At 67.3% G+C, this 461,373-nt stretch carries 387 protein-coding genes, 2 tRNA genes and 8 pseudogenes (2 of these 397 cut by a window edge); 195 read left to right on the top strand and 202 right to left on the bottom strand.

Features of this window, described 5'->3' with window-relative positions:
* From IPG63_05195 to IPG63_05150, 10 genes are all read right to left on the bottom strand, one after another.
* A protein-coding gene (locus IPG63_05195) for a MarR family EPS-associated transcriptional regulator (GenBank protein MBK6726646.1) crosses the window boundary here: on the bottom strand, positions 1-173 show its 5' portion. Its footprint begins 163 nt before the window's first position; only the first 173 of its 336 coding nucleotides appear in the window; the start codon lies at positions 171-173; the stop codon falls past the left edge of the window.
* Between the two features lie 111 nt (positions 174-284).
* On the bottom strand, positions 285-788 hold the full coding sequence (locus IPG63_05190; GenBank protein MBK6726645.1) for a hypothetical protein: 504 nt from the start codon (positions 786-788) through the stop codon (positions 285-287).
* A 301-nt stretch (positions 789-1,089) separates the two neighbouring features.
* On the bottom strand, positions 1,090-2,370 hold the full coding sequence (locus IPG63_05185; protein ID MBK6726644.1) for a nucleotide sugar dehydrogenase: 1,281 nt from the start codon (positions 2,368-2,370) through the stop codon (positions 1,090-1,092).
* A gap of 40 nt (positions 2,371-2,410) precedes the next feature.
* Entirely contained in the window at positions 2,411-3,817 is a 1,407-nt protein-coding gene (locus IPG63_05180; GenBank protein MBK6726643.1) for an O-antigen ligase family protein, read from the bottom strand.
* Positions 3,818-3,865: 48 nt separating this feature from the next.
* The gene (locus IPG63_05175; GenBank protein MBK6726642.1) at positions 3,866-4,414 is read right to left on the bottom strand and encodes a hypothetical protein; all 549 of its coding nucleotides are present in this window, start codon (positions 4,412-4,414) and stop codon (positions 3,866-3,868) included.
* Positions 4,415-4,612: 198 nt separating this feature from the next.
* Complete coding sequence (locus IPG63_05170) at positions 4,613-5,743, bottom strand: hypothetical protein (GenBank protein ID MBK6726641.1); 1,131 nt, start codon at positions 5,741-5,743, stop codon at positions 4,613-4,615.
* Entirely contained in the window at positions 5,743-7,212 is a 1,470-nt protein-coding gene (locus tag IPG63_05165; protein ID MBK6726640.1) for a J domain-containing protein, read from the bottom strand. The genes IPG63_05170 and IPG63_05165 overlap by 1 nt, the downstream gene beginning before the upstream one ends.
* A gap of 12 nt (positions 7,213-7,224) precedes the next feature.
* On the bottom strand, positions 7,225-9,450 hold the full coding sequence (locus IPG63_05160) for a polysaccharide biosynthesis tyrosine autokinase (protein ID MBK6726639.1): 2,226 nt from the start codon (positions 9,448-9,450) through the stop codon (positions 7,225-7,227).
* A gap of 101 nt (positions 9,451-9,551) precedes the next feature.
* Positions 9,552-10,274, bottom strand: a complete 723-nt coding sequence (locus IPG63_05155; GenBank protein ID MBK6726638.1) for a polysaccharide export protein — start codon at positions 10,272-10,274, stop codon at positions 9,552-9,554.
* An 89-nt stretch (positions 10,275-10,363) separates the two neighbouring features.
* A complete protein-coding gene (locus tag IPG63_05150) occupies positions 10,364-11,164 on the bottom strand; it encodes a capsular biosynthesis protein (GenBank protein ID MBK6726637.1) in 801 nt (266 codons plus the stop codon).
* Positions 11,165-11,309: 145 nt separating this feature from the next.
* Here IPG63_05150 and IPG63_05145 point away from each other — a divergent pair, with 145 nt between their 5' ends.
* Positions 11,310-12,446, top strand: a complete 1,137-nt coding sequence (locus IPG63_05145; protein ID MBK6726636.1) for an undecaprenyl/decaprenyl-phosphate alpha-N-acetylglucosaminyl 1-phosphate transferase — start codon at positions 11,310-11,312, stop codon at positions 12,444-12,446.
* A 113-nt stretch (positions 12,447-12,559) separates the two neighbouring features.
* On the opposite strand, the gene IPG63_05140 is transcribed toward IPG63_05145, so the two are convergent.
* A complete protein-coding gene (locus tag IPG63_05140; protein MBK6726635.1) occupies positions 12,560-12,754 on the bottom strand; it encodes a hypothetical protein in 195 nt (64 codons plus the stop codon).
* A gap of 520 nt (positions 12,755-13,274) precedes the next feature.
* A complete protein-coding gene (locus IPG63_05135) occupies positions 13,275-13,463 on the bottom strand; it encodes a hypothetical protein (GenBank protein MBK6726634.1) in 189 nt (62 codons plus the stop codon).
* On the opposite strand from IPG63_05135, the gene mnmG reads away from it, so the two are divergent.
* The 3 genes from mnmG (at position 13,447) to IPG63_05120 (ending at position 17,918) form a co-directional block, all read left to right on the top strand.
* Positions 13,447-15,339: a tRNA uridine-5-carboxymethylaminomethyl(34) synthesis enzyme MnmG gene (mnmG, locus tag IPG63_05130; GenBank protein MBK6726633.1), complete on the top strand. Its 1,893-nt coding sequence runs from the start codon at positions 13,447-13,449 to the stop codon at positions 15,337-15,339. The genes IPG63_05135 and mnmG overlap by 17 nt on opposite strands.
* Positions 15,336-16,112, top strand: a complete 777-nt coding sequence (locus IPG63_05125; protein MBK6726632.1) for a DUF4339 domain-containing protein — start codon at positions 15,336-15,338, stop codon at positions 16,110-16,112. Before mnmG ends, IPG63_05125 begins: the two co-directional genes overlap by 4 nt.
* A 93-nt stretch (positions 16,113-16,205) precedes the next feature.
* Positions 16,206-17,918: a hypothetical protein gene (locus IPG63_05120; protein ID MBK6726631.1), complete on the top strand. Its 1,713-nt coding sequence runs from the start codon at positions 16,206-16,208 to the stop codon at positions 17,916-17,918.
* Positions 17,919-18,002: 84 nt separating this feature from the next.
* Here IPG63_05120 and IPG63_05115 read toward each other — a convergent pair whose 3' ends face one another.
* The 3 genes from IPG63_05115 to IPG63_05105 form a co-directional block, all read right to left on the bottom strand.
* Positions 18,003-18,491 (bottom strand): hypothetical protein, encoded by a 489-nt coding sequence (locus IPG63_05115; protein ID MBK6726630.1) that lies wholly within the window; start codon positions 18,489-18,491, stop codon positions 18,003-18,005.
* Positions 18,492-18,508: 17 nt separating this feature from the next.
* Positions 18,509-19,240 carry a hypothetical protein gene (locus tag IPG63_05110; GenBank protein ID MBK6726629.1) on the bottom strand — a complete coding sequence of 244 codons (732 nt, stop codon included), beginning with the start codon at positions 19,238-19,240 and terminating at the stop codon, positions 18,509-18,511.
* 224 nt (positions 19,241-19,464) lie between these two features.
* Complete coding sequence (locus tag IPG63_05105) at positions 19,465-20,463, bottom strand: hypothetical protein (GenBank protein ID MBK6726628.1); 999 nt, start codon at positions 20,461-20,463, stop codon at positions 19,465-19,467.
* Between the two features lie 80 nt (positions 20,464-20,543).
* On the opposite strand from IPG63_05105, the gene acnD reads away from it, so the two are divergent.
* The 8 genes from acnD to IPG63_05065 all read left to right on the top strand — a co-directional run bounded on the left by acnD (position 20,544) and on the right by IPG63_05065 (position 30,738).
* Positions 20,544-23,153 carry a Fe/S-dependent 2-methylisocitrate dehydratase AcnD gene (gene acnD, locus IPG63_05100; protein ID MBK6726627.1) on the top strand — a complete coding sequence of 870 codons (2,610 nt, stop codon included), beginning with the start codon at positions 20,544-20,546 and terminating at the stop codon, positions 23,151-23,153.
* Positions 23,154-23,264: 111 nt separating this feature from the next.
* Positions 23,265-23,498 (top strand): DNA-binding protein, encoded by a 234-nt coding sequence (locus IPG63_05095; GenBank protein MBK6726626.1) that lies wholly within the window; start codon positions 23,265-23,267, stop codon positions 23,496-23,498.
* Entirely contained in the window at positions 23,485-23,910 is a 426-nt protein-coding gene (locus tag IPG63_05090) for a type II toxin-antitoxin system VapC family toxin (GenBank protein MBK6726625.1), read from the top strand. Before IPG63_05095 ends, IPG63_05090 begins: the two co-directional genes overlap by 14 nt.
* A 48-nt stretch (positions 23,911-23,958) precedes the next feature.
* Positions 23,959-25,152 (top strand): 2-methylaconitate cis-trans isomerase PrpF, encoded by a 1,194-nt coding sequence (gene prpF, locus IPG63_05085; GenBank protein MBK6726624.1) that lies wholly within the window; start codon positions 23,959-23,961, stop codon positions 25,150-25,152.
* Positions 25,153-25,340: 188 nt separating this feature from the next.
* Positions 25,341-27,689: an RNA-binding transcriptional accessory protein gene (locus IPG63_05080; protein ID MBK6726623.1), complete on the top strand. Its 2,349-nt coding sequence runs from the start codon at positions 25,341-25,343 to the stop codon at positions 27,687-27,689.
* Positions 27,690-27,738: 49 nt separating this feature from the next.
* Positions 27,739-28,305: a hypothetical protein gene (locus tag IPG63_05075; GenBank protein ID MBK6726622.1), complete on the top strand. Its 567-nt coding sequence runs from the start codon at positions 27,739-27,741 to the stop codon at positions 28,303-28,305.
* 3 nt (positions 28,306-28,308) lie between these two features.
* The gene (locus IPG63_05070; protein MBK6726621.1) at positions 28,309-29,166 is read left to right on the top strand and encodes a MoxR family ATPase; all 858 of its coding nucleotides are present in this window, start codon (positions 28,309-28,311) and stop codon (positions 29,164-29,166) included.
* A gap of 18 nt (positions 29,167-29,184) precedes the next feature.
* A complete protein-coding gene (locus IPG63_05065) occupies positions 29,185-30,738 on the top strand; it encodes a SpoIIE family protein phosphatase (GenBank protein ID MBK6726620.1) in 1,554 nt (517 codons plus the stop codon).
* Here the strand turns inward: IPG63_05065 and IPG63_05060 are convergent.
* Positions 30,735-33,185 (bottom strand): tetratricopeptide repeat protein, encoded by a 2,451-nt coding sequence (locus IPG63_05060; protein ID MBK6726619.1) that lies wholly within the window; start codon positions 33,183-33,185, stop codon positions 30,735-30,737. The two genes, IPG63_05065 and IPG63_05060, sit on opposite strands and share 4 nt — an antisense overlap.
* An 86-nt stretch (positions 33,186-33,271) precedes the next feature.
* On the opposite strand from IPG63_05060, the gene IPG63_05055 reads away from it, so the two are divergent.
* The 3 genes from IPG63_05055 (at position 33,272) to IPG63_05045 (ending at position 35,208) form a co-directional block, all read left to right on the top strand.
* Positions 33,272-34,444, top strand: a complete 1,173-nt coding sequence (locus IPG63_05055; protein MBK6726618.1) for a VWA domain-containing protein — start codon at positions 33,272-33,274, stop codon at positions 34,442-34,444.
* Positions 34,445-34,505: 61 nt separating this feature from the next.
* A complete protein-coding gene (locus IPG63_05050) occupies positions 34,506-34,787 on the top strand; it encodes a hypothetical protein (GenBank protein ID MBK6726617.1) in 282 nt (93 codons plus the stop codon).
* Position 34,788: 1 nt separating this feature from the next.
* A complete protein-coding gene (locus IPG63_05045; protein ID MBK6726616.1) occupies positions 34,789-35,208 on the top strand; it encodes a PIN domain-containing protein in 420 nt (139 codons plus the stop codon).
* Between the two features lie 43 nt (positions 35,209-35,251).
* On the opposite strand, the gene IPG63_05040 is transcribed toward IPG63_05045, so the two are convergent.
* Positions 35,252-36,139, bottom strand: coding sequence for a GGDEF domain-containing protein (locus IPG63_05040; GenBank protein ID MBK6726615.1), 888 nt, complete (start codon positions 36,137-36,139; stop codon positions 35,252-35,254).
* A 126-nt stretch (positions 36,140-36,265) separates the two neighbouring features.
* On the opposite strand from IPG63_05040, the gene IPG63_05035 reads away from it, so the two are divergent.
* Complete coding sequence (locus tag IPG63_05035; GenBank protein MBK6726614.1) at positions 36,266-39,262, top strand: glycosyl hydrolase; 2,997 nt, start codon at positions 36,266-36,268, stop codon at positions 39,260-39,262.
* A 54-nt stretch (positions 39,263-39,316) separates the two neighbouring features.
* Here the strand turns inward: IPG63_05035 and IPG63_05030 are convergent, their stop codons facing one another.
* Complete coding sequence (locus IPG63_05030; GenBank protein MBK6726613.1) at positions 39,317-42,115, bottom strand: immune inhibitor A; 2,799 nt, start codon at positions 42,113-42,115, stop codon at positions 39,317-39,319.
* A 128-nt stretch (positions 42,116-42,243) separates the two neighbouring features.
* Between IPG63_05030 and hflK the strand changes: the two genes are divergently transcribed.
* A complete protein-coding gene (gene hflK, locus IPG63_05025) occupies positions 42,244-43,326 on the top strand; it encodes an FtsH protease activity modulator HflK (protein ID MBK6726612.1) in 1,083 nt (360 codons plus the stop codon).
* Positions 43,323-44,264 carry a protease modulator HflC gene (gene hflC, locus IPG63_05020; protein MBK6726611.1) on the top strand — a complete coding sequence of 314 codons (942 nt, stop codon included), beginning with the start codon at positions 43,323-43,325 and terminating at the stop codon, positions 44,262-44,264. Before hflK ends, hflC begins: the two co-directional genes overlap by 4 nt.
* On the opposite strand, the gene IPG63_05015 is transcribed toward hflC, so the two are convergent.
* The 9 genes from IPG63_05015 to hemF all read right to left on the bottom strand — a co-directional run bounded on the left by IPG63_05015 (position 44,265) and on the right by hemF (position 53,234).
* Entirely contained in the window at positions 44,265-46,073 is a 1,809-nt protein-coding gene (locus tag IPG63_05015) for a GGDEF domain-containing protein (GenBank protein ID MBK6726610.1), read from the bottom strand.
* A 15-nt stretch (positions 46,074-46,088) separates the two neighbouring features.
* Complete coding sequence (locus IPG63_05010) at positions 46,089-47,591, bottom strand: serpin family protein (GenBank protein MBK6726609.1); 1,503 nt, start codon at positions 47,589-47,591, stop codon at positions 46,089-46,091.
* 54 nt (positions 47,592-47,645) lie between these two features.
* Positions 47,646-48,695, bottom strand: coding sequence for a Fic family protein (locus IPG63_05005; protein ID MBK6726608.1), 1,050 nt, complete (start codon positions 48,693-48,695; stop codon positions 47,646-47,648).
* An 88-nt stretch (positions 48,696-48,783) separates the two neighbouring features.
* On the bottom strand, positions 48,784-49,770 hold the full coding sequence (locus tag IPG63_05000) for an alpha/beta fold hydrolase (protein MBK6726607.1): 987 nt from the start codon (positions 49,768-49,770) through the stop codon (positions 48,784-48,786).
* Positions 49,757-50,650: a 1-acyl-sn-glycerol-3-phosphate acyltransferase gene (locus tag IPG63_04995; GenBank protein ID MBK6726606.1), complete on the bottom strand. Its 894-nt coding sequence runs from the start codon at positions 50,648-50,650 to the stop codon at positions 49,757-49,759. Before IPG63_04995 ends, IPG63_05000 begins: the two co-directional genes overlap by 14 nt.
* Positions 50,651-50,742: 92 nt before the next feature.
* The gene (locus tag IPG63_04990; protein ID MBK6726605.1) at positions 50,743-51,051 is read right to left on the bottom strand and encodes a type II toxin-antitoxin system RelE/ParE family toxin; all 309 of its coding nucleotides are present in this window, start codon (positions 51,049-51,051) and stop codon (positions 50,743-50,745) included.
* On the bottom strand, positions 51,041-51,307 hold the full coding sequence (locus IPG63_04985; GenBank protein MBK6726604.1) for a type II toxin-antitoxin system ParD family antitoxin: 267 nt from the start codon (positions 51,305-51,307) through the stop codon (positions 51,041-51,043). Before IPG63_04985 ends, IPG63_04990 begins: the two co-directional genes overlap by 11 nt.
* 65 nt (positions 51,308-51,372) lie before the next feature.
* Positions 51,373-52,314 carry a serine/threonine protein kinase gene (locus IPG63_04980; protein ID MBK6726603.1) on the bottom strand — a complete coding sequence of 314 codons (942 nt, stop codon included), beginning with the start codon at positions 52,312-52,314 and terminating at the stop codon, positions 51,373-51,375.
* Positions 52,314-53,234 (bottom strand): oxygen-dependent coproporphyrinogen oxidase, encoded by a 921-nt coding sequence (gene hemF / locus IPG63_04975; protein MBK6726602.1) that lies wholly within the window; start codon positions 53,232-53,234, stop codon positions 52,314-52,316. Before hemF ends, IPG63_04980 begins: the two co-directional genes overlap by 1 nt.
* A 102-nt stretch (positions 53,235-53,336) precedes the next feature.
* Between hemF and IPG63_04970 the strand changes: the two genes are divergently transcribed.
* From IPG63_04970 to IPG63_04955, 4 genes are all read left to right on the top strand, one after another.
* Positions 53,337-54,287, top strand: coding sequence for a pteridine-dependent deoxygenase (locus IPG63_04970; protein ID MBK6726601.1), 951 nt, complete (start codon positions 53,337-53,339; stop codon positions 54,285-54,287).
* Positions 54,288-54,333: 46 nt separating this feature from the next.
* Positions 54,334-55,767: an ATP-binding protein gene (locus IPG63_04965; GenBank protein ID MBK6726600.1), complete on the top strand. Its 1,434-nt coding sequence runs from the start codon at positions 54,334-54,336 to the stop codon at positions 55,765-55,767.
* 122 nt (positions 55,768-55,889) lie between these two features.
* On the top strand, positions 55,890-56,138 hold the full coding sequence (locus IPG63_04960; GenBank protein ID MBK6726599.1) for a hypothetical protein: 249 nt from the start codon (positions 55,890-55,892) through the stop codon (positions 56,136-56,138).
* The gene (locus tag IPG63_04955; GenBank protein ID MBK6726598.1) at positions 56,075-56,380 is read left to right on the top strand and encodes a hypothetical protein; all 306 of its coding nucleotides are present in this window, start codon (positions 56,075-56,077) and stop codon (positions 56,378-56,380) included. The genes IPG63_04960 and IPG63_04955 overlap by 64 nt, the downstream gene beginning before the upstream one ends.
* 200 nt (positions 56,381-56,580) lie before the next feature.
* Here IPG63_04955 and IPG63_04950 read toward each other — a convergent pair whose 3' ends face one another.
* Positions 56,581-57,747 carry an ATP-binding protein gene (locus IPG63_04950; GenBank protein MBK6726597.1) on the bottom strand — a complete coding sequence of 389 codons (1,167 nt, stop codon included), beginning with the start codon at positions 57,745-57,747 and terminating at the stop codon, positions 56,581-56,583.
* A 555-nt stretch (positions 57,748-58,302) separates the two neighbouring features.
* Here IPG63_04950 and IPG63_04945 point away from each other — a divergent pair.
* The 3 genes and pseudogenes from IPG63_04945 (at position 58,303) to IPG63_04935 (ending at position 60,188) form a co-directional block, all read left to right on the top strand.
* Positions 58,303-58,887, top strand: a pseudogene (locus tag IPG63_04945) (transposase).
* Between the two features lie 323 nt (positions 58,888-59,210).
* The gene (locus IPG63_04940; GenBank protein MBK6726596.1) at positions 59,211-59,702 is read left to right on the top strand and encodes a hypothetical protein; all 492 of its coding nucleotides are present in this window, start codon (positions 59,211-59,213) and stop codon (positions 59,700-59,702) included.
* Between the two features lie 96 nt (positions 59,703-59,798).
* Positions 59,799-60,188: pseudogene (locus IPG63_04935) on the top strand (DUF695 domain-containing protein).
* An 82-nt stretch (positions 60,189-60,270) separates the two neighbouring features.
* Here IPG63_04935 and IPG63_04930 read toward each other — a convergent pair.
* From IPG63_04930 to IPG63_04920, 3 genes are read right to left on the bottom strand one after another with little or no spacing between them, the layout of a single operon-like run.
* Positions 60,271-60,663 (bottom strand): PIN domain-containing protein, encoded by a 393-nt coding sequence (locus IPG63_04930; protein ID MBK6726595.1) that lies wholly within the window; start codon positions 60,661-60,663, stop codon positions 60,271-60,273.
* Positions 60,663-60,935 (bottom strand): hypothetical protein, encoded by a 273-nt coding sequence (locus IPG63_04925; protein ID MBK6726594.1) that lies wholly within the window; start codon positions 60,933-60,935, stop codon positions 60,663-60,665. Before IPG63_04925 ends, IPG63_04930 begins: the two co-directional genes overlap by 1 nt.
* 45 nt (positions 60,936-60,980) lie before the next feature.
* Positions 60,981-62,399: a coniferyl aldehyde dehydrogenase gene (locus IPG63_04920; protein ID MBK6726593.1), complete on the bottom strand. Its 1,419-nt coding sequence runs from the start codon at positions 62,397-62,399 to the stop codon at positions 60,981-60,983.
* A gap of 107 nt (positions 62,400-62,506) precedes the next feature.
* Here IPG63_04920 and IPG63_04915 point away from each other — a divergent pair, with 107 nt between their 5' ends.
* On the top strand, positions 62,507-63,046 hold the full coding sequence (locus tag IPG63_04915; protein MBK6726592.1) for a gamma carbonic anhydrase family protein: 540 nt from the start codon (positions 62,507-62,509) through the stop codon (positions 63,044-63,046).
* Positions 63,047-63,061: 15 nt separating this feature from the next.
* On the opposite strand, the gene IPG63_04910 is transcribed toward IPG63_04915, so the two are convergent.
* The 4 genes from IPG63_04910 to IPG63_04895 all read right to left on the bottom strand — a co-directional run bounded on the left by IPG63_04910 (position 63,062) and on the right by IPG63_04895 (position 66,102).
* On the bottom strand, positions 63,062-63,271 hold the full coding sequence (locus IPG63_04910; protein MBK6726591.1) for a type II toxin-antitoxin system prevent-host-death family antitoxin: 210 nt from the start codon (positions 63,269-63,271) through the stop codon (positions 63,062-63,064).
* A gap of 4 nt (positions 63,272-63,275) precedes the next feature.
* A complete protein-coding gene (gene acs, locus IPG63_04905) occupies positions 63,276-65,222 on the bottom strand; it encodes an acetate--CoA ligase (protein ID MBK6726590.1) in 1,947 nt (648 codons plus the stop codon).
* Between the two features lie 8 nt (positions 65,223-65,230).
* Positions 65,231-65,509 (bottom strand): hypothetical protein, encoded by a 279-nt coding sequence (locus IPG63_04900; protein ID MBK6726589.1) that lies wholly within the window; start codon positions 65,507-65,509, stop codon positions 65,231-65,233.
* A gap of 62 nt (positions 65,510-65,571) precedes the next feature.
* Complete coding sequence (locus IPG63_04895) at positions 65,572-66,102, bottom strand: GAF domain-containing protein (GenBank protein MBK6726588.1); 531 nt, start codon at positions 66,100-66,102, stop codon at positions 65,572-65,574.
* A gap of 151 nt (positions 66,103-66,253) precedes the next feature.
* Between IPG63_04895 and IPG63_04890 the strand changes: the two genes are divergently transcribed.
* Complete coding sequence (locus IPG63_04890) at positions 66,254-66,760, top strand: cytochrome b (GenBank protein MBK6726587.1); 507 nt, start codon at positions 66,254-66,256, stop codon at positions 66,758-66,760.
* A gap of 14 nt (positions 66,761-66,774) precedes the next feature.
* Here the strand turns inward: IPG63_04890 and IPG63_04885 are convergent, their stop codons facing one another.
* From IPG63_04885 to hemB, 5 genes are all read right to left on the bottom strand, one after another.
* Positions 66,775-67,590 (bottom strand): hypothetical protein, encoded by an 816-nt coding sequence (locus IPG63_04885; GenBank protein ID MBK6726586.1) that lies wholly within the window; start codon positions 67,588-67,590, stop codon positions 66,775-66,777.
* Between the two features lie 79 nt (positions 67,591-67,669).
* Positions 67,670-68,689, bottom strand: a complete 1,020-nt coding sequence (locus IPG63_04880) for a class 1 fructose-bisphosphatase (GenBank protein ID MBK6726585.1) — start codon at positions 68,687-68,689, stop codon at positions 67,670-67,672.
* 8 nt (positions 68,690-68,697) lie between these two features.
* Positions 68,698-69,303: a UPF0149 family protein gene (locus IPG63_04875; GenBank protein MBK6726584.1), complete on the bottom strand. Its 606-nt coding sequence runs from the start codon at positions 69,301-69,303 to the stop codon at positions 68,698-68,700.
* Positions 69,304-69,377: 74 nt separating this feature from the next.
* Positions 69,378-70,151, bottom strand: coding sequence for an exodeoxyribonuclease III (gene xth / locus IPG63_04870; protein MBK6726583.1), 774 nt, complete (start codon positions 70,149-70,151; stop codon positions 69,378-69,380).
* The gene (gene hemB / locus IPG63_04865; protein MBK6726582.1) at positions 70,148-71,137 is read right to left on the bottom strand and encodes a porphobilinogen synthase; all 990 of its coding nucleotides are present in this window, start codon (positions 71,135-71,137) and stop codon (positions 70,148-70,150) included. The genes xth (IPG63_04870) and hemB overlap by 4 nt, the downstream gene beginning before the upstream one ends.
* Positions 71,138-71,324: 187 nt before the next feature.
* On the opposite strand from hemB, the gene IPG63_04860 reads away from it, so the two are divergent.
* The 6 genes from IPG63_04860 (at position 71,325) to IPG63_04835 (ending at position 81,567) form a co-directional block, all read left to right on the top strand.
* Positions 71,325-78,842 (top strand): tandem-95 repeat protein, encoded by a 7,518-nt coding sequence (locus IPG63_04860; GenBank protein MBK6726581.1) that lies wholly within the window; start codon positions 71,325-71,327, stop codon positions 78,840-78,842.
* Positions 78,843-78,864: 22 nt separating this feature from the next.
* Complete coding sequence (locus tag IPG63_04855) at positions 78,865-79,368, top strand: phage tail protein (GenBank protein MBK6726580.1); 504 nt, start codon at positions 78,865-78,867, stop codon at positions 79,366-79,368.
* Positions 79,369-79,378: 10 nt separating this feature from the next.
* Entirely contained in the window at positions 79,379-79,894 is a 516-nt protein-coding gene (locus IPG63_04850) for a phage tail protein (GenBank protein MBK6726579.1), read from the top strand.
* Positions 79,895-79,965: 71 nt separating this feature from the next.
* Positions 79,966-80,502, top strand: a complete 537-nt coding sequence (locus IPG63_04845) for a phage tail protein (protein MBK6726578.1) — start codon at positions 79,966-79,968, stop codon at positions 80,500-80,502.
* Positions 80,503-80,512: 10 nt separating this feature from the next.
* A complete protein-coding gene (locus IPG63_04840; protein MBK6726577.1) occupies positions 80,513-81,016 on the top strand; it encodes a hypothetical protein in 504 nt (167 codons plus the stop codon).
* On the top strand, positions 81,013-81,567 hold the full coding sequence (locus tag IPG63_04835) for a GNAT family N-acetyltransferase (protein ID MBK6726576.1): 555 nt from the start codon (positions 81,013-81,015) through the stop codon (positions 81,565-81,567). Before IPG63_04840 ends, IPG63_04835 begins: the two co-directional genes overlap by 4 nt.
* On the opposite strand, the gene IPG63_04830 is transcribed toward IPG63_04835, so the two are convergent.
* Positions 81,546-81,830 (bottom strand): hypothetical protein, encoded by a 285-nt coding sequence (locus tag IPG63_04830; protein MBK6726575.1) that lies wholly within the window; start codon positions 81,828-81,830, stop codon positions 81,546-81,548. The genes IPG63_04835 and IPG63_04830 overlap by 22 nt on opposite strands.
* 93 nt (positions 81,831-81,923) lie before the next feature.
* Between IPG63_04830 and IPG63_04825 the strand changes: the two genes are divergently transcribed.
* From IPG63_04825 to IPG63_04780, 10 genes are all read left to right on the top strand, one after another.
* On the top strand, positions 81,924-82,532 hold the full coding sequence (locus IPG63_04825; protein ID MBK6726574.1) for a glutathione S-transferase family protein: 609 nt from the start codon (positions 81,924-81,926) through the stop codon (positions 82,530-82,532).
* Positions 82,533-82,633: 101 nt separating this feature from the next.
* Positions 82,634-83,329, top strand: coding sequence for an NYN domain-containing protein (locus IPG63_04820; GenBank protein MBK6726573.1), 696 nt, complete (start codon positions 82,634-82,636; stop codon positions 83,327-83,329).
* 115 nt (positions 83,330-83,444) lie between these two features.
* Positions 83,445-86,066 (top strand): EAL domain-containing protein, encoded by a 2,622-nt coding sequence (locus IPG63_04815; GenBank protein MBK6726572.1) that lies wholly within the window; start codon positions 83,445-83,447, stop codon positions 86,064-86,066.
* A 160-nt stretch (positions 86,067-86,226) separates the two neighbouring features.
* The gene (locus IPG63_04810) at positions 86,227-87,030 is read left to right on the top strand and encodes an ABC transporter permease (protein ID MBK6726571.1); all 804 of its coding nucleotides are present in this window, start codon (positions 86,227-86,229) and stop codon (positions 87,028-87,030) included.
* Complete coding sequence (locus IPG63_04805) at positions 87,027-88,586, top strand: ABC transporter ATP-binding protein (protein MBK6726570.1); 1,560 nt, start codon at positions 87,027-87,029, stop codon at positions 88,584-88,586. Before IPG63_04810 ends, IPG63_04805 begins: the two co-directional genes overlap by 4 nt.
* Entirely contained in the window at positions 88,574-89,638 is a 1,065-nt protein-coding gene (locus IPG63_04800; GenBank protein ID MBK6726569.1) for a class I SAM-dependent methyltransferase, read from the top strand. The genes IPG63_04805 and IPG63_04800 overlap by 13 nt, the downstream gene beginning before the upstream one ends.
* The gene (locus IPG63_04795; GenBank protein MBK6726568.1) at positions 89,635-90,342 is read left to right on the top strand and encodes a pseudouridine synthase; all 708 of its coding nucleotides are present in this window, start codon (positions 89,635-89,637) and stop codon (positions 90,340-90,342) included. The genes IPG63_04800 and IPG63_04795 overlap by 4 nt, the downstream gene beginning before the upstream one ends.
* Before the next feature lie 107 nt (positions 90,343-90,449).
* Positions 90,450-90,929, top strand: coding sequence for a hypothetical protein (locus IPG63_04790; protein ID MBK6726567.1), 480 nt, complete (start codon positions 90,450-90,452; stop codon positions 90,927-90,929).
* Positions 90,930-90,989: 60 nt separating this feature from the next.
* Complete coding sequence (locus tag IPG63_04785; protein ID MBK6726566.1) at positions 90,990-92,654, top strand: amidohydrolase; 1,665 nt, start codon at positions 90,990-90,992, stop codon at positions 92,652-92,654.
* Positions 92,651-93,526, top strand: coding sequence for an FkbM family methyltransferase (locus tag IPG63_04780; protein MBK6726565.1), 876 nt, complete (start codon positions 92,651-92,653; stop codon positions 93,524-93,526). The genes IPG63_04785 and IPG63_04780 overlap by 4 nt, the downstream gene beginning before the upstream one ends.
* A gap of 9 nt (positions 93,527-93,535) precedes the next feature.
* Here the strand turns inward: IPG63_04780 and IPG63_04775 are convergent, their stop codons facing one another.
* Positions 93,536-94,477, bottom strand: coding sequence for a CPBP family intramembrane metalloprotease (locus IPG63_04775; protein MBK6726564.1), 942 nt, complete (start codon positions 94,475-94,477; stop codon positions 93,536-93,538).
* A gap of 133 nt (positions 94,478-94,610) precedes the next feature.
* On the opposite strand from IPG63_04775, the gene IPG63_04770 reads away from it, so the two are divergent.
* Positions 94,611-95,459: a LysR family transcriptional regulator gene (locus tag IPG63_04770; GenBank protein MBK6726563.1), complete on the top strand. Its 849-nt coding sequence runs from the start codon at positions 94,611-94,613 to the stop codon at positions 95,457-95,459.
* A gap of 192 nt (positions 95,460-95,651) precedes the next feature.
* Positions 95,652-96,677, top strand: coding sequence for an endonuclease/exonuclease/phosphatase family protein (locus tag IPG63_04765; GenBank protein ID MBK6726562.1), 1,026 nt, complete (start codon positions 95,652-95,654; stop codon positions 96,675-96,677).
* Between the two features lie 92 nt (positions 96,678-96,769).
* Here the strand turns inward: IPG63_04765 and IPG63_04760 are convergent, their stop codons facing one another.
* Together IPG63_04760 and IPG63_04755 are read right to left on the bottom strand one after the other, a co-directional pair.
* Entirely contained in the window at positions 96,770-97,108 is a 339-nt protein-coding gene (locus IPG63_04760) for a hypothetical protein (protein ID MBK6726561.1), read from the bottom strand.
* Between the two features lie 9 nt (positions 97,109-97,117).
* Entirely contained in the window at positions 97,118-97,933 is an 816-nt protein-coding gene (locus IPG63_04755; GenBank protein MBK6726560.1) for a DUF3014 domain-containing protein, read from the bottom strand.
* A 137-nt stretch (positions 97,934-98,070) separates the two neighbouring features.
* Here IPG63_04755 and IPG63_04750 point away from each other — a divergent pair, with 137 nt between their 5' ends.
* The 5 genes from IPG63_04750 to IPG63_04730 all read left to right on the top strand — a co-directional run bounded on the left by IPG63_04750 (position 98,071) and on the right by IPG63_04730 (position 104,728).
* Positions 98,071-99,981, top strand: coding sequence for a potassium transporter TrkA (locus IPG63_04750; GenBank protein MBK6726559.1), 1,911 nt, complete (start codon positions 98,071-98,073; stop codon positions 99,979-99,981).
* A gap of 85 nt (positions 99,982-100,066) precedes the next feature.
* A complete protein-coding gene (locus IPG63_04745; protein ID MBK6726558.1) occupies positions 100,067-102,037 on the top strand; it encodes a hypothetical protein in 1,971 nt (656 codons plus the stop codon).
* Between the two features lie 69 nt (positions 102,038-102,106).
* Positions 102,107-103,006: an alpha/beta hydrolase gene (locus tag IPG63_04740; protein ID MBK6726557.1), complete on the top strand. Its 900-nt coding sequence runs from the start codon at positions 102,107-102,109 to the stop codon at positions 103,004-103,006.
* 53 nt (positions 103,007-103,059) lie between these two features.
* Positions 103,060-104,106, top strand: coding sequence for a saccharopine dehydrogenase NADP-binding domain-containing protein (locus IPG63_04735; GenBank protein ID MBK6726556.1), 1,047 nt, complete (start codon positions 103,060-103,062; stop codon positions 104,104-104,106).
* Positions 104,107-104,161: 55 nt separating this feature from the next.
* Complete coding sequence (locus IPG63_04730) at positions 104,162-104,728, top strand: TIGR00645 family protein (GenBank protein ID MBK6726555.1); 567 nt, start codon at positions 104,162-104,164, stop codon at positions 104,726-104,728.
* 29 nt (positions 104,729-104,757) lie between these two features.
* Here IPG63_04730 and IPG63_04725 read toward each other — a convergent pair whose 3' ends face one another.
* Positions 104,758-105,516 carry a response regulator transcription factor gene (locus IPG63_04725; protein MBK6726554.1) on the bottom strand — a complete coding sequence of 253 codons (759 nt, stop codon included), beginning with the start codon at positions 105,514-105,516 and terminating at the stop codon, positions 104,758-104,760.
* Positions 105,513-106,589 (bottom strand): histidine kinase, encoded by a 1,077-nt coding sequence (locus IPG63_04720; GenBank protein MBK6726553.1) that lies wholly within the window; start codon positions 106,587-106,589, stop codon positions 105,513-105,515. The genes IPG63_04725 and IPG63_04720 overlap by 4 nt, the downstream gene beginning before the upstream one ends.
* A gap of 133 nt (positions 106,590-106,722) precedes the next feature.
* On the opposite strand from IPG63_04720, the gene IPG63_04715 reads away from it, so the two are divergent.
* Positions 106,723-107,961: a TCR/Tet family MFS transporter gene (locus tag IPG63_04715; protein MBK6726552.1), complete on the top strand. Its 1,239-nt coding sequence runs from the start codon at positions 106,723-106,725 to the stop codon at positions 107,959-107,961.
* A gap of 13 nt (positions 107,962-107,974) precedes the next feature.
* Here the strand turns inward: IPG63_04715 and IPG63_04710 are convergent, their stop codons facing one another.
* Positions 107,975-108,610 (bottom strand): ParA family protein, encoded by a 636-nt coding sequence (locus IPG63_04710; GenBank protein ID MBK6726551.1) that lies wholly within the window; start codon positions 108,608-108,610, stop codon positions 107,975-107,977.
* A gap of 125 nt (positions 108,611-108,735) precedes the next feature.
* Here IPG63_04710 and IPG63_04705 point away from each other — a divergent pair, with 125 nt between their 5' ends.
* Positions 108,736-112,305 carry an indolepyruvate ferredoxin oxidoreductase family protein gene (locus IPG63_04705; GenBank protein ID MBK6726550.1) on the top strand — a complete coding sequence of 1,190 codons (3,570 nt, stop codon included), beginning with the start codon at positions 108,736-108,738 and terminating at the stop codon, positions 112,303-112,305.
* A gap of 74 nt (positions 112,306-112,379) precedes the next feature.
* A complete protein-coding gene (locus tag IPG63_04700; GenBank protein ID MBK6726549.1) occupies positions 112,380-113,762 on the top strand; it encodes a Fic family protein in 1,383 nt (460 codons plus the stop codon).
* A gap of 53 nt (positions 113,763-113,815) precedes the next feature.
* Here the strand turns inward: IPG63_04700 and IPG63_04695 are convergent, their stop codons facing one another.
* The 5 genes from IPG63_04695 to folE form a co-directional block, all read right to left on the bottom strand.
* Positions 113,816-115,270 carry a VWA domain-containing protein gene (locus IPG63_04695; GenBank protein MBK6726548.1) on the bottom strand — a complete coding sequence of 485 codons (1,455 nt, stop codon included), beginning with the start codon at positions 115,268-115,270 and terminating at the stop codon, positions 113,816-113,818.
* Positions 115,271-115,369: 99 nt separating this feature from the next.
* Entirely contained in the window at positions 115,370-117,136 is a 1,767-nt protein-coding gene (gene recQ / locus IPG63_04690; protein ID MBK6726547.1) for a DNA helicase RecQ, read from the bottom strand.
* A 32-nt stretch (positions 117,137-117,168) separates the two neighbouring features.
* Positions 117,169-118,515, bottom strand: a complete 1,347-nt coding sequence (locus IPG63_04685; protein MBK6726546.1) for a type II toxin-antitoxin system HipA family toxin — start codon at positions 118,513-118,515, stop codon at positions 117,169-117,171.
* A gap of 3 nt (positions 118,516-118,518) precedes the next feature.
* Complete coding sequence (locus tag IPG63_04680) at positions 118,519-118,767, bottom strand: helix-turn-helix domain-containing protein (GenBank protein ID MBK6726545.1); 249 nt, start codon at positions 118,765-118,767, stop codon at positions 118,519-118,521.
* A 107-nt stretch (positions 118,768-118,874) separates the two neighbouring features.
* Positions 118,875-119,468, bottom strand: coding sequence for a GTP cyclohydrolase I FolE (folE, locus tag IPG63_04675; GenBank protein MBK6726544.1), 594 nt, complete (start codon positions 119,466-119,468; stop codon positions 118,875-118,877).
* Between the two features lie 98 nt (positions 119,469-119,566).
* Here folE and IPG63_04670 point away from each other — a divergent pair, with 98 nt between their 5' ends.
* A complete protein-coding gene (locus tag IPG63_04670; protein MBK6726543.1) occupies positions 119,567-122,785 on the top strand; it encodes a DEAD/DEAH box helicase in 3,219 nt (1,072 codons plus the stop codon).
* A 56-nt stretch (positions 122,786-122,841) separates the two neighbouring features.
* On the top strand, positions 122,842-124,869 hold the full coding sequence (locus IPG63_04665) for a tetratricopeptide repeat protein (protein ID MBK6726542.1): 2,028 nt from the start codon (positions 122,842-122,844) through the stop codon (positions 124,867-124,869).
* Here IPG63_04665 and IPG63_04660 read toward each other — a convergent pair whose 3' ends face one another.
* Genes IPG63_04660 through glpK form a run of 3 tightly spaced genes read right to left on the bottom strand, consistent with a single transcriptional unit; the run spans position 124,870 to position 127,553 of the window.
* Positions 124,870-125,541 (bottom strand): nitroreductase family protein, encoded by a 672-nt coding sequence (locus IPG63_04660; protein ID MBK6726541.1) that lies wholly within the window; start codon positions 125,539-125,541, stop codon positions 124,870-124,872.
* Positions 125,538-126,065 carry a DUF1801 domain-containing protein gene (locus IPG63_04655; protein MBK6726540.1) on the bottom strand — a complete coding sequence of 176 codons (528 nt, stop codon included), beginning with the start codon at positions 126,063-126,065 and terminating at the stop codon, positions 125,538-125,540. The genes IPG63_04660 and IPG63_04655 overlap by 4 nt, the downstream gene beginning before the upstream one ends.
* A gap of 3 nt (positions 126,066-126,068) precedes the next feature.
* Complete coding sequence (gene glpK / locus IPG63_04650) at positions 126,069-127,553, bottom strand: glycerol kinase GlpK (GenBank protein MBK6726539.1); 1,485 nt, start codon at positions 127,551-127,553, stop codon at positions 126,069-126,071.
* A 214-nt stretch (positions 127,554-127,767) separates the two neighbouring features.
* Between glpK and IPG63_04645 the strand changes: the two genes are divergently transcribed.
* Positions 127,768-128,748 carry a hypothetical protein gene (locus IPG63_04645; protein ID MBK6726538.1) on the top strand — a complete coding sequence of 327 codons (981 nt, stop codon included), beginning with the start codon at positions 127,768-127,770 and terminating at the stop codon, positions 128,746-128,748.
* Positions 128,745-129,836 carry a hypothetical protein gene (locus IPG63_04640; protein ID MBK6726537.1) on the top strand — a complete coding sequence of 364 codons (1,092 nt, stop codon included), beginning with the start codon at positions 128,745-128,747 and terminating at the stop codon, positions 129,834-129,836. Before IPG63_04645 ends, IPG63_04640 begins: the two co-directional genes overlap by 4 nt.
* 34 nt (positions 129,837-129,870) lie before the next feature.
* On the opposite strand, the pseudogene IPG63_04635 reads toward IPG63_04640, so the two are convergent.
* The 7 genes and pseudogenes from IPG63_04635 to IPG63_04605 form a co-directional block, all read right to left on the bottom strand.
* Positions 129,871-131,150, bottom strand: a pseudogene (locus IPG63_04635) (DUF3387 domain-containing protein).
* Positions 131,151-132,895: 1,745 nt separating this feature from the next.
* Positions 132,896-133,450 (bottom strand): annotated as a pseudogene (locus IPG63_04630) (N-acetylmuramidase family protein).
* A gap of 13 nt (positions 133,451-133,463) precedes the next feature.
* On the bottom strand, positions 133,464-135,377 hold the full coding sequence (locus IPG63_04625) for a patatin-like phospholipase family protein (GenBank protein MBK6726536.1): 1,914 nt from the start codon (positions 135,375-135,377) through the stop codon (positions 133,464-133,466).
* Positions 135,374-136,033 (bottom strand): hypothetical protein, encoded by a 660-nt coding sequence (locus IPG63_04620; GenBank protein ID MBK6726535.1) that lies wholly within the window; start codon positions 136,031-136,033, stop codon positions 135,374-135,376. Before IPG63_04620 ends, IPG63_04625 begins: the two co-directional genes overlap by 4 nt.
* 173 nt (positions 136,034-136,206) lie before the next feature.
* Complete coding sequence (fghA, locus tag IPG63_04615) at positions 136,207-137,037, bottom strand: S-formylglutathione hydrolase (GenBank protein ID MBK6726534.1); 831 nt, start codon at positions 137,035-137,037, stop codon at positions 136,207-136,209.
* A gap of 23 nt (positions 137,038-137,060) precedes the next feature.
* Entirely contained in the window at positions 137,061-139,337 is a 2,277-nt protein-coding gene (locus tag IPG63_04610) for a CocE/NonD family hydrolase (protein ID MBK6726533.1), read from the bottom strand.
* An 8-nt stretch (positions 139,338-139,345) separates the two neighbouring features.
* A complete protein-coding gene (locus IPG63_04605; GenBank protein ID MBK6726532.1) occupies positions 139,346-140,455 on the bottom strand; it encodes an S-(hydroxymethyl)glutathione dehydrogenase/class III alcohol dehydrogenase in 1,110 nt (369 codons plus the stop codon).
* Positions 140,456-140,497: 42 nt separating this feature from the next.
* Here IPG63_04605 and IPG63_04600 point away from each other — a divergent pair, with 42 nt between their 5' ends.
* The 3 genes from IPG63_04600 to ltrA all read left to right on the top strand — a co-directional run bounded on the left by IPG63_04600 (position 140,498) and on the right by ltrA (position 143,389).
* A complete protein-coding gene (locus IPG63_04600; GenBank protein MBK6726531.1) occupies positions 140,498-140,800 on the top strand; it encodes a GIY-YIG nuclease family protein in 303 nt (100 codons plus the stop codon).
* Between the two features lie 223 nt (positions 140,801-141,023).
* A complete protein-coding gene (locus IPG63_04595) occupies positions 141,024-141,566 on the top strand; it encodes a transposase (GenBank protein MBK6726530.1) in 543 nt (180 codons plus the stop codon).
* A gap of 566 nt (positions 141,567-142,132) precedes the next feature.
* Entirely contained in the window at positions 142,133-143,389 is a 1,257-nt protein-coding gene (gene ltrA / locus IPG63_04590; protein MBK6726529.1) for a group II intron reverse transcriptase/maturase, read from the top strand.
* Between the two features lie 102 nt (positions 143,390-143,491).
* Here the strand turns inward: ltrA and IPG63_04585 are convergent, their stop codons facing one another.
* Positions 143,492-145,567, bottom strand: a complete 2,076-nt coding sequence (locus tag IPG63_04585) for an NAD(P)-binding protein (protein ID MBK6726528.1) — start codon at positions 145,565-145,567, stop codon at positions 143,492-143,494.
* A 134-nt stretch (positions 145,568-145,701) separates the two neighbouring features.
* Here IPG63_04585 and IPG63_04580 point away from each other — a divergent pair, with 134 nt between their 5' ends.
* Entirely contained in the window at positions 145,702-146,742 is a 1,041-nt protein-coding gene (locus tag IPG63_04580) for an IS110 family transposase (GenBank protein MBK6726527.1), read from the top strand.
* Positions 146,743-147,021: 279 nt separating this feature from the next.
* Here the strand turns inward: IPG63_04580 and IPG63_04575 are convergent, their stop codons facing one another.
* On the bottom strand, positions 147,022-148,176 hold the full coding sequence (locus IPG63_04575) for a hypothetical protein (GenBank protein MBK6726526.1): 1,155 nt from the start codon (positions 148,174-148,176) through the stop codon (positions 147,022-147,024).
* Positions 148,177-148,218: 42 nt separating this feature from the next.
* Positions 148,219-149,388 carry an alkane 1-monooxygenase gene (locus tag IPG63_04570; protein MBK6726525.1) on the bottom strand — a complete coding sequence of 390 codons (1,170 nt, stop codon included), beginning with the start codon at positions 149,386-149,388 and terminating at the stop codon, positions 148,219-148,221.
* Positions 149,389-149,493: 105 nt separating this feature from the next.
* Between IPG63_04570 and IPG63_04565 the strand changes: the two genes are divergently transcribed.
* Genes IPG63_04565 through IPG63_04555 form a run of 3 tightly spaced genes read left to right on the top strand, consistent with a single transcriptional unit; the run spans position 149,494 to position 152,246 of the window.
* The gene (locus IPG63_04565; protein MBK6726524.1) at positions 149,494-149,796 is read left to right on the top strand and encodes a hypothetical protein; all 303 of its coding nucleotides are present in this window, start codon (positions 149,494-149,496) and stop codon (positions 149,794-149,796) included.
* Complete coding sequence (locus IPG63_04560) at positions 149,793-150,353, top strand: GNAT family N-acetyltransferase (GenBank protein ID MBK6726523.1); 561 nt, start codon at positions 149,793-149,795, stop codon at positions 150,351-150,353. The genes IPG63_04565 and IPG63_04560 overlap by 4 nt, the downstream gene beginning before the upstream one ends.
* 9 nt (positions 150,354-150,362) lie before the next feature.
* A complete protein-coding gene (locus IPG63_04555; GenBank protein MBK6726522.1) occupies positions 150,363-152,246 on the top strand; it encodes an ATP-binding cassette domain-containing protein in 1,884 nt (627 codons plus the stop codon).
* Between the two features lie 4 nt (positions 152,247-152,250).
* Here the strand turns inward: IPG63_04555 and IPG63_04550 are convergent, their stop codons facing one another.
* Positions 152,251-153,732 (bottom strand): AAA family ATPase, encoded by a 1,482-nt coding sequence (locus tag IPG63_04550; protein MBK6726521.1) that lies wholly within the window; start codon positions 153,730-153,732, stop codon positions 152,251-152,253.
* Positions 153,733-153,879: 147 nt separating this feature from the next.
* On the opposite strand from IPG63_04550, the gene IPG63_04545 reads away from it, so the two are divergent.
* The 7 genes from IPG63_04545 (at position 153,880) to IPG63_04515 (ending at position 162,835) form a co-directional block, all read left to right on the top strand.
* Positions 153,880-157,401 carry a hypothetical protein gene (locus IPG63_04545; GenBank protein ID MBK6726520.1) on the top strand — a complete coding sequence of 1,174 codons (3,522 nt, stop codon included), beginning with the start codon at positions 153,880-153,882 and terminating at the stop codon, positions 157,399-157,401.
* Complete coding sequence (locus IPG63_04540) at positions 157,398-157,874, top strand: histidine phosphatase family protein (protein ID MBK6726519.1); 477 nt, start codon at positions 157,398-157,400, stop codon at positions 157,872-157,874. Before IPG63_04545 ends, IPG63_04540 begins: the two co-directional genes overlap by 4 nt.
* A gap of 10 nt (positions 157,875-157,884) precedes the next feature.
* A complete protein-coding gene (locus tag IPG63_04535; protein MBK6726518.1) occupies positions 157,885-158,442 on the top strand; it encodes a YceI family protein in 558 nt (185 codons plus the stop codon).
* Positions 158,442-160,235: a phospholipase D family protein gene (locus IPG63_04530; GenBank protein ID MBK6726517.1), complete on the top strand. Its 1,794-nt coding sequence runs from the start codon at positions 158,442-158,444 to the stop codon at positions 160,233-160,235. Before IPG63_04535 ends, IPG63_04530 begins: the two co-directional genes overlap by 1 nt.
* 72 nt (positions 160,236-160,307) lie before the next feature.
* Entirely contained in the window at positions 160,308-160,880 is a 573-nt protein-coding gene (locus IPG63_04525; GenBank protein MBK6726516.1) for a DUF1232 domain-containing protein, read from the top strand.
* Positions 160,881-161,009: 129 nt separating this feature from the next.
* Positions 161,010-162,341, top strand: coding sequence for an AAA family ATPase (locus tag IPG63_04520; protein ID MBK6726515.1), 1,332 nt, complete (start codon positions 161,010-161,012; stop codon positions 162,339-162,341).
* A gap of 20 nt (positions 162,342-162,361) precedes the next feature.
* A complete protein-coding gene (locus IPG63_04515) occupies positions 162,362-162,835 on the top strand; it encodes a hypothetical protein (protein MBK6726514.1) in 474 nt (157 codons plus the stop codon).
* Between the two features lie 109 nt (positions 162,836-162,944).
* Here IPG63_04515 and IPG63_04510 read toward each other — a convergent pair whose 3' ends face one another.
* From IPG63_04510 to IPG63_04465, 10 genes and pseudogenes are all read right to left on the bottom strand, one after another.
* Positions 162,945-166,295, bottom strand: coding sequence for an ankyrin repeat domain-containing protein (locus IPG63_04510; protein MBK6726513.1), 3,351 nt, complete (start codon positions 166,293-166,295; stop codon positions 162,945-162,947).
* Positions 166,296-166,495: 200 nt separating this feature from the next.
* A pseudogene (locus tag IPG63_04505) lies at positions 166,496-167,544 on the bottom strand (DNA cytosine methyltransferase).
* Positions 167,541-168,270 (bottom strand): annotated as a pseudogene (locus tag IPG63_04500) (hypothetical protein). Before IPG63_04500 ends, IPG63_04505 begins: the two co-directional pseudogenes overlap by 4 nt.
* Complete coding sequence (locus tag IPG63_04495) at positions 168,271-169,347, bottom strand: DUF262 domain-containing protein (GenBank protein MBK6726512.1); 1,077 nt, start codon at positions 169,345-169,347, stop codon at positions 168,271-168,273.
* Between the two features lie 526 nt (positions 169,348-169,873).
* Positions 169,874-172,507, bottom strand: a complete 2,634-nt coding sequence (gene pepN, locus IPG63_04490) for an aminopeptidase N (protein MBK6726511.1) — start codon at positions 172,505-172,507, stop codon at positions 169,874-169,876.
* A gap of 8 nt (positions 172,508-172,515) precedes the next feature.
* Entirely contained in the window at positions 172,516-173,820 is a 1,305-nt protein-coding gene (locus IPG63_04485) for a DUF58 domain-containing protein (protein ID MBK6726510.1), read from the bottom strand.
* The gene (locus IPG63_04480; GenBank protein MBK6726509.1) at positions 173,817-174,896 is read right to left on the bottom strand and encodes a MoxR family ATPase; all 1,080 of its coding nucleotides are present in this window, start codon (positions 174,894-174,896) and stop codon (positions 173,817-173,819) included. The genes IPG63_04485 and IPG63_04480 overlap by 4 nt, the downstream gene beginning before the upstream one ends.
* Before the next feature lie 908 nt (positions 174,897-175,804).
* The gene (locus IPG63_04475; protein MBK6726508.1) at positions 175,805-177,391 is read right to left on the bottom strand and encodes a hypothetical protein; all 1,587 of its coding nucleotides are present in this window, start codon (positions 177,389-177,391) and stop codon (positions 175,805-175,807) included.
* On the bottom strand, positions 177,381-178,373 hold the full coding sequence (locus IPG63_04470; GenBank protein ID MBK6726507.1) for a stage II sporulation protein M: 993 nt from the start codon (positions 178,371-178,373) through the stop codon (positions 177,381-177,383). Before IPG63_04470 ends, IPG63_04475 begins: the two co-directional genes overlap by 11 nt.
* Positions 178,373-179,050, bottom strand: a complete 678-nt coding sequence (locus IPG63_04465) for an RDD family protein (protein MBK6726506.1) — start codon at positions 179,048-179,050, stop codon at positions 178,373-178,375. The genes IPG63_04470 and IPG63_04465 overlap by 1 nt, the downstream gene beginning before the upstream one ends.
* A gap of 105 nt (positions 179,051-179,155) precedes the next feature.
* Between IPG63_04465 and IPG63_04460 the strand changes: the two genes are divergently transcribed.
* Positions 179,156-180,115 (top strand): pyridoxal-phosphate dependent enzyme, encoded by a 960-nt coding sequence (locus IPG63_04460; GenBank protein MBK6726505.1) that lies wholly within the window; start codon positions 179,156-179,158, stop codon positions 180,113-180,115.
* Between the two features lie 141 nt (positions 180,116-180,256).
* Here IPG63_04460 and IPG63_04455 read toward each other — a convergent pair whose 3' ends face one another.
* The 4 genes from IPG63_04455 to IPG63_04440 all read right to left on the bottom strand — a co-directional run bounded on the left by IPG63_04455 (position 180,257) and on the right by IPG63_04440 (position 183,497).
* The gene (locus IPG63_04455) at positions 180,257-181,291 is read right to left on the bottom strand and encodes a hypothetical protein (protein ID MBK6726504.1); all 1,035 of its coding nucleotides are present in this window, start codon (positions 181,289-181,291) and stop codon (positions 180,257-180,259) included.
* A gap of 13 nt (positions 181,292-181,304) precedes the next feature.
* The gene (locus IPG63_04450; protein MBK6726503.1) at positions 181,305-182,237 is read right to left on the bottom strand and encodes a triacylglycerol lipase; all 933 of its coding nucleotides are present in this window, start codon (positions 182,235-182,237) and stop codon (positions 181,305-181,307) included.
* Positions 182,238-182,419: 182 nt separating this feature from the next.
* Positions 182,420-182,641, bottom strand: a complete 222-nt coding sequence (locus IPG63_04445; protein MBK6726502.1) for a DUF3079 domain-containing protein — start codon at positions 182,639-182,641, stop codon at positions 182,420-182,422.
* A gap of 13 nt (positions 182,642-182,654) precedes the next feature.
* Positions 182,655-183,497: a hypothetical protein gene (locus IPG63_04440; protein ID MBK6726501.1), complete on the bottom strand. Its 843-nt coding sequence runs from the start codon at positions 183,495-183,497 to the stop codon at positions 182,655-182,657.
* A 94-nt stretch (positions 183,498-183,591) separates the two neighbouring features.
* Here IPG63_04440 and IPG63_04435 point away from each other — a divergent pair, with 94 nt between their 5' ends.
* The 3 genes from IPG63_04435 to IPG63_04425 all read left to right on the top strand — a co-directional run bounded on the left by IPG63_04435 (position 183,592) and on the right by IPG63_04425 (position 187,149).
* Positions 183,592-184,896 (top strand): amidohydrolase, encoded by a 1,305-nt coding sequence (locus IPG63_04435; protein MBK6726500.1) that lies wholly within the window; start codon positions 183,592-183,594, stop codon positions 184,894-184,896.
* A 65-nt stretch (positions 184,897-184,961) separates the two neighbouring features.
* Positions 184,962-185,038 (top strand) — tRNA-Arg (locus IPG63_04430).
* Positions 185,039-185,118: 80 nt separating this feature from the next.
* On the top strand, positions 185,119-187,149 hold the full coding sequence (locus tag IPG63_04425) for a DUF2075 domain-containing protein (GenBank protein MBK6726499.1): 2,031 nt from the start codon (positions 185,119-185,121) through the stop codon (positions 187,147-187,149).
* 50 nt (positions 187,150-187,199) lie between these two features.
* Here the strand turns inward: IPG63_04425 and IPG63_04420 are convergent, their stop codons facing one another.
* From IPG63_04420 to IPG63_04395, 6 genes are all read right to left on the bottom strand, one after another.
* Positions 187,200-189,443, bottom strand: a complete 2,244-nt coding sequence (locus tag IPG63_04420) for a delta-60 repeat domain-containing protein (protein MBK6726498.1) — start codon at positions 189,441-189,443, stop codon at positions 187,200-187,202.
* 232 nt (positions 189,444-189,675) lie between these two features.
* On the bottom strand, positions 189,676-190,896 hold the full coding sequence (locus IPG63_04415; protein ID MBK6726497.1) for a type II toxin-antitoxin system HipA family toxin: 1,221 nt from the start codon (positions 190,894-190,896) through the stop codon (positions 189,676-189,678).
* The gene (locus IPG63_04410; GenBank protein MBK6726496.1) at positions 190,893-191,207 is read right to left on the bottom strand and encodes a helix-turn-helix domain-containing protein; all 315 of its coding nucleotides are present in this window, start codon (positions 191,205-191,207) and stop codon (positions 190,893-190,895) included. Before IPG63_04410 ends, IPG63_04415 begins: the two co-directional genes overlap by 4 nt.
* A 241-nt stretch (positions 191,208-191,448) precedes the next feature.
* Entirely contained in the window at positions 191,449-194,139 is a 2,691-nt protein-coding gene (locus IPG63_04405; GenBank protein MBK6726495.1) for a hypothetical protein, read from the bottom strand.
* A gap of 42 nt (positions 194,140-194,181) precedes the next feature.
* A complete protein-coding gene (locus tag IPG63_04400; protein MBK6726494.1) occupies positions 194,182-195,291 on the bottom strand; it encodes a hypothetical protein in 1,110 nt (369 codons plus the stop codon).
* A 1-nt stretch (position 195,292) separates the two neighbouring features.
* Entirely contained in the window at positions 195,293-197,314 is a 2,022-nt protein-coding gene (locus IPG63_04395) for a hypothetical protein (protein ID MBK6726493.1), read from the bottom strand.
* A 328-nt stretch (positions 197,315-197,642) separates the two neighbouring features.
* On the opposite strand from IPG63_04395, the gene IPG63_04390 reads away from it, so the two are divergent.
* Together IPG63_04390 and IPG63_04385 are read left to right on the top strand one after the other, a co-directional pair.
* On the top strand, positions 197,643-198,947 hold the full coding sequence (locus IPG63_04390) for an NAD(P)H-binding protein (GenBank protein MBK6726492.1): 1,305 nt from the start codon (positions 197,643-197,645) through the stop codon (positions 198,945-198,947).
* Position 198,948: 1 nt separating this feature from the next.
* On the top strand, positions 198,949-199,413 hold the full coding sequence (locus IPG63_04385) for a DUF2269 domain-containing protein (GenBank protein MBK6726491.1): 465 nt from the start codon (positions 198,949-198,951) through the stop codon (positions 199,411-199,413).
* A 25-nt stretch (positions 199,414-199,438) separates the two neighbouring features.
* Here the strand turns inward: IPG63_04385 and IPG63_04380 are convergent, their stop codons facing one another.
* Positions 199,439-201,949 carry a hypothetical protein gene (locus tag IPG63_04380; GenBank protein MBK6726490.1) on the bottom strand — a complete coding sequence of 837 codons (2,511 nt, stop codon included), beginning with the start codon at positions 201,947-201,949 and terminating at the stop codon, positions 199,439-199,441.
* 131 nt (positions 201,950-202,080) lie between these two features.
* On the opposite strand from IPG63_04380, the gene IPG63_04375 reads away from it, so the two are divergent.
* From IPG63_04375 to IPG63_04360, 4 genes are all read left to right on the top strand, one after another.
* Positions 202,081-203,211, top strand: a complete 1,131-nt coding sequence (locus tag IPG63_04375; GenBank protein MBK6726489.1) for a hypothetical protein — start codon at positions 202,081-202,083, stop codon at positions 203,209-203,211.
* A 10-nt stretch (positions 203,212-203,221) separates the two neighbouring features.
* The gene (locus IPG63_04370) at positions 203,222-204,292 is read left to right on the top strand and encodes a hypothetical protein (protein MBK6726488.1); all 1,071 of its coding nucleotides are present in this window, start codon (positions 203,222-203,224) and stop codon (positions 204,290-204,292) included.
* A gap of 69 nt (positions 204,293-204,361) precedes the next feature.
* Entirely contained in the window at positions 204,362-204,937 is a 576-nt protein-coding gene (locus IPG63_04365; GenBank protein MBK6726487.1) for a sigma-70 family RNA polymerase sigma factor, read from the top strand.
* Positions 204,921-207,491 (top strand): protein kinase, encoded by a 2,571-nt coding sequence (locus IPG63_04360; protein MBK6726486.1) that lies wholly within the window; start codon positions 204,921-204,923, stop codon positions 207,489-207,491. The genes IPG63_04365 and IPG63_04360 overlap by 17 nt, the downstream gene beginning before the upstream one ends.
* Here the strand turns inward: IPG63_04360 and IPG63_04355 are convergent.
* Positions 207,488-208,873, bottom strand: coding sequence for a PLDc N-terminal domain-containing protein (locus IPG63_04355; protein MBK6726485.1), 1,386 nt, complete (start codon positions 208,871-208,873; stop codon positions 207,488-207,490). The two genes, IPG63_04360 and IPG63_04355, sit on opposite strands and share 4 nt — an antisense overlap.
* A 142-nt stretch (positions 208,874-209,015) precedes the next feature.
* On the opposite strand from IPG63_04355, the gene IPG63_04350 reads away from it, so the two are divergent.
* The 5 genes from IPG63_04350 (at position 209,016) to IPG63_04330 (ending at position 211,967) form a co-directional block, all read left to right on the top strand.
* Positions 209,016-209,204, top strand: coding sequence for a hypothetical protein (locus IPG63_04350; protein ID MBK6726484.1), 189 nt, complete (start codon positions 209,016-209,018; stop codon positions 209,202-209,204).
* Between the two features lie 39 nt (positions 209,205-209,243).
* Positions 209,244-209,327, top strand: a complete 84-nt coding sequence (locus tag IPG63_04345) for a hypothetical protein (protein ID MBK6726483.1) — start codon at positions 209,244-209,246, stop codon at positions 209,325-209,327.
* A 171-nt stretch (positions 209,328-209,498) separates the two neighbouring features.
* Positions 209,499-209,696 (top strand): hypothetical protein, encoded by a 198-nt coding sequence (locus IPG63_04340; GenBank protein ID MBK6726482.1) that lies wholly within the window; start codon positions 209,499-209,501, stop codon positions 209,694-209,696.
* Positions 209,697-209,768: 72 nt separating this feature from the next.
* Positions 209,769-211,358: a proprotein convertase P-domain-containing protein gene (locus tag IPG63_04335; GenBank protein ID MBK6726481.1), complete on the top strand. Its 1,590-nt coding sequence runs from the start codon at positions 209,769-209,771 to the stop codon at positions 211,356-211,358.
* A 189-nt stretch (positions 211,359-211,547) separates the two neighbouring features.
* A complete protein-coding gene (locus IPG63_04330) occupies positions 211,548-211,967 on the top strand; it encodes a type II toxin-antitoxin system RelE/ParE family toxin (protein MBK6726480.1) in 420 nt (139 codons plus the stop codon).
* A gap of 320 nt (positions 211,968-212,287) precedes the next feature.
* Here the strand turns inward: IPG63_04330 and IPG63_04325 are convergent, their stop codons facing one another.
* Genes IPG63_04325 through IPG63_04300 form a run of 6 tightly spaced genes read right to left on the bottom strand, consistent with a single transcriptional unit; the run spans position 212,288 to position 219,621 of the window.
* A complete protein-coding gene (locus IPG63_04325; protein ID MBK6726479.1) occupies positions 212,288-215,875 on the bottom strand; it encodes a PAS domain-containing protein in 3,588 nt (1,195 codons plus the stop codon).
* Entirely contained in the window at positions 215,872-217,425 is a 1,554-nt protein-coding gene (locus IPG63_04320; protein MBK6726478.1) for a PAS domain-containing protein, read from the bottom strand. Before IPG63_04320 ends, IPG63_04325 begins: the two co-directional genes overlap by 4 nt.
* Positions 217,418-218,494, bottom strand: a complete 1,077-nt coding sequence (locus IPG63_04315; protein ID MBK6726477.1) for a cobalamin-dependent protein — start codon at positions 218,492-218,494, stop codon at positions 217,418-217,420. Before IPG63_04315 ends, IPG63_04320 begins: the two co-directional genes overlap by 8 nt.
* 24 nt (positions 218,495-218,518) lie before the next feature.
* A complete protein-coding gene (locus tag IPG63_04310; protein ID MBK6726476.1) occupies positions 218,519-218,908 on the bottom strand; it encodes a response regulator in 390 nt (129 codons plus the stop codon).
* Positions 218,909-218,953: 45 nt separating this feature from the next.
* Complete coding sequence (locus tag IPG63_04305; GenBank protein ID MBK6726475.1) at positions 218,954-219,433, bottom strand: response regulator; 480 nt, start codon at positions 219,431-219,433, stop codon at positions 218,954-218,956.
* A gap of 14 nt (positions 219,434-219,447) precedes the next feature.
* On the bottom strand, positions 219,448-219,621 hold the full coding sequence (locus IPG63_04300; GenBank protein MBK6726474.1) for a hypothetical protein: 174 nt from the start codon (positions 219,619-219,621) through the stop codon (positions 219,448-219,450).
* A gap of 715 nt (positions 219,622-220,336) precedes the next feature.
* Between IPG63_04300 and IPG63_04295 the strand changes: the two genes are divergently transcribed.
* Genes IPG63_04295 through IPG63_04280 form a run of 4 tightly spaced genes read left to right on the top strand, consistent with a single transcriptional unit; the run spans position 220,337 to position 226,258 of the window.
* Positions 220,337-221,290, top strand: coding sequence for a hypothetical protein (locus tag IPG63_04295; GenBank protein ID MBK6726473.1), 954 nt, complete (start codon positions 220,337-220,339; stop codon positions 221,288-221,290).
* Positions 221,287-221,679 carry a response regulator gene (locus IPG63_04290; protein MBK6726472.1) on the top strand — a complete coding sequence of 131 codons (393 nt, stop codon included), beginning with the start codon at positions 221,287-221,289 and terminating at the stop codon, positions 221,677-221,679. Before IPG63_04295 ends, IPG63_04290 begins: the two co-directional genes overlap by 4 nt.
* Positions 221,676-224,531, top strand: a complete 2,856-nt coding sequence (locus IPG63_04285; protein MBK6726471.1) for a PAS domain-containing protein — start codon at positions 221,676-221,678, stop codon at positions 224,529-224,531. The genes IPG63_04290 and IPG63_04285 overlap by 4 nt, the downstream gene beginning before the upstream one ends.
* An 8-nt stretch (positions 224,532-224,539) precedes the next feature.
* Positions 224,540-226,258, top strand: coding sequence for a PAS domain-containing protein (locus IPG63_04280; protein ID MBK6726470.1), 1,719 nt, complete (start codon positions 224,540-224,542; stop codon positions 226,256-226,258).
* Here IPG63_04280 and IPG63_04275 read toward each other — a convergent pair.
* Together IPG63_04275 and IPG63_04270 are read right to left on the bottom strand one after the other, a co-directional pair.
* Positions 226,209-228,758, bottom strand: coding sequence for a cation-translocating P-type ATPase (locus tag IPG63_04275; GenBank protein MBK6726469.1), 2,550 nt, complete (start codon positions 228,756-228,758; stop codon positions 226,209-226,211). The two genes, IPG63_04280 and IPG63_04275, sit on opposite strands and share 50 nt — an antisense overlap.
* Positions 228,759-228,803: 45 nt before the next feature.
* Positions 228,804-229,004: a hypothetical protein gene (locus IPG63_04270; GenBank protein ID MBK6726468.1), complete on the bottom strand. Its 201-nt coding sequence runs from the start codon at positions 229,002-229,004 to the stop codon at positions 228,804-228,806.
* A gap of 189 nt (positions 229,005-229,193) precedes the next feature.
* On the opposite strand from IPG63_04270, the gene IPG63_04265 reads away from it, so the two are divergent.
* The 3 genes from IPG63_04265 to IPG63_04255 all read left to right on the top strand — a co-directional run bounded on the left by IPG63_04265 (position 229,194) and on the right by IPG63_04255 (position 232,755).
* Complete coding sequence (locus IPG63_04265) at positions 229,194-229,430, top strand: hypothetical protein (protein ID MBK6726467.1); 237 nt, start codon at positions 229,194-229,196, stop codon at positions 229,428-229,430.
* Positions 229,431-229,518: 88 nt separating this feature from the next.
* Complete coding sequence (locus tag IPG63_04260; protein ID MBK6726466.1) at positions 229,519-229,980, top strand: hypothetical protein; 462 nt, start codon at positions 229,519-229,521, stop codon at positions 229,978-229,980.
* Between the two features lie 384 nt (positions 229,981-230,364).
* Positions 230,365-232,755 carry a serine/threonine protein kinase gene (locus IPG63_04255; GenBank protein MBK6726465.1) on the top strand — a complete coding sequence of 797 codons (2,391 nt, stop codon included), beginning with the start codon at positions 230,365-230,367 and terminating at the stop codon, positions 232,753-232,755.
* Between the two features lie 45 nt (positions 232,756-232,800).
* Here IPG63_04255 and aceK read toward each other — a convergent pair whose 3' ends face one another.
* Complete coding sequence (aceK, locus tag IPG63_04250) at positions 232,801-234,516, bottom strand: bifunctional isocitrate dehydrogenase kinase/phosphatase (GenBank protein ID MBK6726464.1); 1,716 nt, start codon at positions 234,514-234,516, stop codon at positions 232,801-232,803.
* A gap of 221 nt (positions 234,517-234,737) precedes the next feature.
* Here aceK and IPG63_04245 point away from each other — a divergent pair, with 221 nt between their 5' ends.
* The 9 genes from IPG63_04245 (at position 234,738) to IPG63_04205 (ending at position 243,129) form a co-directional block, all read left to right on the top strand.
* Positions 234,738-235,103, top strand: coding sequence for a DUF1924 domain-containing protein (locus IPG63_04245; protein MBK6726463.1), 366 nt, complete (start codon positions 234,738-234,740; stop codon positions 235,101-235,103).
* Positions 235,069-235,632 carry a diheme cytochrome c gene (locus IPG63_04240; GenBank protein ID MBK6726462.1) on the top strand — a complete coding sequence of 188 codons (564 nt, stop codon included), beginning with the start codon at positions 235,069-235,071 and terminating at the stop codon, positions 235,630-235,632. Before IPG63_04245 ends, IPG63_04240 begins: the two co-directional genes overlap by 35 nt.
* On the top strand, positions 235,601-236,287 hold the full coding sequence (locus IPG63_04235) for a cytochrome b/b6 domain-containing protein (GenBank protein ID MBK6726461.1): 687 nt from the start codon (positions 235,601-235,603) through the stop codon (positions 236,285-236,287). The genes IPG63_04240 and IPG63_04235 overlap by 32 nt, the downstream gene beginning before the upstream one ends.
* 24 nt (positions 236,288-236,311) lie before the next feature.
* On the top strand, positions 236,312-236,980 hold the full coding sequence (locus tag IPG63_04230; protein MBK6726460.1) for a response regulator: 669 nt from the start codon (positions 236,312-236,314) through the stop codon (positions 236,978-236,980).
* Positions 236,977-238,326, top strand: a complete 1,350-nt coding sequence (locus IPG63_04225) for a sensor histidine kinase N-terminal domain-containing protein (protein MBK6726459.1) — start codon at positions 236,977-236,979, stop codon at positions 238,324-238,326. The genes IPG63_04230 and IPG63_04225 overlap by 4 nt, the downstream gene beginning before the upstream one ends.
* Positions 238,327-239,360: 1,034 nt before the next feature.
* Positions 239,361-240,236, top strand: coding sequence for a hemerythrin domain-containing protein (locus IPG63_04220; GenBank protein ID MBK6726458.1), 876 nt, complete (start codon positions 239,361-239,363; stop codon positions 240,234-240,236).
* 12 nt (positions 240,237-240,248) lie between these two features.
* Entirely contained in the window at positions 240,249-241,088 is an 840-nt protein-coding gene (locus tag IPG63_04215) for a response regulator (protein ID MBK6726457.1), read from the top strand.
* A gap of 102 nt (positions 241,089-241,190) precedes the next feature.
* On the top strand, positions 241,191-241,994 hold the full coding sequence (locus IPG63_04210) for a hypothetical protein (protein ID MBK6726456.1): 804 nt from the start codon (positions 241,191-241,193) through the stop codon (positions 241,992-241,994).
* The gene (locus tag IPG63_04205) at positions 241,984-243,129 is read left to right on the top strand and encodes a hypothetical protein (GenBank protein MBK6726455.1); all 1,146 of its coding nucleotides are present in this window, start codon (positions 241,984-241,986) and stop codon (positions 243,127-243,129) included. Before IPG63_04210 ends, IPG63_04205 begins: the two co-directional genes overlap by 11 nt.
* Positions 243,130-243,236: 107 nt before the next feature.
* Here the strand turns inward: IPG63_04205 and IPG63_04200 are convergent, their stop codons facing one another.
* On the bottom strand, positions 243,237-243,719 hold the full coding sequence (locus IPG63_04200) for an Lrp/AsnC family transcriptional regulator (protein ID MBK6726454.1): 483 nt from the start codon (positions 243,717-243,719) through the stop codon (positions 243,237-243,239).
* A 138-nt stretch (positions 243,720-243,857) separates the two neighbouring features.
* On the opposite strand from IPG63_04200, the gene IPG63_04195 reads away from it, so the two are divergent.
* From IPG63_04195 to IPG63_04140, 12 genes are all read left to right on the top strand, one after another.
* On the top strand, positions 243,858-245,153 hold the full coding sequence (locus tag IPG63_04195; GenBank protein ID MBK6726453.1) for an aminotransferase class I/II-fold pyridoxal phosphate-dependent enzyme: 1,296 nt from the start codon (positions 243,858-243,860) through the stop codon (positions 245,151-245,153).
* Positions 245,154-245,175: 22 nt separating this feature from the next.
* Positions 245,176-245,721: an OsmC family protein gene (locus IPG63_04190; GenBank protein MBK6726452.1), complete on the top strand. Its 546-nt coding sequence runs from the start codon at positions 245,176-245,178 to the stop codon at positions 245,719-245,721.
* A 60-nt stretch (positions 245,722-245,781) separates the two neighbouring features.
* Complete coding sequence (mdeB, locus tag IPG63_04185; protein ID MBK6726451.1) at positions 245,782-248,493, top strand: alpha-ketoglutarate dehydrogenase; 2,712 nt, start codon at positions 245,782-245,784, stop codon at positions 248,491-248,493.
* A 65-nt stretch (positions 248,494-248,558) separates the two neighbouring features.
* A complete protein-coding gene (locus IPG63_04180; protein ID MBK6726450.1) occupies positions 248,559-249,698 on the top strand; it encodes an acyltransferase in 1,140 nt (379 codons plus the stop codon).
* A gap of 74 nt (positions 249,699-249,772) precedes the next feature.
* Complete coding sequence (locus tag IPG63_04175) at positions 249,773-250,663, top strand: phenylalanine 4-monooxygenase (protein ID MBK6726449.1); 891 nt, start codon at positions 249,773-249,775, stop codon at positions 250,661-250,663.
* A gap of 104 nt (positions 250,664-250,767) precedes the next feature.
* Entirely contained in the window at positions 250,768-251,274 is a 507-nt protein-coding gene (locus IPG63_04170) for a cytochrome c5 family protein (GenBank protein MBK6726448.1), read from the top strand.
* An 84-nt stretch (positions 251,275-251,358) separates the two neighbouring features.
* A complete protein-coding gene (locus tag IPG63_04165; protein MBK6726447.1) occupies positions 251,359-253,230 on the top strand; it encodes an ExeM/NucH family extracellular endonuclease in 1,872 nt (623 codons plus the stop codon).
* A gap of 7 nt (positions 253,231-253,237) precedes the next feature.
* Complete coding sequence (locus tag IPG63_04160) at positions 253,238-253,900, top strand: alpha/beta hydrolase (GenBank protein ID MBK6726446.1); 663 nt, start codon at positions 253,238-253,240, stop codon at positions 253,898-253,900.
* Positions 253,897-254,988, top strand: a complete 1,092-nt coding sequence (locus tag IPG63_04155; protein ID MBK6726445.1) for an AFG1 family ATPase — start codon at positions 253,897-253,899, stop codon at positions 254,986-254,988. The genes IPG63_04160 and IPG63_04155 overlap by 4 nt, the downstream gene beginning before the upstream one ends.
* Positions 254,985-256,151 (top strand): MFS transporter, encoded by a 1,167-nt coding sequence (locus tag IPG63_04150; protein ID MBK6726444.1) that lies wholly within the window; start codon positions 254,985-254,987, stop codon positions 256,149-256,151. The genes IPG63_04155 and IPG63_04150 overlap by 4 nt, the downstream gene beginning before the upstream one ends.
* A gap of 47 nt (positions 256,152-256,198) precedes the next feature.
* A complete protein-coding gene (locus IPG63_04145) occupies positions 256,199-259,420 on the top strand; it encodes a proprotein convertase P-domain-containing protein (GenBank protein MBK6726443.1) in 3,222 nt (1,073 codons plus the stop codon).
* A 106-nt stretch (positions 259,421-259,526) separates the two neighbouring features.
* Positions 259,527-261,860, top strand: a complete 2,334-nt coding sequence (locus IPG63_04140) for a hypothetical protein (protein MBK6726442.1) — start codon at positions 259,527-259,529, stop codon at positions 261,858-261,860.
* Here IPG63_04140 and IPG63_04135 read toward each other — a convergent pair.
* Together IPG63_04135 and IPG63_04130 are read right to left on the bottom strand one after the other, a co-directional pair.
* On the bottom strand, positions 261,791-264,676 hold the full coding sequence (locus IPG63_04135) for a serine/threonine protein kinase (GenBank protein ID MBK6726441.1): 2,886 nt from the start codon (positions 264,674-264,676) through the stop codon (positions 261,791-261,793). The genes IPG63_04140 and IPG63_04135 overlap by 70 nt on opposite strands.
* A 44-nt stretch (positions 264,677-264,720) precedes the next feature.
* The gene (locus tag IPG63_04130) at positions 264,721-265,272 is read right to left on the bottom strand and encodes a sigma-70 family RNA polymerase sigma factor (GenBank protein MBK6726440.1); all 552 of its coding nucleotides are present in this window, start codon (positions 265,270-265,272) and stop codon (positions 264,721-264,723) included.
* A gap of 101 nt (positions 265,273-265,373) precedes the next feature.
* Here IPG63_04130 and IPG63_04125 point away from each other — a divergent pair, with 101 nt between their 5' ends.
* Complete coding sequence (locus IPG63_04125; protein MBK6726439.1) at positions 265,374-267,209, top strand: hypothetical protein; 1,836 nt, start codon at positions 265,374-265,376, stop codon at positions 267,207-267,209.
* A 27-nt stretch (positions 267,210-267,236) separates the two neighbouring features.
* On the opposite strand, the gene IPG63_04120 is transcribed toward IPG63_04125, so the two are convergent.
* The 3 genes from IPG63_04120 to IPG63_04110 are packed head-to-tail and all read right to left on the bottom strand — an operon-like array spanning position 267,237 to position 270,848.
* Positions 267,237-267,956: an ABC transporter ATP-binding protein gene (locus tag IPG63_04120; GenBank protein MBK6726438.1), complete on the bottom strand. Its 720-nt coding sequence runs from the start codon at positions 267,954-267,956 to the stop codon at positions 267,237-267,239.
* Positions 267,949-269,100 carry a hypothetical protein gene (locus tag IPG63_04115; GenBank protein ID MBK6726437.1) on the bottom strand — a complete coding sequence of 384 codons (1,152 nt, stop codon included), beginning with the start codon at positions 269,098-269,100 and terminating at the stop codon, positions 267,949-267,951. The genes IPG63_04120 and IPG63_04115 overlap by 8 nt, the downstream gene beginning before the upstream one ends.
* 38 nt (positions 269,101-269,138) lie before the next feature.
* Complete coding sequence (locus IPG63_04110) at positions 269,139-270,848, bottom strand: hypothetical protein (GenBank protein ID MBK6726436.1); 1,710 nt, start codon at positions 270,846-270,848, stop codon at positions 269,139-269,141.
* 170 nt (positions 270,849-271,018) lie between these two features.
* Here IPG63_04110 and icd point away from each other — a divergent pair, with 170 nt between their 5' ends.
* The 7 genes from icd to IPG63_04075 all read left to right on the top strand — a co-directional run bounded on the left by icd (position 271,019) and on the right by IPG63_04075 (position 279,210).
* Entirely contained in the window at positions 271,019-272,302 is a 1,284-nt protein-coding gene (icd, locus tag IPG63_04105) for an NADP-dependent isocitrate dehydrogenase (protein MBK6726435.1), read from the top strand.
* Between the two features lie 3 nt (positions 272,303-272,305).
* Positions 272,306-272,911 carry a hypothetical protein gene (locus tag IPG63_04100; GenBank protein ID MBK6726434.1) on the top strand — a complete coding sequence of 202 codons (606 nt, stop codon included), beginning with the start codon at positions 272,306-272,308 and terminating at the stop codon, positions 272,909-272,911.
* A 160-nt stretch (positions 272,912-273,071) separates the two neighbouring features.
* A complete protein-coding gene (locus IPG63_04095; protein MBK6726433.1) occupies positions 273,072-275,570 on the top strand; it encodes a hypothetical protein in 2,499 nt (832 codons plus the stop codon).
* A 212-nt stretch (positions 275,571-275,782) separates the two neighbouring features.
* Positions 275,783-276,388 (top strand): helix-turn-helix transcriptional regulator, encoded by a 606-nt coding sequence (locus IPG63_04090; protein MBK6726432.1) that lies wholly within the window; start codon positions 275,783-275,785, stop codon positions 276,386-276,388.
* 234 nt (positions 276,389-276,622) lie between these two features.
* Positions 276,623-276,967, top strand: a complete 345-nt coding sequence (locus IPG63_04085) for a hypothetical protein (protein ID MBK6726431.1) — start codon at positions 276,623-276,625, stop codon at positions 276,965-276,967.
* Between the two features lie 95 nt (positions 276,968-277,062).
* Positions 277,063-278,715, top strand: a complete 1,653-nt coding sequence (locus IPG63_04080) for an IS1634 family transposase (GenBank protein MBK6726430.1) — start codon at positions 277,063-277,065, stop codon at positions 278,713-278,715.
* Positions 278,716-278,766: 51 nt separating this feature from the next.
* A complete protein-coding gene (locus IPG63_04075; GenBank protein MBK6726429.1) occupies positions 278,767-279,210 on the top strand; it encodes an NYN domain-containing protein in 444 nt (147 codons plus the stop codon).
* A 14-nt stretch (positions 279,211-279,224) separates the two neighbouring features.
* Here IPG63_04075 and IPG63_04070 read toward each other — a convergent pair whose 3' ends face one another.
* Positions 279,225-279,644: an Lrp/AsnC family transcriptional regulator gene (locus IPG63_04070; GenBank protein MBK6726428.1), complete on the bottom strand. Its 420-nt coding sequence runs from the start codon at positions 279,642-279,644 to the stop codon at positions 279,225-279,227.
* Between the two features lie 144 nt (positions 279,645-279,788).
* Between IPG63_04070 and IPG63_04065 the strand changes: the two genes are divergently transcribed.
* Positions 279,789-280,835 (top strand): ornithine cyclodeaminase, encoded by a 1,047-nt coding sequence (locus tag IPG63_04065; protein MBK6726427.1) that lies wholly within the window; start codon positions 279,789-279,791, stop codon positions 280,833-280,835.
* Positions 280,836-280,848: 13 nt separating this feature from the next.
* On the opposite strand, the gene IPG63_04060 is transcribed toward IPG63_04065, so the two are convergent.
* A complete protein-coding gene (locus IPG63_04060; protein MBK6726426.1) occupies positions 280,849-282,723 on the bottom strand; it encodes a winged helix-turn-helix domain-containing protein in 1,875 nt (624 codons plus the stop codon).
* A 329-nt stretch (positions 282,724-283,052) separates the two neighbouring features.
* Here IPG63_04060 and IPG63_04055 point away from each other — a divergent pair, with 329 nt between their 5' ends.
* The 6 genes from IPG63_04055 to IPG63_04030 are packed head-to-tail and all read left to right on the top strand — an operon-like array spanning position 283,053 to position 296,527.
* On the top strand, positions 283,053-288,059 hold the full coding sequence (locus IPG63_04055) for an InlB B-repeat-containing protein (GenBank protein ID MBK6726425.1): 5,007 nt from the start codon (positions 283,053-283,055) through the stop codon (positions 288,057-288,059).
* 49 nt (positions 288,060-288,108) lie between these two features.
* Positions 288,109-290,340 carry a hypothetical protein gene (locus tag IPG63_04050; GenBank protein ID MBK6726424.1) on the top strand — a complete coding sequence of 744 codons (2,232 nt, stop codon included), beginning with the start codon at positions 288,109-288,111 and terminating at the stop codon, positions 290,338-290,340.
* Between the two features lie 34 nt (positions 290,341-290,374).
* A complete protein-coding gene (locus IPG63_04045) occupies positions 290,375-294,502 on the top strand; it encodes a hypothetical protein (protein MBK6726423.1) in 4,128 nt (1,375 codons plus the stop codon).
* A gap of 20 nt (positions 294,503-294,522) precedes the next feature.
* Positions 294,523-294,999, top strand: coding sequence for a hypothetical protein (locus IPG63_04040; protein MBK6726422.1), 477 nt, complete (start codon positions 294,523-294,525; stop codon positions 294,997-294,999).
* A gap of 51 nt (positions 295,000-295,050) precedes the next feature.
* A complete protein-coding gene (locus IPG63_04035) occupies positions 295,051-295,911 on the top strand; it encodes a hypothetical protein (protein MBK6726421.1) in 861 nt (286 codons plus the stop codon).
* A complete protein-coding gene (locus IPG63_04030) occupies positions 295,874-296,527 on the top strand; it encodes a hypothetical protein (GenBank protein ID MBK6726420.1) in 654 nt (217 codons plus the stop codon). Before IPG63_04035 ends, IPG63_04030 begins: the two co-directional genes overlap by 38 nt.
* A gap of 14 nt (positions 296,528-296,541) precedes the next feature.
* On the opposite strand, the gene IPG63_04025 is transcribed toward IPG63_04030, so the two are convergent.
* Together IPG63_04025 and IPG63_04020 are read right to left on the bottom strand one after the other, a co-directional pair.
* Positions 296,542-297,936, bottom strand: coding sequence for a beta-lactamase family protein (locus tag IPG63_04025; protein ID MBK6726419.1), 1,395 nt, complete (start codon positions 297,934-297,936; stop codon positions 296,542-296,544).
* A gap of 59 nt (positions 297,937-297,995) precedes the next feature.
* Entirely contained in the window at positions 297,996-298,814 is an 819-nt protein-coding gene (locus tag IPG63_04020) for a mechanosensitive ion channel family protein (GenBank protein ID MBK6726418.1), read from the bottom strand.
* 139 nt (positions 298,815-298,953) lie between these two features.
* Between IPG63_04020 and IPG63_04015 the strand changes: the two genes are divergently transcribed.
* Positions 298,954-301,185, top strand: a complete 2,232-nt coding sequence (locus IPG63_04015) for a hypothetical protein (GenBank protein ID MBK6726417.1) — start codon at positions 298,954-298,956, stop codon at positions 301,183-301,185.
* 139 nt (positions 301,186-301,324) lie between these two features.
* On the opposite strand, the gene IPG63_04010 is transcribed toward IPG63_04015, so the two are convergent.
* Positions 301,325-302,089, bottom strand: a complete 765-nt coding sequence (locus IPG63_04010; GenBank protein MBK6726416.1) for a hypothetical protein — start codon at positions 302,087-302,089, stop codon at positions 301,325-301,327.
* A gap of 75 nt (positions 302,090-302,164) precedes the next feature.
* On the opposite strand from IPG63_04010, the gene IPG63_04005 reads away from it, so the two are divergent.
* The 5 genes from IPG63_04005 to IPG63_03985 are packed head-to-tail and all read left to right on the top strand — an operon-like array spanning position 302,165 to position 308,716.
* Complete coding sequence (locus IPG63_04005; GenBank protein MBK6726415.1) at positions 302,165-303,100, top strand: hypothetical protein; 936 nt, start codon at positions 302,165-302,167, stop codon at positions 303,098-303,100.
* Between the two features lie 51 nt (positions 303,101-303,151).
* The gene (locus IPG63_04000) at positions 303,152-304,432 is read left to right on the top strand and encodes an acetyl-CoA C-acetyltransferase (protein MBK6726414.1); all 1,281 of its coding nucleotides are present in this window, start codon (positions 303,152-303,154) and stop codon (positions 304,430-304,432) included.
* Positions 304,433-304,438: 6 nt separating this feature from the next.
* Positions 304,439-305,155, top strand: a complete 717-nt coding sequence (locus IPG63_03995) for an ABC transporter ATP-binding protein (GenBank protein MBK6726413.1) — start codon at positions 304,439-304,441, stop codon at positions 305,153-305,155.
* Between the two features lie 5 nt (positions 305,156-305,160).
* A complete protein-coding gene (locus IPG63_03990; GenBank protein ID MBK6726412.1) occupies positions 305,161-307,524 on the top strand; it encodes an ABC transporter permease in 2,364 nt (787 codons plus the stop codon).
* A gap of 4 nt (positions 307,525-307,528) precedes the next feature.
* A complete protein-coding gene (locus IPG63_03985; GenBank protein ID MBK6726411.1) occupies positions 307,529-308,716 on the top strand; it encodes an efflux RND transporter periplasmic adaptor subunit in 1,188 nt (395 codons plus the stop codon).
* Between the two features lie 25 nt (positions 308,717-308,741).
* Here the strand turns inward: IPG63_03985 and IPG63_03980 are convergent, their stop codons facing one another.
* From IPG63_03980 to IPG63_03970, 3 genes are all read right to left on the bottom strand, one after another.
* The gene (locus IPG63_03980) at positions 308,742-309,773 is read right to left on the bottom strand and encodes an RNA 3'-terminal phosphate cyclase (GenBank protein ID MBK6726410.1); all 1,032 of its coding nucleotides are present in this window, start codon (positions 309,771-309,773) and stop codon (positions 308,742-308,744) included.
* Positions 309,774-309,921: 148 nt separating this feature from the next.
* Positions 309,922-311,142, bottom strand: a complete 1,221-nt coding sequence (locus tag IPG63_03975) for an RtcB family protein (GenBank protein ID MBK6726409.1) — start codon at positions 311,140-311,142, stop codon at positions 309,922-309,924.
* A 366-nt stretch (positions 311,143-311,508) separates the two neighbouring features.
* Complete coding sequence (locus tag IPG63_03970) at positions 311,509-313,062, bottom strand: RNA-binding protein (GenBank protein MBK6726408.1); 1,554 nt, start codon at positions 313,060-313,062, stop codon at positions 311,509-311,511.
* 189 nt (positions 313,063-313,251) lie between these two features.
* On the opposite strand from IPG63_03970, the gene IPG63_03965 reads away from it, so the two are divergent.
* On the top strand, positions 313,252-314,865 hold the full coding sequence (locus IPG63_03965; protein MBK6726407.1) for a sigma 54-interacting transcriptional regulator: 1,614 nt from the start codon (positions 313,252-313,254) through the stop codon (positions 314,863-314,865).
* A gap of 70 nt (positions 314,866-314,935) precedes the next feature.
* Positions 314,936-315,577 carry a phosphoribosyltransferase gene (locus IPG63_03960; protein ID MBK6726406.1) on the top strand — a complete coding sequence of 214 codons (642 nt, stop codon included), beginning with the start codon at positions 314,936-314,938 and terminating at the stop codon, positions 315,575-315,577.
* A gap of 49 nt (positions 315,578-315,626) precedes the next feature.
* Here the strand turns inward: IPG63_03960 and IPG63_03955 are convergent, their stop codons facing one another.
* The 8 genes from IPG63_03955 to IPG63_03920 all read right to left on the bottom strand — a co-directional run bounded on the left by IPG63_03955 (position 315,627) and on the right by IPG63_03920 (position 322,267).
* Positions 315,627-316,052 (bottom strand): DNA-binding protein, encoded by a 426-nt coding sequence (locus IPG63_03955; protein ID MBK6726405.1) that lies wholly within the window; start codon positions 316,050-316,052, stop codon positions 315,627-315,629.
* Positions 316,039-316,617 carry a helix-turn-helix domain-containing protein gene (locus tag IPG63_03950; protein MBK6726404.1) on the bottom strand — a complete coding sequence of 193 codons (579 nt, stop codon included), beginning with the start codon at positions 316,615-316,617 and terminating at the stop codon, positions 316,039-316,041. The genes IPG63_03955 and IPG63_03950 overlap by 14 nt, the downstream gene beginning before the upstream one ends.
* 67 nt (positions 316,618-316,684) lie before the next feature.
* Complete coding sequence (locus tag IPG63_03945; protein ID MBK6726403.1) at positions 316,685-317,665, bottom strand: class I SAM-dependent methyltransferase; 981 nt, start codon at positions 317,663-317,665, stop codon at positions 316,685-316,687.
* Positions 317,662-319,758, bottom strand: coding sequence for a glycine--tRNA ligase subunit beta (locus tag IPG63_03940; protein MBK6726402.1), 2,097 nt, complete (start codon positions 319,756-319,758; stop codon positions 317,662-317,664). Before IPG63_03940 ends, IPG63_03945 begins: the two co-directional genes overlap by 4 nt.
* A 2-nt stretch (positions 319,759-319,760) precedes the next feature.
* A complete protein-coding gene (locus IPG63_03935) occupies positions 319,761-320,444 on the bottom strand; it encodes an NYN domain-containing protein (GenBank protein MBK6726401.1) in 684 nt (227 codons plus the stop codon).
* Positions 320,445-320,604: 160 nt separating this feature from the next.
* The gene (gene glyQ, locus IPG63_03930; GenBank protein MBK6726400.1) at positions 320,605-321,504 is read right to left on the bottom strand and encodes a glycine--tRNA ligase subunit alpha; all 900 of its coding nucleotides are present in this window, start codon (positions 321,502-321,504) and stop codon (positions 320,605-320,607) included.
* A 62-nt stretch (positions 321,505-321,566) separates the two neighbouring features.
* The gene (locus tag IPG63_03925) at positions 321,567-321,881 is read right to left on the bottom strand and encodes a type II toxin-antitoxin system VapC family toxin (protein ID MBK6726399.1); all 315 of its coding nucleotides are present in this window, start codon (positions 321,879-321,881) and stop codon (positions 321,567-321,569) included.
* A 122-nt stretch (positions 321,882-322,003) separates the two neighbouring features.
* Positions 322,004-322,267: an AbrB/MazE/SpoVT family DNA-binding domain-containing protein gene (locus tag IPG63_03920; GenBank protein ID MBK6726398.1), complete on the bottom strand. Its 264-nt coding sequence runs from the start codon at positions 322,265-322,267 to the stop codon at positions 322,004-322,006.
* A gap of 157 nt (positions 322,268-322,424) precedes the next feature.
* On the opposite strand from IPG63_03920, the gene IPG63_03915 reads away from it, so the two are divergent.
* The 6 genes from IPG63_03915 to IPG63_03890 all read left to right on the top strand — a co-directional run bounded on the left by IPG63_03915 (position 322,425) and on the right by IPG63_03890 (position 329,698).
* A complete protein-coding gene (locus tag IPG63_03915; GenBank protein MBK6726397.1) occupies positions 322,425-324,251 on the top strand; it encodes a type II/IV secretion system protein in 1,827 nt (608 codons plus the stop codon).
* A 169-nt stretch (positions 324,252-324,420) separates the two neighbouring features.
* Positions 324,421-325,161, top strand: a complete 741-nt coding sequence (locus IPG63_03910) for an ABC transporter ATP-binding protein (GenBank protein ID MBK6726396.1) — start codon at positions 324,421-324,423, stop codon at positions 325,159-325,161.
* Positions 325,162-325,234: 73 nt separating this feature from the next.
* Positions 325,235-326,218, top strand: coding sequence for an HlyD family efflux transporter periplasmic adaptor subunit (locus IPG63_03905; GenBank protein MBK6726395.1), 984 nt, complete (start codon positions 325,235-325,237; stop codon positions 326,216-326,218).
* Positions 326,215-327,168 carry an HlyD family efflux transporter periplasmic adaptor subunit gene (locus IPG63_03900; protein MBK6726394.1) on the top strand — a complete coding sequence of 318 codons (954 nt, stop codon included), beginning with the start codon at positions 326,215-326,217 and terminating at the stop codon, positions 327,166-327,168. The genes IPG63_03905 and IPG63_03900 overlap by 4 nt, the downstream gene beginning before the upstream one ends.
* Positions 327,165-328,436 (top strand): hypothetical protein, encoded by a 1,272-nt coding sequence (locus tag IPG63_03895; GenBank protein ID MBK6726393.1) that lies wholly within the window; start codon positions 327,165-327,167, stop codon positions 328,434-328,436. The genes IPG63_03900 and IPG63_03895 overlap by 4 nt, the downstream gene beginning before the upstream one ends.
* A complete protein-coding gene (locus tag IPG63_03890) occupies positions 328,433-329,698 on the top strand; it encodes an ABC transporter permease (GenBank protein ID MBK6726392.1) in 1,266 nt (421 codons plus the stop codon). The genes IPG63_03895 and IPG63_03890 overlap by 4 nt, the downstream gene beginning before the upstream one ends.
* Before the next feature lie 8 nt (positions 329,699-329,706).
* Here IPG63_03890 and IPG63_03885 read toward each other — a convergent pair whose 3' ends face one another.
* The 3 genes from IPG63_03885 to IPG63_03875 are packed head-to-tail and all read right to left on the bottom strand — an operon-like array spanning position 329,707 to position 330,498.
* Positions 329,707-330,054 (bottom strand): type II toxin-antitoxin system PemK/MazF family toxin, encoded by a 348-nt coding sequence (locus tag IPG63_03885; GenBank protein MBK6726391.1) that lies wholly within the window; start codon positions 330,052-330,054, stop codon positions 329,707-329,709.
* Complete coding sequence (locus tag IPG63_03880; GenBank protein ID MBK6726390.1) at positions 330,051-330,302, bottom strand: AbrB/MazE/SpoVT family DNA-binding domain-containing protein; 252 nt, start codon at positions 330,300-330,302, stop codon at positions 330,051-330,053. The genes IPG63_03885 and IPG63_03880 overlap by 4 nt, the downstream gene beginning before the upstream one ends.
* Before the next feature lie 10 nt (positions 330,303-330,312).
* The gene (locus tag IPG63_03875; GenBank protein MBK6726389.1) at positions 330,313-330,498 is read right to left on the bottom strand and encodes a hypothetical protein; all 186 of its coding nucleotides are present in this window, start codon (positions 330,496-330,498) and stop codon (positions 330,313-330,315) included.
* On the opposite strand from IPG63_03875, the gene IPG63_03870 reads away from it, so the two are divergent.
* The 3 genes from IPG63_03870 (at position 330,497) to IPG63_03860 (ending at position 333,821) form a co-directional block, all read left to right on the top strand.
* Positions 330,497-332,194: a hypothetical protein gene (locus IPG63_03870; GenBank protein ID MBK6726388.1), complete on the top strand. Its 1,698-nt coding sequence runs from the start codon at positions 330,497-330,499 to the stop codon at positions 332,192-332,194. The genes IPG63_03875 and IPG63_03870 overlap by 2 nt on opposite strands.
* 92 nt (positions 332,195-332,286) lie before the next feature.
* Positions 332,287-333,483, top strand: a complete 1,197-nt coding sequence (locus tag IPG63_03865) for a hypothetical protein (protein ID MBK6726387.1) — start codon at positions 332,287-332,289, stop codon at positions 333,481-333,483.
* On the top strand, positions 333,480-333,821 hold the full coding sequence (locus tag IPG63_03860) for a hypothetical protein (protein MBK6726386.1): 342 nt from the start codon (positions 333,480-333,482) through the stop codon (positions 333,819-333,821). The genes IPG63_03865 and IPG63_03860 overlap by 4 nt, the downstream gene beginning before the upstream one ends.
* 29 nt (positions 333,822-333,850) lie before the next feature.
* Here the strand turns inward: IPG63_03860 and IPG63_03855 are convergent, their stop codons facing one another.
* The 10 genes from IPG63_03855 to IPG63_03810 form a co-directional block, all read right to left on the bottom strand.
* Positions 333,851-334,384: an O-acetyl-ADP-ribose deacetylase gene (locus IPG63_03855; GenBank protein MBK6726385.1), complete on the bottom strand. Its 534-nt coding sequence runs from the start codon at positions 334,382-334,384 to the stop codon at positions 333,851-333,853.
* Positions 334,385-334,427: 43 nt separating this feature from the next.
* Entirely contained in the window at positions 334,428-334,703 is a 276-nt protein-coding gene (locus IPG63_03850; protein MBK6726384.1) for a hypothetical protein, read from the bottom strand.
* Positions 334,704-334,734: 31 nt separating this feature from the next.
* Entirely contained in the window at positions 334,735-335,076 is a 342-nt protein-coding gene (locus tag IPG63_03845) for an antibiotic biosynthesis monooxygenase (protein ID MBK6726383.1), read from the bottom strand.
* A gap of 31 nt (positions 335,077-335,107) precedes the next feature.
* Complete coding sequence (locus IPG63_03840) at positions 335,108-335,563, bottom strand: hypothetical protein (protein MBK6726382.1); 456 nt, start codon at positions 335,561-335,563, stop codon at positions 335,108-335,110.
* A complete protein-coding gene (locus IPG63_03835; GenBank protein MBK6726381.1) occupies positions 335,563-336,336 on the bottom strand; it encodes a sulfite exporter TauE/SafE family protein in 774 nt (257 codons plus the stop codon). Before IPG63_03835 ends, IPG63_03840 begins: the two co-directional genes overlap by 1 nt.
* A 70-nt stretch (positions 336,337-336,406) precedes the next feature.
* The gene (locus IPG63_03830) at positions 336,407-337,138 is read right to left on the bottom strand and encodes an SDR family oxidoreductase (GenBank protein MBK6726380.1); all 732 of its coding nucleotides are present in this window, start codon (positions 337,136-337,138) and stop codon (positions 336,407-336,409) included.
* Between the two features lie 149 nt (positions 337,139-337,287).
* A complete protein-coding gene (locus IPG63_03825) occupies positions 337,288-337,617 on the bottom strand; it encodes a hypothetical protein (protein ID MBK6726379.1) in 330 nt (109 codons plus the stop codon).
* A gap of 497 nt (positions 337,618-338,114) precedes the next feature.
* Positions 338,115-338,561: an SRPBCC family protein gene (locus IPG63_03820; protein ID MBK6726378.1), complete on the bottom strand. Its 447-nt coding sequence runs from the start codon at positions 338,559-338,561 to the stop codon at positions 338,115-338,117.
* 170 nt (positions 338,562-338,731) lie between these two features.
* Positions 338,732-338,959, bottom strand: coding sequence for a BrnA antitoxin family protein (locus IPG63_03815; GenBank protein ID MBK6726377.1), 228 nt, complete (start codon positions 338,957-338,959; stop codon positions 338,732-338,734).
* A gap of 5 nt (positions 338,960-338,964) precedes the next feature.
* A complete protein-coding gene (locus tag IPG63_03810; protein MBK6726376.1) occupies positions 338,965-339,243 on the bottom strand; it encodes a BrnT family toxin in 279 nt (92 codons plus the stop codon).
* A 202-nt stretch (positions 339,244-339,445) separates the two neighbouring features.
* On the opposite strand from IPG63_03810, the gene IPG63_03805 reads away from it, so the two are divergent.
* Positions 339,446-340,030: a hypothetical protein gene (locus tag IPG63_03805; protein MBK6726375.1), complete on the top strand. Its 585-nt coding sequence runs from the start codon at positions 339,446-339,448 to the stop codon at positions 340,028-340,030.
* A 300-nt stretch (positions 340,031-340,330) separates the two neighbouring features.
* Here IPG63_03805 and IPG63_03800 read toward each other — a convergent pair whose 3' ends face one another.
* From IPG63_03800 to IPG63_03780, 5 genes are all read right to left on the bottom strand, one after another.
* Positions 340,331-340,666 (bottom strand): hypothetical protein, encoded by a 336-nt coding sequence (locus tag IPG63_03800; GenBank protein ID MBK6726374.1) that lies wholly within the window; start codon positions 340,664-340,666, stop codon positions 340,331-340,333.
* A gap of 1,016 nt (positions 340,667-341,682) precedes the next feature.
* Positions 341,683-342,144 carry a DUF695 domain-containing protein gene (locus tag IPG63_03795; protein MBK6726373.1) on the bottom strand — a complete coding sequence of 154 codons (462 nt, stop codon included), beginning with the start codon at positions 342,142-342,144 and terminating at the stop codon, positions 341,683-341,685.
* An 870-nt stretch (positions 342,145-343,014) separates the two neighbouring features.
* A complete protein-coding gene (locus IPG63_03790) occupies positions 343,015-343,335 on the bottom strand; it encodes a hypothetical protein (GenBank protein ID MBK6726372.1) in 321 nt (106 codons plus the stop codon).
* A gap of 1,279 nt (positions 343,336-344,614) precedes the next feature.
* Positions 344,615-345,109: a hypothetical protein gene (locus tag IPG63_03785; GenBank protein ID MBK6726371.1), complete on the bottom strand. Its 495-nt coding sequence runs from the start codon at positions 345,107-345,109 to the stop codon at positions 344,615-344,617.
* A gap of 431 nt (positions 345,110-345,540) precedes the next feature.
* Positions 345,541-346,050 (bottom strand): DUF2199 domain-containing protein, encoded by a 510-nt coding sequence (locus tag IPG63_03780; protein MBK6726370.1) that lies wholly within the window; start codon positions 346,048-346,050, stop codon positions 345,541-345,543.
* A gap of 1,866 nt (positions 346,051-347,916) precedes the next feature.
* On the opposite strand from IPG63_03780, the gene IPG63_03775 reads away from it, so the two are divergent.
* A complete protein-coding gene (locus tag IPG63_03775) occupies positions 347,917-348,861 on the top strand; it encodes an integron integrase (GenBank protein ID MBK6726369.1) in 945 nt (314 codons plus the stop codon).
* A 253-nt stretch (positions 348,862-349,114) separates the two neighbouring features.
* On the opposite strand, the gene IPG63_03770 is transcribed toward IPG63_03775, so the two are convergent.
* The 5 genes from IPG63_03770 to IPG63_03750 are packed head-to-tail and all read right to left on the bottom strand — an operon-like array spanning position 349,115 to position 356,122.
* Positions 349,115-349,978 (bottom strand): aldehyde dehydrogenase family protein, encoded by an 864-nt coding sequence (locus IPG63_03770; protein ID MBK6726368.1) that lies wholly within the window; start codon positions 349,976-349,978, stop codon positions 349,115-349,117.
* A complete protein-coding gene (locus tag IPG63_03765) occupies positions 349,975-351,477 on the bottom strand; it encodes an aldehyde dehydrogenase family protein (GenBank protein ID MBK6726367.1) in 1,503 nt (500 codons plus the stop codon). Before IPG63_03765 ends, IPG63_03770 begins: the two co-directional genes overlap by 4 nt.
* Complete coding sequence (gene deoC / locus IPG63_03760) at positions 351,470-352,426, bottom strand: deoxyribose-phosphate aldolase (protein MBK6726366.1); 957 nt, start codon at positions 352,424-352,426, stop codon at positions 351,470-351,472. Before deoC ends, IPG63_03765 begins: the two co-directional genes overlap by 8 nt.
* A 58-nt stretch (positions 352,427-352,484) precedes the next feature.
* Complete coding sequence (locus IPG63_03755; protein ID MBK6726365.1) at positions 352,485-353,843, bottom strand: hypothetical protein; 1,359 nt, start codon at positions 353,841-353,843, stop codon at positions 352,485-352,487.
* A 32-nt stretch (positions 353,844-353,875) separates the two neighbouring features.
* Positions 353,876-356,122 (bottom strand): hypothetical protein, encoded by a 2,247-nt coding sequence (locus tag IPG63_03750; protein ID MBK6726364.1) that lies wholly within the window; start codon positions 356,120-356,122, stop codon positions 353,876-353,878.
* 142 nt (positions 356,123-356,264) lie between these two features.
* Here IPG63_03750 and IPG63_03745 point away from each other — a divergent pair, with 142 nt between their 5' ends.
* Together IPG63_03745 and IPG63_03740 are read left to right on the top strand one after the other, a co-directional pair.
* Positions 356,265-357,281, top strand: a complete 1,017-nt coding sequence (locus IPG63_03745; protein ID MBK6726363.1) for a hypothetical protein — start codon at positions 356,265-356,267, stop codon at positions 357,279-357,281.
* Positions 357,282-357,313: 32 nt separating this feature from the next.
* Complete coding sequence (locus IPG63_03740) at positions 357,314-357,544, top strand: hypothetical protein (protein ID MBK6726362.1); 231 nt, start codon at positions 357,314-357,316, stop codon at positions 357,542-357,544.
* 73 nt (positions 357,545-357,617) lie between these two features.
* Here IPG63_03740 and IPG63_03735 read toward each other — a convergent pair whose 3' ends face one another.
* Positions 357,618-358,001 carry a GFA family protein gene (locus tag IPG63_03735; GenBank protein MBK6726361.1) on the bottom strand — a complete coding sequence of 128 codons (384 nt, stop codon included), beginning with the start codon at positions 357,999-358,001 and terminating at the stop codon, positions 357,618-357,620.
* Complete coding sequence (locus IPG63_03730) at positions 357,998-358,627, bottom strand: rhodanese-like domain-containing protein (protein MBK6726360.1); 630 nt, start codon at positions 358,625-358,627, stop codon at positions 357,998-358,000. Before IPG63_03730 ends, IPG63_03735 begins: the two co-directional genes overlap by 4 nt.
* A 219-nt stretch (positions 358,628-358,846) precedes the next feature.
* Here IPG63_03730 and IPG63_03725 point away from each other — a divergent pair, with 219 nt between their 5' ends.
* From IPG63_03725 to IPG63_03715, 3 genes and pseudogenes are all read left to right on the top strand, one after another.
* Positions 358,847-361,324, top strand: coding sequence for a protein kinase (locus tag IPG63_03725; protein ID MBK6726359.1), 2,478 nt, complete (start codon positions 358,847-358,849; stop codon positions 361,322-361,324).
* A gap of 95 nt (positions 361,325-361,419) precedes the next feature.
* The gene (locus IPG63_03720) at positions 361,420-364,335 is read left to right on the top strand and encodes a M28 family peptidase (GenBank protein ID MBK6726358.1); all 2,916 of its coding nucleotides are present in this window, start codon (positions 361,420-361,422) and stop codon (positions 364,333-364,335) included.
* A 223-nt stretch (positions 364,336-364,558) separates the two neighbouring features.
* Positions 364,559-365,029 (top strand): annotated as a pseudogene (locus IPG63_03715) (transposase).
* A gap of 170 nt (positions 365,030-365,199) precedes the next feature.
* Here the strand turns inward: IPG63_03715 and IPG63_03710 are convergent.
* The gene (locus IPG63_03710) at positions 365,200-367,707 is read right to left on the bottom strand and encodes an FtsX-like permease family protein (protein ID MBK6726357.1); all 2,508 of its coding nucleotides are present in this window, start codon (positions 367,705-367,707) and stop codon (positions 365,200-365,202) included.
* On the bottom strand, positions 367,704-368,420 hold the full coding sequence (locus IPG63_03705; GenBank protein MBK6726356.1) for an ABC transporter ATP-binding protein: 717 nt from the start codon (positions 368,418-368,420) through the stop codon (positions 367,704-367,706). The genes IPG63_03710 and IPG63_03705 overlap by 4 nt, the downstream gene beginning before the upstream one ends.
* A gap of 81 nt (positions 368,421-368,501) precedes the next feature.
* Between IPG63_03705 and IPG63_03700 the strand changes: the two genes are divergently transcribed.
* The gene (locus tag IPG63_03700; protein MBK6726355.1) at positions 368,502-369,086 is read left to right on the top strand and encodes an arylesterase; all 585 of its coding nucleotides are present in this window, start codon (positions 368,502-368,504) and stop codon (positions 369,084-369,086) included.
* 82 nt (positions 369,087-369,168) lie between these two features.
* Here IPG63_03700 and IPG63_03695 read toward each other — a convergent pair whose 3' ends face one another.
* From IPG63_03695 to IPG63_03685, 3 genes are all read right to left on the bottom strand, one after another.
* Positions 369,169-369,735, bottom strand: a complete 567-nt coding sequence (locus IPG63_03695; protein ID MBK6726354.1) for a hypothetical protein — start codon at positions 369,733-369,735, stop codon at positions 369,169-369,171.
* Positions 369,732-370,997, bottom strand: a complete 1,266-nt coding sequence (locus tag IPG63_03690; protein MBK6726353.1) for an AAA family ATPase — start codon at positions 370,995-370,997, stop codon at positions 369,732-369,734. Before IPG63_03690 ends, IPG63_03695 begins: the two co-directional genes overlap by 4 nt.
* 192 nt (positions 370,998-371,189) lie before the next feature.
* The gene (locus tag IPG63_03685; protein ID MBK6726352.1) at positions 371,190-372,074 is read right to left on the bottom strand and encodes a hypothetical protein; all 885 of its coding nucleotides are present in this window, start codon (positions 372,072-372,074) and stop codon (positions 371,190-371,192) included.
* A 36-nt stretch (positions 372,075-372,110) separates the two neighbouring features.
* On the opposite strand from IPG63_03685, the pseudogene IPG63_03680 reads away from it, so the two are divergent.
* The 3 genes and pseudogenes from IPG63_03680 (at position 372,111) to IPG63_03670 (ending at position 374,584) form a co-directional block, all read left to right on the top strand.
* A pseudogene (locus tag IPG63_03680) lies at positions 372,111-372,866 on the top strand (IS630 family transposase).
* A 150-nt stretch (positions 372,867-373,016) separates the two neighbouring features.
* Positions 373,017-373,943, top strand: a complete 927-nt coding sequence (locus tag IPG63_03675) for a class I SAM-dependent methyltransferase (protein MBK6726351.1) — start codon at positions 373,017-373,019, stop codon at positions 373,941-373,943.
* Positions 373,940-374,584 carry a pseudouridine synthase gene (locus IPG63_03670; GenBank protein ID MBK6726350.1) on the top strand — a complete coding sequence of 215 codons (645 nt, stop codon included), beginning with the start codon at positions 373,940-373,942 and terminating at the stop codon, positions 374,582-374,584. Before IPG63_03675 ends, IPG63_03670 begins: the two co-directional genes overlap by 4 nt.
* A 396-nt stretch (positions 374,585-374,980) precedes the next feature.
* Here the strand turns inward: IPG63_03670 and IPG63_03665 are convergent, their stop codons facing one another.
* The 7 genes from IPG63_03665 to IPG63_03635 form a co-directional block, all read right to left on the bottom strand.
* Entirely contained in the window at positions 374,981-375,844 is an 864-nt protein-coding gene (locus IPG63_03665; GenBank protein ID MBK6726349.1) for a pseudouridylate synthase, read from the bottom strand.
* Positions 375,730-377,163: a hypothetical protein gene (locus IPG63_03660; protein ID MBK6726348.1), complete on the bottom strand. Its 1,434-nt coding sequence runs from the start codon at positions 377,161-377,163 to the stop codon at positions 375,730-375,732. Before IPG63_03660 ends, IPG63_03665 begins: the two co-directional genes overlap by 115 nt.
* A 19-nt stretch (positions 377,164-377,182) precedes the next feature.
* Positions 377,183-378,841 carry a ubiquinone biosynthesis regulatory protein kinase UbiB gene (gene ubiB, locus IPG63_03655; GenBank protein ID MBK6726347.1) on the bottom strand — a complete coding sequence of 553 codons (1,659 nt, stop codon included), beginning with the start codon at positions 378,839-378,841 and terminating at the stop codon, positions 377,183-377,185.
* Positions 378,838-379,446: an SCP2 sterol-binding domain-containing protein gene (locus IPG63_03650; protein MBK6726346.1), complete on the bottom strand. Its 609-nt coding sequence runs from the start codon at positions 379,444-379,446 to the stop codon at positions 378,838-378,840. Before IPG63_03650 ends, ubiB begins: the two co-directional genes overlap by 4 nt.
* Before the next feature lie 144 nt (positions 379,447-379,590).
* Positions 379,591-380,022 (bottom strand): PIN domain-containing protein, encoded by a 432-nt coding sequence (locus tag IPG63_03645; GenBank protein MBK6726345.1) that lies wholly within the window; start codon positions 380,020-380,022, stop codon positions 379,591-379,593.
* A 3-nt stretch (positions 380,023-380,025) separates the two neighbouring features.
* On the bottom strand, positions 380,026-380,256 hold the full coding sequence (locus IPG63_03640; protein MBK6726344.1) for a hypothetical protein: 231 nt from the start codon (positions 380,254-380,256) through the stop codon (positions 380,026-380,028).
* A gap of 56 nt (positions 380,257-380,312) precedes the next feature.
* A complete protein-coding gene (locus IPG63_03635; GenBank protein MBK6726343.1) occupies positions 380,313-381,557 on the bottom strand; it encodes an aminotransferase class I/II-fold pyridoxal phosphate-dependent enzyme in 1,245 nt (414 codons plus the stop codon).
* A 385-nt stretch (positions 381,558-381,942) separates the two neighbouring features.
* On the opposite strand from IPG63_03635, the gene IPG63_03630 reads away from it, so the two are divergent.
* From IPG63_03630 to IPG63_03620, 3 genes are all read left to right on the top strand, one after another.
* A complete protein-coding gene (locus tag IPG63_03630; protein MBK6726342.1) occupies positions 381,943-383,040 on the top strand; it encodes an efflux RND transporter periplasmic adaptor subunit in 1,098 nt (365 codons plus the stop codon).
* Positions 383,041-383,137: 97 nt separating this feature from the next.
* The gene (rsgA, locus tag IPG63_03625) at positions 383,138-384,214 is read left to right on the top strand and encodes a ribosome small subunit-dependent GTPase A (protein ID MBK6726341.1); all 1,077 of its coding nucleotides are present in this window, start codon (positions 383,138-383,140) and stop codon (positions 384,212-384,214) included.
* A 1-nt stretch (position 384,215) separates the two neighbouring features.
* The gene (locus tag IPG63_03620) at positions 384,216-385,481 is read left to right on the top strand and encodes a DUF1704 domain-containing protein (protein ID MBK6726340.1); all 1,266 of its coding nucleotides are present in this window, start codon (positions 384,216-384,218) and stop codon (positions 385,479-385,481) included.
* Positions 385,482-385,613: 132 nt separating this feature from the next.
* Here the strand turns inward: IPG63_03620 and IPG63_03615 are convergent, their stop codons facing one another.
* The 7 genes from IPG63_03615 to IPG63_03585 form a co-directional block, all read right to left on the bottom strand.
* Positions 385,614-385,994, bottom strand: a complete 381-nt coding sequence (locus IPG63_03615) for a DUF86 domain-containing protein (GenBank protein ID MBK6726339.1) — start codon at positions 385,992-385,994, stop codon at positions 385,614-385,616.
* Positions 385,991-386,281 (bottom strand): nucleotidyltransferase family protein, encoded by a 291-nt coding sequence (locus IPG63_03610; protein MBK6726338.1) that lies wholly within the window; start codon positions 386,279-386,281, stop codon positions 385,991-385,993. Before IPG63_03610 ends, IPG63_03615 begins: the two co-directional genes overlap by 4 nt.
* 222 nt (positions 386,282-386,503) lie before the next feature.
* Positions 386,504-386,818, bottom strand: coding sequence for a hypothetical protein (locus tag IPG63_03605; protein MBK6726337.1), 315 nt, complete (start codon positions 386,816-386,818; stop codon positions 386,504-386,506).
* 136 nt (positions 386,819-386,954) lie between these two features.
* A complete protein-coding gene (locus tag IPG63_03600; protein ID MBK6726336.1) occupies positions 386,955-387,287 on the bottom strand; it encodes a hypothetical protein in 333 nt (110 codons plus the stop codon).
* A gap of 135 nt (positions 387,288-387,422) precedes the next feature.
* Positions 387,423-387,944, bottom strand: a complete 522-nt coding sequence (lepB, locus tag IPG63_03595) for a signal peptidase I (GenBank protein ID MBK6726335.1) — start codon at positions 387,942-387,944, stop codon at positions 387,423-387,425.
* A 255-nt stretch (positions 387,945-388,199) separates the two neighbouring features.
* Positions 388,200-391,196, bottom strand: a complete 2,997-nt coding sequence (locus IPG63_03590) for an EAL domain-containing protein (GenBank protein MBK6726334.1) — start codon at positions 391,194-391,196, stop codon at positions 388,200-388,202.
* A 48-nt stretch (positions 391,197-391,244) separates the two neighbouring features.
* On the bottom strand, positions 391,245-392,288 hold the full coding sequence (locus IPG63_03585; protein MBK6726333.1) for a low specificity L-threonine aldolase: 1,044 nt from the start codon (positions 392,286-392,288) through the stop codon (positions 391,245-391,247).
* A 77-nt stretch (positions 392,289-392,365) separates the two neighbouring features.
* On the opposite strand from IPG63_03585, the gene IPG63_03580 reads away from it, so the two are divergent.
* Complete coding sequence (locus IPG63_03580; GenBank protein ID MBK6726332.1) at positions 392,366-394,657, top strand: NADP-dependent malic enzyme; 2,292 nt, start codon at positions 392,366-392,368, stop codon at positions 394,655-394,657.
* A gap of 246 nt (positions 394,658-394,903) precedes the next feature.
* Positions 394,904-397,306, top strand: a complete 2,403-nt coding sequence (locus IPG63_03575; GenBank protein MBK6726331.1) for a zinc-dependent metalloprotease — start codon at positions 394,904-394,906, stop codon at positions 397,304-397,306.
* Positions 397,307-397,312: 6 nt separating this feature from the next.
* Here IPG63_03575 and IPG63_03570 read toward each other — a convergent pair whose 3' ends face one another.
* On the bottom strand, positions 397,313-397,717 hold the full coding sequence (locus IPG63_03570; protein ID MBK6726330.1) for a VanZ family protein: 405 nt from the start codon (positions 397,715-397,717) through the stop codon (positions 397,313-397,315).
* Positions 397,714-399,045 carry an SAM-dependent methyltransferase gene (locus tag IPG63_03565; protein ID MBK6726329.1) on the bottom strand — a complete coding sequence of 444 codons (1,332 nt, stop codon included), beginning with the start codon at positions 399,043-399,045 and terminating at the stop codon, positions 397,714-397,716. Before IPG63_03565 ends, IPG63_03570 begins: the two co-directional genes overlap by 4 nt.
* Here IPG63_03565 and IPG63_03560 point away from each other — a divergent pair.
* Positions 398,981-399,724, top strand: coding sequence for a pteridine reductase (locus tag IPG63_03560; protein MBK6726328.1), 744 nt, complete (start codon positions 398,981-398,983; stop codon positions 399,722-399,724). The genes IPG63_03565 and IPG63_03560 overlap by 65 nt on opposite strands.
* Positions 399,725-399,731: 7 nt before the next feature.
* Here the strand turns inward: IPG63_03560 and IPG63_03555 are convergent, their stop codons facing one another.
* The 4 genes from IPG63_03555 to IPG63_03540 form a co-directional block, all read right to left on the bottom strand.
* Positions 399,732-401,861 (bottom strand): hypothetical protein, encoded by a 2,130-nt coding sequence (locus IPG63_03555; protein MBK6726327.1) that lies wholly within the window; start codon positions 401,859-401,861, stop codon positions 399,732-399,734.
* Complete coding sequence (locus IPG63_03550; GenBank protein MBK6726326.1) at positions 401,858-402,571, bottom strand: alpha/beta hydrolase; 714 nt, start codon at positions 402,569-402,571, stop codon at positions 401,858-401,860. The genes IPG63_03555 and IPG63_03550 overlap by 4 nt, the downstream gene beginning before the upstream one ends.
* Positions 402,572-402,627: 56 nt before the next feature.
* On the bottom strand, positions 402,628-404,094 hold the full coding sequence (locus IPG63_03545; protein MBK6726325.1) for a wax ester/triacylglycerol synthase family O-acyltransferase: 1,467 nt from the start codon (positions 404,092-404,094) through the stop codon (positions 402,628-402,630).
* A gap of 314 nt (positions 404,095-404,408) precedes the next feature.
* On the bottom strand, positions 404,409-404,576 hold the full coding sequence (locus IPG63_03540; protein ID MBK6726324.1) for a hypothetical protein: 168 nt from the start codon (positions 404,574-404,576) through the stop codon (positions 404,409-404,411).
* Positions 404,577-404,675: 99 nt separating this feature from the next.
* Here IPG63_03540 and IPG63_03535 point away from each other — a divergent pair, with 99 nt between their 5' ends.
* From IPG63_03535 to IPG63_03520, 4 genes are all read left to right on the top strand, one after another.
* Positions 404,676-405,044, top strand: a complete 369-nt coding sequence (locus tag IPG63_03535; GenBank protein MBK6726323.1) for a hypothetical protein — start codon at positions 404,676-404,678, stop codon at positions 405,042-405,044.
* 809 nt (positions 405,045-405,853) lie between these two features.
* Positions 405,854-406,870 carry a 3-oxoacyl-ACP synthase III gene (locus IPG63_03530; GenBank protein MBK6726322.1) on the top strand — a complete coding sequence of 339 codons (1,017 nt, stop codon included), beginning with the start codon at positions 405,854-405,856 and terminating at the stop codon, positions 406,868-406,870.
* A gap of 196 nt (positions 406,871-407,066) precedes the next feature.
* Positions 407,067-407,528 (top strand): hypothetical protein, encoded by a 462-nt coding sequence (locus tag IPG63_03525; GenBank protein MBK6726321.1) that lies wholly within the window; start codon positions 407,067-407,069, stop codon positions 407,526-407,528.
* Positions 407,529-407,567: 39 nt separating this feature from the next.
* Positions 407,568-408,095, top strand: a complete 528-nt coding sequence (locus IPG63_03520; protein ID MBK6726320.1) for a hypothetical protein — start codon at positions 407,568-407,570, stop codon at positions 408,093-408,095.
* A 35-nt stretch (positions 408,096-408,130) separates the two neighbouring features.
* Here IPG63_03520 and IPG63_03515 read toward each other — a convergent pair whose 3' ends face one another.
* From IPG63_03515 to IPG63_03455, 13 genes are all read right to left on the bottom strand, one after another.
* Entirely contained in the window at positions 408,131-408,589 is a 459-nt protein-coding gene (locus tag IPG63_03515) for a nuclear transport factor 2 family protein (protein MBK6726319.1), read from the bottom strand.
* Positions 408,586-410,019 carry a M20 family metallopeptidase gene (locus tag IPG63_03510; protein MBK6726318.1) on the bottom strand — a complete coding sequence of 478 codons (1,434 nt, stop codon included), beginning with the start codon at positions 410,017-410,019 and terminating at the stop codon, positions 408,586-408,588. Before IPG63_03510 ends, IPG63_03515 begins: the two co-directional genes overlap by 4 nt.
* 71 nt (positions 410,020-410,090) lie before the next feature.
* Entirely contained in the window at positions 410,091-410,282 is a 192-nt protein-coding gene (locus IPG63_03505; GenBank protein MBK6726317.1) for a hypothetical protein, read from the bottom strand.
* Between the two features lie 114 nt (positions 410,283-410,396).
* Positions 410,397-410,819, bottom strand: coding sequence for a F0F1 ATP synthase subunit epsilon (locus IPG63_03500; GenBank protein MBK6726316.1), 423 nt, complete (start codon positions 410,817-410,819; stop codon positions 410,397-410,399).
* Positions 410,820-410,843: 24 nt separating this feature from the next.
* Positions 410,844-412,250 (bottom strand): F0F1 ATP synthase subunit beta, encoded by a 1,407-nt coding sequence (gene atpD / locus IPG63_03495; GenBank protein MBK6726315.1) that lies wholly within the window; start codon positions 412,248-412,250, stop codon positions 410,844-410,846.
* A 77-nt stretch (positions 412,251-412,327) separates the two neighbouring features.
* Positions 412,328-413,191 carry a F0F1 ATP synthase subunit gamma gene (gene atpG, locus IPG63_03490; protein MBK6726314.1) on the bottom strand — a complete coding sequence of 288 codons (864 nt, stop codon included), beginning with the start codon at positions 413,189-413,191 and terminating at the stop codon, positions 412,328-412,330.
* A 12-nt stretch (positions 413,192-413,203) separates the two neighbouring features.
* Positions 413,204-414,751: a F0F1 ATP synthase subunit alpha gene (locus tag IPG63_03485; GenBank protein ID MBK6726313.1), complete on the bottom strand. Its 1,548-nt coding sequence runs from the start codon at positions 414,749-414,751 to the stop codon at positions 413,204-413,206.
* Positions 414,752-414,818: 67 nt separating this feature from the next.
* On the bottom strand, positions 414,819-415,352 hold the full coding sequence (locus IPG63_03480; protein ID MBK6726312.1) for a F0F1 ATP synthase subunit delta: 534 nt from the start codon (positions 415,350-415,352) through the stop codon (positions 414,819-414,821).
* A 3-nt stretch (positions 415,353-415,355) separates the two neighbouring features.
* Positions 415,356-415,826, bottom strand: a complete 471-nt coding sequence (locus tag IPG63_03475) for a F0F1 ATP synthase subunit B (protein MBK6726311.1) — start codon at positions 415,824-415,826, stop codon at positions 415,356-415,358.
* Positions 415,827-415,920: 94 nt separating this feature from the next.
* Positions 415,921-416,193, bottom strand: a complete 273-nt coding sequence (gene atpE / locus IPG63_03470; GenBank protein ID MBK6726310.1) for a F0F1 ATP synthase subunit C — start codon at positions 416,191-416,193, stop codon at positions 415,921-415,923.
* A 54-nt stretch (positions 416,194-416,247) separates the two neighbouring features.
* Positions 416,248-417,087, bottom strand: a complete 840-nt coding sequence (atpB, locus tag IPG63_03465; GenBank protein MBK6726309.1) for a F0F1 ATP synthase subunit A — start codon at positions 417,085-417,087, stop codon at positions 416,248-416,250.
* Between the two features lie 8 nt (positions 417,088-417,095).
* Positions 417,096-417,464, bottom strand: coding sequence for an ATP synthase subunit I (locus IPG63_03460; GenBank protein ID MBK6726308.1), 369 nt, complete (start codon positions 417,462-417,464; stop codon positions 417,096-417,098).
* A 159-nt stretch (positions 417,465-417,623) separates the two neighbouring features.
* Positions 417,624-418,589, bottom strand: a complete 966-nt coding sequence (locus tag IPG63_03455) for a hypothetical protein (protein MBK6726307.1) — start codon at positions 418,587-418,589, stop codon at positions 417,624-417,626.
* Between the two features lie 108 nt (positions 418,590-418,697).
* On the opposite strand from IPG63_03455, the gene IPG63_03450 reads away from it, so the two are divergent.
* Positions 418,698-419,492, top strand: coding sequence for a cyclic nucleotide-binding domain-containing protein (locus tag IPG63_03450; GenBank protein MBK6726306.1), 795 nt, complete (start codon positions 418,698-418,700; stop codon positions 419,490-419,492).
* On the top strand, positions 419,493-419,981 hold the full coding sequence (locus tag IPG63_03445; protein ID MBK6726305.1) for an STAS domain-containing protein: 489 nt from the start codon (positions 419,493-419,495) through the stop codon (positions 419,979-419,981).
* On the opposite strand, the gene IPG63_03440 is transcribed toward IPG63_03445, so the two are convergent.
* Entirely contained in the window at positions 419,982-421,643 is a 1,662-nt protein-coding gene (locus IPG63_03440) for a SpoIIE family protein phosphatase (protein MBK6726304.1), read from the bottom strand.
* A gap of 82 nt (positions 421,644-421,725) precedes the next feature.
* On the opposite strand from IPG63_03440, the gene IPG63_03435 reads away from it, so the two are divergent.
* Positions 421,726-422,106, top strand: coding sequence for an MAPEG family protein (locus IPG63_03435; protein ID MBK6726303.1), 381 nt, complete (start codon positions 421,726-421,728; stop codon positions 422,104-422,106).
* 130 nt (positions 422,107-422,236) lie between these two features.
* Here the strand turns inward: IPG63_03435 and IPG63_03430 are convergent, their stop codons facing one another.
* The 3 genes from IPG63_03430 to IPG63_03420 all read right to left on the bottom strand — a co-directional run bounded on the left by IPG63_03430 (position 422,237) and on the right by IPG63_03420 (position 423,291).
* Positions 422,237-422,620 carry a phasin family protein gene (locus IPG63_03430; protein ID MBK6726302.1) on the bottom strand — a complete coding sequence of 128 codons (384 nt, stop codon included), beginning with the start codon at positions 422,618-422,620 and terminating at the stop codon, positions 422,237-422,239.
* Positions 422,621-422,775: 155 nt separating this feature from the next.
* Entirely contained in the window at positions 422,776-423,132 is a 357-nt protein-coding gene (queD, locus tag IPG63_03425) for a 6-carboxytetrahydropterin synthase QueD (protein ID MBK6726301.1), read from the bottom strand.
* 82 nt (positions 423,133-423,214) lie between these two features.
* A tRNA-Met gene (locus tag IPG63_03420) sits at positions 423,215-423,291 on the bottom strand.
* Positions 423,292-423,448: 157 nt separating this feature from the next.
* On the opposite strand from IPG63_03420, the gene IPG63_03415 reads away from it, so the two are divergent.
* Positions 423,449-423,988, top strand: a complete 540-nt coding sequence (locus tag IPG63_03415; GenBank protein MBK6726300.1) for an RNA pyrophosphohydrolase — start codon at positions 423,449-423,451, stop codon at positions 423,986-423,988.
* Between the two features lie 15 nt (positions 423,989-424,003).
* Here IPG63_03415 and IPG63_03410 read toward each other — a convergent pair whose 3' ends face one another.
* From IPG63_03410 to IPG63_03395, 4 genes are all read right to left on the bottom strand, one after another.
* Positions 424,004-426,439, bottom strand: a complete 2,436-nt coding sequence (locus tag IPG63_03410) for a response regulator (protein MBK6726299.1) — start codon at positions 426,437-426,439, stop codon at positions 424,004-424,006.
* Positions 426,440-426,469: 30 nt separating this feature from the next.
* Positions 426,470-429,133, bottom strand: coding sequence for an EAL domain-containing protein (locus tag IPG63_03405; protein MBK6726298.1), 2,664 nt, complete (start codon positions 429,131-429,133; stop codon positions 426,470-426,472).
* A gap of 81 nt (positions 429,134-429,214) precedes the next feature.
* A complete protein-coding gene (locus IPG63_03400) occupies positions 429,215-429,643 on the bottom strand; it encodes a CopD family protein (protein ID MBK6726297.1) in 429 nt (142 codons plus the stop codon).
* Positions 429,644-430,249 (bottom strand): DUF4126 domain-containing protein, encoded by a 606-nt coding sequence (locus tag IPG63_03395; protein MBK6726296.1) that lies wholly within the window; start codon positions 430,247-430,249, stop codon positions 429,644-429,646.
* A 169-nt stretch (positions 430,250-430,418) separates the two neighbouring features.
* Between IPG63_03395 and IPG63_03390 the strand changes: the two genes are divergently transcribed.
* From IPG63_03390 to purD, 3 genes are all read left to right on the top strand, one after another.
* Entirely contained in the window at positions 430,419-430,697 is a 279-nt protein-coding gene (locus IPG63_03390) for a DNA-binding protein (protein MBK6726295.1), read from the top strand.
* 63 nt (positions 430,698-430,760) lie between these two features.
* Positions 430,761-432,335, top strand: a complete 1,575-nt coding sequence (gene purH / locus IPG63_03385) for a bifunctional phosphoribosylaminoimidazolecarboxamide formyltransferase/IMP cyclohydrolase (protein MBK6726294.1) — start codon at positions 430,761-430,763, stop codon at positions 432,333-432,335.
* A 171-nt stretch (positions 432,336-432,506) separates the two neighbouring features.
* The gene (gene purD / locus IPG63_03380) at positions 432,507-433,784 is read left to right on the top strand and encodes a phosphoribosylamine--glycine ligase (protein MBK6726293.1); all 1,278 of its coding nucleotides are present in this window, start codon (positions 432,507-432,509) and stop codon (positions 433,782-433,784) included.
* 24 nt (positions 433,785-433,808) lie between these two features.
* On the opposite strand, the gene IPG63_03375 is transcribed toward purD, so the two are convergent.
* Positions 433,809-435,017 (bottom strand): TonB-dependent receptor, encoded by a 1,209-nt coding sequence (locus IPG63_03375; protein MBK6726292.1) that lies wholly within the window; start codon positions 435,015-435,017, stop codon positions 433,809-433,811.
* A 467-nt stretch (positions 435,018-435,484) separates the two neighbouring features.
* Between IPG63_03375 and IPG63_03370 the strand changes: the two genes are divergently transcribed.
* Positions 435,485-435,778 (top strand): hypothetical protein, encoded by a 294-nt coding sequence (locus IPG63_03370; protein MBK6726291.1) that lies wholly within the window; start codon positions 435,485-435,487, stop codon positions 435,776-435,778.
* Positions 435,779-435,926: 148 nt separating this feature from the next.
* On the opposite strand, the gene IPG63_03365 is transcribed toward IPG63_03370, so the two are convergent.
* Positions 435,927-436,457: a TlpA family protein disulfide reductase gene (locus IPG63_03365; protein MBK6726290.1), complete on the bottom strand. Its 531-nt coding sequence runs from the start codon at positions 436,455-436,457 to the stop codon at positions 435,927-435,929.
* Between the two features lie 73 nt (positions 436,458-436,530).
* Here IPG63_03365 and IPG63_03360 point away from each other — a divergent pair, with 73 nt between their 5' ends.
* The 11 genes from IPG63_03360 to IPG63_03310 all read left to right on the top strand — a co-directional run bounded on the left by IPG63_03360 (position 436,531) and on the right by IPG63_03310 (position 445,167).
* Positions 436,531-437,565 carry a DUF2066 domain-containing protein gene (locus IPG63_03360; GenBank protein MBK6726289.1) on the top strand — a complete coding sequence of 345 codons (1,035 nt, stop codon included), beginning with the start codon at positions 436,531-436,533 and terminating at the stop codon, positions 437,563-437,565.
* On the top strand, positions 437,565-438,116 hold the full coding sequence (locus IPG63_03355) for a CDP-alcohol phosphatidyltransferase family protein (protein MBK6726288.1): 552 nt from the start codon (positions 437,565-437,567) through the stop codon (positions 438,114-438,116). The genes IPG63_03360 and IPG63_03355 overlap by 1 nt, the downstream gene beginning before the upstream one ends.
* Positions 438,113-439,273: an AI-2E family transporter gene (locus IPG63_03350; GenBank protein MBK6726287.1), complete on the top strand. Its 1,161-nt coding sequence runs from the start codon at positions 438,113-438,115 to the stop codon at positions 439,271-439,273. Before IPG63_03355 ends, IPG63_03350 begins: the two co-directional genes overlap by 4 nt.
* Positions 439,270-439,962, top strand: a complete 693-nt coding sequence (locus IPG63_03345) for a DnaA regulatory inactivator Hda (GenBank protein MBK6726286.1) — start codon at positions 439,270-439,272, stop codon at positions 439,960-439,962. The genes IPG63_03350 and IPG63_03345 overlap by 4 nt, the downstream gene beginning before the upstream one ends.
* A gap of 106 nt (positions 439,963-440,068) precedes the next feature.
* Positions 440,069-440,311: an addiction module antitoxin gene (locus IPG63_03340; protein ID MBK6726285.1), complete on the top strand. Its 243-nt coding sequence runs from the start codon at positions 440,069-440,071 to the stop codon at positions 440,309-440,311.
* Positions 440,298-440,624: a type II toxin-antitoxin system PemK/MazF family toxin gene (locus tag IPG63_03335; GenBank protein MBK6726284.1), complete on the top strand. Its 327-nt coding sequence runs from the start codon at positions 440,298-440,300 to the stop codon at positions 440,622-440,624. Before IPG63_03340 ends, IPG63_03335 begins: the two co-directional genes overlap by 14 nt.
* A gap of 4 nt (positions 440,625-440,628) precedes the next feature.
* Positions 440,629-441,669, top strand: a complete 1,041-nt coding sequence (tsaD, locus tag IPG63_03330) for a tRNA (adenosine(37)-N6)-threonylcarbamoyltransferase complex transferase subunit TsaD (GenBank protein MBK6726283.1) — start codon at positions 440,629-440,631, stop codon at positions 441,667-441,669.
* A gap of 70 nt (positions 441,670-441,739) precedes the next feature.
* Positions 441,740-443,359, top strand: a complete 1,620-nt coding sequence (locus tag IPG63_03325) for a phosphoethanolamine--lipid A transferase (protein ID MBK6726282.1) — start codon at positions 441,740-441,742, stop codon at positions 443,357-443,359.
* 61 nt (positions 443,360-443,420) lie between these two features.
* The gene (gene folB, locus IPG63_03320) at positions 443,421-443,780 is read left to right on the top strand and encodes a dihydroneopterin aldolase (protein ID MBK6726281.1); all 360 of its coding nucleotides are present in this window, start codon (positions 443,421-443,423) and stop codon (positions 443,778-443,780) included.
* Positions 443,780-444,271: a 2-amino-4-hydroxy-6-hydroxymethyldihydropteridine diphosphokinase gene (gene folK / locus IPG63_03315; protein MBK6726280.1), complete on the top strand. Its 492-nt coding sequence runs from the start codon at positions 443,780-443,782 to the stop codon at positions 444,269-444,271. The genes folB and folK overlap by 1 nt, the downstream gene beginning before the upstream one ends.
* A 50-nt stretch (positions 444,272-444,321) precedes the next feature.
* Positions 444,322-445,167, top strand: a complete 846-nt coding sequence (locus tag IPG63_03310) for a hypothetical protein (protein ID MBK6726279.1) — start codon at positions 444,322-444,324, stop codon at positions 445,165-445,167.
* A 5-nt stretch (positions 445,168-445,172) separates the two neighbouring features.
* Here IPG63_03310 and IPG63_03305 read toward each other — a convergent pair whose 3' ends face one another.
* The 3 genes from IPG63_03305 to IPG63_03295 all read right to left on the bottom strand — a co-directional run bounded on the left by IPG63_03305 (position 445,173) and on the right by IPG63_03295 (position 448,859).
* Positions 445,173-445,487: a DUF4156 domain-containing protein gene (locus tag IPG63_03305; protein MBK6726278.1), complete on the bottom strand. Its 315-nt coding sequence runs from the start codon at positions 445,485-445,487 to the stop codon at positions 445,173-445,175.
* 71 nt (positions 445,488-445,558) lie between these two features.
* Complete coding sequence (sppA, locus tag IPG63_03300) at positions 445,559-447,421, bottom strand: signal peptide peptidase SppA (protein ID MBK6726277.1); 1,863 nt, start codon at positions 447,419-447,421, stop codon at positions 445,559-445,561.
* 34 nt (positions 447,422-447,455) lie between these two features.
* Positions 447,456-448,859 (bottom strand): MATE family efflux transporter, encoded by a 1,404-nt coding sequence (locus IPG63_03295; protein MBK6726276.1) that lies wholly within the window; start codon positions 448,857-448,859, stop codon positions 447,456-447,458.
* A gap of 65 nt (positions 448,860-448,924) precedes the next feature.
* Between IPG63_03295 and IPG63_03290 the strand changes: the two genes are divergently transcribed.
* From IPG63_03290 to IPG63_03275, 4 genes are all read left to right on the top strand, one after another.
* A complete protein-coding gene (locus IPG63_03290) occupies positions 448,925-450,088 on the top strand; it encodes a DUF3667 domain-containing protein (protein ID MBK6726275.1) in 1,164 nt (387 codons plus the stop codon).
* Between the two features lie 143 nt (positions 450,089-450,231).
* On the top strand, positions 450,232-450,594 hold the full coding sequence (locus IPG63_03285) for a rhodanese-like domain-containing protein (protein ID MBK6726274.1): 363 nt from the start codon (positions 450,232-450,234) through the stop codon (positions 450,592-450,594).
* 99 nt (positions 450,595-450,693) lie between these two features.
* Positions 450,694-451,188, top strand: a complete 495-nt coding sequence (gene secB / locus IPG63_03280; GenBank protein MBK6726273.1) for a protein-export chaperone SecB — start codon at positions 450,694-450,696, stop codon at positions 451,186-451,188.
* A gap of 48 nt (positions 451,189-451,236) precedes the next feature.
* Positions 451,237-452,256: an NAD(P)-dependent glycerol-3-phosphate dehydrogenase gene (locus IPG63_03275; GenBank protein ID MBK6726272.1), complete on the top strand. Its 1,020-nt coding sequence runs from the start codon at positions 451,237-451,239 to the stop codon at positions 452,254-452,256.
* Positions 452,257-452,315: 59 nt separating this feature from the next.
* Here the strand turns inward: IPG63_03275 and IPG63_03270 are convergent, their stop codons facing one another.
* The 3 genes from IPG63_03270 to IPG63_03260 form a co-directional block, all read right to left on the bottom strand.
* The gene (locus IPG63_03270; GenBank protein MBK6726271.1) at positions 452,316-452,867 is read right to left on the bottom strand and encodes an outer membrane beta-barrel protein; all 552 of its coding nucleotides are present in this window, start codon (positions 452,865-452,867) and stop codon (positions 452,316-452,318) included.
* An 86-nt stretch (positions 452,868-452,953) separates the two neighbouring features.
* The gene (gene trmL, locus IPG63_03265) at positions 452,954-453,439 is read right to left on the bottom strand and encodes a tRNA (uridine(34)/cytosine(34)/5-carboxymethylaminomethyluridine(34)-2'-O)-methyltransferase TrmL (GenBank protein ID MBK6726270.1); all 486 of its coding nucleotides are present in this window, start codon (positions 453,437-453,439) and stop codon (positions 452,954-452,956) included.
* A gap of 31 nt (positions 453,440-453,470) precedes the next feature.
* On the bottom strand, positions 453,471-453,707 hold the full coding sequence (locus IPG63_03260) for a hypothetical protein (GenBank protein ID MBK6726269.1): 237 nt from the start codon (positions 453,705-453,707) through the stop codon (positions 453,471-453,473).
* 288 nt (positions 453,708-453,995) lie between these two features.
* Between IPG63_03260 and IPG63_03255 the strand changes: the two genes are divergently transcribed.
* Entirely contained in the window at positions 453,996-454,679 is a 684-nt protein-coding gene (locus IPG63_03255; GenBank protein MBK6726268.1) for a 2-C-methyl-D-erythritol 4-phosphate cytidylyltransferase, read from the top strand.
* Here IPG63_03255 and IPG63_03250 read toward each other — a convergent pair whose 3' ends face one another.
* Positions 454,680-455,327: a DUF4124 domain-containing protein gene (locus tag IPG63_03250; GenBank protein MBK6726267.1), complete on the bottom strand. Its 648-nt coding sequence runs from the start codon at positions 455,325-455,327 to the stop codon at positions 454,680-454,682.
* A gap of 22 nt (positions 455,328-455,349) precedes the next feature.
* Complete coding sequence (gene pyrE / locus IPG63_03245; protein MBK6726266.1) at positions 455,350-455,997, bottom strand: orotate phosphoribosyltransferase; 648 nt, start codon at positions 455,995-455,997, stop codon at positions 455,350-455,352.
* A 102-nt stretch (positions 455,998-456,099) separates the two neighbouring features.
* Here pyrE and xth (IPG63_03240) point away from each other — a divergent pair, with 102 nt between their 5' ends.
* The 3 genes from xth (IPG63_03240) (at position 456,100) to IPG63_03230 (ending at position 458,514) form a co-directional block, all read left to right on the top strand.
* Positions 456,100-456,873 (top strand): exodeoxyribonuclease III, encoded by a 774-nt coding sequence (xth, locus tag IPG63_03240; GenBank protein ID MBK6726265.1) that lies wholly within the window; start codon positions 456,100-456,102, stop codon positions 456,871-456,873.
* Positions 456,857-458,185: an MFS transporter gene (locus IPG63_03235; protein ID MBK6726264.1), complete on the top strand. Its 1,329-nt coding sequence runs from the start codon at positions 456,857-456,859 to the stop codon at positions 458,183-458,185. Before xth (IPG63_03240) ends, IPG63_03235 begins: the two co-directional genes overlap by 17 nt.
* A gap of 80 nt (positions 458,186-458,265) precedes the next feature.
* Positions 458,266-458,514 (top strand): hypothetical protein, encoded by a 249-nt coding sequence (locus IPG63_03230; GenBank protein ID MBK6726263.1) that lies wholly within the window; start codon positions 458,266-458,268, stop codon positions 458,512-458,514.
* 4 nt (positions 458,515-458,518) lie between these two features.
* Here the strand turns inward: IPG63_03230 and IPG63_03225 are convergent, their stop codons facing one another.
* Positions 458,519-459,625: an anhydro-N-acetylmuramic acid kinase gene (locus IPG63_03225; protein ID MBK6726262.1), complete on the bottom strand. Its 1,107-nt coding sequence runs from the start codon at positions 459,623-459,625 to the stop codon at positions 458,519-458,521.
* Positions 459,625-461,100, bottom strand: coding sequence for a peptidoglycan DD-metalloendopeptidase family protein (locus IPG63_03220; GenBank protein MBK6726261.1), 1,476 nt, complete (start codon positions 461,098-461,100; stop codon positions 459,625-459,627). The genes IPG63_03225 and IPG63_03220 overlap by 1 nt, the downstream gene beginning before the upstream one ends.
* A gap of 203 nt (positions 461,101-461,303) precedes the next feature.
* Between IPG63_03220 and IPG63_03215 the strand changes: the two genes are divergently transcribed.
* A protein-coding gene (locus IPG63_03215; GenBank protein ID MBK6726260.1) for a tyrosine--tRNA ligase crosses the window boundary here: on the top strand, positions 461,304-461,373 show its 5' end (the start). Its footprint extends 1,136 nt past the window's final position; only the first 70 of its 1,206 coding nucleotides appear in the window; its start codon is at positions 461,304-461,306; its stop codon lies beyond the right edge, outside the window.

Raw genomic sequence — 461,373 nt, 5'->3', positions numbered from 1 at the left:
TTGTTGCTGGTGCGGAAGTTGTTGACCTTGACCCAGCCCTTGTCGATCAGTGCACGCAGGCAGTAGTTGGTCTTGCCGAGCGAGAGGCCCAGGCGTTGCGCGATCTCGCGCTGCGACAGCTCCGGATGTTCGGTGAGCTGGCGCAGCAGGCGCAGTCGGAGTTCGTCGTTCATCGGGTGCCGGGGACGCTACCGCCCTGCGATGCAGGCCATTCCGCAGGGCCGTTGTCTTGTTGTGGCACGTCGTCGCTGCACGCGGCGACGTGGTCGCGGCCGGGGCCGCGCTTACAGTTGCAGAGCCAATTGCGTGCGCGGCACCACGATCTCGCGGCTGCAGCCGAGCAGTTCCAGCAGCAGGCGCACGCGATCACCGGACTCGCGGCAGCGGAAGATGCCCTCGAGTCCGCTCAGTGCACCTTCGGTGATGCGCACGCGTTCGCCGGCGACCAGCTCGGGTGCTTCCAGGCGCACGTAGCCATCGTCAGCGTCGATGCGGCGCTGGATGCGCGCCACCACCGCATCGGGCACGCGCGTCGGTTCGCCGCCGAAACGCACCAGGCCGACCGCGCCGCGCGTCGAACGCACGGCTGCGAGGGAGGTGGTGTCGGGATCGGCACGCAGGAACAGGTAGCGCGGAAACAGCGACTCGACCCGCGCTTCCAGGCCGCGCGCATTGCGCAACATGCGGCGCACGCGCGGGAACAGGCATTCGTAACCCTGGCGCGCAAGATGTTCCTGCGCGACCGCCTCCGCACGTGGTTTCGTCAGCACCGCAAACCAGGACTGCACGCGATTTCCGCCCTGCGTTCAAGCATTGAACGCAACCATAGGCGATGGGCGCGAGGTTCGCAAGCCGCGCACGAACCGACGACGCGAGGCCGATGTAGGGTGTGCGCCGCATCGCGGCGCGCACCGTCGCGGATTCACGCGGTCATCCTGCGGCGCGCACCGTCGCATTCCCGCCCGCATCGCCGCGGTTGGATTGGTGCGATTGCGGGATGGTGGGACAAAGGTGATGCGTGACCTTGGGATGGTGCGCCTCGCGGTGCTCGGCACACCCTACGCGCATCATGCCTGTCGGCGGGTTGGTTCAAAGCCGCGCGTCGACGGCGTCCTTGGGGAACAGGCTCTTGATGTCGTAGATCACGGCGCGGCCATTGGCGAGGCGATGCAGGCCGTCGACGCCGAGATCGCGGAAGGCGTCATGCGCAACCGCGACGACGATGGCGTCATAGCTGCCAGGCGCCGGCAGTGCGGCGAGCACGTCGAGCCCGTATTCGCGCTTCGCTTCGGCGACATCGGCCCACGGGTCGTGCACGTCGACACGGGCGCCGAAACTTTCGAGCTCACGCACCAGTTCGACCACACGGGTGTTGCGCAGGTCCGGGCAGTTTTCCTTGAAGGTGAGACCGAGCACCAGCACGCGCGCGTTCGCGACTGCATGGCCCTTGCGTACCATCAGCTTCACCACTTCGGCGGCGACGTGTTGGCCCATGGCGTCGTTGATGCGCCGGCAGGCGAGCAGGATGTCGGGGTAGTAGCCGGCCGACTGCGCCTTCTGGATCAGGTAGTAGGGATCGACACCGATGCAGTGGCCGCCGACCAGGCCGGGCCGGAACGGCAGGAAGTTCCACTTGCTGCCGGCGGCTTCGAGCACTTCGCTGGTATCGATGCCGAGGCGGTGGAAGATCAGCGCGAACTCGTTGATCAGCGCGATGTTGGCATCGCGCTGGGTGTTCTCGATCACTTTCGCCGCCTCCGCGACCTTGATGCTCGGCGCGCGGTGCGTGCCGGCGGAGATGATGCTCCGGTACAAGGCATCGACGCGTTCGGCCGCCTCCGGCGTCGAGCCCGAGGTCACTTTCGGAATCGAGGCCAGGGTGCGCTGGCGGTCACCGGGATTGATGCGCTCGGGGCTGTAGCCGACCGTGAAGTCGATGTTGAATTTCAATCCCGATGCGCGCTCCAGCTCCGGCACGCAGATCTCTTCAGTCGCGCCCGGATACACGGTCGATTCATAGATCACCAGTTGGCCGCGCTGCAGTACCGCGCCGATCATCCGGCTGGCGCGGATCAGCGGCGTAAAATCCGGCCGCTTGTGTGCGTCGATCGGCGTGGGCACGGTGACGACGAAGGTGTTGCAGTCCGCGAGAGCCGCTGCGTCGTCGCGGAAACGCAGTCGCGCGGCAGCGTTGATCTGGTCGGTCTCGAGTTCGCCGGTTCGGTCGTGGCCGCGGCACAGCTCCTCGATGCGCTGTGCGTCGATGTCGAATCCGAGGGTATCGAACCGCTTGCCAAACTCGGTTGCGAGCGGCAGGCCGACGTAGCCGAGTCCGATGATGGCGATGCGATGTTCTGGTGCTGGCGACATGCGTGTGTCCGTGAACCGCGTGATCTTGCCAGAAACCGCTTCAGGGTCCAGCGTCGGGCGTTGCACGCGTGTCCTGCGCGGCGTGGCCATTGCCACGACGCGCCGCGAAGACGATCGCGAGCAGGAGGGCAGTGACGGTCGCGATCGCGGTGGTGCGAAGCGGATAATCGACTAGCGAATGCAGCAGCACCAGCCAGACGCTGAACGTGGCCGCGCGTCGCCACGGCGCGTATTCGCCTTGCGACCGCCAGGCGGCCAGGGTGGCGCGCAGCAGAATCAGCAGTGCAACAAGCAACAGCAGCAGCATCGGCAGTCCGCCCTCGAGCCACCATTCGGCCCAGTCGTTGTGGGCGCGGTTCACGAAGAACGCGCTGCGTTGCTCGGCTGGCTCGAACTGCACATAGGTCACCGGAAACGTTCCGGCTCCGGCGCCGGTGGGTGCGAGCGCGCGTGCCGCCTGCAGGGTGTTGGCGGCGATTCGCCAGCGCATGTCTTCAAATGGGTCTTGCTGCACGCGGTCGAGCAGTCCGACCAGGCCGTACTGAATGCCGAACACCAGGCCCAGCAATCCCGCCAGCGCCAACCAACGGCGGGCGCCAGGCGCGTGGGCGCGCAGCGGAGACTCCTGGTGATTGCGCCAGGCCAGGGCCGCGGACAACACGACCGCGACAGCGGCGAGCAGCAGCCCTGCACGCGAGCGACTGACCGCGATGCCGACCAGGAGCAGGACCAGAATCGTGATTGCGACGCCGAGGCGGGTGTTGTGGGTGAGCACTGCCATCTGCCGTGGTCGCGGCCGCGTCGCGCTGATGATCCATGCTGTCGCCAGTGGCACGGCCAGTGCCAGCAGACTGGCGAAGTGATTGCGGTTCGCAAACGGCCCGACCGCTTCGAGCGTGTTGGTATGGGTATGCCAGCGCAACGGACTGTGCTGACCGCCGGCGAGTTGGGCGAAGCCGATCAGGATGGCGAACACGCAGATCAGCAGCAGTGCCTGCACCATCCGCACCCGCGAATGGCTGTCGAGACCGAGCGCGGCCAGCGCCAACGCAATGGGTGGCAGCCAGGCCAGTGCCGCGCGCAGCGTGGCGGTGGCATCGAAGGTGATCGGTCGCCAGCCGACGGCGACGCCGGCCGCAGCAAGATCGGCTGCGATCGCCGCTCGCTCGGGCAGCCTCATCCACAGCGTGGGTGGCAGCGGCAACAATTGCAGCGCAATCCAGGTTGCCATCAGCAGCAGCCAGGCCAGGGCCAGGCGTGCGCCCCGATCGAGCGCCTTGGGATGCAGACGCATCAGTGCGAGCCACAGCAGCGGCAGTGACAGCATTTGCAATAGTTGGTCGGCGGCCAGGCCCTGGCGCGTACCGCCACCCATCAGGATGGCGAGTGCGAGCAGCGCGCAGCCGGCGGCCAGCGCCAGGCGCTGGCCACGCAGCGCGGTCAGCACGCCGGCCCCAAAACGACGCGGGCCGCTTCTCGCGGCCCGCAATTCTGGTCAGGGACTGACTGGTAGATCCTCGTCATCATCGTCCTCGAACAGGCGCGGCAACAGGAGCACCGACGGTCCGAGGATGCGCGCCAAGTTGTAGTTCGTTGCCGGCCCCACCTGCTGGGCGGCGATGATCGCGCAGAGACAGGGCGAGCGATCGGGAATGCGATATTCGGAGGACGCAGCCACCTCGGTGCGGCAGCCATCCCGAAACTCGACGACTGCACGGGCGTCGGACAAGGTGCGCACAATGTCGTCGACCGCGACCTGCTGACCGGCAGTCGCCTCGACGAGGCTTTCGCCGCGCACGAGCTGGAGCGCGCCGTTCGCTTCGGCGATCCGACCGATCGGGCCTTGCTCGCGGGAAAAATCGCCACACTCGCAGGGGAGCAGCTCGGGGATGGTGATGACCGTGCCGGCCTTGACCGCGATTTCGCAGCCTTCGAAATACTTGACCGTGGCAGACGAGTCCTCCATCGCCATCACTCGATCGTTCTTCTTCAGCGCTGTACCGTTCGGGGCGGCAACGAAGCGCTCGCCCTGGTTCACCAGCACGGTGCCCTCCGTCTGCGCGAGGGTTGCGTCCACGGTCGCGGTCGATACTGGATCAGCAGCCAAGCAGCTGCCGGCAATGCACGCGGCACTGAGCGCTGCGATCCGCCATGTCATCGTCATTGCGACCTCCTGGTCTCGCGGTGCGAGCTGCACCCAACCGGGTGCGCGCACGATCCTCGCACGGGCGACGGCGGGCGGTCAATCGCGTCGACGGATGCGCAGCGCATCGAACCAGATGCGGCCGCCGATCATCTGTTCGGGGCGGATGCGCGCATCCAGATGCAGTTGCAGGGTCTGACCGGCGCAGGCCTGGGTCGGCACCGTGAACTCGACGCGGAAGTCGCGCCAGTCGCTGCTGCCGCGAAACGCTTCGCTGCTGCCCATCACGCCCGTGCCGCACAACAGCCGCCAGCGCAGGCCACGTTCGTTACGCAGGTCTTGGCTGCGCACCCGCCCTTCGAGCAGGTAGTCGCCGCCCGCCAGCGCCAGGCGCTGCTGCACGTGTTCAAACGCTACGCGGCGATCGAAGAACTCGATCAGTAGTGCCTGCCCGCCCAGCATCCCGCTGGTTTGTGCACGCGATATCGCGGCCCCGGGCACCGCGCGGAACTGCCAGTCGAACACCCCGCCGCTGCTGGCGTCGAACTCGAAGCCGCCGTCGTAGACATTGCCAATGCTGGCTCGGCGTTCGGCGGGCAATGCGTCGATCCACAGAAAGTAGGCCTGGTCGATCCGGCCTTCCTGCAACAGGCGCTCGATCCAGTAGCCGCGCTCCTCCTCGTGCAACGGCGCGTTCGCCTTGCGCAGGGGCTCGAACACCTCCCCGAGCACGGGCGCAAGACCCGGTTGCGCACTGAACCAGCGCAGGAAATTCGAGCGCCACGGCCGTTCGGACTGTCCCAGAAAGGCAATGAGCTCGGCGCGTGATCTCGGTGTCATCAGCAGCGCGCCCAGACCGGGAAACAGGTGGTGGGCGCGTCGCGGCGAGAGGCGCATCAGGTGATCGAGGTGGAACAGTGCGCGAGCGCTGTGCCCGGATCGTGCATGATGGTCGGCCAGCCAGAGATGGCTGGCACGATCGCGTGGTGCGCGGCGCGCGGCGATCTCGTGCAGCTCGATAGCGCGCGCATTGGTGCCCGCACCTGCGTCCATTTCGGCGAGATGCCGATACCCCTCGCCCGCCAGCGGATGCGCGGCAATCCGGGCGCGGATGGCATCGGCGTCGGCATTCGCTCCCGCCTCGGCATTGCCGCGGGCACTGTGCGCGATCAGTGCCGCCAACGCCGACACCAGTGCAAATGCGAGCAGCGCGCGCGCTGTGCCGCCCATCAGCTGCCTCCATCGTCGCGCGAGACCAGGCGCAACAGCCGCGACTGGCCGGCGTCGTGGATCAACTCGAACGCGATCCGACCGGAAACGGTGTGGCGACGATTGCGGCCATTGCGCTGGTAGCTCGCCTCGAAGCGCGCTTCACCGGCAACGCGGTCACCGACGTTGTGCCAGCGCAGGTCGTGCAGCCGGATCTCGCGGTGATTGGTGCTCCCGAACAGGCGAGAGTACTCGCCGGCGATCGAGGCGACATTGCGCGGATCGTTGTGCACTTCGCGCGCGAACAGCGCCAGCAGTCCGTTCAGGTCGCCCTGTGAGTAGCTGTGTGTGTAGCGATCGAGCAGGGCCAGGGTCTCGTCGCGACTGGGTCCGGCCGTGGTACTGGTCGCCGCGGGTACGGCGGGCGACGGTGCCGGGGGGGGCGCGCTTACTGGCTCGCTGGCGGCGGCCACGGGGACGATCTCGACACTGGACGAGGACGGCGGCGGCGCGGTCTCCGGGCTCGCATGGGCGGTGATCGCTGCTGGGGGCGCTGGCGGTCTCGACACGCGCAGCGCTGGCGCCGGCGGCAGAACGCGGCCGGGTGCAGGAGTAGGTGTGCGCTGCAGGACTGCGGGCGCTGCGACCGCCACAGCGGACGCTGCAGCCACGTTCGTCACGGCAGCATGTGCCAGACCTTCATCGTTCGAGCCCGCGACCATCGCGCTCGGTTCGGCTTGTGGCACCGTCTCGGTCGGCTCCGGCTCCGGCGGCTCGGACGAAGGCGTGGCGGCAGGCGCCGCCACGGCGCCGATGGTCGCATCATCCGGTGCATGCGCGCTGCGTTGTCCAAGCCAGAACGTGGTCGCCAGCGCGCTCAGCACCAGCAGGGCAATCGTCGCAGTGCGCCACGGCGATGCCGGGGGCGTGGGCGATGGCGCCAGTTGCGGTTCATGACGCACACGCTCACGGGGAATCGCGGCTGGCTTCCAGGCATCGACGTCGTCGACCGCGGGGCGCGGCGGCGGTGCCTCGCCATCGCCGAAATCCTCGACCGCAGGCATGACGCGGCTGGGCACGCCCGGTTCCGGCGAGTGATGGCGCAACTGCCGCCAGGCCTTGCTGACCCGGTCGGCGTAGACGCTGGCCCATTCGTCGCTGCGATCTGGATGCACCAGCCGCACCAGCAACTGGTGATGTTCGCGTATGCGTGCCAGCTCGCTGCCGGGCGCGAGGCCGAGGACGCGCCAGGGATCGTGCTCGCATTCGCGCGCGAGCAGCAGTTGTTCGATGAAGAAGCGCGCGGCTTCCACCAGCGTATTGCTGTCCTGTCCGGTCGCATGCGCCGCGCTCGCCAAGCTGTGTTCCTGGCCGAGTGCGAGACGCAGCACGCGGTCCACGCCTTCAGGCAAGGCGCGCGCGCGCATTGTCGCCAGATCCCGCGGCGCTGCGTGCAGCGCCAGCGCGAGATCGACGGCCTCCCAACTCATGGCCGTGCCGACCTAGCGCCGTCCGGCGAGCTTTTTCGGCGCTCCGCCATAACCGTAGTACTGATAGCTCTCGTAACCGTAGCCGCCATAGCCGTAGCCATAACCGCTGCTGCGCGAATCGAATTTGGTCAATACCGCACCGAGCAGGCGCGCGCGTGCGCCCAGTAGGCGCTTGATCGCGGCCTGGCCGGCGCCGATGCGGGCGCGACCGGATTCGACCACCAGCAAGGTGCCCTTGGCCAGGTTGCTCAGGATCGGCGCATCGGCCAGGCCGAGCACCGGTGGAGCGTCGATCACGATCTGGTCGAAGCGCTCCGCGGCCTGGGTCAACAGGCTGATCATGCGTGGGCCAGCCAGCAGCTCGGCGGGATTGGGTGGCAGCGGCCCGCTCAGCATGACCGATATTCCAGCCTCCTCCACGCGATGGATGCACTGCCCGGGCTTGGCCGCGCCGGAAAGGCAGTTGCTGAGACCGAGCGAGTTGTCGAGATCGAAGGCGCGGTGCAGGGAGGGATTGCGCAGGTCGGCGTCGATCAGTAGCACGCGCTTGCCAAGCATCGCGAAATTGCGTGCCAAGGTCTTCGCGGTGGTGGTCTTGCCTTCGCCAGGCACGGTACTGGTCACGACCAGAGTGGACGGCACGCCACTCTCGGTCGAGAACTGCAGTGCGGTGCGTACCGAACGATAGGCTTCCGCGAATCCCGAACGCAGGTCCAGCGAAGCCTGGTGAGGGGAGAGTTCTTTGCCGAGCTTGGGCACCACACCGAGATGCACCAGGTGCAGGCGCTTCTCGATGTCTTCCGGTGTCTTGATGGTGTCGTCCAGGTATTCGAGCAGCAACGCCAGCAGCACGCCGAGAAACAGCCCGATCAGCAGCGCCTTCATCAGGTTGCGACTGATGTTGGGCTCGAACGGACTGCGTGGCACCTGCGCGTTGTCGACCACCGAGATGTTGTTCGAGGTAACGCCGCCAGCAACGCCGATCTCCTTGTAGCGCTGCAGTAGCCCGTCATAGAGCTCGCGGTTGGTGGCGACTTCACGCTGCAGGAACTTGTAATCGATCGACCGTTTCTGCAGGTCGAGCGTGTCGGCTTTCACCTTGGCCAGTTGCTCGCGCAGCATCTGTTCCAGCGTGACTGCGGCGTCGTACTGGGCCTTCACGGTCTTCTTGATGTTGCCGGCCTCGATCGCGATCTGCTGGTCGACTTCATCGAGTTGCGCGCGCAGCTGCCGCATTTCCGGATATTCCGGCTTGTAGACGCGCAATTTCTCCTGGTAGGTGGCACGCAGCGCGTTTCGGCGCTCCTGCAACGAGCGAACCATGGACTGCTCAAGCATGTCATGAGGCAGGACTGCCGTGCCCAGCGCCTCGATCTGGCGCCAGCGTGCCTCGGCCTGAAAGCGCGCCCGCTGGGCCTCGGAAACCGCGCCATTCAGCGACACGACATCCTGGTTCGCGATCGCCTCGTTGTCGATCGAGAGGATTTCCTCCCGCTGCGCGAACTCGACCAGTTGCTTCTCGGATTCCTCGAGCTTGAGCTTCAATTGAGCCAGTCGATCCTCGAGATAACCCTTGGCATAGGAGGAAGCACCGAAGCGCCGCTCGAGATTGGTCGAGATATAGGCCTCACCGACGGCGTTGACGACACGCGCCGCGAAGGCAGGGTCCGGGCTGTCGAAGTGCAGCCGCACCAGACGCGAACTGCGCACCGGATCGACCGTCAATCCGTCCTGGACCGTGCTGGCATGGGCGCGATCGTCCACGGCTTTGGCCGCCGAAGCCTTATCCGGCGCCGAGCTCTTGCCGGCGCCGAACAGGGAACCGAACAGCCTGCGCCATGGCGAAGGCTGGCCAGGGCCGACGACGGCGGTATCGGAGCCAAGTTGCAGCGTAGTCGCCACCCGCTCGGCCAGGCTGCGACTGCGCAGCAGCTGGTACTGGGTCTCGTAGAACTGGTTGTCGCCACTCGACTCGCCGGGTGTCACACCTTCCATGTTCACGACATTGAGCTGCTCGCCTTCGATCTGGATCGTGCTGGTGGCGCGGTACATTGGCACCGTCAACAACGTGTCCACGAGGCCGAACAAGGTCACCAACAGAGCCGCCGCCAGTACCGTCCACTTGCGCTTGACCAGCATGCGCCAATAGTCGAGCAGGTTGGTCTCCTCCTCGCCTGGATGCTCGGCCTGGCGGAGCTCGGCAAGCAGGGAGCTGGGCGTGACAGCCGCAGCCGGCACCAAGGCTCCGCCCTGCTGGGGAACCACGACCGGGAGCGGCCGTCGACCTGCGTTGGGGTGGGGGGTGAGCTCGGGCATGCGCTTCCTTCAGGGTGGACCGCTCAGAGCACGGCAAAGCCGATGACGTTGCGCAGCCCGTTCACCAGCGAGTGGTAGGCGCTGCGCACACCAGAGCGCTCGACTACCACGATGTCGTCGCCGTAGATGCGCGGATCTTCCGCTTCTCCTGCACGGATGTTGCGGATGTTGAACAGCGCGGCCATCTTCTGGCCATTGATCTTGCGAAATACGATGATCGAGCGATCGTCGGCCATCGGGTCGAACCCTTTCACCATCGCGATGACCTGGAGCAAGGTGGTCGGGCCGGTGATCGGAAAGATGCCCGGACTTTGCACCGCGCCTTCGACAGTGATGCGCTGGCTCGAGTACTCCTTCACGAACACGCTGACTTGTGGATTCTGCAGGTACTGCTCGGAAAGCCTTTTCGCGATCTCGGCTTCGAGTTCGCTGACCGTCTTGCCGCCCGCCGCCACTGCACCGACGAGCGGCAGGGAGATGTAGCCGTTGCTGTTGATGCGCACGGTCCGGTTCAAGTCGGCGACCTGAAAGACCGAAACCTCCAGCAAGTCGAGGGCACCAACGCGATAGTCCGCGACTCCCGTGTAGGCACCCGACGCCGACGTCGTATCGGGGGGCGGCAAGGAATCCGTCGAAGTGACCGCTTTCGCCGTGCCGCTGCGGATTGCGCCGCCGCTGGAGGCACACCCGGCCAGCAACAACAGCCCGCACAGGGCCAGGCAGGACAAGAGCGGCTTCAGCGTCATGGACCAGCTTCTCCTTGGGTCACACACGATAGCGCGGGTAGAGCGATGCCACTGCGGTCACGTCGCAATCATGTGTTGCTACGCGAGCATTATGCCCGCCCGAACAGGCGATGCCAAAGACCGCTCGGCTGTGTGCTCGCCGCGTCGGCAGCTTGCGGCACCGGTAGCAGTTGGGCGGGTGCGGCGTTTTCGAGGATGCCGCGGGGACGCGTTTGCACGAGATGGGTGGCCTCGCTGTCGCCGACGCGCTTCGCGGCGGCAGCGCGCGCTTCCGCGAGCAGTGGCGGTCGCTTGTCAATGTGGTGGGCGTCGGTGGCGACGATGTGCACCAGGCCCTCATCGAGCATGCGTTCGGCCCAGTAGCGCGGACGCTTGCCGAAATGTCCGCAGAGCGCGCCGGCGGTGATCTGCATCCAGGCGCCGCCCTGTGCCATGCGCTGGAACACTTCGTAGTGGCCGTCGATCCAGGTCAGTCGTTCCGGATGCGTGACCACCGGGACGTAGCCGGCGGCGAGTGTGCTGAACGCCAGTTCCTCGAGCCGCGGCAGCGCGACGTGGTGCGGCGGCTCGAACAGAAAGTAGCGCGAGCCGGCCAGCGTCGGAATACGCCCCTGCTTCAGGCCTTCGAGCAGGTCGGGCACGACGTGCACGTCGGCGCCCGCTACCAGCCTGAGCGCGATGCCGTGGCGATCGAGCGTGAACTGCATCGCCGCGATCGCCCGTTCGATGCCGTCGGCATGGTTCTCGTACAGGCCGGGGTAGATGTGGGGCGTGCAGGCGGTGACGGTAATGCCATCAGCGACGGCAGCACGCGCCATGGCCAGCGCGATCTCCAGAGTGGGCGCACCGTCGTCGATGCCGGGCAGCAGGTGGCAGTGCAGGTCAATCACGGTCTTCGTATAACACGCTGGCATGCATGGATGAGGATGGAGACCCGCGCAAGGTTTGGCGGCGGGCTCGCGGCGCGATTGTCGGCACGCTGGGGTCGATGATACAAAGTGTCAGCGTCACGCCGAGTGCGCGATGGTGGGCGACATGGCATTCGAAGGCTTCAACGACATCGTTTGGCTCAGCGCCGCGATTGCCTTCGTCGGCACGATCGCGATCATGCTGCTGTTGTTTCCGTTCTGCCATGCGCTCGGTCTGGTCGACCACCCGCAAGGTCGAAAGGACCATGACGCGGACACCGCGGCTACCGGGGGCGTCGCGATGTACCTCGGTATCACCATTACGTCGCTGCTGACGCTGCAAGTGGGTGCGGCGTTGTGGTCGTTCCTTGGCGCCGGGTTGCTGCTGATCGTCACCGGCTGGCTCGATGATCGCTACGACCTGCGCTGGTGGTGGCGCATCGCGATCCAGGTCGGTGCCGCACTGCTCCTGTTCTACGGCGGCGGCGTACGCATCGAACAGATCGGCCCGGTGTTCGGGGCCGGGGCGGAGTCGCTTGGCGCGCTGTCGCTGCCGTTGACGGTGCTCGCGACCGTGGGTCTGGTGAACGCATTGAACATGATCGATGGCGTGGATGGCCTGGCCGGTACCCTGGTGCTGGCGACGCTGCTGATGGTGTTGATGGCCGCAGGCTATTCCGGCAACGGCATGCTGGTGCAGCGGGTGCTGCTGCCGATCGGTGCCCTGCTCGGATTCCTCGTGTTCAACTTCCGCTTTCCTGGGCGCGCACGCGCGGCAGCGTTCATGGGCAACTCCGGCAGCGCCCTGCTCGGACTGACCGTGGCCTGGAGCTGCTTCCGCCTGACCCAGAACGAAGGGCACCCGGTGAGCCCGGTGTTGGCCTTGTGGCTTGCGCCGGTGCCGGTGATCGATTGCCTGGTACTGATCGTGCGCCGGCTGATGGCGGGTCGCTCGCCGTTTTCGGCCGACCACAATCACATCCACCACATCATGCGCGACGCTGGCTTTGGTCCGGCCTCGACCGCGATCGGGCTTTCCGCCTTCACCCTGATCTGCGGTCTGGTGATCGGCCAGTGCCTGCGCTGGAACATCCCCAAGCCGCTGTTGCTGGCGGCCTACGGCGTGCTGCTGCTGCTTTGGTTTGGCGTCACCGCGAAGCGCGAGTGGGGCGTCGCCCTGTTCCGCGCCGCGCGCTTCTGGAGCCGCGCGCCGTCGCGCTCGCGCGATCCGGGCGATGCCGCGCCCGTCCGAAACCCCGGCTGAGCCGACTTGGGGGCCAAGGGCCCGTTCGGTCAAAAAAAACCCGCCATGCGGCGGGCAGAAGGGGGGAGGAGAAACGAGAAGGGTGGAACAGAAACAGTGCAGCGATGCGGGAATCAGGCGGCCAGACGGGAGAGCATGGCGTTGAGCTTGGCGCGACGGCCTTCGAGCAGCTCGAACTGGGTCGCGGCCGGGGTTTCCTGGTCGGGATGGATCAGTTCCAGCGCCATCTCGACCTTGCCGAGTTCGATCAGCAGGTCGTGATGCAGGGTGACGTCGTCGATGCCGAGCGTGGCGAGATGCATGTCCATGGTCCGATCTCCTGCTTCGAATGCGATGGAGATCATGCAGAAAGCGTGCCAGCAGTCACATGGCCGGTGTGAACGGTTCCACCCATGACCTTTGGGCCGGTTGTCGCGAATTGCAAACGGGGGCATGATCCAGCCCAGCTCGCTTTTGCGTATGCGATAGGGGATGCCGCGGGGGCGGCGCAGGGATCGTCGAACCGACTACTCGAGTATCGCCGTGGCGTGCCGCAGCGCGCCGCAGCAGTGTCACTGGCGCCCGGACTAAACGGTCACAAAGGATACCCCCTGTTCCTCGAGGACCGCCGGGCGCCAGCCTTTTTCTGCCCGTCAGTGCAAAGAACGAACCAGACCGATCTGGCCTGGTTCGGGAGACGCCCGCGCGTCCGCGGGCAACGGCAGCTTCCCGGAGCGGCGCGTGGGCTGTCCCCTGTCAGCCAACCCGGCGCCTTTTCGCGCCTGCCCGACCCGGTGCGTTCAAGGTGACGCAGGACTCGCGCCACGCCCCGCCAAAATGTGCGCCCTTTCACAATTGCTTGCAGCGAAAAGCGTGAACTGCCGCACGCTTTGCACGCGCCTGGAAGGCGCTGAAAGCGTGGCGAATTGTGCCGTTCGGCGGAACCGACACGGCGCGGCAGTCTGCGACCGGAAAACTGACAAAATCGCGCCCCAGGCGCGCCACGAGACCGTTCGACACCATGGAGTTCAGCAGCACGTTCGACGTCATCGTGGTCGGTGGCGGCCATGCCGGCACCGAGGCCTGCCTCGCGGCCGCGCGCAAGGGCGCGCGCACGCTGCTGCTCAGCCACAACATCGAAACGCTCGGGCAAATGAGCTGCAATCCGGCCATCGGCGGCATCGGCAAGGGCCATCTGGTCAGGGAGATCGACGCGCTCGGTGGCTTGATGGCGCGCGCCGCCGACCATGCCGGCATCCAGTGGCGCACGCTCAATGCCAGCAAGGGCCCGGCGGTGCGCGCGACTCGCTGCCAGGCTGACCGCGCACTCTATAAAGCGTATGTGCGCCGGGTGCTGGAAACGACGCCGAACCTGACCTTGTTCCAGCAGGCGGTGGATGACCTGATCCTCGAGGGCGACCGCGTCGCCGGCGTCGTCACCCAGATGGGCCTGCGTTTCCGCGCGCCGAGCGTGGTGCTGACCGCGGGCACGTTCCTTGGCGGCAAGATTCATATCGGTTTCGAGACTCATGCCGGCGGTCGCGCTGGTGATCCGCCCGCGACCACGCTGGCATTGCGCCTGCGTGAACTGCCGCTGGGCGCCGATCGCCTGAAGACCGGCACGCCGCCGCGCATCGACGGCCGCAGCATCGACTACACGCAGCTCGAGGAACAACCCGGCGACACGCCGATGCCGGTGTTCAGTTTCCTTGGCGCGGTGTCCGACCATCCCGCCCAGGTCAGCTGCTGGATCACCCATACCAGCGAGCGCACCCACGACATCATCCGCGCCGGGCTCGACCGTTCGCCGCTGTACACCGGCAAGATCGAAGGCGTCGGCCCACGCTACTGCCCGTCGATCGAGGACAAGGTGGTGCGTTTCGCGGACAAGACCTCGCACCAGATCTTCATCGAGCCGGAAGGACTGGCCACCACCGAGATCTACCCGAACGGCATCTCGACCTCGTTGCCCTTCGATGTGCAGCTGGCCCTGGTGCGCTCGATCCAGGGCCTCGAACACGCGCACATCACCCGCCCCGGTTACGCGATCGAATACGACTACTTCGATCCGCGCGGGCTCAAGCATTCGCTCGAGACCAAAGCCATCGCCGGCTTGTTTTTCGCCGGCCAGATCAATGGCACCACCGGCTACGAAGAAGCCGGCGCGCAGGGCCTGATCGCCGGTCTCAATGCCGCGCTGCGGGTGCAGGGCCGCGAGTCCTGGTGCCCGCGCCGCGACGAGGCCTATGTCGGCGTGTTGATCGATGACTTGATCAGCAACGGCACCACCGAGCCCTACCGCATGTTCACCTCGCGCGCCGAGTACCGGCTGCAGTTGCGCGAGGACAATGCCGATGCACGCCTGACCGAACGTGGGCGCGAACTCGGCTGCGTCGACGACACGCGCTGGGACGCCTTTGCGCGCAAGCGTGATGCGGTTGCCGCCGAACATGCGCGCCTGGCGCGGGTGTTCGCGGCGCCGAACAATGCGCTCGGTGCCGAGATCGCGCAGACCCTCGGCATCACCCTGAAACGCGAAGCGAGTGCGCTTGAGCTGCTGCGTCGTCCCGAACTCGATTACGCGAAGCTGATGCAGGTCGCCTCGCTGGGTCCGGGCGTAGACGACAGCACCGTCGCCGAACAGGTCGAGGTCGGCATCAAGTACGCCGGTTACCTGGATCGCCAGCGCGAAGAGATCGAACGCCAGCGCCGGCACGAGGCCCTGGCGATTCCGCATGGCTTCGTCTACGCCGAAGTGCGTGGGCTGTCCGCCGAAGTCGGACAGAAGCTCGCGCGCGTGAAACCCGAGACCATCGGCCAGGCGGCACGCATCAGCGGCGTCACCCCGGCCGCGATCTCCCTGTTGCTGGTGCATCTGCGCCGCAGCCAACCCGACATCGCGAGAAGCGCATGAGCGAGCACCCCAAGGAAATCTGGATCGGCCGCGGCAACGACCAGCTCGGCCCGCATGACCTCGACAAGATTCGCCAGCTGCAGGCGCAGGGCAGCCTGCAGGCCAACGACCTGCTGTGGTGGGACGGGCTGGCCGAGTGGACTGCGCGCGACGCGGCCCTGGCCATGCTCGGCATCGAGATTGCATCGCCCGCGCCGATCGCACCTCCGCCGATGCCGACGCGCGCGGAACCGCCGCCGATGCCGGCGCCGCCGCCCGCTCGACCGAGGCCGACTGCGGCGCCCGCTGCGGTCGCTGCCGGCGCCTCGCCGGAACGCACGCGTGCGCTGATGTTCATGTTTGCGGGACTGATCATGTTCGCGGTACTGGCCGCCGCGGCTTTCGCGTTCCTGCGCATGCCCGCGTCGTCGCGGCCGGTATTCGGTCGCGGCGCGTCAGAACTGCGCGATGCACTCGCTGCCGCGAGCCTGTACAAGGTGGCCTACGCCGAATACGTGATGAGCACCGACAAGGTGCCGAAATCGCTGGCCGAAATCGGCTTCGAGAGCGCACCGATCGGCGCACTGCAGGAAGTGCGCATCCAGTCAGGCACGCTGTTGCTGCACACCAGCTACGGCACCTTGGCACTGCAGCCATATCGCAACAGCAACTACCAGATCGATTTCCGCTGCGGCTTCGCGGCTCCCCCGATCGGCATGCAGCCGCTTGGCACCATCGACTCCGCGTCCACGACCAGCATCGATCGCAGCGATCTGCCCGACGACTGTCGCTAGCTGGGTCGGTGCGGCCGAGAGTGCCGCTCGGCCGTCGAGGTCAACGCCTGAGCGTCGAGTGCGTTGTGGTTCGAAAGGAGGATCGCTTCAGCAATGCATTCGCCCAAACTTCGACTGATCACGTGCGGCTTGCTGGGTGTCCTGACGGGGACCGCCGTGCTTGGTCGGGCGCACGCCGGCGGCGTGGAGAACGACTGCGCCGATCCCTATTGGGCCTCGTCCTTGCGCTGCGCCGCGCATCCGCTGGAGTTGCCGCAACCGCCACCCGCTTCACCTACGCTGCCGACGCAGCTTCGTGAGTTCACCAGGGTCACGCTCAATGGCGATCTCGCAGTTCGCTGCCTCGACGGTACGCGCCCGGTAATTTACGTCGATCCTGCCGAGGGCGGGCCCTCATCGCGGTGGTTGATTTCGGTCACCGGCGGTGGTGCGTGCAGCGCCGAGGACCTTGACCAGAACGGCAGCTTCGAAAACGCGGACGCTTGCGCCGCACTCTACGCCGAGCCAGGCGAAGCCGACGAAATGGGTACCGCGGACGAGCCGGCGATGAAGACATTGGGCAGTGTTGGCACTTCGGAAGGACTGCTGAAGCCCGACCTGCAGCGCAACCCCGTGTTCGCGCGCTTCCATCGGGTGCGGATCGAGAAATGCAGCTACGACCGATTCAACGGACGATCCACGCATGAGGTCAGCGCAATCGTTCCTGGTTCTGGCGGCAGCGTCTCCTTCTCGTTGTTCCAACATGGACAGAAAATCATGCGGCTTGCCCTGGAAGCGCTTCGAGGCAGCGGTGCCGGTGCGCCGGGTATTGCGTATTCCAGCTATGTTGCCGATGGCATCGGTGGCGTCGTGCCGCAGGCGGTTCAATTGCCCTCGATTGCCGATGCGACCCAAGTGGTCTTCGTCGGCCATTCGGGGGGTGCCCATGGGCTTTACCACAACATCGACAGGCTGTCGGACGCGTTGGCCGCGGTGGCGGGATTTCATGGCGACGTGCGCGTGATCCATGACGCCAACTTCCTGCCCACTGCAGAAAACGAGGCAGCCTTTGACCCGGATTCCCCGGCCGGCCTGTTTGCACAACAATTTGCAGGGTCGTCCGCGCAACTGGGCAGCTACGACGGTAGCGAGTTCATTCGACTTCCCTCGGCGGACAACCGCTGGTACTTCGAGCAGTATCGGGCGTGGTTCGAGTCAGAGGGCGCTGCCCTGAGCACGATCTTCGACACCTCCTGTGCAGCAGCGCACGCTGGCTCAGGCGATCAGTGGAAGTGCAGGGATCGGCTGCATGTTCGACTACACCACGAAACCACGCCGGCGTTGCTGCGTGAGGACTTCCTGGACCCGAACGCGGAACATACCCAGAACGGCTTCGGACATGCGCTGCCTTGGGGGCCCTACGGCACCTATGGCCACTGTACCGTGTTTGGTTTCTCGCCCTGTCCGCCGCTGTTGCCTGTGGGCCCTGGCTCGGCGCATGAAGCTCGGCTGCTGACCCAAGCCCAAGGGTTCATGTCGGGGTTTGCCACTCAAAGCGAGTTGGCGACTGGAGCGGATGCCAGCGGACCTGTCCCGAGCGCGTTTCTGTGGATGCCCGAATGCGGCACACATGAGGGAACGTACGATGATGAAGCGTTCTACGATATCCGCCAGTTCGTCGGCGCGCGCGGCATGTCGCTGCGGGAACTGGCCGAAGCCTTCGTCGCCGCTCCAAGAACCGGGCGACACGAGGCCTGGGTCGATGGACTGAACGGTGCAGTCAGCGAGTGCGGGCCACGACTGCTGACGGACTCGTTCGAGCAATAGGGATCGCCTCCAGCAGCACGCGCCTGGGGATCTCGCGCGGCATCTCTGGCGTCGTGGTCGCAGCGATGCCCAGCGCCGCACTCGTCAACGAGCGCCAGCAGCGCATCGCGACCAGGTCCATTCCATGGCCATGCCAGTGTCGGTGCCGTCGTCGATGCGCGCGAGCAGCTTGCCGCTGTGGCTCAATGCATAACGCACGCGTTTCGGGAAATCGTGCGCTGGCTGCTCGAACATGATCTCGCCGATGGCGTGATGCACGGCCGGGAACACGGTTTCCGGCTTGCCACTCGGCTGCGCGCGGAACTGAAGGCCTTCGGCGTTGCGGGTGATGCGCATGAACTCGAAACCGAGCAGGCGGCCATCGCGGGTGTCGCGGTGCCAGCCGAGCAGCACGCCGGCCCTTTCGCTGCTCCAGTGTTCCTCGTTCTGCACGCCCTCGCGTTCGCCGCACCAGTCGCCGCTGAGCCAGGACAGGTCCGGCGCAGTAGCACCGGCAACTTCAGTCTGGCCGCCGGCGGTCACCACCGCGGCGGCCATGCAGGCGCCGAGCCCCATCAGGAAACGTGATCGCATCGTGTTCTCCAGGTTGTCTATCGCACATCCGGCGCGCACAGGTCGACGGCGCGCCGTTCCCACTCGAACATCTGCTCGATCTCCAGACCGTAGCGCGACGGCCTGCCGTGCGCGAACGCTGTCGATCGCCATGTTGCATGCAGAGCCGCGGCCTGCGCTGCCTGTTCCTCGCTCAATTCCGCCTCGCGCGCGTTGCCGACGAGGAATTCCGGCACCAGATCACCCATCAACAGGTCGAGCGCATGCGCCTTGATCGGGTCCGGCTCGATGGCGCTGGCGAGGAACAGGCCATCCGAGTTCACCCGGTTGTAGGCGCGCCAGAGCAACACCGCAGCATCGCTGTTGCCGGCGGCGAAGGCTTGCCATGCGAGGCGCGGTGCGTGCGCGCGAAACACGCGGATTTCGTCAGGCGAGGGAATGAACGAGGACAAACCGCCGCCCATCGCGAACAACAGTGCGGAAGGTGCATGTCCGCCTTGTGCGGCACCGAGCAAAGCCTCGGATCGGCCTTGCAGATCGGCGTCGGTGACACTGCTGCAATCTTGGGCAATCAGTTCGCCATCCGCCGAACGAAGCTCCTGCGTGCGATTCCTTGCCCAAGGCGCAAAGTTTTTTCGGCGTGCCGCGCAACCAATCGCCACGACTGCAAACCGGCAACGTGCGTAGTGATCTCCGGTCGTAGCTTGCTGTCGCCAGAACCGGATCTGCTCGACCGGCTTCGCGGTGTCCAGGTTGGGAGCGGCGATCATGCGATGACTGTCCTTGCGCGTTGCGTTCGCGTTGGTACGCGAAGGCATCGCGACTGCGCTCGGAAGAGGCGGAGAAATCGCTGTGACATCGGCGACTTCATCCCGTCGCCCGATGGCATTCTCGGACACGGAAACCGGAACCGCTGTTTCGTCGACAGCGAGCCACCGCGCTCCCAGCCAGGCGAGCAAGATCAACAGACACGCAGCAGTCGTCTTGCGCCAGCTCATGGGGTCAATCCGCAGCGCTCGACATTCATCATGTCGAAGCGATCCTTGAACTCGCCGCTCCGGAAGGGGCGCGGCTCGAAGTAGCGCTCGTAAAGAGCGTGAGCGCGCTCCCGGGCAATACGCTCAATGCTCGGCGTCGGTCCGTGCCACGGACTCATCGGCTGTCCCATGAATTCCTGGCGGAGATACCAGAACGTTGCAGCCGTCACCTCGTCCATCTGCAGGGCCTTTCCCAGAAGGGACATTTGCATGCCATCGCTTCCCATCGACAAGAGAAACGCCGCGAAGCGATCTCCACGCCGGATCAGCTCGGCGATGTAACGCGGCGCGCGTTGCCGATGCGCCTCCAGCCACTCCGGGTGGCGCAAGATCGCGTCGATGGACAGCAGCGGAACCCCTTCGGCATAGGCCAGCATTGCCGCACCCACACCCGCGTCTGCGGCCTGCTGTGCGTACTGGAAGCGCAGCTCCAGTTCGGATGCGGGCAAGTCCGCGCAGGTTTTCTCGCGGCCCGGCCGAAAGGTGTCTGTCGCCAGGCGCGCCATTCGCTCGATCGTCGCGTCGTCTTCACTGCGGGTCTGTCGAATCTCCGCCGGCGACGGTTGCAAACTGATCGACCAGGCACACGCACTCAAGGCCAGGCCGATATGACATGCCGCAACGTGATCACCGGCATCGGCGCGGGCCTTGAGGGCGGGCAGGACATCGACCAGTTTCGCGTCCCAGCGCGGCAGCGGCTCGGTGAAGGTGGGCGGCGGCGGCGGAGGTGCCTGCGACGCATCGGCGAGGGCTGCGAGCAGGTCGAGCTTCGTGTTTGGGTCGGCGGCGATTGCATCAGGCGCTGCCGGTGTCGATGCGGCGGCCTCGACCTTGGCCCCGGAGACATCGAATGCCGCCGCGGGCGGCGCATCGGTGTCGCCCGCACGAGTGCCCCAGAACAACCCGACGCCGACGGCGAGCGCACACAGGGTCAGGGTCCATCCACGTCGATCCATGCGCCAAGGATAGCGAACCGCCACAAAGTCGCCGAGTCGCGGGCGATATCATGCGCGCTTCGCTGACGCCGAGAATGCCGATGAACGCCACCCGCCACCGCAAGCCGCTGCCCGGCACTTTGTTGGCCTATTTCGACGCGCGTGCCGCGGTGGATGCGATTGCGCCGGGTGCGTACGCGAAGCTGCCCTACACCGCGCGCGTGCATGCCGAGAACCTGGTGCGGCGCGCCGATCCCGAGCGGCTCGACGCCTATCTCGGCCAGCTGATCGCACGTAAACGCGATCTCGACTTCCCGTGGTTTCCGGCGCGCGTGGTCTGCCACGACATCCTCGGTCAGACCGCGCTCGTCGACTTGGCTGGACTGCGCGATGCGATCGCCGACATGGGCGGCGACCCGGCCCAGGTCAACCCGGTGGTGCCGGTGCAATTGATCGTCGACCACTCGCTCGCGGTCGAACATGCCGGCTTCGAGCGCGATGCGTTCGCGAAGAACCGCGCCATCGAGGACCGCCGCAACGACGACCGCTTCCACTTCATCGACTGGACGCGCAAGGCCTTCCGCAATGTCGATGTGATCCCGCCCGGCAACGGCATCATGCACCAGATCAACCTGGAGCGAATGTCGCCGGTGATCCAGGTGCAGGACGGCGTCGCCTATCCCGACACCTGCGTCGGCACCGACAGCCACACCCCGCACGTCGACGCACTCGGCGTGATCGCGATCGGCGTCGGCGGACTCGAAGCCGAGAACGTGATGCTCGGTCGGGCGTCGTGGATGCGCCTGCCCGACATCACCGGTGTCGAACTCTCGGGCCGGCCGGCGCCGGGCATCACCGCGACCGACGTCGTGCTGGCGCTGACCGAATTCCTGCGCAAGGAGAAGGTCGTCGGCGCCTATCTCGAATTCCACGGCGAGGGTGCCGCCGCGCTGACGCTCGGCGATCGCGCGACGATCTCGAACATGGCGCCGGAATACGGCGCGACCGCGGCGATGTTCTTCATCGACCAGCAGACCATCGACTACCTGAAGCTGACCGGGCGCGACGATGCCCAGGTCCGGCTGGTCGAGACCTATGCGAAACACACCGGCCTGTGGGCCGATGCGCTCGCGACCGCCGAATACGAGCGCGTGCTGAAGTTCGACCTGTCGAGCGTCGTGCGCAACCTGGCCGGCCCATCGAACCCGCACAAGCGCCTGCCGACGTCCGCACTGGCCGAGCGCGAGATCGCGAAGTCGTGGAGGATGCCGGATGACGGCAGCATGCCCGATGGCGCGGTGATCATCGCCGCGATCACCAGTTGCACCAACACCAGCAACCCGCGCAACGTGATCGCCGCCGGCCTGCTCGCACGCAATGCGAACGCGCGCGGCCTCACCCGAAAGCCCTGGGTGAAATCCTCGCTCGCGCCGGGATCGAAGGCGGTGCAGCTGTATCTCGAGGAGGCGAAGCTGCTGCCCGAACTCGAACAGCTCGGCTTCGGCATCGTCGCGTTCGCCTGTACCACCTGCAACGGCATGTCGGGCGCGCTCGATCCGAAGATCCAGCAGGAGATCATCGATCGCGATCTGTATGCGACCGCGGTGTTGTCCGGCAATCGCAATTTCGACGGGCGCATCCATCCGTACGCGAAGCAGGCCTTCCTGGCGTCGCCGCCGCTGGTTGTCGCCTACGCGATCGCCGGCACCATTCGCTTCGACATCGAGAAGGACGTGCTCGGCATCGACCGCGATGGCAAGGAAGTGCGCCTCAAGGACCTGTGGCCGAGCGACGCCGAGATCGACGCGATCGTGAAGACGTCGGTGAAGCCGGAACACTTCCGCAAAGTCTACGACCCGATGTTCGCCCCGCGCGCCGGTGCCACCGGCAACATCAAGCCGCTGTATGACTGGCGCGCGCAGAGCACCTACATCCGCCGCCCGCCGTACTGGGAAGGTGCGCTCGCCGGCGCGCGCACGCTGAAGGGCCTGCGTCCGCTTGCCGTGCTTGGCGACAACATCACCACCGATCATCTCTCGCCGTCGAACGCGATCCTGCTCGACAGCGCGGCCGGTGAATACCTCGCGAAGATGGGCCTGCCCGAGGAGGACTTCAATTCCTACGCGACCCATCGCGGCGACCACCTGACCGCGCAACGCGCGACCTTTGCGAACCCGACCTTGTTGAACGAAATGGTGCGCAAGCCGGATGGCTCGGTGCAGAAGGGATCGCTGGCGCGCATCGAACCGGAGGGCCAGGTCACGCGCATGTGGGAGGCGATCGAGACCTACATGGCGCGCAAGCAGCCGTTGATCATCATCGCCGGCGCAGACTATGGCCAGGGCAGCTCGCGCGACTGGGCCGCCAAGGGCGTGCGCCTCGCCGGCGTCGAAGCCATCGTCGCCGAAGGCTTCGAACGCATCCATCGCACCAACCTGATCGGCATGGGCGTGCTGCCGCTCGAGTTCCAGCCGGGCACCACGCGCCTCACGCTCGGCCTCGACGGCAGCGAGACCTATGACGTGGTCGGCGAACGCAAGCCGCGCACGACGCTGACCCTGGTCGTGCATCGTCGCAACGGCGAGCGCCTCGAGGTGCCGGTCATCTGCCGCCTCGATTCCGATGAAGAGGTGTCGATCTACGACGCCGGCGGCGTGCTGCAGCGCTTCGCGCAGGACTTCCTGGCGGCGAAGACCGGGGCGGCGGCCTGAGCAGGCGCTGATCGGAGAAGGGGCTGATGCAAGCCGTCTGCGCCGATTCGTGGTCTTGGCGCTCCCCATGGCGGCTGATAGCATTGATATCGTTCCAGTGGAGGGCGCCTGATGTCCAGCCTGATCGTTCGTGGTGTCGATGATGCGGTGGTACGCGCCTTGAAGACGCGCGCGGCCCGACATGGACGCAGTACCGAGGCCGAGCATCGCTTGCTTCTGGCCGAGGCCTTGCTGCAGCCGCGACGCCGCTCTCTCGCCGAGGTGCTGGCCGAGATACCCGGTGTCGGCGAGGACGCAGACTTCACCCGCGCCCAGTCGGACGAGGCCGGGCGTGTATTTGATTGACACCAACGTCATCAGCGAAATCCGCAAAGCCGGGGCGGCCAATCCGGGAGTCACTGCCTTCTTCAAGCGTTGCACCGAGCGGGGCTTGCGGGTCTACCTGTCTGTCGTCACGGTGGGCGAATTGCGACGCGGCGTCGAACTGATTCGCCATCGCGGCGACAAACTGCAGGCCGAACGACTTGAGGCCTGGTTGGCAGTCGTCGTGCAGGACTACCGGGATTTCTTGCTGCCGTTGGATCTGGACATCGCCCAAGCCTGGGGCCGGTTGCGCGTGCCGCACCATGAAAATGCCCTGGACAAGCAGATCGCCGCAACCGCGCTGATGCATGACTTGACCCTGGTCACTCGCAACGCGGATGATTTCGCCGGAACCGGCGTGCGTCTCCTGAATCCGTTCGCGCCACTGGTCTGAGGCAAGATCGCTACCCTGACCACCCCCCTTTTTTCTTCTTGGCTCACGATGCAGCACTCATCCAATCCGCAACTCCGCATCGCCGCCACCTACATGCGCGGCGGCACCAGCAAGGGCGTGTTCTTCAAGCTCGAGGACTTGCCCACGGAAGCGCAGGTGCCGGGGCCGGCGCGCGACAGGATGCTGATGCGCGTGATCGGGTCGCCCGATCCCTATGCCAAGCACACCGACGGCATGGGAGGCGCGACCTCGAGCACCAGCAAGTGCGTGATCATCGCGAAGTCGAGCGTGCCCGATCACGATGTCGACTATCTCTACGGCCAGATCGCGATCGAACAGGCTTTCGTCGACTGGTCCGGCAACTGCGGCAACCTCAGTTCGGCGGTCGGGCCGTTCGCGATTGCGCATGGTCTGGTCGATGCGGCACGGCTGCCGCGCGACGGAAAGGCGACGGTACGCATCTGGCAGAAGAACATCGGCAAGACGATCATTGCGCATGTGCCGATGCGTGATGGCGCAGTGCAGGAACTCGGCGACTTCGAACTCGATGGTGTGACCTTCCCGGCCGCCGAGATCGAACTCGAGTTCCTCGACCCGGCCGAAGATGCGGGCGAGGGCGGCGGTTCGATGTTCCCGACCGGGAGTCTCATCGACACGCTCGAGGTACCCGGCGTCGGCTCGTTCGAGGCGACGATGATCAATTCCGGCATCCCGACCGTGTTCCTGAACGCGGCAGCGCTCGGGCTCAAGGGCACCGAACTGCAGCCCGACATCAATGGCGATGCTGCCCTGCTGGTGAAACTCGAGCGCATCCGAGCCTGCGCGGCGCTGCGCATGGGCCTGATCGAGGACCTCGCCGAGGCGGCGACGCGCCAGCACACGCCGAAGATCGCCTTCGTCGCGCCGCCGCAGGCCTACACCGCGTCGAGCGGCAAACGCATCGAAGCAGGTGATGTCGATGTGCTGGTGCGCGCGCTGTCGATGGGCAAGCTGCACCACGCGATGATGGCGACCTGTGCCGTGGCGATCGCGACCGCCGCCTCGGTGCCCGGCACCCTCGTCAACCTCGCCGCCGGCGGCGGCCCGCGCGATGCCGTGCGCTTCGGCCATCCAAGCGGCACCCTGCGTGTCGGCGCCAAGGCCGAACAACGCGACGGCCAGTGGACCGTCACCAAGGCGATCATGAGCCGCAGCGCCCGCGTGTTGATGGAAGGCTACGTGCGCGTGCCGAAGGTGTGGTGACAAGTGGGTTCGGCTTTAGCCGAACGCTCCTGGCTGCTGGAAAAGCGTTCGGCTAAAGCCGAACCCACGAAGAGCTGCAAACCCACATAGAGCTGCATCGGCGAGGAAGATTGCTAGAATCGCGCCCCGCTGCATCCATTCGCATCGATCGCTGACCTGGCGCGATCCCTCCCGGAGCTTTTCCCCGCATGCTGAAAATCGCCCAACGCATCGCCGCCGACATCGGCGCGACGCCCGCGCAAGTGAATGCCGCCGTGACCCTGCTCGACGAAGGCGCGACCGTGCCCTTCATCGCGCGCTACCGCAAGGAAGTGACCGGTGGCCTCGACGACACCCAGCTGCGCACGCTCGAGGAGCGCCTGTCCTACCTGCGCGAACTCGAAGACCGGCGCGGCGCGATCCTGGCGAGCATCGAGGAACAGGGCAAGATGACCGACGCGCTGCGCGGCGACCTCCTTGCCGCCGACTCCAAGGCGCGCCTCGAAGACCTGTATCTGCCGTACAAGCCCAAGCGCCGCACCAAGGCGCAGATCGCGCGCGAAGCCGGTCTCGAACCGCTGGCCGACGCGCTAACCCAGGACCCGAACCGCGATCCGCAGGTCGAAGCGCTCGCGTTCATCGATGCCGACAGAGGCGTTGCCGACATCAAGGCCGCACTCGACGGCGCGCGCGCGATCCTGATGGAGCGCTGGAGCGAGATGCCGGTGCTGGTCGGTGCCCTGCGCGACTGGCTCTGGGACGGCGCGCTGATCCGCGCCAAGGTCATCGACGGCAAGCAGAACGAGGCTGCGAAGTATCGCGACTATTTCGATCACGCCGAGCCGATCAAGGCGATTCCCTCGCACCGCCTGCTGGCGCTGATGCGTGCGCGCAACGAAGGATTCCTCGATCTGGAACTAATGCCGCGCGCCGGCCAGCAGCACATCGTGCGTGCGAACAACGACGAGGGCGCGCTCGACGAGATGGCCAAGGCCGGCCACCAGCTGGCCGAAGGCCTGGTCGCGAGGCAGGTCGGCATCAGCGCTGCCGGTCGTGCTGCGGACACCTGGTTGCTCGAATCCGTGCGCCTCACCTGGCGCGTGAAGCTGTCCCTGTCGCTGACGCTGGACCTGTTCGGTCGCGCCCGCGAGGCTGCCGAAGACGAGGCGATCCGCGTCTTCGGCGACAATCTCAAGGACCTGATGCTGCAGGCGCCGGCCGGACCCAAGGTCGTGCTCGGTCTCGATCCCGGCCTGCGCACCGGCGTCATGATCGCCGCGGTCGACGCCACCGGCAAGGTGCTGACCACCGGCGCGGTGTTCCCGCACCAGCCGATGAATCGCTGGGACGAGGCGATCGCGCAGCTCGCCGCCGGTTGTCGTCAGCTCGGCGTGCAGCTGGTCTCGATCGGCAATGGCACCGGCTCGCGCGACACCGAGAAACTGGTCGGCGAACTCGCGAAGAAACATCCGGACCTCAAGATCGCGAAAGTGGTGGTCAGCGAAGCCGGCGCCTCGGTGTACTCGGCTTCGGAACTGGCCGCGAAGGAATTCCCGGACATGGACGTGTCCTATCGCGGTGCGGTCTCGATCGCCCGCCGGCTACAAGACCCGCTGGCGGAACTGGTGAAGATCGATCCCAAGGCGATCGGTGTCGGCCAGTACCAGCACGACGTGAACCAGGTGAAGCTGGCACGTGCGCTCGATGCGCGAGTGGAAGACTGCGTGAACGGCGTCGGCGTTGATCTCAATACGGCCTCGCAGCCGCTGCTGGCGCGCGTCGCCGGCCTGTCGGCGAGTGTCGCCGAGAACATCGTCAAGTACCGCGATCAGCACGGCGCGTTCAAGTCGCGACGTGATCTGCTGAAGGTGCCGCGTCTCGGCGACAAGGCTTTCGAGCAGTGCGCCGGCTTCCTGCGCATCGCGGGCGGTGAACATCCGCTCGATGCCTCGGGCGTGCATCCGGAAGCCTATCCGGTGGTCGAGCGCATTCTCGCCAAGGCCGGCAAGGACATCCGTGTGCTGATCGGCGACAGCAAGACGCTGCGCGGCCTCAATCCCGCCGAGTTCACCGACGACAAGTTCGGTGTGCCGACGGTGCGCGACATTCTCAAGGAACTCGAGAAGCCGGGCCGCGACCCGCGTCCGGAGTTCGTGACCCCGGCCTTCGCCGAAGGCGTCGAGGACCTCAAGGACCTCAAGCCCGGCATGTTGCTCGAAGGCCGCATCTCCAACGTCGCCGCCTTCGGTGCCTTCGTCGACATCGGCGTGCACCAGGATGGCCTGGTGCATGTGTCGGCGCTGTCGAGCAAGTTCGTGAAGGACCCGCGCGAGGTGGTGAAGGCCGGCGATATCGTCAAGGTCAAGGTGCTCGAGGTGGATTTGTTGCGCAAGCGCGTTGCGCTGACCATGCGCCTCGACGATCCGATCGGCGAAGCGAAGGCGACACCCGGCCAGCGCCCGGATGCACGCGCCGGTGCGTTCAAGGCACCGGCGCAGAAAGCCCCGCCCTCAAACCACGCCTTTGCTGACGCTTTCGCTCGCGCGAAGCGGACGTGACCGCCCTTCCCGCCACGGTGCGTGGACACTGCGGCGATAGACTCGCGCGATGCGCTTCTTTCTCGTCTGTGGCCTGGCACTAGGGTTCGCCTGCAGCGGAGCGGCGCGCGCATCGTCGAGCGGCGCGCCGATCTGCCATGTCGACCAGATCATCGGCTGCCCGATGGGCTTTCCGGTGCCGAGCGGCGCCGGCATCTATGCGCTGCAGATCGTGCCGGCAGCGTATACCCCGGGCCAGCCCATCACCATCTCGGTGCTTCCAGGGAACACGTTCTCGCTGCTGAACGGCATCCTGCTCTACGTCGAGCGCCCGGACCAGCTCGGCGGCGACGGCTACCCGCTCAAGGTCGGGGACTTCAGCGTGCCGCCCGCGGGCGTGCAGCTGGCCTGCGCGTTCAATCCGACCACGCAAGCGCTGACCCATGACGGTGGCGGCAATCTGGCGTTGCCGATCGGCTTCACCTGGACCGCGCCGGTGGGCCTGGACGTGCCGCTGCGGGTGCGGGCGATGCTGGTGCGTGCCGGCAGCGAGTACAACTGGGACAATGCGCCGTTCGAGGTCTTCAGCATCGACCTGCCGCGTTCGCCCCTCCTGTTCACCGACAGCTTCGAGTAACCCATGCATCCGCAAGGCAAGCGTTTTGAAGGCACCGACCGCTACATCGCCACCGAGGACCTGATGCTCGCGGTCAATGCCGCCATCACCCTGCAGCGGCCGCTGCTGATCAAGGGTGAACCCGGCACCGGCAAGACCCTGCTCGCCGAGGAAGTCGCACGCTCGCTCGGCACGCCGCTGATCGAATGGCACATCAAGTCCAGCACCAAGGCGCAGCACGGTTTGTACGAGTACGACGCGGTCTCGCGCCTGCGCGACTCGCAGCTCGGCGACGCGCGCGTCGCCGACATCCGCAATTACATTGTGCCCGGCAAGTTGTGGGAGGCGTTTGCATCCGAACAGCGCGTGGTACTGCTGATCGACGAGATCGACAAGGCCGACATCGAATTCCCGAACGACCTGCTGCGTGAACTCGACCGCATGGACTTCTACGTCTACGAGACGCAGGAAACCATCCGCGCCAAACACCGTCCGATCGTGATCATCACCAGCAACAACGAGAAGGAGTTGCCGGACGCGTTCCTGCGCCGTTGTTTCTTCCACTACATCAAGTTTCCCGATGCCGAGACCCTGACCCGCATCGTCGATTCGCACTACCCGGGTATCAAGCGCGAACTGGTCAACGAGGCGTTGCAGGCGTTCTTCCATGTGCGCGAGGCGCCGGCCCTGAAGAAGAAGCCGAGCACTTCGGAACTGCTCGACTGGATCAAGCTGCTGGTCGCCGAGGACATTCCGCTCGAGGTGCTGCGTGAGAAGAACGCGCGCAAGGTCTTGCCACCGCTGTATGGCGCGCTGGTGAAGAACGAGGCCGACGTGCAGCTGTTCGAGAAGCTCGCGTTCCTGGCGCGACGCGGCGGATGAGCGCGCGGCGGAGCATCGATGGGCGCTGAGGTCACGCCGCCGCCAATCACCCTGGTGGTGAAATCCGGGCCGCCGCGCGGCAATGTCGGTCCGCTCGCGGCACGTGACTGGCGCCTCGGACGCGCCGCCGACAACGAGATCTCGCTGATCGACATCGCGGTGTCGCGCCAGCACGCCCTGCTCGGGGTGCGCGAGGGGCGCTGGTGCATACGCGATCTCGGCAGCACGCGCGGTACCCATCTCAACGCCGAGCGCTTGCAAACCGAGCGCGACGTGGCGCTGGTCGCTGGCGACCAACTGCGCATCGGTTCCTGGATCTTCGAAGTGCGCTTCGCGGCCCCGGTGAGTGCGCCTACACCGGCGTCCCTGAGCCGGCCGCAGACGCTTGGCTCGGTGCCGCAACAACGCTTGCGCGCGCTGTTCGCGCTGGCGCACACGGCGCAGCACGCCGAGGACGAACCGGCACTGCTGAATGCGCTGTGTCGTGATCTCGGCGCCAGCCTGGCCTACGACCGAGTCGCCGTGCTGCGCGGCGAGATCGACGAGGTGCAGGTGTGCGCGCTGCATGCCCGCGCCGGCGCTAGCGAGCGTGGCTTCAGCACTACGCTGTTGCGGGTGGCCGAACCCGAGGAGCCGGCGGTGTTCGAGTCGATCGCGGCGAGCGACCTTGGCGCCAGCTTGATCGCGCACCCGGTCGCGCATGCGGTGTGCCTGCGCCTGAGCGGCGTGTCCGAACCGACCTGGCTGTATCTGGATCGCGCCGAACCGTTCCAGGACCGCGACGGCAGCGTGCTTGCCTACGTCGAGGCGGCGGCACGCATCGCGGCGCTGGCGATCTCGCATCGCGAAGGCCTGCAAGCCGCCGCCGAGCATGAGCGTCTGGCCGCCGAGCAGTCGCAGGCGCGGCGCGTGCAGCTGCAACTGTGCGCGTCGCGCAGCGGTCGCCTCGCCGCACTCGACTATGCGTTCAGCACCGAGCCCGGTGCCGGCATGTGTGGGGACTTCATCGACGTGCTCGAAGCGCGCGACGGCGCAGTCTGGTGCTTCGTCGGCGATGTCGTCGGCCATGGCACCGCGGCCGCGCTGCTGATGGCGACCGCGCTCGCGATCCTGCGCAGCGAATGCCGCCGCTCGGATTCACCCGCAGCGGTGGCCGACCATCTTGCTGCCGAGTTGGCGGCGGTGCTCGCGCCGGGTCAGTTCGTGACGCTGTGGCTGGCGCGAATCGACCGCGACGGCCGCGCCGACATCGTCGACGCCGGCCACGGTCACGCTTGGATCGCAGCCGCCGACAACGCGGTGCAGGCACTGCGGGTGAGCGGCCATCCGCCGATCGGCGTACTGCCGGACCCCCGCCATCACGTCGAAAGCATCCTGCTGGGACCGGCGACACGCCTGGTCATCGCCACCGATGGCTTCATCGAAGGCGCGCCCGACGGCTCGATCATCGCGGCCATCGAAAGCGTGCGCGCGCACAGCAGCGAACCGCAGCGCCTGCTCGCCGAACTCGCCGCCCAACACCCGCGCGGCGAGGACGACGCCAGCGTGCTGGTGCTCGAACGCCGCGCCTAGCGCCCGCGCTGCTCGGCCAGGGCGATGCGCGCCAGCGACTTTTTCACCCGCTCATGTTCGGCGCCGAAGGTCGAGACCAGACCTTCGTGGCTCGCACGCAGCTCCGCTAGCGCTTCGTCATAGCGACCGAGCTTGGTCAGGCATTCGCCGTAATTGTTGCGGAAGATTGCGACGTAGGGATGTTCGGCACCGACCATGCTGACGGCCTCGTCGATGCCACGCTCGAACTCGGTGGCGGCTTCCTCGAACCGCTCCATTTCCATCAGCAGCATCGCCAGATTGTTGCGGTTGCCGATACTTTCCTGTCCGCGAAGCGACGGATTGTCCTCGACGAGGCGGAGCACTTCGCGGAAAAGCGTTTCGGCCTCGGCGTTTCGTTGCAGGTCGTCCAACAGATAGGCCCGCGTGTTGAGTATGCTCTGTCCCAGATAGGTTGCGCGGCCGATTCCGGCATCAAGGCGAGAAAGCAGGTCAAGCGACATCCTGTCGGCGGCGTCCAGGTTCCCCTGCTTCACCGTAACGTTGAGCAAGTTGAGCAGCGTTGTGAGCGTGGATGGGTGGTTGCGTCCGAAGATCTTGACCGAACTCTGAAACGCTGCGGAGAGCAATTCGTGCGCCCGGTCAAGCTCGTTCATGCGATGCAGCAACGTGCCCAGATTGTTCTGATCCTCCTGGATCTGAAGCTCATTTCCAGAAACGGTCGACTCACGCAACAGCCCTTCCATCTGGCTTCTGGCGTCGTCGGCGTTCCCCAGGTCGCGAAGCAGCAAGGCCATGTCTTGCCGAACACTTCGAAGGCTGTCCGAGGAAGCACCCAGTGTGTGCGCGGAAAGCGCAGACTCCAACAATCGCCGAGCTTCGGCTTGATCGCCCCCCCGCTCGGCAACTTTGGCGCGATAGCGAATCGCCTCCACGCGCATGGGATCCCGCGAGCTCAGGAATGCCTCGACCGGTGGAAGCTCCGACTCAAGTTCTCGCGAGGCTTCGTCGTTGCGATCGGTTGAGGTGAGCGCCGCAACGTGAACCAGAATCGCCTCGGCCTTGGCGGAGGCGTGTTCCGCGCTTGTGGGCAGACTTGCGATGGCGCGCTTGCTCATCGCGAGGGCGTCGTCGTATTGCCCCAGCGTCCGGTATGCGTCGCCGAGAAGTAACGCGACCTCACCGGCAACGAGAGGCTGCGACGCAAGCTTTCCATCCAGCGCCCGCTCGGCTGCCTTCAAGAGATCAACGACCGCAACTGGTTTGCCCTGGTTACTGAATGCGCTCGCGCCTCTGAGCATCTGCTTGGTGAAATCATTGACCGCATTCGCCACGGCAGTCTTCGACTCTGCAATCGCGCGCGCCTCGCGTTCCTTCTGAGCCGACACCAGCGCGAACGCGGTGGCGGCGAGCAGGGCGAGCATGGCGATCGCGGCGGCGGTGACCAGGGCGCGGTGGCGGCGGGCGAACTTGCGGGCGATGTAGAACGCGCTCGGTGCGCGCGCCAGGATCGGGCGGTGGTCGAGGTAGCGCTCGAGATCGGCGGCGAGGTCGGCGACGCTGGCGTAGCGTTGCGACGGCGACTCCGCCAGCGCCTTCATCACGATGGTGTCGAGGTCGCCACCGAACTTCGGCACGATCTTCGCGAGCGGCACCATCGGCTTGCGTTCGGCGCTCTTGATCGCCGAGAACAGGGAACTGGCATCGAGTTCGCGCGGGCGCCGGCCGGCGAGCAGTTCGTACAGGATCACGCCGAGCGCGAACACGTCGGTGCGCACATCGATGCGGTGCGACTCGCCGCGCAACTGCTCTGGGCTCATGTAGGGAATGGTGCCGACCACCTGGCCGGCTTCGGTCAGACGCGTCGCGCCATCGCTGCCGGCGCCGAGCACGCGGGCGATGCCGAAGTCCATGATCTTCGGGCGGCCTTCCGTGTCGACCAGAATGTTCGCCGGCTTCAGGTCACGATGGATCACGCCGCGCTGGTGGGCATGCTGCACGCCATGGCAAACCTCGACCATCAGGCGCACACGGGCGTCGGCATCGAGCGCGCGCGCATCGGCATCGGCCAGCAGGTTGCGGCCGCGCACCAGCTCCATCGCCAGGAACGGAATGCCGGCGCCGTGGCCGCTGTCGACCCCGGTGGCAAACACGTGCGCGATGATCGGGTGGTCGAGCAGGGCCAGCGCCTCGCCTTCCAGCTCGAAGCGACGCAGTGCCCCGGGATCGTCCTGGGTGCCGCGCAACACCTTGAGCGCGACCTCGCGCTGCGGGTTCTGCTGTTCGGCCAGGTACACCGCGCCCATGCCGCCGCGCCCAAGCAGGCCGAGGATGCGGAATTCGCCGATCTGCTCGGGCAGCGAACGGTCTGGCGCGCCGCGCGGGTTGGCGGCGGTGTCGGCGAGCAACACGTCGGCGCTGCCGGTTGCGCCGTCCGTGCGCGTCTGGGGTTGGTCGTGCTGGCTCATGCATGCGCTCGTGTGGCCCGATCCGGAAATCTGCCACAGCCGCGAGTAATCGTCACCGCGGCCGCGGCCTTTGGCACAATGCGTTCATGTTGACGAGTTTCTTCCTGGCCCTGCGCGCCGGTGGCCTCAAGCCCGGCGTTGGCGAATACCTGACCCTGCTCGAAGCGGTCCGCGCCGGGCTGGCTGATGTGTCAATCGAGCGTTTCCACGCGCTGGCGCGACTCACGCTGGTCAAGGACGAAACCCAGTACGACCGCTTCGACCGAATCTTCGGGCAGTACCTCGACGGCATCCACACCGTCTTCGACGCCGAGGGCACGGTGCCGGAGGAGTGGTTGCGCCAGCAGATGCAGCGGCTGCTGACCGAGGAGGAGAGAGCCGCGTTGCAGAAACTCGGCAGCTTCGAGGAGCTGATGCGCACGCTCGCCGAGCGCCTCAAGGAACAGAAGGGACGCCATGAAGGCGGCAATCGCTGGATCGGCACCGGTGGCACCTCGCCCTTCGGCCACGGCGGATTCAATCCCGAGGGCGTGCGCATCGGCGGCAAGGGCGGCGCGCGCCGTGCGGTCAGGGTCTGGGAGCAGCGCCAGTTCCGCAACCTCGACGACCAGCTCGAACTCGGCACGCGCAACCTCAAGCTCGCGCTGCGCAAGCTGCGCCGCTTCGCGCGCAACGCCGAGCGCGAGGAGTTCGATCTGGACGCGACCATCAGCGGCACCGCGCGCAATGCCGGCTGGCTCGACCTGCGCTACCGGCGCGAGCGCCACAACGCGATCAAGCTGATGGTGCTGTTCGACATCGGCGGCTCGATGGACGAACACATCCGTCTGTGCGAGGAGCTGTTCTCCGCCGCGCGCAGCGAATTCAAGCACCTCGAGCACTTCTACTTCCACAATTTCCTCTACGAACGCTTGTGGAAGGACAACCATCGTCGTTACGGCGAGACCCACGCCACCTTCGACCTGATGCACAAGTTCCCGCACGACTGGCGCGTGGTCATCGTCGGCGACGCCAGCATGGCGCCGTACGAAATCAGCGAACCCGGCGGCAGCATCGAACACTGGAACGAGGAAAGCGGTGCGACCTGGATGCAACGCATCGTTGCCACTTGGCCGAAGCTGGTCTGGATCAACCCGGTACCGCAACCCAACTGGGACTGGACACCGAGCATCCAGATGACCAAGTCGCTGATCGGCGACCGCATGTTCCCGCTCACCCTCGCCGGCATCGACCAGGCAATTGCGGCACTGCGGCGATAGCGACTGGTGACGCCGAAAACCGCGCTTGCGGCGCGTGTGCGGTGGTCGTAGCATACGCCGTATGACACACCGACCCTACCCGCCCGCACGGGTCAATGCCCGCATCGATCGAGTGGCGGAGGAGCAGTTGCGCTACGTCACCGAGCACACCCAGATGAACGTCACCGAAGCACTCAAGGCGTCGATCGCGCTGATGTACGCGAAGGTCAGCAGCGAGCAGCTGAGCGCGTATGACATCATGAAGCGTTCCGGCTTCATCGGCATGGGCGACAGCGGCCACAGCGATGGCTCGACGAACTACAAGTCGCTGATCGCCGAGTCCCTCGCGCGCAAGCACGGCTGACATGTTGATCGCTGACACCGGCTTCTTCTATGCGCTTGCCGATCGCCGTGACCGCCACCATGCGCGAGCCGAAGAAGCCCTGGCGGCCGTGCGCGAGCCCCTGGTGACGACTTGGCCGGTGCTCACCGAAACGACGCACCTGATGCAGCTGCGCCTGGGCGCGAAGGTGGCGTCGAGATTCCTGCAGGTCGTCGCGGATGGCTTCTGCGCCGTGCAAGCGATCGAAGCTGCAGAATTGCCGCGCATCACGGTGATGATGAAGAAGTACGCCAACTTGCCGATGGACTTGGCCGATGCCTCACTGGTCTGGCTCGCCGAACACCTCGACGATGGACGCATCCTGAGCACCGACCAACGCGACTTCAAGACCTATCGCTTCAAGAACCACAAGCCATTCAAGAACGTGCTGCTGACGGATTGAAGCGGGCAAGCGGGAGTTTTCGCCAGCAAGGCTGCATTCGCCCTCAGAACGCCGGCCAACACACCCGATTGCGCCCCGCGGCCTTGGCGCGGAATAGTTCGGCGTCGGCGGCGCGCATGAATTCGGCGCTGGTCTGGAAGCCCTTGTGCCACTGCACGCAGCCGATGCTGGTGGTGATCTGGCGCGGCACGCCGCCTGGCGTGACGCGCAGCGCCTCGATGGCGCGGCGCAGGGCTTCGCTGTAGTCGATCGCCTTCTGCAGCGGGGTATTGGTCAGGATCACCGCGAACTCCTCGCCGCCGAGCCGGCCGCCGTGGAAACCCCCGAGCAGGGCGTTGCGGATGACGGTGGCGACGCCACGCAGCACCTCGTCGCCGGCGAGATGGCCGAGCTCGTCGTTGATGCGCTTGAAGTGATCCAGATCGACAAACGCGAGTGACAGCGGCGCGCCGCCCTGCGCCAGCAGCACCTGCCGCTCCAGCGTCTCGCGCCAGGCGCGGCGGTTCGGTAGCCCGGTCAGGGCGTCGACCGTCGCCATCTCGACCATGGCCTGGTGGTAACGGTCTTCGAGACTTTCGCGGCGCATGAACTTGAGCACCGCTTCGCCGACGGCGATCTGGTCGCCATCCTGCAATTCGACGCGCGTGGCCGGTTCCTCGTTGACCAGGGTCTGGTTGGTGGAGCCGAGGTCTTCCAGCACATAGCAACTGCCCTCGAAGGCGATGCGGCAGTGCTGGCGCGAAACGCTGGCGTGCGGGATTTGCAGGTCGCTGGAGGCGGACCGACCGACCACAACCGCCTGGTCGCCGATCTCGATCTGGGCGCCGACGTTTTCACCATGGATGACGACGACGCGCGCGCCCGGCCGACCACGACTGTCGCCGAGGTGCAGGCGCAGGCGTTGCGTGGTTTGCGGGTCGGGTCCGGACATGGCGGAAGTGTACGCGCTGCGCCCCGCTCCCGCACCGCAGGCCACGGCTCGTCACGTTGTCGGCGTCGTGGCGTGGTCGCGGCCGGGGTGCGCGGCTATCGTCGCGGCTTCGTCCGGGAGCGCCTTATGCCGCAAGCAGCCAAATCGATTCGCGACCTGTTGCTGGGGGCGGCCTTGATCGTCGCCTGCAACAGCCATGCCCTCGACAGTCGCGACCCCACTGATCCACGCTGGCAGGCGTGGGAGCAACATCGCTCGCTGCAGCAGTCGTCTCCGCTGCAAGGCATGAAATGGCGGGCGCTCGGGCCGACCCTGCAGGGCGGGCGCGTGCTCGATGTCGAGTCGATCCCCGGCGAGCCCTACGGTTTCTACGTTGCCTACGCGAGCGGCGGGGTGTGGAAGACGACCAACAACGGCGTCGGCTTCGAGCCGCTCAGCGATGCCCTGCCGACCATGATCACCGGCGACATCGCGGTTGATCCGAACCGGCCCGAGCGCCTGTGGATCGGTTCCGGCGAGCCGAACTCGTCGCGCTCCAGTTACGGCGGCATGGGCGTGTTCCTGAGCGAGGACGGTGGCAAGAGCTTCGTGCACAAGGGCCTGACCGACGTCGACCGGATCAGCCGGGTGCTGGTGCATCCGAAGGACAGCGCGCGCGTCTGCGTCGCTGCAATCGGCCGCCTGTATTTGCGCGGCGGTCGCCGTGGCGTGTTCTGCACGCGCGACGACGGAAGCACCTGGACGCAGGTGCTCGTGGGCAAGGGAGACACCGGCGCGATCGATCTCGCCTTCGATCCGAACGACCCGGAGACGCTGTACGCGGCGACCTGGGAGCGTTCGCGCACGGCCTGGAACTTCGTCGAATCGGGCGCAGGCTCGGGCATCTGGAAGTCGAGCGACGGTGGTGACCACTGGCTGCGACTCGACGGCGGTCTGCCGCGCGGTACACACGTTGGCCGCATCGGTCTGGCGGTCGCCACTTCGAAGCCGGGCACGCTCTACGCCAGCATCGACAACTGGGCCGAGCTGCCCGCAGACCGCCAGGACCTCGGTGACCGGCCGCTTTCGGCGCGGCGCCTGAAACAGATGTCGAAGGACGAATTCCTGGCGCAGGACCCGGAAGAAATCGAGAGTTTCATCCGCGACAACGACCTCGACACCGAACTCGACGCCAAGGCGCTGATCGCCAAGATCAAGGCGGACGAGGTCACGGTGCAGGACCTGGCGAATGCGCTCAACGACGCCGAGGCGGCGCTGTTCAACACCGACATCCATGGCCTGGAGCTGTGGCGCTCCGACGACGCCGGTGCCAGTTGGCGCAAGACCCACGACGATATGCTCAGCGAAGTGACCTACACCTACGGCTACTACTTCGGCCAGGTGCGGGTGTCGCCGACGGATGCCGAGCGCGTGTACCTGCTCGGCGTGCCGGTGATCACGTCGGGCGATGGCGGCAAGACCTTCAGCGGCATGAACCCGCCGAGCGTGCATGTCGATCATCATGCCTGGTGGATCGATGCCGCGAACCCGAGCCGCATGATCGGCGGCAATGATGGCGGCCTCGACGTCAGCTACGACGGCGGCAAGAGCTGGCTCAAGCTCGACGCGCAGCCGGTCGGGCAGTTCTACACCGTCGGCGTGGACCTGGCCGAGCCGTTCAACATCTACGGCGGCCTGCAAGACAACGGCACCTGGAAAGGTTCCTCGGAAGCGAAGTGGGACGATGCCGAGGCCTGGTCCTTCATCGGTGGCGGCGACGGCATGCACGTTGCAATCGACCCGCGCGACGCCAGCGTGATCACCGGCTACCAGTTCGGGTTCTATCGTTCGTCCAAGGGCCACGAGGTGCGACCGCGCGAGAAGCTCGGCGATCCGGCGCTGCGCTACAACTGGAACACGCCGGTGATCCTGAGCCCGCACAACGCCGACGTCGTCTACTTCGGCGCCAACCGCCTGTTCCGCTCCTTCGACCAGGGCAAGACCTGGGCGGCGATCAGTGCGGACCTGACGAACAGTCGCAACCGCGGCGACGTGCCCTACGCGACCATCACCTCGCTCAGCGAATCACCGAAGCAGTTCGGCCTGATCTGGGCCGGCACCGACGACGGCCAGGTCTGGGTCACCAGCGGTGGCGGCAACGACTGGCGCGAGGTCTCGGCCAAGCTGCCCGAGCGCTGGGTGTCGCGCGTGTTCGCGTCGCAGCACGTGCGCGAGCGTGCTTACGTCAGCTTCAACACCTATCGCAACGACGAGGCCGTTGCGCTCGTGTTCGTGACCGAGGATCTGGGTCGCAACTGGAAGTCGATCGCCGCCAACCTGCCCGCCGAGGCGATCAACGTGATCAAGGAAGACCCGGTGAATCCGCAGCTGCTCTACGTCGGCAGCGACCGCGGCGTGTATGCCTCGCTCGATCGCGGCAGCCACTGGGAAGCGCTCGATGCCGGCCTGCCGAACGTGCCGGTGCATGATCTCGTCGTGCATCCGCGCGACCGTCGCCTGGTCGCGGCCACGCATGGTCGCAGCGTCTGGATCGTCGACGTGCTGCCGCTGCAGGACCTGAGCGCCGACGTGCGCGCCAAGCCCGTGCACCTGTTCCACGTCGACGAGATCGAGGCCGATCGCGGCTGGCGTTCGCGTCCCTCGCGCTGGTTCGATGAAACCCCGTTTCTGCCCAAGGCGACGATCCACTATTGGGCGGCGCAGGCGGGCCCGGGCACGCTGCGCGTTCGCGATGGCGACAAGCGCCTGTTGCGCGAGATCGCGGTCGATGCCGAGCGCGGCATCAACACGCTGGAGTGGGACCTGCTGGTCGACGCCAAGCTCGCGCTCGCGGCCGAGCAGGATGCGTTGCAAGCGAAACCCATCGCTGCCGAGTCAAAGGGCGCGCCAGCAGACAAGGCCGAGGCCAACGCGGAGCCCGAGGATGGCAGCGGTCGACTGGCGAAGACGCCCTACGCCGAGTCGATCCGCCTCGGCCATCGGCTCTACGCCGTGCCCGCCGACTACACGCTCGAGCTGAGCCTCGCCGGTGCCAGCAGCGAGACCAAGCTCGCGATCAAGCCGCCCGAAGCGCGCAAGCCGCGCGCCCAGCCGGCGCCGAAGCTGCGCGGGCGCGAGGACTGAACCTGCTGCGGCATTGGCGACGGGCGCAGTACCCGTCGCCAACGCCCGCAGCGCTTACTCGAAGCCGTCGCGGAACACCGCGTTCGGGTCGAGCTGGCAGCCCTCGACGCGGACGTCGTCGACATACCAGCCGTGCGGCACGCTGCCGACCGAGCTGTCGGTGAGGGCGCGGAAGCGGAACTTCACCGCCTGGCCGGCGAAGTCGCCGAGGTCGAAGCTGGCGGTGCGGTAGGGGGCGGTGCCGCACCAAGCCTGCTGGCCGGTCGGGACCGGGCCGAGGAAGGGGCTTTCCAGCAGTCGCGAGGCACCGAGCGGATTCCAGTTCGTGCCGCCATCGGTGGAGACCTCGACGAAGCCGCCATCCCAGCACGAAGTCGCGGTGTTCTGCTCCATCGTCACGTCGTGCTGGAAGCGCAGCGTCAGGCTGTTCTGGGCGGCCGGCAGGTTGATCGTCGGCGAAATCAGGCGCTGGTCGGAGGTGCTGGCGATATCGACCGCAAGCCAGGCGTAGCTGCCGCTGGCCGGGCGCGCGGTGCTGCGCGTCCAGGTGTCGCCGGAGACCGGGTCCGTGGTCCAGCCGCCGACGCCGGCTTCGACGTCGTCGCTGAAGCTGCTGAGCAACTGCTCGGTGACTGCGCAGGTGCCAGGCGCAGCGCGCGTGGTGAAGCTGGCGACAGCCGATGCCGCGCCGGCGCCGCAACCATTGCTGGCGGTGACGCGCCAGTGGTACGTGCTTGCACCGGCGAGCGTGATCGGCAGCGTGTAGTTGGTGCCGCTCAGGCTCGGGCTGGTGTGTACGATATTGGTGAAGGCGGCGTCGGTCGCCAGTTCAAGGACGTAGCCTTCGGTGTCCGCCACGGCATTCCAGCTGAAGTTCGGAGCGTAGGTCAGGCCGCTGGTACCGGGTGCCGGAGCGATCACGGTCGGTGCCGCCGGTGCGGCTGCGAACAGGGTAAAGCTGGCTGGGCGCGTGCGCACCAGTGCTGGCGCCGCGGTGGTGGCTTCGATCTGCACGGTGTAGGTGCCGGGCGCGACGCCCGCGGCGTTGCTGAGCGTCAGCGTCGAGCTGCCCGGCATCGCGCCGATCGTCGCCGGCGAGAAGCTGCTGGTCATGCCGGCGGGCAAGCCGCTGACGGCGAGCGTGGCCGGGCTGTTGAAGCCGTCGTAGGCATGCGCCTGCACGCCGATGCTGATGTCACCGATTGCGCACACCGACTGCCTGAGCGGCGAGCTGGCGAGGCCAAAGTTCGGCGTGCCGCAGTCCGGAAACTTGAACGAGCCGACGCGCAGCGTCCAGGTGATGCCGGAGGTGACGAAGTACTGGTTGACGTACCAGAAGGTGCAGTCGTCGGTCGGGTCGACGGTGAGCGCGGTGTAGTCACCCCAGCGGCGTGTGGACGCGGTGTGACCACCGGCGGCGGTGACCAGCGTGCCCTCGCCCTGGCCCAGCTCGTTCAGCGGGTCGGCTTCGAGGCGGCCGCTGTAGCGCACGTCCGGATACACCGAGGTGCTGCTGGCGCTGTAGCCAAGCCCGATGTTGCCGGAGCGGTCCTGCGCGATCGAGCCCATCCAGCGGTGGATGCCATCGGTCGCACCGGGCACGTAGGTGCTGTCCTGGTACAGCTCGGCGCTGGCGCCGGGTGCACGGATTTCCCACCAGCGCATGCCGGCCATGCTCGGAGCGCCTTCCACCGACTGCGTCGCGACGATGGACTGGTAGCTGCCGAAATTGCGGTACGCGGCGCGGAAGGTCGGGCGCTGGCGGTAGGACAGGATGTCGACCGCGCCGAGCGGTGCCGGCTGCGGCACGCAGGACCGTCCGCTGCACGGGAAATTGGTGTCGTAGGGCGCGATCGGCAGGGTCTTGACCACTGCCAGCGTGGACGAGGCCGGCGTGCTGAAGTCGGGGTCCAGTTCCCAGAGCGCCAGGGCATCCTGCGTGGCGCCGTAGGGGCCGCCGTCATCCATCGATCCGATCAGGTAGACCGGTGCACCTGCTGGTGGCAGCGCGCTGCCGTCGAGGTCGGCCGGCAACAGGCCATCACCGGAATAGGGATCCACCGGCACCCCGAAACGCACCAGGGTCGGGCTTGGATTGCCGGCCAGCATCTGCGCGCGGTCGATTGCGTACACGCCGATTTCGCCGGCGTCGAGTTCGCGCGTGGTGATCACGAAGGCATTCGGCCACATGCCGTACTTTGGGTAGTCCGGAAACACCGGCGTGCTGAAGGCCCAGCGGTACCAGGTGCCGAGCGGGCTGCTGCCGGTCGAGAGCGCGACGCAGTTGAAAAAGCCCGGGCCGGTGCCGTCGGAGAACTGGCTGACCAGCCAGCGGTCGGCGATCTGGTCGTGGATCACCACCGGGTCACCCGCATTTTCCGTCTCGCAGGCGCCGCCGAAGCCGGCGAACAGGGTGTTGATATTGGCTGGGCCGAACGCCGAGGTTCCGGTCTTGCTGAAGATCTGGAAGCTGGAGTTGGCCATGCGCAGGTAGTGGTTCGGGCCGACGTCGCCGACCGGGTCCGGCGGATTCGCAGTTCCGGTGCCGGCGTTGAAGCTGACGCCGGGCGCCGGCATCGCGCGCAGGAACGGCAGCACGGTCTGGGCGCGGCCGTCGGGCGCGTTGTTGTCGCGCGGCTTGCGGCCACTGTCGGGGTCGACCATCAGGCTGCCATACCAACCCGGATCGCGGTCGGCCGGCGGTAGCGGCGTGATCGTGCGCAAGGGTGGCGACACATCGAATCGCACGGCCGTGGACGCGCCGCGGAACTGGCCACGCGCGGCTTCCTGCGCCATCGCCGAACCGGACAACCCGACGATCAGGCACAACCCCATCTTCACCATCCGCTTCATCGATCCTCTCCCCGTGGCGTCACCGAATCCCTGAGCCTACCAGCGTGGCCGTCAACGCGGGCAATACACCGCCGCCCGCTGAACCGCAGGTTCGCTATCCTCTGCTCCCCCTGGATGGAGAGAGCGCGATGGGTACGCCCGCGGATCGATTGGCCGAGTTGCTGCAGTTCGGACCGCGCAAGGGGCGCGCCGGTGGTGGTGGAGGATCGGCGTATCCGCCCGCTGGCGGTGGCGCCAAGTTGCCCAGGCCACCGTTGGGGCTGGTCGGATTCGTCGTCGTGGCGATCGTGGCCCTGTGGCTGGTGTTCAGCGCGTACTACACGGTGCAGCCGGAGGAGAAGGCCGTGGTCAAGCGCTTCGGCGCAGTGATCGCCACGCGCGACCCCGGCCTGCACTTCAAATTGCCGTTCGGCATCGACACCGTCGAGTTCGTCGCGACCGAGCGCGTGCTCAAGCAGGAGTTCGGATTCCGCACTGCGGCTTCGGGCGGCGAGAGCGAACGCACCGAATACTCGGCCGAGGATTTCCCGCAGGAATCGCTGATGTTGTCGGGCGACCTCAACATCATCGACGTCGAGTGGGTGGTGCAGTACCGCATCGACGACCCGATGAAGTACCTCTACAACCTGCGCGACCCGACGCGCACGCTGCGCGACATTTCCGAGTCGGTGATGCGGCGCGTGGTCGGCAATCGTCTTGGTTCCGACGTGCTGACCACGGCGCGCGTCGAGATCTCGAACCTCGCCGGCGAGGAGATCCAGGCGGCGATGAAGAAATACGACGCCGGCATCCACATCGTCACCGTGCAGTTGCAGGACGTGATCCCGCCGCGAGCGGTGCAACCGGCGTTCAACGAGGTCAACGAGGCGCGCCAGGAGCGCGAGCGCATGATCAACGAAGCGACCAAGCGTCTGAACCAGGAAATCCCGAAGGCCAGCGGCGAGGCCAGTCGCGTGATTGCTGAAGCGGAGGGGTACGCCAGCGAACGCGTCAATCAGGCACTCGGCGAGACCGCACGATTCCGCTCGATCCTGGCCGAATATCGCAGCGCGCCGACAGTGACGCGCACGCGCATGTACCTGGAAACGATCAACGCGGTGTTGCCGACGATCGGCAACGTGATGGTGGTGAAGGACGGCAAGACCGCGCCGCTGCCGTATTTCGACATGCGCCGACCACGCACTGCGCCTGCTGCGGAGGCACAACAATGAACAAGTCCATCCTGTCCATCGCCGTCATCGCCGTGCTCAGCCTCGGCGCCATGCAGTCGGCCTATGTGGTCGACCAGGCCGAACAGGCGATCGTCGTCCAGTTCGGCGAGCCGATCCCCGGCATCGTCAGCCAGCCGGGCCTGCACTGGAAGTTGCCCTTCATCCAGGACGTGCGTCGTTTCGACAAACGCATCATTGCCTGGGACGGCGACGTCACCCAGATCCCGACGCTCGGCCGCGAGTTCGTGCTGGTCGATACCACCGCACGCTGGCGCATCACCGACCCGCTCAAGTTCCTGACCTCGGTGCGCGACGAAAGCGGTGCGCGAACCCGCCTGGACGACCTGATCGACTCGGTCACACGCGACATCATCTCTGGCACCAACCTCGAGGAGATCATCCGTTCGCGCGATTGGACCGTGGATGCCGCGGCACTCGATGAAGCCGGCGTCAGCCGCGAGGATGTCGACCTGGAGCGCCCGAAGAAGGGCCGCGCCCTGCTCGAACAGGAAATGCTGACTGCCGCTGCGAAGCTGATGCCGGCGCTCGGCATCGAGCTGGTGGATGTGCGCCTGAAGCGCATCAACTACATCGACAGCGTTGGCCGCCAGGTCGAGACGCGCATGATCTCCGAGCGCCAGAGCATTGCCGAGCGCTTCCGCTCCGAAGGCCAGGGCAAGAGCAGCGAAATTCTCGGCGAGATGGAGCGCGAACTGCGTCGCATCCGTTCCGAAGCCGAACGCAAGGCCGCCGAAGTGCGCGGCAAGGCCGACGGTGAAGCGACCAGGATCTACGGCGAAAGCTACGGCGCCGACCCCGAGTTCTTCGCCTTCTTCCGCACCTTGGAGAGCTACAAGGCGATGGGCGAGAACACCACCCTGGTGCTCGATGCCGACTCCGAATTCTTCCGCTACCTGGATTCGACGCGCACGCGCTGATCAGGTCTCGCGGCGCCAGGTGTTGCGGCCGGCGGCCTTGGCGGCGTAGAGCGCGCGGTCGGCCGCGCTCATCAGTTGATCGCGGTCGCTGTCGGTCCGGGCCACGGCGATGCCGATGCTGGTGGCCAGCGGCAGCGAACGATCGCCGATAAGCAGCGGCGCGGCCATCGCCGCGCAGATCGCCGCCGCCATTGCTTCGGCGCTCGCGACTGCAGTGACGGCATCGGGCTCGGCCAGCAGCACGACGAACTCGTCGCCGCCGATGCGCGCCACCAGCGCGTCGGGCGGCACGCAGGCTTGCAGGCGCTTGGCAAAGACGCGCAGCAGTTCGTCGCCGCCGGCGTGGCCGTGGGCGTCGTTGGTCTGCTTGAGGTGGTCGAGGTCGAGGAACAGCAGGGCGACGGTGGTCGCCTGCGCCAGGGCATCCGTCAACCGGCTCTCGAACTCGCGGCGGTTGGCGAGCCCGGTGAGCGCGTCGTAGCGAGCCTCGCGCTCGAGTTGCTGCTCGGTCAGTCGCAGGCGCGCGTTGGTCGCGGCCAGCTGTCGGTTGGCGCGCCGTTGCAGCGCGAGGAAGGCGGTGATGACCAGCACGGCGGAGAGCGCGAGCGCCACCAGAAGCGCGCGTTGCCGATTGCTGGCCGCGAGTGACTTCTCGCGTTCGGCGGCCAGCTCCGATTCCTTGGCCAGTCGCTGCAGCTCGAACTCCTGTTGGGCATAGCGCAAGCGCGCGTCGAAGTCTTCGCCGGCGCGTGCGCGGTCGCGCCGATCCATGGTTTCGTCGAGCTCCATCAGCCGCAGCATGCCCGGCATCACGTCGCGCCGCTGCGGTTGGTGCTGCAGCTGGGTGCGCAGCAACTCACGCAGCGCCCGGCGTTCCTCGGTGGGCATGCCGAGCTCGCCGAAGCCGGCAGTGGCAGCGGCCAGCTCGACTTCGGCAGTGGCGAGCTCGTTGGCGTCGCGCGCGGCGAGCCCGAGCACCTCGTGACCCAGCGCCGCGATCTGGGCGTTGCCGAAACGCTCGGCGACGGCGAGCACGCGCTCACCCGCCGCGCGCTGCTCGGCAGGGTCGCGGGTGTTGCGGGCGATGCGCGCGAGCTCGAGATCCAGCTCGGAAATCAGTTTCGGGTCGTCCAACGGTGCGGCCACCTCAGCGGCCAGCAGCATCGCGGCGCGGGCGGCCTGCGGATTGCCGAGCTCGAGCTCGGCGCGGCCGAGGTTGCGCAGCAGGCGCGCGCGCACCACCGCCGCGACCTCGTCTGCCAATGCCTCGATGCCGCGCTTGGCGTAGTCGCGCATCAGCGTGTGGCGGCCGAGCTGCAGCGCCAGCGACGAATAGGCGAGCATGACATCGGCGAGCAGCCCGCCATCCGGGTGGCGGGCGAGACTGGCTTCGGCGGCGCCGAGCCGGCGCTCGGCCTGCGCGAAGTCCTGCAGCGCGATGCGCGCGCGCGCTTCGGCGATCAGGCCGCGTACGCCGAGATGGTGCGCGCCGGCGGCGCTGGCGGCAGCATGGGCGGCGGCACCGGCTTCGCGTTGGCAACGCCAGTCGGCGACGACCCGACAGGCATTGGCGCGCGCGAGTTCGAGGCGCGCCAGGTCCGCCGATGCGCCGTGAGCGCTGGCCTCGGCGATCAACGCCGGCAACTGCTCCAGCACCCGCTCCGGTTCGGTCAGCGCCTCCAGTTCGAGCGGATGGCGCATGCGGTCGGCGAGCGCCGCATGCGCCAGCGTCGATGCGCACAGCAGCGCCCCGGCAAGCACACCCCGCCAGCGAGTTCCATGGACGATCTGGTGACGCCGGACAGGCAAGCGGGAACTCCGAATCTAGGGCCGCTGCAGACGGCCGAGGAACAACACCGTGCCGCTGTTGCGGTCGCGGATCAGGAAGATGAAGGCGCGGTCGGCGCGGAAGACCGGGGTGAAGTCAACCATGTCCGGCATCGCCGCGCCGGCCGGCATGATCACCGCGGTCGCGGCAGCGGCTTCGGTGCCTTTCTCGTCGACCGCGACGAAGGCCTGGTGCACCACCGCGCCGATGTACAGGCGCTCGGCCGGATCATCGCTGACGCTGATGCCATCGAATTGCGCGCCGCCTGCCGTGTCCGCAGGATTGACGAAGGCGCGGCGCAGGCCGAGTTGCTGCAGGGCCGCGGACAACTCCAGGCTCGAATCCATGCGGAACTTCGGCAGCGCGACATCGACCTCGCGCGCCACCAGCGCCGCGTTCCAGCGCTCGAGATGCACGTTATCGAGCAGCGCTTCCACCGCCGCCAGTCCGTCGGCGCGCATCGGCAGGATCAGCTGCATCGACAAGGCATCGCCGCGGTAGGGCAGTTCGACGAGCTGGAAGCCGTCTTGGGGATAGTGCCGGCTGTGGTCGCGGTCGCCGAACTCGATCTGCAGCGGTGTCGTGAACGGCGAGCCATCGGCTTGGAACGCGGCGTACTTCGCGCCGTCGTATTTCCAGTCGCGCATCATTGGCACCTCGACGCTGCCGCCATCGCGCAGGAAGAACTTCTCGTTGCGCGTGCGCGCGGCGTCGAAGGGTTCGAGCCACTCGCCGAGGAAGTACACCGCATTGGTCAGCACCAGCCGGGTGGCGGCATCGACCATGCCGCGGGCGAGCAATTCGCGGATGCGCTGGTTCGTTTGCGCGGCGACCCAGTCGTTGATCGACCGGCGCGCGGTCTCGGCGTCGCCGCGGAAATCGACCGGCATCGCGCCGCCAGTCTGGTAGTAGCGCGCGATCGCGGCGAGATAGGGTGGTTCGATGGCGAAGCTGCGCTCCAGCCAGAGCGCGTTCGCGGAACGGAACTCGGTCGGGTCGATCTCGCGCTGCACGCGATTGATGTCCGCGGCGAGCTGCTGCGCCTTCTCGCCCAGCGCGTAGTACGCCGCATCGAAGTCGGTTGCCCTTGCCAACGCGGCATTGGCGCGATCGAGCTCCAGCCGCCACGCGGCGAGTTGCGCCTGCCGCTGCGCCGGCGCCGGCTTCGGCGCCAGGCGTTCCGCGAGCCGTCCGAGTTCGGCATGCAGCGGCGAAAAATCCACGGGTTGCAGCGGGTCGCCGTTGTCGGCGGGTGCATCCAGACCCAGCACCGCAGCCAACTGTCGCGCGGTCTCGCCACGCGCGCCCTCGGCCGTCATCGCCAGCGCAGTGCCGACCGAAAACGGCGAGAAGAACAGGTTCTCCTGTTGGCCGGCCAGGACGCCGTACAAGGAACACGCAAAGTCGTTCATGCCGTCCTCCGATAGCGCCCGCGCGCTGCCCGAACCCGCCATCAGCAGTGTGGCGCCGACCAGCCAACACGCAACCTTGTATCTCATGCGCACCTCCGGACCTGACTCAGAGTAGCGTTTTCGCGGACAGGCACGAAGCGCTCACGCGAGTTGGTACCAGGCACCGCGTCCGCGGCCGCGCAGCGCGAGATGTCCGCGTTCGACCAGAGCGCGGAAGTGCTGTTTCAAGGTGTTGCGGTTGCTGCGAGTCAGCTGGATGGCCTCGGCCATGGTGATACGGCCGTGCTCGCGCGCGAACTCGACGACCTGCAGCGATAGCGCGGGTAGCGCAGCCAGCACGATTTGCTCACGTTCGATCTTTCGTTCCAGCCGCTGCACCTGTTCCAGCAGCGCATGCAGGAAGAACCGCAGCCACGGTTGCCAGTTCGGTGACTCGTTGCGGATCGTGCCTTGCGTCTGGCGCAGGGCGAGGTAATAGGCTTCCTTGTTTGCCTCGATCACGCTTTCGAGCGAGCTGTAGGGTACATAGGCGTAACCGGATTGAAGCAGCAGTAGACCGGTCAACACGCGGCTCAGTCGCCCATTGCCGTCCTGAAACGGATGGATCTCCAGGAACACGACGACGAAGATGGCGACGATCAGCAGCGGGTGCAGATGCGCCTTCGTGCGCTCGTCGTTCACCCATTCCACCAGTTCGCGCATCAGGCGCGGCGTGTCGAATGGCGAGGCGGTTTCGAACACGACGCCGATCCGCACGCCGTGCTCGTCGAATGCAGCGACGCTGTTGGAAGCCGTCTTGTAGTTGCCGCGATGGCGCGCGTCCTTCGGGCTGTGATTCAGCAGCATCTGGTGCAGCTGTTTGAGGTGGTTCTCGTTGAACGGGATGTCCGGCCAAGCTCGGAACAGCAGATCCATTACCTCGGCGTAGCCCGCCACTTCCTGCTCGTCGCGGGTCTCGAACTTCCGGATTGCGAGGTTGGCGAGCAGGCGTTCGACCTCGCGGTCGGAGAGCTTGCTGCCTTCGATGCGGGTGGACGAGCCGATGCTCTCGATCGTCGCCACCCGCCGCAGGGTCGAGAGCCGGTCCGGCGCCAACGCCCCCAAGGCGCGCCAGGCGCCCTTGAACTCGTCGATGCGGGCGATGAAGGCCAGGACTTCGGTGGTGATTTGCAGGCTGTCGATGCGGAGCATGAACCAATACTACGCCCAATTACACCCATTCATCGAGCGAGATGGATTGGGTGTGGAGATGGGCTTGGTGGGGTTGCGGCGCCGTGCTTCAGGCGCTGATCACGCCCAGCTGTGCGAGCAGCCAGTCCTCGGCGTAGCTGGCGAGTGACCAGTCGCGGATGAAGCCGCAATGGCCGCCGTGTTCGGTGAGGTCGAGGCGGACCTGCGACGGCAGTTGCAGGTCGGCGAAGTCGGTGGCGGGGATGATCGGGTCGTCCTTGGCCATCAGGATCGCACCGGGCAAGTCGAGTGCGGCGAGACGGCCGGCGTGGATGGCGTAGCCGTCGAAATACTCTTCGAGCGACGCGAAGCGGGTCTCGCGCAGGATCAGTTCGCGCGTCAGCCCGCGCATGTCGAGCTGGTAGATGTCCGCGCCGAGCGGGTAACGGCTCGGGAACAGTGCCTGCTTGCGCCGCAGCGAGTCGCGCCACTTGCGCATGAAGTAGTCGTGGTAGACGCGGCGCCGCTCCAGTTCCAGCAGGATGTTGAACGGCCGGATCGCCGGGCACACCGCATAGACACCGGCCAGGTCGATGTCGTGGGCCGCGGCACGCAGCGCCACGCGCAGTGCAAAGTTGCCGCCGAGCGAGAAGCCGGCGATCGCCAGCGGCCGTGTCGGAAACCGCTGCGCTACCGCGCGCACCGCGCCGACCACTTCGTCGATGCGACAGGAATGGAACACCGCCTCGTTGAGGTGATGGGTGTCGCCGTGGTCACGCAGGTTGAGCCGGAACAGATCATGGCCCTCGCGCAGCAGGCGCGCGCCGACGGTGAGGATGTAGCCGGAGTGCGCCGAGCCCTCCCATCCGTGCAACAAGACCACCAGACCGCGTGCCGACGGCAGTTGCTGCTGCTCGGTATGGAAGCCCTGCAGGCGGACGCCGTCGCCACAATCGAGAATGTGCTCGCGCGAACGCGCTTCCAGTTCGCGGTGGCGGTCGCGGAACTTCCAGCGTCTCAGTGCACTCGACGCGAGCAGCGACTGCAGGTGCGGATTGCGCAGCAACCCGGCCGGGCGGAAGTCATGCGGGGACATCGTCGTGGGCGTGCAGGTCGGCTTCCGCGATTGGATCAAGGTCATCGGCGGCGTCGCCATTGCGCGCGCGCAGCGGCGGCAACGGTTCGAAACCGAGCGCGCCGATGATCGCGCGCCGCGCCGCTTCGGCCATGCGCTTGCGTCCGCCCTCGGTCGCGAGCGCCACCGGTTCGAGAAAGTGCACCTCGGCGACGGTCCCGGGTTCGCCGAGCAGGCGCAGGAAGTTCGGGAAGAATCCCTCATGCGCACGGAAAGCGATCGCACGCGCGGCGACGCCGTCGCGCAGATAGCGCAGGGCCACCGGTTGCGCCGGCACGTTGGCGTCGTAGCAGGTCTGGAAGATGCGCGCGTGAAAGGTGCGTACCTTGTCGACGGCGCCAGTGCCTCCCTCCGGGAACACGCCGATCGCGAGCCCGGCGTTGAGGCGGTCGAGCATCGTCTGCGCCACCCGCGCCAGCGAGTCGTTGCTGCCGCGCTGGTGGTAGATGGTGCCGCCGCGGCTGGCGATCCAGCCCACCAGCGGCCAGTGTGCGATTTCCGACTTGGCCACGAAGCAGACCGCGCGCTGCGAATGCAGCAGCGAGATGTCCAGCCAGGAGCAGTGGTTGGCGACGAACAGCGTGGCCTCGCGTCGCGGTGTGCCGAAGCGCTTGAGACGGAAGCCGAAGCAGCGCATCAACCCACCCTGCCACCAGCGCACCATGCGCTGGTCGAGGCGATCACCGCGGATGCGGATCGCATCCAGTGGCGGCACCAGGCTGAGCAGGGTCAACGGCAGCCCGACCAGCAGATGCAGCAACAGCAACGGCGTGCGCCACAAATAGCGCAACGGCCGCAGGCGGTCGCGGGGGGATTCGATCGGGGTGGTCGGTGCGTTCATCGGCCCGGCATTCTCGCGCAATGTCACCGCATGTAAAGCGAGACTGACGCTCGGGTTGTGGAGCGAAAGCTCCAGAGGTCGGCGAATGTGGCTCAGGTTTCGCCCGAAGCCGGGTCTTCAAACAACGCCATCCAGTCGCGCGCGCCGTGCAGCACGCGCAGAATCCGTACCCTGTCCTGCGCGCGGTAGAAGACGAGGTATCGGTCCACAGCAAACGAGCGGACGCCCTCTTGCAGCAAGCCGCCGCGATCCACACCCATCAGCGGTTGCTGCGCGAGCAGTCGAAACGACCGCTCCAGATGGTCGAGTTGGCGGTCCGCCGCGGCTTCGTTGTCGGCCGCGATGTACAACCAGATCTCGATCAAATCGGCCTCTGCCGCGCGGCTGACGTCAAATGCAATCACGCCGCGTGAGCCGCTCCTTGCGGGCCTTCTGCTTCAACGCGGCAAGGTCGAATTCCGCCGCTACGCCGCTGTCGATTCCGGCCTGGACCAGGGCCTTCAGTTCATCCAGCCGTTCGACACGGGATTGCTCGCGTTGTTGCAGCAAGCGCAGCCCATCGCGCACCACGGCGTCGGCGTCGCCATAGCGGCCGCTCCGCACCTGCTCGTGGATGAACTCCTCGAGTTGCCGGGGAATCGCTACGTTCATGCCCATTTCTGTCTCCCGCGCTCGCAACACAGGATAGCAATGGACGCTCTTCCCGGGGAGCGCCGTTGCGGCTATTCCCGCTCCAGCCAGTTCATCAAGTCATTGCAGTGTTCTTCCCACCAGCGTGGCTCGGCCGCGAACGGGAACGCGCGCGGGAAGGCGGGGTCGTCGTAGCGCGCGGCGATCCATCCGGCGTGGTGGATCTGGCGCATGATGCGCAGCGGTTCGATCAGCTGCAGTTCGCCGAACTCGAGTTCGCGAAACTCCGCGTAGCCTTCGAGCAGCGCCGCGCGCTGCGCTTCGCCACCGGTCATCAGCATCCACAGGTCCTGGATCGCCGGTCCGCTGGCGGCATCATCCAGATCGACGAAATGCGGCCCGGCGTCGGTCCACAGCAGGTTGCCGGGATGGCAGTCGCCATGCAGGCGCAGCGTGGGCGGCCCAATCGCGCCGAACTGCAGGTCGAGGCGTTCGGCCACCGCCTCGATCAGATGTGCATAGCGTGCGGCCAGGTGCGCGGGCAGCAGCTGCGAATCGAGCACATGGTCGGCGGCGTCATGGACGCGCGTATCGACATCGATCTGCGCGCGCGCGTTGAAACTGCCGCGCGCGCCGACGTTGTGGATGCGCGCGATCAGTCGCCCTAACCACTGCGCAACGTCGAGGCCTTCCAGCTCGGGTGCGCGTCCGCCGCGACGCGGGAACAGCGCCAGCCGCTGCGCATCGAAATCGAACAGCGATTCACCGTCGATGCGCAGCGGCGCGATCACCGGCAGTTCAGCCTCGACCAGTTCGTCGCTGAAGGCGTGCTCCTCGCGGATCGCGGCATCGCTCCAGCGCCCGGGCCGGTAGAACTTCGCGATCAGCGGTTCGGCGCCCTCGATGCCGACCTGATAGACGCGATTCTCGAAGCTGTTCAGTGCCAGCAGGCGCCCATCCGGTTCAAAGCCGAGCGCAGCGACCGCATCGAGCACGAAGTCGGGCGACAGTTCCGCGAATGGCGTCGGATTCATCACGCCGGCTCGTCCGCCAGCCAGTCGCGCGGCTCCAGGTAATACGCGAGCCCGGCCTCCGCGCTGTCCGGTTCGGGGTCGAAGCCGTACTCCCAACGCACCAGCGGCGGCAGCGACATCAGGATCGACTCGGTCCGCCCACCGGATTGCAGCCCGAACAAGGTGCCACGGTCGAACACCAGGTTGAACTCGACATAGCGCCCGCGCCGGTACAGCTGGAACTGGCGTTCGCGCTCGCCGAAGGGCGTGTCACGGCGACGCTGCACGATCGCGGCGTAGGCGGGCGTGAAGGCCGCGCCGACCGCCCGCGTCAGCGCGAAGCAGGTGTCGAAGTCGAAGCGGCTGAAGTCGTCGAAGAACAGCCCGCCGACGCCGCGCGTCTCGTTGCGGTGCTTGAGAAAGAAGTAGCGGTCGCAGGCTCCCTTGAACTCGGCGTAGAGGTCATTGCCAAACGGCGACACCGCCGCGCGCGCTTGCCGGTGCCAGTCGCGCACGTCCTCCAGCACCGGGTAGTACGGCGTCAGGTCGAAGCCGCCACCGAACCACCAGGCCGGACGCTCGCCCAGCGTGGCGAACAGGCGCACGTTCATGTGCGTGGTCGGCAGGTGCGGGTTGCGCGGGTGCAGCACCAGCGACACGCCCATCGCGCGCCAGGCCTGGCCGGCAAGTTCGGGCCGGTGCGCGCTCGCGCTCGCCGGCAGTTGTGTGCCCTCGACCTGCGAGAAGCCGATGCCGGCCTGCTCGAACAGCGCGCCGTCGCGCAGGATGCGGGTGCGCCCGCCGCCGCCCTGTGGGCGCGACCAGGCGTCCTCGCGGAAGCGCGCGCCACCGTCCAGTGTTTCGAGTTCGCGGCAGATCGCGTCCTGCAGGCTCATCAGCCAGATTTGCACGGGTTCCAGATCGGGCGGGCTTGTGCTCATGCAGCGGATTCCTGAGTCGAACCGCTAAGATAGTGACCCTGACTGCAATCCGCGACGTGTCGCAACACGTCGTCTTCGATGGAAACCCCGAGCAACGTGTTCATGGATCGTGGCCTGCGCCCCAGCGCGCAATCGGCCGGCAACGACGAAGTCGCGCTCGCCAGCATCCTGGCCGGGCGCAGCAGCGCGAAGTATCCCGATGCCTTGGTGTTGCCGCTGCGCGACCTGGTCGGCAGCTCGCGTATCGAGTTCTGGAACGTCGCAACGCCGCCGCAGATCGAGCGCCACCAGCACTTCACTTTGCGGCAAAGCGGCGATTGGCTGTTTGGCAGCATCGAGATCGACGAGCAGGGCGATCTCGCCACCGCCACCGAGCACGCCTACGAGCTGTTGCTGGCGCACAGCCACCGGCTCGGCTTCGCGCATCTCTTGCGCACCTGGAACTACTTCGGCGCGATCAACGCCGGCGACGGCGACGACGAGCGCTACCGCGCCTTCGTCGGTGGCCGTGCGCGCGTGATCGCGCAGCCGCCGGCGGAAGGTTTCGCCGCCGCCACCGCCATCGGTATTCCGGCGCCACCCGACCAGTTGCACGTGCACTGGCTGGCGGCGAAGCGGCCGGGCATCGCGATCGAGAATCCGCGCCAGGTGCCGGCCTTCGAGTACCCGCGCGACTACGGCCCGATCGCCCCCGGTTTCTCGCGCGCCATGCTCGTGACCGGGGAGTCGCCGTTGCTGCTGGTCTCGGGTACCGCGAGCATCGTCGGCCATGCCACGCAGCACGATGGCACCGTGGCGCAGCTCGACGAGATCCTGCTCAACCTGGAGGCGCTTGCCACCGCCGCCGGCGCGCGGGCGCACGCCCGCGCCGACCTCGGCCGTGACGCGCTGCTGCGCGTCTACCTGCGCAACCCGACCGAAGCGGCACTGGTGCGCGGGCACCTGTTGCGACAACTCGGCGACGAAGCCTGCTTCCTGCTTCTGCACGGCGACATTTGTCGCGCCGACCTGCGCATCGAGATCGAAGCCGCGCTGGGGCTGCGGCGAGGATGAGCTGCTAGAGTTAAGCACCGAGAGATATGCTTAACTAGGTTCTTCGATGAAAGATGTTTCAGATCAGCAGGTTGCCGATCATCTTAAGCGACTGAATCCATGGTGGAGCGGCGCCGGGATGGACGGCGAGACGTTGGCGTTGCGTCCCCGCGCCTATCTGGGTCCCGTTCGACGGTTGCTGCGGGAATCGAGCTTGCGTCGAGCGATCGTCCTGCTGGGTCCGCGCCGAGTCGGCAAGACGATACTGATCCGCCACCTCATTGCCGACCTGTTGGCGACCGGCGTCGCGGAACAGCGGATCTCGTATGTGGAAATGGATCATCCGCTGTTGCACGGACAATCGCTCGAGAGCTTGGTGCGGCAGATCGAGGATGCCGCACCCGGCGGCGAGGGTTTGCGCTACCTGTTTTTCGACGAAATTCAGTCGCACAAGGACTGGGAGAAGTATCTCAAGTCGATGGTCGATCACCGCCCCGACTTGCGCATTCTGGTATCCGGCTCCGCTGCTGCGGCGCTGAAGCGCCAGAGTATGGAATCCGGCGCGGGCAGGTTCACCGACTTCCTGCTCCCACCGCTGACTTTCTCCGAGTACCTGCAATTGCGCCCGGAGCCTCCCGCGATCCGGATCGAGGAGCCCAGCCTCTATGTGCTCGATGACATCCAGCGACTGAACGCGCAGTTCGTCGAGTACGTGAATTTCGGAGGCTACCCTGAATTGGCTTTGTCGCCGATGGTGCGCGCCGACCCGGAGCGCTTCGTCAAGTCCGACATCGTCGACAAGGTGTTGCTGCGCGATCTGCCGCAGATGTACGGGATCAAGGATATCCAGGAGCTCAATTCGTTGTTCACCTTGCTGGCATTCAACACGGCGGAAGAGGTCTCCTTCGAGCAGTTGTCGCAGCGCAGCGGGATGGGCAAGCAGACGATCCAGAAGTACATCGAATATCTTGAGGCCGCTTTTCTCATCAAGCGCGTCTTCCGCGTCGACCAGGACGGCAAGCGCTACCAGCGCGAACGCAACTTCAAGGTCTATCTGACCAACTCGGCCATGTACACGGGGCTGTTCGGCGCGAAGCGTTCCGAAGACCCGGAGTTCGGACATCTGGTGGAGACGGCTTTGTTTGCGCAGCGCTTCCACGAAGACGCGCGACTGAACTATGCGCGCTGGGGAACCGACGACAGCGAAGTCGATCTCGTCGAATCGTCGAGTGCGCTCAAGCCGTTAGCAGCATTGGAGATCAAGTGGAGCGACAAGTACGCGGACAAGCCAGAGGCGTTGCGAGGCTTGTTGAAGTTCCTGCGCGGCAACAGTCTGCCCATGGCCTGGGCGACAACGCGCAGTCGCTTCTCTGAAACGACCATAGACGGCCGCCAGATCCGCCAGTGGCCGGCTGCAGTCCTTGCTTTCCACTATGGCGTGCGCGCGGTCGAAGGTCGGATGGCGGACTACGAAGCGCGGATCAAGGGCGTCACCGCGTAGCCGGTGCCGCGCAGGCTTCATCATCGCGACAGAAGCTTCATCATCGCGTCGGCCACGCCTCGCAGCACGATGGCACTGTGGCGCAGCGACGGCAGTGGATCTTTGACGGCCAATCCCTGGCCATGAACCATGCCGCGATCCTCGACGCGCTGACCGGCGCAACATCCTTCGATCTGTTCCGGCTGCGCGCCGCCATCGATCGCGCGCTGCGCGACCCCGCGCGCAGCACCGCGGTCCGCCGCTGTCTGCAGCCCGGCCAGCCGGTCGAGTACTTCGACGCCCGCGACAACCGCAGCCGCGACGGTGCGTGGTCGAGCTGCGTCCCGCCGCCGTGGTCGTGCTTGATCACGAGTCGGGTACGCGCTTTCTGATCGAGTACGCCGCGATCAACCTCGACGGCGTGGACAGCGTCCTCCGCGACCGCACCGACCGTGGCCTCGGCCGCCAGGAAATCGCCGTCGGCGACCGCGTCGGCTTCCAGGATCGCTTCGGCCACCAGCGCCACGGCCGCGTCACCCGCCTCAACGGCAAGACCGTCACGCTCGACTGCGACGGCGCACCGTGGCGCGTCAGCTACGCTCTGCTGCACCGCCTGATCGACGCCGCGCCGTAGCAGAGCAAGATCAGGCCACGTCGGCCAACCCAAGGCATGCCCCGCTGGCTTCCCATGCCCGGAAAATCCACAAGGCACTCGTAGCGCAAGGCGCAACCGACGATGCTGGGCCATAACTGGCCATCGATGCAGAAGATCTTGCCGAATCCTCGCTCCCTTTCATGGCAGACGGTCAAGCCGCAGGAGAGTAGTCGGCGCGCTCACTTTCCCTGCGGCGCTGCCGGGGGCCAGCGTCCTTCCCGGTGGCGTTCGTCAAACCAGCGGTGCATGGCGGCATCTTCCAGAGCATATTCGCCGCGGGCAGATTTCCAGACCAGGGCCGGCGTGCGCTGGCGCAACGCCTCCAGCGCCCGTTGTACCTGGGCGGCATTCACGGGGTGCCGGGTCTTGTCGCGGTAGAAGCGCAGGGCTTCGGCATCGTAGGGGCGGTAGCGCTGGCCTTGTTCGAGCATGCGCCACAGCACGGCCTGCTCGGTGGACTTGAGGCCCAGGTAGTCGGACTCCATCTGCGCTTCGTCTTGTGCTCGCTGCTGCTGCGCGGCTTCAAGCAGGGCGGGTTCGAAACGCCCCGCGAGGGCGGCCAGAGGACTGAGTACCTGGCCCAGCGCGGCCATGAAGAACTGCGGCCGGTCGCCGAACACCTCGAAGGCTTGGTGCAGCAGGACTCGATCCACCGGCTTGAGCACCGGTCGTTGCTTCTCGATCAGCTCAGCCACATGGGCGATGAAGTCAGGCCCAAGTGGCGGCAGGCGCTGGATCTGCGAGCCGTAGAACGGTGCGCCCGCGGTGTTGACCAGGCGCAGCAGCTTGTCCCGGTCCGAGCCCGACATGACCAGCATCAGATGGACCACGCCGGGTTGGTTGAGCTGGTCGCGGGCCGATTTCAGGGCCGTCATTGCGGCTTCGCCGGCCTCGCTGGTGAGGGCGTGCTGGGCTTCGTCAATAATCAGCGCCACCGGCTGGCGAGCGTGTTCATGCAGCAGGCGCAAGGCGTCGGCCAGCGTGAGGCCATCGATCTTGCCGATCCTGCTGGTGTCGACTTCCAGCCCGCCCAGTTTGAGCTTGTCCACCCCCGCCTTGCGGGCGGCGCGAGCCACCAGGCCCAACCGGGGTTCCAAGGCATGGGCGATCGCTTCGGCAATCAGAATGCCCGGATCGCGGCGGGCGTCGGCCCACAGGTCGACATACACCACCGTCACGCCTGCGGCCTCCAAGGCTGGACGCAAGTCCCCCTGTAGAAAAGTGGACTTGCCCGTACGACGCGGCGCTGCCAGAAAGAGGCCGTTGTGGGCATCACCCAGCCATGTCTTTCCTTGCAGGGCGGTCACCAGCTCCTGTGCCAGCGCGGTGCGGGGGAAGGCGATCACGGTAATTATCCGAAGTTATCCGAGAAGCGATAATTTATCTTGTTCCGGATGATTATCAATAAAACTCGGGCTCGAAGGCCCCCTGTTCTACTCCCACCGAGCGTGGGGCTCGCGCTTGGAGCAATCCCATACCGAGAAAACGCCACGTTCATCAACCTTGCTGCCGCACTGGCTTGCCCAGTGCTCATGCTTTGCGCGCACTCATTGACAAGCTGGGGGCACAGGCGCCCGCGAACCCGAACCACCATCTAGCGTTCCCGTCGCGAACGGACCTGACCATTCGTTCTGGCCGACGTGGTGTCGACGATTCATTGGAAGGCCAACTGAGGCGGCCTCCAGGTCACCTGCTTGAAGTCAGACCAGAGTCGGTCGCGTGCGGCGCGTCCCAACGCCATGCTCAACCGCACGTGTCGCTGTGGGGCCGGGTTGTTGGTCGGCGGTATTCGGTACGATGCGCCAATCGGACCAGCGCTTCGCCGCACTGCGGAGGTTGGCTTGAGCGTTAGCATTCGCTGGGGGTGTCTCCGCACGCCATGGACGCAATCACTATCAAGCGCGGCGCTGGAACAACTGCCCGAAGTGGCCGAGACCAAGAAGCGCAACGGCGCGAAAGCCGAAGACGCCAGGGCCAGCACCACCGATGCCGATGCCCGCGTCATGAAGATGGGCGACGGCGGCTTCCGGCCTGCGTTCAACGTGCAACTCGCCACCGAATGCGAAAGCCAGATCATCGTCGGCATGGACGTGGTCAAGATCGGCAGCGACATGGCCCAGTTGGCGCCGATGGTCGAGCAGGTCGAGCAACGCGTGGGCCGCAGCCCCGGCGAGTGGCTCGTCGATGGCGGCTTCCCGGCGCACGAGCAGATTGACGCAGTGGCCCACAAGACCGAAGTCTATGCGCCGGTACCCGAGCCCAGAGCGAAGCAGGACGAGCAAGGCAACCCGATCGAGCAGGACCAGCACCAGCGCAAGCCCGGCGACTCCGATGCGGTGGCGCAATGGCGCGCACGCATGGCCAGCGATGCGGCCAAGGAAATCTACAAGCAGCGCGCAGCGACGGCCGAATGCGTCAACGCACAAGCGCGCAATCGGGGACTGCTGCGAATGCCCGTGCGCGGATTGAGCAAGGTTCGATCCGTGGTCGGCTTGCCGCGGAAGTTGCGCGCATCATCCAGGCCCCGTCGCGCCGCAACTGCTTGGCACGACGTTAGACGCATGGTTGGCGCTTGGCGAAGTCCTCCATGAACCGCTGGAACATTCCATCTTGGCTGGAAGTCGAAGTCTCTGCGCGCGACAGCCACTGTGTTTACTGCGGCGCGCTGTTTTGCGGCAACGAAGGGCCGCGCAGAAACCGGCGTAGCCACCCTCTCCCCCACCCCTCTCCCATCGAGGGAGAGGGGAGAGGAGCCCGCAGCACCGAGGGTGCGTGGCAGCGGCTGGCTGCTGAGGCATGATTGCCGGCCATGAATCCCGCCACTATCCTTGATGCGCTGCGAAGCGCAACATCCTTCGATTTGTTCCGGCTGCGCGCCGCCATCGATCGCGCGCTGCGCGACCCCGCGCGCAGCACCGCGGTCCGCCGCTGTCTGCAGCCCGGCCAGCCGGTCGAGTACTTCGACGCCCGCGACAACCGCAGCCGCGACGGCTGCGTGGTCGAGCTGCGTCCCGCCGCCGTGGTCGTGCTTGATCACGAGTCGGGTACGCGCTTTCTGATCGAGTACGCCGCGATCAACCTCGACGGCGTGGACAGCGTCCTCCGCGACCGCACCGACCGTGGCCTCGGCCGCCAGGAAATCGCCGTCGGCGACCGCGTCGGCTTCCAGGATCGCTTCGGCCACCAGCGCCACGGCCGCGTCACCCGCCTCAACGGCAAGACCGTCACGCTCGACTGCGACGGCGCACCGTGGCGCGTCAGCTACGCTCTGCTGCACCGCCTGATCGACGCCGCGCCGTAGCAGAGCAAGATCAGGCCACGTCGGCTAACCCAAGGCATGCCCCGTTGGCTTCCCATGGCCCGGAACGCTGGCTTCCCATGACCGGAATATCCACTCTGCCGCTTCCGCAACTGCGTACCGGAGAACGTCAAAGTTGAGCACTACCCCCAACTCGTAAACCTCTACTGGCGTTACAAGCCGGGACGAGAGCAAGCCATGCCCGGCGCCGAAGACTACGAGCGAATGCTCGTTCTGGAGCACCGCTTGGAGAAGCTGGAGGGTCCCGACGTCGGCTTCATGATGCTGAGTGTTACCGGCAATAGTCGGAAGAAATGGATCTTGTACGTCCGCTCCGACGACGTGTTTCTTTCTGCACTCAACTCGCAGCTGCAGGGCGAGGCTCGCTTTCCCATCGAGGTGCAATCAGCGCCCGATCCGGAGTGGCGTAACTACTTCCACTTGCTGTCTCGCGTGCGTGCAACCTCTCAAGAAACACCTCCCAAGTAGCTGACTTGGCGGCTCCGATTTTTCATGTTGGCCGCGGATCGGGAACGAGCTGCACGCAACCAGTGCGAACCTCAGCTGGCGATCAGGCGAGCGGGTCCATGCTATCGAGGCCGAGGCTTGCTGCTGCGGCGGACATCTGGACATCGTGGGTGACCACGCTGATGTTGGCGCTGAGCAGCGCGCAGGTCGCGAGGTGGATGGCGTCGAGTGACTTGACGTGTGCCTCGATTGCGGCGGCGAAACGGAGCACGCCGTCATCGATGCTCACCAGATTCACGCGATCAAGCAGCGGGCGGGCCATCGAAACATCCAGGCCTTCACGTCGCAGCACGCGCGTCAACTCCAGATGCAGCAGCACGGACGAAAACACTTCGTCGCCGGATTGGGCTACTGCGTCGAGCCAACGGCGAGCCCGCAAGTCACCGCCAGGCAGCAACGCGTGCAGGGCGATCGATGCGTCGATGTACCAGCGCATCAGCGCTCGCCACGCGACTCGGCGAACAGTGCGTCGACCCGGGCAGGTGTGTAGCGGGCCTTGGCGACTGGCCACGGTGCAGGCTTGGCCTTCGCGGGTGTGATGCGACCTTCTGCGCGCAGTCGGGTGACCGTGTCGGTGCATGCCTCCATCGACTCGATCCGCCAGCGTGCCACGCCACGCTCGGTCACGATGACGGGTCGCCCAACCGCCACGGCATCCAGGACGCCCGCCGTGTGCTGGTTCAATTCGCGCTTGCTGATCGTCTTCATGCGGCCATTGTAAGACAGATGTCTGTCATCGGCACGGCGACCACTTCACCGCGAAAGGAACTTCACCAGCGCATCCGCGACGCCTTTGTAAGGCGGGCGCAGGAGGAAATCGAAGCCGGTGAAGCGCGACTGGTAGACAATCGGGAGCAGCTTGCTGAAGTTCAGGAAACCTTCCTGCGCGTGGTAGTGGCCCATGCCGCTTGGGCCAACGCCGCCGAAGGGCAGGTCGCTGGCGGCGAATTGCAGCAGCGCGTCATTCACCGTGACACCGCCGGCGATGCAGCGGGTGAGCACGCGCTCGACGTTGCCGCGGTCGTAGTCGAACAGGTACAGCGCCAGCGGGCGATCGTGGGCGTTGATGTAGGCGATGACGTCATCGATGCGGTCATAGCCGAGCACCGGCAGGATCGGACCGAAGATTTCTTCCTGCATCACCCGCGCATCGTCAACCGGATCGAGCACCACGGTCGGTGGCAGCAGGCGTTCGGCTTCGGCCTTGGCGGCATCGACCGCGAGCAGCGGCAGCAGCGTCAAGCCGCGCGCGCTGGAATCGTCGAGCAGGCCGCGCAGCCGGCGGTACTGGCCGGCGTTGACGACGCGGGTGTAGTCGGCGAAGTCGGCGCCTTGCGGAAAACGCTTCGCGATGTCGGCACGCAGCGCATCGACGAAGGCGTCGCGCCTGGCGCGTGGCACGAACACATAGTCGGGCGCGATGCAGGTCTGTCCGCCGTTGAACAGCTTGCCGGTGGCGATACGCGCGGCCGCCAGTTCGAGCGGGAAATCCTCGCCAATGATGGTCGGCGATTTGCCGCCGAGTTCGAGCGTGACCGGGGTCAGGTTCGGCGCCGCAGCGGCCATGATCTTGCGACCGACCGCCGTCGAACCGGTGAACAGCAAATGGTCGAAAGGCAGGGCGGCGAATGCAGCCGATACCTCGGGCCCGCCGAGCGCGACCGCGACCTGCGTGTCCGGAAACACTGCGGCGAGCAGGTCGGCGAGGAAGGCGCTGGTGCGTGGCGTGTGCTCGCTCGGCTTCAGGTACACCGAATTGCCGGCCGCGATCGCGGTCGCGAGCGGCACCAGCGCCAGGTTCACCGGATAGTTCCAGGGCGCCATCACCCCGACCACGCCGAGCGGCATCGGCCGCACCTCGGCGCGCGCCGGCAGCATCAGCCAGCCCGGCGAACGCGAGCGCGGACGCATCCAGCGGCGCAGGTTGGCGAGCAGCTGGTCGATCGTCTTCAGCACCGTCCAGCCGTCGGCGATCGTCGATTCGTGGCGCGAGCGGTGACCGAAGTCGGCGCTGAGCGCGGCGTTCATCGCGTCGAGGCGCGACTTGAACGTGGCGCGCAGGCGCCTGAGGTCATCGCGGCGCTGCGTGTAGCCGGGCGGTGGCTGGTTCAGGCGCGCGGCCTTGAGCCTGACCAGGGTGTCGGCCAGTTCCTGTGGCGTGGACGTGGGCACCGGTTGCAGCTGCGCGTTCATGGGTCACCTCGATCAGGGAGCGGAGTTTACGCCGCGGGGCGGGGAGGCGCCGTAAAATGGCCGCTTTCCGCTTGCGAGGAAGTGCGATGCCGATCCGAACCTATCAAGGCCAGAAGCCGCGCCTCGGTCAGCGCGTCTATGTCGATGTCGGCGCGCACCTGATCGGCGACGTCGAACTCGGCGACGATGTCTCGCTGTGGCCGGGCACGGTCGTGCGCGGTGACGTCAACTTCATCCGCATCGGCGCCCGCACCAACGTGCAGGACGGCAGCATCATCCACGTCAGCCACGACGGGCCCTACACGCGTCCAGGCGGCTATCCGACGATCATCGGCGCCGACGTCACCATCGGCCATGGCGCCATCGTGCACGCCTGCGTGATCGAGGACGGCTGCCTGATCGGCATGGGCGCCACCGTGCTCGACGGCGCCACCATCCGCAAGAACGGTTTCGTCGGCGCCGGCGCGGTGATCGCCCCGGGCAAGACCGTCGGCGAACGCGAACTTTGGCTCGGCAACCCGGCCAAGCTGGTGCGCTTGCTGAGCGACCGCGATGTCGAGTCGCTGTACTACTCGTCCACGCACTACGTGAAGCTCAAGGACCGTTATCTCGACAGCGGGGCGTAGGCCAATGTCGCCGCATCACTCGGTTTGCGTGGGTGCGTCGTCACCTGGAGATGGTGTGCCCGCGGCGCACTGGTCCGGAAGTCCCTGGTTGCTCTTGGCGGCGATCGGCACGACGCGCACAGCCGGTTGGCCCGCCTTGGCAATGATGACGTCCGCTCCCGCCAAAGCTTGCTGGATGAGCTGCGGGAAGTGGCGCTTCGCCTGTCGGATGGAGAACTGGGTCACGGGCTCACCGATTCAACCGTCCATCCACCAGCGACGCGACCACGGAGGGATCGGCGAGGGTGGAGATGTCGCCGAGCTGGTCGTGTTCGTTGGCGGCGATCTTGCGCAGGATGCGGCGCATGATCTTGCCGCTGCGCGTTTTCGGCAGGCCCGGGGCCCACTGGATGATGTCGGGCGTGGCGGTCGGGCCGATGGCGGTGCGCACCTGTTGCACCAGCGCCTTGCGCAGCTCGTCGCTCGGCTCGATGCCGGCCTTGAGCGTGACGTAGGCGTAGATGCCCTGGCCCTTGAGGTCGTGCGGATAACCGACCACCGCGGCTTCGGCCACCGTGGCATGGCCGACCAGGGCGCTCTCGACTTCGGCGGTGCCGATGCGATGGCCGCTGACATTGATCACGTCATCGACGCGGCCAGTGATCCACCAGTCGCCATCGGCATCGCGGCGTGCACCATCGCCGGTGAAGTAGTTGCCCGGGTAGGTCTTGAAGTAGGTGTCGATGAAGCGCTGGTGGTCGCCGTAGACGGTGCGCATCATGCCCGGCCAGGAATGCCGCAGCACCAGGTTGCCGGAACCTTCGCCATCGATTTCCTGCCCGTTGGCATCGACGATGGCCGGGAACACGCCGGGCAGGGGCTGCGTCGCCGAGCCGGGCTTGAGTGTGGTCGCGGCGGGCAGCGCCGAGATCAGGATCCCGCCGGTCTCGGTCTGCCACCAGGTGTCGACGATCGGACAGCGAGAATCGCCGACGACGCGGTGATACCAGAGCCAGGCTTCGGGGTTGATCGGTTCGCCGACCGAGCCGAGCAGGCGCAGGCTCTTGCGCGAACGCGACGTCACATGCGCCTCGCCTTCGCGCATCAGTGCGCGGATCGCAGTCGGCGCGGTGTAGAAGATCGACACCTGATGGCGATCGACCACGTCCCAGAAGCGGCCGGGGTCGGGGTAATTCGGCACGCCCTCGAACATCAGCGTGGTCGCGCCATTGGCGAGCGGGCCGTAGACGACGTAACTGTGCCCGGTAACCCAGCCGACGTCGGCGGTGCAGAAGAACACGTCGTTCTCGCGCAGGTCGAACACGCGCCGATGCGTGCTCGCGGCATAAACCAGGTAACCGCCGCTGGTGTGCAGCACGCCCTTGGGCTTGCCGGTGGAACCCGATGTGTACAGGATGAACAGCGGGTCTTCGGCGTTCATGCATTCGGCCGCTGCCACCGCGTCCTGTCCGGCGACCATCTCGTGCCACCAACGATCGCGCGGACTGTGCATGCTCACCGCGCTGCCGGTATGGCGCACCACCAGCACGGTCTCGACGCAGCTGCACTCGCGCTTGGCCACGGCGACATCGACATTGGCCTTGAGCGCGACCTGCTTGCCGCCGCGCACGCCGGCATCGGCGGTGATCACCAGTTTGCTCTGGCAGTCGCCGATGCGACCGGCCAGCGACTCGGCCGAGAAGCCGCCGAACACCACCGAGTGCACCGCGCCGATGCGTGCGCAGGCGAGCATCGCCACCGCCGCCTCGGGAATCATCGGCAGGTAGATGGTGACGCGGTCGCCCTTGCCGACACCGAGTGCGCGCAGCGCATTCGCGGCGCGGCCGACCTCGTCATGCAGCTCGCGATAGCTGATGCGTCGCGGCGCCGCATTGGGATCATCCGGCTCGAACACGATCGCGGTCTTGTCGCCGCGCGTCGCCAGGTGCCGATCCAGACAGTTGACCGCGACATTGAGCTCGCCGTCGGCGTACCAGCGCACGTGGAAGTCGGCGAGGTCGAAGCTCACGTCCTCGATCTCGGTCGGGAAACGCAGCCACTCGATCTGGGTCGCCTCGCGTGCCCAGAATCGGGCGCGGTCGTACGCGGCGACGCGGTCGGCTGCGGCGCGGTCGACATCGGTGCTGTTGCCGTCGGCAAAGCCGTGCGGCGGTGGGAAAAGGCGCGGGTCGCTCATGGTTTGGCTCAGGCCTGTTCCTGTTCGTCGTCGTTGCGCGAAGAATTGCGCGCGGCAATCTGCCGACGCTTTTCTTCGGCGCGGCGGATCAGCTCCAGCTCCTCGGGCGACGGGAGGTAGGTGTCGTGCTGGCGCGTCGACTCGATTCTGGCATGGGCAAACGCGAACACCGCCATCAACGCGAACGTGGCGCAGCCAAACAGCGCCAGACCCAGCAAGCCGGGACTATGGGTCGTGAACACGATGATCAGGCAGACGCCGCTCAATCCGGCGAAGAGGAAGGGCATGGCGACTCCTGTGGTGGCGACAAGGGAAGTTGCGGGAAGTGTCGCATGTCGCGCCGCGCCGATCAGCCTTGTGGCACCGAAAGGCGCAACAGGGCCAGGTGCGCCGAGAGCAGCGCAGCCATCTGCAACATCACGCGCTCGTGGTGGCCTTGGTAAAAGCCAGCGCGCGAGTGCTCGGAATCGAGCACGCCGAGCAGTTCGCCATCATGGATCAGCGGCAGCGCCAGTTCCGAAAGTCGCGCAGCGTCGTCGACCAGGTAGCGCGGGTCACTGCGGGTATCGTCGATGCGGATCGGAATGCGCGCAGCGGCGCAGTGTCCGACTACGCCCTGGCCGAGGCGCAAGGTGAGCGGGTTCGCGATCACCTGCGGGGCCCTGAGCTTGGGGCCATAGGCGGCCATCTGGGTCAGCAGGGTGCCACTGTTGTCGAGCAGGTAAACTACGCAGTCCTCGAGGCCAATCGCGGTGATCGCCTCGGTGCTGACTGCCCACGCCGCTTCGCGCGGCGTGCGCGCCTTGCGCAACCGGGCGATCAGGCGCGCCACTGCGGTCTCGGCCGGGTCGTCGGATTCGCTGGGCGGCAGCTGGATCATGGATGCGAACCATAGCGGTCGCCACCACGCCGAATCCAGCGTCGGCACTTGTGCGGTTGCAACATGCGGCGTTCTCCGATTGACGGAGGTCAAGGCCGGGTAACAGCGAGCCCATATCCTCGGACTCCGACCCCGCCTCCAGGAGAACCCGATGAACGCAAGCCCGAGTGTGTGGAATCCCATCGCACGCAGTCTGCACTGGCTGATGGCGGCGCTGCTGATCCTGCAGTGGGCCACCGGTGAGTGGGACGACCTGCTCGGCGAGCCGTTCCACTTCTCGCTCGGCATCGTGGTGTTGCTGCTGGCCCTGTTCCGCATCGTCTGGCGCCTGACCCATGCCGCACCCGCTCGCGCCGGTGCGCCGACTCTGCCCGACCGCATCGCCGGACTGGTGCATGTGCTGTTCTACGTCGCCATGGTCGCGCTGCCGATCACCGGCATCCTCTGGCGCCAGGCGCGCGGCAAGATCATCGACGTCTTCGGCATCGTCCAGATCCCGCAGTTCCTGGAACCGAGCAAGGCCTTCGCCCGCCAGATGCACGATATTCACGAGATCGGCGCCACCGTCTTCCTGGTGCTGTTCGTCCTGCATGTGCTCGGTGTGATCAAGCGCGTGCTCATTGACAAGGACGACACCTTGAAGCGCATGCGCGGTTGAGAAGTGCGGCAGTCTCAGGGACTGCCATCGCCATGGCGACGCAGCCCTGATCGGCGCTGTGCACGACGCTGCCATCCGCCCCAGCCGAGCAGCGCGATCGCTCCGGTGCCGAGTGCTGCGTAGAGGCCGAGGGCGGTCCAGTACAGCAGCGGGGCCTCAGCCCGCGACACCATGCGTCGGGCACTCGCGTGGCGCGCCGGCCACCAGATCTCGGCGTTGCCGAGGCCATGCCAGACCAGCCAGCCCATCAGCAGTGCGAACGCGATCAGGCCGATGGCGACCGTGATCAGCGCACCGCGTCCGGAGGCATCGGGCAGCGATTCAGCGGTCGGAATGCGCTCGGGCGGCGACGCGTCGCGCACCGGGGCAGACGCGGCGGGCAGCGGCGGCGGAGCGTCCGGGCCGGTCGGCGATGTCGTGCTGCGCCGGCGATAGCACTCGGCACGCACCCATGGCTGCAGCAGGAACGCGATCAGCGCGACCGCGACCAGCGTCAGCAGCGGCGAGTACGCCGCCGGCGCGGCCATCACCGTGGTGACGGTGCCGCTGGCTGAAACCGTCGTGTGCTGTGGCGTGGGCCCGCGCCACCAGCCCAGCCCCTGCGCCACCAGTACCGCGACCAGCAGCAGCACCACGCAGACGTGGGCCCAGCGCTGCCGGCGCCATAGGCCGAAGCCAGCCACCAGCGTCAACCCCGGCGCGACCACGATCAGGAAGATGCCGCCCGCTTCGGCGTGGGCGGTGCCGTGGCTGCCGACGAACAGCATCAGCGCACTGATGGCGCTGATCGGCAGCATCAGCACACTGCCGAGCATGAGCAGCATCGCCATTGCGGTGAGCAAGCGGGAGGGCCGCGCTGCGTCCATGGTTGCCGTGTGGGTGAGCTAGCGACCGACGTCGTGCGACCGCTCAGGCGTCGTCGTTGTGGTAAGCGGTGACGCGCGCCACTTCGTTCTTCGACCCGAGGAACACCGGCACGCGCTCGTGCAAGCCACGCGGTTGCCGCTCCAAGATGCGGGCACGGCCGTCGGTGGCGGCGCCCCCGGCCTGTTCGACGATCAGCGCCATCGGGTTGGCTTCGTACATCAGGCGCAGGCGGCCGCCCTTGTCGCGGCACTTGGCGTCGATCGGGTACATGAACACGCCGCCGCGGGTCAGGATGCGGTGCACGTCGGCGACCATCGAGGCCACCCAGCGCATGTTGAAGTCCTTGCCGCGAGGGCCGGTCTTGCCGGCGACGAGTTCGCCGATGTAGCGCTGCACCGGTGCCTCCCAGTGGCGCTGATTGCTCATGTTGATCGCGAACTCTGCTGTGTCCTCAGGGATGCGCACGTTCATCTCGGTGAGCACGAAGCTGCCCTGCTCGCGATCCAGCGTGAACATGTGCGTGCCATCGCCAACGGTCAGCACCAGCACCGTGCTCGGGCCATAGACGGTGTAACCGGCAGCGACCTGTTTCGTGCCCGGTTGCAGAAAATCCTCGGCGCCGGGTTCGCTCACACCATCGGGGGCCTTGAGCACCGAGAAGATGGTGCCGATCGAGACGTTCACATCGATGTTCGAGGAACCGTCGAGCGGATCGAACACCAGCAGGTACTCGCCCTTCGGATAGCGGTGCGGGATCGGGTGCGGGTCGTCCATTTCCTCGGATGCGATCGCGGCCAGATGCCCGCCCCATTCATTGGCTTCGAGCAGGATCTCGTTGCTCAGTACGTCGAGCTTCTTCTGCACCTCGCCCTGCACATTGACCGAGCCGACGCTGCCGAGTACGCCGCCGAGCGCACCCTTGTTGATCTGGGTGGCGATGGTCTTGCAGGCGCGTGCGACCACTTCGATCAGCAGGCGCAGGTCAGGCTTGATCACGCCCTTCTCGCGCTGCTCCTCGATCAGATAGCGGGTCAGCGAGATTGGCTGGTGGATGCGGGTCATGGGCGCGCTCAGTTCGGTTTGCGTTGGTCCAGGCGATGCGCTTCGAGTGCGCCGAGCAGGCCGGGGATGATCTCCAGGATCTCCATGCGCCGGCCGAGCGTGATCGCGGGCGAGTTCTCGCCCTCGTTGCCGATCATCATCAGTTCGTCGATCTGGTCGAGGTCTTCGCCGAGCCCCTCGATGCGGTCGCACATTTCGTCCCAGGTTTCCGGCGCCAGGTCGAGCGCGACCGAGAAGCCCATCGACCAGGCCAGGCCAAGGAATTCGTCGGTGCGTTCCGGGTCCATGTCCTCGAGGTCGGGGGCGGCGGCGATCAGCGGCATGCAATCGTCCTCGCGTCCCTCTGCGGCAGCGGTAACGCGTTCACCGACGTCTTCCCACAGCGCCAGCACCAGCTCACTCATGGCGTCGCGTTCGGCGGCGTCGCGGAAGGCGAAGCCCTGGCCCCAGATCGGCGACAGCCACAGATCCGGCGCGATCGGCTGGGCGCAGACGCGCAGCGCGGCCAGATAGCCGTCCAGCATCTCGACGCTGAAGAAGCCGTTGGTCTCCTCGCAGCGCTCCTGCAGAAAGCGATCGAGCGTGTCGATGTCCTGTTCGCTGATCGTGCTCATGGCGCGCTCCTGGGTTGCGGGCGCGCATTGTGATGGAGCGGCCGCGGAAACCCAAGCCGGAGCGAGCGCTCGGATCAGGCGCCCAGGGCCAGTTCGATCCACACCGGGGCGTGATCGCTTGGGCGTTCCCCGGTGCGCGGTTCGCGGTCGATGCCAGCGTCGCGCAGTGCCGGGCGCAGCGCTTCGCTGACCAGCACCAGGTCGATGCGCAGGCCGAGGTTGCGCCGGAACGCGGCCTGGCGGTAGTCCCACCAGGTGAACTGGCCGGGGCTGTCGTGCTTGAGGCGGAAGCTGTCGTGCAGGCCGAGCTCCAGGATCTGCTTCAGTGCCGCACGCTCGGCTGCGGAACACAGCACCTGCTCGTGCCAGGCTTTGGGATCGTGCACGTCGCGGTCGTCGGGGGCGATGTTGAAATCGCCGAGCACGACCAGCTTCGGATGGTGGGCCAGTTCTTCGCGCAACCAGGCGGTGACCGCAGCCAGCCAGTCGAGCTTGTAGCGATACTTGTCGGAGCCGACTTCCTGGCCGTTGACGACATAGAGGTCGACGACGCGCACATCGCCCACGGTCGCCGCGAGCACGCGTCGCTGTTCGTCGGCGAATCCGGGGATCGCGGTGACCACGTCGCCCGGCATGTCGCGCGCGAGCACGGCGACGCCGTTGTAGGTCTTCTGTCCGGACACGACGGCGCGGTAACCGAGTGCCTCAAGCGCCGCGTGCGGGAAGGCCGCGGTCTCGATCTTGATTTCCTGCAGCGCGACAATGTCCGGCCGCGCCGATGCCAACCACTCTTCGAGATGCGGCAGGCGCACCTTGAGCGAGTTGACGTTCCAGCTGGCGATCTTCATGCCTTGAGCCAGCGCGCGGCCTCGACCGCGAAGTAGCTGAGGATGCCGTCGGCGCCGGCGCGCTTCATGCCGGTGAGGGCTTCGAGCACGCAGGCGCGTTCGTCGATCCAGCCGTTGCCGCCCGCGGCCTTGAGCATCGCGTACTCGCCGCTCACCTGGTAGACGAAGGTCGGCGCGCCGAACGCGTCCTTGACTCGCCGCACGATGTCCAGATACGGCAGGCCGGGTTTGATCATCACCATGTCGGCGCCTTCGGCCAGATCAAGTTCGACTTCGCGCAGCGCTTCATCTGAATTGGCCGGGTCCATCTGGTAGGTGTACTTGTTGCCCTTGCCGAGGTTGCCGCTCGATCCGACCGCGTCGCGGAACGGGCCATAGAAGCTCGATGCGTACTTCGCCGAGTAGGCGAGGATGCGCGTGTTGGCGAAGCCATTGTTTTCCAGTTCCGCGCGGATGGCGCCGATGCGGCCGTCCATCATGTCGCTCGGCGCGACCACGTCGGCGCCGGCCTCGGCATGCGACAGCGCCTGCTTGATCAGCGCGGCCACGGTGAGGTCGTTGACGACGTAGCCGCGTTCGTCGATCAGCCCGTCCTGGCCATGGGTGGTGAAGGGATCGAGCGCGACGTCGGTGATCACGCCGAGCTCAGGGATTCGCGACTTCAATGCGCGCACCGCGCGCTGCGCCAGTCCGTCCGGGTTCCAGGCCTCGACCGCATCCAGCGACTTCGCTTCCGGCGGCGTCACCGGAAACAGCGCGATCGCCGGAACGCCGAGCGCTGCGGCTTCCTCGGCGCGGGCGAGCAGCACGTCGATCGACATGCGCTCGACCCCGGGCATCGACGCGATCGCCTCGACGCGCTGGCTGCCCTCATGCACGAACACCGGCCAGATCAGGTCGTTGACGGTGAGCACGTGCTCGCGCATCAGTCGGCGCGAGAACTCGTCGCGGCGCATGCGACGCAGGCGGGTGTTGGGGAAACTCATGGTCTGGCTCCGGTGGCGGGGCGGCGATTGTCCCAGTCTTGGCGCAGCGGTACAGCTGGTTCCGGTTGCCGGTTCGCGCAGACGACAATGTGAAGAGGACGTGATCTAGATCAAGGCGGTTGCGCTCGCGGTGTGGTGGCGCGCACACTCCCGGTCCTCCTTCTACTGCTTCGACCTTGGGGGTCCTATGCGCCCAGTCTTCGCCCGTCTGCTGGCACTCGCCGGCTTCCTCGTGGCCGCTGCGGTTCCGGCGCAGGACTACCGTTACCACCTCTACGTCGATCGCGATGTGAATGCCGCGACCGGCTGCACCGCAGTGCATGGCCCGACCACGGTCAGCGGTGTCGAGGCGCGGCTGACCGCCGAGGTCACTGGCACCACCGTGACCGTGGTCAGCGGAGCGGTTTGCAGCGGTGGCAGCTTCGGCGCATCGAGTACGGTTGGCGGACCCCATGCGGTGGGCCTGAACAACGGCACGGCCGGTGCCGACGTGATCGAACTGTCGGCGCCACGATCGTTGTTCGGTAGCGGTGGCGTGGTCCGGGTCGCGGTGGTGGCCGAGAACGCGGCGGCGACGACCAGCGATGGTCTGACCACCTTGCCCGGCGGCGCTCCGATCCTGCTCGGGCTGGTGCAGGTGGCGATCCCGACGCTTGGCTTCGCCGGCCTGCTGTTGCTGATTGCGGCAGTGTTCGTCGTTGCGCGACGGCGCTTGCGCCTCGGCATGGCCACGCTGGGTGCGCTGCTGATGGCCGGTGCGGTGTGGGCGGCGAATTTCATTACCGACGGTGCGGTTGGCGACTGGGGCGGTGTGGCCGAACTGGCCAGCGATCCGACCGGCGACGGCAGCGGCCCCGATGTCGGCGCCGACATCGTCGCGCTGTTCGCGGCCGAGGAAAACGGCCGCGTGTTCGCGCGCATCGATGTGGTCGATGTCGAGAACCAGGCACCGGTGGCAGCGTCGCAGGCGCAGACCTGGCTCGAAGATGCGCCGACGCAGACCCTGACGCTGACAGCGACCGACGCCGATGGCGACCCGTTGACCTTCGCGATCCAGACGCCGCCGACGCGTGGCGTGCTCGGCGCCATCGTGCCGATCGACGCGACCTCGGCCTCGGTCAGCTACACCCCGAATGCCAATGAGTTCGGCGCCGACAGCTTCAGCTTCGTTGCCAACGATGGGCTGACCAACTCGGCGCCGGCCACGGTCGCGATCACGCTGACCGCGGTCAACGACGTGCCGGTCTTCACCGCCGGCGCCAACGTCACCGTGCTCAAGGACACCGGCGCGCAGACGATCAACCCGTGGGCGACCGGGATCAGTGCCGGCCCGGCGAATGAGAGCGCGCAGACGCTGAGCTTCACCATCACCGCGAACGACAACCCCGGCATGTTCGCAGTCGCGCCCGCGGTGGCCGCCAACGGCGCGCTGAGCTTCACCACGGCGGCGAACGCGAATGGCACCGCCAACCTGAGCGTGCGCGTTCAGGACAACGGCGGCACCGCGAACGGCGGTGTCGACACTTCGGCCACGCAGAACTTCTCGATCAACCTGACCGCGGTCAACGATGCGCCGAGCTTCACCAAGGGCGCCGACCAGACCGTGCTCGAAGACGCCGGGGCGCAGACGGTGAACCCGTGGGCGACCGCGATCAGCGCCGGCCCGCCGGATGAAGCCGGCCAGGCGCTCACCTTCAACATCACCGGCAACACCAATCCGGCCCTGTTCAGCGCCGGTCCGGCGGTGAGCCCCGCCGGCGCGTTGAGCTACACCCCGGCCGCGGACGCGAACGGCAGCGCCACCATCACCCTGGTGCTGCAGGACAACGGCGGCACCGCCAATGGCGGCATCGACACCTCTGCGCCGCAGACCTTCGTGATCAATGTCACCCCGGTCAACGACGTGCCGGCCTTCACCGCCGGCGCCAACGTCACCGTGCTCAAGGACACCGGTGCGCAGACGATCAACCCGTGGGCGACCGCACTCAGTGCCGGACCGGCCAACGAGAGCGCGCAGACGCTGAGCTTCACCATCACCGCGAACGACAACCCCGGCATGTTCGCAGTCGCGCCCGCGGTGGCCGCCAACGGCGCGCTGAGCTTCACCACGGCGGCGAACGCGAATGGCACCGCCAACCTGAGCGTGCGCGTGCAGGACAACGGCGGCACCGCGAACGGCGGTGTCGACACTTCGGCCACGCAGAACTTCTCGATCAACCTGACCGCGGTCAACGATGCGCCGAGCTTCACCAAGGGCGCCGACCAGACCGTGCTCGAAGACGCCGGGGCGCAGACGGTGAACCCGTGGGCGACCGCGATCAGCGCCGGCCCGCCGGATGAAGCCGGCCAGGCGCTCACCTTCAACATCACCGGCAACACCAATCCGGCCCTGTTCAGCGCCGGTCCGGCGGTGAGCCCCGCCGGCGCGTTGAGCTACACCCCGGCCGCGGACGCGAACGGCAGCGCCACCATCACCCTGACGCTGCAGGACAACGGCGGCACCGCCAATGGCGGCATCGACACCTCTGCGCCGCAGACCTTTGTGATCAACATTACCGCGGTCAATGACGCGCCAAGCTTCAACGCGGTGACGCCGTTGAATCGCTTCGAGGACAGTGGTCCGCAGGTTGCGACCGTGGCGAACGCGATCTTCGCCGGTCCGGTTGACGAGAGCGCGCAGACCGTTGCGTTCACGATCACCAACAACACCAATCCGGCCCTGTTCGACGGCACGCCGTCGGTCAGTCCGTTGGGTGTACTGAACTTCACGCCAGCCACCAACCAGAGCGGTTCGGCGGTGCTGACCCTGCGCCTGCAGGACAACGGCGGCACCGCCAATGGCGGCGTCGACACCAGCGCCACCCAGGATGTGACCGTCAACATCGACGCCGTCAATGACGCACCGGGCTTCACCGCTGGCCCCAACCAGACAGTCAGTGAGGACGCCGGGGCGCAGACGGTGAACCCGTGGGCGACCGCGATCAGCGCCGGCCCGCCGGATGAAGCCGGCCAGGCGCTCACCTTCAACATCACCGGCAACACCAATCCGGCCCTGTTCAGCGCCGGCCCCGCGGTGAGCCCCGCCGGCGCGCTGAGCTACACCCCGGCCGCGGACGCGAACGGCAGCGCCACCATCACGCTCACGCTTTCCGACGACGGCGGCACCGCCAATGGCGGCATCGACACCTCCGCGCCGCAGACCTTCGTGATCAATGTCACCGCGGTCAACGACGCACCGGTGCAAACGCTGCCGGCCGGGCCGCTCTCGATCGCCACCGGTGCCACGCTGGCGATCGCCGGCATCAGCGTCGCCGATGTCGACGCGGCCGCCGGCCCGCTGCAGACAACGCTGAACGTCGCTCCGCTCGGCACCCTCACGGCCACGCCTTCGGGCGGCGCGAGTGTGGTCGGCAACGGCACCAGTACGCTCACCATCACCGGCGCGCTGACTGGGCTGAATGCGACGCTCGCCACCCTGCAGTTCAGCAGCGCCAGCGGCGGCAACACCACGCTGTCGGTCACCACCAGCGATCAGGGCAATACCGGTTCCGGCGGTGCGCAGAGCGATGGCCCCGACACGCTCGCGATCACCATCGACAAAGCGCCTGAAGTCCAGAGCGTGAGCCCGCTCAGTGGCGCCACCGGCGTGCTGATCGGCAGCAATGTCGTGGTCACCTTCGATGAAGCGGTGACGGTCGCCGGCAACTGGGCACAACTGGTGTGCACGACCAGCGGCACGCGTAGCGTCGGTGCCGGCACGCTGGCGGTGACCGATGCCGATCCGGTCTTCACGCTCAACCCGACGGTGGATCTGACCGCTGGCGAGTCCTGCACCCTGACCGTGTTCGCGATGCAGGTGACCGACGACGACGCGATCGATCCGCCGAACACCATGCCGGTCGATTTCACCAGCAACTTCGTGACCCAGGACCTCGCGCCACAAATCACCGGCACGACGCCGGTTGCGGCCGCAGTCGTCAACCAGAACCAGACCTTGACCCTGAACTTCAGCGAGTCGGTCGATGTCGCGGCCGGAGCCATCAACTGGAGCTGCGGTGGCGCAGTCGCGTTCACTCCGGCGCTGCCGCAGAACGGTGTCTCCAGCCTGGTGCTGACGCCGTCCGTAGCGCTCGTCGCCGGTGCCGCCTGCACGGTTGCAGTCGAGTCGACGCTGGTCACCGACGCCGATGCCGTCGATCCGCCGAACCAGCTCGATGGCGACAACAGCGGCGATGTCACCGACGGCGACGCCGACGACTTCGCGCTCGCGTTCAGCGTCGACGCCGCGCCCGCATTCACCAACAGCACGCCGGCGAACGGCGACCTCAACGTCTCTCCGAGCGCAAATATCGTGGTGAACTTCAGCGAGCCGGTGAACGCGACCGCCGCCAGCTTCACCATCGACTGCGGCGCCGGCGACTTGGGCGAAGTGGTCAGTGGTTCCGGAACCGCCAACATCACGCTGAATCCGATTGCCGACCTGGCCGGTGGAGCGACCTGCACCGTCACCGGCGTATCTGCGCAGATCGACGACAGCGACGCCATCGACCCGCCGGCAAACCCGGCAGCCTTCGTCTTCAGCTTCACCACCGCCTCGCTTGCGGCCGACGACAGCTATAGCGTGACCCCGCAGTTGACCTTGGCCGCGAACAGCGGCACGCAGGGCGACGTCGATGCCAACGACCAGCTCGGCAGCGGCGCCATCACCGGCTTCGGCGCCACCCTCGGCACCGCCAATGGCACCGCCCCGAACGGAACCAACTTCATCACCGCCGGCGGCAGTGGCGGGCGTGTAGTGCTGGCCGCGGATGGCTCCTTCAGCTTCTTCCCCGATGCCGGCGATGTCGCCCCGGCGACGGCGACCTTCTTCTACACCGTCACCGGCGGCGACACCGCGATGGTCACCCTCACCTTCGCCGCTGCTGAACTGGTCTGGTTCGTCGACGACAACGCCGTCGGCACCACCTGCACCGGCAGCAATGTCGGCGCGCAGGCGTGTCCCTCGACCACGTTCGCGGCCATTGCCAGCGCCGACACCGCGGCCGACACGCTGTACTTCGCCGACGGCAACCACAGCGTGACCGCCGTGCTCGAGAACAACGAGCGCGTGATCGGCCAGGCCTCGACGCAGTCGCTGGGCGCATTCACCGGCATCACCCCGGTCAGCGGCAGCGCGTTCCCGGCGCTCGGTGGCGCGGCTCCGGTGCTGAGCAGTGCCGGCGTCGCGCTGACGCTCGATGCCACCGCCGGCAACCAGCACCGCTTGCGCGGCTTCAACATCGGCAACGCAGCCACCGACATCGCTGGCACCGGCTTTGGCACGTTGGATGTGGCCGAGGTCACGCTGACCGGCACCGGCATGGCGCTGAACCTCAGCAACGGCACGCTCGCGGGCGGATTCAGCGGCGTCACCTCGACGTCGAGCAGCGCCCAGGGCTTGGCCCTGCAGAACATCAGCGTTGGCGGCACTTTCGGCTTCGGCGGTACCAGCATCAGCGGCTCGACCACGCAGGGCCTGTTGGTCAGCAACAGCCCGGCCAACCTCGACTTCGGCGCGACCGTGGTCAACCTCGCCGGTGGCACCGACGCCATCTCGTTGCAGTCCTCTTCGGCTGGCGGCACGCGCAGTTTCAGCTCGGTAACCGTGACCAACGGCGGCGGCGTCGGGTTGCTGCTGTTCAACGCCGGCAACGTCAGCATCGGTGGCGGCAGCATCGCGACCAGCAATCGCGCCGCGATTGATGCCTCCGGCACGAACGCGCTCACCGTCACGCTGGCCAGCGTCTCCTCGACCAACTCGACCGGCAAGGGCATCAACATCGACGCCGCCACTGGCACGCTCAGCATCGCTGGCGGCGCCATCAGTGGCAGCGCAAACGAGGCTTTCGACCTGAATGCCGGCTCCGCGGTGATCAGCTACGCCGGCACCGTCGCCAAGACCAGCGCGGGTCGCCTGGTCGACATCACCAGTCGCAGCGCCGGCAATGTCACCCTGTCCGGCAACTTGAGCTGCACCAGTCCCTGCACCGGCATCAACGTCGACGGCAACAGCGGCGGCACGATCGCCTTCAGCGCCGCGACCAAGACGCTGAACACCGGGACCAGCAATGCCGTGACGCTCGCCACCAACACCGGGGCGACGATCAACTTCAGCGGCGGTGGGCTCGATATCGACACGACCAGCGGCGTCGGCTTCAGTGCCAGCGGCGGCGGCACCGTCAGCGTGCAGGGCACTGGCAGCAGCATCGCCAGCAGCACCGGCACCGCGCTGAGCGTGGCCAGCACCACCATCGGCGCCAGCGGCCTGACCTTCCAGAGCATCAGCGCCAACGGCGCCGCGAACGGCATCGTGCTGAACAACACCGGCGCCAGCGGCGGATTGACGGTGAGCGGCAGCGGCGGCGCCGGCAGCGGCGGCACCATTCAGAATGTCACCAACAACGCGATCTCGCTGACGGCAACCCGCAACGCTAGCTTCGCGCGCATGATCATCAGCAACACCGGGGCCCCGGCCGTGTTCGGCACCGGCGTCGTCAACTTCGCGCTCACCGACTCGAGCCTGAGCAACATCGCCAATGCCGACAACGAGAACGCCATCGACTTCGGAACCCTGGCTGTCCAGAACATCACCGGCGTGCTGACCTTGACGAATGTCAGCGTCAGCGGATTCCACGAGAACGGGCTGAGCGTGAACAACAACAGCGGCAGCGTCACCGTCAACGTCACGGGAGGCTCTTTCGCCAACAACAACGCGGTCGATGGCCAAGCGGGTTTGTTGCTGCAGTCGAGCGACAGCGCGGGCTTGATCGCCAATGTCACCGGCACCGCGTTCGACAATCTCGAAGGCGGCGCGGTCCTGTACATCGCCGACGGCACCGCGGCCCACGATCTCAATGTCACCGGCATCACCTCGAGCAACCCCGGCGGTGCCGACAATTTCCCGTTCAACGCCATCGTCACGGTCGTCAGTCGCGACCAGAACACGGTGCCGTTCGATGTGAACAGCAACACCTTCAATGAGCTCATTGGTGATGGTGTGGTGGTGGTGGGTGACGGCAACATGCAGGGGCGCGTGAACACCAACGTCATGGACGGTGACGTCGTCAGCGTGTCCACGGATCCCAACACTTTCGGTATCGGCGATGGCGTGCGCTTCGACATGGATGGCGTGTTCGGTGATCTGGTCAACTCGGCGAACTTCGTCTGGACCGTGCTCGCCAGCGGCAACACGATCGCAATCGGCGAAGCCGCGGACGCCGAGGGCGACGATGGCATCCAGCTGCTCAGTCGCGACCACGTCGGCACGTTCAACGTGAATCTGCGCAACAACAACATGTCGCACGCATTCTCCGAGGGCGTGCGCTTCTTCGCCGGCGAGCGCGGAACCCCGGTGCTCGGCGACACCACCAATCTCGTGGAGGTGAGCAACAACGCCCACACCAACACCGGGGTCGGTACCGGCGAGTTGGACATGGTGATGCGCACCACGGATACGGCCATCGCGTGTTTCGATGTGACGGCCAACTCGCGTGCCGCAACGCCGCTGGAAATCGACCTCCAGGAAACGGAAACATCGATCCAGAATGTCGTGCAGACCAGCTCGGCCGACGTGGCCGCGAGCAACGGCGGCGCGACGGTCGCAGTCTCCGCCAACCCGGTGAGCTTCAGTCAGTCGTGCAATCCGCCCGATCCATCCAACCCTTAAGCGTCTCCAAGAGAGGTGTCCCATGGCAGAGCCCTTCCTGTCCGAGATTCGACTGATGAGCTTCAACTTCGCGCCGCGCGGCTGGGCCTTGTGCAACGGCCAATTGCTGCCCATCAACCAGAACCAGGCCTTGTTCTCCTTGCTCGGTACGACCTACGGTGGCGATGGACGCGTCAACTTTGCGTTGCCCGATCTGCGTGGCCGGACGCCCTTGCACGTGGGCGCGGGATTCACCTTGGGCGAGCGTGGTGGTGAGGAAGCGCACACGCTGTCGATCAGCGAGCTGCCGACGCACACCCACGTGCTGAACGGAACCAGCGCGAACTCGACCACGCCGGCGGCCTCGAACACGGTCACCTTCGCGAAGGCAGGCAACGCGCTGTACGCCGCGGGCGGCACCATGGTCGCGACCAGCCCGGCGACGATCACCAGTGTCGGTGGATCGCAGGCCCACGAAAACCGGCAGCCGTTGCTGGCGCTCAATTTCTCGATCGCCCTGCAGGGCATCTTCCCGTCACCCAACTGAGGACCAGACCATGGCGCAACCCTACGTTGGTGAAATCCGCATCTTCGCCGGCAACTTCGCTCCCGCGGGCTGGATGTTCTGCGAAGGCCAGTTGTTGCCGATCAGCGAGAACGAAACCTTGTTCCAGCTGATCGGCACCACCTACGGCGGAGACGGGCAGTCCACGTTCTCGCTGCCGGACCTGCGCGGCCGCTTGCCGATTCATTTCGGCCAAGGGCCGGGTCTGGGCAACTACCAACTCGCCGAAGCCACCGGTGTCGAACAGGTCACGTTGACCACGAACCAGATCGCAGCACACACCCACCCGCTGCTGGCGACCTCGGCGGCAGCCACCGACAACTCGCCCGGAAACAATGTTCTGGCCAGTCCAACCTCGATCGATGCCTACGTTCCAACGGGGCCGTTCGTGCCCCTGGCGCCGACGGTCGGCGCGGTCGGCGGCAGTCAGCCGCACAACAACTTTCAGCCCTATCTGTGCCTGAACTTCATCATTTCCCTGTTTGGAATCTTTCCGTCGCCGACCTGATTGAAGCCTGCAAATCCTGTTTCTCAAGGTGAATGCATCGGCGGAAATGGTCTGAACTCCAGGAGCAATTTATGGCTGATCCCTTTGTAGCGGAAATCCGCATCTTCCCATTCAATTTCGCGCCGCGCGGATGGGCCTTCTGCGACGGGCAACTGCTCCCGCTATCGCAGAACACCGCATTGTTTTCACTGCTCGGCACGACCTATGGCGGCAACGGCAAGTCGAATTTCGCGCTTCCCGACCTGCAGGGCAACGCGGCGATGCATCCCGGACAAGGACCCGGGCTGAGCCTGCACGACCTGGGCGAAACTGGTGGTAGCCAGACCGTCAGCCTGCTGGAATCGGAACTACCGGTGCACGTGCACGCGGTGCAGATGTCGAATGCCCAGACGGATGAAGAAGGCAACAAGATCCCCACGAACAACGCCCTGGGTCGGCAGGTCGGCACCAATCCGATTTACGCGGCGCAGTCGGGCAATCCGCCCAGCGCATTTTCGGGGCAGGCGCTCGCACCTGCGGGGGGCGACTTGCCGCACAATAACCTGATGCCGTACCTGACCCTGAGCTTCTGCATCGCGCTGCAAGGCGTGTTCCCGCCGCGCACCTGAGGAGAATCCCATGCAACGTCGATCGTTCCTGAGGAATGCCGCCTGCGTCGGTGCTTGCGCCAGCTTGTTGGCTCCGGCGGCGCGGGTGCTTGCCACGCCGCCCACCGAAGAGTTTGCGATGCGCCTCGATCGCGTCACCGATGGCAGCCAGCCCGTCGCAACCGGCGCGGGGCTGCAATTGCGCGTCGCACCGCGCGCGCTGGTCGCACAGCGCGAGCCGCTGCGCGTGCGCGCCTGGTTCGCGACCGATGCCGGCGCGCAGGCCTTCGATCTGGCCTCATTCGGAGCCACCGGCGCGAGCCAGCGGCTGCGCTTGCCGGTGGACCCGCGCCGACTGATCGGCTTCGAGGCAGCGAACGGGCGTGTGCACGACGACTGCGTCGCCACCGCCGCCTGTGCCGCATCCGCCGGCTCCGGCTCGGTGCTGTCCGCGGGCAGCTATTGCCTGACGCTGAGCCGCGACGGTTTCGACATCGCCGTGATCGACATCGACGTGGGTGCAGTCGCGGCGTGAGTCGTTCGCTGCTGGAGCAGGCGCTCGACGCGATGGTCGCGGCGCTCGCCGTCAAAGGGCAGGGCTGGAGCTGGCGCGAGGAGGGCGCGGCCGATCAGCCCTTCGTCGATGCGTTGTATGCAACGACGCGGTGGCACGAACTCGCACCGCTGCCGTGGCCGGAAGCGGCCAAGCACGGTTTCCTGCACGAGCAGTCGCGGCTGCAGGCGGCGCATTACCGCCAGAACTACGCGGGTGCGTTGCTCGCGCTGCTCGAATGCGGCGGCGAGCCGTTCGGGCGCGCCTACCTGTACGCGTCGCCCGGCGAATTCCGGTTGATGGACATCGCCTTGCTGCCGGCCTGGCGCGGGCGTGGCATCGGCCAGGAGTTGCTGCACGCGCTGATGCAGGTGGCGGCGCGCCAGGCGCGCCGCATCACCCTGCACGTCGAGCCGAACAACCCGGCGCAACGCCTGTACGCGCGTCTCGGTTTCGAACGGATCGAGGACCGCGGCGTCTACCACTTCCTCGGCTGGACCCCGCCCGCGCTTCAGTTGAACACCGCCTCGTAGAGCGCGCCGCGCGCGTCCGGCTGCAGCGGCACCAGGAACACGTCGAGCTCGCCCAGATCGGCATGCGCCAGCCGAAACGTGGACTGCAGCAACTGGTGCGTGTTCGAACCGAAGGTCAACGAGAACGGCTCGGTGCGCGGTGAGGGCGACTGCAGCCGGGTCACCGCCAGCAGTTCGAGCACGTCGGCGTTGCCGTTCACCGCAAAGCGGCGGCCGAGCAGCGGCTCGAACTGGGCAGGAGTGAGGGTGGCGAGATCGAGCATGTGCGGCATCCGTCCGGGGCGCGCAGACTCGCGCCGGAACTGCCCGCGGTCAAGCGCATCGGCTACCCTGCAGTCCCGCCTTCGGAGCCCGTCATGAGCGAATCGATCCAGCTGTACAGCTTCGTGCCCTTCGACCGTGGTTCGCGCGTGCGCTGGCTCGCCAATGAACTCGGCATCGCCATCGAAGAACACCGGCTCGACGCGCGCGCCGGCGAGCATCGCGGTGAGGCCTATCGCCGCGTCAATCCGACCGGCCTGGTGCCGGCGATCGTGCAGGATGGCGTCACCCAATTCGATTCCGCGGCGATCTGCCTGACCCTGGCCGAGCGCCATCGTGAAGCTCGGCTCGCGGTGTTCGAAGGTGAGCCCGGTCGCGCCGAGTTCCTGAGCTGGTATTTCTTCGCAGCGAGCACGCTTGACGCCGCCACCTATCCGCTCATGGTCTACAAGATGTTCCAGCCCGACGCCGCCATGCTCGAGGCTTCGACCCAGCGCCTGATGGTGCATCTGGCCACCCTTGACCGGCGCATGCTCGATCGCGAATGGGTCTGCGGGCGCTTCAGCATCGCCGACATCCTGCTCGGCCACGGCCTCGACCTGCAACAGCGCTGCGACGTGAACTTCGCCGAATACCCCGCACTCGCCGCCTACCACGCCCGCCTCAAGGCCCGCCCGGCCGCCGCTGCCCTGTTCCAGCGTTGAGGCTGGGGCGGTAAAAAACACAAGGGGCGCATACGCGCCCCTTGGGGGTTCAATGATCCGGCGTAGATAGAGCCCGAACAGGGCACGACGGATGGGTTTCAATGGCGGAAATCTATAGTCTCGCTGGCACGCAGTCAATCGAGGGGCGGATCATGAGAATTGCTGTGTTCATCGACTACTGGAATTTCCAGCTGACGCTCAACACCAAGGTTGCAGCCAAGCGCGGATTCAAGGAAGTTCGGGTGAAGGTGAACTGGAAGGATTTGGGTCCGATCCTTGCCGGGGAAGCCTGCCGCGTCCTCGCTGTGGAGCAGTCCAGCCTCTCCTACCAGGGCTGCTACGTCTATACCTCGTTCAACCCGGCGACCGACGAAGGCAGGAAATTCAAGAACTGGGCGACAACATGGCTCGATCGCCAACCCGGGGTGAATGTCCAGATTCGTGAAAGACGCAGAAAGGGGGCGCAGAAGTGCCCGGCTTGCCATCAGGAGATCACTCATTGCCCGCATTCCGGGTGCGGACAGCCAATCGTTGCAACCGAGGAAAAAGGTGTGGATACCTACCTGGTGACCGACCTCTTGCGTCTGGGGCTATCGAACTCCTACGACGCTGCCGTTCTCGGGAGCTTGGATGCCGACATGATTCCTGCGGTCGAATACATCCAGACGATGGGCAAGAAGGTCGTCCAGGCCGGATTCCCTCCGCAAGGAACCACGCTGGCCACGGAGTGCTGGGGATCGTTCAATGTGCTCGATTCGCTGGCGCTGATTGAGCGGATCGAGAATATTTCGAACTGAGCCGCTACCACTGCTGGCCAATGCCTCGCCACAGCTTGCCGAAACCGCGCCTTCGTCGCCAGAATGCCGGGCCCGCCTGGGCGATGCTGTGGTTCAAGGGATTGGGGAGAATGGCGTGACTGGCATCCTGGTCGTCGAGCGTTCGGCGACATTGCATCATCTGCTCACGCGCACGCTGCAGGCGGCGCAGATCGGCTCGTGGTCGGAGCTTTCGAGTTACGCCGATACCCTCGACCATCTCGGTCGCGCCACCGACATGGGGCAGCCCTATGCGCTGTTGATCCTCGGTGCGCCGGCGCGCATGAGCCGCGACTTCGAGGACCTGCTGCTGTACCTGCGCAATCCGCGCATGCGCAAGACAGCAGTGCTGGTGCTCGGGCACGAGAAGCACCCGCTGATCGATGCCTTCGCCGCTGAGCGCGCCGACGCGGTGTTCCTGCTGTGGGCTGGCTTCTCGCGCATTCCTGCGGTCATGCGCCAGCTGCTGCCGAACGCCGCGGCACCCGCCGCCGAGGCGCGGCCCGCCATGCCGGGGGCTACCGCCGTCGGCGCCATGGCCGAGGCGACACCAGAACCTGCGGTGGCGCCGGAACCGAGCGAGCGCCTCGGCGTGCGCGTGCTGTTCGTCGACGATTCGGCCAGCATCCGCCTCGCTTATCGGCAGCTGCTGGAACGCAACGGCTATGACTGCGACGTCGCCGGCAGCATTGCCGAGGCTTTTGCCAAGGCGACCAGCGCGTCCTACGACCTGTTCATCCTCGACTATTTCCTGCCCGACGGCAGCGGCGATGAGCTGTGCCGGCGCCTGAAGGCGTTGCCGGCGACCGCAGGCGCCGCCGTGGCGATGATCACCGGCACCTATCGCGAGGACATCATCAAGCGCTGCCTCGAAGCCGGAGCGGTCGAGTGCACGTTCAAGAACGAGGCCAAGGAGCTGTTCCTGGCGCGCATGGGCGGGCTGGCACGCCAGATCCGCATGCAGAAGAATGCGCAGTCCGAAAAGCAGCGCCTCGACGGCATCCTCGGTTCGGTCGGCGATGGCGTGTTTGGCGTCGACCAGGACGGCATCATCAACTTCGTCAATCCGATGGCGCTGCGCATCCTCGGCCACGACGACGAGGCCGCGCTCATCGGCATGAACGCGCAGCACGCCATCCACCACTCCGATGAACACGGCAAGCCGGTGCGCGACGCCGATTCGCCGCTGTTGCAGGTGTATCGCAGCGGCGAGTCGGTGGCGCGCATCGAGACCGTGTTCTGGGACGTCGAACGGGTGGCGGTGCCGGTTGAAGTGTCGGTGCTGCCGCTGACCATCGGTGCCCGCCGCGAGGGCTCCGTGGTGGTGTTCCGCGACATCGGCGAGCGCAAGAACACCGAGCAGCTGCGCTGGGAGCTGATCCACGACCCGCTCACCGGGCTCTACAACGGCCGTCACTTCGCGCAGCTGCTGGCGCAGGACATCGCGCGCCGGCGCGAGCACGGCGGCTACGGCGCATTGCTGTATTTCGACATCGACCGCTACACCCACATCGTCGATGCCGGCGGACCCGCGGTTGGTGATCGCCTGGTCGCCGATCTGGCCCAGGTGCTCGGCAAGCACCTGCGCGAAGGCGATCTGCTCGCGCGCCTGGAGGGCGACCGTCTGGCGCTGCTGCTCACGGGCGCCCAGCTCGACAACCTGTTCACGCTCGCCGACAGTTTCCGCGAGCTGGCGCACAGCTGCCGCTTCACCGTCAACCAGCACCAGCGCAACGCTACCGTGTCGCTCGGCGTCGCCGTGGTCTCGCGCGACACGCCGAGCGCCGAGTACGTGCTCGAGCACGCGCGCGTCGCCTGCAAGACCGCCAAGCATCGTGGTCGCGACCAGACCCAGATCTGGGTCGGCGAACAGGACACGCGCATCGCGCGCGAACTCGAAGCCGGCTGGACCGCGAAGCTGCGCGACACCATCGAGGAGAACCGCTTCGAGTTCGAGGTGCAGCCAATCGTGCCGTTGGCGGCGTTGGCGCACGAAGAGGCGGCGATCGGCGAGCGTGATGGCTGGCGCCTGGGTGCGCCCGGGCACGAGATTCTGTGCGAGCTGCTGCTGCGCATGCGCGACCGCCGCGGCGAGCAGGTGTCGCCGGGTGTGTTCGTGCCGCTCGCCGAGCGTGTCGGCATGATGCCGAAGATCGACCTGTGGGTGGTGCAGCACGCGCTGGCCGAGCTTGGCGAACGCGCCGACCTGGTCGGGCGCATCGCCTTCAACATCAATCTGTCCAACCAGACGCTGGCCGACTCCGAGTCGATGGCACTGATCACCAATGCCATCCGTGCCTCGAACGTGCCGCCGCGCGCGCTGGTGTTCGAGATCACCGAGACCAGCGAGATGACCTCGATGCACACCGTGCGTCGCTTCATGAACCAGCTGCGCGAGATCGGCTGCCGCTTCGCGCTCGATGATTTCGGCACCGGCTTCTCCTCATTCACGCACCTGCGCCACCTGCCGGTGGACTTCGTCAAGATCGAGGGCAGCTTCGTCGAAGGCATGGCCGACAACGAGCTCGATCACACCATGGTCGCCTCGATCGCCGGACTGGCCAAATCGATGAAGCTGGCGGTGATTGGCGAGCACGTCGATTCCTTCGCCACCCTCGCGGCGCTGCGCCGCTGCGGCATCGAGTACGCGCAGGGCAACTGGCTCGGTGTGCCGCGCCGCCTGGCCGGGCTCGATCTGGCGGCGCTGCTGCCGCGTTGAACGTCGGTTCGCCCCAACATACCGTTCGCCCTGAGCCTGTCGAAGGGCGATCGCGGAAGACCCGAGACGCATTCCCCCGTGCGAGCGGGCTTCGACAGGCTCAGCCCGAACGGACCACCTGCGTGGGTCCGACAGGCTCAGCCCCGCAGGAGGCGATCGCATGAGGATCAGCCTGCGCGGCGCCATCGTGTTGTTCGTGCTGCTGGCGCTGGCCAGCCTGGTCGGGCCGTTGCTGCGGCCGTTCGATGCCTGGCACAACGATTGGGAGTTGCTGCAGATCGCGCCCGGCTGGGCGCATGGGCACTGGCTCGGATCGGATGCGATCGGCCGTGACGTGTTCGTGCGCACGCTGCTGGCCGGGCGCGTGTCGCTGCTGCTCGGCTTCGGCGCCGGCCTGTGCGCGCTGGTATTCGGCCTCGCCTATGGCGCGCTCGCCGGAACGCTGGGCGGCGCCAGCGAGCGGGGCATGATGCGTGCGCTGGACGTGGTCTCAGCGCTGCCGTTCCTGCTGATCGTGGTGCTGCTGCTGACTCTGTTCGGGCGCAGCGGCGTGCTGCTGGTGCTCGCGGTCGGGGCTTACGCCAGCATCGACCTGGCGCGCATGCTGCGCGCCGAGGCCGCGCGCCTGCGCGTGCTGCCGTTCGTGCAGGCGGCGCGCGCGCTCGGAGCGGGGCCGTGGTGGCTGCTGACGCGGCACATCGCGCCGAACCTGCTCGGCTTCGCCTTCGTTTATCTGAGCCTGGCGATTCCGCAGGCGATCCTGGTCGAGTCGTTCCTGAGCTTCCTCGGGCTTGGGCTCGACGAGCCCGCCGTCAGCCTCGGTGGTCTGCTTGCCGAGGGCGTGCAGGAACTGGAGGTCGCGCCCTGGGTGCTGCTGGCGCCGGCCACGTTCCTGGCGCTGCTGCTGATCGCCTTCACTTTGCTCGGCGACGCGTTGCGCGCGCGTCGCGACCTGCGCGCATGAGCGCGCCGCTGCTCGCGGTTCGCGCGCTCACGCTGCGCCATCGTGGCGGTGCTGAAACCCTGCGCCAGGTAGCGTTCGATCTGGAACCGGGCGAATGCCTGGCCGTGCTTGGCGAATCCGGCAGTGGCAAGTCGACGCTGGCGCGGGCGCTGATCGGTCTGCTGCCGCCCGGCGCCAGCGTGAGCGGACCGCTGCGCTTCGATGGCGAGCTGCTGACGGCGAAGCGCCACGCCCAACTGCGCGGTCGAAGCATCGCGATGGTGTTCCAGGACGCGGCGGCCAGCCTGCACCCGTTGCGCCGCATCGGCGTGCAGCTGGACGAAGCGCTGCGTCGGGCCGCATCCGCCACCAGTGTCGCCGCGGCGCTGCACGAGGTCGGTCTCGATGCAGCAGACGAGTTCGCGGCGCGCTATCCGCATCAGCTTTCCGGCGGCCAGCGCCAGCGCCTGATGATCGCGCTGGCGCTGGCGTCGTCGCCGCAGCTGCTGATCGCCGACGAAATCACCAGCGCCCTCGATCCGCTGGCGGCGCAGGGCGTGCTCGACCTGCTCGATCGTCTGCGCCGCGAACGCGCGCTGGCGGTGCTGTTCATCAGCCACGACCTGCACGCGGTGCGTCGCGTGGCAGCGCGCGTATTGCTGCTGCACGCCGGCGCGGTCGATGCGCTGGCGCCGGCGGACGCCTTCTTCGCTCGACCGCCGAGCCCGTTGGCGGCGCGAATGGTCGCGGCTGCGGCACCGCGCCCGCCGCCGCAGGAAGTGATCGCAGCGCCGATCCTGGAAGTCTCCGGTCTGGGCGCCGACTACGCACGGCAACCGGCGCTGCGCGAGGTCTCGTTCGCGCTGGCACACGGCGCCGCGCTCGGCGTGGTCGGTGCGTCCGGCAGCGGCAAGTCGACGCTGGCGCGCGTGCTGCTCGCCTTGCAACGTGGTCACGCGCAGTCGCTGCGCATCGCCGGTGCCGATCCGTTCGCGCTCGGCGGCGCCGCGCGCAAGGCGTGGCGGCGCAAGGTGCAGATCGTGTTCCAGGACCCGGGCAGCGCGCTCGATCCGCGCCTTCGTGTCGCCGATTGTCTGAGCGAACCGCTGGCGCTGCACGGCCATGGCGCGCGCGCCGACTGGCCGCAGCGGGTAGGTGAACTGCTCGCAGCGGTACAGCTCGCGCCAGAGTTGGCGCAACGCTTGCCGCATCAGCTCTCGGGTGGACAGAAGCAGCGCGTCGCGATCGCGCGCGCGCTGGCGCTCGACCCGGAGGTGCTGGTCTGCGACGAGGCGCTGTCGGCGCTGGATCGGTCGGTGCAGGCCGGGATCCTCGACCTGCTGCAGCAACTGCAGCGCGAGCGGAAGCTGACCCTGGTGTTCATCTCGCACGATCTGGCCGCGGTGCGCGCGCTGTGCGACCGCATCCTGGTGCTCGAACACGGTCGCGTGGTCGAGCACGGCGCAACCGCCGCCGTGCTGTCCGATCCGCAGCACGCCCACACCCGCGCGCTGATCGCGGCCGCGGGCGCGCCACTACACTGCGCCGATGCCGATACCAGAGCCTGGCCCGCGTGATTGCTGATCCAGACCACGATCTGCTGCACGCCCTGTTCCTGCCGCTGCGCGAAGGCTGCTTGAGCTGGCCGACGGCGGGGGGAACACTGTTTCTGAACGCGCGTGCCGGCGCCGGGCTGCAGCCGCAGGACTGGCCCGGTCTGCAGTGCGTGAGCGCATTCAAGCCGGCGTTCGATGCGCTGCAGGCCGCGGGCTTTGCGGTGCGCGCCGATGTCGGTTCGCAACGCTACCCGCTGGTGTTGCTGCTGCCCCCGCGCAGCCGCGAGGCGGCGCGGGCCGCGTTCGCGCAGGCGCTCTCGTTGCTGCAGCCGGGTGGCGTGCTGGTCGCTTGCCAAGCCAACGAGGAAGGCGCGCGCTCTGGCGAGGCCGACCTGCAGCGTCTGGCCGGGCCGCTCCAGGTGCGGTCGAAGCATCGCTGTCGCGTGTATTGGAGCGCAGCCGACGCACACCTCGATGCCGACCTGCAGCAACAGTGGCGCGCGCTCGCCGCACCGCGCGTGGTCGCGGCGCTTGGCCTCTGGAGCCACCCCGGCGTGTTCTCGTGGGATCGTGTCGATGCCGCCTCGCGTCTGCTCGGCGAACACTTGCCCGATGACTTGCACGGCCACGCCGCCGATCTCGGTTGCGGCTACGGCTACCTGTCGCGCGTGCTGCTCGAGCGTTGCACGGGTGTGGTCGCGCTCGATGCAGTCGAGGCCGATGCTGCGGCGCTGGCGCTGGCGCGCGCCAACCTGGAACCGTTCGCGGCCACGCATGCGCTCGAGTTCCTCTGGCACGACGTGGCGCGTGGTCTGTCGCGTCGCTACGACTGCATCGTCAGCAACCCGCCGTTCCATGCCGAGGGCCGGGGCGAGCGTCCCGACATCGGCCGCCAGTTCATTGCCGCCGCCGCGGCGGCGCTGTGCCCGGGCGGACCGTTGTGGCTGGTCGCCAACCGCCACTTGCCCTATGAGGCGGCGTTGGCGGCGCATTTCAAGTCGGTGCGTTGCGTGGTGCAGGCGCACGGGTTCAAGGTCATCGAGGCCCGCAACGCGCACGGAGCAGGTTCATGAAACTGGTCAAGCACCTCGCCAATCTTGGTTACGGCAGCCGCAAGGAAGTCGCGCAGATGTTCCGCGCCGGGCGCATCACCGATGCTCGTGGCGAAGTGCTGTATGCCGACGACCAGCCCGCGCACGCCGACATCCGCGTCGACGAGGCGCCGCTTGATCCACCACCGGGCCTGCTGCTGATGCTGCACAAGCCGGTCGGCTACACCTGTTCACGCAAGGACCAGGGGCGGCTGGTCTACGACCTGTTGCCGCCGCGTTTCCGCTTGCGCGATCCGTTGTTGTCGAGTGTCGGCCGCCTCGATCGCGACACCAGCGGCCTGCTGCTGATGACTGACGACGGCCAGCTGCTGCACCGGATCACGTCGCCGAAATCGGAACTGGCCAAGGTCTATGTGGCGACGCTGGCGCACGACCTCGGCAGTGAGGTGGCCGCGTTGTTTGCGAGCGGCACGCTGCTGCTCGAATCCGAGCAGACGCCGCTATTGCCGGCAGAACTCGAAGCGCTGGCACCGCGCCGCGCACGCCTGACCCTGCACGAAGGCCGCTACCACCAGGTGCGGCGAATGTTTGCCGCGGTCGGCAACCATGTCGAAGCGTTGCACCGCGAACGCATCGGCGGGCTCGACCTCGGCGATCTCGCGCCCGGGCAGTGGCGCGTGCTGGGTGAAGACGAACGCGAGCAGCTGTTTACCGCCCCGCACTGATCTGCCCGCAATCCGCCGCTGCGTGCCCGAAAGCGATCCGCAATCAGCTTGCTTCCCGCCATTCTTGAGGTGTAGATTCAAGAACATCTTGCAAGAGGCTGATTTATATGTGGCTTCTGATTGCCGTTCTCGCGACACCGCTGATCCTGCTGGCCAGCCTGCGGCGCGTCCGCGAGGGCGAGGCGGCACGCCTGCAACGCTTCGGTCGTCCTGCCGGCGTGCTGCCGGCCGGCGTGCATTGGCTGCTGCCGGGCGAAGCCATCGCCACCCGCGTGTCCTTGCTGGGGCGTCATCTCGAGCTGGCGCCGCGGCGCTTGCACGCCGGCGCGCACACCGCGCGTGTTTCCGGTCGTGCCTACTTCCAGGTGCTCGATCCCGAGCGCGTGCAGACCGGTGACGACGCGGTCGCGGCGCAGGTGCGCGACGCCTTGATCACGCAACTGACCGGATCGCTGCCGCAGCTCGCCGAACTGACCCCGGCCGAGCGCAACCACTGCCTGCGCGACGACCTGCGCCGTGTGCTGCGCAGCGAGGGCATCCTGCTGACGCGGCTCGAACTGGCGATCGAGGCGCAGCCGATCGGCTGAGTGCTTGTGCCGGCGGAGGGTGCTGCCGATACTCGCGGGCCCAACCGACGAGTGTGCCCGATGCTGCGACCGCTGCTGCTCTGCTTCTGTCTGCTCGCCAGCGCCCAGGCCGCGACGCCACCCGCCGACCTGATCGTGCACGACGCGCGTATCCACACGGTCGATGCGCGGCGGCCACTGGCGCGTGCGATGGCGGTGCGCGCCGGGCGCATCGTGTTCGTCGGCAGCGAGCGCGAGGCGCTGAGCCTGCGTGGACCACGCACGCGCCTGCTCGATCTCGACGGTGCCAGCGTGATCCCCGGAATGATCGACGCGCATGCGCACCTGCTCAGCCTGGGCCAGAGTCTGCAGACCGTCGATCTGCGCGGCACCACGTCCTACGAGGCGGTGATCGAACGCGTGCGCGAGCGCGCCCGCAGCACGCCCGCGGGGCGCTGGATCGTCGGTCGCGGCTGGGACCAGAACGACTGGGCTGACACGCGCTTTCCCGACCATGCCGCGCTGAGCGCGGCACTGCCGGCGCACCCGGTGATGCTGGAGCGCGTCGATGGTCATGCGGTGCTGGTCAATGCCGCGGCCCTCAGCGCCGCCGGCATCCGCCGCGACACGCCCGACCCCGACGGCGGCCGCATCGAGCATGACGCGCCGGGCGAGCCGAGCGGCGTGCTGGTCGACAACGCCATCGACCTGGTTGCAAAAGTGATGCCGGCAGCGAGCGGAGCGGAGCTGCGCGATGCCGTGCTGCGCGCCATCGCCGAGCTGCAGCGCTATGGCCTCACCGGCATCCACGATGCCGGCGTCTCGCGCGAAGTCATCGCCGTGTACGAGGCGCTGGCGCGCGAGCAGCGCTTCGGTCTGCGCAACTACGTGATGGTTGCGGGCAGCGATGCCGACATCGACTGGGCGATCGCGCGCGGCGCGCAGAACGGCCTGCACGACGGTCGCCTGTGGCTGCGCTCGATCAAGCTCTCGGCCGACGGTGCGCTCGGCTCGCGCGGCGCCTGGCTGCTCGAACCCTATGCCGATGCGCCGGGCCATTCGGGCCTGGCGACGCTGCCGCCGGGACGCGTGCGCGCAGTGGCGGCAAAGGCGCTTGCGGCCGGCTTCCAGGTCAACACCCATGCCATCGGTGATCGCGCCAACCGCGTCGTGCTCGACGAACTCGCCGCCGCCCTCGACGCGGTGCCGGTCGCCGACCACCGCTTCCGCATCGAGCACGCACAGATTCTGCACCCGGACGACCTCGCCCGCTTCGCCGAGCTCGGCGTGATCCCGAGCATGCAGGCCAGCCACCAGACCAGCGACATGTACTGGGCCGGGGCGCGCATCGGGCCGGCGCGCGAACTCGGTGCCTATGCCTGGCGCTCGCTGCTCGACAGCGGCGTGATCATCCCGAACGGCTCCGACCTGCCGGTCGAACTGCCCGATCCGCTGATCTCGTTCCATGCCGCGGTCTCGCGCCAGGACGCGAAGGACTGGCCTGCGGGCGGCTGGCATCCGGAGCAGCGCATGAGTCGCGAGGAGGCCTTGCGGTCGATGACGATCTGGCCGGCGCAGGCCGCGTTCATGGAACACGAAGTCGGCTCGCTCGAAGCCGGCAAGCGCGCCGACTTCGTCGTGCTCGACCAGGACCTGATGCGCGTGCCGGCAGCGCTGATCCTTCGCACCCGCGTTCTGCAGACCTGGCTCGGCGGCGAGCGCGTGTACCTGCGGACTGCACCATGAGCATCGCCTGGTCGAAGCTGCTCGGCGGCCTCGCCGCGCGCCGCCGGCGCAGTCTGATTCGCGCGCTGCTCGCGCAGGCGGACATCCGCGAACTGAGCTGGCTGCCGCCGCAGGGCTCGCCGCTGCACCATGGCGACAGCACGGTGAAACTGGCAATGGACCAGGTGATCGGCCCGCGCACGCTCGCCTTCGGCCACTGGCACGACGAGCACTGCGCGTTGCTGCGCGCGCGCCTCGCGCCCGGACAGCGCTACCACCTGATCGACGTCGGCGCGAACGCGGGCCTGGTCAGCCGGCAACTGCTCGCCGCGCCCGCCGCACCCTTCGTCGGCGCCGATTGCTTCGAGCCCGATCCGCACAACTACGCACTGCTCGCGCACAACCTGGCGCCGTTCGCCGGCGTGCGCACGCACGAAGCCGCGTTGTCCGATGCCGACGGCGAGGCCGAGCTGTTCCGCGGTGCGCGCAATGCCGGCGACATCTCGCTCGCACCCGGCGCGAGGCTGCGTGCGCAAGGCGATCTGCAACGACGACTCGTGCGTCTGATCGATGGGCGCCGCTTCGGCGAGGAGTTGCTCGCCGCGCTGCCGGCAGACGTGCGCCTGGTCTGGAAGTCCGACACCCAGGGTCACGACATCCGCATCGTCAACGCCTTGCCGGACGCGCTGTGGGAGCGCGTCGACGCGGCCTTGATCGAAGTGCGCAGCGTGCCGCTCGAAACCGCCGCGCGTGAGCGCTTCCTCAACATCGTCACGCGCTTCCCGCACTGCCACTCGATCAAGCGCGGACTGCGCCGCTTCGGCCCCGACGAACTGCGCGCCTTCCTCGCGCGCGAAAGCGAACAGGAACTCGACCTGCTGCTCGCCCGCTAGAAAACGGGGTCAGAGTGCATTTCCAGGAGATGCGGGTCCGCGTGGATTCTTGCCGGGGCTCTCGACCCATCGCCCGCGCGGAAAAATGACGCTGACCCCGTTTTCGATGGTTGCTGATTGCGCGCCAGCGCGCACCATCGCGATCACGCAGGCCGCCACCAGCGTCATGGTGAGCAACGAGTCCTCCGGTCCGAACACGCCACCGGTCAGCCAGTGTGATCCGCGATATTCGCTGGCAAGTGGTGCCAGCTGGCGCCAGTCCTCGAGGCCGGAGAGCGGCACGCCGGCGAGGATGATGGTGAAGTTCCATGCGGCGTGGTGGGCGGTGACCACCCACAGGTTGCGCGTGTACACGTAGACCATCGTCCACAGGGCGCCGAGCAGGACGCCGGAGACCGCGGTGGTGAGCAGTTCGACGGTGCTCGCGCGATCCTCGGCATTCGCGAGGTGCATCGCGGAGAACACCAGCGACTGCAACCACATTGCCGGCAGGGTGCCCCAAGCGCGTTCGAGGATGCCGAACAACAGGCCGCGATACGCGATCTCCTCAAGCAGGGCCGCGATCAGGATCAGCGCCGCAACACCCGCCAGTCCACCCTGCCAGCCGCGATCGGCAGTCGCCACATAGGCACCCAGCGCGAACAGCACGAGCATGCACAGCGCGATCGACAGCGCTCCGGCCAGCGCGCCGGCGGTGATCGCGCGCGGCGCCGGGCACAGTTCGCGCACCGGGCGCTTTTCGAACCCGCGCACGTAGATCCAGTACGCGAACAACGCGCACAGCAAGATGCCGCAGCGGCGGATCACGCTGGTCAACGCCGCGTCGGCGGTGAACAGGGTTTGCAGGGCCGGCAACAGCAGCAGACGGAAGCCCTGCACCGCGCCGAACAGGAGGGCAAACGCGACCAGCAACTTCAGCAACACGGCTTTCGCGCGTTGGAACTCGAGCAAGGGACGCTCCGGGGTGGCCATGGGGGGACGAGCCGCGGCGACGATAGATCGCTCACCTGTGCATGGCTAGCCAACGTTTCGTATATCGTCCATGCGTATGTGCATGACGTTCGTCGCGCGCGGAGACTGAAGGATGGAATGGAGTGACCTGCGCCTGTTCCTGGCGATCGCACGCAGCGGCACGCTCGGCGCGGCGGCGCGCAGTCTGGGCTCGACCCAGCCGACGATGGGACGACGCCTGCGTGCACTCGAGGCGGCGCTCGGGCAGGCGCTGTTCCAGCGCACCACCGCAGGTTTCGTGCTGACCGACGAGGGCACGACCCTGCTCGGTCACGCCGAGCGCATGGAGGAAGAGGCGCTGGCGATCGAGCGGCGCCTGGCTGCGCAGGCGCAGCAGCTCGACGGCCTGCTGCGCATCACCGCGTCCGACTGGTTCGCGACCCATGTGCTGACGCCGGTACTGGCCGAGTTCGCACGCCGCCATCCGCAGGTGCAAGTGGAACTGATCAGCGATGCGCGGTTGCTGAACCTGTCGCGGCGCGAAGCCGATCTCGCCTTCCGCATCCGTCCGTTCGATGATGCCGATGTCGTGTCGCGCAAGCTGCTGCACATGCGCTACGGCGTCTACCAGCGCCGCGGTGGCAAGCCGCCGCGCGCCGGCGGTCGGGGTTGCGCACTGATCGCACTCGACGCCGGATTCACCGGCACGCCCGACGACTCCTGGCTGCAGACCGCACTGCCGAAAGCGCGCACCGTCTTCCGCAGCAACAGCCGCGACGTGCAGGCGCAGATGTGCGCGCTCGGCGTCGGCCTTGCCGTGTTGCCCGTCCCGCTCGGCGACGCCCACCCCGCCCTCGAACGCCTCGACCTCGGCACCGAACCCCCGGGCCGCGACACCTGGCTCGGCTACCACCGCGACCTCCGCCGCCTCCCCCGCCTGCGCGCACTGCTCGATCTGGTGGTGGCGAGGTTGGCGGATTGAGGTCAGACCCGCTTCGACCGTCTGCGGTGCCAGGTTCGCGAGTGTGCAGATGGCAGCGCCCGGCTCCTCGGTCGCACGGGGCAACGGGCGCTTCGACGGTCCATCGCTCGACGCCACTCGGTTGCTTTTTTGCTTGCGGTCGCTGCCGTTCTGACATTCACTTCGTGGCTTGTGTGGCGGGGATGGATGCGCATGCGCAGTGAAGGAATGGACAGCAGGGCGGCAGGTGGTACGGCGGCATGGCGCCGCGTCGTTGCTACGGCTGTGTTGTCGCTGCTGCTATGCGTGCTCGGTTGCACGCATACCACGCGCAGTACCGGCGAGGCGGAGCGGCTGCCTCGCCATCCCGACGCCGACCTGCGCGTGCTGGTGTGGAATGTCGACCGCGAGTTCTTCCACCGCAACGAGGGCTTCCAGCGCGTGTTGCGGGCGGTGGATGCCGACGTGTTGATCCTCGACGAGATGCCGGCCGGCGTCAGCGGCGAACAGATCGTCAACGCCCTGCCGGTGGCGGCGGCTCCATGGCAGGCGCTGTATGGCAGCGGCGGCGGTGCCAATCAGCGCGCGTCGGTGTCGGCGCGGGCGCCGCTGGCGCGGGTCGACGTGTTCGACCAGTTGCCGTATCCGCGCGAGCATTTCGACGCCTGGATGGCGAACATTCCGGAGCGCAAGCGCGCCCGCGTACGCGATTCGCTCGACGCCGGAGTCGCGGCGGTCGGCGGCGTCGTCACCTGGCAGGGTCGGCGCGTGCTCGTGGTCGGCCTCGATCTCGAATGCTGCGGCGACAGCCCCGACAGCGCCGCGGAAGACCGTCGCCGTTTCGAGGCGCAGGCCATCCGCAACGCCATCGACACGGTGGCCGCAGGCTCAAGGTTCGATGCGATCCTGGTCGGCGGCGATTTCAATGCCGTGCACGGGCAGGCGCCGGTGCAGATCCTCGAACGCGGCGCACGCGCCGACACCACGCTCGACCACCCGACGCCGCTGCATCGTGGCAGCGACCGCCTCGATTGGACCTGGGACGGACGCGGCACGCCGTTCCCGTCGAAGCAGATCGATTTCCTGCTGCATTCCAGCCCGCTGCGGGTACTGCAGTCGCAGGTGTTCGACAGCGAAGACCTCACGCCCGCCGAGCAGCAGGCCCTGCAACTGCCAGCGGAGCTGTCGCGTTCCTTGTCGCCACACCGGCCGATCGTGGTCGATTTCGCGTGGCGCTAAGGACGTAGCCCAGCGCGCGGCTTCGGGTCGGAGAGACGCTCGGCGCCTGGACCGGTTCATCTCTTGCGGGTCGGAACGCCACGGCGAAAAGCTCACACCGCGGCGACGCGCGCACCGATGCCCTGGAACAGCGCGAGCGCGACGAGCAGAACGGTGAGGCCGTCGCGGGCGAAGGCGCCGACGTGGGCGGCGACCGGCAACAGACCGTCGAGGTCGCGGTTGCGTTCGAGCCAGCGCAGCACAAAGCGCGCCGCAAGCCCGCAGGCCTGCAGCGCCAGGCCGAGGATGAGCAGCAGGGTCGGTGATGCAATCGGCGCGTTCGGAACCTGCGGCAGCCAGGCGAGGAGTAGTGCGATCAACGCGATGATTGCGCCGCGGGCTGCGTCGGAGGTTGCGAACGGGAAGCGCGTGCGAGCGCGGGTCGGTTCCATCGGCGGCGGCTACCGCTCGCGTTCGCCGGCAAGGGCGGTGCGAAATTCGCGCAGTTTGGCCTTGACCGCGGCTTCGTGCTGCGTACCCATGCGCATCAGGAACTTCTGGCCGGCGGAGGCGGCTTCGAGTTCGGCGTCGACGTATTCCCAGGCGCCCTTCTCGTTCAGCACCACGGCCACCGGCGCGCTGGGTTCGGGCGCGGCGAGCAGGTGGTCGAGCACACTGATGAAGCGGTCGTTGAAGTGGCCCTGCGGATAACCGAGTTCGCGGTAGGCCTGCTGCATCAGCGGGTACAGGCGCAGGTACAGCACTACCGCGGCCCCGGTATCGACGCCGGTGAGCGCGGCGACGTGGGCGTCGTAGCGCGCGCTGTTGGCGGCGCCGATCACGCTGCGCGCATCTTGCTCCTGTACGAAGAACTTTCCGGACACCGGCTTGGCCGGCCACAGGTTGATCGCCACCTTGCGGTTCGGCGCGGCATCGACGAAGGCGACGAAGCGCGCGATCAGGTGCTCCGGCACCAACCATTGCGCGAGCTGCGGATGCGCGAACAGCGCGTTCAGCGCATCGAGCACATAGCCGTCGCTGGCAAACAGATCGGGCAGGGGATCGGTAGGTTGCGGCGCCAGCGCCTGCTCGATCGCCTCGACCGGATACTGCGGGGCGGTTGGGGTGGCGGCCGGCTCGACCGCTTGCGGAACGACCGGCGGCGGTGCAGGTCGCGATGCCGGTCGATCCAACAGGTACCAGGCGCCGCCGCCAAGGACGGCCAGCACGCCGGCGATCGCCAGCATGCGCATCAACGGATTGCGTTCCTCGTCCATCCTGCTCTCCTCGGGGGCGGTGATGATGCCCGGCAATCTGCGCCGTGGCGGCTGAACGCGGGCCGCATTAGCGTCGCGGACTGGCCTCGGCGCCGGCGTGCCCGCTAAGGTCGCGACTTTCCTACCCGGGGGCAAGCATGTCGGAGCATCCGATCACCTGGCGCGACCGTTTGCGCTATCGCTTCGAGAACACGCTGTCGCGCGGCGCCATCGCGATCATCGCCTGGCTGGCGCTGATTTCGACCTTGGTGGTGCTGGTGACTGCACTGGCCCTGGTCCTGCTCGGCGTCGGCCAGGACCCGGCCGACCCCAGTACTCGCTACGGCTTCATCGAAGGCGCCTGGCAAGGTCTGATGCATGCGATCGACTCCGGCAACCTCGCCGGGGACAGCGGCTGGGTGCTGCGCGTGTTGATGTTGATCGTGACCATCGCCGGCATCTTCCTGGTCTCGATCCTGATCGGCACCATCACCTCGGGCCTGGAGTCGCGCCTGACCGAGCTGCGCAAGGGCCGCTCGCGCGTGATCGAACGCGAGCACACCCTGATCCTCGGCTGGTCGAGCAAGGTCTATTCGATCATCGGCGAACTGATCATCGCCAATGCCAACCAGAAGCGTCCCTGCATCGTCATCCTCGCCGACCGCGACAAGGTCGAAATGGAGGACGACATCAAGGCCAAGTTCGCGAGCACCGGCAATACCCGCATCATCTGCCGCCGCGGCGATCCGCTCGACCTCGACGATCTCGCCGTGGTCGATCCGCACGGCGCGCGTTCGATCATCGTGCTGGCGCCCGAGGAGGACAACCCGGACCTCCACGTGATCAAGTCGGTGCTGGCGATCACCAACAACCCCGAGCGCAAGGCCGAGCCCTACCACATCGTCGGCGAGATCCGCGACGAGAAGAACCTCGAGGCCGCGGCCCTGGTCGGCAATGGCGAGGCGATCTATGTTCAGGGCGAGGACCTGATCGCGCGCGTGACCGCGCAGACCTGCCGCCAGTCCGGCCTGAGCGTGGTCTACACCGAACTACTCGATTTCGACGGTGCCGAGATCTACTTCAAGGAAGAGCCCGCCCTCGTCGGCAAGAGCTACCGCGAGGCGCTGGGCGCGTACGAGGAATCCGCGCTGATCGGATTGATGCGCGCGAACGGCGAGGCCTTGGTCAATCCGCCGATGGACACCGTGCTCGCCGCCGGCGACCAGGTCATCGCGATCAGCGAGGACGACGACACCATCGTGCTGACCAATGCCACCCCGGCCAAGCCGAATCGCGGCGTGATCGTGCCGAAGCCGGAACGCACGGCCACACCCGAACGCATCCTCGTGCTCGGCTGGAACGAGAAGGCGACCGCGACCGTGCGCGAGCTCGACCAGTACGTCGCGCCCGGCTCCGAGCTGGTGGTGCTGTGCGAACGCGAAGGTTCGCGCGAGGCGCTGGTCACGCTGTCGAAGTCGATGCAGCGCCTGCGCATCCGTTTCGCCGCCGGCGACATCGGCGACCGCGCGACGCTCGACAAGCTCGGGGTCTGCGACTACGCGCACATCATCCTGCTCAGCTACAACGAGCTGCCGATCCAGGAAGCGGATGCCAAGACCCTGATCGCCCTGCTGCACCTGCGCGCGATCGCCGATGCCGCCGGTCGCGACCTGTCGATCGTCAGCGAGATGATGGACCTGCGCAATCGCGCGCTGGCCCAGGTCGCCAAGGCCGACGACTTCATCGTCAGCGACAAGCTGGTCAGCCTGATGCTCGCGCAACTCTCCGAAAACAAACATCTGGAGAAAGTGTTCCGCGTGCTGTTCAGCGCCGAGGGCTCGGAGATCTACATCCGGCCGATCGGCGACTACATCCGCCCCGGCGTACCGGTCGACTTCCACACCCTGCTCGAAGCGGCCGCGCTGCGCGGCGAAACCGCGATCGGCTATCGCATCGCGGCGCAGTCGCAGGACAAGGACCGCGGCTTCGGCGTGCGCGTCAATCCGAAGAAGTCCGCATCGGTGGTCTTCGGTGCCGCAGACCAGATCATCGTGCTGGCCGAGGATTGACCGGATTCGAGTCTGTCACCGGGCTGCGCTAGAGTTGCCGGCCCGAACCCGCCTCACGGCCAGCCGCCTGTTTCCCGGAGACACCATGCGCCCGATCCTTGCCCCAATCGCTCTCGCACTGGCAGCCGCGCTCGCGCTGGCGCCGACGGCCCAAGCCGAACCGGACTTCACGGTCAACCCGGCGACGGTGTTCATCAACGAGATCCACTACGACAACACCGGCGCGGATGCCGGGGAATTCGTGGAAATCGCGGGGCCGGCGGGTCTTGACGTCACGGGCTGGACGGTCGTGCTTTACAACGGCAGTGGCGGCGTCACCTACGCGCCATTGTTGACCTTTGCTGGCGTGATTCCCGATCAATGCGGCGGCTTTGGAACTTTGCAGCTGCCCGCTGCGGGGCTGCAGAACGGCGCGCCGGACGGGCTGGCGCTGGTGAATGCCGCCAGCGTCGTTCAGCAGTTTCTGAGCTACGAAGGCGCGTTCGCTGCCACCAATGGTCCTGCGATCGGACTCACCTCCACCAATATCGGCGTGGTCCAGGCCGGTACCGAACCGGTCGGCACCTCCTCGCTCCATCTCATTGGTACCGGGCGCCACTACCAGCACTTCACTTGGGCCGCGACGACCACCAGCCGCAGTGCGGGCGCCTGCAACACCGGCCAGACCTTTGACGGCACCGGTCCCACGGTCACCATCAACCAGGCCGTGGGCCAGGTTGATCCAGCCAGCAGCGCTGCGGCGCCGGTGGTGTTCGACGTGGTCTTCAGCGAGACCGTGACCGACTTCGTCGATGCCGATGTCACGCTCTCTGGCACGGCGGGCGCAACCACCGCGGTGGTCGCCGGCGCCGGCACCACCTACACGGTCACGGTGACCGGAATGACCGCGAACGGCACTGTGATCGCGTCGCTCAATGCCGGTGTCGCCAGCGATGCCTATGGCAATACCAGTTCGGCCTCGACCAGCGCCGACAACACGGTGACGATCGCCGATCCGGTGCCGACGGTGACGATCAACCAGGCCGTCGGCCAGGTTGATCCCACCGGCACCAGCCCGATCCTGTTCGATGTTGTCTTCAGCGAAACAGTCACCGGGTTTGTCACCGGCGACGTGAGCCTGTCCGGTACTGCCGGCGCGACCACCGCCACCGTCAGCGGCGCCGGCACCACCTACAGCGTCAGCGTCAGCGGCATGACCGCCAATGGCACGGTCATCGCGGCGATCAACGCCGGTGTCGCCACCGACAGCTTCGGTCAAGCCAACCTGGCGTCGACCAGCGTCGACAACAGCGTCACCTTCACCGATCCGGCGCCGACCGTGGCCTCGATCAACCGCATCGGCGCGACGCCGACTGCGGGCCCCAACGTGTCCTGGACCGTCACCTTCTCGGAAGCGGTGACCGGCGTCGCCACCGGCAACTTCGCACTGGTCAACGGCGGTCTGAGCGGGCCTTCGATCACCGGCGTCAGTGGTAGCGGCAGCAGCTGGACGGTGACCGCGAGCGTTGGTAGCGGCAGCGGCACGCTGGGGCTGGACATGGTCAACAGCGGCGGCGTCAGCGACAGCTTTGGCAGCGCCGTTTCCAATCTGCCGTTCGCCGGACAAGTCTTCGCCGTCGACACCTCGGTCCCGGCCGTGCTCAGCATCGTCGGCGTACCGGCCTCGGTGCTGGTGCCGGGCACGATCACCTTCACCGTGACCTTCAACCAGGCCGTGACCGGCGTCGATGCGAGCGACTTCGCATTGACCCTGGGCGGCGGCGCCGCGGCGACCATCGGCGCCGTTTCCGGCAGCGGTACTACGTGGACAGTGGTGGTCAACGTCACCGCAGCCGGCAGCGTGCAGCTGGACCTGATCGATGACGACAGCATCGTCAACGGCCTGTCGGTACCGCTCGGTGGCGCCGGTGCCGGCAACGGCAATGCGTCGAGCCCGGTCGTCGGCGGCTTCGTGCCGGCGGCGCCGGTCCCGGCGTTTGGGCCGTTCGGTCTGGGCTTGCTGATCATGCTCGCCGGCTGGCTCGGCATTGTCGCCCTGCAGCGCCGCAGCGTCTGACGCGGACATCCGCTTGAACCACGAGGGCACCTGCGGGTGCCCTCGTCGTTCCGGAGCGATACTGCTTCCATGCCGCAACTGCAACGCGATTCGGTCCTGATCGACTACGCCGTGCACGGGCCCGAGGCTGGCGAGCCCCTGCTGCTGGCGATGGGGCTCGGCATGCAGCGCATCGCCTGGCCGGTGTCCCTGCTCGATGCGTTTGCGCGCCAGGGCTTTCGCGTCATCACCTTCGACAACCGCGACATCGGCCTGAGCACGCGGTACGACCAGCACGGGGTGCCGTCCTTGCCGCGCGTGATCGGCGCACGCCTGATCGGGCGTCGCGCGCACACACCGTACCGGTTGCCAGACCTGGCCGACGATGGCGTCGCCCTGCTCGACCATCTCGGCGTCGCACACGCGCATGTGCTCGGCATCTCGATGGGCGGCATGATCGCCCAGCACATCGCGCACCGGCATGCAGCGCGCGTGCGCTCGTTGACCTTGATGTCGACCAGCAGCGGGCGCCTCGGTCTGCCGCTGCCGGCACCCGCGGTGCTGAAGCTGATGTGGTCGCGACCGCGCTCGCGCGTCAGCGTCGATGCCGCAATCGACTACTGGGTGCGCTTGTTCGGCCTGATCGGCAGCCCGGCCTGGCCGATGTCGCGCGAGGACATGGAGCGGCGTGCGCGCCTGAGTCTGCAGCGCGCGCCGACCGGCGCCGGTGTTTCGCGCCAGCTTGCGGCCCTCATCGCCGATGGGGATCGCAGCCCGTTGTTGCGCCAACTGTCGCTGCCGACGCTGGTCCTGCATGGCACGCACGACGTCATGGTGCCGCCCGCGCATGGCCGCCAGCTGGCGTCGCTGATCCCCGGCGCGCGCCTGCACACGATCCACGGCTGGGGCCACGACCTGCCGGATGCGCTCAGCGTTGAGTTCGCGCGGCTGGTTGCGAGACACGCAGTGGCATCCGCGGCCGGGTTGTGAACGCCGTTGCACCGCTCTCCCGTACACTCTCGGGCCGGAACGAGGAGAACTCCATGGGCGGCTGGATGTTGTATGGCGCCAACGGCTACACCGCGCGGCTGATCCTGGAGCTGGCGTTGAAGGCTGGGCAGCGGCCGGTGCTGGCTGGGCGCAACAGTGCGGCGATCAATGCATTGGCGAAGGAACACGGGTTGCCGGCGCGCATTTTCGATCTCGATCATCCGGACACGCTGGCTTCGGCGCTGAGTGGCATCGATGCGGTGCTGCACTGTGCCGGGCCGTTCTCGGCAACCGCGGCGCCGATGCTCGAGGGCTGCTTGAAAGTGGGTGCGCACTACCTCGACATCACCGGCGAAATCAGCGTGTTCAAGCATTGCCACGAGCAGCACGAGCGTGCCCGCGAGCGCGGAATCGTGGTGCTGCCGGGCGCAGGCTTCGATGTGGTACCGACCGATTCGATGGCGGCGCTGCTCAAGCGCGCCTTGCCCGAGGCGCACGAGCTGGTGCTCGCCTTCGATGCCGGTGGCGGTCCCAGCCAGGGCACGGCCAAGACCGCAGTCGAGGGGCTCGCCGGCGGCGGCCGGGTGCGTCGCAATGGCGAGTTGGTCGTGGTGCCGCTGGCGTATCAGACGCGCGAATTCGAGTTCGACGGTGAGCGCCGGTTCGCGATGACGATTCCGTGGGGCGATGTCTACACCGCTTACGTCTCGACCGGAATTCTCAACATCGAGGTGTACATGACGGTACCGCCCGCCACCGCGGCGCGCGTGCGGCGACTGAACTGGGTGCGACCGCTGCTTGGGCTCGGCTTCGTGCAGTCGTGGCTGAAAGGTCAGGCGGCCAAGCGCGGGCCGGGGCCGAGCGAGGACAAGCGCGGCCGTACCGGCAGCACCATCTGGGGTGAAGCGCGCAGCGCCGGCGGGCGCGAGGTGCGCAAGGTGCTGACGACGCCGAACGGCTACGACCTGACCGCGCACTCGGCGCTTGGCATTCTCAGCCATGTGCTCGAGCACAGGCCCGCAGGCGGCTATTACACGCCCTCGCAGCTGGTCGGGCCGGAGTTCGTGCTCGGCCTGCCCGGCGTGCGCCTGCATGGGTGAGGGAATCGGGCCGGGCCGCTAGACTGCGTCGCCCGACCCGCCCAGGAAACCGCCGATGAGCAACGCCCCCGACCAGATCGAACAAAAGCGGCTGCAGACACTGCCCTGGCTGATCTTTTCGTCGCGCTGGCTGCAGCTGCCGCTGTATCTGGGGTTGATCGTCGCCCAGGCGGTGTACGTGGTCCTGTTCGTGAAGGAACTCTGGCACCTGATTCTCGGCGCCACCGAGTTGAGCGAGCAGAAGATCATGCTCGCGGTGCTAGGGCTGATCGATGTGGTGATGATCTCGAACCTGCTGGTCATGGTCATCGTCGGCGGCTACGAGACCTTTGTTTCGCGTCTGCGTCTGGAGGGCCATCCGGACCAGCCCGAGTGGCTGTCGCACGTGAACGCCGGCGTGCTCAAGGTCAAGCTCGCGACCGCGATCATCGGCATCAGCTCGATCCACCTGCTCAAGACCTTCATCGAGGCCGGCCAGATCGGCATGGCCGGCGCCAAGGTCACCTGGGACGGCGTGTTCTGGCAGACCACCATCCACACCATCTTCATTCTGTCCGCGATCGGCATCGCCTACGTCGACAAGCTGATGAACGCGCCGATGTCGCACAAGCCGAAGCACTGAGCGTGGGAGCGGGCACCAGCCCGCGATTCCTAATGCTCGATGGCCAGCGCCCGGTACAGCGCATCGCGATAGGTGCGCGACAGGCCGAGTTCGGTGCCGTCCTTGAGCACCACGGTGTGGTCGCCGTTGTACAGCGGCAGCAGCTTCGCGACGCGACTGAGGTTGACGATGCGCGAGCGGTGGATACGCGCGAAGCGTTTCGGGTCAAGCCGCGTTTCCATCCGCGTCAGGGTCTCGCGCAGGATCAGCGTTTCCTTGCCGGTGCGGATGCACAGGTAGTTGCCGGCCGACTCGATCCAGTCGAGGTCGTCGAGCGCGAGCAGGCGAATGCCGTGGTCGACCGCCAGCGACAGCGGATCCGGATAGTGGTTTTCGCCGCCCAGTTGCTGCAACTGCGCGACCAGTTCCGGACTCCAGTGGCCGTGCCGGGTGCGTACCCGCTCGACCGCTTGCTGCAGGCGTTCCGGCTCGACCGGCTTGAGCAGGTAGTCGATGGCGCCGGTTTCGAACGCGCGCAGCGCATGCTGGTCGTAGGCGGTGACGAACACGATTGCCGGACGCAGGCTTTCCGGCAGCTGCGCGATCAGCGCGAAGCCGTCGCGTTCGGGCATTTCGATGTCGAGGAAGATCAGGTCCGGCGCATGTTCGTGCACCAGTTCCATGGCATCGGCCACGTTCGCAGCGGCGCCGACCACCTCGATGTCGGCGACTGCACCGAGCAGTCGCCGCAGGCGGTCGCGGGCGAGTTCGACGTCGTCGACGATCAGGCAACGCAGGGGCGAAGTCATGCGAGCTCCGGGGGTGGTGAGGGCAGGCGGACGCGGACTTCGAAGCCGCCCGCGGCGCGCGCCTGGGCGTGCAATTCGGCATTGCCGGCATAAAGCACCTGCAGGCGCCGGCGCAGGTTGCCAAGGCCGATGCCTTCGCGCAATGGCGAAGGTGCGCCGCCGCCGTCATCGAGCACGCCGATCTCCAGCAGCGCGCCGTCGCGGCGCGCCTGCACGCAGACCCGGCCGCCTTCGCGCTTGGGCGCGAGGCCGTGGCGGATGGCGTTCTCGACCAGCGGTTGCAGCAGCAGGCTCGGCACCAGATCGCCGCGCAAGCGCTCTGGCACGTCGATGTCGACGCGCAGGCGCTCGCGCATCAGCGCGTGATGGATCTCCAGGTACGCGGCGAGGAAATCCAGTTCCTCGGCCAGGGTCGAGAAATGCTGCTCGCTGCCGGACAGCGAGCGTCGCAGCAGTTCGGACAGGCGCAGGATCAGGCGTTCGGTCAAGGCCGCGTCCTGGTGCGCGAGTTCGGCCAGGGCGTTGAGGGTGTTGAACAGAAAATGCGGATCGAGCTGCGCGCGCAGCGCGGTCAACTGCGCTTCGACGCGCAGGCGCTCGGCCTCGCGATAGCGATGCCACCAGGTGTAGCCGTGGCAGGCGATCGCGGTCAGCGCGTAGAGCATGATGTTGGTCGCGGTTACACCCGAGAGCTGCAGCACCACCAGTCGCTCCACCGGCTCGCTGCGCCCGATCAGTCGCAGCCAGGCCAGCATCAACCCGAGATGCACGGCGGCGAGCACCAGTGCCGCCAGCGCATGCACGCCAAGGTGGCGCGCGGCCCGGTCTGCGCGGATCGGCCAGCGCCGGGTGATGCGCCAGACCACCGGCGTGAACAGCGCCCAGATGATCCAGATGCCGAAGTTCGACAGGATGATCACCGGGTCCGGGTCGCTGGCGCCGCGCACCGCCGCCATGATCAGTTGCTGCGGAACGTAAAGCATGCCGAGCGCGAGCCAGAACAGCGCCACCCAGGTCATCGGGTGAGCGCGCAGGCGGCGCCAGGAGGAATTCGCAGCGGGTTGGTTGGCCATGGCCGCATTGTGCCGGTCGCGCGCGCGCCGCGGCACGCGATCGGGCCCAGTGGTGTGCGGCAGGGGACGGCCGGGCGGCTGCCGCGCGCACAGCGCTGCTGCTAGCCTCGCGCCCTGTTTGCCTGGAGCCTGCATGTCCGAACCCGCTGCCGTCGCGCCACGCAAGGCCGCGATCGTGTTCATTCTGATCACCGTCGCGCTCGACCTCCTTGCGCTCGGCATGATCATTCCGGTGTTGCCGCATCTGTTCGAGCAGTTCCTCGGCAACGACACCGCGACCGCGGTGCGCTTCTACGGCTATGCCGGCATGCTCTGGGCGGCGATGCAGTTCCTGTTCTCGCCGGTGCTCGGCACGCTCTCCGACCGTTTCGGCCGGCGGCCGGTGGTGCTGATGTCGAACCTCGGCCTCGGCTTGGACTACGTGCTGATGGCGCTGGCGCCGACCCTGGCCTGGCTGTTCATCGGTCGCGCCATCTCCGGCATTACCGCGGCCAGCATCACCACCGCAGGCGCCTACATTGCCGACGTCACCCCGGCCGAGAAGCGCGCCGGCGCCTTCGGCATGATGGGCGCCGCCTTCGGCATCGGCTTCGTGATCGGCCCGGCACTCGGCGGCCTGCTCGGCGACATCGACCCGCGTCTGCCGTTCTGGGTCGCGGCCGCCATGAGCTTGTCCAACTTCTGCTATGGCCTGTTCGTCTTGCCGGAGTCGCTGCCGCCGGAAAAACGCACGCCGCGTTTCGTCTGGAAGACCGCGAATCCGCTCGGCTCGCTGTTGTGGCTGCGCAACCACGACCGCCTGCTGCCGCTCGCCAGCGTGCACTTCCTGTCGAGCCTGGCGCACTACGTGCTGCCGAGCACCTTCGTTCTGTACACCGCCTACCGCTACCACTGGGGGCCGAAGGAAGTGGGCATGGCACTCGGACTGGTCGGTGTCGCCTCCGCGATCGTGCAAGCCGGGTTGACGCGACGCATTGTCGCGCGCATCGGCGAGCGTCGGGCGTTGCTCGCCGGCCTGGTGTTCGGCGCCCTCGGCTTCGTCGACTACGGTCTCGCACCCGATGGTTACTGGATGCTCGCCGGCATTCCGGTCATGGCGTTCTGGGGCATGGCCGGACCCTCGGGACAGGCGCTGATGTCCTCGCATCTGGAGGCGCACGAGCAGGGGCGCTTGCAGGGCGGCTTGTCGAGCCTGATGGGTGTCGGCGGCCTGCTCGGCCCGGGCTTGTTCACCGCCACCTTCGCCTACTTCATCGAACCCGGCGCGGTGATGCGCCTGCCCGGTGCGCCGATGCTGGTCGCGGCACTGCTGCTGGTCGCCGCGCTGCTGGTCGCGTCGCGTGCCACGCGCGGCTATTCGGTGCGCGCCTGAGCGGCGCGCGCGTTCAGTCGAGCTTCTTCAGCCACTTCAGCAGCGGTGCCCAATCGTCCTGGTGCGAGCGGATCTGTTCGCTGTGGTAGTCGAACAGGCTTCGGCCGATGCCGGCCATCAGCACATAGCCCTGTGAATCGCGCAGTTCGGCGACCACCGGAAACGGCGCCTGTTTGAGCCGTTCGACGGCCATCTGCGTCGCATTGGTCCAGGGCTTGGTGCGGTTGGCGACGATCGCGACCGGGAACTTCTTGCGCTTGATCGCCGGCAGTTCGGCCAGTTCGGCGAAGAACGACTCCGAGGCTTCGAGGTCGATCACCGAGGGCAGCACCGGGATCACCAGCGCATCCGCGGCCTCGATCAGCTCGGCGACTTCGCTGATGCGGATGCCGGCGGCCGAATCGATCACGCAGCGCTTGCTCCCAGCGGGCAGCTTCGCCGTCACTTTCGCTCCGACCCTGCCAGCCATGCCCAGCACCGGATGCGCCAGCGCTGCACGCTTCTCGGCCCAGTGCAGCGAGGAGCCTTGCCGATCGCAGTCGATCAGCACCGTCTCGCGCCCGGCGACCGCATAGAACGCCGCCAGGTTGGTCGCCACCGTGGTCTTGCCACAACCGCCCTTCGGACTCGCAATCAGGATCGTGCGCATCGCCCATCTCCGCTGCTGTTGCCGGAAGATAGCGGCAGCGGGGCGCCGGGCCAAACATCCGTTCGGGGCGAGCCCGCCCCCCGCTGCTAAACTCCGCGCCCATTTTTGCTGCCCCGAGACTCGACATGGCCGTACCCGCCGAGCAGTTGGACCGTTCCTACACGCTGGACGACAAGTACACGCGGCGCGAAGGACGCATCTTCCTGTCCGGCGTGCAGGCGCTGGTGCGCTTGCCGATCATGCAGGCGCTGCGCGATCAGGCGGCGGGGCTGAACACGGCCGGCTTCATCTCCGGCTATCGCGGTTCGCCCTTGGGTGGCTTCGATCTGGAGCTGTGGAAAGCGAAGAAGCACCTCGAATCGCAGAAGGTGAAGTTCCAGCCCGGCTTGAACGAGGACCTGGGCGCGACCATGGTCTGGGGCTCGCAGCAGACCAACCTGTTCCAGGGCGCCAAGTACGACGGCGTGTTCTCGATGTGGTACGGCAAGGGCCCCGGCGTCGATCGCTGCGGCGACGTGTTCAAGCATGGCAATGCCGCCGGCACCTCCAGCCATGGCGGCGTGCTCGCGCTTGCGGCCGACGACCATGCCTGCCGTTCCTCGACCCTGCCGCACGGTTCCGAACACGAGTTCGTCTCGGCGCTGATGCCGGTGCTGAATCCGGCAGGAGTGCAAGACATCCTCGACATGGGCCTGCTTGGCTGGGCGATGTCGCGCTTCACCGGACGCTGGGTCGGCTTCAAGACCATCGCCGAAACCGTGGAGTCCTCGGCCTCGGTCAACGTCAATCCGCACCAGCTCGACATCGTGCTGCCGCACGACTTCGAGCTGCCGGCGGGCGGACTCAACATCCGCTGGCCGGACCCGCCGCTGAACCAGGAAATGCGCCTGCACCAATACGCCGTCGCCGCGGCCGAGGCGTTCGCGCGCGCCAACCGCATCGACAAGACCGTGATCGATTCGCCGAAGGCGCGCTTCGGTATCGTTACCACCGGCAAGAGCTACCTCGACGTGCTGCAGGCGCTCGAATACCTCGGCATCGACCGGCGCATGGCCGAAGACATCGGCATCCGCGTCTACAAGGTCGGCATGACCTGGCCGCTGGAACCGATCGGCATCCGCAACTTCGCGCGTGGCCTCGAAGACATCCTGATCGTCGAAGAAAAGCGCAGCTTCATCGAGTCGCAGATGAAGGAGGCGATGTACAACTGGGACCACGCCACGCGCCCGAGCATCGTCGGCAAGTACAACGAGGCTGGCGCATGGATCCTGCCGAGCACCTCGGAACTGACGCCGGCGATGATCGCGATGGCGATCGCCGCGCGCCTGTCGCGCTTCTTCACCAGCGAAACGATCGTGTCGCGGCTGCAGTGGATCGAGGAAAAGGAACGCGAACTGGCCGCACCGCGCGCCAGCTTCCCGCGCGCCGCGCATTACTGCTCGGGCTGCCCGCACAATTCCTCGACCGTGGTGCCGGAAGGTTCGCGCGCGCTCGGTGGCATCGGCTGCCACTACATGGTCACCTGGATGGACCGTCGCACCGACACCTTCACGCAGATGGGCGGCGAGGGCACCACCTGGTGCGGCCAGGCGCCGTTCACCGACGAGAAGCACGTGTTCCAGAACCTCGGTGACGGCACCTACTTCCATTCGGGTTCGCTGGCGATCCGTCAGGCGATCGCGGCGAAGGTGAACATCACCTACAAGATCCTCTACAACGACGCGATGGCGATGACCGGCGGCCAGCCGGTGGACGGCACGCTGACGGTGCCGGACATCGCACATCAGGTGCGTTCGGAAGGCGTGAAGACGATCGTCGTGCTGAGCGACCACATCGAAAAATGGTCGCGCCCGGAGATCTTCCCGGAAGGCGTCGAGTTTTTCGATCGCGAGGAACTCGAAGCGGTGCAGACGCGCCTGCGCGAGGTACCCGGGGTCAGCGTGCTGATCTTCGACCAGACCTGCGCCGCGGAGTTGCGGCGTCGGCGCAAGCGCGGCAAGGCGGTCGATCCGAACCGTCGCACCTTCATCAATCCGGCCGTCTGCGAAGGCTGCGGCGATTGCGGCGTGGCCTCCAACTGTGTTTCGGTGCTGCCGCTGGAAACCGAGTTCGGGCGCAAGCGCGAGATCGACCAGAGCAACTGCAACAAGGACTTCAGTTGCGTCAAGGGCTTCTGCCCGAGCTTCGTGACCATCGAGGGCGGCGCGCTGCGCAAGCAGAAGGGATCGGGCGCCAGCATCGACGTTTCCAACCTGCCGCTGCCGCCGCAGCGCACCGACCTGGAACAACCCTGGAACATCCTGGTCACCGGCATCGGCGGCACCGGCGTCGTCACCATCGGCGCGCTGATCGGCATGGCCGCGCACCTCGAAGGCAAGGGCACTTCGGTGCTGGACCAGACCGGCCTGGCGCAGAAGGGCGGGGCGGTGACCACGCACGTGCGCGTCGCGCGTTCGCCCAACGACATCCACGCGGTGCGCATCGCCGCCGGTGAGGCCGACCTGGTGCTCGGCTGCGACATGGTCGTGGTCAACGACTACTGGGCGATGTCGAAGATTCGCGCCGGTCGTGCGCACACCGTGCTGAACGGCTACGAAGCCATGCCCGGCACCTTCGCCCGCAACCCCGACCTGCAGTTTCCGAAGGCGCAGATCGTCGACGCGGTGCAGACCGCGATGGGCGGCGACAAGCCGGACCTGGTCGACGCCACCGAACTCGCCACCGCGCTGCTCGGCGACTCGATCGCGACCAACACCTTCATGCTCGGCTACGCCTGGCAGAAGGGCTTCGTGCCGGTGTCGATGGATGCGCTGATGCGCGCGATCGAACTCAACGGCGCCGCGATCGAACTGAACAAGCGCGCGTTCTACTGGGGCCGGCTCGCCGCGCACGATCTCGCCGCAGTGAAGAAGGCGGCGGCACTGAAGACGCCGCCGGCGTTCATGGATTTCGTCGGTGTCGCCGCAGTGGCCACCGATGCCCAGGAACATCTCGCCACTTCGGCCGCATTCGAGGGCTTCGGCCGGCTGGCGCAGACGCTGGACGAGAGCGTCGCGCTGCGCGCCAAGTACCTGACCGAATACCAGGACGGCGCCTACGCGCAGCGCTACAAGGCGCTGGTCGCCAAAGTGCGCGCGGCCGAGAGCGGCAAGCGTGCCGGGTCCAGCCAGCTCAGTGAAGTGGTCGCCCGCCACGCCTTCAAGCTGATGGCGTACAAGGACGAGTACGAGGTCGCGCGCCTGTACACCACCGGCGATTTCGAAAAGCGCATCCGCGAAACCTTCGACGGCGACTACAAGGTCCACTTCAACCTGGCGCCGCCGCTGTTCGCGCGCAAGGATGCCGATGGCCAGCCGCTGAAGTCGGCCTATGGTCCGTGGGTGTTCAGCGCGTTCAAGTTGCTGGCGAAGATGAAGGGACTGCGCGGCGGTTTCTTCGACGTCTTCGGCAAGACCGCCGAGCGCCGCATGGAGCGGCAACTGGTCGAGGACTACTTCCGCACCGTCGACGAACTGGTCGACCGCCTCGATGCCTCGAACCACGCCCTCGCCGTGCAGATCGCCGAGGTCCCGGAGCACATCCGCGGCTACGGCCACGTCAAGGCCGCGCACCTGGCCAAGGCCCGGGCGCGCGAAGTCGAGTTGCTGGCGCAGTTCCGAAATCCTCCGGCGAGCGAGACCGCCAAGGCCGCCTGAGCGAGCCGCGGTTGCTGGTGTCGGACAACTACTAATTTGTGTGGTATTAGTAGTTGACTGACACCAGGACCGCCATGAAGCTGCCGCTCAGCCCCCCGTCCGTCGACGCGATTCTTGGCAGAAATCCCAGTCTGCTGAAGGACATGGGTTTGCGGCTTGGGGGCGAGGCAGACGTCAATGGCCGTTATGAGCATTGGGATCATCTGCGCCATCTGACGCCTCCTGCGGGATACAGCAGTGAGACCTGGTGGGCAGCGCTCAAGCTGGCCCGGTCGGCGCGATCGCGCCCGCTGCCGCTGACCGACAAGGCTGGCCGACCCATATGGGTCGCATTGACCGATACCTTCCAGCGGCGCCTGCATTTCTTCGACCGAAGCGCCTCCGGTTCCTTCGCCGAACTGGTCGAAGACAGCGACCACCGCACCCACGAACGCCACCTCGCGCGTTCGCTGATCGAGGAGGCAATGACCTCCTCACAGCTGGAAGGCGCCTCGACCACTTCCGAGGTCGCCAAGGCGATGCTGCGCAGCCGACGCCCGCCGCGCGACAAAAGCGAACGGATGATCGTCAACAACTACCGCGCGACGCTGGATTTGGCGAGATGGATCGAACAACCACTCACGCCCGAGCGGATCTGCGAGATCCACCGCGTCATCACCGATGGCACGCTGGACAACCCGGACACTGCCGGGCGGCTACGCAAGAGCGACGAAGCGATCCATGTTGTCGACGGCATCTCGCAGCGCGTGTTGCACGAACCGCCGCCGGCGCACGAGCTCAGCGAGCGCATGCTGCGACTCTGTGCGTTCGCCAATGACGACCAGCTGCAACCGTTCCTGCATCCGGTCGTCCGCGCCATCGCAATCCACTTTCAGATGGGCTACGACCACCCGTTCGTGGACGGCAACGGTCGCACCGCACGAACCCTGTTCTACTGGTCGATGCTGCGATCGGGCTACTGGCTGTCTCGCTACCTGTCGATCTCTTCGGTCATCCGGCGCAAGCCTGCGGACTACCAGCGCGCCTACCTTTACACCGAGTCCGACGGCAACGATCTCGGCTACTTCGTCGAGCACCAGCTGGACGTCATGCAGCGTGCGTTCGATGGTCTGATGCAGTACGTGCGGCGCAAGCGCGCCGAGCGTCGCGACGGTGCCGGGCTGCTGCGCGCCGACTCGCGCCTGGGCGCATCCTTGAATCACCGCCAGCGCCGCCTGCTGGAGCATGCGCTTCAACATGGCGACCACGCCTACACCATTGCCGAGCACCAGCGACGACACACAGTGACGTACCAGACCGCGCGCACCGATCTCCTGGATCTGGCGAAACGCGACCTGCTCGAACTGCGCAAGGAAGGGCGCGCCTTCACGTTCTTCGCGCCACTCGATCTGGCCGCCCGCATTCGCGATGCTGGCGGCAGAGCCGAAAACCAGCGGTCGGCGGCTGCGGATCCGTAGGCCCGCGCCACGGGGCACGGGCGGCAACCGCGCATGTGCGCGTCGCGCCCGCCTCACTCCACCCGCAACGGCTGGCGGTCGAGGATCTGTTCGCCGTTCTCGCCGGTGAGCACGAACACCAGTTCGTAGTCGCCGGGTTCGTCCGGGGCCGGGAAGCGGGCCGGGCTTGGGGTGTTGGTGTAGGCGTAGCCGAGATAGTTGGCGCTGGTGCCGCCCTTGCGGATGCTGCCGATCCAGTTGCGATGGCCATTGGGTCCGGTCCATTCGATGCTCATCAGCGCGCGTGCCTTCGCGCTGCGCGGCGGATCGAGCAGGCGCGCCTTGGCCGGCAGCACCGTGATCGGCTGCGAGGCTGCGATCTTCTCGCGTTCGTTGAGCACGTAGCGGACCTCGTATTCGCCTGCGACCGCGGGTGCGGTCAGCGTCACCGTGGTGGTGCCGGAAGCGTCCGGGCGCGCGTAGTCGCGATATTCGTGCGGCCCGCTGCCCTTGGGCGCAAAGCCGATCCAGTGGCGCGCTTCGCCCGGTCCGCGCGCGCGGATCTCGACGCGGGAACCGGCCATTGCCGCCTTTGGCGCGACGACGCTGGCTTCGGCCGCGCTCACCATCACCTGGATGTGCGCCAGCACCGGTGGCTTGCGCCTGGCGCTGACGTAACGCAGTTCGTAGGGACCGGGTTCGCCCGGCACCATCACCTTCACTGTGCGCGTGGCGGACTTCACCCACGCCCAACCGAGGTAGGCATCCTCGTGACTGCCGACCGGGGCGAAGCCGATCCAGTCGCGTTCCTCGGCCGGTCCACTGAAGCCGATCTCGACTTCGGTTGCGGCAACCAGCGCCTTGGGTGCGGTCAGCGATGCTGGCACCGCCGGCAGGGCCGGTTGGGTCGCCTCGACGGCGACTTCGCCCAGCGCCTTTTCGAGCGAAGCCGCATCGGACGCATTCAGGTAACGGCCGCCGGTGTTCTCGGCGAGACAACGCAGCTGTGCCTGGTGCGCCGGGTTGGGCACATCGAAGCCGATCACGTGCGCGGTGAACGCCACGCTTCTCGTTTCCAGTTCCTTGCCGACCGCGCACGGATCAAGGTTGCAGGTTTCCTCGCCGTCGGAAATCAGGATCACGGTCGCCTTCTGCTCGCTCAACTTCAATGCCTCGGCCGCATGGATCACCGCCTGCGACAGCGGCGTCATGCCCTTGGCGGCGAGGCCGTTCACCTTGGCGAGAAAGGCCGGCGCGTTGAGCGGCCCGGCTGGCAGCAGGGTTTCGATATCGGCACAGTCGCCTTTGCGCCGGTGGCCGTATGCGACCAGGCCAAGATCGACCTCCGACTTCCAGTGACCGACCAGGTCCTTGACCGCATCGCGCGCGATCTCGACCTTGCTGCGCCCATCGAGCTGGCCCCACATCGAACCCGAGGCATCCAGTACCAGCATCACCTGCTCGTTCGCGGCCCATGCCGGCGTCGCCAGCACCAGGGCCAGGGGGAAAGCACGGACGCGGCGCAGCATGGGCGGACTCCGGCAGCAGTGTTGGCCGCAAGTGTGCGCGTTTCCCGCAGCGCTGCAAGCGCCGGGGGCGCTTGATCCGACCTACATCCGGGCCGTGACCTACATTGGGGTGGCGACGACGCGCAGGATCTCATCGCCGTAGCGCTCGAGCTTGCGGGCACCGATGCCGCTGATGGCGGCGAGATCGGCGTGCGACTCCGGATGCGCGGCGGCGATTGCAGCGAGGGTCGCGTCGTGGAAGACCACGTAGGGCGGCAGACCGGCGGCGCGTGCGGTCTGCGCGCGCCAGGCGCGCAGGCGTTCGAAGATGGCGTCGCCATGCTGGCTGGTGGCCGCGGGCACATCGCGGCGGCGGCGTTCGCGACGCTGCGCCTGCGGCGTGCGCAATGCCACCGGCAGCTCGCCGCGCAACACGCGTCGGCTGCTCTCGTTCAACTGCAGCGAGCCGAACTCGCCGGTGACATCGATCAACCCGGCCGCGAGCAGCTGGCGCACGACCGCGCCCCACTGTTTCGCGTTCAGTTCCTTGCCGACGCCGAAGGTCGGCAGTTCATCGTGACGGAACTGGCGGATGCGTTCGTTGGCGTCACCGCGCACGATGTCGATGACATGCTTGGCGCCGAAGCGCTGGCCGCTGCGCACGATCGCACTCATCAGCTTCTGCGCGAGTTCGCTGCCGTCGATGCGGCTGGGCGGCTCCAGGCAGTTGTCGCAGTTGCCGCAGTCGCCGGCGTGCGTCTCGTCGAACGCGGCGAGCAAGGGGATGCGCCGGCACAGGATCGATTCGCAATACGCGAGCAGGGCATTCAGGCGCTGGTGCTCGAAACGCTTGCGCTCCTCGCCGGCCTCGGACTGCTCGATCCATTGGCGCAGCAGCACCAGGTCGCCGAGCCCATAGATCAGCAGCGCCTCGGAAGGTTCGCCGTCACGGCCGGCGCGGCCGGTTTCCTGGTAATAGCCTTCCAGCGATTTCGGCAGGTCCATGTGCACGACGAAACGCACGTTCGGCTTGTCGATGCCCATGCCGAAGGCGATGGTCGCGACCATGATCACGCCGTCCTCGCGCAGGAAGCGGCGCTGGTGTTCGGCGCGTTTCTGCGCATCGAGGCCGGCGTGGTAGGGCAGCGCGCTGTAGCCGAGTTCGCTGAGGTATTCGGCGGTCTCCTCGACCTTCTTGCGCGACATGCAAAAGACGATGCCGGCGGCATCGCGATGGCCGTCGAGGAAGTCGCGCAGCTGCCGTTTTGCGTCGTCCTTTTGCACGATGCGATAGCGGATGTTGGCGCGATCGAACGAGGACAGGAACACGCGCGCGTCGGCGAGTGCGAGGCGTTCGATGATCTCGGCGCGGGTGCGCTCGTCCGCGGTGGCGGTCAGCGCCATGCGCGGCACCTTCGGCCAGCGCTCGTGCAGCACGCCGAGCTGGCGGTATTCAGGGCGGAAGTCGTGGCCCCACTGCGACACGCAGTGCGCCTCGTCGATCGCGAACAACGCGATCTCGCCCTGGGCGAGCAGGTCGAGGCAACGTTCACTGAGCAGGCGCTCGGGCGCGACGTACAGCAGGTCCAGCTCACCGGCCGCGAAACGCGCCTCGACCGCGAACGCGGCGCGCGCTTCCAGCGAAGAGTTCAGAAACGCGGCGCGCACGCCGAGCTGGTTCAGCGCTTCGACCTGGTCCTGCATCAGCGCGATCAGCGGCGACACCACCACCGCGCAGCCTGAGCGCACCAGCGCCGGGATCTGGTAGCACAGCGACTTGCCGCCACCGGTCGGCATCAACACCAGCGCGTCACCGCCGGCGATCACCTGCGCGACGATGTCTTCTTGCGGCGGGCGGAAGTGCTCGTAGCCGAACACGCGGCGCAGGGTGGAGAGGGCGGAATCGTTTGTCGTCGCGTTCAATGCGGCCGACCCCGCTGCATCGCGAGCCTTTCGGCGCTCAGGCGCAACCCGTCGAAGACCTGCTCTGCGACCGCTAGGGGAAACGAAGACGGCAATTCCGCCTCCACTCTCGCGATTGCCCCCGGCGTTTGTTCGATCAGCGTGTCGATCATGGATTCGATATCGGCACCGAATCCGCACTTTCGCGCGGTCGATGTCCAATGCCGGCGCTGGATGGTGTCGTGGTCGTAATGCTTGCTCTTGCCGTGTACTGCCATCGCCATCTTCAACTTTCTACGCGGCATCTTTCCGGCGCCTGAGCCGACGAAAGGCCAGGCGGAGAGGACGTCGTATAGCGGCGTAGCGCGGTACGCCCCACCCGCTTCGATGAACAGGCTGAAGTTCTTGGCGTGGCCGTCGATGGCAGCGAGCATCCAGAACAGGATCTGGGCTCTGAAGAACCGTTCTCGATCCAGTTCACGGTGTTCCGGTCTCGAGCCTTGCAGAACCCGCATGATCTCGGGGATGCCCGGTCCTTTGTCCGACTCGTACTTTCGCTCCGGCGGCAGGGCCAAGGCCTGGCAATAGTCTTCCTGAGGCAGTCGCAACCACCATTGCTGGTCCGCGGATAGCCGGCGATCGAATCGTTCGACGATCAGCACCGGAGACTCGCCGAATCTCGCCATCTCGCAGTTCGCGATCGGCAATCCATAGGCCGCGAGCAGTCTGGAGCACAGCCATTCGTTCTCCACCGAGGTCGACAGATCCACACCCAGGGTTGCAATCCTGCCAAGCGGCAGCTTGAACAGATGGGTCGTCGGTGTCGCGCCTATCGGTAGCTGCCAGCGCCCTTCGTGCCAGAGCAGCGCGGTCTTCTCCTGCGCTCCGGCAATCGAGATGCGCAGGCCATCTTCGCGACCCGTCGGATGCCATCCCGCGGCGGTGGGCACGCCGGCCAGCAAGTCGGCAACATCATCGACAGTCAGTGGCTGGCCGCGGATGTGCCGCAGGTGTTCGGGTTGCTCGTCTTCGCGCAACAGTTGCACGGCCCCGACGCAGTCCGCACCGATTTCGCGCAGCAGCGCAAACGCATCCCTCGACTCGGTGCGATATCGCGAGGCGATGCGGTCTCGAATCGGCTTGCTGTCCGGCAGCAGGTTGTCGAAGTAGTTGTAGACAGCCGCGCCGCGGTGCGGAGCGTTGTCCGGGAGGAAGGGCAGGGACAAGGACAACGGACGGGCAGCAGCCGAGTCCAACCAGTTCGGCTCGTAGCGGAAGCTCTGCTGATCGCGTTCGGCGTCGTGCCAAGCACCAACGCGCTCCCCATTCATCCAGACGGACAGCGTTTTCGTCGCGCGCGACATGGCTTACCACTCGCTCGCCATGGGTTGTTTCCGTGGCTCGGGCTTGCGCAGGGCCAATTCCACGTCGAGCAAGGCCAGAATTCGCATCAGGCTCTGGATGCTCATGTTCTCGGGCGCCTGCAAGGCCTTGGAAATCGCCTGAGGAGTGACGCCAAGTTTTTGCGCCATCGCTCTTTGGCTCGTGCCGCTTGTGGCAATGAAGCCCTTCAGGAGCACACGCAACTGATGTGGAGAGCGAATCGGGTAATCCATGGCGACCACTCGCGAGTGCAACGGACATCAACCTATCAGTTGATGCCACAAGAATCAACCTTTGGGTTTACTCTTGATCAAACAACCCATAAGTTGATTCTCCCGACTCACCGCCCCACCCCGATCCCGATGAAATCGAGGAACTCGGCGCGGGTGCGGGCGTCGCGGCGGAAGCTGCCGAGCATCTTCGAGGTGACCATGCTGACGCCGCGTTTGTGGATGCCGCGCGTGGTCATGCACTCGTGCGCGCCGACCACGACCACGCCGACGCCACGCGGCTTCAATACATCCTGGATGCAGCGCGCGATCTGCGCGGTCATCTTCTCCTGGACCTGGAAGCGGCGCGCGTAGGCTTCGACCACGCGCGCCAGCTTGCTGATGCCGACCACGGCGCCGTCGGGGATGTAGCCGATGTGCGCCTTGCCGATGATCGGCGCCATGTGGTGCTCGCAGTGGCTTTCGTACTCGATGTCGCGCAGCACGATCATCTCGTCGTAACCGGCCACTTCCTCGAACGTGCGCTTGAGGTACTCCTCGGGATCGAGCGCGTAGCCGCTGAACCAGTCGCCATACGCGTCGACGACGCGGCGCGGAGTGTCGAGCAGGCCTTCGCGCGCCGGGTCGTCGCCGGCATAGCGCAGCAGCGTGCGCACCGCCTCCTCGGCCTGTGCGCGGCTGACCGTGTCTGTTGCATCGCCCATGGCATTCTCCGCTGGCATCGGCACATGCTAGCCGACGCGAAGTGGCGGTGTATTTCACACGCGCGTCTGCGAAGATGGGCGGTCCTTTGCCCGCCACCATGACCCTGACCGACTACCTGCAATCACACGCGGAACGCTTCCCGATCGAGTTCGGGGCGGCGTGGGCGCGCGGCACCGTGCTCGCCGACCGCGGTTCGGTGCGCGAGCTGCTGCGGGTCGACGAGCACGGCGTCAGCGCGCAGGTGCTCGGTTCGCGCGGTCAGGTGTATGAAACCGGCCTGACCCTGACGCAACCACGCGGCCGCGCCCCGAACCTGCTCAGCGACTGCACCTGCCCGGTCGGCTTCGAGTGCAAGCATGCTGCTGCGCTGATCCAGCATCTGCTGCGTGGCCTGGTTCCGGCGCGTGGCGACGAGCCGACACCGAGCGCGCCGAGCCTGTGGCAACTGCTGGCCGAGCACACGAGCATCACCGACCTGCCGCGCGAGCCGACCGATTTGCTGCTGCTGGTTACCCTCGATGAGTCTGCGCGCATGCTGTTCCGGCCGCTGCGTGCGCGTCGCGGCAAGGAAGGCCGCTGGTCGCATCCGCGCCGCGTCGATCTGGAATCGCCGCGCGTGCTGCAGACGCTGCAGTCGTGGCCGATGCACGAGCGTCTGGCCGGGCTGTCGCTGCTTGGCTTCGACGGCATCGAGTTCATCGACGGCGAGTACTGGCTGCTGTTCGACGGGCCGATCGAGGCCATGCTTGCGCAGTTCTTCACGCTCGGCATCGAGCTGCGCCTGAACCAGTTGCAGGGTTCGATCCTGCATGCCGGGCCGGCGCGGCCGCTGCAGATCGAATGGAGCCTGGCCGCGAGTGGCGACCAGCACCTGCAGGTGCACGTCGAACCGGCCGGCATCGCCATCGCCAACACCCGCTACCGGCGCTATCTCGACGCCACCGGCGGCGTGATCGGTCCGACCCTGACCGATCTCGATGATCAGGCGCTGGCGCGGCTGCGCGATCTGCCGCCGGTGGCGCCGGACGAAGTGGCGCTGGCGGCGGTCGCGCTTTTGCGACTATTCCCGCGAGGCGCGCTGCCGCTGCCGAAACTGCTGACGACGACGCCGGCCTCGCCGATCGCGCCGACCGCGGTGGTGCTGATCGGCGGCGCGCCCTACCTGAATCGGCCCGACCTGCTGACCCAGGCCACCGCGCACCTCGGCTTCCGCTACGGTCGCCACGAGGTGCGCGCAGGCGATCGTGCGCCCGAGCTGCGCTGGCGCGGTGACGATGGCCGCATCCACATTCTGGCGCGTGACGCCGAATCCGAAGCGCGCGCCAGCCAGTTCCTCGTACGTCACGGCTTCAAGCCGGGCAGCACCCACAACGTCGGTGCGCCAGCCGAACACTGGTACTGGAACGGGCGTCTGAAGAACGGCGAGCTGCAGGCGTGGATCGCCGAGTTGCGTCGCGACGCGGCGGCGAACCGCATCGAGTTGCGCTCGAACGACGAGTTCCCGATCGCGCTCGAACCCGAGCTCGGCGTGCTCGATCTGCGCGTCGAGGAAGACGGCAACGACTGGTTCTCGCTGCGCCTCGGCATCGAAGTCGAGGGCCAGGCCGTGGATCTGGTACCGGTGTTGCTCGAAGCGCTGTCACGGCCCGAGGAGCAGCGCCCCGACGGCCTGCGGCTGACGCTGCCGGACGGACGCCGGGTGTTCATCGCCAACGAGCGCCTGACGCCCCTGCTCGATCTGGTGGCCGACCTCGACACCACCGGCGATGGCCGCCTCGGCCTGCCGCGCGCGCGCATCGCCGCGCTCGATCCGGCGCCGGACTGGCGCTTCCTGCCGAGCCTCGAAGCCGCCGGTTTCATCGAGCGCGTGCGCGCTTTCCGCGGTGTCGAATCGCGCGAGCCGCCGCCCGGATTCAATGCCGAGCTGCGCCCGTACCAGAAGGAAGGCCTGGCCTGGCTCGACTTCCTGCACGAGTTCCAGTTCGGCGGCGTGCTCGCCGACGACATGGGCCTCGGCAAGACCGTGCAAGTGCTGGCGCACGTCGCCGCGCTCAAGCACGAGGGTCGGCTCGACGGGCCGGTGCTGGTGCTGTGTCCGACCAGCGTGGTCGACAACTGGCGCGCCGAGACCGAACGCTTCGCGCCGATGCTGCGCGTGCGCGTGCTGTCCGGTTCCGAGCGCCATGAACATTTCGACGCGCTCGCCGAGTCCGACCTGGTCATCACCAGCTACGCCCTGCTCTGGCGCGACATCGAGCAGCTGAAGGCGCAGCGGTTCGCGCTCGCCGTGTTCGACGAGGCGCAGTGGCTGAAGAACGCCTCGAGTCGCAGCCACGGCGCGGCATCGCAGCTCGACGCCGCACGCCGTCTGTGTCTCACCGGCACACCGGTCGAGAATCATCTCGGCGAACTCAAGGCGCAGTTCGATCTCGCTTTCCCCGGCCTGCTCGGCAGCCACGAGCAGTTCCGCACGCGCTTCCGCCAGCCGATCGAACGCGACCGCGATGCCGACGCCGCTGAGCGGCTGCGCAAACGCATCGCGCCGTTCCTGCTGCGACGGCGCAAGTCGGAGGTGGCCAAGGACCTGCCCGCGCGCACGCTGATCGTGCAGCCGGTGGAGCTCGAAGGCGCGCAGCGCGATCTGTACGAAACCGTGCGCGTACAGATGGAAGCCCGCGTGCGCGAGGCGCTCTCGGCACAGGGCTTCGGCGCCTCGCAGATCACCATCCTCGATGCCCTGCTCAAGCTGCGCCAGATCTGCTGCGACCCGCGCCTGATCGAGGCCGGCCGCAAGGCCGAAGACGTGAGCTCGGCCAAACTCGATGCGCTGATGGACCTGGTGCCGACCATGGTCGACGAAGGCCGCGCGGTGCTGGTGTTCTCGCAGTTCACGCGCATGCTCGACTTGATCCAGGAAGCGCTGATCGCGCAGGGCATCACCTATGCGCGCCTGGATGGCAGCACCAAGCGCCGTGAAGTCCAGGTGGCGCGCTTCCAGGACGGCCAGGTGCCGGTGTTCCTGATCTCGCTCAAGGCCGGCGGCGTGGGATTGAATTTGACCCGCGCCGATACCGTGGTGCTCTACGACCCGTGGTGGAACCCGGCTGCAGAAGCGCAGGCGATTGACCGCGCCCATCGCATCGGCCAGGACAAGCCGGTGTTCATCTACGAACTGCAGTGCCGCGGCACCGTCGAGGAGCGCATGCATGGGCTCAAGCAGCGCAAGCGCGAGATCGCCGACGCCGTGCTCGAACATGGCGAGGCGACTTTGTCGACGCTCTCCGCCGCCGACCTGCTGACCTTGTTTGACGCCTGAGCAGAAACGCCGCGCGCGGCGGTTCGGGCTAAGCTGCAGGCGCGGAGGCAAACTCGATGCAATTCGCAAATCAGCGCTGGTGGCTGCGGCTTGGTCTGCTGTGCGCGTGCACGCTGGCAGCAGCGGTGGGCGCGGCGCAGGAGCCGCCCTCGGCCGTGGCGCGTCTCAACAGCGAGGCGCGCGCGTTGTTGCGCAGCGACCCGCAGCTGGCGCAGCAACGTGCGCAGCAGGCGCTGCAACTGGCGCGGCAGGACGGTGATCGCAGCGGTGAAGCCGCGGCGCGGGTCAACCTCGGTTCGGTCGAACGCCAGCGCGGACGCTACGACCAGGCGGTGATCGAGTTCGAGCGCGCAGTCGCGATCACGCGCGAGATCAACGACCAGTCCGGCTACGCCAGCGCCCAGGCCAACCTCGGCATCACCCTCGATCTTGGCGGGCTGCACGCCGACGCGCTGGAGGCGCAGGGCGAGGCGCTGAAGATCTACGAAGCGCAGGGCAAGTTCGCGAGCGCCTCGGCGGTACTGATCAATCTCGGCAATACCCTCGACAATCTCGGCGACAGCACGCGCGCGCGCGACCACTACCAACGCGCGCTGGAGATGAAGCGCGCCCACGACATCAGCAAGGGCGTCGGTGCCGTGCTCAACAACCTCGCCGACCTGACCCTGCAGTCGGGCGCAACCGAGCAAGCGATCGCGCTCCTCGACGAAGCCATCGTCGCCCACACGCGTGACGACGACCGCATCGGCCAGGGGTTGGCGCTGTCGAACCGCGGCATTGCCCACGCCCGCAACGGCAACTTCGATGCCGCACTCGCGGACATCCAGCAAGGCGAAGCGATCGCACGCGATCTGGAACACGCCGTTGGCATATCCGCAGCGCTGCGCGCGCGCGCCGAGGTCTGGTTGCTGCGCGCACACAGCCTTGATGGCGAGGCGCGCGACTACGCCCTGTTGAATGCCGAGCGCGAGGCGCGCGCGGCGGTGGTTGCGAGCAACGACAACGACGACCCGGAACGGCGCGCGCTGGCCAAGCGCCTGCTCGCCAACGTGCTCGCCGCCAAGGGGGATGCGGTGGCGGCGATCGCGCTGATGGAGGAAATCGAGCGCGAAGCCGAAGCCGAGCGCCGCCAACGCGACGATGCCCGCGTCGCGCTGGTGCGTGCGCGCTACGAAAACCAGCAGGCGGAGACCGAAGTCACGCTCATGCGCGAACGCACTGCGGCGCAGAGCGCCGAGCTCGCGCGCAGCCGCATCCTGCTGCGCAGTGCGGTGGGCGTCGGCATCGCTGCGGTGGTCGCGATCGTGCTGCTGTTCTGGATCGCGCGCGAGCGCCGCCTACGTGCCGATTCGCTGCAGGCCCAGGACGAAACCCTGCGCGACGCGCTGGCGCAGGCCGAGCATCACGGCCGACGCGCGCGCGAGGCGGCGGAGTTGAACCAGCGCCTGCTCGCGCTCGCCGGCGAGGACCTGCAGGCGCCGCTGGCGGAAATCCGCAGCAGCGCCGAGCGCCTGCTCGCGGTGCATCAGGCCAGCCCGGAGCTGTCGCGGCCGATGGCGGCGATTGCGCGCAATGCCAGTGATCTGCTGCAAGTGGTGCAGCGCCTGCGCGAAACCGCGCATGCACGTGGTGACGCCGAAGCCGCGGTTGGCGTCGACTTGTCGGCGCTGCTGACGGAGAGTGTCAGCGAAGCCGAGGCGCGCGCGCGCCAGCGCCAGCAACGGCTGCTTCCGCAGATCACGCCGGCGGTGGCGGTTCGTGCCGACGCCGATGCCCTGGCGCAACTGTGCAGCGAACTGCTCGATCAGACCCTGCGCCGCAATCCGGCCGATAGCAACATCGCGGTGGCGCTGCGTGCCGAAGCCACACATGCGGTGATCACGCTCTCCGATCACGACGGCCAGCTGCGCGCACTGTTGCTCGCTGCGCAGCGCACGTCCGGCGACAGCGAGACGCCGCGGCGCCTGGGGCTGGGTCTGCTGCGCGAGGACATCCTGCGCGCCGGCGGCAGCATCGACAGCATCGCCGCCAGCGCCCCCGAGACCGGGCAATTGTTGCGCGTGCTGCTGCCGCTGGCGGCGTAGTCAGTCGACGAAACGTGCGATCGTCGCGAGCGGCAGGCGTTCGATATCGGGCACCTCGCAGCCTTCGGCGGCGTGGCCGACCACCAGCAGCAGGAACGGCATCTCGTGCTTCGGCCGCTGCAGCAGTTCGCCGAGGAAACCCATCGGGCTCGGCGTGTGCGTGAGCGTGGCCAGCCCGGCCTGAAGCAGCGCGGCGATCAGCAGGCCGGTGGCGATGCCGACCGACTCCTGCGGGTAGTAGCGCTTCTGCTTCCGGCCCTCGGCATCGAGTCCCCAGCGCTCGCAGAACACCGCGATCAGCCACGGTGCGGTCTCCAGGAATGGCTTGTTGGCGTCGGTGCCGAGTGGCGCGAGCGCGTCCAGCCACTCCTCCGGCGCGCGACGCGCGTAGAACTCGCGCTCCTCGGCCTCGGCCGCGGCGCGGATCTGCGCCTTGAGCGCGGCATCGGCGACCGCGACGAAGCGCCACGGCTGCTGGTTGGCACCGCTCGGCGCGCTGCCGGCCGCGCGCAGCGCCTGCTCGATCAGCGCGCGCGGCACCGGCGTCGGTGCGAAGTCGCGCACCGTGCGTCGTGTCGCGAGTGCCTCGGCGAACTGGCGCGCGCGTTCGATCGCTGCGTCATCGCCGGGCCAGGGTCGCAGCGGCAGCACTCGGAAACCGGGCCGGGTCATGCGCGACCGGACTTCGGTTTGGCGGCGGCGCGTGCGCGGATCTCGGCGCGCGGCGTCGGCCGATACGCGGCCCGCGCCGCTTCGTAGCCGGCGATGAAGCGTTCCGCGCTCATGCGCCGGAAGAACTCGCCGATGACCTCAAGCGGCAGATCGTCGAGCTTGCGGAAGCGTACGCAACCCTTGCCCATGTCGAGCTTCTTGCCGCTTGCCGCCCACGCCTCGCGCAACCAGCGCGACTCCACATCGCTCTCGCTGCCGGCATAGGCGCTGCACAGGTACAGCGACAGGTACTGCTTCTGCGAGGCGAGTCCGGCAAACGGCAGCGGCTGCTTCGGGTTGCAGTGATAGCCAGCCGGGTAGCGCGCATGCGGCACCGCGTAGCCGATCATGCCGTAGGCCATGCCCTCGCTGAACTCGGGGTCGATGTTGTCGAGGATCACCTTGCGCACCGCAGCCAGCGCGTGGCGCCGATCCTCGGGCAGGCTGGCCAGGTATTCCTCCACCGTGTTCGCGTTCGATTGCATGTCTCACCCCCGGACTCGTCGCACCGCATCCTCCCAGCCGCGATACAGCGCATCGCGCTCGCCGGAATCCATCTGCACCTCGAAGCGCCGCTCGCAAGCCCACTGCGCGACGACCTGCGCGGGCGAGGAGAATACCCCGACACCGAGGCCGGCCATGCAGGCGGCGCCGAGCGCGGTGGTCTCGACCACGCGCGGGCGATCGACCGGCACGCCGAGCAGGTCGGCAAGCGCCTGCGCGAACCACTGGTTCGCCGCCATGCCGCCGTCGATGCGCAAGGTGCAGGCGCTGGCGGCGCCATCGCGCTGCATCGCTGCGAGCAGGTCGCGGGTCTGGAAACAGACCGATTGCAGTGCGGCGGTGACGATCTCGCCGATGCCGCTGTCGCGGGTCAGCCCGAAAATGGCGCCGCGCGCCTGCGGGTCCCAGTACGGCGCGCCGAGCCCGGTGAACGCGGGCACCAGATAGACGCCGCGGCTGCCGCGCGCCTGCGCGGCGATGGCCTCGCTCTGCGCCGCGTTCGTGATCAGCTTGAGACCATCGCGCAACCACTGCAGCGCCGCGCCGGCGACGAAGATGCTGCCCTCGAGCGCGTACGCGGGCACGCCATCGATGCGATAGGCGACCGTGCTCAACAGGCGATTGCGCGAGCGCACGATCTCGGCGCCGGTATTCATCACCACGAAGGCACCGGTGCCATAGGTCGCCTTGATCATGCCCGGCGCGAAGCAGGCTTGGCCGACCAGCGCTGCCTGCTGGTCGCCAAGCACGCCGCGGATCGGCATCGCCGCACCAAACAGCGCGGCATCGCAGCTGCCGTAGTCGCCATTCGAATCGCGCACCTCGGGCAGCAGCGCGCGCGGCACGCGGAACAGCTCCAGCAATTCCGCGTCCCACTGCTGCGTGCGCAGGTCGAACAACAATGTGCGCGAGGCATTCGTGGCATCGGTCGCGAACGTCCGCCCCTGGGTCAGTTTCCACAACAACCAGGAATCGATGGTGCCGCAGCACAACGCACCCGCCTCCGCCGCCGCACGCGCACCGTCCACACGGTCGAGCAGCCACGCGATCTTGGTCGCCGAGAAGTACGGATCGAGCAGCAACCCGGCCTTCGCCGCGATCCATTCCTCGTGACCCGCAGCGCGCAACTGCTCGCACTGATCCGCGGTGCGCCGGTCCTGCCACACGATCGCCCGATGCAACGGCCGCCCGCTGGCACGCTCCCACAACACCGTCGTCTCGCGCTGGTTGGCAATCCCCACCGCCGCAATCTGCGCCGCCGAAACTCCACCCTCCAGCAACACCCGCCGCACCACCGCCAACGTCGTCGCCCAGATCTCCTCCGCGTCCTGCTCCACCCACCCCGCCTGCGGATAGTGCTGCCCAAACTCCTGCTGCGCCGCAGCCACCGCCCGCCCCGCCAAATCAAACCCGATCGCGCGAATGCTGGTGGTACCGGCGTCGATGGAGAGGAGGAGGGGGGAGGGCATGGGAACGCTCATTCGAGACGTGCTCTGATTCTGCACCACGCGGCCGTCAACGGCACAGCGCGGCAACCAAACATTTCGGGGCGATGGCATCAAGCTGGCAGAAGTGACAGGTTTTCGGCGCGCGAGAACTGCGTTCTAGTGGCCGAGCAGAGCGCGTTCGGAAGCAGACTCGGATTCGTCCGGTGGCCAATACATCAACTAGGGAGCAGACACGATGAAGACTAGGCGGTTGGCGACGCTAGCCCGGACAGGCCTGATCATCAGTTCGCTCCTGCTTGCGGGTTGCCAGTGGGCGCGCAATAGCACAGTTGGCGAGGTTGTCCAGGTCGATCCTGTCTCCAGCTACTACGGACAGCCGCTGGAAGATGGCATGGCAACGACCAAACAGAAGATTGACTGCGGCAAGGGATCGGAAAACACAGCATCGGTTTGCAACGTGTCCTACTGGATCGCGCGGGCAGGCAACCGGATGGAGACTCGGAACAGCACACAGTCCGAACTGATCATCCTGTCGAATGAAGTCTGCCAACAACACCTGTCCGACGTTTTCGGAACGTCGGCGGTTATTAACGTCACCGGATCGTTCACCTCCATGCTGCTCTCCGGCGCTGCAGCGATCGTGTCTGGCCGTGCGGGGCAAAACATGTCTGCAGCTGCCTCGATCATTTCCGGGACACAGTCATCGATCAACTCGGAGATCTACCAGGGACTGCTGGTCGGCGCGATCATCGCGGAAATCCAGGGCACGCGCAGCAGCGCTTATGCAGAGATCAAACAGAGACGTAGCCAGGCGGTCGATGTCTACTCTCCTGCCGAAGCAGTTAGCGATGCACTTGCCTATCACGACCTGTGTTCGTTCTACATGGGGGTGACCAGCTTGGTAAAAAAAGCGGGACGAACGACGCGCGAAACCGATCCGTTTGTGCAGGCCACGATCAATGCGAAGTCGGAGCTGCTGACCAACATCGGCAAGCTGCTCGCCGACCTCGAGCCACGCATCGCCGCACTTGAAGGCAAAGCGGCACTTGCGGAGGGCGAGCAGGAAGAGCTCGAGTCCTTTCGCAAACGCCGGAGACAGCTGGTCGAGCAGCGCATCGCGCTGACGGGGGAGCTCGATCGGTATCGCGCGCTCACCATACCCTCGGCGACCCCTCCACCTTCAGCTGAGCCGCCTGCAGCGACTGAAGCGCCATGACAGCGCGTGTGCGGCCAAAGCGGGTCCGCATGCACTGCACGTTGTTCGGTGCATGCGCGGTGTTCGCGGCGGCGCAGACTGCGGCATTCGGCATCGGTTCGCTCCCGGAAGGCGACAAAGAAGAAGTGCGGCGCGAACATTCCTCGCGGCGCGGCGTGGTTGAAGCGTTGATTCTGCAATTCGGCCAACCCTCGCACGAGGAAATTCTCGGGCGCAGTTACGGTTGCACCGCGCGGCCTTGCTGGAAGGCAGACATGCCCGGTGCAGTGCTCGCCGGATTGATCTGGGCGGACATGCCCTCCGGTCACCCGGTCGGTGGTCGATGGAGTGGATGCAAGAACCGCAACATCGGTTTGCAGCTCAACGGCAAGCTTGCTGCAGGCGCATGCACCATGGGCTATGTGATCGACGGCGGAAAGCGATCTAGGGGCGCCCAGAAGACGTTCTACGGCGAGGATCATCTGAACTTGTATCGCACTCATTTCGGCGATATGCAGTGGATGCATGCGATGGCCGAGCATCGCGGCGACGAAGCCCAGAAGACAAAACAAGCGATGCTGGCTTGGGCACGCTACCTGTATGGCCTGTCGACCACTGTCGCGGCTGAACAAATCGCGATCAACAAGCCACTGAGTCAGGTCGAACCGATTGCTCCGCTGTTTTCGCACGACAAACGCGCATGGACGTCGATGACCTTGTTTGGGACCGCGCAGGCATCGGCGCCGGAACAAGTCGTGCGCGACATGGCTTTCGGTGCCCTGCTGCATATGGTGCAGGACAGCTATTCCGAATCGCACCTGGCCCGCGATTTCTCTACGGCAGACGAAAAGCCACTCGGCGTGATCAAGGGCTTCCACACCTATCCAGGACAGAAAGCTAAGTGCCATCAGGGAGCAGACTCAGATCCCATGAAGGATGGCTGGTGGGAGACAGCGCGCGGCAAAGCGGTTGTCGCTGCCAGCAAGCAACTGATCCAATATCGCACAGCCAATGCATCGTTAGACGAGGTCCTGCCTTGGTTCGAAAGCGAAGTGTTCTCGTTGTCCGCAACTCCGTCGCGGGCGAAGTCTGGATTCGGAAGTCGCTGAAAGAAGCTCTGATCCATCGTGGCTTAGACTGCAGCTAAGCCCACTCCAAGGAGAGCAATGCCGCCTGTTCCAGTACGGTTTCGGTGGCCTTTTCCTGCTTGTCCGGCGGATAGCCGTACTTGCGCAGGATGCGCTTGACCAGTACACGCAGCTGGGCGCGGACGTTTTCGCGCAGGGTCCAGTCGATGGTCACATTGGCGCGGACGGTCTTCACCAGTTCCTGCGCGATCATGCGCAGGGTGTCGTCGCCGAGCACCTTCACCGCGCTGTCGTTGGTCTCCAGCGCGTCGTAGAAGGCGAGTTCGTCCTCCGAGAGCCTGAGCGTCTCGCCGCGGGCGTGAGCCTGGCGCATGTCCTTGGCCAGCGCGATCAGTTCCTCGATGACCTGCGCGGCTTCGATTGCGCGGTTCTGGTAGCGGCGGATCGTCTGCTCCAGCATCTCGGAAAAGGACCGCGCCTGCACAACATTCTTGCGCCGACGGGTCGCCAGTTCGCCCTTCAGCAGTCTTTGCAGCAACTCGACAGCGAGATTGCGCTGCGGCATGCCGCGCACGTCGGCGAGAAACTCCTCGGAGAGGATCGAGATGTCGGGCTTCGCCAGCCCCGCCGCAGCGAAGATATCGATCACCCCCTCGGGCGCGACCGCACGCGAGATGATCTGCCGCACCGCATGCTCGATGTCCTCTTCCGGCCGCGCATCACCGGGCGCGCGCTTGGCGAGCTGTGCCTGAATGGTCTGGAAGAAGCCCACATCATCCCGGATGCGAAGTGCCTCGACATGCGGCACGGCCAGTGCAAAGGCCTGCGACAGCTCGCGAACGGTGCGGATGCAACGCTCCTTGCCATCTTGCTGCGCCAAGATGTGCTCGAGCCCGGCGGGAATGAGGGCCACGCGCTCGGGGCACTTCCCGTCGTCCACTTCGCCCGGTCGAGGCCATGGAACAGGCCGCAGCAAATCTCGTGCTTCTCCAGCATCACCGCCACGGCTTCATCCTGGTCGAGCGCGGTGCGGCCGGTGCCGCCGCTCTCGGTGTAGGTCGCCAGCGCTTGTTTCAATTCCTGCGCCAGGCCGAGGTAGTCCACCACGAGCCCGCCAGGCTTGTCCTTGAACACGCGGTTCACGCGCGCGATCGCCTGCATCAGCCCGTGGCCGCGCATCGGCTTGTCGATGTACATCGTGTGCAGGCTCGGCGCGTCGAAGCCAGTGAGCCACATGTCGCGCACCAGCACGATCTTGAACACGTCCCCCGCATCGCGGAAGCGATTGGCCAGCGCCTCGCGCCGAGGCTTGTTGCGGATGTGCGGCTGCGTTTCGGGTCCAACCCGCGTGCTTGCCAGTTCGGCAGCGTCGGCCAGAAGTGGTCGCTGCGCAGGGCGCCGGCGATGGCGCTGAAGCTCGCGAGCGGCGGGTGCCATTCGTTCGGGTGTGCTGCGTGCAGGCCAGTGGCCGCCAGCGGCTTGCCGTTCGCGCCGAGTGCGGGGAGCACGCGATCGAGCAGCGCGCGCATCATCACCGTGCCGGCCGAATGCCCGATCAGGTGCAGGCTGGCGTTCGCGTACACGGCCGGTTGCGCCTGCCGTGCCGCGTGCATCGCGCGCCAGAGCGCGGCCAGGCCGATCGCGGCGCCATCCCGGCGGCGGTACTTGGTGGTCGCGATCAGTTCCGCGTTTTCCTTCATCTCGCGCCAGCTGCTGCGGCCGATGATGTGGCGCGCGAATTTTTCGATCAGCCAGTTGCGGCGAAGCTTCTTGCTGCGCGCGATCGCTGCGGTCGGGGCGGGCTCGTCGTCCTTGCGGAACTTGTCCTCGATGCTGCCGAGCAGGGTGTTGAACAGGCCGGTTTCCCAGGCGATGTAGATCGGGAAGATGCCGCGTTCGTACAGGAACGGTATCCAGTCGCGCGCGCTGGTCTCGGCACTGCGTTCGCCGACCAGACCGCCGTGCGCGAACAGCGCGATCGGCAGCGGCGCGTTCGCGGCCAGCTCGAAGTCGCGGCGGGCGCGCGGGATCAGGATTTCGCAGAGTTCGCGCAGGTCGTCCTCGTGCGTGCTGAAGTGCCCGCGCGGACTGAGCTGGCCGTTGTTGCCGAAGTTGATCACGTAGGACGACAGCTCGTGCGTCTGCAGATGACGCTCGCTGCTCAGCTGCACATCGCCGGCGCGCATGCGCAGGCCGTCGCGGCTCGCGATCGCGCGGCGTTCGGCGGTGACCACGCCGAGCTGCACCACCCAGGCATCCATCGCATTCGTCAGCCAGTCGGAATAGCGCAGCAGCGCATAGCCACCGGCGCCGAAGCGCGGCCCGTACGAGTTCTGGATGATGAAGCCGGCCTCGGTGTATCCGACCAGGGCGATGGCATGGCCACTCTGCGTCGACACCTTGACCGGCTCGATCGGCGGAAAGCCGCTGGCCTGCACCGGCATCGGCGTCGCGCGCGCATGGTCGAGCTTGCTCCAGCCCGGATGCGTGAATACCGAAGCGTAGACCACGCCGGCCTCGGCGATCGCCAGTTGCAGGTCGATGATCTGGCTGGTGTCGACACGGTAGTAGGCGCCGAGGGGACGCGCGACCGCCTCGTTCCACCAGTCCACGGCTTCGGCTTGCTGTGGCTTGCGCTTCGGCTCGGCGATCTTCGGCCACAACGCCTCGGCGCTGGCGCCATGCCGCGACCACGCCTTCAACGCGCCGCGCAGCGAGGAACCGGTGTCGTCGTTCGGGTCGTCATTGAACTCGTCGTAGCGGCGCGCGAGCGCGTACAGCATCCATGGACTCACCGCTTCGGCCGCGCTCGGGTCGGCGCGCTTGAGCAGGCGTTCGATCACCGTCGCCAGCGCGAAGCCGGTGCAGGCATTGGTCGTGCTCTGGTGGCGGACGCGCGCCGGCTTCGGCAACAGCTCCTGCGGCGGACGCGTCGCGATCGGCGCGCGATAGACGAAGTCGCGCAAATCGACCGGGTCCGGGCGCACGTCGCGGTGACGCGCGTGCTTTGCGGGCTGCGGTGGATCGACGCGGCCGATCGGGCTGTCGTTGTTGGTCTTGAAGCCGAGAATCCTGGTGCTGTGTTTCTCGAACGCAGCCGCCAGCTTCTGGTCGTAGTGGTTCTGCGCGTAGCCGCTGCCGTTGTAGGCGCGGGCGAAGCGTGCCCAGTCCTGCGCGCGCAAGGCACTCAGGAACGGCTCGCGCGCGACGAACGCGGCGAAGGCATCGAGCTGGCTGGCGGCATCGAGCGCCATTGCCTGCACGAACGCCGACACCGTCAAGAAACCGCAAGCGCGATGGTTGAAGCCCATGATCTGGAACGCGCCCCAACTTGCCGATTGATTGGCGGTATCGAAGTCGAGTGCGCGTGCCGCCTCGAGTCGCGTCCATTCCGCAACGCCGCCGAGATAGTGCTTGCGTGTCCATTTCTTGTGGCTGAGCGTCGGGTGCTTCGCGTCGTAGGCGCGCTTCGTGAGCCGCGAGAACACATGGCCCTCGAACAGGATCTTGGGGCGGCCATCACTCAGGAACCCGCTGCCCGCCGACTCCACCTCGGCCACCGCCTTCAACGTCGGCACCGACACCTCGAGCCGCTCGGACAGGGACTGCCATTGTTCGGGGGTGATCGGGGTCATGGCGGCGTCCTGGTCAGAGGCGTGCGCGCAGGCGCAGATGCGGTTTGTGCGACAGGTGGCGGTTGCTGAGCCGCTCCTCGTAGCGTTCACGCTCGAGTGCAAGCAACTCGGATACCGCGGGGGACGCGGTCAACTGCGCGATCGCCTGAGCAAATGTGCGCAAGCTCTCATCCGTGCAGTAGGCCATCGGGTCACCGGTCGCAGCGACATTGATCTCGATCTCTTCCAGTGCCTCGGCCAGTGCACTCAGCGCGATCGCCATGCGATCACATCGATGCAGGTCCAGTCGCTTCGGCCCGCCCTTCTTCGGGCTACTGTTGAACAACTCATGCAGCTCACGCGCGGCGCGCGAACCGCGGCTCGCGAGCAGTTGAATCTGTTCATGGCTCATGCCGAGATTCAGGCCACCTTCGTCCTCGCGCAGCACGATGTGCGCGACCCGTTCCCGGTAGCCGTCCAGACGCAGCTGTCCGTTGTCTGCCCAATTGCGTGCGCTGTCGACGATCGACCAGAGGAACGTGCCGAGTCCATGCGGCCCTTCATGCTCGTGCATCGAGTAGCGACCGGGCATGCTCCCCGACATCTGGTTCTGGGCGACACGCGTTTCCTGGAAGTGGTCCGGTCGTGTATCGGCGTCCGGATGCGGCGTACCGAGATTTATCGCAAAGGTCGGGTGCGCCGGCACCAGCGAATCGAAGAAGTGCACCGGGAGATTGCTGCAGATGCCGCCGTCGCTGAAATAGACGGGACGCAGTTGATCGCGCGCAGCATCATCCAGCTCACGCTGTCGGCCACGATCATTGACGAGGTCACCGCGCCGCGACCAGTCGCGGTGGTACAGCTTGATCGGCGTCAGCAGGATCGGGAAGCTGAGGCTCATGCGCACGGCGACGATGACCGGCAAATCGGCGGCCTCGGGCATGCGGCAGAAACCGTTGTCGTCCGGGCGCGAGCGCGCCTTGCGCACCATGTGTTCGACCACTTCCAGCGGGAACCAGCGCCGGAATTCCGCGGGCTTGAAGTACAACTCGCCGTAGTCGCCGGAATCGCTCGGCAGGCACAGCAACTGCTGCCAGGTCAGTGAGGTCGTGGTGATGCGCAGGTCGATGCCGCGCCTGGACTGGCGCGTGTCGGCATAGGGATGGCGGGTCTCCCACAGATCGCGGAAGCACAGGACCCGCTCTTGCTCCGGCGTGTCCGCGCGCACCGTGAGTGAAAGGCCCGAAGTCGACTGGAGCTTGTCGTGCAACCACGGCGTCAGCGGCTCGCAGCCACGCTGGGTCGTGCTTTGGCCATCGCAAATGCCGAAGCCATGCCGGGCAATACTGGCGAGATCCAAAGCGAAGGCCACCAGCACCAGCAAGGTCGGCGTACCGATCACCAGCATGATCGCGGCGACCACCTGCAGCACCAACACCGTGCTGTTCGCGGACGGCGCCGTGTTCATCACCAGCCACAGGACCGGCAGCACGCCAAGCCAGCTCGTCCGGTAAGCCGCAAGCGCGCTGAACCACATGCGCATGCCGGCGCTGAGTCCACCACCCGTGGCCGCCGACAGCACACGCCACAGCCGCCGCAATTGACGTTGCGGCTGGAACAGGCTCAGCAGCCGGGACATGCCCTCGACCGGTTCACCCAACTGGCGCGGCAGTTGCGCGAGCGGGCCGAAGGCGCTGGCGGTGGCGGTTTCGATCGGCACGCCCTGACTCAGCAATTGCTGCCGACGGTATTCCGCAGCAGCGGTCAGCGACGCTGCGATGGCTCCGGCCGATGACCCACCGATGCGATGAAAGCGATAGTTCTCGGCCAGCTCGACGATCGCTCCCGGGTAAACGACGCCGGAAGTGATGCCACCCTTCATCACCAGGTCGCAGATCAATGGCAGGTCGTTATCCAGGGACGGTCCTGGCACCTTGGTCTCGTTCATGTCGCTCTCCCCATCAACAGCAACATCATCATTGCGAGCACACCGCCGAACTTCATCGTCGTCGCCAGCGCAAGTGCACGGCACGCCAACTTGCCCGAGTTGAAGGCCCAGCGTTCCGTGCGTTTTCGCGCAAACCACGGCTGCCATTCGTCCTTGGGGCATCCTGCCGAATCGGCGTTCCTGAGTCGCTCAGCGACGGCTTCGGTTTCGAAGTCCCAGCGGCGCTTGAAAGCCAGTCGCCAGTTGGCCGAAAGGATCAACACCAGCAACAGCAGGTTCTCGCCCCAGTCGGCGAGCACCGTGGGCACGACCAGGCGGCGCATCAGATCGCCCTGCGCTTGCTCCAGCAGGTTCGAGTCGTGCGAGGCGCGGATCGCGGCATCGCCATAGAGGGCGGCGAACAGCAAGTCGAAACACAGAAAGGCCACCAGCAACGCCGTCAAGCGCGGCGCCGTGGCCCAATTGCCGACGCGTGCATCGAAATTGCGCAGCGAACCGGCATACGACCAAAGGGTTTGTCCGACTATGCCGCCGCTGAAATGCATCCAGCCGATGGCCAGCAGCGCCATCCCGAGCAGCAGCCAATGAGGCCCGACCTCCAGTCCGGCTGCGACAGCTTCGACAAGACTGGAAATGCACGTACCGATATTCGCCATGACCACTCCCGGGCAACACGAACCTCGCCGCGAACGACGAGGTGAGGGTGCATTCCCCCGGGAATGCCCGGCGTTTGTACCGCTCGATGCGCGGGCGTGCAAGCGATGGGGGTGGGAGAGCGTCCGGACCCACACGAATGTAGGTCGGCTCAAGCGAAGCGGAGCCGACGATGCTACGCGGTCAAAGCCGCCGCATGCCAGGCCAGGTGTTCGCCGATGAAGCTGGCGATGAAGTAGTAGCTGTGGTCGTAGCCCGGTTGCAGGCGCAGGGTCAGCGGATGCTGCGCGGCGGTGCACGCGGCCTGCAGCAGATCGGGACGCAGCTGCGTGCCCAGGAATTCGTCGGCATCCCCCTGGTCGACCAGCAAGGGCAGGCGCTCGCTCGCGTGTTCGATCAGGGCACAGGCATCCCACTCGCGCCACGCGGCGGCATCGTCGCCGAGATAGGCGCGGAACACTTTCTGTCCCCACGGCACCTGGGTCGGCGCGGCGATCGGCGCGAACGCGGAGACGCTGCGATAACGCCCGGGATGGCGCAGCGCAATCGTCAGCGCGCCATGGCCGCCCATCGAATGCCCGCTGATGCCGCGGGCGGACGTCGCCGCGAAATTCGCCTCGATCCACGCCGGCAACTCGCGCGCGATGTAGTCGTGCATGCGGTAGTGCGTGGCCCACGGCGCCTGCGTCGCGTCGATGTAGAAGCCGGCACCGAGGCCGATGTCGTAACCCTCGGCATCGGCCACGCCGGGTCCGCGCGGGCTGGTGTCGGGCGTGACCACGATCACGCCGTGTTCCGCGGCATAACGCTGCATGCCGGCCTTGGTGATCGCGTTCTGTTCGCTGCAGGTGAGCCCGGACAACCAGTACAGCACCGGGCACGGCCGCTGTGCCGCCTGCGGTGGCAGGTACACGCCGACGCTCATCTCGCACTGGAGCGTGCTGCTGGCGTGGCGCCAGACGTCCTGCCAGCCGCCGAAGCAGGCGCGGTGTTCGAGTCGGTGCATGCGGATTCCTCGCAACTGGCCGTTCATCGCGCTGCGCGGCGCACCGGGATCCGCAACACGCTGTCGTTGTGGAAGTCCACCACCAAGGCGTCGCCGGCGTCACCTCGGTCTTCGTCGCTGACATCACGACCGCTGCCGTGGTTGACCTGGGCATAAGCGTTCTTGTTGACGGTGAGTGCGACCAGCAGGCGACTGCCGGCAGCAAGTTGCCTGCTGACCAGTCGCGTCTTGTCGAACGGAATGTCGGTCTTGCGCCCGGGCTTGAGCAGGTGGCGACGAGTCATCGAGCGAGCGTGGCTGGCGCGCCCGAGGAAATAGGACAGGTGCAGCAACTGGCCATCCGGCATCTGTTCGTACAGGGTTACCGAAAAGTCGAGATCGCGCTTGTTCGCGGTGAGTCGGAGCACGCCCGAGAACTGGCCGGAAACTTCGATCGGATCGGCGAATGGCGCGCTGACGAACAGCAGCCCTGCACTCGCGTCCAGCACCTTGCCGAGCACCGGTGCCGGATAGTGGTCTCCGAGCATGCTGTCGCGGTCGGCGAAGTCGACGACTTGCCGAACCGAAGCGGGTGCGGCGTCGGCACGGTCGACCAGGCGGTGGGATGTGTCGTCCTTGCCCGGGCTCAGGAAAAGCTGCAGTTCGCTGTTGGCCATCGTCGCCAGGCTGGACGCGTGTGCCCAGCGGTTCGCGCCCATCACCTGGTAGTTGATGCGGTCGTTGAGCAAGGCCGGTTTGGGCGCGCCGCGAAAGACGTGGTCCATCCATTCGAACGTGATCCTCGGGGTGTCGATCATCGCCACCGGATCGATCGCATAACCGCCCAGCACCGCGGCCTTGCGCTCGGCCTGCGCGCCGAAATGATCGTAGGGGCCGATCAGCAGATGGTGCTGCGCATCCGGCCGGTAACGCACATGTTCCTTCAAATAACGTATCGCCGATTGCTGGCCGTCGTCGTAGTAGCCGGTGATGCTCAACACCGGGATGTCGATGCGCGCGAATTCGCGACGATGCGGGACCATGCTCTGCCAGTAGCGGTCGTAGCGCGGATGCCGGAGCCAGCGCTGGAACCAGGCATTGGGTGTGCCGTCAACCGCGTCGATGTCGCGATAGCGCTTGCCGCTCTGGTACCAGCGTTCATTCAGTGCCGCCCAACGACCGTGGTCGAAGTAGGTCGCCTCGTCGAGGTACTTGTTGTTCGCAACGTAGAACGGCCACGCATAGTTGGCGAACACGAAGACGTTGTTCTCCATCGGCAGCCCGTCGCCAGGATTGTTGGCGACATAGGGCACGATCGTCTTCAATGCGCTCGGCAACCGCTTGACTGCAGCCCATTGCGTGAAGCCGTTGTAGCTGCCGCCGTACATGCCGACTCGTCCGTCGCTCCAGGGCTGGCGGGCGATCCAGTCGATCACCTTGCGCGCGTCCTCGCCATCGTGTTCATAGGGCACGGGCGCATCCGGACTGTGCCCCTTGCCGCGCGTGTAGGCGACCACGCCGGCGTAGCCATGCGCCGCCATGTTGCGCAGTTCACGCCGAGCCCAGGCGTCGTCGGCATAGACGGTGAATACGAGCAAGGTCGGCAGGGGCCGTTCGGCTGCCCGCGGTCGTATCGTCAAGGCGGCGATCGTCGCGCTGCCTGCGTCGATCTGCACGCGGTCGTCGATCCGGTAACGCCGGTCGTCGTCTGCGTTCGTCAACGCCTCAACCACGGGTGCCAGCAGCGCGAAACTGGCCTGCAGATGCTGCCTGCGAATCAGGTCGATCGCAGCCGACAACGGAATCGCGTCACGGCCGATCCACGCTGCGGCAGCGACATCGAGTTCGTCGCGCAAGCGACCGGCATCGCCGACAAACCAGGGCAAGGCCCGGCTGGCCGCAAGGTCGTCGAACTCGCCCAGCGTGCGGCGCAGCTCGGCGGCGACTGCGGCGTCGATCCCGGCCTGATCCGTGATCCCGGCCACGTCGGCACGCAGCACCACCAGGAAGGGATACAAGGGCGCGACACTCGACGGATCGGTCGCCGCACGCAATGCCAGCAGGCGTTCGAGCGACTGCCGGGCTTCAGCCGGTTTGCCGGCCACTGTCTGCAGGCGAAACAGCGTGTTGAGCCGGCGCGACTCGTCCGCTTCTTCGAAAGCAGGAATTGCCTGCTGGGCCAATGCGGGCAACTGCACCAGCAGCGCATCGACATCCTTGGCGCTCTGCAAGCCCAGTGTCGTGGCCAAGGTTGCATTCGATGTCAGCACCATGGCCAGCGACAGGACAAGCCGCATCCGGAACGCGCCTTGAAGGTTCATCGTCGACCTCAGTAGTGGATGACGCTGCGGATCGACTGACCCGCATGCATCAGTTCGAAGGCGTGGTTGATGTCGGCCAGCGGCATGGTGTGGGTGACGAAGGGCGCGAGTTCGATCTCGCCGCGCATCGCCTGTTCGACCATGCCCGGCAATTGCGTGCGGCCCTTCACGCCGCCGAACGCGGTACCCATCCACTTGCGCCCGGTGACCAGCTGGAACGGGCGCGTCGAGATTTCCTGGCCGGCGCCGGCGACACCGATGATCACCGACTGGCCCCAGCCGCGATGCGCACATTCGAGCGCGGCGCGCATCACCTGCACATTGCCGATGCATTCGAAGCTGTGGTCGACGCCCCAGCTGGTCATCTCGACGATGACCTGCTGCACCGGCTTGTCGTGTTCCTTCGGATTGACGCAGTCGGTGGCGCCCATGCGCCTGGCGAGTTCGAACTTGGACGGATTGGTGTCGATCGCGATGATGCGCCCGGCGCGCGCCTGCCGTGCACCCTGCACGACCGCGAGGCCGATGCCGCCGAGGCCGAACACCGCGACCGAATCACCGGGCTGCACCTTGGCGGTGTTGTGCACGGCACCGATGCCGGTGGTGACGCCGCAGCCGAGCAGGCAGACCTGTTCGTGCTGCGCGTCCGGATGGATCTTTGCGAGCGAGACTTCGGCGACCACGGTGTATTCGCTGAAGGTGCTGCAGCCCATGTAGTGGTAGAGCGGCTGGCCGTTGTACGAGAAACGCGTGCTGCCATCCGGCATCACGCCCTTGCCCTGGGTGGCGCGCACGGCCACGCACAGATTGGTCTTGCCGGACTTGCAGAACAGGCACTCGCGGCATTCGGCGGTGTACAGCGGAATGACATGGTCACCGGGCTGGACGCTGGTCACGCCCTCGCCGACTTCGACGACGATGCCCGCGCCCTCATGCCCGAGCACGCACGGGAACAGGCCTTCCGGATCATCGCCGCTGAGCGTGAACGCGTCGGTGTGGCAGACCCCGGTGTGCGTGATCCGCACCAGCACCTCGCCCTTGCGCGGCGGCGCGACATCGATCTCGACGATCTGCAACGGCGCACCGGCAGCAAACGCGACAGCGGCTCGACTCTTCATGCGGCATCCCGGGTGGATTGAACAGGCCGCTAGAGTAGCGACATGAACCGTCAAGCCGATGCATCACCCGCCATCGCGAAGCCCTGGTGCCTGTACCTGATCGAATGCCGTAACGGCAGCTTCTACGCCGGCATCAGCAACGACGTCGAACGCCGCTTCGCGCAACACCTGGCAGGCCGCGGTGCCAAGTACACGCGCGCCCATCCGCCGCTGCGCCTGCTCGGCACCCGCGCCTTCCCCGACCGCAGCAGCGCCAGCAAAGCCGAACACGCGATCCGCCAATTGCCGCGCTCGAAGAAGCTCGGCTTCCTCGCCGGAGAATGCCGGTCCGACGGTCGAATGTAGGTCGGAACGAGTGCAGCGAATCCGACGTTCATGCGGGTCGCACCGTCGAATGTAGGTCGGATCAAGCGCAGCGGATCCGACGTTGGGTTACGGCATGGTGTCGGGCGATGCCGCGGTTGTCGGATCATCTCGCGGTTGTCGGATCCCTCGCTGCGCTCGTTGATCCGACCTACGTTCGAATGGCTTTGAGGTAGCTTGAGAGGAGTCGCAGGTCGGATTGCGAATGCGTCGATGGCACGGGCGCCGGCGGCGTTTGACCATCGTGGTCATGAAGTACCGTCGCTTCCACATCCCCAACAGCCTGTTGTTCCTCACCGTGGTCACGCACCAGCGCGAGCCGGTGCTCCTGCACCCCGCGGTGCGCACCGCGTTTCGGCGCTCATTCGCCCACATGACCGCGCGCCATCCGGTGCGCATGCACGCCTACGTGGTCATGCCCGACCATTGCCACATGATCTGGGCGATGCCGCCCGACGATGGCGACTACTCAAGACGCATGCGCCTGCTCAAGCACCACATGAGCTGCCAGCCTGATTTGCCGAGACCGATCTGGCAGAAGCGCTTCCGGGATCACATCATCCGTGACGAAAACGATCTTGCGCGGCACATGGATTACATCCACTACAACCCGGTCAAACACGGCTGGGCACAGCGTGCGACGGACTGGCCCGACAGCTCCCTCGCCGCGTGGATCCAACGCGGCGCCTATCCCCCGGATTGGCACCCCGATCAAACGGCACGGAAGTCCGGACCCACACGAATGTAGGTCGGATCAAGCGGAGCGGATCCGACGATCACACACCGATTGAAAAGCGTCCGGACAAAGTCCGGACCCAGTGTGCCCGGCATGGGCACTGACTTGTTGATTGAGAGGTATCAACCGGAGGCGATGGAGCCAACCGAAGCCGAACTGCAAGGTGCCGACCGCGAGGGAGGTGCTGGAAGAAGCAGGAGGCAAACGATCGACCGCAGGAACACGAACGCGCATTGAGGCCGGGTACGGGCGGCAAGCTGGCTGGGAACAGCGAAGCCCAAATTCCATCCGAGACGTATCAGGTAGAGCGCGGCGGCACGATTGGAAAGTCAGTGTTCTTACCCGGGGAGATCTCCGCGCCGAGAGGCGTGGAGAAGTCAGCAGCGGCCGTAGTAGCGAGGAAGCGGGGTAATGGCCGTGGAGCGAAGGGCCAAAGGAAGGAAGAGGGGATAACGCGGATGCAGGATCGAACACGGATGAGCGCGAAGTCGATGGAAAGGATCGGCGGTTCCGATGCTGATGGGTGGAGCCCGGCAGGCGTTGGAAGCAGCGTGAGCGTGGGCGAGCCGTTGGATTCGATGGAGCCAAAGCCCCTTGAGACGGTGATGGAACAGGCGGTGGGTGCGGATTGTTGGGAAGCAGCGCAAGCAGCGGTGATCGGAAACCGCGGTGCGGCTGGCCCTGACGGGATGCCGGTGACGGCGCTGCGCGCACACTTGCTGAAACACGGAGAAGCGATCAAGCGCAAGCTGTTGACGGGAGGCTATGTTCCGGCAGCAGCGCGGCGCGTGGAGATCGCGAAGCCCAATGGCGGGACACGCGGACTGAACATCCCGAATGTGGTCGATCGATTTGTCCAGCAGTTGCTGGTGCAAGTGCTGACCCCGCACCTTGATCCGCAGATGAGCCCGTCGAGCTTTGGGTTCCGTCCGGGACGCAGTGCCCACGATGCCGTGCGCCAAGCCCAAGCGTATGCCCGAGAGGGTCGCGACTGGGTGGTGGACATGGATATCGAGGCATTCTTTGACCGGGTGAACCACGATGTGCTGATGCGGCGTTTGACGCGTGACGTGCAAGACCGGCGCGCGCTCAAGCTGATCAATCGCATGTTGAGTGCAGGACACATCCTGCCGCAGGGTACGGTGGTGAGGAGCGAGCAGGGCACGCCGCAAGGTGGACCGCTATCACCCTTGCTGTCGAACCTGTATCTGGACGCGCTGGATCGCGAGCTGACGAAACGTGGCTTGCGCTTTTGCCGTTATGCCGACGACTGCAACATCTACGTCGGCAGCCGGCAAGCCGGAGAACGCGTCCTGGCGGGCGTAAGCGCATGGCTGAGCAAGCACCTGAAGCTCACCGTGCATCCGGGCAAGAGCGGAGTCGGACGGGTTTGGGAACGCAAGTTCCTCGGCTTCACGCTCACCCTCTCGCTCCTGCTCACCGTGTCCGGCGCCAGCATTGCGCGCTATCAAGATCGCGTGCGGGAGCATTTCGACGCACGCCGCAGTGTGACCAGCGTCGAACAACGCGATGGCTGGGAACGCTACGTGCGCGGCTGGTGGGGCTACTACGGGCTCAGCGAAGACCGACGGCCGATCACACGCTGGGAAGGATGGACGCGGCGTCACATCCGCAAATGCTTCTGGCAACGCTGGCACAGTGCCGAGGGCCGCTACCGCAACCTGCGCAAGCTCGGGATCAATCCCGAGTTGGCCGGAGTCGCACGTAGCGGTCGCGGCGCCTGGCGCATTGCTCGCGGACTCGCGATGCAAAGCGCTCTCTCCAATCGTATCCTGCGCAGATATCGCTACTTCGTCCCCACCGATCTGGGCTAATGCCCTACCTTCCAACCGCCGGATGCAGAAAACTGCATGTCCGGTGGTGTGGGAGCCCTGACCGGCGCAATCCGGTCAGGGCCACCCGATCACCACCGGGCATCATCCCAGGTCGACGCGTTCGCGCCGGAACGGCACGGCGTCTTCGTCCAGCGGCGCTTCGTCGAAGGCGCGCGCGGCCTTGTGGCCGGCGTAGACGGCGGCGGCAACGGTGCCGGGCGCGAGTGCGTCGCCGAGACAGTGGACTTCGCGCACGCCGGCATCCATCCACTCGGCTTCGTGCGCAAGCAGTGCCTGATACAGCGCATCGTCGGGATCGCGCATGGTCACCGGCAACAGTTGCGCGACCTGCAGCGCCTCGCGCTGCCCGCTGTAGACGCAGGCGAGTTCGACACGCAGCGCCTCGCCCTCGGCGCACACCGCGGCGAGCTCGCGCGAGGTGTGGATGCGCACGCCGAGTTCGATCAGCCGCGCCTGCACGCGCGACTGCTCCATGGTCTGCTCGGTCCATTCCGAGACCTTGGTCGCCGGCGTCACGTAGTGCACCGCCATGCCTTCGCGGGCGTAGCGTTCGGCAAGCGCGCCAGCAAGCACGTAGTGGTCATCGTCGTAGACCAGCAACGGGCCGCGTGCCGATGCGCCGCGCAGTGCGGCATCGGGCGAAAGCACCTGCGCCGATACGGCGTCGAGCAGCGGCGAGCGGTGCGTGCGGCCGAGGCCATCGCTGCGCCAGTGCGAACCGGTGGCAACGAAGATCGCCGATGCGCCGAACGCCAGCGCGTCCTCCGCCGACACTTCGCTGCCGCGCAGGAACTGCACGTTCGGCATCTTGCCGATCTGCAGCCAGCGATGGTCGACGACGCGCTGCCAGGTCGCGAGCCCGGGCAGCTTGGCCTCGAAGCGCAGGCGTCCGCCGGCGACTTCGGCGCCATCGCACAGCATCACCTCGTAGCCGCGCTGGCCGAGCGCGCGCGTCAGTTCGAGCCCGGAGGGACCGGCGCCGACCACCAGCACGTTGCGCTCGCTGCGCTTGCCGGCGATGCGCTCGGGATGCCAGCCGCGGCGCCATTCCTCGCCCATGGTCGGGTTCTGCGTGCAGCGGATCGGCACGCAGTCGTTATCGCCGGTGACGCAGATGTTGCAACCGATGCACTCGCGGATGTCGTCGAGCCGGCCCTGCTCGATCTTGCGCGGCAGGAAGGGATCGGCGATCGAGGGGCGGGCGGCGCCGATCAGGTCCATGAGGCCGGACTTGATCACACGCACCATCGCGTCCGGCGAGGTGTAGCGGCCGACGCCGACCACCGGTTTCGTCGTCAGCGATTTTACGGCGCGGATGTAGCGCTCCTGGAAACCTTCCTCGGAGAAACGCGCGGTCTGGCTGTCATTGCTCCAGTCGGCGATGTTCACGTCCCAGAGATCGGGCAGCTCCGCGAGCATCGCGATCACATCGCGGCCCTCGTTCTCGCTGGTCAGGCCCTGTGGACCGAGCAACTGGTCGACGGCCAGGCGCACGACCACGCCGCAACGATCGCCGACCGCGTCCTTGGTGTCCTCGATCAGCTCGCGCAGCAGGCGCACGCGATTCTCGAGCGAGCCGCCGTATTCGTCGCTGCGTCGGTTGGTACGGCGCGAGAGGAAATGCATCGGCATGCCCAGATCATGCCCGGCATAGACGTAGACCAGGTCGAAGCCGGCGTCGCGCGCGCGCAGCGCTGCGCTGCGGTGCCAGCGGCGCACGTCGGCGAGGTCGCGCCTGGTCGCGGTGCGCGCCTGGATCGGGTCGGAGCCGCGCACTGGCAGGTGCGAGGGCGCGATCGGGATTTCGCGGCTGTAGCGGTTCGGCGTGGCGTAGCCGTTGAACATCAGTTCGATTGCGGCGAGCGCGCCGTGTTCGTGCACGGCGTCGGTCATCATCCGCAGCGCCGGGATGTCCTGTTCATCCCAGATGCGACCCTCGTGATGCGGGGCGATTTCCGATAGCGGCGAAATTTCGACTTCCTCGGTCGCGATCACGCCCCAGCCGCCCTCGGCCTTGATCCCGCGCATGCGCGCCAGCGTCTGCGGATAGACGTGGCCCATGCCGTTGCAGTGCGGCACCTGGTAGAAGCGGTTCGGCGCGCGCACCGGACCAATCTGCACAGGCTCGAAAAGTACGTCGTAACGGGGATCGCGCATGGTCACTCCGACCAACAATGATCGGCGGATTGTAATCGAATGGACTCACCCCCTCACCGAGGCGTCTAGGCGCCAGGAGTGGTGAACTGCGTGCACCACGACCAAAGTGAGAGGGCGAGCCCATGAACGAGTGTATGGCACGTGTGCGGACGTTGGCGATCGATCTGGCGAAGAGCGTTTTCCAAGTGGCCGGCGAGGACGAGCGAGGCACTGTTGTTTTCGAGGACCGGATCAAGTCGCGCGAGTCGTTTGTCGAGTTCCTGAGGACGCTGAAACCGCCGTTGGTGGTGCTTATGGAGACCGGCCCTGGCGCGCAGTCATGGGCGCGTGAGTTGCAGTCACACGGCATCGAGGTTTTCGTACTACCCGCACAGCGAGTGGAGGAGCATCGCAGCGGCGCCAAGAACGACCGCAAGGACACTTTCGCGATCCTGCGTGCGGGGCGCGACAAATCGATCCACGCAGTTCCGGTCAAGTCGGTGGAGCGGCTGACGATGCAGGCTCTGCATCGGGTGCGTTCGGGGTACGTGTCGCGGCGTACGGCGATCAGCAATCAGATTCGCGGGTTGCTTACCGAGCATGGGCTGGTCTTCGCGCGCGGCGAGATGGCGCTGGTCGTTCGCCTGCGGCAGGTGCTGGAGGATGCGAGCTTGCCCATTCCCTTTCGGCTGCGCGATCTGATTGCGGATCTGTGGGCGGAGTGGGAATGCTTGGGCGAACGCATGGCTGCGCTCGACGCGGAGTTGCAGAGCGTGGCAACAACCGATCCACTGACGCGGCGCCTGATGACGGTTCCTGGTGTAGGGCCGATGACTGCGACCGCATTGGTGTGCAAGGACTTGAATCCAGAACGCTTTGCCAATGCGCGACAATTTGCGGCGTATTTTGGCGTGGTGCCAGATCAGGCGAGCAGTGGCAATCGAATCCGGCTGAGGGGCATGTCCAAGCGCGGAGATGGCTATGTCCGCAGCCTACTGATCAACGGTGCACATGCTGTGTTGCGACAAGTGAATCCGGCGTGCGAGGAAAGAAAACATCCGCATCGTCTTCGCCGCTGGAAGGAGAAGCTGGGCAGCAAGGCTGCTGCGGTGCGCCTGGCCAATCGCAACCTGAGAATCATGTACGCGTTGCTGAAGAACGGCGGCAGCTACCGCGAGGATGCCGCCATGAGATGAAACCTGCGTTCACCCCGGGCGCTGAGCGCCCAGCCTGCTGCTTCACGCACGAACCACAGGTAAGACCGACGCGGATCGGTGCCTAACACCCTACTGGCCCTTGAGGCCTACACGTAATTGGCAGTCCGCGTGCTCATCCGATGCTGGCCCAGGCGATGCTTCGCCGATCAGAGGCCTGATACATAGACGCAGCCAAGGTCCGTGAAAAAAGCAGCGGTTGACGGAGGGGGTGAGTCCATACATAGGGTGTGCACCGCAAAGCGGTGCGCACCACCGTCATCAGGAGCCGGGTTCGATCCCGACCAGCCAGCAGCCCTCGGCGGCGGCTGCAGCGAGAAAGTTCTGCAGTTCGGCGGTGTCGGTCGGGCTCAGTGGCCAGGTGCCGGCGCTGCGCGCAGCCGCGATCAGGGCGGCAAGATCCCCGGCCAGCGCACGCAGTTCGTAGGGCGTGAGCAAGCCCACCGCGCAGTCGCTGGCCGCGGCCGTGCCCTGCAGCCACCACGGCAGTTGGCGCCGACGCAGCGCGCCGACGTCGACGCTCGCGCAGAGCAACGCCGCCGCCGAGGCCAGCGTTGGCGAATCCGCGAATGCCCCGAGTGGTCGCGCCGCGAGGTCGGCGAACAGCGTGTCGCAGGAGTTGGTGGTCCAGGCGCGGGCGTGGCATCGGGACACGCAGTCGATCCACAACAGCGGCTGCGCCACGGGCGCAACATTCGGCTCGCCCGCGACCAGCGCGCGCGCGGCGACGGGCAGTTCATCGAGCTGCTCGGCGAGCGCGTCGTCCTCCGCAGCGCGCGCCAGCAGCGCGGACCATTCGGCCGCGGCCAGCGTCGCCGGGCGCAGCAGGAAGCCGCGTTCGAACGGCGCCGCGGCCAGCGCGAACAGGCGCGTGCGCGATGCGCGCCAATGCACGGCGCCAACGGCTGCCGCCGGCGCACGCGCCGCTGGGAACAGGATTGCCAGTCGCTGTCGGAGCGCCGCCATGGTGGCGCCGTCGTCGGCGAACTCGGCGCCATACAACGGCCGCTGACCGGCCAGGGCCGCGTCCAGTTCACCGCGGCTGACGCTGCAGCCATTCAACTGGTGGCCCCAGTTGCCGACCTGGGGCGGAAACACGCCGAGCTCGAACATCGGTTGCGGCTCGCGCTGATAGAGCACCAGCACGCAGAACTCGCCGGCGCGATTGCGCCAATGGCCGACCAGCTCGCCACGGCGCGCATGGCCGCTGTCGAGATAGGCCTGCACCGTCGCTGGCAGTTGCGAGTCGCCCGCAGGTGCGGCGGCTGCCAGCGTCGCCTTGCGCGCTTCGATCGTGCGCAGCGCTTCGGCGAGCTCGGCGCCGGTGCATTCGCGGTAACTGCGCAGCGCTTCCATCATGCGGTCGCTGCGCAGTGCGGCGTCGATGGCTGTCCAGCGCGGGTCGTCCTGATGCATCGAGGTACTCCGGTGGGTGCTGCGGGCTGTCTGACGTTTGCTTCAAGACTGCGCTGCGCCCAGCCCGAGTTCGGCGCAGAGGCGCTCGCGCCGTCCCGGCTGGAAATTGACGCGCTCGACATCGCCACCGACCATCGCGACCAGCCGTGGGTTCATCACCCGGAACCACAGCGGCGGCACGTAGGCGAGCAGGAACATGCCGAAGTAGCCGGTGGGCAATTGCGGTGCCTCCTCGAAGTGGCGCAGGCACTGGTAGCGCCGGGTCGCGTTCGCGTGGTGGTCGGAATGGCGTTGCAGGTGGAACAGCGCCCAGTTCGAGACGATGTGGTTGCTGTTCCAGGAATGCTCGGGCCGGCAGGGCTCGTAGCGGCCGCTGTCGAGTCGGCGGCGGGCGATGCCGTAGTGTTCGATGTAGTTGGCGCTTGTCAGCTGGAAGTTGGCCCAGAACGAGGCTGCGAGCAGGAACGGCAGCCCGCCGATCCCGAGCCAGGCGAGTAGTCCAGTCCAGAGCGCGAGCGTGATCAGCGTGGTCTGCACGATGTCGTTGTGCAGGCTGAAGCGGGATCGTCCGGCTGCGGCCATGCGCTCGCATTCGAGCCGCCATGCGCGACGCAGCGCGCCCGGCATCTCGCGCGGCAAGAACTGCCAGATCGACTCGCCAAGACGGGAAGATGCCGGGTCCTCGGGCGTGGCGACGTCGCGGTGGTGGCCGCGATTGTGTTCGACGTGGAAGTGCCCGTAACCAGTCGGTGCCAGCACCAGCTTCGCCAGCCAGCGCTCGAACGCGCCGCGCTTGTGGCCAAGCTCGTGGCCGAGGTTGATGCAGAAGCCGCCGATCACGCCGGTGGCGATGGTCACCGCGACCAGCCCATGCCAGGGCAGCGGATGACGCGCGACGAACCAGGCTACGAACCCGAACGCAAACCACAGCAGCGGCACCATGATCCAGGTGATCACGCGGTAGTAGCGATCGGCATCGAGCGCCGCCATCGCCGACTCCGGCGGATTGCTTGGGTCCTCGCCGAAAATCAGGTCGGCAAGTGGCAGCAACACGTAGAACAACAGCACCGGCAACCACAGCACGCGCGCATCGCCGCTGGTGAGGTATGCGATCGGACCGGCAGTCGCGAGCAGCGGCAGTAGCACCGACAACAGCCAGGCATGGCGTTTGCGGTCGCGATACTGCGGAGGGGCTTCAAGAACGGCACTCATGCGCGGGCTTCCGGAAGGGCGACCGGGCACAAGCTTGCACGCGCCCGCGGCGCGCGGCCAGTGCCGCCACCGGTGCGCCGGCCTTCCCTCCGGGTCTACTTGCGCATGTTCGGAGCGGTGCTGCCAGGGGTTCAAGGAGGTCGTGATATCGTCCGCTCATCGCAATCGATGTTCAGAGCAATCGCCATGGCCATTCACAGCAGCCTGTTCGGGTCTGTCACGGTTTCCGGCAAGGAAGCCAAGGCCTTCCGACGCGCAATGAAGAATCCCGTGGCCTCGCCCGCAGCGGTGGAGGCAGTCTTGCGCGGTCGCGAGATGGCGAGGGCGATCATGGAGACGGGCCTGGTCGTTTCGAACCTTCGACCCAAGGAAACGACCAAGCGTCGTGGCAAGAAAGTCGTCCGGTGAGTGCTTCGCAATCCGGCCTTCACTATCGGGCCATCCAAGCGGGTGATGGCGTCAACTGGTTGCGCTTGGGCGATGATTCGCTGAAGCCGCTCAAGACGTTCTTGAAGAAGGATGCGCGTCGCTTTCACGAAGAATACCTGGCCAGAACACTGGTCGGAGTGCAGCCCGGCGAGCGGACCGTCATCGCATTCGCAACGCTGGTGTGCGCGAATATCTTGGTCAAGCAATTGCCAGAACAGGAACGAATCAGCGGATTCAAGTTCGACTCCTATCCGGCGATGATGCTGGCCCGTCTTGCAGTCGACAAGCGCTTTCAGGGGCAAGGCATCGGCACGGAGCTTCTGGACCTCGCCATCAGTTTTGTCGTCGGCTCGATCATGCCCATTGCCGGCTGTCGCTACTTGCTGGTCGATGCCAAGGAGTCTTCTGTTCGCTTCTACGAGCGACATGGTTTCGCCAAGCTGGGCGAATTGCCGGACGCAGCGAGCAACTTGGCTTCGATGTACGTGGACTTGCTTCCCGTCGCCCGGGCTGTATCCGACCGCGACAAACCCTAGACTACGCCCATGCTCAGTTTCTCCAATCTTCGCCTGCGGCGTGGGCCGCGGGTGCTCATCGACGGCTTGTCCGCGACCATCCACCGTGGCCAGCGCGTCGGCTTTGTCGGGCGCAATGGCACCGGCAAGTCGAGCCTGTTCGCGCTGATTCTCGGCGAGATCCAGCCCGATCAGGGCGATGTCTCGTTGCCGAAAAGCCTCACCATTGCGACGGTGGCGCAGGAAATGCCGCACACCGAACAGCCGGCGATCGAGTACGTGCTCGATGGCGACGCCGAACTGCGCGCGGTCGAGGCAGCGTTGCGCGAGGCCGAGATCACCCACGACGCGCACGAGATCGCGCATGGCCACGAGCGTCTGCACGCCATCGGCGGCTATGCCGCGGCGGCGCGCGCGGCGCGCATGCTCGACGGACTCGGCTTCAAGCCGGATCAGATCGACAACCCGGTCGCCTCGTTTTCGGGCGGCTGGCGCATGCGCCTGAATCTCGCGCGCGTGCTGATGACCCGCGCCGACCTGATGCTGCTCGACGAGCCGACCAACCATCTCGACATCGATGCTGTGGTCTGGCTGCAGAACTGGCTGCTGGCCTACGAGGGCACGCTGCTGGTGATCTCGCATGACCGCGAGTTCCTGGACGCGATCTGCACCCACACCCTGCATCTGGCCGAGAGCAAGGCCACCCTCTACACCGGCAACTATTCGCAGTTCGAACGCCTGCGCGCCGAACGCATGGCGCAGCAGGCGGCGGTGTCGGCGTCGCAGCAGCGCACCATCGCGCACCTGCAGAGCTTCGTTGACCGCTTCAAGGCCAGCGCGGCCAAAGCGCGCCTGGCCCAATCGCGCGTGAAGATGATCGAGCGCATCAAGCTGGTCGCACCGGTGGTCGCCGACAGCGAGTTCAGTTTCGATTTTCCGGCGCCGGACAAGCTGCCATCGCCCTTGATCCGCCTGCACGACGCCGCGGTCGGCTATGGCCAGCGCACGGTGTTGTCCGGCATCAAGCTCAGCCTCGAGCCGGGACAACGCATCGGCCTGGTCGGCCCCAATGGCGAGGGCAAGTCGACGCTGGTCAAGCTGCTGGCCGGCGAGCTCGACGTCCGCGCCGGCGAGATGACGCGCCATCCGGACCTGCGCGTCGGCTACTTCGCGCAGCACCAGCTTGAACAGCTGAACCCGGACGCGTCGCCGCTCGAGCACTTCAAGGAACTCGACCCGAAGAAGGGCGAGCAGGAACTTCGCAGCGTGCTCGGCGGCTTCAACTTTGTCGGCGACCGCGTGTTCGAGAAGGTCGCCCCGTTCTCGGGGGGCGAGAAGGCGCGCCTGGCGCTGGCGATGGTGGTCTATCGCCGGCCAAACCTGCTGCTGCTCGATGAACCGACCAACCATCTCGATCTGGACATGCGGCAGGCGCTGGAGATCGCGCTCTCGGACTTCGATGGCGCGGTGGTGTTGGTCTCGCATGACCGCCATCTCGTCGGCGCCACCTGCGACCAGCTGATCCGCGTCTGCGACGGAAGCGTCGGCGAGTTCGACGGCGATCTCGATGCCTACGCGAAGTGGCTGGGATCACGCGGCAATGCCATGCGCCAGGAGGCGGGCCCAAGCAAGCCGGCGGGCGGCGAACGCTCGGCGCGCAACAACGACAAGGCGCAGAAGAAGCAGGAACGCGCGCTGCGCGACGCACTGAAGGCCGCCGAAGTCGAGCTGGAACGGCTGCAGCGCGAGATGCAACAGGTGGACCGCGAGGTCGCGGCCCCCGGGTTTTACAGCCAGGACAAGTTCAAGGTGCTGGCCACCACCCAGCGTCAGAGCGAAACTCGGCGCAAGCTCGACGAAGCCGAAGCCGCCTGGCTAGCCGCCGCCGAAGCCAGCGAGGCCGCGGCGCGGTAGCCGCTCAGTCGGCGCTGACCGTGCGCGTCTTCGCCCAGTCGCGCAGCTGCTGCACCGGCTCGGCCATCAGCACCGACAGCGGCCGCGTCGCCTTCAATTCGGCGATCAGGTGGCGCTGCTGCAGCGGCACGCCATCGGCATGCGCGGCATAGAGCGCGGCGACGATCGCCTGTTCGATCTCGGCGCCGGAAAAGCCGTCACTGGCCGCGACCAGCGCATCGCGGTCGAAGTCCTCGCGGTCGAGCTTGCGCTTGTCGAAGTGCACGCGAAAGATCGCGTCACGCGCGCTCTCGGCGGGCAGGTCGATGAAGAAGATCTCGTCGAAGCGGCCCTTGCGCAGCAGCTCCGGCGGCAGCCTGGAGACATCGTTCGCGGTCGCGACCAGGAACACCGGTTTCTTGCGTTCGGACATCCAGGTGAGCAGGGCGCCGAGCACGCGACGTGAGACGCCGTCGTCGCTGTCCGAGGTCGCCAGCCCCTTCTCGATCTCGTCGCACCACAGTACGCAGGGCGACAGCGCTTCGGCATTGAGCAGCGATTCGCGCAGGTTGCGCTCGGTTTCACCGTGGTACTTGTTGTACAGCGCGCCGAAATCGAGCCGCACCAGCGGCACCCCGAACGAACCGGCGATCGCCTTTGCGGCCAGGCTCTTGCCGCAACCCTGCACGCCGAGCAGCAGCAGGCCCTTGGGTGGATCGAGTCCGGCGAGCTTGTTTTCGCCGAGGAAGATCGCGCGGCGCTGCTCCACCCACTGCTTGAGGCGCGCGAGCCCGGCGACATCGGCGAAGGCCGCGGTCTCGTACTCGAAGTGCAGCACGCCGTCGCGGTTCAGCAGCTCGAACTTGAGCTTGGCCAGTTCCGGCAGGTCGGACATGCCGACGGCGCCGTCGCGGAACACCAGTTGCCGCGCGATGCGGCGCGCGTCCGGCAGCTTCAGCCCGAGCAGGTTGCGGACGATGGTCTTGAACGCGACCGGGTCGATCTCGACGCGCTTGCCGCCGTGCTCGCGCGAGTACTGGAAGGCCTCGTCGCGCACCAGCTTGCCGAGCGTCGCCTCGTCCGGAAGCTTGAGCGAAATCCGCACCGCGTGCGACTCGATCTCCTTCGGAATCTCGATGCCGACGCCGACCAGCACCAGCGTGTGCGCGGCGGTGTTGGTTCGCTCGACGATCTCGCGCACCAGACGCATGGTCAGCGGGTAGCGCAGGTAGCCGTGGAAGTCGCACAGCAAAAAGATCGCGCGCTCGCGCTGATCCTTGATGAACTGCAGCGTCGATGTCGCCTCGGCGGCGGCCAGCGGCGGCTCGTCGAGGGTCATGTCGAGGCGCTGCAGGCCGTCGTTCAGGCTCCACTTGTACAGCGGCCGCCAAACCTTGCCGATGACATGGCGGAAGCTCTCGACCACGCGCGATTCCTCGCCGGTGTCGATGGCGATGACCGGGTGTCCGGCGCGGATCAGGCTGGCAAGGTTGTCGAGATCGGGCATGGCGGCAGGGTAGGGACAAGAGCGCTACTTTGTCCGGAATCGCGGGTTTTGTCGAAGTCGGCGCCGGCCCTGAACGGCGGTGCGACGCATCACGGTGCGCCGTGGCGCGAGTTGTATGCTTGGCGTCACCGTTGTCGGGAGATCCAGATGAAACACTGCATCCGCGGGTTGTGGCTCGCCGTCCTGAGCATTCCGCTGTTGGCGTCTGCGGCCGAATTGCCGAGCCGGCGTTTCCAGCTGCCGATCGATCCGGCGGCGCGCGCGCTGCAGTTGCCGCCGCTGAACGCCGAGAAGGCGCTGGCCGAGGACGCGCTCGCCGACAAAGGCCGGCCGCTGCGCTACGCGCTGGTGCACAAGGCCGGCGTCGACCTGCGCGACGAGCGCAAGTCCGCGCCCGGGCGCTGGAGCGAAGTCGATGCCGCACACGATCTCTGGCGCGTCCGCATCGATGCGCCGGGCGCAGTTTCGATCGACCTGGCGCTGGCGCCCTTCCATCTGCCCGCGGGTGCCGAGGCGTGGTTGAGCGATGCCAGCGGCAAATTCCTGCGCGGCCCCTACACGGCGGCCGACAACCCGAAGTTCGGCGAGTTCTGGACACCCTACGTGCCGGGCGATGTCGCCTATCTCGAAGTGCTGGTGCCCAAGGCCGCGCGCGGCGAGCTGCAGTTCGGCATCAAGAGCGTGCAGCAGGCCTATCGTTCGATCGAGAGCGGTGACTCGCCGTTCGCGAAGTCGGGCAGCTGCAATGTCGATGTGGTCTGTCCCGAGGGCAACAACTACCGCGATCAGATCAATGCGGTGGCGCGTTACTCGGTCGGTGGCGGCTTGTGCACGGGCGAGTTGGTCAACAACACGGCGCAGAACAAGCGTCGGCTGTTGCTGACTGCCAATCACTGCTTCAGCACGCAAGCCGACGCCAGCACCGTGGTCGCCTACTGGAAGTACGAGAACCCGACCTGCCGCACGCCGGGGTCGAGCAGCAGCGGTACGCCGATTTGCTCGCCTCTGGACGCTGCGTGCTTCGCGAGTGCTTCCATTGCGCAGACCGGCGGCGCGACTCTGCTCGCGACCTACCAGCCCGCCGACACCACCTTGGTCGAGTTGAATACCGAGGTGCCGGCGGCGGCCAATCCGTTCTGGCTGGGCTGGGATCGCAGCCTCGATGTCCCCGCCTCGGCGGTTGGCATCCACCATCCGCAGGGCGACGAGAAGCGCATCACTTTCGAGAACCAGCCCCTGTCGAACAACGACGTGACGGTGCCAGGCGTGCCCGGTTCGCGCCACTGGCACGTCAGCAACTGGGACCTCGGCACGACCGAGCCAGGCTCGTCCGGATCGGTGCTGCTCAATCCGCAGAAGCGTCTGGTCGGCGTGCTCTCGGGCGGCGCCGCGACCTGCAGCAACAACGTCGACGACTACTACGGTCGCCTCAATATTGCCTGGGAGGGTGGCGGCACGGCAGCTTCGCGCGTACGGGACCATCTCGATCCCGCCGGCAGCGGCGCCACCGCCATCGACGGCCGCGGCGCGTGCACGGCACCGACGCTGTGGTCGGCGGCGACGCCGGGCAGCACCGACGCTGCGATCGAGGTGACCACGCACGTGTCCGGTGGCACCGGTCCGTACACGCTGACCTGGGAGGTGGATGGCGACGCGGTGGTGGACCGTACCCAGACCGGCGTCACCAGCCAGCACACGCTGCGGCTGACCTATCCGACGCGCAAGACCGCGCTGGTCACCGTCACTGCCACCGATGCCACCGGCTGTCCGGCAAGCGACAGCTGGAACCTGCCGGTGGCCGGGCCGCAGCTGAGCGCGACTCCGCAGGGCTCGACCAGCCAGGTCTGCGGCGATGGCGACAGCAACTTCGAGCCCGGTGAAATCTGGAATGTGCCGGTGCGCGTCAGCAACAATGGCAACGATGCCATGAACGACGGCTTCGCGATCTTCACCGGCGGCAGCGTACCCGGCACCGCGGCCGACGGCAGCGGCATCACCGACAGCTTCGGTTATCGCGCGCTGTCGAGCGCGAGTTCCAGCGACTGCGACTACCAGGCGGTGGACATGAGCGGCGCCACGCTGCTGACGCCGACCTCCAGCGACGATGGCTACGTCGCCAACCTCGCAGTCGGCGGTGGCGCCGGCTTCCAGTTCTACGACAGCACGATCAGTACTCTGATGTTGTCGACCAACGGTTACCTCACGACCAATCCGGCCGATGGCGGCAACGACTACGCTGCTGCTTGCGGCGTCGATAGCCACGCCGGCGTGGTCGACGGACGCATCCAGGTGCTGCACGATGATCTGGTGATCCGGGCTGGCGGCAGCGTCCGCCACCAGCACTTCGCGACCTGCCCGCGCGCCTCCGACGCCGGCAGCGCGAGCCAGGGCTGCACCGTGTTCGAGTGGCGCAACATGGGCCGCTACGTGCAGGGCGGTTCGCCCACGGGCAACGCCGTGTTCCAGGCGATCCTGTACGACAGTAGTTTCGAGATCGTCTATCAGTACCTCACCGCTGACTCGGGCAATGGCGGGGGCGCATCCATCGGCCTGCAGAAGCCCGATGAAACCGTGCGCCTGAACTATGCCTGCGACGCCGCCAACGCCGCACCCGCGGGTACCGCGGTGTGCCTGTTCCACCCGAGCGCACCGGCGCTCGGCGCCACCGATGCCAACCTGCACGTGGTCTCCGCGGCGAACGCGCTCGACAACCTCGCTGCCGGTGCCAGCCGCGACGTGACCGTCAGCGCCTATCTGGATCCGGGTGCCGTGTGCGGTACTCGGGCCGTGGTCAGCTTCCTCGGCGGTGTCGACGATTTCGCCTACAGCTTCGCGCCGAACAAGGTGCTCAATGTCGCCGTACCCGCCAGCGGCAACTGCCAGGTTGCGACGCAATGCGCGGCGCAGCTCGTCAGCCTGGGTGCACCCAGCGCGGCCGGTGGCATGTACTGGAATCCGAACCGTTCCGGCAACGGCCAGAACATCTTCAATATCGGCAGCGTGTTCTCCTCGGCCTGGTTCACCGGCGAGGCCGATCGCTCGCCGGTCTGGTACTTGATGGCCGGCCCGTGGAATCCGAGCTACAGCCAGGCCGCGGCCACGATCAACCGCTTCACCCGCACCTCCGGCAGTCCGTTCGCGGTGGCGGCGACGGCGGTTGGAACCACCCAGTTCACCCGCGGCGATGACGATGCCGCGTACATCGCCACTTGGCAGTTCGACGGCGTCTGGGGGGGCGAGAAGCTGTCGCGCTTCTATCCCTCCAGCGACCTGCCGAGCCCCAACCACACCGGCGGCTGGTACAACCCGTCCGAGTCCGGATGGGGTGTGGTGGTCGACGAGCATCGTATCGGTGGCCAGGCCTCGACCGGCATGATCGGGTACCTGTACGACGCTGCGAACCAGCCACGCTGGACGCTCGGCGAGCAGTACAACACCAGCATCACGGTGACGCACAACGCCTTCTTCGTGCACTGCCCGAGCTGCGCGCGCTTCGACGACTTCGGCGCCACCGCGACCGCAGTCGGCAGCATGACGCGCAGCTACCAGAGCCAGACCACTGGCACGCTGGACATGAGCATCAGCCTGCCGGCACCCTTCGGCGGCAGCTGGAACCGCAGCGCCTTGCCGATCCAGATGATCACCCCACCGCTGAGCCCGAGCCCATGATTCGACACTGGATTGTCCTGCGCCACGCCCACGCCGAAGCGCAAAGCAGCGATGGCGGCGATTTCAGCCGCGAGTTGTCCGAGCGTGGACGCGAGGAGGCCAAGCGAGCCGCGGATGCGTTGGCCAAGCTGCTCGACGGGCGCGTGCCGCGCATCCTGTCGTCGCCGGCCGCGCGCGCCGAGGCCACTGCGCAGATTGTGGCCGAGCGCCTGGGCGACAGCGTCGGCTTCAATGCGCGCATCTACGACGCCACCCCGGGTCACCTGCTCGACGTGTTCAACGCCACCAGCCCGACCGAGACCGTGCTCGTGGTCGGACACAACCCCGGCGTCGAGGAGTTGGTGGCGCTGCTGGTCGATGGGCGTTCGCAAGCGCATCGCGGCATGCCCACCGCCGCGTTTGCCGTGATCGATGTGCCGGAGGGCATGGTCGAACCCGGACGTGGGCAATTGCGCGCATTCTGGGCGCCGTAGCCGGGCCGACATGCGCGCGGTCTGCGTCGCCGGCTTGCTCCTCCTGCTCACCGCCGCTCGCGGGCTGGCGGGCGATGCCGTCGACTACCGCATCGAGCCGGCACAGTCGACGATCCGCTTCGAGCTGTACGCGCTTGGCTGGTGGCCGGTGCGCGGCAGTGCTGTCGCGCAAGGCAGCGTGGTGGTGCGCGACGAGCTGGCCGACATCGACGCCAGCGTTTCGCTGCAGTCGCTGACGATGGCGCGCGCCGGCTATCGCGAATGGGCGCTGTCGCCCGAGTTCTTCGCGGCGACCGAACACCCGCAACTCGAGTTTCACACGCATGCCATTCCGCTGCGGCGGCTGCGCGAGGGTGGCGTGATCGAGGGTGAACTGCGGGTGCGCGGACGCGCGCGCGCGGCGCGTTTCCAGCTGGCTGCGAGCGACTGCGCCGCCAGCGCCGCGCCGTGTCGCGTGCGCGCCGACGGCCAATTGTCGCGGCGCGCCTTCGGCATGCGTTCGCGCCGCTTCACCCTCGGCGACCGCATTCGCATCGAACTCGACTTGCAGCTGGTGCCGGTGCCGTGATGCGCCGCTTGCGACCGCTGCTGCTGGCGCTGATGCTGGGCCTCGGTGCCTGCGCCAACCACCGCGAGATCGTGCGTCAAGCCGAAGCACTGGTGGCGCAGACGCGATCCGATGCCAGTACCTGCTCGCGCGCCGATCGCTGCGCGCTGGTGTCGCCACTGGTTGCCGATGCCGAACGCCGTGCCCACGGCGCCGCGCATGGCGCAATCCTGCTCAGCGACCCGGAGGCGGCGCTGGTCGCACGCATTCACCTGATCCGAGCCGCGCGCGAATCGATCGAACTGCAGACCTTCATCTTCGCCGATGATGACGTCGGCCTGCTGGTGCTCGGCGAGCTGCTCGCAGCGGCGCGGCGTGGGGTCAAGGTGCGCGTGCTCAGCGACCAGCTGTTCACCTTCGACAACCGCCGCTTCCTGGCGCGGCTGGCGCAGGCGCATGCCAACTTCGACTTTCGCCTGTACAACCCGACCTTCGACGAGGCGCGCACTGCGCCGCTGGAGTTCGCCGCCGGCATCGTCTGCTGCTTTCTGCGCTTCAACCAGCGCAACCACAACAAACTGCTTGTCGTGGACCGGCGCTTCGGCATCGTCGGCGGGCGCAACATCGAGGAGCGCTATTTCGATTTCGGCAGCGAGTACAACTACTACGACCGCGACCTGCTCGTGTACGGTGCGGTGGGCGGAGCGATGCAGGCTTCCTTCGACGCGTTCTGGTCGCACCCGCGCACCTTGCCGCTGGCGCGCCTCAAGGACGTGGCTCGGCGCATCGTCGAGGCCGGCCCGGACCCGGCGCCGATGCCGGCGCACGAACTCAACCACGCCGGTCGCCTGACCCGCGTGCTGCAACTGTCCACCGACGCCGACTATCTCGCGCGCAGCCTGCTCGAGCACGCGCTGACGGTGGCGCAGGTCGAGTACTTCTCCGACCCGCCGGACAAGCCCCACGTCTCCGAGCGCGCCGAACACGACGATCTGACCGCGTTGATCGCCACCGTGGTCACCGCCGCAGAACACGAGATCGTGCTGCAGACGCCGTACCTGGTGCTGTCGAAACCGGCGCGGCGCGCGTTCCTTGCATTGCGTCAGCAACACCCGGAGCTGCGCGTCATCGTCTCGACCAACAGCCTGGCCGCCACCGACGCCTTCCCGGTCTACGCGATCTCGCACAAGCGCAGGCGCTTCTACCTGAGCCGGCTCGGTTTCGAGATCCACGAGTTCAAGCCCTATCCGGGCCGAAGCGAAGCGGCGATCTACGCGCCCAAGCCGCCCGGGGCGCTGCGTTCTGCACTCAAGATCCGCACACGCAAGGCGGTGCCGCTGCAGCGCGACACGGTGCGCCGCGGCCTGCATGCCAAGGCCATGGTCATCGATGGCCGCATCAGCCTGATCGGCTCGCACAACTTCGATCCGCGTTCGGAAGGACTGAACAGCGAGAACGGTGTGATCGTGCGCGATGTGGCGTTCGCGAACGCGCTCAAACGCGCGATCGCCGGCGACATCGCCCCCGACCAGAGCTGGGTGGTCGCGAAGAAGCCCGACCGCGGCGTGCTCACGCCGATCAACCAGGGCATCGAGTTCATCTCCGAGCGCCTGCCGCTATTCGACATCTGGCCGTGGCGCTACGCCACCAGCTACGAACTGCGTCCGGAATGCGCGCCGCTGCCGCCCTCGCACCCGGACTTCCACGTCTGTTACGTCCGTGTCGGCGATTTCCCCGAGGTGGATCTGGCGGCGAAGGGCATCTACACCCGTATCCTCACTGCCTTTGGCGTCGGACTGTCACCGATCCTCTGATGCCAGCTTCCTGCAATTGACGCTGTCTCGGCCGCTGGCTAGTCTGAACCGGTTTCTACGCGAGGGTTTGTCATGGGTCTTTCCATCAACATCGAGCTGTCCGACAACGACCTGGATCATTTCCAGGAAGTCCTGCGCCGCGCGCACCAGACCGCCGGCATCAAGTCGTCGCGCGAGATCACCGACGCCGCCGCGGCGCTGCTCAAGGACGCGCATGCAAGCCACGCCCCGGAGTTCATCACCGAACGCCTGGCCAAGCTCGATGCGCTGATTGGCATGGTCCACGATGTCGGCTGGGGCCTGCCGGAGGAAGACAAGGTGCGCGTGCTCACCGCGCTGACCTACTTCGCCGACCCCAAGGACGTGATCCCGGACAATGTGCCGGTGGTCGGCTATCTCGACGACGCCATCATGATCGAGCTGTGCGTGCGCGAACTGAAGCACGAGGTCGAGGCGTACGAGGACTTCTGCTCGTTCCGCAAGCACGAAGCCGAGGAGCGAGGCATGGATCCGGAAACCATGGACCGTGCCGACTGGATGGAAGAACGCCGCAGCGAACTCCAGGACCGCATGCGCCGCCGCCGCGACCGCGACAGCTTCAATCACGGCGGTCAGGCCGGCGCCAGCCTGTTCCGGTTCCGCTGAACCGCTTCGACGAGGCTCAAGAAAGGGCGGCTTCGGCTGCCCTTTTTTTCATGGCGACGCCGTGCCGGGATGAATGGACAGGGCGAACTTGGAAACGCTACTGTTCAGCACGAAACACAGGTGTAGAGCATGGCGACGCGACGTCTTCCGCGAACTCCAGAATCTCCGCAGTCGATGACCATTGCGGGGTTCAAGTCGATCTCCGATCCACTGCGCGTCGATCTGGGGAAGCTGACGGTGCTGGCTGGCGCCAACAGTGCGGGCAAGAGCAGCCTGATCCAGCCGTTGTTGCTGCTGAAGCAATCGTTGGACGCTCCGTTCGATCCACGGACGCTTCGGCTCGATGGCCCGAGCGTGTATTTCTCGCGCGGCAGTCAGATCTTCTCGACCGGGATTCCCCGAAAGTTCTCGGTTGCCTTGAACTATTCGAATCGGTCGGAAGAGCTGTCGTTTCTCATGGGCGATGGCGATCAACTGGTGCCGGGTCCAAATCGCCTGACCACTGGAACCCGCGAGATCGTATTCGATGGAACAACGAGTCGAGAGTCGCTGCGGAACTTCGTCGCAGAGCGTTTCCGGGGCTTGCCGCAGCAGTTCAGTGACATCGACATCTGGCGATGGCGCTGCGGCTGGACAGTGGGAGTGAATGCAAGCGAGTACGAACCTGGGCAACAAGAATCGTTGCCTCGGCGACTGCCGCTGGCGTCGTGCGAAGGGTCATTCACTCGATTCCTTGAACGCTTGATTCACGTCCCCGGACTGCGGGGCCGACCCAGCCGAAACTACCCGTTGACGGCTGTCGGTCCCGGTTATGCCGGTCCGTTCGACAGCTATGTGGCCAGCGTGGTCAAGTCTTGGCAAGACCTCAAGGACGAAAGGCTGTCTGAGTTGGGAAAGCAGTTGGGCAGCATGGGCTTGAGCTGGAAGATTCGAGCCGAGCGCATTGATGACGTGCAAGTCGAGTTGAAGGTTGGCCGGCTCCCGCACGCGACGCAAGGCGGCGCCCGCGATCTGGTCAGCATCGCCGATGTCGGCATCGGCGTGTCCCAGGTGCTTCCGGTTCTCGTTGCGCTCCTTGCTGCAGCCCCGGCGGACACCGTGTTCGTGGAACAGCCCGAGATCCATCTGCATCCACGGGCGCAGCGGGCGCTTGCGACACCATTGGTGGATGCTGCACTCAGGGGGGTCAATGTCATCGTCGAAACACACAGTCACTTGTTGTTGACGGAACTGCAGCATCGAGTCGCTCGTGGTGACTTCCGCGATCCATCGGAGGTGAAGTTCCACTGGTTGTCGCGCGACGAGCAATCTGGCCGCTCGCGCATCGATACCGCAGAGCTGACTGGATCTGGAGCATACGGCGAGTGGCCGGTCGACTTCGATGATGTGCTGGCCGAGACGCAGGACGCATACATCGCCGCGGCTCACGCGAGCCTGAAGGCGGCTTCGACTCGCAGATGAGCAAGTGCCGCGGACGATCCTTGCGTTTGGTCGTCGACGCGTCCGTCGCGAGAGCTGCCGGCGATGCGACGGCATCGCCGGATGCGACCTCACGCGCCTGGGCGGCGACGCTCGGTGCGATCCTGCGGATTTGCCATCGCGTCTCGGTCTGCGATGTGCTGGTGGCGGAGTGGGATCGACACTCGGGTTCTTTGTTCCGGCGATGGCGCAAGGCAATGCTCAGCAAGGACAAGGTGATCCACGTGTCCTCCGAGAAGCTGGTCGACGAGGCGCTGCGTGCAGCCATCACCAGCCTGACCGACGCCGGGTCCAGAAAGGCCATCGAGAAGGACATTCATCTGATCGAGTTGGCTTCCTGGGGAGACGGTTGGGTCTTCACCGCGGACGGGAAAATCAGGGCTCACGTCGCCGCTCACGACGCGCTGTCCCGTTGGAAAAAGCACGTGCGATGGGGTGAGCCAGGAGCAGCGAACGTTCCGCCGCGAGGAGATTGATGGACGCCTGGCGATCCACTCGGTGAGTCGTGGCTGTTCCAGCGCTCGCTGGTGGCGGTGACGGAACTCGCGAAGACTTCTGGGTCCTACGCCGGCCCAATTCCGACTGTCAGTCCCGCTTCAGTACCGCCGCCAGATCGACGTAGCCGAGCAGCACCGCGACTTCGTGGGCGCTGCGTGCGAGGGCGTCGCGGCGGCGGGGGTCGGCGCCGGCCTTGAGCAGGCGTTCGGCGATGTCGCGCATGCCGTGCATGGCGGCGGCGTGCAGCACCGAGATGCCGCGGCGGTCCTGCGCGTCGAGGTCGGCGCCATGCTGCAGCAGGCGCTGGATGAGGTCGGCCAATTCGCGGTTCGGCGAACGCGAGCCGGCTTCGGCGCGAACCCCGAGCAGCAGCAGCAGCGGCGTCTGGCCGTCGCGGTTGGGCGCGTCGATCGGCGCGCCGGCATCGAGCAGGCGTTCGATCACGCGCGCCGCCGGTTGTGCCTCTGCGGCGTTGTAGCCGAACTGCGCAGCGGCGTGCAGGGGCGTGTTGCCGAGGTCGTCCTGGGCCAGCGCCGAGGCGCCGCGTACCAGCAACAGCTGCACCAGATGATCGTTGCCGAGCGCGCTGGCGACCATCAGCGCGGTGACGCCGCCCGGCAGCGGCTGATCGATGTCGATGCCGGCGCCAGCGAGCTTGGCGACGATGCGTTCGTGGCCCATGCTGACTGCGGCGCTGAGCGCGGTGGCGCCGGTGCGGGCGGCGAGCGTGGCATCGGCGCCGGCCGCGAGCAGGTCGTCGACCAGGCCTTCAAAGCCGCCGCCGGCAGCGCGTAACAGCGCGCTGCAGCCCTGCACATCGCGGGTGTCGAGCGGTAGACCGAGTTCGCGCAGTTTGGCCACGGCCTCGCGGTCGCCGCTCTGCGCTGCGGCCGGCAGATCGGTATCGAGCAGAGCACGCCGCGGCAGTCGCCAGGCGCCCCAACGCAGCAGTCGCAGCGATTCCTGGCGGCGCATCAGCGTGGCGCGTCCGAGCGGGGTTTCGCCATCGGCAGCGGCGCGTTCTGGATCGGCGCCGGCACGCAGCAGTGCGACCAGCAGCGACTGGCCCTGTTCCGGCTCCAAGCGCAGCGCCAGATGCAGCGGAGTCTGTCCGGCACGGTCGCGCGCATTGGGATCGAAACCGCGTGCCAGCAACAGTTGCGCGCACCCCGGCAACTCGCCGCGCAAGGCGAGGTGCAGAGCGGTCTCGCCGCTGCTGATGCGCGCGAAGCAGTCGGCACCACGCTCGATCAGCGCCTGCGCGAAGGTGTCGATCACGTCGCGCGCTCCAGCTGCGGCATCGACCGCATTGGCCAGCAGCGGTAGCAGCACGCCGGCGCCGGCCGCGGAAGCGCCGCTTTCGAGCAGAAGCCTCATGCAATCGATCGGCAGCGGCTGCAGTCGCGCCGCCAGTTGTAGTGCCTCGTTGTCGTCGAGCGGCGGCGCGAAGGGCTCGAATCCGTGTCGCAGCAAAGACCGCAGCGCCGCGGCATCATCGCGTTCGAGCACGATGCGGAATGCGCGCAGCAGCACTTCGGTCGGCGCCGGCGGTTCCAGCGCGAGCAGGCCATCGGCGACGTGCAGGTGGCCGCTGCGCAGGGCGTCGAGCAGCAACTGCTCGCGCGCCGCGTGCGCCGGCGCCGACTCGGGCGCCGGGGCCTCGATCGAAGCCGGCCGCTCGGCGTCCGGATCGATCATGGCGACCAGGTCCCAGCGACCGGCGGCAGCGGCGATGTCGATGGCACGGCGGCCGTCGCGTGCGGTGACATCGCGATCGATGCCGGTTGCGAGCAACGCCTTGACCGTATCCAGGTTCGCCTGCTTCGAGGCACAGGCCAGATGCAGCGCAGTGCGGCCATGAGCGTCGGTTGCGGATGGGTCCGGCTTGCGGAACAGCAGGCGGGCGAGCACGCGATTGGCGCCGGCACGGGCCGCCTCCATCAGCGGCGTGACGCCGTGCGCGTCGCGGGCATTGACGTCGGCGCCGGCCGCGACCAGCGCATCGACGCAGTCACCGTGGCCGTGCAGCGCGGCCGCATGCAAAGCGCCGCGGCCGAGCTTGTCGATGGCGCCGACATCGGCCTTGGCCTTGAGCAGGCGCTTGATGAGGGCGGCGCGGTCGTCTTGGCCGCTGGCGGCCGCGATCAACGCCGGCAGGCCGCGCGCCGGTTCGCACCTGGCGCCGCGTTCGAGCAGCAGGCGCAGCACCGCCTCGTTGCCGGCGCGCGCGCTGATCGCAAGCGCGCTCATGCCTTCGCGATTGATCTGGTCGGCCGGCGCACCAGCATCGAGCAGCATCGCGCTGATGGTCGGGTCTTCGCTCAAGGCTGCATGATGCAGTGGCGTGTTGCCGTCGGGGTCGGAGCGCTCCGGGCGGGCGCCGTTGGCGATCAGGGTCATCACCGCGTCCGGTCGCCCGTGCAGCGAATCGCGCGTGGCGGCGTGCAGCGCGGTGATGCCGTTGACCGCCAGGTCAGGGTTGGCACCATGCGCGATCAGCGCGCGCAGCAGGCTCAGATCGGACAGGGTCGCGGCGATGCACAGCGCACTGCGCTGGTCGCGGTCGTTGGGGCCGGGGGCGATGTTGGCGTCGGCGCCGGCATCGAGCAGGGCCAGCGCCTGGGCGATCTGACCCGCAGCGGCGGCATTGAGCAGGGCCAGGCCGCGCGTGGCCGGATCGCGGTGTTCGATCTCGACTGTGGCCGGCGCTTGCTCATCCCAGCTTTGATGTGCACCGAGGGACAGCGGCGCGCGCGCCTCGGCTTCCGTCGCTGCCACGGCTTCCTCCTCCGGCACGATCAGCAGCGTCGCGGTGCGCCACAGCAGCAGCAGGTGCACGGCGGGTGCGAGCACGAAGGCATAGGCGATCAGTGTCGGTGCGCGCCATCGCGCAGGCCACTCCGGCACGAAGCCGGAAGCTACCGCAGCGCCCAACACCAGAAGGATCAGCAGCACGGCGACCAGCACGCCGACGCCGAAGTGACGGTCGCCCTGTCGCCCGGTGAGATGCAGCGCGAATGCGGCGCAGCGATCGAGCGCGCGCAGCCGACTGCCGGAAACGTAGGCATCGTCCCAGACCAGCGCCAGCCCGGGCGCCGGCCACCAGCGCAAGGCGGCGCCAACCGTCGCCAAAAATCCTGCCGAGAGCGTCATCGCCAGCAGCGGCGTGCGCTCATGCAGTAACGCCTGTAGCGGCCAGCCGATCATCGCCAGTACCAGCGCCGCGTACAGCAGCAGCCAGCCCAGTTGCAGCGGGCCGCGGTGCAACAAAAGGCCGAGGAAATTGTCGTCGAGCTCATAACCAAGCACCCGCGCCGCACCCGCCGCCAGCGCCGGCTGCGCCAGCACCAGCAACGCCGCCGCCGCCCAGGGCGGCAGCGCCAGGCCGCCGAGGAGGAGCACGATTCCGGGAACAAGAAAGCGCAGATCGGCAATCACCGGGGACTCACGCTCGGCAGCTCAGACCGCCGCAGTATCGCGCCGCTGGCGCAGGCCAATGCCAGGCACCTGCCCCCCCCCCCCCCCCCCCCCCCCCCCCCCCCCCGCCTCCCCCGCCCCCCCCCCCCCGCCGCCTTGGCCAGTCAACAAGCCGAAACGGACCAGAGCTGCACGGCAAAGCCCGAGCAAGTCGGTCGAACTCACAGCCGGTGGCGGATCATTTGCGTGCCCCCCCCCGCCCCCCCCTGGGCGGGGGGCGGGCCTCGCCCCCGCCGGCCTGGGCGGCATGCCCCGATCAAGCGACCCAACTTGTTGAACTTGATGGGAGTGCCGGGCGGAACGAATGCGTAGGACTCGGGAAATGTCTGAAGCATTGCCGCTTCCCGGAGTGATATTGCGCGGTCCTGCTCAGGGTGTCCGAACCTTCCATTGCCGTATCCGAAACACTGCGTGGTCATCGTTGGTGCCGGCAGGTCCCACTCCATGCGCCCGTAGACGCTCGGATAGGTGGCGCCTGTGCTTCTGCGGTGGCACGACGCTTGCAGACTCTTGTGCCAATCTCTCCACGTACCGCCAGGGCGGGACGCGCGAATCCTCGAATGATTTAGAGGACTCAGAGAACACGCTGCATGCAACTCGTCATTGGGGTCGCGTTCGCCTGCATTGATTGGAGGCAGCGAACCAATGGTTTCGCGCACGGTTGCACGGTGAGCCTGTGCCTGCACAAGTTCCAGTGCCGTGCTACTGAGCCGTGACGCGAGTAGCACAAGACGCTTTCTCGTCTGAGGAACACCAATTGAAGAGCACTCGACGATTTGCCACCACTTCGTGTATCCGGAGAGGCTCTTAAGGAACTGCCGGAAGACTGGATGGTCGGCGAGTTGAGGCACGTTCTCCATAGTCACGAGATCGGGCTCGATCTTCTTGACCAAGTGACCGAAGGCCGACACTAAGGGCCACTGCGATTCATATTTGCTGTTGCGCCCGCTTTGGCTGTAGGTCGAGAACGGCTGACACGGGGCGCAGCCAGCGAGCAACGTGAAGTCGGCGCCCTCGTAGAAGGGTGCGATGTCTTCCGCCTTGAGCTTTCCAACATCAACGGAGCGGCGTTGTGCCGAATCAATTTCGTTCCGGCGGCGACAGAAATGCCACCACGAACCAGGCCGTGCGTAAGGCCGCCTACGCCGCAGAAGAGATCGACTCCCACGATACGGGGCGGCTTGGGAGAGATAGGGGACTTGCGGCTCATGCGGGACGCTTCTCCGGAAGGAGATACTCAAAGCTCTCGACGTACCTCGCAAAGCAGTCTACGACCTCTTTGAGGTAGTTCACGGTACTGTCCTTCAAATTGACGAGCCGCGCGACGGTGACGTCTTCGGCGCACTGCGCGAATGAGATGGACCCGTGTGCGAGACGGTTCCTGAACTGCTTCACCAAGGCCAACGGTCCCAAGGTCGCCCGGGGGCCCCGGGCGCGGCGGGGGCGACGCCGGGACCAATTGGAAGCCCAATCGCCTGCTGAAAGCCTCGATCTCGGAGTCGTCCCAATTGCCGCCACCACCTTTTTCAATATCGAAGGCGCTGATCGGCAATGACGCCACCAAGTGGTCGCACAGGCGCAATGCGCTCTCCAGCCTGTGCTCTGGGGTCAGATCTGTATGCGTGCGGGCAGTAACGCGAACCCACTCGCGCCTCAATGAGTCGCTGAGGTCGCTGGGCTTCCACCGAGCATCGTGCTTGGCCGCTTCCGCGACAGCTTCGATGCATCGGGACATGGTTGCTTCGATAAGGTTGTACAGCTGCAAATACACGCTCGAATAAAGGATGCGCTGTTGTTGGCTGCTGATTGGGTGCTCCGCGCCTTCGATCCGTGGTGGTCCCTGCTGGGCTTGGGTCTCCATGGTCGATAGGAAGTCCAGATACGTCTCGACTTCGGCCAGCCGCTCTTGGAATCCGTTGGTCAGATCACTGCTCATTCACAGACCCAACAGTCGGTTGCGCACAAACCCGGTGCGTTCTCTCAAGCGCGCGATGGCATTAGCACCATCCGACCCGGTAACTTCCGTGAAGTCGTCACTGGTCAGCCACAGTGTTACGTCTGCGACAGACTCGTTGGCGAGATTCGGTCGCTCATCCAAAGCAAGGCGCGATCCGACTGCAATGGCCTCGAATCTGGCTCGGGGTGTGGCCTTGCCCCTGGCGTTCCTGCGGAAGCCATAGGGAAAGGCACGGTCGATGAAGTCAATCGATTCTTGAAAACGCTCACGATATCGAGCAGCCAATGCTGGATCATCGGCGACTTCGGCATTCATGTTCTTGACGTAGTTAAAGATGAACTCCGATGGGCGATCCTTGTACCCGTCCAGTCCATCGCTGTAGGCGAAGAATCGGGCCACGAGCTCTTCATGTTCGCGTTCGTCCAGATCCTTCTTGGATACGGGAGCGAGTGTGACAAACTTGGGAAGGACCGAAAGTTCGATGATCAAGTCCATGAACGGACCAGCAAGCGCGCCTCTGCGAACCTCCGCCATGTTGGCGATCTTGCTGCCCGTATTGATTCGCTCGAACATATCGAAGCGAGCCTGTTCGTCGGCGTGTTCGTTCAGGACGATGCCGCGTATCGAGCGATTGTTGATCTTCCTCTGGCGGGACTCGGGAAGGTCGGAGAACTTGAAGCCGGACATCGCGGTGAGGCTTTGCAATTCTCCCAAGCGGAGGTCACCAAGCACGAACTCTTCAATGGAGCGCAGTCGCTGCGAGCCATCGACGATCTCCAGTTTCCCATTGAGCATTTCCCAGAAGAAAAGAAACGGAATGGGCAGGCCCAGCACAAGGGACTCGATGAAGCGCGACTTGCGCTCGTGCTCCCACGTGTATTCGCGCTGATACGGGGGAACGACGAACTCGCCCTTACTCATCTTGGCGGCCAAGAGTTCGACGGAATATTCCGTCAAATAGAACTCGATCCTCTTGGAAAGCTCGACAATCTGGGCCTCGGCTTGGGTGATCTCCTCCTCAGACTTGAGGAGGGCCAGTTCTTTTTGCTTTTTCATGTCTTGTCGTCCGAGTTCCGCTTGATGCGCCGTGACGAAGAGCCATTGGAAGGGGATATGTGACTCGTCATCCCCAACTCGACCAGTCTCCTCACGGCTTCCGGTCTCGTGGGCAGATCGGCTTGGTCCTTGCGCCAGCCATCTACGGCTTCGAGCAGCGTCGCTTGGAAGCGGGTTCCGACTAAGGTTCCCGTCGTTGTGGCACGTGGTCTCGGCTTTGCGCTCATGGAAGTCTGATCACCATGGATGTTTTCATGTTATCACGGCATCTCGGGAATACTCCCTGGGGATGCGCACATCCTGGCGCGCCGCCGTCGAGGTCTGAGGGTTGAATCGAGGCCAGACCAACCTGGTCCCGATTTTGGTGTGTCCGCTTATGGCCGAAAGCGGACATCGCTCGAACGTCGATCAACGATGGCCTGATCGGACGAACGGATCGACCGCTGCGACACCAAATGCTCGATGGGGTCGCGGCGGAGTGCACGACGCATCGGTGCGTGCTTGGCGTGAGCCCGCGTCGGTCGTCTCACCCGGCCAATGCCCGCGCCGCGATTTCGCTGGTGTCGCGGGAGAGGCCGGGCAGGCTGGCGAGGCGTTCGAGTTCGTTGCGCATCATGGTGGCACGGCCGGGTTCGAGGCGGCGCCAGCCGTTGAACACGGCGGCGAGGCGCGCGGCGATCTGCGGGTTGATGGCGTCGAGTTCGGCCAGTTGCGCGCCGATCAGACGATAGCCGCCGCCGCCCGCGTCGTGGAAGCGCACGCGGTTCTGGCGCGCGAAGCTGCCGAGCAGGGCGCGCACCTTGTTCGGATTGCGCAGGCTGAATGCGCCGTGGTCGAGCAAGGCGTGAACGCGTTCCAATGTGCCCGGTTGCGGATTGGTCGCCTGCAGCGTCAGCCACTTGTCGATCAGCAGGGCATCGTCGGCATGCTGGCGATGAAAAGCTTCGGCAAGTGCCTGCGCACCGGGCACGGCGTGGTGCATCAGCGCGGCCAGTGCCGCCAGACGCTCGCCCATCGCGGCGGCCTCGACATACTGGCGCAGCGCAACGGCGGCGTTGGCGACCGCATCGGCGCTCATCAGCAGCTGCAGCGCGCGTTGCCGGAAGCGTCGCGCCGCGGTGGCGGGCGCCGCATAGCCGCCACGCGCGCTCGCGGCAAGAGCCTCGCGACGCGCCAGCAGGGGGCCAGCCAGATGCTGGCCGATGCTCGCGCGCAGCTGTTCGCGGACGGCGTGCAGGCGGGTTGGATCGAGCGCGTCGATGCGCTCGCCGAGGGTGATTTCGTCCGGTGGCTCCAGACACTCGGCGACCAGCGCGGGATCGAGTTGGGTGTCCGCGATCAGCCGCGCCAGGGCCTCCAGCAACACCTGCAGCGAAGCGCTCGGCTCGAGTGCGCCGTCGCGGTAGGCCGCAAGCAGGATGCGTTCGCCGAGCACCTGCGCAGCGTCGAAGCGATTGAATGCGTCGTGCTCGTGGGCGATGCGGAACGCCAGTTCGGCGTCGTCGACCGCGAACTCCAGGCGTACCGGCGCCGAGAAGTCTTGCAGCAGCGACGCCACCGGGCGTGCTGCGATGTCTTCGAACACGAATTCGGCCTGCGCCTCGCGCAACACCAGCACGCGCTGGGTCGCTGTGGCCTGCGCCTCGCCGGACAGACGCAGCGGATGCGGTTGGCCATCGGCTGCGTACAACATCATCCGCACCGGGATCGGCAGCGGTTGCTTGTCGCTCTGGCCCGGGGTCGGCGCCAGGTGCTGGGCGAGGCGCAGGTGCACGCGTCGCGTTGCCGTGTCGTGGCGCAGCTCGGCACGCAACAGCGGCGTGCCGGCCTGCGCGTACCACAGCCCGAGCGCGTCGAGGTCGGCGCCGTTGGCGTCGGCCATCGCGCGCAGGAAATCGTCGCAGGTCACTGCCTGGCCATCGTGCCGCTGGAAATACAGGTCCATGCCGCGACGGAAGCCGTCGCGACCGAGCAGGGTGCGATACAGCCGCACCACTTCCGCGCCCTTGTCGTACACGGTCGCGGTGTAGAAATTGTTGATCTCGCTGTACGCGGCCGGGCGCACCGGATGCGCGAACGGGCCGGCGTCCTCGGGAAACTGCAGCGAGCGCAACTGGCGCACGTCGTCGATGCGCTTGACCGCGGGCGATCCCTGGTCGGCGCTGAACTCCTGGTCGCGATAGACGGTCAGGCCCTCCTTCAGCGACAGCTGGAACCAGTCGCGGCAGGTAATGCGGTTGCCGGTCCAGTTGTGGAAGTACTCGTGCGCGACCACGGCTTCGACGTAGTCCAGATCGGTGTCGGTCGCGGTCTCGGGATCGGCGACGATGGCCTTGGCGTTGAAGATGTTGAGGCCCTTGTTCTCCATCGCGCCCATGTTGAAGTCGTAGGTCGCGACGATGTTGAACACGTCCAGATCATAGGCGCGACCGAACTCCTGCTCGTCCCAGATCATCGCCCGCTTCAGGCTCTGCATCGCGTGCGTGCAACGCCCGATCGCCTGCGCCTCGGCATGGATGCGCAGGCGCACGTCGCGGCCGTCCATGGTGCGGAACTGGTCCTCGACGAACTCCAGTTGCCCGGCGACGAGCGCGAACAGGTAGCTCGGCTTCGGCCACGGGTCGGTCCATTCGGCGAAGTGGCGGCCGTGCGCCAGCCGACCCTGCTCGCCCGGATTGCCGTTCGCGAGCAACAGTGGAAAGCGTGTGCGATCGGCTTCGAGGCGCACGTGGTAGGTCGCCATCACGTCGGGGCGGTCGATGAACCAGGTGATGCGGCGAAAGCCTTCGGCCTCGCACTGCGTGGTCAGGAAATCGCCCGAGCGGTACAGGCCTTCGAGGCGGGTGTTGCGTTCCGGGTGGATCAGCACCTCGCTCTCGAGCACGCAGGGCGAAGGTGCCGCGGTGATTTCGAGGCCGTCCTCGTCGATGCGGTAGTCAGCGCTTCCCAGCAGCCGGCCGTCGAGTCGCAGCGCCACCGTTTCCAGGTCCTCGCCGTGCAACCGCAGCGGCTCGCCGTCGTCGCGCGCCGGGTGGCGTTCGAGGCGGAGGCGCGCGAACACGCGCGTCTCGGCGAAGTCGAGCTCGAAGCGCAGCGCGACGTCGCGCACCGTCCAGGCCGGTGGCCGATAGTCGATCAGTCGGGTTGCCGTTGCAGTCATGCCCAATCCTAGAGAACGCCTTCGCGCTTGATCGCAAGATAGCGCTCGACGAGGGCGGCCGGTAGCGCGTCGCTGTCAACGTCGAGCACACTGGCGCCATGCGCGCGCAGCGCGTCGTGGGCACGCCTGCGGTCATCCAGATAGAGCGCCACGGCACCGGCGAGCAGGGCGCCGTCGAAGTCCGCGGGCAGTGCATCACGTGCGACATCGAGCGCCTTCTCGCGCAGGCTGGCGACGATCACGACATGGCGCCGGCGCAACTGCCGCACGGCGCTCAACAGGTCTTCGACATCCTCGTCGCGAACATTGGTGATCAGCACCACCAGCGAGCGCCGTGGCTGGCGCCGGGTCAGTTCGGTCGCGGCGGCAGGATAGTCGGTCGCAACCGCTTGCGGCTGCAAGTCGTAGACCGCGCCGAGCATGCCGTCGAGCGCGCCGCTGCCGCGCGCCGGCTTGACGAAACGCGACTCGCCACCATGCGCCAGCAGGCCCACGGCGTCGCCCTGGCGCAGTGCGATCCAGGCCAACAGCAGGCTGGCGTTGAGCACATGGTCGAAGTGCGAGAGCGCGTCGTCGCGCGCCAGCATGCGGCGGCCGGTGTCGAGCAGCAGCAGCACCTGCTGGTTGCGTTCCTCGCGGTAGTCGCGCGAGATCAGCTTGCGCGCGCGCTGGCTTGCCTTCCAGTCGATCTGGCGCAGGCTGTCGCCCTCGCGGTATTCGCGCAGCTGGTGGAACTCGGTGCCGTCGCCGCGCCGCCGGCGCAAATGCGCTCCGAGCACCTGGCTGGCCTGGTCGGCACCGAACAGCGCCAGGCGCGTGAGCGGCGCGAAGTCGGGATAGACCTTGACCGTCGCTGCGGCTGCGACCGTGCGCCGCTGCGTCCACAGGCGCAGCGGCGAGTGCAGGCGCAGCTGCACCGCCGCGAACGCATAGCTGCCGCGTTCGTGCGCGGTGAGGCTGTAGTCGAAGCGGGTACTGGCGCGTGCCGCAAGATCGAGACGGCGCGGCAGGCCGGCGACCACGAAAGCGGGCGGATGGCCGTCGTGCACGTCGACGCGCAGCGCCTGCGCATCCGCCGGATGCAGCACCAGGCCTACCTCGCGGCGCACGCCGAGCGGCAGCACGGGCGCGCATTCGCGCTGCACGCGCGGGGTCGGCAGGCGCAACAGGCGCAGTGCATCGAACAGTGCCAGTGCCGCCAGCACTGCGGCGCCGATGGCGAGCGCACGCTGCGGCGCGAAACCCAACGCCACCACCGTGCCGAGCACGGCCAGCAGCAACACGCCGGCGATCAGCGCCGGTGCCGGTTTCATCGGCGCGGCGCCTCGACCTTGGCCAGCAGCGCATCCAGCACCTGGTCGACGCGGCGGCCTTCGATCTGCATCTCCGGCGCCAGCGCGATGCGGTGGCGCAACGCCGGCCGCGCGATGCGCACGATGTCGTCCGGGGTGACGAAGTCGCGGCCGTCGAGCACCGCCTGTGCCCGGCCCGCACGCACCAGCGCCAGGCTGCCGCGCGGGCCCGCGCCCATGGCAATGCCCGGCCAGTTGCGCGTCGCACGCACGATGCGCACGGCGTAGTCGAGGACCACCGGGTCGAGCGCGATCGCGGCGGTGCCGGCCTGCATCGCGACGATCTCGGCGGGGCCCACCACAGCGCGGACGCCGGCCAGGTCGAACTGGATGGCGCTGCCGCTGCTGATCGCGGTGACCATGCGCAACTCGTCGTCGAGCGCCGGATAGTCGATCAGGATCTTGAGCAGGAAGCGGTCGAGCTGCGCTTCGGGCAGCGGGTAGGTGCCTTCCTGTTCGACCGGGTTCTGGGTGGCGACCGTGAGGAACGGCGGCTCGAGCGCGAAGCTGCGCGACTCGATCGTGACCTGGCTTTCCTGCATCGCTTCGAGCAGGGCCGACTGCGTCTTCGCCGGCGCGCGATTGATCTCGTCGGCGAGCAGCAGATTGGCGAACACCGGGCCGCGGCGGATCTTGAAGCTCTCGCTCTTGGGGTCGTAGAAGGCGTGGCCACTGACATCGCTCGGCATCAGGTCGGGGGTGAACTGCACACGCGAAAAACTCCCCGCCATTGCTGCCGCCAGTGCGCGCACCAGCAGGGTCTTGCCGAGGCCGGGCACGCCCTCGAGCAGCACGTGGCCACCGGCGAGCAGGGCCACCAGCAGGCGGCGTTCCAGTTGCAGCAGGGTGGAGAGGGTGGTGTGGAAGGTCGCGGCATGGCCGAGGCCAACCGGATTCAGGGCCTGGGCGATGGCGGCTGCAGCGAGCCCGGTGCGTGCCGCGAGCGCGGCGTCGCGCTCAGGCCCGCCGAGCGCTGCGATTTCCGGCTCGCGTTGTTCGATGCGCCGCTGCACGCGTGCGAGCAAGGCACGATGCATGGCCAACGGCTGGCCGCGACGGAACAGGAACTCGCCGCTGGCGCGTACGTGTTCAAGCAGCGCTCGGCGCGGCGTGGCGCGCTCCGGCAGGATCGGACCGAAGCGCTCGCTCGACCGCCACAGCCACAGCAGCAGCGCGACCAGCGCCGGCAGCAGGGCGGGCCAGCCTCGACGCAGCAGCAGCACGTGGAACGGCTCGGCGTCACCGCCGCGGAACAGATGAATGCGCTTGCGCTCGAGCAGTGGCGCCAGCAGCGCGGCGCCGAGTTCGAGCGCTTCCGCGTCGTCGAGCGCGCTGTTGTGCAGCATGTCCAGGTCGCTGACCACGAAGACGCGGCCCTGCTCGTGCGCAACCTCGCCGAACCAGTAGCCGTAGTCCTTGTCGTGATAACTGGCGAGGCGCGTGTAGCGCACCTCGACGTCGCCGCCGATGCGCGTGCCGCCGCACATTTCGTGCTTGCTCCCGGCGCCGAGCGCGATCTCGAAGCAATGCGTGTCGGGTTCCAGCGGCTCGATGTCGAGCTGGTCGAGCAGGGTACCGGCGCGGCCCTCGGCGCTCTCCGGCATGCGCATCAGCAGCAGCGCGCCGCGCGCCACGAAATCGAGCAAGGCCTCGACCTCGGCGTCGCGCAGGCTGCGTGGGTCGAGGTCAAGCAGCACCGCGCTGGCCGCGGCGTCGCTGAAGTCGGTCGTGTTGAAGCGGCGCCAGTTGAACACGACATGACCGCGCGTGCGCAGCGTGCGCTCCAGCGCCAGCAAACGGTTGTGGCGCGCCTCCGGCCCCGGTGGCGCGCGGAACTCGAACGGCACCTGATGGAAGTTGGCGAAGAACCAGTAGCTGCCCGCCGCGATCAGCGCGGCCGCAAGCGCACCGGCCAAGAGCAGCAGCAAGGTGCGGCGCGAGCGCGTCATGGTGCCGCCAGCCCGGCATCGGCGTAACGCGCCAGCAAGGCCTCGAAGCGTGCCGCATCCGGCAGGTCGGCGGCATAGGCGGCACGCTGCCACTGGCGCACGATCTCGACAATGGCGCTGGCGCAGCGCTGGTCGTCGATGTCGCGGGCGAGGCGCAGTACCTCGGACTCGGTCGCGCCCGGTAGCAGCGCCCTGCCGACCCGCTGCGGCGTCGCCGCGCAGGCGCCGCGATAGAGCAGGGCCATCGCCTCGCGCATGGCGCCGCGCGCGAACAGCGCACGCGCTGCGGCGGGCAGGTCCGACGGTAGCGGCTCGGGTTCATGGTCGGCTTCAACTTCGGCGGCGGTGATGCGGCGCTGTGTGCGCAGGCGCTCGAGCAAGGGCAGGCGCCAGGTCGAGGCATGCACGATCACGACCACGATCAGCAGCGCCAGCAAGATCCACAAGCCGAACTCGGCGAAGAACCCGAAGGCGCGGCTCAGCCACTTGAGCCAGGCCCCATCGCCTGATTCCGGCCGGTCCGTGTCCTTCACGATCCGCTCCCAGCGGCTCAGCGTCTGCTTGGCGCCGAACTCGGGGGCATCCAGCGTCTGCTGGATGTCGCGGGCGAGTTTGGGGTCGGAGGGTTCCGGCCCGAACACGTCGCGGAGCGCGCGCGACTCGATGACCTCGGCCAACCATTCGGCGTCGTCCGCGTCGTCGTCTTCCGCCTCGTCTTCTTCCGTTTCGGCCTCGGCTTCCACTGCGGTGCGGTCCGCGCCCGTACTCGCCATTGCTGGCGTCGGCAGCGTCGCCAGCGGCAGCACAAGCAGCAGCGCCAGCGTCAGCGCGCCCAGGCGCTGGGCGATGCGGCGGAACGCGAGCTCGATATCCCAGGCCTCGAGCTGGGTGCGCCGGTTGAGATAGAGCGCGAAGCCGGCGCCGACGAACAGTGGCTCGACCACGCCCATCGCCAGGAACGCGACGAAGTTGGTCAGCAGATGTGCCCAGCGCGGCGGATCCTCGAGCAGCACCTCGAACATCACCTGCGCCGACTCGTCGAGGAAATCGAAAGGCACGAACATCAACGCCAGCGCGAACACCGACAGCGTGATCGCCACCTCGATGTGCAGCATCACCAGGCACAGCCCGATCGCCACCGGGCTGGTCGAGGCGCGCCCGAGCAGCGCCGCGCGCTGGTTGCGCTCACGCCCGCGCAGGCCTTCGAGCAGCGCCACCGGCAGGCTCAGGCCGCGCGTCAGGTCAATGCGTCGCCACAGCAGCCAGGGCAGCAGCGCGCGCAAGCGAAACTGCTGGCGCAAGGTCGCGCGCGCCGACGGTGGTGCGGTGAACACCGCGTGCGAAAGGATGTGCAGCACCAGCTGGTCGAACCAGGGCTTCAGCCACCACAGTGCCAGCGCCGCCAGCCATACCGGGCCGAGCCACCAGGCCAGCGCGTTGAGCAGCGCGAACAGCGGCAGCCCGAACAGGAACCAGCTGCGCGCGATCACGCCGGCGTGGCGGCGCACGAGCGCGAAGCCGAGGTCCGCCGCCTCCCACGAGGTGCGCGGCCGCAGCGCGATGTGGATGCCCTCAAGCCGCATGCACGCGCCCGCGTCCGCCGAACCCGAGCCAGGCCAGCACGACGGTCCAGATCAATGCGCCGCTGCCGAACTTGAGCCAGTCCGGAAAGCTCGCGATTGACGACCAGAACGCCTCGATGAAGGCAGCACCGAGCAGCATCACGAACACGCCGAGGATCAGCCGCGCACCGACGCGTCCGGCGGCGAGCAGGGACGCCACCCGGCTCAGTTGGCCGGGGGCGACCAGCGCGAAGCCAAGGCGCATGCCGGCGCCGCCGGAAATGACGATGGCCAGCAACTCCGGTGCCGAGTGTCCGACCACGAAGCGCCAGAACGGGCCGCCATAGCCGATGCCGGTCAGATGTCCGGCGACGCTGCCGATCATCACGCCATTGCTGACCAGCACGAAAATCGAACCGATGCCGACCAGCAGCCCGCTGGCGAAACTGCGGAAGCCGATGCTGATGTTGTTGAGAATGTAGTGGCCGAACATCATCAGGTCGGTGCCGCTGTCGCGGCCGATGCGGTCCACGCGGCCCGGGTCGTACATGTGCTCGATGTTGGCGAGGTCCTCGATCTCGAAGATGCCGTGCACGAGATCAGGATCGAGCTGCACCGCCACCAGCATTGCCAGCAGCGGCACGAAGAACAGCAGCGCCGAAGCCAGCATCCAGCCCCAGTGGGCGCGCACCTCGGTCGGGAATCCGGAGGCGATGAACGCGATTGCACGCCACCAGCGTGGGTTCGGCGGACGGTAGAAGATGGTGTGCGTGCGCTCCACCAGTTGCCCGAGGCGCTCGATCAACATCGGGCTGTAACCGCGCCGGCGCGCCAGTGCCAGATGCTGGCAGACGCGGCGATAGCGTCCTGGCAGTTCGGCGTCGGCGCAGGCTGCAACCGCCGGCCGCGGCGTATTCGCCGGTGACTTGCGGGTGCCGTCCAGCCACGTGGCCAGTTGCTGCCACTCGCGCTCGTATCGGCTGGCGAACTGGTCCTGGCGCATCAGCGACCAATGATGTAGTTGGCGAAACCGAGCAGGCGCTGCACCGCGTTTGCACCTTGCGTCTGGGTGATCTGTGGCAGCAGCGATGCGAGTTCGATGCGGCGTGCCTCGGTCAGCTGCGCGCTGCGCTCGGCATAGGCGACCACCACCGCATGCTCGTCGGCGGGCAGCGCCAGCATCGGCACGAACGCGGGTACCGCCGGAATGGCAAGATCATGCTTCAGGCGCTCGGCATGCACGACCAGGGTGCCGGCGACCAGGTCACCGAGGCGCCGCGCGTGCGGGTCGATCACGCAGCTGAAGAACCCGAACGCATAGCCGATCGGCAGCGCATCGACGGTGCGCATCAGATTGCGAATCAGCGACGCAGTGAAACCGACCGGCGTGCCGTTGCCGTGCACCACGCGCAGACCGATCACGCGCTTGCCCGGCGTCTGTCCGTCCATGAACAGCTCGAACGCGACCGGGTACACCCACATCAGCACGAACAGCAGGATCAGCAGCAGGCCCTGTCCGCTCTCGCCGAGCATGGAGATCGGGATCGAGGCCGTCGTGAACACGCCGAAACGGATCCCGGCGTCGAGCAGCCACGCCAATGCCCGCGGCGCCGCCCCGGCAGCGCGCAGGCGCAGGGCGATTCCTTCCGGGGTCTCGTGCAGGGCTTCGGTATCGAGCATCAGGCGGGTTCGCTGCGCGTGCGGCGGTCTGCGGGCATCGCGGCACTTTATCAGCAGCCCGCGCTGCTCCGATAAGATCGTGGGAACCGAATCCGGGAATTGCGCATGTCCGAGACCTTGCCGAGCATCGCCGACGTCGAACTGGCACGCCATCGCATCTCGGCGCATGCGCGGTTGACGCCGGTGTTGCGCGACGAGGCGCTGGACGAGGAGATCGGCGCGCGCGTGCACTTCAAGTGCGAGAACCTGCAGCGTGTCGGTGCATTCAAGTTCCGCGGCGCCTGCAATGCCGTGTTCGCGCTCGACGACGCGGCCGCGGCGCGCGGCGTGGTCACGCATTCCTCCGGCAATCACGGCGCCGCGCTGGCGCTGGCGGCGGCGTTGCGCGGCATTCCGGCGCACATCGTGGTGCCGGCGAACGCCAACGCGCTCAAGTTGCGCAACATCGTCGAGGCCGGCGGCGTCGTGCACACCTGCGCGCCCACGCTCGCCGCACGCGAGGCCATGTGCAGCGCGATCGAACGCGAGCACGGCGCGCGCCTGGTGCACCCCTACGACGATCCGCTGGTGATCGCCGGCCAGGGCACGGCGGCGCTGGAACTGCTCGACCAGGTCAACGGCCTCGATGCTTTCATCGCCCCGGTCGGCGGCGGTGGCCTCATGTCCGGCTGCGCCACCGCACTGCGCGCGCGTTCGCCGCATACCGTGCTGGTCGGTGCCGAACCCAGCGGTGCCGACGACGCGCAACGCTCGCTCGCCGCCGGGCGCGTGGTTCCGGTCGAGCGTCCGGACTCGATCTGCGATGGCTTGCTCGCGACCCTCGGCGAGGTCAACCGCCGCATCCTGCTCGCGCATCAGGTCGAGGTGCTGACGGTGGACGACGCTGCCGTGCGCGCAGCGATGCGGCGCCTGTGGGAACGCCTGAAGCTGATCGTCGAGCCGAGTTCCGCGATCACCTACGCCGTGCTGCGCGCGCACCGCGCACGCTTCCGCGGCCAACGCGTCGGCCTGCTGCTCAGCGGCGGCAATGTCGATCTGGATGCGTTGGCGCTCGTCGCCCCTTGAGTCCCCGCTTTGTGGGTCCGGATTTTGTGGGTCCGGCTTCAGCCGGACGCTCTCCCAGCTTTGTGGGTCCGGCTTTAGCCGGACGCTCTCGCAAAGCGTCCGGCTGAAGCCGGACCCACAAAAGCCGAACCCACCACGCGCCTACAGCTGCCCGATCGCTTCCAGCGAGGCGATGCGGCGCTGTTCGGCGGCGTCGAAGCTGCGCGCGCGCAGCGCGGTGATGGCGCGGTCGCGGGCGGCGGCGTCGAGGCGGGTGTCGGCGCGCAGGGCGTTGCGCGCCTGCACGTAGGCGGCGACGCGCGCATCCCAGGCGGCCTGCTCGGCATCGGCAGCGGCCAGTCGTTGCGCCGCCTCGCGGCCAAACAGGGCTTCACGTTCGGCCTGGCGCTGGGCGGGGTCGAGACGCAGCGCGTCGAACTGGCGGTTCTGCTCATCGACCAGCACCGCGGTGTTCGCTTCCTGCATCTGCGCACGTTGTTCGGGGGCGAGGCGCGCATCGAGTTCCTGCAGTCGCTGATCGCGCTCGATCTCGTCGAGAGAATGGTCGGCGAGCGCGTCGCGGCGATCGAGGACGTATTCGGTGTAGCGCTCTTCGTCGCCGAAGAAGGCCTCGGCCATGGCCGGATCGAGCAGCCGATGACGGAGATCGCGCACGCGCTCCAGGCGTTCGCGCAGGGCTTCGTCGGGCGGCGCATGCATCGTCGATAGCGCCTGCTGGTAGTCGACGTAGCGATCGAACAGTGCCGCGACCTGGTTGCCGATGGCGTCGCCGTGGCGGTCGCGCACATGGGCCAGCAGCAGCGCGCGAATGGCCGCGACATCGCGTTCGCCGAGCGCGCTCAAAAAGTAGTCGAACAGTCGCCGCAGCTCGATGCTCGGCTGCACCTGGCCGAGCGCGTCGAGCGTCACCGCACCGTCGGGTTCGCTGTCGCGCAGCGAGGCGGGCCACTCCGCGGTCGTCGCCGCTTTGCTCGCGGTGCTGGTTGCGGGCAGGGGTGCGGTCGCGGTGACGAAGGCTGCGCCACGCGGTTCGGCCGTTGCGCCGGCCACGGCATCGCGCGCGGTCGGTGGATCAACGCGCTGCCAATGCAGCGCCAGGCCGAGAGCGAGCAGCAAGGCCGCCGCGAAAACGAAGCGGCCCGGACGTTGCCGGACCGCTTGGCTCAGCCACCACATCGGGAACGCGCGCTCAGAGCCCGGCGTACTTCAGCCGATTGGCATGGGCGCGGATGACCGACACCGGGTTCGACGCGAACAGCCCGCGCAGGCCGAAGATCTGGTTGACCTCGTCGAGGTGGTTCCAGCCGTAGTTGTCGCGCAGCACCACGCCGAGATGCGAGGAGCATTGCCCGACCAGGCCGTCGTTCTGCTCCCAGCCGAAGAACAGCGCGCCCGCGCCCATCAGCGCGTCGCTGGCGTCGAACACATTGGTCAGCACCGAAGTGCCGCCCCAGGAGTAGTAGCGCACGCCGTTGACGCTGGCCGCGCCTTGGCCGCAACTGCTGGTCGGCATGCCCTGCGGATGGCGTGCATTGAACGTGGCCGAACCGGAGGAGGACAACGAAGCCAGCGCGCCGAGCGCGTACTGCGGATCATCGTCGCCGGAGAGGAACTCGATCAGCACCGAAAGCGCGTCGACGAAGCCCGCCACCAGCGGCCGCAGCGGCGAACCCTCGGGCAGCGTCGTCGCCAGCGCATCGGCGACCTTGCTGCCCTTGTGCGGCGAGCCGACCGAAGTCACCGAAGCGACCAGGTCCGGCCGCACCGACGCGACATAGCGCGCGGTCGGCCCGCCGTGGCTGTGCCCGATCAGGTTGAACTTCTGGTAGCCATAGACCGCGCGCAGGTTGACCAGGTCGCGGATCAGCTGTTCGCCGCGCACCTCGGTGTAGTGCGACGAGGATACGTTCGCGACGAACACGCGGGCACCGCCGGAACGCAGGTCGGACGGCACGCCGTACCAGTAGTCGTAGACGCCGAACAGCGAATCGAAACCGAGCAGGCCGTGTACCAGCACGATCGGATGACGGGTTTGCGTGTAGGTGCTCTGGGCGTTGGCCAACGGCACCACGCCGAGCAGCGCGAAAGCGAGCAAGAGCCGGGACAGCAGTGTGCGGATCATGGTTTTCCCCTCGTGGTGTGCATGGTTCGCCGCCGCACGATCTTGCTTGCCGTGCTGGCGACGGCTCCGACACTAATGCCAACCGCGTCACAAATCAAACGTCTGTTTCAAGCGTGTGTTTTGCGGTGCAGCATGCGTGCTGCCGCACGCGAGGGTGTCAGGACCCGGGATAACGGAAAGGCTCACCCCTTCCGCTTCGCCTGCGCCTTGGTCACGGTGTCCGCGTCGATGCCCCAGTCGCCGTGTTTGTACCAGTCGTCGCCGATCAGTTCGGCCGGATGCAGGGTGCGGCCGGAGCCGTTGCCGCAGGCGAGGGCGTCTGCCGGGCAGTACTTGTCGCAACCCCAGCACACGCGTTCGGGGTGCGCGGGATGCAGCGGGAATTTCTTCGGCTTCGGGCGCATGGCGAGCGGCATGCTAACGCCGCGCCGCGTTTTCGTGGACCGTTTGGCTGGCGAGGTAGCTGTTGCGGTGGATGGCCACCACCTTGCTCAGCGGTTGCTGGTAGCCGCCGGCCAGATTCCACGCCACTGCGATGCCGCGGTCGTGCAGGCACTGGAACACGCGACGGTCGCGTTCGGCGAGCTCGGCGGTGGTCAGGAAACCGCCGAGCGGATCGTCGATGTGAGGGTCGGCGCCGGCCTGGTACAGCACGACCGCACAATCCGCCATGCGCGCGATGTGCTCCGGGATCGCATCGAGGAAGGTGCCGGCCTGCTCCGGATCCAGGTACGTCTGCCCGGCCGTGCAGTGCGTAATCCAGTGCAGGCCAAGCCGATTGATGATGTCGTCGCTGCCATCGCCGTAGTGGTAGTCGTAATCGAGGATGCCGACGCGCAATCCGGGATGTTCGGCACGCAGCGCCAGCGCGGTGACCAGCAGTCCGTTGAAGGTGCAATACGCCGCGGTTTCGCTCCAGCGCGCGTGGTGAAAGCCCGACACCGGCGCCGCCACCGCGGTCCGCGCCGCCAGTGCCAGGCGCGCCGCCGTCAACATCGCTCCGCTGGTGTAGGGCAGCGAGCGGTTCACATCCGCCGAACGGGTACCGAAGCCATTGGCCACGCGCATCGCGAACACGTCTTCGACGAAGCGCCGCGAATGCGCCCGCGCCAGGTCGTCGATCGTCACCGCCACCGGCGCCACCACGCGCATCGCCGGATCCAGTTCGCGCCACGCAGCCATCACCGGCCGCGGCTTTCCCGCGCTCGGCGAAGACCCCTGTGCCGGCGCCACCATCGCATCGCTGTACACCACGATCATCGCCGCTCTCCCTCCCCCGAGACAGCAGCGACCATGCCGCCGCGAACACGATGATCGCGCTAGGCTTGCCGCCCGCCAAGCCCGAGTCGCCCTCATGCTGCATCGCCTGTTCGCCAGTGTTCTGTTCCTCGCCGTGTTGCCTGCAGCCGCGATCGATGTGCAGGCGCCGGCCGCCGCGGTCGACGCCCGGGTGCTGGCCTGGCGACGCGACCTGCACCAGCACCCGGAGCTCGGCAATCGCGAGACGCGCACGTCGAGCCTGGTCGTCGCGCACTTGCGCTCGCTCGGGCTGGAGCCGCAGCGCGGCATCGCCTTTACCGGCGTTACGGCGCTGATCAGGGGCGGCCGGCCTGGGCCGCGCATCGCGCTGCGTGCCGACATGGACGCGCTGCCAGTGACCGAGCGCGTCGATCTCCCCTTTGCATCACGCGCCACCGCCGACTTTCGCGGCCAGCAGGTCGGCGTCATGCACGCCTGCGGTCACGACGCCCACACCGCGATCCTGATGGGCGTGGCCGAGGTGCTGGTCGGCATGCGCGAGCAGCTGGCCGGCGAAGTCCTGTTCGTGTTTCAGCCGGCCGAAGAAGGCCCGCCCGACGGCGAGTTGGGCGGCGCGACCCTGATGCTGGACGAGGGCCTGTTCGCCGGTGGCAAGCCGCAGGCGATGTTCGGGCTGCATGTGTTCAGCACCTTGAACGTGGGCCAGATCGGCGTGCGCCCGGGCCCGTTGATGGCGGCGTCCGACCGCTTCACGATCCGCGTGCGCGGTCGCCAGACGCACGGCTCGCGCCCCTGGGGCGGCGTCGATCCGGTGGTGGTCGCGGCAGAGCTGATCGGCTCGGCGCAGCAGATCGTCAGTCGCGAGATGAACATCTCGCGCTGGCCGGTGGTGGTCACCTTCGGCGCCATCCACGGCGGTGTGCGCTACAACATCATCCCCGACGAGGTGACGCTGGAAGGCACCATCCGCACCTTCGACGAAGCCATGCGCGCCGACGTCTACACCCGCTTGCGCCGCGTCGCCGACCACACCGCCGCCGCACACGGCGCCAGCGTCACGCACGCGATCCCGGTATCCGAAGCCGACCCGCGCGACCTCGGCAACCCGGTCACCATGAACGACCCCGCGCTGACCGCGAAGGTGCTGCCGCTGCTGCAATCCGTGGTCGGTGCTGAAAACGTCGTCGACCCTGGCCTGACCATGGGCGCGGAAGACTTCGCCTACTACGCCCGCGAAGTCCCGGCCACGTTCTTCTTCATCGGCGCCACCCCGCGCGGCACCGACCCGAGCAAGGCCCCAAGCAACCACTCGCCCGAGTTCTTCCTCGACGAAGAAGCCCTGCGCATCGGCACCCGCGCCCTCCTCGCCGTCGCGCTCGGCAACCTCACTGCGCCATGAACCACGCCATGCGCCGGCGCCATTGCTGGCCGGCGCCACACCCCGCGCGCTAGACTGCCCGCCACGCGCCCGTAGCTCAGTTGGATAGAGTACTGCCCTCCGAAGGCAGTGGTCGGGGGTTCGAATCCCTCCGGGCGCGCCAGATTTTCCCTTGTCGCTTGCACTTCCCTGGTCGTCGCCTACCCTGGTGCTGCGTCGGCGTCCGCCGAGAGGGATCAAGCGATGGCACTCAGCGCGGAAGATCGCAACCGCTCCTCGCCCGTCGGATGCACGAGTCGCTGGTGGTATGGCGGCGACCTCGCCGGATTCCTGCGGCAAAGCCCGGAGCACATTCTCGGCGTCGTGGCGGCGTCGTCCGGCGGCAGCATTGATGCCAGCCAACGCGATGCCTGGATCGCGCAGATCCTGCTGCTGAAGACGGCGATGGCCGAGAGTCGCTCCGAGGGTCGTATCTATCTCGAGTACTCGGTGCCGCGCCTCGGCAAGCGGATTGATGTCGTGGTGATTCGCGATGGCATCGTCTTCGTTGTCGAATTCAAGGTCGGTGAGACCGCCTTTCACGCTTCGTCGCTCGACCAGGTCTGGGACTACGCGCTGGATCTGAAACACTTCCACTCGACCAGCCATGCAGCCTGGATGGCGCCATTGCTGGTCGCCACCGAAGCAGCACCGGCATCGTTGGTCGTTCAAGGCACACTCCACGACGACCGTCTGCTGCGACCGCTTTGCGTGGGCCGGCTGCAATTGGCGGAGGCGATGCGCGTGGTCGCGGCCGCGTTGCCCACCGCCGACAGCGATGCCGCGCTGTGGGCGCAAGGACGCTACTCGCCGACGCCGACCATCATCGAGGCGGCGCGCGCACTGTACGCGGGCCACGCGGTGGAGACGATCTCGCGCAGCGACGCGACCGCCATGAATCTGGCGCGGACTTCGCAGCGGATCGACCGGATCATCGCGGACGCGCGAACACGAGGACAGAAGTCCATCTGCTTCGTGACTGGCGTGCCGGGTGCGGGCAAGACGCTGGTCGGCCTGGATGTCGCGAACCGGCACATGGATCCCGGCGACGAACTGTTCAGCGTCTACCTCTCCGGCAACGACCCGCTGGTCAAGGTGCTGCGCGCCGCACTGGCGGGTGATCATGTCGCTCGCGAAGCGGCCCAGGGAAGGCGTATGCGCAAGGGCGACGCCGTGCGTGAAGTCAGCGCATTCATCCAGAACGTGCGCTTGTTCCGCGACGACTGTCTGGCTGATTCCGGGCCGCCACCTGAGCATGTGGCCCTGTTTGACGAAGCCCAACGCGCCTGGAACCTGGAACAGACGCGCTCGTTCATGGCCCGAAAGCGCCGGCGGTCCGACTTCGAGCAGTCGGAGCCGGAATTTCTGATCTCGTGTCTCGACCGCAATTCCGATTGGGCGGTGGTGGTTTGCCTGGTCGGAAGTGGTCAGGAGATCAATACCGGTGAGGGTGGAATCGGAGAATGGCTGCGCGCGTTGGAGCAGCACTTTCGCGACTGGCAGGTGTACGTCTCGCCGCAGCTGCGCGAGCCGCAGTACGGAGTTGTCACCCAGCTCGACGCGCTGCGACATTGCGCCACTGTGCATGACACGGCGGACCTGCATCGCGCGGTCTCGATGCGATCGTTTCGCGCAGAGCGGCTGAGCGAGTTTGTGCGCCTCGTGCTTGAGCTCGATGGCGCAGGGGCGACAAGTCTGTATCGGGAGATCGCGGCGCGCTATCCGCTGGTGCTGACACGCAGTGTCGATCGTGCCCGCGAATGGCTGCGAGCGCAGGCGCGCGGCAGCGAGCGATACGGCCTCGTCGCGTCATCACAGGCGCAGCGGCTGAAACCACTGGCCCTGGATGTGCGCGTGGTCATCGACCCGGTGCACTGGTTCCTCAAGGGCAAGGACGACACCCGCTCCAGCTATTACCTCGAAGATGTCGCGACCGAGTTCCAGGTGCAGGGGCTTGAGCTCGACTGGGCAGCGGTCGTTTGGGATGGCGACCTGCGGCGAGCCGATGGCCACTGGCGGCACCACCGCTTCGTCGGCAACGCATGGCAGCAGATTCGCCAACCGGAACGTCAGCGCTACCAGCTCAACGCCTATCGCGTCTTGCTCACTCGCGCACGCCAAGGAATGGTCGTAGTTGTGCCCGAGGGCGCCACGCAAGATGCGACCCGCTCACCCTCGTGCTACGACGGCACGTATCGCTATCTCGCGTCGCTCGGGCTGCACAGCCTGGACTGAGACTGCGTGTAGCGAACGCGTAGCCGGAGAGTTACTGGTGCCGACCCGCGCTACTCAAACCCATCCGCAAACAGGTATCCGGGGACGGTCGAGAAGCTGGCGATGCTGCCGCGCGTCAGTCCGCCGGTGAGTTCGAAGGTGCCGACGACGTCGAGCCGATCGGCACTGGCCGCCAGGCCGTCGACGCCGGTGCCGTAGCTGCCCAGGATCCCTGGGTTCCACTGCGGATCGGCTGCGCCGGTGTTGATGCCCGAGAGTTTGGCGATCCTCCTGCGGGACTCGCCACCCACGATACTGAAGTCGCCACCGACGTAGATGTTGCCCTGGCTGTCTGCCGCGAGGGCGAAGACTTCGGCATTTGCCGCCGGATTCCAGGCGGCGTAGGGGGTGCCGGAGCCGGCGGCCACGATACGCGCGAGGTGGTTGCGGGAATACGGCCCGATCTGGGTGAATGCGCCCGCGACATAGATCGAGCCGTCGGCGCCGATCAGGATGTCGCGGACCCCGTGGTCCGGCGTTGGCGCCCAGATCGGATCGGCGGCGCCCGTGGTGCCCGAGAGTCTGGCCAGAAACGGGAGGGGCTGGCCGCCGATGCTGCTGAAGAAGGCGCCCGCATGGACCTCTCCGGTGGGCGCGATCGCGAGTGCCAACACGCGCTCGTCTGCCGAGCCGTTCCAGCCGGCCACCGCCGAGCCGCTGCCTGTGCCCGAAAGCTTGGCGATGTAGGTGCGCGCCAGGCCGCCGATCTGGGAGAAGCCCCCGCCCGCGTAGACGCTGCCGTCCGTGTCGACCGCCAGGGCCAGCACGGCCCCGTTGGGCTGCGGGTCCCAGTCCGGGTCCAGGGTTCCGACGCCGCCGGTCCACGCGTAGCGGGCCAACCGGCTGCGCGCCGCGCCGCCGATCGTGGTGAAGTCACCGCCGATGTAGACCCGACCCGACGCATCCTGCGCCAGCGCATACACGATGCTCCCGTTCGGTGCGGGATCCCAATCCAGATCCAGCGCGCCATCGGGCCGGAATCGCGCCAGGCCGTTGCGGAGCACGCTGCCGACCTTCCAGAAGCGTCCGCCCACCACCAGGCCGCCATCTGCCTGGCGCAACACCGCCATCCCACTCCCCGGTTGGTCGGTCGACGCCGCGAGCACCACATTCGGTGCCGCCGCATCGATGCGAACGAACCCGGCGGCTTCCTGGCCCTCGATGGACCTGAAGGCTCCGCCGATCAATGCGTCGCCATCGGCCGCAAAATTCACCACCATGGGGCTGCTGCCAGTCGTTAGCGGCCGCCAGTTCGGGTCCACGTCGGCAGTGGTGGGCGAGAACCGCGCAATGCCGTTGACGTACATGCTGCCGTTGACGACGACGAAATCGCCGACCGCGTAGATCATCCCGTCCGGCCCGATGGCAACGTCCAGGACGAATCCGCCCGCGCCGGGGGCCCAGGCATCGGCCGCGCCAGTGCCGCTGCCCGACAGCCGGGCGAGGTTGGGTCGGGTCGCGCCGCCGATGGTCGTGAAGTAGCCGCCGACATAGACGCGGCCGGACCCGTCGGTGGCCAGCGCGTCGATCTGCGCGTTGGCAGCGAGTCCCGGGTCCCAGGTCGGATCGGCCAGGCCCGCGCCGGACTCGGACACCTTGGCGAGGTTCACCCGCGCCTGACCGCCGATGTTGCCGAACCCGCCCGCGACCAGCACGCTGCCTGCGGGACCGAGGGCGATCTCGGTCACGACCCCATCGGGCGACGGGTTCCAGATCGGGTCCACCAGGCCCGCGCCAGCGCTGGACAGTCGGGCGATATGCGGCCGGCTCACCGCGCCGATCGTCGAGAAGATGCCGCCGACCAAGACGTTGCCGAAGCCATCGAGGATCACCGCGTTCACGCTGCCGAGCACTTGCGGGTTCCAGACCGGATCCAGCGCGCCGCTGCCGCTGGTGGAGAGCCGGACCAGGAACGTGCGCGTTTGCCCGTTCACTTCGGTGAAGTTGCCGCCCACGTAGACATTGCCGGCGGCATCCGTGGCCAGGGCGCGGACTTCGTTGTTGAGCTGCGGCGCCCAGTCCGGATCGAGCGTTCCGTCCGGCGCGAGCTTGGCCAGATGAGTGCGCGGCACGGAGTTGACCATCGAGAACGAGCCACCGATCACCACGCTGCCGTCGGCGAGCGGCGCCACGGCCCGCACGTGGCCGTTGACGAGCAGCGGCAGATCCGGTTTCGCCAGCGGCGCCTGCGCCAGTCCCGCAACCGCCCACGTGGCGGCCCACGCCCATGCAATGGCCAGAACGAAGATGCGCATGTGCCCCCCCCTGGATGTCTGTTTCGAAGAGATCGCCTGACGGTGCCACGGACAGCGGAAGGATAGAACTTTCAAGGCCAATTGTTGTGTGCCCCGGCGTCGCCCAGGCGGCAGGCGCAGTGGATCCGGATCGCGTCCTCGTGATCCGCACCGCAGGTCAGGCTGCGCGGGGCGCGCCATGGCTTCGAGGTGCGGCGCGAGGGATGGGCCAGCGGCGCGCCGTCTGCCAGCACTACAGCAAGCGCAGGTGCGCGGCGACTTCGCGGGCGGCCTTGGCGCTGCAGCCGGAAGTGTCGGCGAATTCGGGCCAGCGGGCGATGGCGGCGTTGACGGCCTCGCGCATAGTCGCCAGTTCGCGTGGGCGCAGGCCGTGCTGTCGCGCCAGGGTCTCTGCGTGAGCGATCGTCGGCGCGCGCCCCTCGCCAGCCACCGTGGTGCTGTGCTCGCCGCCGGGGCCATGGCTGAACACCACGTCGTAAGCAGGAGAGAGCGCCCACCGGCCGTCCGCATCCATCAAGAAGGCGAAGTTCTTGCCGTGATCGTCGCGATTGTGTGCGGCGATGTTGAACAGCATGCGCCGGAACGCGCGCAGCAGGTCTCCGTGGTTGCGCGTCAGCACCTGGGTGGCGCGGAACAGGTCGGCATAGTCGAGACTCGGCACGCGAAAGTCTGCATGCAGCAGGTTGGCCAGGCTGTGCAGGTGCAGGCGCCGGCCACCGGGCAGACGGTCGAAGCGCTGCACGGCGAAGCAGCGACGCCTGGCGCTGAGCGTGATCAGCCGGGTCGGCGGCAGGTCGATGCCGGCAGCGGTGGCCATCTGCGCGTAGGCGTGCTCGATCGGGCCGGCGTCGGCCAATTCACCGCGCGCGGCAAACTTCACCAGCCAGTGACGGAATCCGTCCGGCAGTTCATCGGCGCCGGAGAGCACCTGATCGCCGCGCAGGCCGACCAGCACCTTCGGGTGCGCGCCCGCGGGCGAGCCGCCGACACGCAGCAGTTGTGGCAGCACTTCGCGCGCTTCGCCCGCAAGCACCTCGCCGGCGTGGCGCAGCAGCAGCCGCAAGTCGAGCGGCTCCGCACCGGCGCCCGCGGCATCAAGCGGCGGGTGATAGGTGAGCGCGCCGAGGCTGCGCGTGCCGAGCCAGGTCAGGCGATCCAGCGCCGACACGCGCTCCGGATCGAGTCCCTGGCGACGGAAGTGCCGATCCATCAACAATCGGCCCCAGCCATCGGGCAGCGAGTCATCGAACACGCCGGGCAGCGCACCGAAGGCGCGGTCGCGATGTTCGATCGCGCCCGGCTGCAGCGGCAGCTTGAACGGCGAGATCTGCAGGCCGCGCGCAACGAATGCGGAGTCGTACTCGAAGTAGAGATGGCGCCCGGTCTCTGCCAGGCGGCCGACGTGCAGCACGTGATCGGCGGCAAACTGCAGCCGCACCTCGATCTGTTTCATCGCCGTCCCCGCAACCGCAATGGTGCCGCGGCCCGCGCCAGTTCATCGAGCGAGCGCAGCGCGGGCGACGCGAACAGTTCGGCCAGTTCGTCGAGCGCGCCGAGCGCGTGCGTCAGGCGCAGGAAATTGCCGAGCGTGGTCTGGCCGTCGCGCTCGAAGCGGCGCACCGTCGGCAGCGACACGCCGGCACGGGCGGCCAGGGTCGCCTGCGTCCAGCAAAGGCGCAAACGCAGGGCGCGCAGACGTGTCGCCAGCTGCGCCTGGATCTGCGCCGGGGTGTGCCAGGACAGCGGCGATGGCGGGCTGGGCATCGCAACGACTTCATGGATCAGGAATGATCCATTATTGTCGAAAACGGGTCATTGTAGTTCGAACATGATCGCTTGCCGGAAGAAGCGTCCCTGGTGGGTTCAGCCCTGGTGGGTTCAGCCCCAGTGGGTTCAGCCCCAGTGGGTTCAGCCCCAGTGGGTTCAGCCCCAGTGGGTTCAGCCCCAGTGGGTTCGGCCCTGGTGGGTTCGGCTTTAGCCGAACGCTCTGCGCTGGCAACCACCCCTACTCGAACCCATCGCCGAAGATCGGATTGGCGTTGTCCTGCGACAGCCGCGCCACGGCGGCGTGCAACCGGCCGAAGTACAGTCCGGTGGCCTTGTTCATCGGCTGCGGCAGCTGGCCGATCACCTGCAGCGTCAGCGTGCTGAGATCGAGGGCCATCTGGCGCATGGCGCTGTCGCCGAGCGCGTCGGCCGAGCGCGCCAGCGAGGCGCCGAGGCTGGCCTTGCCCGAGTCGTAGAGGCAGCGGTCGTCGCAGGGCTGCGGCGCCGGGCCCGGCGCCCAGCCCGCCTCCAGCGGTGGCGTCAGCGTGCCGCCGATGCGCGCGCCGCTGAAGGTGAAACGCAGTTCGTTGGGCCAGACGCCGAACGCGCTGCCGTTGCCGCCGGGCGCGACGCTGGCGGCGGCCAGCAGGGTGCGCGCCCAACCGTCGATCGCTGCCGACGGGTTCACCGGTGGTTGCCCGAGGGCCGCGTCGTTGCTGTCGATGCGCAGTCGTTGCAGCTGGTTGAAGTCGTACACCGAGGCCATCCACAGCTGCGTCGTGTAGTAGCTGCCGGCGCCGCCGATGCTGCTGGTATCGCCGCCGCCGGAGGGCTCGGTGAAGCCGAGCGCCTGGCCGCCGGACTGCAGCAGCGCGAAGTTCTGCGTCAGCGCGCGTGCGCTGTTGCTGCTCCAGTCGGCGAGGAAGCTGGCATCGGCGGTGAGGCCGACCAGGCGGAACATCTGATAGGCCTGCACCGCGACGCGGTCGTTGAGCCCGGCCCAGGGGTCGGCGATCGGCGTGGTGGCGGCGCACACCGGCCCCGGCGGCTCACTGCCGCGCGCCGGACACAGGAACCCGCGACGCGCGCGCGCGCCCTGTAGCAGTCGCTCGACCACGCTGTCGTCGCCGCTCAGCCAGTAGTACTGCACCAGGCTCTCGATGTACTGGTGCGAACCATTGTTGTTGGCGCGATAGCCGCCGTAGCCGGTCGGCACCTGGCCGCAATGGAAGAACGGGTCATCGGGCGCGCAGCGTTGCAGTTGCGTGTGCAGCATGCGCAGGGCGGCGGGCACGGCGATGCTGCGCAGCGCGGACGGATCGCCGTGGCGCCAGGCGTGCACCCAGGCGCTCATGCTGGTGTTGTGATAGTCGGTCCAGCTGGCGCACCAGTAAGGATCGTCCCAGTCCTGCGTCGGGGTCGGGTCGTCGCCGCAATCGATCTCGTCGCTGCCGATCGGATTGCCCCACTCTCGCGGAAACAGGCCATGCGTCTGCAGGCCTTCGAGGCCGCGGTCGCGGCGCAGCGACTGCGAGCGCGCGATCAGGTCGTCGAGCACGCCGTCGTAGCCGGACAGCGCCGGCAGCAGTGGGCCCACCGGAAACTCCTCGGTGGCTTCCGATGCGGCGATCCACTGCGCTGCCGCGAGTACCCAGAGCGGTTGGTCCAGCGCCAGGCGCAGTTCAGCGAGCGCCTGGTCGACTGTGGTCGTCAACGGCCAGGCGCCGAGTCGATACACGGCGTAGCTGCCCTGGCGCGCGCCGAGCCAGACGCCGTCGTCGGCGAGGTCTGCGGCAACCGTGCCGTCCGCCAGCAGACGCAATGCCTGCGGCTCGAAGTCGGCCATCTGTGCCAGCGCGATGCCGACGCGGCCCTCGTTGCCCGACAGCAGCAGCGCACCGGTATCGGCACGCACGCCCTGCTGCACCGGCTGACCCGGAGCCGCGAGCGTGTACTGCTGCGGCAGCAGTCGCTGCGCGCGGCGCAGTTGGCGCAGCTCGGCGCTGGCGCCGGGATTGGCCGCTGCGCTGACCGCAGCTTGCCCCGGCTGCGCCAGCAGCGTGAGGGTGCGGGCGCCACCGAGCGCGGGAGTCAGCGCCACGCGCCAGCGCTGCAGCTCGCGCGCGTTCGGCGTGCCATCGCAGGCCAGGTTGCCGATGCCGCAACGGTCGCCTTCCCAGTCGATCCAGTCGCGCACGCTCACCGCCGCGGAACCGGCGGCGAACTCCAGCCTTCGGCCACCGCTGACCAGCCCGTCACCGAGCGCCGGGTGCGCGAACGTTCCTTCCACGCGCAGCACTGCGCCGAGCGCATCGGCGTGCTCGACGACCACGCTGCGCAGACTGGCGAAGCCGCTGGCGAGTTGGCCGTCGACGGTGGCCGAGGCGATGGCGGAATCGACCAGCAGCGTGCCCGGCGGGGCCTCGATGCGATCCAGCACGCGCGCCGCGCTGGCACCGAGGAAGAAGCGCGCGACGCCGGTGTCGATCTGCCACTGCGCGCCGACCTGGCTCAGCACCAGCGCTTGCGCCGGCGCTGGATTGGCGATGCTGCCGTCGACGCGCAGCCGATAGTGCGCACTGCCGGCGGCCGGCACGTCTGCCAGGAACCGCACCTGCAGCCACTGGATCGGCGCGGCGAGGTCGTCGCGTGCGGCGTGCCAGCGCGCCAGCACACGGAAACCGGCCGGCACCGCGACGCCTTGCGCATCGACCACCGCCAGGCCCTGCAGGTCGTGCACGTCGAGCGCGCGCGGCAACGGCACGCCGCCGATGGCGAGTTCATCATTGCGTGCGGTCGGTGCCGCGTTGCGCAGCTCCAGCACGATCTCGGCGGGTACCGGCGGCGGCCAGTCGGCATGCGCGGTCGAGGCCAGCAGGCTCAGTGCACACAGGCCTGTGCGCAGGGCATTCAGCGAGAAGGTGTTCACGGGGCGGAGTTCCGGTGTCGCCATTGTGGGCAGTGCAGCAGGCTATCGACACATGGCGTGCGCAGTCTGTTCGCAACTGGCGTGCAGGGCATCGAAGCGGCCGACACAGCCCCCCTGGATGCCCTCGGCCAGTTCCAGCTGCTCGGCGAAATCGGGGTTTCCGTCGGCACGGATCAGATACATGCGCTTGCAGCCGTCGACCTTGCGTTGGCGCAGGTCCGCGCAGGCCTGCAGCGCCGCGGCCAGCTGCTCGGCGCCGGCACAGGAATGCTCGACGCCGGTGTTGCCCGGCTCACCGTGCGCGCCGGACTGGTAGGGCCGCACCGGCGCGTGGATGGCGATGCTGCAGTCGCGCCAGGCATCGAGCAACGCGGCGTCGTAGCGGGCGGTGTCGGTCGGGGTGCCTCGGCGCATGGCGATCAGCGCCGGCTTGCCGACCGGTTCGACCACGCACCTGCCCTCGGCGCCGGCGGGCAGCAATTCGCCCCACCAGCTGCCCAGTTCCTGCGCGCGCAGCGCCGGCACCTTCTGGTCGTGCTGGTAGACGCCGAGCACGACGCCGGCCTGGATCGCGGAGAGCAACTGCGAGGCCTCGACGCGCTGCAGCGGCGTGCCCCTGAACAGACGGAACAGCGCGTACTGCGCCTGCACGTCGATGCGCGGGTCGATCACGTCTTTCGCGGTCCACGGCGGCTCGGCAGCGGGCGCCGGCGGCGCGGCGGGTTCCGGCGGAGGCGGAGGCGGAGGCGGTGGCGGTGGCGGTGGCGGTGGCGGTGGCGGTGGCGGATCCACGACGCCGGGCGGGAACGATGGTTCCTCGCCGGCGGCGCCAGGTTTGGGGCCACTGCAGGTGATCGAGCGGAAGCCGTCGCAGAAGGCCTGGTCGCAGACGCGGCCGTCTTCGAGTGTGCGTGTCGGCGTGCTGGCGCCGATGTCGGCATCGACTTCGAATGCGAACGCCTGCGTGTAGTGCTGCAACTCGCAGAAGTAGTCGGCTGCGGGCTGGCCGCAGCCCTGGCTCCAGAGCCGGCAGACATCGACGCGATGGCCTTCGTGCAGCGGTGGCTCGAACACGGCGCGCTCCGGTGCTTCGGCGAACGCGGCGCCGCTGCACAGCAGCAGGACGAACAGACGAACGGGAATCGGGTTCATTTCAGTCTCCGGCCGGGCTCAGCAGGATGTGGTCGATGCCGACGAAGTGCGCGCTCGCCGCCGGATTGCGTCCGTTCACCATCAAGCTCAGCGGGCGCGTGCCGCGTTGCATCGCAAAGGTGCCGAGTTCGACCACGACCGGTGCCTCGACGCCGGCGGCGTAGCCATCAAAGCCCGCGCGTACCGGATGCTGGTCGACCTCGAACGCGAGCGCGCCGTAGTCGGGCGCGCGCGTCAGGGCGATCGCGACGCGCCAGGCGCCGTCCTGCGGCACCTCCATCTGCAGATCGAGCGTGGCGCCGGGTTCGGGGTCGCGCCAGAACAGTTGCGCACCGGCGCTCCAGTGCGGGCCAAAGCCGGACATCGGCTGCGCGAAGGCGCTGCCGCCCGCCACGCGCACCGCGCCACGTTCGAGCAGCGTCTCCGCCTCGATGCGGATCGGCGCCAGTGCGAAGTTCAGGTGACGCAGCTGCAACGTGCCATTGCTGGCGCGGGCTTCGGTCACGCGATGCATCTCGATCGGCGGCGCACGCTCTTCCGCAGCCGCGACCGGCCCGCTCGCGGCCATCGGCCCGTCGAACACCGCATCGGCCTGCTGCAGGCTACGCTCGGCGCGCAGCGGTGGTTCGGTGAGACGACAGTACTTGTCGGCATTCGGATGGAACGCGCTGCGGCAGGCGGAATGCGCCGCGGGATCGGCGCAGTGGATGCGCAGCCCCGGCTTGCCGTTGACGGCATCGTCGATCGTGCAGCCGCGGCCCTTGAGCTTGCCGACGGTGGCGATCAGCCACAGCGCTTCGCCGGCCACCGCCTGCCCGTACATCGGCCGCAGCTCCTCGCAGGCATCGGCCCATACCGTCGGTTGCACGTCGCGTGCGGCGGCATCCTTGAAGCAGGTCTTGGCCACGTCGGCGAACAACGCACCGAATCCGCTCTTGCCGTACTTCTTGGCGTGCTCATCGAGCAGGATGCAGGGCACCTCGCTGACCTCGGGGAAGGGGATGCGCTGGCGCAGGTCGGTTTCGCAGACCATCACGAACAGGTTCTCGCCGGGCGCCGGGCCGCCGCTCTTGGGCTTGCCCCAGGTCGAGATCGCGGCGATGCGCGCGGCCGGCTTGGCCACCGTCGTGAAGTAGCCCTGCACCGCCACCGGCAGCGCCGCGGCGAAGCCCTGGACGTGGCGATCGAACTTGTCGCGCAGGTTGCCGCAGGTCTTGCGCGCGGTGCTGCGGTACTGGTTGTGCGCATCGAAGTAGTCGACGCAGCGGTCGTACACGCGCCCGGGCGCGGTGCGCCATTCTTGGCCGGCATGCGCGCGCGCGGTGCCGTAGTGGTACCAGGGCTGCCAGAACAGCGCGAAGTAGCGGTCGTAGGACATGTGGCTGTCGTCGCCGAACACCAGGTTCTCGAGTGCGTCGCTGCCGGCGACGAGGCCGCCGCCCAGCGTCTTGGCCCATTGCTTGATCTCGGTCAGTGCCTGCGCCAGCGTGCCGCACAGCACTTCGCGCGCCACGCCGGCGGCACCTTCGTTCGGGATCAGCGCGCAGGACTCGCTGCCGAGAAGTTCAAACAGACGCCACCAGTCCGGACCCTTGAGCGCCGCGAGCACGTCGCCGAGCAGGCCCGCCTTCTTGCCGATCACGTGACGGACGATGGCGCAGGCCGCGCCCTTGACCGGACCCTGGAGCGGCAGGATGGCGCAGGCGATGGTCTCCGCCACCACCGTGCCGCCGACCTGCAGCACCTTGGGCCAGTTGCCATCGCGGGCCGCGACGAACACCGTCACCACCTTCTGCACGCGGTCGTCGGCGGGTCCGATCGGCAAGGCGCCGACGCCCTGTTCCTTGGCGGCATCCAGCGCGCAGCGTTCGGCCGCACCGCCTCCGGCCAGGCACTCGATCAGCGGTCGCGCCGGGGCCAGCGTCGGATCGACCGCGGCGATGACATGGTCGAGCAGGTCCTTGGCCTGCACCGGCACGGCGGCCAGTGCGGCCAGCAGGCCGAACGCGGCGAATCGGATCATGGTCGACTCCGGCAGTGAGCGCTGGCGCATCCTAGTCCCGCGCGCGCCCGCCGATGTGCGCCGGGCCGCAATCTGCGAAATTTCGCAGGCACAAATCCGATTCTCCCCGAGGCATCCCGAACGCGGGCACAGCAGACTGCACCTGCACCCAAAGGAGATCGGTCATGCGCCTGGTCCTGATCCGCTTCGCAGTTGCCATCGCCCTCGCGCTCAGCGCGCCGATCTTCGCCATCGCGGCGCAGTAGTCAGGCGCACTCGCAGTTGATGCCGGACTTCTGGCCGGCAAGCTCAGCACGCTAGGCTTGGATCTCGTTGCCGAGCCCTGCCGATGCCCGAAGCCATCGTTGCCACCGCGCCTGATGCGAAGACCGTGCTGGTGCTCGGCGCCGGCGGTTTTCTCGGCGGTTTCATTGTCGCGGCGCTGGGGCGAGCCGGATTCCGCGTGCGCCGCGGCGTGCGCGAGACGCGCGGTGCAGGCGACGCCATCGCCTGCGATCTCGCGCATTGGACCGATCCGGCGCAGTGGTTGCCAGCGCTCGCCGGCATCGACGCGGTGGTCAACGTGGCCGGCATCCTGCGCGAGACCCGCGGCCAGCGTTTCGATGCGATCCATGAACGCGCCCCGCTGGCGCTGGCCCGGGCCTGCGTCGAATGTGGCGTGCGCCGCTTCGTACAGATCTCGGCGCTCGGCGACCCCAGCGACGGCGAGTTTGTCGCGAGCAAGCATCGCTGCGACGCGGCACTGCTGGCGCTGCCGCTGGGGGTGCTGGTGCTGCGGCCTTCGGTCGTCTACTCGGCCAGCGGCGCGTACGGCGGCACCGCGCTGTTGCGCGCCATCGCGGCGACGCCGCTGCTGTTGCCGCTGCCCGCGGGCGGCAGCCAGCGTTTCGCGCCGCTCGCCGCCGAGGACCTGGCGGACCTGGTGGTCGCGGCGATGTCGGGTGGCCAGCGTGGCGTGTACGACGTGGTCGGACCCGAGGCCTTGACGCTGCGCGAATACCTGGCGTGCTGGCGGCGCTGGCTCGGCTTTCCCGAGGCGCGCGTGCTGGCGGTGCCGGCGGTGCTGGTGTCGGCCCTGGTCGCGTGCGGCGATGCCTTCGGACGCGGGCCGCTGACCGGGGTGATCTGGCGCATGTTGCAACGGGGCAATGTCGGCGCGGCGGATGCGCACGCGCGGCTGCTGCGCGATTTCGGCACGGCGCCGCGTGCGCTCGACACCGTGCTGGCGACGCGTCCGGCGCAAGTGCAGGACCGCTGGCAGGCGCGGCTGCATCCGCTCGGGCCACTGCTGCGCGCGATGGTGGTGCTGCTGTTCGCGTTGTCAGCCTGGGCCGGTTTCGCGACCGATGCTGCCGCGATCGAAGGCCTGGCCGCGGGCTCGCCGCTCGCCGCGTTTGAACCGGTGCGGTTGGCGCGCGTTGGCGCAGCGCTCGATGGCCTGCTCGCGCTGGCGTTGCTGATCGCGCCCGGACCGCGCGTGGTGCTGGCGATGCTGGCGCTGGTCGCTGCGTACACGCTCGCCTTCGGCATCGCACTGCCGGCGCTGTGGCTCGACCCGCTCGGCGGCCTGGCCAAGAACCTGGTGCTGTTGCCGGCGCTGGCGGTGCTGGCGGTGCTCTCGGAGCGGCGCTGAAATGGATTACCTGACGATCAAGTGGCTGCACATCCTGGCCTCGACGCTGGTGTTCGGGACCGGGCTTGGCATCGCCTTCTTCTGCTGGATCGCGCATCGCGGCGGCGACCCGCGCGTGATCGCCGCGACCGCACGCACGGTGGTGATTGCCGATGCCTGCTTCACCGCGCCGGCGGTGCTGACGCAACTGCTGACCGGGCTATGGCTGATGCACACGCTCGGACTGCCGTACACGCAGCTGTGGATCGCGCTGGCGCTGGCCCTGTTCGTGCTCATCGGCCTGTGCTGGCTGCCGGTGCTGTGGCTGCAATGGCGCGCGGCTCGCCTCGCTGCCGACGCGCTCGCGAGCGGCACGCCGCTGCCGGCCGAGTACCACCGCGTCATGCGCTGGTGGTTCTGGCTCGGCTGGCCGGCGTTCCTTGCGGTACTCGCGATCTTCTGGCTGATGGTGATGAAGCCGGTGTAGCGGTCGTCGGCGGTCGTCGAGGCACCTATTCGAAGCCGTCGCCGAACAGGGTCGGGCTGTCGATGCCGAAGATCTCGTCGTAGATCGCGAGGCCGCCGTTCTGGCCGGACTGCGGCGGCGTGAAGCTCGACAGCATGGCGCCGCTGGCGATGTCGGCGCGCACCACGCGGTTGCTCACGATGCCGGCGGTCCAGAACGAGGTGCCGTCGGGGTCGAGATTGAGCGCGAACAGGCCACTGTTGTCGTTCTCGCCCAGGCTCTCGCGCGAATACTCGCGCAGGATGTCGCCCTCGCGGTCGAGGCGATACACGCGGTGCCGGCACGCGACCATCACCTCGCCATTGGGGCGACGCCGCAGCGCGAAGCAGGGTGCCTCGAGTCCGCTCGCCAGCACCGGCAACGGGCTGCGCGTGCACAGGTTGTAGCGGCGGATGGCGTCGTCTTCGGAGGTGTAATAGAGCGTGCACTGGTCGGCATCGAGGTCGATCCAGTCGGTGCCGCGCGTGCCGGTCGGAACCACGAAGGTGTCGAGCCAGTTGCCATGGCGGTCGAACTTCTGGATTGGCACCAAAGTGTCGGGCGACGGCGTCGTGATCAGGCCGGCATGGCCGACGTAGACATTGCCGGCCTGGTCGAACACGCAGGACTCGGCATAGATCGCGGAAGGCTTGGGTGCCGCGAAGTTGGCCGCCAGCACCGCGCCGTCATGCCCGAAGCGGATCAGGTCGCTGGCGACCGCGGTATCGAAGCGCGTGGCCGGGATGTCGCCATTCGGCGCGAAGCACATACCGGTGGTACTCAGCGGAGCGCCCGAGTCGAACACCCAGGTGTCGAGCAGGATGCCGTCGGTGGTGAAGCGACGGATGCGCCCGCCACCGGCCATCAGCACGTAGCGCGTGCCGGCGGCGATCTCCTCGCTGGTGATGGTGACGGCGCGGGTCGGGTCGCCGATCACGCCGTTGCCGGCAGCGACGTCGACGAACGCGCCGCGCCGGAAGTTCATCGTGAATTGCTCGTTGGCCTCGAGCACGGTATCGCCATGGATGGTCACCGGCACCGTCAGCTCGGTTTGGCCGGGCGCGAAGTTCAGGAACAGGTACGGGTCGCCGCTGAAGTCGGCGGGCACGGGGCTGCGCACCGCGCTGCCGTCGCTGAAGCCGGTCACGCGCACGGTGACCGGGAACGGTGCCGGTTCGGACAGGCGCACCGGCAGCTGGTGCTCGACATTGCCGCTGTTGCCCTCGAGCACGCTCAAGGTGTCGAGCAACACGCGTGGCGCCGCCAGCACCGATAACATGCCGCCGCCGAAACGCGTCGCGAAATCGCGTGGCACGTTGGCGACGATCTGGCGCACCGCAGCATCGCTGGACGGCTCCACGCTGGTGTAGCCGATCAGCGGAAACTCGGCGCCGAGTGCGGTCGATACCGCCGGCGCGAAGCGCAGGTCGAGCACGAGCGTGTTCGCGCTGGAGCCAAGTTGCAGGCTGCCCACCGTCAGGCGGTCCGAGGTCTGCGGCGTGTTGCCCCCGAGATCGGCCTGCAGGCGGGCGGTGTTCTGCATGTTGGCGCTGCCGGTGATGGCGAGGCTGCCGTAATCCGGGCCGGCGATCTCACCCGGATCGATGCGACCGCGCACGCTGACGTTCGCCTGCCAGCTGCCGCTGCCGGAGAGCAGGCTGCCTTCGAGCAGCGACGTGGAGTAGCTGGCACCGCCGAGCGCGAGCACGCCGTTCTCCAGGCGCAGGTTGGCGTCGTCATCGAGCGTGCTGGCGTCGTCATCGACCAGATCGAAGCGCGCCGAGTTGTCGGTGATCTGCACGGTCGCGTTGCGCACAGTCGTGGTGCCGCCGCGCAGTTCGACGTTGAGTCGCTTGCTGCCATCGATGCCGTCGAGCGCCAGCGTGCCCGGGCCCTGCACCAGGGTGTCGCCACTGAGCTTCACGAAGGCGGCGCCATTGCTGCTGGCATCCGTGCGATTGAGTGCGGCATCGCCCAGCACGCTGAAGCTGCTGCCTTCGATGCTGAGCAATTCGGCGCTGCCTTCCAGGTCGATGCGATCGGCTGCGGCCGGTGCGTCGAGCACCAGGCTGCCGCGGTTCTCGAAAGCTGCGTAGCGGCCGATCGACGCCGCCGCGGTCAGTTGCGCGCTGGCAGCGGCCGCGACCACCAAGCGCATGCCGCCGCCGATGCCGCCGCCGACAATGGTCTCGACGCGGCCGCCGTTCCACTGCAGCGACTGTTCGACGATCAGGGTTGCGAACTGGTTGGCGGCATGCGACAGCCGCGCGCCGCTGTCGAACTGCAGCGTGGCGATGCTGCGTTCGCCCTGCGGCAGCGTGACCACGCCGGCTTCCAGATGCACGTGGTCGTTCGCACCCGGGGTGCCCACCGGGCTGCCGCTGCCGGTGGCGCAGTCGAGCCAGGCCGAGGCGTCGGTCCAGTTGCCGCTGGCCGCGGTCCAGCGGCAGTCGGCGGCGGTCGCGGCGTTGGCGGCCAGGGTCGACATCAGGCTTGCGCAGATCAGGAGCAGACGCATCGCGGTTTCCTCGGTGGCTTCAGACCGGAATGCATGGCGGCGCCGAAAGCGAACGCGGCGGATGTCGATGCGGCCCGCGTTCGCTTTCGGCGCGTTCGTCCATTCATGACGACGAACCCAAGGAGAGCGCCATGCGATCACGTCTGTTGCTGTTGTCGAGCCTGCTGCTGCCAGCCATCGCGGTCGAGGCCGCGACCTCCTGCGTTTCCACCGTTGCCGGTCTGCAGAGCGCGCTGTCGGAGGCGGAAAACAACGGCGAGGACGATCACATCCTGATCGCTACCGGTACCTACGCACCCGGCACAGGCACGTTCGCCTTCGATTACCGAGCCACCGAAAATCGGAGCCTGCGCTTGACGGGCGGCTACGTCTTGGTTGGCGCAAGTTGCCTGCTGCAAGCGCTGGATCCGGCGCTCACCGTGCTCTCCGGCAGTGGCGCGCGCTCGGTGCTGCGCCTGGCCGGCGACCCCGGCACCAGCGGAAACATCCGCGTCGAGGCCCTGACCATCCGCGATGGCCACTCGACCGAAAGCGGCGGCGGCGGAACGCTCGGCGGCGTCGCCGGATTCAACGGTGACGTGGTCATCGACCGCGTGATCGTGCGCAACAACGACGCCGAGTTGTTCGGTGGTGGACTCAGTGTCAGCACCTCGGGCACGGTCAGCATCAGCAACAGTTTTTTCCTCGCCAACCGCGTCGGTATCGGGCATTCGGCGCTCACCCTGACCCTGAACACGCCGGATGCGGCGCCGAATTTCATCGTCGGCAACACCCTGGTCGCGAATGGCTGCCTGCCCGCCAGCAGCTGCAACTTCGCGCTGCGCGCCGGCAGCGCCAGCGACGCCGAAGTGGTGGTCGCGAACAATGCGTTGGCGTTCAATGGCGGCGACGACGACCTGCGCATCGACGGCCCGCTGGGCCTGTTCCTGTACCGCAACAACTTCGTGGGCCTGTCGACCAACGTCGCGCCCGAGGTGAATGTCGGCAACCTGGCGCTGACCAATCCGGACTTCGTCGATCCCTTCGATGACGACTACCGACTGCTGCCCGAATCGCCGCTGCGCAACGCCGGACACACGCCCTTCGTCCTGACCGACCGCGACCTCGACGGCCTGCCTCGGATCAACGGCGCTGACGTCGACATCGGCGCCTACGAAAGTCGTGTCGAACTGTTCAGTGACGGCTTCGACCAAGACGCTGCGCGTGCCAGACCAGCATTCGGCTTGCACGCGCCGCAAGCATCAACTCCACCTTCGCCTTGAGAAACCCATCATGTCGACGCGTGTTCAACGATTGCGCGCCTGCCTGCTTCTGACCTTAGCGACCACCGCAGTCAAGGCCGCAACCACCTGCGTATCCACTGTCGCCGGACTGCACAACGCGCTGGCCGTGGCTCAAAGCAATGGCGAGGACGATCACATCCTCATCGCTACCGGTACCTACGCACCGAGCACGGGATCCACTGCATTCGAGTACCAAGCCACCGAGAACCACAGCCTGCGCCTGTCCGGGGGCTACGAGCTGGCTGGAGGAAACTGTCTGCTGTCCACTCTGGATTCCGCCCTGACCGTGCTCTCGGGTGGCGGCGTCAGGCCGGTATTGCGATTGGACGGTGCCGCCGGCACCCATGGCGACATCATCATCGAAAGGTTGACGATCCGCTCCGGCCGGTCGATTTGGAGTGGCGGTGGCGGATCGATCGGGACGAATGCCGGATACAGCGGCAACTTGATCATCGACCACGTGATCGTGCGCAACAACGACGCGGAGTATTACGGCGGTGGCCTCAGCGTCGGTAGCTCGGGCACGGTGCACATCAGCAACAGCCTGTTTCTGGCCAATCGCGCCGGCTTCGGGCATGTGGCCCTGAGTCTGACCCTGAACACGCCGGACTCGGCGCTCAACTTCGTGGTCGGCAACACCCTGGTCGCGAATGCCTGCCTGCCCGACAGCAACTGCGAGTTCACCTTTCGCGTGGGTGGCGCCGACGACCCCGAGGTCGTGTTCGCGAACAACGCCTTCGCATTCAACACGAGCGGCGACGACCTGCGGATCGACGGCCCACTCGGTCTGTTCCTCTACCACAACAACTTCGTTGGCCTGTCCAGCAACGTCGAGCCCGAGGCGCAGGTCGGCAATCTGGCCCTCACCAATCCCGAATTCGTCGATCCGTTTGCCGGGGACTATCGGCTGTCGCCAGACTCGCCGCTGCGCGACGCCGGACATACGCCCTTCGTCCTCGGCCGGCGCGACCTCGACGGCCTGCCGCGGGTGAGCGGCAGCGCCGTCGACATCGGCGCCTACGAGAGCCAGGACGAGCTGTTCGGCGATGGCTTCGAATGAACGCGCACACGGCGCAGGTTGGCGGTGCTCGGCTATGCTCGCGGCGGCTTGCAGCGAGGGTGCGGGGCGATGGTCGAATCGACAGCGGCGCAATACACCACGGCCGGTCTGCTGGCGCGCGCGCGCGCCGGCGACGCCTCGGCGCGCGATGCGCTGGTGAGTCGGGTCGAGCCGCTGCTGCGTCGTTTCGCGCAAGGCCGCGTGCCCGAGCTGTTGCGCCACGAGCACGATACCGGCGATCTGGTGCAGCTCACCTGGACGCGCGTGCTGGCGCGGCTCGACGCGATTCAGACGCAGGCGCCGGGCGACTTTTTCGCCTACCTGCGCACAGTGCTGATCAATGCCCTGCGCGAGGCGCTGCGGCGTCGCGAGGGATCGCCGGTGGTCGCGGGCGGTGACGTGGCCGAGGTCGCGGCCGCGGCGCTGCCGGCGCAGCACGTCGATCCGGCCGACTGGATCGCCTACGAGCAGTCGCTGGCGGCGCTGGCGCCCGAGCATCGCGCGCTGGTGCTGATGCGCTTCGAGTTCGGCATGAGTTTCGCCGAGATCGCCGCCGAACTCGGCGAGAGCGCGGACGGCGTGCGCATGAAGCTCAATCGCGCGATCGCGCGCATGGCCGGAGCTGCCGATGACGGCCACGCTTGAGGATCGCGTGCAGGCGCTGGTCGCGCGCCTGGCTGCGGGCGAGGACATCGCTGCCGCGACGCTGCCGCCGGAATTGGTCGAACACCCCGAAGTCGCGCGCCTGCTGCGTCTCGCGCGCGTGTTCGGGCAGCTCGATGCGAATGCCGGCGAAGTGCCGGTGACGCCGCCGACGCCGGAACGGCTCGGGCCCTACCGCCTGCTGCGCCTGATCGGCAGCGGCGGCATGGGCGACGTCTGGCTCGGCGAGCGCGCGGACGGCACCGTGGAGCAGCGTGTCGCGATCAAGCGCGTGCGCGGCAGCATCGCCGCCTTCGCCGAGCGCCTGGCCAGCGAACGCCGCATCCTGGCGCGGCTGTCGCATCCGAACATCGCGCGGTTCATCGACGCCGGGGTCGATGCGCTCGGACAGCCGTGGATGGCGCTCGAACATGTCGACGGCGCCGCGGTGACCGACTGGTGCGCGCGCCACGCGCTGCCGCTGCGCCCGCGCCTGTTGCTGTTCCGCAAGATCTGCGCCGCGGTTGCGCACGCGCACCGGCATCTGGTCGTGCATCGCGACATCAAGCCGGGCAATGTGCTGGTCGACCACGAGGGCGAGCCCAAGCTGCTCGACTTCGGCATCGCCAAGCTGATCGACGGCAGCGGCGGCGGCCCGACCGCGGCGCAGCTGACCATCGCCTACGCCGCGCCCGAGCAGTTGCGGGGTGGCGAGATCTCGACCACGACCGATGTCTACGCGCTCGGGCTGCTGCTGTTCCGTCTGCTTGCCGGCGCGTTGCCCGCCACCCGCGACGGCGCCAATGCCGCTGCGATCCTGGTGCGCATCGACGAGGAGGAACTGCAACTGCCGAGCGAGCGTGCTCGTGCCCGCGCTGCCGAGTTGCCGCATGCACCCGAGGCGCTGCGCGGCGATCTCGATGCGATCGTGTCCAGGGCCCTGCGCGCGCGACCCGAGGACCGCTACGGCTCGGTCATCGAGTTGTCGGACGACATCGGGCGCTACCTCGACGCCTTGCCGGTGCTGGCGCGCACCCCGACCCGGCGCTACCGGCTCGCGCGTTTCGTGCAACGGCACCGTGCCGCGGTCGCGGTGGCGGCGGTGGCCGCGATCGGGCTTGCGCTGCTGGCCGCGACGGCGCTGTGGCAGGCGCGCGTGGCGACCGCGGCGGCCGCGCGCGCCGACCAGGAAGCGACGCGCGCCAATGCCGCCGCCGGGCTCGCCGGCCAGCAGGCGCAGCGCGCCAAACGCGCCTTCGAATTCGTGCTCTCGGTGTTCCTGCAGAGCGACCCGATGCGCCGTGATGCGCGCGGTGTGATCAGCCTCGACGAGGCCTTCGAGGATGCGCTCGCGCGCATCGACCGCGAGTTCAGCGACGAGCCCATGGTCGCCGCCGACCTCAACGACGATTTCGGCGAGATCCTCGCCTCCAAGGGCCGTTTCGACGAGGCGGTGGCGCGCCTGCAGAAGGCGCTTGCGCTCGCCGAACAGGCGCATGGCGCGACCAGCCCGGTGGTTGCGGAGACGCTGCTCAACTTGGCGGTGGTCGAGCAGTACCGCGGCCGCACGCTCGACGGCAAGCCTTACGCGGCACGTGCACTGGCCATCCTGAAACAGCATGCCGACAGCGAGCCGCTCAGTCTCGGCAATGCGCATTTCACCTACGGCGAAGTGCTGAACCAGGAAGGCCGTCGCGCCGAGGCGCTGGTCGAAGCCCAGGCCGGCCTCGCGCTCTATCGCGTGCATCTGCCGGCGGACGACATCCGCCTGCCGATCGCGCTTTACAACATTGCCGCGTCCTTGCAGCACCAACGCCGCTGGATGGATGCGCGTGTGGTGCTCGACGAGGCACTGGCCATTGCCGAGCGCCTGCAGGGCGAACGTTCGGCGGCGTTGCTGCCGGTGCTCGATGTGCAGATCGCAGTCCACGATGCACTCGGCGAACACGCGCGGGCGTTGACGGTGGCCGAACGTGGGCTGGCGATCGCGGCCACGGAATTTCCCGGCAGCCATCCGCGTCATGCCGAGATGCTGGTCGAAGCCGGCGCGCGCCGGGTGCGCAGTGGCGATGCCAGTGGCATGGCCTTGATCGAACGCGGCGTCGCGATGCTCGCCGAACTTGGCAGCCCGAACGAGCTGCACGGCTGGCAGTTGCTGGCCGGAGCCTGGTGGCTGCGCGGCGAGCCCGCAGGCCTGGCCACGGCGACCGAGCGCGGACTCGCGCGTTGCACCGAGCTCGGGCGCATGCACGGCAATGCCTGCCTGCTGCTGCGCGGTTACCGCGCACTCGGCCAGGTGCGGGAAGGCGCGCCCGCAGCCGCGCTGGACACACTGACGCAGGCGCCGGCGCCGACGGATGCCGAGGCCGAACGCAGCGACGGCGTGCAGCTGCTGCGCTGGGCGCGCGCCGAGGCCGAGCTTGCGCTCGGTCGACACGCGGAGGCGCGCGTGGGTATTGCCGGCGTGCTCGCGTATTACGAACACAGCTACAGCCCGCGACATGCCGACGCGCAGCGCCTGCGCGCGCGCCTGGCCGAGATCGACGCGGCCCGCTAAAGTAGCGGTGCCAGCAGCCGTGCCACCGCCGACAGCGTCTCGCGCACGCGGCCGGTTGCGGCAAGACCCGTGGTGGCGCGGGCGCAAGCGTCGTCGAAGAACTGCGCGAGCGTGGCGACGGTCGCCGCATCGTAGGCGACCAGGGTCGATTCGTAATTCAGGAACAGGCTGCGCGCATCGATGTTGGCCGAGCCGAACAGGGCGTAGCGCTGGTCCACCAGCACGAACTTGGCATGCATCATGCCGGGCTCGTAGCGATGCACGCTGGCGCCGGCGCGCTGCGCCTCGCGCTGGTAGCTGCGCGCAACCAGGTCCACCAGCGGGTTGTCGGAACGGCGCGGTACCAGAATGCGCACGTCGATGCCGGAATGCGCCGCGGTCAGCACTGCGTTCAGCACGGTCTCGTCCGGCACAAAGTACGGCGTCGCCAGCCACAGCCGCTGCTGCGCCGCGAAGCAGGCCTTGATCAGTGCCGCCTGCCACAAGTCGTCGGCGTGTTCCGGGCCGGAGGGCAGCACCTGCACCACCGTGTCGCCGGCGGCTGCCGGCACCGGCAGCGGTGCGCCACAGCCGGCGTCGCCGCTGCCGAACTGCCAGTCGCTGCGGCAGATCTCAGCCAGCACCGCTGCCGCCGGGCCGTCCACACGCAGCGACAGGTCGAGCCAGGGGCGATCGCCGCGCCCGAGGTAGACATCGCCGATGTTGCGCCCGCCGGTCCAGGCGCGGGCACCGTCGGCGACCACGATCTTGCGGTGGTTGCGCAGGTTGGCCATGCGCCGCGCCAGCGCATACCAGACCGGCTTGAAGCGCACGATGCGACCGCCGGCGGCGAGGAACGCGCGGCGCGCCGTGCGCAGCTCGCCGAGCGAGCCGATGTCGTCAACCATCAACCGCACCTGTACCCCGCGTCGGGCGGCGGCGGTGAGCGCGGTCATCACCTCGCGGCCGCTGGCGTCGTCGTGGAAGGCGTAGACCAGCACCCACAGCTCGCGCTCGGCCGAGTCGATCACCGCCAGCAGGTCGCTGCGTGCGGCGTCCGGGGTCAGCGCGAAATGCAGCGCATTGCCGAGCGTCGCCGGCGGCACGCCGAACCGCCGCAGCATGCGCTCCAGCGCCGGCGCCGCGGCCGTCGGCATGCAGACCGACTCCGGCAGGTCCGGCGCGCACGGTCGCGGTGCCGGCCGCGGCACCTTGCGGGCGGCGAGCAGCAGGTACAGCAGCAGGCCGAGCACCGGCAGCAACAGCAGCAACGCCACCCAGGCCAGCGTTGCCGCCGGCGCCCGCCGCTCGTGCACCACCTCGAACGCGAGCACCAGCGCCAGCAGCCAGAGCAGCCAGGTCGCGATCGTGGCGAGTTGCAGCAGCAGCGGATCGGTCGGCATCTGGCATCAGCCGTCGGAAGCTTGCGCTAGCGTATCCGCCGCGCCCCTCGGGTTGCGAAATTTCGCAGGCGCGTTTCCGAAACCACCCCGCGCGCGCCGAGTCGCCGTTGCCGATCATCCCGACATGAACCGGGAGACGAGCATGAGCAGCCAGGAATTGTGCGCCACCATGCGCTGGATCGAAGCCGCCCAGGCCGCGTACGTGCGTTGCCTGGAAGCGGCCAACGACCGCGAGGCGGCGGCGCTCGCGATCGTGCTGCGTGCCGCGATCCACGCCAAGACCGAGACGCTGCGCGCGCACATGCGGCAGCGGATCGCGCAGATCGCCTGAGCGCAAGGCACGCCGCTGCCCGCGGAATACCACCGCGTCATGCGCCGGTGGCTCGGGCTCGCCTGGCCGGCGTTCGTGTCGGTGCTCGCCATCTTCTGGCTGATGGTGATGAAGCCGGTGTGAGGGGTCGGCCTGCGTGCTGCGCCGCCTTCTTCAAAGACCGCTGCCGCCGGCCATCTGCGAAATTTCGCAGACCCATTTCCGATTTCGCCTGAGGCGCGCGTGCTGGCCGCGGCGTAGCTTGGGGTCATCGGCAGGGAGAAGGTCATGGACAGTCAGGAGCTTTGCGCAAGCATGCGGTGGCTGGAATCGGCACGCGCCGCGCTGATGCGTTGCGAACAGGCCGCCAACGACGACGAGGCCACGGCGCTGGCGCAAACGCTGCGCGCGGCGATCCACACGCGCACCGAAGCGCTGCGCGCGCACGTTCGGCAACGCATCGATGCGCGCTATCCGGCGGGCCTCGGCTCGGCGATGCCGCAGATGCACTGAGGGCGTGCGCCTGTGCCCAGGTCGCGCAACACGATGTAACCTTCGCCCGCAGCCCTCCTTCGGAGCTTCACCATGATTCGACGCGCGATCGGTTTGCTGTTTGCGGCCACCGGGGCGAGTGCCCTGAGCGCCGGTGCGCCGGGCTTTCCGGGCACCAACACCGGCACCATCCCGGACGGCAATCCGAGCGGGCTGTCGGTGCAGTTCACGGTGTCCGGGCTGTTCCGGCCGGTCGGAAATGTCGGCATCGCGATGGACCTCACGCACAACTGGGCCGGTGACCTGAACGCGACCCTGATCAGCCCCGACGGTCGCGCGCGGCTGCTGGTGTTCGGCCGGCTCGGCGCCAGCCGCTCCTCGAACTTCGGCGACAGTTCCAACTTCGGCGGCAGCTACACCTTCTGGGACTCGGCCACCGTCAACCTGTGGCAGTCTGCCGTCGCGACCGGGGACGCGGCGATCCCGCCCGGCACCTATCGCACCCTGTCCGCGGGTTCGCCCGGTCGCTCCATGCTTGGCGGCTGCCCGACCTCGTTGCGCGGCGTTTTCCAGGGGTTGACGCCGGAACAGGCCAACGGCGTCTGGACCCTGCTGATGGTCGATGCCGCGACCCCGGATGCCGGCAGCATCAATGCCGCAACGCTGTATCTGGACATGGTGCCGGACGGCCTGTTCATCGACGGATTCGAGACCGGGATCTTTCGCACTCCGGAGGCCCCCGATGGCGTGATCACGCCAGTCGATCCGCGCTGTTACAACAAGCCGTTCGCTGATCTGACCGGCGACGGCCTCAGCGACTTCGTGATGGTGCACAACAACGCCGGCAGCGCCGAATGGACGGTGCTGCCGAACAATGGCAATGGCACCGCGGCCGCGGCGCTGCCGGTGTTCACCCTCGGCACGTTCACCAGTTACGTCGATCTATTCGACGTCGACGGCGACCGCATCGCCGACCCTGCGGCGTGGAGTGCCGGCAACTGGATGATCCGGCCGTCTTCGCGTTCCGGCGGCGAGGTCTGGACACGCAGTTTCGGGCAGGCCAGCGACGATCCGAGGAACAGCGGCGATTTCGATGGCGACGCCGTTGACGACCTCACCATTGTGCGGAAGCCGCCATCGGCGCCGCCGGAACTGCACATCTTGAGTTCCTACTATGGCTGGACCTACAACATCGCGCTCGGCGCAGCCGGAACCGCCTACGTGTCCGCCGGCTTCGATCTCAGCGGCGATGCCATGGTTGACGCTTTGGTGCAACGCGGCTCCGGCGGTGCTGGCGACTTCACCATCTACACCGGCTTTGCAAGCGTGTACCAGAACTTCGTGCTCGGCACGCCCAGCGATGTCGTTTGCCCGGGCAATTACAGCGGCGACTTCATTGCCGATACCACAGTGGCCCGCGGTTCGGCTGGAAACATCGCATGGGAGACCCGTGACGGTGGCAGCGGCGTCGTGCAGCCGATCGTGACCTTCGGGCTTTCCGCCTCTGACTTTTCGGTGCTTGGCGACTACGACGGCGATGGCCTCAGCGACTACGCGGTCTGGCGCCCGTCGCCCGGTCCGAGCCAGTTCCTGATGCGCCCAAGCACCAACACCGCCACGTTCTGGGGCGTCACCGCTGGCCTCAATGGCGACTACCCGGTGGCCAATTCCCGCGTGCGTTGATGCGGGCGGGCGAGGCTGTTCCGCGCCGATCCGCGAGAGATTCCGTTCGGTCTGAGTTTGGCGAAGACCGTTTGCGAATACTCGCGAGATTGCAGCGCGTGGCACTCGCCCTTCGACAGGCTCAGGGCTAGCGGGGGCAAGTCCGACGTCAACACAACATTGACCGCACTTCACCTTTAAGTTAACGTCATGCGCCTCAAGATACTGTCCAGTGGAACTTGGAAGGTCCTCGCGGAGGTTGACTCGCATGGCGCCTGCGCGATCGAAGCCGCTCTTGTCCGCTACTCCCAGTCGAAGCAGTATTCGGCGGCGGTCACTGGGCTTCTTGCCTTGTGGGAACGCATTCCGCTGGAAGGTCCGCGGCGGTTGGGAACAGACCTCTATCACCGCGTTGACACCGAACATGACATCTATGAATTCATCAAAGGCAACTTGCGCCTTTACTGCTTCGAGGCGAAGGGCAGACTGGTTGTCTGTTCACACGTGGACAAGAAGTCGACACAGAAGACCAAGGCCCGAGACAAGCAACGGGCGATCGAACTGCGCAAGAGATATCTGAAAGCCGAGGCCGACAAGTTGTTGGAAATTATTGAAGAAAAGGATGAGTGAGCCCGTGGCTACCACCTCGTTGAAGCAAGTGCTAAATGCCGCGCATGAGTCTGGCGCGCTGGACATCGAAGTGGCAAAGCTGGATTTTGCCATCGGCCTGGCACGCTTGCTCGAAGCATCGCAAATGTCTCGCAGTGAACTGGCGAAGGAGCTGCAGGTCAGCTTGCCGATGGTGACCAAGATTCTCCGCGGTGATACGAATCTGACCATTGAAACGATGGTTCGGGCCGTGCGTGCCGCAAGGGGTGCTCTGCAGATCAACGTCGCCCCGGTGATGTCAGCGCCCTTCGACAGGCTCAGGGCGAACGGGCAGCGAGGGATCAAGCCACGTTTGGCTGGTCGAGCACCTGGCGCAGCTTGCGCGCCAGCTCCAGTCGTCGGTAGGGCTTGCCGAGCAGGTGCAGGCCGGGGTCGAGGCGACCCTGGTGCACAATCGCGTTCTCGGTGTAGCCGGAAGTGAACAGCACCTTGAGCTGCGGGTACAGCGACCATGCGGCGTCGGCGAGCTGGCGCCCGTTCATGCCGCCCGGCATCACGATGTCGGTGAACAGCAGGTCGATCTCCGGGTGCGCGCGCAGCAGCGCCAGTGCCTCGACACCGTTGCTTGCCGAAAGCGTGCGGTAGCCGAGTTCCGCGAGTTGGGCGAGCAGGTGCGCGCCGACCAGCACGTCGTCCTCGACCACCAGCAGCAACTCGTTGCCGCGCGGTGCGCGCGCGTCGACGCTGCCGTTCTCAAGCGCCTCGACATTGGCGTGGGCGCGCGGGAAGTACAGCTTGACCGAGGTGCCGTTGCCGGGTTCGCTGTAGATCTTGGCATGGCCGCCCGACTGCTTGGCGAAACCGTAGACCATGGCCAGGCCGAGCCCGCTGCCGCGGCCGACTTCCTTGGTGGTGAAGAAGGGGTCGAAGGCGCGTGCCGCCACTTCCGGGCGCATGCCGGTGCCGGTGTCGGAGACCGAGACCATGACGTACTGGCCGGCGTGCACTTCGACCTGGGCGGCGGCGTAGGCCTCGTCGAGCACCACGTTCGCGGTCTCGATCGTCAGACAGCCGTTGCCTTCCATGGCGTCGCGGGCATTGATGGCGAGATTGAGCACGGCGTTCTCGAGCTGGCCGGGATCGACCTCGGCCGTCCACAAGCCGCCGGCGCGCACCAGTTCGATGCCGATGTTGGCCGGCAGCGTGCGCCGCAGCAACGCGTCCATGCCGGCCAGCTGACGGTTCAGATCGAGCGGCTTCGGTTGCAGCGGCTGGCGCCGTGCGAAGGCGAGCAGGCGCCGGGTCAGCTCGGCGCCGCGCTCGGCGGCGGTAGCGGTCATCTCCGCGAGCATGCGCAGACGGTGCTCGCTGCCGAGTTGCTCGCTGAGCAGTTCGGCGTTGCCGAGGATGACCGTGAGCAGGTTGTTGAAGTCGTGTGCGACGCCACCGGTGAGCTGGCCGACCGCCTCCAGCTTCTGCGCCTGGCGCAGGCCCTCGGCGAGCTGGCGCTGTTCGGTGACGTCGATCATGCTGCCGAGCATGCGCAGCGGCGCGCCGGCCTCGTCGCGGATCACCGAGCCGCGGTCGATGACGATGCGCTCGCTGCCGTCGGCATGCAGGAAGCGGTACTCGGCGCTCCAGTGCGTGCCGCCGGCGTCGATCACTTGCTGCAGTCCGTCGGTTACGCGAGAGCGGTCCTCGTCGTGGATGCGCGCCGCCCACCAGTCGAGGTCGAAGCCGCCGCCGCTCGGGTCGTAGCCGAACTTGCGCTTGAGCACGTCGTTCCACCAGATGCGGCCGCTGCGCATGTCCCAGTCCCAGACCACGTCGTCGGTGACCTCGGCGGCGCGGCGGAAGCGCTCCTCGCTGACGCGCAACTGTTCCTCGCGCGCATGCTCGGCGCCGATGTCGCGCAGGTACACCGCGGCGCCATCGTGCAGCGGGTGCACGCTGATCTCGAGCCAGCGTTGCGTGGGCGTGTGGAACTGCTCGAAGCGCGCCATCTCGCGGTGCTCCAGCGCGTATTCGAGTTCGTTGCGGAACCGACCGTCGGCGGTCTCCGGGATCGCTTCCCACAGCTTGCGATCGAGCAGCGTGTCGCGTGCGCGGCCGAGCATGCGCGCGCCTTCATCGTTGACAAAGGTGAAGCGCCAGTCACGGTCGAAGGTCAGGAAGCCGTCGCGGATGCCTTGCAGCGTCTCCTCCAGGCGCCGCGCCAGCAAGTCGGAGCGGTCGCGTGCCTCGACCAGTTCGCTGATGTCCTGGAACGCACCGTTCACGGCAACGATGTGGCCGTCGCGGTCGTGCTCCGCGGTGCCGGTGGCATGTACCCAGAGGCGGCGCCCGCGGGCGGTGTCCAGCTGCAGCACTTCGTCGTAGGACGTGCCGTCGGTGCAGCAGCGGCGGAACGCGGCTTCCAGGCGGGCGCGGCTGTCGGGCAGGTAGTAGTCGAGCGCCTTCTGCACCGTCGGCACGATGTCGGCAGGTTCATCGAGCAGGGCCGCGATCTCGGGGCTCCAGCTCACCCGCTCCGAGACCAGATCGACGCGCCAGCCGCCAAGCCGGGCGATGCGACCGGCAGTGCGGAGCAACTGCGTTGCCTGGGACAGCTTCGCGTCGGCCTCGACCAGCGCGGTCACGTCCTGGACCACGCCGGTCAGCACGCGCTGGTCACCGCGGCCGGTGATCTCGGCGATGCCGCGCACGTGCACGATGCCGCCATCGTCGCGGATCGCGCGATGGCGGAACTCGAAGTAGCGATCGCCGAGGTCGAGAAAGGCCAGGAACCGCGCCAGCTCGGCGTCGCGTTCGTCGGGGTGGACGCGCGCCACGTACTCGTCGAAGCTGTGCCCGAAACGCTGCGGCGTGGTGCCGTAGATGGCGTAGATGTTGTCGGTCCATACCAGCGTCATGCTGTCGAGCGCGAGCTTCCACACACCGATGCCGAGCAGGCGTTGCGCGATGCGCAGGTTGGCGTCCTGTTCGCGCAGGCGCACGTTTGCGGCCTGCAGTTCGCGCGCGTGCAGCAGCATGTCCAGTGCCGGTGGAGCGGCGTGCTCCGGCACGGGCTGCCCGCCCGCGCCTGGGTCGCCGCTGCGCACGAACTCGGTGATGTCCTCCACCCGCAGGATGATGTGTACGACGCTGCCATCGCTGCGCTTTACCGGGGTCAGCACCGTGCTCCACCAGCACTCCTCGAAGCCGCCGCCGGCGTCGTCCGGGCGCGGGATCGGATAGCGGATCTCGCCGATCACTTCGGTCATGCCATCGTGGCAGACGTCCTGCAGCACGCTGCGCAGCCGCTTCGAGCCGTCGGCACCGGGCGCGTCCGGGAACACCTCGAACAGCGGGTGTCCCAGGATCGAATCGCGCCGCGTGCGGGTGGCGACCAGAAAAGCGTCGCTCGCGGCAATGATCGCGAGGCTGTCCGCTGCGACTACCAGGTACTTGCCCGGCACCGACTCGAACAGCGCGCGGAACTGCGCGGCTGCGGCCTCGGCCTGCTCGCGCCAGCGACGCTCGCGCGCCAGCAGTTCCTCGCGCCCGGCTTCGAGTTCGAGCAGGCGACTGACATCGCGCAGGGTGGCGAGCACCGCCGGAACGCCGCGGAAATCGACCGTATGCCAGCGCACATCGACGCTCATGATCTCGCCGTTGCGCCGGCGCAGCCGCCACACGCCGCCCTCGTAGTAGCCGGTCTCGACCTTGCGCAGGGCCGTCTGCAGCGCGGCCACGTCTTCCGAGGGGCGCAGTTCGGAGATGCGCATCGCCAGCAACTGCTCGCGGTCGTAGCCGAAACTCCGCAGCGCCTGTTCGTTGACTTCGAGGATGCGCAGCGTCGCCCGCTCGAAGACCCACATCGGGTCCGGATGGCTGGCGAATACTTCCGGGTCGGCGAGCAGCTGGGCCCAGGACGGGGTGGGATTCAAGGGCTCTCCTCCGGCATCGATCTGTCGTTTGCTGTGTCACCAGCCGGCTTGGCCGAATCGCAGCGCGGCAGCCGCAGCTGGATGCGGGTGCCGGTCCCGGGCACAGTGCAGATCGCGAGCGTACCGCCACACAGCCTCGCGAAACCGTCGGCCAGGCTCAGACCGAGCCCGGTGGCGCCGTCGCGGGTGCTGAAGAACGGCTCGCGGGCGCGACGCGCGGTTTCGGCGTCCATGCCGGGGCCGTCGTCGGCGACTTCGATGTGTAGCCAGGCCTGCGACTCGGCATCGGTTTCCAGGCCAGTGCAGACGCGGACGCCGCCCCCGTCGGCATCGGCCAGCGCCACAAAGGCATTGTCGAGCAGGGCACCGATGCACTCGCGAAAGCTGCCGCGCTCCATGCGCACCGCCGCGGTTCCGGCCTGCAGCGTCAGTTGCAGGCGCGTGCGCTGCGACGCATCGAGGGTGGCGATGATCGCCCGCAGTTCGTCGTCGACCGACACCGGTTCCATCGACTGCAGCGAAATGCCGGCGTAGGCCATCAGCCGGCGCGTGAGCGTCGCTGCCAGTTCGGTCGCCTGCAGGCCGCGCGCGGCAGCGGCGCGCAGTGGCGCGTTGTCGGCGAGTGCATGCGCCAGCAGTTCGGCATTGCCGAGCGCGACCGCCATCAGGTTGTTCAGGTGCTGCGCCAGCCCGGCGCTGAGATCGTGGATGGCGCGGTGGCGCGCGAGTTCGCGCTGCTGCGCCTCGGCTTGTTCGCGCGGCGCCAGGTCTTCGGCCATGCCAACGAAGCCGGGCGTGGGCGACGTCCTCAGCGGCAGCAGACGGATGTGCAGATGGCGGCGCACGCCGTCGCCGCCGCGGAAATGCGCGCGCAGGTCGAGCGCGTGCGGCTCCTGCTGCAGGCGCAGCCACTGGCGCTGGCGCGCGGCGTGCTCGTCGGCGTCGATGCGCGCGAACCAGACTTGCTGCACACCGACGCCGCTGAGCTGGCTGAAGCGGGCACTGGCCTGTACCACGCGGCCTTCGCCATCGACCTGGAACACGCCCACCGGCAGCGCTTGGTAGAGCACCTGCAACTGCTGGTGGGTGCGCTCCAGGCGCGCATTCAGCTTGACCTGGCGGCGCTCGCTGGCGGCAAGCTCGTTGGTCAGGCGCGCCATCTCCTCGAACGCGCGGTCGTCGTGGCTGGCGGTGGCGACCACCAGCGGTGCGGTGGGTGGCGGCAGGCGTGAGGCAGCGATGGGGGCGAGTGCGGCGAGGCCAGCGCGGTCGCGGGCGATGCAGAGCACGGGTTCGTGGCTGCGGCCGAAGGCGGCGAAATGCAGGGTGTGCGGGCCGCTGCCGGCATCGGCATTGATCGCCCAGTCGAAGGCTGGCTCGCCGTCGCGCGCCGCCGCCAGAAAGCGCGCGTACTTGTCGGCCTCGTCAGCGAGCACGACCGCTTCCACCCGTCCGCCCGCAGCCAGCCCGAGGCCGAGCCCGTCGCAGACCACTTCGGCGATGCGGCCGTCTGCCTCCAGAACCAGCACTGTGCCGGAGGCTTCAGGCATGGCCCGCTCCGCGCGCCGTGAGCCGCGTCGCCGCGTCGATCACGCTGTCGGCATCGTGTGCGAACGCGTCGGCGCCGATCTTGCGCCAGAGCGTGTCCTCGACCAGGAACGGACGTCCGCCGACCAGCACCGGCAGGCCCGCGGTTTCGGGCTGCGCGCGCAACTGGCGGATCAGCTCGGCGACGGCGCCGACGTGAAAGGTCATGGTCGCTGACAGCGCGACCAGGTCCGGCGGGTCAGCCGCCAGCGAGCGCAGCAGGTCGGCGCGCGGCGTGTTGGCGCCCAGGTAGTCGCAGTCCCAGCCGCCCATCTCCAGAAAATCGGCGACCATGCGCAGGCCGAGTTCGTGCAAGTCGCCCTCGACGCAGCAGCACACCGCGCGCGGTCCGTTGCCTGCGCCGTTGGCGGCGAACTGCGGGAAAAAGCGGTTCATCAAGGCCATCGTCGCGGCGGTGGCGAAGTGCTCGTCGGCGACGCCGATGCGGTTCAGCTGCCACAGCCGCCCGATCTCGCGCTGCGAGCGCTGGAACACGTCGAGGTACAGGCGCTGCAGCGGCAGGCCGTCGCGCGTTACTGCGGTCGCGACCAGGTCGGCGGCGGCGCGGCGCTCGCGCAGCAACAACAAATCCAGGAACTGCTGCGCCAGCGCGTCGTGTGGCTGGTCGCCGGCGATGAACGACGGCGGCGTCGCCGGCGCCTGCGGCAGTTGCGCCAACGCCGCTTCGATCGGGGCGGTCATGACCGCGCCGTCGGCGCCGGGAAACTGCTCGCGGATCGCCCATTGCAGCAGGCGCAGATTCTCGGCGAGGTCGGCGACGCGCACGCCGCGCGCCGCCAGCATGGTGCTGGCCCAGGCGATGTAGTCGCTGAACAGCGCCGGCGCCGCATGCGCCACCGCCTCGGCGAGGAAGTCGAGGTGATGGCCGCAGTCGCGCTGGTAGAAGGCACGACCGCGCTCACCGTAGCGCGCAGCGAGTTCGGGATGCCGCGCGTAGTCTTCGGTCATCACCCGGTCGATGATCGCCGTCTTCGCTGCGAGCAATGCGCTGGCGGGTGCCGCGGCGTCCATCGACGGGTCTCCTGTGGGGGGATCTCAGCCGCTGCTGCGCGGCGGTGCGGTCGCCAGGGCGGCGCTCACCTTCTGTGCCAGGTCCTGGAAGCCGTAGGGTTTCTGCAGCATCGGCCAGTCGCGCACGCCGCCGTTGGTGCCGCGGTCGAAGTAGCCGGAGGTGAGCAGCACCGGCAGGTTCGGGCGCAGTTGCCGGACTTGCTCGGCGAGGTCGCGCCCACTCATGCCGCCGGGCATCACCACGTCGGTGAACAGCAGATCGAAGCCGGAGTCTGCGCGCAAGGCGGCGAGGGCTTCGGCGCCGTTGCGCACCGTCGTCACCGTGTAGCCGAGTCCTTGCAGTTGCGCATTCACGTGATCCCTCACCAGATCATTGTCTTCGACCAGCAGAATCCTTGCCGCGCTTTCGCCCATCGCTGCATCCCTTGCCAAACCCCGCATTCCGGGGGTTCGGAGAGCTTACTGCGCGGTCGTGAGCGCGGCGGCAAGCGCCTGCGAACCATTGTGGGGGGAGGCGCCCGCGGCCGCTCCGTGACTGGCCGCGAGTTGGTCGCGACGCCAGGTGACCAGGCGCGAGATGGCCGTCTTGAGCGCGGCTTCGTCCCAGGGCTTCTGCATCATCTCCACCGGGCCGATGCCCTTCACCGCCTCGATCTTCTCCAGGGCGCGCGCGTGCGCGGTGAGCAGCAGCCGCGCCGCGTGCGAATGCATGGCGTTGAGCCGGCGCATGAAGGCGACGCCGTGCATGCCGGGCATCAGGTAGTCGACCACGATCAGGTCGAACTCCCAGACGGCGGCGCGTGCCAGCGCCGCTTCCGGTTGCGCGTAGCACTCGACCTCGGCTTCGCCACCCAGCACTTCGCGCGGCAGGAAATGGATCAACCGCCCGAGCGCGCGCAGCACATTGATGTCGTCGTCCACGAGCAGGATGCGGGGCATGGTCTTCTCCGGGTTCAGTGCTTGCGCTCGCGCGCCGAAGCCGCCAGCGGCATCGTCTGCAGTGGACTGTCGTGGTCATGGCGCGCCTCGCGTGCGGCGGCGAGCGCGGCCTGGATCTGTTCGATCACCTGCGCGCATACGCCGACGGTGCGGATCGGCAGCAGCAACACCTGGGTGATGGCGTTCATGGCGATCTCCTCGCGGACCGGGCCGGCGCCCGTGACGCCTGCGTTGTCCTGATCCTGGCTGCCAGCCTAGGTGCGTCGGCGCTGCTTCGGAATACGTGCGAATGCTTACCGGCCCGGGCGCCGCTGCTGCGGGTTTGGCCTAGACTCCAGCTGTCGCCGTCTGCGGAGCATCCGTGCCTTGCTGTATCCAGAACTGCAAGAGTTGAAGGATCGGGAGCGGCGTTCGCTGCGCGGGCGCGCGCTGCGCATCGCGCTCGCCTATGCGCTGTTCGCCGCGCTGTGGATCTGGGGCAGCGACGTCCTGCTTGCGCTGCTGGTGGACGACCCGGCCCACCTGATGCGGATCAGTTCCTACAAGGGCATCGCGTTCGTGGCGGTTACTGCGGGCCTGCTCTGGGCGCTGACCCGCGCCACCTACGCGCGCATCGAAAGCGGTTACCTGGAAGCGCAGGACAAGGACCGCCAGTTGCGCGCCAGCGAGCACCGCCATCGTGACTTGCTCGACCGCATCCTTGAAGGCTGCCAGGTGATCGGCCGCGACTGGCGTTACCTGTACCTGAACCCGGCAATCGAGGCCCACAACCGCCGACCCAGCGCCGAGCTGATCGGCAAGCGCATGCAAGAAGTGTGGCCAGGGATCGAGGCGACCCGCCCCTTCGCCTTGATGCAGCGTTGCATGCTCGAGCGTGAGCCGTTTCAGGAAGTAGTCGAGTTTGTGTTCCCGGATGGCGAACACGGATGGTTCGAGTTGAACGGCTACCCGGTACCGGAAGGCATCGCGGTGTTCTCGATCGAGATCAGTGCGCGCAAGCAGGCCGAGGCGGCGGTACTGCGCGCCAACCGCGAACTGGAGGCGACCGTGGCGGAGCGCACCGCGCAGTTGCAGGCGGCGCTGGCGCGGGCCGAGGCGGCGGACAAGCTCAAGTCGGCGTTCCTGGCGACGATGTCGCATGAGTTGCGCACGCCGTTGAACTCGATCATCGGCTTCACCGGCATCGTGCTGCAGCGGCTCGCCGGGCCGGTCAGCGAGGAGCAGCAGCGGCAGCTGACCATGGTCATGGGCAGCGCACGGCACCTGCTGGGGCTGATCAACGACGTGCTCGACCTGTCCAAGATCGAGGCCGGGCAGTTGCAGATACGGCACGAGCCGGTCGATGTCGTCACCGTGGTCGAGCGGGTGCTCGACTCGGTGCGGACGCAGGCGCAGCACAAGCAGCTGACGCTGAACCTGGAGTGCCCCGAGACGCTGCCCGAGATCAGCGGCGACCGCCGCCGCATCGAGCAGATCCTGCTCAACCTGCTGAGCAACGCAATCAAGTTCACCGATCGCGGTGGCGTCACGCTGCGCGTCGAGGCCGCACCAGCCTGGTTGCCAAGCGCCGCGAATGGCGCGGTGCCGAGTGCAGCGCCGGATGCACGCCCGGCGCTGCGCTTCCGCGTTCTCGACACCGGCATCGGCATCGCCGAAGACGATCTGGCGCAGTTGTTCCAGCCGTTCCGCCAGGTCGATTCCGGGATCGCTCGCCAACACGAGGGCACCGGACTCGGGCTCGTGATCTGTCGCCGCCTGGCCGGGCTGATGGGCGGCGAGATCACCGCATTCAGTCGCATCGGTGAAGGCAGTGAGTTCACCGTCGTCCTTCCCCTGCTAACGGCGCCCGCGACATGAAACCGATGATCCTGCTGATCGAGGACAACGTGCAGAACCGCTATCTGCTCACCTACCTGCTGGAACAGCATGGTTACCGGGTTGTCTCCGCGGTCGATGGCCCGAGTGGCGTGGCGCTGTTCCAGACGGCGCGACCCGGCCTGGTGCTGCTCGACATCCAGTTGCCCGGCATGGACGGACATGCAGTGGCGCGGGCATTGCGCTCGCTCGACCCGACGCGCGCGGTGCCGATCGTCGCGGTAACCTCCTACGCCATGGTCGGCGATCGCGAAAAGTGCCTGGAAGCCGGTTGCGACGGCTACCTGGAAAAGCCGATCAACCCCGAAACCTTCGTTGCCGAGATCTCGCGTTTCCATCCTCCCGGCGCGGAGCAGGAGCCGCCGTCATGATCCGCATTTTGGTCGTCGACGACCACCCGCAGAACCGCGATTACCTGTGCACGCTGCTGCAGGCACATGGCCATGAGATGCAATGCGCCAGCAATGGCGCCGAGGCGCTGGCGCAGGCGCGCGCGGCGCCGCCTGATCTTGTGGTTTCCGATCTGCTGATGCCGGTGCTCGACGGCTATTCGCTGCTGCGCGAGTGGCGCGCCGACCCGCAGTTGCGGGCGTTGCCGTTCATCGTCTACACCGCCACCTACACCGAGGAGGAAGACGAGCGTCTGGCGCTCGATCTGGGCGCCGACGCCTTCCTGCTCAAGCCCTGTGAGCCGGAGTTGCTGCTAGAGCGGGTGCGTGCGGTGCTGGCAGCGCCGAAGCCGGTGGCGGCGGGCAAGGCCGCGCCGGTCGGTGGCGAGGAGGCGCTGATGGAGCGCTACAGCCGCGTGCTGATCCGCAAGCTGGAAGAACGCTCGCGCCAGCTCGAGGCGGCCAATCGGGAGCTGCGCCACGACGTCGACGAGCGCCATCGCAGCGCGGTCGCGCAGCGTGCCAGCGAGGCGCGGTTGCGCGCGATCATCGACAGTGAGCCGGAGTGCGTGAAGCTGGTCTCGGTCGATGGTCGGCTGTTGGAAATGAACGCCGCCGGGCTGCGCATGGTCGAGGCCGACGACGCCGGCCAGGTACTCGGCAAGGCGGTGCTCGGGCTGGTGCACCCGGAGGACCGCGAGGCCTTTCTCGATCTGCATCTGCGCGCCTGCGCCGGCGAGAGCGGGGTGCTGGAGTTTCGCATCATTGGCCTGCGCGGCCGCGAACGCTGGGTGGACATGCACTCGACGCCGCTGCGCGAGGGCGATGGCAGCGTCACCGCCGTGCTCAGCGTCACCCGCGACATCACCGTACGCCGCATCGCCGCCGCGAGCGAACGCGCGCTGCTGCACGATCTCGACGCCGAGCGCGCGCGCCTGGTGCTGGCGCAGCGCATCGGCCGCATCGGCAACTGGGAATCCGATCTCGACAGCGGCCGCGTGTTCTGGTCGGAGGAGATGCACCGCATCTTCGAGACCAACCCGATCGAGTTTCAGCCCAACCTCAAGAGCCTGCTGCTGCGCGTGCATGCCGAGGATCGCGCCGCCGCGGAGCACGTGTTCAAGGAATCCCTGCGCCACCCCGGCGGCCAATTCCAGATCGAGCACCGCATCGCGGTCGGCAACGGTCGCATCAAGCACGTCGAGCAGCGCTGGGAGGTGGTCGGCGAAAACGGCCGCGCGCATCTGGTGTTCGGCACCACCCGCGACATCAGCGAGCAGCATGCCGCGGCACGCGCCCTGCAGCTCGAACACGAGCGCCTGCTGGAAGCGCAGCGGGTGGCGCGGATCGGCAGCTGGGAGTTCGACCTGGCCAGCGGTCAGGTCCAGTGGAGTGAGCAGACACACCGCTTGTTCGAGACCGATCCCGCTACCCACCAGCCGAGCTTCGACGGCTTCATCGAGCGGTTGCACGTGGACGACCGGCCGCGGCTGCTGGAGGCGTGGCAGCGCTCGATCACCGAGCCGGCGCTGTCGATGGCGGCAATCCAGTACCGCGTGCCGTTCGCCGATGGGCGCTGCAAGTTTCTGGAGGCGCAGGGGCAGGTGTTCACGGGACTCGACGGCGCGCCGGTGCGCGTCCTCGGAACGGTGCGCGATGTCACCGAACAGAAGCTCGCCGAGGCCGCGGAGAAGCGCAGCAATGCGCTGCTGCAACAGAGCGAAGAACGCTTCCGCGAGATGGCGGAGAACGTCAGCGACGTGTTCTACAACTACGACCCGGCGGCGCGGCGCATGCTGTACATGAACCCGGCCTTCGAGCGCGTGTTCGGGCGGCCGCTCGCGGAAATCCGCGACAACCCGCACGCCTACATGGACTGCGTGCACCCGGACGACATCGAGGCGGTGCTGGCGGCGTTTGACGCGCAATTGCGCGGCGAGCGCAACAGCAGCGAGTTCCGCATCCTGCGCCCGGACGGCGAAGTGCGCTGGGTGCACCAGCATGCCGAGCCGATCGTCGCAGCAGACCGCCGCGTCGAGCGCATCGTCGGCAGCATGCGCGACACCACCGCACGCAAGCTCGCCGACGCTCGCCTGCGCCAGTCGCTGACCGATCTCGACCAGCGCAACAAGGAGCTGCGCGAGTTTGCCTTCGTCGCCTCGCACGACCTGCAGGAACCGCTGCGCAAGATCCGCGCATTTTCCGAGCTGGTGGTCAGCCGCTACCGCGAGGCGCTGCCCGAGCCCGGTCGCGACTACCTCGATCGCATGCACCAGGCCGCCGGGCGCATGCAGGTGCTGATCGACGACCTGCTCGAATATTCGCGCATCAACACCGGCGGCGCGCGCTTTCGCGACGTCGACCTGGCGCAGGTGTGCAAGGACGTGCTCAACGACCTCGAACAGCGCATCCGCGCCAGCGACGCGCAGGTGCAGGTGGCGCCGCTTCCGCACCTGCGCGCCGACCCGACGCAGATGCGCCAGTTGCTGCAGAACCTGCTCGCGAACGCGCTCAAGTTCCGCCGCGAGGGCGTGCGCCCCGAGATCGCGGTGGTCTGCAGTCTGATCGACCTCGACGGCGTGCCCGGCGTGCGCATCGAGGTCGCCGACAACGGCATCGGCTTCGAGCAGGAACATGCCGAGCGCATCTTCGCGCCGTTCCAGCGCCTGCACTCGCGCAGCGAATACGAGGGCAGCGGCATCGGCCTGGCGATCGTGCGCCGCATTGTGGCGCGGCACCGCGGCCGCATCCAGGCGCTGGGCACGCCCGGCGCCGGCGCGCGCTTCATCATCGACTTGCCGAGCGCGCTCGACGCGCCCGATACCGAGAGCTGAGGTCGGGCTTGGCCTGCATCCTGGTGGTGGATGAGGACGACGCGGCACTGGCCGATGTCGTCGGCCTGTTCGAGGCACAGGGTCACCGCGTGCTGATCGCGGCGACGGCAGCACAGGCGCAGGCCGTGGCGCTGCAGCAGGCGCCCGATCTGGTGCTGGTGCAGCTGCGACGCAGCGCGCTCGAGGGGTACGCCCTGCTCTGTCACTGGCGCTCGCAGCCGGACTTGTGCGGCCAGCGCTTCGTGTTGCACGTTGTCGCCGACCCCGGGCGCGACGACGCACGGCTCGCCGTCGAACTCGGCGCCAATGCCTTTCTCGCCTGGCCCTGCGCCGCGCCGATCCTGCTGGCACGCGTGGCCACCGTGCTGGCGGCGCCAACCGTTCTGCAGGTGCTGCCGGAACAGGTGCCGGAACAGGTTCAGCGCGTGCTGCTGCAGCGGCTCACGGCGTGTGCTGCGGAACTCGAGCGCAGCCGCCGCGAGCTGCGCAACGACCTCGATGCACGCCGTCGCGCCGAGCATGCATTGCGCGTTGGCGAGGCGCGGTTGCGCGCGGTGATCGACAGCGAGCCGGAGTGCGTGATGCAGGTTTCGCTGGACGGTGCCTTGCTCGACATCAATCCGGCCGGGCTGCGCATGATCGAAAACGAGGACCTGGCCGCGGTGCGTGGCTACCCGGTGCTGGAGTTGGTGCATCCGGGCGACCGCGTCGCCTTCGTCGACCTGCACCTGCGCGCCAGCACCGGCGCCACCGGCGTGCTCGAGTTCCGCCTGCTCGGACTGCGCGGTGGCGAGCGTTGGGTGGAATCGCATTCAACGCCGTTGCGCGCCGAGGACGGCTCGGTGCAGGCCGTGCTCAGCATCACCCGCGACATTTCCGCGAGTCGAGCGGCGGCGGTGCGGCTGCGCGCCCAGGCCGACGAGCAACAGCGGCTGCTGCGCGCGTTGGAGCGCGAACGTTCGCGCCTGCTGGTGGCGCAGCAGATCGCCAAGGTCGGCAGCTGGGAATCGTCCCCGGACAGCGACGAGGTGTACTGGACCGAGCAGATGCACCGCATCTTCGAGACCCACCCGGCGCGCTTCAAACCGAACCTGCAGAGCACGCTTGAGTGCGTGCATCCGGACGACCGCGAGCGCATCGAGAGCACCTACAAGGACTCGATCCGTCGCCCCGGCGGCGGGCCGCGCCGGGTGGAGCATCGGCTGCGCATGGCCGATGGCCGCATCAAGCATGTCGAGCAGTGCTGGGAAGTGGTCTGTGGCCCCGACGGGCGCGCCACGCTCGCCTTCGGCACCAGCCGCGACATCAGCGAGCAGCACGCGGCGCAGGTCGCCTTCGCGCGCCTGCAGCGCGCCGCGACGGCGTTGTTCGACGCCTTCTGGGAGTGGAGTGCCGACAGCGACGAGCTCAGCTTCAGTGCGTCCGACCCGGTGTTCGCGGCGACCGCGCCGCAGACGCAGTCGCAGCGACTGGCGCGCATCCACGCCGACGACCGCGCGCGCGTCGCCGCAGCGCTGGAGCGGGCAATGGGCGCAGGTGCGCCGAGCTGGAACGGGCACTACCGCTGGTGTGCGGGCGCGGCCGGCGAGATCGCGGTACACGAGCGCGTGGCCGTGCTGCGTGATACGCAGGGCTGCGTGCAGCGCGTGGTCGGCGGCCTGTGCCGCGTCGATGCGCTCAGTGCGGATGCCCCGACAGCCACGCCCGCACCCGCGGCAGGCGCTTGAACGGCAACAACGTGGCACCGCCGCAGACGCCGATGACGATGGCGAGCGCGGCCGCGGCCAGCGGCGGCAGCGCGAACCCGAACAGCTCGCGCAGGCCGGGTACGCCGATGCACGCGGCCACGGTGCTGCCGGCAGCGAGCGCGATCCACCAGTAGCCGCGACGCGAGCCCGCGGCACCGGCGTGGTGGCTGGCATTGGCGCGCACTAGCATCAGGTTGCCGGCGGTCAGCGCCAGGAAGGCGAGGGTGCGTGCCCGTTCGGTGCCGGCGCCATCCTGCAGCGCGAAGGCATACACGCCGAGGCAGGCGAGCAGCAGCGCCGCGCCCTGGGCCAGGCCGAGCAGCAGATGCACGCTGCCGATCAGCGGCTCCGATAGTGCTCGCGGCGGTCGTTGCATCAGGCCCGGCTCGGCGTCCTCGTTCTCGAAGGCGATGGTGCACATCGGGTCGATGATCATCTCGGTCAGCACCACGTGCGCCGGCAGCAGCAGCGGCGGCAGACCGGCGAGCAGCGGCAGCATCGCCAGCCCGGCGATCGGCACGTGGATGGCGACGATGTACAGCATCACCTTGCGCAGGTTGTCGAAGGTGCGACGGCCAAGGCGCACGGCGTCGACGATGCGCGCGAAGTTCTCGTCGAGCAGTACCAGGCCGGCGGCCTCGCGCGCGACGTCGCTGCCGCGCTCGCCCATGGCGATGCCGATGTGCGCGGCCTTCAGCGCCGGCGCGTCGTTGACGCCGTCGCCGGTCATCGCCACCACCTCGCCGCGTGCCTTCAGCGCTTCGACGATGCGCAGCTTCTGCTCGGGCTGGACGCGTGCGAACACGTTGCAGGCAGCGAGGCGCGCGCGCAGCAGCGGGGCGTCGAGCGCGCCAAGCTCGCTGCCGGTGACGGCCTCGGCGCCGCTGTCGAGCCCGGCCTGGTGCGCGATCGCGCGTGCCGTGGTCGGGTAGTCGCCGGTGATCATCTTGACCGCGATGCCGGCGGCGCGCGCCTGCGCGATCGCCTGCGGCACCGATTCGCGCAGCGGGTCCTCGAACGCGATCAGGCCGAGCAGGGTGAACTCGAATGCGCGCACGTCGGCGGGCGCGGATTCGCCGTGGCCCTGTCCGGCGGCGACGGCGAGCACGCGCAGGCCGTCGCCGGCGAGCGCGGAGACGCGTGCCAGCAGCGCGCTGCGCTGGTCGTCGCGCAGACGGCACAGGCCCGCGATCGCTTCCGGTGCGCCCTTGCTGGCGACGCGCTGGCGGTCGTGTTCGTCGCGCCACAGTTGCGACATCGCCGGCAGTTCGGCGCTGAGGCCGTACTGGCGTTCCAGCCGCCATTCGCGATGCAGCAGCGTCTGCTCCAGCGCGCCGCTGGCGAGCGTGTCGACGGCGCGGTCCATCGGGTCGAAGGTGCGGCGGCGCGTCGCCAGCAGCGCGTGTTCGAGCAGGTGCTGCAGCGGTGCGGTGAGTGCGGCCGCGCCATCGCCGACATGCCAGCGCGCATGGCCATCATCGAGCAGCTGCACGCGCATGCGGTTCTCGGTGAGCGTGCCGGTCTTGTCCACGCACAGCACGGTCGCGGCGCCGAGCGTTTCGATCACCGCCGAGCGCCGCGCCAGCACCTTGATCTTGGCCAGGCGCCAGGCACCGAGCGCGAAGAACACGCTGAGCGCGAGCGGAAACTCCTCGGGCAGCATCGCCATCGCCAGTGCGATCGCCGACAGCAGGCCCTCGCTCCAGGCGCCGCGCGCGAGCCCGTGGTACAGCAGGAGGCCGAGGCTGACGAGCGCCGCGAGCAGTCCGAACAGGCGCACCAGGTGCGCGGTCTGGCGTTGCAGGCGCGTGGGTTCGGTGTCGATCACTTCGAGCGCGCGGCCGATCGCACCGCTGCGCGTGCGCGCGCCGGTCGCGGTCACCCGCACCAGGCCCTCGCCGCTGACGACCAGGGTGCCGGCATAGATCTGCGCCAGGTTCTCGCCACCGGGCAGCGCGCTGGGGTCGGCGGACTCGTCCGGCGCGAGCGCGCGCTTGCGTACCGGCACACTCTCGCCGGTGAGCAGGGACTCGTCGACCGCGAGTTCGCGCACCTCGAGCAGCACACCGTCGGCGGCGACGCGCTCGCCCCCGTCCACCAGCAGCAGATCGTCCGGCACGACATCGGCCGCGGCGACGCGCTGCACGCGGCCATCGCGCAACACCACCGCATTCGGCGCGCCGAGCGCACGCAGCGCCGCCAGCGCGCGTTCGCTGCGCCGCTGTTGCGCCACCACCAGGCCGATGGTGGCGGCGGCGAAGACGCCGAGCAGCAAGCCTTCGGCCAGATCCCCGAGCAGCAGGTACAGGCCGGCGGCGAGCGCCAGCAACAGGAACATCGGCTCGGTCAGCACGCTGCCGAGCACGCGCCAGAACCCGCGGCGACCCGTTTGCGGCAGCAGGTTCGGCCCGTGACGCGACAGCGCAGCGCTGGCTTCAGCGCTGCTCAGACCATGGCGGGAAGGATTGGGTGCGGGCATGGTGCGGCGATCATGCGCGATCGCCGCAGCCCGCGCACGCGGCGACTACAACGCCTTCGGCCCGCGCAGGATGCGCGCCGGCAGCAGGATCAGCGCCTTGAGGAACTCGAACACGCCGCTGACGACGATGCCGACCAGCCGGAACGGCAGCAACAGCACCCACACGATCGGGTACAGCACCAGCGCGAGCAGGGCCAGCGGCCAGCACAGCACGAATAGCAGGCACCAGAGCAGGAACGTCAGCATTGCCATCTCCACACGTCCATGATCGGACGTCGCGGATGCTACGGCAGCGCCGCTGTCGCCGCGATAAACGCATGGCCTATGCGCCACCGCCCCCGCGACCGCCTGCAATTCGTTGACCCCGCTCACCGAGCGCCGCAGACTCTCCGCAGATCCTGACACTTCGTCGGGGCGACGGCTTTGGACCTGGTCATGAAGGCACTCGGATGGATTGACGGCGCTCCTGATGGCGCGAACGCGCTGGCACTCGGGGAGATACTCATCGAGGCCGAGCCAGCGTCACTTCGCGAGTTGGCACGGTTTGTCGTCCACGCGGCAGAGGAAATGGAGCGCATGGGTTCTGCCTACGACCACATGCACTTTCGAGACGTGTCGGCTGCGTGCCGCGACACGTGGCCAGAGATCGTCATTCTGCGCGAGCGAGTCTGAGCATGCGACCGGCCGATCACCGAAACGCGGGCTCGCATCACCCACACATCGTGGCGCGAGGGCGGGTGGAGGGGGCGTCGGGCCTGCCATGAAGGTCTCAGCTCGTCCATCAGTCACATGGTTCGGAAGACTGCTGTCTCCTCCGGTCGTCACCGCATTCGCGCTGCCGCTTCCCCTGGTGTTGATCGCGGCGGCCCGGAAGCATGAGCTCGTTGGCCCCTTGTTGTTATACGCTGCAGTGCTTATGCCGTCGGTGATTCTCTCGGCGCTCTGGTTCGCGGTCTTCGCGCCACTCGTCATGTTCTCCGTGAGCAGGCCAGGGCTGGCTCGACCCGCATTCGTCATCCTGTTTTCGGTGCTGGTCGCGAGCCTGTTCGGAATGGCGCTGGGCTTCCTGGCTCACGCATATCTGCCGCCCCATGAGTTCAAGGCCGTCCCCTCGGTCTGGAGCGGGCTCCTGTCCGGCGCCTTGATGGGCGTGTATTTCGGATTCGTCGCCGGGTTGGCGAAGTGCTTCTCGCCTGGTTTGTCTGACCACGGTTCAATCTAACCGATGGGAGAGGGTGCGACATCCTCCGGTGTCCGGGTTGCCCATCCCAGTCGGGCGAGGCGACGCCGAGTCTGGTAGTGGGTCGCGAGCTCCGCCGCAGCTAATTTAGTTTGAGGGTCGAACCTAAAATAACGACCGCCATTATTCTAGGTTCCGCCTCCCGGGCAGCGTGTCGGTTGCGGTTGCGGTCGCCGGGCCACTATTGCCTTCTTGCCGGGCGAATACTCGACGGCTGATGGTGCGGCTGCGTGGCGGTCGGCGGTCGGGGCCTGATCCATCCTTGCAAATGCGGAGCATCGCTCCACAATTGCGCGCAAGATTCCCCGTCGCCGACGGGATCGAGGCCAACTCGCGCGGCGATTTGTGCAGGGAGTTGTCGTCGGGATGAGCGCCAAAGACGTGCCAGTCGATTTCACCCGCTTGCCCAGCGATGAGCGCACCCGCGTCGGCGGCGTGGGCGCGGGCGCGCCGGCAATGGCCGTCGACGGCGCGGCGCGGCTCGGGCGCTACCGGCTGATCGAATCGCTCGGCGCCGGCGGCATGGGCCAGGTGTGGTTGGCCGAACGCGCCGACGGCGTCTACGAACATCGCGTCGCGATCAAGATCATGGCCGGCGTGCTCGGTGATCCGCTCGCGGTCGCGCGTGCCAATGCCGAGCGCCAGTTCCTGGCCACGCTCGAACATCCCGGCATCACCCGCGTGCTCGACGGCGGCACCACCGAGGCCGGGCAGCCGTATGTGGTGATGGAGTACGTCGACGGCGTCGCCATCGACGAGCACTGCCGCCAGCATGCGCTGCCGTTGCGTGCCCGCGTCGAGCTGTTCCTGCAGGTGCTGGAAGCGGTCGATGCCGCGCATCGTGCGCTGATCGTGCATCGTGACCTGAAGCCGTCGAACGTGATGGTCAACCGCGACGGCCAGGTCAAGCTGGTCGACTTCGGCATCGCCAAGGCGCTCGGCCAGGACGCGCAGGCGGGCTCGATCACCAAGGGCATCGGCCCGCTGACGCCGAGCTACGCCAGCCCGGAACAGTTCGAGGGCAAGGTGCTCACCACTGCCTGCGATGTCTGGTCGCTGGGTGTGCTGCTTTATCGACTGCTCACCGGGGTGGCGCCATTCCAGGTCGACCGCGTCCAACTGCACGAGATCCCGACCCTGCTCAGCGGCGGCCTGCGCACGCGCGCGAGCAGCGCGCTGGTGGTCGCCGAAATCGGTGTCGGCGAACGCGAAACGCGGCCGTGGCGGCGTCTGCTGCAGGGCGATCTCGATCGCGTGCTGGCCAAGGCGCTGAGCTACGAGGTGGAACGCCGCTACGGCTCGGCGCGCGAATTCGCCGACGATCTCGAGCGCTGGCTGGCGCATGAGCCGGTGCGCGCGCGTGGCGGCGGTGCCTGGTATCGCGGTTTCAAGTTCCTGCGCCGCCATCGCCTGCCGATGGCGGCCGCCGCAGTCGCGTTCGTGGCGTTGGTCGGCGGCCTGCTGGCGACGCGGCGCGAGGCCGAGATCGCCGAGCGCGAGCGCAACAATGCGCGCGATGTCGGCGAGGTGATGGCGCACCTGCTGAGCCACGCCAATCCTTCCGTCGCCGGTGCCGATTCCGGTGCCACCACCATCGCCGCGGTGATGGACCGCATCCGCGACCAGCTCGCCGCCGGCGCTTTCGACGCGCGCCCCGAGGTCAAGGTCGAGCTTGCGCGCATCATCAGCGACAACCTGCGCTGGCAGGGCCGCTACGCCGACGCCAGCGCGCTGCTCGGGCTGCGCGTCGACACCATCCGCAGCCGCCTCGCCGCGCACCCGACGCTGCCGCTGCTGGCCGACGCCGACGAGGCGGCGACGCTGTTCGATCAGCAACGGCTGCAGGAATCCGACGCGCTGTTCGCGCGCACCTTGCCGCGCCTGCGCGCCGCCTTTGCCGACGGCGCGATCGACGCGCCGGCATTGGTCACCGCACTCAACTACTGGGGCTACCTGCGCCGCACGCTGGGCGATTCGGCCGCGGCCGAGGCGCACTTTCGCGAAGCACTCGGGCTCGCCGACGCGCTCGCGCCCGAGGATTTCTTCCGCATCAGCACCACCCAGAGCGTGCTCGCCTCGACGCTGGCCGACCAGGGCCGCTTCGACGCGGCGCTGAGCGCAGCCGCGGCGGCGGTGCGCGCGTTCGAGAGCGTCCCCGGACGGGCGCTGATGCCGGACTACGGCTTCGCGCTCACCGTGCACGCCGGGTTCCTGGTCGAAGCCGGCGAACTCGCCGCCGCCGACGCCGAGTTGACGCGCGCCGAAGCGCTGTTCCGACACACGCTCGGCGACGCCCACCTGTGGCTCGGCGACAACCTGCGCAACCAGGCCCTGCTCGCGCTCGCTCTCGGCGACATCGACCGCGCCGCACGCAACGCCGAGGCCGCCCGGGCGATCTACGAGCGCAGCTTCGGCGAGAAGTACGACCACTATCCGACGGTGCTGGTCGCGCAGGCCGAAGTCGCCGCTGCTCGCGGCGCGCACGCCGACGCCGAAACCCTGTTCCGGCGCGCCCTGCGCCTGCGCGAGTCGAATCTGCCGCGCGGACACTTCTTCACCGCGCTCACCCAGAGCGCCTTCGGTGCGTGGCTCGCGCATCACGACCCCGCCTCCGCCGAGGCCCGCGCTCTGCTCGAATCCGCCCACGCCACCCTGCGCCAGACCCAGGGCGAGGACAACCCCAGAACCCGCCTCGCCCGCAGCCGCCTCGAGAAGCGGGGTCAGAACACATTTCCGGAGGTGCCGCCGCAGCGTTGAGGTGGGGCGAAAAGTGTTCTGACCCCGTTTTCCACCCCGTTTTTCCTACCGCAACCGCAAGGCCTCCGGATACGGGGCGATTTCGGGTGGGTCGCTGGCGCGGAAACGGTCTTGCAGGGAGCGCCACCAGGAGGCGGTGAAGATTTCGCTGTGGGTCACGAGCAGGGCGGCGCGGTCGTCGGCGGAGAGGCCGAGGAATTGCGGGAACTGTTCCGGGAAGACGTCGTGGTCGTCGACGTGGAACCAGGCGCCCTGGTGCATTTCCTCGTCGTCGCTGGACGGTTTCGGCAGTTCGCGGAAGCGGCACTCGGTGACCAGGCACAGCTCGTCGTAGTCGTAGAAGATGGCGCGGCCGTGGCGGGTGACGCCGAAGTTCTTGAGCAGCAGGTCGCCCGGGAACACGTTGGCGTTGGCCAGGTCCTGGATCGCCTGGCCGTAGTCCAGGATCGCGCGCCGCGCTGCCTTGCGGTCGTCGGCCATCACCACCAGGTTCAGCGGCTGCAGGCGGCGCTCGACGTAGCAGTGCAGCAGCACCACGTCGTCGCCGTCGGCGACCACCGACTCGGCGCAGCCGCCGAGCAATTCGTCGAGCACCGCCGGCGCGAAGCGGCTGCGCGGGAAGCGCAGGTGGCGGAACTCCTGGGCGTCGATCAGGCGCCCGGCCCGGTCGTGCTTGAACACCAGCTGGTATTTCGCGACCACGTCCTGGCGCGCGATCGTCTTCGGCGGCGCGAAGTGGTCGCGGATCACCTTGAACACCAGCGGGTAGTCGGGCAGCGTGAACACCGCCATGACCATGCCCTTGGTGCCGGGCGCGTGCACGAAGCACTCCGGGCTTTGTTCGAAGTGGCGGAAGAAGTGCCGATAGCGCTCGGTCTTGGCCTGCTTCAGGCGCCCGAGCATGGCGTACCACTCGTCCATCGCCTTGCGCGGCAGCAGGGTCTTCAGGAACACCACGGCGTCGCCGACGGTTTCGAAGTCGGCCATGAAATAGGAGCGGGTGATGCCGAACAGCACCGCCACGTCGTCGCGCTCGGTCAGCACCGCGTCGACCACGATGCCGCCGTCCTCGGCGCGGTGACGCAGCGCGACCACGATCGGCGCATAGCGATCGGCACCGAAGACGCGTCCGACCAGGTAGGCGCGGCGCTCGCGGTAGAACACGGTTTCCAGCATCTCGATGGCGCGCACCGGGCGCTCGCCCCAGTGCGCGAGACGGCGTTCCAGGTCGATTGCGAGCGCCACGGCATCGGCGCGCCGCTGCGCGTAGGGCACCGCGAACGGATAGTCCTCGAGCAGCCGGTCCATGCTATCGGCGAGCGCGTCGCCGACCGAGTAGCTGTGGCGTGCGACCGGATGGGTGATGCGGTCGGTGGGCTCGATCGCGAGCGCCACGAACTCGATGTCGGCATCGACGCCGCGGGTCTTGAAGAAGCGCCGCGTCAGCGTGTTGTAGAAGGTCTGGTACAGCTCGCCGTCGAGCAGGCCGGCGATCGCCTGCGCGAACGCGGGCTTGATCGCGCACCACACAGCACGCTCGTGCGCGCGTTCGCGCAGCGTCGCCAGCAGCGCGTTGCTGGTCTCGGCCACGCAGCGGTCGTAGAGCTCGATGCGCTCGACCAGGTCGGCCTGCATCGGCGCCCATTCGCGCTGCTCGAAACGCGCGCGGGCGCGGCGCGTGATCGCAGCGAAGCGCGCGTTGTAGTCGTCGAAACCCTCGCGCAGCTGGCGCGAGGCAAGTAGGGCAAGGGCGTCGGGCATGCGGCACTCCGGTCGGCCACCTGCCAATCGCATGTTCGCGTCGAGCACGCAAGCCCCGGCCACGACGCAGCGCAGTAGCCGCACCGCAGCTGAACCGGGCGCCGCGCACTTAAGAAAACCCTAAGCCGCGGATCGGAGCATCAGTACCGACACCCGGAGGCACCATGAACACCCGCTCGATTTCGATCCGCCACGCGCTGGCCGCGTCCCTGCCCCTGCTGATGTTGTTCGCCGCACTCGGCGCGCAGGCCGAGACGCCGGCGCAGCTCGGCGATGGCTACGCCCGACAGGCCGGGGCCAAGGCCAAGGGCGACGCGAACCGTGGCATGCAGCTGTTCACGCAACGCCACGGCAGCGACTGGAGCTGCTCTTCCTGTCACGGCGACCGGCCGGTCGTGCCCGGGCGCCACGCGAGCACCGGCAAGACCATCGCCCCGCTCGCACCCACGGCCAACCCGCAGCGCTTCACCGACCCGGCCAAGGTCGAGAAGTGGTTCCGCCGCAACTGCAACGACGTGCTCGGGCGCGAGTGTTCGGTGCTGGAGAAGGCCGATGTCATCGCCTGGCTGTCCAGCCTCAAGTCCTGACCCACGGAGCGCAGCCATGAGCCGAGTCCATTTCACGCTTGCCGCCCTCTGCCTGATGCTGCCGATGGCGGCGGCGGCGGCGCCGGCACAGGCGCAGGCGCAGGCGCAGGCGCAGGTGCGAGCCGAATCCTCCGTCGCCCAGTCTCCGAAGCCTGCCTACCTCGAAGAGTGCGCGGCCTGCCACGCCGCATTCCTGCCGAAGATGTTGCCGGCTGCCTCCTGGCAACGCCTGATGCGAGGCCTCGACCGCCACTTCGGCACCGATGCGGCGCTTGCGCCGGCGCTCGCCCGCGAGATCGAAACCTGGCTGGTCGCCAACGCCGGTGCAGCGAAGCGTTTCGCGCCGGACCTAGCACCGCCCGAGGATCGCATCACCCGTGCGCGCTGGTTCGAGCGCCAGCACCACGGCATCCGTGCCAGCACCTGGCAGCGACCCTTGATCGGCAAGCCCTCGAACTGCACCGCCTGTCACCGCACCGCAGACCAAGGAGTCTTCCATGAACACGACGTCCGAATCCCGAAACAGTAAACCGCGCCCGGCGTCGATCCTGGTCTGGGATCTGCCGGTGCGCGTCTTCCACTGGGCGATGGTGATCTGCTTCGCCGGCGCCTGGCTGACCGCCGAGAGCGAACGTCAGCGCCTGCTGCACGTTGCCTTCGGCTACACGCTCGCCGGCCTGGTCGCATTCCGCGTGCTGTGGGGTTTCGTCGGCACGCGTCATGCGCGCTTTGCCGCCTTCGTGCGCGGACCACGAGCGCTGGCTGGCTACCTGCGCGGACTCTGGTCCGGTACGCCGCCGCACTGCGTCGGCCACAACCCCGCCGGCGGCTGGGCGATCCTGGCCCTGCTGGCGTTGGCGGTGGCGGTCGCCGCCAGCGGCATCGTCACCTACCAGGAATGGCTCGGCGACGGCTTCGAGGAGGTGCATGAGGTCGCCGCCAGCCTGATGCTGCTGGTCGTCGGCGTGCACGTGGTCGGGGTGCTGGCGAGCAGCCGCCTGCACCACGAGAACCTGGTGGCGGCGATGTTCAGCGGTCGCAAGCACGGCCTGCCGGCAGACGGCATCGGCAGCGCGCGCAACGTCCTCGGCGCCGCCCTGCTGTGCAGCGCGCTCGGCTTCTGGGTCTGGCAGGCGTGGCCCCCGGAAGCGCCGGCGGTCGAAGCCGCGGCCGAGCAGCGCTGAACGCGCACGTGGGACAATGCCGGTGTGCGCATCCTGCTGGCCGAAGACGATCCGTTGCTCGGGGACGCCCTGCGGGTGGGGCTTGCTCAGCGCGGCTGGCAGGTGGACTGGGTGCGCGACGGCCTGGCCGCGGAACGCGAGCTGCGCGCCGAACCCTATGCGGCCGCGGTGCTCGATCTCGGTCTGCCGCGACAGGATGGCCTCGAGGTGCTGGCTGCGCTGCGACGCGAGCAGTGCACGACCCCGGTGCTGGTGCTGACCGCACGCGATGCCGTGGCCGACCGCATTCGCGGCCTGGATCGCGGCGCCGACGACTATGTGCTCAAGCCGGTTGATCTGGATGAACTCGCCGCGCGCCTGCGCGCGCTGGTGCGACGTGCCCACGGTCTGGCCGCGGAGCGCCTGCACGCCGGCGATGTCGAGCTCGATCCGGCCGCGCGCACCGTCACCCGCGCCGGCGTGCCCGTGCCGTTGCCTGCGCGCGAGTTCGACGTGCTGCAGCAATTGATGTTGAGCGCCGGCCGCGTGCTCTCGCGCGAACAGTTGGAGCAGCGCGTGTACGGCTGGGGGCAGGAGATCGACAGCAACGCCATCGAGGTGCATGTGCATCACCTGCGGCGCAAGTTGGGCGCCGAGCTGGTGCGCACCGTGCGCGGCGTCGGCTATCTGTTGCCACGCGCGGTGACGTCATGAGTCTGCGCCGGCCCTCGTTGCAGCGGCGTCTGCTCGGCCGGGTCCTGGCAGCGGTTGCCGGGCTATGGCTCGCGGCCGCAGCGCTGACCTGGTTCGACACCCGGCACGAACTCGAGGAACTGCTCGACGGCCACCTCGCGCAGGCGGCGTCCGCCCTGTTGGCGCAGCGCCATGGGGATGACGACGACCGCCCGGTCGAGGCGCGCCCGCTGCATCGCTATGCATCGGCCGTGGCTTTCCAGGTGTTCCGCAACGGGCGCCTCGCGCTGCGTTCGGCGGACGCGCCACGGCAGCAGCTGGTGGCCGGAGACATCGGCGAAGGGGGGCGTTTCCACGACGTGCGTATCGACGGCGCGGCATGGCGCGTGTTCGTGGCGCGCAGCGCCCGGCGCGATGTCGTCGTCCAGGTCGGCGAGCGCAGCAGCGCGCGCAACGCCATCCTCTGGGCTGCCCTGCACAACACGCTGTGGCCGCTGCTTTGGTCGCTGCCGTTGCTGGCGCTGGTGGTGTGGTGGGCGGTGGCGCGTGCCATCGCGCCGCTGCATCGACTGGGTCGAGCGCTGGCCGGACGCGAGCCGCAGGCACTGGAGCCGCTGGCGCTGGACGATGCCGACCGCGAACTGCTGCCGCTGGTCGAGGCGCTGAACCATCTGTTCGCCCGCATCGAGGCGCTGCTCGGCGCCGAGCGCCGCTTCACCGCCGACGCCGCGCATGAACTGCGCACGCCGATCGCGGCCATCCGCGCCCAGGCCCAGGTCGCGCTCGGTGCCGCGGACGACGGACAGCGCCGCCATGCCCTGGGGGCCACGATCGCCGCTTGTGATCGGGCCGCGCGACTGGTCGAACAGTTGCTCACGTTGTCGAGGATCGAGTCATCGGGCCCGTTGCAGCTGTCAGCGGTCGAGCTGGAGGCGGTGGCTCGCGGGGTGCTCGGCGAACTGGCCGCGGCTACCGTTGCGCAGCAGCGCAGCCTGTCGTTGGACGCCGAAGCGGAGGTCCGCTGTCGCGCTGACGCGCTGCTGCTCGGGGTGCTGATCCGCAACCTGGTCGACAACGCGTTGCGCTATGGCCGCGAGGGCGGTCGCGTCGAAGTCGCCCTGCGCCGGTGCGGTGAACACTTCGAGTTGCGTGTCGACGACGACGGACCGGGGCTCGATGCAGCGCAGCGGCAACGCCTGGGCGAGCGCTTTTTCCGCGTACTCGGGCGCTCGCCCGAAGGCAGCGGCCTGGGCTGGTCGATCGTCCGCCGCATCGCCGACGCGCACGGTTTCGAGATCGCGGTCGACCGCTCGGCGCTCGGCGGCTTGCAGGTCCGGTTGACCGGGCCGCTGCTCCGCGCGTCGTGATCGCACCGGCGGGTACACACGCAGGCGCCACGCCGAGAACATCGCCAGCAGCAGCCAGAGTCCGGAGCTGATCCACCACAACCGGGTCAGGTCGGGGCCGGTCACCCAGGCGAAGGCGAATTCGGCGCCGACGGTGTTGAGCGTGGCGTGCATCAGCATCGGCAGCAGCAGGTTGCCGCCCGATCCGAGGTAGAGCCAGGTCACCACGAAGGTGGCGGCCACCACGCCGAGCAGGAATGGCAGCACCTGCGGCAGTGCCACCGCGTGCCCGAGCAGCGGCAGGTGCCACAGGCTCCAGATCGCGGCGAGCACGGCGCTGCCGCGCAGGGCGCCGAAGCGCTGCGCCAGGTGCGGCAGCAGGAAGCCGCGCCAGCCCGGTTCCTCGCCGAGCGCGACGAACAGCAGGATGATCAGGAAGCTCTCGATGCGTCCGGGCCAGGCCGCCCACTGCGCGGCGGTCGGTGCCGGCGCGCCGAGCCAGGTGTTGAGCAGCACCGCTGCGGCGGTGATCGCGAAAGGCGTACCGAGCGCGAGCAGCAGCCATCGCCAGCGGACGCGCACCCGCACCGTCGCCGCCAGCAAGGCGCGCACGCCGCTCTTTCCGACGCAGAGCCCGGTGACGATCAATGCCGCGACGAATGGCCCGAGCGGATTGGGCCCGGTGTGGCGCTGCTGTGCGAGCGCGATGAACCACGGGTACCAGGACAGCGCGAAGGCCAGCACCAGGAACACGCTGACGGGGTAGGCACGGGTGAGTTGCCGCAGGCTCGTGAACATGGACGCCCCTCGATGCGCGGCGCCGCGGCCGCCCTGTCGCTTCCGATGCCACGCGCCAGCGTTGGGTTGCCATGACTCCTGGGAGGGGCGAGGGGCGCCAGCGGGGAGGTCTCGCTACCCATCGATTTCGAGGAGTCTCCGACTGAGGCCCGCCGCGAAAGTCACGCCAAGAATTGTGTAACGGAGACTTTGTTGACGCCACCTTCGCCCGTCGCGGCGCAGGCTCGGGTCGGGCTTGGCTCGTGACTGGAACGACGATGGAATTCAAGCTCTTCCAATGGGGGCCGCGTTTCGAGTGCGGCATCGAGTCGGTCGATACCCAGCACCGGCGGCTGGTGGAGCTGGTCAACCAGCTGGCGCGAGTGCGCGACGAAGCCGATGCCGCGGCGCTGCCTTCGATCCTAGATGGCATCGGCGACTACGTGCAGTTCCATTTCGACAGCGAGGAGCAGGTCTGGCACGGGGCCGGGCTCGACCCACAGATTCTGGCGGCGCATCAGCGCACCCACATCGGCTTCACCGAACAGATCGAGGCATTCCGGGCGGTGTTCGACGGGCATCCGCTGGAGTTGGCGCATTCGCTGCACGGCTATCTGTGCGGCTGGCTGGTGTTCCACATCCTCGGCGATGACCGCCGCATGGCCGGGCTGGTGCTTGCCGGCAGCGGCGAAGGCGGCGAGACACCGGCGCGCTATGTGCCCGACCCCTTGCTGGTCGAGGCGCTGCGTTCGATGGACCGCGCGCTGACCACGATGAACGGGCGCCTGCGCGCCACCAACCTGGAACTCGAGCAACGGGTGCAGGCGCGTACCCGCGAACTGCAGGAGCAGCAGGAGCGGCTGCAGCAGGTGCAACGGCTGGAGTCGCTCGGCCAGTTGACCGGCGGGGTTGCGCACGATTTCAACAACCTGCTCACGGTCGTGCTCGGCAACGCCGAGATGCTGGTTCAGTTGCTTGAGGACGAACGCCTGCGGCCGCTGGCCCTGATGATCCAGAACGCGGCGCTGCGCGGTGCCGAGCTGACGCGCTCGCTGCTCGCCTTCGCGCGCCGGCAGCCGCTCGATCCGCACGCCGTGGACCTGCACCTGCGCATCGTCGAGATGCTGCCGCTGTTGCAGCGGGCACTGGGCTAGCAGGTCGAGATCATGCTGGTCGGTGGGCCGGGCTTGCCGAAGGCGATGGTCGATGCCGCGCAGTTCGACCATGCCCTGCTCAACCTGTGCCTGAACGCGCGCGACGCGATGCCCGCGGGCGGGCGCCTGCGCATCGAGAGCGCCGCCTGCCGGCTGGAGGCGGACGCGCAGACGACGCGTCCGGCAGGCAACTACTTGCGCGTGCAGGTCAGCGATGCCGGCTGCGGCATCGCCCCCGAGCATCTGCTGCAGGTGTTCGAGCCGTTTTTCACGACCAAAGAAAAAGGCAAGGGCACCGGGCTCGGCTTGTCCATGGTCTATGGCTTCGTGCGCCAGTCCGGCGGCCAGGTCGAGCTGCAGTCGGAGCCCGGCACCGGCACCACGGTGAGCCTGTACCTGCCGCTGGCAGCGGCCGACGCCGTCGATGCGGCTGGCGTCGTCGCCGAAGGGCCGCTGGTCGGAGGCAGCGAGACCGTGCTGTTGGTCGAAGACGATATCCCGGTACGCGAGCTGGTCCGCAATCAGCTGGCTGCCCTCGGCTATTGCGTGGTGGTCGCCGGCAACGGCCCCGAGGCATTGTCGATACTCGGCGTTCGCGACGAGATCGACCTGCTGTTCACCGACGTGGTCATGCCCGGTGGCATGAACGGCCATCAGCTCGCCAGCGCCGCCCTCGCCCTGCGACCGCGGCTGCGCGTGCTCTACACCTCCGGCTACACCGATAACGCGGTGGTCCACGACGGCCGCCTCGACTCCGGCGTGCGGCTGCTGAACAAGCCCTACCGGCACGCCGAACTGGCCGCGATGGTGCGTTCCGCGCTCCTGCAATCTGCCGAGGCCCGCGTGACCTGAGGCGGCGATCGGTGCAGGCCGCAACTTGACCGTACCGATCCGTCGCATAGACTGCGCCTGGCTTGGTTCGGACTTCCCACGCCCGGGTGTCGAATGGCATTGGTGCAATCGTTCCGATCGCTGACGCTGGCCGCGGTGCTCTGCTGCGCTTCAGGCGCGAAGGCAGCGCCGGCCCTGGGTGAAGTCGTGCCTGGCCCGCAGGCGGTGTCGCGGATCGAAGGGCTGGTCGCCGAACTGCAGGCGCAGCATGCCGAAGCCCGCGGGCGCTTCTACGACGGCGCCGCCTATCTGGGCCAACTGTTCAAGCAGGCCGCGGTGCATCCGCGCGCCATGCAGTACGCCGCGTCCTGGGGCGACAACACGGTCTATCTGAACTGGAGTGGCGCCGAGGCGTTCTACGAAGTGCACCTCGATGTGTTGCGGGACGCGCTGGCCCGTGCGCGCAATGGCCATGCACTGACCGCCGCTGACCTCGAGTACCTGAGCGCAGGCGTGCAGCGCTGGCGCAGCGAGGAGCAGATCATCGACGCCGACCTGACGCGCTCGGCCGAGCTGTATGCGCAGCAGGCGCGCAAGCTCGGCGAGCGCATGGCGATCGACGACCGCCTCGGGCCGCTCGCGACGGAAGCGCAGCGCGCCGCCGCGGAGCCGCAGCGAGAACGCCTCGCCGCCGACGCCGAAGCGCTCCGGCAGCAGGCGGTTGCGGCGGCGAAGTCGGCCATCGAACGCGCGCAGCAGCGGCTGTTCTCGCCGTTGGATGCGGCGTCGCGCATCGCCGTGAACATGCCGGCGGCCACGCCGCCCTGCGAGACGGTCGAGCGCGACGACATCGTCGATACCGACGCGGCCTTCGACCGGCTGGAGCAGGGCATTCGCAAGGACATGGAGGCCGGGGATGGCCGCTAGGGTCGCGCTGCGAGGTGCGATGTTCGCGTTGCTGCTGGGGCACGCGACGGCCGCTTCGGCCGGGCCCGACCCGGTGCCCGCGCCGGCGACGCCACCGGGCTTTCTCGCGGGTCTGCGCGAGATCCTGCGGCAGACGCAGTCGAATATCGGCGGCGTGTTCGATGCGGGTGTCGACACGATCTTCCGTCCGTGGCTGTTCGATCCCGCAGCCGAGTGGGCGCTGCCGCTGCCGGAAGGGCCGACCTATCGCCCGAAGCATCCCTACGACACCCCAGTGCTGAACGAGAGTCGGCAGATCGTCGATGAAATGCTGGCGAACCAGTACCGCGATGTCTTCTTCCAGGACGCGCTGCGCCGCTCGCGCGGTTACGCCGACCGTGCCGCCGGCTACGCCAGGGCCTGCGAGCGCGGCGGATTCGCCAGCGCGGCAGAGGAATTGGGCCGGCTGCGCCTGTCCACCCAGCAACGCAAAGACCACCTCGACGAGCTGGCGCGCGGGCTGCGCGCCGCGGTGCGCACGATCCGGGCCGCGTTCGATCGACTGCAGGGCCGCAACACGCCCGGCGAATCCATGGTCGGCACCGGGGCCGGGGAGGTCTTCTTCGCTGCCTCGCAGGCGGCGCTGGACGAGTTGGCCGACGTCATCGAGAAGCGGCCACAGCATCTGCGCACGGCGAGGCGGACCGAGTTGCAGCGCAGCCTCAGATTCAGTCGCATGCCGGAATCCCGGCTTGGGAGGCTGACGCGACTCGGCGGCCGCACCGTCGGCATCGCCAACACCGTGGCCAATCTCTTCGACCTCGCCAGAGAGAGCAAGGAGGCCATGCAGATGATGGCGCTGGTGCCGCACATGTCTGAGTGGGAAGCGCTGGCAACCTACATCGAGGGCCTGAGCGAGCAGTACGCGCGTCTGCTGGAGACGCAGCAAAGTTTGTCCGATGAGCTCGAGCGGCAGTTCGATGCCGCCGCCTGTCAGCGCTGCAAGCCCGACACGCCACCACCGACGCCAGCGCCGGACCCGGCGAAACCGGCAACTCCCAAGCCGCCGCAGGTGCGCCCATCAGCCACGCGTCCACCGCCGGTGCCGGAACCGGCGCGGCCGCCGGTGCGTCCAGCGGAAGCACCACCCGACTGAAGCACTGGCACCGCGAGGACGGTCGGGCGACAACCAGTGCGGGCGCTGCCGACCCGAGTAGTGGTCGGACGTGGGGCCCCGCCGCGGAGATCGCCGCAGGGCGAGCGCTACACCGGCACCCGCCGTGCGCCCTTGACCTCGCGCAGGCTGAAGCTGGTGGCGATCTCGCGCACGCCAGGCAGGCGGCGCACGCGCTCGCGCACGAAGCTGGCGAAGTCGTCGAGCGAACGCGCGATCACTTCCAGCTGGTAGTCGTACTTGCCGCTGAGGTTGTGGCAGGCCAGCACCTGATCGAGCAGCTGCACTTCGCGTTCGAAGGCCGTGGCGATCTCGGCGGTGTGGTTTTCCAACTGCAGCTGCACGAAGCCGCGCACGCCGAAGCCGAGGCGGCGCTCGTCGAGATGGGCGTGGTATCCGGCGATGACGCCAGCGGCTTCCAGTGCGCGCACGCGCCGCCACACCGGCGAGTGCGACAGCGAGACCAGCGCAGCCAGGTCGGCGACGCTGCGCCGGGCGTCGTCCTGGAGTGCTTCGAGGATGCGCTGGTCGGTGCGGTCGAGCTGCGGCGGTGCGTCAGGTTCTGGAGGCATGATCCACCCCAATAGGTACAAAGGACGCGACAAGTCTTGCACAGACTCCGCATGAGCCGGCGAAATACGCAAGGAAAGTGCGGGCGCAGCGGCGAATAATGGCTGTGGGCAATCCCGCCCGTTGCGTCGAGTCGTGTCATGCCCGGTCTGTGCAAAGGCGATCCGCGTTCCAATGCTCCCGCAGTCGGCAGCGCCGCCTGGATCAATGAACTCGGGCGTCGTCGCCAGCCCGGCCCGGCACTGCCGGCGCCGTTGTTGCCGGCAACGCTCGGTTCCTCGACCTTGTCCGTACATGCCGGCAGCCATGACGACCCCGCCACCGGCGCGGTCGGCACGCCGATCTACCAGAACAGCACCTTCGTGCTCGGTGCCGACCAGTACCGCGCCATCGACCAGGGCTATGCGCGCGACCGCTTCATCTACACCCGCTACGGCAACCCCAGTCAGTGGGCGGTGCAGGAGAAGATCGCCGCGCTCGAAGGCGCCGAGTCGGCGCTGGTGTTCGCGAGCGGCATGGCGGCGATCGCCGCCTCGGTGCTGGCCATGCTCGATCGCGGCGCGCACGTCATTGCGTCCAGGGAGTTGTACGGCGGCACCTACGCCTTCTTCCACCACGAGCTGCCGTCGCTTGGCTTCGAGGTCAGTTATGTCGATCCGCGTGACCCGAACGCGGTGCGCGCGGCGCTGCGACCGAACACCATGCTGTTGTTCTTCGAGGCGATGACCAACCCGCTGCTGAATCTGGTCGACATCGCGGCGATGGCGGCGATCGCACGCGCGGCCGGCGCCAAGCTGATCGTCGATGCCACCTTCGTGTCGCCGCTCGGCGTGCGCGCGCTGGAACACGGCGCCGACCTGGTGCTGCATTCCGGGTCGAAATACCTCAATGGCCACAGTGATCTGATCTGCGGCGCCGTCGCCGGCTCGCGCAAGTATGTCGATCGTGTCTGGCCGCGCCTGCTCGCCTACGGCGGCTGCCTCGATCCGCATGCCTGCTTTCTGCTCGAGCGCGGTCTGAAGACGCTGGCGCTGCGCATGCGCGCACACCAGGACGGTGCGATCGCGCTGGCCAACCACCTGGCCGCGCACGCGCAGGTGAACTGGGTGCGGCACAGCGCGCGCGCCGACCATCCCGACCATGCACTGGCGACGCGCCAGCTGCGCCAGCACAGCGGCCTGGTCGCATTCGCCGTGCGCGGCGGCGATGCCGCGGCGCTGGCGCTGCTGCCGCGGCTGCGGCTGATGCGCGAGGCCACCAGCCTCGGCGGTGTCGAGACCCTGGTCAGCCTGCCGTTCAACACCTCGCATGCCGCCTTCACCGCCGAGCAGCGCGCGCAGATCGGCATCCCGCCGGGCTGCGTGCGGCTCTCGGTCGGCATCGAGGACCCCGCCGACCTGATCGCCGATCTCGATCAGGCCATGGCCCATTGCTGACCCATTGCCTCCGGAGCACGACATGAAGAACGGCATCGCCACCGCGGCCCTGTCCGAAATGACCGCAGAGATCGCCACACAGCCGGCGCAGGGTTGCGTCGCTTATGGCGTGGCCCTGAACTGGCGTTCGGGCACGCGCGCCGAAGTCGAGGCGCTGCCGATGCGTATTGGTGACGAGCAGGTCAGCCGCGGCCTGCGCTGGGAGATCGACGAACCACGCCAGCTCGGCGGCAGCAACCACGCGCCGAATCCGCAGGAGTACCTGTTGAGCGGGCTCGGTGGTTGTCTGATGGTGGCCTTCATGGTCGGCGCCAGCGTGCGCGGCATCCAGATCGAGCGCTTCGCCATCGAAGTGCGCGCCGAGCTCGATCTCGCCGGCTTCCTCGGCGTGCGCGAAGGCGCGCCGGTCGCGCTCGGCGGCATCCGCTATGTCATGCACGTGCAGGCCGATGCCGGCGACGCCGAGCTGGAGCAGCTGCGCGAACTGGCCGAGGCGCACAGCCCGAATGCGATGACGCTGGCGCACGGTGTGCCCATCCATGGCGCGCTCGCACGCATGCCGCGCTGACGCGAGCGGCGACGATCGCCGATACTCGCCGCCCGCAGTCCCAGTCCCCACGAGTTGCCCATGAATCCAGCATCGCAGGCCGACCCATCCCTGACCTCCGCGGCGACCGGGCAGTGCGATCTCGACCCGACCGAGACGCGTGAATGGCTGGAGGCGCTCGATGCGATCGTGCTGCGCGAAGGCAAGGAGCGCGCGCAATACCTGTTCGATCGCCTGGCCGACCATGCCCTGCAGCGCGGCGTGCAGTCGCAGCGGGCGCGGGTCACGCCGTATCGCAACAGCATCCCGCTGGCGCGCCAGCCGCACTATCCCGGCGACGAGGCGCTGGAGGCCAGGCTCGGCGCGGCGATCCGCTGGAACGCGCTGGTCATGGTCATGCGCGCCAACCGCGACGGCGGCGACCAGGGCGGGCATGTCGCGTCCTACGCCTCGGCGGCGGACTTGTTCGAGGTCGGCTTCCAGCATTTCTTCAAGGCCGATGGCCATCGCGACGGCGCCGACCTGGTGTTCTTCCAGCCGCATTCTGCGCCCGGGGTGTACGCCCGTGCCTTCCTCGAAGGCCACCTCGACGAGCAGCATCTCGACCACTATCGACGCGAAATCGGTGGCCATGGCCTGAGTTCGTATCCGCACCCGTGGCTGATGCCGGACTTCTGGCAGTTCCCGACCGGCTCGATGGGTCTCGGTCCGCTCAACGCGATCTACCAGGCGCGTTTCCTGCGCTACCTGCATCATCGCGGTCTGCGTGACGCCGGCCAGCGCCGCGTCTGGGGCTTCTTTGGCGACGGCGAGATGGACGAGCCGGAGTCGATCGGCGCCTTGTCGCTGGCGGCGCGCGAGGGGCTCGATCACCTGACCTTCGTCATCAACTGCAATCTGCAGCGCCTCGACGGTCCGGTGCGCGGCAACAGCCGCATCGTCGATGAGCTCGAAGCGCTGTTCACCGGCGCCGGCTGGCATGTGCTCAAGGTGTTGTGGAGTTCCGACTGGGACCCGTTGTTCGCACGCGACCACGGCGGCGAACTGCTGCGCGCCTTCGCACAGACCGTCGATGGCCAGTTCCAGACGCTGTCGGCGAACGACGGCGCCTACAACCGCGAGCGCTTCTTCGCACAGTCGCCCGAACTCGCGGCGCTGGTGGCCGATCTGAGCGACGCCGACATCGATCGCCTGCGCCGCGGCGGTCACGACGCGCGCAAGCTGCACGCCGCCTATGCCGCAGCGGTCGCGCATCGCGGCCAGCCGACGGTGATCCTGGCCAAGACCATGAAGGGTTTCGGCATGGGCAGCGCCGGTCAGGGGCGCATGACCACGCACCAGCAGAAGAAGCTCGATGCCGAGCAGCTGCGCGTTTTCCGCGACCGTTTCGCGATTCCGCTCGATGACGCCGCGATCGAATCACTGCCGTTCTACAGGCCGGCCGCCGACAGCGCCGAGATGCGCTACCTGCGCGCGCGTCGCGACGCGCTCGGCGGCTGCCTGCCGCGGCGGCGCGCGCAGTCGACGCAGACGCTGCCGCTGCCCGCGCTCGACGCCTGGGCCAAGTTTGCGCTCGAGGCCGATGGCCGCGAGATGTCGACGACGATGGCGGTGGTGCGCATGCTCGGCAATCTGCTCAAGGACCCCGTGCTTGGCCCACGCATCGTGCCGATCGTGGCCGACGAGGCGCGCACCTTCGGCATGGCCAATCTGTTCCGCCAGGTCGGCATCTACGCGCCGCACGGCCAGCTGTATGAGCCCGAGGATCGCGACACGATGCTCTACTACCGCGAGGAAACCAGCGGCCAGATTCTGGAGGAGGGCATTTCCGAAGCCGGTGCCATCAGTTCCTGGATCGCCGCGGCGACCAGCTACAGCGTGCACGATCTGCCGATGCTGCCGTTCTACATCTACTACTCGATGTTCGGTTACCAGCGCATCGGCGATCTGGTCTGGGCTGCGGCCGACCAGCGCGCGCGCGGTTTTCTGCTCGGCGCCACCAGTGGCCGCACCACGCTCAATGGCGAAGGCCTGCAGCATCAGGACGGCAGTTCGCCGGTGCTGTTCGCGACGGTGCCGAACTGCCGCGTGTTCGATCCGAGCTTCGCCAGCGAGATCGCGGTGCTGGTCGAACACGGCTTGCGCGCCATGCTCGATCAACAGCGCGACGAGTTCTGGTACCTGACCGTCGGCAATGCCAACGTGCCGATGCCTTCGGCCCCGGCGGCGGAACAAGCCGACTGGCGCGAGGGCGTGGTCAGCGGCTTGTATCGCCACAGCGGCAACGCCGACGCCGCGCTGCAGCTGCTCGGTTCGGGCGCGATCATGAGCGAGGTGCTGCGCGCGCAGGCCTTGTTGCGCGACGACTTCGGCATCGAAGCGGCGGTGTGGAGCGCGACCAGCTACAGCGAACTGCAGCGCGAGGGTATCGCCTGCGAACGCGCCACCCGCCTCGGCAGCGCGGCGCGCGCCAGTTTCGTCGAGCGCCAGCTCGCCGCCACGCGCGGTCCGGTGCTCGCCGCCAGCGACCACATCCGCGCCTGGCCGGAACTGATCCGCGCCTTCGTGCCGCGCCGCTACCTCACCCTCGGTACCGACGGCTTCGGTCGCAGCGACACCCGCGCCGCGCTGCGCGCGTTCTTCGAGGTCGATGCCGAGTCGATCGTCATCGCCGCGCTGCATGCGCTCGCGCTTGATGCCGCGATCGATGCCGCGATCGATCCGGGCATCGTCGCCGATGCGCGCAAACGCTATGGCCGCGAACACATCGACTCGGAGCCGTGGCGGCGCTGATCGGCGGCTTGGGTGGTGCGCGGCGCGCCTGATACCGTGCGCGCCTTTCCGCCGTGGCGAGCAGCGTGAGTTCCCCTTCCCGAGACTATCCAGCGCTGGATCTGGTGCGCGCCTTCGCGGCCTTCTCCATCGTCGTCCTGCACGTCGTCGCGATGTCGCAGTGGGAGAGCTTTCCGCACTCCGGCCCGTTGGCATGGTTCCGCGTCGGGTTCCTGAGCGTCGATCTGTTTTTCGTGCTCAGCGGCTTCGTGATCACGCTGACCGCGCTTCGCGAGCAGGCCATCGGCGGCAATGCGCGCGGCCGCTTCCTGCTGCGACGGGTGGCGCGACTGGCCCCGGCCTACTTCGTGAGCAGCCTGGCCTGGCTGGCGCTGAACGACTTCGCGGTGCTCAAGCAGCCGGACGCATGGGTGCAGGCGCTGACCCACCTGAGCTTCACCTACAACTTCCTGCCGAGCACGTTTTCCGCCATCAACGGCGCGACCTGGACGATCGGCATCGAAATGCAGTTGTACGTGCTGGTTGCCCTGCTGATGCCGCTGCTCGGGCGCTGGCGCGCCGCGCGCCTCGGCGTCTGCGTGCTGCTGCTGGCACTGCTGTATCGCCTGGGCAGCCAGTACCTGCAGAGCGGGCTGATGGGGCTGGCGCCCGCGGACAGTCAGCTGTGGTTCTTCTCGGTGCAGGTGCCCGGCATGCTCGATGTATTCGGGGTCGGCGCCGCCCTGGCGCTGGCGGTGCATCGCGCCGAACTGCGGCCGCGTTCGCCGGCCGTCTGGTTGCTGTCGCTGTTCCTGCTGCTGGCATGGTCGGCGTCGTTGGTCTCCGCGCTGCTGGCGGACGGCGAGTTCTATTGGCATTCGTATTTTTGGGTTTCCGGGTTCCGTACGCTGGTCGCAGGCACGGTACTGGGCTGGCTTTGGCTGGCGCTGGTGGTGCCGGCCGCGTGGGTCGCGCGCCTGGGCGCCTGGCTGCGCTATCCGGGCGTCATCAGCTACGGGGTGTTCCTGTGGCATGTGCCGGTGGCGCAGTGGCTGCTCGCGCACACCAGCTTGCGCCAGTGGCCTCTGCTGTGGGCCTGCATCGGCGTCACCGGCGCAGTCGCCGCGATCAGCTGGCATGTGATGGAGAAGCCGATCCAGGCCTGGGCCCGCCGCCGCGGCAAGCGGCTGCGCGATGATGTCGGCGAGCGTGTACGGGGCGCCTGAGGCGGCGCGTGCTCACGCACAACGCGCACCCGGCGGCGTATGATCCGCGCCCCCGCAAGCCACCGGACCGCGCCATGACCGAACCCCGCCGCGTCGAGCACCAGATGACCGACAAGGGCTATGTGCCGGTGTACACCACGGCCGTGGTCGAGCAGCCATGGGCGCGCTATTCGGAAGCCGACCATGCGGTGTGGGGGCAGTTGTTCCGCCGCCAGCGCGAGATCCTGCGCGATCGCGCCTGCCCGGAGTTCCTGGCCTCGATCGACGCGCTCGGCATGGACGACGCGCAGATCCCGAAGTTCGACGACATCAATCGGCTGCTGCTTGAGGCCACCGGCTGGAAGCTGATCGCGGTCGAGGGGTTGTTGCCGGAGCTGACTTTTTTCGAACACCTCGCCGCGCGCGAATTCCCGGTGACCTGGTGGATCCGCCGTGCCGATCAGATCGACTACATCGCCGAGCCCGACCTGTTCCATGATCTGTTCGGTCACGTGCCGTTGCTGATGAACCCGGTGTTCGCCGATTACATGCAGGCCTACGGCGCCGGTGGTGTGCGCGCCTCGACCTTCGGCAACGAGCCGCTGGCGAACCTGACGCGGCTGTACTGGTACTCGGTCGAGTTTGGTTTGATCAGCACGCCGCAAGGGCTGCGCATCTACGGTGCCGGCATCCTGTCGTCCAAGGGCGAGTCGATCCACTGCCTGGAATCCGAGGTGCCGAACCGCATCGGTTTCGATGTGCAGCGGGTGATGCAGACGCGCTACCGCATCGACAGTTTCCAGAAGACCTACTTCGTGATCGATGGCTTCGAGCAGCTGTTCCAGGCCACGGTTGATCCCGACTTCGGCCCGATCTACTACCGCATGAAGGGCGCCGAACCGATCCCCGCCGCAACCGTGCTGGACTCTGACCGGGTGTTCCAGCGCGGCAGTGGTGCCGGCTGGAGCAACGATGGCGACGTCTGAGACGCGTCGCTTGCCTTGCCCGCCCGGCACCGCGCCGGCACAATGTCGCCCCCGCATTCATGGCCGGAACGGTGCCAGCGCACCGCTTCCTTCTGGAGTCAACGATGAGCCCGCATGACCAAAGTTTCCTGAAGCATTTCGCCCAGCTGATCGGCGGGCTGGCGGTGTTGACCGTGGTGCTGATCCTCGGCGCGCGCGTCATCCACAACCAGCAGCCGCAATCGGTGGATGCAGCACGGGCTGCGGCCACACTTGCTCGCATTGCGCCGGTGGGTGCCGTATTCGCTGGCGATGCCGGCAGCGCGGCACTGGCCGAGACGCAGGCAGCAGCGAGTCCGGCACCGGCCGAGGCGGCGGCAGCGCCGGACGGCGCCAAGGTGTACAGCGGTTTGTGCGGCGCCTGCCACGGTGCCGGCGTGGCCGGTGCGCCGAAGCTGGAGAAGGCGGCCTGGGAAGCGCGTGCGGCGCAAGGCGTCGATACCTTGTTCGCCCATGCCCGCGACGGCTTCACCGGCCAGGCCGGGATGATGCCGGCGCGCGGCGGCAATCCGGCGCTGAGCGATGACGAAGTGCGCGCCGCCGTGCATTGGATGCTCGATAACTTGAAGTAATGCCATTGCGACCGCCGCCGGCGGTCGTCACCGAACCTGGCGCCGCCCTCGGGCGGCGCATTGATTTGCAGCATTGGAAATCCGATGAAGTCGATGCGCCTCGTGTTTGTCTTGCCGCTGCTCACCGCTGCGGCGATCAGCGGGTGCCAGCCCAAGGGTGGCGCCGGGAACGCACCGCCAAGCGGCGATGACGCACTGATCTGCGGGCAGGCGGCGACCGCCATCCACGCCATTCAGGGCGATCAGGCGATGAGTGCCATGGTCGGCGCCACGATCGAGGTCGAGGCACGCATCGCCGCGAAGTTCATCGACGGCCTCGGCGGCTTTGCGCTGGTGTCCGAATCCGGCAGCGAGGACGCCGATGCGGCGACTTCCGAGGGCATTTTCGTGCGTCATCCGGAGCCGCTGTCGTGGCCGCTCGGCACGCGCGTGCGTCTGCGCGCAACGGTCGCCGAACTGGGCGCCGCGCCGGATACGCAGACCGCGCTGATCGAGTTGCGCGACATGATCCAGTGCGCCAAGCCGCTGCCGCTGCAGCCGCGCGCGGTCGTGGCCGCCGGCGACGACGCCATGTACTGGGAGCGCTTCGAGGGCGAGCGCCTGCGCATCGACGGGCCGGTCTCACTGGTCGGCAACGACGACCTGCTGCGCAACGGTGCGCTGGTGGTGTCGTTCGATGGCCGCGATTTCGTGCCGACTGAGTTGCACGCCCCGGGGCCCGATGCGCGCGCGCTCGACGCTGCCAATCGCGCGACCCGTTTGCTGCTCGACGACGCTCGGCTCGACGAGTACCCGAAGCAGCTGTGGCATCTGCCGCAACCGCTGACGCCCGAGGCGGCCTACCGCGTCGACTCGGAGCTCAGTGGCATCGATGGTGTGCTCGAGCAGCGCGACGGCGAGTATCGCTTGCAACTGGTCGCGCCGATCGCCGCGGTCAAGCACGCACCGCGGCCGCCGACGCCACCCGAGGTCGACGGCGATCTGCGCATCGCCAGTTTCAATGTCCTCAACTACTTCAACGGCGACGGCCGCGGCGGCGGTTTTCCGACCGCGCGCGGTGCGCGCAATGCCCCGGCGTTCCAGCGTCAGACGGCGAAGATCGTCGCTGCGCTGGACGCGCTCGATGCCGACATCGTCGCGCTGATGGAAGTCGAGAACGACGGCTTCGGCGAACAGTCGGCACTGGCCGAGCTGGTGCGCGCGCTGAACCGGGCGCGCGGCAAGGTGCGCGGCGACTACGCCTTCGTCAACCCCGGCGTCGAGCGCATCGGCGACAGCGAAATCATGGTCGCGCTGATCTATCGCAAGAGCCGCGTGCAGCTGCTCGGTGCCGCCTCGATCAGCCTCGATGCGCCGTTCGGACACGGATCGCGCGCGCCGTTGGCGCAGCGCTTCCAGTCCGGTAGCTTCGACTTCGTCGTGGTCGCCAACCACTTCAAGTCCAAGGGCTGCACCGAGGCCAAGGGCGGCGACCAGGACCAGGAAGATGGACAAGGTTGCTACAACGCCGCGCGCATCGAATCGGCGCGCGCGCTGGCCGACTGGCTGGCTACTGCTCCGCTCGGCAGCGGCAGCGACCGCGTGCTGTTGCTCGGCGATCTCAACGCCTACGGCAACGAGGACCCGCTGCGCCTGCTCGCCAGCCGCGGCTACGTTGACGTGGTCACCGCGCACGCCAGCGAGCCGGCCTACAGCTACGTCTACGGTGGCGCCTCCGGGCGCCTCGATCATGCGCTCGCGAGTCCGGCGCTCACCGCGCACGTCGGCGGCGCGAGCGAGTGGCACATCAATGCCGACGAGTCCGTGGGTTTCGAGTACACCCAGCCCGACTACGATCGGCGCGCGCTGAAGAGCCGCTATCGCCCGGACCCGTTTCGCAGCTCCGACCACGATCCGCTGCTGATCGGGCTGCGCCTGCAGCCGCTGGTGGACGCCGCCGCGGCGCCGGCGAATTGATGGCCTGATGAATCGCGCCGCGTTCCCGCAGGCTTCCGGTCCGCTGCTGCTGCAGGGCGGGGCCGGCGCAATCGAGGCGCACATCGAGTGGCCGGCGCCGGCGTTGGCGCGCGATGCCGTGGCCGTGGTCTGTCATCCGCATTCGCTACACGGCGGCAGCATGGGCAACAAGGTCGTCACCACTTGCGAGCGCGCGCTGCGCGAACTCGGTTGCGCGACCTTGCGCTTCAACTTCCGCGGCGTCGGCCGCTCCGCCGGCGAGTTCGACGACGGCCTCGGCGAGGGCGCCGATCTGCTGGCGTTGTGCGACTGGGTGCGCGTCACGCGCCCGACGGCCAAGCTGGTGCTGGCCGGATTCTCGTTCGGTGCCTACGTGTCGATGACGCGCGCCGCGGCGATCGCGCCGCAACAGCTGATCTCGATCGCACCGCCGGTCGGTCGCTTCGACCTCCACGCCTTCCAGCATCCGCCTTGCCCGTGGCTGGTGCTGCAGCCCGATGCCGATGAAGTGGTCGACGCGCAGCAGGTCTACGCCTGGGTGCAGCGTCAGCAGCCGGCGCCGACGCTGGTGCGCTTCGCCGACGCGTCGCATTTTTTCCACGGTCGCCTGCCGGAACTGCGCGCGGCGATCCAGGCCGGCGTGGTCGCGCTGCTGCCACCACTGGCATGAATCCAAGCGCCGCCTACCAACGCGAGATCGATCGCGGCCAGCGCCAGGAAGACGCGGCACAACGCGCGTTGTTGCCGGTGCTCGACCGCATCCATGCGCAACTGCTGGCGCGCGCCGAGCCCGCGTTCGGGGAGCGTTTCCTGGCGCGGTTTCGCACCCAGCCGCCGGTGCGGGGCCTGTATTTGCACGGTGGCGTCGGCCGCGGCAAGACCTTCCTGATCGACCTGCTGCACGATAGCCTGCCGGTGAAACGCAAACTGCGCCTGCATTTCCATCGCTTCATGGGCCGCATCCACGAAGCCTTGCGTGCGCACGCCGGCGCCGCCGACCCGCTGCAGCGGGTGGCGCAGCAATTTGCCGGCGAGGCGCAGCTGTTCTGCCTCGACGAGTTCTTCGTCACCGACATCGGCGACGCCATGATCCTCGGCGAGTTCCTGCAGCACCTGTTCGCCGCCGGCGCGACCCTGGTCACCACCTCCAACCTGCCGCCGCGGCGCCTGTACGAACATGGTCTGCAACGCGACCGCTTCCTGCCGGCGATTGCCCTGCTCGAGCGCCACTGCGACGTGCGCGAGTTGGCCAGCACGATCGACTATCGACTGCGCGCGCTGACCCGCGCCGGCGTCTACTGGACACCGCCGGATGCCGACGCCGACGCCGCCATGCTGGCGATGTTCGACGCGCTCGCTCCCGGCGAGTTGCGCGCGGCCACGGCCTTGCGCATCCACGACCGCGACATCGGCGTGCGCCGTCTCGCCGATGGCCTGGTCTGGTTCGACTTCGCGGCGCTGTGTGAAGGGCCGCGCGCGGTGGCGGACTACATCGAGATCGCGCGCAGTTTCCAGACCGTGTTCGTGTCGGCGGTGCCGCGGTTCGATGCCAGCCAGCGCTGTGAGGACGCGGCCAAGCGCTTCGTGCATCTGGTCGACGAGTTCTACGATCGCAACGTCAATCTGGTGCTGTCGGCAGCGGCCGAACCGCTGGCGCTGTATCGCGGCGAGCGTCACCGCCACGAGTTCGAACGCACCGCCTCGCGCCTGATCGAAATGGGCAGCCGCGACTTCCTCGCGCGCGAGCACCGGCCGTGAAGCGCGCGCGCCTGCCGGGCACGGTTTGGGCGCTCGGCGTGGTGTCGCTGCTGACCGATGTTTCCTCCGAGTTGGTGCATGCCTTGCTGCCCCTGCTGCTGGCCGGCTCGCTCGGCGCCAGCATGCTGGTGATCGGGCTGATCGAAGGCGCGGCCGAGGCGATGGCCGCGATCGTCAAGCTGTTCTCGGGTGCGCTCAGCGACCGCATCGGCCGGCGCAAGCCGCTGGTGGTCGCGGGGTATGGATTGTCGGCGCTGACCAAGCTGGTGTTCCCGCTCGCTGCGAGTGCGTCGCTGGTGCTCGGTGCGCGCTTGCTCGATCGCCTCGGCAAGGGCATTCGCGGCGCACCGCGCGATGCGCTGATCGCCGACGTCACGCGGCCCGAACAACGTGGCGCGGCCTACGGCCTGCGCCAGTCGCTCGATACCGTCGGCGCGGTGCTCGGACCGCTGGCGGCGATGGCGCTGATGCTGTGGCTGCTGGATGCGCGCACCGCGCTGTGGTTTGCCGCGATTCCGGGGCTGCTGGCGGTGCTGGTGTTGCTGGTCTACGTGCGCGAGCCGGAACGCCACATCGCGGAGAACAAGCCTGCGCTCGGCCTGCGCCACTGGCGCACGCTCGATCGTCGGGTCTGGGGCGTGATCGGCATCGCCGCGCTGCTACATCTGGCGCGCTTCGGCGAGGGGTTTCTGGTGCTGCACATGCGCGATTCCGGTTTTGGCGATGCGCTGGCACCGCTGGCGCTGGTGCTGATGAGCCTCGCCTACACGCTCACCGCCTTTCCGGTCGGCTGGTGCGCGGACCGGATGTCGCGCCGCACCCTGCTCGCGATCGGCGTGGCCATGCTGGTCGCGGCCGATCTGGTGTGCGCGCTGCTGCCCGGGCGCATCGGCGCTGCCCTGGGCATCACGCTATGGGGCGTGCACCTCGGCTTCACCCAGGGCCTGCTCGCGGCCATGCTCGCCGACGTCGCCCCGAAAGAACTGCGCGGCACCGCGTTCGGGATCTTCCATCTGGCTTCCGGCGTCGCGCTGCTGATCGCCAGCCTGGGCGCCGGTGCGCTGTGGCAGTGGCAGGGTGCCAGCAGCATGTTCCTGGTCGCCGGTCTGATCGCGGCGTTGGCCGGTGTTGCCCTGCGGCATGCGCCGGCGGCCAAAAACTGATTACAATTCTCCACACTCGCCATCCGTCGGCGTGCACGGGGAAAACCATGAAGTCCAAGTTTTGGGGCAGCGTGCTGCTGCTGTTGTGCTCTGTCCTGTTGCCGGTGGCGGCGCAGGAATCGAAACCGGACGACGTTGTCGTCGATCAGGCGCGCGGTGTCGACCAGCGCGTCGACTACGCCGCACTGAAGAACATCGGCGCCTGGGATGATCGCAATTACCAGTTGCGGCTCGAAGACCTCGCCGTGATCCCTGCCAACGATCAGCGCGTACCCGGCGTGCCGGCCTTCTTCAAGGTGCAGAAGCGCAAGGAGATGGCGGCGCAGGGCTTCCCGCTCGACGACATCTATCCGCGCGAGTTCAACAAGGAGTTCTACTACCGTTTCGGTGGCTTGTTGCAGAACGGCGTGCTGCACCGGAAGGGCCTCGGTATCTATTCGCATCCCGATCCGAAGAATCCGCCGCCCCAGCAGATCTGGGCTACCGATCCGTTGCCGAAGGCAGTGCCGATCCTGGGCGAGGGGCCGTTTGATGGCACCACCAGCGACAATGAGACCGCGGTCGAATACAACCCGGCCAACCCGAACGTGCTGGTGCTTGGCTCCAACGGCACCGGTGGCCAACGCATGGTCGCCTCGACCGACGGCGGCCTGACCTTCATCAACGCCGGGGCCTTCCCGAGCTCTTGCTGCGATCCGGCGATGGACTGGTCGCCCGATGGCAGCATCGTCTACGGTGCCACGCTCGGTACCCAGGGCGGCTCCTGCGGCGGCAGCTGGTGCACGCAGATCTACTGGTCGTTCAACAACGGCGCCAACTGGCTCGGCCCGGTCTCCGTGTCGACCGCCAGTTCGGACAAGGAATACATCCACGTCGACAAGCACCCGGGTTCGCCCTACTTCGGCCGTGCCTATGTGACCTGGCACCAGGGCAACGTGATGCAGTTCGCGCGCATGAACACTGCCCCGGTCAACGGTGGCGCCGGCATGACCTTCCACCCGACGATCTCCTTCAGTGCCGAAGAGCGCGGCATCGGCTCCGACCTGACCACCGACCACATGGGGCGCATCTACTACTTCTGGCCGACCGTCACCAATGGCTCGACTGAGGTCCGCGTGCTGCGTTCGGATGATGGTGGCGCCACCTTCGTCGATCTGGATGCAGGCAGCGCCGCGCAGAGCGCAAGCGTCTATGACCTGTGGGGTGACTTCGACTTCCCGATCCCGGCGATGGAGACGCGTGAAGCCTTCATCTACGTCTCCGCCGACGCCGACGTCAGCGGCGGTCCGCGCAATGGTCGCATCTATGCGGCGTTTACCGACGAGAACCAGGCCGCCGGCAGCCCTGGCGGCGGCGGCACCAACACCGCGCAGAACCACGGCTGGATCGTGGTGCGCTATTCCGACGACCAGGGCGCGACATGGCAGAGCGCGACCACGCCGCACCCGACCGCGGACCAGACCACGGTGGACCGCTTCCACCCCTGGCTTGATGTCGATTCGGTCGGCAACCTGCACATCGCCTTCTACGACACCCGCAATTCCGGTGCCGGCCTGCGCGACAAGACCGACTTCTACTACTACATCTCGATGGATGGCGGCGCCACCTGGGTCCAGGAGACCCGTGTCTCGGCGGTGACCTCGCCGAACATTGCCGACGGCCAGGAGTGGGGCGACTACAACGGCATCTCGACCGCGGCCGGCAACACCACCGTCGGCATGACCTGGACCGACAACCGCGGCCCGCAGCGTTCGTTCCTCGGCCGCGTCACCAACGTCGGCGCCGGCCCGACCTACATGATGAGCACCACGCCGGGCGCCGCTGGGGTCTGCGCCGGCACGCCGCTGCCGCCGATCGACGTCACCCTGAGCGCATTCAGCGGCTACACCGGCACGGTCACGCTGAGCACGCCGGGCCTCAACGCCACGGTGTTCCCGAGCGCGACCTTCACCGTCAACCCGGTGGTCAACCCGGCCGGTGGCGGCAGCCATTCGATCCTGAATGTAACCACCTCGGCCGGCGCCAGTACGGGCGTCTATCCGATCAACATCCACGCCACCGACGCCGGCGGCACGCCGATCCAGCGTGACAGCACGATCAACGTCACCGTCGCTGGCGGTGCGCCTGCGGCAGCGACGCTGGTGACTCCGGCCGACGCCGCGGCCGGCGTGCCGACTTCCCCGACGCTGACCTGGGACGCCATCGTCGGCGCCAGCGGCTATCTGGTTCAGGTGGCGACCGATGCCGCGTTCACCAACATCGTGTTCTCGGCGACGCCGACGGGCACGAGCCAGCAGGCCGCCGGACTGGCCCCGAGCACGCAGTACTACTGGCGCGTGCGTGCCAGCAACGCCTGCGGCGACGGCAGCTACTCGCCGGCGCGTTCGTTCACCACCGCGAACGAGATCTGCTTCGTGGGTTCACAGGCGATCCCGGACAACAACCCGACCGGCATCAGCAACACGCTCTCGGGCATCGCCGGCACGCTGACCGATCTCGACGTGCGCATCGAGGCCACCCACACCTGGGTTTCCGACCTGCAGATCTCGCTGGTGCACGGTGCTACGACGCGCCTGTTGCTCGATCACGCCGCTTCCTGCAGCGGCGACAACATCGCTGCCACCGCCGATGACGAGGGTCCGGATGGCACCATGGCTTCGGCCTGCAGTGCGACGCCGCCGGCGGTATCGGGCGTGCGCACCCCGAACCAGTCGTTGGCCGCGTTCGATGGTCAGGACTTCGCGGGTGACTGGACCTTGCGTGTGGTGGACAGCGCCGGCGCCGATGTTGGCAACCTCACCCGCTGGTGCCTGATGGCCTCGCTCTCGGCGCCGGCCAGCGCCGATATCGGCGTGTCCATGGTCGGGCCGGTCAATCCGGTCGCGGGTACGCCGGTAGTGTACACGCTGACGATCAGCAATGCCGGGCCTTCGGATGCCACCGGCTTCAGCCTGGCGGATGCGCTGCCGGCGACGCTGACCGGCATCACTGCAGGTTGCGCGGTGACCGGTACCGGCGACTGTGGCACCAACGCCAGCGCTGGCCAGAACGTCTCGTTCACCGGCCTGGCACTGACGGCTGGCGCTGGCAACTCGCTGACCATCACCATCAACGCCACGCTGGACGGCGGCGCGATCGGTTCGCTGACCAACACCGCAACCGTCACCGCCGGTTCGCCGGGTGATGGCGCGGCCGCCAACAACACCGCCTCGCAGACGACGACCATCATCGATGCCGCCTACGTCTTCGGAGACGGCTTCGAGAACTGAGCGTTCGGCCATGCAGTAACACGCGACGGGGCGCTTCGGCGCCCCGTTTTTTTGGGCGCCTCGGATTGGTGGCACACTGCACGCTCCTCGACGACCGGAGCCGGCCATGAAGCGCCTTCTGTTTCCGTTGTTCGTGGCCGCGACCGCCGCGGCCCTGGTCTGGCAGACCGGTTCGCAGGACACGGGCGCAGGACGTCGCTTGCCGACGCCGGCGATGGACGTGCCGGGCGAGGAGGGCGACTACCAGCGCCGTCGCGCGGAATGGATCGAAACCCTGCACCGGCATGCGCCGGGCAGCGATTGGCGCGGGATGGATGCATCCTTCCGTGCTGCGACCATGGCCTCGCGCATGCAGCGCATCGCCGAACTGCAAGCTGCGCGCGCCGCGCCGGATGCCTACCTGCAGGTGGATGCGGCAGCGGTTTCCGGGCAGTGGTACGAGCGTGGTGCCGGCAATGTCGCCGGGCGCACGCTCGGCACCGAGTTCGATGTCGCGGCCAATCGACTCAACGTGCTCAGCCACGGCGGCAATCTGTGGCGCGCGGATCGCACTGCGCTCGACTGGATTAGCCCGGGGGATGCCGCCAGCTTCACGCCGAACGGAAGCTTCGGCTATCTGGCGCGGCTCACTGGTGGCGAGCGCCTGCTGGTACTGTCCGACGCGCCAAAGGGCGTCTACTACAGCGACGATGGTGGCGTGCTCTGGTCGCCTGCGACCGGATTGGCGACGAGCAATGTCTGGTACGCATCGGGCTTCGCATCGCGCGATCCGGCCAACAGCGAGCTGTACGCGCTGCGCGTCGAATACGACTTCGGCACCTCCGCGTATCGGCCTCGCCTGTGGGCCTCGGTCAACCGCGGCGCCGCTTTCTCCGATCGCGGCTTCCTCGGCACGCGCGACCAGGTCGCGTTGTTCTCGCCGCGCTACAACAGCAGCGTGATGTACCTGCTCGATGGGCTGATGTTGAAGACCATCACCACGGGCACGCACGCGCTGGTCAATGTCGCCAGCGTCACCGGTGCGGCAGCACTCGCCACCTACGACCGCGTCGCACTCAGCGGCGGCGTCGATGGCGCCAGCACCTTCCTGTTTGCGTTCATCGCGCGCTATGGCGGCAGCGTCACCGAGGTCTATCGCAGCCTCGATGGCGGCGCCAGCTGGACTCGCCGCACCGACGCACCGGCCGCGTTGTTCGGGCTGAACTCGGCCGAGACCTCGACCCGCGATCCGTTGCGGCTCTACGTCGGCGGCGTCAACGCCTATCGCAGCCACGACGGCGCGGCGAGCTGGCAACTGGTCAATACCTGGCAGTCCTACTACGGCAGCGAGGCGACCAAGCTGCACGCCGACATCCCGAACATCGACGTGTTTGTCGACGGCAGCAGCGTCGAGCGCGTGTTCGTGTCCACCGACGGCGGCACCTACGAATCCACCGACGGGCTCGTGACCGTGCAGAACCTCTCGCTCAGCGGCCTGCGCAACGCCCAGTACTACGGCAGCTACACGCCGCGCAGCGCGCCCTACCCGATTCTCGTCGGCGCCCAGGACCAGGGCTACCAGAAGGCCAAGACGCCGGTGCCCGGCCTCAACAGCTTCGTGCAGACGATCAGCGGCGACTACGCGCACCTGAGCTCGTCGAACAACGGTGGCAACCTGTGGATGGTCTACCCCGGCTTCGTGCAGCTCGACACTGCGCCTGGCACCGGCGATTGGCCGGCGCTGAAGTCGTGGGATTACACCACCGCCAACTTCCAGGACTGGCTGTTCCTGGCCCCGCTCGAAGCCAACCCGCTGAATCCGAACCAGGCCCTGCTCGCTGGCGGGGGCATCGGTGCCAACCGCAATCGTGTGCTGACGCTCACCTACAACGGCAGCAGCATCAGCCACAGCGAGGGCAGCTTCGATTTCGGATCGAAGGTCACCGACGTGCAGTACTCGCGCGATGGCCTCACCCGCTATGCGATCGCGGATGCCGGCGGCTTCTACCGCGACACCGGTGCCGGTTTCAGCCTGCGATCGAGCGGTCTGCCCGACGGGCAGTTCTTCTACGGTAACTGCATCCTGGTGCACGCGACCACACCGGGCACGATCTATGTCGCCGGTGCCGGCTACTCCGGGCCGGGTGTCAATCGCTCGACCACAAATGGCGACAGCTTCAGCCCGTTCAACACCGGCCTGCCGAGCACGCTGGTCTATCACCTGGCGATGTCGGCGGATGGCGCGCACCTGTTCGCCGCCACCGAGCTCGGGCCCTACTACTACGACACCACCGCAGCGAGTTGGGTCGCGCTCGCCGCCGCGCAGACGCCGGACCAGATCTGGTGGCACGTCGATTTCATCGATGCCCTGCAGACCGCCCGCTTCTCGACCTACGGCCGCGGCGTCTGGGACTTTGTGATTGGGCCGTCGGTGCTGTTTGCGAACGGCTTCGAAAGCTGAGCCGCGCTCAACGCATCGCTGCGACCAGCCTCTCGCGCGAGCGCCGATGTCAGCGCCAGTGGCAACGGCGTGCGCGCATGCAGGGTCGCCGCCGTCTGCAGTGCGCGCCGGTGAGCCGCTGCATCATGCGCACGTGCCGCAGCCTCGGCGAGTGCCAGCCAGGCGTCGCCTCGGGCTTCGGGTGAGGCGTCCGCGAGCTCGACGGCGGCGGACTCAAGCGCAGCGCCGAATCGGCCGGCTGCGTCGGCATCAAGCCCCGCAGCAAGCCGCAGCGCAAGCGTGTCCAGGCGCAGTGTCGTGGTGTCGGTCAGGCCCGAGTCGCGTTGGCGCTCGCGCATCTGTTCGAGCATCGCACTGGCCGCGCCGCGATGGCCGCGGCGCCGCTCGGACTCCGCGATGCGCCAGCGCAGGTTCTGGCTGATTGGATGCCAGGCGAGTTCTGGTGCCATCGCCGCGAGCCGGTCTGCGGCGCGATCGAGAGCCGCTTGCAGCGCTGGCGCGGCGTCCAGTTCCAGTGCGGCAGCGACCTCCTGCTCGACCAGCAGCAATGCCCCGGTGGAGGCTGCGCCCTGGGTGGAGTCGATGACGCTGCGTTGGCGACTGACTTCATCAAGCACTTCGCCGTATCGCCCCAGGGCAAGCAGCACGCGCGCGCGCAGCAAGCCGCTCAAACACAAGGCCGTGCGCCGTTCCGGCAGCATCGACTGGATGGCAATGGCCTCGTCGGTGCGCCGCAAGGCGTCCTCGTAACGCCCGAGCTGGCGTAGCGAATCGGCGATCGAATACAGCGCCCCGGCGATCTCGGGATGGTCGGGGGGATACGAAGCGCGCGCGATGGCCAGCGCCTGTTCATCGTAGCCCAGTGCTTCCACGGTTCGATTCAGCGCCGCCGATGTCGCGGCGAGCCAAGACAGCGTCAGTGCGATTGATGCGTTGCCGGAATTGCCAGGCTGGCGCTGTAGCGCCAGCGCCGCACGCAACGACACCAGCGCTTCTTCGTAGCGGCCGAGCTCGTACAACGTCGATCCGCGCGCGCTCGTCAGATTGATCACTGTCTGCAGCGGCAGATCGGCGGCACCGCGTGCCAGAGCATCAGCCTCGTCAAGTCGCAGCAGCGCGCGCGCCGGCTGGGCGAGCTGTGCGTCGATGATCGCTTGCCGATAGAGCGCCTGAATGCGCACGTTTCGTCCCGACGCGCTATCGGTTGGCGGCGCCAGGCGCAATGCTGCGATCAGGTCGGTACTTGCGCCGTCGAGGTCGGTGCGTTGCTGTCGCAGCACGGCGCGACCGACCAAGGTCTCCGCGTAGCGGCCAGGGTCCAGCGCGGGCGTCGCTGCCGCGATCGACACAGCGTCGTCGTAGCTTGCCGTGGCATCGTCATACCAGCCCATGGAACGCTGGACCATGCCCAGCGTGGCGAGTAGTTCGACGCGCACTTCCGATGGCAGTGTCGTGTCGTCGACCAGACGCCGCGATCCGCGCGCGAACACCGCTCGCACATCGACCGCACCGCCCGCCTTCTCCGGATCGACGGAGGTGAACAGCGCCAGCAGGAAGTCCTTGATGGCGCCGGCGCGCTGCGCCTCCGCTTGCGCGTGCTGCGCCGCGCGCGCTGCCCGCGTCGATTGCCACAGCGTCGTGGTCACTCCTGTGGCGAGCGCAAGCGACAGCGCTACGGTCGCTGCCACGCCATGGCGATGGCGGGTCAGGAACTTGCGCAGGCGATAGCCGCGGCCCGCCGCGTGGGCGATGACCGGGCGGCCCTCCAGCCAGGCGTGGAGATCTGCAGTCAACGCCGCGACGCTGCCATACCGGCGCGCCGGCTCGGGCGCCATGGCCATGCCGAGAACGGCGTCGAGGTCGCCGCGCAGAGCGCGCGCCATGTCTTCGCGGCGGCGCGGCGGCATGAGCGCGTTGTCGCGCAGCGCCTGTGATGCCGGGGCACGCAGCGCCGAATCCGCGGCGCCGGTAGCCAGGGGCGGTGCGCGCCCAGTGAGAACAGCGTGGAGCAGCGCGCCGAGCCCGTACACGTCCATCGTGGTCGCCGCCGACGCGCCAGCAAACTGCTCGGGTGCGGCGTAACCCGGCGTCAGCGCGCGATATGCGGTGGACGTGCTCTCAAGGTCCTCATCCAATAGACGTGCGATACCGAAGTCGAGCAGGCGCACTTGTCCGCTGCCGTCGACCAGGACGTTGGAGGGTTTGAGGTCGCGGTGGACGACCAGGTTCTGGTGCGCATACGAGACCGCGTCACACACGTCGAGCAGCAGGCGTACACGCTTGCGTACATCGCAATCGTGTGTGTCGCACCAGTGGTCGATGCGCTCGCCGGTGACCAAGGCCATCGCGAGCCATGGCGTGCCGTCGGCGGTGATGCCGGCATCGAACAGCGGCACGATGTGCGGGTGGCTCAGGCGCGACAGGATGGCCTGTTCGCGCTGGAAGCGTGCGCCACCGGCGCCAGCCAGCGCACCCAGGGTCACCAGCTTGAGTGCTGCCTGGCGGCCGGGATGTTGGGCGTGGCGCGCGCAGTAGACCACCGACATGCCGCCGCGACCGATTTCCGCCTCAAGTACCCAAGGACCGAGCCGACGACCGCTGAGGGCATCGGACGAGCTGTGCGATCCGGCATCGGGCAGTGCCGTGTCGAGCACGCCATCCTCGCGCTCATGTGCGGCGAGCAGCTGCACAACGCGTTGGTGCAGCGCTGGCGTCAGAGTCCAGGCTGCCAGCCTGTCGGCGCGAGCCTGCGCTGGCAAGTCGAGCAGCGCGTCGAGGATTGCATCGGCTTGCTGCCAGAGGCTGATGTCGCTCATCGGGCTTGCTCCATGATCAGGGGCCTTGGTGGCTGTGCCCGCGCTCAGTCGGCCATGTGTGCATGAAGGAAGGCCCGCGCACGTTCCCACTCGCGCTTTGCCGTGCGCTCGGAACAGCCCAGCAGCGCACTGATTTCAGCGAAATCGAGCCCTGCGAAGTAGCGCAATTCGACCACTTCGCGTTGGCGCGGGTTGATCTCGTCGAGTCGAACCAGTGACTCATCCAGGGCGAGCAGGTGTTCGCCTGAGGCGACACCGGACACCTCGAACGGCAGGGCATCGAGCGCAAGATCCGCCTCCGGACCACCGCGCTTGCCGGCGGAGCGTCGGCGCGCATTGTCGATCACGACCGCGCGCATGGCGCGCGCCGCACAGGCCAGGAAATGGCGCCGATCATTGAGCGCGAGCTGTTGATTGCCGATCAGGCGCAGGAACACTTCATGCACCAGTACGGTCGGAGTCAATGTGCGTTCGCCGGCATCCAGTCGCGCTCGAGCGATGCGGCGCAGTTCCGGATACAGCGACTCAAACACGCGTCCGAGTGCGGTCCCATCACCGCGACTTGCCGCATGTAGCCATTGTGTGATCTGGCTCATCGTTACAGACGGTAGCGACTTGCGGCATGCGGTGCCAGCCACTGGCACGAATCGCTGCCCGATTGCGATTCATCCGGAACAGTCCCCATCGCGAGTCCGCCATGTGTCCGCTATCGAAGCGCAGCCGTGCGCTCTTCCCCATCTCGCTGCTTTGCGCCTGCGTCCATGCCCCGTTGCAGGCCCACACCTACGCTGTCGGCGTCGGCGTCGGCTGCACCCACGCCACCGTCCAGGCGGCGCTCGATACCGCGGTCGCCGTCGCGAGTGCCGAGCCGCACCTGATCAAGCTCAGTGCGGGCAGCATCGCCGTGGCCAATGGCCTGCTGCTTCACAATCCTGTCGCCGACATCACGATCCAGGGCGGATACGCCGGCTGCGATGGAGTACAGGGGCCGAGCGCACGCACCACCCTCGACGCCACGGGGGGGAGCGACGGCACGCTCCTCGACATTCGCTACTTCGGCTCGCCGAACTCGCGCATCATCCGCTTGGCAAGGCTGGATATCACTGGTGGTACCGGTGAAACCGGACCGTTTTCCAGTTCCGAAGGTGCTGGTCTGGAGTTGCGCGGCAATCTGCAAGTCTTTCTTGAGCAGGGCACGCGCGTGCAGGCCAATCGCGCGGTTCGCGCGGCCGGCATCCTGATGCAGGGCGGGCCCGGCACCGTAACCTTGAACTTGCGCGAAGGTTCAAGCGTTTCCAGCAACATTGCGGACAGCGACGGCGGCGGCATCTGGTGCATCAACCTGGGGCTAGTGCATATCTCCAATGGCACCATCGAGTTCAACGAAGCCGGACGGGATGGCGGCGGTATCTGGTTGGGCCATCAATGTGGCCTTCGCGTGGGCGGGCCGTTGACGCCCGCGAGCCACTTGAACCTGTTTTCCAACAATCTTGCCGGCACCCAGCAGAATGGCCGTGGTGGAGCGGTGTTCTATCAGTCCGCTCTGGACCTGGCGCATCCCTACGACGTCGATATCGAAGGTGTAGCCGCGAGTCCCGTTCTGTTCATCGGCAACCAGACGCTCGGTGCCTTCTCCGGTCTTGGAATCGGCCATGGTGGCGGCGCCCTGTATCTCGAGGGCAATGGCGCAGCGCGCCAGCCGGTGCGGGTGCACAACGCCTTGTTCGCCAACAACAGTGCGCAAAGCGCAGGCTCGGCAATCTCGGTGGCACGGGCGGTCGACCTCACGCTCAGCGGCAGCCCATCACGCTGCGACGGAATGTTCGGCTTTGGCCTGTGCAATGCGATCAGTGGCGGTGACTCCGACGCCTTGTACATCGATGATCTGCGGACTGCAGATCCGGCCCAGGCGCCGCTGGTGCGAGTCAGCCGCACACGATTCGCCGGCAACGCCGGTCATGCGGTGATCCAGAGCTACACCTTGAGCAACGCCGCCGATCACCTCGAAATCGACAGCAGCATCTTCGACGGCAACGATACGCGCTATGTCTTCGACATCACTGGCTCGCTGGATCTGCACTACTCCACCATCATCGGCAACACGCTGGCTGCGCCCGGGGGCGGAGGTCTGCCGGCGGTCATGCTGATGTATGCGGCGCCGGGGCAAAGCCACAGCGCCGAGCTGAGTGGCAGCCTGATCTGGCAGCCCGGGTCCGACGTGTTCCGGAGTTACGGTGATGGCATCGAGCAGGCGCTGCACAACGGCTGCCTGCTTGCGCACAGCAGCCTGGGCATCCAGAACCCCGGCGGCGTGCGCACCGACAACCCGCAACTCGACGTCGACTTCACGCCCGGATCGGTGTCACCGGCACTGGATGTCTGCCACTCGTTTCCTGCCCTACCTGCTCTGGACGCCTATGGCGGCGCGCGTCCGATCGACCAGCCCACCATTCCCAATGCACTGGGAGCGCACGACCTCGGGGCTGTTGAACGATCGCTCCCCGCGGCCATCTTCAGCAACGGCTTCGAGTGAGGTGCGCCGGCGAAACCGGCGAAGCGCTCAACGCATCGCCGCGACCAGGATCGCCTCGACCGATGGCTTCGGGGCGATGCGGATCGCGTCCAGGCGCGCGGTGGTGAAGTCGTCGCCGATGCGCCCGTCGCGCAGCACCGAGACGCGGGTGAGCTGGCGCTCGGCGAGTTCGAGGCCGTGCGTCGCGAGCACGATCGCGGTGTCGCCACGCGCTTGCTGATCGGCAAGGAACTGCTTGAAGGCGTAGGCCGCGACCGGGTCGAGGCCGTTCAGCGACTCGTCGAGCAGCCACAGCGGTGCACGCCCGGCCAATCCGGCGACGATGCCGAGTTTCTGGCGCGTGCCGAGCGAGCAGGCGCCGATGCAGGCATCGATCCAGGGCGTGAGGCCGAGTGTTTCGGCCAGTTCCAGCGATTGCGCGAGCGCCGCGGCGGGCAAGGCGCGCGAGGCGTGCACGAGTTCGATGAACTGGCGCACCGAGAGCCCGTCCGGCAGCCGCTCCGGCGCGATGGCGACCGCGCAGCAGGCACGCACCCGGTTCAACTCCCTCGCCAGGTCCTGCCCGCAGACGCGAATGCGACCAGCGTGCAGCGGCGCCAGCCCGCAGATGGCCGCGAACAGGGTGGACTTGCCGGTGCCGTTGGCGCCGATCAGGCCGACCCATTCGCCGCGTTCGACGCGCCAGTCCAGGCGATCGAGCACAAGGCGTTCGCCGCGCCGGACCACCAGATCCTCGATTTCAAGCATGCGCCGACTCCGCGCGCAGGCGTTGCTCGCAGGCGATCAGCAGCGCCGGCGCCAGCAGCGGCAGCAACAGCGGCATGGCGCCGGCGGTCGCTGCGAGCACCAGGAGCACCTGGGTTCGAACCAGCGTCAGTCGGTGCGGCTCGCGTCGCAGCAGCAAGGCCAGGCGCAGATCGATCGCGGACAACAGCAGCACCGCAGCCGCGACCAGCACGGCCAGCACCGCCGGCGCTTGCAGCGATTGCAGCAGCAGGGCGAGAAGCGTCGCCGCCGCCAGTGACAGCATCGCGTGCAGGGGCCGCAACGCCAGCGACAGCACGCGTGGCGACGGTGGCCGTTGCGCCAGCGCCGATTCGACTTCGGAACCGAGGCGGTGCGCCACATCCAGTGCATTGAGCAGGGCCATCAGCATCAGCACGCTGATCGGCACCAGGATCGCAGCTGCGTCGGTCGGTGCCAGCAGCAGGCCGATTGCCAGGCTGGCCGCGGCACGACCGCGCAGCCAAAGCGAGGCGCTGCGCTGCCACCACCACTGCGGCAAGTGCGGCAGCGCCGGGCGTTGCATCCAACCCAGCCAGCGCGGCAGCGAAGCCGGCCGCGCCCGGCGCGCGGTGTCCTGCGCGAGCACGGCGCGTACATTCGCGCCCGGAGCAAACACGATCGCCAGGAACGCCGCCGCCAGCGACCAGCGCAATGCGCCGGCCATGGCCCATGCGGCTGCGGGGTTCCGCAGCGCCAGCAGCAACGGCACGAGTGCGAAGCCGAGAGCCGCGCGCAGCACCAGCCGCGTGCGCAGGCGCCGATCACGCGCCGCTTGCGTGTCCCGCCAGATCGGCAGGGCAGCGTGCGAGGACGCGAAGTGGCGACGCGCATCCGCGACCAGGCGCGCGTGCGTCGCCGCCACACCCGCCAGCAGCGCGAGCACCGCCAGCGCAACCTGATGGCGCTCGACCATCGTGCTGATCCGGCCCAGTTGCACCGGGTCCACGCGCAGCCACAGCAGCAAGCCCAGCAGCGCGAGCGCCGCATACGCCAACGCCACGAACAGCGACTGCCCCCACAGCTCGCGCCGCAGCCGCCCGCGGTTGCGGGCAAGCAGCTGGTCCTCCAGCGTCAGCGGGTGCGGCAATGCAGGCATGAAGCCCATGGAGTGCGCGCCATGGGCACAAGTTCCACAGGCCCGCGTTACGGGTGTTCGAAGCAGCCGAGGTCACGCGGGGTGTTGAAGTCGGGAACGCCGGGCAGGTCGATGGTGCGAGGGTTGCTGGCGCGATCGAGCGCGTTCGTCGGTGGCAGGTCCCACATCCGGTCCAACGCAGGGGAAGACGCGCGCAGGCGGAAGTCGTCGTGGTCGGCGTCCTCGAACAGCGGGTCATCGCGGAACACGGTGGACATGCCGTCGGTGGCGCCCGGATCACGGACCATCAGCGCGAACAGGCTTTGGCTCGGCGGCAATTGGTCGATCAGAGCAGCGCGGTCGTCGAAGATCGAACCGTAGACGTAGGCGGAAACGCTGGCCGCATCGACTTGCAACGTCGCGGCTCCCGTCTCGTTGCGGGCGAAAGTGCTGCCGAACAGGTGCAGCGCGCCGTCGCCCTCGGTCTCGATCAGATGCTTTTCGACGACGTTGCGCACGACCAGAGAGTCGCGGAATTCGATCTCCTCGGCGTAGCCGCTGTTCGCGTCCGACCAGCCATGGGCCAGGTCGTGGCCCAGGCTCTCGCGGACCGTGGTGTTCCAGAAGCGGGCGTACCCGACCGCGGCCTTTCCTTCATTGCGGATCGCGACCAGCGCCCCGGGACGCGGTTCGCCGTCGAGTCCGAAGGCGGCATTGCCGCGAAACACGTTGCACTCCAGCGGCTGTTCGCAGGGCACACCGCCGAGGGCGACGCCGGCGTCGATGTGCAACTCGCCGATGCGCAGGCCATCGTCGTCGCCGACCATGTGGACTGCCGCGAAGCCGCCTTCGATCCGCGCGCTGTTGCCGTGCCCGACCAGGTTGTGCCCCTGCAGTGTGGTGGCTGATGCCGTGTCGGAGAACAGGAAGGCGCCACCACCACGAGCCGCGGCGTTCCTGGAAATCTCGGTTGGCTGCGCCGGTCCGCCGGCATGAAGCAAGACCAGCGCCGCGCCGCGCACCAGCGCGATGCCGCCGCCGTTGCCCTTGGCCAGGTTGTCGGTGAAACCGCTCGGGTACTTGCTGGACCAGTGCAGGAAAACGGCATCCGGCCCGAACCAGGCGCCGCCGCCATCGCCGCCGGTCTCGTTGAACTCCACGCGCATGCCGGCCGACTGCTTCACCGCCTGGGCGTAGCGCGCCCACAGTCCGCCACCGGCGAGGCTGCTCTGGTTGTGGTCGATGGTCAGTCGCTGGGAGTGGAAGTCGATCGGGTCGCCGGGCACGCCCTCGATCGCCAGGCCGCCGCCTTCGAGCGCCGAGTTTCCGGTGATGCGGACGTTGCCGAACGATACGCGTTCGGTCGGCGCCTCGACGAACACGCCACCGCCCCGCCCGTGGGGCACGACGCCGCCGGTGATCACCAATCGGCTCAGCGCCAGGATGCCGCCGCCCACCTGCAGCACCGGAGCGCCCAGGCCGGTGCCGCGAAGTGTAGTCAGGCCCGTCGCAGCGGAGGCGGGCAGGCAATCGGGGTAGCCGCCGAGCAGCGATACCCGGTAGGGGTCGGTCTTCTTCAGCGCCTGCTGCGTGTAGCTGGCATTGTTGGCGATGCGGATGTCGTCCGCTTCATCGGTCATGGCGGCCTGGTCGATTGCGTTCTGCAGGTCGTGGAACTGGCAGCCGCTGCCGCCGACCGTGAACGTGGCCGCCTGCGCGGAGCCGAGGCCGAGGAGGGCGATGCATGGCAGCAATGACGGACGTCGAATCAGGTGCATGGCGTTCTCGCATCGGGGGATGCGTGGACAAGCGACGAATCGCAGCGAAACACGACAGCGCACGAGACCCCACCTATCCCTGCCGCACCGAACCCGCGACAATGCACGGCCTCGCGCCGTGACGGCGCGAAACCCCATCCCACCGGAGAACGACCATGGCCGAGCCCACGATGAACATCCCCGCCGACGGCGCCAAGATCACGATCAAGGACGGCGTGCTCAGCGTGCCGCCGAACCCGATCATTCCGTTCATCGAGGGCGACGGTACCGGCGCCGACATCTGGCGCGCCTCGGTGCGCGTGTTCGATGCCGCGGTCGAGAAGGTCTACGGCGGCGCGCGCAAGATCCACTGGATGGAGGTGTACGCCGGCGAGAAGGCGAACAACCAGTTCGGCAACTGGCTGCCGGAAGCCACCGTGCAGGCCTGCCGCGACTATCTCGTTTCGATCAAGGGCCCGCTGACGACGCCGATCGGCGGCGGCATCCGCTCGCTCAACGTCGCGCTGCGCCAGATGCTGGATCTCTACGTCTGCCTGCGCCCGGTGCGCTGGTTCAAGGGCGTGCCGAGCCCGGTCAAGGACCCGAGCCAGGTCGACATGGTCATCTTCCGCGAGAACTGCGAAGACATCTATGCCGGCATCGAGTTCGAGCACGGCTCGGAATCGAACAAGAAGTTCATGGCGATGTTTAAGGAAGCGTTCCCGAAGGAATACGGCAAGATCCGCTTTCCGGAGACCTCGGGCATCGGCATCAAGGCGGTGTCCAAGGACGGCACCGAGCGACTGGTGCGCGCCGCGATCGAATACGCGATCGAGTTCAAGCGCAAGTCGGTCACCATCGTGCACAAGGGCAACATCATGAAGTTCACCGAGGGCGCGTTCCGCAACTGGGGCTACGCCCTGGCCGATCGCGAGTTCGGCGACAAGGTCTACACCTGGGACCAGTGGGAACGCACCAAGGCCGCGAAAGGTGAGGCCGAAGCCAACGCCGAGCAGAAGGCCGCGGTCGCCGCGGGCCGCATCGTGATCAAGGACGCGATCGCCGACATCACCCTGCAGCAGGTGCTGACGCGCCCGAACGAGTTCGACGTGATCGCGACCTTGAATCTCAATGGCGACTACCTGTCCGACGCGCTGGCCGCGCAGGTCGGCGGCATCGGCATCGCACCCGGCGGCAACATCAACTACGTCACCGGCCACGCCGTGTTCGAAGCGACGCACGGCACCGCGCCGAAGTACGCCAACCTCGACAAGGTCAACCCGGGCTCGGTGATCCTGTCCGGCGAAATGATGCTGCGCTACATGGGCTGGGTCGACGCCGCCGACGCCATCATCGCCGCGATGGACAAGGCCATTGCGAACAAGACCGTCACCTACGACTTCGCGCGATTGATGGAGGGCGCCAAGGAAGTGAAGTGCTCGGAGTTCGCCGACGAACTGATCAAGGCGATGTGAGGCATGAACATGCGCAGCGGAATCCTGAAGGGCATCGTGCTCTCCCTGGTCGTCGCTTTCGCGGCGATGGGATCGGTCCAGGCTGGCGACAAGGTCGTCGCCAGCGGCACGCAGAATCCGCCGCCGGAAGCGGCGCTGGTTGCTTATGACCGCTTCGAGATGACCGAGCTGGCGATGGGCAAGCCCTACGCCGGCCAGCCGGTCAACGACAAGGCGCGCGACACGCTCGCCGTGCACTTGAACGGGCACGTGTTGCCCTGGGTGCTCGAGAAGAACGCGCTCGCGGCGAAGAACGAGCCGCCACGCCTGCTGCGCATCGAGCCGCGGATCGACCAGATCAAGACCGTCAGCAAGGGCGCGCGCTTCTGGGCCGGAGCGATGGCGGGCAAATCGCGGGTGCTGGTCAAGGTGCGTCTGGTCGATGCCACCCGCAATGCGCTGATCGCCGAGCCCGAGTTCTACCAACATGCCGGCGCCATGGCCGGAGCCTACTCGATGGGCGCGGCCGACCAGGGCATGCTCGAACGCGTCGCGGTGCTCGTCGTCGAATACCTGCGCGGCAACTACGACGCAGCCGTCGGCGGGCCGACCGGGATGCCGGAGAAGTAGTTGAGCCGATCGACTTCATGCGCAGCCGTTGGGCCCGCTTCGTCGGGCCCCGTTCTTTTTTTGGGACCGGCTCGCACGGCTTGATCGATTCCATCGCTGCTTTGCGCGTAGGACACCGACCTCCCGCGGCTTTCGCGGCTGGCCCATCGGAGAAATACGCATGCGTCGTCCTCGCCTCCTTCTTCCAACGCTGCTGGCGTTGCCGGCCGTGGTGTCCGCTCAATTCGGTGAACTCGTTGGCACGCCGTCGCAGCTTTGGCGGTCCGACGACGGCACGCCGGTGCCCGCGGCTGTGACAGTGGCGGCTGGGCGCGATGGTTCCAGCATCGCGGCCTGGGTGCATGATGAGTACGGCTTCGAACAGGTGATGTTCCAGCGTTTCGCGGCCGACGGCATAGCGATCGCGCCGGCGCAAGCGATGGATGATTTCGCTTCAGCGAAGCAGACCTATCGCCGGCTGGTCGCGGCGATCGATGCGGCGGGTGTCGCGACGGTGGCGTTCGAAGCGCAGGGCGATGCTGATTTCGGCGCGGGCGTCGACATCGGCGCCATGCGCGTCGACGCCGAGGGTCGCCAGCTCGGCGCGGCCTTCCGCGTCAACAGCAGTGTCGCCGGCGAGCAGGCGCGACCTGCAATCGACGCCGATCGTCTCGGCCATGTGCTGATCACCTGGAGCGGCGAGGTCGATGGCGGCTTCGGCGTGTTCGGCCAGCTCTACAACGCCGGCGGTGTTCCGCAGTCGCCCGAGACCCGCATTGACGAAACGCCGGCGAGTGCGCCGGTGGATACCCTGGCCCTGCTCGGCGACTGCTGCGAAGTCGTCGTCGCCTGGGCGGCACGAACGGACAGTGCCCATGAACTGCACGCGCGCAGCTTTTCGCTCGGCTGGACGCCGTGGGTCGCCGAAACCGTGCTGGTCAGTCGACCGCTGGAGCTGGGTGCAATGCGTGTTGCCGCCGAGTTCGATGTGCAGCAGCGCCTTCGCGTCGCCTGGCTCGACGGCGTCGGGATGGTGCGACACCAGCAATTCGACGCATTGCTGCAGCCGCTGACGGGCGTCGTCTGGAGCGAACCCCAGCGCCCGGCCGACCCCGAATCCGCGCTCGATATCGGCGTCGGCCACGATGGCCAGTTCATGCTGGCGTGGACGCGCGCGGATGGCCCGCAGACGCAGAACGTGCTCGCACATTTCGATGGTGACGGGCAGCTGCTGCAGGAGCGCAGCGTGCTCGATCCCGATCCGGCGGCACCGAACCTCAGGGACCGGTTGCGCGCGTTTGCGCTCGATCTCGACGGCGACCCGGTGCTGCTCTGGCAGCGCAGCGACGACTGGTCGCCGACCATGAGCCTGCACGCGGGGCGCTTCGGCGGATGGCCGAATACGCTGCTCACGCCGCTCGAAGACCATACCGCGGAGATCGTCGCCGCCGGCAGCACCTTCAGTTATCGACCTTTGCTGTGGAACCTCACGGCTGGCGCGAACCAGCCCGAAGTCGGTCGCGCCACCGGCGTCACGTTTCGCATCCAGCCCGATCCGGCGTTCTCGGTGCTGGCGTTCGAAGCGGGCGCCGGCTGGACCTGCGTTGCGCCCTCGGACGTCATCTGCGTCAGTGCGCGCATGGACGCGGGCACGACGATCGTGCCGGTGCAGCTGACCCTGCAGTTGGCGAAGGCGGTCACGGGCGCGCTGCACAACGACTTGCGTGTCGATCAGCTCGAGACCTCGACGCTGCCGTGGATGCAGCAGCAGACGCAGACGATCATGGTCGGCGACGGGGAGCCTGATGCCGTCGTGTTCCCGACCCGCAACGGCGTGCCGCGCAATGTCCTGGTCGAGTCCGACGCGGTCTTGCTCCGGGGCTTCAATCTGCCGATCGAAGTGCAAGCCAGCAACGGCAGCCTCAGCGTCAACGGTGGTGACTGGAGCGCGACGCAGACCGTGGTCGAGGGCGACCTGCTGCGCGTGCGCCACTATTCGGCCACCGGCTTTGGCGAGTCCAGCACGAGCACGATCTCGACCGCCACGCAGCAGGCCAGCTTCACGTCGATCACCGCACCGATCGACACGACGCCCGACGGCTTCGTGTTCGTCGACCAGTCCGGCCTCGCCACCGGCACGCAAGCGACCTCGGCGTCGATCATCGTCTCTGGCATCAACGCAGCGTCGCCGATTTCGATCAGTGGCGGGCTCTATCGCATCAACGGCGGCGCCGCGACTGCCGCACCCGGCAGCGTGCAGGCGGGGGACAGCGTGGTCGTGCTGTTGTCGACCTCCGAGTTCGCCAACGCGCCGGCGTCGGCGACCGTCACCATCGGTGGCGTCAGTGACACTTTCACGGCGCGCACGGGCAGCGTCGACAGCACGCCAACGCTGTTCACGTTCGCCGATGTCGTCGATGCCCGTCGCGGCAGGATGATCACGTCGAGCCGGATCACGGTTGGCGGCATCAACACGCCGGTGCCGATCAGCGTCTCCGGCAAGCAGCTGCGCTACTCGAAGAACGGTGCCCCGTTCACTGCTGCCTCCGGCAGCGTGGTCGCCGGAGACCAGATCCGCGTGCAGATGGCGAGCTCCAGTGCGCCCAACACGACCGTCAGCGGCGTGGTGAACATCGGCGGCCGCGGCGACCAGTGGACGGTCACGACCGGCGTCCTCTGAACCGCCGCGCGCCCGCGTCCGCCTTCAGCCGCGATATCGCTGCAGGTGGACGCTGGTCTCGCTGGCGCTGATGCCCTTGATGCGGAGGATGCGTTCGAGGGTGGCGGCGGTGGCGGCAGGTTGACGCGAGTCTGGCGGCCATTTGGCGTAGCATCGAGCTTGGTGCGACTGGCACGCTCTCCGGGGACGTGACGACCACTCGGAGCCGCAACATGGAACAAGAAATGAAACTGTCTGCTGCTGTTGTGCGTCGTCTGCGCCTCGAGCGCGGCTGGTCTCAGGAGCAGCTCGCTCTGGCTTCGGGCTTGAGCTTGCGCACCATCCAGCGCGTGGAGGCCGATGCCTCGGGCTCATTGGCGACCAAGGTCTGCCTCGCGGCCACGTTTGGCGTTCCGCTCGCCGAGCTAAGTGAGGACGCCGCAGGCCAGCCGCTCGCTCGCGAGGTCGGTGCCCGCCCGGTCGGAGCACTGTTGATTGGGCTCGCAGTCCTTGCCTGTGTCCTGATCAGCGAGTCGGGACGTCTGCCCGGTTTGCCGATGTCCGATGCGATGGCTGTCCTGAACACGCTCATGGCGGTTCTCGGCGCCGTGCTGGCGATCCCGGCTGCGTTTCGACTCGCCGCGCAAGGCCACGTCGCCAGTGTCGCCCTGGCCACCATCGGCACGCCGCTGGTGGTCTTGCTGGCCGCTGGCGTCGTTCTCATCGCGATCAGTGGCCGTGTTCCGATGTGGCAGCTCTGGGCGTTCGGTGCGTGCGGGATCGCCCTGGTTGCGATGGCGCTCCGTCGCCTGTGCGCACGCACTCCTCAGGCGCGATAACTCTGCAGGTGGATGCTAGTTTCGGTTGCGCTGATGCCCTGGATGCCACCTCTGGCGAAATGGCAGGGTGACCATTGTTGAACCTCGGTTTCGCCGAGTCTGAAGATTGGATTGACTTGTGCGGCTTGCAGGCCTAGATTCTCCACATCCAACCCTCGGCAGTACGCTTTCGGTCCGCAATTGCGGTCATTCATCGAAAGCCGACCCCGGGGGTTTTTCTTGGGAGCGCGGGCGATGAAGACTGCGGTGCTGGTCGACGGCGGCTTTTTTCTCCGGCGATTTCCCCACATCTTTCCGGCCAAGGCCAACCATGATCCTGGTGTCGTTGCCGCCAGCGTGCTCGGATTGGCGTTCGACCACGTTCGACGGCAGGAGCGTGCTCGGAACGACCTCTACCGCATCTTCTTCTATGACTGTCCGCCGCTCACCAAGAAGCTGAATCTGCCCATTTCCGGCAGGACCATCGACATGGCGAAGACGGCACCTGCGTTGTTTCGTCTTGCATTGCATGAAGCACTCCCAAGTTCGACACTTCCCGCCCAAAAATGGGGCTTTCGAGATGAAGGCCCATTGATTTGATTGGGTTTTGTCGGTCGTTTTTCGCCTTCGTGTAGGGGCACGTTATGTGTCCACGACCGCTTTGCACAGCGTTTATGACGTGTTAGCGTCACGCCATGCACATCAAACTTCACCGATCCGGTCCGCGCACCTATGTGCGCATCGTCGAGGCGTATCGAGACGCGGGGCGCGTCAAGCACCGAACGCTTGCAACACTCGGTCGCGCCGAGGACATCGCACCAGAACAGGTTGACGCGCTGATCAGTGGCTTGTTGCGCGTGACCGGTCGCGCAGATGAGGTCGGCGTGGATCGCACGATTGCCGTGGCACCGGCGCTGGAGTTTGGCCCGAGCTCGCTGTTGACCGCGCTCTGGGTCGAGCTTGGTCTGGATGCGTCATTGCGGCACTTGTTGCGGTCGTCGCGGCGGCAGTTCGATGTCGTGGCGATGTTGCGCGTGATGGTGCTGCATCGCTTGTGCGATCCGGATTCGAAGCTCGGCGTGTTGCGCTGGTTGCAACTGGCGCGCGTGCCGGGCATTGATCCGCAGACGGTGACGCACCAGCGTTTGCTGCGTGCAATGGATGCGCTGAGCGATGCCGGGGATCGGCTGCAGGATGCGCTGGCAACGATGTTGCGGCCGATGCTGGATGTGGCGCTGTCGATCGTGTTCTACGATCTGACAACCATCCGGGTACATGGCGAAGGCGATGTCGACGATGACCTGCGCGCGTACGGACACAGCAAGGATGTACTCGGCAGCGCGCGCCAATGCGTGCTCGGATTGATCCAGACCGCAGACGGCCTGCCGATCGCATTTGAGGTCTTTGCCGGCAATGTGTCCGAAGCGAAGACCTTGATTCCGATGCTCGAGCGCACGCGCAAGCGCTTCGCCATCGAGCGCGTCATCGTGGTCGCGGATCGCGGCCTGGTGAATCTCGACAATATGGCCGAGCTTGAGTCGCTTGGGCTCGAGTTCATCCTCGCGGTGCCGGCGCGGCGGTACAGCGAACTGATCGAGCAATTTGCGACGATGACGTTTCCCGAAGATCAGGCCAGCATCCAGGAACACGCCTGGCAATCACGGCGATTGATCATCGCGCACGATCCGGAGCGCGCCACGACGCAGCATCAGGCACGAAAAAAACGCATCGCCGAAATCGAGGTGGAAGGCCAACGCATCGCCGACAAACTCAACGCACAGGACGCTGGAAAATCAGCGCGCGGGCGACGCGCCAGTGATCGGGGTGCGTTCATCCGCTTCAGCAAGATGGTCGCGGACGAGGGACTGAGCCGCATCCTCAAGGCGGATCTGCGCGCCGATCTATTCAGCTTCGAGTGCGACGACGAAGCCCTGCGCGAAGCCGAGCGATGCGATGGCAAGTTGGTGCTGGTCAGCAATGTCGCCGAACTCGCCGCCGAGCAGATCGTCGAGCGCTACAAGAGCCTTGCCGACATCGAACGCGGCTTCCGCGTTCTGAAAAGCGACATTGAAATCGCACCGATGTATCACCGCCTGCCCGATCGCATTCGCGCCCACGCGGCCACCTGCTTCATGGCATTGCTACTGCATCGCGTGATGCGCATGCGACTGCGCGAGGCCAACGCCGAGACCAGTCCGGAGCGCGCGCTGCACGCGCTGAAAGCAGTGCAGTGGTTTCACGTGAAGGTCGGTCGAACCGTAAAGACCGGCATGACCGCACTCTCCAAGGAACAGCAGCAGATCTACCAGCAACTCAAGCTCCCGCTCCCCGACAAAACCGCCGTGTAGGGGCATTTTTGATTGAGCCACTCTTTGTGGATCAATGGGTTACGTGGTTAACTGTCGAACTTGGGAGCACTGAAGCGGCAGCGCAAAATAGCGCTCCGGCTGGGAAGGCTGAGTGACTTTGTCGACTGGCAGCTCAAGCCGGCGATATTGAAGCAATTGCGAAAACGGGAACGCGATTGGTCGCAACTGCTGGACGAAGACTTCGAGCCGGGTGTGCGGCAGAAGGCCGTTGACATGAAAATCGGGTTGGACATCGCCTCGTTGGCTTACAAGCATCAGGTCGACCAGATCGTGCTGGTGGCCGGTGATGCGGATTTTGTGCCGGCCGCCAAGCTTGCAAGGCGCGAAGGCATCGACTTCATTCTCGATCCGTTGTGGAGATCAGTTTCTGCCGACCTGCATGAGCACATCGATGGTCTGCAGTCGGTATGTCCTCGACCAGGAACCCGGAATGCGCCCGAGCCAGAGTTGGTGCCCCAGAGCGGCGGATCCTGAGCAGAGGGCGCCCTTCATCCCCGATAACTCTGCAGGTGGATACTGGTCTCGGTGGCGCTGATGCCCTTGATGCGGCGGATGCGTTCGAGGGTGGCGGCGAGTTCGTTGAGGTTGCCGACGCGCAGTTCGGCGAGCAGGTCCCAGCGGCCGTTGGTGTCGTGCAGCGCGACGATGCCGGGTTCGCCGAGCAGGGCGCGGATCACCAGTTGCTGGTTGCCTTCGACCGCGATGCCGGTCCAGGCGTGGATCTCGTCGGGGGTCGCATCGGGGCGCAGCTTGACCGTGTAGCCGACGATCACGCCATCGCGCTCGAGCTTGGCGATGCGGTTGGTGACGGTGCCGCGCGAGACCTTGATCTGCGCGGCGAGCTCGGCGATGGAGGCGCGCGCGTTCTGGCGGAGCTTGGCGATCAGTTGCTGGTCGAGGGCGTCCATTTGTGCATATCGTCAATCATGCCTGCCGAAATGCTACAGCAATGGCGAAATGTGCGCAGAATTGCCGTTTTGCGCTGACAGCGTTCTCCGCACAATAGCGCCATGCCACGACGTGTTGTCGTGGGCGCTACCCGGGAGAACGCCATGACCACCCTGCTCACCACCCAAGACATCGCCCGCCTGGTCGCCATGATCGGCCTGCCCAAGGTGCTGGAACGCATGGTCGCGTACATCGAAGCCGACTTCCGCCGCTGGCCGGAGTTCGAGAAGAGCCCGCGCCACGCCGTGCATTCCGAAGTCGGTGTGATCGAGCTGATGCCGATCGCCGACGCGCGCGACTACAGCTTCAAGTACGTCAACGGCCATCCGAAGAACACCAAGGAAGGCCTGCCGACAGTGATGGCCTTCGGCGTGCTCGCCGATGTCGCCACCGGCACGCCGACCCTGTTGAGCGAACTGACCCTGACCACCGCGATGCGCACCGCCGCAACCTCGGTGATGGCGGCGAAGCGGCTCGCGCGCAAGAACGCGCGCACGATGGCCCTGATCGGCAATGGCGCGCAGAGCGAGTTCCAGGCGCTCGCCTTCCATCACTTGCTCGGCATCGACGAGATCCGCCTGTTCGACGTTGACCCGCAGGCCACCGCCAAGCTGATGGCGCACCTGGCGCATACGCCGGGTCTGCGCGTGATCGCCTGCAGCAGTACGGCACAGGCGGCGCGTGGCGCCGACATCGTGACCACGGTCACCGCCGACAAGACCAATGCGACCATCCTGACGCCGGAGATGCTCGAGCCGGGCATGCACATCAATGGCGTCGGTGGCGACTGCCCGGGCAAGACCGAGCTGCATGCCGAAGTGCTGGCGCGCGCGTCGGTGTTCGTCGAATACGAGCCGCAGACGCGCATCGAAGGTGATCTGCAGCAGATGCCCGCCGACTTCGCCGTGACCGAGTTCTGGCGCGTGCTCACCGGCGCTGCCGCCGGCCGCGCGAACGACAGCGAGATCACCGTGTTCGATTCGGTCGGCTTCGCGCTCGAGGACTATTCGTCGCTGCGCCTGCTGCGTGATCTCGCGCAGGAGCTCGGTCTCGGTGCACCGGTGGGGCTGATTCCGAAGCTGACTGATCCCAAGGACTTGTTCGGACATCTGATGGCCGAGGCGACCCCGGCACTGCGTCGCGTCGCCTGATCCGCCCCCGGGTTCAGAGCCCGATGCGGGCCTTGAGCGCTGCGAAGCGCGGGTCGGCGTGGAGGTCTTGCAGCAGCGGCGTGTAGCTCAGGTGGTAGAACGAGGCCTCGTGTTGCGCCAGCGCACGATCGAGCCACTGGAAGGCGAGGTCCGACTCGCCGCGCCAGGCGTGCACCTCGGCAACTCGGAAAGCGTCGAGGTGCCCGTAGCGCTCGGCGAGCTGGGCCAGTTCGCGGTCCGATCCGGCGCGGTCGCTCGCGCTGTACAGCGCCGCGGCGCGGCCGGCCAGGCGCAGCACGTGTGCGCTGTCGTCGAAGTGCGCGAGTGCGCCAGCGGTATCTCCGCCGAGCAGCGCGCCGAGCCCGAGGTAGTAGTGCGCGTGCTCGTCGATCGGTGCCACCCCGGCGGCGCGTTGCGCCAGCGCCATGCCCTCGGCGAGGCGGCCGCGGGCGATCTCGAGGTGCGCGGCGTGGGTGAGTCCGGAGGTGTTGCCCGGATTGAGCGCGCTCGCGCGCCGCGCCAGGGTGATCGCTTCATCAAGCCGCCCCTGCGCACCGCGGATCCGCGCCAGGTTCACGAGCCGCGCCAGATGATCGGCGCCAGCGAGCTGGGCGACACGGTCATAGTCGGCTTCGGCGCCGGCCCAGTCCCAGGCGTGCGAGTAGCGCAACGCGCCGCGCATCGACAGCGCGCGCACGTTGTCCGGCTCGCGCTCGAGCACCTGGTCGAGGATCTCGACCGCGCGGTGCTTGCCGGCCAGCGCTTCGGCGGCATCGCTGGCGTAGAAGCCGTTGTGCGAGAGCAGATCGGCCAGCGCGAGCCAGGCTTCGGTGTAGTCGGGATCAATCGCCACCGCACGCTCGTAGGCGACGAGTGCGCGCCGGCCGCCGGTTTCGTCGTCCTTGAACAGCGTGGCGCCCTTCCGGAATTCGGCGTAGGCCTCGGCGCTGCGCGTGCCGCGCGCTTCCTCCCTGCGTCCGAGGTCGGACAGCGCGAAGTCGGCGGCACGCACGACCTCGCTTTGGATGTCCACGCACAGCCTTTTCCAGCCGGCCACGGTGCCGTCGAAGGCATTCGACCAAACCAGGGTGGCGTCGCTGGTGCGCACCAGTTCTGTGCTGACGTGGACGCGCCCCTCGCGCCACTCGACCACGCCGGTCAGCGCCAACGCGGCGTGCAGGCGCCGCGCGAGCGCTTCGATGTCGGGCGCGTGCGCATTGGCGAGCTCGAGCGTATCCGGTGCCAGGATGCGTCGGCCCGGCTGCTGCGACAGCGCGACGGCCAGGTCGCGCGCCAGCAGGCGGGTACGGTCGCGCGCTTCGGTCTCTGCGGACAGTGACCGGAACGGCAACACCATCAGCGAGGGCAGTGCCGACGCTGCGGCTTTGGGAGCGGTCGCTGCATCGGGCTGGCGCAGCAGCCACAAGGCCGCTGCACCGGTTACCGCCAGCATCAGCAGGGTGGCGATGAGCAGAGGGGCGTGGTGCGGTCGGCGCGCCGCCGGCATTGCGACCGGTCGCGCGGGCGCCGCGGTCGTAGTCGGAGCGATCGTAGCCGCCGCCGGCGCCACGGTCTCGATTGCGGCCACGATCCGGTAGCCAAAGCCGTGCACGCTTTCGACAATGGCGCCGTCCTCGTCGGCGAGCGCGGCGCGGATGCGGGCGATCGCCTTCGACAGCGAGTTCTCGGTGACCACCCGGCCCGGCCAGCCCGCGCGGAGCAGCGCATCCTTGGCGGCGGTCTGCGGCGCCTGCCGCAGCAGGCAGAGCAGGACCGCGGTGGCGCCGCGGTCGAGTTCGGTGCGCTGTCCGGCGCGCGTCACGCTGCGTCGAAGCGGATTCAGTTCGGCACCGGCAAAGCGCCAGGTCGAGGCGGGGTCATGCTGCATCGGGGGCTCGTCGAAACGGTTTCCGGCTCGCCCTGAGCGACCCGGGAACGGGACTCTAGCCGATCGTGAAGAAAACGTGGTCAAGGCCGGTGGCGGCCTGCCCTGGATTGGCAACGGTTCGGCAAGTCATTGACCTTCCTTCACTTTCAGAATTTTCAGAATCCATCCGAAAACTTCAGTAGCGCCTGCAGGCGGAGCGCGGCACAAAGCTTGGGCCGTGCCGCTGTGCCGACCTCCGACGCAACCAGCACTCGCCAGGAATGGCTCCCCCGTGTCGACGGAGGGGTCGGCCCGCGGCCACGGTCTTCCCACTCTCCAGCGAGACCGCCATGCCCAAACCGCCCGTCGCGCGCGCGTTGTTGTCCCTCTGCGCCGTGCTGTTCGCCCTGACCGCGACCACCCAGGCCCTGGCCCAATCCGGCGCGCTGACGGCGGGCGAACAACACACCTGTGCCATCACCGACGCCGGAACCGTGAAGTGCTGGGGCGTCAACGGCAACGGCCAGTTAGGCAACGGCACCACCACGAACAGCGCCCTGGCGGTCGATGTCGGCGGGCTCGGCGCCGTCGCGCAGATCGCGGCCGGAGCCGCCCACACCTGCGCGCGTCTGGCGGATGGCACGGTGCGCTGTTGGGGCCATAACGTCCAGGGCCAACTCGGCGACGGCACGACCACGAACAGCACCACACCGGTGGCGGTCAGCGGGCTCGCCGATGTCGCGGAGATCGCGGCGGGCTACTCCCACACCTGCGCGCGGCTGACGGATGGCAAGGTGCGCTGCTGGGGCCGCAACTCCTACGGCCAACTCGGCAACGGCACGACCACACAGAGCCCCACGCCGGTGGCGGTCAGCGGGCTCGCCAACGTCGCGGAGATCGCGGCCGGGTACCACCACACGTGCGCGAGGCTGACGGATGGCACGGTGCGCTGCTGGGGCCACAACGGCTCAGGCCAGCTCGGCAACGGCACGACCACGCAGAGCACCACGCCGGTGGCGGTCAGCGGGCTCGCCAACGTCGCGGAGATCTCGGCCGGCGGTCACCACACCTGCGCGCGGCTGACGGATGGCACGGTGCGCTGCTGGGGCTACAACAGCTTCGGCCAGCTCGGCAACGGCACGACCACGAACAGCACCACGCCGGTGGCGGTCAGCGGGCTCGCCAACGTCGCGGAGATCGCGTCGGGTGGCCACCACACCTGCGCGCGGCTGACGGATGGCACGGTGCGCTGCTGGGGCTACAACAGCTTCGGCCAACTCGGCAACGGCACGACCACGAACAGCACCTCGCCGGTGGCGGTCAGCGGGCTCGGCAACGTCGCGGAGATCGCGGCGGGGTACTCCCACACCTGCGCGCGGCTGACGGATGGCACGGTGCGCTGCTGGGGCCGCAACGACTACGGACAACTTGGCGACGGGAGACCCAACCCGGCGCTCTCCCCAACGGTCGTGCCCGGTCTGGCCAACGTTGCAGAATTGGAAGCGGGCTGGCTGCATACCTGTGCGCGCGACGCCGGCGGCGCCGGGCAGTGCTGGGGAAGCAACGGCAATGGCCAGATCGGCGACGGCACGCTGGCACAGCGGCTGACGCCCACCACGGTATCCGGCCTTGGCATCGCGGCCGAGATCGAGGGCGGCGGCTCGCACAGTTGCGCACGCGTCAGCGACGGCACGGTGCGCTGCTGGGGCAGCAACAGCGATGGCCAGATCGGCGACGGCAGCTTCGTGCAGCGGCCCAGCCCGGTCGCGGTGGCATCGCTCGGCTCGGTGATTGAGGTGGCCGCCGGCCTGCGGTTCACCTGCGCCCTGATCAGCGGCGGAGCCGGGCGTTGCTGGGGCTACAACGTCGGCGGCCAGTTGGGCAATGGCTCGAGCGTCACACAACCGACCCCCGTGGCCGTCGCCGGACTGAGCGGCGCAACGGCACTGACCGCCGGCGCCTACCACGCCTGTGCTCTGGTCGGCGGGGGCGCGATGCGCTGTTGGGGCAACAATGATGCCGGACAGATCGGCACTGGCACCACGACGACTCAACGGACGCCCGCTCCGGTGGTTGGTCTCTCGGGCGCCACTCAGATCACCGCCGGCTACCAGCACACCTGCGCACGCATCGGCGATGGCAGCGTGCGTTGCTGGGGCAACAACGGCAACGGCCAAGTCGGCGATGGCAGCCTGGTCAATCGAACCACGCCGGTGGTGGTGCCTGGGCTCGCCAACGTCGCGGCCGTCGCCGCGGGCGGCTTTCACACCTGCGCGCTGATCAATGACGGAACGGTGCAATGCTGGGGCCTGAACGACTACGGGCAACTCGGCGACGGGACCACGACCCAACGCTTGACCGCAACCACCGTGCCGGGTCTGGCCAACGTCACGGCGCTGACCGCCGGTGCCTACCATACCTGCGCCCTGCTCAGCGATGGCACGGCCCGATGCTGGGGCCGCAACCTGGAGGGGCAACTGGGCGACGGCGGCGCCGAGTTCCACACCACTCCGGTGGACGTTGCGGGCTCTCCCTTCATCACCTTTCGCACCCTGACCTACAGCGCCGGCAGCAACGGCAGCATCGCCGGCACTTCGCCGCAGACCGTGAACCACGGGTCGGACGGCACCGCCGTCACCGCGGTTGCGGACCCCGGCTACCACTTCGTGCAGTGGAGCGATGCCAGTACCGCGAACCCGCGTACCGACACCAACGTGACGGCCGATGTCACGGTCACCGCGCAGTTCGCGATCAACACCTACACGTTGACCTACGGCGCCGGCGCCAATGGTTCGATCAGCGGCACCTCGCCGCAGACGGTCAACCACGGCAGCGATGGCAGTGCCGTCACAGCCGTCGCCGACTCCGGCTACCACTTCGTGCAGTGGAGCGATGCCAGTACCGCGAACCCGCGCACCGACACCAACGTCACCGCCGATGTCACGGTCACCGCGCAGTTCGCGATCAACACCTACACGCTGACCTATGGCGCAGGCGCCAATGGTTCGATCAGCGGCACTTCGCCGCAGATCGTGAACCACGGCAGCGATGGCAGTGCCGTCACAGCCGTCGCCGACACCGGCTACCACTTCGTGCAATGGAGCGACGCCAGCACGGCCAATCCGCGCACCGACACCAACGTGACGACCAACATCAACGTCACCGCGCAGTTCGCGATCAACACCTATACGCTGACCTACACCGCAGGTACCAGTGGTTCGATCAGCGGCACCTCGCCGCAGACCGTGAACCACGGGTCGGACGGCACCGCCGTCACTGCCGTTGCTGACACCGGCTACCACTTCGTGCAATGGAGCGACGCCAGCACGGCCAATCCACGCACCGACACCAACGTGACGACCAACATCAACGTCACCGCGCAGTTCGCGATCAACACCTATACGCTGACCTACACCGCAGGTACCAGTGGTTCGATCAGCGGCACCTCGCCGCAGACCGTGAACCACGGGTCGGACGGCACCGCCGTCACTGCCGTTGCTGACACCGGCTACCACTTCGTGCAATGGAGCGATGCCAGTACCGCGAATCCACGCACCGACATCAACGTCACCGCCGATCTCACGGTCACCGCGCAGTTCGCGATCAACACCTACACGCTGACCTACACCGCCGGCGCCAATGGTTCGATCAGCGGCACCTCGCCGCAGACGGTGAACCACGGCAGCGATGGCAGTTCGGTCAGCGCGGTTGCCGACACCGGCTACCACTTCGTGCAATGGAGTGATGGCAGCACTGCGAACCCGCGCACCGACACCAACGTCACCGCCGATCTCACGGTCACCGCGCAGTTCGCGATCAACACCTACACGCTGACCTACACCGCCGGCGCCAATGGTTCGATCAGCGGCACCTCGCCGCAGACGGTGAACCACGGCAGCGATGGCACGTCGGTCACGGCGGTTGCCGACACCGGCTACCACTTCGTGCAATGGAGCGACGCCAGCACGGCCAATCCACGCACCGACACCAACGTCACCGCCGATCTCACGGTCACCGCGCAGTTTGCGATCAGCCAGTTCACGGTGAGTTTTGATAGCCAGGGCGGCAGTGCCGTGTCGTCGATCACGCAGGATTACGCCAGTACGGTGACGGTGCCCGCGGCGCCGACGCGTGCGGGTCATGCCTTCGTGCATTGGAACAGCGCCGCCAACGGTTCGGGCACGGCCTATGCGCCGGGGGCCACGTTCGCCATGCCTGCGAACAACTCAACCCTGTACGCGCAATGGAACAACACCGTGCCGACCTTGGCCAGCATCGCCGATGTGGTGCTGAACGAGGACGGTGGCGCAACTGTGCTGCTCGATATCGGTGATGCCGAGTCTGCGCCCGTTGCACTGGCAGTGACCGCGAGCTCCGCGCAACCGGCCCTGCTGCTGCATCCGATCGTCAACACCGTCGCCAATCCGGCGCAGCGCGAACTGGTGCTGACGCCGGTCGCGAATGGCAATGGCGGGCCGGTCCCAGTGAGCGTGCTGGTGACCGACGAGGGCGGGTTGACGCAAGAGCGCTCGTTCCAGGTCACGATCCGCGCGGTCAACGACGCGCCGACCTTTGCCACCAGTGGCGATCGCACCGAGCCCGCTGGCGCCAGCGGGCTTCGCACGGTGCCGGGCTTCATCCAATCGCTCAGTGTCGGGCCGGCGGACGAAGCGGCACAGTTCATCCTCGGCTACAGCGCGGTCCAGGTCTCCGACCCGAACGGTGTGGTCAGCGCGATCAGCGTCGCGGTCGATGGCACGCTCTCGTACACGCTCAGCGGCAACGGCGGCAGCGCCAGCTTCGAGATCCGCGCCACCGACAACGGCGGCAATGCCTATGGTGGCCAGCCGACCTCGAGCCCGGTGGCGTTCTCGATCAGCGTCGGCAGCGGTGTTGACCTGCAGATCAGCAAGTCGAACGGGCGCACCACGTTCATGCCCGGCGAGAGCGTGCTGTACGACATCTACGTCGCCAACGCCGGCCCGAACGATGTCGTCGGCGCGCGCGTGCAGGACACGATCCCGGCGGAGCTGATCGGTGCTGCATGGACCTGCACCGCGATCTTGCGTTCCAGTTGCGCGGCAACCACCGGCACCGGCTCGATCGACGAACTGGTGAACCTGCAATCCGGCGGCGTGCTGCGCTACTCGCTGCTGGCCACGGTGGCGCCGACCGCGATCGACCGCATGCTGATCAACACCGCCACCGTCACGGCCCCCGCCGGTCTCGCCGAACTCGCGCCCGCCGACAACAGCGATACCGACAGCGACCGCGTCCTGATCGATGGCTTGTTCCTGGACGGCTTCGAGGACGGCGCCAACCGCATCACCGTTCCCTTCGTCGATCCGGGGCGGTGAGGGTGTGCCTAAGCGGCTCTCCAATCGAAACCCACAACGGAGTCGGACCATGGATCCACGACTGGCAATGATCGCCGCACTGGCGCTGACCGCGCTGCCCTGCTTCGCGGCGGAGTTCAACCACCCGCCGGTGCTGGCCGAGGGCGACCTCTCCCTGCGTGACCCGGCGATGCCATTCGAGGCGCTGAGCCTGCCGGATGGCTCGCTGGTGCTCGCGGGCAACCTGCGCTGGGCCAATGACCTCGCGGTGAAGTCGCTGCTGCGGCTGCTGCCGGATGGGAGCCTCGACACCGCGTTCCGTCCTTACCTTTCTTCCGACGCCGAGAGTCTGGCCCACGACGGCAGCTACCTCTACGTCTCCGGTTACTTCGCGGCGGTCGATGGCAACCCGATCTCCGGTCTGGCGCGCTTCTCGCTCGCGGATTTCAGCCTGGACACCAGCTTCCATCCGCTGTCGCAGGGAACGCTGGTTACCGCGATCGCGGTGCGCGATGGCTTCCTCTACGAGCTGCAGGGTGGCAGCGCCACGCCGCCCAGCTATGTGCGCAAGCGCGCGCTGGCGAATCCGGGCGTGGTGCTGTGGGAGCGCGCGATCCCGTTCGAGAGCTTCGTCGACTTCATGCGTCTGCTGCCGAGTGGCGATGTCATCGTCGGTACCGACATCGGTACGCAGCCGCTGTACAAGCTCAGCGGAGCCACCGGCGCCATCGATGCCAGCTGGAACCCGCCGCTCTCCGGCGCCTTCCAGGGTGGCATGGATCTGGAGATCGCGAGCAATGGCGACGTGCTGCTGGCGGGCTATGGAGTCGATGCGTTGGCGCGCTTTAGTTCGACCACGAACACGCGCATCGTCTCGTGGACCTTTGCCTTCGAGCCGGAAGCCACCGCGCAGGTGCTGTCGATCGCGCCGACCAGCGACAACGGTGCCCTCATCAGCGGCGACTTCACCGCGATCAACGGGCACCCGACGCCTGCAGGCATCGCGCGCATCCTGGCCGATGGCAGCGTCGATACCGGATGGGGCGGACTCAGTCCTGGAGGTCGCGGGAGCATCATCCACCTCTGGGATGCCACGCGCTTCGCGGTCGGCACCTGGAATCGGACAGGCGGCGATCGCGTGGTCGCCGGGCTGAGCGCGACCGGCGCCGCGGTGGCCGGCTTCCCGAACATTGCCATCGACTCCACCGGCTTCGCGCTCGGCTCGGTGGTCGAGGGCAGCGGCATCCTGCTGCATGGCGCGTTCGATCGTGCCGGCGGATTGGCGCGCGCGGGATTGCTGCGGATCGACGCCGCAAACGCGCTGGATCCGCTCTATCAGCCCGACACCAGCACCGGCATGACCGCGCCGCAGGGCGTGAAGGGCGTGGCCCTGACCGATGCCGGCCACTACGTGATCAACGCCGGCTCCGCAGCCACCTCCGTGCAGTTGCATCGACGCCTGGCGCCGAGTAACGGCAGCCTGCTCGGTTCGCCGGCGACGATCTACCCGGCGACCACCAGCCTCACGTCCTACGCGGCGCCGCCACGCTTCGACGCGGCGCAGTCCTGGCTGTACGTCGCCGGCAAGTGGAACGCCGGGGGTGCCGTGGCCGCGCGTCGCTTCCGGCCGTCCGATGGTCTGGTCGACGTCAGCTGGACGCCCGACCTGCCGACCGCGATCAACACTTACGCCTCCGAGCTGAGCGGCACGCACTACTACGTCGGCGGCTCGTTCGCGCTGCCGGCACCGCTGTCCACCGGCAACCTGGTGCGCATGCCGATCTCCGGCACCGGCGCGGTCGATGCCTCCTGGCTGCCGAACCCGAACGGTGCGGTGCGCGTGCTGATGATCGATGCGGGCGCAAACCTGCTCTACGTCGGCGGCGACTTCTCGACCATCGCCGGCAGCGCGCGCAACGGCCTGGCGCGATTCGACCTCGGCACCGGCGCGCTCGATGCCAGTTGGGCACCGCTGCCCGCGGGCACGCAGAACCGCGTGTACGGCCTTGAGCGCGACGCGGCCGGGCGCCTGTATGTGGTCGGGACACTGGGTAGCGTCGGCTGCTTCGGTCGCTCGCTGCAAGCCGCGCGCATCAGTGCCGCCGGTCTGGTCGATCCGGGTTGGGCGGTCAGCGCCGACAGTCTGATTCGCACGGTGCGCAGCGCCGGCACCGGCAAGGTGCTGCTCGCCGGATCGTTCAGTCGCATCGAAGACAGCGACCGCGGCGCCGTCGCCGTGGTCGGCGAAGGCAGCGACCTGATCTTCGCCGACCACATGGGCGACAACACCTGCGCGCAGTGACGCCACCCACCCCGCACCTTCGATGGAGCCAGCCATGATCGCCACCCGCCGCTCGCACCCCCGCCCGCATCTGCTGCTGCTCGCCGGCACGCTGCTGCTCGGATGGCTGGCCGCGGGGACGGCATTGGCGCAGGGCGGGGCGGCTCTGGCGGCGGGCGGGTCGCACACCTGTGCCATCACCGACGCCGGAACCGTGAAGTGCTGGGGACGAAACGGCGAAGGCCAGCTCGGCAACGGCACCATCACGAGCAGTGCCATGGCGGTCGATGTCGGCGGGCTCAGTGCTGTCGCGCAGATCGCGGCCGGGTACAACCATACCTGCGCGCGGCTGACGGATGGCACGCTGCGCTGCTGGGGCCGCAACTACGAAGGCCAGCTCGGCAACGGCACGCCCGTGAGCAGCACCATGCCAGTGGTGGTCAGCGGACTCAGCAATGTCGCGGAAATCGCGGCCGGGAACTTCCACACCTGCGCGCGGCTGATGGATGGCACGGTGCGCTGCTGGGGCCGCAACAGCGAAGGCCAACTCGGCAACGGCACGACCACGGATAGCAACACGCCGGTGGCGGTCAGCGGGCTCGCCAACGTCGCGGAGATCGATGCGGGTGGCCACCACACCTGCGCGCGGCTGACGGATGGTTCGGCGCGCTGCTGGGGCTACAACGATTACGGCCAGCTCGGCGACGGCACGACCACGAGCAGCACCACGCCGGTGGCGGTCGGCGGACTCGGCAATGTCGCGGAGATCGCGTTGGGTGGCCAACATACCTGCGCGCGGCTGACGGATGGCACGGTACGCTGCTGGGGCCACAACGGCTCAGGCCAACTCGGCAACGGCACGACCACGCAGAGCAGCACGCCGGTGGCGGCCAGTGGGCTGGCCAACGTCGCGGAGATCGCCGCGGGTGGCTATCACACCTGCGCACGGGTGACCGATGGCACGGTGCGCTGCTGGGGCTACAACGGCAACGGCCAACTCGGCAACGGCACGACCACGAACAGCACCACACCGGTGGCGGCAGCGGGCTCGCCAACGCCGTGGAGATTGCTGTGCGGTGGCGAGCACACCTGCGCGCGGGTTACGGGTGGCACCCTGCACTGCTGGGGTTGGAACAACTATGGCCAGATCGGCAACGGCACCACCACGCAGAGCACCACGCCGGTTGCGGTCAGCGGGCTCGCCAACGTTGCGGAGATCGCGGCCGGGTACTTCCACACCTGCGCGCGGCTGACGGATGGCACGGTGCGCTGCTGGGGCCGCAACGACGCCGGCCAAATCGGCAACGGCACAACCACGGACAGCCCTACGCCGGTGGCGGTCAGCGGGCTCGCCAACGTTGCGCAGATCGCGGCGGGCGGCTACCACACCTGCGTGCGGCTGACGGATGGCACGACGCGCTGCTGGGGTGCCAACTGGAGCGGCCAGCTGGGAAACGGCACGACCACCAACAGCACCACGCCAGCGGCGGTCAGCGCGTTTTCCAACGTCGCGGAGATCGCGGCGGGCGGCGCCCACACCTGCGCGCGGCTGACGGATGGCACGGTGCGCTGCTGGGGCTACAACGGCTACGGCCAACTCGGCAACGGCACGACCACGGACAGCACCACGCCGGTGGCGGTCAGCGGACTGGCCAATGTCACGGAGATCGCGGCGCGCGGCAACCACACCTGCGCGCGGCTGGCGGATGGCACGGTGCGCTGCTGGGGCTACAACGGCAACGGCCAACTCGGCAACGGCACGACCACCAACAGCACCACGCCGGTGGCGGTCAGCGGGCTCGCCAACGTTGCGGAGATCGCCCCCCCAACCCCCCCCCCCCCCCCCCGCCCCCCGGCCCCCCCCCCCCCCCCCAGCCCCAACGACAACCCCGCCCCGCCCGCCCCCCCCCCCCCCCCGCCCCCCCCCCGCCCGGGGGCGCCGCCCGCCCCCCCCGGCCCCGCCGGCGCCCCCCCCCCCCCCCCCCCCCCCCCCCCCGGGGCGGGGCCCGCGCGCCCCCGGGGTGCCCCCCGGGGACCCCCCCCGGGGGGGCGCCCCCCCCCCCCCCGCCCCCCCCCCCGGCGGCCGGGGGCCCCTAACCCGGGCGGGCGGGGGGCCCCCCCCCCCGCCCCCCCCCCGGCGCCGGCCGGGGGGGGGGCCGGGGGCCCCCCCCCCAAACACAACCACCGCCCCCCCCCCCCGCGCCCGGCCGCCGCCCCCCCCCGGCCCGTGGGCGGACGGCCCGGGGGCCCGGGGGCCGCGGGCGCCCCCCCCCCCCCCCGCGCCCCCGCCCGGCGGGGGTGGGGCGCGCTGCGGGGCCGGCAACGCCGCCCCGCCGCCCGCCACGGCCGCGGCCAAAAAAACGCCCCCCGGGGGGGGGGGGGCGCGGGCTCGCCAGCGTTGCGGGGATCGTGGCGGGCGGCTCCACAACTGCGCACTGCTGACGGATGGCACGACGCGCTGCTGGGGCCGCAACAGCGAAGGCCAGCTGGGAAACGGCACGACCACCAACAGCACCACGCCAGCGGCGGTCAGCGCGTTTTCCAACGTCGCGGAGATCGCGGCGGGCGGCGCCCACACCTGCGCGCGGCTGACGGATGGCATGCTGCGCTGCTGGGGCCGCAACAGCGACGGCCAGCTCGGCAACGGCACGACCACGAACAGCACCACGCCGGTGGCGGTCAGCGGGCTCGCCAACGTCATGGAGATCTCGGCGGGCTGGGGACACACCTGCGCCCGCATCACCGATGGCACGATGCGCTGCTGGGGCGGCAATTTTCACGGCCAGCTCGGCAATGGCGAAGCAGGCTACTACCCCACCCCGCAAACCGTCCTCGGCTCGCCGTTCCTCACCTTCCACACGCTGAGCTACGCCGCGGGGCTGAATGGGTCGATTGGCGGGGCGGGGCGCAGTCGGTGGTGCATGGGGGTGATGCCGCGGCGGTGACTGCCATCCCCGATGCCGGTTACCACTTCGTGCAGTGGAGCGATGGCAGCACCGACAATCCGCGCACCGACACGAACGTCACCGCGAACCTGAGTGTCACGGCGAGCTTCGCGAACGATGCGCCGGTGATCGCGGCGGTGGCGGATCAGTCGGTGCTGGAGGACTCGGGTTCGGCCAGCGTCACCCTCCAGGTGTCCGACCTGGAATCGGCCGCGGCCACGCTGGTGGTGACGGCGGCTTCGAGCGATGTCGGCGTGTTGCCGCATCCGGTGGTCACGGCCGGATCGAACGACGACGAGCGCGTGCTGACCTTCGCGCCGCTGGCGCAGCAGAACGGCGTGGTGACGGTGACCTTGAACATCGGCGATCCGGCCGGCGGGTCGTCGCAGCGCAGTTTCGATGTGACCGTGAACGCGGTGAACGACGCGCCGACGCTGACACTCGGCACGCTCGCGACGCATGCGGCCGCGACCAGCGGCGCGCAGAGCGTGCCCGGCTTCGCCAGCGTGGACTTCGGTCCCGCGAACGAGGACACGAGCCAGGCGGTCGATGACTTCCTGATCGACAGCATCAGCGACTCCGACGGCGTGCTCGCCGGTGGCGCGGTCGATCTGGCCAACGACGGCACGCTGAACTACACGCTCAGCGGCATCGGCGGCAGCGCCACGGTCACGCTGCGCGTGCGCGACAACGGCGGCACCGCGAACGGCGGCGACGACACCTCGACACCGCAGTCCTTCGCCATCACCGTCGTGCCCGGCGCGGACCTGCAGATCGCGAAGACCAACCATCGCGTCGGCCTGATCGATGGCGAGACCATCCGCTACGCCATCGTCGTCGCCAACGCCGGACCGAACCCGGTCGCCGGCGCCACGCTCAGCGACCCGCTGCCGGCGACGTTGATCAACGGTTCCTGGCAGTGCATCCCGGCACTCTCGACCGCGACCTGCCCGATCACCGACACCGGCACCGGTCACCTCAACCAGGCGATCAGCCTCGGCGTCGGCCAGTACCTGCGCTTCGACGTCCACGCCGAAGTCGATGGCAGCGTCGGCGCCTTCGTCACCAACACCGCCCACGTCACCGCACCCGCCGGCATCACCGCACTCGAAACCGCCAACGACAGCGCCACCGACCAGGACCCCATCCTCGGCATCGGCCTGTTCCTCGACGGCTTCGAAACCACCCCGCCCCCGCTCAACGTCCCCGGCGCCGAACAGGCGCTGGGTGGGCAATGAACTCGACTGGAGACTTCCCGATGAAACGATTCCTGCTGCGTCCGCGACTGCTGTTGGCCTTTGCACTGGGCGCCGTCAGCGTGCAGGCGAACTCTTGGCCTGAACCGGATGCGCCACACGCCACTGGTGCCGGCGCGGTGGGTGGTGGCGCGTTCCACACGTGTGCGCGCGTGCTCGATGGCAGCGCCCGCTGTTGGGGGCGCAATGCCGAGGGCCAGCTCGGCGATGGCAGCGGTCTGCAGCAACCGACGGCGGTTGCGGTTTCCGGACTCAACACCGTCGAGGAAGTGGCGATCGGGCTGTACCACTCCTGTGCGCGGCTGGTGGATGGCAGCGCAGCCTGCTGGGGTGCCAATTCGGCGGGTCAGCTTGGCGACGCCAGCTGGGCGATGCGCCCCACGCCGGTTGCGGTGTCGGCGCTTGGCACCATCGTCGAACTCGCGGCCGGGCACTATCACAGCTGCGCGCGTCTCAACGACGGCACCGTGCGCTGCTAGGGTCGCAACGACTACGGCCAGCTCGGCAACGGCAGCACCTCTTGGAGCAACGTGCCGGTCACAGTCAGCGGGCTTGGCGGCGTGACGCAGATCGCAGCCGGCGTGTTCCACACCTGCGCGCGCCTGTTCGACGGCAGCGTGCAGTGCTGGGGCTACAACGCCAACGGCCAGCTCGGCGATGGCACCGCCACGCATCGCAGCCTGCCGGCGCTCGCCGCGGGCCTGGCCAACGTGGCCGAAGTCTCGGTCGGCTGGTTCCATACCTGCGCGCGGCTCAACGACGGCAGCGTGCAGTGCTTGGGCGGGAATGGGGCGGGCCAGCTCGGCGATGGCAGCACCACGCCCAGCCTGATACCGGTCACGGTCGGTGGCATCAGCGGTGCCACGCAGCTCAGCGCCGGCGAGCAGCACGCCTGCGTGCGCCTGGCCGACTCCACGGCGCGCTGCTGGGGCGCCAACGGCAACGGCCAGCTCGGCGACGGCACCACCGTGAATCGTCCATCGCCGGTTGCCGTGTCGGGCCTGGACGACGCGATCGGGATCGCCGCTGGCTACGGCCACACCTGCGCCCAGCGTTACGGCACGGCGCTGTTGTGCTGGGGCTACAACAACCACGGCCAGCTCGGCGACGGCACCACCACGCAGCGCACGCTGCCCACCCCCGTCATCGACACGCCATTCATCACCATCCAGATCTTCGGTGATGGCTTCGAGACGGGTTGTGACTCCACCCGCCGCGGCCATCAGCCGTTCTCGACCAGGCCCAGACGGACGGGGTCGTCGGTGCAGGTGACGCCGGGGTTAGACTGCGCTCGCCGTTTGCCGACAGGAGCAGGTTGTGACTCAGGAGTTCATTCTGGTCGATTTCGAAAACGTGCAGCCCAGCAGTTTGGGCTCGCTCAAGCCCGGTGACTGCCACATCAAGCTGTTTGCCGGCGAGCACCAGAAGAAGGTGGACTTCGCGCTGGTGCAGGCGTTGCAGCAGTTCGGCAGCCATGCCGAGTACATCCAGATCGTCGGCAACGGCAAGGACGCGCTCGACTTCCACATCGCGTTCTACATCGGGCGGCTGTCGATGGCGCATCCGACTGCGGCCTTCACCATCGTCTCGCGCGACACCGGCTTTGATCCGCTGGTCAAGCATGTCATCGGCATGGGCATCGCCTGCCGGCGCGTGGCAGCGATCAGCGGTTCCGCGGTGACCAAGACGCCCGCGAAGCCGGGGGCCACGATGGCCAGGGCGAGCGAGAAGCCGACGCCGAAACCCGCTGCTGCGAAGGAGGCCGCGACGAAGACGCCGCGCGCCACCGCGAACCCGACGCCGACGCGACTGAAGGAAGTGCTGGAGCGACTCGATGGCCTGAAGGCGGCGCGTCCCGGCACGCGCAAGGCACTGCGCTCGTCGCTGCAGGCCTGGTTCAAGCCGGCGCCGAGCGAAGCCGAAGCCGACGCGCTGCTCGATCAGCTCGCGCAGCTCGGCCACATCACGGTGACCGGCAACAAGCTGGCGTATCCCGCGCGCGGCTGACCGCGGCGCTGCGCTCAGAACGGAAAGCGCTCGATCGCGATGTGCCGCGTCGCCGCGGGGAACACGAGTTCAAGGGTGGCGTGATTGGCGTCGGCGAAGTCGAACTGCAGTTCGCCGAACGGAGCGGTCGTGATCGCGCCGGGATCGACGCCGTTGCTGAGCGCGCCGCTGCCGCCGTAGCGGGTGCGATACAGCGGCCCGCGCCAGCGCGTGCTCGACTGCCAGGCGCCGCCGGCGAAGGTCAGCCACAGCGGCGTGCCATCGTCGTCGAAGGTGTAGAAAGTGCCGGTGAGCTGGTGATCGGCGCGCTGTACCAGGGTGAAGCCGCTGCCTGATTCCTGCGGGCGCCACCAGATGCCGCCGAAGTCGGCAAAGGGGACGAGGGCGGTGTCGCGGTCCAGCAGGGTCGATACCTGCTGGATCAGGCGCGTGGTATCGGCGCGCTGGGTGCTGAAGTCGCCGTACACGAGCAGCACGCCGGCGATGTCGCGGCGCAGATCCAGCCAGGGCGTGAAGCCGAACGCGCCCGGACTGCTCACTAGCGTGCTGTGGCCCTGCGCGTCCTTGGCCTCGACCCAGTGGCCGATGCCATAGCCCGCGCCCGGCAGCGGCGAGGAGAGCACGCGCGTGCCCACGGTCTGGTCGCGGTCCATCTCGGTGAGCGTGGCCGAGTCCAGCAGGCGCCGGCCCGCCGCCTTGCCGTGCGCCTGCCACATCAGCAGCAGCTTCATGTAGTCGCCAGCGGTCGAGTACATGCCGCCGGCGATGCGCGGGTTCGACGTGTCGATGCCCGCGAAGTACCAGTAGTGCGTGTTGCCGAGGCCGAGCGGTGCAGCGACCTCGCGCCGGAACAGTTCGCTCCAGCGTTCGCCGGTGGCGCGCTCGACCAGATGACCGGCGACCTGCATGGCGTTGCCACCGTAGTCCATCACCGTGCCCGGCGTGGCGGTCAGCGGCAATTGCAGGATCTCGGCGGCACAAGCGGCCAGTGTGGTGCCGCGATCGGCCACGCAGGGCGATGGATTGCGGATGTCGCCGCCGGGAATCGCGGAGGTCATCGAGAACAGCTGGCGCAGGGTGAGGTTCGCCTTGTCGGTGGGCACCTCGGGCACGTGGCTCGCCAGCGTGTCGTCCCAATGCAGTCGGCCCTGGTCCACGAGCCGTGCGACCAGCGCCGCCGACATCCACTTGGTGGCGGACGCGATCGGCACGCGGGTATCGAGTACGTAGCTGCCATAGGCGCGCTGATGCACGATGGCGCCGTCCTGGGCCAGGATCAGCACGGCGCCAGGGAGCTGGTGTGCCGCCAACATCGCCTCGACGCTGGCGTCGATGGCAGCGAAGCGCGACGGTGCGGCGTGCGCCGCCAGCGCGGGCAGAAGAGCGAACGCCAGGGCGAGGATGCGCATGCGGACTCCGAGCTTGAAGCTTCTGTACAACGTGCGCGCGCGCTCGCGGTTGACTGCGCTCAGGGCGCGAGCTGGCGCGTCGCGGTGCGGGTTTCGGGTGCCGGCCAGCCCTGCTCCTGGACCAGTTCGGCGATGGCGCGGTTGCCGGCGTAGAACAGCGGCCAGTAGTCGGTGTTGGCGCAGTGCGGACGCACCGCCACGCTGATGCCGGTCGGCGTGTAGTCGATCAGTTCCACCAGCAATGCCGGCTGCGGCCGAACCTGCGGCAGTGCACCGACGCGCTCGCGCAGTGTCGCAATCACCTGTTCCACATCGACGCCGTGCCCGACCTGGCAGACCAGGTCGACGCGCCGCGTCGGGTTCACGCTGTAGTTGACGATGTTGTCCGAGAACACGCGGTTGTTGCCGATCAGCACGCGCGCGCCATCCGGCGTGTCGAGCGTGGTGCCGAACAGGCCGATCTCGCGCACCGTGCCGGTGACCGCGGAGACCAGGATCAAATCACCGACCTTGAACGGACGCAGTACCACCAGGAACACGCCGGCGGCGAAGTTCGCGAGCAGGCCGGACCAGGCGACGCCGATGGCGACGCCGCCGGCGGCCATCAGTGCCGCGAAGCTCGTCGTCTCGACGCCGAGGAAGCCGAGGATGCCGAGGAACAGCGCGATCTTGAGTGCCACCCGCGCAAACGACTGCGCATAGCGCGCAAGCGTTGCGTCGACCGGTTGCGCCTGCATCGCGCGCCCGAGTGCCGCGAGCATGCCGCGGATCACCCAGCCGCCTACCACCCAGATCATGATGGCTGCGAGAAGGCGCAGCCCTGCGGGCATCAAGGTTTGCCGCCACAGTTCGTTCCAGTCGATTGCGGTCCAGGTCATCGTGGGGTGATTCCTCGGGTTCATCCCCGATTATGCACGAGCCGTCACGCCTCGCCCGCGGCTGCGCCCGAGGCATGACTGACGACCGATGGCGGCCCGCCGGCCCCGGCCTAGATTGCCTATCCCGAAGGAGTACGCCATGCGCAGCATCCTCATCGCCGTGGTCCTCTCGCTGGCGACCACGACGGCCGTTGCCGGACTGGAGATCGACGGCCGCGGCAACGAGACCGAGTGGGCGGGCGCGCGCCGCTTCGGTGACTTCGTGCAGATCCAGCCGCTCAACGGAACGCCGGTAAGCGAACGCTTTGCGACCGAGGCACGACTGCTGGCCCTGCCCGAAGGCATCGCCGTGTATCTCTACGCGCGCCATCCGAGCGACGTTCCGCGGACGCGCACCCGTCTCGCCCGCGACGTCGATGTGCCGGTCGATCGCGCCAGCTTCATGGTCGACTTCGACGGCGACGGACGCAGCGGCTTCGACTTCACGGTGACGCTCGGTGGCGATGTCGCAGACGCCGTGATAAGCGAGGAAAGCCGCTTCAACACCGACTGGGACGGCGACTGGCAGCATGCCGTGCACGAGGACGAGGACGGTTACGGCATCGAGTGGCTGATCCCGTGGGCGATCGCGCCGATGAAGAACTCCGGTGCCGACCAGCGCCGCATCGGCGTGTTCTTCACCCGCGTCATCGCTGCCAGCGGCGAGCGCTGGGCCAGCCCGAACGCGGTGTGGACGCGGCCGCGGTTCCTGAGCGACTTCGAACGCATCGAGATTCCGCAGTACCGCGCCTCGGCGTTCACTTTCACGCCCTACCTGGTCGCGCGTCGCGACTTCGCGCATGCCGATGACGATTACAAGGCCGGCGTGGATCTGTTCTGGAAGCCCAATGGCGACCACCAGTTCGCGGCGACGCTGAATCCGGATTTCGGCCAGGTCGAGTCGGACCAGTTGGTGGTGAACTTTGACGCGATCGAGACCTTCTTCAGCGACAAGCGTCCGTTCTTCACCGAAAACCAGACCTATTTCGAGGTCAACAATCCGGGCGGCCAGCTGTTCTACACGCGCCGCGTCGGCGGCGCCGCGGATGACGGTTCCGGCGCCTCCGACATCGATGCCGCGGTCAAGGCCAATGGCAGTTTCGGCGACCTCGGTTACGGCGTGTTCGCGGCCAGCGAAAACGGCGATGCCGGCCGCGATTTCCTGCTGGCACGCGCCACCCATGTCGGCGACGATCTCACGCTTGGGGTGACGCAGACGCATGTCGATCGCCCCTTCCTCGATCGCGTCGCCGATGTCAGCTCGGTCGACGCGCGCTGGCGCCCGAACGCGCAGTGGAGCGTGCTCGCTGCACTGATGCACTCCGACACCGAGACCGCCGGGGTGGCGCGGCGCGATTTCGGCGGCGGCATCATCGCCGACTGGGACATGCCGGGGCCGTGGCGGCAGCAGTATTTCCTGATTCATGTCGGCAAGGAGATGGAACTGAATGACCTCGGCTTCCAGGACCGCAACAACTTCCTTTCTGTGGAATGGGAGAGCGCCTACCGCCAGGACCATCTGCCGGACGACTCCGTGTTCGCGAGCCACCAGTACGAGTTCGAGCTGCAGCGCCAGACCAACGACCGCGGGTTGACCTTGCGCGAGAGCTACGCCGTGCAGCGCCAATCCGAACTGCGGGACGGTGGCAACATGTTCCTCATTGCGCGCTATCTGCGACCCGCCTGGGACGACCTGATCTCGCGCGGCAACGGCGCCATTCGCCGCCAACCGGGTCTCGCCGTGTTCGGCGAGCGCTACGTGCCGCGCCAGGGCGACGGCTGGTTCGGCTGGTACGCGAACCTGGAGGTCGCGCCCAACCTGCACCGCGGCTACAGCGTGTACGGCGGCGTGCAACCGAAGTTCCACATCGGCGACCGCTTCGATGTCGATGTTGGCCTGTTCGGTCGCAAGCAGCAGGACTGGGTGCTGTGGCAGGGCGGGCGCAACTTCGGCAGCTTCGAGGCCAAGCGCGCCGAGCTGTACTCGAACCTCAACTGGTTCATTGGCGCGAAGCAGGAGTTGCGCCTGAAATTGCAGGCAATCGCCATCGACGCCCAGGCGATCACCATGCGCACGCCCGATGCCGACGGTCGCCTGGTCGCGAACTCGACACCGCTCGCCGACTTCCGCGTGCGCAACCTCGGCTTCCAGCTGCGCTATCGCTACCAGCTCGGCACGCTGAGCGACGTCTTCGCGGTCTACAGCCGCGGCGGCTTCGAGCGCGAAACCCTGCTCGGCGACGACAGCCTCGGCAGCATCCTCGGCGACACCTTCGCGCTCGACAACGACGACCAGTTCCTGATCAAGATCGCCTATCGCTTCGCGCCGTGAACCCTGCGCATCGCTTCGTCTATGCGATGTAGGAGCGACCCCGGTCGCGACCTTTGACGCCGGATCGTACGATCATCGCGATCTCGCGGTGTCGCGAAAACCGGTCGCAACGCGTCAGCGGTCGCGGCCGGGGCCGCTCCTACATCGCGTCGACCGAAATTCCGTGCGCGCTGAGGATGGCGTGGGCCTGGCGATGGGCGACGGATCGCGCATCGCCGGAAATCGTGACGCGCCCGTCGCGGTAATGCAGCTCGACCGCATCGTCCAGCGACGCGCGCTGCTCGCGCCCCGGCGACAGCAGCGCGCATTCGAGGATCGACCAGATCGCGTCGAAGCCGGCGTGTTCGTATTGCAGTGCCGTGAGGGCACAGAGGTCGTGGTGGGTCAGGTAGCGCGCGTGCTCGACGCGGATCGAGAAGGCTTCGTTGAGCAGCAGCGCGGTGTTCGAGTCCGCGAGGCCCTTCTCCTCGAAGTCGCGTTCCATCTGCGCACCGACCTGTTTCGCATCGGCGGCGTGACCGACGAGCACGAACGGCACCAGCAGCAGCGGGCTGCCGATCAGGCGCGCATCGGGCTCCAGCACCGGCGCCGCCATGCGTCCGGCGGAAGCGCCGAAACTGGTGATCGCTGGTGCCCAGCCGCCGCGCTGTGCCTGCTGGTGCATGCGCGCCAGTTCGCCATGGATCGGCCAGCCCGGGCGCAGGATCTGGGCCTGGTCGTACAGGGCCGCCGACACCGCCAGGCCCATCGTCTCGACCCCCGGGATCAATCGCGCCAGATCGTTCGCGATCGCATCGCCGAGCAAGGGCGCAGACTCGAGTGGCAGGCGCAGCGCGCTTGGCGTGCCTTCGGGCACGAGTTCAAGGGCGAGTACGGCGGGACACGAGGTGAGCACGGCAGCCATGGCGAAATCCGGATGGAACGGCCGCCGAGTCTAGCGGTCGATCGAGCGTTCGCCTCGCGCTGCTAGGATTTGCCGATGACCGATTCACGCATGAACCGCCTGCGCCGCGAGCTGCGGGTATTGGTGGAACGCTGGTTGCTGCCGTTCGCGATCGCGCTGATGCCGTGGTGGGTCGGCTTTCGGGTTGCGCGGCGGTTGGCGCAATGGCCGTGGTTCTTCCGCGAACGCGTTGACGCGACGCTCGCGATCGCCACGCGCTATGGCGTCGTCGATGACCCGCGGCGCTTCGCCTTCGAGCAGCGCCTGTACCACCTGATCGACCACGTCGATCTGTTCCTGCTCAAGTTCCGCTCCGACCGCTTTCTCGACCGCCATTTCGACATCGACGGCCACTGGCCAGCCGGCACCGATCCGCTGATCACCTTGTCGTTTCATTGGGGCGCAGGTTTCTGGGCGCTGCGTTCGTTGCGTCGCAGCGGGCGGCGCTTTGCCGGTCTGTCCGTGCGCACGGATGCGCAGAGTTTTGCCGGCCACACGTTGCTGCACCGCTATGCGTTGCGGCGCAATGCCGAAGTAGTGCGCTGCGGCGATCATGGACTCGTCTACATCGGCGACGGGCCGCGACCGATGCTGCGCGCGCTGCAATCCGGCGTCGGCCTGCTGACCTCGATCGACGTGCCCAACCTCGGCGGCGAGGTGCGCGTGCGCGTGCTGGATCGCGACGCATTGCTGCCGACCGGCATGATCAAGCTCGCCGAGAAGTCGAAGGTGCCGATCGTGTTCTTCGCGGTCTGGCTCGATCCCGCGAGCGGACGGCGCAAGCTGCGTATCCGCGAGCCACTGACGGTGACCGATCGCGATGGGGCGATGCGCTTCGCCGCCGCGCATCTGGACTGGATGCTGCGCACGACCCCCGCTGCCTGGCATTTCTGGGCTTATGCCGACGCCATCTTCGTCGCTGCGGAGCGTTCGGTTGCCGTCGTCGATGTCGAGGATCGACGCTCGGCGTGACCACTCCACGGGCATTTGCTAGGGTCGGGCTCCCGTTCGCTGGAGCCCGCCATGAGCCAAGCCCGCCGCGTCGCCATCCTCGGTGGTTCGCGCATTCCGTTCTGCCGCAACAACACCGCCTATTTCGATCTCGGTAATGCCGGCATGTCGATCCAGGCGGTTGGATCGCTGGTCGAACGATTCAATCTCAGCGGTGTGCAGCTCGGTGAAGTCGCGCTCGGGGCGGTGCTCAAGCATTCGTCCGACTGGAATCTGGGCCGCGAGGTCGCGTTGTCCTCGGGCCTGTCGCCGCGGACGCCCGGCATCACCATGCAGCGCGCCTGCGGTACCAGCCTCGATACCAGCATCCACATCGGCAACCAGATCGCGCTCGGGCAGATCGAAGTGGGCATCGCCGGCGGCTCGGACACCACCTCCGACGTGCCGATCGTGGTCGGCGAGCGCATGCGCCGACGCCTGCTCAACATCAATCGCGCCAAGACCTTCGGCCAGCGCATCGGCGCGATCTTCAAGGGCTTCTCGTTCAGCGAACTGAAGCCGGGTTTTCCGGGCGTGGGCGAACCGCGCACCGGCAAGGCGATGGGCGAGCACTGCGAGATGATGGCCAAGGAATGGGGCGTCAGCCGCGAGGCGCAGGACCAGCTCGCCCATGACTCGCATCGCAAGGCCGCGGCTGCGTATGAGCGCGGCTTCTTCCAGGACCTGGTGGTGCCGTTCCGTGGCCTCGCGCGCGACAACATCCTGCGTGCCGATACCACCGTCGAGAAGCTCGCGACGTTGAAGCCGGCCTTCGACCGCAGCTCGGGCAAGGGCACGCTCACCGCCGGCAATTCGACGCCGCTGACCGATGGCGCCAGTGCGGTGTTGCTGAGCTCGGAAGCCTGGGCCCAGGCGAATGGCCACACGCCGCTCGCCTACCTGACGCACTCGCGCGTCGCCGCGGTCGACTTCGTCGCCGGCGAGGGCCTGCTGATGGCGCCGACGGTCGCGGTCGCGGAGTTGCTGAAGGCGACCGGTCTCAAGTTGCAGGACTTCGACTACTACGAGATCCACGAGGCGTTTGCGGCGCAGGTGCTGTGCACGCTCAAGGCCTGGGAATCGGACGAGTACTGCACCAAGCGACTGGGTCTCCCGGCGGCGCTCGGCGCCATCGACCCGACGAGGTTGAACGTGGTCGGTTCGAGTCTGGCCTTCGGGCATCCGTTCGCGGCCACCGGTGCGCGCATCGTCGCCACCGCGGCCAAGCTGCTCGCGGAGAAAGGCGGCGGCCGCGCACTGATCTCGGTCTGCACCGCCGGTGGCATGGGTGTGGTGGCGGTGGTCGAACGCTGATCCGCCATGTCGGCTGCGCCCGACATCGTTTTCCACGCCAGCGGCCTGACCAAGGTCTACCGGATGGGCGATGTCGAGGTGCAGGCGCTGTGTGGTGTCGACCTCGAGTTGCGCCGCGGCGAATTCGTGGTCCTGCTCGGGCCCTCGGGTTCCGGCAAGTCGACTCTCTTGAACATCCTCGGTGGCCTCGATGTGCCGAGCGCGGGCCGGGTTTTCTACGAAGACCATGATCTCACCATCGCCGACGAGCGCGCGCTGACGCTGTTCCGGCGCGACCACGTCGGCTTCGTGTTCCAGTTCTACAACCTGATCCCGAGCCTGTCGGCGCGCGAGAACGTCGCCATTGTCACCGAGATCGCACGCAGCCCGATGACGCCCGAGCACGCGCTCGAACTGGTTGGCCTGGCGCACCGCATGGACCACTTCCCGGCCCAGCTCTCGGGCGGCGAACAGCAGCGCATCGCGATCGCGCGTGCGATCGCCAAGCGGCCCTCGGTGCTGCTCTGCGACGAACCCACCGGCGCGCTCGATTCCGCGACCGGGGTGAAGGTGCTGGAGGCGTTGGAACGCATCAATGCCGAGACCGGCACCACCACCGTGGTCATCACCCACAACGCCGACATCGCGTCGATGGCGCATCGCGTGTTGTACCTCGCCGATGGTCGCATCGTACGCGAGCAGGTCAACGCGACGCGCAAGCGCGCCGCCGAACTGCGCTGGTGATCGCGATGCGCACGCTGCACGTGAAGGCATTGCGCGACCTCTGGCACCTGCGCAGCCAGGCGCTGGCGATCGCGCTGGTGATCGCGGCCGGCCTCGCGAACCTGGTGATGTCGCGCGCCACGCTGGAGTCGCTGAGCGAGACGCGCGAGCGCTTCTACCGCGACTACGCGTTCGCCGACGTGTTCGCGCAGGCGCGGCGCGTGCCCGAGTCGGTGGCCGAACGCATCCGCGAAATCGACGGCGTGCAGGCGCTGGAGACGCGCCTGGTCGCAGGCGCGAACCTGAGCGTGCCAGGCTTCGATGATCCGGTGCGGGCGCTGATGGTGTCGCTCGCCGACAGCGGCGAGCCGGTGTTGAATCGCCCCTACCTGCGCGCCGGGCGCATGCTGGCGCCGGGCAGCGAGGACGAGGCCGTGATCAGCGAGGCGTTCGCCGAGGCGCATGGCTTTGTGCCCGGCGACACCCTGTCGGCGACCATCTACGGGCGGCATCGCAAACTGCACATCGTCGGCATCGCGCTCTCGCCGGAGTTCGTCTACCAGATCCAGCCCGGCACCGTGTTCCCGGACTTCCGTCGTTTCGCCATCGTGTGGATGAACCGGCGCGCGCTCGAAGCTGCGCTCGACATGGACGGCGCGTTCAACAACGTGACCTTGAAACTGGTGGCGCGCACGCGGCCGGAGGCGGTGATCGAACCGCTGGATGCCGTGCTCGCCGACTACGGCGGGCTCGGCGCCTATGGTCGTGAGGACCAGATCTCGAACCGCTTCCTGAGCGAAGAGCTGCGCCAGCTCGACACCATGGCGCGTATCTTCCCGACCATCTTCCTCGGCGTCGCCGCCTTCCTGCTGAATGTGGTGATCTCGCGTCTGGTCGGCATGCAACGCGACCAGATCGCGATCCTCAAGGCCTTCGGATATTCCAACCGCGCGATCGGCCTGCACTACGCATTGCTGGTCAGCCTGATCGTCGCGATCGGCGTCGTGATCGGCCTGCTCGGTGGTCTCCGCCTCGGGCAGTGGATGGCCGGTGTGTACCAGGAGTTCTACCGCTTTCCGTTCCTCGATTTCCGCATGAGTGCCAGCGTGTTCGCGCTCGGTGTCGGGGTCAGCCTGCTCGCCGCCTTCATTGGCACGGCCCAGGCCGTGGTCACGGCGGCGCGCCTGCCGCCGGCCGAGGCGATGCGGCCACCGGCCCCGGAACGTTATCGACCGGCGCTGTTCGAGCGATTCGGCCTGGCACGCTTTCTGAGCCAGCCGACACGCATGGTCCTGCGCCACATCGAGCGGCGGCCGTGGAAGTCGTTGTTGACCGTGGTCGGCCTCGCATTCGCGTGCGCGATCATGATGATCGGGCGCTTCCAGACCGACGCGATCGACTACATGATCGACGTGCAGTTCCGCATCGGCCAGCGCAATGACCTGTCCGTGGATTTCACCGAAGGCAGCGGCGAGCGCGCTGCCCACGAGTTGCGCGCCTTGCCGGGCGTGTTGCATGTCGAAAGTTACCGCAATGTGCCGGTGCGCCTGCATGCCGGGCATCGCAGCGAGTTGAACGCAATCCAGGGACTGCGTGCCGACAGTGTGCTGAAGCGGCCGGTCGATCGTCGATTGCGACGTGTGCCGATTCCGGCGCAGGGCCTGCTGCTGACCGACTATCTCGCCGGCATGCTCGGTGTCGAGGTGGGCGATGTCGTCGAGATCGAGGTGCTCGAGGGGCGCCGACGGCGCGTCGAGGCCGTGGTTGCTGCGGTCGTGAATGAATACCTCGGCGTGAATGCGTACATGGACCTGGATGCGCTGAATCGCCTGCTCGGTGACGGCGACCGCATCTCCGGCGTGTTGATCAATGCCGATCCCGAGGCGCAGACCGAACTCTATCGGATGCTCGAAAGACGGCCGCGCATCAGCGGCATCGGCGTGCGCAAGCTCGCCATCCAGAATTTCTACGACACCCTCGGCGAGAGCCTCGGCGTGTTCACCTACGTCGCGCTGATCCTCGGTGGCGTAATCAACTTCGGTGTGGTCTACAACGCCGCGCGTGTGTCCCTGTCCGAACGCGGCCGCGACCTGGCCAGCCTGCGCGTGCTCGGCTTCACCCGCGGCGAAGTCGCCTACGTGCTGATCGGCGAGCTCGCCGTGCTGGTGCTGCTGTCGATTCCACTCGGCTTCCTGACCGGCTATATGCTCAGCGTGTACATGGCGACGAGCATGCAGTCCGAACTGTTCCGTATTCCGGTCCTGATCTCCGCCGAGACCTATGGGTTTGCGGCGCTGGCGATGCTCGGTTCGACCGTGTTGTCGGCGTGGATCGTGCAGCGACGCGTCGCACATCTGGACCTGATCGGCGTGCTCAAGACAAGGGAGTGACGGCATGAACCGCAAGCAGTGGCTCGGCGTGGGTGCGGGTGCGGCGATGCTCGCGGCACTGTTCTACCTGGCCTTGCGCGAGCCGGCGCTGCAGGTCGAACTGGCCGAGGTACACGCGGCGCCGCTGGTGGTCAGCCTGCAGGAAGAGGGCAAGACCCGGCTGAAGCAACGCTATGCGGTCAGTGCGCCGGTGGCGGGCACGGTGCGCCGCATCGAACGTGAGCCGGGAGATGCGGTGAAGCAGGGTGAGGTCGTGGCCGAACTGGAACCGCTGGCCGGTGCATTGATGGACCCGCAGACGCGTGCGCGCGCCAGCGCCGAGGCCGCCTCGGCCGACGCCTCGGTGCGCGCAGCGCGCAGTCGCCTGCACGCCGCCGACGCCGCCTTGAAGCTCGCGCAACGCGAAGCGAAGCGACTGCAGGATATGGGTGATGCGGTGTCGTCCTCGCAACGCGAGACAGCGCTGATGAAGGTCGACCAGCAGGAGGCGGAACAGTCCGCGGCGCGCGCCGACCTCGCCGCCGCCGAACAACGCGCCGAAGCGGCACGCGCGGTGCTGGCCCTGCAGGGCAGCGCCGGCGGCAACGAGATCCTGCGCATCGAAGCGCCGATCGACGGCGTCGTCCTGCGCCGCTTCCAGGAGAGCCGCGCTGCGGTCGCGGCCGCACAGCCTCTGCTCGAACTCGGCGACCCGCGCGCGCTCGAGATCGAAGTCGAAGCGCTGTCGACCGCGGCGGTGCAATTGCGCCCGGGTCTGACGGCGCGCGTGCTGCGCTGGGGTGGTGCGGATGAATTGCAGGCGCGGGTCACGCGGATCGAGCCGGCGGGGTTCACCAAGATCTCGGCGCTCGGCGTCGAGGAGCAGCGTACGCGCGTGATCCTCGACTTCGTCTCGCCGCCCGAACAATGGGCCAGCCTCGGCGATGCCTACCGTGTCGAAGTCGAGTTTCTGCTGCGCCAGGAAGACTCGGTGCGACAGGTGCCGTCGAACGCTCTGTTCCGCGTGCAGGGGCGCTGGGCGGTGTTCGTCGCACGGGATGGACGCGCCGTGCAGCGCCTGGTCGAGATCGGCGATCGCGCCGGCCTGGTCACCGAAATCCGCGCCGGACTGAATGCGGGCGAGCAGGTCGTGCAGCATCCGGATGACCGCATCGGCGAAGGTTCGCGGCTGGCGCCAATACAGCATCGCTAGAGCATCGCGGCTTCCAAGCGATGCTCTACGCGACACTCACCCGGTGGCCCTTCCCGCCCTCGGCGCAGATGTCGATGCGTGCACCGTCGAAGCGGTTGATCAGCTCGGCATTGCTGCGCAGGTGAGTGCTGGGCTGACCGCACAGGAATGTGCCGCCGCCGGCCATCTGCATCGGCAGCAGCAACTGGTCGGCCAGATGCTCGCCGACCACAGCGTCCGATTCAAGCCAGGCCTGCAGCGCGTCGGCGGCGCGATCGGCGACGGTTTCCGCGCTGACACCGCGCTCGCCGTAGCTCGTCACCAGTTCGCAGATGTGCTCGAACTCGGCCCATACCGACAACACATTGCCGGGTCCGGTGCGCGTGCCGAGGTTCTGGTGCGAGATCTGTTCGCGCCGCAACTTGAAGCGGTCGGCGATGCGCGTGATCTCGCGCAACGCGACATGTTCGGGCACGGCCGCGACCAGTGCCTCGGCGCCGATGCCGCGACGTTCACCACGCGCCTCGAGCGTGATCGGTTGCAGCCGCGAGGGCCGGATGGTGGCGACAATGCGCCCGCCGCCGGCCGGGTACAGGCCGACCCGCTCGACCGCGAGCTCGACCTCGGCGCCCATTCGGCGCAGGATCGGCAGGAAGCAGCGATCGATAAAACTCGCACTCGGCGCCAGCATGTTGTGGGTGCCGCCCTCGATCGTGATCCGGCTCGGTGCGTCCGCATGCAGCAGCGCCGGCAGCACCGTCTGCAGCACCAGCATCGCGCTGCCGGCCGTGCCGATCGCGAAATGCTGGGCACCACCGACGAGTGCATGCGGCACGAACTCGAGCGTCGTCGAGCCCGGCTCGGCGCCGCGCACATCCGCCGCCGATATCACCGCGGCGGCCTTCACGCAGGTCAGATGCTGGCGCATCAATCCCGGCTTCGCGCGCCCGGCACGAATGCGTTCGATGCGGATCGGTCGCTGTTCGAGGATCGACAACGACAAGGCCGTGCGCAGGATCTGCCCGCCGCCTTCGCCTTGGGATCCGTCGATGGTCAGCATCGTCTTGGTCAAGTCCATGTCGTGATTCTCCATTGAGACCGGGCATTGCTCCCTCCCTTGCGCGCGCAGCGCGGAGGGGAGGGCTGGGGTGGGGTCCGCTTTGGGCGAAGCAAGAGCGACCCCCTCCCGACCTCCCCCTCGCTGACGCGAAGGGGAGGAGGAATGCTCACCCCTTCACACACACCACCTGCCGCAACGTGTGCATGATCTCGACCAGATCCGCCTGCGCGGCCATCACCTGGTCGATCGGCTTGTACGCGGCCGGCGATTCGTCGATCACGTCCTTGTCCTTGCGGCATTCGACGTGGGCGGTTGCTTTCACGTGGTCCTCGATCGTGATCATCGCCTTGGCGCGGGTACGGCTCATCACGCGGCCGGCGCCGTGCGAGCACGAGCAGAACGCATCGGCATTGCCGAGCCCGCGCACGATGAAGCTCTTCGCACCCATCGAACCCGGGATGATGCCGAGCTGGCCGAGTTGCGCGCTCACCGCACCCTTACGCGTGACCAGCAGGCTCTCGCCGAAATGGGTCTCGCGCTGCACGTAGTTGTGGTGGCAGTTCACCGCTTCCTCGGTCAACGTGAACTTCTTCGGGATCGCCTTGGCCAGCGTCGCCAGCGTGTTGCTCATCATGATCGCGCGGTTTTCGCGCGCGAAGCGCTGCGCCCAGTCGACCGCGAACACGTAGTCGTCGAAGTGCTTCGAACCTTCCTGGAAATAGGCGAGGTCGCGATGCGGCAGGTTGGCGATGTGCTCGCGCATGTCGGCCTGGGCCAATTCGATGAAGTGCGTGCCGATGGCGTTGCCGACGCCGCGCGAACCCGAGTGCAGCATCACCCACACCTCGTCCGCTTCATCGAGACAGATCTCGACGAAGTGGTTACCGGTGCCGAGCGTGCCGAGGTGGTTCAGGTTGTTGGTGTTCTTCAGGCGCGGATGCAGTTCGCACAAGCGCTTGAAGTCCTGTTCCAGCCCAGTCCACGCCTGCAACGCGGTGCGCGGCGGCGCGTTCCAGGCGCCCTTGTCGCGCTGACCCTTGTTCGTGCTGCGACCATGCGGCACCGCTTTCTCGATTGCGCTGCGCACGCCGGCCAGGTTATCCGGCAGGTCGTTCGCATGCAGCGAGGTGCGCGCCGCGATCATGCCGCAGCCGATGTCGACGCCGACCGCAGCCGGGATGATCGCGTGTCGCGTCGGCACCACCGATCCCACCGTCGCACCGATGCCGACATGCACGTCCGGCATCGCCGCCACATGCGGCCACACCACCGGCACGCGCGACAACTGCGCCAACTGCCGCATCGCCTCGTCCTCGACCGGCACACCGCGCGTCCACATCTTGACCGGAACGCCGCCGTGCGTGTTCATTTCGTTGTAGTTGCTCATGTGTTGCTCCAGGCAATTCCATTTGGGTTGGACGACGAGTGGGTAGCAGGTCATCACGCTCTACCCGCTGAGCTACGGTGCGGGGCACCGGCGGGAGTCGAACCCGCGACAATGTAGACCTGCTGGCATTCGTCCAATTTCATCTGTCGATTCTTGCGGACTCCGCCGATTGGCGACGAGGGGTTAGTGAGACGGACAGTTTAAGGATGTAGTCCCACTGGCATTCGCCGATCGGCGCAGCCCGCTTGCTTCATATCGCCACCCGACCGGATGCGCCCTCGCATCCGGCCCGTCTGTCCTGCCCGATCGACTCGCGTGCCGGACAGACGTCGAGCGCGCGGCTGAGGCCGCGCTGCCAGCGTGGCCTCAGTGTTCGTTGTCCAGATCGACGCGTTCCACTGCGTCGACGAAGTGCTGGTTCGGCTGCAAGCCGTGCGAGAAACCCGCAACGACCTGCCACACCTGGTCGCCGAAGCCACCGACATTCAACACATGGCCGTCATCCGGCGACTGCGTGTTGGCGTACGGCTGCAGGTCGATGCAGACCAGACGCGCGTCCGGGTTGCGGCCGCGCAACTTGCGCCACTCGACCTCGGTCGCGGTTTCGCGACCGTTGCGGTGATCGATCCAGCTTTGGTTGTCGGACACGATCACGACCGTATCCGGCGCGAACCTGAGGCGATTCAGCTCGGCGATCGGGGCACTGACCGCCGTTCCACCGCCGAGCAACTTCGCCAACGCTTCCGCCGTTTCGATCACCGTGTTCGACTTCGGGCGTCCCCAGGGACGCACGCGGTCGTTGAACGGCAGCACGATGGCGCCCGGGTGCTTGGCGAGTACCGCAGCCGCCATCAATCCGGCGACATCGACGCAGCGCGTCGCGGTGGTGGCGCCCTGGCGGACACCGGTCACCGGCGAACTCATCGAGCCCGACACGTCGACCGCGATCGCCACCGAACCCTTCAGCTTCGGCACGTTGCGCACGGCGATGTCGGTCGCCGCGCGCAGGGCCGAACGGATCGGCTCCGGCAGTGATGCCGTCGCCTGCCACGTGGTCAGCAGCTGGTACGGAAAGGCGTGCGCCTTCTCGATCAGCTTCGCATCCGCGAGGCGCGCCGCGACCAGCTCGACGAGCTTGCGCTCCTCGAACACGCCATGGCGTGCGAACGTGTTCAGATTCATGCGCGTCATCGTCCAGCTCGCGCATCGAGCGATCGCACACCAGTGCGCCTTGCTCAACGGTTGCGCGGTCAGCATCTGGAACGGCACCTTCGGCACCACCAGCGACGGATCGCGCTTGAACGCCTCGAAGTCACGCAAGGCTTGCGGCAACAACGCAGCATCGACGTCCTTGCCGATGATGTAGCCGTACAACGCCGCACGCTCGCTGGATGCCGCACGCGGATGCACCATCTTGATCACGTCCGCGAGAGACGGCGCATTGCCGACCATCGCCTGGATCAACGATTCATCCGACTCCCGCTCCAGCCACGCCTGCACCAGGCGCTTCGGACGCGAACCGAGGCTCTTGCGGGCGACCACGCCGGAACGCAGGGCCTGCACGAAGCTGCGCAAAGCTGCGCCGTTGTCGATCACGCGATCGAAGATGCGCTCGCACAACGCGCCGTCGAAGGCCGCTAGCCAGGCCAGCAACAGCACCGGCGTGTCCTTCATGCGCCCATGCTGGCGGGCGTAGATCGCGGTCTTGGCGATGTACGCCGGTGCCACGTCGAAGCAGCGCGCCAGCAACTCGTCGAGCTGGGTGTTCGCGTCGGCATGGAAGGTGTCGTTCAAGGTGCCGGTAATCGCGAGCTGCGCCAGCGCATGCTTCGCGTCGAAGGCGTGCGCCTTGCCGCCGGCGGCGTTGACGACGAGGTCAGTCGCCTGCGGCTTCGCACCGAACAGCAGCTTGTTCAACATGGGGATCTCCTTGGCATGCACGAAGGGATCGTGCCGATGGGCTCCTATCTCAAGTCCCGTGCCAACTGCCTCCGATGCGCATAAGGCGTTGATAAAACGGGCATTTGGTCGACGCTCGCGGAAATCGGTCGTGCGCAACGATCCGGATAAACGATACGATGGGATCGTGACTATCCAAAGAGAGTGATGATGAAGCGTCAGGTGGTGTTCGGATTCATCGGTACCCAACTCGACGCCACCGGTGGCGGCGCCGGGCGCTGGGAGAAGTGGCGACCCACCGTCAGCCTCGGCATGCATGAAGATCTGGCGCTCGATCGCATCGAGCTGCTGGTCGACCAGCGACGCTTCAAGTCGCTCACGTCGCAGGTCGTGGCCGACCTGAAAACGGTGTCGGGGGAAACCGCGGTCCGCGTGCACGACGTCTACCTCGCCGATCCCTGGGATTTCGAGCAGGTGTATTCGGCCCTGTTCGATTTCGTGCGCGCCTACACCTTCGATGCCGAGCACGAGGACTACTACGTGCACATCACCACCGGCACCCATGTCGTGCAGATCTGCTGGTTCCTGCTCGCAGAATCGCGCTACCTGCCGGGTCGCCTGCTGCAGGCCTCGCCACCGCGCAAGCAGAAGGCCGGCGACCCCGGTTCGTACGCGATCATCGACCTCGACCTCGCGCGCTACGACCACATTGCCCAGCGCTTCGCGAACCTGCGCGCCGACACCACCGAGTTCCTGAAGTCCGGCATCGAGACGCGCAGCGCGATGTTCAACCGCATGATCGAGCAGATCGAGCGCGTTGCCGGCAAGTCGAAGTCGCCGATGCTGCTGATGGGCCCGACCGGCGCCGGCAAGAGCCAGCTCGCGCGCAATGTGTTCGAACTGAAGAAGCAGCGGCAGAGCCTGAAGGGCCGCTTCGTCGAAGTGAACTGCGCGACCCTGCGCGGCGACGGCGCCGGCAGCGCACTGTTCGGCCACGTCCGTGGCGCGTTCACCGGCGCGCAGTCCGATCGCGCCGGTCTGTTGAAGTCGGCCGATGGTGGCCTGCTGTTTCTGGATGAGATCGGCGAACTCGGCCTCGACGAACAGGCGATGCTGCTGCGCGCGATCGAGGACAAGCGCTTCCCGCCGCTCGGTGGCGACCGCGAGATCGAGAGCGACTTCCAGCTGATCGCCGGTACCAACCGCGATCTCGCGCAGTCGGTGCGCGAGGGGCGCTTCCGCGACGATCTGTTCGCGCGCCTGAACCTGTGGACCTTCTACCTGCCTGGGTTGAAGGAGCGCAGCGAAGACATCGAACCGAACCTCGACTTCGAGCTGGCGCGATATGCCCGCAACCATGGCGAACAGGTGCGCTTCAACCGCGAGGCGCGCGAACGCTTCCTGCGCTTCGCGACGAGCATCGATGCGCAATGGCCGGGCAATTTCCGCGACCTCGGCGCGTCGATCACGCGCATGGCCACGTTGTCGGAGTCCGGTCGCATCACCATCGCGGTCGTCGACGAGGAGATCGCGCGCCTGCGCCGGCTGTGGACCGGCCGCGCCGCCGACACGGGTGACGACGCGATCGACTTCAGCGCATTGCTCGGGCACGACGGCGCCGAACAACTCGACCGCTTCGACCGCGTGCAACTCGCCGAAGTCGTGCGCGTGTGCCGCCGGTGCCGCTCGCTCAGCGAAGCCGGCCGCGCGCTGTTTCAAGCCAGCCGCGAACGCAAAGCCAGCAGCAACGACGGCGACCGCCTGCGCAAGTATCTCGCGCGCTTCGGCTGTGACTTTGCAACCGTCACCGACCGCTCGGGTTGACGCCGCAGCGAACCGGGCGCAGGCTGTTGCGAAAGATCGTCGGCGAGCACCGCGCCGAAGGAATGCACCGATGTCCCGACTGCCATTTCATGATCGCGAGGATGCCGGACAGCGGCTGGCGCAGGCGCTCGCGGCGCATCGCGGCCGGAACCCGCTGGTGCTGGCGATTCCGCGCGGCGCGGTGCCGATGGGGCGGGTGATCGCGGATGCGCTCGACGGTGAGCTCGACGTCGTGCTGGTGCGCAAGATCGGCGCGCCGCACAACCCCGAACTCGCGCTCGGCGCGATCGACGAGCTGGGCAGCGTGCACATGAATCCCGCGGCGGCGATGTTCGAGCTGCCGCATCGCTACATCGCCGAGGAAGCGCGTCGGCAGCTGGAACTGATCCAGTCGCGTCGGCGAAGTTATGGCGTGGCGCCGATTGCGCTGCGCGGGCGCACGGTGATCGTCGTCGATGATGGCCTCGCCACCGGCGCGACCATGTTCGCAGCGCTGAAGGCTGCGCGTGCGCAGCACCCGGCGTGGCTGGTCTGCGCGGTGCCGGTGGCCGCCGCAGAGAGCCTGGAGCGAGTACGCGTGCTCGCCGACGAAGTCGTCTGCCTGGCCACGCCTGAGCCGTTTCTCTCGGTCGGCCAGTGGTACGAAGAGTTCGCTGCGGTAGAGGACGCCGAGGTGATCCGGCTGCTCGCAGCCCGCGCGGCCACCTCCTGACCAACACGCCGCCGTGGTCGGCGATTGAAAGATGCGCGGCTTCCGTTGCTCAAGCCGCAGTCAATCTGGCGCGAGCGAGCTTCAGCAACGACTCCGCCTCAAGGATGCACTGCCGCAGCGACTCGGGATCCATCAGGTCGCCGGAGTAGTCATTGATATTGCGTTTCTTGCGAAGCGCGTCAAACACGACCATGGTTTCCCGATTGACGCCGAGCGTGAGCGGCAAGGACTGGACCATGGTCTGGTGATGTCCGGGTTGGTCCGTGGCGGGTCGGTATCCGGAGACCGCAAGTCCCGCGAGCGCACACTGCATGACCGCCTTGTACGCGGCGTCGAAGCGGGTTTCGTCGCTGATGTCGAGGGCGCTCGCATCTCGGAGGTTGCGCTTGGCCGCCGCGAGTAGTCGCTCGATTTCCTCGCGCGCCGCGACATGGACCTTGAGCCGACCGATCCGCGCCAGATTATCCAAGCTCATTCGCGCCCCCGATCACCCAGAGCTTGGGCGCCCCCCACACGGTGGTGACGAACGGATCGCCGGCCGCGCGCTTGCGGCGGAATTCCTCAGAAGCCATCACCGAGGGATTGATCTCGCGACCGACTGCGGCCTGGGCGTCGTGCAGCGCCGCGACCGCATCGCGGAATCCGATTTGGCCGACGACCATGACGTCGACGTCGCTATGCTCATGTTCGGTGCCGGCAGCCATCGAGCCATAGACGAAAGCGGCGTCGATGCTCTCGGCAAAGGGCTGCAGTGCGGCGCGCAACACGTCGACGAGGCCGCTGGTCTTGCGCAGAAGGCCGGAAAGCTCGTCGGCCACCGGATGCGTGCGGTTCGCTGCGAAGTAGACCTGTCGCCCGCTTTCGTGCCGGGTCAACAGGCCAAGATGGGTCAGGGTCTTGAGTTCGCGATGCAGGGTGCCTGGCGAAATGTCGAGCAGTCGCGCCAGCTCGCGCACGTGGTACCGCGCCTGCGGGCGCAGCAGCATCGTGGCCAGCACGGCCGAGCGGGTGTTGCCGAAGAGTTGGCTCGCAAGGGACATGGCGTTCTCAATTCGGCGACATTTGTAGCCGTTTTGAGAACAGCGATCAAGCACTTGCGGGCGCCCACTACTTGCGCAACACCACGCGCCCTTCGATCAGCAGGTCGGCGCGCAGGTCGGGTGAGAAGGCCTGGTCGAGGCGGTCGATGCGGGCCCAGGCCCAGTCCGGCAGGACCTCGGGCGGCAGGCCGAGGCCCATGTTGAGGTTGGCGCGGGTCTGGTTCGCGAACGGGCGATCGAGGTCGTGCAAGGGCTCGATGCGCAGTTCGCGATAGCCGCAGGCTGCTGCGGCGCGTTCGAACCAGCGCTTGGTGAAGATCCACTTGTCGTCGAGTTCAGCGAAGCCCGGCTGATCGGCACGGATCGCGCTGCGCACGCGGAAGTCGTGGACCATGCGCTTGAGAAACGCGAGCACGTCCTCGCGCAGTGGCTGCGTCGCGGCCTCGGCGATCAGGTCTTCGTAGGCCAGCATCAGCAGCGCATTGCCGTTCTCGAACGGCTCGAAGAACAGCGCGATGCCACCGGGCTTCAGTGCGCCATGCACGGCGGCGAGTGCGGCCACCGGGTCGATCAGATGGTGCAGGATCGCGGCGCCGACGGCGAAGTCGAAGCGGTCGGCAGCGTAGTAGTCGCGGGTCGCATCCATGCACACGGTCGTGAGTCGCGCGGCGTCGGCGCCGCGCGCAGCGGCATGGTCGCGCAGGATCGCGAGCAGGTTCGGGCTGAGGTCGGTGGCGACGACCTGCGCGTCCGCGAACAGGTCCAGGCAGGGCCACACCGAATTTCCGGAACCCGATCCGAGATCGAGGATCAGCGGCGCCGGGGTTGCAAGCGGCGTCGCCGCCAGCGCCTGCTCGATCAACAGCCGGAAGTAGGCGGTGTTGCTGAAGCGCTGGTGGTAGGCCTCGGCGTTTTCCAGGAACTGCGCGGTGATGCCGGTCGGTCGCTGCGCCAGTTCCGGTGCCGGCGTGAGGATGCCCTGGAAGCGCGCATCGCGCTCGCCCAGATCGACCAGCGGCACCGAGAACAGCGCGGCCGTGTCGATCATCCGAGCAGGCCGATGTCCGCGATGGCGAGGAACTGGGTGCGCAGCGAGCGCAGCAGGGCCAGGCGGTTCGCACGTTTGCCGGCGTCATCGACCATCACCATCACGCCGTCGAAGAACGCGTCGGTGACCGGCTTCAGTTGCGCGAGGCGCTGCAGGGTCTCGACGTACCGGTGTTCGGCCATCAGCGGCGAGGTGTTGGCGATTGCAGCGTCGAGCGCACGAGCAAGGTCGCTTTCGGCGCCGGCATCGAGCAGGGCGGCGTCGATGTGCTCGGCAATCGCGAACTGCTTCTCGCCGGCCTGGCGCAGGATGTTGCCGATGCGCTTGTTCGCCGCCGCCAGGCTCTCGGCTTCGGCCAGCTTGCCGAACACGTCGATGGCGCGGATGCGTCGATCGAAGTCGCGCAGGCTGGACGGACGCACCGCCAGCACCGCCTCGAAGGCATCACCGCGGATGCCCTGGTCGACGTAATAACCGCGCAGGCGATCGGTGATGAAGTCGTAGAGGTCGTTCGCCTTGGCGTCGAGGCCGTCGCTCGAGATCGCCGCAATCGCTTCGCGCAGCAGCGCATTCAGATCGAGATCGAGCCCGCCCTCGATCAGTGTGCGCGCGAGGCCCAAGCCATTGCGGCGCAGCGAGAACGGGTCCTTGTTGCCGGTCGGCTTCTGCCCGATCGCGAACATGCCGGCGAGCGTGTCGAGCTTCTCCGCGATCGCCAGCACCTGGCCGAGGCGGCTCGGTGCAATCGCGTCGCCGGCGAAACGCGGCTGGTAGAACTCGTCGAGCGCGTTGGCGACATCGTTCGATTCGCCCTGCGCGCGCGCGTAGTAGCGGCCCATGATGCCCTGCAGCTCCGGGAACTCGCCGACCATGCGCGTCATCAGGTCGCACTTCGCGAGCTTCGCGGCCTGGGTCGCCTCGGCCGGATCGACGCCGATGCCATGCATCGAACGCAGACGCTCGGCAATCACGCGCGCGAGTTCGCCGACGCGACAGACCTTGTCCCAGACCGAACCGAGCTTCTGCTGGTAGGTGACCTTCTGCAGTGCTTCCTGCTGCGCGGCCAGCGGCGTCTTCAGATCCTCGTCGAAGAAGAAGCGCGCGTCGGCGAAGCGCGGACGGATCACGCGCTCATAGCCCTTGCGGATCTCGTTCGGATCGCGGCTTTCGATGTTGGCGACGCCGATGAAATGTTCGGTCAACCGGCCCTCGGCATCGAACACCGGGAAGAATTTCTGGTTCGACTCCATGGTCATGATCAGCGCTTCCTGCGGCACGCGCAGGAAGTCGCGCTCGAAGGTGCAGGCGATCGCGACCGGCCACTCGACCAGGTTCTTGACCTCATCCACCAGTTCCTGGCGCAACCGCGGCATGCCGCCGCTCGGCTCGGCTGCGCGCTGCACCTCGGCGATGACGTGGTTCGCGCGCTCGGCCGGGTTGACCAGCACCTTGGCCTTGCGCAGCGCCTCGACGTAGTCGTTGGCATCGGCGATCCACACCGGCTCCGGGTGGTGAAAGCGATGGCCGCGGCTCATGCGGTCCGACTTCAGGCCCATGATCTCGGCCTCGACGACTTTTTCGCCGAGCAGAATCACCAGCCAGTGCGCCGGGCGCACGAACTGGTAGTCGAGGTCCGACCAGCGCATCGGCTTCGGGATCGGCAGTGCCTTCAGCGCCTCCTCGACGATTTGCGGCAGCAGCGCGGCCGTGGCCTCGCCCGGCTTGACGGCGCGATGCACGTACCACGCGCCCTTGTCGGTCTCGATCTTCTGCAGTTGTTCGAAGCCGACGCCGCAGCTGTGCGCGAAACCGATCAAGGCCTTGCTCGGCGCGCCGCTGGCGTCGAACGCGGCATTCGCGGCCGGTCCGCGCCGTTCCAGTTGCTGCTCGGGCTGCTGCAGGGCCACGTCCTCGACCCAGACCGCGAGCCGACGCGGTGAATGCAGCGCGCGCACCGAATGCGGCGTGTGCGCGATGCCGCGCCTGGTCAGGCCGGCGACGACGCCATCGCGAAACGCGTTCGCGAGTTCGTCCAGCGCCTTCGGCGGCAGTTCTTCGGTGCCGAGTTCGATCAGCAGGGGGGCGATGTGCATGCTCATGGAGTGCTCGTCACTGAAGGGGCATTGGTCGTGGGCTGGACCAAGCAGTCGATGGAAGTGTCGTCCGTTTGGTCGACATGGGTGATCAAGTCGCGCCGCACATGATGGCCGAGCGTTGCCAGCAGCAAGCGTAGTCCTTCGCGCCGCACGAACTTGAATGCCGGCACCAGGTCGCTGTCTCCGGTCACGACGACGATGGTGTCCACGGACTTCGTCAGCGCAAGGCGCGACATGTCGATGCCGATGCGCAAGTCCACGCCTTTCTGCTTGATGTCCGGAACCAGGTCTTGTGCTGTGATCGCACGCGGCGATTCCAGTAGATTCTTGAGCGCGCGATCGCCGATGCGCCACCCGATCGAAGTCGACTCACCCAGGCGAACTGCAAAGTTGCCGAGATGCTCCAGAGTGCGGAGCAGGTGCTCGTGCTGGCGCGCCACGGGCGAGCCCGAGAGCTGGACCTCGGCCTTGCTGATCGGATTCTTGAGTACGCCGGAAGCAGGAGTCGCGTGATAGAAATAATTGCGCAGCAACTCCTTGCTGCTCGAAACGTTTGATGCGGACAGGCTGGCAACCGCGGAGACTTCGGCAGCGGTCGGGAAGCGCTTGAATCGCCCCTGCCACTTCTTGATCACGAAGCCGCCATCGATCAACACGGCGTAACGAGGGGTCGGGGAGCTCATAGAGGTTGACCGGGCCCGGTCGTGCTGCGCGAGCGCAGGCTTGGATCAGGGACGAGCGGGCCGGTCTTTTCTCTATCAGTGACCCGAGCGGGCCACGGCGGGCATTGTGGATCAGCCATGCGATCCACACAAGACCAGTCGTGGTCGTGGTTCGGATTCATCAGGCCGCCTTCTGCTTCAGGCCCGGAAACCCGAGCTTCTCGCGTTGCGCGTGGTAGCACTCGGCGACCGCCTTGGCGATGGTGCGCACGCGCAGGATGAAGCGCTGGCGTTCGGTCACGCTGATCGCGCGGCGCGCGTCGAGCAGGTTGAAACTGTGGCTGGCCTTGCACACCTGTTCGTAGGCCGGCAGCGGCAGGCCCTTCTCCACGAGCTTCAATGCCTCGCCTTCGCAGGTGTCGAACCAGGCAAACAGCGCATCGACGTTCGCATGTTCGAAGTTGTACGTGCTCTGTTCGACTTCGTTCTGGTGATAGACGTCGCCATAGGTGACGGTGCCCTGCGGGCCCTGCACCCACACGAGGTCGTAGACGTTGTCGACGTTCTGCAGGTACATCGCGAGGCGCTCGAGGCCGTAGGTGATTTCGCCGGTGACCGGCTTGCAGTCGAGGCCGCCGGCCTGCTGGAAATAGGTGAACTGGGTGACCTCCATGCCGTTCAACCACACTTCCCAACCGAGGCCCCAGGCGCCAAGTGTCGGGCTCTCCCAGTTGTCCTCGACGAAGCGCAGGTCATGCGTCAGCGGGTCGATGCCGAGTGCCTTCAGCGAACCGATGTAGAGATCGAGGATGTTCGCCGGGTTCGGCTTCAGCACCACTTGGTACTGGTAGTAGTGCTGCAGGCGGTTCGGGTTCTCGCCGTAGCGACCATCGGTCGGACGCCGCGAGGGCTGCACATAGGCGGCGCGCCACGGCTCCGGGCCGAGCGCGCGCAGGAAGGTCGCGGGATGGAAGGTGCCGGCACCGACTTCGATGTCGAGCGGCTGGATCAGCACGCAACCCTGCTCCGCCCAATAGCGGTTCAGCGTCTGGATCACGTCCTGGAAAGTCGGGCCTGTCATGTGGATTCCGGTCTGGGTCGAAAAGCGCCGTAGTATAGCGGCGGCGCGGGCTTGGCCCGGCTTCAGCGACTGCGGCGCGTACCAGGCAGCCGTACCGGCGGCTGCAGCTTCAGGCGCTCACCGCGACGCACGAAGCCGCGATCATCGAAGCTGGCAACCCGGTTGCAGCCGGCATAACTGGCGTGATGCAGCGCATCCGCGAAATCGAATCCCGCGGTGTAGTTGGCCAAAGCCTGTTCGACGGCAGAGCGATCTTCCAGCTCGATATGCGCTTGTTCGGTCAGCCAACCGAGGGCGCGTCCGATATCGGCGCGCGAATATCGATAGAAGCCGCGCAACACCCATTCAAGTTCGAGCAATACCGTCTTGCACACCATCAACGGCTGCCCGGAGTCAATCAGAGACTGCGCTTGCGCAAACTGCTGCCGTTCCGAGGGGTCTTCGCCCGGAGCCACCAGATAGCGCGCCAGGATGTTGGTATCGAGGCCGATCGTGGCGTTCATCGCGAGCGGCCGCGTCGGCCCGGTCCGGAGCTCATCAGGCTGGCGACATCGAAATCCGCAGGGCAGGCCGCTCCCTTGTGCCGCAGCATGCCCGCTGCGCTCGACGTGACGACCGTTGACGATGCGCCGACCCGTTCCATTTCGGCGCGATCGCCGACGACGCGGAAGCGTACCTGGCTGCCCGCGCGCAGACCGAGCTGCTGGCGCACGGCCTTCGGGATGGTGACTTGCCCCTTGCTGGTGATCGAGAACGCTGCCATTGTGTGCCACCCTGGTATTACTTGGTAAGGATGCTACTGGCGCGGGTGGCATGCAGCAACCAGCGGCGGTTTCGCCTGGAGCCTGGTTGGCCGCACTCGCGTCGAGACGCTGCAGCCGCCACAATGACTTGACGCGATGCGCGAAGGACTGGCGGCAATGAGCAAGCACGACACGCACAAGGTGGTTCCGCTGGAGGGGAGAGCGGCGTTCACGACCAGCAAGTTCTCCGAGGGCAAGCGCGTCGAACTCGACGAGGTGCTGGCGGCGATGATCGTGGAGAAGCTCGTCACCGCCGAGGCCGCGAAATCGATTCGCACTGGAAAGAGCCTCGGTCGCGGCGAGGTGCATCCGCTGGTGCTGATCGCGAACGCCAAGCTGCCCGATCCGCGAGAACCCAGCCGCCATTTGACTCTGGAAACACTGACGCAGTGGCTGGCGCACAAGGCCGGGTTGGCGTACTTGCGCATTGATCCGACCAAGATCGACATCGCCCGCGTCGGCGAAGTGGTGGCACCGAGCTACGCGACGCGCTACCGCATCCTGCCGGTCAGCGTCAGCGCCGATGCCCTGACCATCGCCACCAGCGAGCCGTTCGACACCCGCTGGCTGCCTGACCTTGAACGCCTGCTGCGGCGCAAGGTCACGCGCGTGGTCGCGAACCCGCTCGACGTCAACCGTTTCCTGATGGAGTTTGCCGGCATCTCGCGCAACGTGCGCAAAGCCAAGGACGGCAATGATGCCGGCGACCAGCGCGGCGTCCCCAACTTCGAGATGCTGGTCGAGCTCGGCAAGTCCGGCGATCTCGGCGCCGAGGACTCGCATGTGGTCAAGATCGTGGACTGGCTGCTGCAGTACGCCTACGAGCAGCGTGCCAGCGACATTCATCTGGAGCCGCGGCGCGAGATGAGTCCGGCGCGTTTCCGTGTCGACGGGGTGCTGCACAAGGTCTACGAGTTGCCTACGCCGGTGATGGCGGCGGTGGTGTCGCGCATCAAGATTCTCGGGCGCATGGACATCGCCGAGCGCCGGCGTCCGCAGGATGGGCGCATCAAGACGCGCTCGCCCGGCGGGCGCGAGGTCGAGATGCGCATCTCGACCATGCCGACCGCCTTCGGCGAGAAAGTGGTGATGCGCATCTTCGACCCGGATGTGGTGCTCAAGAATTTTTCCGAGCTCGGCTTCAATGCGCGCGACGAAGCGCAGTGGCGCGAAATGATCGAGCGACCGCACGGCATCGTGCTGGTCACCGGCCCCACCGGTTCCGGCAAGACCACGACCCTGTATTCGACGCTGAAGCATCTGGCGACGCCGGAGCTGAACGTTTGCACGATCGAAGACCCGATCGAGATGATTGCGCCGGCGTTCAACCAGATGCAGGTGCAGCCGTCGATCGACCTGACGTTCGCCGCTGGCGTGCGCACCTTGCTGCGCCAGGACCCGGACATCATCATGGTCGGTGAAATCCGCGATCTTGAGACGGCCGAGATGGCGGTGCAGGCGGCGCTGACCGGGCACCTGGTGCTGAGTACCCTGCACACCAACGATGCGCCAAGCGCGGTCACGCGATTGCTGGATCTGGGCGTGCCGCATTATCTGATCCAGAGTTCGGTGAACGGCATCGTCGCGCAGCGCCTCGCACGCACGCTGTGCCCGCGCTGCAAGCAGCCGGTTGCGGTCGATCCGGGAGCCTGGCAGGCACTGACGCGCGGTTTCGAATTGGCGCTGCCCGAACATGCGCGTGCCGCCAAGGGCTGCGACGACTGCCGCCATACCGGCTACTACGGCCGCACCGCGGTGTACGAAATGCTGACGCTGTCACCGAAGCTGCGCCGCGAGATCCGCGCCGACCTCGACCTGCCGGCGTTCGGCGAAACTTGCCTGCATGAAGGCATGCGGCCACTGCGCCTGGCCGGCGCCGAACTGATCGGGCGCGGCCTGACCACGGTCAAAGAGGTGGTGTCGGTGCTGCCGACCATCGATTGATCCCGGTCGGGGATGTGGGTCTGGCTTCAGCCAGACGCTTTGCCGACATGCAGGAAAGGCGTTTGGCTGAAGCCAAACCCACAGCCAAACCCACGGTCGATCCCACTCGATACCCCGCCCCGATGCACGAGCGCTCCATCCGGTCGCATGACCTGTGGCGCTTCTGGCGATGCACGACTTGCGGAACCCTTGGGCGCCCCCATGGTCTGAAGCGCCTCGCTACAGGGAAGTTCCGGTGATCCAGCTCGAGAACATTCGCAGAACCTACGACATGCACGGCGCCGAGGTGCGCGCGCTCGACGGCGTGTCGCTGCAGGTCGATGCCGGCGAATTCGTCGCCATCACCGGGCCTTCCGGGTCCGGCAAGTCGACCCTGCTCAATGTGCTGGGTTGCCTGGACAAGCCCGACAGCGGCTCGTATGTGCTCGACGGCGAGGAAGTGTCGCGGCTCGACGACGAGGCCATCAGTACGCTGCGCAATCGCAAGATCGGATTCATCTTCCAGAGCTTCCACCTGCTGCCACGCCTGACCGTGCTCGAAAACGTGCTGCTGCCGCTGCGCTTCACGCGCGAGCCGAAGCCGGACGTGAGCGCTCGCGCGCGCGAACTGCTGGCGCGCGTCGGCCTCGCCGATCGCATGGATCATCGCCCGACCCAGCTGTCCGGCGGCCAGATGCAGCGCGCCGCGATCGCGCGCTCGCTGATCCTGAGCCCGGCCCTGCTGCTCGCCGACGAGCCCACCGGCAATCTCGATTCCAGGTCCGCGAATGATGTGCTCGGGCTGATCGAGGAATTGCACACGCACGGCCAGACCATCGTGCTGGTCACCCACGATCACGACATCGCCGCGCGCGTGCCGCGCCATGTGCGCCTGCGCGACGGCCTGGTGGAATCCGATGACAAGCGTTGATCCTCATGCTGGCAGTGCATTGCTTTCGTGGGTCCGAATTTCATTCGGACGCTCTTTGCCGGAAAGCGTCCGAATGAAATTCGGACCCACATTCGCGCTGTTGTTGACGTGCGCGAGCCTCGTGAGCGCCGCAAACCCCCGCGTGATCCTCAGCGGCGAAGTGGTCGCGCTGAACGCGCAGCCGGTGTATTGCCCGCCGTCGAATTCGTCGCCGGTGGTGCTGCGTTACTACGTGCGCGAGGGCACGCCGGTGAAGCGCGGCGACGTTGTGGTGCGCATCGATGCCGGCGGCAGCGCGGCGCAGATCCAGACGCTCACCGGCCAAATCGATCAGACCGAAGCGCGCGTCGCGCAGGAAGTGGCGACACTCGATGTGACTGCGATCGATGCCGAACGCGCCTTCGTCGATGCCGACGCATTGAACCGCAAGGCCAAGGTCGATGCTGCGATCCCGAAGCAGCACTTGTCCGCGCTCGACTACGACCGCTACCAGGGCGAGCTGGTGCGCACCGGTCGTGACTTGGAATTGCGTCGCAAGGAGCGCGACGCAGCCATCGCCGCGGTCAAGCGTCGCCGCGAGGACGCGCGCCTGGAGATCGACAAGTTGCGCCAGGACCTGCTCTATCACCAGGCGCAGGTGGCGCTGGCGGAAGTGAAGGCCGAGGTCGATGGCATCGTCGTGCACGGCTTCAACCCGTGGCGCGGCGACCGTCTCGACGAGGGCTCCTCGGCCTGGCCGGGGATGAAGATCGGCGACATCGTCGATCGCGGACCGATGACCGTGCGCGCCTATGCGCTGGAAGCCGACCGCAGCGCCCTCAGTGTCGGCCAGCGAGTGCGGCTGCGCTTCGACGCGCGCCCCGACCTGAAGCTGGAAGCAGCCATCGAGTCGATCTCGGGCGCGCCTGCGGCCAAGGCCGAGATGGGCGCGGGGCGTTATTTCACCGTCACCATTCCACTCGCGGATTCGGCCGGGCTTGAGCTGCTGCCGGCCTCCAGCGTGCGCGTCGAACCGATCGCGACGAGCGCGGTTGCCGCCACCGGAGAGCGCCGATGAAACGACTCTCGTGCCTGATCCTGCTGCTGTCGGCGATGTCGCTGGCGGCCGCGGAACTGAGCTTCGATGGCGAGATCGCCGCGCGCGAGAGCGCTTCGATCTCGCCTCCCGAAATCGACGATCTGTGGCAACTGACACTGACCCAGCTCGCTCCCGATGGCACGCCGGTCAAGAAGGGCGAGGTCGCCGCCGCCTTCGACAGCTCCGAGGTGCTGCGCACGCTGAGCGGCAAGCAGAGCGCGCTCAAGGAAAAGGAAACCCAGCGCGAACGCCTGCGCCTGGAACTGGAGGAGCGCGAACGCACCGAAGCACTGGCCACTGCGCAAGCCAAGGCGAACGCCGAGAAGGCGACGCGCAAGGCCGACCAGCCGGCCGACATCGTGCGTCGCGTCGACTATCAGAAGCTGGTGATCGAGCGCGACCAGGCCGAGCGCCAGTTTGCACTTGCGACGCGTCGCGAGGCGGCCGCGGCCGAGCAGCGCAAGCAGGAGTGGCGCCTGGTCGAATCCGAGCTAGCACAGTTGCGCGACGAAGTGGCGCGCTCGCAGAAGGCGATGGCCGAGCTCAACGTGCAGGCGCCGCGCGACGGCATCATCCTGCACCAGAGCAATTTCCAGGGCGAGAAGTTCGATGTTGGCTCGCAGGTGTTTCGCGGCCAGTCGGTGGCGCAGATTCCGGACGTCTCGACCCTGATCGCGCGCGTCGCGATTCCGGAAACCGAGATTCGCCACGTGGCCGTAGGGATGAAGGCGCGGGTCACGGTCGAGGGCGGCGCTGGCCAGGCGATCGAGGGCACGGTCACCGAGGTCGGCCGCGCGGTACGCAGCAAGTCGCGCGCGCAGCTGGTGCCGGTGGTCGATGCCGTGGTCAGTTTCGATCCCAAGGGGCAGGCCTTGAAGCCGGGGCAGCCGGTTCGGGTGGTGATCCGGGTCGGGGAGCAACGCTCATGAGGCGCATCTGCCTGATCTCCCTGCTGGCGCTGGCGGCCTGCGGCGATGACGCCGGCCTGGTTGCGCCGGTGGAAGTGCTGAAGCAAGGCGCGGTGGCATTGCGGGTTTCGGCGGCGGGCGAAGTCCGCTCGGCCAAGGCGACGCCACTGGCGGTGCCGGGCCAGGGCTGGTCGCAGCGGCAACTGGAGTGGATGGTCGCCGAAGGTTCGCAGGTGAAGAAGGGCGATCTGGTCGCGCGCTTCATTGCGCCGCAGGGCGAACTCGAATTGACCAAGGCCGAGCTCGATCTGCGCCGCAACGTGCTCGCGCGCATCGGCAAGGAGCTCGAACTCGCGACCGCGCAGGACAAGGTCGGTGCCGAAATCGCCAAGGTCGATGTCGATCTCGGCATCGCCGAGCGCTACGCCGGCGCCGAACTCGGCATGTTCGCGCGCAACGAGATTCTCGACGCGGTGCAGGACGCCGCCTTCCTCGGCTTCAAGCACCAGACCCTGGAATGGCAGAAGCAGCAGACCGGCGTGCGTGGCGGGGCCGAGCTGGCGGTGCTCGATTCGCAGCGCGCCACCTATGGGCTCAATGCGCAGCGCCGGCGCGAGGACGTGGCCGCGCTCGAGCTGTACGCGCCGCACGATGGCGTGTTCGTGCTCAGCACCGACTGGGGCGGCGAGAAGCCCAAGGTCGGCGCCAGCATGTGGGCCGGCCAGGAGTTCGGGGCACTGCCGGAACTGTCGTCGCTGGAGGTGCAGTTCGCGCTCACCCAACTCGATGCCCAGGGCGTGAAGGTCGGCGCGCGCGTGAAGATGCACGCGCTCGGCCGGCCCGAGCAGGAGTTCGTCAGCGAAGTCAGCTGGGTTGCCGGCGCCGCGCAGTCGCGCAGTCGCCAGAACCCGGTCAAGTACGTGTTGATGAAAGCCGCCGTGCCGGCTGCGGCGGTGGCCAAGTTCCAGTTGGTGCCGGGGCAGGGCATGGCCGCGGATGTGTTCACCGGAGAAGCCGGCGAAGGCCTGTCGGTGCCGAACGTGGCGCTGATTGCCGAGGGCGGCAAGACCTACGTCGAAGTGCGCGAAGGCGGCAAGCTGGCGAAGCGCGAAGTCGAGCTCGGTGCGCGCGGCACCGCGCGCAGCGAGGTGCTGAAGGGACTGAAGGCCGGCGACGCGGTGGTGCTGACACCGGCCGCGAATGCGGCGAATCCGGACGCGAAGCGCTTTTCGGCGCCGAGCGATGGCGCCCGCGGCGGGCGTGGTGGCGGCATGCGGAGAGTCGGATGAGTGTCTGGATCGATCGCATCGGTCATCGCTTCGGCACGCACTGGCGTGAGGCGGTCGAGGAGTTGTGGCGTCGCCGCCTGCGCACGCTACTGACCCTGTTGGGACTGATTTTCGGCGTCGGCTCGATCGTGGCGATGCAGGGCGTCGGCGAAGGCTCGCGCCAGGAAGCGCTGAAGCTGGTCGAGGGTCTGGGTCTGCGCAACCTGATCGTGAAAACCGAGTCGCCGCCGGACCAGGAGGCGCTGCGCGAGATGCGTGCCCGCAGCCTCGGGCTGACCCGAGCCGACGCCGAGGCGGCGATGCAAGTGGTGCCGCGCGCCAGCGGATTCGCCGCCGAGAAGGCGATCAAGACGCATTCGGTGCTGAGCGAATACGCGAACTCGGACGCGGTGGCGAGCGGCGTCACGCCGGACTACTTCAAGCTGTCCTCGCTCGCCGTCGGCAGCGGTCGCGTGTTCGACCTGGCCGACGACGAGCGCCTGGCGGCGGTGGCGGTGCTCGGCCACCAGGCGGCGAAGACGCTGTTCCCGGGTCGCGACGCGGTCGGCGAGCTGGTCAAGGTCAACCACGCCTGGTTCGAGGTCATCGGCGTGCTGGTCGATCGCGATCTGAGCAAGGACCAGTTCGAGGGCGTGCAGCTCGGTCTCGAGAGCAACCGCGTGTTCGTGCCGCTGGCTTCGGCACTGGCGCGCCTGCGCTTCCAGCCGATGGAGGACGAGATCGACCGGTTCCTGGTGCAGCTCGATGACCCGGTCGGCATCGTCGATGGCTCCAAGGTGCTCTCGGCTCTGCTCGACCAGCGCCATGCCGGGCAGAAGGACTACGCGCTGATCGTGCCGGCGCAGTTGTACCGCCAGCACCAGGCGACGCAGCGCATCTTCCAGATCGTGATGGCCGCGATCGCCGGCGTCAGCCTGCTGGTCGGCGGCATCGGCATCATGAACATCATGCTCGCCAACGTGCTCGAACGGAAACGCGAGATCGGGCTGCTGCGCGCGCTCGGTGCGCGTCGGCGCGACGTGATCGAACAGTTCATGCGCGAAGCGGCGCTGATCTGCGGCGTCGGTGCCGTGCTCGGACTCGTGTTTGGTGGCGCGCTGGCCTACCTGATCGCCTGGGGCGCGGGCTGGGCGGTGGGCTGGGCGCCGATCCCGGTGTTCGCCGCGACCCTGATCTGCGCGCTCACCGGACTCGCCTTCGGCGTCTACCCCGCCCGCCAAGCCGCCGACCTCGACCCGATCGCGGCGCTGCGCACGGATTGATCGGTGCGCTAGTCGAGGATCGAACGCACGGCATCAATGGCCTCGTCGATGATTGCGTCCGGCGCGCGCTCGATGCGCCGGAAGCGACGGGCGCGCGAGTCGATGGTGCGCGTCTGGTCGCAGCAGATGACGCCCTGCGTGCGCGTCCCAGCCCCCATCAGCGTTACGCTGAAGCCGGTGCTGCGGGTCAGTTGGCCGCCCTGCGTGATTGGGGCGACCAGCAATAGTCCGGACGCGGCGTTGAAGCTGTCGGCCGAAAGCACGAGCACTGGCCGCGTGCCGCGGATCTCGCGGCCGAGCGTCGGGTCGAGGCTGAGATCGAGGATGTCGCCGCGCGCTGGCAGGCCGCGGCTCACAGCTGTTCCCGACCAATCGCCGGCGCGGCGAGCCAGTCCGCATCCCGGCCCCACTTCGCCGGAGTTTTCGGAGATTCAGCGAGGCGTTGCGCCAAGGTTCGCCTGGCCGCCGAAACGCGCAGTTGGCGGCCCTCGACGACCAGGTCCACGACTGAACCCGCCTCCACCGCCAGTGACTTCGCGATCGATTTCGGAATCGAAAGAATGATCGAACCACCGGATTGTCGAAGGGTCGCGCTGCAACTCATGGGCATGGCCTCAGGGTTTTACTGCTGTAAAACATAGAACAGGGCGGTGCGCGTGGCAACCGCAGGCCTTCACACCGCCGACCTCGACCTGATCGCGGCGCTGCGCACGGATCGAGTGGCGCAGCGCCGTGCCGATTGCAGCGCACGCCGCGGCGGAGTAGAACTCGCGCACCGGATTGCCGCGGAGGTACGTCATGAAGCGCATGCTCATCGTGGTCGCGGTGATCGCTGCCGGCGTCGCCGGTTACTTCTATTCGCGTGGCCGCGCGCCGGCACCGGCAGCGGTGCCCGAGCCGCCGCCCGCTGCGGTGAGCCAGATCGGAGCCACGCTGCTCGAAGGCCTCGGCGACTACCAGTTCGCGGTCACCAGCAAACATCCAGCGGTGCAGCGATGGTTCAACCAGGGCCTGATGCTCACCTACGGCTTCAATCACGACGCAGCCGAACGTTCCTTCCTGCGCGCGGTGGAACTCGATCCCGAATGCGCAATGTGCTGGTGGGGCGCGGCGCTGGTGCTCGGGCCGCACGTGAACTCGGGCATGGACCCGGGCAACAATGCCAAGGCCTGGCAACGCCTGCAGAAGGCGCAGCAATTCTCCGCCAAGGCGACACCGCGCGAGCAGGGTTTCATCAAGGCGCTGTCGGCGCGCTACGTCGAGCGGCCCGGTGACGATCGCAGCGCGCTCGACGCCGCCTATGCCGAAGCCAGCGGCGCGCTCGCGCGCGAACTTCCGGGTGATCCCGACGCCGCGACCTTCTGGGCCGAGGCGATGATGGACACGCAACCCTGGGACTACTACGACGCCGAGTTGAAACCGAAGGGCCACACCGAGCACATCGTGTTCGTGCTCGAGGGCGTGATGGCGCGTCATCCCGACCACGCCGGTGCATTGCATCTGTATGTGCATGCGGTCGAGGCCTCGGCCGATCCGCAACGCGGCGTCGCTGCCGCCGACCGCTTGCGCGCCTTGATCCCGGGCTCCGGCCATCTGGTGCACATGCCCGCGCACATCTATGCGCGGGTCGGTCGCTGGCATGACGCGGTGCTCGCGAACGAAGTCGCGGTGAAGGCCGACGACGCCTATCTGGACGTCTGCCGTGGCAATGCGCAGGGCCTGTATCCGCTCGGCTACGTGCCACACAATCATCACTTCCTGTGGTTCGCGGCGAGCATGGAAGGCGCACGTGCGGTTGCGAAGGCAGCGGCCGAGGCCACCTCCGCGCGCACGAATCTGCCCGACTTAATGCGGCAACCGGGCTTCGCCGGCTTGCAGCACTACTGGATGACCGACTGGTTCCGACGCGTGCGCTTCGGGCGCTGGGAGGAAATCATCGATGCGCCGAACCCGGCGCCGGACCTGCCCTATGTCAGCGCGATCTGGCACTACGCGCGTGGCATGGCCGCGGTGCGAGATCGCGAACTCGAGCAGGCCGAGCAGCACCTGGCTGCGCTGGCCAAACTCGCGGCCGACCCGGAACTGGCCAAGCTCACGGTCTGGGATCGTTATCCGCTTGCGCATGCGGTACGCATCGCCGAGCGCACCTTGCGCGGCGAGCTGGCGACGGTGAACGGCGACACCCAAGCCGGCATCGAGGCGCTGCGCGAAGCGGTCGTGATCGAGGACGGCATTCCCTACGACGAGCCACCGGGCTGGCATGCGCCGACACGGCACACACTGGGCGCCATGCTGCTGGCCGCCGGCGACGCCAAGTCGGCCGAGGCGACCTATCGCGAGGAACTGCAGCGCAATCCCGAGAACGGCTGGTCGCTGTTCGGCCTCGCGCAGAGCCTGCGTGCGCAGCAGCGCGGCGCAGAAGCCGCCGAGGTGCAACGCCGCTTCGACGCCGCCTGGCAGCACGCCGATATCGTGCTGAGCGCGTCCAGGCTCTGAAAGATTTTGCCGCCCGCGCCCCGATCCGACTGATCCGCATCCGCGCCATCTTGCGTGGCAGTACTCGAACGGGCAAATCGGACGGGGTCAACATGGGTGCCTGGCTGTGGAAGTGGATGAAACGCGCGGCGCTGCTGCTGCTGTTGGGCTTGGCCGGGCTGCTCACGTGGGCGGGGCTGGCCGAGCCGGCGCCGGACATCGTCAGCGCGCTGACGACGCTGGCGCCTGCGGAGCGCGAGGCCCTGGAGCAGATCGCGCACGATGGCGGCTTCGAGCTGCGGGCGGTGCACTCGCTCGGCGGCTACTACCGCGGCCTGCTCGAAGCCGAAGTGAACCGGCGAGCGGTGTGGATCGAGGCCGGACATGTGCGTGCACTGCGCGTGGCCGACTGGCCGCATGCCGCGGCGCCGGATGTTAGCGCGTTCACCGCGCTGCGCGTGCTGTGGTTCGACCACGGCCAGCTCGCGCAATGGCCGCAGCTGTCCGGGCTCGATGCGCTGCGCGAGTTGAACCTGTCGCAGCAACCGCTGCCGACGCCCGCGGCGAACGCATTGCCCGCAGGCCTCGAAGCACTCGCGCTCGCCGCTACGCGCGTCGCCGATGTGGCGGCGCTGGCCACGCTGGCGCGTTTGCGCGAGCTCGATTTGTCGGCGACACCGCTGACCGACTTCAGCGCACTGCTCGCGCTCGACCTGGACCGACTCGACCTCTCCGCGAGCCGCATCGCGCGGATGCCGGATGCGCTGCCGAAACGCGGCGGCAACTGGGCGCTGAATCTGGACGACACGCCGGTGCTGAATCCGCCCGGGCTGTCGTGGCAGGGTCCGGGCAGCTACGCATTCACCGGCGCTGCGTCCGGACGCGAGGAACGCAGAGGTTGGGCCGGCTCCGGCGAAGTGGACGCGAGCGGGTACGGCGAAACCGTATCCGCGCTGCGTCCGGTCGAGTTGATGACGCGCAACACGCGCGGCGTTCATGAGGTTGAGGTTGAAGCCAGCATCGGCCGCGGCCGCGTGCGCATCTGGTTGCAGCCGCCGGACCACTACTGGTCACGCATTTCGCCTTGGTTTGGCGCGGTGTCGGTGCGCGGCTTCGGTTTTCCGCCGCGTCAGGCCTGGGTCTATGCCGACGTCGATGCCGGTCGCAGCGCGCGATTGCGCGGTCGACTCGGCAGTGCCGGGGCCGCCGAGCGCCCGCAGGTGCGCTTCCTGGTCGAGCCGCTCGACGGCGTGCCCGCTCACGATTTCCGCTACCACGTGCGTCACGCCGCGCCGGAGGCACGGCCATGACGCGCCCGACCGCAACACCGATGCATCCGGCATTGCGCTGGTCGATCGCGATCGGCGGCGCACTGCTGCTGCTTGGTCTGCTCGTCGGCGTCTTCTTCTTCGGTCTGCTGGCGATGGCCTTTGGCGCCGACTCGTGCGGCGAAATCGGCGCGGGGCTGAGCAAGACGCTGCTGTTCGGTGCGCCGCTCGCGATGGCGCTTGGCGTCATCGTCGCCGCCATCCTGTTCGGCCTGAACCAGCGCCGGCAATTGTGGTTGGGCGCGCTCGGCGGCGGCGGACTGCTTGGCGTCTGCGGCTACGTCGGCTGGTTCGTGCTGGTCTCGCAGCGCTGCGCGTGAGCGCCGGTTGCGTGGCTCGGGCGCGCGATTTATCGCGCGCCGGAATCCGTGTCGCATCCATCGAGCAACCTTCGGTAGATCGCGAGATGGGATTCGGAGAAGCAGCAGAACACGACGTCGGTGAGTCCGGGATGCAGCGGTGCATGCTCGCGCACGCTTGCCACTGCGATCGGGGCTGCGAGTTCCACCGGATAGCCGTAGACGCCGGTGCTGATGCCGGGGAAGGCGAGCGAGGAGAGGCCGGCGGCAGCGGCGACTTCGATGCAGCGGCGGTAGCAGGAGGCGAGCAGTTCGGGTTCGCCGTGGCGGCCGTCCTGCCACACCGGACCGACGGTGTGGATGACATGGCGTGCCGGCAGGCGATGGCCGCGGGTGAGCTTGGCATCGCCGACACGGCAGCCGCCGAGCAGGCGGCACTCGCGCAACAGCTCGGGTCCGGCGGCGCGATGGATCGCACCATCTACGCCGCCACCGCCGAGCAGCGACGAGTTCGCGGCGTTGACGATGGCATCGAGGGCGAGCGTGGTGAGGTCGGCGCAAATGGCACGCAGGCGCAGCGGCATGGCGATCAGGCCCGGAACCCGGACGTGCGCACGTGCGTTGTCATCAGCGCGATTCGCGCTCGAACACGTGCACGTAGCCGAACGCGCCGAAGCTGAGCTTGCGGCCGTCGAGCTCGGTGTAGGAGGCGATGCCGATCGAGTGGTAGTCGCTGGCGAACGCGGTCAATGCGCCGACACCGAGGGCTCCGGCCAGCGGGCGACGTTCGGCGACCGCCTCGCGGATGCGCGCGCGGTGCTGCTCCGGTGCCGGGTTGAGCAGGAACGCTGCGGCGGTGATGGCGGCGCTGAGCACGGCGGTGGTGACGATGGCTTTGGACATGCGGTTGCTCCGGTGTGCGACCAGGTGCGCTTCAATCCGCCGCGAGCGGCGCGGCGTGCCAGTCGTAGGCGCGCTCGACGCGTGCGATGCGCACGCTGTAGTGCGAGTACCAGCGCTGCTGCCCGAGTTCCTGCGCGACGCGGTGCTCGGCATCGGCCTTCCACGCCGCGATCGCCTCCGCCGAGCGCCAGTACGACACGGTGATGCCGGCGCCCTCGGCATTGCGCACGCTTTCCGCGCCGAGGAAGCCGGGCTGGCCCTGCGCCATTTCGAACATGCGCGCACCCATGTCCGCATAGCCCTGGTCGCCGGGAGTGCGCTGCGAAGTGAACACCACAACGAAGTAGGGCGGCTCGGGCGTTGCAGCAATCATGGTCAAACCTCCGATGCGATGTGGACGCGGATCAGGGTGCGGCAGTGTCGCGGGCCGATTGCGTGCTGCGACAGTATCTGGTGACGACCTGCCAGCGACTGCTGCAGGCGACGTCGCCGGACGGGCGCTCGCGGCAACGCGCGGCGCTCCAGACCGCTTGCTCGACTGCATTGGCGGAGAACGGCACCTCGTTGCAGAGGGCGTCATCGGTCTTGCTGGATCGCAGGCAGCCTGCGAGCCGCAGGCTGCTGGCCATGATCTCCTTGAACGCCTGCCCCGACGCATCGCGGGCTTCGGCGTCGGCCAGGCATTGCCGCGCGCTGCGGTCGCGACCTTCGTTGCGGCCGGCGGTTACGTGCTGCTCGGCATCGCTGCCCATCTCCTGCCGCAGGTAGCGGGCGAACAGCAGTCCGGCGCCGGCCAGCAGCGCGATGCCGAACACGAACACCGCCAGCAACCCGAGTACCACCTTTTGCCAGGTTCGCATCAGAGCCACCCCGCCATGAGTCCAAGCGCGACCAGCACCAGCAGCACCGCGACGGTGCGCTGGATGCCGGGCAGCGTTGCCTTCTTCAGATGCCGGTTGCCCAGATAGGCACCGAGGAACGCGGCCAGCACCGCACTGCCGAGCAGCGCCAGATCGAACTCGCCGGCGTGGCGGCGGATCTGCGTGGCGTACACGCCGAGTCGCGAGCAGTCGATCAGCACGCCGAGCATCACGCCGGTGCCGATGAAGGCTTCCTTGGACAGCCCGGCGCGCACCAGGAACGCCGAGCGCAGTGCGCCCTGCATGCCCGACAGACCACCGAAGAAGCCGCTGAGTGCGCCGCCGAGCGGCAGCCAGCGCGGCGCGAAGGCGAGCGCGCGTCCTTGCGGCAGCAACTCCAGCAGCGCGAAGCCGAGCAGCAGCACGCCGATCGCGAGCTTGACCGGTGTCACCGTCCACTCGTGATCCAGGGCCAGGTAGCGATAGGCCGGTGCCACGTCCGCCAGCCACAACAGCAGGCTGGCGCCGAGCAGTGCGCAGAGCATCGCCGGCACGCCGAAGCGCAGCACCACGCGCCAGTCGGCGTGGCGCCAGACCAGCGCGAGCTTGAACAGTCCATTGAGGAAGTGCACCACCGCGGTCAGCGCTACCGCCTGCTCGACCGGAAAGAACAGGGCGAACGCCGGCAACAGCAGCGTGCCGAGGCCAAAGCCCGAGAAGAAGGTGAGCGCCGAAGCCAGCAGCGCCACCGTGCAGATCACCAGAAAGCTCAAGGTGTCCTCCGTTCGCGCCGAGGTCGTTGCGTCGACTGCGCTCGCTCATCGCCGCCAGCAGGGAAGGCGGCTACCACGGCAGGCGCTTGCCCTTGTGCACCAGCTGGCCGTGCGGGAACTGCGCGCGGTCGATGGTAACGAGTTCGACCACGGTGGCTGCGCCCTCGTCCACTTCCATCGGTGCCGCCTGGCTGCCGAGGTCGGTCTTGACCCAGCCCGGGTGCGCGGCCGCGACCGCGATGCCGCGATCCGCCAGCGTCTTCGACTGGATCAGGGTGAGCATGTCGAGGCCGGCCTTCGAGGTGGCGTAGCCCACGGTCATGAAGCCCGCCATGTGCTTCCAGTTGCTCTCGGCGGTGCCGATCGAGCCGAGCATCGACGAGTGGTGGATGATGCGCGCATCGTCGCTGCGCGCGAGCAGCGGCAGCAGCGCCTCGCTGACCTCGTAGGGCGCGACCAGGTTCACCTCAAGGGTGCGGCGGACCTTGTCGGCGTTGGTCGGCTGTCCGTCCCACTCGAGCGCGATGCCGGCGTTGTTCACCAGCACGTCGAGCTTGCCGAAACGATCATCGATCTCGCGCGCGACGCGGGCGATGTCGTCTGCGCTGGTGACGTCGAGCTGGATGCTATGCGCGTCGCTGCCGGCATCCACCAGTTCCGCCGCCGCAGCGCGCCCGGCCGCTTCGTCGCGCGAGGTCAGCACCACGGTGTAGCCGAGCGCGCCGAGCTGCCGCGCGATCTCCTTGCCCAGCCCCTTGTTCGCACCGGTCACCAGCGCGACCTTGCCATTCCTGTTCGCCATCGCCTGTCATCTCCCTGTCGTTGAGCAGATCCCGCGGATGCCGCCCGCGCGCGCACACGCCACTTCCCCGCACCTTCCGCGCGCCCACGTCATGCCTGAGTCGCGACACCATGGACGAATGGTGCTGCCTCATGCCCGCGGGGCGCATCTCACGGAAAGGCAAAGCTCACGCGAATTCCCGTCGAGACGTCGCCACTGCAGGAGCCGCCGGGCAGCAGCACAATCCCCGCACACGTCGGGTTGTCCTTCGGCAGAAGCCGACACTGCGCACCATGGCTGAGTGCTGGCCCACCCGTGGCTTCGTAGCAGTACTCGGTTCGCATCTGGCAATACGTCTTCGTTCGAGGTTGCCCGTCAGCCCGATCCAGAGAGTCGGCGCACTCAAATGTCGGGGAGGCGGCGTCGCGCGGCTCCGGTTGCGCACACGCAACGAATGCCAGGCAAAGCAGCAAGCCGGAAATCGCGAGGAAGTGCTTCATGGAGTCTCAACGCCGTGTTCAGTCGTCACCGCGCGACGGTGCTCGAATGATACGCGCAACTTCCTCGGCGGTCGGGCTGAAGCGAGGGAGGAAGCCAAAGGCGCAGGGTTCGGCCCGGCTTGCACGTGCTGGCGCAGCCTAGTCGGAACCACCGCCACCATCGCCGCCCCCGCAATCGCCGCCACTCGACGAGTCGCCGGCGGAGTCGCACGACGAGCGCGAGTCATGCGTCGATGAGTCGGAAGAGGCGGTCCAGCTACTCGATCCGTATGCGTCCGTGCCGCGCGCTGAACCACCGCGCCCAGACTTTGGCCGGGCGAAGGCAAGGGCAAACGCGATGACGCCAATGGCAAACAAGAACCAAAGAATGGAAATGGCCACCTTGACCTCCGCAAACAGACTGGCGCCGTGCTCAGTCGTCGACGCGCAACGGCGTGTGGATGATACGCGGAACTTCCACGGCGGTCGGATTGAACGACGGGTTGGGCGGCACTTTTTTAGCTTGGGATCTCGGCCTCGACGAGCATTGCCAGCAGCGCGAGGGACTCTTGCCAGCCGAGATAGCAGGCCTCAACGGGGATGACCTCGGGGATGCCTTCTTGCAGGATGTTCAGCTCGGTTCCGCAGAAGACCTTCTTCAGCGACACGGTTACCACCAACGTGCCGGGCAAGTTTGGGTCATCGAACCTGTCCGTATGGCGGATGCGCTCGTCAGGGACCAACTCCAGGTACTCGCCGCCGAAGGAGTGACTGGCGCCCGTTGCGAGACTTGTGAAAGACATCCTGTAGGTACCGCCGACCTTGGCGTCCAACTGGTGGACCTTACCGGTGAAGCCGTTCGGCGGCAGCCACTTGGCCATTGCATCGGCGTCGAGGAAAGCGCGATAGACGCGCGCCGGCGGTGCGCGCAGCACGCGGTGAAGCTGGACAGTACCAGTAGCCATGACGAGTGTGCCTTTCGAAATGCGATGGTCGGGCTGGGGGAAAACGGTGCCGCCCAACGTTTGAGGTAACCGGCGCGCGGAGGCAGGACGCCTTGGCCCGGTTGGCGAGAATGTACGGCGTACCGCCAACCGGGCCAAGGTGGCCTGCCGTAGCGGGTCCGGTTGAATCGTCAGGCCTTGCCGCTTGGCCATGCAATTTGAACCTTGCGATGCTTCATGACGCAATCTCGCAGGTACAGATTGATCAAGCTCTGATAGGGAACTCCCGCTTCATTGGCCATGCCTTTGAAGTAGTCCACTACGTCCTCCGAGAGGCGCATAGAGACAGGCTTCTTGAGCTTGGCCGCATAAGGATTGCGGCGAGATTTCATCTTTGACAGGTCGTATTCGGCTTTCATGGCGGTCACTGGCTGTAGAAGGAGCTTTCGTGCTTCGTGGCTTTGCGCGCTGAAATGATGCGAATGACGCCGCCACGGTCGCGCTCGCAGTGGCAGACCAAGAGAAGGTAGGCGCCGCTACTCATGCCAAGCATGAGAAAGCGTTCCTCGTCTGACGAGTGGGGTTCATCATAGAACTGGACTGCGAGCTCGTCGTAGAAGACGGTCTGGGCTTCCTCGAAGGAGACGCCATGCTTCCTGAGGTTTGAGGCGGCTTTGGCCGGATCCCAGTCAAACTTGATCATCTGTACATTGTATGGATGATCGATGCTCTTGCAAGGCCTAACGCCGTGTTAAGCCGCCGCCGCGCGACGGTGTGTGGATGAAAAGAAGAACTTCCTCGGCGGTCGGCTTGAATGATGGGATGGACTCCTCCCGACGCGGCGCAGGCATCGAAGTGCCAGTCTGAAGGTGTTGAGGCATCAGTCACCGCCGGAGGAGTCCGTCGTGAAGTGTAATCCCGCTGTCGCCACCATCGCCATCGATCTCGCGAAATCCATTTTCCAACTGCTGGCTGTCGACGCGCGCGGCCACGTGCTCGAATCGCATCGGCTGTCGCGCGCCGCGTTCATCGCGTTCTGGCACAACCGCGCGCCGGTGCGGGTGGTGATGGAGGCCTGCGGTTCGGCGCATCATTTCGGGCGGTGGCTCACGGCGCTTGGTCATCAGGTGATCCTGATTCCCGCGCAGTACGTTCGCCCGTATGTGCGGCGAAGCAAAACCGATGCGGCCGATTGCCTGGCGATGATCGAGGCGGTGCGCGCGATCGGTGTGTACTGCCGCACCCTGCTGATCCAAGGCGCGCGCGCGGTGCTCGCCGCGGCGAAGCGCGCGCAGGCTGCAGGCAAGCCGCTCGATCGATTGCGCACCTGGGCGCTCGCACTCGCCGAGCGCCGCGGCTTCAACAAGGCCGCGGTCGGTCTCGCCAACAAGATCGTGCGCATCCTCTGGGCGACCTGGCGCCACGCGCGCAGTTTCGATGGCGACTACGCCAAGCGCTTCGATCAGGAGATCGCGATGAGCAACGCCTGATCGATACACGCAGTCAACGCAGCACACCCTTTCACCACAGAGCGGCACGTCAACGGATCGATCCCATCAACCTCATCACCAGCGGCTCGGCCGCGGTGCGGCAAGGCCGATAACTATGTCGACCCGCGAGGTCGCTTGAACGATAGGCCCCGCACCCGCGGATCCCATGATGTCCCGGCGGATGATCCCGCCACTTCGAGGACGGATAGACGCTTGCACCGATCCAACCGTGATGAAGCAGAGCAGGATCAATCAGCTTGACGTGGGGGAGGAGTCCATAGACACATAGTTAGGCGCGCACTAGCCGCAGAATTGCGCATAGAACGGGTGCGTGCGAAGCGCTCGCCTACGACTTTCGATGGTGGCTGAATTGTCGAGCCCAGAGAGAATGTTTTCGAACTCGGGCGAATTAAGCGGAAGAGCCTCGAGCAATACCGGGATGTCCGCGGTGGTGAGGAGATTCATGTTCATGCAGTCGAGCTCCGCGAGGACGGCGTTACAAGCGGCGGACTCGGGTTCGTAAGCATCGACGGCATAGCGGAGCTCCGCCCACTCGTGCACTTGAACCTCAGTCAGTGCGCCAGCCTGCCAATTGCGGAGAACGCGCTCCACTTCGGTTTGCGATACAAGCTGCATGCGCACCTAACGCCGTGTTAAGCCGCCGCCGCGCGACGGTGTGTGGATGATACGAGCAACTTCCTCGGCGGTCGGCTTGAACACTTAGTTAGGCGCGGGCGCGACGTTGTTTCGCCACCAAAGAATTAGCGCCACTAGCAATGCGAGGCCAGCAGCGACCGTCCAGGCAGCACGACTGGCGCCGGGCTTGGAACCGACCTCTGCCCGAGCGAAGCGAAATACCAACGCACACCCCGTGCCCCACACCGCAACGGCGAAGAGGTACCCGAGCATCGAGCGATACTTGATGCTCTCCGCGACGCCGCCGAACAAGCCAATGCCAGCGAAAACGATTACGCAGAGTTTGGTAGCACCGGAGGTCGTGACACTCCCACCGCAGCGTGTGCAGCGTCGCGGCACTCCGATCGACGCCGCGACCAAAGCGCTGCCCGAAATAGAGGTCTCACCGCAATGTGGACATGGGCGGGTTAACAAGATGCGCCTAACGCCGTGTTAAGCCGCCGCCGCGCGACGGTGTGTGGATGATACGAGCAACTTCCTCGGCGGTCGGCTTGAACACATAGTTAGCCGCCACTCCTGACCGACTTGGCATACGCAAAACCTACGGCGACAAAGATGGCGCCGCTAACGGCGAGAAAAGCAGCAAGCATATTCTTGCCATGGAACGCCTCGACAACGCCACAGGCCAGAAATACACCGCCAATGAACCAGCAGAACCAAGCCGTGACCAAGGTGACGCGGAGTGATTTTTGAACCATCCCCGCAATGCCCTTGCGGGTGAGAGCGGATGCTCGTTCACACTCTTCGGAGCACACCACCACTTGCGAGGACTTGAGTCGACACGCTCGACATACGCCGCGGCCACAGAACTGGCAAACGCCAACGGCGGTCGAGCCCTCGTGCAATAGGCATTCCATTGAACTTTCCTTGGCGGCTAACGCCGTGTTAAGCCGCCGCCGCGCGACGGTGTTTGGATGATACGCGCAACTTCCTCGGCGGTCGGCTTGAACACATAGTTAGGCTTCCGTCTGCGCGAACCGCTTGAACGCGCGCCATTCGGGATCGTGCTCGTGCGAAAAAGAAACCGGAAATGGCTGCTCGCCCTGGAGTCCCTCGTTTGCGATACGCATCATGTCCTCGACGCTTCGCGTGTACCACTGCCACTCGCGAACCCCGTCGCCTGTGACGACGACCGTGAGCAACGACACGCCCTCCGTCTCGAGACAGTTCTCGAGCCGGTCTTCTAGAACCTTCATTCTCCCGAGATCTTCAGCTCCGGGCATTCCACTCGCGTCGGTCTCGTATTCCCACGAAATGGCAATCATCTCGGAGTACTCAGTGGACCGCACAAGTCGCATGGCGTTCGTGCGAACACGGAATAGGTGCGGCTTGCCGCCAATTACTCCGTCCGCAACAACCCACGGGTCGTCGGCCTTGGGCACGACCGGAGGCGCTCGATGACCAAACAACTTGCGCAAGATTCCCGCCATCCGCGATATCCCCTAGGAAGCCTAACGCCGTGTTAAGCCGCCGCCGCGCGACGGTGTGTGGATGATACGAGCAACTTCCTCGGCGGTCGGCTTGAACACATAGTTAGGGCTCAGGACTGATGCTTACAGGCTGACATTGCAGGTGCCGATGTGCCCACAACGTACCCAGCTCCAAAGGAGAGCAGCGGACTGTCGCAGTGCGGCCCGCAAGGGAGCTCCATTCGACAAGTTCACGCTCGCCAAGAATTAGCTGGACGGACTCGAATTCTTCACCATCAAAGAGAGTGGGCGAGGTCAGTTCAATGACTGGTGCTTCACGCATTGAGCCTCCGCCATTTGGATGCTGCACGTGGGTTTGGACAGTCAGTAGGCCTGAAAGTCTCGACGACTCCGGCACAACAGTGGTTGCGCAAGATGCGAGTGAAACGACCAACAGCAGTTGCAGAAACCTCACGTGAGCCCTAACGCCGTGTTAAGCCGCCGCCGCGCGACGGAGCTTGGATGATACGCGCAACTTCCTCGGCGGTCGGCTTGAACACATAGTTAGAGCGCATGCACGCGGAGGACATTGACTACTGCTCTTGCGACAACTGGCGAGCGTGAATGGCCTTTTCTATTTCGTAGACGCGACGCATGGCTTCCTTCCGCACCTTTGGCACCAAATTCTGCGCATGCTGTGTCCAATAGGTCTTCCAGCGAAGGAGTTCCGGAACATCCATGGTTGCGAATCGACTTTCGAAGTCTTCCAACTCTCTGAACCGGCCCATGGATGCGCTCTAACGCCGTGTTAAGCCGCCGCCGCGCGACGGGCTGTGGATGATACGAGCAACTTCCTCGGCGGTCGGCTTGAACACATAGTTAGGCCTGCCTCGCGGGGAGCCGCTCGTAAGTGCCTTGCTCACCAAGCCACTTCAGTTCAATTTTGCCCTCGGATCTCAGGAAGGCTTCGGCTGCGAATGCAACTGGCCTCGCGAAATCTGAGCGTTGCAGGGAGCGTTGTTGTGAGCCCAGTTCCCACCTGAGGAAGTGCGCTTCCTGAGGCGAGTCCGTGTAGCTTCGCGCGACGAGGCACTCAGCGCCCTCGACGAAACGATAGATGTCGTACTCGTAGTAGTAGTCGAGCATGCCCGAGGCATCGGGCTCGCTGGAGTCAATGTGACGAGTGCGATCGACGCGCATGTGCAGACCTAACGCCGTGTTAAGCCGCCGCCGCGCGACAGGCTGTGGTTGAAACGAAGAACTTCCTCGGCGGTCGGCTTGAACACATAGTTAGAAACGTTTGCGCCCATGAAACCGCGAACCTCCGACGAAGGCTGAGACTGCACCGCTGCGAGTGGGCGACTGACGAACGGCCGCCCGACATTCGCGCGCGCTGCGACGTGCGGACAATGCGACGAACGTTCCCGCGCGTCAATGCGGCCTCTCGCGACAGAGCAACTTTCGGCGAGATCTGGGGCCACCTTCGAAGCGCGCGCCCTTGACCGCACGAACACTGCGCGCGGCCAACAAGAGGAGATCGGCATGAGGGCGCCACCGCGCGCAACAACGCGGCACCCTGCGGCGCAATGACCTACTGCACAAGCAGGCGGAAGGCTTCGGACAAACGCTTCTAACGCCGTGTTAAGCCGCCGCCGCGCGACAGGCTGTGGTTGAAACGAAGAACTTCCTCGGCGGTCGGCTTGAACACATAGTTAGAAACGTTTGCGCCCATGAAACCGCGAACCTCCGACGAAGGCTGAGACTGCACCGCTGCGAGTGGGCGATTGACGAACTGCCGCCCGAAATTCGCGCGCACTGCGGTGCGCGGACAATGCGACGAACGCTCCCGCGCGTCAATGCGGCCACTCGCGACAGCACAGCCTGTGGCGAGCTCTGGGGCAACTGTCGAAGCGCGCGACCATGGCCGCACGCGCCTGCGCGCGGACAACATGAGGAGATCGGCGTGATGGCGCCACCGCGCGCAACAGCGCGGCACGAAGCGACGCGATGACCTACTGCACAAGCCGGCGTAAAGCTCCGGACAAACGCTTCTAACGCCATGTTAAGCCGCCGCCGCGCGACATCGGTGGTAAGTGCGAACTGGTGGGACGGCGGTCGGCTTGAACATTTAGTTAGATGTCTCTGCTTGCGGTGGTGCCGAGATAATGCAAAAAACAGGCTCCACCAAACCCTTGCGAAAGACTGCACCCTAAAGCTCTTGGGGTCAAGGCCGCAATTCCCCAGACTGCAAGCCTCTTCCGCACCCACGCCGCCGCATGTCCGCGCCCGCCGGCAAGGTTGGGATGACGCCGCAGTGCCCACCCGGCGTCCGGTTAAGCGCCAATTTGGACTACTGCGAATGAAACCCGCTTTTCTAGCTGAACCGAAGCCACGAAACGTGTTCAACTCGCGAGGGGGCTGATTCTCCGAAGTTCCGCCGTGTTCAAATGACTCGTACCGATGGATCTATCTCGTGCTCCTACTCACGGTACCAAGCACCCTTCGTCGTGTATCTAATACTAAAATATGAATCAGTGACGCGAATTTCATCAATAACAAGGGAGAAATTTCCGGCGATTACCTTTGCTACCCTCAATAGCTCAGATCTCCACGCTGCTTGGTCGCTATTCGGATCTCTCCGCAGGCGCGACCACCCATCGCGTTCAACTTTGGCGCTTAAGGTAAAACGATATCCTTCGCCCCGACGAAACGCCCCCGAATCAATGGATTCGTTAGAAAACGATGATATCCATTCTGATGAAACCAATTCGCCGAGTGACGCGATGAAGGCTTCCCGAAGAATCAATTTCGCATCACGCTGAAACTCTCGATCTTCCAACACTTTAGTTAATTCACGCTCCTTCAGCATTTGCTTCCGTTCTTCATCATGTTTCTGACCAATCTTTTCTATTGCGAAAACAAATAGAAACAAGAAGCACGCAATAGCAAAAAAGCCGAGAACTTCACCAGTCATTGCATCCCCCTGATCTTGATCGTGTCATCTATATCTAATATTTCCACCAGATGTAATTCGGGGCGCGCCAGTGAGCCTGCGCACACTAGCCGAAGCAAAATACACAAAGCACCCGAGCACAAAGCACGGCAACCGCCGAGGACTCCCTCCGCGCCCGCTCTTCGCGGGAACTCGCGACTCATCTACGAGGCTTGGCTCTGTCCAGTAGCCCACTTTCATCACGCCCGGAACAACCGGTCTCGGGCTTGCAAGCTCTTTCCCAAAGCTTCAGGGTGACCAGAACCCATGGTTTACTGCGGCATCACTCTACGCTAGGAGATGTTTAGAAACCACCAGGAGCCAAAGACATCTAACGCCGTGTTAAGCCGCCGCCGCGCGACGGTGTGTGGATGATACGAGCAACTTCCTCGGCGGTCGGCTTGAACACATAGTTAGGCGCCGCCGCCGTGCAGCGCGTGCTCAGCGATTTGCTGCACTCGAGCAAGGGTAATGCCTTGGTGTTGCTCAATGGATAACGGGTGGTCCGTGCGCTCTAGCTCGATGAGTGGGCGCTCGCCGAGTGGTTGGGTATGAACAGTTGCCTTTAGGGCGAGTGTGGACGGGCTGTAGGGGAGTGCGCTTTGCAGCCAACCGAAGTATGGAGGCTCACTTTCACGCCCTTCGGCTTCCCACAACTCCGAGGCTCTATTGAAATTCGACTCGCTCAACGACACCCAAGCTAGCCAGGTGAAATGCTGCGGCGTTCCAAGGATTGGCAAGATGAGTTGCCCGAGCACAAAGTAGTGCTCATCATCAACGATGCACTGGTCGGAGCTCAGTGTTGCGCGTGCTTCGCGCTCCGCCTCGGGCAACGATAGCCAAAGCGCAGGTGCCGGACTGCCAAAGCAAAGTGGCAATTCTCGATGAAGCTCTCCGCACGTTGCGCAAACGAAACCTGTCATGCGGCACCTAACGCCGTGTTAAGCGGCCGCGCAGGCGCGGACCACCACGTTGAAGAAGCATAGGTTGCGCGGTCCGCTTGAACACACAGTTAGCTCTCATGAAGCGACACCACGAATCGCTGACCCGAGGGCCGGACCACGGGAGACTCAAGGTTTGGAGTTGCTGCGGTAAACCCGTTGTACGAGTAACGCCACGTGCGAATGGTTCGACCTGCAAGGTCGTACGCTGACTCGCAAATGTCGCTCGCGAAGCCGCCGAGCCATTCCGCGTCGGGCCGAGAGTAGCGAACAAGGGTGGATTCGTGGGGAGGTACATACTTGACGGTACAACCACGGCGAGTATCGCCCCCCCAGAATACAAAGGCACCGAGGCCTGCCTTGTAAGAGCTGCGAGATGGATCCCATACATGGGTATCCAGGCGCTTGAGGGCACTGAGTTGATCGTCGGTCGGCCGGAGTAGGACGAGCTGACGTCCGGAAATGTTGAGGACCGTCGGAACGCCTGGGAGAAGCGGCTGTGCTGGCAGGAAAAGCTCTGCGTCCGCGCGCGCACGCGCAGAAGGCTTGAGGGACGCGATGCCCACGTAGAACACGGCAACTGCACCGAGGCTCGTAAGAACCAGCAGAGCAATCGAAATGCCGCGCCGAGTGAACATGAGAGCTAACGCCGTGTTAAGCGGCCGCGCGGCCGAAGAGAAATGTTCAGGGCGAATTCGCTACTTCCGCGCGGTCCGCTTGAACACATAGTTAGAGACGATTGCGGCGGAAACATTGCACACCTCTGACGAAGCCCGAGCCTGCACCGCTGAAAAAGCGCGACCGACGAACAACCGCGCATAGTTCGCGCTCGCTGGTATGCGGACAATGCGACGAACGCTCCCGCGCGTCAATGCGGCAAGCTGGCGATGAAGAAGAGACTCGCGAGCTCTGGGGCGTGAACGAAGCGCCGAGCGATGACCGCGCGCACGCGACCACGAACAACACTCGACAGCCCGAACTCGATGGAGCGCGCCGACGATCACGCGGCCAGATTGCGACACGCTCACCTGGTGCACAACCTGAGAAAAGGCTACGGGCAATCGACGCTAACGCCGTGTTAAGCCGCCGCCGCGCGACAGGCTGTGGTTGAAACGAAGAACTTCCTCGGCGGTCGGCTTGAACACATAGTTAGAAACGTTTGCGCCCATGAAACCGCGAACCTCCGACGAAGGCTGAGACTGCACCGCTGCGAGTGGGCGACTGACGAACGGCCGCCCGACATTCGCGCGCGCTGCGACGTGCGGACAATGCGACGAACGTTCCCGCGCGTCAATGCGGCCTCTCGCGACAGAGCAACTTTCGGCGAGATCTGGGGCCACCTTCGAAGCGCGCGCCCTTGACCGCACGAACACTGCGCGCGGCCAACAAGAGGAGATCGGCATGAGGGCGCCACCGCGCGCAACAACGCGGCACCCTGCGGCGCAATGACCTACTGCACAAGCAGGCGGAAGGCTTCGGACAAACGCTTCTACGCTAATTCTCCGACGGAAGGGTCGGGCTATGGGCGGGAGTCTGTGGTGGGGGGAAGGGGCGGGTCAAGAAATTTCGCAGGGAGAATCCAGACTTGCGCTGAGGACTTGCGGCTCGCAGGGGGGCACGATGGGGCATGTCCGACGGTGGAGTGGGGATATGTCTTATCGCGACGGTGGAGACGGGATAACGGGTGATCGGCGGGTGCGTGGAGGGGCGGGCAGGAGTTCGGGCTCGGCCGCCGGCTCGGCCACTGGCGCGGGCAAGGCATCGGCGTCGGCGTCGGCATCGGCGTCGGCATCGGCATCGGCATCGGCGTCGGCGTCGGCGTCGGCGTCGGCGTCGGGGCCGCGGTTGATGGATCAGGTGCGGGAGCGGATCCGGGTCAAGCATTACAGCCTGAAGACCGAGGCGGCGTATTGCGGGTGGATCCGTCGCTTCATCCTGGCGAATGGAAAGCGCCATCCGCGCGAGATGGGTGGGGCGGAGGTCGAGGTGTTCCTGTCGCGGCTCGCGGTTGAGGGCGATGTGGCGGCGTCGACGCAGAACCAGGCGCTGGCGGCGTTGCTGTTCCTGTATCGCGAGGTGCTGGGTGTGCGGTTGCCGTGGATGGAGTCGGTGGTGCGCGCGAAGCGGCCGGCGCGGTTGCCGGTGGTGCTGAGCGTGGGCGAGGTGCGGCGCGTGCTGGAGGCACTGGAGCCGACGTATGCGCCGATGATCCGGCTGCTGTATGGCACCGGCATGCGCGTTTCCGAGTGCGTGCGGCTGCGCGTGAAGGACATTGAGTTCGAGCGCGGCCAGATTCTGGTGCGCGATGGCAAGGGCGGCAAGGACCGGGTGACGATGCTGCCGCGGCAATCGCAGGATGCGCTGCGTGACGCCGTGGCGAGGGCGCTGGCAATACACGCGGCGGACCTGCGCGCGGGGTTCGGTGCGGTATTCCTGCCGCATGCGCTGGCGCGCAAGTATCCGAATGCGGCGCGTGAGCCGGGCTGGCAATACGTGTTCCCGGCAGCGTCGCGCAGCCTCGATCCGCGCCTGGGTGTCGAGCGCCGCCATCACCTGAACCCGGACCTGCTGCAGCGTGCACTCAAGCGTGCATTGCGCCTCGCCGGTATCGAGCGCGGCGCCAGTTGCCACACGCTGCGCCATTGCTTCGCGACGCACCTGCTCGAAACCGGCGCCGACATTCGCACGGTGCAGGAACTGCTCGGGCATGAGGACGTGGCGACCACGCAGATCTACACGCACGTGCTCAATCGCGGGCCGGTCGGGCTGCTGAGCCCGCTGGATCGTGGCTGAGCTAAGGCGCAGGATGGGATTGCATCGTGGTGGTGGGGGTGTTGCGAACACCCCGCATCGCGACCATCGGCGTTATTGCGTCATCGGTCGCGACCGGGGTCGCTCCTACGCCGCACGATGGAATTGCGTCGTGGTGGTGGGGGGGCGAACACACCGCATCGCGACCATCGCATGTGGCTGCGTCAACGGTCGCGACCGGGGTCGCTCCTACCTCGCTTCGCACCTCTGCCTGCGCAAGCGATGGAGGGGTCGCTCAAACCCCGATCGGGTGCCAGACGGTCTTGTATTCGACGAAGTCGAGCACGCGTTCGAGGGCGAGCAGCGGGCCGTGGCTGGCGACGCAGCGCTTCAGGTTGTCGACCGCGGCGCGTTCGAGTTCGGCGCGGCGCGCGGGTTCGTCGCGCAGGTAGGCGAGGCCCTGGATCTCCATGTGCGAAGCGAATTGCGGTGTCAGTTCGGCGGCGTCACCGGAGAGCAGGTTGATCACGCCGCCGGGCAGATCGGCGGTGGCGAAGGCTTCGCCGAGCTCGGCGACCAGGCCTCCGGCGCGACCGGGGAGCAGCGCGATCGCGCTGTTGCCGGCGGCGATCACTGCAGCGATGCGCGCCGCGATCGCGGCCGGGTCAGGCTCGTCCGGGAAGATCAGGCCGACCACGCCGAGCGCGTCCGGCGTGGTGAAGTTGTGGTGCGGACCAGCGACCGGGTTCACCGCACCGATCACCTGCGGGTACTTGTCGGTGGCGCCGGCGAAATACACCAGTGCGTCGATGGTGCCCTCGAACGCGCGCGTCGCCTGGGTCGCGGTCAGGCCGAGGCCATCGCGCAGCAGCGCGCGCCAGGAGTCGCCGCGGCCTTCGATCATCTCGGCCATGCGATACAGGATCTGGCCGCGGTTGTAGGCGGAGCGCGCGGCCCATCCGGGTTGTGCGGCCTTGGCGGCATCGACCGCGGCGCGCAGGTCCTTGCGCGAGGCCAGGCACAGCTGCGCATAGGCGTGCTTCGCGCCCGGCTTGGCGAGCACATAGCTGCGTCCGGATTCGCTGCGCGGAAACTCGCCGCCGATGTAGAGCTTGTGCGTCTTCGGCACCGGCAGGCGTGCGGTTTCGGTACGGCTCATGGCACCACCTCCAGGTACGGCAGCAGTCCGTGGCGTCCGCCCTCGCGGCCGTAGCCGCTTTCACCATAACCACCGAAGGGCGAGGTCGGGTCGAACTTGTTGTAGGTGTTGGCCCAGATCACGCCGGCGCGCAGTTGCGCGGCGACCGCGTGCACCTTCGAGCCCTTCTCGCTCCAGATGCCGGCGGCCAGCCCGTAGGGCGTGTCGTTGGCCTTGGCGATCGCCTCGGCCGGGGTGCGGAAAGTCGAGACCGCGAGCACCGGGCCAAACACCTCGACGCGGCAGATCGTGTGCGAGGAGGCGACATCGCTGAACAGGCACGGGCGCAGGAAATTGCCCTTGCTCGGCAGCGCGATGTTCTCGGGCTCGTAGTAGCGCGCGCCTTCCTGCTTGCCGGTCTCGATCAGGCGGCGGATCTTCTCGATCTCGGCGGTCGAGTTGATCGCGCCGATGTCGGTGTTCTTGTCGAGCGGGTTGCCGACGCGCAGCTTCTGCATGCGGGCCTTGAGCTTGGCCAGCACCAGGTCGGCGACCGGTTCCTCGACCAGCAGGCGCGATCCGGCGCAACAGACGTGGCCCTGGTTGAAGAAGATGCCGTTGACCACGCCCTCGACCGCCTGGTCGATGGCGGCGTCGGCGAAGATCAGGTGTGCCGACTTGCCGCCGAGTTCGAGCGTGAGCTTCTTGCCGCTGCCGGCGACGGCGCGGCCGATGCTCTTGCCGACCTCGGTGCTCCCGGTGAACGCGATTTTGCGCACCAGCGGATGCGTGGTCAGCGCCGCGCCGGTGGCGCCGGCGCCGGTGACGATGTTGACGACACCGGGCGGCAGGCCGGCGGCCTCGAAGATCTCGACCAGCTTGAGCGCGGTCAGCGGCGTCTGCTCGGCCGGCTTCAGCACCACGGTGTTGCCGCAGGCGAGCGCCGGGGCGATCTTCCACGCCGCCATCAACAGCGGGAAATTCCACGGGATGATCTGGCCGGCGACACCGAGCGGCGCCAGCTTCGCCCCGGGCAACGCGTAGCCGAGCTTGTCGGCCCAGCCGGCGTAATAGAAGAAGTGCGCGGCCACCAGCGGGATGTCGACGTCGCGCGTTTCGCGGATCGGCTTGCCGTTGTCCAGCGTTTCCAGCACCGCGAGTTCGCGTGCGCGTTCCTGGATCAGGCGCGCGATGCGGAACAGGTAGCGGCCGCGCTCGCGTCCGGAGAGCTTGCTCCAGGTGCGGTCGTAGGCGCGCTTTGCGGCGCGCACCGCGGCATCGACGTCCTCGGCGCCGGCCTCGGCGACCTCGGACAGCGGTGCCAACGTCGCCGGATTGACGCTGGCGAAGTAGCGGCCGGCGGCAGGCTTGACCCACTCGCCACCGATGTACAGCTGGTGGCGCGGCGGGATCGTCACGATCTTGTCGGACTCGATGCTCGGGGCGTAGTCGACGACGAGCCCGGGCGCGGCCGACGGGGCCGGGGCGGCGCGGCCGGTCTTGGCGGTGGTCTTAGTCAAGCGAGTAGCCCTTGTCGTAGTAGTAGCGGCCGGTGTACTGGCGGTAGACCTGCCGCAGCACGTCGTTGAGCAGGGCGCTGGCGCCGAAGCGGTACAGCTCCGGGTGCATCCAGTCCGGGCCGAGCGTCTCGTACAGCATGCACAGGTATTGGATCGACTGCTTGGCGGTGCGGATGCCGCCCGCCGGCTTCATGCCGATCTTCTCTCCGGTGCGCGCCTGGTGGTCGGCGATCGCCTGCAGCATCACCAGCGTCACCGGCGGCGTCGCCGCCGGCACGATCTTGCCGGTCGAGGTCTTGATGAAATGCGCGCCGGCAGCGATCGCGAGGTCGGAGGCGAAACGCACGTTGTCGAGCGTGCCGAGTTCGCCGGTTTCCAGGATCACCTTCAGATGCGCCGCGCCGCAGGCGTCGCGCACCGCGGCGATCTCGTCGAACACCTGTTGGTAGTCGCCGGCGAGGAAGGCGCCGCGGTTGATCACCATGTCGATTTCGTCGGCGCCGTTCTCGACCGCCTCGCGCACGTCGAGCAGGCGCGTCTTCAGCGAGGCCTGGCCGGAGGGGAAGGAGGTCGCGACCGAGGCGACGTGCACGCCCGAACCTTCCAGCACCTTGACCGCGTGCGGCACCAGCAGCGGATAGACGCAAACCGCGGCGACCGAGGGAATCGGGCGGAAGCCCGGGAGCTTGTCCAGCGATTCGGTCAGCGCCGGCGCTGCCGGTTGCAGCGCCTTGCGACACATCTGGCGCACGCGCGCCGGCGTGTCGGCACCTTCGAGTGTGGTCAGGTCCATCATGCGGATGGCGAGATAGAGCAGGTCGAGCTTGCTCGCCGCCTTGATGCTGCGCTTGGCGAAGAACGCCGCGCGCTCCTCGGCACCGACGGCATCGACCGGCACTACGGGAATGCCGCGCGGCGCACCGTCGCGGTCGCGGACAGAAACGATCATGGACGCAGGCTACTCCGCGGAAAGCAGGCGCCGAGGATACGGCTTCCCCCGCCCCTCGTCACGGTGCCGGTTCTGGCGCGACGATGGCCGCGACGCGGCTGCCGGGCAGCGGCAGTGCCAGTTCCGGCGGATCGTCGCGCACCGGCTCGCGCCTGGCCAGGCGCAGGCCGTGGCCATCCGCCGCCAGCGTGACCGGCAGCGCGGTGAAGCGCTGCGGTCGGCTGGCGAGCGCAGCGGCAGCATCGGGTTCGGTCACCAGCCATTCGCCCAAGGCGAAGGTCGCGAGCAGGGCATCGACGTCGTGTTCGCGCAGGCGGTAGCGGTCGTAGTCGGCCATGCCGATCTCGGCCAGCGTGCAGCCGAGCGGATTGAACACGCGCCCTTCCAGATCGCAGGCCGGCGGCGACATGGGCGCGGCCGCGGGCGGGGCCGCCAACGCCGCGCAGGCGCGGGCGAGGTGCGTCGCGTACAGCGCGCGCGTCGCCCCGGGGCTGTAGACGAAGCGCGCACCGAGGACGCGGGCGCGATCGAGCAGGCTCGGCCGCGACCCGCTGGCGAACATGCGCTGCGGTTCCATCAGGTCGGCCATGCCCTGGAACTCGGCGCGGTAGACGTCGCAGGACATCCGCTCGATCTCGGCGATCGGCGCCAGCGCGGCCGCGCATTCCGCAGGCAGCGGCGTGCCGGGCGGAGTTTCGGCGCGCAGGTCGGCGGCGAGTTGCACCCCGCCCTGCAGCCAGGACAGCAGCACCATCTCGAAGACCAGGCTGTCGCTGCGCCCCTTGAGCCGACGCCAGCCGGACAGGTCGCGACACAGCCCGGTCAGTGCGCCGACCGGGTCGCCATCGACCTGGCGCAGCGCGGCGCGCGCGAGCTGCAGGTTGGCGCCCTGCTGGTACTGCGGCAGTGGTGCGGCGAAGCTCGGTCGATGCGGGGTGCGCAGGTGATCGTAGGTCCAGACCTGGTCGAGCCCGGCGAGCAGCGGCGCGCGCTCGGCCAATGCGGCGCGCACGCCCCCAGCGTCGGCGCGTACCGCGGCCAGGCAGCCGGGCTTGCGCCCGCAGGCGCCGAGCTGCGGACTGCTGTCCTCGACGTGTCGCGGATAACGCGCGCTCGCCAGCACCGGCTCGACACCGGTCGCGGCCAGCGCATCGAGCGCGGCCATGTCGGCCGCGAACACCGAGTCGCGTTCCGTCTCCGGCACATTGCGCGGCAACAGCCACAGCAACTCGAAGGCGTTGTGCTCGCCACGCGCCCGCTCGTAGGGCGCGCGCAGCAAGTCCAGCGCCGCCCGCTGCTTCGCATCGATGCGCGGCAGCAACCCGCTCAGAATCATGCCGGACCAGGCCAGCAGCAACGCGAACAACCACCAGAACAGATGGCGCAACGGCTTCGGAATACGGGATCGTCGGTTCATGCCGACACGATAGCGCTGCGGCGGGGCGTGCGTCAGGACAACTCCACCACGATCACCGCGTAGGGGCCGAGGTTGAGGTCGAGCTGGGCGGTGCGGGTGGCGGGGCGCGTGATCGGGACAGTGGTGGTGGCGACGCCAGCGAGGGCCGCGGCGATGCCGGCTTCGCTGATGGCGACCGTCTGGCCGTGCAGCTCGGTCTCGAGACGCAGCGTCGCGGCCGAGGGTGCGGTGTGCACGCGCGCGCTCGCGGCGTCGGAGTTGTGCACCTGCACGCGCAGCGTGCGGCTGGCGCTGCTGTCGTTGGCGACCAGCAGGCGCAGCGTGTTGCCGACGCGTGCCGCGAGCACTGCGGGTGCGTCCGGTGACGCGGCGAGGGTTGCGCAGACGCCCTGGCGGCAGGACTCGGTGTGCACGCGCACGCCATCGGCGAGCTGGCGGTAGGCCCAGAAGCCCCACGCGCCGGGGCGCAGGTCGATGGTCGCCTGGCCATCGTTGGCGGCGAACAGCGACATCACCGTGGTGCCGGCGTAGAAATGCGCGGCCTCGACCGCGAACTCGTCCTCGTGCAGCAGTGCCAGCGCGCCGGCGACGAAGCTGGCCATGCGCCGGTCGCCATAGAACGCGTTGCCGCAGGCCTGGCCGAGGCCGATGTTCCACTCGCTGACATGCAGCGGCATGCTCGCCAGTCCCTGTGCCGCCATCTGCCCACGCAGCGTGCGCAGCCAGTCGCGCATCTCCACGAGCGAGGCCGCGGCGCAGTCGCCGTAGTAGTGCGCCGAGAGGAAATCGAAACGATCACGACCGACCGCGCCGATCAGGCCGGCGGTGAACGACCCGGGCGTGGCCATGCCGCGGGTGACGCTGTCGGTGAAACCGGGCCCGCCGATCGCGAGCGGCCGTCCGGCGCCTGCGGCGTGTGCGCGCACCAGGTCCACGCTGTTCTGGAACAGCGCGTGGAAGTCGCCGTCGCTGCCGTTCCAGAACATGCCGTCGGGCTCGTTGTGGACCTCGACGAACTCGGGCTCGACCACCGCCCCCGCGCCCGGCGCGAAGTCGCCGACCAGGTGCCGGTACAGGTTGCCGGCAACGCGCGCCCAGGCGACCACGTCGCGACTGTCGTTCGGTCCGTTGAAGCTCTCGCCGAGGCGCAGGTACACGCGCGCGCCGATCGCCATCACCTCGCGCACGCGGGCGTCCATGGCGGCGAAGTCGTATTGCACCGGATCGTCGATCGCGCCCGGGTCGTTGACTGTCCAGGCCACGCGCGGGCTCGGCCCCGAGGGCGTGTTCACGCAGGCACTCAGCGTGGTCGGTGGCTGGGCCCCCAGGTTTTCGATGCGGGCGTCGCGGTAGATCTCGCACAGGTCCACGCCGACGTCGTGCAGGCGCACGCTCTGCACGCCGAAGGCGCGGTAACCCACGCTGCTGTCGTAGCTGTAGTTCGGCGCGACGCGACCGCCATGCACCGGACCCTTGTTGACGCCGAGCAGGCGCTTGATCGGGCCGCGTGCAAGCGCCGCGTCCACGCGCACCGCGTACGCGCCGGCGGGTGCGGCGACGCCTTCGTCGAGCGCGATGTCGTCGGTGCGCACGCCGATGATGCTGCGCGTGCCACCGTCGCTGGCGACGAAACGGTCGCGCTCGGCGACCTCGATCGGCATGGCCACCTCGGGCGCGGCGGCGAAGCGCAGCCGCAGGCGCAGTCCGTCGCGCTGCACGCGCGCGACCTCGGCCCCGCTCGCGTCGCGCAGCCACGCCTCGCTGCCCTCGAGCGTGCCGCGCAGGGCGCGCGTCGTGCCCGGCGACTCGCCGTCGCGTTCGGTCAGCAGCCAGCGGCCGGCGAAGCGGTCCAGTCGGTCCGGCCAGGCATACAGTGCGCGCTGCACCGGCTGGCTCGTGCCGCCCCAGGTCAGCACGCCGCTGACCGCGGAGTCGAACGCCAGCGTGAAGCCGCCGGCCTCGTGCACGCTGATCGTCGGCGCCTGGTACAGGCAGCCCAGGCACTGCCCGCCGCGACCGCGATACAGCGTGCCCTGCAACTGCCCGATAGGGCCGCTGCCCGTCACCGAGGCATCCCACGGCGCCGACCCGATCAGCCACAACGCGCCGCCGTCGGGCTCGTACAGGTAGAACGCCAGCGTGTAGGTGTCGCCCTGCCGCTCGATCTGGAAACCGGTGCCGGACGCATCCGGATTCCACCACACGCCATCCTCGGCACGCTCCGCCGCGGCCGCTGCCGACACGCCGATCCAAAGCAAGACCGATAACACCCGTCGCATGATCCATCTCCCGCGTTCTTCGCCTGCAGCGGACAACGCGCGGGCGCCAAGGCGGTTGACGACGGGATGCGCGTCGCGAGGGCCGGAGTATCATCGCGCCAGCAACGTTTCGCCCTCGTCCGCAACGACAGGAGAACGCGTCATGCCGATCTCGCGCATCGCACTTGTGCTCTTTGGCCTCGTGCTCGGTTGCGCCGCGCACGCCGGCGGCCCGACCATCGTGCGCATCGCCAACCACACCACGCCCAACCCGGGGGGGTATCCGCCCGGCTATCCGCAGGGCACGCTCAGCGGATTCAGTCGGCCCATGGCCGACGGTGATCAAGTGACCTTCCGTGCCAACGTGCAGCTGCAGCCCAACACCAGCACCGACGGCGGCATCTACCGGGGCGACGGCGGGCCGCTGACAGTGATCGCCGACGTGTTCACCAGCACTCCCGGTGGCGGCGGCAATCTCGGTGCCCAGTGGGGCATCTCGCTCGGCGCCGAACGAGTGGCGTTCACCGCGCTGACGCAGGCTTCGGACTACGTGCTGCTGGCCTTCGATGGTGCCAGCCTGCTACGCATCGCCGATGACGACGATCCCGCGCCCAGCGGCAGCCATCCCTACAACGGTTTCGGCATGACCGCGATCGACGGCGACGACATCGCGTTCGTTGCCTGGGAGCAGGTCAGCTACCGGCCGGGCCTGTACCTGCACTCGGGCGGCGGCACCACGCTGATCGCGGCGGGCGGGATGCCCTTGCCGGAAGACCCCGGACACAACTTTCAGCGCATCGACGGCGACAACCTGGCACTGGAAGCGGGTCTGATCGCCTTTGTGCACGAGAACAGCAGCGCAGAGGAGCCGATCGGCATCTACCGGCACAGCGGTGGCATCACCTCACGGGTGGTGGACCTCTCGACCCCGGTGCCGGGCGGAACCGGCAGCTTCACCGACCTGCAGATCAGCGGGCATCCGATGCTGGCACTCGATCGCGGCCGCATCCTGTTCGAGGGGTCGATGGCGCCGGCAAGCCGGGTCTCTACCTGGCCGAGAACGGGACCCTCAGCCGCGTGCTCAGCACCGATGCCAACCGGCCGCCCGGCGTGGCGACGATCCACAGCTTCCGCGGATTCGACCTGCACGGCCAGGTCGTGGTGTTCGCGGCGGAAGTGAGCTGGGCGCGTTCCGCTGAGCAGCCGCAGGGCGTGTCCGGACCGATCGTGCTGTGTGCGCTGACCCCGGCGGGCTACGAATTCATTGCCCGCACCGGCGATGCGCTCGATGGCTATGTCGTGCAGAGTCTCTACCTGAGTCCCCACAGCTTCGACTCCGGCCGCGTCGCCTTCGAGGCGCACAGCCAGGCCGACTGGAACATCGGCGGCGTGTACCGAACGACCGTGGACTGGATCTTCGGCGACGGCACCGAGGGCCCTTGACCGACGCGCAGCTGCATCGATCGCGACGCCTGGATGATCCGCGGCGGCGCGGTCGTGAAGGCGCACCGGGTGTTCAGGAATCGCGGCTCTTGTGCGCGAGTGCCGCGGCGTTCTGCTCCCAGTTCTGCCCGTCGAAGGCCACCACCGTGAGTTGCGCCGGCGGTGGATCGAGGCAGCGCACGTTGACGTCGACGCCGTCGGGGTTCGAGCGCGGGGTGTAGAACGGCTTGATGCCGCAGACCTTGCAGAAGGTGTGGCGGGCAACGCCGGTGTTGAAGGTGTACACGCTGAGCTGGTCGGCACCGGCGAGCAGGCGGAAGCGGCTCGCCGGCACGATCAGATGCAGGAACCCGGTCATGGCGCAGATCGAGCAGTTGCATTGCTCGACCTCCACCGCCTCCGGCGCCTCAACCTCGAAGCGCACCGCGCCGCAATGGCAGCTACCGCTGTAAATCACTGCTTCACATCCGTCGCGTCACTCGGCGTGAGCGCCGGGGTCTGTGCGGACGCCGCCGCTGGCACGATGCTGCCCTCGAAGCGGATGCGCGGGTCGGTCACCTGCACCAGCTCGTCGAGTTCGTACACGTTGCGATAGCCGTAGCCATACAGCGTGATGTAGGTCGGGACGTTGAGCGCCAGCATCAGCGGCTTTTCCTGCACGCGCATCTGCACGCCGGGCGTCACCGTGCGCACGGGCAGCGCGACCTTGGTCGGGAAGTCCACCTGGTTGCCGTCGAAGTTGTTGTTGCAGTAGATCAGCACCGTGCTGTCGAGCGAGGGGATCACTTCGCCCAGGCGATCCTGGGTGAAGTCGGAAAAGCCGAGGTGGCGCGCGCCCTGCAGGTGGATGCGGTCGTAGCGATAGGTCGAGCGCGTGTCGAGGACCACGACGCCCGGCTCACGGCTCATTCTCAGGAACGTGTCCAGATCGACCAGCCGTTCGCGCCGGTGTGGCTCGACCTCGGCCACCAGTTGCTGGAACGCGTCGAAGTCGACCTTGGCCGGCGGATACGCGCGCTCCGTGGCCGCCGCCGCGCCGCTGCAGACCAGGGCCGCCGCGGCCCATCGTGCCGTCGTGTTCATGCGCATGCTCCTCCGCGCGCCCGCTGGCGCGGGTCGAGTCTCACTGTCACGAAAGCGGGCGACAAGTGCCTGGGCAGCTACGGGGGGTGGTGCGGTGGACGTGTGGCTTGGGCAGCCACGGGAGGCTGCCCCTACCGGTGCGTGGGGACGTGTGGATCGGTCGGGACCCGCGGCACCGATCCCGACCGCATCGCGGCGACCGCGTAGGGGAGGCCCCCCGTGGCCGCCCGCCTTGCGCTGGCCGCGCGCATCGCGCAACGCCATCGCGCGACACGGGATAGCTCGCACCGCTACAGTGCCGCATCGTCGCAGGGGTGCTTCGCGATGGCCGAACCGATCACTGAACCTTCCGATCGCAGCGCGCGGATTGGCGGGCTGTGTCGGGTGGCGGCGAGCTTGCCGCAGGCCGACGCGCGCATCGGGCTGCAGGTCGGGCATTGGCGCATCGAATCCCTGATCGCCAGCGGCGGCATGGGCAGCGTCTATCGCGCGCAACGCGACGCGGGCGACTTCGCGCAGGCGGTGGCGGTCAAGTTGCTACGCGCGAGCGACGCCGACGCCAACGAGTGGGCGCGACGCTTCGCCGCCGAGCAACGCATCCTGGCGCAGCTCGACCATCCCTACATCGCCCGTCTGCTCGACGGCGGCACGCTCGTCGACGGCACGCCCTACCTGGTGATGGAACTGGTCGAGGGCGAGCGCATCGATCACTGGTGCGAGCAACACCAGCTTGACCTGGTCGCGCGCCTGCGGCTGTTCGCCAAGGTCTGTCGTGCGGTGCAGGCGGCGCACCGCATGCTGGTGGTGCATCGCGACCTCAAGCCCGGCAACATCCTGGTCGATGCGCACGGCGAGCCCAAGCTGCTCGACTTCGGCATCGCCAAGGTGATCGGCGAGGGCGGTCGCGACGAGACCCGCGCCGATCGTCGCTTGATGACGCCGCGTTACGCGGCGCCCGAACAGTTCTCCGGACACAGCGGCGTCAGCGTCGATGTCTATGCGCTCGGCGTGATTCTCTACGAACTACTCACCCGCTCGGCGCCCTACGATGCGGACGGCAACGCGAACGGCGATGACTCGGTCGGCCTGATCGAGGCGATCCGCGGTCATGAGCCGCTGCCGCCGAGCCTGCGCCCGTTGCCTGCAGCCAGGGCGCGGCGCCTGCGCGGCGATCTGGATGCGATCGTGCTCAAGGCCCTGCGCACCGATCCCGCGCGGCGCTATGCCGGCGTCGAGGAACTGGTCGAGGACATCGAACGCCACCTGCAGCGCCTGCCGGTGCGTGCACGCCAGGGCAGTCGCCTGTATCACCTCGGCCGCTTCCTCGAGCGCAACCGCCTGCCGCTCGCGGTGAGTGCCGCGGTGCTGCTCGGCTTGCTCGCCAGCGGCCTGGTCTGGCGCACGCAACGCGATGCGGTGGTCGCCGAGCGCGACAAGGCCGCGCGTGCTTCGCAGTTCCTGTCGTCGGTGTTGTCCGGGGTCAGCCCGGGACGCGCCCAGGGGCTGGATCGGACGCTGATGCGCCTGGTTCTGGAACAGGCCGGCCAGCGCCTGGCCACCGACCTCGGCGATGCGCCGCAGGTGCGCGCCGAAATCGCCGCCACTCTGGTCGAGACGCTGGTCAACCTGGGCGAGCCCGACAAGGCAGTCGCGATCGCCGAGACCGAATACGCCGCCGCGCAGGCCCGCCTCCCGCCCGACGCCCGCGCCCTGCTGCGTCTGGCCTCGGAGACCGCAAACGCGCGTGGGGAATCCGAACGGGGCAAGATCGAGCCAGAGTTGTTGAACCGGGTGCTGGAGCAACAGCGGCGCTTGTTCGGCATCGCCGACGCAGACTCGCTGATCAGCGCCGTGCGTCTCGTGAAGCGGCTGCGCGAGGGCGGCGACATCGAGGCCGCGCGTCGTCTCGGGCGCGACACCCTGCGTGCCGCCGAGGCGCTGGCCCACGACACCGCGCCGTTCGAGGCCCTGCTCACCCAGGTCGCGCTGGCCGACTCGACCGCCGGCGACCACGACGCCGCGATCGCCATTCACGGTGCACTGATCGCGGCACGCGAGCGGCGCGTCGATGCCGACGACTTCGACCTGATGGAACTCAGGGGCGACTTCGGTGCGACGCTGTTCCTGGCCAAGCGCTACGACGAGTCGCTCGCGGTCTCGGAGGCGGTGTTGCCCCGATACGTGGCGTACTACGGCGCCGAGCACCCGAACACGCTGATCATCCGCAGCAACATCATCGGCGCGATGAGCATGCTTGGCCGCGCCGCCGAGGCGCTGGTGCAATGCGAGGAGATCCTCGCGATCCGTCGCCGGACCCTCGGCGAACGCCACCCAGACACGCTGATCGCGATCGGCAACCTGGCCGCCACTGCGATGCGCGCCGGTGCAGTGGCGCGGGCCGAAGCCGCGTTCCGCGAGTACATCCCGATGTGCGACGCGCTGCGCGGCGCCGACCACCCCGGCTGCGTCGAACGCCGCGCCGGTCTGGGCAAGTTGCTGCGCGACCGCGGCCAATACGCCGAAGCCGAGTCGTGGCTGCTCGCCGCCTACCAAGGCAAGCTCGGCAGCGAGGATCGCCACTTCGCCGGCGCGGAAAAAGTCGCGCAGGAACTGGTGCTGCTGTATGAGGCCTGGCGCCGGCCCGCGCAGGCTGCGCGCTGGCGCGAGCGCACAGCGGTCGCGCTCAAGGCGCGGTGACTCTTTCCTGGACCAGCGCAACCAACGCCAACCGTCACAGCGGCGCCACGCGCGTGGCTGATAGGCTGGCACTTTCGATTGCCGGAGTCGGACCGATGCCGCTTCACCGCTTGTTGTCGTTCACCATCGCGCTGGCACTGGCCACGACCACGGTCGTGGCCGCGACCGTGGCGGCCGATCCCGCAGCCTGTTTCCGCGAAGTCACACACACCCTCGCCGACGACGCGATGGAAGGCCGCGGCACCGGCAGCAAGGGCAACGACATGGCCGCACTCGCGATCGCCGAGTGGATGGATGCAATCGGACTGCAGGCGCCGGCACAGGGACGCATGCAGCCCTTCGACGCCAACACCGGCATCCGCGTCGGCGAACACAACAGCTTGCAGGACGCCGTCTACGGCAGCGACTGGACGCCGCTCGGTTTCGCGAAGTCGGGTGAATTCTCCGGCGAGCTGGTCTTCGTCGGTTACGGCATTCGTGCCAAGGATTTGAACTACGACGATTACGCCGGGCTCGACGTCAAAGGCAAGGCCGTGCTCGCGCTGCGCTTCGAGCCGGGCGAGAACGATGAGAAGTCTCCGTTCGACGGCAAGAAGCCGACGCGTTACTCCGACCTGCGCGCGAAGGCGATCCAGGCGCGCGAAGCCGGTGCGGTCGCGTTGATCCTGGTCTCGCCGCCGCAGACCGCGGACGAACCCGACAAGCTGCCGCCGCTGAAGACCATGGGGCCGTTGTCGGACGCCGGCATCCCGGTGCTGCAGGTCACGCGCGCCCTCGCCGATCGCTGGCTGCTCGCGAACGGCACCACGCTCGCGAAGGCGCAGGCGGCGATCGACACCAGTTACAAGTCGGACTCGTTCGCAGTGAAGGACCGTCGCGTCAGCGGTCGCGTCGACCTGCATGCGGTGATCGCCAAGACCCAGAACGTGGTCGGCGTGTGGCCCGGTCGCGGTGCACTCGCGAACGAGGTCGTCGTGGTCGGCGCGCACTTTGACCATCTCGGCATGGGCGGACCCAGCAGCCGTGCCCCCGATCGCCACGAGATCCACAACGGCGCCGACGACAACGCCTCGGGCGTGGCCGGCATGTTGTGTGCGGCGCGTTTGTTGGTTGAGCAGGAGTCCCAGTTGGGAAAGCTCTCCCCCGATCGCCGCTCGCTGCTCTTCGTCGGTTTCTCGGCCGAGGAGATCGGACTCGGCGGCAGCGCCTGGTTCGTCGAGCATCTGCCGAGCGGCAAGATCGGCGACGTCGCGGCCATGATCAACCTCGACATGGTCGGGCGCATGCACGAGCACAAGCTCAACATCCTCGGTGCCGACAGTTCGACCGGCTGGGACGCGCTGGTCGCGGCCGCGAACAAGGTCGCGCCCGAGGTGATGATCAGCGCCGGCGGCGACGGCTACGGACCCAGCGATCATTCCAGTTTCTACGCCAGCGGCGTGCCGGTGGTGCATCTGTTCACTGGCGCGCACGAGCAGTACCACTCGCCCGAGGACGATGCGCCCCTGCTCAATCTCGAAGGTGGCGCCCATGTTGCGCGCATCACCGCGGCACTCGCCGATGGCGCACGCGTCGGGGCACGCCTCGATTACGCGCGCACCAGCGCGGCGGCACCGACGGCCGGCGACAGCCGCGGGTATGGCGCCTACTTCGGTTCGGTGCCGGACTACTCGGCGATGGAAGCGACCACCGGCGGCGTCAAGCTCAGCGACGTGCGCCCGAACAGTCCGGCCGAGAAGGGCGGCGTGCGCAAGGGCGACGTGATCATCGGCATGGCCGGCATCACCATCAACAACCTTTACGACATGACCTTCGTGCTGCGCGAGCACAAGCCGGGCGACACCATCGACATCGTCGTCAAGCGTGATGGCCAGGAAGTGAAACTGCGCGCGACGCTGTCGCAGCGGCCGGGTGAAGCGGCGCCGGCTGCGCATCCGCCGGCAGGGGCCGCGGCGACCGCGCCGGTGCAGCACGCCAGCTTCGAGGTCGGTGTCGATGCCGCGGCCGCAGGCGACTGGCGCCCGCGCGCCGGCAAGGCCGCGCCCGAGCTGATGCGCGCCGACGAGCCGCACCTCGCCGACCTGCGTCGCCTCACCTTCGGCGGCGACAATGCCGAGGCGTACTGGTCGCCGGACGGGCGCAAGCTCAGCTTCCAGCGCACGCCGCGCGACGGCGACTGCGATGCGCAATACGTGCTCGACCTCGACAGCGGCAAGGCTGAGCTGGTCTCGAGCGGCCAGGGCCGCACCACCTGCGGCTACTTCGACTATCCGCACGGCGACTCGCTGATCTATGCGACCACCGAAGCCGCCGGTCCGACTTGTCCGCCCAAGCCCGACTACTCGCAAGGTTACGTGTGGGCGATCTACGACAGCTTCGACATCGTGCGCCGCGACGCCCACGGCAAGACCACGCCGCTGATCAGCGGACCCGGATACGACGCCGAGGCGACCGAGTGCTTCAAGGATGGCCGCATCCTGTTCACCAGCACCCGCAACGGCGATCTCGATCTCTATGTCGCCGATCGCGATGGCGGCAACGTGAAGCAGTTGACCAGCCTGCCCGGTTACGACGGCGGCGCGTTCTTCACGCCGGATTGTTCGAAGATCATCTGGCGCGCCTCGCGCCCCGAGGGTGGAGAACTCGCCGATTACGAAGGCCTGCTCAAGCAGGGCCTGGTGCGCCCGAGCAAGCTCGAACTGTTCGTGATGGACGCCGACGGCGGCAACGTGAAACAGTTGACCCGCCACGGTGTCGGCAGCTTCGCGCCGTATCCCACACCGGACGGCAAGGGCGTGATCTACGCAACCAATGTCGGCGCCAACGCCCGCGAGTTCGACCTGCGCATCGTGCGCTTCGACGGCGGCGACGAACGCATCACCAGCGCGCCGAGCTTCGACGGCTTCCCGATGTTCTCCCCCGACGGCCGGTGGCTGGTGTTCGCCAGCAACCGCGCCAACAAGGAAGGCGAACGCGACACCGACCTGTATCTGGCACGGTGGGTGCCGTAGGCCACCTACAGCGCCCGTAGGAGCGACCCCGGTCGCGACCGGTGACGCCGCGTCGTTCGATTGTCGCGACCACGTCGCATCGCGAACACCGATTGCGCGGCGTCACCGGTCGCGACCGGGGTCGCTCCTACGGGCCCTGTGGACACCGCGCTGCGATTTTTCGCATCCGGATTTCCGACGTGGCCTCACGAATCGCGTGACGGCGACCGGCGATCTGTGCGGCATGAACCATTTTCGCATCGAACTGCCTGCCGGGCACCGTGCACTGCGCGAAGGCCGTGAATCGCTGATCCACGGCACCTATCTGGTGACCACCACGACCTTGGCTCGCCAGCCCCGGTTCGCCGATTTCGAGATCGCGGCCAGCGTGTGCCGGTGTTTCCTGACTCGGGAAGCGCTGGCCGATGCGCGTCTGCTGGCTTGGGTGTTGATGCCGGACCACGCGCACTGGTTGATCGAACTGGGCGAATCAGAACCGCTGTCAGGCGTCGTTGCACGATTGAAGGGCGTAAGCGCACGGGCGGCGAATCATGTCGTGGGCGTGGAAGGACCGATGTGGGCCCCTGCCTTCCATGATCGCGCCTTGCGCAGCTGGCGCGACGTGCGCTTGGCCGCGCGCTACATCGTCGGCAATCCGGTGCGTGCCGGCCTGGTGCAGCGCCTCGGTGATTATGCGTATTGGGACACGGTGTGGACCGGGCACACCCGGATGACCCCCCGGTCGCATCACCCCTGCGACGTAGGAGCGACCCCGGTCGCGACCATCGACGCCGCAACGCACGATCATCGCGATAACACCGCATCGCGAACACCGGTTGCATCGCGTCACCGGTCGCGACCGGGGTCGCTCCTACATCGCCCCGATCACCCCAACGCCCTTAACGTCTCCGATGGCGGTGCGGCGACGGTGCGGCGGGTGGTGAACCAGCCGGCGAGCGCGACCAGCGCGATGCCGGTCGCGGCAACTTCGAGGCTGAGGCGCAGGTTCGGCGTCCAGGGCAGATCGAACACGCGGGTGGCGATGCTGCCGGCGATGCCGTTGGCGGCGATCACCGCGACGAACGCGGCGATCAAGCCGATCACCAGGAACTCGGACAGCTGGGCGAATCGCAACTGCGCGCGGCGTGCGCCGAGCACGCGCATCACCGCGCCTTCGCGCAGGCGTTCGTCCTGGGTGGCGTGGATGGCGGCAACCAGCACCAGCACGCCGGCCGCGAGCGTGAACAGGAACACCAGCTCGACCACTTCGGTGACCTGGTCGGTGGTGCCCTTCACTTGCGCCAGCACCGCCCCGATGTCGATCACGCTGAGGTTCGGGAAACTTTCGACCAGTGCATTCACGGCGCCGCGCTCGTGCTCGGGCAGATGCAGGCTGGTGATGTAGCTGGCGGGCAGTTTCGCGATCGTCGCTGGCGTGCCGATCACGAAGAAGTTCGGGCGGAAGCTCTCCCAGTCGACCGCGCGCAGGCTGGTGATCGGCGCCTCGATGCGCTGGCCGCCGACATCGAACGCGACGTGGTCACCGACCTTCCAGCCGAGCGACTTCGCGAATCCTTCCTCGACCGACCATTGCGCCTGGTCGGCGTCCTCGGCGCTCCACAGTCGGCCGGCGGTGGCGACATTGTCGTCGCCGAAGCTGGTGCTGGCACTGAGATTGAATTCGCGCTCGGCCAGTCGGCGCGCACGCTCGCCGCGCGCCTCGTAGTCGTCGCCGCTGACCGCGCTGCCGTTCACCGCGAGCAGGCGGCCGCGCACCATCGGAAACAGTTGCGTGCTCGGCAGGCCCTGCTCAGCGAGCAGGGTGCGCACGCCCTCGAGCTGGTCCTGCTGGATGTTGATGACGAACTGGTTCGGCGCATTGGCGGGGATTGCCTCCCGCCAGCGCGCGAGCAGGTCGGAACGCACCAGTCCAAGCAGCAGCAGCACGGTCAGGCCGAGGCCGAGCGCAGCGATCTGCGCCAGGCTCGATGCTGCGCGTCGCGACAGGTTCGCGAGCCCATAGCGCCAGGCGCCGCGCAGGCGCTTGCGCAGAAGACGCAGCGCGGAGACCAGCAGCGAGGCGAGCAGGGCGAGTGCGACGAAGGCGAGTGCGAGGCCGCCGAGCAGGCTGGTGGCGAGTTCGGCCGAACCGGATTTCCACCACAGCAGCGCGACCAAGCCGCACAGGCCGACCACGGTGGTGACGATGGCGCTGGTTTCGGTCAGCGGGATGTCCCGACGCAATACGCGCAGTGCCGGCACGCGGCGCAGCGCCAGCACGGGCGGCAACGCGAAGCTGATCAACACGGTGAAGCCGACCGCCGCGCCATACAAGGCCGGCAGCGGGCCGGCGGCGGGCACATTGATGCCGAGCGTACGTTCCAGACTGTCGCCGGCGAACGACTGCAGCGCGTATGCAAGTGTGATGCCGAGCGTGGAGGCGAGCACGGCCAGCAGCAGCAGGGCGAGCAGGTGCAGGCTGGCGATCTCGCGCTGGCTGGCGCCGAGACAACGCAGCACCGCGGCATCGTCGAGGTGGCGCGCAGTATGGCGGCGTGCGGCCATGGCCACCGCGACACTGGCAAGCACCACCGAGACCAAGGCCGCGAGGCCGAGGAAGCGGTCGGCGCGATCCAGCGCGTTGCGCACTTCCGGCCGCGCGTCGGCGGCGGTTTCGATACGTTGTCCGCGACCAAGCTGCGGTTTCAGCGTGGCGACGAAGGCGCTGACGACGTTGGCGTCACCGGCCACGACCAGACGGTAGGTGATGCGTGCACCGGGCTGGACCAGCCCAGTGGCATCGGATTCGGCGAGCGACACGAACACCTTCGGCGCGGTATTGAAATAGTCGAGCACCGCGTCCGGTTCCTGCACGACCAGGGCCGCGATCTGCAACTCGCTGCGGCCCAGCGTGATGCGGTCGCCGATCCTGACGCCGAGTGCATCGGCACCAGCGCGCGACAGCCAGATCGTGCCGCGCTGCGGGGCACCGCGATGGCTGCGCTCCGCGCCGTGTTTGTCGCGCAGGCGGTACTCGCCCCGCAGCGGGTAGTCGGCGCCGAGGGCGCGCACCTCGCCGAGTTTCAGGGCCGGGCCGGCGCGCAGCATGCTGTTGAAGGTCCACACTTCGCTGTGCGCGAGCCCGGGTGATTGCGCGGCCGCGCGCAGCGCCGGTGCAATCGCCGAATCCGAACGCAGCACGGCGTCGCCACCGAGCAGGCGGTTCGCTTCGAGTGCCAGCGCGCGCGTGGCGCGATCGGTCACGAAGCCGACCGCGGTGACCGCGAGCACGGCGAGTACCAGTGCCGCGAACAACACGCGCAACTCGCCAGAAGCGAGGTCGCGCAGCAACTGCCGCCACGAAAGACGCAGCAGCGAGCGTGTCGACCTCATGCGCGGCTCACCAGGCGGCCGCCGTCCAGGCGCAACTGGCGCGCGCAGCGCGCGGCCAGGCGTTCGTCATGGGTCACCAGGATCAGGGTGGTGCCCTCGGCCTGGTTCAGTTCGAACAGCAGTTCGGCGATCACGCTGCCGGTGGCGGTGTCGAGGTTGCCGGTCGGTTCGTCGGCGAACAGGATCTGCGGTCGCGTCACGAAGGCACGCGCGATCGCGACGCGCTGCTGCTCGCCGCCGGAGAGCTGGCGCGGATAGTGGTCGAGGCGTTCGCCGAGGCCGACGCGGCCGAGGATCGCTTGGGCCGGGCTCTCGGCATCGTCGATGCCGGCGAGTTCGAGCGGCAGCATCACGTTCTCGAGTGCGGTCAGCGCCGGCAGCAGCTGGAAGTTCTGGAACACGAAGCCGATGCGCTCGCTGCGCAGCTTCGCGCGCGCGTCCTCGTCGAGCGTGGCTAGGCCGGTGCCGGCGATGCGCACGTCGCCGCTGCTGGCGACATCGAGCCCGGCGAGCAGGGCGAGCAGGGTGGACTTGCCGGAGCCCGACGCGCCGACGATCGCCATCGACTCGCCGGCGCGCACGCGAAACGACACGTCGTCGAGGATGGTCAGCTCGCGGCCAGGTAGGGCCACGCGCCGGGTCAGCCCATGCACCTCGATCAGCACGGGTGCGGCGTTCACCTCGACGATGGCATCCTCACGCAGGGCATCCATCCACTCACTCCGGCAACGGGCACAGACACGGGAACGATCAGCATGCGGTCAGTCTTGCAGAATACAATTCAAGCTTTCGTCATGGTCGCGCTGCTGTACGCGGGCTGGGCCACGGCCGCCGAGCCGCGGCGCGTGCTGGTGTTCGGCGACTCGCTCTCGGCCGCCTACAACCTGGCGCCGCAGCAGGGCTGGGTGCACTTGCTCGACGCCAAGCTGCAGAAGTCCGGCTGGCGCGTCGCCAATGCCAGCATCAGCGGCGAGACCACCGCCGGCGGCGCGGCGCGCATCGAGGCGGTGCTGGCCGAACAGCAACCCGAGATTGTGATCATCGAACTCGGCGCCAACGACGGCCTGCGCGGCCTGCCGCTCGATCTCGCGCGGCAGAACTTGACGCGCATCATCCTGGCCGCGCAGGCGCGCAAGGCGAAGGTCATGCTGATCGGCATGGAACTGCCGCCCAACTACGGCCCCGACTACACCACCCAGTTCCGCCTGATGTATGTCGAGCTCGCGCGTGAACACCGCACCGCGCTGTTGCCCTTCCTGCTCGACCCGATTTCCGACGACCGCGGCAACTTCATGGATGACAACCTGCGCCCCATCGCCGAAGCCCAGTCGGCGTTGCGCGACCATGTGCTCGCTGCGCTCAAGCCGCTGCTGCGCTGATCGCGATCCCCTGTAGGAGGGCCACTCGTGGCCCGATCTCTCGGCCCGACCCCGTGGCCCGATCAACCGGTGACCGGGTTGATCAACGGCTCCGCTCGACCGCGTCGGCGATCAGAGGCGCCACCTCGCGAAGCCCATCGATCGACAAACGATCGAGTTGGTACATCTCGTACCAGCCTCGCCGCCAACGAATGACCCGCTCTCCATCGGCCAGTCCCAATCGATCCAGCGTGTGGGCGGCCTTCGAGCGCAGGCGCGCCGGCACCCTCTCGGTCATCCGCATCTGCAGCGATGGCAGCAAAATCTCGAACCAGCCAGCACGCACTTCCTCGGGGTCCAGCACGCGGTCGTCCTGAGCGCGCTTTCTTGAGTTCATCGTGGCCGAGGCGAAGCGATAGTTGCTCCACTCGTACGCCAACTTCCGATGATTCTTGATGCCAAGGAAGTGATCGATCGTGCCACCGGTGAAGTCCACCATCGCAGCGTATCCGCAAAGCCCGCCGTACCCGGCTTGAAGCGTCGGCGTGTAGGGTGCCCAAAGCGCTCGGGGTCGCTTCGCCGTCGGGTTCGCCACCAGCCATTTCTTGCCTGGTCGGCGAACTCTGACATCGAAGTTTGTCGGCTCCGGAATCCTTGGCGCGCGGATCATCGACCTGTCCCCAGCTTGCCGGGTAATTGCTGTGTCGAAACGATCCAGCGCGGCCAAAAGTGGTCGTGCGCGGGCAGCAGGCGCGCAAGCGCCTTGTGGATGGCGGCTTTGGAATCGAGTCCCTTCGGTAGCGCGCCCTGGTCCCCTCGCATGAAGGCTTCGGCAGCTTCGATGGCCCGCTCGGCATCCAGCGAGCGCGCCTGCTCCAACCCGAAAGTCTCGGACACCAGCCAGTTCGCGGCGTCTCCTTGCGGCGCCCAGGCGCCCTGTTCGATCGTCACCACACCGCCCTGAATCTCCAGTCGCACCACGTCATCTTGGAGGCTGTCGAACAACGGCTCCAGAGACGCCGCAACCAGCGGTGCATGCGATGCAAGGAGCATCTGCGGCGGGGCTTCGGATCGGCCCCATAGCGCGTCAACCGCAGCCAGGACACTGGGCACGATCGTGCGTTGCCAGCGCGGATGCAGGTGGGTCTCCGGTTCGTCGAAAAGGATCACGACGCGTGACTCAGGCTTCTTGCCCAGCAGTTCCGCCGCCACGCGGTGCTCGTGCCACGCCCAAACAAGAAAATAGGCCAGAGCGAGTATGCGGCGAACACCGGCCGAGGCCAACGCTACCGGCACCGTCTGGCCGCCAATCAGCAGGGTGGGGCGATCGCGACCTTCGCCGATGAACAGACGTTGCGGCGGGCCGGCGCGCAACGTCTCTGCGATGGGCGACAATTCGCGCAGTACCTCCTCCAACGCCTTGAACTGAGGCTTGCGGCCTTCCTGCCAGTTGATCCAGTCGCGTTCGAGGCCTTCGCAAACGCGCTGCCCACCTACGTCGAGCCCTTCCCAGACATCGCTGGTCGCGAAGTGATATGCAGCAGGGCGGCCAGGGTCGTTGCGCCAGTAGTTGCGCGCCGGATCCCAGACCGAGAAGCCGCCGTCGATGCGGATGTAGACCACAATGCCTGGCATGGGCGGGCGCTTGGCATCGACCGGCCAGGTCTCGTCGCTCCGACGGAACTTTGAAACGACTGGCTTGGCCTCTCCAGCCCTGCCCTGAACGACATACTCGATCTGCGGATTCTTGGCCGACAATGGTGGCAAGGCCGCTGCGCCGGCCCAAGTGCGCGTCAGTGCCCACCATGCCAGATCGAGCAGAAAGCTCTTGCCCAGTCCATTGTCGCCGGTAATCAGGTTGAGCCGCGACGCCCACTCGACTCGCAGATCGGGAGCCAGTCCAACGTTCTTGAGATGCAGGTACTTCAGCATGTCTGGAGACTCTGGTTGTTGCTGGCGAAGCCACTGAGTCCGAAGACTGGTCTGGCGGCAGAATGAAACTAAAGACCGGAGCACATCGTCCAGAACTCGACGGTCGTGCAGGCGACGCCGGAGTGTGTGTCCGAGCCTGAGATGGGTCAAGGCTGTCAGGGCGATGTCAAGGTTCGGTCAAACCTGCGCCGCTCAGTCGCAGAGGCGCCAGTTGATGGGGGCGTCCCAGATGATTTCGGGGCGATAGTCCCGAACCGGGTAATGCTTGGGCGGGCCGAAGGTCTGCGCCACTACGCGAATCTGAATGCGATCGAGATCAGGGCTCACCGCTTCCGTGTAGCCGATGAACGTCATGGACTCGCGGTCTCTGCACAGCTTGGTGCCAATGCGTCGCTTCAACGGGGCCAATTCTGCTTCCGTCGGCTGAGGAATTGCCGGCGGAGGTGCAACTGACGCAACAGGCGCCGGCTTCGGCAATGCAGGCAGGTCCGACCGATTTCCCATTTGGAAGCGTCCTGGCAACAAGATGCGGAGCGGCTCAAACCACTTTCCATCGCGCTTTGTCACCGTTTCGCCGCAGATTTGTTCGGTGACTTGGTAGGTGTAAGGCTCGATCTGCTTGCGGGTCGAATCAATCGCGAAGTATTGACGGTACGTCGTACGGCACGGCTCGTTGTACTTGGTGCGCGGGGATGTGGTGGTGTGCTTTCCGTATCGTTTCATCTCCAGAAGAAACAGATACCACTCGCGGCCCGACGCATTAACTCGGTACTCGATAGCAATATCGCCCGGCCAGGCGAGGAACATCACCTGCTCCAGCATGGAGTCAGCGAACTCGCCCACGAACTCCTTTGCCCGAATCCGCGATTCGATTCGAACGACCAGGTCGGGCTTCTCGTCCGTCACGCTGACGACCGTGCCGCGTGGTGGCTTCTTCGGCTTCGCTTCGGAGGGAGTTGAGAATGCTGAGATCAGGGCGACAACACATGCGATCGCCCCGAATCGAACGGCCAGATTACTCACAAGATGTTCCGATGAGAGAGGCAAGAGCGGCAACGATATCTGTTCTTCCGACATCTGAAAATCGTATCTATTGACGCGGCACGAATATAGTTGAAGATGGATTGGGCGCTGTGGACGCGATCAGCGGTGATGCAGTTGATCGAGCGCGAACTCGGCATCACGCTGTCGGTGCGCGGGGTCGGCAATTACCTTCTGCGCTGGGGCTTCAAGCCGCAGAATCCGATCAAGAAGGCCTACGAACAGCGCCCGGAAGCGGTGCAGGCGTGGCTCGACGAGCAGTATCCGGAGGTCGAGCGACGCGCGAAAGCCGAAGGCGCAGAGATTCATTGGGGCGACGAAACCGCATTGGTCAACACCGATGTGCGTGGTCGCAGTTACGCGCCGGCAGGCAAGACGCCGGTGGCTTACGCCGTCGGCGGTACGCGCCAGAAGCTGTCGATGATTGCGACCGTGACCAACCAGGGCAAGACGCGCTGGATGATCATCGACGATGCATTCGACGCAGATCGATTGATCGAGTTTCTCGGCGCGCTGATCAAGGACACGACGCGCAAGGTGTTTCTGATTCTCGACAACTTGCGCGTGCATCACAGCAAGCTGGTCAAAGCGTGGGTCGCCGAACGCGCAGAGCAGATCGAACTGTTCTACCTGCCGAGCTACAGCCCGGAACTGAATCCCGAAGAACGACTCAACGCCGATCTCAAGCACCACATCGGCTCGAAAGTCCCGGCACGCACCAAGGCACGGCTGAAAGCCGCCGCGACCGAGCACATGGAGAGACTCGAAAAATCACCCGAGCGCGTGCGCAGCTATTTCCAGGATCCGCGCGTAAAATATGCCGCTTGAAAACTTCAAACTTCACTTGGCCGGATCAATAGTCCCTGCCGTGCCGACCCGTGGTCGCTGTGCCGTCAAAGCCGGCGCGCTCCGGGGATGCCCTTCGGAGTGGTGGCGGGACGCTGATACCCTGCGCGCTTTCCCACGGAGAGAACGCCCATGCGCACCGCCCTGTTGTCCTCGGCCCTGTTGCTCGCTCTTGCCGCCTGTGGCGGGGCACCCGAACCGGTGACCAGCACCGAGCCGGTGGTGGCGCCCGCGCCCGCGCCCACGGTTGCGGAACCGGTGGCCGATCCGTTCGACGCCATCCTCGCCGGCAGCCATCGTTCGGACGAGAACAAGGCGCGCGATCCGTATCGTCATCCGCGCGAGACGCTGGCGTTCTTCGGCCTCCACCCGAGCATGACGGTGATCGAGATCACCCCCGGCGGCGGCTGGTACACCGAGATCCTCGCGCCCTACCTGCGTGATGCCGGCAAGCTGGTCGCGGCGATCTGGGACACCTCGGCGGCGGATGCGTCCGAGTACTACAAGAAGTCCAACCAGGCGCTGGCCGACAAGTTCGCAGCCAACGCTGCGGTCTTCGACCGGGTTCAGTTGCACGCTTTCGACACCAAGGCGCCGAGCTTTGGTGAAACGAACTCGGCCGACGCCGTGGTCACCTTCCGCAACGTGCACAACTGGACCATGGCCGGAAACGACGGCGACTACTTCAAGGCGTTCTTCGCGGTGCTCAAGCCAGGCGGCGTGCTTGGCGTGGTCGAACACCGCGCGAACCCGGGCACCACGCTCGAGGCGACCAAGGAAAGCGGCTATCTGACCGAGGACTATGTGATCGGGTTGGCCACCGCGGCCGGCTTCGTGCTCGAGGAGAAGAGCGAGGCCAATGCCAATCCTAAGGACACCAAGGATCACCCGGAAGGCGTGTGGACGCTGCCGCCGAGCTTCGCGCTCAAGGAAGTCGATCGCGAGAAGTACGCCGCGATCGGCGAGTCCGACCGCATGACCCTGCGCTTCCGCAAGCCGAGCGAGGGCGCCGACGGCGAGGCGCCGGCGGAACCTGCGGCACCTGCGACCGGCGATTGATCGTCCTGTTCAACAAGCCCTATGACGTGCTCTGCCAGTTCAGCGACGGGCAGGGCCGTCGGACCCTGGCCGATTTCATCGACGTGCCCGGCGTCTATGCCGCCGGGCGCCTCGACCGCGATTCCGAAGGCCTGCTCGTGCTCACCGACGACGGCGCGCTGGCGCATCGGCTCACCGATCCGAAGCATGCGCATCGCAAGACCTACTGGGTGCAGGTCGAGGGCGATCCGCGCGACGAGCAGCTCGAGGCGCTGCGCCGCGGCGTGATGTTGAACGATGGTCCGACACGTCCGGCCGAGGCGCGTCGCATCGAAGCCCCGGCATCGTTGTGGCCGCGCGATCCGCCAATCCGCGTGCGCAAGGCCATTCCCGATGCCTGGCTGGAGCTTTCAATCAGCGAAGGGCGCAACCGCCAGGTGCGACGCATGACCGCCGCCGTCGGTTTGCCAACGCTGCGTCTGATCCGCATCGCCAGCGGCGAGTTCGCGCTTGGCGAAATCGAACCCGGTCGCTACCGCCTCAGCGACCCGGTACCGGCGACCCGGTCTCGGCGTGGCGCACCAGACGCTCGACCTGGGTACCGAGCACCCGGTCCACGACCGGCGCGACCTGGTCGAACTGGAAGCGGGCATCGCCGCTGACGGTGTAGCTGAAGCGCAGCGTGCTGCCGCCCGCGCGCGGCTCGATCACGAATTCGGCGACGCCACTCGCACCCCATTCCTGCAGCGGCCCGAGTGCACCGAGCATCCGCAGTCGCGCCCCTGGGTGCGCCCAGATCACGCGTGCGTGCTCCACGCTCTGCCCGCCCCAGCGCTCGCAGAAGCAGCCACCGGCTTCGGGCTTCAGGCGCAGGTTGCCGGCATCACCGGACCAGGTGTGCTCCGGGTCCCACCACTGCTCGATGCGCTCCAGCGACCGCCACACCCGAGCCGGACGCACCTTGAGCGCGACCTCGTGGCTGACCTTGAAACCGGTCGCGCTGACGTCGTCAACCTTGGCCCATGCGGCACTGCACGCAACCAGTGCCCATCCGACAATCACTGAGCGAACCATCGCGGAACTCCGCAAGCCGGGGTATGGCGATGGTAGTCGCTCCAGCCGAAGGCATCGAGCACGCGCTGGAACTCGTCGTCGAGCGGAGCGCTGAAGACGAGGCGTTCGCCGCTCGCCGGATGCGTGAACGCAAGCTGCTGCGCATGCAGCAGCAGGCGGCTGACCTGCCATTCGCGCTGAAACAGACGGTTGTGCTCAGTGCGACCATGGCTGGTGTCGCCGATCAGATGATGCGAGATGTGGTGGAAGTGCTTGCGGATCTGGCGGTGGCGGCCGCTCTCGGGATCGACCGCCATGAGTGCATAGCGTTGCTGTGGATACCTGCCGAGCGCGATCGGCACCTCGACGGTGGCGAGCCGGCGATAGCGCGTCAGCGCCGGCTTGCGCGGCGAGTTCGGGCGCACGTCGCCAAGCGGATAGTCGATCTCACCACTCTCGTCCGGCCAGCCGCGGCAGACCGCGAGGTAGCGCTTCTCGATGGTGCGCGCCATGAACTGCTTGCCGAGATCACTGGCGCTCTCGCGCGTGCGTGCGGCCAGCACCAGACCACTGGTGGCGCGGTCGAGGCGATGCACCAGGTTCACCGTGTCGCCGAATTGGCGACGCAACTGGTCGAGCAGATCGTCATCGACGTCGGCGGCGATGCGGCTGGCATGTGCCAGCAATCGCGCCGGCTTGGCCACGACCAGCAGCTCCTCGTCGACGTGCAACAGCGACAGCGGCGCGGTCTCGCTCACGCCACGGTGGCGCGCTGGTAGGCGTCGAGCAGCGCCGTTTCGAGTGCCGGCATGAAGCGCGCCGGATCGGTCAGCGAGGAGTTCGCGACCAGTGCCGGCAGACGTGCCGATAGTGCGCGGCGGCGCGGTTGATCACGCAGCAATGCGGCGGCGCGTGCGACCAGATCCTCGTCGTCGGCAGCGATCAGTTCGTCGAGACCGAGGTGCGCCAGGATCGCGTAACTCGAGCGCGTGTGCGGCAACTGTCCGGGGCAGGTGAGCACGGGCAGGCCGCCGTGCAGGCAGTCGAGGGTGGTGGTCGCGCCGCTGAACACCAGCGGATCGAGCGCGACATCGATGCCGGCGACGAGCGCGTGGTAGTCGGCTTCGGATACCCGATCGACCCAGTCGATGCGCGGTTGCAGTGCCTCGTCGAAGTGTGCGCGCGCGGCATTGCGGGCGCGCTCGCCGGCGACGCCGATCACGCGCAGGCGCGCCTCGGCGACCTCGGACAGCACGCGCGCGGCAACCCGGTACAAGCGCGGCGATGCCTTGTTGGTGGCATTGACGATGCCGAGCAATGGCCCCGGTGCGCCGCCGCTGCGCCGTGCCGGAGCCGGTTGCGGTGCCTGCGCACACCACTGCGGCAGGTCAAGGCGCAGCGCCTGCTCGCTGCACCACGCCGTCGCGTCGGGCGGATCGGTCCAGCGGTCGCAGAGGCGCGCAGTGATGGCGGCGACGCCGGTGGTGGCGACGTAATCGAGCCAGGTGACCTGCAGCGGCGCCGGTCGCCAGGCGAGTGCTTCGAGCACGCAGCCGTGGCCGTGACCGATCAGATCGACGGCGATGTCGACGCCGCCGTGCGCGAGCGAAACCGCTAGGCGGTGCGGATCAAGGTCGCGCACCGACACATGCGCGACCTGCGGCAAGCGGCGGCGCGCTTCGCCGATCGTGGCCTCGTCGCTGGCACCGTAGAAGAACGCAGCATGGAAGCGGGTGCGGTCGTGGTGCGTCGCCAGCATCGGCACGAAGCGGGCGAGCGCGGTGTGCGCGTCGACACCGAGGTAGGCGATGCGCAGTGGCCCTGGCTGGCGCGGCGGCATTCGCCGGCACAGCTCACCGCGGGTGGCGACGAAGCGTTCGCCGTAGCGGCGATGCAGCGCGAGAAACTGCTCCGGGTCTTCGGGTTCGCGCAGTTTCTCCAGGATCAGTCGATTCTGCGCGACGGTGGCGTCGTCCGGGGCCAGGCGTTCGGCTTCTTCGACTGCTGCCAGCGCCTCGGCCCCGAGGCCCTGGTGCGCGAGCGTGATCGCGATCTCGGTGAGCAGACGCGGACGCAGCGGCTCGATCGGCAGCAGCGCGCGATAAGCATCCTCGGCGGCATCGAGCTGCCAGCTCGCGCGCAGTTGCGTGGCCTCGGCCAGCGCAGCATCGAGGGCCGCGGGAGTCATCGGGATCGCCATCGCCGGCTCAACGCTGCCGCAGCGCCGCGACGAAGGCCATCACGCCGCCAACCAGCGCGATCCACTGCCCGGCCGGAATGCCGAACCAGCGCGGGCCGCCGGACTCGAGCGCATACAGCAGCGTCGCCGCGATCAGCAGCGCGGCGCCGATCACCGCCCAGACCACGCGCCGCTGCCCGCGCTCGGAAACATCGGCGAGGCGCGCCAGATCTTCGGAGCGGATGCGCGAGCGGGTTTCTCCGGCCGCAGCCTGGCGCAACCAGGCGTGCAGCAGGCGCGGCAGTTCCGGCGCCTGTTCGAGCAATTCCGGCAGGCGGTCGCGGAAGCGTCCGCGCAACTCGTTCAGGCCATAGCGCTTGGCCATCAGTTCGCTCAACACCGGTTGCGCCACCGCCCAGATATCCAGCTTCGGATGCAGCAAGCGCCCCACGCCTTCGATGTTCAGCAGCGTCTTCTGCAGCAGCAACAGTTGCGGCTGGATGGTCAGCTCGTAGCGGTGCGCGAGCTTGAACAGCTTGACCACGACTTCGCCGATCGAGATCTCGGCCAACGGGCGCGTGAAGTAGGGCTCGCACACCGAGCGCACCGCCGCCTCGAGTTCGTCGACGCGCACGTGCGCCGGCATCCAGCCGGCTTCGAGGTGCAGTTCGGCGACGCGGCGGTAGTCGCGTTCGAACATGGCGCGGAAGTTCTCGGCGAGGTGGCGCAGGTCGTCGTCCGGCAGCGTGCCCATGATGCCGAAGTCGAGTGCAATGAAGCGCGGGTCGTCCTTGCGCGTGGCATCCACCCAGATGTTGCCGGGGTGGGCGTCGGCGTGGAAGAAGTTGTCGCGGAACACCTGCGTGTAGAACAGGCGCACGCCCTTCTCGGCGAGCTTGATGCGATCGATGCCAGCGGCGTCGATCGCCGCCAGGTCATCCGAGGCAATGCCGTAGACGCGCTCCAGCGTCAGCACCCGGTTCTTCGACCAGTCCCAGTACACGCGCGGCACCTGCAGGTCCGGCGAGTTCTCGAAATTGCGCCGCAGCAGGCTGGCGTTCGCACCTTCGCGCTGCAGATCGACTTCAGCGCGCAGCGTGCGCTCGATCTCGGCCACGATCTCGCTCGGTTGCAGGCGGTCGGCGCGCGCCGCCGCATGGCGCTCGAACAGCGCGGCGAGCGCTTTCAAGAGTCGCAGGTCGGACTCGATGCGCTGCTCGACACCGGGACGCAGCACCTTGATCACCACCGCGCTGCCATCCGGCAGTTCGGCCGCATGCACTTGCGCGATCGACGCCGAGGCCAGCGGTTCCAGCTCGAAGGTGCGGAACAACTGCCCGATCGGCTGCCCGAGTTCGGCTTCGATCGCGCGTTGCGCTTCGCTGCCCGGGAACGGCGCGACGCGATCCTGGAGCAGGGCCAGCTCGTCGGCGACATCGGCCGGCAACAGATCGCGGCGGGTCGAGAGGATCTGGCCGAACTTCACGAACAGCGGGCCAAGCTCCTGCAACGCCAGACGCAAGCGTGCGCCACGCGCCAGCGAACCGATGTCGCCGCGCGGTTTCGGCAGCAGGCCGCGCGCCCAGCGCAGCGCGCGCAGGCCGGGCAGCAGATCGAGCATCTCGTCCAGGCGATAGCGCGCCAGCGTGGTGCCGATGCCGATCAGCCGGAACGCGGCGCGACTCATGCGCGCGCCTTGGCGATGCGCGCGAGGCGGGCCTCGAAGCGATCGACGTCGTCGCGCAGTTGGCCGACGGCGTCGCTGAACTCCTGCAGCTCTTCGCCGTTGGCGACATCGCGGCGCTCCTCACGGAGATGGGTCGAAGCGCTCTCGGCGAGCGTCAGCGCGCCGCTGCGCGCGGCACGCAGCCCGTCGGCGATGGCGCGGCCGATCTGCGGCCCAAGCGCAGGCCCGAGATGACGCGCGAAGGCGGCGTCCCAGTCCGGTGCGAAACGCTTCGCGAGCTGCTCGAGCTGGCGCAGCAGCTCGGCATCGCCGGCGATGTTCACCCGTCCCGCCGGCAACCGCGCCTTGGCCTGCGGCCGCAGCATTCCGAGCAGCCCGGCGACAGTGGCCGCAACCGAGAGGTCGGACTCGCCACGATTCGGACCGACCCGCAGCGCTCCGCCCTCCACCCACAGCCGCAGCGACCACTGCGGTGCCGACCAGGTCAGCGCCAGTGAGCGGCCATCGAGTTTGCGCAACTCGTCGGCCAGCAACGGGTCCAGGCGTGTCGCCAGATTCAGCACGGTTTCCAGCACCGCGCCAAGACGCGCGCGCAACGGGGACAACGGATCAACAGTCGCATTCATCGCGGCAGTTTAGCGGGCGGCGGCGCGGCGCGGGCGCGCGAACCGCCCCGGTAGCGGATGGCTGGTTCGGCAGGCTGGAAGGCGAGCGTCCCGAAAGCATTCGGCTGGCGCCCGGCACTTGCCTCAACGTGGCTGCGTTTCGCCCGCCACGGGATTGCGAACGGTCAGCGGCCCGAAGCAGCGCCCATTGCCGAGGTCCTCGCTGTACAGCACGCTGCACTTGCTGCGAATGGCTGCCTCGATGATCAGGGCGTCGAACCACGACAACTGCTCGGCGGTTGCGAGTTCATGTGCGTCGAAGATCAGGCCGCAATCGGCGCCAACCACCTCGAATGCAGATAGTGCCTCGAGCGCGAAGCGGATATCAGCGTGCGCCATCGGCGGTTTGAGTTTTTGGCTCAAGACGGAGCGCACCTCGATCAACACCTGCGTGCTGACGACGATCTCGTGATCCCGTGCGAGGTCGCGGAGCCACTCACCGACGCGAGTTGCTTTCTCCGGGTCGCGACGGTCCAGTCGGTATACCCACAGGTTGGTGTCGACGAAGACGCGCACGCGCTATCTCTCGTGCAGCGACTCGCGTGACCAGGGCGTGCCGTCGCTGCGCGAGAGGTTGCGTTCAGCCAGCGCGTCAAGTGCGTCCACGGCCTGCAGGCGCCGCGTTCGGGCGTCGACATAGCGCGCCAGAAAGTCCCTGACCACGTCATTGACGGTGGTGCGCTCGCGCATGGCCACTTCGCGGGCGTGCTGAAGCAATTCTTCGTCGATGCTCAACGTCAGGTTGGCCATGGTCCGACTCCCGCTCGCACGGGATCAGTGTAACGCAGGAGACCTGCTCCGCACCCTCACGCCACCGCCGCGTGCCGGTGGGCCTGGTGCGAGGCGCGTTCGAGGGCGTGGTCGACGCGGGCGAAGACCTCGTCGACGAGGTCGGCCTGCGGCAGCAAGGTCAGCCGCAGGTGGGTGCGGTAGGGGACGTTGAAGCTGCTGCCGGGGACGAGGAGCACGTCCTCGTGCTCGAGCAGGTCGAGCGCGAAGCGGTGGTCGTCGAAGCCGGGCAACAGCGTGGTGTCGATGCCGGGGAATGCGTACAGGGCGCCCATCGGCGTGACCAGGTGCAGGAATCTGCTGCGTGCGCAGGCGTCGATGACCGCCTGGCGCGTGGCGTGCAGGCGGCCGCCGGGCGCGGTCAGCTCGCTGATCGTATTCGGGCCGAACAGCGCCGGCTGGATCGTCCACTGCGCGGTGACGTTGCTGCACAGGCGCAGCGCGGCGAGCAGGTCGAGTGCGTGGCGATAGTCCTGCGCGCGCTTGAGAAAACCGGACAGGCTCATCCAGCCGACGCGCCAGCCGCAGGCACGATGCACCTTGGACAGGCCGGAGAAAGTCAGGCACACGGTTTCGGTCGCCAGCGTCGACATCGGCACGAACTCGGCGTCGTCGTAGAGGACCTCGTCGTAGATTTCATCCGCCATCACCACCAGACGCTGGCGCGCGGCGAGTTCGGCGATCTGCGCGAGCAGCGCGCGCGGATACACCGCGCCGGTCGGGTTGTTCGGATTGATCACCACGATCGCACGCGTGCGCGGCGTGATGCGCGCCTCGATCTCGGCGATGTCGGGCACGAAGCCATTCGCGGGATGGCAGGGATAGTGCACGGCGCGGCCGCCGTTCAAGATCACCGCCGCGGTCCAAAGCGGATAGTCGGGCGAAGGCACCAGCACTTCATCGCCGGGATTGAGCAGGCCGCGCAGCGCCAGGTCGATCAGTTCGGACACGCCATTGCCGACGAACACGCCATCCGGCGATGCACTCGGCGCACCACGCGCGATCTCGCGCATGGCGATCGCCTCGCGTGCCGCGGCCAGTCCCTGCTGGTGGCAGTAGGCGTCGGACTTCGGCAGGTTGTCGCGGATCGCTGCGCGCAGATGCGCCGGCGTCTCGAAGCCGAACAAGCCGGGGTTACCGATGTTGAGCTTAATGATGCGCCGACCTTGCTGTTCCAGCTCCAGCGCACGTCGCGCCAGCTCGCCACGGATTTCATAGCGGACTTCGGCAAGGCGCGTTGCGGTCTCGATCTGGTGCTGCATGGCGGGCTCTGGGTGTGTGGGTGGCCGATCGTAACCAAGCACGTCCGAGCTCGCGCACCATCGCGCGTGCGCCCGCATTTCGCCCGCGCCCCGCCCCGCCCCAACGCTCGTCATGCATGACCTTTGTCCGGAAACCACGGGCCGCTCCCACGCATCTGAATCGCAGGCAACGAAAACCCGGGCATGACTTCCCGCCCATGGCGGGGAAATGAGCTGGTGTTATGGTTGCCTACAACACCAAAGGAGAACGCCATGAGCACGTTTGAGAAGGTCCTGTTTGAAGCCCTGATGGACGTCATGGACAAGGTCTGGCACGACACCGAGAACGAGGCCCGATCCGCCGACGCCAACGCCGCTGCCGACACCGAAACCGAGTATCACTGACATGCGCAAGCTATTGATTTCCGTGGCTGTATTGGCCGCGATCAGCGCCGGCCTGAGTGGCTGCGGCAGCTCCGATGCCAAGCCGGTCGCAGCCGACGAAAGCGCTGATCGCGCGATCGCGGTCGAGACCACCCAGGCGCGTCGCGGCGAGCTGGTGCGCGTGTTCTCCGGTACGGCAGCGTTGGCCGCCGAGCGCGCCGCAAACCTGGTCAGCGAGACCGGCGGCGAGGTACTGAAGATCTACGTCGAAGAAGGCGATCGCGTCGCCGCCGGCCAGGTGCTGGCGCGGATCGACGGCGCCCGTGCGCAACTGGCGCTGGCCCAAACTGCCAGCGTCGCCAAGCGCCTCGACCACGAAGCCGAGCGTGCCAACCTTCTGCTCGACCAGCACATGATTGCCGCCGATGCGGTCGACCGCGCCCGCTTTGAGCGCGACGCGCAGCGCGCCTCGGTCGATCTGGCAGCGCTGAGCCTGAGCAAGGCCGAGATCCGCGCGCCCTACGCCGGCGTGATCACACGGCGCCACATCAAGACCGGCCAGTGGCTGGGTGCCAACGCCCTGGCGTTCGAGATCGCCGATTTCAGTGACCTGGTCGCCGACGTGCCGGTGCCCGAGAAAGAACTTGCCGGACTCGACGCCGGCCAGCCGGTGACGGTGCACGCCGATGCCTTCCGTGGCCAGGCGTTCGCCGGCAAGGTCGAGCGCATCGGCGCCATCGTCGACGGTGCCAGTGGCACCGCGAACGTGCGCATCGACGTGGAGGAAGCCGACACCGCGCTGCGTCCGGGCCAATTCGTGCGCATCGCCATCGAACGCGAGCGCATCGCCGACGCCTTGCTGGTGCCGAAGTCCGCCATCGTGATCGACGGGCGCAAGGCGGAAGTGTTCACCGTCGCCGCCGGCAAGGCACAGCGCCAGCCAGTCACGCTCGGCAGCGAACAGGACGGTTGGGTCCAGTTGCTCGGCGGCGTGGTCGAGGGCACCGAAGTGGTGACGCTGGGCCAGTCCTCGCTCAGCGACGGCGATGAGGTGGTGATCGTCAACAGCGCCGCCGCAAACCTGGTCGCGGATAACACCAACACCAGAAGCGCCCCGTAGTTTTCCCGAGGCCGCGGGCACCCGCACGGTGCGCGCGGCTTTCCAGCCTGCAACGAGCTGCAGTGCATGCATGCGCGGCCCTGCCTACAATGCGGCCATGACCGATCCCGAGTTCCTGTCGACCCTGCGCCGCATCGGCTGGCGGGAACCCGTGCCGCCGCCGCCGTTCGCGACGGCGAAGCTGGCGCGCGTAATCGTCCAGCATCGCAATGCCTTCGAGGTGCATGACGGCGCTGCGGTGTTGTGGGCGCGCACGAAGTCTTCGGCTCGGCGCAAGGACCGCGAAGACGCGCTGCGACCTTCGGTCGGCGACTGGGTGTGGATGCGCCCGGCGATCAACGACGAGTGGCAGATCGAGGCGCTGCTGCCGCGCCACAGCCAGCTGCGGCGCATCGCTGCCGGCGAAACCGGACGCGAGCAGATCATCGCCGCCAACATCGATGCCGTGCTCATCGTCTGCGGGCTCGATGGCGACTTCAACCCGCGCCGTCTCGAGCGCTATCTGGCGATCGTCGGCGAGTCCGGTGCGGCGCCGGTGCTGGTGCTGACCAAGGCCGACCGCTGTGCGGACTTCGAAGCGAAGCGAGCGCAGATCGAGCAGCTCGCCGGCCCCCATGGCGCGGTGTATGCGATCAATGCCAAGGACCGCAGCGAGGTGGCGCAGCTGGATCGCTGGCTGCCACCGGGTGCGACCGTGGTGCTGGTCGGATCGAGCGGCGCCGGCAAGTCGACGTTGACCAACACCCTGCTCGGCGTCGAGCGGATGCGCACCAACAGCGTGCGCGAGAACGACTCGCGCGGCCGCCACACCACCACTTTCCGCGCCCTGATCGAGTTGCCGGGTGGCGCCTGCATCATCGATACGCCGGGCATGCGCGAGATCAAGCTCACCGGCGAGGAAGCGGTCGAGGAGACCAGCTTTGCCGACATCGAGGAACTGACCGGGCAGTGCCGCTTCCGCGACTGCGCCCACGGCGCCGAGCCGGGCTGCGCGGTGCGCGCGGCGATCGAGGATGGTCGCGTCGCGGTGGAGCGCTACCTCAATTACCTGAAGCTGGTCGGCGAGCGCGACGCCGCACGCCTGCGCGCTGCCGAGCACGAAAAACGCGCCGCAGATCGCGTCGGCAACAAAGCGCTCGGCGCGCGCCTGATCGACAAGTACGGAAAGCGCTGACATGCAAGACCGCGCCGACCTCGCCTACTTCGCGGCGCTGGATCGGCGCCTGGTCGAGGCAGTGCGCGGCATCCGCCTGCTCGACGCGATCAGCTGGCCGGCTTCGGTGCAGCACCGCTTCCTGGAGCGCTGGCGCAACGGCCGGTTGGATCTGCCGAAGATCGAATACGAGCCACACGATTACAGCGAGGTGCGCGAGGAGCTCGACGCGATCCAGCACGAGGCGCTGTTCACCGACAACCACCCGATCGGCGGTTACGTGCGTCGCACCGCCGAGTCGTGGGAGATCGCGACGCGGCTGCTGGAGTCGATCGGCACCCGCGATGTCAGCGTGCATTCGGCGGCGCTGTTCGGCAAGCCTGGCGACTTCCTGCCCGGCTCCGACTACCACAACATCGACGCCGCCCATCACTTCATCGCGCTCGCCGACGAACTGTCCCGGGAACTGGCTACCCAGGAATCCGACTACGTGATCTCGGCCGGGGCCATGCGCGAGGAGTTGCAGGCGCGGTTGGACGCGTTCTTCGTACACCACCACGTGCGCGTAGAAGTCGACCCGAAGCTGACCGCCAAGGCCGCGGCCGGCACCACCCGCATCCGCCTGCGCGCCGACACCGGGTTCTCCGAGTACGACCGCCACCAACTGCTCGAACACGAGGCCTTCGTGCACTCGCTGACCGCGCTGAACGGCCGCGCGCAGCCGCACCTCGCCTCGATGGCGCGCAATTCGCCGCGCATCACCGCGACCCAGGAAGGGCTCGCCACTTTCGCCGAGCTGATCACCGGGGCCATCGACATTCAGCGCATGAAGCGCATTTCGCTGCGCATCATCGCGATCGAGAAAGCGCAGTCCGGCGCCGATTTCATCGAAGTGTTCCGCTTCTTCCTCGACGCCGGCCAGAACGAAAACGACAGCTTCGCGTCCGCCGCGCGCATCTTCCGCGGCGTGCCGGTCGAAGGCGGCGCTGCCTTCACCAAGGACACCGTCTACCTGCACGGGCTGCTGTCGGTGCACACCTTTTTCCGCTGGGCGCTGAAGAACCAGAAACTCAAACTGTGCCGCAACCTGTTCGCCGGCAAGATGACCCTTCACGACGCGATCGTGCTCGAACCCTGGTTCGACAGCGGCTACATCGCGCCGCCGCTGTACCTGCCGCCCTGGGTGCAGAAAGCCAACGGCCTCGCCGGCATGCTTGCCTTCTCCCTGTTCGCCAACAAGATCCGCCTCGACCGCGTCGAAGCCTTCGACCTCAGCCTCGGGGCGTGAGCGCGGTACGCAGGAGGTTCTTGTACACCCGGATTCCTTCGCGTTCGATGCTGCGCCGGAGAACGGGGTTCACGTGACTTTCGCGATGGCCCCATGCGTCGGACGATGCCGGCGAGGTTGCAAAGATCGTGCTCACTGTGGGCCGCGCGTTGCCCCAGGTGCCGATGCCTCCAGTGCCTGTTGCACTTGGCGATGAAGCATCGGCAGGTCACGTTGGATCGTCTTCCAGACAATCTCCATGTCCACCCTGAAGTACCCATGCGCGACGGCGTTTCTCATCTGATAGGCGAACGCGAGTGGCAGTTCCGGATGCAGCGCCGCGAACTCCGGAAAGTACTTCTCGATGTTGTGGCTGGCCTCGCCGATGACCTCGATGTTGCGGATGACGGCATCCTGCACCAACTGATTCCGGTAGAACGCCACTTCGTCGACGTGTTCGGTATAGCGTTCGATACGTTCGATCGCCTCCGCGATATGCACCAGGTAGTCCCCGACCTGCCGCGAATCGCTCACACCGCCACCGACGCATGCACGATTTCGGCGCGAAAGCGCTCGGGCAGGGCGTTGGGGGTGAGCACGTCCACGGGCACGCCCAACAGTTGCAGCAGCTCGTGCCGAATCGCGCCGATGTCCAGCAACGTGGTCTCGCTGGTCGGGTCGACGAGCAGGTCGAGGTCACTGGTTTCCGTATCTTTGCCCTGCGCGACCGAACCGAACACACGCGGGTTGCGCGCGCGGTGCGCGGCGACGATGCGGCGCACGGCCTCGCGATGGGTATTCAGGGCGATGGACGGCTTCATGGACGCATTCTATCGCCCACTGCGCCGCTGTACCTGCCGCCCTGGGTGCAGAAAGCCAACGGCCTCGCCGGCATGCTCGCCTTCTCCCCGTTCGCCAACAACATCCGCCTCGACACCCGCGCTCGTCACAAATACGGTGTTTGGCGACGGGCGACCATGGGCAGTGGCTGGGCTTTCGACCTCAGGCTCGGGGCATGAACGCGAGGCGTCGGAGATGAACTGCTACGCCGCAGCGTCGATCAGTCCCAGGCCAGTCAATGCAACGAAGCTCCCCATGAGGAGAGCAAGGCCGCTGTAAAAGAAGGCCATGGCGCGACCTTTCGGGGATGACCAATGCTCACATACCCAGATCAGCGCGCGAAAGAAGAACGTCTTGTGGCTGAGGTAATAGCTGGCCAGGAACATGACTCCCCAGGCCATGAGGTACAGGCCGAGCAGGACGGTACTCGTGCCGGGACGGATAGGGCCAGGTTTGAACCCGGTGAACAGAGCGGCCAAAAGCAATCCGGCGAGCACTGCAATCAACAGCATGCCCAAGCCCACGCCAGGTTCGTTCTTGGTTGCACTTGTCCCCACGAAAATCTCTCCCTTGTGATCCACCGCCGCCAGTTACCGGTGCGCTCTGCGCCCGAGGTTGTGGCGCTTCGCTGTCTTGCCGATGCGGGGCATCGACTCATGCTTGGCCGCGGCCGTGACGAGGCGGCACGTACTCGCAGGCTTTGTATCGCGCATCGTAGAAAGCGGAAAGATCGAGCGTGGACTCGAACAGCACGGACCACACTTCATAGCCATCGATCAGTGCGTCTCCATCCTGCTCGTACCCGGACTGGTCCGGGTGCCGCGCAAAGCCGGTCTCGGTGGAGTAGGTGTGCGCCTCCACGGCTGCCTTGGTCATGGCTTCGTCCCAATTGCCTCCCTCGAATACAACGATGCGTTCTTCGAAGACGTTGACGTCATTGGGCTTCGTGCCGAAGTGATAGACGGTGCGGATCGCGTACCAGGACATGAGGGGGAGGCGCCAATTCACCGACGGTCGCGTCGGGATACGGAGTGGAGTTTGTGGGGCTGCACTTGGGGCGGTCAAGGAACTCGTCGGAAGCTGGGACTCGCAGTAGGACGCCGTCTCAGCCCAACGACTCGCTCACAGCCGACCACAGATCCTGCCGATGATCGCGTCATTGGGTACGGACCCGAAGTGGCGGCTGTCACGGCTATTCGATCTGTTGTCACCGGCGACAAACACATGCCCTTGCGGAACGCTCGAGCGGTGATCGTCGCCGCGCGCCGGGCCGGGCATGAGATACGGCTCATGCTGTTCGACTCCGTTGCGCACGAGCGCGCCATCGGCGAACTGAACCGTGTCGCCCCCGATGCCAACGATGCGCTTCACGTAGGGCGTGCCTGGATCAGTTGGCGGCCAGAACACGATGACGTCGCCAAGCGCCGGAGTTGACCGGGCGTAGGCCCAGGTACAGGCGAGAACGAAGGATCTGGCCGGGTAGGTCGGTGCCATCGAACTCGCGGGCACGCGGTACGGAATGACCCCGAGCACACGGCCACGTGGATCCCAAGTGGGCACGCCGAGCGGGTTCAAGAAATAGACGATCAGAAGAATGCCGGGGATCACCCAGATCAGGTGCAGCAGGACACGCGAGAGCTTCATGGCCTCATGAATCCCAGCGCGACGTCGAGCAGCGAGTGCAGTTCGCTGGGAGTTGATGCTTCAGAAAGGTCGATCTCGATGTGCGACGACGTTGCACTCATGGGCCTCACGCCAACGCTCCGATCGACGGGTCGGAGCACGTTGCGAGTCTGTGGTCGGGCGCCGGGGTGGGTCAAGCATCGTCTCGGCCAGGCCTGGCCTGATGCGGGCGCGGGGCTGTGGGCTGTGCGGCATCGCGCCGCGGCGCGTGCGGGTTCAGCCTTGAACGCGGAGTGCGGCGATGTCGGCGGCGGGGCGGGGGTGGGCGAAGAGGAAGCCTTGGCCGTAGCGGCAGCCGAGTTCGAGCAGGGCTTCGCGTTGGGCGCTGGTCTCGATGCCTTCGGCGACCACTTCGATGTTGAGCGAGCGCGCCAGCGCGAGGATGGCGCGCACGATCGCGGTGTTGCCGCGCGGCAGGCCGGGGCGCAGGTCGGCGACGAAGCTGCGGTCGATCTTGAGCGCGTGGATCGGGAACTGGTGCAGGTAGGACAGCGAGGAATAGCCGGTGCCGAAGTCGTCGAGCGAAGCGAGGATGCCCTGCTGGCGCAACTGCATCAGCGACTCGCGGATGTCGAGCGGATTCTCGAGCAGCGCGCCTTCGGTGATCTCGATGCGCAGGCGGTGCGGCGGCACGCCGTAGGCAATGGTCCGATCGAGGATGCGGCGCAGGAAGTCGGTGGAGCGGAAGTGGCGCGGCGAGACATTGATCGCAACGTATTGCTCGCCCACCGCGAGCCCCTGAATCTGCGAGCAGACCTGGTCGAACATCTGCCAGTCGATCTGTTCGGAGCAGGCGGTGTCGTCGGCCACTTCGAGGAAGTCGCCCGGCAGCAACAGGCCGCGCTCCGGATGGCGCCAGCGCAGCAATGCCTCGAAACCGACCACGCTCTCGTCGATCAGATCGACGATGGCGTGGAAGTGTGGCTCGAACTCGTTGCGCGCCAATGCCCGGCGCAAGTCGCCCTCGAGGTCGAGCACGCGCAAGGCTTCCTGGTGCAGCTTCTCGTCGAATAGCTCGACGCGATGGCGACCGGCGGCCTTGGCGCGGTACATGGCGACGTCGGCGTCGCGCAGCAGTTCCTCGGCGCGGGTGTAGCGCTCGGCCGCGAGCGCAATGCCGATGCTGGCGGAGGTGAACAGCTCCTTGCCGACCACCCGCACCGGTTCCTGCAGAACGCCGATCAGTCGCTGGGCGGCGCCGATGACGTTTTCCGCGGTATCGATGTCGGCGAGCAGGATTGCGAACTCGTCGCCACCGAGCCGCGCCACGGTGTCGTCGGCGCGCAGCGTGCCGCTGATGCGCGAACTGACCTCCTTGAGCAACTCGTCGCCGACCAGGTGGCCGACGCTGTCGTTGATGATCTTGAAGCGGTCGAGGTCGATGAACAGCACCGCGAACAGCTTGGTCGGGTCGCGCCGGAAGCGCGCGAGGGCGTGGCCGAGGCGGTCGAGCAACAGGGCGCGGTTGGGCATGCCGGTGAGCGCGTCGTGCAGGGCCTCGTGCTTGAGCCGGAGCTCGATCTGCTGGCGCACCTTGATCTGGTCGCGCAGCTCGCGGTTGGTGTCGGCCAGTTCGCGCGTGCGTTCGTCGACGCGGCGCTCAAGCTCGGCATAGGCGCGGCGCAGCGAGTCCTGCGCGTGCTTGCGCTCGAGCGCGAGCGCGACGTGATTGGAAACGAAACTCAGGATCTGTTCGTCGCGCTCGCTGTAGAGCACGTCGTCGCGGTAGCTCTGCACCGCCATCACCCCGAGCAGGCCGGACTCGCCGCGCAGCGGCACGCCGAGCCAGCAGGTTGCGGGCGTGCCGAACGAGACCACATCGCCGGTCGTGTTCAGGTGCTGGATCTGTTCGCGCGTGGCCAGCAACGAATGCGCGCTGCGCATCACGTAGTCGGTCAGGGTCTTGCCGCGCTTGCGCGGCTCGAAGCGCGCCAGCGGGTCACGCTCGTCGACGGCGTAGGGGAACCAGAAGGTCTCGTCGCTGCCGAGCAGGGCGACGAAAAAGTTCTTCGCGTTGAGCAGTTCGCCGACGATGCGGTGCGCCTCGCGATAGAACGCGTCCATGGTCTCGGCGCTGGTCGCGGCCTCGGCGATGGCGCGATAGGCGGCTTGCAGGCGCTCGCCGCGTTCGCGTTCGGCGATCTGCTCGCGCAGTTCACGCGTGCGCACCTCGACGCGGTCCTCCAGTTCCTCGTGTGCCTGCTTGCGCACCAGCGCCGTCAAAATGTGCTGGGCGACGTAGCTGAGCAGCGCGCGGTCTTCTTCGCTGTAGCGCAGGCTGTCGTCATAGGTTTGCACCACGATGCCGCCGCGGACCTCGCCGCCGGAGAGCATCGGTACCCCGAGCCAGTCGAATGAATCAGGCCCGAACTTGTCGTCGCGCGGCACGCCGAGCTGTTCACGCAGCTGCGACGACGGCCCCATCACCGGACGTCCGTGACGGATCATGGCCATGGTCAGGCTATTGGCGAGTTCTTCCTCGGAAAACTCGGTTTGCGCGTCGAGCGCCGTCATCGCGAAAGAATCGACGAAGTAGATGAAGCGGATGCGGTGGTTTTCGCGGTCATAGCGCACGATCAGGAAGTTCTCGGCGTACATCAGGTCGCCGACGATCTCGTGGATGCCGGCCAGCATTTCCGGCATTTCGAGGTCGGCCGAGGCCAGGTCGGCGATTGCGTAGAGCGCGCGCTGCAGGCGCTCGGCCGATTCCAGCCGATGCAGCGAACTGCGCAGGCGCTCGCGGTCGAGGAGTTCGGCGACACGCCGCGTCAGCGGCTTGAACAGTGCGCGAAACTCGTCGGTTTCGACTTCGATCAGCAGCCGCGTGCTATCGCCGAACAATAGCAACTGCGCGCGCGTGAACAGGTGCGGACCACCGAGCGAAATGGCGACGCCGTCTTCGCTCTTGCCGCGCTCGAGCGCGACGCTGATCCCGGCCTCGCCCGGACAATGGTCAGTCAGCTCGCGCAGGTAGGGGCTGAACGGCACCGCCGGCGCCGCGGCGCGGTGGATGTCGCTGCCGGTGCCGCCGCCGATGCGCCACAGCAGGCGCAGGCCGCGGATGCCGAAGCGATCGTCGAGTGCAGTTTCGCAGGCCTGCGGGATTGCCTCAAGGCGCTCGCAGGCGAGCAGCCCGAGCGCGAAGCGGGCAAGCTGCCCGTGGCCGCCCGGATCGGCATCTGGCGGCGCGGCGTGCACTTGCGTCTGGGGCATGCGGGCCATGATTGGCCGCAGTGTAGCAATCGCCGCAGCCGCGGTGCGCTATGCTTGGCGATTGAAAAGAACTGCGGCGGCGGCGTCCAGGCAACGGCCGATATCGGTGGCGCTGACATCGAGATGGGTGACGGCGCGCAGGGTGCATTCGTCGAAGGCGCCGATGCGCACGCCGTGCGCGGCCAGGCGCCGTGAAAACTCGTGCGCGTCGAAGCCGAGGTGGGCGACGTCGAGGCGGAAGAATACGATATTGGTCTCGACCGTCGTCGCGTCCAACAGCACGCCGGGCAGCGCCGCCAGACCGACCGCCAGGCGACGTGCATGGACATGATCTTCGACCAGGCGTTCAACGTGGTGGTCGAGCGCGTACAGCGCGCCGGCGGCGACGATGCCGGCCTGGCGCATGGCGCCGCCGAGGCGCTGCTTGATGACCCAGGCGCGCTCGATGAACTCGCGCGAGCCGGCCAGGCAGGCGCCGATCGGTGCACCGAGACCCTTGCTGAAATCCAGCCAGACCGAGTCGAACTGTGCGGCGTAGTCGCATGCCGCGATGCCGGTTGCGGCGCTGGCATTGAGCAGGCGCGCGCCATCCATGTGCGCGCGCAGGCCGCGGTCGTGTGCAAGCGCAGCGACCTCGTTCAATTGGGTCAACGGCCACACCGAACCGCCGCCGAGATTCGCCGTCTGTTCGACGCAGACCAAGCTCGCCTGCGGGCAATGCCGCCACTTCGCGCGGAAGCTGGCCTGCAGTTGCGCCGCTGTGAACTGGCCGCGCTCGCCATGGATCGCGTGCATCATCACCCCGGCGTTGGCGGCCGGGCCGCCGGCCTCGTACACCGCGATATGTGCGGTGCGCTCGCAGATCACCTCGTCTCCGGGTCGGCACCAGGTGGCAATCGCGAGCTGGTTGCACATCGCGCCACTCGGCGCGAACAGCGCCGATTCCTTGCCGAGCAGCGCGGCAGCGCGCTCGCACAGCGCGTTCACGGTCGGGTCCTCGAACGCCTGCTCGTCGCCGACCTCGGCGTTGGCCATCGCCTGTCGCATCGCCGCGCTCGGGCGGGTCTTCACATCGCTGGCCAGATCAATCATGCGTTCGCTCCAGGGCAAAGGGGGCGATCATACCTGCGTGATATTCTCCGTCGCCTTCGTTCACCAGACGTGTGCTCATGTCCCTCTCGGAAGAACTCAAGGCCCAGGCGCTCGACTATCACCGTCAGTTGCCGTTCGGAAAGATCAAGGTCGCGGCGACCAAGCCGATGGTCACGCAGAAGGATCTGGCGCTGGCGTACTCGCCCGGCGTCGCCGCCGCCTGCGAGGAAATCGTGCGCGATCCGGACACCGTCGGCGAGCTGACTGCGCGCGGCAATCTGGTCGCGGTGATCACCAACGGCACCGCCGTGCTCGGCCTCGGCGCGATCGGCCCGCTGGCAGCCAAGCCGGTGATGGAAGGCAAGGGCGTGCTGTTCCAGAAGTTCGCCGGCATCGACGTGTTCGACATCGAAATCGACGAGCGCGATCCGGACAAGCTGGTCGACATCATCGCCTCGCTCGAGCCGACCTTCGGCGGCATCAACCTTGAGGACATCAAGGCGCCGGAGTGCTTCATCGTCGAGAAGAAGCTGCGCGAACGCGTCAAGATTCCGGTGTTCCATGACGATCAGCACGGCACTGCGATCATCGTTGGCGCGGCCATGCTCAATGCCCTGCATGTGGTCGGCAAGAACATCGCGGAAGTGAAGCTGGCCACGTCCGGCGCCGGTGCCGCCGGCATCGCCTGCCTCGACATGCTGGTCGCGCTCGGCATGCGCCGCGAGAACATCCTGGTGGTCGACCGCTGCGGCGTGGTCTACCAGGGTCGGGTCGAGGACATGGACGCCGACAAGGCCCGCTATGCGCGTGAGACCGGGAAGCGAACCTTGGCCGAGATCGTCGCCGGCGCCGACGTTTTCCTCGGACTCTCGGCCGCAGGCGTGCTCCAGCCGGAAATGGTCAAGACGATGGCGGACAAGCCGATCATCTTCGCGCTCGCCAATCCGACGCCGGAGATCCTGCCCGAACTGGCCAAGGCCGCGCGACCGGATTGCATCATGGCCACCGGGCGTTCGGACTACCCGAACCAGGTCAACAACGCGCTGTGCTTCCCGTACATCTTCCGCGGTGCGCTCGATGTCGGCGCCACCACCATCAACGAGGCGATGAAGCTGGCCTGCGTGCGTGCGATCGCGGCGCTGGCGCGGCGCGAGGCGAGCGATGTCGCGGCCGCGGCGTATGGTGGTCGCACGGTCGCCTTCGGGCCCGAGTATCTGATCCCGCAACCGTTCGACCCGCGCCTGATCGTCGAGCTCGCGCCCGCAGTGGCGCAGGCGGCAATGGACTCCGGCATTGCCAAACGCCCGATCACCGATCTGGCCGCATACAAGGAGAAACTGTCGCAGTTCGTGTTCCGCACCGGCATGCTGATGAAGCCGATCTTCGACCGCGCGCGCATCAGCCTGCAGCGCGTGGTCTATGCCGAGGGCGAGGAGGAGACGGTGCTGCGCGCGGTGCAGACGGTGGTCGACGAGCGCCTGGCGCGGCCGATCCTGATCGGGCGTCCGGCGGTGATCGAGCGGCGCATCGAGAAGCTCGGCCTGCGCATCCGTGCCGGGGTCGATTTCGAGCTGACCAACAGCGACGACGATCCGCGCTTCCATAGTTACTGGCAGCGCTACCACGAGCTGATGCAACGGCGCGGCGTGAATCCGGATGCGGCCAAGGCGATCGTGCGCTCACGCGTGACCGTGATCGGCGCGCTGATGCTCGACTGCGGCGACGCTGACGCCATGATCTGCGGCATCGTCGGGCGCTACCAGCGCAAGCTGCAGCACATCCAGAGCGTGATCCCGCGCGATCCCGGAGTGACGTCGCTGGCGGCGATGACCGCGGTCGCCAACGATCGCGGCACCTTCTTCTTCGTCGACACCCACGTTCAGGCCGAGCCGACTGCCGAACAACTGGCCGAAGCGACGCTACAGGCGGCATACCGGCTGCGCCTGTTCGGCATCACGCCGAAGATTGCGCTGCTGTCGCACTCGAACTTCGGTTCGCACGACAACCCGAGCGCGGTGAAGATGCGGCGCGTGCGCGAGCTGGTGCTGGCCAAGGCGCCACGGCTGGAGATCGAGGGCGAAATGCATGCCGACGCCGCGCTCAACGAAGCCATCCGCGAGCGCCTGTTCCCGGGCTCGGCGCTGAAGGGGCGCGCCAACCTGTTCGTCTGCCCGAACCTCGATGCCGCCAACATCGCCTACAACATCACCCGACAGATGACCGACGGCGTCGCCATCGGCCCGATCCTGATGGGCGTGTCCAAGCCCGTCCACATCCTGACCCCGGCCAGCACCGTCCGCCGCGTCGTCAACATGACCGCACTCGCCGCCGTCGAAGCCCAGATCCGCGGCAAGCTGGCCGAAGGTTAGACCGCAGCCACGGGCCGTCGGGCGTAGCGATGTAGGAGCGACCCCGGTCGAGACCGGCGACGCGATGCAACCGGGTTTCGCGATGCGGCGTGATCGCGATGATCGTGTGGCGCGGCGTCACCGGTCGCGACCGGGGTCGCTCCTACGCCGCCAGTGGGGGAGAACGCGTGAGAACCGGGTCGCCACGCCGCTGGCGTCGGAGGACGTGCGTAGTTGTAATCTGCGCTTCGATCACGGAGATGACCGATGCGATTGCGGGTTCTGGGTGCGCTGGTGGTGATGGTCGCGATGTCGGCGGCGTTTGCGAAGAAGCCCGAGCCAACGCCGTCGCCGATCGCCGGCATGGTGTCGCAGCACGGTTTCGTCGATGTCCACGTCGATGCCGAGACGGCGCGCGTGGTGATCGGCGTGCATGCACTGGACACGCCGCTGCTGATGCTCACGGCGCTGCCCGGGGCGCTGGGGTCGAACGACATCGGACTGGATCGCAACCAATCGGGCGAACCCAAACTGGTCGAGTTCCGCCGCCTCGGCAAGAAGTTGCTGCTGGTGCAGCGGAACACCAGGTTCGTCGCGAACAGCGGCGATGCCGACGAGGCAATGTCGGCGCGCGATGCGTTCGCGGAAGCGGTGTTGTGGTCGGGCGAGCTGCTCAATCCCGAGAGTGCGCGCGGCCCGTGGCAGGTCGATCTGTCGGCGCTGATCGCGAGTGACCAGCATGGCGTGACCGAGCGACTGAAGGGTCTGGCGCAAGGGCAGTACACGCTCGACGCGGCGCGCAGCGGCGTGTTGGTCGAGGCAGCCAAGGCCTATCCCGACAACGCCGAGTTCGAGGCCCTGCTCACCTTCGGTGGCGGTGGCGAGGGCACATTCGTGCAGCAAGCAGCGGCGGATGCGAAGACGATCACGCTGCGCCAGCAACTGAGCTTCGTGCGCCTGCCCGATGCCGGTTTCCGCAAGCGCGCCTATCACCCCGCGTCGGGTGGCTGGAGCGTCGGCGGCTTCGATTTCGCGCAGCCGCTGGCGCGCGATCTCGATGTGCGCTGGCAGGGTCGCTTCCGTGTGCACAAAACCAACCCCGGTGCCGCGCGCAGCACGGTGCTGAAGCCGATCGTGTTCTATCTCGACCGCGGCACACCGGAGCCGGTGCGCGGCGCGTTGCTCGATGGCGCGCGCTGGTGGGCGGATGCGTTCGATGCCGCCGGCTTCATCGATGCGTTCCGGGTCGAGCTCGCGCCTGAGGGTATGGACCTCGCCGATGTGCGTTACAACGCGATCACCTGGACCCATCGCGCGACGCGTGGCTGGTCCTATGGCGGCGGCATCGTCGATCCGCGCAGCGGCGAGATCCTCAAGGCTTACGTCAACCTCGGTTCGCAGCGCGTGCGCCAGGACCTGCTGATCGCCGAAGGACTGCTGGCGGCGCATGCGCCCGATGCCGATCCAGCGGCGCGCACCCAGGCACAGGAGATGGCGCTGGCGCGTCTGCGTCAACTCGCGGCGCACGAGGTCGGGCATGCGCTCGGCTTTGCCCACAATTTCGCGGCGAGTCGCACCGGCAACGGCTCGGTGCTCGACTATCCGCATCCCGTGGCCACGCTCGACGCGGCGGGGCGCGTGCAGCTGGCGCAGCCCTACGGCGTCGGGCTCGGCGACTGGGACCGGTTCGTGGTTGCGCATGCTTATGGCGAGTTCGCGCCCGACCAGGAACTGCAGGCCCTGGCGCGGTTGCGGTCCGGCATCGCGGCGCGCGGCTACGCCTACGTCAGCGACGCCGACGCGCGCGCACCCGGCGACGCCCATCCGGACGGGTTGCTGTGGGACTTTGGCAGCGACCCGTTGGCAAGCTTCGCCCAGTTGCTCGAGGTGCGAAGCGCCGCCCTGTCGCGCTTCGCGAAGGGCTCGCTGCCACCGGATCGGCAGAGCGGTGAGCTGGAGCGCCGCCTGGCGCCGATTCATTTGCTGCATCGCTACCAGACCGAGGCAGTGGCGCGGCTGATCGGTGGCGCCGAGTACGACTACGGCCTCGGCGCCGATGCCAGGCTCGGCACCCGCGCCGTCGCCGCGGCCCGCCAGCACGCGGCGCTCAAGGCGTTGCAGGGCGCGCTCGCGGTCGAGGTGCTGGCGTTGCCGGACAGCGTGCGCGACGCGCTGACGCCACCGGCCGCCGAATACACGCGCGGCCCCGAGTACTTCGCGACTCAGAACGGTCCGCTGTTCGACGAGGCCGCCGCGACCGCGGCCGCGACCGCGATCGTGGCCCAATACGCGTTCGCGCCGCAGCGGCTGAACCGGCTCGCCTGGCAGCATGCGCGCGACGCCACGACGCCGGCACCACGCGATCTGTTCGAGATGCTGGTCGTCGCGCCCTGGCGTGAAACCGGCACACGCCACGCGCTGGTGCGTCGCACCCGCAACTGGGTGCTGCTCGACGCCGCGCTGCGCGTGCTCGCCGAAGGCGCATTGCATGCCACGGTGGATGCCGGTTGGCGTGCCCAACTGCGCACACTCGCCGCGGAACTCGCGGCGACGCCCGCAGCCAACGCCGATGCACGCGAGGCCGCGCGCTCGATCGAGCGCTATCTCGACGCGCCGGAAACGGTGAAGCTGCGGGCATTGCCGGTGATTCCGCCGGGCGCGCCGATCTGAGTGCGCTCAGCTGGCGTCGCGCCTGCTCAGGCGCCGGTCCAGCGCCAGCAGCCAGGCGCGCGCCGGAGTCAGCGCGGTGAGCGCGCCGAGCACGATGCCGCTGGCGTTGGCGTAGACATCGCGGATGTCGGCGCGACGCAGGCCCGACTGATGTTGCAACCACTCGATGACGATGCCCATCAGCAGCAACCCGAATGCGGCGCGCGACCAGTCGCGGCGCGCATCCTGCAGCTGCACCGCGAACGCCATCAAGGTGAAGTAGGCGAGCGCGTGGCCGAGCTTGTCGTTGCCGATGACGTCGACCTGGCGCAAGGCGTCGTTCGGCACCAGCGAAAGCACGATCACCAGCATGATCGCGAGCACGTACAAACCGCGCCACAGCAGCGGGTGGACGAAGGCGCGGTTGCTCACAGGCGCCGGCTCTGGTCGTAACTGGTGAACGCCGCCGGCACCTGGTCGACGCCGCGGGCGAAGCACATCAGCTTGAAGCGCTCGCCCATTTCGCCGGGCAGGGTCAGTCGCTTCACTTCCTGGGCCAGGCGGTAGCGTTCGATCTCGCTCAGCTCCACCGACTGCTCGACCAGATCGAGGATGCCGGCGGCGATCAGGAATGCGGCCTGCGAGTTGAACCCGGCCAGCGGCAGGCGCGCATGCGTGCCGGCCAGCGCGAGTGCGGTGAAGTCGACGAAACTGGTGATGTCCTGCAGGCCCGGCCAACGCAGCGCGTCGCCGTGCGCGCGATGGTGGTAGTGGCAGATCAGGGTGCCGTCGTCGCGCTGCGGCAGGTAGTACTCGCGACGCGGATAGCCGTAGTCGACGAACACTGCGAGCCCGGCCTCCAGCCGGCCGCAGACGGCATCGATCCACCACGGCAGCTGCGGCAAGACCTCGGAGCGATAGCCTTCGGCCAGCGGTTCCGGCAGGTCCTGCTGCAACGCGGCCACGGCGGCGGTAAGCATGGTGTCGGCCGCGCGTTCCACTTCGATGAAGCGGCCGTCGTCGGCGATGGCGACATGCAGTTCGCGCGGCTCATGGTCGCGCATCACGAAGCGGTGCACCGGAAGCGCGTCGACCACCTCGTTCGCGAACAGCACGCCGCGCCATGGGGTCTCCGGCGGCGTGTCCGGCCAGTCGATGCGTTCCAGCAGGTGCGGCAGCTTTGCCGCGAGCGCGAGACGCTGGCGTTCGCGCAATTCGGCGCTGCGGTCGAGGATGCGGTAGCGCCGCGGCAGGCAGCCGACTTGCTCCCATTCCGCCAGCGCCGCCACCGCAAACGCGCCGCTGCCGCCACCGACCTCGATGAACTCGGCGTCGGCGTCGGCGCGCAGCACCGCGGCGGTGGCGCGCGCCACGCAGCGCGCGAACAGCGAGCCGAGTTCAGGTGCGGTGATGAAGTCGCCGGCGGCGCCGAACTTGGTCTTGCCGGCGCTGTAGTAGCCAAGCCCGGGCGCGTACAGCGCCAGTTCCATGAAGCGCCAGAACGGGATCGAGCCGTGCGGACGGATTTCGCTGCGGATCAGCGCGCAAAGCTCTTCGCTGTGCGCCTGTTCGTCCACGCTCGGCGCGGGAAACGGGCTGGTGTCGAGGTGCGGCAACAAACGGGTCTCCGGGAGAACGCCAAATACACGGGGAATCGCGCACAATCGAGGTGGCAACGGGCGAGGAGCATAGCCGATGACGGATTCATCCCGACCGGTGGCGGTAATCAGTGGAGGCGCGAAACGGGTCGGTGCAGTCATCGCGGAAACCCTGTGCGAGGCCGGCTACGACCTTGCCATCAGCTACCGCCATTCGCATGACGCGGCGCTGGCGCTTGCGGCCCGTTGCGAGGCATTGCGGCCGCGTTCGTGTCTGATCCTGCCGCTCGATCTCGCCGACGGCGCGGCGCTGGCGCCGTTCATCGAGCGGGTCGCGGCGCATTACGGGCGCATCGATGCGCTGATCAACAACGCGTCGAGCTTCTATCCGACGCCGCTCGCGCAGGCGACGCCGGCGCAGTGGGAAGAGTTGTTCGCGACCAATGCGCGCGCGCCGTTCTTCCTGGCTCAGGCGGCGGCGCCGCATCTGGCGCGAAGCCGCGGCTGCATCCTGAATCTGATCGACATCTATGGCGAATGTCCGCTGCCGCAGCACCCGATCTACAGCATGGCCAAGGCGGCGCTGGCGATGATGACGCTGGCGCTGGCGCGTGATCTCGGCCCGCAGGTGCGCGTCAACGGTATTGCCCCGGGTGCAGTGTTGTGGCCGGAGAGCGGCAAGGCCGAGATCGAACGACGCGAACTGCTGGCGCGCACGCCGCTGGCGCGCGCCGGCGAACCTTCCGACATCGCGCGCACCGCGCTGTTCCTGCTGCGCGATGCGCCCTACATCAGCGGCGAGATCATCCGCGTCGACGGCGGTCGCGCGCTCTCGATCTGACGCTTGCCTAAGGTGCGGCGCAATCCGCGGCGTTGGCGTCGGGTCGGGTGAGTCGCACCAGTTCGCGCGCGAAGGCGCCGTAGCGCGGATCGACGGCGGTGAATTGCAGGGTGGCCCGGTCGCAGCCGTGGAAGTCGAGGCTGAGGCGGCCGAACAGGGTGGTGGTGACCGCGCTGGCGTCGAAGTCGTTGCCGAAGCGGGTGCCGGCGGTGCGATACAGGTCGATCGCGACGTGGCCGCCGGACTCGAATGCCGCGCCGGTCAACCACAGCGCGCTGCCATCGAGGTCGTAGCTGAACCAGGCGATGCTGGTCAGGCGCTCCAGCGGGGCGCCGCTCTGCAGCAGGAACCAGCCCTCGCCGCTGCGCGTCGGGTCATACCAGGTGCCGCTGTATTGCCAGTCACGCGGATTGTCGACGCGGTCTGGCGTGCGCGAGCTGCCATCTGGCCCCACCGCTTGCAGCCGTTCGAGCACGCGCTCGCCGCTGCCGAAAGCGGCCGGACCGGCGTAGCGCAGGTGCGCGCGGGCCGCGTGGTTCTGGACGTCGAAGCCATCGAACGCGAGATCGAGCGTGCCCCAGGGCTCGCGTTGCACGTCGGCGCTGACGAAGGCGTCGCCAAAGCGTGCGCCGCGCATGCGCAGCGCCTGGCCGACATGGATGCCGTTGCCATCGATCTCGCCGAGACCACCGAACCAGATCAGCCCCGGCGGCTCGCCCGCCGGCGCGTAGGTGAACCAGACCACGCTCGCCAGTGTCGGGGAGAAGCGCTCGATCAACACGCCTTCGCCGGAGCGCGCCGGGTCGTACCAGCTGCCAGTGATGCGCGCGCTTGCGCTGTCGGCGAGCGCGCTTGCGGTGTCGTCGCGCTCGCGCATGGTGGTGCCGATCTCGCCGACCGCGAGCGTGGGCGCGAAGCGGCAGGGTCCGGCCTGGCCCTGTGCCATCGCGGCGCTGCAGGCGTCGACCAGCGCGCCGGCATCCGCTGTGGCCTGCGGCTGTGCGATCCATGCGCGCAAGCGTTCCCAGCCGGAACTGATCTCGGCGGCGTTGAAACCACAGTGCGAGCCGATGCCTTCCTGTACCGGCACCGACAGCGCGCGCGTGCCGTAGAGCTCGCGTACCCGCTGCTGGTGCGCCAGTCGCACCAGCTCGTCGCCGCTGGTGTGGATGGCGACGACGCGCGTGTTCGCCGGCAGGCGACCGTTGAGCGAGGAGGCACGGGTGAAATCGAATTGCGCGAGCGCGTCGGCGCGAATGCGCGGCACGCGCGCGTTGACCAGGTCGCTGCCGTAGTCGACGCCGTCGCTGCTGAACGGGTTGCGGCCGGCGAGCTTGTCCGGCGCGCGCACCAGGTCGCCGAGCGCGAAGGTCGCGTAAGCGAGGTTGTAGAGCAGGAAGTCTTCGTTGGTGAAGGCGCCGAACTGCATCAGCCGATCCAGCCGCTCGCGTTGCGACGACGAGCGCAGCCAGCTCGGCAAGGTCACGCCGGTGCACTGGTGGATGCGCGCGATGGTCTGCTGCACTTCGCGCGCACCACTCAAGTCGCCCATGCTCGCGGGAATGTCGTCGAGGTTCATCGCCCATTCGAACGGAGCGTCGCCGTCGAGCAGTTCGCCGCCACCGACCCCTTCGCAGATGGCGTCATAGGCCAGGCGCAGGTCGAAGCCGCCGTCCCAGGTGCGAGTGCCGGCCGCCGGCGCGCACAGCGAATAGACGCCGACGGTGCGCTCGAAGCCGGGCGACTCGGCCAGCTTCAGCGAAATCAGCCCACCCATCGATCCGCCCATCGTGATCAGCTGGCCGGGTGCGCCGAAGCGGGCGTTGACGTAGTCGATCAGGTCGCGGTTATCCTGCGCTGCGGTGAACAACGCCCATCCCGATTGCGCGTAACCGCTGGCCGCGAGCGCATAACCTTGCGCGAGCTGCAGGTCGCGCAACGGGCCGAGGTCGGGGTTGTCGTCGGCATCCATGCTGAAGCCGTGCTGATAGAGCAGCAAGGTGTCGCCGGCGCGCCAGCCATCGGGCACTGCCACGCGGATGTGTGCGCCACTGGCGAGCACGTCGGTGATTTCGGTGACGGCCGCAGCCGGCAGGGTGAAGGCGCCGAGCAGCAGCGCGAGCAAGGCGCGCCTCATAGCGCGAACGCATCCGCATAGAGCAGGCGCTTGAGCCCGCGGCGCTCGAACGGGCGCCACTCGCCTTCGCGTTGCGCGAGCCGGTCGGCGATCGCATACAGCGTCATCGGATTGAAGCCGAGGCCGAGGTGGCTGGCCTTGACCACGATGTTCTCTGCTTGCGGCTGCGCTTCCTGGTGCGACGCCTGCCACGGCACCACGCCGTCGCTGCGGCTGTAGATCGAGGTCGTCGGCACCGGCGGCTTCTCGCCGATGCGGGCGATCATGTTGGCATCGACGCGATGGCCGGAGAGCATCCGGAACACGGCGTAGGCGTTGTTCGCGCGCGGGTCGCCCTTGAACGGCGAACCCAGCGTGATCACCTGGCGCACGCATTCGGGTACGAGCTTGGCGATTTCGCGCGCGTAGACGCCGCCGAGGCTCCAGCCGATCAGCGTCAGCCGCGTTTCGTGCTCGGTGAAGATTTCCTCGACGCGCGCGCGGCAGCCGGCGACGACGCCGTGGCGCGGACCGAAGTTGAAGCCCTGTTCCCAGCCGTAGGGCGAATAGCCGAGCCGCCACAGTAGGCTGCGCAGCAGCAGCGTGCTGCGGTCGGACGCCACCAGGCCCGGAAACACCAGCACCGGATGCCGCTCGCCGCGCGGCAGGTGCTGCGTCAGCAGCAGGTTGGCGAGCCCGGCCGCGAGCTCGTAGGGCGCGCGCACTTCCATCGCCAGCTTGAGCAGGCCGGGGCGGACGGCGGAATCGGGATCGACGCGGGTCTTGCTCATGCCTTGCTCCGGGCGCGTGCGGGCGGCTTGCGCCTGCGTACCGGCTTGGGGGCCAGGCGCGCGGCGGCAAGGGCCTTCAGTTCATCGTATTCAGCGGCGAGCGCGTCGATCAGCGCATCGAGATCGGGCACCGCGCGCGCGCAGGCGACCAGGCCGAAGTCGAGTGCTCGCTCGTAGCTCTGCACGGTGATGTTCAGGGCCAGACCATGAGTGATCGCCGAGAGCGGGTGGTAGGCGAGCATGCGCGCGCCGCCCAGGTACAGCGTCACCGGTGAGCCCGGGACGTTCGAGAGCACCAGGTTCACCGGCAGCGGCACGCGCTCGGCCAGCTTCGACTTCGCATACAGCTGGGCCAAGCCGGAGACGATCCACGGCGCTCCCAGCGACGGGTAGTCGGTCGGGATCAGCGATTGGTAGGTGCTGGTCGCCTGCTTCAGATCGGCCATGCCGGCGCGCACCGCAGCGAGTCGGTCGGCCACGCGCGCGTGCTGGGTGCCGAGCGCGCAGGGCAACATGGTCACCTGATTGTTGGCGCTGGCGTCGCCGCTCTCGCGCAGCGACACCGGGATCGCCGCGATCAGCGAGGCCTTGGGCAATTCGCCGTGCTGCTTCAGGTAGCGGCGCAACGCACCCGAGCACAGTGCCAGCAGCAGATCATTGAGCGAGGCGTCGCACATCGCGGCGACCGACTTGAACTCGGGCAGCGGCACCGACCAGGTGCCGATGCTGCGGCTGGCGTCGATCGCGACGTTGAAGCGTGTGCGTGGCGCTAGCCAGCGGTCGACCAGTTGCACCGGTGCCTTGAGCGCGCCGCGCAACTTGCCGGCGCCGCTGGCCGCGATCTGGGCGATGTCCGGCAGCGCCCGTGCGAGCTTGGCGTACTGGCTGAGCGTGTTGGTGAACAGCATGCCGAGCTTGCGGCGCACGCCGGGCGGCGTCTTCGGTTCCTTGTCCGAAGGCGGCGGCACCGCGCGCGCCACCGGCCCGAGGTCGAGCAGGGCATGCGCCAGCGCGACGCCGGCGGCGCCATCCAGCGCCGCGTGGTGCACCTTGGTGTACAGCGCGAAGCCGCCATCGCGCAGGCCCTCGATCACCCAGAACTGCCACAGCGGCCGCGCCCGATCGAGCGGTTCGGCATGCAGCTTCGCGACCAGCTTCTGCAGCGCCGCCAGCGAGCCCGGCCGCGCCAGCCGCTGGTGGCGGACGTGGTGTTCGAGGTCGATGTCCTCGGCATTCACCCAGATCGGGTGGCCAAGATCGAAGGGCATCAGCGCCAGCCGCTGGTTCAGCACGCCGGACAGGTGCAGGCGCGCAGCAAGATGCGTGCGCACATGCTCGATCAGCGAGCCCTGCAGCAATTCGGGCTGCGCGAACAACGCCAGCGCCCCGACATGCATCGGTGCTTCCGGCGTTTCGATGTACAGGAATCCGGCGTCGAGACCACTCAGACTGCGGATCGCCATCATTGCTCCCGGCTGTTTTCGGCCGCCGGAGCTTGGCGCAAGCGGCTTGAGCCGTCAAAGCCGGGCGCTCCACACACTGCAGCAACTGCAACGCCGCTGCGGTTCGGTCTTCATCGGCACCAGCCTCAGCCCGATCCCTCGTGCGGCCTCGATCATCGCCAGGCCATCGGCCGCATCGGTCTCGCTCCGCCGCACATGCGACCGAACGCACTGCGCCGGAATCGGGATCACCGGATGACCCGGCGCGCACCGCCCCACCCGCAGTGAAGCGCCGAACCGCAAGCCTCCATCACCCGCACCGGCGCACGGTGGTGTCAGAACGCGATGAATGCGGCGCGCTGCAGCCACGGCGATTCGAGTGCCTTGCCGTGCGCATTGATGGCCGACAGCTCTAGCAGCTCGACCCGATGATGCAGCCCATGCGCGAACGTCCCCGGCACCAGCTGTGCCACAAGATCCACCGGCAACAACCGCGGGCTCACGAGCCAAACGTGTAACGCGCCATTGCCGACTCCTTGCTCGCCGCAAGTCATGCGCGCAAGATCGGGGCTGGTTCTTCTACAGCTTCGCTAGGCCGCTAGATGGAAAGAGTCGAACACCTCGCCGAAATCGCCGAAAGGCTGCGGCAACTGCAGGCGTCATCACCCGCCACAGAAGCAGGGCTGGATCTTTGGTATCGGCAATCGCAAGCCTTCGCGTCTTGGCTTTCCCGCGGTCCTAGCGTGGCGCTGCCAGCCCAACTATGGCACTACCTGCACGACGCGGACATTCGCGTCAAAGAGCCCGAGTACAGGGTCGCCCAAGAGGCGATGATCACTGACATCATTTCCTGCCTGGAGCGGGGCAATATTCCCGCATCTGACGGGACGACCATTTCGTTTCATCCGCGGTGGATAGGGGCGTTTGCGTTAGCGGTCCTTGCAATCATCATGTACCGGGCCATGCAGTGACGCGGCATAATCACTCAAGCCGACCGCCGAGGAGGTCGCGCGTATCATCCGCACGCCGTCGCGCGGCGGCTGCTTGACGCGGCGTTAGGCAGCTGAGGTGTTGATTGCAGTACATCATTGCCATTGCACTGCTTGTGACTCCGCTTTCATTGACCGCCGGCGAGGCGGAGCCAATGGTTCCGGATCGTTTTATCGGGACTTGGGCGGGAAGCAATTCATCCTGCGGATCTGACTCCGATGACCTGAGGCTTCACATAGGCTCTCGGCGCATCGTTTACTGGGAGAGTGAGGGCCCGATCTTGGCCGTTGTGGTTCGCGGACGAGAAATTGCTTTGATTGCTGAGCTGTCTGGAGAGGGCCACACTTGGTTGGCTACCGCCAAGTTCACAATCTCCGCGCACGGTGGAATGCTCGTCGACCGAACTAGCGGTCCGGGCAAGCAGGTCGTCAGGTATAGGTGTCCGGGCCCTGCTCGCGAGCAGCGGCCTCTCAAGAGGCACATCCCCAGTAGCTGATCTTGCGGTTCGGTTTTTCATGCGGGTTCCGGGTCTGGGATGAGCGCATGCCGAACTGTCTGGCGCGGTGGGCGAGGTGGGGACGGTGCGTTCGCGATGGCGCGCTTCGAAGTCGTGCTGGTCGCGAGGCGCAGGGCCTGGGCGGCGCGGTTGGCGCAGCGACAGGTTCCAGCGGCGCGGTCTTCATCAACTGTCTCTCCGGGAGTGGTGGTGGTCGCGCGCGCTTCCCCGGGTTTGCCGCCTCCAGCCAAAGCCGCTAGCCTGCGCGTCCATTTTCGTGATCGTGGATTCCTCATGCTGTACAAGCACGTCGCCATCGCCAGCGTCACCCATGTCGAGGCGCCGATCCGGATGACCTCGGTCGAGATCATGGCGCGGCTGCAGCCAACGCTGGACCGTCTTGGCATCCGCGACAACCTGCTGGAGGAAGTGGCCGGGATCTACGAACGGCGCATGTTCAGTCTCGACACCATGCCATCCGATGCCGCCACCATGGCCGCGCAGAAGGCGATCGCCGAGTCCGGCGTGCCGCACGAGAAGATCGGCATCCTGGTCAACACCTCGGTCTGCCGTGACTACCTGGAGCCGAGCACGGCCAGCATCATTCACGGCAACCTCGGGCTCGCCGACACCTGCCAGAACTTCGATGTCGGCAACGCCTGCCTCGCCTTCCTCAACGGCATGGACATCGCTGCGCGCATGATCGAGCGCGGCGAAATCGACTACGCACTGGTGGTCGATGGCGAGAACGCGAACCTGATCACCGAGCGCACCATCGAGCGCTTGCTGCTGCCAGACGTCACCGCCGAACAGTTTCGCAACGAGTTCGCCTCGCTCACGCTCGGCTCCGGCGGCGCCGCGATGGTGCTGGCGCGCGCCGAACTGGCACCCGATGGGCACCGCTACCTCGGCTGCGTTACTCGCGCCGCGACCAACTTCTCGCACCTGTGCCGCGGCAACGTCGACCGCATGGTTACCGACACCCGCACGTTGCTGGTCGAAGGCCTCAAGCTCGCCGCCAAGACCTTCCAGGCCGCGCGCGCCGCGCTCGGCTGGGCCACCGGCGAACTCGACGAGTTCGTCATCCATCAGGTCAGCCGTGTCCACACCAGCGCCATCTGCGAACTGCTCGGCATCGACCCGACCAAGGTGCTGAGCGTGTTCCCGGAGTTCGGCAACATCGGCCCCGCCTCGGTGCCGATCGCACTCAGCAAGCTCAAGGAAATGGGCCGCCTGGAGAAGGGCAAGCGCATCGGCCTGCTCGGCATCGGCTCCGGCCTCAACTGCTCGATGGCGGAAGTGGTCTGGTAGGTCGCGTCGCCAGCAAGACTCACGGACGGCGCGGACCCCCGCGCCGTCTTGCTGTCTGCGCCGCGTAACCGGATATTGCCGCGCCTGCTTCCGGCAAGGTCCGCTCACTCGGCGTGCGGTTCGTGCAACCCGATGCAGGCGGGAAGCGTGGATGCTGTCCTCGCCGCCAAACCGGCGGCTTTTGAGGAGCATCGTCATGAAACGTCGATCCCTGTGGATTTCCGCCGCGCTGTGCGCGGTGCTGGCCGGTACTGCCTACGCGCAGGGTATCGGTGGTCGCCTGGCCGGTTGGCGCGCGCAGCATGTGGCGCAGATTTCCGGATTGTCGGCGGAGCAGCAGGTCGCGCTCGCCGATCTGCAGCAGCGCCAGCAGGGATTCCGTGACGCTGCCCATGCCGAAGTGGGCGCGCTACTGGCGCAGGCGCAAACCGAGCTGGCGCGCCCCGACGCCGACCTGCGCGCGCTGAGCGCGGAGACTTCGCGCACCCTGGCGGCGCTGGCGATCGAGGCCAATGGCCTGCGTCAGGCGCGGCTTGGCTTCTACGAGTCGCTCGATGCCGCACAGCAGGCGCAGGCGCGCGCGCTGCTGCAGAAGCGTCTGGAGCGGGTGCAGCGCGTGCACGCCTTGATCGGCGACTTCCTCGCCGATGCGCAGTAAGCCACCCGTCCCCCTGCTCGTCCTCTTGCGGAGCCACTCATGAACAAGATCGCACTCACCCTCGCCACCCTGTTTCTCGTCCACAGCCTCGATGCCGATGCCGGCGGTCGAATCCGCGCAGCGGGGGCCAAACCGAATGCCCAGGGCGGTGTCACCGCTGGCAGCGCCGCCGCCGTCTCCGGGCCGAATGGTGGTCGCGCCGCGCGCGTTGGCGGCGTGGCCACCGATGCCGAGGGCAATGCCGTCGGCGGTAGTGCTGCCGCAGTGCAGACCGCGAACGGCGGCCAGGCCGCGCGTGCTGGCGCCTTTCAACGCAATGCCGATGGCAGCGGCACGCGCAGCGGTGGCTTCGCGGCGAGTGGTGCGCAGGGCAATGTGGCTTCGGGCGGCAGCGCCACGCGCAATGCCGATGGCAGTGTCTCCGGCCGGCGCCAGACCAGCGCTACCAGCAACAGCGGCGCTGCCTACAACGGCAGTACGGAATACGACTCGGATACGGGCGTGAGCCACTCCGGCACTTGCACCGATGCCGCCGGCAATGTCGTGGCTTGTCCGAGGCCGAACTGAGCGTCAGGCGACGACGCGGTCGCGCCGTCGCAGGCCTAGCGGCTGGACCAGTGGATGTGCACGATCTTCCAGTCGCCCTTGCGCTTCTCCAGCACCAGGGTCTCGGTGCTGGCGAGCGCGGGCTCGCTGCCGCGGCGGGTTTCCGATTCGGTCGCGATCCAGGCGCTGCGCCCATCGCCACGCGCGAAGCGACGCTTGATGGTCTGCGTGCGCTCGGCCAGGAACTTCACGTCGGCGGCGGCGTGATGGGCGAAGTACTGCTCGCGCGAAGCCTCGACGCCGCCCGCTTCCAGCACCACCACATCCTCCGCCAACAGTGCCTTGGCGGCATCGAGGTCGCCGCTCGCCAGCGCGTCGCCGAAGGCGTCTGCAGCGTCCAGCGCGTCGGCAGCTCGTGCATCCAGACGCAACTCGGCGTCGAGCGCGATGCGGCGCTCGGCGTGCGCCGGCATCAGGCCGACAAGCAGTAGGCCGAACAGCGCGACGCGCTTCATGCCGCACCCGCCGGGGTGCCGCGGTTGACGTAGTGGTCGGCGATCACGCGGGCGACTGCGGCGGTCAGCTTCTTGCCGGTCGGAATGTGCAGGAACTCGTTCGGGCCATGCGCATTCGACTTCGGGCCGAGCAGGCCGGTAACTACGAACTGCGCCTGCGGGAAGCGGTCCTGGAGCATGCCCATGAACGGGATGGTGCCACCTTCGCCCATCTGCGCCGACTTGGTTCCGAACCAGTTCTTCGACGCCGTGTCGACCGAGTCCGCCAGCCACGGCACCAGGCTCGGCGCGGCCCAACCTTGCGACGCCTTCTCCACATCGAACTCGACCTTGGCGCCGTAGGGCGGATTGAGTTCGAGAATTTCCTTGAGTCTGGCCGAAGCCTGCACCGGATCGAGCGTGGGTGGCAGGCGCACCGACAGCTTCACTGCGGTGTAGGGACGCAGCACGTTGCCGGCGTCCTCCAGCGTCGGCATGCCTTCGACACCAGTGACCGACAGCGTCGGGCGCCAAGTGCGATTGAGCACCAGTTCGGACAGGTCAGAACTCATCGGCTGTTCGCCGGCTGGCCAGGGGAACTTGTCGTAGACCTGGGTGCCGAGCACATTCGCGGCTTCCTTCGCGGCGTGCAGACGATCCGCGGGAATATCGACGTTGAGCAGATCGACCTTGATGCGACCGGTGCTCGAGTCCTCGATGCGGTCGAGCAGGTTCCTCAGAATCCGGAACGAACTCGGCACGATGCCGCTGGCGTCACCCGAGTGCACGCCCTCTTCGAGCACGCGCACATTCAGCGTGCCGCCAGCGAGGCCGCGCAGGCTGGTGGTCAGCCACATCTGGTCGTAGTTGCCGGCGCCGGAGTCGAGGCAGACCACCAGCGACGGCGTGCCAATGCGAGCCGCCAGGTGGTTGATATAGAACGGCAGGTCGTAGGAACCGGATTCCTCGCAGCCCTCGATCACGATCACCACGCGCGCATGGTCGATGCCGCGCTCGTTCAGCGCCATCACCGCGGTCAGCGACGCGAACGTTGCATAACCGTCATCGGCACCACCACGGCCATACAGCTTGTCGCCGGCACGCAGCGGCTTCCAGGCGCCGAGATCGACATTCCAGCCGACCATCTCCGGCTGCTTGTCCATGTGCCCATACATCAGCACCACGTCATCGCCCTTGCCCGGAATCTCGATGAACAACAGCGGCGTGCGCCCGGGCAGCTGGATGCGCTCGACCTGCATGCCGGTCACCGGCTGGCGGCGCACCCAGTTCTCGATCAGGTCGAGCGCGGCTTTCATGTAGCCGTGGTGTTCCCACTCGGCATCGAAGGCCGGGGACTTCGCCGGAATCTTGATGTACTCGGTGAGCTCGGGAATGATCTGGCGCTCCCACATCTCGTCGCAGAAGTCGTAGATCTTCTGGGCCTCCGTCATGTCCTGCTCCCGGCTCGTATGAAGGCCGGCATTCTAGCGCGCACGCACTTCGCTGCGGTTTGGCGTTCGGCTCACCGCGGCGGCGTGGCCTCGGCCTTCCGCTTCGCCGCCATTCCCGCTCGCGCGATCCGGGTAGCGTTCCGAAGTCGTTCAATCGTCGCGATCTTCTCGGGCCAGGACTTCGCACGTGCGGCCAGGCGCTGCTTGGCCTTGTCGGCAATCACACGTTCGAGATGGGCTGTGGTCAACGTCGCTTTGGCCATGAGCAACTTGAGCCCGAGTTCCCGTGGATGGAGCTCAGCATACCAAGCCCCACAAACGCCAACGCCGACCTTGCGGGTCGGCGTTGGCGTGTCCTGTGGGGGACGTTGTTGAACTCAGTGCTTGAGGTTCTTGCGCAGGCGTTCGAGGGCCTGGAGCTGGGCGACGGCCTGGGCGAGCTGGGCCTGGGCTTCGGCGATTTCCATCGCGTCGCTGCGGTTCGCGAGCAGCTTTTCGGCTTCGTCCTTGGCCTTCTTGGCCGAGGCCTCGTCGAGGTCCTTGGCGCGGATCGCGGTGTCGGCGAGCACGGTCACGACCTGCGGCTGCACTTCGAGGATGCCGCCGGAGACGTAAAAGAACTGCTCCTCGCCGTTCTCCAGCTTGACCCGGACCTGGCCCGGCTTGAGGCGCGTGATCAACGGCGCGTGGCGCGGCGCGATGCCGAGCTCACCCATCTCGCCGGTGGCGATGACCATGGTCACGGTGCCGTGGAAGATTTCTTCCTCGGCACTGACGATGTCGCAACGGATAGTCGACATGATTTTTCTCCCGATGCGCGGTGATTAGACCGCGGCACCCATCTTGCGCGCCTTCTCGAAGGCTTCGTCGATGCCACCGACCATGTAAAACGCCTGTTCCGGCAGCGCATCCGCTTCGCCTTCGACGATCATGCGGAAGCCGCGGATCGTTTCCTTGAGCGACACGTACTTGCCCGGCGAACCGGTGAACACTTCGGCAACGTGGAACGGCTGCGAGAAGAAACGCTCGACCTTGCGAGCGCGCGACACGGTCTGCTTGTCTTCCTCGGACAGCTCGTCCATGCCGAGAATCGCGATGATGTCCTTCAGTTCCTTGTAGCGCTGCAGGGTCGACTGCACCTTGCGCGCCGTGTCGTAGTGTTCGACACCGACGACCAGCGGATCGAGCTGACGCGAGGTCGAGTCGAGCGGATCGACCGCCGGGTAGATGCCGAGCGAGGCGATGTTACGCGACAGCACGACGGTCGCATCGAGATGCGCGAAGGTCGTTGCCGGCGACGGATCGGTCAGGTCGTCGGCGGGCACGTAGACGGCCTGGATCGAGGTGATCGAACCGGACTTGGTCGAGGTGATGCGTTCTTGCAGCGCGCCCATTTCGGCGGCCAGCGTCGGTTGGTAACCGACGGCGGAGGGCATGCGGCCGAGCAGCGCCGACACTTCGGTACCGGCGAGCGTGTAGCGGTAGATGTTGTCGATGAACAGCAGCACGTCCTTGCCCTTGCCGGACGCGTCTTTCTCGTCGCGGAAGTACTCGGCCATGGTCAGGCCGGTGAGCGCGACGCGCAGACGGTTGCCCGGCGGCTCGTTCATCTGGCCGTAGACCATCGCGACCTTGTCGAGCACGTTCGAGTCTTTCATCTCGTGATAGAAATCGTTGCCTTCGCGGGTGCGCTCACCCACGCCAGCGAACACCGAGAGACCCGAGTGCGCCTTGGCGATGTTGTTGATCAACTCCATCATGTTCACGGTCTTGCCGACGCCGGCGCCGCCGAACAGGCCGACCTTGCCGCCCTTCGCGAACGGTGCAACCAGGTCGATGACCTTGATGCCGGTTTCGAGCAGGTCGTTCGACGCCGCCTGTTCTTCGTAACTCGGCGCCTCGCGATGGATCACCCAGCGATCCTTCTCGCCGATCGGACCGGCTTCGTCGATCGGGTTGCCAAGCACGTCCATGATGCGGCCGAGCGTCTTCATGCCAACCGGCACCTTGATCGCTTCGCCGGTGTTGTCGGCGATCAGGCCGCGCTTCAGGCCGTCGGTGGAACCGAGCGCGATCGTGCGCACGATGCCGTCACCGAGCTGCTGCTGCACTTCGAGTGTGATCTCGGTGTTCGCGATCTTCAGCGCGTCATAGATCTTCGGCACTTCGGAACGCGGAAATTCGACGTCGACGACGGCGCCGATGATCTGTACGACTTTGCCCTGATTCATGACCTATCCTCACAATGAATTCTTGTATCGCGCCACGAGTGGCATCGCGCCACAAGTGGCGCTCCTACAGACAGCTTTTAGACCGCGGCGGCGCCGCCGACGATTTCGGAAATTTCCTGGGTGATCGCTGCCTGGCGCGCCTTGTTGTAGACGAGCTGCAGCGTACCGATCAGCTTGGTCGCGTTGTCCGAAGCCGACTTCATCGCGACCATGCGCGCCGCGTGTTCCGAAGCCAGGTTCTCGAGCGCGCCCTGATAGACCAATGACTCGACGTAGCGCGTCAGCACGCTGTCGAGCACGGTGGCCGGGTCGGGTTCGTACAGATAGTCCCAGTCGTGCTTGGTTTCGAGCGTGTCCGACGGCGGCAACGGCAGCAACTGGTCGGTGGTCGCCTTCTGCACCATGGTGTTGACGAAGTCGTTGTAGCAGAGGAACACGCGGTCGATGCGGCCCTCGGTGAAGCCGTCGAGCATCACCTTGATGACGCCGATCAGTTGCGCCACCTGCGGGCTCTCGCCGAGATGGGTGACCGAGCCGACCAGGTTCACCTTGAGGCGACGGAAGAAGGTCGCGGCCTTCTGCCCGATCGCGACGATATCGACCTCGACACCGTTCTTCTGGTGCTGGCGGATCTCCGCCAGCAACTTGCGGAACAGGGTCGAGTTCAGGCCACCGCAGAGACCACGGTCGGTCGAGATGACGACATAGCCGACCCGCTTCACGTCCTTGCGCTCGCGCATGAACGGATGCTTGTAATCACCATTCGCCTTGGCGATGTGGCCGATCATCTGGCGCATCAGCCGCGCATACGGACGCGACGCCCGCATCTTGTCCTGCGCGCGGCGGATCTTGCTCGCCGAGACCATCTCGAGGGCGCTGGTCACCTTGCGGGTGTTCTGCACCGACTTGATCTTGGTTCGGATTTCCTTGGTACCGGCCATGATTGATCCCGTTTACCAGCTGCCCGTCTTCTTGAACTCGTCGAGCGCGGCCTTGAACGTGGCCTCGATCTTGTCGTCCCAGTTGCCGGTCTTGACGATGTCCTGCATCAGCGCGCCGTGGTTGCTGTGCATGAAGGCATGCAGGCCCGACTCGAACGCCAGGATCTTGTTGACCGGGACGTCGTCGAGGTAGCCCTTTTCGGCGGCATACACGGAGATCGACAGCTCGGAAATCGACATCGGTGCGTACTGCTTCTGCTTCATCAGTTCGGTGACGCGCTGGCCGCGCTCGAGCTGGGCGCGCGTAGCCGCGTCGAGGTCGGAGGCGAACTGCGCGAACGCCGCCAACTCGCGGTACTGGGCGAGCGCGAGTTTCACGCCGCCGGAGAGCTTCTTGACGATCTTGGTCTGTGCGGCACCACCGACGCGTGACACCGAGATGCCGGCGTTCACTGCCGGGCGGATGCCGGCGTTGAACAGGTCGGTCTCGAGGAAGATCTGGCCGTCGGTGATCGAGATCACGTTGGTCGGCACGAACGCCGAGACGTCACCGGCCTGGGTCTCGATGATCGGCAGCGCCGTCAGCGAACCGGTCTTGCCCTTGACCGCGCCGTTGGTGAACTTCTCGACGTACTCCTCGCTGACGCGCGAGGCGCGTTCGAGCAGGCGCGAATGCAGGTAGAACACGTCGCCCGGATAGGCTTCGCGGCCCGGCGGACGGCGCAGCAGCAGCGAGATCTGGCGATAGGCCACGGCCTGCTTGGACAGATCGTCGTAGATGATCAGCGCGTCCTGGCCGCGGTCGCGGAAGTACTCGCCCATGGTGCAACCCGAGTACGGCGCGATGTACTGCATCGCCGCCGATTCGGATGCCGAGGCCGCGACCACGGTGGTGTAGGCGAGCGCGCCGTGTTCTTCGAGCTTGCGCACGATGTTGGCGATGGTCGAGTTCTTCTGACCGATCGCGACATAGATGCATTTGATGCCCGAACCCTTCTGGTTGATGATCGCGTCGATCGCCAGCGCGGTCTTGCCGGTCTGGCGGTCGCCGATGATCAGCTCGCGTTGGCCGCGGCCGATCGGGATCATCGCGTCGACCGACTTGTAGCCGGTCTGCACCGGCTCCGACACCGACTTTCGCCAGATCACGCCGGGCGCGACCTTCTCGATCGGCGCACTCAGCTCGGACACGATCGCGCCACGGCCGTCGATCGGATTGCCGAGCGCGTCGACGACGCGGCCGAGCAGGCCCGGGCCGGTCGGCACTTCGAGGATGCGGCCGGTGGTCTTGACCGCATCGCCTTCGCGCAGGTGTTCGTAGCCACCGAGCACCACGGCACCGACCGAGTCGCGTTCCAGATTCAGCGCGAGTGCGAAGGTGTTGTTCGGCATCTCGATCATTTCGCCCTGCATCACGTCGGCGAGGCCGTGGATGCGCACGATGCCGTCGGACACCGAGGTGATCGTGCCTTCGTTGCGCGCGGTGGCGCCGGTCTTGAACTGCTCGATGCGGTTCTTGATCAGTTCGCTGATTTCGCTGGGATTGAGTTGTGTGGCCATGACGATTCCCGAAAGGGTGAATGCTTGCTTGGCCTGCGCGCGCCGGGCGTGCGCAGGTTTGAATTCGTTACTGCGACAGCGTCTGCGCGAGGCGTTGCAGGCGACCGCGGACCGATGCGTCGATGACCAGGCCTTCGGCGTTGATCACCGCGCCGCCGAGCACGCCGGCATCGATCTTCGCTTCGATCTCGATGTCGCGATCAAAGCGCTTTTTCAGCGCCGCACGGATCGAATTGGCCTGCGTCGTTTCGAGCGCAACCGCGGTCGTGACCCGCACGCGCAGCACGCGTTCGGACTCGCGCTTGAGCTGCTCGAATTGCGCTGCGATTTCCGGCAGCAGCTCGATGCGCCGATTGCCAGCCAGCTGGGCGACGAACAGCGCGAACGCGCTGTCGGCCGCTTCACCCTGCGCCAGGAACAGCGTCTGCAGCTGCTCGGGCGCGATGCGCGGGCTGTGGATCAAGGCAGCCGCTTGCGGGTTCTCGGCGACCTGGCTCGCGAAAGCCAGCTTGCGCGACCAGTCGGCGACCGCGTCTGCGCCCTTGGCCAGCTCGAAGGCGGCGCGGGCGTAGGGACGGGACAGCGTTTCGCGGGTGCTCATCGGTCAGATCTCGGCGGCGATCTGGTCGAGCAGTTCGCGATGACGCGCGGCGTCGATCTCGCGGCCGAGCACCTTTTCGGCACCGCGGACGGCGAGGGCGGCGACCTGCGTGCGCAGCACTTCCTTGGCCTTCGACGACAGGTTCGCAATCTCGGCTTCGGCGGCGGCACGTTGGCGCGCAGCCTCGGCAAGCGCGTCGTGCTTGGCCTTGTCGACAATTTGCGTGGCCTGTTGATGGGCCTTGTCGGTGATCTGGCCGGCGTCGACGCGTGCCTTGCGGATCTCGTCGGCGACGCGGGCGTCGGCATCGGCGAGTTCCTGCTTGGCACGATCGGCAGCGGCGAGACCGTCGGCGATCTTCTTCTGGCGTTCTTCGATGGCATTGCTCAGTGGCGGCCAGATCTTGGTCGCGATGACCCAGATGAAGGCTGCGAACATGAGCGCCTGCGCGAACAGCGTCAGGTTGATGTTCATGGCGTAATGCTCCGCTTGTGGACTTCGGCGACGGAGAATCCCGTCGCGCGATCGAACCCGGGCGAGGCGCGACGCGAGCCGCGCCTCAGTCCGGTCAGCCGCCGGTGATGGCGGAGAGGAGCGGATTCGCGAACGCGAACATCAGCGCGACGGCAAGCGTGATGATGAACGCCGCGTCGATCAGGCCGGCGGTGATGAACATGCGCACCTGCAGCACCGGGATCAGCTCCGGCTGGCGCGCGGCCGATTCCAGGAACTTGCCGGCCATCAGGCCCATGCCGACACCGGCGCCGAGCGCGGCAAGGCCGGCCATGATGCCGATCGCGATGGCGGTCGAGGCGTTGATCGTGGCGATGAAAGCTTCCATGGTGTTTCTCCGTCTTCGGTATGGATGGATAAGGGAAAGGGGTACAGCGAAAACTCAGTGATGCTCTTCCATGAGGCTCAGGTACACGACCGAGAGCATCATGAAGATGAAGGCTTGCAGGATCACGATCAGGATGTGGAACAGGCCCCAGCCAAGGCCAAGCACCGAGGCGGCGATGGCGCCGCCGAAGCCGATGCTGCCGAGCACCCAGATCAGCAGGAACACGATCTCGCCGCCGTACATGTTGCCGAACAGTCGCATCGCCAGCGATACCGGTTTCGACAGCAGCTCGACGATGTTGAGCAGGATATTGGCCGGGAACATCCACTTGCCGAACGGCGCCGTGAACATCTCGTGCAGGAAGCCGCCGAGTCCCTTGGCGCGCAGCGCGAAAAAGATCATCAGGAAGAACACGGTGATCGACATCGCCAGCGTCGCATTGACATCCGCGGTCGGCACCGGGCGCCAGTGCACGGCGTGCGGGTCGAGCCCGAACACGGCGGAACCGACGAAGCCGGAGACGGTTGCGACGAAGTCGACCGGGATGAAGTCCATCGCGTTCATCAGCAGAATCCAGCAGAACAGCGTAATCGCGATCGGCGTGACCAGCTTGCTGGTGCCGTGATACGCGTCCTTGGCCTGGCCGTCGATGAACTCGAGCAGGATTTCGACGAAGGCCTGCCACTTGCCGGGGACGCCGGAGGTGGCCTTGCGCGTCGCCAGCCAGAAGCCGAGGCACATCATCAGACCGAGCGCGAACGACATGACCATGGTGTCGAAGTGCACCGTCATGAAGCCGTCTTTGGAGATGTTCGGCGTCAGGTCGTGCGCAAGATGACCCAGATGGTGCTGGATGTACTCGGTGGGCGTCAGTTTTTCAGCTTGATCCGACATGGGGGCGCTCAACGAAAGAATCCGGTTCCGATCCAGAAGCCCACCTGGGCGGCGACGACGCCAAACACCACGGGGACCGCCGGGCAATGCCAGACGCCGATGACCAGAAACAGTCCCAGCGCCAGCGAAATCCACTGCATTGCCTTGCCGATCAGCAGCGACGCCAAGGCCGTGCCCGGAGTCCCGACGCCGGCGGCGAACATGCGCCAGCCGAACAACAGGGTGCCGATCACGACCAGCAGGCCGCCCAAACCAGCCGCCAGCGCCTGGTGGCTGCCGGCAAAAGCGAAGCCGAGTGCGGCGATCAGCGTCATCCCCAGTTCCGCCAGCGCGATCTTCGGGACGAGACTGCGGCCGTGTGCAAGTTGCGTGCTCATGGCCGTGCGTCCGCAGGGAATCAGCAAGAGGGAAAGAGGGCGCGAAAAGCCGCCGACAAAGCAGCGGGAGTTTAGCCAGCATCGGCTGGAGCGTGCAAGGCAGAAGGAGGGCACAAGAGGCGCAGCGAAGGCCTGCATGCACCAGCTTGGCGCAGCGGCTCAGGGCGCGCGCTGCCGCAGGTGGAAGCGCTCGATCGGGTCGAGCCAGCGCCCGAATTGGCACAGCCAGTCCCAGTGCTGTTGCGGATGCGCCCAGTCGACCCAATGACCGCCGTTGAACTCGAGGTAGCGGTAGTCGCGCAGATCGGTCCAGCCGTTGCTGCGCAGCCGCACCGAGTCGCCCTCGGCGTAAGCGCGCAGCGGGTCGCTGTTGCCGACCAGGACCTGCAGCGGCAGGCGCGGGAAGGCATTGCGGACGGCAGCGTTGCAGGCGTTTTCGGTGATGCCGTTGCAGGCCAGTCCGGCGAGCGCGCCGGCGCTGACTGCCACTGCGGCGAACTGGCGTCGGCCGAACATCGGGTGGAACTCGTTCAGGGCGAGGTCGAGCGCGACGTGGCCGCCGGCCGAGAAGCCCCAGAGGTAGCGGCGCGCACGTTCGATGTTGTGGCGCGCCTCAAGGTCGGCCATCGCTGCTGCGATCACGTCGTAGTCGGTCGGCGCGTCGCCCGCGGCCACGGGCGCGATCCAACTGCCATGACTGCCGCCCGCGACCGGGGACAGCACGGCGAAGCCATGACGAGTGGCCGCGGCGGTCCACAGGTCGCGGATGATGCGCGCTTCGTTGCGGGCATTGGCCGGGCTGCCTGCGGTGCCATGCAGGACCACCACCACCGGCATCGGCGCCGGCAACGGCAATTCCGGGATGAACCAAAAATACTCGCGGTGGGCGTAGGCGGGGAGGGTGCTGTACCCGGGCACGGCGACAAAGGCGTTGCCGGCCCCGGCGTTGCCGCCGCTGCCGCGTGAGGGCCAGCTCTGTTCCGCGTCCTCGAAGCCGTTGCCGCTGGCGCCGGACTCCGCACAGGCCGCCGGGTCCAGGCGGCGGATCTGCGCTGCGGCCGGCAGCACCCAGCAGCAGGCCAAACCGAGGCCGATCGCAGCGAGACGACTAACGATGTGCGTCATGCCTCTCCCCTGCCGCCTGCTTCGCGCTAGCCTAGCCGCTTCCGGCGCTGCCCACGCGCGTTCGTGGCTGTGCATGTTTCCCACCTCCCGATTGGAGTTCCACGAACCATGTCGCAGGAAATGTTCCTGATGGCGGTTGCGGGCCAGACCATCTTTCGCGAAGGCGACGATGGTGCGGAGATGTTCATCATCGAATCCGGCAGCATCGAGATCCGGCGCGCAGCACGCGGCGCCGAACCGTTGGCGACGCTCGGGCCCGGAGATTTCTTTGGAGAGATGGCGATTCTGGAAGATCAGCCTCGCTTCGCCACTGCGCTTGCGCGCACGCCGAGCAAACTGCTGCGGATCGACCGTGCCGCGTTTCCGGGAGTGGTCGCCGGGAATATCGAGATCGCCATCCGGATCATGCGCAAGCTCGCCGGGCGCTTGCGGCGGGCGGAGTTGCGCGGCGCCGAGGCCGCACCTGCACTGCCGGTCGAGACCCTGCGCACGCCATCACCCTCCACCGAGTTCACGCCGATGCCGAAAGCCTCCGCGTCGCGCCCGCCGGCACAGGCCGCCTCGGGCGCGAGTGCCACCGCGATGGTGTTGGTGCATGGTCCGAGCGGCACCCGCTTCGCACTGCGCGGGCGCGACGAGTTCCTGGTCGGGCGCCCCGACCCGGTCACGGCCTCCTTCCCGGACGTGAACCTGGGCGCAGTGGATGCCCAGCGCTCGCTTTCTCGCCGGCACGCGAAGATCCTGCGCGATGGCAGCGGTTGGCAGGTGCGCGAAGAGGTGGGCACGCTGAATGGAACCGCGGTCAACGGCCAGCGCCTGAAATCGGGGGTGGCGGTCATGTTCGGTCCGGGGGATGTGCTGCGCTTCGGCAACGTCGACGTGACCGCGAGCGCGGAGGCCTGAGTGACGGTGCTGCAAGAACCACTCGGCCCGGTGCTGGTGCTGGCGCCCGACGGCCGCCTCGACGCATCGGCTGCGGTCGAACTCGAGCGACTGCTCGACGACCGCTGGGAGGCCGGACACCGCCATTTCGTGCTCGATCTCGCGGCGACCAACCACGTCAGTTCCTCCGGCCTGCGGGTCCTGCTGGCGCTGGCGCAGCGGCTCGATGGTGGCGCCGGCACGGTGCGGCTTTGTGCACTGGTCCCGCCGGTGCGCAAGGTCTTTGATACCGCCGGATTCAGCGCCCGGTTCGCGATCTTCCCGGATCGGTGCAGCGCGCTGGACGCACATCCGCATCGGCTCGAGGCCGCGGTGGCTCTGGTCGAGACTGCGGCCGGCTTGCTCGGTGCCGGCAGCCGCGGCGCGGCAGTGGTCGCGGACCGGCCGCGCGCCGAAATGGCGGCGGCGTTGCTGGGTGCGACGCCGAAGCCCGAGGAAAACGCAGGCTGATCAGCGGCGCCAGAGCGCGATGATGGCGAGGTCGTCGTTCTGGGCGGCGCTGCCGAACCAGCGCTCGACGGCACTGCCGAGCGATTCGACCGCCTGGCCCGCCGAGCGCGCCTCCGCGAGCAGCGGCCGCACGCGTTCGAGACCGAACGCCTGATCGTCTTCGTTGCGTGCCTCGTCCAGACCATCGGTGTAGAACAGCAACGCATCGCCGCGCGCCAGGTCGATGCGCGACTCGCGAAAGCTGTCGCCGCCGACGCCAAGCGCAGGAGCGGCCACGATCGGCGGGTCCTCGATGCGGGCATCGGCGCGGCGCAGCAGCGGCATCGGATGTCCGGCGCTGGCGACATCGACCTGGCCGCGAGCGATATCGAGCGCTGCGGCGATGGCGGTCACGAACATTCCGCTCTCGAGTTCCGGGCGTAGCAGCGCATCGAGCAGGCGCAGCGCCTCCGACGGCGAGCGCGCCCGCGCCGTCACCGCTCGAAGATGAGCGCCGGTGCGCGCCATCAGCAGCGCAGCCGGGAATCCCTGGCCGGCGACATCGCCGATGAAGATCAGGGGACGGCCATCGGCCAGGGTGAGGAAGTCGAACAGATCGCCGCCGACGATGCGTGCCGCGCTGTAGGTGTCGGCGATCTCGTAACCATCGAGCCGTGGGATGGCGGCGGGCAGGAATCGAGCCTGGATACGCCGTGTCAGGTCGAAATCGTCAGCCTGCACCACGCGCGCGCTCTCGGCGTGGCGATGGGCGCCGAGCAGGGCGCCGAACGGCCCTGCGCAACCGCGCAGGAACTCGCTGTCCGCGGCGGTGAGCGCACCATCGTCGTCGCTGGCGTCGAGGTACAGCGCACCCAGCTGCAGGCCGCAGTGGTTCAGCGGCGCGGCTGCCGCGCAGGCAGGGAGTCGAGGCAGCAGGGCGGCCGCAATAGGTGGATCTCCAGTTGTGGCGGCCGCGACCAGGACGCGGCCGGACGCGGTCGCAGCGGTGGCCAGGGCCTGCACGATGCCGAGGTCGAGTTCATCGTCGGCAGCAAGTTTTTGAGCCAGGACGAGCCACGGTCGATGCGGCGTGTCGCGCGTCACCACCACCAGCCGCCGACAGCGCGGAAACACGTCGGCCAGGGCCGCAAGCGCAGCGCGCAATTGCTGCTCCGGGCTGCCCGCGAGCGAGAGCAATTCGGCCATGCGCTCGAAGAACTGGAGGCGCAAAACCACCTGCTGGCGGCGTTCGACGCCAGGGACGAAGGCTTTCAGCTCGTCCGAGGGTGAAGTGCGTGGCGCCAGCAGCGGCGGCGGTCGCCGCACATCGGCCTCCATGATCGTCGCTTCCGCGGAATCGATCTGCGCCGGCAGCGGCAGATCAACGTCTCCGGCGGCACGCAGCCGCACGCGCAGCCGGGTTTGGCCGAGTTCCACCGCGTCGCCGTCGTCGAGTCGCACCGGCGCCTGCAGCGGCTTGCCGTTGTGGCGCGTGCCGTTGGCGCTATCCAGATCCCGCAACAGCCAGGCCGAACCTTCCGGTTCGACCTGCGCATGGCGCCGCGACACCGCCAAGTCTGCGATTACCAGATCCGCGAACTGGCCGCGGCCCAGCACCGTGCTGGACTCCAGGACAAAGCGCTGGCCGGATTGGGGACCGACTTCGACAAGCAATTCGAGCATGCTGGACCTGACCGGATTTCACGCCGAAGTGTCGCACAAGTGCGAGACTCCGGTCCCGCTACCGCGAAGGACCCGATTGCCCATGTCGATTGCCTACTGGTGTGTCTTGATCGCGACCCTGATGCCCATTGTGCTTACCGGTATCGCCAAGTTCTCGGGCCCTGGCTACAACAACCGCTCGGTGCCGGAGTTCCAGGCACGCCTGAGTGGGTTCCGTCAGCGCGCACACTGGGCGCACAACAACAGCTTCGAAGCGTTCCCGCCATTCGCTGCGGCGGTGATCATCGCCCAGCAGTCGGGTGCCGCAGCGGAAGCCGTCGATCAGCTGGCGCTTGGGTTCGTCGCGCTGCGCGTGGTCTACGCAGGCTTCTACCTGGCCGATCTGCACCTCTGGCGCAGTCTGGCCTGGGTCGGTGCCTTCTGCTGCACGATCGGCTTGTTCCTGCTCGCGGCCCGCGCCTGAGCGGAAAAACGAAGGCCGACGGGGGACCGTCGGCCTTCAAAAGGACGCTGCACTGCTCTTTAAGGGGAGGGAGATTCGTGCAGCGTCTTCCACGCAACTTGCTTGTCGCTGCCCATTGGCCGCGACGGAATCACTTGGCCTTGCGCGCAGCCACAACCGGCTTCACGAAGGCGTCGTTGGAGGCCTCGAACTGGTTCTTGGCGATGGCGTTCAGCGCTTCACCGGTCTTCACCGTGATGCCGACCACTTCCTGGGTTGTTGCGAACACGGTCTCGGCGGTTTCCTTCGCCAGCGTGACCGACTTCGGCATGATCGCCTTGACGCCATCAAGGTTGCGCACTTCGGCGGCCTGCGACCAGAAGTCGAGGGTCGCGTTCAGACGGTTCTCGAAGGTGTTGATCTGCGCACCGACGACTTTCTCGAATCCGTCGAATGCAATGCCCTGAGCCTTGAAACCGGCTTCGGCAAACTGCTTGGTCGCTGCGATAAACGGACTGCTGATCTGCTCAAACATGGCTCTGCCCCTGGACGCACCCACCATGGGTGACGTTACTGCGGCGCAGTCTAGCCAGAGTAATGTTGCAACGCAACATATTTCTTGCGAACAAGGCGTCGTTCGTTCAGCTACAGCGGCTTGCGCTAAAAAATGGATTGGTGCGTCGCAGCAAATCAGTCGCCTCGATAGCGACAGCCTGAGGTGCAGGTCTCGTGTACGACGACCTCCGCCAGCAGCGGAAGTCGTGGCTTCAGGCGCGTCCAGATCCAGCGCGCGAGGTTCTCGCTGGTCGGGTTGTCGAGCCCGTCGATGTCGTTGAGGCAGTGGTGGTCGAGTTGGTCGTACAGCGGCTTGAATGCCGCCTTGATCTCGGCAAAGTCGAGCACCCAGCCGAAATGCGGTTCGACCGGCCCGGACACGTGCAGTTCGATGCGAAAGGAGTGCCCGTGCAAGCGAGCGCATTTGTGCCCCGCAGGCACGTTCGGCAGGCGATGCGCGGACTCGATCGAGAAAGTCTTGAAGATGTCCATCGCGCCCGTCCGGCGCCGCCCCGGCGCTGCCATGCCCCGCCGCAGTACGCCGGCAAGGCCTTGATCTTCCACGCTTCGCAACTGGTGGCTATGGGTGGACTCGAACCACCGACCCCGGCATTATGAGTGCCGTGCTCTAACCGGCTGAGCTACATAGCCACGCGAAGGGGCGCGCATTGTTGGCATCGGGCCCTGGCTTGTCAAGGAAATCGTGAAGCCGGTGCGGCCGCTCGAACCGGCGAATTGCGGCATGCTTCCTTGTCGCGCTTCGTGGCGCTGTGGAAGAATCGCCGCAGCGAATTTTCTGGAGCGGGCCGTGATCGACCCTGACGGCTACCGACCCAATGTGGGCATCGTGCTGATGCACGGCGACGGCCGTCTGTTCTGGGCGCGGCGCGTCGGCCGTGATGGCTGGCAGTTCCCGCAGGGCGGCATGAACTCCGACGAGACTCCTCAGGAAGCCATGTTCCGCGAGTTGTTCGAGGAAACCGGGCTGCACCCGCAGCATGTCGAGGTGCTGGGCGCGACCCCGGGCTGGCTGCGCTATCGCTTGCCCAAGCGCTTCGTGCGCCGGCGCGAGCGACCGACCTGCATCGGCCAGAAGCAGGTGTGGTTCCTGCTGCGCATGCTCGGAACGGATGCCGATGTCCGCCTAGACCATTCGGACCGGCCCGAGTTCGACAGCTACACCTGGGTCGATTTCTGGTATCCGGTGGACAACGTAGTCGACTTCAAGCGCGAGGTCTACCAGCGCGCGCTCGGTCACCTGGCCGGTGTCGCGCGCAAGCATGGCGTGGACCCCGGTCAGGCTCCGACGACGCTGCTCGCGGCCAGTCCGGCCGTCAACTGGCGCTGAGCGCGCAGCTTCGCGTCAAGGGCCCATCTGTGCCAGCAACTGGCGCAGATGCGTTGAAGCGCGCTGAAACTCGTGACTGAGCTGGGCAACCAGCAGCACCGGTTCGCCGATGGTGCCCGAGCGCGCGCCGTGCTCGATGCGCTTGGCCATGTCGGCGAGCATCAGTGCACCCAGGTTGGCGCTCGTGGATTTCAGCGAATGCGCCGGGGCGATCAGCCCGTCGAGGTCGTTGGCCGCGGCCGAGCGCTCAAGAATCGACAGTGCCTTCGGCGAATCCTCGAGATAGACGCGCACCAGGTCGGCAAATTCGGCGCCCATCATGTCCATCAGGTCGTTGACGATCTGGGCGTTGATCGGCGAGGCATCGGAGTGCGTGGGTGCCGTGGTCATGGCGGCGATCGGTCGCGCGATCGGGGCCGGCGCCGGTGCCATGGTGCGCGAAGTTGCACCGGGCGGCAGCCACTTCTGCAACATCTGTTCAAGCAGGCTGCGGTTCAGCGGCTTGCTCATGTAGTCGTCCATGCCCGACGCGATGCACTTTTCGCGATCGCCGACCATGGCGTTGGCGGTCATCGCGACGATCGGGAACTTTGGCAGTGCGCCCTCGGCCTGCAGTTTGCGCATGTAGCGTGTTGCGGTATAGCCGTCCATGATCGGCATCTGGCAGTCCATCAGCACGGCATCGACCTGCGCGCCGGACTCGAGTTTCTCGACCGCGATGCGACCGTTCTCGGCGTGTTCGTGACTGAGGCCGATCAGGGTAAGCAGGCGTTGCGCCACCTGACGGTTGACCGGGTTGTCCTCGACCAGAAGTACATGACCGCCGAGTGCTCCTGCGCGCGGCTCGGCCGCGACGAAACTGCTCGTCGCGGGAGCTGTCGCGGTCGCGGCGATTGGTGTCGTGCCGACGCCCGCAGGCGCCACGAGCATGTCTACCTGCACGTTCGCCGAGGTCGCGGTTGGCGTGCCGGTGAGCATCGCTTTCATCGCAGCGCGCAGGTCGCTGTCGCTGAATCCACGACTGAGCGCCGCGCAGCGTGGCGCAGCGCGCACGTCCTCGGGCAGCGCATCGTCGCCAGCCAGCGCCAGCATATGAACTTGTTCAAGCGTGACCTCGCGGCTGACCCCACGCAGGATCGCGAGTGCGGTGGCGCGCATCGAGCCGAAGTCGAGAATCAGGAAGTCGACCGCGAAACTGCCGCCGGCAGCGGCCTTGAGTTTGGCCACGACTTCGGCGGCGGCATTGTTCTGCGTGAACGGCATGTGCCAGCCGGTCAGCGTCGTACCGAGGCGCTTGAGCATGGCCTGATCGCCGGTAACGATCATCGCGCGTGCGCCTTCGATCTCGCTGCGCGCCGCCTGCACGTCACCGAGCGCCTTGAGCATGGGCACCGTGAACCAGAACACCGAACCCTTGCCGACCTCGGACTTGACGCCGATCTGGCCACCCATCAGGTCGACGATGCGCTTGCAGATCGACAGTCCGAGGCCGGTGCCGCCGAAGTTGCGTGTCGTCGAATTGTCCGCCTGGGAAAACTCCTGGAACAGCTTCTTCTGGCCCTCCGCTGAGATGCCGAGCCCGGTGTCGCGAACGGCGAACAGCAACTCCACGTGCGTGCGCGTCTCGGAACGCTTGTTGATCTGGATTGCGACCGCGCCGCGTTCGGTGAACTTGATCGCGTTGCTGAGCAGGTTGGTCAGCACCTGACGCAGGCGCGTGGGGTCTCCGCGCATCGCCAGGCGCACGTTCGGGTCGATCGTGGCCGAGTACTGTAGTCCCTTGGACTCGGCATTGCGCGACATCAGGCGTGATACCCCGTCGACGATCTCCTTGAGGTTGAGACCGGTGGTTTCGAGCTCCAGTTTGTTGGCTTCAAGCTTCGAGAAGTCGAGGATGTCGTCGACGATCGACAGCAGCTGGCGCGAGCTCTGGTAGGCGGTGCTCAGGTATTCCTTCTGGTCGGGGGCGAGTTTGGTGCTGAGCACCAGGTCGAGCAATGGGATGATGCCGTTCAGCGGAGTGCGGATCTCGTGACTCATGGTGGCCAGGAACTCGCCCTTGGCCATCATCGCCGCCTCAGCGTCCACCTTTGCCGAGGTCAGCTCGCGCTCGATGTTGCGCAGGCGTTCGATCTCGGCTTCCAGTTCGCGTTGGTTGGGTGCCGCGGCTGCGACCACCGGCTGCTGGCGCGGTGGAACTGCACCGATCACGGCCGGCCGCGCTTCGGCGTGTTCCAGCAATCGCGACCAGCGCCGTTGCAGCGCCAGCACCGTCAACGCGGCGGCAATCACGAAGCCGGCGGCAGCGGCGCTTGCGACCAGGCGCCAGTCCGGTTTAAGCCGTTCGCCCAGGCCCGAGGCCACGATCACGGCCACCAGCGCCAATGCGATCCATGCCGACACGAGGCCGAGCCCGGGTCTCTCCATCGTCTTGCGCTCGCTGCTCGTCATGTCTGCTCCGCCATCGTTGAATCATCCCCACTAGAGTGCCGAGGCATCGAAATCAAAGTCGAGATCCTGTGTCGCCTGTTGCACGAAATTGCCCTGGATGAAATCCACCCCGGTGCTCCACAGGGCGGCCGCGACCTGGGCATCTTCGACCTGCGGCGCCACGATCTGGATGCCGCGTTCGCGCAGGTGGGTGATGGCCTGGCGCAGTTCCGCCCGCGTCTTCGGAGTCTGGCCATCAGCGCCGGTGTACTTCGGGGCCATCTTCACGTAGTCCACCTGGACGTGTTGCAGCAGCTGGAAATTGGCCATGGTTGCGTCGAAATGCGAGAGGCACAGGCGGATGCCAAGGCGCTTCGCGCTTTCGTGGAAGGTGGCGAGCTGGCGGACCCGCGCCAGCGCGTCGGCGGTGCGCAACTCGATCACCAGCTGATCGGGGGGGATGCGGCGTGTATCGATGCCCTGCTTGAGCCAGCTGATCCGCTGTGGGTCATTCAGACTCTCGATCGACTGGTTCACGAACAGGCGAACCGGGTGCCCGTCCCGGGCGCGCTCGGAGATCACCAGCAATGCCCGCGCCAGCACCCAGCGATCGACGCCATGGATCAGGCCGGCGCGTTCAGCGACAGCGACCAGGACACTGGCGGTATAGATACGGCCGCCGTCGCCGCGCAGGCGCAGCAGGCACTGGAATTGTTGGTCGTGGCCGCCGCGCAGCGACGCGATCGGCTGGAACAGCAGCTGGAAACTATCATTGCGGATGGCGTCCCGGATCAATCCGAGCAGCATGACCTCATCGGCATCGCTGGTTTGGGTGACCTGGGTCTGGAAAAGTTCGACGCGGCGATCCGGGTTCTGGCGAGCACCGACACAGGCGCGTTCGGCAGCGTTGACCATCGCTGCGGCTTCGCCGAGATTCTGCGCGAAGGTGCTCAGCCCGATGGCGACGGCGAGCGTGATGCTGCGGTCGGCGATTTCGAACACATGCTGATCAAACGCCTGGCGGATGCTGATCGCAGCCTGGAGCAGTGCGGCTTCATCGCGACCGCCGAGCAGGGCAATGAAGCTGGTATCGCCGAAACGCGCGCAGAGTTCTCCACCGCCGAGCAGTCCGGAAAGCAGCGCGCCGGCCTGGCCCATCAGATGGTCGAAGGCGGAGAGGCCGATGCGGTCGCGGATGTTCTGGGCGCCATCGACCAGCAGGAACATCAGTCCGCCCGGCTGCTCCTGGGAATTCTCGTGCGCCAGCGCTTCGCTCAGTTGCTCCAGCACGTGGCTGCGGTCATACAGGCCGGTGACTGGATCTCGCGGGTTGTGCGCCTGCACACGTTTGCTGGTGAGGCGGGCGCGGCGAACGCGATTGGTCACCGCCGAGATCAGGTGTTTCGGACGAATCGGCTTCTCGAGATAGTCGTCGCCACCGGCGGAGAGCGCGTCGAAACGCTTCTCCTCATCATGTTCCCCGGACAGGAACACGATGGGAACATTGGTGTAGGCCTCCCGCTCGCGGATCAGCGTGGTCAGCTCCATGCCGTCGCAGTCGGGCATGTACAGGTCCATCAGGATCAGCTCCGGGCGGAAGCTGTTCAACTCTTCCAGCGCGGAAATCGGGTCCATCACCGCGCGCGTCTCCATGCCGGCCTTGCGCAGGATCGATTCGGCGAACAGGGCTTGGGAACGATCGTCCTCGATGATCAGCACGCGGAACGGCTCGCCGCCTTCGCCTTCGAGCAGTTCTTCGATCCGCGTCATGGCATCGGTAGCCGCGACCGGAAGGGTGATGAAGGCGTCGGCGCCGGCGCGCATCGCCTTGAGCCGGGTGGCGATGTCGGGGTTGTCCGCGAACACGATCAAGGCCACCTTCTGGCTGGTGCGGCTGCGCGCGAGCTTGAGGGCATCGCCGATGCCATCGAGTTGTGCCAGGAACGCGGCATCGATGATCACCATCGCCGGGGCGAAGGCACCGAGCATTTCGCGCAGCGTCTCCGCGTCTTCGAGCGGATCGAGCGGATAACGCGAGTGCTCCAGCTTCAGATCGATCTCGCTGGACAGGGCGCTGCCATCGCTCAGGTGATAGATGCGCTTTTCGCCAGCGGCCTGGATCGGCTTGGGCTGGGCGCGGACTAGCGTTGGTGCGGAAACGGTGGCGGTGGCTGCAGCTACCGGCGGCGCCGCAGCGACCGCGGGCGCCTGGCGCGCCACTTGCGTTGCCGCATCTCCGGCTTCGACGATGCTGCTGCCGACGTCGCCCACGCCCCAGCGTTTCCAGTAGTCGCGCGGCGGAACCACCAGCGTCTGCACACCAGCGCGCTCCGCCTGCAACGGTTGCGGCGCCGAGCCGGGGCTGGCGATCACGCGTTCCGGCACATGCTTGGAGTTCAGGCGTCCGAGGGCGTCGAGCACCTGCTGGAACTGCGGGTTCTGCTCCGGACCCGGCAACGACATCCGCTCCAGGTAGGGCGAGAGAAAGGTCTCGATGGCGTAGAGGACCTCGCCCGCTTCGAGCATGCCATAGCGGCCGCACGCGCCAGCGAGCGACTGCACGTCCTGATAAAAGACGGTCAGAACATTGATGTCCCAGCCCTGCATCAGTAGACGGCGGCCGCGGCGATGCACGGTCTCCAGACGACGCGGCAGCGTTTTCAGGAACACCAGGCGCAGTTCAGCGCCTTGTTGGGACTCGTCCGGACTGAGCATTGCAGGCGATCTCGGAGGGTCGCAGCACTATATAGCGGTGCCCGGCCGCGAAACAGCCCCCGGCGCGGCCCGCGCGCTCGCTCAAAACGGCTTCAGCACCACCAGCAGGACCACGCCGATCAGGATCAGGGCGGGAACCTCGTTGTAAATGCGGAACCAGCGCGCGCTGCGGCGATTGCTCCGCGCGCGAAAGCGGCGCGCGAAATGCGCCATGCTGACATGGTAGGCGATCAACAGGCTCACCAGACCGAGCTTGGCATGCAGCCAGCCTTGGCGCGGATAATCGGGTGCGTGCGCGACCCACCATCCCAGCAGTGCGCTGCCGAAGACCACCGCCAATGCGCCGCCGAGATGGGTGATCGACAGCAGACGCCGTTCCATGATCACGAAGCGCTGGTGCGCGGCGTCGTCGCGCACGTCGACGTGGTAGACGAACAGTCGCGGCAGGTAGAACAAGCCTGCGAACCAGGTCACCACGAAGACGATGTGCAGGGCCTTGAGCCAGAGCATTCAGGCCTCGGCGCCTCGCAGGCGAAGCGCGATCCGGCGCATCAGGCGATACAGGAACACGATGGTCGCGATGAAGACGAAGGTGGCCGAAGCCAGCAGCAATAAAGCCCAGCCGGGGTGGGCGAGGGCAAGCCCGAAAGCGACGAGCACGAGGCCGTCTTCGGCGAGCGATGCGGCCCAGTTGCTGGCGGGCTCGGGCGAAGTATTGATGAACGCCCGGGTGCCGCTCTTCAGTCCGTGGCTCAGGGCCGCGACCGCGGCGCCGAGCGCCATCCCGGTCGCGCTGGCTTCGCCGCCGGCGCCCGGCAGCGCGAGGCCGCCGAGGAAGGCACCGGCCGGAATCCGCACCAGCGTGTGCAGCAGATCCCAGATCGAGTCCACGCCAGGAATCTTGTCGGTGGCGAACTCGATTAGCGCCATCGCGGCACAGACGCCGAGCACCCAGGGTGATTGCGTCAGTGCCAGCGACTGCGGCAACTCCATCCAGCCGAAATGGGCCGCAACACCGACGCCGAACAGGGTCAGGTAGACGCGCACTCCGGCGAGCCAGGCGAGCACGATGCCGAGTGCGAACGGTACCGCGGGGTCGGTCGAAATCTCCATCATGGCCAGCAGTATAGCGGTCGATGTTCGACGCGCCCGCAGGAACAGCTCGCGGGCGGTTGATTCGACTCGCTGCGAAATTGCTGCTTGCACCATGAACCGGCGCCGATAAACTCCCCGGCCCCGCTCGCACCTTGCTGCTGGCGGCAACAACAACAAGAAGCAGCGCGCCATGAATGTCTTCCAGCCCCTGCGTGTCGAAACGGCGTCGGCGGTCGAGTCCGCCCCGGCGCTGAGTGAATGTGTGGCGCGCGCGGTGCGCCGCTACCTCGCGCATTCGGGCAAGGACTGCGCCAAGGACCTGTATCGCCTGGTGCTCGCCGAAGTGGAAGCGCCGATGTTGCGCGAGGCCCTGCGCCATACCGACGGCAATGTTACGCGCGCTGCCGAAATGCTCGGCATCACGCGTGCCACGCTGCGCAAGAAGCTCGCCGAGCATCGCCTCGGATAAGCCAGACCGGCGGGTCGTACGCGCGCTTATACTGCGCGCCTCCCAAGGCACCGGAACTTCCCCATGACCGCGTCATCGACCGTGGCCGTGCGCCGCGCGCTGCTGTCCGTTTCCGACAAGACCGGGTTGATCGACCTCGCCCGCGCGCTGGCCGCCCGCGGCATCGAACTGGTCTCGACCGGCGGCACCGCCAGGGCCATTCGTGATGCCGGCCTGCCGGTGCGCGACGTCTCCGAACTGACCGGATTCCCGGAGATCATGGACGGCCGCGTCAAGACCCTGCATCCGAAGGTGCATGGCGGACTGCTCGGGCGCCGCGGCGTCGACGATGCGGTGATGGCGGAACACGGCATCCTGCCGATCGACCTGCTGGTGCTGAACCTGTATCCATTCGAGCGCGTCGCGGCCGACCCGGCCAGCACGTTTGAGGACATCGTCGAGAACATCGACATCGGCGGACCGGCGATGTTGCGCGCGGCCGCGAAGAACTTCGCCCACGTCGCGGTCGCGACCGATCCCGCCCAATACCCGGCCCTGCTCGCCGAACTCGCGGCGCAGGACGGCGCACTCTCGGCGAAGACGCGCTTCGCGCTCGCGGTGGCGGCCTTCAACCGTGTCGCCCAATACGATGCCTTCATCAGCAACCACCTGTCGGCGATCCAGGACGATGGCTCGCTGGCCCTGTTCCCGGCACAGAACAACAGCAACTTCGTGAAGGTGATGGACCTGCGCTACGGTGAGAACCCGCACCAGCGGGGCGCGTTCTACCGTGACTTGTGGCCGGTGCCGGGCACGCTCGCGACCTTCACCCAGTTGCAGGGCAAGGATCTCAGCTACAACAACCTCGCCGATGCCGATGCCGCCTGGGAATGCGTGCGCCAGTTCGAACAGCCGGCGTGCGTGATCGTCAGGCATGCGAATCCGTGCGGCGTCGCCGTCGGCACGAACTGCGCCGGCACCTACGAAGCCGCGTATGCGACCGATCCGACCTCGGCGTTCGGCGGCATCATCGCGTTCAACAGCCGCCTCGATGCGGCGACCGCGAAGACCATCCTCGACCGCCAGTTCGTCGAGGTGCTGATCGCACCCGACTACGACGACGCTGCGCTCGCCTACTGCACGAAGAAGGCGAACGTGCGTGTGCTGCGCATCCCGCATGGTGCCGGGAAGAACAACATGGACGTGAAGCGGGTCGGCTCGGGCCTGCTGATGCAGACCGCCGACATCCGCGAAGTCAGCCGCGATGAACTCAAGGTGGTCAGCACGCGCGTGCCGAGCGCGGCCGAGATCGACGACCTGCTGTTCGCCTGGCGCGTCGCCAAGTACGTGAAGTCGAATGCGATCGTCTACGCCAGGGACCGCCGCACCATCGGCGTCGGTGCCGGCCAGATGAGCCGCATCGTCAGTGCCAGGATCGCTGGCATGAAGGCCGAGGAAGCCGGGCTCGTGGTACCCGGCTCGGTGATGGCGTCCGACGCATTCTTTCCGTTTCGCGACGGCATCGATGCCGCAGCGAAAGCGGGCATTCGTGCGGTGATCCAGCCCGGCGGTTCGATGCGCGATGCGGAGGTGATCGCCGCCGCGGACGAACATGGCCTGTCGATGGTATTCACCGGCATTCGCCATTTCCGACATTGATGCCGGCTGCGCCCGGCATCAATCCCAAAGTTCGCCACGCGAACTTCGGGCCCCACGGGCGCCTCCACACTCCCATTCGCGCCTGCGGCGCGAATCGCCCCCCGACTCAGGGGGCTTGGTTCGCTCCGAATGCATGGACAATAGGGCTCACCGAGCAGAGGCGGCAACGAGATGAAGATTCTGGTGATCGGTTCCGGTGGTCGCGAACACGCCCTGGCATGGAAGCTGAAGCAGTCGCTGCGCGTATCTGAAGTGATCGTCGCGCCCGGCAATGCCGGCACCGCGCGCGAGCACGGCGTGCGCAGTGTCGATGTCCGCGTCGATGACCTCGATGGCCTGCTCGCACTGGCGCAGCGCGAACGCATCGACCTGACCGTGGTCGGCCCGGAAGTGCCGCTTGTGCTCGGTGTGGTGGATCGTTTCCGCGCCGCTGGCCTGCGCATCTTCGGCCCACGCGCCGCTGCGGCGCAGCTCGAAGGCTCGAAGGCGTTCGCGAAAGACTTCCTCGCGCGCCACCAGATCCCGACCGCGAAGTACCAGGTCTTCACCACGCTCGAACCCGCACTCGCCTACGTGCGCCGCGAAGGCGCGCCGATCGTGATCAAGGCCGATGGCCTCGCGGCCGGCAAGGGCGTAGTCGTCGCGCTCACGCTCAGTGATGCCGAACAGGCGCTGCACGACATGCTCGGTGGGCACAGTCTTGGCGACGCCGGAGCGCGGGTGGTGGTCGAGGAATTCCTCGATGGCGAGGAGGCCAGCTTCATCGCCGTCTGCGATGGCGAACACGCGCTCGCGATGGCCACCAGCCAGGACCACAAGCGCGCCTTCGACGGTGACATGGGACCGAACACCGGCGGCATGGGTGCCTACTCGCCGGCTCCGGTGGTCAGTGCCGAAATTCACCAGCGGGTGATGGACACGGTGATCAAGCCGACGCTGGCCGGCATGCGCCAGGACGGCCACCCGTTCATGGGTTTCCTCTACGCCGGGCTGATGATCAATGCCCGCAGCGAGATCAAGGTGCTCGAGTTCAACGTCCGTTTCGGTGACCCGGAGACGCAGCCGATCCTGCTGCGCCTGCAGTCCGATCTGGTCGATCTGCTGGAAGCGGCGCTCAATGGGCGCCTGCATGAGACCACGGCGGTGTGGGACCCGCGGCCCGCGATCGGCGTGGTCCTGGCCGCACACGGCTATCCGGCCAAGGTGCGCAACGGCGATGCCATCCACGGCCTCGACAGCAGGCATGCAGCGGACACCAAGGTCTTCCATGCCGGCACCAGACTGCAAGGCGAACAGGTGCTCACCGCCGGTGGCCGCGTGCTCACCGTCTGCGCGCTGGGCACCGACATCGTCGACGCCCGCGCCAAAGCCTACGCTGAAGTCGACCGGCTCCGCTTCGACGGCATGCACTACCGCCGCGACATCGCCTACCGCGCGATTGGGCGCTGAGCGAGGCGCCCGTGCGGTCCGACCTCACATGCCCCAGTCGAAACCGATCAGCAGGTTGCGGCCGGGGGCGTCGATGCCGGAGCCGTGTTCGCGGTAGGCCTGGTCGCCGAGGTTCTCGATGCGGGCCTCGATGACCAGGTCATCGTTGACGCGATAACGCGCGCCGAGGTCGACGCGGGCGAAGCCGGCAGTGCCTTCCGGGTTGATGCGCGGGTCGCTGGCATCGCGCTCGCTCAGGCGGTCCTGGCGCGCGGCGCCGAAGATCGCGGCGTCGAAGGTCCAGCGTTCGTCCTTGCGCCAGTTCGCCGTCAGGCGTGCATTGAGCGGTGGCACGCGATCGGCTGGCGTTTGCGCAGCGCCCGCTGCGAGCGTCTCGTCGCCGCGGCTGTGATTGAGCGTTGCGCCGAAGCTCCAGGCGTCATCGGCGAACCAGCGCAGACCGGCTTCGATGCCGCGCAGGCGCGCGCTGGCCAGGTTCACGTTTTGCACGATGCGGCGGCCGCCGGCGGTGGTGTCGCCGGTGAACACCGAGGTGATGCGATTGCTGAAATCGCTGGTCCAGAGATAGGCCTCGGCCTCGACGCGCAGGCTCGAGTGCTTGAGGCCGAGGTCCATGCTGCGCGCGCGTTCGGGGCCGAGTGCCGGGTTCGCGATGGCGAAGCGGTTGCCCGGGCGATCGCCGAACTGGCCGACATCGAACACGTTGGGCGCGCGGAAACCGCTGCCGACATTCGCGACGACGCGGTTGGCGGTGTCGAGCGACCAGGTGGCGCCGATCTGTCCGGTGAGTGCACTGTCGGAAAGTTCGACGCCGGTGCGCGCGCCGCTTGCCGGAATCGCCAACTCGAAGCGGTTGAGGCGCAGCCCGGTGACCAGGTCCAGGCGTTCGAGCGGGCGCCAGTCGCTGAGCAGGTAGAGCGCGCTGCTGTCTTGCTCAGCGTTGTCGGGGAATCGCGGCGAGGCGACGCTGGTGACGTTGGTGCTGAGACGGCGGTTCTCGCGCGCCGAGCGCACGCGGTCGTTGTAGAACTCGAAGCCATAGCGGATCTCGTGGCGCTCCGTGAGTCGCTTCGCGGCCGAGCCGAGCACGCCGCGCAGACGGTCGCTGTTGAACTCGCGCGACTCGGTTTCGGAACCGCGATCGCGACTGCGGCGGTCGTCGATGATGGTCTGCGCACCGAGCTGCCATTCGAGGCGGTCGGCGAACGGCAGCGGCGCATCGTAACGATGCACGAGTTGCGCGAAGCCGCGCTTCTGGGGTTCGAAATTGGCGGTCACTGCCGACGCTTGCGTCTGGCCATAACCCCGGCACCAGTTCGTCGTAGCGGTAGGTGAGCGGCTGCTCGCTGTGCTGCAGGTTCACGACCAGCGTGTGGTCAGCCGCAGGCTTCCACGCGATACGCGCGTTCGCGGCCTCGGTCTCGAATTCGGTGAACGGCCGGGTCTCGCCATCGCCGGTGCGGCGCAACCCGAATTGCTGCCGGGTCATGCCGAGATCGAGCTCGCGCGTCGAATCTCCGACATGCACCTGATAGTGCAGCAGTCGCTGGCTGTCGGCCGAGCCGTAGCGCGCGCGTGCCTGGTGGCGGACACCGTGTTCGTCGACGAACATCGACTCCGGCGCGTGCGTCAGCATTTGCACCACGCCGCCCATTGCGTCCGAACCGTACAGGCTGGCGCTGGCGCCGCGCAGCAGTTCGATGCGCTCCAGCGCCTGTCCGTCGACCAGCGAGAAATACTGGTTCGGCGCATTGCGGAAAATGGCGCTGTTGAGGCGAAAGCCGTCGACCAGATGCAGCACTTCCGAGCCCTTCATGCCGCGTACGATCACCGCGCTCTGGCCGGGCGTGGTCTGCTGCACGAAGGCGCCGGTGGCGCCGCGCAGTTGCTCGATCGCGGTGCTGGCCGCCCCCGGCATGTCGGCGCGGTCGATCACGGTCACGGCGCCGGGAACGCTTGCCGCGTCCTCGGGGGTCAAGGTGGCGCTGACCTGAACCGCGCGCAGCTGTTTGGTGACGGCGGGCTTGGTCGGTTTGACGCCATCAGCGGCGACGGCAGGGCCGGCAGCGAGTGCCAGCGCCATCAGCATGCGCCGACGGAATGGAGCCGGCATGGGCCGCCGCGTGCGAGTGGTCGTGGTCATCAGCGCACCCAGTCTTCGAGGTCGTCGGTGTTGAAGGCGCCGGTGTGGCGCTTGCGGATGCGGCCATCGGTGCCGAGCAGCACGGTGAACGGCAACACGCTGCGCTGGTTGCCGAATTGCCGGGATTCGTCCGGATTCGATTCGGAGCCGACCAGTACCGGATAGGAGACCGGATGCTCGGCGAGGTAGTCGCGCACCGCAGCTGCCGGTTCCACCGCGATGCCAACGACGTGGAACTCCGGGTGCGTGCGCGCGAATGCATCGAGTACCGGCATCTCGCGGACGCAGGGTGGGCACCAGCTGGCCCAGAAGTTCAGCAATACCGGTTTGCCATCGAAGCGCGCCAGTGACACTGGCTGGCCGTCCGCATCGGGCAGCACCAGCGCCGGGCGCAGGTCGCCGATCTGCAACGCACCAGGATCATCGGCATGTGTTGTCGGTGGCGCGCGCAGCAGGCGCGCCAGCAGGAAGCCGGCCGCGGCGCCGGCAATGGCCAATACGGTGACGAGCAGGAGGGATCGAATCGACATCCGCCCAGTCTAACGGCACCGCACTGCGCCTGGAGCGCCGTTATCATGCGCGCTTTGCCGGGAACTGCTGCCGATGCGCGCGATCTGCTGGGTGCTGCTGCTGTCGATCTGGATCCTGCCGAGCCCGGCCGCGCAGGCTTTGCAGATGCCGATCTACGAGGGCGACGTCGCGCTCGCAGCCGGTCAGGACGAAGCGTCGGAGACGGCATTGCGCCAGGCCCTGACCCAGGTGCTGGTGAAGGTATCGGGCGACCGCAGCGTCGCCCATGATCCCGCACTCGCCGCTGCGCTTTCCGGCGCTCGCGCCATGGCCTTGACGGTTGCGCGGCGGGCAGCGTTGTCAGCAGATGGCAGCGACCGACTCGCGGTCAACTTCGATCCCGGTCGCGTACACGATCTGCTGGCCACGCTCGGTCGGCCGGTCTGGCACAGCGATCGCCCGGTGGTGCTGGTGTGGCTGGTGATCGATGATGGCGTGCAAAAGCAGATTGCGAATGCGGGCCAGGTCGCGGCGCTCACCGACATGACCGAACGCGCGCATCAGCGAGGCGTGCCGATGCTGTTGCCGCGCATGGATGCGGTCGATCAGAACCGGCTCAATCCGGTGACGTTGTGGGCAGCGCCGCCGCAGACAGTGCTCGCTGCGGGCCAGCGTTATGGCGTCCAGACCATGCTGGTGCTGCGACTGACGCGCGGCGACCCTTGGCGCGCGCGCTTCACGCTGATCGATGGCCGCAGTTACGAAGAGTGGGAGCAGCGCGACGCCCAGTCGAGCGTGCTGCTTGCCGCCGGCATCGATGGTGCCGGAGACCGCTTGGCGCGGCGCTACGGGGTCGAGCCCGAAGGCACGTCGCTCGGCGTCGTCGAGTGGTGGGTCGATGGCATCGGTTCGGCCGAAGACTATGCCGCAGTGATCGGCTATGTCGGGCGCATGGAGTTCGTGCGTTCGGCGCAGCCGCTGCGTGCCGAAAGCGGACGGCTGCTTTTGCGCCTCGACCTCGGTGTCAGCCAGCGCCGTCTGCGCCAGTTGCTGGCGATCGACAACCGCCTGCAGTGGACCGAAGCCGCGGACGCCACCGCACCGGCGCAGCTGCACCTGGTGCACTGATGTTGCGGCATGTGCCGAATGCGATCTCGGCGCTGCGCGCGCTGCTCGCGGTGCCGATCGCGATCGCGCTGCTGCGCGACGAGCACCGCTGGGCACTCGCGCTGGCGGTCGTGGCCGCAGCGTCGGACGCGCTCGATGGCTTCCTCGCCAAACGCTACGGCTGGCAGAGCCGCCTCGGTGCCTGGCTCGATCCGGCGGCTGACAAGCTGCTGCTGACCACCTGCTTCGTGACCCTGGCTGTCGTCGGTGCGGTGCCGCAGTGGCTGGTCGGGCTGGTGATCGTGCGTGACCTGGTGCTCGTCGGCGGCAGTGTCACCTACCAGAGCGTGATCGGCGCACTGACGCCGCAACCAAGTACGCTCGGGCGCATCACGACGATGCTGCAGATCGGCGCGGTACTGACGGCGCTGATGGCGCGCGCGGGTATCGCGGTTTCCGAACGTTTCGCCGCGGCGGTCTTCGCCCTGGCCGCCCTGGCCACCCTCGCCAGCGGCATCGACTATGTGCGTGTCTGGGTGGGCCGGGCGCGCAGCAGACGGAGTGCATCATGATCGACGATCGCCGGGTGTGGTCCTGGTTGCTGATCGCCGCCGCGATCGGTGGCGTGCTGTATTTCCTGGCGCCGGTGCTGACGCCGTTCGCGTTGTCGGCGCTGTTCGCCTACCTCGGCAATCCGCTGGTCGAACGGCTGCAGTCGCGGCGCATTTCGCGTACCACGGCGGTGGTAATCGTGTTCCTGTTGATGACGCTGGCGGTGGCGCTGTTGCTCGCGATCATCATCCCGGCCCTGATCGACCAGGCGCGCAGCGTGCCCGGCTACATCGACTCGCTGCACTCCTGGTTCGACCGCGTCGCCGCGCCCTGGCTGCAGGCCGAGTTCCGGCTCGACCTCGGTGCGCTCGATCCCGGACGCATGTTCGCCAGCCTGCGCGCGCATCTCGACGACATCGGCCGCATCTTGCCGAAGGTGCTGGGTGGCTTGACGACTTCCGGTGCCGCGGTCATGGGCTGGGTGGCAAACCTGCTGCTGATGCCCCTGATCACGTTCTACCTGATGCGCGACTGGAAACGCATGGTCGAGCGCCTGCGGGAATTGGTGCCGCGGCCGCTGGAACCGACAGTGACGCGCCTGGTGCGCGAGTCCGACGCCGTGCTCGGCAGTTTCCTGCGCGGACAAATGAGCGTGGTGCTGGCGCTGGCGGCGATGTATGCGACCGGTTTGTCGCTGGCGGGGCTGAAGTTCGGCATGCTCATCGGCATCGTCGCCGGCCTGGTCAGTTTTGTGCCCTATCTCGGCCCGGTGGTCGGCATCGGCGGCGGTCTGGTTTCGGCGATCGTCAGCGGCGGCGACATCTGGATCAACGTCGGGCTGGTGCTCGCAGTGTTCATGGTCGGGCAGCTGATCGAGAGTTTCATCCTGACGCCCAAGCTGGTCGGCGAAAGCATCGGCCTGCATCCGGTCGCGGTGATCTTTGCGGTGCTGGCCGGTGGCCAGTTGTTCGGGTTCTTCGGCGTGCTACTGGCCTTGCCGGTCGCGGCGGTGGTGCTGGTGCTGCTGCGGCACACGCACGAGCGGTATCTGGACAGTGAAATCTACGGCGCCGAGGCGCAACCGCCGGCAACGGCCGCGACCAGCGACGCGGCGACCACGCCGGCTGCCGCGCCAGCGCCGGTGGCGCCCGCGCCGGGCACGGACCCGGCACCGTGAGCCAGCGCCAGCTGCCGCTGGCCCTGCGCTTTCCGCAGGGCGCCCGCTTCGACCGCTTTGTGGCCGACGGCAATGAGCCGGTGCTGGCGGCGTTGCGGGCGTTCGCCAACGAAGCCGCGGCCCCGGGCATCCTGCTCGCTGGCGCCAGCGGCACTGGCAAGACCCACTTGGTCATGGCCGTGGCCGGAACCGTGGCCGACTATGCGCTGCTGCCGCTGGCCGAACTCGGCGCGCAGGCCGAAACCGCGATCGGCGCGACGCGCGCCTGTCCGCTGGTGCTGATCGATGACATCGACGCGATCGCCGGGCAGCGCGCCGCGGAAGTGGCGATGTTCGATCTGTTCAATCGCACCCGCGACAGCGGTGGCTCCTTGCTGATCACGGCACCGACCGCAGTGCCGCGGCTCGGTATCGGCCTGCCCGATCTGGCCTCGCGCCTGGCCAGCCTGTCGTTGCTGCAACTGCAGCCGCTGGGTGACGCCGCGCGCCGCCGCGTCATCCACGAACGCGGCGCTGCGCGCGGCATGGACGTGGGCGACGACGTGCTCGATTTCCTGTTTCGTCGCTACCCGCGCGACCTCGGCGCCCTGCTCGACCTGCTCGACCGCCTCGACCGCGAAACCCTGGTGCGCAAACGCCGCCTCACCGTGCGACTGGTGCGCGACGTGATTCGCAAGGAGGGCGAGTGAGTGCGCGCGACCGGGGTGCCGCCGGCATCATCGATTGGGCAGTCCGGCGCTCGCCCGGCTTCCCTGTGGCAAGATGGCCGCAGCTGCCATGCGATGGAGGTTGCCCATGCAGAAGCAAGTGACCATCACCCTGGATGAGGCGGTTTACGACGGACTGCGCCGCACCGTGGAGCAAGACGATGTGAGTCGCTTCATCGAGGACTTGTTGCGGCCCTACGTGCTGCCAGATGCCCGCGGCCTGTCGTTGGAAGACGGCTATCGCGCCATGGCTGCGGATGCGGTGCGCGAACGCGAAGCACGGGCATGGGGCGATGGTATTGCCGGCGACATGGCCGATGAAGCGCGGTGAAGTCTGGTGGGTGGAATTCGATCCGTCGGTGGGGAGCGAAATCCGCAAGACCCGCCCCGCCGTAATCGTCAGCAACGACATCGCCAATCGTCATCTCGCGCGGGTGGTGGTCGTGCCCGTTACCAGCAACACCGGTAGACTGTATCCGGGCGAGGCGCAGGTCATGGTCGGCGGCGAGTTGCGCAAGGCGATGGCCGACCAGATCATGGCGGCCGACAAATCACGCCTGAAGTCGCGGCTCGATGCCTTGCAGGAGGCCGATCTGAAGGCTGTGGAGGCCGCCATCCTGCTGCACCTCGGCGTTCGCGGGTAGCCCCATGCGCGTCCTCGGGATCGAATCTTCCTGCGATGAAACCGGCGTGGCCGTGTACGACACGGCTGCGGGCTTGCTGGCGCATCGCGTATACAGCCAGATCGAGTTGCATCAGGACTATGGCGGCGTGGTGCCGGAGTTGGCCTCGCGCGACCATGTGCGCAAGCTGCTGCCGCTGCTGCGCGAGACGCTGGATGCGGCGGGCCTTGGCGTGCGTGATCTGGATGGGGTGGCCTATACCAGCGGGCCGGGCCTGGTCGGAGCGCTGCTGGTGGGTGCGGCCACCGCGCGCGCATTGGCCTGGTCGCTCGATCTGCCGGCGATCGGCGTGCACCACATGGAAGGGCATCTGCTGGCGCCGCTGCTCGAAGCCGATGCGCCGCAGCCGCCGTTCGTGGCGTTGCTGGTCTCGGGTGGCCATACCCAGCTGATCGCGGTGCGCGGTATCGGCGACTACACGCTGATCGGCGACACCCTCGACGACGCCGCCGGCGAGGCCTTCGACAAGACCGCGAAAATGCTCGGGCTGCCTTATCCCGGCGGGCCGGAGCTGGCGCGACTGGCCGAGTCCGGCGTGCCCGGACGCTTCACCTTCGCGCGTCCGATGTGTGATCGCCCGGGTCTCGATTTCAGTTTCAGCGGACTGAAGACGCAGGTGATGCTGGCCTGGGAGAAATCCGATCGCAGCGCGCAGACGCGCGCCGACATCGCCTGCGGCTTTGAACAGGCGGCGACCGCGACGCTGGTGTTCAAGTGCCGGCGCGCGCTTGCCGAAACCGGCATGCGCAGTCTGATCGTGGCCGGCGGCGTCGGTGCCAATGTGCGTCTGCGTGCGTCGCTGCAGGCGGCTGCAGTAAACGATGGTGTCCGCGTCGCCTTCCCGCGCCCGGAGTTTTGCACCGACAACGGCGCCATGATCGCCTTCGCCGGCGCACTGCGGCTTGCCGCCGGACAGCGCCAGGACGCGTGCATCGCAGTGCGACCGCGCTGGCCGCTGGAGGAATTGCTCGCAGCCGCGGGCGTGGATCGACTTACGTTTCGCTAACCTTTCGCTTACGCGCGGATAACGCCGCCGCCGATAGGCTGCGCGCCTTGTCCCAACGAAGTTGCAGCGCATGCGTCGCCCCACACTCTCCAGCGAGTGGCTGATCCTCGCCACCGCCCTCTACCTTGTGCTGGTCGCGAACGCGTCGTTCCTGCGTCATCTCAATACCGCCCTCGGCGGCATCGACTTCGCGCTGCAGGCGTCGGTGTTCGGGGCGGTGCTGGTCGGGCTGATCGGCGCATTGCTCGCGCTCGCCACGCCGAGCCGATTTGCGCGCGGGCTGCTCGGCCTCGTGGTCGTGATCGCCGCGGCGCTCGCCTTCTTCATGGATCACTACGGGGCGGTGATCGACCGCCATGCGCTGCAGAGCGCGCTGGAGACCGATGCCCGCGAGAGCGGCGAATGGCTGTCATTCGCGATGCTGCGCGGCGTGCTCGCGCTGTCCGTTCCGGCGTTGCTGGCGCTGGCCTTCGTGCGCACGCGCGAGCGTTCGTGGCCGCAGGCGCTGAAGGCGCGCGGCGCGCTGCTCGGTGTCTGCGCGCTGCTGGTCGCGGTGCCGGTCGCGCTCGACTACCGGACCATGGCCTCGGTGGCGCGCAACCATGCCGAGCTGCGCGACCTGGCCAACCCGATCAACCTGGTCAATGCCACGCGTTCGTACCTGAAGCACTCGCGCGTCGCGCCGATCGGCACGCCGACCGTGGTTGCCGGCGACGTGCAGCGCGGCGAGACCTGGCCCGCTGCCGGCAAGCGTCCCCTGGTGCTGGTGTTCGTGGTCGGCGAGTCGGTGCGTGCATCCAGCCTCGGCCTGCTTGGCTACGTCCGTGACACCACGCCGGAACTGGCTCGCCGCGGCGTGGTCGCGTTCGGTGAAGTGCATGCCTGCGGCACCAACACCGCGACTTCGGTGCCGTGCATGTTCTCCGGGCTCGGCCAGGCCGGTTATGACGAGGCCACCGCGCGCGGCCGCGAGAACCTGCTCGATGTGCTCGAGCGCGCCCGTTTCGACGTGCTCTGGATCGACAACAACACCGGCAGCAAGCATGTCGCCGACCGCGTCGTCGAGATCAATGTCGCCGCGGCGACACGCCCGCGCATCTGCAATGCGCAAGGCTGCTTCGACCATGTGTTGGTCAGCGAACTGGAGGAGCGCCTGGCCAGGATCGAGCGCGACACCGTGTTGCTGTTGCACCAGAAGGGCAGTCATGGCCCGGCGTATTTCGAGCGCTATCCGGAAGCGTTTCGCCGCTTCGTGCCGGACTGCCGCAGCAACGAATTGCAGGACTGCACGCACGAGCAGCTGGTCAACAGTTACGACAACACCATTCTCTACACCGACCGCGAGCTGGCCGAGATGATCGACGCGCTGACCGCCGCGCGCGCGCGCGTCGATGGCGTATTCCTGTACGTGTCCGACCACGGCGAATCCACCGGCGAGCACGGCTACTACCTGCATGGCGCTCCTGCGCTGATCGCGCCCGAGGAACAGACGCGCGTGCCGATGCTGCTGTGGATGGCGCCGGAGTATCTGGCGCGGCGCCAGCTCGACGCGACCTGCGTCGCCGCGCAGCGTGGCCGACAGACCTCGCACGACGCCGTGTTCCCGCTGGTGCTCGGCCTGCTCGATCTGCACACCGGGGCCTACGACCAGAATCTGGACCCGATTGCCGCCTGCGCGCCGCGACCCTGATCCGGTCCTTGCGCGCGCGCCGGCGCGCGGCGATGCTCGCCGCCCGGAAGGTGGAGGGACCATGGACATCGTCTTCGTCGAAGCCCTGAAGATCGACACCCTGATCGGCATCTACGACTGGGAACGCCGTGCCAAGCAACCGGTCGTGCTCGATCTGGAAATGGCCTTCGACAACCGCGTGCCGGCCGCCACCGATCGCATCGAGGACACGCTCGACTACAAGGCGGTGTCGAAGCGGCTGGAGGCCTTCATCGGCTCGGCGCAGTTCGGGCTGGTCGAGACGCTGGCCGAGCGCTGCGCCGAGATCGTGCGCGGCGAATTCGGCGTTACCTGGCTGCGCCTGCGCATCCGCAAGCCCGGTGCGGTGCGTGGCGCCGCCGCGGTCGGCGTCCAGATCGAGCGCGGGCGCCGGCCCGACTGATGGGGCGCGCCTACCTTTCGCTCGGTTCGAACATCGCGCCGGCGCGGCATCTGCGTGCGGCGATCGCGGCGCTGCGCGCCCGCTTCGGCGAAGTCCTGGTTTCGCCGGTGTATCGCACTGCCGCGGTCGGGTTTGCTGGGGAGGATTTCCTGAATGCCGCAGCGGTGCTGGAGTCGGATCTCGATCCGCACGCACTGAACGACTGGCTGCACGCGCTCGAAGACGCGCAGGGTCGCGAGCGTGGCGGTGCGCGTTTCGGACCGCGCACGCTCGATCTGGACCTGGTGTTCTACGACGACCTCACGCTCGACGGACCCGGTCATCTGCAGATCCCGCGCGCCGAACTGCGCCACGCCTTCGTGCTCAAGCCGCTCGCCGACATCGCGCCGGGCTACGTGCATCCGCGGCTTGGGCGCCCGCTCGCCGACCTGTGGGCGGACTCGGGCATGAGCATCGGCGAAGTGGTCGATCTCGCATCGACAAGCCCCTGAGATTGTTCTAGCGTTGCCGCGCCGCGCATGGGGCGCGTCGGAGCAATGGCATGTTCGAACGATTCGCGCGCAGCTGGACCCTGGTCAAGGCCAGCGCTTCGGTGCTGAAGCAGGACAAGGAACTGATGCTGTTCCCGGTGATCTCGGTGATCGCCTCGCTGCTGGTGGTCGCAAGTTTCGTACTGCCGCTGTTCGGGCTGCTGGATCTGAAGGCGCTGGAGCAGGGCGAGCGCGAACCGGTGTGGCTGTATGGCTGGGTGTTCCTGTTCTATCTGGCGCAGTACTTCGTCATCTTCTACTTCAACACCGCGCTGGTCGGTGCGGCGATGATCCGCCTGCGCGGTGGCGACCCGACCGTGGCCGACGGCCTGCAGATTGCGTGGTCCAAGGTCGGCACGATTCTCGGCTACGCGCTGATCGCCGCGACTGTGGGCTTGGCGCTGCGAGCGATCGAGGAGCGCGCCGGCATGATCGGCAAGTGGGTCGCCGGCCTGCTCGGTGCGGCCTGGACCGTGCTCAGTTTCCTGACCGTGCCGGTGCTGGTCAGCCGCGACATCGGTCCGCTCGAAGCGGTCAAGGAGAGCGCGCTGCTGCTGAAGAAGACCTGGGGCGAGAACGTGATCGGCCAGGGCGGCGTCGGCCTGGTGTTCGGTCTACTGCAGTTCTTCGTGATCACGCTGACCGTGGTCGCGCTGATCGCGGTGGTGGCGAGCAAGTCGATGTTCCTGATCGTCAGCGTGATCGTGCTCGGCGGTCTCGCGATTCTGGCGCTGGCGCTGGTGCAGGCAGCTCTCTCGGGCATCTACTCGGCGGCGCTGTATCGGCACGCGATGGGCGAGGACACCGTCGGCATCGACTCCGGCATGCTGGCTTCGGCCTTCGCTGCCAAGCGCTGAGCGCCTCAGCGGCAGTCGTAGGCGCCGAAGCGCTGTTCGCCGTTCAGCGGCTCGTCTGCCGCCTGGATGGTGTCGGCGCCGAGGCGCGCGGCCTCGTTGCGCGCCAGCGACTCCAACTCGTCGCGCACCTTGAGTTCATTGCGACGGTACAGCCCGACCTTGTGCTTCACCGACACCGTGATGTCGCCCTTGGCGGTGCATGCGCCGAGGTTCTTGCCGTAAGCGACCTGGACTTCGCGGCCGCCGGCATCCGGCTCCACCCAGGTGCACCCCGCGGCGAGCAGGGGCAACGACAGCACGAACAGGATCGACGAACGCATGGGCAACTCCTTGGCGTGAATGCGCCGCGAGCATAGCCCGCGGCGCAGGGTCGACGCTGAATGCGCGCTGCTCAGCGCACGCCGCATTCGCAGTGCGCCTGGATCGAGATCGGCAGGCCGCTGCCGGACGGGTGCATCAGGCGTTGCAGACGGTCCAGGTCGCTGCGCGCGGGTCCGCGCAACAGCGCCAGTGGCGTGAGCAGCCCCTGTTCGCGCAGCAGCGCGCCGGCACCGGAGCGCGAGGCTTCGATCAGCATGCTCTCGAAGAAGCTCGGCTGGTCCTCGACGTAGCGGGTGGCGTGGCTCCCGTCGAGCTTGGCGCGCTTCGCGGCATCGGCGATGGCCGCCTGGAGACCGCCGAACTCGTCGACCAATCCGTGCTGCTTCGCCTGCGCGCCGCTCCAGACGCGGCCGCGGGCGATGGCGTCGATGGCTGCGACGTCTTGCTCGCGCGCCGCGGCGACCTTGCTGGTGAAGTCGCGGTAGCCGGCATTCAACACCTCCTGGATCATCTCGCCGACGCGCGGGTCGAGCGGACGCGCCGGATCGAAGGCGCCGGTCAGCCAGGTGGTGCCGACGCCGTCGGTGTTCAGGCCAAGCTTGTTCATCGCCTCGGGCACGTTGAACAACAGGCCGTAGATGCCGATCGATCCGGTGATCGTGCTCGGATCGGCATAGATGCGATCCGCGTTCATCGAGATCCAGTAGCCGCCGGATGCGGCCAGGTCGCCCATTGACACCACCACCGGCTTGCCGGCGGCGCGGGTCAGTTCGACTTCGCGGCGGATCAGCTCGGAGGGGAACACGCTGCCGCCGGGGGAGTCGACGCGCAGCACCAGGGCCTTGACGTCTTCGTCCTCGCGCGCCTCGCGCAACAGCGCGCTGGTGCTCTCGCCACCGACGGTGCCGGGTTCGCGCTTGCCATCGACGATCTCGCCCTCGGCGACCACGATCGCGACGGTCGGCCGCCCAGGCATCTGCGGCACCGCGTCGATGCGCTGCACGTAGTCGAGGAAGCGGATCTGGCGGAAGCCGTGTTCGTCTTCGCCCACGGCACCGCTGGCGGCAAGCCGCGCCTCCAGTTCGTCGCGCGTGACCAGCACGTCGACCAGTCCCTGCGCGAGCGCGAGCTTGGCAAGATCGCCGCCGGCGGCGTGCAGTTGGGCAACGTAGTCGTCGATTTGCGTCGTGAGCGTCGCCACGTCGAGCTTGCGCGCGTCGGCGATGTCGGCGAGGTGGCGCGACCAGACGTCGTTCATCCAGTGCAGGTCGGCTTCGTCCGCCTCGGGGGAGGAATCGGCACGAATGTAAGGCTCGCCGGCGGATTTGTATTCGCCGACGCGGAACAGGTGCGCCTCGACGCCGAACTTCTCGAAGGCTTCCTTGAAGTAGGTGCGGTAGCGGCCGATGCCTTCCAGCAGCACCGCGCCTTGCGGGTGCAGCAGCACTTCGTCGGCCTGCGCTGCGAGCAGGTAGCCGCGTTGCTCGTAGCCATCGGCATAGGCGTAGAGCTTCTTGCCGGACTTGCGGAAGGCGCGCAGCGCCGCCGCGAGTTCGCGCGTGCTGGCCGGGCCGATGCCGGCGATGCCGTGGGTGACCAGCAGCACCTGGCTGATATGGGCGTCGTCGGCCGCGGCCTCGAGTGCGCGCGTCAGATCGCGCATGCGCGTTTCCCGCACCGGGTCGCCGAGCGTTTCGCCGAGCGCGCGGTCCAGCGGTTCGGCGCTGTATTGCTCGACGATCATGCCCTGGGGGTCGAGCACCAGCGTGGTCTTCTGTTCGAGCGGGCCGGCGCCGCCGGCGAAGATCGCCACCAGCACGATCAGTGCGATGACCAGAAAGATCGCATTCAGCAGCAGCCGGCGGGTGAGGTCGACGGCGTGGAAGAGTCCGCCGAAAAAGCGACGGAACGGGCCTTGCTGGGGTGGGTTCATTGCGGTTTCCAGGAGAGATGACGACAGCGTGTGGTCAATGCCGGGCGGATTCAAGCACGCCTGCGGGGTCGTCGGCATCGGCCGGAAGTGGCGGTTTGCGGCTGAGCGTGCGCAGCCGCAGCCACAGGCGCGCGAGCAGCAGCGTTGCGGCCGCGGTCAGCCCGGCGATCAGCCCGAGCCACATGCCGGGGGCGCCGCGTCCGAGCCGGAACGTGCAATACCAGCCGAGCGTCATGCCGATGCCCCAGTAGGCGATGGCGGTGAGCAGCGCCGGCACGCGCGCGTCCTTGAGCCCGCGCAGGGCCGAGGCTGCGACCACCTGCAGGCCGTCGGAGAACTGGAACACCGCCGCGAGCAACATCAGCTGCGCGGCCAGTCCGGCGACTGCGAGATCGCTCGTGTACAGCGCCGCGATCTGCGACGAGAACAGCGCCAGCGCCGTCGCCGAAAGCAGTTGCGCGGCGAGCGCGAGCAGCAGCCCGGCCGCGGCGGCGGCGCGTGCGCGCGCGGCATCGCCGGCACCGACCGCATGGCCGACGCGCACGGTGGTGGCCATGCCGATGCCGAGCGGGACCATGAAGGTGACCGAGGCGACGTTGATCGCGATCTGGTGGCTGGCCACGGCATTGGCGCCGAGCGAGCCGATCAACAGGGCTGCGATCACGAACAGCGAGCCCTCCATCAGGATCATGAACGCGATCGGCAGGCCGAGGCCGAGCAGTTCGCGGATCGGCCGCCAGCGCGGCCGGGTGAAGCCGCGCAGGAGGTGCAGGTCGGCGAAGCGCGGATGTCGCAGCACGAATACTGCCATCGCGATCGCCTGCAGCCACACCGTGACGGCCAGCGCCATGCCGGCGCCGACCGCGCCATGCTCGGCGAAGCTGAAGCGACCGAAGATCAGCGCGTAGCCGAGCGGCAACAACACCAGCACGCCGAGCAGGCTGAAATAGAGCGTGGCGCGGGCGTAGCCGAGGCCCTCGCAGAAGAAGCGCAGCGCGAAGAAGCTCGCCAGCGCCGGGGCGCCCCAGGAAGCGGCGCGCAGGAAGGCGGCGGTATCGGCGCGCAGCGAGATATCGACCTGCATGGCATCCAGCAGTGCGCCGGCCGAACGCAAGGCGACCAGCAGCACCAGCCCGATCGCCCAGGCGATCCACAGCGCCTGGCTGAACAGCGCGGCGAGTTCGCCGCGCCTGCCGGCACCATCGCGCTGTGCCACGTTCGGCGGAATCGCGAACAGCAGGCCGAGGCAGCAGATCAGCACCAGCGACCAGACCGCGCTGCCGACCGCGATCACCGCCAGCGTGTGCGCGCCATGGTGGCCGCCGAGCACGGTGTCGATCACGTTCATCAGCATCGCCAGCAACTGCCCGACGACCAGCGGCAGCGCCAGTCGTGCGACCTCGCCCAGTTCCCCGCGAAATTGGCTGGTCCCCAGCATGGGCGTTGTCGCCTGATCACAAAGCGCTCTATCTTACGGGCGAAGTGTCCGCTACAGGCGCCGCGATGGTGGAGTCTCCGGAAATCCAGGAAGAGGTCGTGCGCGCCCAGCCGCTCTGCGCCAACTGCGAAACGCCGTTGCTGGGCGAGTTCTGCCACGCTTGCGGGCAGCCGCGCAAGGGCATGATCCGGCACCTGTCGGGCTTGATGGCGGATTTCTTCGACAGCGTCTTCAACCTCGACTCGCGCACGCTGCGCACGCTGTGGCCGCTGCTCGCGCGGCCGGGATTCCTCAGCAACGAATACTTTGCCGGGCGGCGCACGCGCTATGTGACGCCGTTGCGGTTGTACATCTTTCTGTCGGTGATCGCGTTCTTCGCGGTGGCGACGGTGTCCGAGGTCGGCGACGACAGCCGCATCGTGCGCTTCGACGGCGGCGACGAGCCGATCCAGTCGATTGCGGAGATCGAGGCCGAGGAGCGCGCCGCCCTGGAAAAGCTGGAAGCCCGCCGCAGCGGCATGCCGGCGGCGGCGTTCGAGGCCATGCGCGAAGGTGTGCGCGCCGGTTTCGAAGAAGATCGCGACCGCAATGAGCGCTGGCTGGCACGTGGCCTCAAGGTCGGCGAGCGGCCGCCGTCCGAGGTTACCGCCGAGGAGCCGAACCCGCGCGGGATCCGCATCGGCGGCGACGCCCCCTGGCACCCGCAGACCAACCCGGTACAGATTGGCTGGGCCAGCGACGCGATGAACGCGTGGCTGAATCGCAAGGTGGCGATGCTGGTCGCGAACGGGCTGGAGGCCGAGAAGCACCCGGCGAAGTTCGTCACCACCATCTTTGGAGTCGCGCCGCAGGCGCTGTTGATGATCCTGCCGCTGTTCGCGCTGCTGCTGAAACTGTTCTACCTGTTCAAGCGGCGCCTGTTCATGGAACACCTGATCGTGGCGCTGCACAGCCACAGCTTCCTGTGCCTGGCGATCCTGGTGCAGGTATTGCTATCGCAGTTGTCGGCGCTGACCGCGGCGCTGCCCGTGCTGCCGTGGCTGTTCGGCGCCGCGGGCGTGGCGCTGTGGGTGTGGATTCCGCTGTACCTGCTGGTCGCGCAGAAGCGCATTTACGCGCAGGGCTGGCCGATGACGCTGTGGAAGTATTTTCTGCTCGGCAACTGCTACGTGTTCCTGCTGACCTTCGGGGTCGTGCTGAACCTGTTCCTGGCGCTGGCGACGTTGTGATGAGCGCTGGTGTTTGGTGATCGGGCCCGGCTCGACGATAATCGCCGGCCCTCGCGCTGGAGCGAACCGTGTTTCTTGAACGCCTGCCCGAATTCATCGGCAACCATTTCATCCTCGTCACCCTGTTCCTGCTGGTCGCGCTGATGCTGATCTCGAGCGAGTTCTCGAGCCTGACGCGGCGTTACAAGGCGATCGCGCCGGCCGAACTCACCCGTCTGGTGAACCGCGAGAACGCGCTGCTGGTCGATGTTTCCGCGATCACCGAGTTCGAGGCCGGGCATATCGCTGGTTCGAAGCACGTGGCGATGGCGCAGTTCGATCCCGAGCACAAGGACCTGGCCAAGGTGAAGGAGTTGCCCGTGATCGTGGTCTGCAAGAGCGGCCAAACTTCGGCGGGAGCCTGCGCCAAGTTGTCGGCGGCGGGCTTCAGCAAGGTGCACTGGCTCGATGGCGGACTCGCCAGCTGGACCGGGGCCGACCTGCCCTTGGCCAAAGGCAAGGGCTAAGGCGTTCATTTCCTTGGGGTTGGCGGTTTGGCTCGCCTGATCGGGCCGGCCGTGGAATAATCCGCGCCCTTTTTTCCGACCTTTCCACCGGAGTCTGCAATGACCGATACCGCACCCGTCGCCAACGGCGCCGCCGAACCACAGCAGCAGATGGCGCAGGTCGCCATCCAGAAGATCTATGTCAAGGACGCGTCGTTCGAGGCGCCGAATGCGCCGATGATCTTCCAGGACGCGGGACAGCCGAACATCCAGTTGAGCCTGAACCAGAAGGTGCAGACGCTCGGCGAGAACGTCTACGAAGTCACTCTGACCGTGACCCTGACCTGCAAGATCGGCGACAAGACCGCTTACCTGGCGGAAGTCCAGCAGGCGGGCATCTTCGGTCTGATCGGCTTTGACCAGGCCAATCTGCACGGCATCCTCGGCACCTTCTGCCCGACCACGCTGTTCCCGTACGCGCGTCAGGCGATCTCGGGTCTGGTGCTGGATGGTGGCTTCCCGCCGTTCATGCTGCAGCCGGTCAACTTCGACCAGATCTACGCCGAAAGCATGCGCCGTCGCGCGCAGGAACAGCCGGCCGAAGCCGCGGCTTGAGGTCCATGCGCCCCGGCCCGCCGGGGCGTCTTGCGCACCGGGGGTCCGATGCCGCCTAGCGTATCCATCAGCGTCTTCGGGGCCGGCTCCTGGGGCACCGCACTGGCTGCGGTGCTCGCTCGCCATGGCATCGACACCCTGCTGTGGGGGCGCGATGCCACCGCCATCGCGGCGATGCGCGAGCAGCGGCGCAACACGCGTTATCTGCCGGACATCGAACTGCCGGCAACGCTGCAATACACCGATTCATTGGCGCAGGTTGCGGCACGACCGCTGTGGCTGATCGTCACGCCGAGCCACGCCTTCCGCGAGCTGTTGGAAGAACCGGCGATGCGTGCGGCTGAGCCCGCCGGCGTGGCCTGGGCGACCAAGGGTTTTGAGCCCGGCTCGGGGCGTTTCCTGCATGAGGTGGCGGCGTCGCTGCTCGCCGCCGGCACGCCGCTGGCGGTGGTCACTGGCCCCTCGTTCGCGCGCGAAGTCGCGCTCGGTCTGCCGACCGCGGTCACCGTGCATTCCGATACGCAGGCGTTTGCCGACCAGATCGCGCAGTGCCTGCACGGCCCGAGTTTCCGCGCCTATACCGGCAGCGACATGGTCGGTGCCGAGCTCGGCGGAGCCATGAAGAACGTGCTCGCGGTGGCCACCGGCGTCGCCGACGGCATGCAGCTTGGGCTGAATGCGCGCGCCGGGCTGATCACGCGCGGGCTGAACGAAATGCTGCGCGTCTGCGTCGCGATCGGCGGCAAACCGGAGACGATCATGGGCTTGGCCGGCGTCGGTGATCTGGTGCTGACCTGCACCGGTGACCTGTCGCGCAACCGCCGCCTCGGACTTGCGCTTGGGCGAGGCGTCGATCTGCGCCAGGCGGTGCGCGAAATCGGCCAGGTGGTCGAGTCGGTGCAGACGGTGAACGAAGTCATGCGCATCGCCCAGCGCCACGGCATCGAACTGCCGATCAGCGAACAGGTGCAACGCGTGCTGGCCGAGGAAATCACGCCGCAGGAAGGACTCAAGTGCCTGCTCGCGCGCGAGCAGAAGCCGGAATACCCGGCCTACCTGTTCCGCTGAGCTGAAACGAAAAACCCGACCCGTGGGCCGGGTTCTGCGCAATGCTGGCGTGGTCGCGATCAGAAGCTGATGCGCGGCCCGATGAACAACTCGTTGCCGTCGTTGTTGAAGTTCAGCGAGCCGACGATGCCCCAGTTGCCGAACTTGTACTGGCCGTAGAGTTCGACCGAGGTGTCGTTGTCGTCCTCGATGTCGACGTACTTGAGTGCGATGCCGCCCTCGAAGTTCTTGCTGAAGGCGTTGCGCACGCCTGCTTCCAGGCCCCAGCCGTTGGCGTCGAACACGTCGGTATCGACCTTCTCGTAGGAGACGCGGCCGACGAAGTCGAGGCTGTCGCTGATGCCCATGTTGTAGCCGAGGCCGAGGTTCCAGCCGTCGACGTCGATGTCGGCAGCGAGCGCGTCGACGCTGTACGAACGGTAGTTGCCGAACACGTGCCAGTTGTCGGTCAGCGCACCTGCGCCGCCAAAGCCGTAGCCGTTCTCGGACCCGGCGTCGTCGATGTCGACGCGGGTGGCGCCGGCCTGCAGGTACGAGTAGCTGAGGTCTTCGGCGCTGGCGGCGAACGGAACCGCGAGGGCGAGGGTGAGGACGAGTTTCTTCAGGTTCATGCAAAGCTCCTTGGAAAGTGCCCGCCGTTTGGCGAGGCGCGAATGATGGGTTCCTGCAGATGTACGCAATCTGAGCCGCGATTGTCTCAACCGTCGGCGCCTGGATTCAGCCCGGCGCCGGCAAAGCCAGACTGGCGCCAGGCCTCGAACACCACGACCGCGACCGCGTTCGACAGGTTCAGGCTGCGGTTTCCCGGCTGCATCGGCAGGCGCAGCTGCTGTGCTTTCGGTATCGATTCGAGCAACGCTGGCGGCAGGCCGCGTGTCTCCTGGCCAAACACGAAGGCATCGCCCGCAGCGAATGCCGGTTCGGTGTAGCAGCGCTGCGCGTGCGCGCTCAGCGCGAACACGCGAAGCGGACGCGCCGAGCGTAGGAAGGCATCGAAATCGTCATGCACTTCGACGCGTGCGAACTCGTGGTAGTCGAGACCGGCGCGGCGCAGGCGGGCGTCGTCGAGCTCGAAACCGAGCGGTCGGATCAGGTGCAGGCGGGCGCCGGTGTTCGCGCACAGCCGAATGATGTTGCCGGTATTCGGCGGGATTTCGGGCTGGAACAGGACGACGGGCCACATGCCACCAGTGTGCGGGCCCATCGCGCGCCGCTCAAGTCGGGCGCCGGTGGCGCACGATGAACACGGCCGGCAAGTGTTCACGCCACGCGCTGCGCGCATGAACATCGACACGTTCCTTGAGGTCGAGCCGTGCCTCTAGCGCGTTGGCGACACACCGCTCGGCGTGACGACTCGACGCGGGTTCCGCGAGAGTCAGCGCTGCTCCCCCGAGTACGGCGAACATGATTGCGGCGACCTGAAGGCGTTGCATGGGGTGGACCAGGGACATGACCGACTCCGGTAGGGGGGGCTCAACTCAGGCATCGCACTTCCCATGCCAATCGGGTGTGTTTCCAAGTGCATGATCCGGAAGCAAAACGTTGCCGGGACCCGCATGCGGCGATGCCTGCTGTCCGGATCCGGACATCGCTATCGGACAATCCCACGGACACCGGCTCGCGATCGACGTCCCGGACCGTGTCCGCCGGTATCGGACTGTTGCCATCGTTTGCGATGGAAGGCCAGCGCGCGGACTAATCTCGCCGCAGGAATCTCAACGCAAGCGGAAGAGATGGGAATGAAGCCCGGCAAGGCGAAGCGCCCCCAGATCAAGGTCAGCGCCATCATCGATGCGCGCAGTCGCATGCCCGATGGCACGCTGATCGCGGGGTTGCGCCTCGACAACGAACACTTGCTCGACCGACAAATGCGCCTGCTGCAGGGTGAAGTCGATGAGTACTGCGTGCTCGGTGGCGAGGAGTTGTCGGTGGCGGCCGAGTGGGCGGCCAAGGGTGTGCACCGTGTCGCGGGCATTGCCGGCATGTCGGGGCTGTCAGATGCTCTGGCCGAAACCCGCGGACGCAGCGTGCTGCTGTTCAGTGCCGCACAGCCGTTCCCCGAAATCGGCGAATGTCGCCGAGTGCTGGCGTCACTGCGCAAGCGACCGGTGGCTGGTGTATTCCAGGGTGGGCGCATGAGCCTGGCGCGGGCCCAGGGCGCTACCGTGCTGTCTTCGACGCCGTCGGATGACTATTGGACCGCTCAGTTGCCGCTGGGCTTCGAGCGCGCACTGCTGGGCGAGGTGCTGGGGGCCGCGAAGCACACCAAGAGCGCAGATCAGATGAACCTCTGCGAGATCACCCTGCGACTTGGCCATGCGATCGCGCTGGTGGAAGGGCGGCGATCCGGATTCCTGATCCGTGATTCGTTCGACTGGACCCTGGCACAAGCACTGGCGGTGCAGGCCCGCGCCGCCGCCTGACTATTGCGGCGGGGTAGCGCTGGCAGGGCTGGCCGACTTGGCGGAAAGTTCGCGCCAGCGCGCCAGCTTGGCCTCGAAGTCGGAACGCACGGTTGCCTTGGACGCTTCGCGTTCGACCAGCGACTTCTGCTGAGCCTCGATTTGCGCGCGCACATTCGCGATCGAATCGACCACGTTCTTCGGCACCGGCTTCTTGTTGCGTTCGAAATCGGAGGCGTGTGCCAGCAGCTCGGATAGGTTCTTTTCCTGGCTGGCCATGGTCAGTTTCGCGGTGGCCATGTTCGATTCGATTACGCCGAGTTCCTGGTCGCGCATGCGCAACAGGTCGGCCTCGGTGTTGTAGGACTGCATCAGGGCGCGGTCTGCCTGGGCCTCGGCTTCGGCGATCTTGCGGTCCTCCTCCTCCTTGAGCTTCTGCGCCGCTTCGGCAGCGAGCTCTTCCTGGGTCTTGGCGCGTTCGACCTGCCTGACAGTGACGCCGGCTTGGCTCATTTCCTGGCGCGCGAGTTTGGCCGCCTCCGGCGGAACCTTGTCGCTGTAGTGTACGTTGCCCTTCTCGTCGACCCATTTGTACAGCTTTCCCGCGGCCGCAGGCGTGGCTGCGACGATGCCGAGAGCGGACAGAAAAACCAGCATTGCGACGCGCATGGAAGGCTCCGTGGGAGTGGTCTCAGGCGGCGAAACCGTAGCGGCTACGATAATCCAAAAGCGCTGCGTGGTGCTGAATCAGTTCGGAATGTTCCTCGGTCAGCTGCAGCAGTTCGCCAACGCTGGCGATGGCGACGACCGGAATGCCGAACTCCTTACGCACCTCTTCAACCGCCGAAAGCTGGCCCTGGCCGCGTTCCTGGCGGTCGAGCGCGATCAGCACGCCGGCGGGCTCGGCGCCATGTTGGCGAATCAGTTCGATCGCCTCGCGCACGGCGGTGCCGGCGGTAATCACGTCGTCCACGATGAGTACCTTGCCGCGAAGCGGTGCACCGATGATCGCGCCGCCCTCGCCATGGGTTTTCGCTTCCTTGCGGTTGAACGCCAGCGGCAGGTTGCGTTCGTGCTGCTCGGCCAGCGCGATCGCCGTTGCGGTGGCGAGGGCGATGCCCTTGTACGCGGGGCCGAAGAGCATGTCGAAGCCGATTCCGCTTGCGGTCACCGCGGTGGCATAGGCGCGACCCAGTCCGGCGAGCGCGACGCCATCGTTGAACAGGCCGGCGTTGAAGAAGTAGGGACTGATGCGCCCGGATTTGAGCGTGAACTCGCCAAAGCGCAGCACTTGCTGGCGCAGGGCGAGTTCCAGAAATTCGCGTTGGTGTTCGAACATCGCTTCCATCCGGTCTGGAGGGGCGCAGTTTAGCCGCCGACCGGCTGCGCAGTCGCTGCGGCTTCGGTTATGTTGCGCGCCACTCCCGCGACGGCTCGATCGATGCGCATCATCAGTTTCAACGCCAATGGCATCCGCTCGGCCGCGACCAAGGGCTTCTTCGACTGGATGGCGGCGCACAATCCGGACGCGCTGTGCCTGCAGGAGACCAAGGCCCAGGTCGAACAGTTGGACGATGCGGTGTTTGCGCCGCCGGGGTATCACCGCTACTTTCGCGACGCGACCACGAAGAAGGGCTACAGCGGCGTTGCCATCTACTCGCGGCGTCAGCCAGACGAGGTGCGCACGGCGCTGGGATGGAACGAATTCGACGACGAGGGGCGCTACCTCGAGGCCCGCTTCGGCGAGCTCAGCGTAGTCTCCTTGTATCTGCCTTCGGGTTCCTCCGGCGACGAGCGCCAGCAGTTCAAGTTCCGGGTGATGGACTGGCTCACCCCGATCCTCGCGCAGTGGGCCGCGAGTGGCCGCGACTACGTGCTGTGCGGTGACTGGAACATCGTGCGTTCGAGCCTCGACATTCGCAACTGGACCTCGAACCAGAAGACCTCCGGCTGCCTGCCCGCAGAGCGGGCCTGGCTCAACGGCCTCTGCGAGCAGGACTGGGTGGATGCCTATCGCGCGGTGCATCCGCAAGGCGAGGACTATTCGTGGTGGTCGCAGCGCGGCGCGGCGCGCGCCAAGAACGTCGGCTGGCGCATCGACTACCAATTGGTGAGCGCGGGATTGCGCGACCGCCTCCGTGCCTGCTCCATTGCGGCCGCTCCGAAGTTCTCCGACCACGCGCCGGTGCTGGTTGACTATGCGCTCGGCGTCTGAGGTCGAGCCAGGTTGGAGACGCGTGTTGCGCGGGCTACGGCAGCCGCGCACGTTGATCATGCTGATGCTCGGCTTTTCCTCCGGGCTGCCGTTCATGCTGGTCGGCAATACGCTCGGCTACTGGCTTCGTGAAGTCGGCATCGAGCTGACCACGATCGGTTTCCTGTCCTGGGTCGGCCTGTGCTACTCGCTCAAGTTCCTGTGGGCGCCGCTGATCGATCGCATTCAGGTGCCGCTGCTCGGTTCCTGGTTCGGACTGCGCCGGGGCTGGATGCTGCTGTCGCAGGCGCTGGTCATGCTCGCGTTCCTGGCCATGTCCGCGATCGGCCCGGGGCCGCAGCAACTGGTCTGGTTCGGCGCCTTCGCGCTGCTCGCGGCATTCGCGTCGGCGACCCAGGACATCGTGATCGACGCCTGGCGCATCGAAACCTGCGAGGACCACGAAGCCATGGCGCTGCTCAGTTCCGCGGCGCAACTCGGCTACCGCGCTGCACTGCTGTTGGCCGATGCCTGGATACTGGTGATCGCTGCCGGCGTCGGCTGGGCCCTGTCGTATCAGACGATGGCAGCGCTGATGATGGTCGGCATGCTCGCGGTGTGGTGGGCGACGGAACCGGTTGCGGTGACACGGAATCGTGCCACTCTGCTGTCCGCGCGTGCGCTGGGCGACGCCATCGCCGGGCCGTTCATCGCGTTCTTCCAGACCCATGGCGTGCACGCGCTGTGGATGCTGGCGGCGATCAGCCTGTATCGGTTGCCGGATTTTGTCATGGGGCCGATGGCCAATCCGCTCTACGCAGATCTCGGGCTCGACAAGGAAATGGTCGGTGCGGTGCGCGGCTCGGTGGGCCTGGTGGCGTCGCTTGCCGGCATCGCCACTGCCGGCGTGTTCGCGCTGCGCTTCGGCTTCGTGCCCACCTTGTTGCTGGGCGCGGTGCTGGGGCCCGGCTCCAATCTCGCGTTCTCGTGGCTGGCCTGGTCGGGTGGCGACCCGGCGGTGTTCTCGGCGACCATGGCGATCGACAACTACTCCGCGGGGTTCGCCGGAGCGGCCTTGGTTGCGTACATGTCGAGCCTGACCAGTCTCGGCTACACCGCCAGCCAGTACGCGTTGCTCAGTTCGTTCTATGCCCTGCTCGGCAAGGTGCTGAAGGGCTTCTCGGGCATCGCCGTGGAAGGGCTGCAACACGGTCGCACCCTGATCGATGCATACGCGATCTTCTTCGTCGGTACCGCGCTGATCGGCGTGCCCACACTGGTGCTGTGCCTAATGCTCGCGCGCCGTCAGCGGCTTCAGGGGAGGGTGCACTGACGCCTAGAAAATGCGACACATTTGGTTGCAGCGACGGAATGCTGCGGGCTAGCATCGCGCACCCATCAGGAGGCCCTGCAGTGCCTGACGTCCTCATCCGTGGCATCGACAACGAGATGGTCGAGCGCATCAAGGAGATCGCGCGACTCAACCACATGCCGATCAACGACGTGTTGCTGAGATTGCTGCGCCAGGCGCTCAAGCTCGACGCGGAGACGCTGGCGGTGGCCAATCCAAAGCAGGACATCGCGCGCCTCGCCGGCGCCTGGGACAAGGACGAGAACGAGGCGCTGCGCGCGGCCATCGCCGCATTCGAGAAGCTGCCCTAAGGTTTCAGGCCGGGAAGATCGCACCAAGCACGCGAGGTCCGCGCGCGCCGGTTACTTCCGGGCGGTTGCCGGCACGGCCCGCGAGCGTTTCGCGGGCTAGCCAGGCGAATGCAATCGCTTCGACGTAGTCCGGATCGATCCCGTGTTGTGCCGTGGTATCGAGCGTGACCGGCGCCAGCACGGAGCGGAGCGCGGACATCATCTGGCCGTTGTGCACGCCGCCACCACAGGCGATGACGCGCGTCGCTCCAGCGCATTCGCGTTGCAGCGCGGCGGCCACAGAATGCACGGTCAGGGCGAGCAGTGTCGCCTGCACGTCCGCGACCCACTCATGGCCGCGCAGTTGTGCGCGCAACCAGTGCAGATGGAAGGTCTCGCGTCCGGTGCTCTTCGGCGCCGGGCGGTTGAAATAGGGATCGGCCAGGCATCGTGACAGCAGTTCCGGATCGACCCGCCCCTGGGCTGCCAATGCGCCACCGCGGTCGAATTGGGCGCCGGTGTGTTCGTGGCACCACGCATCCATGAGGCCGCTTGCCGGACCGGTGTCGAAGCCACGCACGCGCTCGCCGGGGGTGAGCAAGGTCAGATTCGCGATGCCGCCGAGGTTGAGCACCGCACGCGTTTCGCTGCTCGACGCCAGGCACGCGGCATGGAAGGCTGGCGCCAGCGGCGCGCCCTGTCCGCCGGCGGCGATATCGCGGCGACGGAAGTCGGCCACGGTGGTGACGCGCAAGCGTTCCGCGATCACGTTCGGGTCACCGAGCTGCAGCGTGAACGGGTGCGCAGCCAGCGGGCGATGCCAGAGTGTCTGGCCATGTGAGCCGATCGCACGCAACTCGGCACGGTCGATGCCGTGTTGCTCGATCAGTGCTTCGGCGGCGCTGGCGAAAGCGTGACCGATCTCGACGTCCAGCTCGCCGATGCAGTCGAAGCTCGCCTCGCGGCGCGCCAGGGCGAGATCCAGGATGCGCTGGCGCAGCGCTGGTGCGTAGGGTGTGGCGGCGGCAGCAATGCAGCGGGGCGCATCGCCCTCGAAACGCACCAGGGCGGCATCGATGGCGTCCGCGCTGGTGCCGGAAATCAGCCCGAGGTACAGCCCGGCATCGGCCATCAGCGCTGCGCGATGGCCATATCGCGCGACTCGGCCTGGGCCAACTGCCGCAAGTAGGGCGCCGTCACCGCACGAAACTGTGCCATCAACATGCCCGGAAGCGGCTGCGGTGGCGGCAGCGTCACCTTGAGCGGATCGCGGTGCACGCCGTTGATGCGGAACTCGTAGTGCAGATGTGGTGCGGTGGCGAGTCCGGTCATGCCGACGTAGCCGATGGTGTCGCCCTGGCGCACGCGCATGCCGCGCTTGGCGGCCTTGCCGAATCCCGACATGTGCCCATACAAGGTCGAATGGCCACGGCCGTGGTCGACGATGACGACGCGGCCATAGCCGTTCTTCCAGCCGGCGAAGTCGATGCGACCCTCTGCCGCGGCCATGATCGGGGTGCCCGAGGGCGCGGCATAGTCGACGCCCCGGTGTGCACGCACCGTGCCCAGGATCGGGTGGCGGCGAGCCGAGCTGAAACGCGAGCTGATCCGCGAGAACTCGACCGGCGTGCGAATGAAGGCCTTGCGCAGGGGCCGCCCATTCTGGTCGTAGTACTCCACGCCGCCGTCCGCCTTCTCGAAGCGCAGTGCATCGAAGCGGCGGCCGCGATTCATGAAGGTCGCGGCGATGATCTCGCCGCCGGCGACAATCTCGCCATCGCGATACATCTCCTCGAACACCAGCGAGAAGCGGTCGCCGCGACGCAGGTCCTGCGCGAAGTCGATGTCGTAGCCGAACACCTTGGCCAACTTGATGATGGTGGTGTCGTCGAGACCGGCGGTCTCGCCGGCGCCAAACAGGGAACCGACGATCTCGCCGCTGGCCACGCGCAGGCGCTTCTCGACCGGTCGTTCGATGGTCCGCTCGGTCACCACCTCGCCGGAGATCGCGACGACGCGACGGGTGTCGCCATCGACATTCAGCTGCAGTGCGGTCAGCGCGCCGGCTGCATCGCGACGGATGCCAATGCGGTCGCCCGGACGCAGCCGCGCAAAACTGTCGGCACTCGGTGCCGCTGCGACCAGTCGTGCCAGTTGACGCGAGGAAATGCCGAGGTTCGCAAAAATCTCCCCAAGCGTCTGTCCGCGTTCAATGGTGATCGAGGTCCACTGCGACGCTTCCGACAAGGGCGCGTACACGCCGTCGATCAGCGCGATGCGCTCGTCGCCCTCGCCGGGGACAAACGTCGCGATCGGCTGTGCCGGCAAGGTCAGCAGCACGGCTGGAGCGTCGTCCAATGCATCGGCGCGGAACATCGACGCGAACGAGGGCAATCCTGTCAGGCCGAGCAGGGCCACCAGCGCTGTTGCGGCCGCGATGATCCAAGGCTGGCGGCGCCAGTCGAGGTCGGCGAACGGCCAGGACCGGAATACGGTCCAGTCGGAGCGGAGTTGGTAGAAGTGTGCGTGCCGGCGCTGCGCATGGCGACGCAAGGCTTGGCGGTGTGGCTTGGCATGTTTGAACAGACGAACGGGAAACCAGGCCATTTGATGCACCGCGGACAGATCGGCGGCTACGGTAGCCGCGCCTCGTTTGCTGTGTCAAACCCTTGAAGCGATTGAGAATTCCCATGCTCCCTCATTAACGCGGATTTAACTTTCTCGGGCCCAGTTCACGGCGCCGCTGCCGGGTGCTCGCCGCGTCCGCTAAGGTACGTGGTCCGTTCCCACTCGAAGTCGCAGGCCAAGACATGCCGTCACTGCAGGAATCGCTCGATTTGGTCGGCCGTGGTGCCGAGGAAGTCATCAAGATGGAGGAGC

The sequence above is a fragment of the Lysobacterales bacterium genome (assembly GCA_016703225.1).
Taxonomy (GTDB): Bacteria; Pseudomonadota; Gammaproteobacteria; order Xanthomonadales; family Ahniellaceae; genus JADKHK01.
Note: the sequence above shows the minus strand (reverse complement) of the source record. Positions and strands in the feature narration are given on the sequence as shown.

Bases quoted from the DNA above. Each gene is read 5' to 3' on its own strand.
- IPG63_05185 (MBK6726644.1), bottom strand. From the start codon at position 2,370: ATGTCGCCAGCACCAGAACATCGCATCGCCATCATCGGACTCGGCTAC.
- IPG63_05170 (MBK6726641.1), bottom strand. From the start codon at position 5,743: ATGGGCGGCACAGCGCGCGCGCTGCTCGCATTTGCACTGGTGTCGGCG.
- IPG63_05165 (MBK6726640.1), bottom strand. From the start codon at position 7,212: ATGAGTTGGGAGGCCGTCGATCTCGCGCTGGCGCTGCACGCAGCGCCG.
- IPG63_05155 (MBK6726638.1), bottom strand. From the start codon at position 10,274: ATGACGCTGAAGCCGCTCTTGTCCTGCCTGGCCCTGTGCGGGCTGTTG.
- IPG63_05145 (MBK6726636.1), top strand. From the start codon at position 11,310: ATGGCATTCGAAGGCTTCAACGACATCGTTTGGCTCAGCGCCGCGATT.
- IPG63_05140 (MBK6726635.1), bottom strand. From the start codon at position 12,754: ATGGACATGCATCTCGCCACGCTCGGCATCGACGACGTCACCCTGCAT.
- mnmG (MBK6726633.1), top strand. From the start codon at position 13,447: ATGGAGTTCAGCAGCACGTTCGACGTCATCGTGGTCGGTGGCGGCCAT.
- IPG63_05125 (MBK6726632.1), top strand. From the start codon at position 15,336: ATGAGCGAGCACCCCAAGGAAATCTGGATCGGCCGCGGCAACGACCAG.
- IPG63_05120 (MBK6726631.1), top strand. From the start codon at position 16,206: ATGCATTCGCCCAAACTTCGACTGATCACGTGCGGCTTGCTGGGTGTC.
- IPG63_05115 (MBK6726630.1), bottom strand. From the start codon at position 18,491: ATGCGATCACGTTTCCTGATGGGGCTCGGCGCCTGCATGGCCGCCGCG.
- IPG63_05110 (MBK6726629.1), bottom strand. From the start codon at position 19,240: ATGATCGCCGCTCCCAACCTGGACACCGCGAAGCCGGTCGAGCAGATC.
- IPG63_05105 (MBK6726628.1), bottom strand. From the start codon at position 20,463: ATGGATCGACGTGGATGGACCCTGACCCTGTGTGCGCTCGCCGTCGGC.
- acnD (MBK6726627.1), top strand. From the start codon at position 20,544: ATGAACGCCACCCGCCACCGCAAGCCGCTGCCCGGCACTTTGTTGGCC.
- IPG63_05095 (MBK6726626.1), top strand. From the start codon at position 23,265: ATGTCCAGCCTGATCGTTCGTGGTGTCGATGATGCGGTGGTACGCGCC.
- prpF (MBK6726624.1), top strand. From the start codon at position 23,959: ATGCAGCACTCATCCAATCCGCAACTCCGCATCGCCGCCACCTACATG.
- IPG63_05080 (MBK6726623.1), top strand. From the start codon at position 25,341: ATGCTGAAAATCGCCCAACGCATCGCCGCCGACATCGGCGCGACGCCC.
- IPG63_05075 (MBK6726622.1), top strand. From the start codon at position 27,739: ATGCGCTTCTTTCTCGTCTGTGGCCTGGCACTAGGGTTCGCCTGCAGC.
- IPG63_05070 (MBK6726621.1), top strand. From the start codon at position 28,309: ATGCATCCGCAAGGCAAGCGTTTTGAAGGCACCGACCGCTACATCGCC.
- IPG63_05065 (MBK6726620.1), top strand. From the start codon at position 29,185: ATGGGCGCTGAGGTCACGCCGCCGCCAATCACCCTGGTGGTGAAATCC.
- IPG63_05060 (MBK6726619.1), bottom strand. From the start codon at position 33,185: ATGAGCCAGCACGACCAACCCCAGACGCGCACGGACGGCGCAACCGGC.
- IPG63_05055 (MBK6726618.1), top strand. From the start codon at position 33,272: ATGTTGACGAGTTTCTTCCTGGCCCTGCGCGCCGGTGGCCTCAAGCCC.
- IPG63_05050 (MBK6726617.1), top strand. From the start codon at position 34,506: ATGACACACCGACCCTACCCGCCCGCACGGGTCAATGCCCGCATCGAT.
- IPG63_05045 (MBK6726616.1), top strand. From the start codon at position 34,789: ATGTTGATCGCTGACACCGGCTTCTTCTATGCGCTTGCCGATCGCCGT.
- IPG63_05040 (MBK6726615.1), bottom strand. From the start codon at position 36,139: ATGTCCGGACCCGACCCGCAAACCACGCAACGCCTGCGCCTGCACCTC.
- IPG63_05035 (MBK6726614.1), top strand. From the start codon at position 36,266: ATGCCGCAAGCAGCCAAATCGATTCGCGACCTGTTGCTGGGGGCGGCC.
- IPG63_05030 (MBK6726613.1), bottom strand. From the start codon at position 42,115: ATGAAGCGGATGGTGAAGATGGGGTTGTGCCTGATCGTCGGGTTGTCC.
- hflK (MBK6726612.1), top strand. From the start codon at position 42,244: ATGGGTACGCCCGCGGATCGATTGGCCGAGTTGCTGCAGTTCGGACCG.
- hflC (MBK6726611.1), top strand. From the start codon at position 43,323: ATGAACAAGTCCATCCTGTCCATCGCCGTCATCGCCGTGCTCAGCCTC.
- IPG63_05010 (MBK6726609.1), bottom strand. From the start codon at position 47,591: ATGAGATACAAGGTTGCGTGTTGGCTGGTCGGCGCCACACTGCTGATG.
- IPG63_05005 (MBK6726608.1), bottom strand. From the start codon at position 48,695: ATGCTCCGCATCGACAGCCTGCAAATCACCACCGAAGTCCTGGCCTTC.
- IPG63_05000 (MBK6726607.1), bottom strand. From the start codon at position 49,770: ATGTCCCCGCATGACTTCCGCCCGGCCGGGTTGCTGCGCAATCCGCAC.
- IPG63_04995 (MBK6726606.1), bottom strand. From the start codon at position 50,650: ATGAACGCACCGACCACCCCGATCGAATCCCCCCGCGACCGCCTGCGG.
- IPG63_04985 (MBK6726604.1), bottom strand. From the start codon at position 51,307: ATGGGCATGAACGTAGCGATTCCCCGGCAACTCGAGGAGTTCATCCAC.
- IPG63_04980 (MBK6726603.1), bottom strand. From the start codon at position 52,314: ATGAATCCGACGCCATTCGCGGAACTGTCGCCCGACTTCGTGCTCGAT.
- hemF (MBK6726602.1), bottom strand. From the start codon at position 53,234: ATGAGCACAAGCCCGCCCGATCTGGAACCCGTGCAAATCTGGCTGATG.
- IPG63_04970 (MBK6726601.1), top strand. From the start codon at position 53,337: ATGGATCGTGGCCTGCGCCCCAGCGCGCAATCGGCCGGCAACGACGAA.
- IPG63_04965 (MBK6726600.1), top strand. From the start codon at position 54,334: ATGAAAGATGTTTCAGATCAGCAGGTTGCCGATCATCTTAAGCGACTG.
- IPG63_04960 (MBK6726599.1), top strand. From the start codon at position 55,890: ATGAACCATGCCGCGATCCTCGACGCGCTGACCGGCGCAACATCCTTC.
- IPG63_04940 (MBK6726596.1), top strand. From the start codon at position 59,211: ATGAATCCCGCCACTATCCTTGATGCGCTGCGAAGCGCAACATCCTTC.
- IPG63_04930 (MBK6726595.1), bottom strand. From the start codon at position 60,663: ATGCGCTGGTACATCGACGCATCGATCGCCCTGCACGCGTTGCTGCCT.
- IPG63_04925 (MBK6726594.1), bottom strand. From the start codon at position 60,935: ATGAAGACGATCAGCAAGCGCGAATTGAACCAGCACACGGCGGGCGTC.
- IPG63_04915 (MBK6726592.1), top strand. From the start codon at position 62,507: ATGCCGATCCGAACCTATCAAGGCCAGAAGCCGCGCCTCGGTCAGCGC.
- acs (MBK6726590.1), bottom strand. From the start codon at position 65,222: ATGAGCGACCCGCGCCTTTTCCCACCGCCGCACGGCTTTGCCGACGGC.
- IPG63_04900 (MBK6726589.1), bottom strand. From the start codon at position 65,509: ATGCCCTTCCTCTTCGCCGGATTGAGCGGCGTCTGCCTGATCATCGTG.
- IPG63_04895 (MBK6726588.1), bottom strand. From the start codon at position 66,102: ATGATCCAGCTGCCGCCCAGCGAATCCGACGACCCGGCCGAGACCGCA.
- IPG63_04890 (MBK6726587.1), top strand. From the start codon at position 66,254: ATGAACGCAAGCCCGAGTGTGTGGAATCCCATCGCACGCAGTCTGCAC.
- IPG63_04885 (MBK6726586.1), bottom strand. From the start codon at position 67,590: ATGGCGATGCTGCTCATGCTCGGCAGTGTGCTGATGCTGCCGATCAGC.
- IPG63_04880 (MBK6726585.1), bottom strand. From the start codon at position 68,689: ATGACCCGCATCCACCAGCCAATCTCGCTGACCCGCTATCTGATCGAG.
- IPG63_04875 (MBK6726584.1), bottom strand. From the start codon at position 69,303: ATGAGCACGATCAGCGAACAGGACATCGACACGCTCGATCGCTTTCTG.
- xth (MBK6726583.1), bottom strand. From the start codon at position 70,151: ATGAAGATCGCCAGCTGGAACGTCAACTCGCTCAAGGTGCGCCTGCCG.
- hemB (MBK6726582.1), bottom strand. From the start codon at position 71,137: ATGAGTTTCCCCAACACCCGCCTGCGTCGCATGCGCCGCGACGAGTTC.
- IPG63_04860 (MBK6726581.1), top strand. From the start codon at position 71,325: ATGCGCCCAGTCTTCGCCCGTCTGCTGGCACTCGCCGGCTTCCTCGTG.
- IPG63_04855 (MBK6726580.1), top strand. From the start codon at position 78,865: ATGGCAGAGCCCTTCCTGTCCGAGATTCGACTGATGAGCTTCAACTTC.
- IPG63_04850 (MBK6726579.1), top strand. From the start codon at position 79,379: ATGGCGCAACCCTACGTTGGTGAAATCCGCATCTTCGCCGGCAACTTC.
- IPG63_04845 (MBK6726578.1), top strand. From the start codon at position 79,966: ATGGCTGATCCCTTTGTAGCGGAAATCCGCATCTTCCCATTCAATTTC.
- IPG63_04840 (MBK6726577.1), top strand. From the start codon at position 80,513: ATGCAACGTCGATCGTTCCTGAGGAATGCCGCCTGCGTCGGTGCTTGC.
- IPG63_04830 (MBK6726575.1), bottom strand. From the start codon at position 81,830: ATGCTCGATCTCGCCACCCTCACTCCTGCCCAGTTCGAGCCGCTGCTC.
- IPG63_04825 (MBK6726574.1), top strand. From the start codon at position 81,924: ATGAGCGAATCGATCCAGCTGTACAGCTTCGTGCCCTTCGACCGTGGT.
- IPG63_04820 (MBK6726573.1), top strand. From the start codon at position 82,634: ATGGCGGAAATCTATAGTCTCGCTGGCACGCAGTCAATCGAGGGGCGG.
- IPG63_04810 (MBK6726571.1), top strand. From the start codon at position 86,227: ATGAGGATCAGCCTGCGCGGCGCCATCGTGTTGTTCGTGCTGCTGGCG.
- IPG63_04805 (MBK6726570.1), top strand. From the start codon at position 87,027: ATGAGCGCGCCGCTGCTCGCGGTTCGCGCGCTCACGCTGCGCCATCGT.
- IPG63_04795 (MBK6726568.1), top strand. From the start codon at position 89,635: ATGAAACTGGTCAAGCACCTCGCCAATCTTGGTTACGGCAGCCGCAAG.
- IPG63_04790 (MBK6726567.1), top strand. From the start codon at position 90,450: ATGTGGCTTCTGATTGCCGTTCTCGCGACACCGCTGATCCTGCTGGCC.
- IPG63_04785 (MBK6726566.1), top strand. From the start codon at position 90,990: ATGCTGCGACCGCTGCTGCTCTGCTTCTGTCTGCTCGCCAGCGCCCAG.
- IPG63_04780 (MBK6726565.1), top strand. From the start codon at position 92,651: ATGAGCATCGCCTGGTCGAAGCTGCTCGGCGGCCTCGCCGCGCGCCGC.
- IPG63_04770 (MBK6726563.1), top strand. From the start codon at position 94,611: ATGGAATGGAGTGACCTGCGCCTGTTCCTGGCGATCGCACGCAGCGGC.
- IPG63_04765 (MBK6726562.1), top strand. From the start codon at position 95,652: ATGCGCAGTGAAGGAATGGACAGCAGGGCGGCAGGTGGTACGGCGGCA.
- IPG63_04760 (MBK6726561.1), bottom strand. From the start codon at position 97,108: ATGGAACCGACCCGCGCTCGCACGCGCTTCCCGTTCGCAACCTCCGAC.
- IPG63_04755 (MBK6726560.1), bottom strand. From the start codon at position 97,933: ATGGACGAGGAACGCAATCCGTTGATGCGCATGCTGGCGATCGCCGGC.
- IPG63_04750 (MBK6726559.1), top strand. From the start codon at position 98,071: ATGTCGGAGCATCCGATCACCTGGCGCGACCGTTTGCGCTATCGCTTC.
- IPG63_04745 (MBK6726558.1), top strand. From the start codon at position 100,067: ATGCGCCCGATCCTTGCCCCAATCGCTCTCGCACTGGCAGCCGCGCTC.
- IPG63_04740 (MBK6726557.1), top strand. From the start codon at position 102,107: ATGCCGCAACTGCAACGCGATTCGGTCCTGATCGACTACGCCGTGCAC.
- IPG63_04735 (MBK6726556.1), top strand. From the start codon at position 103,060: ATGGGCGGCTGGATGTTGTATGGCGCCAACGGCTACACCGCGCGGCTG.
- IPG63_04730 (MBK6726555.1), top strand. From the start codon at position 104,162: ATGAGCAACGCCCCCGACCAGATCGAACAAAAGCGGCTGCAGACACTG.
- IPG63_04725 (MBK6726554.1), bottom strand. From the start codon at position 105,516: ATGACTTCGCCCCTGCGTTGCCTGATCGTCGACGACGTCGAACTCGCC.
- IPG63_04720 (MBK6726553.1), bottom strand. From the start codon at position 106,589: ATGGCCAACCAACCCGCTGCGAATTCCTCCTGGCGCCGCCTGCGCGCT.
- IPG63_04715 (MBK6726552.1), top strand. From the start codon at position 106,723: ATGTCCGAACCCGCTGCCGTCGCGCCACGCAAGGCCGCGATCGTGTTC.
- IPG63_04710 (MBK6726551.1), bottom strand. From the start codon at position 108,610: ATGCGCACGATCCTGATTGCGAGTCCGAAGGGCGGTTGTGGCAAGACC.
- IPG63_04705 (MBK6726550.1), top strand. From the start codon at position 108,736: ATGGCCGTACCCGCCGAGCAGTTGGACCGTTCCTACACGCTGGACGAC.
- IPG63_04700 (MBK6726549.1), top strand. From the start codon at position 112,380: ATGAAGCTGCCGCTCAGCCCCCCGTCCGTCGACGCGATTCTTGGCAGA.
- IPG63_04695 (MBK6726548.1), bottom strand. From the start codon at position 115,270: ATGCTGCGCCGCGTCCGTGCTTTCCCCCTGGCCCTGGTGCTGGCGACG.
- IPG63_04685 (MBK6726546.1), bottom strand. From the start codon at position 118,515: ATGTCGCGCGCGACGAAAACGCTGTCCGTCTGGATGAATGGGGAGCGC.
- IPG63_04680 (MBK6726545.1), bottom strand. From the start codon at position 118,767: ATGGATTACCCGATTCGCTCTCCACATCAGTTGCGTGTGCTCCTGAAG.
- folE (MBK6726544.1), bottom strand. From the start codon at position 119,468: ATGGGCGATGCAACAGACACGGTCAGCCGCGCACAGGCCGAGGAGGCG.
- IPG63_04670 (MBK6726543.1), top strand. From the start codon at position 119,567: ATGACCCTGACCGACTACCTGCAATCACACGCGGAACGCTTCCCGATC.
- IPG63_04665 (MBK6726542.1), top strand. From the start codon at position 122,842: ATGCAATTCGCAAATCAGCGCTGGTGGCTGCGGCTTGGTCTGCTGTGC.
- IPG63_04660 (MBK6726541.1), bottom strand. From the start codon at position 125,541: ATGACCCGGCCCGGTTTCCGAGTGCTGCCGCTGCGACCCTGGCCCGGC.
- IPG63_04655 (MBK6726540.1), bottom strand. From the start codon at position 126,065: ATGCAATCGAACGCGAACACGGTGGAGGAATACCTGGCCAGCCTGCCC.
- glpK (MBK6726539.1), bottom strand. From the start codon at position 127,553: ATGCCCTCCCCCCTCCTCCTCTCCATCGACGCCGGTACCACCAGCATT.
- IPG63_04645 (MBK6726538.1), top strand. From the start codon at position 127,768: ATGAAGACTAGGCGGTTGGCGACGCTAGCCCGGACAGGCCTGATCATC.
- IPG63_04640 (MBK6726537.1), top strand. From the start codon at position 128,745: ATGACAGCGCGTGTGCGGCCAAAGCGGGTCCGCATGCACTGCACGTTG.
- IPG63_04625 (MBK6726536.1), bottom strand. From the start codon at position 135,377: ATGAACGAGACCAAGGTGCCAGGACCGTCCCTGGATAACGACCTGCCA.
- IPG63_04620 (MBK6726535.1), bottom strand. From the start codon at position 136,033: ATGGCGAATATCGGTACGTGCATTTCCAGTCTTGTCGAAGCTGTCGCA.
- fghA (MBK6726534.1), bottom strand. From the start codon at position 137,037: ATGCACCGACTCGAACACCGCGCCTGCTTCGGCGGCTGGCAGGACGTC.
- IPG63_04610 (MBK6726533.1), bottom strand. From the start codon at position 139,337: ATGAACCTTCAAGGCGCGTTCCGGATGCGGCTTGTCCTGTCGCTGGCC.
- IPG63_04605 (MBK6726532.1), bottom strand. From the start codon at position 140,455: ATGAAGAGTCGAGCCGCTGTCGCGTTTGCTGCCGGTGCGCCGTTGCAG.
- IPG63_04600 (MBK6726531.1), top strand. From the start codon at position 140,498: ATGAACCGTCAAGCCGATGCATCACCCGCCATCGCGAAGCCCTGGTGC.
- IPG63_04595 (MBK6726530.1), top strand. From the start codon at position 141,024: ATGCGTCGATGGCACGGGCGCCGGCGGCGTTTGACCATCGTGGTCATG.
- ltrA (MBK6726529.1), top strand. From the start codon at position 142,133: ATGGAGCCAAAGCCCCTTGAGACGGTGATGGAACAGGCGGTGGGTGCG.
- IPG63_04585 (MBK6726528.1), bottom strand. From the start codon at position 145,567: ATGCGCGATCCCCGTTACGACGTACTTTTCGAGCCTGTGCAGATTGGT.
- IPG63_04580 (MBK6726527.1), top strand. From the start codon at position 145,702: ATGGCACGTGTGCGGACGTTGGCGATCGATCTGGCGAAGAGCGTTTTC.
- IPG63_04575 (MBK6726526.1), bottom strand. From the start codon at position 148,176: ATGCATCAGGACGACCCGCGCTGGACAGCCATCGACGCCGCACTGCGC.
- IPG63_04570 (MBK6726525.1), bottom strand. From the start codon at position 149,388: ATGAGTGCCGTTCTTGAAGCCCCTCCGCAGTATCGCGACCGCAAACGC.
- IPG63_04565 (MBK6726524.1), top strand. From the start codon at position 149,494: ATGTTCGGAGCGGTGCTGCCAGGGGTTCAAGGAGGTCGTGATATCGTC.
- IPG63_04555 (MBK6726522.1), top strand. From the start codon at position 150,363: ATGCTCAGTTTCTCCAATCTTCGCCTGCGGCGTGGGCCGCGGGTGCTC.
- IPG63_04550 (MBK6726521.1), bottom strand. From the start codon at position 153,732: ATGCCCGATCTCGACAACCTTGCCAGCCTGATCCGCGCCGGACACCCG.
- IPG63_04545 (MBK6726520.1), top strand. From the start codon at position 153,880: ATGAAACACTGCATCCGCGGGTTGTGGCTCGCCGTCCTGAGCATTCCG.
- IPG63_04540 (MBK6726519.1), top strand. From the start codon at position 157,398: ATGATTCGACACTGGATTGTCCTGCGCCACGCCCACGCCGAAGCGCAA.
- IPG63_04535 (MBK6726518.1), top strand. From the start codon at position 157,885: ATGCGCGCGGTCTGCGTCGCCGGCTTGCTCCTCCTGCTCACCGCCGCT.
- IPG63_04530 (MBK6726517.1), top strand. From the start codon at position 158,442: ATGCGCCGCTTGCGACCGCTGCTGCTGGCGCTGATGCTGGGCCTCGGT.
- IPG63_04525 (MBK6726516.1), top strand. From the start codon at position 160,308: ATGGGTCTTTCCATCAACATCGAGCTGTCCGACAACGACCTGGATCAT.
- IPG63_04520 (MBK6726515.1), top strand. From the start codon at position 161,010: ATGGCGACGCGACGTCTTCCGCGAACTCCAGAATCTCCGCAGTCGATG.
- IPG63_04495 (MBK6726512.1), bottom strand. From the start codon at position 169,347: ATGAAAAAGCAAAAAGAACTGGCCCTCCTCAAGTCTGAGGAGGAGATC.
- pepN (MBK6726511.1), bottom strand. From the start codon at position 172,507: ATGACTGCAACGGCAACCCGACTGATCGACTATCGGCCACCGGCCTGG.
- IPG63_04485 (MBK6726510.1), bottom strand. From the start codon at position 173,820: ATGAAACCGGCACCGGCGCTGATCGCCGGCGTGTTGCTGCTGGCCGTG.
- IPG63_04480 (MBK6726509.1), bottom strand. From the start codon at position 174,896: ATGCATCGTGCCTTGCTCGCACGCGTGCAGCGGCGCATCGAACAACGC.
- IPG63_04475 (MBK6726508.1), bottom strand. From the start codon at position 177,391: ATGCGGCTTGAGGGCATCCACATCGCGCTGCGGCCGCGCACCTCGTGG.
- IPG63_04470 (MBK6726507.1), bottom strand. From the start codon at position 178,373: ATGCGCCAGGACCAGTTCGCCAGCCGATACGAGCGCGAGTGGCAGCAA.
- IPG63_04465 (MBK6726506.1), bottom strand. From the start codon at position 179,050: ATGCTCGATACCGAAGCCCTGCACGAGACCCCGGAAGGAATCGCCCTG.
- IPG63_04460 (MBK6726505.1), top strand. From the start codon at position 179,156: ATGTCCGAGACCTTGCCGAGCATCGCCGACGTCGAACTGGCACGCCAT.
- IPG63_04455 (MBK6726504.1), bottom strand. From the start codon at position 181,291: ATGTGGTGGCTGAGCCAAGCGGTCCGGCAACGTCCGGGCCGCTTCGTT.
- IPG63_04450 (MBK6726503.1), bottom strand. From the start codon at position 182,237: ATGATCCGCACACTGCTGTCCCGGCTCTTGCTCGCTTTCGCGCTGCTC.
- IPG63_04445 (MBK6726502.1), bottom strand. From the start codon at position 182,641: ATGCGCCCGAAGCCGAAGAAATTCCCGCTGCATCCCGCGCACCCCGAA.
- IPG63_04440 (MBK6726501.1), bottom strand. From the start codon at position 183,497: ATGATCGTGGTGTACAGCGATGCGATGGTGGCGCCGGCACAGGGGTCT.
- IPG63_04435 (MBK6726500.1), top strand. From the start codon at position 183,592: ATGCTGCATCGCCTGTTCGCCAGTGTTCTGTTCCTCGCCGTGTTGCCT.
- IPG63_04425 (MBK6726499.1), top strand. From the start codon at position 185,119: ATGGCACTCAGCGCGGAAGATCGCAACCGCTCCTCGCCCGTCGGATGC.
- IPG63_04420 (MBK6726498.1), bottom strand. From the start codon at position 189,443: ATGCGCATCTTCGTTCTGGCCATTGCATGGGCGTGGGCCGCCACGTGG.
- IPG63_04415 (MBK6726497.1), bottom strand. From the start codon at position 190,896: ATGAAACAGATCGAGGTGCGGCTGCAGTTTGCCGCCGATCACGTGCTG.
- IPG63_04410 (MBK6726496.1), bottom strand. From the start codon at position 191,207: ATGCCCAGCCCGCCATCGCCGCTGTCCTGGCACACCCCGGCGCAGATC.
- IPG63_04400 (MBK6726494.1), bottom strand. From the start codon at position 195,291: ATGAACCCGATTCCCGTTCGTCTGTTCGTCCTGCTGCTGTGCAGCGGC.
- IPG63_04395 (MBK6726493.1), bottom strand. From the start codon at position 197,314: ATGATCCGATTCGCCGCGTTCGGCCTGCTGGCCGCACTGGCCGCCGTG.
- IPG63_04390 (MBK6726492.1), top strand. From the start codon at position 197,643: ATGCCCGAAGCCATCGTTGCCACCGCGCCTGATGCGAAGACCGTGCTG.
- IPG63_04385 (MBK6726491.1), top strand. From the start codon at position 198,949: ATGGATTACCTGACGATCAAGTGGCTGCACATCCTGGCCTCGACGCTG.
- IPG63_04380 (MBK6726490.1), bottom strand. From the start codon at position 201,949: ATGCGTCTGCTCCTGATCTGCGCAAGCCTGATGTCGACCCTGGCCGCC.
- IPG63_04375 (MBK6726489.1), top strand. From the start codon at position 202,081: ATGCGATCACGTCTGTTGCTGTTGTCGAGCCTGCTGCTGCCAGCCATC.
- IPG63_04370 (MBK6726488.1), top strand. From the start codon at position 203,222: ATGTCGACGCGTGTTCAACGATTGCGCGCCTGCCTGCTTCTGACCTTA.
- IPG63_04365 (MBK6726487.1), top strand. From the start codon at position 204,362: ATGGTCGAATCGACAGCGGCGCAATACACCACGGCCGGTCTGCTGGCG.
- IPG63_04360 (MBK6726486.1), top strand. From the start codon at position 204,921: ATGACGGCCACGCTTGAGGATCGCGTGCAGGCGCTGGTCGCGCGCCTG.
- IPG63_04355 (MBK6726485.1), bottom strand. From the start codon at position 208,873: ATGCCGACCGATCCGCTGCTGCTGCAACTCGCCACGATCGCGACCTGG.
- IPG63_04350 (MBK6726484.1), top strand. From the start codon at position 209,016: ATGAGCAGCCAGGAATTGTGCGCCACCATGCGCTGGATCGAAGCCGCC.
- IPG63_04345 (MBK6726483.1), top strand. From the start codon at position 209,244: ATGCGCCGGTGGCTCGGGCTCGCCTGGCCGGCGTTCGTGTCGGTGCTC.
- IPG63_04340 (MBK6726482.1), top strand. From the start codon at position 209,499: ATGCGGTGGCTGGAATCGGCACGCGCCGCGCTGATGCGTTGCGAACAG.
- IPG63_04335 (MBK6726481.1), top strand. From the start codon at position 209,769: ATGATTCGACGCGCGATCGGTTTGCTGTTTGCGGCCACCGGGGCGAGT.
- IPG63_04330 (MBK6726480.1), top strand. From the start codon at position 211,548: ATGCGCCTCAAGATACTGTCCAGTGGAACTTGGAAGGTCCTCGCGGAG.
- IPG63_04320 (MBK6726478.1), bottom strand. From the start codon at position 217,425: ATGCCTGAAGCCTCCGGCACAGTGCTGGTTCTGGAGGCAGACGGCCGC.
- IPG63_04315 (MBK6726477.1), bottom strand. From the start codon at position 218,494: ATGGACGCCGCGGCACCCGCCAGCGCATTGCTCGCAGCGAAGACGGCG.
- IPG63_04310 (MBK6726476.1), bottom strand. From the start codon at position 218,908: ATGGGCGAAAGCGCGGCAAGGATTCTGCTGGTCGAAGACAATGATCTG.
- IPG63_04305 (MBK6726475.1), bottom strand. From the start codon at position 219,433: ATGCCCCGCATCCTGCTCGTGGACGACGACATCAATGTGCTGCGCGCG.
- IPG63_04300 (MBK6726474.1), bottom strand. From the start codon at position 219,621: ATGAACGCCATCACCCAGGTGTTGCTGCTGCCGATCCGCACCGTCGGC.
- IPG63_04290 (MBK6726472.1), top strand. From the start codon at position 221,287: ATGAAACCGATGATCCTGCTGATCGAGGACAACGTGCAGAACCGCTAT.
- IPG63_04285 (MBK6726471.1), top strand. From the start codon at position 221,676: ATGATCCGCATTTTGGTCGTCGACGACCACCCGCAGAACCGCGATTAC.
- IPG63_04275 (MBK6726469.1), bottom strand. From the start codon at position 228,758: ATGCCCGCACCCAATCCTTCCCGCCATGGTCTGAGCAGCGCTGAAGCC.
- IPG63_04270 (MBK6726468.1), bottom strand. From the start codon at position 229,004: ATGCTGACGTTCCTGCTCTGGTGCCTGCTATTCGTGCTGTGCTGGCCG.
- IPG63_04265 (MBK6726467.1), top strand. From the start codon at position 229,194: ATGAAGGCACTCGGATGGATTGACGGCGCTCCTGATGGCGCGAACGCG.
- IPG63_04260 (MBK6726466.1), top strand. From the start codon at position 229,519: ATGAAGGTCTCAGCTCGTCCATCAGTCACATGGTTCGGAAGACTGCTG.
- IPG63_04255 (MBK6726465.1), top strand. From the start codon at position 230,365: ATGAGCGCCAAAGACGTGCCAGTCGATTTCACCCGCTTGCCCAGCGAT.
- aceK (MBK6726464.1), bottom strand. From the start codon at position 234,516: ATGCCCGACGCCCTTGCCCTACTTGCCTCGCGCCAGCTGCGCGAGGGT.
- IPG63_04245 (MBK6726463.1), top strand. From the start codon at position 234,738: ATGTTGTTCGCCGCACTCGGCGCGCAGGCCGAGACGCCGGCGCAGCTC.
- IPG63_04240 (MBK6726462.1), top strand. From the start codon at position 235,069: ATGTCATCGCCTGGCTGTCCAGCCTCAAGTCCTGACCCACGGAGCGCA.
- IPG63_04235 (MBK6726461.1), top strand. From the start codon at position 235,601: ATGAACACGACGTCCGAATCCCGAAACAGTAAACCGCGCCCGGCGTCG.
- IPG63_04225 (MBK6726459.1), top strand. From the start codon at position 236,977: ATGAGTCTGCGCCGGCCCTCGTTGCAGCGGCGTCTGCTCGGCCGGGTC.
- IPG63_04220 (MBK6726458.1), top strand. From the start codon at position 239,361: ATGGAATTCAAGCTCTTCCAATGGGGGCCGCGTTTCGAGTGCGGCATC.
- IPG63_04215 (MBK6726457.1), top strand. From the start codon at position 240,249: ATGCTGGTCGGTGGGCCGGGCTTGCCGAAGGCGATGGTCGATGCCGCG.
- IPG63_04205 (MBK6726455.1), top strand. From the start codon at position 241,984: ATGGCCGCTAGGGTCGCGCTGCGAGGTGCGATGTTCGCGTTGCTGCTG.
- IPG63_04200 (MBK6726454.1), bottom strand. From the start codon at position 243,719: ATGCCTCCAGAACCTGACGCACCGCCGCAGCTCGACCGCACCGACCAG.
- IPG63_04195 (MBK6726453.1), top strand. From the start codon at position 243,858: ATGCCCGGTCTGTGCAAAGGCGATCCGCGTTCCAATGCTCCCGCAGTC.
- IPG63_04190 (MBK6726452.1), top strand. From the start codon at position 245,176: ATGAAGAACGGCATCGCCACCGCGGCCCTGTCCGAAATGACCGCAGAG.
- mdeB (MBK6726451.1), top strand. From the start codon at position 245,782: ATGAATCCAGCATCGCAGGCCGACCCATCCCTGACCTCCGCGGCGACC.
- IPG63_04175 (MBK6726449.1), top strand. From the start codon at position 249,773: ATGACCGAACCCCGCCGCGTCGAGCACCAGATGACCGACAAGGGCTAT.
- IPG63_04170 (MBK6726448.1), top strand. From the start codon at position 250,768: ATGAGCCCGCATGACCAAAGTTTCCTGAAGCATTTCGCCCAGCTGATC.
- IPG63_04165 (MBK6726447.1), top strand. From the start codon at position 251,359: ATGAAGTCGATGCGCCTCGTGTTTGTCTTGCCGCTGCTCACCGCTGCG.
- IPG63_04160 (MBK6726446.1), top strand. From the start codon at position 253,238: ATGAATCGCGCCGCGTTCCCGCAGGCTTCCGGTCCGCTGCTGCTGCAG.
- IPG63_04155 (MBK6726445.1), top strand. From the start codon at position 253,897: ATGAATCCAAGCGCCGCCTACCAACGCGAGATCGATCGCGGCCAGCGC.
- IPG63_04145 (MBK6726443.1), top strand. From the start codon at position 256,199: ATGAAGTCCAAGTTTTGGGGCAGCGTGCTGCTGCTGTTGTGCTCTGTC.
- IPG63_04140 (MBK6726442.1), top strand. From the start codon at position 259,527: ATGAAGCGCCTTCTGTTTCCGTTGTTCGTGGCCGCGACCGCCGCGGCC.
- IPG63_04135 (MBK6726441.1), bottom strand. From the start codon at position 264,676: ATGAGCGACATCAGCCTCTGGCAGCAAGCCGATGCAATCCTCGACGCG.
- IPG63_04130 (MBK6726440.1), bottom strand. From the start codon at position 265,272: ATGAGCCAGATCACACAATGGCTACATGCGGCAAGTCGCGGTGATGGG.
- IPG63_04125 (MBK6726439.1), top strand. From the start codon at position 265,374: ATGTGTCCGCTATCGAAGCGCAGCCGTGCGCTCTTCCCCATCTCGCTG.
- IPG63_04120 (MBK6726438.1), bottom strand. From the start codon at position 267,956: ATGCTTGAAATCGAGGATCTGGTGGTCCGGCGCGGCGAACGCCTTGTG.
- IPG63_04115 (MBK6726437.1), bottom strand. From the start codon at position 269,100: ATGGGCTTCATGCCTGCATTGCCGCACCCGCTGACGCTGGAGGACCAG.
- IPG63_04110 (MBK6726436.1), bottom strand. From the start codon at position 270,848: ATGCACCTGATTCGACGTCCGTCATTGCTGCCATGCATCGCCCTCCTC.
- icd (MBK6726435.1), top strand. From the start codon at position 271,019: ATGAACATCCCCGCCGACGGCGCCAAGATCACGATCAAGGACGGCGTG.
- IPG63_04100 (MBK6726434.1), top strand. From the start codon at position 272,306: ATGAACATGCGCAGCGGAATCCTGAAGGGCATCGTGCTCTCCCTGGTC.
- IPG63_04095 (MBK6726433.1), top strand. From the start codon at position 273,072: ATGCGTCGTCCTCGCCTCCTTCTTCCAACGCTGCTGGCGTTGCCGGCC.
- IPG63_04090 (MBK6726432.1), top strand. From the start codon at position 275,783: ATGGAACAAGAAATGAAACTGTCTGCTGCTGTTGTGCGTCGTCTGCGC.
- IPG63_04085 (MBK6726431.1), top strand. From the start codon at position 276,623: ATGAAGACTGCGGTGCTGGTCGACGGCGGCTTTTTTCTCCGGCGATTT.
- IPG63_04080 (MBK6726430.1), top strand. From the start codon at position 277,063: ATGCACATCAAACTTCACCGATCCGGTCCGCGCACCTATGTGCGCATC.
- IPG63_04070 (MBK6726428.1), bottom strand. From the start codon at position 279,644: ATGGACGCCCTCGACCAGCAACTGATCGCCAAGCTCCGCCAGAACGCG.
- IPG63_04065 (MBK6726427.1), top strand. From the start codon at position 279,789: ATGACCACCCTGCTCACCACCCAAGACATCGCCCGCCTGGTCGCCATG.
- IPG63_04060 (MBK6726426.1), bottom strand. From the start codon at position 282,723: ATGCAGCATGACCCCGCCTCGACCTGGCGCTTTGCCGGTGCCGAACTG.
- IPG63_04055 (MBK6726425.1), top strand. From the start codon at position 283,053: ATGCCCAAACCGCCCGTCGCGCGCGCGTTGTTGTCCCTCTGCGCCGTG.
- IPG63_04050 (MBK6726424.1), top strand. From the start codon at position 288,109: ATGGATCCACGACTGGCAATGATCGCCGCACTGGCGCTGACCGCGCTG.
- IPG63_04045 (MBK6726423.1), top strand. From the start codon at position 290,375: ATGATCGCCACCCGCCGCTCGCACCCCCGCCCGCATCTGCTGCTGCTC.
- IPG63_04040 (MBK6726422.1), top strand. From the start codon at position 294,523: ATGAAACGATTCCTGCTGCGTCCGCGACTGCTGTTGGCCTTTGCACTG.
- IPG63_04025 (MBK6726419.1), bottom strand. From the start codon at position 297,936: ATGCGCATCCTCGCCCTGGCGTTCGCTCTTCTGCCCGCGCTGGCGGCG.
- IPG63_04020 (MBK6726418.1), bottom strand. From the start codon at position 298,814: ATGACCTGGACCGCAATCGACTGGAACGAACTGTGGCGGCAAACCTTG.
- IPG63_04015 (MBK6726417.1), top strand. From the start codon at position 298,954: ATGCGCAGCATCCTCATCGCCGTGGTCCTCTCGCTGGCGACCACGACG.
- IPG63_04010 (MBK6726416.1), bottom strand. From the start codon at position 302,089: ATGGCTGCCGTGCTCACCTCGTGTCCCGCCGTACTCGCCCTTGAACTC.
- IPG63_04005 (MBK6726415.1), top strand. From the start codon at position 302,165: ATGACCGATTCACGCATGAACCGCCTGCGCCGCGAGCTGCGGGTATTG.
- IPG63_04000 (MBK6726414.1), top strand. From the start codon at position 303,152: ATGAGCCAAGCCCGCCGCGTCGCCATCCTCGGTGGTTCGCGCATTCCG.
- IPG63_03995 (MBK6726413.1), top strand. From the start codon at position 304,439: ATGTCGGCTGCGCCCGACATCGTTTTCCACGCCAGCGGCCTGACCAAG.
- IPG63_03990 (MBK6726412.1), top strand. From the start codon at position 305,161: ATGCGCACGCTGCACGTGAAGGCATTGCGCGACCTCTGGCACCTGCGC.
- IPG63_03985 (MBK6726411.1), top strand. From the start codon at position 307,529: ATGAACCGCAAGCAGTGGCTCGGCGTGGGTGCGGGTGCGGCGATGCTC.
- IPG63_03980 (MBK6726410.1), bottom strand. From the start codon at position 309,773: ATGGACTTGACCAAGACGATGCTGACCATCGACGGATCCCAAGGCGAA.
- IPG63_03975 (MBK6726409.1), bottom strand. From the start codon at position 311,142: ATGAGCAACTACAACGAAATGAACACGCACGGCGGCGTTCCGGTCAAG.
- IPG63_03970 (MBK6726408.1), bottom strand. From the start codon at position 313,062: ATGTTGAACAAGCTGCTGTTCGGTGCGAAGCCGCAGGCGACTGACCTC.
- IPG63_03965 (MBK6726407.1), top strand. From the start codon at position 313,252: ATGAAGCGTCAGGTGGTGTTCGGATTCATCGGTACCCAACTCGACGCC.
- IPG63_03960 (MBK6726406.1), top strand. From the start codon at position 314,936: ATGTCCCGACTGCCATTTCATGATCGCGAGGATGCCGGACAGCGGCTG.
- IPG63_03955 (MBK6726405.1), bottom strand. From the start codon at position 316,052: ATGAGCTTGGATAATCTGGCGCGGATCGGTCGGCTCAAGGTCCATGTC.
- IPG63_03950 (MBK6726404.1), bottom strand. From the start codon at position 316,617: ATGTCCCTTGCGAGCCAACTCTTCGGCAACACCCGCTCGGCCGTGCTG.
- IPG63_03945 (MBK6726403.1), bottom strand. From the start codon at position 317,665: ATGATCGACACGGCCGCGCTGTTCTCGGTGCCGCTGGTCGATCTGGGC.
- IPG63_03940 (MBK6726402.1), bottom strand. From the start codon at position 319,758: ATGCACATCGCCCCCCTGCTGATCGAACTCGGCACCGAAGAACTGCCG.
- IPG63_03935 (MBK6726401.1), bottom strand. From the start codon at position 320,444: ATGAGCTCCCCGACCCCTCGTTACGCCGTGTTGATCGATGGCGGCTTC.
- glyQ (MBK6726400.1), bottom strand. From the start codon at position 321,504: ATGACAGGCCCGACTTTCCAGGACGTGATCCAGACGCTGAACCGCTAT.
- IPG63_03925 (MBK6726399.1), bottom strand. From the start codon at position 321,881: ATGGTGTGCAAGACGGTATTGCTCGAACTTGAATGGGTGTTGCGCGGC.
- IPG63_03920 (MBK6726398.1), bottom strand. From the start codon at position 322,267: ATGGCAGCGTTCTCGATCACCAGCAAGGGGCAAGTCACCATCCCGAAG.
- IPG63_03915 (MBK6726397.1), top strand. From the start codon at position 322,425: ATGAGCAAGCACGACACGCACAAGGTGGTTCCGCTGGAGGGGAGAGCG.
- IPG63_03910 (MBK6726396.1), top strand. From the start codon at position 324,421: ATGCACGACTTGCGGAACCCTTGGGCGCCCCCATGGTCTGAAGCGCCT.
- IPG63_03905 (MBK6726395.1), top strand. From the start codon at position 325,235: ATGAAATTCGGACCCACATTCGCGCTGTTGTTGACGTGCGCGAGCCTC.
- IPG63_03900 (MBK6726394.1), top strand. From the start codon at position 326,215: ATGAAACGACTCTCGTGCCTGATCCTGCTGCTGTCGGCGATGTCGCTG.
- IPG63_03895 (MBK6726393.1), top strand. From the start codon at position 327,165: ATGAGGCGCATCTGCCTGATCTCCCTGCTGGCGCTGGCGGCCTGCGGC.
- IPG63_03890 (MBK6726392.1), top strand. From the start codon at position 328,433: ATGAGTGTCTGGATCGATCGCATCGGTCATCGCTTCGGCACGCACTGG.
- IPG63_03880 (MBK6726390.1), bottom strand. From the start codon at position 330,302: ATGAGTTGCAGCGCGACCCTTCGACAATCCGGTGGTTCGATCATTCTT.
- IPG63_03870 (MBK6726388.1), top strand. From the start codon at position 330,497: ATGAAGCGCATGCTCATCGTGGTCGCGGTGATCGCTGCCGGCGTCGCC.
- IPG63_03875 (MBK6726389.1), bottom strand. From the start codon at position 330,498: ATGACGTACCTCCGCGGCAATCCGGTGCGCGAGTTCTACTCCGCCGCG.
- IPG63_03865 (MBK6726387.1), top strand. From the start codon at position 332,287: ATGGGTGCCTGGCTGTGGAAGTGGATGAAACGCGCGGCGCTGCTGCTG.
- IPG63_03860 (MBK6726386.1), top strand. From the start codon at position 333,480: ATGACGCGCCCGACCGCAACACCGATGCATCCGGCATTGCGCTGGTCG.
- IPG63_03855 (MBK6726385.1), bottom strand. From the start codon at position 334,384: ATGCCGCTGCGCCTGCGTGCCATTTGCGCCGACCTCACCACGCTCGCC.
- IPG63_03850 (MBK6726384.1), bottom strand. From the start codon at position 334,703: ATGTCCAAAGCCATCGTCACCACCGCCGTGCTCAGCGCCGCCATCACC.
- IPG63_03845 (MBK6726383.1), bottom strand. From the start codon at position 335,076: ATGATTGCTGCAACGCCCGAGCCGCCCTACTTCGTTGTGGTGTTCACT.
- IPG63_03840 (MBK6726382.1), bottom strand. From the start codon at position 335,563: ATGCGAACCTGGCAAAAGGTGGTACTCGGGTTGCTGGCGGTGTTCGTG.
- IPG63_03830 (MBK6726380.1), bottom strand. From the start codon at position 337,138: ATGGCGAACAGGAATGGCAAGGTCGCGCTGGTGACCGGTGCGAACAAG.
- IPG63_03825 (MBK6726379.1), bottom strand. From the start codon at position 337,617: ATGAAGCACTTCCTCGCGATTTCCGGCTTGCTGCTTTGCCTGGCATTC.
- IPG63_03820 (MBK6726378.1), bottom strand. From the start codon at position 338,561: ATGGCTACTGGTACTGTCCAGCTTCACCGCGTGCTGCGCGCACCGCCG.
- IPG63_03815 (MBK6726377.1), bottom strand. From the start codon at position 338,959: ATGAAAGCCGAATACGACCTGTCAAAGATGAAATCTCGCCGCAATCCT.
- IPG63_03810 (MBK6726376.1), bottom strand. From the start codon at position 339,243: ATGATCAAGTTTGACTGGGATCCGGCCAAAGCCGCCTCAAACCTCAGG.
- IPG63_03800 (MBK6726374.1), bottom strand. From the start codon at position 340,666: ATGCAGCTTGTATCGCAAACCGAAGTGGAGCGCGTTCTCCGCAATTGG.
- IPG63_03790 (MBK6726372.1), bottom strand. From the start codon at position 343,335: ATGCGCGTCGATCGCACTCGTCACATTGACTCCAGCGAGCCCGATGCC.
- IPG63_03785 (MBK6726371.1), bottom strand. From the start codon at position 345,109: ATGACTGGTGAAGTTCTCGGCTTTTTTGCTATTGCGTGCTTCTTGTTT.
- IPG63_03780 (MBK6726370.1), bottom strand. From the start codon at position 346,050: ATGACAGGTTTCGTTTGCGCAACGTGCGGAGAGCTTCATCGAGAATTG.
- IPG63_03775 (MBK6726369.1), top strand. From the start codon at position 347,917: ATGGATCAGGTGCGGGAGCGGATCCGGGTCAAGCATTACAGCCTGAAG.
- IPG63_03770 (MBK6726368.1), bottom strand. From the start codon at position 349,978: ATGAGCCGTACCGAAACCGCACGCCTGCCGGTGCCGAAGACGCACAAG.
- deoC (MBK6726366.1), bottom strand. From the start codon at position 352,426: ATGATCGTTTCTGTCCGCGACCGCGACGGTGCGCCGCGCGGCATTCCC.
- IPG63_03755 (MBK6726365.1), bottom strand. From the start codon at position 353,843: ATGAACCGACGATCCCGTATTCCGAAGCCGTTGCGCCATCTGTTCTGG.
- IPG63_03750 (MBK6726364.1), bottom strand. From the start codon at position 356,122: ATGCGACGGGTGTTATCGGTCTTGCTTTGGATCGGCGTGTCGGCAGCG.
- IPG63_03745 (MBK6726363.1), top strand. From the start codon at position 356,265: ATGCCGATCTCGCGCATCGCACTTGTGCTCTTTGGCCTCGTGCTCGGT.
- IPG63_03730 (MBK6726360.1), bottom strand. From the start codon at position 358,627: ATGAACACGACGGCACGATGGGCCGCGGCGGCCCTGGTCTGCAGCGGC.
- IPG63_03720 (MBK6726358.1), top strand. From the start codon at position 361,420: ATGCCGCTTCACCGCTTGTTGTCGTTCACCATCGCGCTGGCACTGGCC.
- IPG63_03710 (MBK6726357.1), bottom strand. From the start codon at position 367,707: ATGAGGTCGACACGCTCGCTGCTGCGTCTTTCGTGGCGGCAGTTGCTG.
- IPG63_03705 (MBK6726356.1), bottom strand. From the start codon at position 368,420: ATGGATGCCCTGCGTGAGGATGCCATCGTCGAGGTGAACGCCGCACCC.
- IPG63_03700 (MBK6726355.1), top strand. From the start codon at position 368,502: ATGGTCGCGCTGCTGTACGCGGGCTGGGCCACGGCCGCCGAGCCGCGG.
- IPG63_03695 (MBK6726354.1), bottom strand. From the start codon at position 369,735: ATGATCCGCGCGCCAAGGATTCCGGAGCCGACAAACTTCGATGTCAGA.
- IPG63_03690 (MBK6726353.1), bottom strand. From the start codon at position 370,997: ATGCTGAAGTACCTGCATCTCAAGAACGTTGGACTGGCTCCCGATCTG.
- IPG63_03685 (MBK6726352.1), bottom strand. From the start codon at position 372,074: ATGTCGGAAGAACAGATATCGTTGCCGCTCTTGCCTCTCTCATCGGAA.
- IPG63_03675 (MBK6726351.1), top strand. From the start codon at position 373,017: ATGCGCACCGCCCTGTTGTCCTCGGCCCTGTTGCTCGCTCTTGCCGCC.
- IPG63_03660 (MBK6726348.1), bottom strand. From the start codon at position 377,163: ATGACTCCCGCGGCCCTCGATGCTGCGCTGGCCGAGGCCACGCAACTG.
- ubiB (MBK6726347.1), bottom strand. From the start codon at position 378,841: ATGAGTCGCGCCGCGTTCCGGCTGATCGGCATCGGCACCACGCTGGCG.
- IPG63_03640 (MBK6726344.1), bottom strand. From the start codon at position 380,256: ATGGCCAACCTGACGTTGAGCATCGACGAAGAATTGCTTCAGCACGCC.
- IPG63_03635 (MBK6726343.1), bottom strand. From the start codon at position 381,557: ATGCAGCACCAGATCGAGACCGCAACGCGCCTTGCCGAAGTCCGCTAT.
- IPG63_03630 (MBK6726342.1), top strand. From the start codon at position 381,943: ATGCGCAAGCTATTGATTTCCGTGGCTGTATTGGCCGCGATCAGCGCC.
- rsgA (MBK6726341.1), top strand. From the start codon at position 383,138: ATGACCGATCCCGAGTTCCTGTCGACCCTGCGCCGCATCGGCTGGCGG.
- IPG63_03620 (MBK6726340.1), top strand. From the start codon at position 384,216: ATGCAAGACCGCGCCGACCTCGCCTACTTCGCGGCGCTGGATCGGCGC.
- IPG63_03610 (MBK6726338.1), bottom strand. From the start codon at position 386,281: ATGAAGCCGTCCATCGCCCTGAATACCCATCGCGAGGCCGTGCGCCGC.
- IPG63_03600 (MBK6726336.1), bottom strand. From the start codon at position 387,287: ATGTCCTGGTACGCGATCCGCACCGTCTATCACTTCGGCACGAAGCCC.
- lepB (MBK6726335.1), bottom strand. From the start codon at position 387,944: ATGAAGCTCTCGCGTGTCCTGCTGCACCTGATCTGGGTGATCCCCGGC.
- IPG63_03590 (MBK6726334.1), bottom strand. From the start codon at position 391,196: ATGCCCCAGACGCAAGTGCACGCCGCGCCGCCAGATGCCGATCCGGGC.
- IPG63_03585 (MBK6726333.1), bottom strand. From the start codon at position 392,288: ATGATTGATCTGGCCAGCGATGTGAAGACCCGCCCGAGCGCGGCGATG.
- IPG63_03580 (MBK6726332.1), top strand. From the start codon at position 392,366: ATGTCCCTCTCGGAAGAACTCAAGGCCCAGGCGCTCGACTATCACCGT.
- IPG63_03575 (MBK6726331.1), top strand. From the start codon at position 394,904: ATGCGATTGCGGGTTCTGGGTGCGCTGGTGGTGATGGTCGCGATGTCG.
- IPG63_03560 (MBK6726328.1), top strand. From the start codon at position 398,981: ATGACGGATTCATCCCGACCGGTGGCGGTAATCAGTGGAGGCGCGAAA.
- IPG63_03565 (MBK6726329.1), bottom strand. From the start codon at position 399,045: ATGACTGCACCGACCCGTTTCGCGCCTCCACTGATTACCGCCACCGGT.
- IPG63_03555 (MBK6726327.1), bottom strand. From the start codon at position 401,861: ATGAGGCGCGCCTTGCTCGCGCTGCTGCTCGGCGCCTTCACCCTGCCG.
- IPG63_03550 (MBK6726326.1), bottom strand. From the start codon at position 402,571: ATGGAAGTGCGCGCGCCCTACGAGCTCGCGGCCGGGCTCGCCAACCTG.
- IPG63_03545 (MBK6726325.1), bottom strand. From the start codon at position 404,094: ATGGCGATCCGCAGTCTGAGTGGTCTCGACGCCGGATTCCTGTACATC.
- IPG63_03535 (MBK6726323.1), top strand. From the start codon at position 404,676: ATGGAAAGAGTCGAACACCTCGCCGAAATCGCCGAAAGGCTGCGGCAA.
- IPG63_03530 (MBK6726322.1), top strand. From the start codon at position 405,854: ATGCTGTACAAGCACGTCGCCATCGCCAGCGTCACCCATGTCGAGGCG.
- IPG63_03525 (MBK6726321.1), top strand. From the start codon at position 407,067: ATGAAACGTCGATCCCTGTGGATTTCCGCCGCGCTGTGCGCGGTGCTG.
- IPG63_03520 (MBK6726320.1), top strand. From the start codon at position 407,568: ATGAACAAGATCGCACTCACCCTCGCCACCCTGTTTCTCGTCCACAGC.
- IPG63_03515 (MBK6726319.1), bottom strand. From the start codon at position 408,589: ATGAAGCGCGTCGCGCTGTTCGGCCTACTGCTTGTCGGCCTGATGCCG.
- IPG63_03510 (MBK6726318.1), bottom strand. From the start codon at position 410,019: ATGACGGAGGCCCAGAAGATCTACGACTTCTGCGACGAGATGTGGGAG.
- IPG63_03505 (MBK6726317.1), bottom strand. From the start codon at position 410,282: ATGGCCAAAGCGACGTTGACCACAGCCCATCTCGAACGTGTGATTGCC.
- IPG63_03500 (MBK6726316.1), bottom strand. From the start codon at position 410,819: ATGTCGACTATCCGTTGCGACATCGTCAGTGCCGAGGAAGAAATCTTC.
- atpD (MBK6726315.1), bottom strand. From the start codon at position 412,250: ATGAATCAGGGCAAAGTCGTACAGATCATCGGCGCCGTCGTCGACGTC.
- atpG (MBK6726314.1), bottom strand. From the start codon at position 413,191: ATGGCCGGTACCAAGGAAATCCGAACCAAGATCAAGTCGGTGCAGAAC.
- IPG63_03485 (MBK6726313.1), bottom strand. From the start codon at position 414,751: ATGGCCACACAACTCAATCCCAGCGAAATCAGCGAACTGATCAAGAAC.
- IPG63_03480 (MBK6726312.1), bottom strand. From the start codon at position 415,352: ATGAGCACCCGCGAAACGCTGTCCCGTCCCTACGCCCGCGCCGCCTTC.
- IPG63_03475 (MBK6726311.1), bottom strand. From the start codon at position 415,826: ATGAACATCAACCTGACGCTGTTCGCGCAGGCGCTCATGTTCGCAGCC.
- atpE (MBK6726310.1), bottom strand. From the start codon at position 416,193: ATGGAAGCTTTCATCGCCACGATCAACGCCTCGACCGCCATCGCGATC.
- atpB (MBK6726309.1), bottom strand. From the start codon at position 417,087: ATGTCGGATCAAGCTGAAAAACTGACGCCCACCGAGTACATCCAGCAC.
- IPG63_03460 (MBK6726308.1), bottom strand. From the start codon at position 417,464: ATGAGCACGCAACTTGCACACGGCCGCAGTCTCGTCCCGAAGATCGCG.
- IPG63_03455 (MBK6726307.1), bottom strand. From the start codon at position 418,589: ATGACGCACATCGTTAGTCGTCTCGCTGCGATCGGCCTCGGTTTGGCC.
- IPG63_03450 (MBK6726306.1), top strand. From the start codon at position 418,698: ATGTCGCAGGAAATGTTCCTGATGGCGGTTGCGGGCCAGACCATCTTT.
- IPG63_03440 (MBK6726304.1), bottom strand. From the start codon at position 421,643: ATGCTCGAATTGCTTGTCGAAGTCGGTCCCCAATCCGGCCAGCGCTTT.
- IPG63_03435 (MBK6726303.1), top strand. From the start codon at position 421,726: ATGTCGATTGCCTACTGGTGTGTCTTGATCGCGACCCTGATGCCCATT.
- IPG63_03430 (MBK6726302.1), bottom strand. From the start codon at position 422,620: ATGTTTGAGCAGATCAGCAGTCCGTTTATCGCAGCGACCAAGCAGTTT.
- queD (MBK6726301.1), bottom strand. From the start codon at position 423,132: ATGGACATCTTCAAGACTTTCTCGATCGAGTCCGCGCATCGCCTGCCG.
- IPG63_03410 (MBK6726299.1), bottom strand. From the start codon at position 426,439: ATGACGAGCAGCGAGCGCAAGACGATGGAGAGACCCGGGCTCGGCCTC.
- IPG63_03405 (MBK6726298.1), bottom strand. From the start codon at position 429,133: ATGCTCAGTCCGGACGAGTCCCAACAAGGCGCTGAACTGCGCCTGGTG.
- IPG63_03400 (MBK6726297.1), bottom strand. From the start codon at position 429,643: ATGCTCTGGCTCAAGGCCCTGCACATCGTCTTCGTGGTGACCTGGTTC.
- IPG63_03395 (MBK6726296.1), bottom strand. From the start codon at position 430,249: ATGATGGAGATTTCGACCGACCCCGCGGTACCGTTCGCACTCGGCATC.
- IPG63_03390 (MBK6726295.1), top strand. From the start codon at position 430,419: ATGAATGTCTTCCAGCCCCTGCGTGTCGAAACGGCGTCGGCGGTCGAG.
- purH (MBK6726294.1), top strand. From the start codon at position 430,761: ATGACCGCGTCATCGACCGTGGCCGTGCGCCGCGCGCTGCTGTCCGTT.
- purD (MBK6726293.1), top strand. From the start codon at position 432,507: ATGAAGATTCTGGTGATCGGTTCCGGTGGTCGCGAACACGCCCTGGCA.
- IPG63_03370 (MBK6726291.1), top strand. From the start codon at position 435,485: ATGCGCTCCAGCGCCTGTCCGTCGACCAGCGAGAAATACTGGTTCGGC.
- IPG63_03365 (MBK6726290.1), bottom strand. From the start codon at position 436,457: ATGTCGATTCGATCCCTCCTGCTCGTCACCGTATTGGCCATTGCCGGC.
- IPG63_03360 (MBK6726289.1), top strand. From the start codon at position 436,531: ATGCGCGCGATCTGCTGGGTGCTGCTGCTGTCGATCTGGATCCTGCCG.
- IPG63_03355 (MBK6726288.1), top strand. From the start codon at position 437,565: ATGTTGCGGCATGTGCCGAATGCGATCTCGGCGCTGCGCGCGCTGCTC.
- IPG63_03350 (MBK6726287.1), top strand. From the start codon at position 438,113: ATGATCGACGATCGCCGGGTGTGGTCCTGGTTGCTGATCGCCGCCGCG.
- IPG63_03340 (MBK6726285.1), top strand. From the start codon at position 440,069: ATGCAGAAGCAAGTGACCATCACCCTGGATGAGGCGGTTTACGACGGA.
- IPG63_03335 (MBK6726284.1), top strand. From the start codon at position 440,298: ATGAAGCGCGGTGAAGTCTGGTGGGTGGAATTCGATCCGTCGGTGGGG.
- tsaD (MBK6726283.1), top strand. From the start codon at position 440,629: ATGCGCGTCCTCGGGATCGAATCTTCCTGCGATGAAACCGGCGTGGCC.
- IPG63_03325 (MBK6726282.1), top strand. From the start codon at position 441,740: ATGCGTCGCCCCACACTCTCCAGCGAGTGGCTGATCCTCGCCACCGCC.
- folB (MBK6726281.1), top strand. From the start codon at position 443,421: ATGGACATCGTCTTCGTCGAAGCCCTGAAGATCGACACCCTGATCGGC.
- folK (MBK6726280.1), top strand. From the start codon at position 443,780: ATGGGGCGCGCCTACCTTTCGCTCGGTTCGAACATCGCGCCGGCGCGG.
- IPG63_03310 (MBK6726279.1), top strand. From the start codon at position 444,322: ATGTTCGAACGATTCGCGCGCAGCTGGACCCTGGTCAAGGCCAGCGCT.
- IPG63_03305 (MBK6726278.1), bottom strand. From the start codon at position 445,487: ATGCGTTCGTCGATCCTGTTCGTGCTGTCGTTGCCCCTGCTCGCCGCG.
- sppA (MBK6726277.1), bottom strand. From the start codon at position 447,421: ATGAACCCACCCCAGCAAGGCCCGTTCCGTCGCTTTTTCGGCGGACTC.
- IPG63_03295 (MBK6726276.1), bottom strand. From the start codon at position 448,859: ATGCTGGGGACCAGCCAATTTCGCGGGGAACTGGGCGAGGTCGCACGA.
- IPG63_03290 (MBK6726275.1), top strand. From the start codon at position 448,925: ATGGTGGAGTCTCCGGAAATCCAGGAAGAGGTCGTGCGCGCCCAGCCG.
- IPG63_03285 (MBK6726274.1), top strand. From the start codon at position 450,232: ATGCTGATCTCGAGCGAGTTCTCGAGCCTGACGCGGCGTTACAAGGCG.
- secB (MBK6726273.1), top strand. From the start codon at position 450,694: ATGACCGATACCGCACCCGTCGCCAACGGCGCCGCCGAACCACAGCAG.
- IPG63_03275 (MBK6726272.1), top strand. From the start codon at position 451,237: ATGCCGCCTAGCGTATCCATCAGCGTCTTCGGGGCCGGCTCCTGGGGC.
- IPG63_03270 (MBK6726271.1), bottom strand. From the start codon at position 452,867: ATGAACCTGAAGAAACTCGTCCTCACCCTCGCCCTCGCGGTTCCGTTC.
- trmL (MBK6726270.1), bottom strand. From the start codon at position 453,439: ATGTGGCCCGTCGTCCTGTTCCAGCCCGAAATCCCGCCGAATACCGGC.
- IPG63_03260 (MBK6726269.1), bottom strand. From the start codon at position 453,707: ATGTCCCTGGTCCACCCCATGCAACGCCTTCAGGTCGCCGCAATCATG.
- IPG63_03255 (MBK6726268.1), top strand. From the start codon at position 453,996: ATGAAGCCCGGCAAGGCGAAGCGCCCCCAGATCAAGGTCAGCGCCATC.
- IPG63_03250 (MBK6726267.1), bottom strand. From the start codon at position 455,327: ATGCGCGTCGCAATGCTGGTTTTTCTGTCCGCTCTCGGCATCGTCGCA.
- pyrE (MBK6726266.1), bottom strand. From the start codon at position 455,997: ATGTTCGAACACCAACGCGAATTTCTGGAACTCGCCCTGCGCCAGCAA.
- xth (MBK6726265.1), top strand. From the start codon at position 456,100: ATGCGCATCATCAGTTTCAACGCCAATGGCATCCGCTCGGCCGCGACC.
- IPG63_03235 (MBK6726264.1), top strand. From the start codon at position 456,857: ATGCGCTCGGCGTCTGAGGTCGAGCCAGGTTGGAGACGCGTGTTGCGC.
- IPG63_03225 (MBK6726262.1), bottom strand. From the start codon at position 459,625: ATGGCCGATGCCGGGCTGTACCTCGGGCTGATTTCCGGCACCAGCGCG.
- IPG63_03220 (MBK6726261.1), bottom strand. From the start codon at position 461,100: ATGGCCTGGTTTCCCGTTCGTCTGTTCAAACATGCCAAGCCACACCGC.